The 440,314-nt window shown below is 72.2% G+C and carries 437 protein-coding genes, 3 tRNA genes and 3 pseudogenes (2 of these 443 cut by a window edge); 202 read left to right on the forward strand and 241 right to left on the reverse strand.

Annotated features, from left to right (window positions below):
• Positions 1-834, reverse strand: partial view of an alpha/beta fold hydrolase gene (locus ABIB37_RS03590; protein WP_354256798.1) — the 5' portion only. It extends 48 nt beyond the left edge of the window; only the first 834 of its 882 coding nucleotides appear in the window; its start codon is at positions 832-834; its stop codon lies off the left edge, out of view.
• 62 nt (positions 835-896) lie between these two features.
• Complete coding sequence (locus tag ABIB37_RS03595; protein ID WP_354256801.1) at positions 897-1,439, reverse strand: TetR/AcrR family transcriptional regulator; 543 nt, start codon at positions 1,437-1,439, stop codon at positions 897-899.
• Between the two features lie 76 nt (positions 1,440-1,515).
• Between ABIB37_RS03595 and ABIB37_RS03600 the strand changes: the two genes are divergently transcribed.
• Positions 1,516-2,385 (forward strand): alpha/beta fold hydrolase, encoded by an 870-nt coding sequence (locus ABIB37_RS03600; protein WP_354256803.1) that lies wholly within the window; start codon positions 1,516-1,518, stop codon positions 2,383-2,385.
• A 5-nt stretch (positions 2,386-2,390) separates the two neighbouring features.
• Here ABIB37_RS03600 and ABIB37_RS03605 read toward each other — a convergent pair whose 3' ends face one another.
• On the reverse strand, positions 2,391-4,691 hold the full coding sequence (locus tag ABIB37_RS03605) for an ATP-binding cassette domain-containing protein (protein ID WP_502914026.1): 2,301 nt from the start codon (positions 4,689-4,691) through the stop codon (positions 2,391-2,393).
• 9 nt (positions 4,692-4,700) lie between these two features.
• Here ABIB37_RS03605 and ABIB37_RS03610 point away from each other — a divergent pair, with 9 nt between their 5' ends.
• Positions 4,701-5,192 (forward strand): SRPBCC family protein, encoded by a 492-nt coding sequence (locus tag ABIB37_RS03610; RefSeq protein ID WP_354256809.1) that lies wholly within the window; start codon positions 4,701-4,703, stop codon positions 5,190-5,192.
• A 12-nt stretch (positions 5,193-5,204) separates the two neighbouring features.
• Here ABIB37_RS03610 and ABIB37_RS03615 read toward each other — a convergent pair whose 3' ends face one another.
• Positions 5,205-5,705 carry a VanZ family protein gene (locus ABIB37_RS03615; protein ID WP_354256812.1) on the reverse strand — a complete coding sequence of 167 codons (501 nt, stop codon included), beginning with the start codon at positions 5,703-5,705 and terminating at the stop codon, positions 5,205-5,207.
• Positions 5,706-5,903: 198 nt separating this feature from the next.
• On the opposite strand from ABIB37_RS03615, the gene ABIB37_RS03620 reads away from it, so the two are divergent.
• The gene (locus ABIB37_RS03620) at positions 5,904-7,220 is read left to right on the forward strand and encodes a uracil-xanthine permease family protein (protein ID WP_354256814.1); all 1,317 of its coding nucleotides are present in this window, start codon (positions 5,904-5,906) and stop codon (positions 7,218-7,220) included.
• Between the two features lie 79 nt (positions 7,221-7,299).
• Positions 7,300-8,628: an MFS transporter gene (locus ABIB37_RS03625; RefSeq protein WP_354256817.1), complete on the forward strand. Its 1,329-nt coding sequence runs from the start codon at positions 7,300-7,302 to the stop codon at positions 8,626-8,628.
• On the opposite strand, the gene solA is transcribed toward ABIB37_RS03625, so the two are convergent.
• Positions 8,625-9,887, reverse strand: coding sequence for an N-methyl-L-tryptophan oxidase (gene solA, locus ABIB37_RS03630; RefSeq protein ID WP_354256820.1), 1,263 nt, complete (start codon positions 9,885-9,887; stop codon positions 8,625-8,627). The two genes, ABIB37_RS03625 and solA, sit on opposite strands and share 4 nt — an antisense overlap.
• A gap of 181 nt (positions 9,888-10,068) precedes the next feature.
• On the opposite strand from solA, the gene ABIB37_RS03635 reads away from it, so the two are divergent.
• The 5 genes from ABIB37_RS03635 (at position 10,069) to ABIB37_RS03655 (ending at position 14,308) form a co-directional block, all read left to right on the forward strand.
• The gene (locus ABIB37_RS03635) at positions 10,069-11,250 is read left to right on the forward strand and encodes an LLM class flavin-dependent oxidoreductase (RefSeq protein ID WP_354261518.1); all 1,182 of its coding nucleotides are present in this window, start codon (positions 10,069-10,071) and stop codon (positions 11,248-11,250) included.
• Complete coding sequence (locus ABIB37_RS03640) at positions 11,247-11,864, forward strand: CE1759 family FMN reductase (RefSeq protein WP_123696922.1); 618 nt, start codon at positions 11,247-11,249, stop codon at positions 11,862-11,864. The genes ABIB37_RS03635 and ABIB37_RS03640 overlap by 4 nt, the downstream gene beginning before the upstream one ends.
• A complete protein-coding gene (locus tag ABIB37_RS03645; protein ID WP_354256823.1) occupies positions 11,861-12,319 on the forward strand; it encodes a MarR family winged helix-turn-helix transcriptional regulator in 459 nt (152 codons plus the stop codon). Before ABIB37_RS03640 ends, ABIB37_RS03645 begins: the two co-directional genes overlap by 4 nt.
• 51 nt (positions 12,320-12,370) lie before the next feature.
• Positions 12,371-13,489, forward strand: coding sequence for a phosphotransferase family protein (locus ABIB37_RS03650; RefSeq protein WP_354256825.1), 1,119 nt, complete (start codon positions 12,371-12,373; stop codon positions 13,487-13,489).
• A 198-nt stretch (positions 13,490-13,687) separates the two neighbouring features.
• Positions 13,688-14,308: a hypothetical protein gene (locus ABIB37_RS03655; RefSeq protein ID WP_354256828.1), complete on the forward strand. Its 621-nt coding sequence runs from the start codon at positions 13,688-13,690 to the stop codon at positions 14,306-14,308.
• A 72-nt stretch (positions 14,309-14,380) separates the two neighbouring features.
• Here the strand turns inward: ABIB37_RS03655 and ABIB37_RS03660 are convergent, their stop codons facing one another.
• Together ABIB37_RS03660 and ABIB37_RS03665 are read right to left on the reverse strand one after the other, a co-directional pair.
• Positions 14,381-15,043, reverse strand: coding sequence for a response regulator transcription factor (locus tag ABIB37_RS03660; RefSeq protein WP_354256830.1), 663 nt, complete (start codon positions 15,041-15,043; stop codon positions 14,381-14,383).
• On the reverse strand, positions 15,028-16,605 hold the full coding sequence (locus ABIB37_RS03665) for a sensor histidine kinase (RefSeq protein ID WP_354256831.1): 1,578 nt from the start codon (positions 16,603-16,605) through the stop codon (positions 15,028-15,030). Before ABIB37_RS03665 ends, ABIB37_RS03660 begins: the two co-directional genes overlap by 16 nt.
• Positions 16,606-16,700: 95 nt before the next feature.
• On the opposite strand from ABIB37_RS03665, the gene ABIB37_RS03670 reads away from it, so the two are divergent.
• The 5 genes from ABIB37_RS03670 (at position 16,701) to ABIB37_RS03690 (ending at position 20,694) form a co-directional block, all read left to right on the forward strand.
• Positions 16,701-17,942 (forward strand): phosphotransferase family protein, encoded by a 1,242-nt coding sequence (locus ABIB37_RS03670; RefSeq protein WP_354256833.1) that lies wholly within the window; start codon positions 16,701-16,703, stop codon positions 17,940-17,942.
• A 56-nt stretch (positions 17,943-17,998) separates the two neighbouring features.
• Positions 17,999-18,397, forward strand: a complete 399-nt coding sequence (locus ABIB37_RS03675) for a hypothetical protein (protein WP_354256835.1) — start codon at positions 17,999-18,001, stop codon at positions 18,395-18,397.
• A gap of 49 nt (positions 18,398-18,446) precedes the next feature.
• Positions 18,447-18,866, forward strand: a complete 420-nt coding sequence (locus ABIB37_RS03680; RefSeq protein ID WP_123696912.1) for a MarR family winged helix-turn-helix transcriptional regulator — start codon at positions 18,447-18,449, stop codon at positions 18,864-18,866.
• Positions 18,867-18,877: 11 nt separating this feature from the next.
• The gene (locus ABIB37_RS03685; RefSeq protein ID WP_354256837.1) at positions 18,878-20,128 is read left to right on the forward strand and encodes an MFS transporter; all 1,251 of its coding nucleotides are present in this window, start codon (positions 18,878-18,880) and stop codon (positions 20,126-20,128) included.
• An 89-nt stretch (positions 20,129-20,217) separates the two neighbouring features.
• Positions 20,218-20,694, forward strand: a complete 477-nt coding sequence (locus tag ABIB37_RS03690) for a DUF427 domain-containing protein (RefSeq protein WP_354256839.1) — start codon at positions 20,218-20,220, stop codon at positions 20,692-20,694.
• 20 nt (positions 20,695-20,714) lie between these two features.
• Here the strand turns inward: ABIB37_RS03690 and ABIB37_RS03695 are convergent, their stop codons facing one another.
• The 11 genes from ABIB37_RS03695 to ABIB37_RS03745 form a co-directional block, all read right to left on the reverse strand.
• Complete coding sequence (locus ABIB37_RS03695) at positions 20,715-21,509, reverse strand: sulfite exporter TauE/SafE family protein (RefSeq protein ID WP_354256842.1); 795 nt, start codon at positions 21,507-21,509, stop codon at positions 20,715-20,717.
• Positions 21,506-22,741, reverse strand: a complete 1,236-nt coding sequence (locus tag ABIB37_RS03700; RefSeq protein WP_502914027.1) for a low temperature requirement protein A — start codon at positions 22,739-22,741, stop codon at positions 21,506-21,508. Before ABIB37_RS03700 ends, ABIB37_RS03695 begins: the two co-directional genes overlap by 4 nt.
• Before the next feature lie 45 nt (positions 22,742-22,786).
• The gene (locus ABIB37_RS03705) at positions 22,787-23,521 is read right to left on the reverse strand and encodes a hypothetical protein (RefSeq protein ID WP_354256844.1); all 735 of its coding nucleotides are present in this window, start codon (positions 23,519-23,521) and stop codon (positions 22,787-22,789) included.
• Between the two features lie 64 nt (positions 23,522-23,585).
• Positions 23,586-24,065 (reverse strand): glutathione peroxidase, encoded by a 480-nt coding sequence (locus tag ABIB37_RS03710; RefSeq protein WP_354256847.1) that lies wholly within the window; start codon positions 24,063-24,065, stop codon positions 23,586-23,588.
• 45 nt (positions 24,066-24,110) lie between these two features.
• Positions 24,111-24,893: a hypothetical protein gene (locus tag ABIB37_RS03715; protein ID WP_354256850.1), complete on the reverse strand. Its 783-nt coding sequence runs from the start codon at positions 24,891-24,893 to the stop codon at positions 24,111-24,113.
• A gap of 96 nt (positions 24,894-24,989) precedes the next feature.
• Positions 24,990-25,262 carry a hypothetical protein gene (locus tag ABIB37_RS03720; RefSeq protein ID WP_354256852.1) on the reverse strand — a complete coding sequence of 91 codons (273 nt, stop codon included), beginning with the start codon at positions 25,260-25,262 and terminating at the stop codon, positions 24,990-24,992.
• 11 nt (positions 25,263-25,273) lie between these two features.
• Positions 25,274-26,545: an MFS transporter gene (locus tag ABIB37_RS03725; protein ID WP_354256855.1), complete on the reverse strand. Its 1,272-nt coding sequence runs from the start codon at positions 26,543-26,545 to the stop codon at positions 25,274-25,276.
• A 112-nt stretch (positions 26,546-26,657) separates the two neighbouring features.
• A complete protein-coding gene (locus ABIB37_RS03730; RefSeq protein WP_354256857.1) occupies positions 26,658-27,308 on the reverse strand; it encodes an ArsR/SmtB family transcription factor in 651 nt (216 codons plus the stop codon).
• 2 nt (positions 27,309-27,310) lie between these two features.
• A complete protein-coding gene (locus ABIB37_RS03735; protein WP_354256859.1) occupies positions 27,311-27,445 on the reverse strand; it encodes a hypothetical protein in 135 nt (44 codons plus the stop codon).
• A gap of 196 nt (positions 27,446-27,641) precedes the next feature.
• Positions 27,642-28,865 (reverse strand): amidohydrolase, encoded by a 1,224-nt coding sequence (locus tag ABIB37_RS03740; RefSeq protein WP_354256862.1) that lies wholly within the window; start codon positions 28,863-28,865, stop codon positions 27,642-27,644.
• Positions 28,866-28,911: 46 nt separating this feature from the next.
• Entirely contained in the window at positions 28,912-30,474 is a 1,563-nt protein-coding gene (locus tag ABIB37_RS03745) for an AbgT family transporter (RefSeq protein WP_354256865.1), read from the reverse strand.
• Positions 30,475-30,603: 129 nt separating this feature from the next.
• Here ABIB37_RS03745 and ABIB37_RS03750 point away from each other — a divergent pair, with 129 nt between their 5' ends.
• The 3 genes from ABIB37_RS03750 to ABIB37_RS03760 are packed head-to-tail and all read left to right on the forward strand — an operon-like array spanning position 30,604 to position 32,824.
• The gene (locus ABIB37_RS03750) at positions 30,604-31,629 is read left to right on the forward strand and encodes an Lrp/AsnC family transcriptional regulator (protein WP_354256868.1); all 1,026 of its coding nucleotides are present in this window, start codon (positions 30,604-30,606) and stop codon (positions 31,627-31,629) included.
• A gap of 60 nt (positions 31,630-31,689) precedes the next feature.
• Positions 31,690-32,163 carry an ArsR/SmtB family transcription factor gene (locus tag ABIB37_RS03755; protein ID WP_354256870.1) on the forward strand — a complete coding sequence of 158 codons (474 nt, stop codon included), beginning with the start codon at positions 31,690-31,692 and terminating at the stop codon, positions 32,161-32,163.
• Position 32,164: 1 nt separating this feature from the next.
• On the forward strand, positions 32,165-32,824 hold the full coding sequence (locus ABIB37_RS03760; RefSeq protein ID WP_354256873.1) for an SRPBCC domain-containing protein: 660 nt from the start codon (positions 32,165-32,167) through the stop codon (positions 32,822-32,824).
• A gap of 78 nt (positions 32,825-32,902) precedes the next feature.
• On the opposite strand, the gene ABIB37_RS03765 is transcribed toward ABIB37_RS03760, so the two are convergent.
• The 4 genes from ABIB37_RS03765 to ABIB37_RS03780 form a co-directional block, all read right to left on the reverse strand.
• A complete protein-coding gene (locus ABIB37_RS03765) occupies positions 32,903-34,432 on the reverse strand; it encodes an SPFH domain-containing protein (RefSeq protein WP_354256876.1) in 1,530 nt (509 codons plus the stop codon).
• 94 nt (positions 34,433-34,526) lie between these two features.
• Positions 34,527-34,682, reverse strand: a complete 156-nt coding sequence (locus ABIB37_RS03770; protein ID WP_354256878.1) for a hypothetical protein — start codon at positions 34,680-34,682, stop codon at positions 34,527-34,529.
• A 137-nt stretch (positions 34,683-34,819) separates the two neighbouring features.
• A complete protein-coding gene (locus ABIB37_RS03775) occupies positions 34,820-35,791 on the reverse strand; it encodes a zinc-binding dehydrogenase (RefSeq protein WP_354261522.1) in 972 nt (323 codons plus the stop codon).
• A gap of 87 nt (positions 35,792-35,878) precedes the next feature.
• Positions 35,879-36,427: an isochorismatase family protein gene (locus ABIB37_RS03780; RefSeq protein WP_354256881.1), complete on the reverse strand. Its 549-nt coding sequence runs from the start codon at positions 36,425-36,427 to the stop codon at positions 35,879-35,881.
• A 132-nt stretch (positions 36,428-36,559) separates the two neighbouring features.
• On the opposite strand from ABIB37_RS03780, the gene ABIB37_RS03785 reads away from it, so the two are divergent.
• Together ABIB37_RS03785 and ABIB37_RS03790 are read left to right on the forward strand one after the other, a co-directional pair.
• The gene (locus tag ABIB37_RS03785; RefSeq protein ID WP_354256884.1) at positions 36,560-36,916 is read left to right on the forward strand and encodes a cytoplasmic protein; all 357 of its coding nucleotides are present in this window, start codon (positions 36,560-36,562) and stop codon (positions 36,914-36,916) included.
• Positions 36,913-37,287, forward strand: a complete 375-nt coding sequence (locus tag ABIB37_RS03790; protein WP_354256886.1) for a cupin domain-containing protein — start codon at positions 36,913-36,915, stop codon at positions 37,285-37,287. Before ABIB37_RS03785 ends, ABIB37_RS03790 begins: the two co-directional genes overlap by 4 nt.
• Here the strand turns inward: ABIB37_RS03790 and ABIB37_RS03795 are convergent.
• Complete coding sequence (locus tag ABIB37_RS03795) at positions 37,205-37,621, reverse strand: VanZ family protein (RefSeq protein WP_354256888.1); 417 nt, start codon at positions 37,619-37,621, stop codon at positions 37,205-37,207. The genes ABIB37_RS03790 and ABIB37_RS03795 overlap by 83 nt on opposite strands.
• Positions 37,622-37,801: 180 nt before the next feature.
• Here ABIB37_RS03795 and ABIB37_RS03800 point away from each other — a divergent pair, with 180 nt between their 5' ends.
• Positions 37,802-38,503, forward strand: coding sequence for a FadR/GntR family transcriptional regulator (locus tag ABIB37_RS03800; protein WP_354256891.1), 702 nt, complete (start codon positions 37,802-37,804; stop codon positions 38,501-38,503).
• A gap of 80 nt (positions 38,504-38,583) precedes the next feature.
• A complete protein-coding gene (locus tag ABIB37_RS03805) occupies positions 38,584-39,846 on the forward strand; it encodes an alpha-hydroxy acid oxidase (protein ID WP_354256893.1) in 1,263 nt (420 codons plus the stop codon).
• A gap of 74 nt (positions 39,847-39,920) precedes the next feature.
• Here ABIB37_RS03805 and ABIB37_RS03810 read toward each other — a convergent pair whose 3' ends face one another.
• The gene (locus tag ABIB37_RS03810) at positions 39,921-41,084 is read right to left on the reverse strand and encodes an FAD-dependent oxidoreductase (protein WP_354256896.1); all 1,164 of its coding nucleotides are present in this window, start codon (positions 41,082-41,084) and stop codon (positions 39,921-39,923) included.
• 106 nt (positions 41,085-41,190) lie between these two features.
• On the opposite strand from ABIB37_RS03810, the gene ABIB37_RS03815 reads away from it, so the two are divergent.
• From ABIB37_RS03815 to ABIB37_RS03830, 4 genes are all read left to right on the forward strand, one after another.
• Positions 41,191-41,403, forward strand: a complete 213-nt coding sequence (locus ABIB37_RS03815; protein ID WP_123696890.1) for a heavy-metal-associated domain-containing protein — start codon at positions 41,191-41,193, stop codon at positions 41,401-41,403.
• A 95-nt stretch (positions 41,404-41,498) separates the two neighbouring features.
• Positions 41,499-42,491, forward strand: coding sequence for a DUF8832 domain-containing protein (locus ABIB37_RS03820; RefSeq protein WP_354256899.1), 993 nt, complete (start codon positions 41,499-41,501; stop codon positions 42,489-42,491).
• A 41-nt stretch (positions 42,492-42,532) separates the two neighbouring features.
• Positions 42,533-44,833 (forward strand): heavy metal translocating P-type ATPase, encoded by a 2,301-nt coding sequence (locus tag ABIB37_RS03825; protein ID WP_354256902.1) that lies wholly within the window; start codon positions 42,533-42,535, stop codon positions 44,831-44,833.
• A gap of 47 nt (positions 44,834-44,880) precedes the next feature.
• The gene (locus tag ABIB37_RS03830; RefSeq protein ID WP_354256904.1) at positions 44,881-45,228 is read left to right on the forward strand and encodes a hypothetical protein; all 348 of its coding nucleotides are present in this window, start codon (positions 44,881-44,883) and stop codon (positions 45,226-45,228) included.
• 68 nt (positions 45,229-45,296) lie between these two features.
• Here the strand turns inward: ABIB37_RS03830 and ABIB37_RS03835 are convergent, their stop codons facing one another.
• Entirely contained in the window at positions 45,297-45,680 is a 384-nt protein-coding gene (locus tag ABIB37_RS03835) for a cupin domain-containing protein (RefSeq protein ID WP_354256906.1), read from the reverse strand.
• On the opposite strand from ABIB37_RS03835, the gene ABIB37_RS03840 reads away from it, so the two are divergent.
• Together ABIB37_RS03840 and ABIB37_RS03845 are read left to right on the forward strand one after the other, a co-directional pair.
• On the forward strand, positions 45,667-46,593 hold the full coding sequence (locus tag ABIB37_RS03840; RefSeq protein ID WP_354256909.1) for a GntR family transcriptional regulator: 927 nt from the start codon (positions 45,667-45,669) through the stop codon (positions 46,591-46,593). The two genes, ABIB37_RS03835 and ABIB37_RS03840, sit on opposite strands and share 14 nt — an antisense overlap.
• A 20-nt stretch (positions 46,594-46,613) precedes the next feature.
• Positions 46,614-47,882 (forward strand): hypothetical protein, encoded by a 1,269-nt coding sequence (locus ABIB37_RS03845; RefSeq protein ID WP_354256911.1) that lies wholly within the window; start codon positions 46,614-46,616, stop codon positions 47,880-47,882.
• Between the two features lie 6 nt (positions 47,883-47,888).
• On the opposite strand, the gene ABIB37_RS03850 is transcribed toward ABIB37_RS03845, so the two are convergent.
• Entirely contained in the window at positions 47,889-49,232 is a 1,344-nt protein-coding gene (locus ABIB37_RS03850; RefSeq protein ID WP_354256913.1) for an aspartate aminotransferase family protein, read from the reverse strand.
• Positions 49,233-49,245: 13 nt separating this feature from the next.
• The gene (locus ABIB37_RS03855) at positions 49,246-50,349 is read right to left on the reverse strand and encodes a phosphotransferase (protein ID WP_354256916.1); all 1,104 of its coding nucleotides are present in this window, start codon (positions 50,347-50,349) and stop codon (positions 49,246-49,248) included.
• A 107-nt stretch (positions 50,350-50,456) separates the two neighbouring features.
• Here ABIB37_RS03855 and ABIB37_RS03860 point away from each other — a divergent pair, with 107 nt between their 5' ends.
• The 4 genes from ABIB37_RS03860 (at position 50,457) to ABIB37_RS03875 (ending at position 54,857) form a co-directional block, all read left to right on the forward strand.
• Complete coding sequence (locus ABIB37_RS03860; RefSeq protein WP_354256919.1) at positions 50,457-51,131, forward strand: haloacid dehalogenase type II; 675 nt, start codon at positions 50,457-50,459, stop codon at positions 51,129-51,131.
• A gap of 64 nt (positions 51,132-51,195) precedes the next feature.
• On the forward strand, positions 51,196-52,719 hold the full coding sequence (locus ABIB37_RS03865) for an ABC transporter substrate-binding protein (protein WP_354256922.1): 1,524 nt from the start codon (positions 51,196-51,198) through the stop codon (positions 52,717-52,719).
• Positions 52,720-52,795: 76 nt separating this feature from the next.
• The gene (locus ABIB37_RS03870) at positions 52,796-54,079 is read left to right on the forward strand and encodes an NAD(P)/FAD-dependent oxidoreductase (protein WP_354256925.1); all 1,284 of its coding nucleotides are present in this window, start codon (positions 52,796-52,798) and stop codon (positions 54,077-54,079) included.
• Positions 54,080-54,170: 91 nt separating this feature from the next.
• Positions 54,171-54,857 (forward strand): haloacid dehalogenase type II, encoded by a 687-nt coding sequence (locus ABIB37_RS03875; protein WP_354256928.1) that lies wholly within the window; start codon positions 54,171-54,173, stop codon positions 54,855-54,857.
• 73 nt (positions 54,858-54,930) lie between these two features.
• Here the strand turns inward: ABIB37_RS03875 and ABIB37_RS03880 are convergent, their stop codons facing one another.
• From ABIB37_RS03880 to ABIB37_RS03930, 11 genes are all read right to left on the reverse strand, one after another.
• Complete coding sequence (locus tag ABIB37_RS03880) at positions 54,931-55,677, reverse strand: SDR family NAD(P)-dependent oxidoreductase (protein WP_354256931.1); 747 nt, start codon at positions 55,675-55,677, stop codon at positions 54,931-54,933.
• Entirely contained in the window at positions 55,674-56,174 is a 501-nt protein-coding gene (locus tag ABIB37_RS03885; RefSeq protein ID WP_354256933.1) for a RidA family protein, read from the reverse strand. Before ABIB37_RS03885 ends, ABIB37_RS03880 begins: the two co-directional genes overlap by 4 nt.
• A gap of 17 nt (positions 56,175-56,191) precedes the next feature.
• Positions 56,192-57,313, reverse strand: coding sequence for an alanine racemase (locus tag ABIB37_RS03890; RefSeq protein WP_354256936.1), 1,122 nt, complete (start codon positions 57,311-57,313; stop codon positions 56,192-56,194).
• A complete protein-coding gene (locus ABIB37_RS03895; RefSeq protein ID WP_354256938.1) occupies positions 57,313-58,800 on the reverse strand; it encodes an aldehyde dehydrogenase family protein in 1,488 nt (495 codons plus the stop codon). Before ABIB37_RS03895 ends, ABIB37_RS03890 begins: the two co-directional genes overlap by 1 nt.
• A 32-nt stretch (positions 58,801-58,832) precedes the next feature.
• Complete coding sequence (locus tag ABIB37_RS03900) at positions 58,833-60,110, reverse strand: NAD(P)/FAD-dependent oxidoreductase (RefSeq protein WP_354261524.1); 1,278 nt, start codon at positions 60,108-60,110, stop codon at positions 58,833-58,835.
• A 103-nt stretch (positions 60,111-60,213) separates the two neighbouring features.
• Entirely contained in the window at positions 60,214-61,743 is a 1,530-nt protein-coding gene (locus ABIB37_RS03905) for an ABC transporter substrate-binding protein (RefSeq protein ID WP_354256941.1), read from the reverse strand.
• 41 nt (positions 61,744-61,784) lie between these two features.
• The gene (locus ABIB37_RS03910; protein ID WP_354256944.1) at positions 61,785-62,459 is read right to left on the reverse strand and encodes an HAD-IA family hydrolase; all 675 of its coding nucleotides are present in this window, start codon (positions 62,457-62,459) and stop codon (positions 61,785-61,787) included.
• Between the two features lie 26 nt (positions 62,460-62,485).
• A complete protein-coding gene (locus tag ABIB37_RS03915; RefSeq protein WP_354256947.1) occupies positions 62,486-64,402 on the reverse strand; it encodes an ABC transporter permease subunit in 1,917 nt (638 codons plus the stop codon).
• Positions 64,403-64,415: 13 nt separating this feature from the next.
• Positions 64,416-66,050 carry an ATP-binding cassette domain-containing protein gene (locus ABIB37_RS03920; RefSeq protein ID WP_354256950.1) on the reverse strand — a complete coding sequence of 545 codons (1,635 nt, stop codon included), beginning with the start codon at positions 66,048-66,050 and terminating at the stop codon, positions 64,416-64,418.
• Between the two features lie 134 nt (positions 66,051-66,184).
• Positions 66,185-67,246: an isocitrate/isopropylmalate dehydrogenase family protein gene (locus tag ABIB37_RS03925; protein ID WP_354256952.1), complete on the reverse strand. Its 1,062-nt coding sequence runs from the start codon at positions 67,244-67,246 to the stop codon at positions 66,185-66,187.
• 64 nt (positions 67,247-67,310) lie between these two features.
• A complete protein-coding gene (locus ABIB37_RS03930; protein ID WP_354256954.1) occupies positions 67,311-68,558 on the reverse strand; it encodes an MFS transporter in 1,248 nt (415 codons plus the stop codon).
• A 121-nt stretch (positions 68,559-68,679) separates the two neighbouring features.
• On the opposite strand from ABIB37_RS03930, the gene ABIB37_RS03935 reads away from it, so the two are divergent.
• Positions 68,680-69,432 carry a GntR family transcriptional regulator gene (locus ABIB37_RS03935; RefSeq protein WP_354256957.1) on the forward strand — a complete coding sequence of 251 codons (753 nt, stop codon included), beginning with the start codon at positions 68,680-68,682 and terminating at the stop codon, positions 69,430-69,432.
• Between the two features lie 37 nt (positions 69,433-69,469).
• Here the strand turns inward: ABIB37_RS03935 and ABIB37_RS03940 are convergent, their stop codons facing one another.
• The 3 genes from ABIB37_RS03940 to ald all read right to left on the reverse strand — a co-directional run bounded on the left by ABIB37_RS03940 (position 69,470) and on the right by ald (position 73,498).
• Positions 69,470-70,990, reverse strand: a complete 1,521-nt coding sequence (locus ABIB37_RS03940) for an NAD-dependent succinate-semialdehyde dehydrogenase (protein ID WP_354256959.1) — start codon at positions 70,988-70,990, stop codon at positions 69,470-69,472.
• Entirely contained in the window at positions 70,987-72,276 is a 1,290-nt protein-coding gene (locus ABIB37_RS03945; protein WP_354256962.1) for an aminotransferase family protein, read from the reverse strand. Before ABIB37_RS03945 ends, ABIB37_RS03940 begins: the two co-directional genes overlap by 4 nt.
• A gap of 124 nt (positions 72,277-72,400) precedes the next feature.
• A complete protein-coding gene (gene ald, locus ABIB37_RS03950; RefSeq protein ID WP_354256964.1) occupies positions 72,401-73,498 on the reverse strand; it encodes an alanine dehydrogenase in 1,098 nt (365 codons plus the stop codon).
• Positions 73,499-73,653: 155 nt separating this feature from the next.
• On the opposite strand from ald, the gene ABIB37_RS03955 reads away from it, so the two are divergent.
• The gene (locus ABIB37_RS03955) at positions 73,654-74,136 is read left to right on the forward strand and encodes an Lrp/AsnC family transcriptional regulator (protein WP_123696868.1); all 483 of its coding nucleotides are present in this window, start codon (positions 73,654-73,656) and stop codon (positions 74,134-74,136) included.
• Positions 74,137-74,580: 444 nt separating this feature from the next.
• On the opposite strand, the gene ABIB37_RS03960 is transcribed toward ABIB37_RS03955, so the two are convergent.
• Positions 74,581-75,282 (reverse strand): GntR family transcriptional regulator, encoded by a 702-nt coding sequence (locus ABIB37_RS03960; protein ID WP_148058704.1) that lies wholly within the window; start codon positions 75,280-75,282, stop codon positions 74,581-74,583.
• Between the two features lie 78 nt (positions 75,283-75,360).
• Entirely contained in the window at positions 75,361-76,389 is a 1,029-nt protein-coding gene (locus ABIB37_RS03965) for a cation diffusion facilitator family transporter (RefSeq protein ID WP_354256967.1), read from the reverse strand.
• Between the two features lie 116 nt (positions 76,390-76,505).
• Here ABIB37_RS03965 and ABIB37_RS03970 point away from each other — a divergent pair, with 116 nt between their 5' ends.
• The 4 genes from ABIB37_RS03970 (at position 76,506) to rox (ending at position 80,418) form a co-directional block, all read left to right on the forward strand.
• Positions 76,506-76,868 (forward strand): ArsR/SmtB family transcription factor, encoded by a 363-nt coding sequence (locus ABIB37_RS03970; protein WP_354256970.1) that lies wholly within the window; start codon positions 76,506-76,508, stop codon positions 76,866-76,868.
• Entirely contained in the window at positions 76,861-78,075 is a 1,215-nt protein-coding gene (locus tag ABIB37_RS03975; protein WP_354256973.1) for an MFS transporter, read from the forward strand. Before ABIB37_RS03970 ends, ABIB37_RS03975 begins: the two co-directional genes overlap by 8 nt.
• 91 nt (positions 78,076-78,166) lie before the next feature.
• Complete coding sequence (locus tag ABIB37_RS03980; RefSeq protein WP_354256975.1) at positions 78,167-78,820, forward strand: hypothetical protein; 654 nt, start codon at positions 78,167-78,169, stop codon at positions 78,818-78,820.
• A 143-nt stretch (positions 78,821-78,963) separates the two neighbouring features.
• Entirely contained in the window at positions 78,964-80,418 is a 1,455-nt protein-coding gene (gene rox, locus ABIB37_RS03985; protein WP_354256977.1) for a rifampin monooxygenase, read from the forward strand.
• Between the two features lie 115 nt (positions 80,419-80,533).
• Here rox and ABIB37_RS03990 read toward each other — a convergent pair whose 3' ends face one another.
• From ABIB37_RS03990 to ABIB37_RS04015, 6 genes are all read right to left on the reverse strand, one after another.
• The gene (locus tag ABIB37_RS03990) at positions 80,534-81,106 is read right to left on the reverse strand and encodes a hypothetical protein (RefSeq protein ID WP_354256979.1); all 573 of its coding nucleotides are present in this window, start codon (positions 81,104-81,106) and stop codon (positions 80,534-80,536) included.
• 148 nt (positions 81,107-81,254) lie between these two features.
• Positions 81,255-82,235 carry an NAD-dependent epimerase/dehydratase family protein gene (locus ABIB37_RS03995; protein WP_354256981.1) on the reverse strand — a complete coding sequence of 327 codons (981 nt, stop codon included), beginning with the start codon at positions 82,233-82,235 and terminating at the stop codon, positions 81,255-81,257.
• A 10-nt stretch (positions 82,236-82,245) separates the two neighbouring features.
• Positions 82,246-84,945, reverse strand: coding sequence for an alpha/beta fold hydrolase (locus ABIB37_RS04000; RefSeq protein ID WP_354256983.1), 2,700 nt, complete (start codon positions 84,943-84,945; stop codon positions 82,246-82,248).
• Positions 84,942-86,003, reverse strand: a complete 1,062-nt coding sequence (locus ABIB37_RS04005; protein ID WP_354256985.1) for a 3-oxoacyl-ACP synthase III — start codon at positions 86,001-86,003, stop codon at positions 84,942-84,944. The genes ABIB37_RS04000 and ABIB37_RS04005 overlap by 4 nt, the downstream gene beginning before the upstream one ends.
• 175 nt (positions 86,004-86,178) lie before the next feature.
• Positions 86,179-86,508 (reverse strand): cupin domain-containing protein, encoded by a 330-nt coding sequence (locus tag ABIB37_RS04010; protein ID WP_354256988.1) that lies wholly within the window; start codon positions 86,506-86,508, stop codon positions 86,179-86,181.
• A gap of 111 nt (positions 86,509-86,619) precedes the next feature.
• Positions 86,620-87,345: a hypothetical protein gene (locus tag ABIB37_RS04015; RefSeq protein WP_354256991.1), complete on the reverse strand. Its 726-nt coding sequence runs from the start codon at positions 87,343-87,345 to the stop codon at positions 86,620-86,622.
• A 119-nt stretch (positions 87,346-87,464) separates the two neighbouring features.
• On the opposite strand from ABIB37_RS04015, the gene ABIB37_RS04020 reads away from it, so the two are divergent.
• The gene (locus tag ABIB37_RS04020) at positions 87,465-88,121 is read left to right on the forward strand and encodes a DUF998 domain-containing protein (protein ID WP_354256994.1); all 657 of its coding nucleotides are present in this window, start codon (positions 87,465-87,467) and stop codon (positions 88,119-88,121) included.
• A 71-nt stretch (positions 88,122-88,192) separates the two neighbouring features.
• Here the strand turns inward: ABIB37_RS04020 and ABIB37_RS04025 are convergent, their stop codons facing one another.
• Positions 88,193-88,711 carry a hypothetical protein gene (locus ABIB37_RS04025; protein WP_354256997.1) on the reverse strand — a complete coding sequence of 173 codons (519 nt, stop codon included), beginning with the start codon at positions 88,709-88,711 and terminating at the stop codon, positions 88,193-88,195.
• Between the two features lie 106 nt (positions 88,712-88,817).
• Here ABIB37_RS04025 and ABIB37_RS04030 point away from each other — a divergent pair, with 106 nt between their 5' ends.
• Positions 88,818-89,363, forward strand: a complete 546-nt coding sequence (locus tag ABIB37_RS04030; RefSeq protein WP_354257000.1) for an NYN domain-containing protein — start codon at positions 88,818-88,820, stop codon at positions 89,361-89,363.
• A gap of 42 nt (positions 89,364-89,405) precedes the next feature.
• Here ABIB37_RS04030 and ABIB37_RS04035 read toward each other — a convergent pair whose 3' ends face one another.
• Both ABIB37_RS04035 and ABIB37_RS04040 read right to left on the reverse strand, forming a co-directional pair.
• Positions 89,406-90,461, reverse strand: coding sequence for a hypothetical protein (locus ABIB37_RS04035; protein ID WP_354257003.1), 1,056 nt, complete (start codon positions 90,459-90,461; stop codon positions 89,406-89,408).
• Between the two features lie 21 nt (positions 90,462-90,482).
• Complete coding sequence (locus ABIB37_RS04040) at positions 90,483-90,830, reverse strand: hypothetical protein (RefSeq protein ID WP_354257006.1); 348 nt, start codon at positions 90,828-90,830, stop codon at positions 90,483-90,485.
• 85 nt (positions 90,831-90,915) lie between these two features.
• Between ABIB37_RS04040 and ABIB37_RS04045 the strand changes: the two genes are divergently transcribed.
• Positions 90,916-91,257 carry a hypothetical protein gene (locus ABIB37_RS04045; protein ID WP_354257009.1) on the forward strand — a complete coding sequence of 114 codons (342 nt, stop codon included), beginning with the start codon at positions 90,916-90,918 and terminating at the stop codon, positions 91,255-91,257.
• Positions 91,258-91,376: 119 nt separating this feature from the next.
• Here ABIB37_RS04045 and ABIB37_RS04050 read toward each other — a convergent pair whose 3' ends face one another.
• Positions 91,377-91,547 carry a hypothetical protein gene (locus tag ABIB37_RS04050; RefSeq protein WP_354257012.1) on the reverse strand — a complete coding sequence of 57 codons (171 nt, stop codon included), beginning with the start codon at positions 91,545-91,547 and terminating at the stop codon, positions 91,377-91,379.
• 85 nt (positions 91,548-91,632) lie between these two features.
• Here ABIB37_RS04050 and ABIB37_RS04055 point away from each other — a divergent pair, with 85 nt between their 5' ends.
• On the forward strand, positions 91,633-92,052 hold the full coding sequence (locus ABIB37_RS04055; protein ID WP_354257014.1) for a hypothetical protein: 420 nt from the start codon (positions 91,633-91,635) through the stop codon (positions 92,050-92,052).
• Positions 92,053-92,118: 66 nt separating this feature from the next.
• Here the strand turns inward: ABIB37_RS04055 and ABIB37_RS04060 are convergent, their stop codons facing one another.
• From ABIB37_RS04060 to ABIB37_RS04100, 9 genes are all read right to left on the reverse strand, one after another.
• On the reverse strand, positions 92,119-92,730 hold the full coding sequence (locus ABIB37_RS04060) for a cyclase family protein (protein ID WP_502914028.1): 612 nt from the start codon (positions 92,728-92,730) through the stop codon (positions 92,119-92,121).
• A 666-nt stretch (positions 92,731-93,396) separates the two neighbouring features.
• On the reverse strand, positions 93,397-93,909 hold the full coding sequence (locus ABIB37_RS04065) for a hypothetical protein (protein WP_354257020.1): 513 nt from the start codon (positions 93,907-93,909) through the stop codon (positions 93,397-93,399).
• A gap of 341 nt (positions 93,910-94,250) precedes the next feature.
• On the reverse strand, positions 94,251-96,446 hold the full coding sequence (brxL, locus tag ABIB37_RS04070) for a BREX system Lon protease-like protein BrxL (protein ID WP_354257023.1): 2,196 nt from the start codon (positions 96,444-96,446) through the stop codon (positions 94,251-94,253).
• 7 nt (positions 96,447-96,453) lie between these two features.
• Positions 96,454-98,946, reverse strand: coding sequence for a BREX-1 system phosphatase PglZ type A (gene pglZ, locus ABIB37_RS04075; protein ID WP_354257026.1), 2,493 nt, complete (start codon positions 98,944-98,946; stop codon positions 96,454-96,456).
• A complete protein-coding gene (gene pglX, locus ABIB37_RS04080) occupies positions 98,939-102,322 on the reverse strand; it encodes a BREX-1 system adenine-specific DNA-methyltransferase PglX (protein WP_354257029.1) in 3,384 nt (1,127 codons plus the stop codon). The genes pglZ and pglX overlap by 8 nt, the downstream gene beginning before the upstream one ends.
• Positions 102,322-105,825, reverse strand: coding sequence for a BREX system P-loop protein BrxC (gene brxC / locus ABIB37_RS04085; protein ID WP_354257032.1), 3,504 nt, complete (start codon positions 105,823-105,825; stop codon positions 102,322-102,324). The genes pglX and brxC overlap by 1 nt, the downstream gene beginning before the upstream one ends.
• 4 nt (positions 105,826-105,829) lie before the next feature.
• Positions 105,830-106,390 (reverse strand): DUF1788 domain-containing protein, encoded by a 561-nt coding sequence (locus tag ABIB37_RS04090; RefSeq protein ID WP_354257035.1) that lies wholly within the window; start codon positions 106,388-106,390, stop codon positions 105,830-105,832.
• A gap of 50 nt (positions 106,391-106,440) precedes the next feature.
• Positions 106,441-107,049 (reverse strand): DUF1819 family protein, encoded by a 609-nt coding sequence (locus ABIB37_RS04095; RefSeq protein WP_354257038.1) that lies wholly within the window; start codon positions 107,047-107,049, stop codon positions 106,441-106,443.
• A 494-nt stretch (positions 107,050-107,543) separates the two neighbouring features.
• Entirely contained in the window at positions 107,544-107,891 is a 348-nt protein-coding gene (locus ABIB37_RS04100; RefSeq protein WP_354257041.1) for a hypothetical protein, read from the reverse strand.
• Between the two features lie 119 nt (positions 107,892-108,010).
• Between ABIB37_RS04100 and ABIB37_RS04105 the strand changes: the two genes are divergently transcribed.
• On the forward strand, positions 108,011-108,352 hold the full coding sequence (locus tag ABIB37_RS04105) for an Lrp/AsnC ligand binding domain-containing protein (RefSeq protein WP_354261526.1): 342 nt from the start codon (positions 108,011-108,013) through the stop codon (positions 108,350-108,352).
• A gap of 3 nt (positions 108,353-108,355) precedes the next feature.
• Here the strand turns inward: ABIB37_RS04105 and ABIB37_RS04110 are convergent, their stop codons facing one another.
• The gene (locus ABIB37_RS04110; protein WP_354257044.1) at positions 108,356-109,162 is read right to left on the reverse strand and encodes a nitrilase-related carbon-nitrogen hydrolase; all 807 of its coding nucleotides are present in this window, start codon (positions 109,160-109,162) and stop codon (positions 108,356-108,358) included.
• A gap of 145 nt (positions 109,163-109,307) precedes the next feature.
• On the opposite strand from ABIB37_RS04110, the gene ABIB37_RS04115 reads away from it, so the two are divergent.
• Genes ABIB37_RS04115 through ABIB37_RS04130 form a run of 4 tightly spaced genes read left to right on the forward strand, consistent with a single transcriptional unit; the run spans position 109,308 to position 112,717 of the window.
• Positions 109,308-109,547 carry a hypothetical protein gene (locus ABIB37_RS04115; protein WP_354257047.1) on the forward strand — a complete coding sequence of 80 codons (240 nt, stop codon included), beginning with the start codon at positions 109,308-109,310 and terminating at the stop codon, positions 109,545-109,547.
• Positions 109,544-110,974, forward strand: a complete 1,431-nt coding sequence (locus ABIB37_RS04120; protein ID WP_354257049.1) for a purine-cytosine permease family protein — start codon at positions 109,544-109,546, stop codon at positions 110,972-110,974. Before ABIB37_RS04115 ends, ABIB37_RS04120 begins: the two co-directional genes overlap by 4 nt.
• Positions 110,974-112,065, forward strand: coding sequence for an alcohol dehydrogenase catalytic domain-containing protein (locus ABIB37_RS04125; RefSeq protein WP_354257052.1), 1,092 nt, complete (start codon positions 110,974-110,976; stop codon positions 112,063-112,065). Before ABIB37_RS04120 ends, ABIB37_RS04125 begins: the two co-directional genes overlap by 1 nt.
• A gap of 25 nt (positions 112,066-112,090) precedes the next feature.
• Entirely contained in the window at positions 112,091-112,717 is a 627-nt protein-coding gene (locus ABIB37_RS04130; RefSeq protein ID WP_354257055.1) for a TetR/AcrR family transcriptional regulator, read from the forward strand.
• A 29-nt stretch (positions 112,718-112,746) separates the two neighbouring features.
• Here the strand turns inward: ABIB37_RS04130 and ABIB37_RS04135 are convergent, their stop codons facing one another.
• Positions 112,747-113,190, reverse strand: coding sequence for a MarR family winged helix-turn-helix transcriptional regulator (locus ABIB37_RS04135; RefSeq protein WP_354257058.1), 444 nt, complete (start codon positions 113,188-113,190; stop codon positions 112,747-112,749).
• Positions 113,191-113,272: 82 nt separating this feature from the next.
• On the opposite strand from ABIB37_RS04135, the gene ABIB37_RS04140 reads away from it, so the two are divergent.
• Positions 113,273-113,740 carry a DUF6069 family protein gene (locus tag ABIB37_RS04140; RefSeq protein WP_354257061.1) on the forward strand — a complete coding sequence of 156 codons (468 nt, stop codon included), beginning with the start codon at positions 113,273-113,275 and terminating at the stop codon, positions 113,738-113,740.
• Positions 113,741-113,755: 15 nt separating this feature from the next.
• Here the strand turns inward: ABIB37_RS04140 and ABIB37_RS04145 are convergent, their stop codons facing one another.
• A complete protein-coding gene (locus tag ABIB37_RS04145) occupies positions 113,756-114,352 on the reverse strand; it encodes a hypothetical protein (RefSeq protein ID WP_354257064.1) in 597 nt (198 codons plus the stop codon).
• Between the two features lie 194 nt (positions 114,353-114,546).
• On the opposite strand from ABIB37_RS04145, the gene ABIB37_RS04150 reads away from it, so the two are divergent.
• Positions 114,547-115,017: a GIY-YIG nuclease family protein gene (locus tag ABIB37_RS04150; RefSeq protein ID WP_354257067.1), complete on the forward strand. Its 471-nt coding sequence runs from the start codon at positions 114,547-114,549 to the stop codon at positions 115,015-115,017.
• Positions 115,018-115,024: 7 nt separating this feature from the next.
• On the opposite strand, the gene ABIB37_RS04155 is transcribed toward ABIB37_RS04150, so the two are convergent.
• A complete protein-coding gene (locus tag ABIB37_RS04155; RefSeq protein WP_354257070.1) occupies positions 115,025-115,330 on the reverse strand; it encodes a putative quinol monooxygenase in 306 nt (101 codons plus the stop codon).
• Positions 115,331-115,400: 70 nt separating this feature from the next.
• Positions 115,401-116,330, reverse strand: coding sequence for a DUF429 domain-containing protein (locus ABIB37_RS04160; protein ID WP_354257073.1), 930 nt, complete (start codon positions 116,328-116,330; stop codon positions 115,401-115,403).
• Positions 116,331-116,410: 80 nt separating this feature from the next.
• Here ABIB37_RS04160 and ABIB37_RS04165 point away from each other — a divergent pair, with 80 nt between their 5' ends.
• Together ABIB37_RS04165 and ABIB37_RS04170 are read left to right on the forward strand one after the other, a co-directional pair.
• Entirely contained in the window at positions 116,411-119,812 is a 3,402-nt protein-coding gene (locus ABIB37_RS04165; RefSeq protein ID WP_354257076.1) for a TM0106 family RecB-like putative nuclease, read from the forward strand.
• Positions 119,813-119,965: 153 nt separating this feature from the next.
• Entirely contained in the window at positions 119,966-120,364 is a 399-nt protein-coding gene (locus tag ABIB37_RS04170; RefSeq protein ID WP_354257079.1) for a GlcG/HbpS family heme-binding protein, read from the forward strand.
• A 142-nt stretch (positions 120,365-120,506) separates the two neighbouring features.
• Here the strand turns inward: ABIB37_RS04170 and ABIB37_RS04175 are convergent, their stop codons facing one another.
• Positions 120,507-121,031 carry a hypothetical protein gene (locus tag ABIB37_RS04175; RefSeq protein WP_354257082.1) on the reverse strand — a complete coding sequence of 175 codons (525 nt, stop codon included), beginning with the start codon at positions 121,029-121,031 and terminating at the stop codon, positions 120,507-120,509.
• 159 nt (positions 121,032-121,190) lie between these two features.
• On the opposite strand from ABIB37_RS04175, the gene ABIB37_RS04180 reads away from it, so the two are divergent.
• Complete coding sequence (locus ABIB37_RS04180) at positions 121,191-121,700, forward strand: hypothetical protein (RefSeq protein ID WP_123696820.1); 510 nt, start codon at positions 121,191-121,193, stop codon at positions 121,698-121,700.
• Between the two features lie 15 nt (positions 121,701-121,715).
• Here the strand turns inward: ABIB37_RS04180 and ABIB37_RS04185 are convergent, their stop codons facing one another.
• Positions 121,716-122,267, reverse strand: a complete 552-nt coding sequence (locus ABIB37_RS04185) for a hypothetical protein (RefSeq protein ID WP_354257085.1) — start codon at positions 122,265-122,267, stop codon at positions 121,716-121,718.
• Between the two features lie 120 nt (positions 122,268-122,387).
• On the opposite strand from ABIB37_RS04185, the gene ABIB37_RS04190 reads away from it, so the two are divergent.
• Together ABIB37_RS04190 and ABIB37_RS04195 are read left to right on the forward strand one after the other, a co-directional pair.
• Positions 122,388-123,815, forward strand: coding sequence for a phytoene desaturase family protein (locus ABIB37_RS04190; protein WP_354257088.1), 1,428 nt, complete (start codon positions 122,388-122,390; stop codon positions 123,813-123,815).
• A gap of 161 nt (positions 123,816-123,976) precedes the next feature.
• Positions 123,977-125,476 carry a lipase maturation factor family protein gene (locus tag ABIB37_RS04195; RefSeq protein ID WP_354257091.1) on the forward strand — a complete coding sequence of 500 codons (1,500 nt, stop codon included), beginning with the start codon at positions 123,977-123,979 and terminating at the stop codon, positions 125,474-125,476.
• A 105-nt stretch (positions 125,477-125,581) separates the two neighbouring features.
• On the opposite strand, the gene ABIB37_RS04200 is transcribed toward ABIB37_RS04195, so the two are convergent.
• Positions 125,582-126,820, reverse strand: coding sequence for an FUSC family protein (locus tag ABIB37_RS04200; protein ID WP_354257094.1), 1,239 nt, complete (start codon positions 126,818-126,820; stop codon positions 125,582-125,584).
• Positions 126,821-126,958: 138 nt separating this feature from the next.
• On the opposite strand from ABIB37_RS04200, the gene ABIB37_RS04205 reads away from it, so the two are divergent.
• On the forward strand, positions 126,959-128,107 hold the full coding sequence (locus tag ABIB37_RS04205; protein WP_354257096.1) for a YncE family protein: 1,149 nt from the start codon (positions 126,959-126,961) through the stop codon (positions 128,105-128,107).
• A 55-nt stretch (positions 128,108-128,162) separates the two neighbouring features.
• On the opposite strand, the gene ABIB37_RS04210 is transcribed toward ABIB37_RS04205, so the two are convergent.
• Positions 128,163-128,354, reverse strand: coding sequence for a hypothetical protein (locus ABIB37_RS04210; RefSeq protein WP_354257099.1), 192 nt, complete (start codon positions 128,352-128,354; stop codon positions 128,163-128,165).
• Positions 128,355-129,008: 654 nt separating this feature from the next.
• Here ABIB37_RS04210 and ABIB37_RS04215 point away from each other — a divergent pair.
• The 5 genes from ABIB37_RS04215 (at position 129,009) to ABIB37_RS04235 (ending at position 133,937) form a co-directional block, all read left to right on the forward strand.
• On the forward strand, positions 129,009-129,722 hold the full coding sequence (locus ABIB37_RS04215; RefSeq protein WP_354257102.1) for a FadR/GntR family transcriptional regulator: 714 nt from the start codon (positions 129,009-129,011) through the stop codon (positions 129,720-129,722).
• Positions 129,719-130,585, forward strand: coding sequence for an NAD(P)-dependent oxidoreductase (locus ABIB37_RS04220; protein ID WP_354257105.1), 867 nt, complete (start codon positions 129,719-129,721; stop codon positions 130,583-130,585). Before ABIB37_RS04215 ends, ABIB37_RS04220 begins: the two co-directional genes overlap by 4 nt.
• A gap of 117 nt (positions 130,586-130,702) precedes the next feature.
• The gene (locus tag ABIB37_RS04225) at positions 130,703-132,043 is read left to right on the forward strand and encodes an MFS transporter (RefSeq protein ID WP_123696803.1); all 1,341 of its coding nucleotides are present in this window, start codon (positions 130,703-130,705) and stop codon (positions 132,041-132,043) included.
• Positions 132,040-132,945, forward strand: coding sequence for a transketolase (locus tag ABIB37_RS04230; protein WP_354257108.1), 906 nt, complete (start codon positions 132,040-132,042; stop codon positions 132,943-132,945). The genes ABIB37_RS04225 and ABIB37_RS04230 overlap by 4 nt, the downstream gene beginning before the upstream one ends.
• A complete protein-coding gene (locus ABIB37_RS04235) occupies positions 132,942-133,937 on the forward strand; it encodes a transketolase family protein (protein WP_354257111.1) in 996 nt (331 codons plus the stop codon). The genes ABIB37_RS04230 and ABIB37_RS04235 overlap by 4 nt, the downstream gene beginning before the upstream one ends.
• A gap of 279 nt (positions 133,938-134,216) precedes the next feature.
• Here the strand turns inward: ABIB37_RS04235 and ABIB37_RS04240 are convergent, their stop codons facing one another.
• The 10 genes from ABIB37_RS04240 to ABIB37_RS04285 all read right to left on the reverse strand — a co-directional run bounded on the left by ABIB37_RS04240 (position 134,217) and on the right by ABIB37_RS04285 (position 143,902).
• The gene (locus ABIB37_RS04240) at positions 134,217-134,906 is read right to left on the reverse strand and encodes a GntR family transcriptional regulator (protein WP_354257114.1); all 690 of its coding nucleotides are present in this window, start codon (positions 134,904-134,906) and stop codon (positions 134,217-134,219) included.
• Between the two features lie 70 nt (positions 134,907-134,976).
• Positions 134,977-135,756 (reverse strand): SDR family NAD(P)-dependent oxidoreductase, encoded by a 780-nt coding sequence (locus ABIB37_RS04245; RefSeq protein ID WP_354257117.1) that lies wholly within the window; start codon positions 135,754-135,756, stop codon positions 134,977-134,979.
• A complete protein-coding gene (locus ABIB37_RS04250) occupies positions 135,753-136,697 on the reverse strand; it encodes a sugar phosphate isomerase/epimerase family protein (protein WP_354257120.1) in 945 nt (314 codons plus the stop codon). Before ABIB37_RS04250 ends, ABIB37_RS04245 begins: the two co-directional genes overlap by 4 nt.
• Positions 136,694-137,110 carry a putative quinol monooxygenase gene (locus ABIB37_RS04255; RefSeq protein ID WP_354257123.1) on the reverse strand — a complete coding sequence of 139 codons (417 nt, stop codon included), beginning with the start codon at positions 137,108-137,110 and terminating at the stop codon, positions 136,694-136,696. The genes ABIB37_RS04250 and ABIB37_RS04255 overlap by 4 nt, the downstream gene beginning before the upstream one ends.
• Before the next feature lie 21 nt (positions 137,111-137,131).
• Entirely contained in the window at positions 137,132-138,046 is a 915-nt protein-coding gene (locus ABIB37_RS04260; RefSeq protein WP_354257126.1) for an NAD(P)-dependent oxidoreductase, read from the reverse strand.
• A gap of 10 nt (positions 138,047-138,056) precedes the next feature.
• Positions 138,057-139,400: an NAD(P)H-dependent oxidoreductase gene (locus tag ABIB37_RS04265; protein ID WP_354257129.1), complete on the reverse strand. Its 1,344-nt coding sequence runs from the start codon at positions 139,398-139,400 to the stop codon at positions 138,057-138,059.
• Positions 139,401-139,523: 123 nt separating this feature from the next.
• On the reverse strand, positions 139,524-140,537 hold the full coding sequence (locus ABIB37_RS04270) for a TRAP transporter substrate-binding protein (RefSeq protein WP_354257132.1): 1,014 nt from the start codon (positions 140,535-140,537) through the stop codon (positions 139,524-139,526).
• A gap of 32 nt (positions 140,538-140,569) precedes the next feature.
• Positions 140,570-141,892: a TRAP transporter large permease gene (locus ABIB37_RS04275; RefSeq protein ID WP_354257135.1), complete on the reverse strand. Its 1,323-nt coding sequence runs from the start codon at positions 141,890-141,892 to the stop codon at positions 140,570-140,572.
• Positions 141,893-141,895: 3 nt separating this feature from the next.
• Positions 141,896-142,450 (reverse strand): TRAP transporter small permease, encoded by a 555-nt coding sequence (locus ABIB37_RS04280; RefSeq protein ID WP_354257138.1) that lies wholly within the window; start codon positions 142,448-142,450, stop codon positions 141,896-141,898.
• A gap of 90 nt (positions 142,451-142,540) precedes the next feature.
• Positions 142,541-143,902: an NAD(P)H-dependent oxidoreductase gene (locus tag ABIB37_RS04285; RefSeq protein ID WP_354257141.1), complete on the reverse strand. Its 1,362-nt coding sequence runs from the start codon at positions 143,900-143,902 to the stop codon at positions 142,541-142,543.
• Positions 143,903-144,031: 129 nt separating this feature from the next.
• Between ABIB37_RS04285 and ABIB37_RS04290 the strand changes: the two genes are divergently transcribed.
• The 3 genes from ABIB37_RS04290 to ABIB37_RS04300 all read left to right on the forward strand — a co-directional run bounded on the left by ABIB37_RS04290 (position 144,032) and on the right by ABIB37_RS04300 (position 146,341).
• On the forward strand, positions 144,032-144,547 hold the full coding sequence (locus ABIB37_RS04290; RefSeq protein ID WP_354257144.1) for a hypothetical protein: 516 nt from the start codon (positions 144,032-144,034) through the stop codon (positions 144,545-144,547).
• A 233-nt stretch (positions 144,548-144,780) separates the two neighbouring features.
• Positions 144,781-145,347: a hypothetical protein gene (locus ABIB37_RS04295; RefSeq protein WP_354257147.1), complete on the forward strand. Its 567-nt coding sequence runs from the start codon at positions 144,781-144,783 to the stop codon at positions 145,345-145,347.
• A gap of 19 nt (positions 145,348-145,366) precedes the next feature.
• Positions 145,367-146,341: a Gfo/Idh/MocA family protein gene (locus ABIB37_RS04300; protein ID WP_354257150.1), complete on the forward strand. Its 975-nt coding sequence runs from the start codon at positions 145,367-145,369 to the stop codon at positions 146,339-146,341.
• 74 nt (positions 146,342-146,415) lie between these two features.
• Here ABIB37_RS04300 and ABIB37_RS04305 read toward each other — a convergent pair whose 3' ends face one another.
• Entirely contained in the window at positions 146,416-146,706 is a 291-nt protein-coding gene (locus ABIB37_RS04305; RefSeq protein ID WP_354257153.1) for a DUF2277 domain-containing protein, read from the reverse strand.
• Positions 146,707-146,862: 156 nt separating this feature from the next.
• Here ABIB37_RS04305 and nhaA point away from each other — a divergent pair, with 156 nt between their 5' ends.
• Positions 146,863-148,125 carry a Na+/H+ antiporter NhaA gene (gene nhaA / locus ABIB37_RS04310; protein WP_354257156.1) on the forward strand — a complete coding sequence of 421 codons (1,263 nt, stop codon included), beginning with the start codon at positions 146,863-146,865 and terminating at the stop codon, positions 148,123-148,125.
• Between the two features lie 122 nt (positions 148,126-148,247).
• Here nhaA and ABIB37_RS04315 read toward each other — a convergent pair whose 3' ends face one another.
• The 7 genes from ABIB37_RS04315 to ABIB37_RS04345 form a co-directional block, all read right to left on the reverse strand.
• Positions 148,248-149,093, reverse strand: coding sequence for a transglutaminase family protein (locus tag ABIB37_RS04315; protein ID WP_354257159.1), 846 nt, complete (start codon positions 149,091-149,093; stop codon positions 148,248-148,250).
• Positions 149,090-150,019 carry an alpha-E domain-containing protein gene (locus ABIB37_RS04320; RefSeq protein WP_123698465.1) on the reverse strand — a complete coding sequence of 310 codons (930 nt, stop codon included), beginning with the start codon at positions 150,017-150,019 and terminating at the stop codon, positions 149,090-149,092. The genes ABIB37_RS04315 and ABIB37_RS04320 overlap by 4 nt, the downstream gene beginning before the upstream one ends.
• Complete coding sequence (locus ABIB37_RS04325) at positions 150,019-151,773, reverse strand: circularly permuted type 2 ATP-grasp protein (RefSeq protein WP_354257162.1); 1,755 nt, start codon at positions 151,771-151,773, stop codon at positions 150,019-150,021. The genes ABIB37_RS04320 and ABIB37_RS04325 overlap by 1 nt, the downstream gene beginning before the upstream one ends.
• Before the next feature lie 87 nt (positions 151,774-151,860).
• On the reverse strand, positions 151,861-152,622 hold the full coding sequence (locus ABIB37_RS04330; protein ID WP_354257165.1) for an ABC transporter permease: 762 nt from the start codon (positions 152,620-152,622) through the stop codon (positions 151,861-151,863).
• Positions 152,619-153,428: an ABC transporter ATP-binding protein gene (locus ABIB37_RS04335; protein ID WP_354257167.1), complete on the reverse strand. Its 810-nt coding sequence runs from the start codon at positions 153,426-153,428 to the stop codon at positions 152,619-152,621. The genes ABIB37_RS04330 and ABIB37_RS04335 overlap by 4 nt, the downstream gene beginning before the upstream one ends.
• On the reverse strand, positions 153,425-153,787 hold the full coding sequence (locus ABIB37_RS04340) for a DUF1048 domain-containing protein (RefSeq protein ID WP_354257170.1): 363 nt from the start codon (positions 153,785-153,787) through the stop codon (positions 153,425-153,427). Before ABIB37_RS04340 ends, ABIB37_RS04335 begins: the two co-directional genes overlap by 4 nt.
• A 2-nt stretch (positions 153,788-153,789) precedes the next feature.
• Entirely contained in the window at positions 153,790-154,146 is a 357-nt protein-coding gene (locus tag ABIB37_RS04345) for a PadR family transcriptional regulator (RefSeq protein ID WP_354257173.1), read from the reverse strand.
• Between the two features lie 170 nt (positions 154,147-154,316).
• Here ABIB37_RS04345 and ABIB37_RS04350 point away from each other — a divergent pair, with 170 nt between their 5' ends.
• Positions 154,317-154,721: a RidA family protein gene (locus tag ABIB37_RS04350; RefSeq protein ID WP_354257176.1), complete on the forward strand. Its 405-nt coding sequence runs from the start codon at positions 154,317-154,319 to the stop codon at positions 154,719-154,721.
• 78 nt (positions 154,722-154,799) lie between these two features.
• Here the strand turns inward: ABIB37_RS04350 and ABIB37_RS04355 are convergent, their stop codons facing one another.
• Together ABIB37_RS04355 and ABIB37_RS04360 are read right to left on the reverse strand one after the other, a co-directional pair.
• A complete protein-coding gene (locus ABIB37_RS04355) occupies positions 154,800-155,510 on the reverse strand; it encodes a DUF2652 domain-containing protein (protein WP_354257179.1) in 711 nt (236 codons plus the stop codon).
• Between the two features lie 81 nt (positions 155,511-155,591).
• On the reverse strand, positions 155,592-157,280 hold the full coding sequence (locus ABIB37_RS04360; RefSeq protein ID WP_354257182.1) for an MFS transporter: 1,689 nt from the start codon (positions 157,278-157,280) through the stop codon (positions 155,592-155,594).
• Between the two features lie 61 nt (positions 157,281-157,341).
• Here ABIB37_RS04360 and ABIB37_RS04365 point away from each other — a divergent pair, with 61 nt between their 5' ends.
• Entirely contained in the window at positions 157,342-157,866 is a 525-nt protein-coding gene (locus ABIB37_RS04365; protein ID WP_354257185.1) for an adenine phosphoribosyltransferase, read from the forward strand.
• Positions 157,867-157,932: 66 nt separating this feature from the next.
• On the opposite strand, the gene ABIB37_RS04370 is transcribed toward ABIB37_RS04365, so the two are convergent.
• From ABIB37_RS04370 to ABIB37_RS04400, 7 genes are all read right to left on the reverse strand, one after another.
• Entirely contained in the window at positions 157,933-158,802 is an 870-nt protein-coding gene (locus tag ABIB37_RS04370) for a sugar phosphate isomerase/epimerase family protein (protein ID WP_123696778.1), read from the reverse strand.
• A 21-nt stretch (positions 158,803-158,823) separates the two neighbouring features.
• Positions 158,824-159,594, reverse strand: coding sequence for a class II aldolase/adducin family protein (locus ABIB37_RS04375; RefSeq protein ID WP_354257188.1), 771 nt, complete (start codon positions 159,592-159,594; stop codon positions 158,824-158,826).
• A gap of 7 nt (positions 159,595-159,601) precedes the next feature.
• A complete protein-coding gene (locus tag ABIB37_RS04380) occupies positions 159,602-160,729 on the reverse strand; it encodes an ABC transporter permease (protein WP_354257191.1) in 1,128 nt (375 codons plus the stop codon).
• Complete coding sequence (locus ABIB37_RS04385) at positions 160,726-161,739, reverse strand: ABC transporter permease (RefSeq protein WP_354257194.1); 1,014 nt, start codon at positions 161,737-161,739, stop codon at positions 160,726-160,728. Before ABIB37_RS04385 ends, ABIB37_RS04380 begins: the two co-directional genes overlap by 4 nt.
• Complete coding sequence (locus tag ABIB37_RS04390; protein ID WP_354257197.1) at positions 161,736-163,346, reverse strand: sugar ABC transporter ATP-binding protein; 1,611 nt, start codon at positions 163,344-163,346, stop codon at positions 161,736-161,738. The genes ABIB37_RS04385 and ABIB37_RS04390 overlap by 4 nt, the downstream gene beginning before the upstream one ends.
• 145 nt (positions 163,347-163,491) lie before the next feature.
• The gene (locus tag ABIB37_RS04395) at positions 163,492-164,547 is read right to left on the reverse strand and encodes an autoinducer 2 ABC transporter substrate-binding protein (RefSeq protein ID WP_354257200.1); all 1,056 of its coding nucleotides are present in this window, start codon (positions 164,545-164,547) and stop codon (positions 163,492-163,494) included.
• Positions 164,544-165,422: a DeoR/GlpR family DNA-binding transcription regulator gene (locus tag ABIB37_RS04400; RefSeq protein WP_354257203.1), complete on the reverse strand. Its 879-nt coding sequence runs from the start codon at positions 165,420-165,422 to the stop codon at positions 164,544-164,546. The genes ABIB37_RS04395 and ABIB37_RS04400 overlap by 4 nt, the downstream gene beginning before the upstream one ends.
• A 147-nt stretch (positions 165,423-165,569) precedes the next feature.
• On the opposite strand from ABIB37_RS04400, the gene ABIB37_RS04405 reads away from it, so the two are divergent.
• The 5 genes from ABIB37_RS04405 to ABIB37_RS04425 all read left to right on the forward strand — a co-directional run bounded on the left by ABIB37_RS04405 (position 165,570) and on the right by ABIB37_RS04425 (position 171,492).
• A complete protein-coding gene (locus ABIB37_RS04405) occupies positions 165,570-165,959 on the forward strand; it encodes an L-rhamnose mutarotase (protein ID WP_354257206.1) in 390 nt (129 codons plus the stop codon).
• A gap of 1 nt (position 165,960) precedes the next feature.
• Positions 165,961-167,121, forward strand: coding sequence for an L-rhamnose isomerase (rhaI, locus tag ABIB37_RS04410; protein ID WP_354257209.1), 1,161 nt, complete (start codon positions 165,961-165,963; stop codon positions 167,119-167,121).
• A 44-nt stretch (positions 167,122-167,165) separates the two neighbouring features.
• Positions 167,166-169,199: a bifunctional aldolase/short-chain dehydrogenase gene (locus tag ABIB37_RS04415; RefSeq protein WP_354257211.1), complete on the forward strand. Its 2,034-nt coding sequence runs from the start codon at positions 167,166-167,168 to the stop codon at positions 169,197-169,199.
• A complete protein-coding gene (locus tag ABIB37_RS04420; protein ID WP_354257214.1) occupies positions 169,196-170,611 on the forward strand; it encodes a rhamnulokinase in 1,416 nt (471 codons plus the stop codon). The genes ABIB37_RS04415 and ABIB37_RS04420 overlap by 4 nt, the downstream gene beginning before the upstream one ends.
• Positions 170,612-170,736: 125 nt before the next feature.
• A complete protein-coding gene (locus ABIB37_RS04425; protein ID WP_354257217.1) occupies positions 170,737-171,492 on the forward strand; it encodes an SDR family NAD(P)-dependent oxidoreductase in 756 nt (251 codons plus the stop codon).
• Between the two features lie 60 nt (positions 171,493-171,552).
• On the opposite strand, the gene ABIB37_RS04430 is transcribed toward ABIB37_RS04425, so the two are convergent.
• The 6 genes from ABIB37_RS04430 to ABIB37_RS04455 form a co-directional block, all read right to left on the reverse strand.
• Positions 171,553-173,187, reverse strand: a complete 1,635-nt coding sequence (locus ABIB37_RS04430) for a fucose isomerase (RefSeq protein WP_354257220.1) — start codon at positions 173,185-173,187, stop codon at positions 171,553-171,555.
• Positions 173,188-173,225: 38 nt separating this feature from the next.
• Positions 173,226-174,092: a dihydrodipicolinate synthase family protein gene (locus tag ABIB37_RS04435; protein ID WP_354257223.1), complete on the reverse strand. Its 867-nt coding sequence runs from the start codon at positions 174,090-174,092 to the stop codon at positions 173,226-173,228.
• A gap of 1 nt (position 174,093) precedes the next feature.
• Positions 174,094-175,713: a tripartite tricarboxylate transporter permease gene (locus ABIB37_RS04440; protein ID WP_354257226.1), complete on the reverse strand. Its 1,620-nt coding sequence runs from the start codon at positions 175,711-175,713 to the stop codon at positions 174,094-174,096.
• Complete coding sequence (locus tag ABIB37_RS04445; RefSeq protein WP_354257229.1) at positions 175,710-176,234, reverse strand: tripartite tricarboxylate transporter TctB family protein; 525 nt, start codon at positions 176,232-176,234, stop codon at positions 175,710-175,712. Before ABIB37_RS04445 ends, ABIB37_RS04440 begins: the two co-directional genes overlap by 4 nt.
• A 117-nt stretch (positions 176,235-176,351) precedes the next feature.
• Positions 176,352-177,344 (reverse strand): tripartite tricarboxylate transporter substrate binding protein, encoded by a 993-nt coding sequence (locus ABIB37_RS04450; RefSeq protein ID WP_354257232.1) that lies wholly within the window; start codon positions 177,342-177,344, stop codon positions 176,352-176,354.
• Positions 177,345-177,554: 210 nt separating this feature from the next.
• Positions 177,555-178,217: a GntR family transcriptional regulator gene (locus ABIB37_RS04455; protein WP_354257234.1), complete on the reverse strand. Its 663-nt coding sequence runs from the start codon at positions 178,215-178,217 to the stop codon at positions 177,555-177,557.
• A 100-nt stretch (positions 178,218-178,317) separates the two neighbouring features.
• Between ABIB37_RS04455 and ABIB37_RS04460 the strand changes: the two genes are divergently transcribed.
• Entirely contained in the window at positions 178,318-179,238 is a 921-nt protein-coding gene (locus tag ABIB37_RS04460) for a ribokinase (protein ID WP_354257237.1), read from the forward strand.
• Here ABIB37_RS04460 and ABIB37_RS04465 read toward each other — a convergent pair.
• Positions 179,235-180,839: a stealth family protein gene (locus tag ABIB37_RS04465; protein WP_354261528.1), complete on the reverse strand. Its 1,605-nt coding sequence runs from the start codon at positions 180,837-180,839 to the stop codon at positions 179,235-179,237. The genes ABIB37_RS04460 and ABIB37_RS04465 overlap by 4 nt on opposite strands.
• Before the next feature lie 265 nt (positions 180,840-181,104).
• Here ABIB37_RS04465 and ABIB37_RS04470 point away from each other — a divergent pair, with 265 nt between their 5' ends.
• The gene (locus ABIB37_RS04470; RefSeq protein WP_354257240.1) at positions 181,105-182,007 is read left to right on the forward strand and encodes a phosphodiesterase; all 903 of its coding nucleotides are present in this window, start codon (positions 181,105-181,107) and stop codon (positions 182,005-182,007) included.
• 21 nt (positions 182,008-182,028) lie between these two features.
• Here the strand turns inward: ABIB37_RS04470 and ABIB37_RS04475 are convergent, their stop codons facing one another.
• Positions 182,029-182,868, reverse strand: coding sequence for a hypothetical protein (locus ABIB37_RS04475; RefSeq protein ID WP_354257243.1), 840 nt, complete (start codon positions 182,866-182,868; stop codon positions 182,029-182,031).
• 37 nt (positions 182,869-182,905) lie between these two features.
• Positions 182,906-183,367 carry an SRPBCC family protein gene (locus ABIB37_RS04480; RefSeq protein ID WP_354257246.1) on the reverse strand — a complete coding sequence of 154 codons (462 nt, stop codon included), beginning with the start codon at positions 183,365-183,367 and terminating at the stop codon, positions 182,906-182,908.
• A 51-nt stretch (positions 183,368-183,418) separates the two neighbouring features.
• On the opposite strand from ABIB37_RS04480, the gene ABIB37_RS04485 reads away from it, so the two are divergent.
• The gene (locus tag ABIB37_RS04485; protein ID WP_354257248.1) at positions 183,419-183,880 is read left to right on the forward strand and encodes a VOC family protein; all 462 of its coding nucleotides are present in this window, start codon (positions 183,419-183,421) and stop codon (positions 183,878-183,880) included.
• An 85-nt stretch (positions 183,881-183,965) separates the two neighbouring features.
• On the opposite strand, the gene rocD is transcribed toward ABIB37_RS04485, so the two are convergent.
• Both rocD and ddaH read right to left on the reverse strand, forming a co-directional pair.
• Positions 183,966-185,201, reverse strand: a complete 1,236-nt coding sequence (rocD, locus tag ABIB37_RS04490) for an ornithine--oxo-acid transaminase (protein ID WP_354257251.1) — start codon at positions 185,199-185,201, stop codon at positions 183,966-183,968.
• Positions 185,198-186,052 carry a dimethylargininase gene (ddaH, locus tag ABIB37_RS04495; protein ID WP_354257254.1) on the reverse strand — a complete coding sequence of 285 codons (855 nt, stop codon included), beginning with the start codon at positions 186,050-186,052 and terminating at the stop codon, positions 185,198-185,200. Before ddaH ends, rocD begins: the two co-directional genes overlap by 4 nt.
• A gap of 91 nt (positions 186,053-186,143) precedes the next feature.
• On the opposite strand from ddaH, the gene ABIB37_RS04500 reads away from it, so the two are divergent.
• A complete protein-coding gene (locus ABIB37_RS04500; RefSeq protein ID WP_123696755.1) occupies positions 186,144-186,581 on the forward strand; it encodes an Lrp/AsnC family transcriptional regulator in 438 nt (145 codons plus the stop codon).
• A gap of 27 nt (positions 186,582-186,608) precedes the next feature.
• A complete protein-coding gene (locus ABIB37_RS04505) occupies positions 186,609-187,022 on the forward strand; it encodes an NUDIX hydrolase (protein WP_354257257.1) in 414 nt (137 codons plus the stop codon).
• Between the two features lie 214 nt (positions 187,023-187,236).
• On the opposite strand, the gene ABIB37_RS04510 is transcribed toward ABIB37_RS04505, so the two are convergent.
• The 3 genes from ABIB37_RS04510 to ABIB37_RS04520 all read right to left on the reverse strand — a co-directional run bounded on the left by ABIB37_RS04510 (position 187,237) and on the right by ABIB37_RS04520 (position 189,856).
• The gene (locus ABIB37_RS04510) at positions 187,237-188,013 is read right to left on the reverse strand and encodes a hypothetical protein (RefSeq protein ID WP_354257260.1); all 777 of its coding nucleotides are present in this window, start codon (positions 188,011-188,013) and stop codon (positions 187,237-187,239) included.
• Between the two features lie 78 nt (positions 188,014-188,091).
• Positions 188,092-189,408, reverse strand: coding sequence for an FAD-dependent monooxygenase (locus ABIB37_RS04515; RefSeq protein ID WP_354257263.1), 1,317 nt, complete (start codon positions 189,406-189,408; stop codon positions 188,092-188,094).
• A 58-nt stretch (positions 189,409-189,466) separates the two neighbouring features.
• Positions 189,467-189,856, reverse strand: coding sequence for a nucleoside triphosphate pyrophosphohydrolase family protein (locus ABIB37_RS04520; RefSeq protein WP_354257265.1), 390 nt, complete (start codon positions 189,854-189,856; stop codon positions 189,467-189,469).
• Between ABIB37_RS04520 and ABIB37_RS04525 the strand changes: the two genes are divergently transcribed.
• Positions 189,855-190,352, forward strand: a complete 498-nt coding sequence (locus ABIB37_RS04525) for a beta-class carbonic anhydrase (RefSeq protein WP_354257268.1) — start codon at positions 189,855-189,857, stop codon at positions 190,350-190,352. The genes ABIB37_RS04520 and ABIB37_RS04525 overlap by 2 nt on opposite strands.
• A 104-nt stretch (positions 190,353-190,456) precedes the next feature.
• Positions 190,457-191,623 carry a MalY/PatB family protein gene (locus ABIB37_RS04530; RefSeq protein WP_354257271.1) on the forward strand — a complete coding sequence of 389 codons (1,167 nt, stop codon included), beginning with the start codon at positions 190,457-190,459 and terminating at the stop codon, positions 191,621-191,623.
• Between the two features lie 115 nt (positions 191,624-191,738).
• Here the strand turns inward: ABIB37_RS04530 and ABIB37_RS04535 are convergent, their stop codons facing one another.
• Positions 191,739-192,512 carry a leucine-rich repeat domain-containing protein gene (locus ABIB37_RS04535; RefSeq protein ID WP_354257274.1) on the reverse strand — a complete coding sequence of 258 codons (774 nt, stop codon included), beginning with the start codon at positions 192,510-192,512 and terminating at the stop codon, positions 191,739-191,741.
• Positions 192,513-192,621: 109 nt separating this feature from the next.
• On the opposite strand from ABIB37_RS04535, the gene ABIB37_RS04540 reads away from it, so the two are divergent.
• Positions 192,622-193,092 carry a GNAT family N-acetyltransferase gene (locus ABIB37_RS04540; RefSeq protein ID WP_354257277.1) on the forward strand — a complete coding sequence of 157 codons (471 nt, stop codon included), beginning with the start codon at positions 192,622-192,624 and terminating at the stop codon, positions 193,090-193,092.
• A gap of 7 nt (positions 193,093-193,099) precedes the next feature.
• On the opposite strand, the gene ABIB37_RS04545 is transcribed toward ABIB37_RS04540, so the two are convergent.
• Entirely contained in the window at positions 193,100-194,044 is a 945-nt protein-coding gene (locus ABIB37_RS04545) for a nucleoside hydrolase (RefSeq protein ID WP_354257280.1), read from the reverse strand.
• A gap of 62 nt (positions 194,045-194,106) precedes the next feature.
• Between ABIB37_RS04545 and ABIB37_RS04550 the strand changes: the two genes are divergently transcribed.
• Positions 194,107-194,802 carry a GNAT family N-acetyltransferase gene (locus ABIB37_RS04550; RefSeq protein WP_354261530.1) on the forward strand — a complete coding sequence of 232 codons (696 nt, stop codon included), beginning with the start codon at positions 194,107-194,109 and terminating at the stop codon, positions 194,800-194,802.
• A gap of 18 nt (positions 194,803-194,820) precedes the next feature.
• On the opposite strand, the gene ABIB37_RS04555 is transcribed toward ABIB37_RS04550, so the two are convergent.
• Both ABIB37_RS04555 and ABIB37_RS04560 read right to left on the reverse strand, forming a co-directional pair.
• Positions 194,821-195,180 (reverse strand): VOC family protein, encoded by a 360-nt coding sequence (locus ABIB37_RS04555; protein ID WP_354257283.1) that lies wholly within the window; start codon positions 195,178-195,180, stop codon positions 194,821-194,823.
• Positions 195,181-195,290: 110 nt separating this feature from the next.
• Positions 195,291-196,118: a CPBP family glutamic-type intramembrane protease gene (locus tag ABIB37_RS04560; protein ID WP_502914061.1), complete on the reverse strand. Its 828-nt coding sequence runs from the start codon at positions 196,116-196,118 to the stop codon at positions 195,291-195,293.
• A gap of 239 nt (positions 196,119-196,357) precedes the next feature.
• Here ABIB37_RS04560 and ABIB37_RS04565 point away from each other — a divergent pair, with 239 nt between their 5' ends.
• Positions 196,358-197,242, forward strand: a complete 885-nt coding sequence (locus ABIB37_RS04565) for an ABC transporter ATP-binding protein (protein WP_354257286.1) — start codon at positions 196,358-196,360, stop codon at positions 197,240-197,242.
• Positions 197,239-198,546 carry an FtsX-like permease family protein gene (locus ABIB37_RS04570; protein WP_354257289.1) on the forward strand — a complete coding sequence of 436 codons (1,308 nt, stop codon included), beginning with the start codon at positions 197,239-197,241 and terminating at the stop codon, positions 198,544-198,546. The genes ABIB37_RS04565 and ABIB37_RS04570 overlap by 4 nt, the downstream gene beginning before the upstream one ends.
• 117 nt (positions 198,547-198,663) lie before the next feature.
• On the opposite strand, the gene fgd is transcribed toward ABIB37_RS04570, so the two are convergent.
• Both fgd and ABIB37_RS04580 read right to left on the reverse strand, forming a co-directional pair.
• Positions 198,664-199,653: a glucose-6-phosphate dehydrogenase (coenzyme-F420) gene (gene fgd / locus ABIB37_RS04575; RefSeq protein WP_354257292.1), complete on the reverse strand. Its 990-nt coding sequence runs from the start codon at positions 199,651-199,653 to the stop codon at positions 198,664-198,666.
• 59 nt (positions 199,654-199,712) lie between these two features.
• The gene (locus tag ABIB37_RS04580) at positions 199,713-203,321 is read right to left on the reverse strand and encodes a proline dehydrogenase family protein (protein WP_502914062.1); all 3,609 of its coding nucleotides are present in this window, start codon (positions 203,319-203,321) and stop codon (positions 199,713-199,715) included.
• Positions 203,322-204,384: 1,063 nt separating this feature from the next.
• Between ABIB37_RS04580 and ABIB37_RS04585 the strand changes: the two are divergent.
• Positions 204,385-205,980, forward strand: a pseudogene (locus tag ABIB37_RS04585) (phytoene desaturase family protein); the annotation flags it as partial.
• A gap of 51 nt (positions 205,981-206,031) precedes the next feature.
• On the opposite strand, the gene ABIB37_RS04590 reads toward ABIB37_RS04585, so the two are convergent.
• Positions 206,032-206,601: an acyl-CoA thioesterase gene (locus tag ABIB37_RS04590; protein ID WP_354261534.1), complete on the reverse strand. Its 570-nt coding sequence runs from the start codon at positions 206,599-206,601 to the stop codon at positions 206,032-206,034.
• 195 nt (positions 206,602-206,796) lie between these two features.
• On the opposite strand from ABIB37_RS04590, the gene trhO reads away from it, so the two are divergent.
• Together trhO and ABIB37_RS04600 are read left to right on the forward strand one after the other, a co-directional pair.
• A complete protein-coding gene (trhO, locus tag ABIB37_RS04595; protein ID WP_354257301.1) occupies positions 206,797-207,663 on the forward strand; it encodes an oxygen-dependent tRNA uridine(34) hydroxylase TrhO in 867 nt (288 codons plus the stop codon).
• Between the two features lie 35 nt (positions 207,664-207,698).
• A complete protein-coding gene (locus tag ABIB37_RS04600; RefSeq protein WP_354257304.1) occupies positions 207,699-208,214 on the forward strand; it encodes a GNAT family N-acetyltransferase in 516 nt (171 codons plus the stop codon).
• 27 nt (positions 208,215-208,241) lie between these two features.
• On the opposite strand, the gene ABIB37_RS04605 is transcribed toward ABIB37_RS04600, so the two are convergent.
• From ABIB37_RS04605 to yczE, 5 genes are all read right to left on the reverse strand, one after another.
• A complete protein-coding gene (locus ABIB37_RS04605) occupies positions 208,242-208,631 on the reverse strand; it encodes a PPOX class F420-dependent oxidoreductase (protein ID WP_354257307.1) in 390 nt (129 codons plus the stop codon).
• Positions 208,632-208,656: 25 nt separating this feature from the next.
• Positions 208,657-209,445 (reverse strand): histidine phosphatase family protein, encoded by a 789-nt coding sequence (locus ABIB37_RS04610; protein ID WP_354257310.1) that lies wholly within the window; start codon positions 209,443-209,445, stop codon positions 208,657-208,659.
• On the reverse strand, positions 209,442-211,421 hold the full coding sequence (locus ABIB37_RS04615; protein WP_354257312.1) for a bifunctional copper resistance protein CopD/cytochrome c oxidase assembly protein: 1,980 nt from the start codon (positions 211,419-211,421) through the stop codon (positions 209,442-209,444). Before ABIB37_RS04615 ends, ABIB37_RS04610 begins: the two co-directional genes overlap by 4 nt.
• A 104-nt stretch (positions 211,422-211,525) precedes the next feature.
• A complete protein-coding gene (locus tag ABIB37_RS04620; protein ID WP_123696735.1) occupies positions 211,526-211,810 on the reverse strand; it encodes an HU family DNA-binding protein in 285 nt (94 codons plus the stop codon).
• A gap of 166 nt (positions 211,811-211,976) precedes the next feature.
• Entirely contained in the window at positions 211,977-212,711 is a 735-nt protein-coding gene (yczE, locus tag ABIB37_RS04625) for a membrane protein YczE (protein ID WP_354257315.1), read from the reverse strand.
• 97 nt (positions 212,712-212,808) lie between these two features.
• Here yczE and yczR point away from each other — a divergent pair, with 97 nt between their 5' ends.
• The 3 genes from yczR to ABIB37_RS04640 are packed head-to-tail and all read left to right on the forward strand — an operon-like array spanning position 212,809 to position 216,940.
• Entirely contained in the window at positions 212,809-214,233 is a 1,425-nt protein-coding gene (gene yczR, locus ABIB37_RS04630) for a MocR-like transcription factor YczR (protein WP_354257318.1), read from the forward strand.
• Positions 214,234-214,292: 59 nt separating this feature from the next.
• Positions 214,293-215,258 carry a TIGR03885 family FMN-dependent LLM class oxidoreductase gene (locus ABIB37_RS04635; protein ID WP_354257321.1) on the forward strand — a complete coding sequence of 322 codons (966 nt, stop codon included), beginning with the start codon at positions 214,293-214,295 and terminating at the stop codon, positions 215,256-215,258.
• On the forward strand, positions 215,255-216,940 hold the full coding sequence (locus ABIB37_RS04640; protein WP_354257324.1) for an alpha-amylase family protein: 1,686 nt from the start codon (positions 215,255-215,257) through the stop codon (positions 216,938-216,940). The genes ABIB37_RS04635 and ABIB37_RS04640 overlap by 4 nt, the downstream gene beginning before the upstream one ends.
• Positions 216,941-216,943: 3 nt before the next feature.
• Here the strand turns inward: ABIB37_RS04640 and ABIB37_RS04645 are convergent, their stop codons facing one another.
• The 10 genes from ABIB37_RS04645 to ABIB37_RS04690 form a co-directional block, all read right to left on the reverse strand.
• Positions 216,944-217,153, reverse strand: a complete 210-nt coding sequence (locus ABIB37_RS04645) for a hypothetical protein (protein WP_354257327.1) — start codon at positions 217,151-217,153, stop codon at positions 216,944-216,946.
• Positions 217,154-217,270: 117 nt separating this feature from the next.
• On the reverse strand, positions 217,271-217,576 hold the full coding sequence (gene rpsN, locus ABIB37_RS04650) for a 30S ribosomal protein S14 (protein WP_123696730.1): 306 nt from the start codon (positions 217,574-217,576) through the stop codon (positions 217,271-217,273).
• A complete protein-coding gene (gene rpmG, locus ABIB37_RS04655; RefSeq protein WP_123696729.1) occupies positions 217,577-217,747 on the reverse strand; it encodes a 50S ribosomal protein L33 in 171 nt (56 codons plus the stop codon).
• Positions 217,747-217,983 carry a 50S ribosomal protein L28 gene (gene rpmB, locus ABIB37_RS04660; protein ID WP_123696728.1) on the reverse strand — a complete coding sequence of 79 codons (237 nt, stop codon included), beginning with the start codon at positions 217,981-217,983 and terminating at the stop codon, positions 217,747-217,749. Before rpmB ends, rpmG begins: the two co-directional genes overlap by 1 nt.
• A 189-nt stretch (positions 217,984-218,172) precedes the next feature.
• Entirely contained in the window at positions 218,173-219,144 is a 972-nt protein-coding gene (locus ABIB37_RS04665; RefSeq protein WP_354257331.1) for a hypothetical protein, read from the reverse strand.
• 98 nt (positions 219,145-219,242) lie between these two features.
• A complete protein-coding gene (locus tag ABIB37_RS04670; RefSeq protein WP_354257334.1) occupies positions 219,243-219,671 on the reverse strand; it encodes a Fur family transcriptional regulator in 429 nt (142 codons plus the stop codon).
• Positions 219,668-220,507: a metal ABC transporter permease gene (locus tag ABIB37_RS04675; RefSeq protein WP_354257337.1), complete on the reverse strand. Its 840-nt coding sequence runs from the start codon at positions 220,505-220,507 to the stop codon at positions 219,668-219,670. The genes ABIB37_RS04670 and ABIB37_RS04675 overlap by 4 nt, the downstream gene beginning before the upstream one ends.
• Positions 220,507-221,403, reverse strand: a complete 897-nt coding sequence (locus ABIB37_RS04680; RefSeq protein ID WP_354257340.1) for a metal ABC transporter permease — start codon at positions 221,401-221,403, stop codon at positions 220,507-220,509. Before ABIB37_RS04680 ends, ABIB37_RS04675 begins: the two co-directional genes overlap by 1 nt.
• The gene (locus tag ABIB37_RS04685) at positions 221,400-222,221 is read right to left on the reverse strand and encodes a metal ABC transporter ATP-binding protein (RefSeq protein ID WP_354257343.1); all 822 of its coding nucleotides are present in this window, start codon (positions 222,219-222,221) and stop codon (positions 221,400-221,402) included. Before ABIB37_RS04685 ends, ABIB37_RS04680 begins: the two co-directional genes overlap by 4 nt.
• Positions 222,218-223,312, reverse strand: a complete 1,095-nt coding sequence (locus ABIB37_RS04690; RefSeq protein ID WP_354257345.1) for a metal ABC transporter substrate-binding protein — start codon at positions 223,310-223,312, stop codon at positions 222,218-222,220. The genes ABIB37_RS04685 and ABIB37_RS04690 overlap by 4 nt, the downstream gene beginning before the upstream one ends.
• A 120-nt stretch (positions 223,313-223,432) precedes the next feature.
• On the opposite strand from ABIB37_RS04690, the gene nadE reads away from it, so the two are divergent.
• Positions 223,433-224,278, forward strand: a complete 846-nt coding sequence (nadE, locus tag ABIB37_RS04695; protein WP_354257348.1) for an NAD(+) synthase — start codon at positions 223,433-223,435, stop codon at positions 224,276-224,278.
• 309 nt (positions 224,279-224,587) lie between these two features.
• Here the strand turns inward: nadE and ABIB37_RS04700 are convergent, their stop codons facing one another.
• From ABIB37_RS04700 to ABIB37_RS04715, 4 genes are read right to left on the reverse strand one after another with little or no spacing between them, the layout of a single operon-like run.
• Positions 224,588-225,883: a dihydrolipoamide acetyltransferase family protein gene (locus ABIB37_RS04700; RefSeq protein WP_354257351.1), complete on the reverse strand. Its 1,296-nt coding sequence runs from the start codon at positions 225,881-225,883 to the stop codon at positions 224,588-224,590.
• Between the two features lie 20 nt (positions 225,884-225,903).
• Positions 225,904-226,923: an alpha-ketoacid dehydrogenase subunit beta gene (locus ABIB37_RS04705; RefSeq protein WP_354257354.1), complete on the reverse strand. Its 1,020-nt coding sequence runs from the start codon at positions 226,921-226,923 to the stop codon at positions 225,904-225,906.
• On the reverse strand, positions 226,920-228,053 hold the full coding sequence (locus tag ABIB37_RS04710) for a thiamine pyrophosphate-dependent enzyme (protein WP_354257357.1): 1,134 nt from the start codon (positions 228,051-228,053) through the stop codon (positions 226,920-226,922). Before ABIB37_RS04710 ends, ABIB37_RS04705 begins: the two co-directional genes overlap by 4 nt.
• The gene (locus ABIB37_RS04715; protein WP_354257360.1) at positions 228,050-229,108 is read right to left on the reverse strand and encodes a histidinol-phosphate transaminase; all 1,059 of its coding nucleotides are present in this window, start codon (positions 229,106-229,108) and stop codon (positions 228,050-228,052) included. The genes ABIB37_RS04710 and ABIB37_RS04715 overlap by 4 nt, the downstream gene beginning before the upstream one ends.
• A gap of 58 nt (positions 229,109-229,166) precedes the next feature.
• Between ABIB37_RS04715 and ABIB37_RS04720 the strand changes: the two genes are divergently transcribed.
• Complete coding sequence (locus ABIB37_RS04720) at positions 229,167-229,571, forward strand: phage holin family protein (protein WP_354257363.1); 405 nt, start codon at positions 229,167-229,169, stop codon at positions 229,569-229,571.
• A gap of 152 nt (positions 229,572-229,723) precedes the next feature.
• Here ABIB37_RS04720 and ABIB37_RS04725 read toward each other — a convergent pair whose 3' ends face one another.
• Both ABIB37_RS04725 and ABIB37_RS04730 read right to left on the reverse strand, forming a co-directional pair.
• Complete coding sequence (locus ABIB37_RS04725) at positions 229,724-231,232, reverse strand: hypothetical protein (protein ID WP_354257366.1); 1,509 nt, start codon at positions 231,230-231,232, stop codon at positions 229,724-229,726.
• Positions 231,229-231,486, reverse strand: a complete 258-nt coding sequence (locus tag ABIB37_RS04730; RefSeq protein ID WP_354257369.1) for a hypothetical protein — start codon at positions 231,484-231,486, stop codon at positions 231,229-231,231. Before ABIB37_RS04730 ends, ABIB37_RS04725 begins: the two co-directional genes overlap by 4 nt.
• 123 nt (positions 231,487-231,609) lie before the next feature.
• Between ABIB37_RS04730 and ABIB37_RS04735 the strand changes: the two genes are divergently transcribed.
• From ABIB37_RS04735 to ABIB37_RS04765, 7 genes are all read left to right on the forward strand, one after another.
• Complete coding sequence (locus tag ABIB37_RS04735) at positions 231,610-232,122, forward strand: low molecular weight protein-tyrosine-phosphatase (RefSeq protein WP_354257372.1); 513 nt, start codon at positions 231,610-231,612, stop codon at positions 232,120-232,122.
• Between the two features lie 9 nt (positions 232,123-232,131).
• A complete protein-coding gene (gene purB, locus ABIB37_RS04740; RefSeq protein ID WP_354257375.1) occupies positions 232,132-233,511 on the forward strand; it encodes an adenylosuccinate lyase in 1,380 nt (459 codons plus the stop codon).
• 33 nt (positions 233,512-233,544) lie between these two features.
• The gene (locus ABIB37_RS04745; RefSeq protein WP_354257378.1) at positions 233,545-234,561 is read left to right on the forward strand and encodes a zinc-binding dehydrogenase; all 1,017 of its coding nucleotides are present in this window, start codon (positions 233,545-233,547) and stop codon (positions 234,559-234,561) included.
• A gap of 102 nt (positions 234,562-234,663) precedes the next feature.
• Positions 234,664-235,377 (forward strand): WXG100-like domain-containing protein, encoded by a 714-nt coding sequence (locus tag ABIB37_RS04750; protein WP_502914063.1) that lies wholly within the window; start codon positions 234,664-234,666, stop codon positions 235,375-235,377.
• Between the two features lie 6 nt (positions 235,378-235,383).
• A complete protein-coding gene (locus ABIB37_RS04755; RefSeq protein ID WP_354257384.1) occupies positions 235,384-236,061 on the forward strand; it encodes a polymorphic toxin type 15 domain-containing protein in 678 nt (225 codons plus the stop codon).
• A 20-nt stretch (positions 236,062-236,081) separates the two neighbouring features.
• Positions 236,082-236,642, forward strand: a complete 561-nt coding sequence (locus ABIB37_RS04760; protein ID WP_354257387.1) for a GAD-like domain-containing protein — start codon at positions 236,082-236,084, stop codon at positions 236,640-236,642.
• Positions 236,643-236,646: 4 nt separating this feature from the next.
• Positions 236,647-237,312, forward strand: a complete 666-nt coding sequence (locus ABIB37_RS04765; protein ID WP_354257390.1) for an immunity protein Imm33 domain-containing protein — start codon at positions 236,647-236,649, stop codon at positions 237,310-237,312.
• Positions 237,313-237,391: 79 nt separating this feature from the next.
• On the opposite strand, the gene ABIB37_RS04770 is transcribed toward ABIB37_RS04765, so the two are convergent.
• From ABIB37_RS04770 to ABIB37_RS04800, 7 genes are all read right to left on the reverse strand, one after another.
• Positions 237,392-238,897 (reverse strand): catalase, encoded by a 1,506-nt coding sequence (locus ABIB37_RS04770; protein ID WP_354257392.1) that lies wholly within the window; start codon positions 238,895-238,897, stop codon positions 237,392-237,394.
• Between the two features lie 106 nt (positions 238,898-239,003).
• Positions 239,004-239,423, reverse strand: coding sequence for a Fur family transcriptional regulator (locus ABIB37_RS04775; protein ID WP_354257395.1), 420 nt, complete (start codon positions 239,421-239,423; stop codon positions 239,004-239,006).
• Between the two features lie 89 nt (positions 239,424-239,512).
• Positions 239,513-240,352 (reverse strand): sulfurtransferase, encoded by an 840-nt coding sequence (locus ABIB37_RS04780; RefSeq protein ID WP_354257398.1) that lies wholly within the window; start codon positions 240,350-240,352, stop codon positions 239,513-239,515.
• Positions 240,353-240,388: 36 nt separating this feature from the next.
• Positions 240,389-240,916, reverse strand: coding sequence for a hypothetical protein (locus ABIB37_RS04785; protein ID WP_354257400.1), 528 nt, complete (start codon positions 240,914-240,916; stop codon positions 240,389-240,391).
• 133 nt (positions 240,917-241,049) lie between these two features.
• On the reverse strand, positions 241,050-241,634 hold the full coding sequence (locus tag ABIB37_RS04790) for a hypothetical protein (protein ID WP_354257403.1): 585 nt from the start codon (positions 241,632-241,634) through the stop codon (positions 241,050-241,052).
• Positions 241,631-241,924: an ABC transporter ATP-binding protein gene (locus tag ABIB37_RS04795; RefSeq protein WP_354257406.1), complete on the reverse strand. Its 294-nt coding sequence runs from the start codon at positions 241,922-241,924 to the stop codon at positions 241,631-241,633. Before ABIB37_RS04795 ends, ABIB37_RS04790 begins: the two co-directional genes overlap by 4 nt.
• Positions 241,921-242,502 carry a hypothetical protein gene (locus tag ABIB37_RS04800; RefSeq protein ID WP_354257409.1) on the reverse strand — a complete coding sequence of 194 codons (582 nt, stop codon included), beginning with the start codon at positions 242,500-242,502 and terminating at the stop codon, positions 241,921-241,923. The genes ABIB37_RS04795 and ABIB37_RS04800 overlap by 4 nt, the downstream gene beginning before the upstream one ends.
• A 70-nt stretch (positions 242,503-242,572) precedes the next feature.
• Here ABIB37_RS04800 and ABIB37_RS04805 point away from each other — a divergent pair, with 70 nt between their 5' ends.
• The 3 genes from ABIB37_RS04805 to ABIB37_RS04815 all read left to right on the forward strand — a co-directional run bounded on the left by ABIB37_RS04805 (position 242,573) and on the right by ABIB37_RS04815 (position 244,888).
• Entirely contained in the window at positions 242,573-243,793 is a 1,221-nt protein-coding gene (locus ABIB37_RS04805; RefSeq protein WP_354257411.1) for an amidohydrolase, read from the forward strand.
• Between the two features lie 140 nt (positions 243,794-243,933).
• Positions 243,934-244,512, forward strand: coding sequence for an NADPH-dependent FMN reductase (locus ABIB37_RS04810; protein WP_354257414.1), 579 nt, complete (start codon positions 243,934-243,936; stop codon positions 244,510-244,512).
• 109 nt (positions 244,513-244,621) lie between these two features.
• Positions 244,622-244,888 carry a YciI family protein gene (locus ABIB37_RS04815; protein ID WP_123696697.1) on the forward strand — a complete coding sequence of 89 codons (267 nt, stop codon included), beginning with the start codon at positions 244,622-244,624 and terminating at the stop codon, positions 244,886-244,888.
• A gap of 34 nt (positions 244,889-244,922) precedes the next feature.
• On the opposite strand, the gene ABIB37_RS04820 is transcribed toward ABIB37_RS04815, so the two are convergent.
• Positions 244,923-245,831: an Fpg/Nei family DNA glycosylase gene (locus ABIB37_RS04820; RefSeq protein ID WP_354257417.1), complete on the reverse strand. Its 909-nt coding sequence runs from the start codon at positions 245,829-245,831 to the stop codon at positions 244,923-244,925.
• A 57-nt stretch (positions 245,832-245,888) separates the two neighbouring features.
• The gene (locus tag ABIB37_RS04825; protein WP_354257420.1) at positions 245,889-246,884 is read right to left on the reverse strand and encodes an NYN domain-containing protein; all 996 of its coding nucleotides are present in this window, start codon (positions 246,882-246,884) and stop codon (positions 245,889-245,891) included.
• A 125-nt stretch (positions 246,885-247,009) separates the two neighbouring features.
• Here ABIB37_RS04825 and ABIB37_RS04830 point away from each other — a divergent pair, with 125 nt between their 5' ends.
• Complete coding sequence (locus tag ABIB37_RS04830) at positions 247,010-247,291, forward strand: Fe-S cluster assembly protein HesB (RefSeq protein ID WP_123696694.1); 282 nt, start codon at positions 247,010-247,012, stop codon at positions 247,289-247,291.
• 142 nt (positions 247,292-247,433) lie between these two features.
• On the opposite strand, the pseudogene dnaB reads toward ABIB37_RS04830, so the two are convergent.
• From dnaB to ABIB37_RS04860, 6 genes and pseudogenes are all read right to left on the reverse strand, one after another.
• A pseudogene (gene dnaB / locus ABIB37_RS04835) lies at positions 247,434-248,786 on the reverse strand (replicative DNA helicase); the annotation flags it as partial.
• Between the two features lie 397 nt (positions 248,787-249,183).
• Complete coding sequence (rplI, locus tag ABIB37_RS04840) at positions 249,184-249,636, reverse strand: 50S ribosomal protein L9 (protein WP_354257423.1); 453 nt, start codon at positions 249,634-249,636, stop codon at positions 249,184-249,186.
• A 14-nt stretch (positions 249,637-249,650) separates the two neighbouring features.
• Positions 249,651-249,908, reverse strand: a complete 258-nt coding sequence (rpsR, locus tag ABIB37_RS04845; RefSeq protein WP_354257426.1) for a 30S ribosomal protein S18 — start codon at positions 249,906-249,908, stop codon at positions 249,651-249,653.
• Positions 249,909-249,965: 57 nt separating this feature from the next.
• The gene (locus ABIB37_RS04850; protein WP_123696690.1) at positions 249,966-250,505 is read right to left on the reverse strand and encodes a single-stranded DNA-binding protein; all 540 of its coding nucleotides are present in this window, start codon (positions 250,503-250,505) and stop codon (positions 249,966-249,968) included.
• An 86-nt stretch (positions 250,506-250,591) separates the two neighbouring features.
• Positions 250,592-250,954: pseudogene (gene rpsF, locus ABIB37_RS04855) on the reverse strand (30S ribosomal protein S6); the annotation flags it as partial.
• Positions 250,955-251,157: 203 nt separating this feature from the next.
• Positions 251,158-252,606, reverse strand: a complete 1,449-nt coding sequence (locus ABIB37_RS04860) for a CCA tRNA nucleotidyltransferase (RefSeq protein ID WP_502914029.1) — start codon at positions 252,604-252,606, stop codon at positions 251,158-251,160.
• A gap of 91 nt (positions 252,607-252,697) precedes the next feature.
• Between ABIB37_RS04860 and ABIB37_RS04865 the strand changes: the two genes are divergently transcribed.
• The 5 genes from ABIB37_RS04865 to trxA all read left to right on the forward strand — a co-directional run bounded on the left by ABIB37_RS04865 (position 252,698) and on the right by trxA (position 258,169).
• Entirely contained in the window at positions 252,698-254,716 is a 2,019-nt protein-coding gene (locus tag ABIB37_RS04865; RefSeq protein ID WP_354257432.1) for a DUF6049 family protein, read from the forward strand.
• A complete protein-coding gene (gene murJ, locus ABIB37_RS04870) occupies positions 254,713-256,371 on the forward strand; it encodes a murein biosynthesis integral membrane protein MurJ (RefSeq protein WP_354257435.1) in 1,659 nt (552 codons plus the stop codon). The genes ABIB37_RS04865 and murJ overlap by 4 nt, the downstream gene beginning before the upstream one ends.
• Before the next feature lie 96 nt (positions 256,372-256,467).
• Positions 256,468-256,857 carry a hypothetical protein gene (locus tag ABIB37_RS04875; RefSeq protein ID WP_354257438.1) on the forward strand — a complete coding sequence of 130 codons (390 nt, stop codon included), beginning with the start codon at positions 256,468-256,470 and terminating at the stop codon, positions 256,855-256,857.
• Positions 256,858-256,901: 44 nt separating this feature from the next.
• Positions 256,902-257,861, forward strand: a complete 960-nt coding sequence (gene trxB / locus ABIB37_RS04880) for a thioredoxin-disulfide reductase (RefSeq protein ID WP_354257440.1) — start codon at positions 256,902-256,904, stop codon at positions 257,859-257,861.
• Entirely contained in the window at positions 257,858-258,169 is a 312-nt protein-coding gene (gene trxA, locus ABIB37_RS04885) for a thioredoxin (RefSeq protein WP_123696684.1), read from the forward strand. Before trxB ends, trxA begins: the two co-directional genes overlap by 4 nt.
• A 72-nt stretch (positions 258,170-258,241) precedes the next feature.
• On the opposite strand, the gene ABIB37_RS04890 is transcribed toward trxA, so the two are convergent.
• Complete coding sequence (locus ABIB37_RS04890) at positions 258,242-259,294, reverse strand: ParB/RepB/Spo0J family partition protein (protein WP_354257443.1); 1,053 nt, start codon at positions 259,292-259,294, stop codon at positions 258,242-258,244.
• Positions 259,291-260,124 carry a ParA family protein gene (locus ABIB37_RS04895; protein ID WP_354261536.1) on the reverse strand — a complete coding sequence of 278 codons (834 nt, stop codon included), beginning with the start codon at positions 260,122-260,124 and terminating at the stop codon, positions 259,291-259,293. The genes ABIB37_RS04890 and ABIB37_RS04895 overlap by 4 nt, the downstream gene beginning before the upstream one ends.
• Positions 260,125-260,470: 346 nt before the next feature.
• Between ABIB37_RS04895 and ABIB37_RS04900 the strand changes: the two genes are divergently transcribed.
• A complete protein-coding gene (locus tag ABIB37_RS04900; protein WP_354257446.1) occupies positions 260,471-260,827 on the forward strand; it encodes a hypothetical protein in 357 nt (118 codons plus the stop codon).
• Positions 260,828-261,482: 655 nt separating this feature from the next.
• Here ABIB37_RS04900 and rsmG read toward each other — a convergent pair.
• The 6 genes from rsmG to rpmH are packed head-to-tail and all read right to left on the reverse strand — an operon-like array spanning position 261,483 to position 264,367.
• A complete protein-coding gene (gene rsmG / locus ABIB37_RS04905) occupies positions 261,483-262,133 on the reverse strand; it encodes a 16S rRNA (guanine(527)-N(7))-methyltransferase RsmG (protein ID WP_354257449.1) in 651 nt (216 codons plus the stop codon).
• Between the two features lie 4 nt (positions 262,134-262,137).
• Positions 262,138-262,626 carry a Jag family protein gene (locus tag ABIB37_RS04910; RefSeq protein ID WP_354257452.1) on the reverse strand — a complete coding sequence of 163 codons (489 nt, stop codon included), beginning with the start codon at positions 262,624-262,626 and terminating at the stop codon, positions 262,138-262,140.
• 2 nt (positions 262,627-262,628) lie between these two features.
• Positions 262,629-263,591 (reverse strand): membrane protein insertase YidC, encoded by a 963-nt coding sequence (yidC, locus tag ABIB37_RS04915; protein ID WP_354257455.1) that lies wholly within the window; start codon positions 263,589-263,591, stop codon positions 262,629-262,631.
• A gap of 4 nt (positions 263,592-263,595) precedes the next feature.
• Positions 263,596-263,898 (reverse strand): membrane protein insertion efficiency factor YidD, encoded by a 303-nt coding sequence (gene yidD / locus ABIB37_RS04920; RefSeq protein WP_354257458.1) that lies wholly within the window; start codon positions 263,896-263,898, stop codon positions 263,596-263,598.
• Positions 263,895-264,221, reverse strand: a complete 327-nt coding sequence (gene rnpA, locus ABIB37_RS04925; protein WP_354257461.1) for a ribonuclease P protein component — start codon at positions 264,219-264,221, stop codon at positions 263,895-263,897. The genes yidD and rnpA overlap by 4 nt, the downstream gene beginning before the upstream one ends.
• An 8-nt stretch (positions 264,222-264,229) precedes the next feature.
• Positions 264,230-264,367 (reverse strand): 50S ribosomal protein L34, encoded by a 138-nt coding sequence (gene rpmH / locus ABIB37_RS04930; protein WP_071299798.1) that lies wholly within the window; start codon positions 264,365-264,367, stop codon positions 264,230-264,232.
• Positions 264,368-264,697: 330 nt separating this feature from the next.
• Here rpmH and dnaA point away from each other — a divergent pair, with 330 nt between their 5' ends.
• The 17 genes from dnaA to ABIB37_RS05015 all read left to right on the forward strand — a co-directional run bounded on the left by dnaA (position 264,698) and on the right by ABIB37_RS05015 (position 283,547).
• Positions 264,698-266,104: a chromosomal replication initiator protein DnaA gene (gene dnaA / locus ABIB37_RS04935; RefSeq protein ID WP_123696677.1), complete on the forward strand. Its 1,407-nt coding sequence runs from the start codon at positions 264,698-264,700 to the stop codon at positions 266,102-266,104.
• Between the two features lie 780 nt (positions 266,105-266,884).
• Complete coding sequence (gene dnaN, locus ABIB37_RS04940; RefSeq protein WP_354257464.1) at positions 266,885-268,027, forward strand: DNA polymerase III subunit beta; 1,143 nt, start codon at positions 266,885-266,887, stop codon at positions 268,025-268,027.
• A gap of 20 nt (positions 268,028-268,047) precedes the next feature.
• Positions 268,048-268,932: a phosphogluconate dehydrogenase (NAD(+)-dependent, decarboxylating) gene (gene gnd, locus ABIB37_RS04945; RefSeq protein WP_354257467.1), complete on the forward strand. Its 885-nt coding sequence runs from the start codon at positions 268,048-268,050 to the stop codon at positions 268,930-268,932.
• Positions 268,933-270,027 (forward strand): DNA replication/repair protein RecF, encoded by a 1,095-nt coding sequence (recF, locus tag ABIB37_RS04950; RefSeq protein ID WP_354257470.1) that lies wholly within the window; start codon positions 268,933-268,935, stop codon positions 270,025-270,027. It begins immediately after the preceding gene.
• Positions 270,020-270,514, forward strand: a complete 495-nt coding sequence (locus ABIB37_RS04955) for a DciA family protein (protein ID WP_170165534.1) — start codon at positions 270,020-270,022, stop codon at positions 270,512-270,514. Before recF ends, ABIB37_RS04955 begins: the two co-directional genes overlap by 8 nt.
• A 39-nt stretch (positions 270,515-270,553) precedes the next feature.
• Positions 270,554-271,252 (forward strand): FadR/GntR family transcriptional regulator, encoded by a 699-nt coding sequence (locus ABIB37_RS04960; protein WP_354257473.1) that lies wholly within the window; start codon positions 270,554-270,556, stop codon positions 271,250-271,252.
• A 95-nt stretch (positions 271,253-271,347) separates the two neighbouring features.
• Positions 271,348-272,751: a four-carbon acid sugar kinase family protein gene (locus ABIB37_RS04965; protein WP_354257475.1), complete on the forward strand. Its 1,404-nt coding sequence runs from the start codon at positions 271,348-271,350 to the stop codon at positions 272,749-272,751.
• A gap of 36 nt (positions 272,752-272,787) precedes the next feature.
• Positions 272,788-273,690, forward strand: a complete 903-nt coding sequence (locus tag ABIB37_RS04970; RefSeq protein WP_354257477.1) for an NAD(P)-dependent oxidoreductase — start codon at positions 272,788-272,790, stop codon at positions 273,688-273,690.
• 255 nt (positions 273,691-273,945) lie between these two features.
• Positions 273,946-275,973 carry a DNA topoisomerase (ATP-hydrolyzing) subunit B gene (gyrB, locus tag ABIB37_RS04975; protein WP_354257479.1) on the forward strand — a complete coding sequence of 676 codons (2,028 nt, stop codon included), beginning with the start codon at positions 273,946-273,948 and terminating at the stop codon, positions 275,971-275,973.
• A gap of 144 nt (positions 275,974-276,117) precedes the next feature.
• Positions 276,118-278,781 (forward strand): DNA gyrase subunit A, encoded by a 2,664-nt coding sequence (gyrA, locus tag ABIB37_RS04980; RefSeq protein WP_354257481.1) that lies wholly within the window; start codon positions 276,118-276,120, stop codon positions 278,779-278,781.
• On the forward strand, positions 278,778-279,185 hold the full coding sequence (locus ABIB37_RS04985; protein ID WP_354257483.1) for a DUF3566 domain-containing protein: 408 nt from the start codon (positions 278,778-278,780) through the stop codon (positions 279,183-279,185). Before gyrA ends, ABIB37_RS04985 begins: the two co-directional genes overlap by 4 nt.
• Positions 279,186-279,246: 61 nt before the next feature.
• Positions 279,247-279,323: transfer RNA gene (locus tag ABIB37_RS04990), tRNA-Ile, on the forward strand.
• A 30-nt stretch (positions 279,324-279,353) separates the two neighbouring features.
• Positions 279,354-279,426: transfer RNA gene (locus ABIB37_RS04995), tRNA-Ala, on the forward strand.
• 91 nt (positions 279,427-279,517) lie between these two features.
• Positions 279,518-280,921 (forward strand): threonine/serine exporter family protein, encoded by a 1,404-nt coding sequence (locus ABIB37_RS05000; RefSeq protein ID WP_354257486.1) that lies wholly within the window; start codon positions 279,518-279,520, stop codon positions 280,919-280,921.
• A gap of 151 nt (positions 280,922-281,072) precedes the next feature.
• Positions 281,073-282,914, forward strand: a complete 1,842-nt coding sequence (locus tag ABIB37_RS05005; protein WP_354257489.1) for a BCCT family transporter — start codon at positions 281,073-281,075, stop codon at positions 282,912-282,914.
• Positions 282,915-282,923: 9 nt separating this feature from the next.
• The gene (locus tag ABIB37_RS05010; RefSeq protein ID WP_354257491.1) at positions 282,924-283,358 is read left to right on the forward strand and encodes an NUDIX hydrolase; all 435 of its coding nucleotides are present in this window, start codon (positions 282,924-282,926) and stop codon (positions 283,356-283,358) included.
• 3 nt (positions 283,359-283,361) lie between these two features.
• A complete protein-coding gene (locus ABIB37_RS05015) occupies positions 283,362-283,547 on the forward strand; it encodes a hypothetical protein (RefSeq protein ID WP_354257494.1) in 186 nt (61 codons plus the stop codon).
• Positions 283,548-283,615: 68 nt separating this feature from the next.
• Here ABIB37_RS05015 and ABIB37_RS05020 read toward each other — a convergent pair whose 3' ends face one another.
• The gene (locus ABIB37_RS05020; protein ID WP_354257496.1) at positions 283,616-284,215 is read right to left on the reverse strand and encodes a hypothetical protein; all 600 of its coding nucleotides are present in this window, start codon (positions 284,213-284,215) and stop codon (positions 283,616-283,618) included.
• Between the two features lie 141 nt (positions 284,216-284,356).
• On the opposite strand from ABIB37_RS05020, the gene ABIB37_RS05025 reads away from it, so the two are divergent.
• Positions 284,357-284,896, forward strand: a complete 540-nt coding sequence (locus tag ABIB37_RS05025; protein ID WP_123696661.1) for a peptidylprolyl isomerase — start codon at positions 284,357-284,359, stop codon at positions 284,894-284,896.
• Positions 284,897-284,903: 7 nt separating this feature from the next.
• Positions 284,904-285,767, forward strand: a complete 864-nt coding sequence (locus ABIB37_RS05030) for a rhomboid family intramembrane serine protease (RefSeq protein ID WP_354257499.1) — start codon at positions 284,904-284,906, stop codon at positions 285,765-285,767.
• Positions 285,768-285,866: 99 nt separating this feature from the next.
• Here the strand turns inward: ABIB37_RS05030 and ABIB37_RS05035 are convergent, their stop codons facing one another.
• Positions 285,867-286,124: a cell division protein CrgA gene (locus ABIB37_RS05035; RefSeq protein ID WP_123696659.1), complete on the reverse strand. Its 258-nt coding sequence runs from the start codon at positions 286,122-286,124 to the stop codon at positions 285,867-285,869.
• 40 nt (positions 286,125-286,164) lie between these two features.
• On the opposite strand from ABIB37_RS05035, the gene ABIB37_RS05040 reads away from it, so the two are divergent.
• From ABIB37_RS05040 to ABIB37_RS05050, 3 genes are read left to right on the forward strand one after another with little or no spacing between them, the layout of a single operon-like run.
• Positions 286,165-286,911, forward strand: coding sequence for a class E sortase (locus ABIB37_RS05040; protein ID WP_354257502.1), 747 nt, complete (start codon positions 286,165-286,167; stop codon positions 286,909-286,911).
• The gene (locus ABIB37_RS05045) at positions 286,911-287,084 is read left to right on the forward strand and encodes a hypothetical protein (RefSeq protein WP_354257504.1); all 174 of its coding nucleotides are present in this window, start codon (positions 286,911-286,913) and stop codon (positions 287,082-287,084) included. Before ABIB37_RS05040 ends, ABIB37_RS05045 begins: the two co-directional genes overlap by 1 nt.
• 14 nt (positions 287,085-287,098) lie before the next feature.
• On the forward strand, positions 287,099-287,752 hold the full coding sequence (locus ABIB37_RS05050) for an anthranilate synthase component II (protein ID WP_354257507.1): 654 nt from the start codon (positions 287,099-287,101) through the stop codon (positions 287,750-287,752).
• A gap of 17 nt (positions 287,753-287,769) precedes the next feature.
• Here the strand turns inward: ABIB37_RS05050 and pknB are convergent, their stop codons facing one another.
• The 7 genes from pknB to ABIB37_RS05085 form a co-directional block, all read right to left on the reverse strand.
• Positions 287,770-289,599, reverse strand: coding sequence for a Stk1 family PASTA domain-containing Ser/Thr kinase (gene pknB / locus ABIB37_RS05055; RefSeq protein ID WP_354257510.1), 1,830 nt, complete (start codon positions 289,597-289,599; stop codon positions 287,770-287,772).
• Positions 289,600-289,674: 75 nt separating this feature from the next.
• Entirely contained in the window at positions 289,675-291,426 is a 1,752-nt protein-coding gene (locus ABIB37_RS05060; protein ID WP_354257512.1) for a protein kinase domain-containing protein, read from the reverse strand.
• The gene (locus ABIB37_RS05065; protein ID WP_354257515.1) at positions 291,423-292,907 is read right to left on the reverse strand and encodes a peptidoglycan D,D-transpeptidase FtsI family protein; all 1,485 of its coding nucleotides are present in this window, start codon (positions 292,905-292,907) and stop codon (positions 291,423-291,425) included. Before ABIB37_RS05065 ends, ABIB37_RS05060 begins: the two co-directional genes overlap by 4 nt.
• On the reverse strand, positions 292,904-294,328 hold the full coding sequence (locus ABIB37_RS05070) for an FtsW/RodA/SpoVE family cell cycle protein (RefSeq protein WP_354257517.1): 1,425 nt from the start codon (positions 294,326-294,328) through the stop codon (positions 292,904-292,906). Before ABIB37_RS05070 ends, ABIB37_RS05065 begins: the two co-directional genes overlap by 4 nt.
• A complete protein-coding gene (locus tag ABIB37_RS05075) occupies positions 294,325-295,566 on the reverse strand; it encodes a PP2C family protein-serine/threonine phosphatase (RefSeq protein ID WP_123696653.1) in 1,242 nt (413 codons plus the stop codon). The genes ABIB37_RS05070 and ABIB37_RS05075 overlap by 4 nt, the downstream gene beginning before the upstream one ends.
• Positions 295,567-295,568: 2 nt before the next feature.
• Positions 295,569-296,102: an FHA domain-containing protein FhaB/FipA gene (locus ABIB37_RS05080; protein WP_354257520.1), complete on the reverse strand. Its 534-nt coding sequence runs from the start codon at positions 296,100-296,102 to the stop codon at positions 295,569-295,571.
• Entirely contained in the window at positions 296,099-296,776 is a 678-nt protein-coding gene (locus tag ABIB37_RS05085) for an FHA domain-containing protein (protein ID WP_354257523.1), read from the reverse strand. Before ABIB37_RS05085 ends, ABIB37_RS05080 begins: the two co-directional genes overlap by 4 nt.
• 92 nt (positions 296,777-296,868) lie before the next feature.
• Here ABIB37_RS05085 and ABIB37_RS05090 point away from each other — a divergent pair.
• Positions 296,869-296,952, forward strand: a tRNA-Leu gene (locus ABIB37_RS05090).
• 110 nt (positions 296,953-297,062) lie between these two features.
• On the opposite strand, the gene ABIB37_RS05095 is transcribed toward ABIB37_RS05090, so the two are convergent.
• The 8 genes from ABIB37_RS05095 to ABIB37_RS05130 form a co-directional block, all read right to left on the reverse strand.
• The gene (locus ABIB37_RS05095; protein WP_354257526.1) at positions 297,063-298,244 is read right to left on the reverse strand and encodes a zinc-dependent alcohol dehydrogenase; all 1,182 of its coding nucleotides are present in this window, start codon (positions 298,242-298,244) and stop codon (positions 297,063-297,065) included.
• Between the two features lie 73 nt (positions 298,245-298,317).
• A complete protein-coding gene (locus tag ABIB37_RS05100; RefSeq protein ID WP_354257529.1) occupies positions 298,318-299,742 on the reverse strand; it encodes an MFS transporter in 1,425 nt (474 codons plus the stop codon).
• Between the two features lie 61 nt (positions 299,743-299,803).
• Complete coding sequence (locus ABIB37_RS05105; protein WP_354257532.1) at positions 299,804-301,006, reverse strand: M20 family metallopeptidase; 1,203 nt, start codon at positions 301,004-301,006, stop codon at positions 299,804-299,806.
• The gene (locus tag ABIB37_RS05110) at positions 301,003-302,178 is read right to left on the reverse strand and encodes a M24 family metallopeptidase (RefSeq protein WP_354257535.1); all 1,176 of its coding nucleotides are present in this window, start codon (positions 302,176-302,178) and stop codon (positions 301,003-301,005) included. The genes ABIB37_RS05105 and ABIB37_RS05110 overlap by 4 nt, the downstream gene beginning before the upstream one ends.
• Before the next feature lie 106 nt (positions 302,179-302,284).
• A complete protein-coding gene (locus tag ABIB37_RS05115) occupies positions 302,285-302,866 on the reverse strand; it encodes a protein-L-isoaspartate O-methyltransferase family protein (RefSeq protein WP_354257538.1) in 582 nt (193 codons plus the stop codon).
• Between the two features lie 292 nt (positions 302,867-303,158).
• Entirely contained in the window at positions 303,159-303,857 is a 699-nt protein-coding gene (locus ABIB37_RS05120; protein ID WP_354257541.1) for a DUF3159 domain-containing protein, read from the reverse strand.
• A 70-nt stretch (positions 303,858-303,927) separates the two neighbouring features.
• Positions 303,928-305,301 carry a glucose-6-phosphate dehydrogenase gene (locus ABIB37_RS05125; protein WP_354257544.1) on the reverse strand — a complete coding sequence of 458 codons (1,374 nt, stop codon included), beginning with the start codon at positions 305,299-305,301 and terminating at the stop codon, positions 303,928-303,930.
• A 47-nt stretch (positions 305,302-305,348) separates the two neighbouring features.
• Complete coding sequence (locus ABIB37_RS05130; protein ID WP_354257547.1) at positions 305,349-305,609, reverse strand: hypothetical protein; 261 nt, start codon at positions 305,607-305,609, stop codon at positions 305,349-305,351.
• Positions 305,610-305,822: 213 nt separating this feature from the next.
• Here ABIB37_RS05130 and ABIB37_RS05135 point away from each other — a divergent pair, with 213 nt between their 5' ends.
• Together ABIB37_RS05135 and ABIB37_RS05140 are read left to right on the forward strand one after the other, a co-directional pair.
• Positions 305,823-307,937 (forward strand): hypothetical protein, encoded by a 2,115-nt coding sequence (locus tag ABIB37_RS05135; protein WP_354257550.1) that lies wholly within the window; start codon positions 305,823-305,825, stop codon positions 307,935-307,937.
• Between the two features lie 86 nt (positions 307,938-308,023).
• Positions 308,024-308,605 (forward strand): HhH-GPD-type base excision DNA repair protein, encoded by a 582-nt coding sequence (locus ABIB37_RS05140; protein ID WP_354257552.1) that lies wholly within the window; start codon positions 308,024-308,026, stop codon positions 308,603-308,605.
• A gap of 25 nt (positions 308,606-308,630) precedes the next feature.
• Here the strand turns inward: ABIB37_RS05140 and ABIB37_RS05145 are convergent, their stop codons facing one another.
• Positions 308,631-309,635, reverse strand: a complete 1,005-nt coding sequence (locus ABIB37_RS05145) for a pirin family protein (RefSeq protein ID WP_354257555.1) — start codon at positions 309,633-309,635, stop codon at positions 308,631-308,633.
• An 80-nt stretch (positions 309,636-309,715) separates the two neighbouring features.
• On the opposite strand from ABIB37_RS05145, the gene ABIB37_RS05150 reads away from it, so the two are divergent.
• Together ABIB37_RS05150 and ABIB37_RS05155 are read left to right on the forward strand one after the other, a co-directional pair.
• Positions 309,716-310,414, forward strand: a complete 699-nt coding sequence (locus tag ABIB37_RS05150) for a GOLPH3/VPS74 family protein (protein WP_354257558.1) — start codon at positions 309,716-309,718, stop codon at positions 310,412-310,414.
• Between the two features lie 84 nt (positions 310,415-310,498).
• The gene (locus tag ABIB37_RS05155) at positions 310,499-311,194 is read left to right on the forward strand and encodes a hypothetical protein (RefSeq protein ID WP_354257561.1); all 696 of its coding nucleotides are present in this window, start codon (positions 310,499-310,501) and stop codon (positions 311,192-311,194) included.
• Between the two features lie 4 nt (positions 311,195-311,198).
• Here the strand turns inward: ABIB37_RS05155 and ABIB37_RS05160 are convergent, their stop codons facing one another.
• Together ABIB37_RS05160 and ABIB37_RS05165 are read right to left on the reverse strand one after the other, a co-directional pair.
• Positions 311,199-311,426, reverse strand: a complete 228-nt coding sequence (locus tag ABIB37_RS05160; RefSeq protein WP_354257564.1) for a hypothetical protein — start codon at positions 311,424-311,426, stop codon at positions 311,199-311,201.
• A complete protein-coding gene (locus ABIB37_RS05165; protein WP_354257567.1) occupies positions 311,426-312,670 on the reverse strand; it encodes an inorganic phosphate transporter in 1,245 nt (414 codons plus the stop codon). Before ABIB37_RS05165 ends, ABIB37_RS05160 begins: the two co-directional genes overlap by 1 nt.
• An 83-nt stretch (positions 312,671-312,753) precedes the next feature.
• Here ABIB37_RS05165 and ABIB37_RS05170 point away from each other — a divergent pair, with 83 nt between their 5' ends.
• From ABIB37_RS05170 to ABIB37_RS05180, 3 genes are read left to right on the forward strand one after another with little or no spacing between them, the layout of a single operon-like run.
• Entirely contained in the window at positions 312,754-313,203 is a 450-nt protein-coding gene (locus ABIB37_RS05170; RefSeq protein ID WP_354257570.1) for a MarR family winged helix-turn-helix transcriptional regulator, read from the forward strand.
• Positions 313,204-313,227: 24 nt separating this feature from the next.
• On the forward strand, positions 313,228-314,535 hold the full coding sequence (locus ABIB37_RS05175; RefSeq protein WP_354257573.1) for an MFS transporter: 1,308 nt from the start codon (positions 313,228-313,230) through the stop codon (positions 314,533-314,535).
• 9 nt (positions 314,536-314,544) lie between these two features.
• Positions 314,545-315,243 (forward strand): RDD family protein, encoded by a 699-nt coding sequence (locus ABIB37_RS05180; RefSeq protein ID WP_354257576.1) that lies wholly within the window; start codon positions 314,545-314,547, stop codon positions 315,241-315,243.
• Here ABIB37_RS05180 and treS read toward each other — a convergent pair.
• Both treS and ABIB37_RS05190 read right to left on the reverse strand, forming a co-directional pair.
• Entirely contained in the window at positions 315,236-316,960 is a 1,725-nt protein-coding gene (treS, locus tag ABIB37_RS05185; RefSeq protein ID WP_354257579.1) for a maltose alpha-D-glucosyltransferase, read from the reverse strand. The two genes, ABIB37_RS05180 and treS, sit on opposite strands and share 8 nt — an antisense overlap.
• Before the next feature lie 91 nt (positions 316,961-317,051).
• On the reverse strand, positions 317,052-318,077 hold the full coding sequence (locus ABIB37_RS05190) for a LacI family DNA-binding transcriptional regulator (protein WP_354257582.1): 1,026 nt from the start codon (positions 318,075-318,077) through the stop codon (positions 317,052-317,054).
• Between the two features lie 254 nt (positions 318,078-318,331).
• Here ABIB37_RS05190 and ABIB37_RS05195 point away from each other — a divergent pair, with 254 nt between their 5' ends.
• The 3 genes from ABIB37_RS05195 to ABIB37_RS05205 all read left to right on the forward strand — a co-directional run bounded on the left by ABIB37_RS05195 (position 318,332) and on the right by ABIB37_RS05205 (position 322,290).
• Positions 318,332-319,693 carry an ABC transporter substrate-binding protein gene (locus ABIB37_RS05195; RefSeq protein WP_354257585.1) on the forward strand — a complete coding sequence of 454 codons (1,362 nt, stop codon included), beginning with the start codon at positions 318,332-318,334 and terminating at the stop codon, positions 319,691-319,693.
• A gap of 492 nt (positions 319,694-320,185) precedes the next feature.
• Entirely contained in the window at positions 320,186-321,319 is a 1,134-nt protein-coding gene (locus tag ABIB37_RS05200; RefSeq protein WP_502914064.1) for a carbohydrate ABC transporter permease, read from the forward strand.
• On the forward strand, positions 321,316-322,290 hold the full coding sequence (locus ABIB37_RS05205) for a carbohydrate ABC transporter permease (protein WP_123696629.1): 975 nt from the start codon (positions 321,316-321,318) through the stop codon (positions 322,288-322,290). The genes ABIB37_RS05200 and ABIB37_RS05205 overlap by 4 nt, the downstream gene beginning before the upstream one ends.
• Before the next feature lie 97 nt (positions 322,291-322,387).
• On the opposite strand, the gene ABIB37_RS05210 is transcribed toward ABIB37_RS05205, so the two are convergent.
• Positions 322,388-324,220 (reverse strand): glycogen debranching N-terminal domain-containing protein, encoded by a 1,833-nt coding sequence (locus ABIB37_RS05210; protein ID WP_354257588.1) that lies wholly within the window; start codon positions 324,218-324,220, stop codon positions 322,388-322,390.
• Positions 324,221-324,407: 187 nt separating this feature from the next.
• Between ABIB37_RS05210 and ABIB37_RS05215 the strand changes: the two genes are divergently transcribed.
• Genes ABIB37_RS05215 through ABIB37_RS05230 form a run of 4 tightly spaced genes read left to right on the forward strand, consistent with a single transcriptional unit; the run spans position 324,408 to position 328,664 of the window.
• On the forward strand, positions 324,408-325,430 hold the full coding sequence (locus ABIB37_RS05215; protein WP_354257591.1) for a LacI family DNA-binding transcriptional regulator: 1,023 nt from the start codon (positions 324,408-324,410) through the stop codon (positions 325,428-325,430).
• A gap of 11 nt (positions 325,431-325,441) precedes the next feature.
• Entirely contained in the window at positions 325,442-326,680 is a 1,239-nt protein-coding gene (locus tag ABIB37_RS05220; RefSeq protein ID WP_354257594.1) for a sugar ABC transporter substrate-binding protein, read from the forward strand.
• Positions 326,680-327,837: a carbohydrate ABC transporter permease gene (locus tag ABIB37_RS05225; protein ID WP_354257596.1), complete on the forward strand. Its 1,158-nt coding sequence runs from the start codon at positions 326,680-326,682 to the stop codon at positions 327,835-327,837. Before ABIB37_RS05220 ends, ABIB37_RS05225 begins: the two co-directional genes overlap by 1 nt.
• Complete coding sequence (locus tag ABIB37_RS05230) at positions 327,834-328,664, forward strand: carbohydrate ABC transporter permease (RefSeq protein ID WP_354257599.1); 831 nt, start codon at positions 327,834-327,836, stop codon at positions 328,662-328,664. Before ABIB37_RS05225 ends, ABIB37_RS05230 begins: the two co-directional genes overlap by 4 nt.
• Positions 328,665-328,742: 78 nt before the next feature.
• Here the strand turns inward: ABIB37_RS05230 and ABIB37_RS05235 are convergent, their stop codons facing one another.
• The 9 genes from ABIB37_RS05235 to ABIB37_RS05275 form a co-directional block, all read right to left on the reverse strand.
• Positions 328,743-330,671, reverse strand: coding sequence for a glycogen debranching N-terminal domain-containing protein (locus ABIB37_RS05235; RefSeq protein ID WP_354257602.1), 1,929 nt, complete (start codon positions 330,669-330,671; stop codon positions 328,743-328,745).
• A gap of 149 nt (positions 330,672-330,820) precedes the next feature.
• Entirely contained in the window at positions 330,821-332,245 is a 1,425-nt protein-coding gene (locus ABIB37_RS05240; protein WP_354257605.1) for an MFS transporter, read from the reverse strand.
• Positions 332,242-333,600: a glutamyl-tRNA reductase gene (locus ABIB37_RS05245; protein WP_354257608.1), complete on the reverse strand. Its 1,359-nt coding sequence runs from the start codon at positions 333,598-333,600 to the stop codon at positions 332,242-332,244. The genes ABIB37_RS05240 and ABIB37_RS05245 overlap by 4 nt, the downstream gene beginning before the upstream one ends.
• A 103-nt stretch (positions 333,601-333,703) precedes the next feature.
• Positions 333,704-333,889, reverse strand: coding sequence for a CsbD family protein (locus tag ABIB37_RS05250; RefSeq protein WP_354257611.1), 186 nt, complete (start codon positions 333,887-333,889; stop codon positions 333,704-333,706).
• Positions 333,890-333,957: 68 nt separating this feature from the next.
• Entirely contained in the window at positions 333,958-334,476 is a 519-nt protein-coding gene (locus tag ABIB37_RS05255; RefSeq protein ID WP_354257614.1) for a hypothetical protein, read from the reverse strand.
• A gap of 26 nt (positions 334,477-334,502) precedes the next feature.
• Positions 334,503-335,102, reverse strand: coding sequence for a hypothetical protein (locus tag ABIB37_RS05260; RefSeq protein WP_354257617.1), 600 nt, complete (start codon positions 335,100-335,102; stop codon positions 334,503-334,505).
• Positions 335,103-335,130: 28 nt separating this feature from the next.
• On the reverse strand, positions 335,131-335,439 hold the full coding sequence (locus ABIB37_RS05265) for a hypothetical protein (RefSeq protein ID WP_354257620.1): 309 nt from the start codon (positions 335,437-335,439) through the stop codon (positions 335,131-335,133).
• The gene (locus ABIB37_RS05270; protein WP_354257623.1) at positions 335,436-335,624 is read right to left on the reverse strand and encodes a hypothetical protein; all 189 of its coding nucleotides are present in this window, start codon (positions 335,622-335,624) and stop codon (positions 335,436-335,438) included. Before ABIB37_RS05270 ends, ABIB37_RS05265 begins: the two co-directional genes overlap by 4 nt.
• The gene (locus ABIB37_RS05275; protein WP_354257626.1) at positions 335,621-336,037 is read right to left on the reverse strand and encodes an Asp23/Gls24 family envelope stress response protein; all 417 of its coding nucleotides are present in this window, start codon (positions 336,035-336,037) and stop codon (positions 335,621-335,623) included. Before ABIB37_RS05275 ends, ABIB37_RS05270 begins: the two co-directional genes overlap by 4 nt.
• 139 nt (positions 336,038-336,176) lie before the next feature.
• Here ABIB37_RS05275 and ABIB37_RS05280 point away from each other — a divergent pair, with 139 nt between their 5' ends.
• The 10 genes from ABIB37_RS05280 to ABIB37_RS05325 all read left to right on the forward strand — a co-directional run bounded on the left by ABIB37_RS05280 (position 336,177) and on the right by ABIB37_RS05325 (position 344,942).
• Positions 336,177-336,731, forward strand: a complete 555-nt coding sequence (locus ABIB37_RS05280; protein ID WP_354257629.1) for an RNA polymerase sigma factor — start codon at positions 336,177-336,179, stop codon at positions 336,729-336,731.
• A 2-nt stretch (positions 336,732-336,733) separates the two neighbouring features.
• Positions 336,734-337,291 carry a hypothetical protein gene (locus ABIB37_RS05285; protein WP_354257632.1) on the forward strand — a complete coding sequence of 186 codons (558 nt, stop codon included), beginning with the start codon at positions 336,734-336,736 and terminating at the stop codon, positions 337,289-337,291.
• Positions 337,284-337,598: a hypothetical protein gene (locus tag ABIB37_RS05290; protein ID WP_354257635.1), complete on the forward strand. Its 315-nt coding sequence runs from the start codon at positions 337,284-337,286 to the stop codon at positions 337,596-337,598. Before ABIB37_RS05285 ends, ABIB37_RS05290 begins: the two co-directional genes overlap by 8 nt.
• A 45-nt stretch (positions 337,599-337,643) precedes the next feature.
• Positions 337,644-338,756, forward strand: a complete 1,113-nt coding sequence (gene hemE / locus ABIB37_RS05295; protein WP_354257638.1) for a uroporphyrinogen decarboxylase — start codon at positions 337,644-337,646, stop codon at positions 338,754-338,756.
• Complete coding sequence (gene hemG, locus ABIB37_RS05300; protein WP_354257640.1) at positions 338,753-340,399, forward strand: protoporphyrinogen oxidase; 1,647 nt, start codon at positions 338,753-338,755, stop codon at positions 340,397-340,399. Before hemE ends, hemG begins: the two co-directional genes overlap by 4 nt.
• On the forward strand, positions 340,396-341,103 hold the full coding sequence (gene hemQ, locus ABIB37_RS05305) for a hydrogen peroxide-dependent heme synthase (protein ID WP_354257643.1): 708 nt from the start codon (positions 340,396-340,398) through the stop codon (positions 341,101-341,103). Before hemG ends, hemQ begins: the two co-directional genes overlap by 4 nt.
• The gene (locus tag ABIB37_RS05310) at positions 341,100-342,428 is read left to right on the forward strand and encodes a ferrochelatase (RefSeq protein WP_354257645.1); all 1,329 of its coding nucleotides are present in this window, start codon (positions 341,100-341,102) and stop codon (positions 342,426-342,428) included. Before hemQ ends, ABIB37_RS05310 begins: the two co-directional genes overlap by 4 nt.
• Positions 342,425-343,369: a hydroxymethylbilane synthase gene (gene hemC / locus ABIB37_RS05315; RefSeq protein WP_354257647.1), complete on the forward strand. Its 945-nt coding sequence runs from the start codon at positions 342,425-342,427 to the stop codon at positions 343,367-343,369. Before ABIB37_RS05310 ends, hemC begins: the two co-directional genes overlap by 4 nt.
• A gap of 116 nt (positions 343,370-343,485) precedes the next feature.
• Positions 343,486-344,385, forward strand: a complete 900-nt coding sequence (locus tag ABIB37_RS05320) for a uroporphyrinogen-III synthase (RefSeq protein WP_354257649.1) — start codon at positions 343,486-343,488, stop codon at positions 344,383-344,385.
• A gap of 86 nt (positions 344,386-344,471) precedes the next feature.
• Complete coding sequence (locus tag ABIB37_RS05325; RefSeq protein ID WP_354257652.1) at positions 344,472-344,942, forward strand: aminoacyl-tRNA deacylase; 471 nt, start codon at positions 344,472-344,474, stop codon at positions 344,940-344,942.
• Between the two features lie 11 nt (positions 344,943-344,953).
• Here ABIB37_RS05325 and ABIB37_RS05330 read toward each other — a convergent pair whose 3' ends face one another.
• Positions 344,954-345,241, reverse strand: coding sequence for a peptide methionine sulfoxide reductase (locus ABIB37_RS05330; protein ID WP_354257655.1), 288 nt, complete (start codon positions 345,239-345,241; stop codon positions 344,954-344,956).
• A gap of 214 nt (positions 345,242-345,455) precedes the next feature.
• Between ABIB37_RS05330 and ABIB37_RS05335 the strand changes: the two genes are divergently transcribed.
• Genes ABIB37_RS05335 through ABIB37_RS05345 form a run of 3 tightly spaced genes read left to right on the forward strand, consistent with a single transcriptional unit; the run spans position 345,456 to position 348,567 of the window.
• Complete coding sequence (locus ABIB37_RS05335) at positions 345,456-347,066, forward strand: ABC-F family ATP-binding cassette domain-containing protein (protein WP_354257657.1); 1,611 nt, start codon at positions 345,456-345,458, stop codon at positions 347,064-347,066.
• A 35-nt stretch (positions 347,067-347,101) separates the two neighbouring features.
• Complete coding sequence (locus ABIB37_RS05340; RefSeq protein ID WP_354257660.1) at positions 347,102-348,118, forward strand: serine hydrolase domain-containing protein; 1,017 nt, start codon at positions 347,102-347,104, stop codon at positions 348,116-348,118.
• A complete protein-coding gene (locus ABIB37_RS05345; RefSeq protein WP_354257663.1) occupies positions 348,115-348,567 on the forward strand; it encodes a hypothetical protein in 453 nt (150 codons plus the stop codon). Before ABIB37_RS05340 ends, ABIB37_RS05345 begins: the two co-directional genes overlap by 4 nt.
• A gap of 12 nt (positions 348,568-348,579) precedes the next feature.
• Here the strand turns inward: ABIB37_RS05345 and ABIB37_RS05350 are convergent, their stop codons facing one another.
• Complete coding sequence (locus tag ABIB37_RS05350; protein ID WP_354257665.1) at positions 348,580-349,569, reverse strand: aldo/keto reductase; 990 nt, start codon at positions 349,567-349,569, stop codon at positions 348,580-348,582.
• A gap of 72 nt (positions 349,570-349,641) precedes the next feature.
• Entirely contained in the window at positions 349,642-350,484 is an 843-nt protein-coding gene (locus ABIB37_RS05355) for an SDR family oxidoreductase (RefSeq protein ID WP_354257668.1), read from the reverse strand.
• Between the two features lie 156 nt (positions 350,485-350,640).
• On the opposite strand from ABIB37_RS05355, the gene ABIB37_RS05360 reads away from it, so the two are divergent.
• The 5 genes from ABIB37_RS05360 (at position 350,641) to ABIB37_RS05380 (ending at position 356,162) form a co-directional block, all read left to right on the forward strand.
• Complete coding sequence (locus ABIB37_RS05360) at positions 350,641-351,540, forward strand: helix-turn-helix domain-containing protein (RefSeq protein ID WP_354257671.1); 900 nt, start codon at positions 350,641-350,643, stop codon at positions 351,538-351,540.
• 61 nt (positions 351,541-351,601) lie between these two features.
• Positions 351,602-352,903, forward strand: coding sequence for a low temperature requirement protein A (locus ABIB37_RS05365; protein WP_354257674.1), 1,302 nt, complete (start codon positions 351,602-351,604; stop codon positions 352,901-352,903).
• Positions 352,904-352,951: 48 nt separating this feature from the next.
• Entirely contained in the window at positions 352,952-353,962 is a 1,011-nt protein-coding gene (gene hemB / locus ABIB37_RS05370) for a porphobilinogen synthase (RefSeq protein WP_354257677.1), read from the forward strand.
• On the forward strand, positions 353,959-355,263 hold the full coding sequence (hemL, locus tag ABIB37_RS05375) for a glutamate-1-semialdehyde 2,1-aminomutase (RefSeq protein ID WP_354257679.1): 1,305 nt from the start codon (positions 353,959-353,961) through the stop codon (positions 355,261-355,263). The genes hemB and hemL overlap by 4 nt, the downstream gene beginning before the upstream one ends.
• A gap of 83 nt (positions 355,264-355,346) precedes the next feature.
• Positions 355,347-356,162, forward strand: coding sequence for a hypothetical protein (locus ABIB37_RS05380; protein ID WP_354257682.1), 816 nt, complete (start codon positions 355,347-355,349; stop codon positions 356,160-356,162).
• A 19-nt stretch (positions 356,163-356,181) separates the two neighbouring features.
• Here the strand turns inward: ABIB37_RS05380 and nucS are convergent, their stop codons facing one another.
• Positions 356,182-356,877: an endonuclease NucS gene (gene nucS, locus ABIB37_RS05385; protein WP_354257685.1), complete on the reverse strand. Its 696-nt coding sequence runs from the start codon at positions 356,875-356,877 to the stop codon at positions 356,182-356,184.
• Positions 356,874-358,052, reverse strand: a complete 1,179-nt coding sequence (locus ABIB37_RS05390) for an MFS transporter (RefSeq protein WP_354257688.1) — start codon at positions 358,050-358,052, stop codon at positions 356,874-356,876. Before ABIB37_RS05390 ends, nucS begins: the two co-directional genes overlap by 4 nt.
• 88 nt (positions 358,053-358,140) lie before the next feature.
• Between ABIB37_RS05390 and ABIB37_RS05395 the strand changes: the two genes are divergently transcribed.
• Both ABIB37_RS05395 and ABIB37_RS05400 read left to right on the forward strand, forming a co-directional pair.
• Positions 358,141-359,214, forward strand: a complete 1,074-nt coding sequence (locus ABIB37_RS05395; RefSeq protein WP_354257690.1) for an ABC transporter ATP-binding protein — start codon at positions 358,141-358,143, stop codon at positions 359,212-359,214.
• Positions 359,215-359,216: 2 nt separating this feature from the next.
• Positions 359,217-360,854, forward strand: coding sequence for an ABC transporter permease (locus ABIB37_RS05400; protein ID WP_354257693.1), 1,638 nt, complete (start codon positions 359,217-359,219; stop codon positions 360,852-360,854).
• On the opposite strand, the gene ABIB37_RS05405 is transcribed toward ABIB37_RS05400, so the two are convergent.
• Positions 360,855-362,087, reverse strand: a complete 1,233-nt coding sequence (locus ABIB37_RS05405) for a serine hydrolase domain-containing protein (RefSeq protein ID WP_354257696.1) — start codon at positions 362,085-362,087, stop codon at positions 360,855-360,857. It lies immediately after the preceding gene.
• 139 nt (positions 362,088-362,226) lie between these two features.
• Positions 362,227-363,546, reverse strand: a complete 1,320-nt coding sequence (locus ABIB37_RS05410) for an MATE family efflux transporter (protein ID WP_354257699.1) — start codon at positions 363,544-363,546, stop codon at positions 362,227-362,229.
• 41 nt (positions 363,547-363,587) lie between these two features.
• Between ABIB37_RS05410 and ABIB37_RS05415 the strand changes: the two genes are divergently transcribed.
• Positions 363,588-365,528, forward strand: coding sequence for a M13 family metallopeptidase (locus ABIB37_RS05415; protein ID WP_354257702.1), 1,941 nt, complete (start codon positions 363,588-363,590; stop codon positions 365,526-365,528).
• A gap of 4 nt (positions 365,529-365,532) precedes the next feature.
• Here ABIB37_RS05415 and ABIB37_RS05420 read toward each other — a convergent pair whose 3' ends face one another.
• A complete protein-coding gene (locus ABIB37_RS05420; protein ID WP_354257704.1) occupies positions 365,533-365,856 on the reverse strand; it encodes an ArsR/SmtB family transcription factor in 324 nt (107 codons plus the stop codon).
• Positions 365,857-366,126: 270 nt separating this feature from the next.
• Between ABIB37_RS05420 and ABIB37_RS05425 the strand changes: the two genes are divergently transcribed.
• Genes ABIB37_RS05425 through ABIB37_RS05435 form a run of 3 tightly spaced genes read left to right on the forward strand, consistent with a single transcriptional unit; the run spans position 366,127 to position 367,108 of the window.
• On the forward strand, positions 366,127-366,414 hold the full coding sequence (locus ABIB37_RS05425) for a hypothetical protein (protein WP_354257707.1): 288 nt from the start codon (positions 366,127-366,129) through the stop codon (positions 366,412-366,414).
• Complete coding sequence (locus ABIB37_RS05430; RefSeq protein WP_354257709.1) at positions 366,414-366,893, forward strand: phage holin family protein; 480 nt, start codon at positions 366,414-366,416, stop codon at positions 366,891-366,893. The genes ABIB37_RS05425 and ABIB37_RS05430 overlap by 1 nt, the downstream gene beginning before the upstream one ends.
• The gene (locus ABIB37_RS05435) at positions 366,890-367,108 is read left to right on the forward strand and encodes a DUF3618 domain-containing protein (RefSeq protein WP_354257711.1); all 219 of its coding nucleotides are present in this window, start codon (positions 366,890-366,892) and stop codon (positions 367,106-367,108) included. Before ABIB37_RS05430 ends, ABIB37_RS05435 begins: the two co-directional genes overlap by 4 nt.
• A 12-nt stretch (positions 367,109-367,120) precedes the next feature.
• On the opposite strand, the gene ABIB37_RS05440 is transcribed toward ABIB37_RS05435, so the two are convergent.
• Positions 367,121-368,338, reverse strand: coding sequence for an aminoglycoside phosphotransferase family protein (locus tag ABIB37_RS05440; RefSeq protein WP_354257713.1), 1,218 nt, complete (start codon positions 368,336-368,338; stop codon positions 367,121-367,123).
• 51 nt (positions 368,339-368,389) lie between these two features.
• Complete coding sequence (locus ABIB37_RS05445) at positions 368,390-369,196, reverse strand: class II glutamine amidotransferase (RefSeq protein WP_354257715.1); 807 nt, start codon at positions 369,194-369,196, stop codon at positions 368,390-368,392.
• A gap of 157 nt (positions 369,197-369,353) precedes the next feature.
• On the opposite strand from ABIB37_RS05445, the gene ABIB37_RS05450 reads away from it, so the two are divergent.
• Complete coding sequence (locus ABIB37_RS05450; protein WP_354257718.1) at positions 369,354-370,757, forward strand: ATP-dependent DNA helicase; 1,404 nt, start codon at positions 369,354-369,356, stop codon at positions 370,755-370,757.
• A gap of 4 nt (positions 370,758-370,761) precedes the next feature.
• On the opposite strand, the gene ABIB37_RS05455 is transcribed toward ABIB37_RS05450, so the two are convergent.
• Positions 370,762-371,331 carry a MarR family winged helix-turn-helix transcriptional regulator gene (locus ABIB37_RS05455; RefSeq protein WP_354257721.1) on the reverse strand — a complete coding sequence of 190 codons (570 nt, stop codon included), beginning with the start codon at positions 371,329-371,331 and terminating at the stop codon, positions 370,762-370,764.
• A gap of 62 nt (positions 371,332-371,393) precedes the next feature.
• Between ABIB37_RS05455 and idi the strand changes: the two genes are divergently transcribed.
• Genes idi through ABIB37_RS05500 form a run of 9 tightly spaced genes read left to right on the forward strand, consistent with a single transcriptional unit; the run spans position 371,394 to position 378,952 of the window.
• On the forward strand, positions 371,394-371,942 hold the full coding sequence (gene idi, locus ABIB37_RS05460; RefSeq protein WP_354257724.1) for an isopentenyl-diphosphate Delta-isomerase: 549 nt from the start codon (positions 371,394-371,396) through the stop codon (positions 371,940-371,942).
• Positions 371,939-372,958, forward strand: coding sequence for a polyprenyl synthetase family protein (locus ABIB37_RS05465; RefSeq protein ID WP_354257727.1), 1,020 nt, complete (start codon positions 371,939-371,941; stop codon positions 372,956-372,958). Before idi ends, ABIB37_RS05465 begins: the two co-directional genes overlap by 4 nt.
• On the forward strand, positions 372,955-373,869 hold the full coding sequence (locus tag ABIB37_RS05470; protein ID WP_354257729.1) for a phytoene/squalene synthase family protein: 915 nt from the start codon (positions 372,955-372,957) through the stop codon (positions 373,867-373,869). The genes ABIB37_RS05465 and ABIB37_RS05470 overlap by 4 nt, the downstream gene beginning before the upstream one ends.
• Positions 373,866-375,443, forward strand: coding sequence for a phytoene desaturase family protein (gene crtI / locus ABIB37_RS05475; protein ID WP_354257732.1), 1,578 nt, complete (start codon positions 373,866-373,868; stop codon positions 375,441-375,443). The genes ABIB37_RS05470 and crtI overlap by 4 nt, the downstream gene beginning before the upstream one ends.
• Entirely contained in the window at positions 375,440-375,772 is a 333-nt protein-coding gene (locus tag ABIB37_RS05480; protein ID WP_354257735.1) for a lycopene cyclase domain-containing protein, read from the forward strand. Before crtI ends, ABIB37_RS05480 begins: the two co-directional genes overlap by 4 nt.
• Positions 375,769-376,140 carry a lycopene cyclase domain-containing protein gene (locus ABIB37_RS05485; protein ID WP_354257738.1) on the forward strand — a complete coding sequence of 124 codons (372 nt, stop codon included), beginning with the start codon at positions 375,769-375,771 and terminating at the stop codon, positions 376,138-376,140. Before ABIB37_RS05480 ends, ABIB37_RS05485 begins: the two co-directional genes overlap by 4 nt.
• Complete coding sequence (locus ABIB37_RS05490; protein ID WP_354257741.1) at positions 376,133-377,020, forward strand: prenyltransferase; 888 nt, start codon at positions 376,133-376,135, stop codon at positions 377,018-377,020. The genes ABIB37_RS05485 and ABIB37_RS05490 overlap by 8 nt, the downstream gene beginning before the upstream one ends.
• Positions 377,017-378,498 carry an SDR family oxidoreductase gene (locus ABIB37_RS05495; protein ID WP_354257744.1) on the forward strand — a complete coding sequence of 494 codons (1,482 nt, stop codon included), beginning with the start codon at positions 377,017-377,019 and terminating at the stop codon, positions 378,496-378,498. Before ABIB37_RS05490 ends, ABIB37_RS05495 begins: the two co-directional genes overlap by 4 nt.
• Positions 378,499-378,508: 10 nt before the next feature.
• A complete protein-coding gene (locus ABIB37_RS05500; protein ID WP_354257747.1) occupies positions 378,509-378,952 on the forward strand; it encodes a pyrimidine dimer DNA glycosylase/endonuclease V in 444 nt (147 codons plus the stop codon).
• Positions 378,953-378,992: 40 nt separating this feature from the next.
• On the opposite strand, the gene ABIB37_RS05505 is transcribed toward ABIB37_RS05500, so the two are convergent.
• Genes ABIB37_RS05505 through ABIB37_RS05515 form a run of 3 tightly spaced genes read right to left on the reverse strand, consistent with a single transcriptional unit; the run spans position 378,993 to position 381,873 of the window.
• A complete protein-coding gene (locus ABIB37_RS05505) occupies positions 378,993-379,730 on the reverse strand; it encodes a DUF6624 domain-containing protein (protein ID WP_354257750.1) in 738 nt (245 codons plus the stop codon).
• A 45-nt stretch (positions 379,731-379,775) separates the two neighbouring features.
• Positions 379,776-380,420, reverse strand: coding sequence for an NUDIX hydrolase (locus tag ABIB37_RS05510; RefSeq protein ID WP_354257753.1), 645 nt, complete (start codon positions 380,418-380,420; stop codon positions 379,776-379,778).
• A gap of 4 nt (positions 380,421-380,424) precedes the next feature.
• The gene (locus tag ABIB37_RS05515) at positions 380,425-381,873 is read right to left on the reverse strand and encodes a DNA recombination protein RmuC (RefSeq protein WP_354257756.1); all 1,449 of its coding nucleotides are present in this window, start codon (positions 381,871-381,873) and stop codon (positions 380,425-380,427) included.
• Positions 381,874-381,954: 81 nt separating this feature from the next.
• Here ABIB37_RS05515 and ABIB37_RS05520 point away from each other — a divergent pair, with 81 nt between their 5' ends.
• Positions 381,955-382,686, forward strand: a complete 732-nt coding sequence (locus tag ABIB37_RS05520) for an MBL fold metallo-hydrolase (protein ID WP_354257759.1) — start codon at positions 381,955-381,957, stop codon at positions 382,684-382,686.
• 44 nt (positions 382,687-382,730) lie between these two features.
• Here ABIB37_RS05520 and ABIB37_RS05525 read toward each other — a convergent pair whose 3' ends face one another.
• Both ABIB37_RS05525 and ABIB37_RS05530 read right to left on the reverse strand, forming a co-directional pair.
• Positions 382,731-382,946, reverse strand: coding sequence for a DUF5302 domain-containing protein (locus ABIB37_RS05525; protein ID WP_354257762.1), 216 nt, complete (start codon positions 382,944-382,946; stop codon positions 382,731-382,733).
• Positions 382,947-382,998: 52 nt separating this feature from the next.
• A complete protein-coding gene (locus tag ABIB37_RS05530; protein WP_354257764.1) occupies positions 382,999-384,063 on the reverse strand; it encodes a DUF998 domain-containing protein in 1,065 nt (354 codons plus the stop codon).
• Positions 384,064-384,193: 130 nt separating this feature from the next.
• Between ABIB37_RS05530 and ABIB37_RS05535 the strand changes: the two genes are divergently transcribed.
• Positions 384,194-385,225 (forward strand): acyltransferase family protein, encoded by a 1,032-nt coding sequence (locus tag ABIB37_RS05535; RefSeq protein ID WP_354257767.1) that lies wholly within the window; start codon positions 384,194-384,196, stop codon positions 385,223-385,225.
• 62 nt (positions 385,226-385,287) lie between these two features.
• On the opposite strand, the gene ABIB37_RS05540 is transcribed toward ABIB37_RS05535, so the two are convergent.
• Positions 385,288-386,136, reverse strand: a complete 849-nt coding sequence (locus ABIB37_RS05540; RefSeq protein WP_354257769.1) for a DUF2382 domain-containing protein — start codon at positions 386,134-386,136, stop codon at positions 385,288-385,290.
• A gap of 145 nt (positions 386,137-386,281) precedes the next feature.
• Between ABIB37_RS05540 and ABIB37_RS05545 the strand changes: the two genes are divergently transcribed.
• Together ABIB37_RS05545 and ABIB37_RS05550 are read left to right on the forward strand one after the other, a co-directional pair.
• Positions 386,282-386,767 (forward strand): DUF2975 domain-containing protein, encoded by a 486-nt coding sequence (locus ABIB37_RS05545; RefSeq protein WP_354257772.1) that lies wholly within the window; start codon positions 386,282-386,284, stop codon positions 386,765-386,767.
• Complete coding sequence (locus ABIB37_RS05550) at positions 386,767-386,985, forward strand: helix-turn-helix domain-containing protein (protein ID WP_354257775.1); 219 nt, start codon at positions 386,767-386,769, stop codon at positions 386,983-386,985. Before ABIB37_RS05545 ends, ABIB37_RS05550 begins: the two co-directional genes overlap by 1 nt.
• Positions 386,986-386,988: 3 nt before the next feature.
• On the opposite strand, the gene ABIB37_RS05555 is transcribed toward ABIB37_RS05550, so the two are convergent.
• Positions 386,989-387,921, reverse strand: a complete 933-nt coding sequence (locus ABIB37_RS05555; protein WP_354257777.1) for a hypothetical protein — start codon at positions 387,919-387,921, stop codon at positions 386,989-386,991.
• 159 nt (positions 387,922-388,080) lie between these two features.
• Here ABIB37_RS05555 and ABIB37_RS05560 point away from each other — a divergent pair, with 159 nt between their 5' ends.
• Entirely contained in the window at positions 388,081-389,295 is a 1,215-nt protein-coding gene (locus ABIB37_RS05560) for a glutaminase (RefSeq protein WP_354257779.1), read from the forward strand.
• A gap of 125 nt (positions 389,296-389,420) precedes the next feature.
• Entirely contained in the window at positions 389,421-390,287 is an 867-nt protein-coding gene (locus ABIB37_RS05565) for an alpha/beta fold hydrolase (RefSeq protein WP_354257782.1), read from the forward strand.
• 99 nt (positions 390,288-390,386) lie between these two features.
• On the opposite strand, the gene nrdF is transcribed toward ABIB37_RS05565, so the two are convergent.
• The 4 genes from nrdF to nrdH are packed head-to-tail and all read right to left on the reverse strand — an operon-like array spanning position 390,387 to position 394,337.
• Positions 390,387-391,505, reverse strand: a complete 1,119-nt coding sequence (gene nrdF / locus ABIB37_RS05570) for a class 1b ribonucleoside-diphosphate reductase subunit beta (RefSeq protein ID WP_354257784.1) — start codon at positions 391,503-391,505, stop codon at positions 390,387-390,389.
• A gap of 41 nt (positions 391,506-391,546) precedes the next feature.
• Positions 391,547-393,697 carry a class 1b ribonucleoside-diphosphate reductase subunit alpha gene (gene nrdE / locus ABIB37_RS05575; protein WP_354257786.1) on the reverse strand — a complete coding sequence of 717 codons (2,151 nt, stop codon included), beginning with the start codon at positions 393,695-393,697 and terminating at the stop codon, positions 391,547-391,549.
• Entirely contained in the window at positions 393,685-394,083 is a 399-nt protein-coding gene (nrdI, locus tag ABIB37_RS05580) for a class Ib ribonucleoside-diphosphate reductase assembly flavoprotein NrdI (RefSeq protein ID WP_123696557.1), read from the reverse strand. The genes nrdE and nrdI overlap by 13 nt, the downstream gene beginning before the upstream one ends.
• Before the next feature lie 26 nt (positions 394,084-394,109).
• A complete protein-coding gene (gene nrdH / locus ABIB37_RS05585) occupies positions 394,110-394,337 on the reverse strand; it encodes a glutaredoxin-like protein NrdH (RefSeq protein WP_123696556.1) in 228 nt (75 codons plus the stop codon).
• Positions 394,338-394,799: 462 nt separating this feature from the next.
• On the opposite strand from nrdH, the gene ABIB37_RS05590 reads away from it, so the two are divergent.
• From ABIB37_RS05590 to ABIB37_RS05600, 3 genes are all read left to right on the forward strand, one after another.
• Positions 394,800-395,339 carry a type 1 glutamine amidotransferase domain-containing protein gene (locus tag ABIB37_RS05590; RefSeq protein ID WP_354257788.1) on the forward strand — a complete coding sequence of 180 codons (540 nt, stop codon included), beginning with the start codon at positions 394,800-394,802 and terminating at the stop codon, positions 395,337-395,339.
• 108 nt (positions 395,340-395,447) lie between these two features.
• Positions 395,448-396,254, forward strand: a complete 807-nt coding sequence (gene nagB, locus ABIB37_RS05595; RefSeq protein ID WP_354257790.1) for a glucosamine-6-phosphate deaminase — start codon at positions 395,448-395,450, stop codon at positions 396,252-396,254.
• Entirely contained in the window at positions 396,251-396,868 is a 618-nt protein-coding gene (locus tag ABIB37_RS05600) for a cation efflux transmembrane domain-containing protein (protein ID WP_354257792.1), read from the forward strand. Before nagB ends, ABIB37_RS05600 begins: the two co-directional genes overlap by 4 nt.
• An 8-nt stretch (positions 396,869-396,876) precedes the next feature.
• On the opposite strand, the gene ABIB37_RS05605 is transcribed toward ABIB37_RS05600, so the two are convergent.
• Complete coding sequence (locus ABIB37_RS05605; protein WP_354257795.1) at positions 396,877-397,899, reverse strand: LLM class flavin-dependent oxidoreductase; 1,023 nt, start codon at positions 397,897-397,899, stop codon at positions 396,877-396,879.
• Positions 397,900-397,992: 93 nt separating this feature from the next.
• Entirely contained in the window at positions 397,993-398,463 is a 471-nt protein-coding gene (locus ABIB37_RS05610) for a VOC family protein (RefSeq protein WP_354257798.1), read from the reverse strand.
• Between the two features lie 98 nt (positions 398,464-398,561).
• On the opposite strand from ABIB37_RS05610, the gene ABIB37_RS05615 reads away from it, so the two are divergent.
• From ABIB37_RS05615 to ABIB37_RS05645, 7 genes are all read left to right on the forward strand, one after another.
• Positions 398,562-399,620: a helix-turn-helix transcriptional regulator gene (locus ABIB37_RS05615; protein WP_354257800.1), complete on the forward strand. Its 1,059-nt coding sequence runs from the start codon at positions 398,562-398,564 to the stop codon at positions 399,618-399,620.
• A gap of 76 nt (positions 399,621-399,696) precedes the next feature.
• Positions 399,697-400,128: an iron chaperone gene (locus ABIB37_RS05620; protein WP_354257803.1), complete on the forward strand. Its 432-nt coding sequence runs from the start codon at positions 399,697-399,699 to the stop codon at positions 400,126-400,128.
• 126 nt (positions 400,129-400,254) lie between these two features.
• On the forward strand, positions 400,255-402,783 hold the full coding sequence (locus ABIB37_RS05625; RefSeq protein ID WP_354257805.1) for an ATP-dependent Clp protease ATP-binding subunit: 2,529 nt from the start codon (positions 400,255-400,257) through the stop codon (positions 402,781-402,783).
• A gap of 119 nt (positions 402,784-402,902) precedes the next feature.
• Positions 402,903-403,322 (forward strand): methyltransferase domain-containing protein, encoded by a 420-nt coding sequence (locus ABIB37_RS05630; RefSeq protein ID WP_354257807.1) that lies wholly within the window; start codon positions 402,903-402,905, stop codon positions 403,320-403,322.
• A gap of 72 nt (positions 403,323-403,394) precedes the next feature.
• Positions 403,395-404,360 carry an FAD-dependent oxidoreductase gene (locus ABIB37_RS05635; RefSeq protein ID WP_354257810.1) on the forward strand — a complete coding sequence of 322 codons (966 nt, stop codon included), beginning with the start codon at positions 403,395-403,397 and terminating at the stop codon, positions 404,358-404,360.
• A gap of 114 nt (positions 404,361-404,474) precedes the next feature.
• Entirely contained in the window at positions 404,475-406,100 is a 1,626-nt protein-coding gene (locus ABIB37_RS05640) for a DHA2 family efflux MFS transporter permease subunit (RefSeq protein WP_354257813.1), read from the forward strand.
• Entirely contained in the window at positions 406,090-406,686 is a 597-nt protein-coding gene (locus ABIB37_RS05645) for a uridine kinase family protein (protein WP_354257816.1), read from the forward strand. Before ABIB37_RS05640 ends, ABIB37_RS05645 begins: the two co-directional genes overlap by 11 nt.
• Before the next feature lie 69 nt (positions 406,687-406,755).
• Here ABIB37_RS05645 and ABIB37_RS05650 read toward each other — a convergent pair whose 3' ends face one another.
• The 10 genes from ABIB37_RS05650 to paaA all read right to left on the reverse strand — a co-directional run bounded on the left by ABIB37_RS05650 (position 406,756) and on the right by paaA (position 415,872).
• A complete protein-coding gene (locus ABIB37_RS05650) occupies positions 406,756-408,903 on the reverse strand; it encodes a RecQ family ATP-dependent DNA helicase (protein WP_354257819.1) in 2,148 nt (715 codons plus the stop codon).
• 13 nt (positions 408,904-408,916) lie between these two features.
• Positions 408,917-409,543: a DUF805 domain-containing protein gene (locus ABIB37_RS05655; RefSeq protein WP_354257822.1), complete on the reverse strand. Its 627-nt coding sequence runs from the start codon at positions 409,541-409,543 to the stop codon at positions 408,917-408,919.
• Between the two features lie 58 nt (positions 409,544-409,601).
• The gene (locus tag ABIB37_RS05660; protein ID WP_354257825.1) at positions 409,602-410,327 is read right to left on the reverse strand and encodes a maleylpyruvate isomerase family mycothiol-dependent enzyme; all 726 of its coding nucleotides are present in this window, start codon (positions 410,325-410,327) and stop codon (positions 409,602-409,604) included.
• 10 nt (positions 410,328-410,337) lie between these two features.
• Positions 410,338-411,129 carry an enoyl-CoA hydratase/isomerase family protein gene (locus ABIB37_RS05665; protein ID WP_354257828.1) on the reverse strand — a complete coding sequence of 264 codons (792 nt, stop codon included), beginning with the start codon at positions 411,127-411,129 and terminating at the stop codon, positions 410,338-410,340.
• A 55-nt stretch (positions 411,130-411,184) separates the two neighbouring features.
• Positions 411,185-411,916 carry an NUDIX domain-containing protein gene (locus tag ABIB37_RS05670; RefSeq protein WP_354257830.1) on the reverse strand — a complete coding sequence of 244 codons (732 nt, stop codon included), beginning with the start codon at positions 411,914-411,916 and terminating at the stop codon, positions 411,185-411,187.
• 4 nt (positions 411,917-411,920) lie between these two features.
• Positions 411,921-413,048, reverse strand: coding sequence for a 1,2-phenylacetyl-CoA epoxidase subunit PaaE (paaE, locus tag ABIB37_RS05675; RefSeq protein ID WP_354257833.1), 1,128 nt, complete (start codon positions 413,046-413,048; stop codon positions 411,921-411,923).
• Between the two features lie 2 nt (positions 413,049-413,050).
• Entirely contained in the window at positions 413,051-413,575 is a 525-nt protein-coding gene (paaD, locus tag ABIB37_RS05680) for a 1,2-phenylacetyl-CoA epoxidase subunit PaaD (protein ID WP_502914065.1), read from the reverse strand.
• A gap of 14 nt (positions 413,576-413,589) precedes the next feature.
• Positions 413,590-414,486, reverse strand: coding sequence for a 1,2-phenylacetyl-CoA epoxidase subunit PaaC (gene paaC, locus ABIB37_RS05685; protein ID WP_502914030.1), 897 nt, complete (start codon positions 414,484-414,486; stop codon positions 413,590-413,592).
• Positions 414,483-414,788: a 1,2-phenylacetyl-CoA epoxidase subunit PaaB gene (paaB, locus tag ABIB37_RS05690; protein WP_123696538.1), complete on the reverse strand. Its 306-nt coding sequence runs from the start codon at positions 414,786-414,788 to the stop codon at positions 414,483-414,485. The genes paaC and paaB overlap by 4 nt, the downstream gene beginning before the upstream one ends.
• A gap of 100 nt (positions 414,789-414,888) precedes the next feature.
• On the reverse strand, positions 414,889-415,872 hold the full coding sequence (paaA, locus tag ABIB37_RS05695; protein WP_123696537.1) for a 1,2-phenylacetyl-CoA epoxidase subunit PaaA: 984 nt from the start codon (positions 415,870-415,872) through the stop codon (positions 414,889-414,891).
• 122 nt (positions 415,873-415,994) lie between these two features.
• Between paaA and paaI the strand changes: the two genes are divergently transcribed.
• From paaI to ABIB37_RS05720, 5 genes are all read left to right on the forward strand, one after another.
• Positions 415,995-416,435 carry a hydroxyphenylacetyl-CoA thioesterase PaaI gene (gene paaI / locus ABIB37_RS05700; RefSeq protein ID WP_354257835.1) on the forward strand — a complete coding sequence of 147 codons (441 nt, stop codon included), beginning with the start codon at positions 415,995-415,997 and terminating at the stop codon, positions 416,433-416,435.
• Positions 416,436-416,539: 104 nt separating this feature from the next.
• Positions 416,540-417,880 (forward strand): phenylacetate--CoA ligase PaaK, encoded by a 1,341-nt coding sequence (paaK, locus tag ABIB37_RS05705; RefSeq protein WP_354257838.1) that lies wholly within the window; start codon positions 416,540-416,542, stop codon positions 417,878-417,880.
• A gap of 58 nt (positions 417,881-417,938) precedes the next feature.
• On the forward strand, positions 417,939-418,550 hold the full coding sequence (locus tag ABIB37_RS05710; protein ID WP_354257841.1) for a TetR/AcrR family transcriptional regulator: 612 nt from the start codon (positions 417,939-417,941) through the stop codon (positions 418,548-418,550).
• A gap of 4 nt (positions 418,551-418,554) precedes the next feature.
• Positions 418,555-419,082, forward strand: coding sequence for a nucleotidyltransferase domain-containing protein (locus ABIB37_RS05715; RefSeq protein ID WP_354257844.1), 528 nt, complete (start codon positions 418,555-418,557; stop codon positions 419,080-419,082).
• A 116-nt stretch (positions 419,083-419,198) separates the two neighbouring features.
• Positions 419,199-419,909, forward strand: a complete 711-nt coding sequence (locus ABIB37_RS05720) for a transglycosylase family protein (RefSeq protein ID WP_354257847.1) — start codon at positions 419,199-419,201, stop codon at positions 419,907-419,909.
• Between the two features lie 78 nt (positions 419,910-419,987).
• Here ABIB37_RS05720 and ABIB37_RS05725 read toward each other — a convergent pair whose 3' ends face one another.
• The 6 genes from ABIB37_RS05725 to ABIB37_RS05750 form a co-directional block, all read right to left on the reverse strand.
• The gene (locus ABIB37_RS05725; RefSeq protein WP_354257850.1) at positions 419,988-420,392 is read right to left on the reverse strand and encodes a nuclear transport factor 2 family protein; all 405 of its coding nucleotides are present in this window, start codon (positions 420,390-420,392) and stop codon (positions 419,988-419,990) included.
• Positions 420,393-420,513: 121 nt separating this feature from the next.
• Positions 420,514-422,622, reverse strand: a complete 2,109-nt coding sequence (gene paaZ / locus ABIB37_RS05730; RefSeq protein ID WP_354257853.1) for a phenylacetic acid degradation bifunctional protein PaaZ — start codon at positions 422,620-422,622, stop codon at positions 420,514-420,516.
• A 58-nt stretch (positions 422,623-422,680) separates the two neighbouring features.
• Positions 422,681-423,556, reverse strand: coding sequence for a 3-hydroxyacyl-CoA dehydrogenase family protein (locus ABIB37_RS05735; RefSeq protein WP_354257856.1), 876 nt, complete (start codon positions 423,554-423,556; stop codon positions 422,681-422,683).
• On the reverse strand, positions 423,553-424,293 hold the full coding sequence (locus ABIB37_RS05740; RefSeq protein ID WP_354257858.1) for an enoyl-CoA hydratase/isomerase family protein: 741 nt from the start codon (positions 424,291-424,293) through the stop codon (positions 423,553-423,555). The genes ABIB37_RS05735 and ABIB37_RS05740 overlap by 4 nt, the downstream gene beginning before the upstream one ends.
• A gap of 127 nt (positions 424,294-424,420) precedes the next feature.
• Complete coding sequence (locus ABIB37_RS05745; protein ID WP_354257861.1) at positions 424,421-425,605, reverse strand: thiolase family protein; 1,185 nt, start codon at positions 425,603-425,605, stop codon at positions 424,421-424,423.
• Between the two features lie 102 nt (positions 425,606-425,707).
• Positions 425,708-425,860, reverse strand: coding sequence for a hypothetical protein (locus ABIB37_RS05750; protein WP_354257864.1), 153 nt, complete (start codon positions 425,858-425,860; stop codon positions 425,708-425,710).
• Positions 425,861-425,989: 129 nt separating this feature from the next.
• On the opposite strand from ABIB37_RS05750, the gene ABIB37_RS05755 reads away from it, so the two are divergent.
• Positions 425,990-426,517, forward strand: coding sequence for a DinB family protein (locus ABIB37_RS05755; protein WP_354257867.1), 528 nt, complete (start codon positions 425,990-425,992; stop codon positions 426,515-426,517).
• 38 nt (positions 426,518-426,555) lie between these two features.
• Here ABIB37_RS05755 and ABIB37_RS05760 read toward each other — a convergent pair whose 3' ends face one another.
• The 3 genes from ABIB37_RS05760 to ku all read right to left on the reverse strand — a co-directional run bounded on the left by ABIB37_RS05760 (position 426,556) and on the right by ku (position 431,366).
• Complete coding sequence (locus ABIB37_RS05760; protein ID WP_354257870.1) at positions 426,556-427,713, reverse strand: acyl-CoA dehydrogenase family protein; 1,158 nt, start codon at positions 427,711-427,713, stop codon at positions 426,556-426,558.
• A 112-nt stretch (positions 427,714-427,825) separates the two neighbouring features.
• The gene (locus ABIB37_RS05765; RefSeq protein WP_354257873.1) at positions 427,826-430,309 is read right to left on the reverse strand and encodes an ATP-dependent DNA ligase; all 2,484 of its coding nucleotides are present in this window, start codon (positions 430,307-430,309) and stop codon (positions 427,826-427,828) included.
• Between the two features lies 1 nt (position 430,310).
• The gene (gene ku, locus ABIB37_RS05770; protein ID WP_354257876.1) at positions 430,311-431,366 is read right to left on the reverse strand and encodes a non-homologous end joining protein Ku; all 1,056 of its coding nucleotides are present in this window, start codon (positions 431,364-431,366) and stop codon (positions 430,311-430,313) included.
• 108 nt (positions 431,367-431,474) lie between these two features.
• On the opposite strand from ku, the gene ABIB37_RS05775 reads away from it, so the two are divergent.
• The gene (locus tag ABIB37_RS05775; protein ID WP_354257879.1) at positions 431,475-432,596 is read left to right on the forward strand and encodes a carboxylate-amine ligase; all 1,122 of its coding nucleotides are present in this window, start codon (positions 431,475-431,477) and stop codon (positions 432,594-432,596) included.
• Between the two features lie 47 nt (positions 432,597-432,643).
• Here the strand turns inward: ABIB37_RS05775 and ABIB37_RS05780 are convergent, their stop codons facing one another.
• Genes ABIB37_RS05780 through ABIB37_RS05790 form a run of 3 tightly spaced genes read right to left on the reverse strand, consistent with a single transcriptional unit; the run spans position 432,644 to position 438,635 of the window.
• Positions 432,644-433,330: a dienelactone hydrolase family protein gene (locus tag ABIB37_RS05780; RefSeq protein ID WP_354257881.1), complete on the reverse strand. Its 687-nt coding sequence runs from the start codon at positions 433,328-433,330 to the stop codon at positions 432,644-432,646.
• 53 nt (positions 433,331-433,383) lie between these two features.
• Complete coding sequence (locus ABIB37_RS05785; RefSeq protein WP_354257884.1) at positions 433,384-436,014, reverse strand: ATP-binding protein; 2,631 nt, start codon at positions 436,012-436,014, stop codon at positions 433,384-433,386.
• Positions 436,011-438,635 (reverse strand): DUF4062 domain-containing protein, encoded by a 2,625-nt coding sequence (locus tag ABIB37_RS05790; RefSeq protein WP_354257887.1) that lies wholly within the window; start codon positions 438,633-438,635, stop codon positions 436,011-436,013. The genes ABIB37_RS05785 and ABIB37_RS05790 overlap by 4 nt, the downstream gene beginning before the upstream one ends.
• 83 nt (positions 438,636-438,718) lie before the next feature.
• On the opposite strand from ABIB37_RS05790, the gene ABIB37_RS05795 reads away from it, so the two are divergent.
• Complete coding sequence (locus ABIB37_RS05795; RefSeq protein WP_354257890.1) at positions 438,719-439,561, forward strand: DUF1206 domain-containing protein; 843 nt, start codon at positions 438,719-438,721, stop codon at positions 439,559-439,561.
• 11 nt (positions 439,562-439,572) lie between these two features.
• Positions 439,573-440,314: the 5' portion of a DUF1206 domain-containing protein gene (locus tag ABIB37_RS05800; RefSeq protein ID WP_354257892.1), read on the forward strand. It continues 110 nt past the right edge of the window; only the first 742 of its 852 coding nucleotides appear in the window; its start codon is at positions 439,573-439,575; its stop codon lies off the right edge, out of view.

Genomic DNA, 440,314 nt, shown 5'->3' on the forward strand with positions numbered 1-440,314 from the left:
GAGGTCGTCGAGCACCTTCGCCTTGTTGATCTCGTTGAAGATCTCGTGCCGCGCGCCGGGGTAGATCTTGACCGTGACGTCGGTCACCCCGCGCCGGGCGTAGGCCTCGCCCAGTCGTCGCAGCGACTTCGGGCCGGCCATCGAGTCGTCGGAGCCGCCGGCGATGAGCAGCGGCAGCTCGGGCGGGATGCGCTTGCTCGGCACCTGGTAGAGGCGCAGGCCCTCGATGATGCCGAACGACTTGGCCGGCGTCGCGGCGAAGGTCAGCGGGTCGGCGACGAAGGCGTCGATCACCGCCTGGTCGCGCGAGAGCCACTCGAAGCCGCTGTCGCCCAGGTGCACGTGGCGGGCGTTGAGGTCGCCCGCCTTCACCCAGCCGGGCATCGAGTACGCGGTGCCGCTGAGCACGGCCGCGTCGACGAGCTCCGCGCGGGTGCTCAGCAGCATCTGCGTCACGAGCGAGCCCCACGAGTGCCCGATGATCCCCACGGGCAGTCCCGGGTGCTCCGCACGGATGCGCTTCAGCACGTTCACGAGGTCGCCGACCACCGCCCGCATGCCGCCCGGGCCGAGCCGCCCGAGCTGGGTGGTGTCGCCGCCGTGCTGCTCGATGCCGGTCGCGCCGTGGCCGCGCTGGTCGAGCGCCCAGACCGCGTAGCCGGCCTGCACGAGCCGCTGCGCAACGTGCTCGTAGCGGAGCGCGTGCTCGCCGAGCCCGTGCACGATGAGCACGACGCCGACGGGCTTGCCCGGCTTCCAGCGGTAGGTGTGGATCGTCACGCCCTGGAGGTCGACGAACGTCGACTCCTCACGCAGCGCGGTGAACTGGGGCACGTCGGGAGTCTACGTCGAGGCGTGCGGACGCCAGCCGAGACCCCCGTCAGCATCCGCTCAGGTCAGCCGAGCGCGCCCCGGACCGCGACCGCGATCGCCGGCCGCGGGTCGGATGCGTCGTGGCGCGCGATGCGGTGCAGGATCAGCCCCTCGCAGAGCGCCATGAGCGCTTCGGCGGCCACCGCCGGCTCGGTCGCGCCGAGTGCGCCGAGCGCCTCGCGCGTGACGGCGACGTAGCCCTCGCGCGCGGCCGCGAGCCGCGCCCGCAGCTGGTCGTCGTGCGCCGCCTCGAGGAAGAGCACGTGGCGCGCGGTCGTCGCCACCCGGTCCGGACCGGTGACGAGCTCGACGAGGCCGGCGAGCGCCTCGACCAGCTCGGCCGGGCCCTGTGGGCGCATCGCATCCCGCACCTCCGGCATCTCCGCCGCGGTGATGCCGTCGACCGCGCCCTCCAGCAGCGCCGCGCGGGTGCGGAAGTGGTTCGACGTCGAGCCCTCGGAGAGGCCCGCGGCCTGGTCGACCCGCCGATGCGTGAGCGCGCGGGCGCCCTCGGTGCCGAGCAGCGCGATCGCCGCCTGCACGATGCGCTCGCGAGTGCTGCTCACGCGCGCCACCCTACGGCCGGAGCCGCCCCCGAACTCGCCACTCGCCACATCACTACGATCGTAGTACATTGCCGCTATGCAGGCACCCATGCCGGAGGTGGCAGGCGTCACCCATCGCCAGGCCAGGGCCGGCGACCTCGACGTGCACGTCGCGGAGGCGGGCGAGGGGCCGCCCGTCGTGCTGCTGCACGGCTCCCCGCAGCACTGGTTCGAGTGGCGCCGGGTGCTGCCGCTGCTCGCCGCCGACCACCGGGTGATCGCGCCGGACCTGCGCGGATGCGGGTGGACCTCTGCACCCGCCTCCGGCTACGACCTCGACACCCAGACCCGCGACGTGCTCGCGATCCTCGACGCGCTCGGTCTCGAGCGCGCGACGCTCGTGACCCACGACTACAGCGCCTTCATGGGGTGGCGGATCGCGTTCGACCACCCCGAGCGCCTTGACGCCCTCGTCGCGCTCGGCGCGCCGCATCCGTGGTTCCGCCCGACCGCCGCGATGGCCGCGCAGCTCTGGCGCGTGTGGTTCCAGCCGGTGCTCGCGATGCCGGGCCTCGGCGAGCGCGTCGCGCGCGGCGGGCGGCAGCGCGTCGTGCGGTCGATGCTCGACGGGTCCCGGCCCACCTTCGACGAGGCGGAGCGGCAGTCGTTCCTCGCAGCCTGGCGACCGCCGGAGCGCGCGCGGGCGCTGTCGTCGATCTATCGGCGGCTGGTCCTCCCGGGCATGGCTGCGCTCGCGCGCGGGCCTTACAACGGTCGGCACCTGGCCGTGGCGACGAGGATCGTGCTCGCGGGCGACGACCCCGTCATCCGCGAGGCGGGCATGGGTCCCTGGCGCGGCACGGCCGACGACCTGCGGACGTCGACCGCGGAGGGCGCCGGCCACTACATCGCGAACGACCGCCCCGATGCCGTCGCGGCCGCGGTCCGCGAGCTCACCGGCCGCTGAGCCGCTCAGGCCTTGGCGAGGCGCTTCGCGAGGTGGTGGCCGGTCAGCGAGTCGCCGGGCGTCGCCGCGAGCGCCGCTGGCGTGCCCTCGTAGACGATCGAGCCGCCCTGCGCGCCGGCACCCGGCCCGAGGTCGATCAGCCAGTCGGCGCGCGAGACGACGTCGAGGTTGTGCTCGATGACGATCACCGTGCGGCCGGCGTCGACGATGCGGTCGAGCAGGCCGATCAGGTTGTCGACGTCGGCCATGTGCAGGCCGGTCGTGGGCTCGTCGAGCACGATCACCTCGGCGTTCGTGCCCATCTCGATCGCGAGCTTCAGCCGCTGCCGCTCGCCGCCAGACAGCGTCGTGAGCGTCTGGCCGAGCCGGATGTAGCCGAGCCCGACGTCGACGAGCCGGCCGAGCATCGGCTGCACCTGCTTCTCGGTGAAGAACTGCTGCGCCTCCTCGACCGACATGTCGAGCACGTCGCCGATCGACCTGCCGCGCAGGTGGTACTCGAGCACCTCCGCGGTGAACCGGCGGCCGCCGCACAGCTCGCACGGCGTCGTGACACCTGCCATGAACGCGAGGTCGGAGTAGATGACGCCGAGGCCCTTGCACTCCGGGCACGCGCCCTCGGAGTTGGCGCTGAAGAGCGCCGGCTTCACGCCGTTCGCGGCGGCGAACGCCTTGCGGATGGGCTCGAGGATGCCCGTGTAGGTAGCCGGGTTGGATCGCCGCGAGCCCTTGATCATCGTCTGGTCGACGAAGGTCGCGCCGTCGCGCGGCAGCGAGCCGTGGATGAGCGACGACTTGCCGGAGCCCGCGACGCCGGTGATCGCGACGAGCACGCCGGTCGGCACATCCACGTCGACGCCCTGCAGGTTGTGCTCGCGGGCGTCGCGGATCTCGATGCGCCCGGCGGGCGTGCGCACCGTCTCCTTGAGCTGCTGCCGGTGCTCGAGGTGCTGCCCGGTGCGGGTGCCGGAGGCGCGCAGCTCGTCGAAGGTGCCCTCGAAGACGACGGTGCCGCCGTGCACGCCGGCGCCCGGCCCCATGTCGACGACGCGGTCGGCGATCGCCATCACCTCGGGCTTGTGCTCGACGACGAGCACCGTGTTGCCCTTGTCGCGCAGGCGGCTGAGCAGCCCGTTCATGCGCTCGACGTCGTGCGGGTGGAGCCCCGCGGTGGGCTCGTCGAAGACGTACGTGACGTCGGTGAGCGCGGAGCCCATGTGGCGCACCATCTTCGTGCGCTGCGCCTCGCCGCCCGAGAGCGAGCCCGCCGGCCGGTCGAGCGAGAGGTAGCCGAGGCCGATCGCTGCGAAGGTCTCGAGCAGGTCGACGAGCTTGGCGCGCAGCGGCGCGGTCGCCGCACCGCCCGCGGTGGGCGGGATCGCGGCGATGAACGGCGCGAGGTCGGTGAGCTGCATCGAGGTCGCCTCGGCGATCGTGATGCCCTGCACGCGCACCTCGCGCGCGGCGGCGTTGAGGCGGGAGCCGCCGCACTCGGGGCAGTCCTCGAAGGTCGCGGCGCGCTCGACGACCGCACGGAGCGTCGGCTTCATCGAGTCGACGTCCTTCACGAACACCGACTTGCGCAGCTTCGGGATGAGGCCCTCATACGTCATGTTGAAGCCGGCGAAGTTGACCTTCTGCTCCTCGCCGTGCAGGAAGAGGTGCAGCTCGTCGGCGGTGTAGTCGGCGACGCGCTTGGCGGGGTCGAGCAGGCCCGACTCGGCGTAGATCTTCCAGTACCAGGTGCCCACGGTGTAGTTCGGGAAGTCGATCGCGCCGTCGTTGAGGCTCTTCGAGCGGTCGACGATCACGTCGACGTCGATCGTCGAGACCCGGCCGAGTCCCTCGCACGCCATGCACATGCCGCGCGGGTCGTTGAACGAGAACATCACCGACGACTCGAGCCTCGGCTCGCCCACTCGCGACCAGAGGATGCGGAGCATCGTGTACGCATCCGTCGCCGTGCCGACCGTCGAGCGCGAGTTCGCGCCCATCTGGTCCTGCCCGACGAGGATCGCGGCGGTGAGCCCCTCGAGGCTGTCGACCTCGGGCTGCGGCGCGGGCGGCATGAACCCCTGCACGAACGCGTCGTAGGTCTCGTCGATGAGGCGCCGCGACTCCGCGGCGATGGTGCCGAACACGAGGCTCGACTTGCCGGAGCCGGAGACGCCCGTGAAGACGCTCAGCTGCCGCTTCGGGATGTCGACGTCGACGCCCCGGAGGTTGTTCTCGCGCGCGCCCCGCACGCTGATGTGCTCTGCCACGGGATGACGGTAGCGCGAGGCGCCCACAGCCGCGCCTGCCATCCTGGCTCCGTGCCGCAGGTCGTCGTCCGCTCATGGGTCCCCGTCGAACCGGAGCTCGCGTTCGCCGTGTCGCAGACGCAGGGCGAGGTGCGGCTGCGCTGGGACCCGTTCATCCGCCACCAGCAGCTCGTCGATGCCGATCGCCCGGCGAAGGGCGTGCGCACGGTGACGCGCACGCGGCTCGGGCTCGGGATGGTGAGCGAGTACGCGTCGTACCGCCCGCCGACCTCGGTGGGTATGACGATGCTGCAGGGGCCGTGGTTCTTCGAGCGGTTCGGTGCCGGATGGCGCTTCGCGCCGGAGGACCGCGACGGCGTCCCGGGCACCGCGGCGAGCTGGAAGTACACCTACACGGTGCGGCCGGCGTGGCTGCGGCCGGTCGCCGAGCCCATCGGCCAGTGGCTGCTCGGTCGCGAGATCCGTGCACGCATCGCGGCGTTCTCGGCGGCGTGCGACGACGACGTCGTGCTCGCCTCGGCCAGGGCGGACCTCGGCGCCTAGCCGGATCCGCGACTAGCGCAGCGCTGCCGCGTCCTCCTTCGGAGAGCGCCGGCGCGCGACGAGCAGCACCACGGCGGCGAGCACGGCGCCGAGCGCCGCCCCGACGGCGTTCGCGATCGCGTCGTCCACGGCGCACGAGCGTCCGAGCGCGGGTACGAGTGCTTGCACGAGCTCGATCGCCACGGTGAGCACCGCCCCGGCGAGCGCGCCGAGCGCCGGCCTGCGGCTCGCGATGCCGACGAGCAGTCCGATCGGCACGAAGAGCGCCACGTTCGCGAGCGGCTCAGGGCCTGCGAGCGTGCCGTCGCGGCCGAGCACGCAGACGAGCTCGACCTCCCTGCCCGTCGGGTACAGCGTCGTGACGAGCACCGCCACCGCGGCGAGCGCGGCGAGCGCCCACGCCGCGCGCGGCCGCGTCGCGAGCCACCAGCCGAGCGGCGGGCCGACGACGACCGCGGCGGCGAGCAGCGCGAACGCCAGCCACGGATATGCCGCGAGCAGGGTGGAGAGCACATCGAGACGCTACGCCCGGGCGACCGCACCGCGCGTCCGCCGAGCGGATGACCCGGCTGTCCGTCGCACGGCGGGGTCGAGGCCGGGCGCGGGCGTGGCCGGGCGCGGTCGTGGCCGGGCGCGGCTCGCGGCCGGGCGGCGAGTACGATCCCGGAGGCGGCCGGCCGCCATCCCCAGCTGGAACGACCGAGGAGCCGCATGTTCACCTGGAGCCGCCGCGACGACACGCGACTGCACGCATCCGAGCTCGTGCTCCCGGAGGAGCGCCTCAGCTGGGCCCGCACGATCGGCCTCGGCATGCAGCACGTCGTCGCGATGTTCGGCGCCACCTTCCTCGTGCCGATCATCACCGGCTTCCCGCCGTCGACGACGCTGCTCTTCTCCGGCATCGGCACGATCCTCTTCCTGCTCGTGACGGGCAACCGGCTGCCGAGCTACCTCGGCTCGTCGTTCGCGTTCCTCGCGCCCATCGGTGCGGCGACGACGATCGGCGGCCAGGGCTTCGCACTCGCCGGCATCGTGCTGGTCGGCGCGCTGCTCGCGATCGTCGGCCTCATCGTGCACCTCGCCGGCACCCGCTGGATCGCCGCCCTCATGCCGCCCGTCGTCTCGGGCACGATCGTCGCCCTCATCGGCTTCAACCTCGCGCCGGCAGCCAGGGACAACTTCCTGAAGGACCCGCTGCTGTCGGTCATCACGCTCGGCGCGATCATCCTCACCGCCGTGCTGTTCCGCGGGCTCGTGGGGCGCCTCGCGATCCTGGTCGGCGTCGTCGTCGGCTACGCCGTCGCGGGCGTGACGAACAACGTCGACTGGACGGGCGTCGAGGAGGCGGCCTGGATCGGGCTGCCGCAGTTCCAGACGCCCACGCTCGACCCCGCACTCATCCCCTCGCTGCTGCTCTTCGTGCCCGTCGTGCTGCCGCTCATCGCCGAGAACCTCGGGCACGTCAAGGGCGTCGGCCAGCTCATCGACCGCGACCTCGACCCGCTCGCCGGCCGCGCGCTCATGGCCGACGGCGGCGCGACGGTGCTCGCGGGACTCTTCGGCGGCTCGGCCACCACCACCTACGGCGAGAACATCGGCGTGATGAGCGCCACGCGCGTGTTCTCGACCGCCGCCTACTGGGTCGCCGCGATCACCGCGATCGTGCTCGGCCTCTCCCCCAAGGTCGGCGCGATCATCTTCGCCGTGCCCGCCGGCGTGCTCGGCGGCGTCACGACCGCGCTGTACGGCCTCATCGGCATCATCGGCGTACGCATCTGGATCGAGAACCGCGTCGACTTCTCGATCCCCCGCAACCAGTTCGCCGCCGGCGTCGGCCTCATCGTCGCGATCGCGAACTACACGCTCACCGCGGTGCAGCTCGTCTTCGAGGGCATCGTGCTCGGCACCGTCGCGACGCTCGTGATCTACCACCTCATGGATGCGCTCGAGCGGCTCCGCGGACCCCGCGCGGACGCCCGAGACGATCACGCGCCGCCCGCCACCGCGCCCGCGGGCGAGTCGCGCTGACGCGGGTCGCCGGGAGAGGGGTCGAAGCCCGGCGACCGACGTGCCACGATGGCGCCATGGACGCTCCTGGCGATCGCTGATGCCCGCTCTCCCCTCACCGCGCCGCGTCCAGGGCACCTACTACGTCCTCACGCTCGGCAACACGCTTGCGGCATCGTTCATCTGGGGCATCAACACCCTCTTCCTGCTCGACGCGGGGCTCACGAACCTCGAGGCGTTCGCCGCCAACGCGTTCTACACGGTGGGCGTGCTGCTGTTCGAGATCCCCACCGGCGTCGTCGCCGACACCCTTGGCCGGCGGGCGTCGTACCTGCTCGGCACGCTCACGCTCGCGGTCACGACGGTGCTCTACTGGCTGCTCTGGGTGTGGGAGTCGCCGTTCTGGGCCTGGGCGCTCGTCTCGGTGCTGCTCGGCCTCGGCTTCACCTTCTTCACCGGCGCCGTCGACGCCTGGCTCGTCGACGCCCTGCAGGCGGCCGGCTACGAGGGCAGCCTCGAGACCGTCTTCGGCCGCTCGCTCATCGTGAGCGGCGCGGCGATGCTGTCAGGGTCGGTGCTCGGCGGCTTCATCGCGCAGGTGACCGACCTCGGGGTGCCGTTCCTCATCCGCGCGGGCGTGCTGCTGGCGATGATCGTCGTCGCGGGGCTGCTCATGCGCAACCTCGGCTTCCAGCCCGACCGCAGCGAGGGCCCGATCCGGGCGACGCGCACGGTGCTGCGCGCGTCCTGGCGCCACGGGCTCGGCAACGCGCCGGTGCGCTGGCTGCTGCTCGCGAGCCCGTTCACGGCGGGCGTCGGCTTCTACGTCTTCTACGCCCTGCAGCCGCACCTGCTGCAGCTGTGGGGCGACCCGAACGCCTACACGGTCGCCGGCCTCGCCGCCGCCCTGCTCTCGGGCGCCTCGATGGTGGGCGGGGCGATCGCGCCGCTCGTGCGGCGGCTGTTCCGCCACCGCACCTCGACGATCCTGCTCGCGACGGTGACGAGCGTGGCCGTGCTGGTGGCGCTCGGCCTCGTGCAGGACTTCTGGATCGCCATCGGGCTCGTCGCCCTGTGGGGCGTCATGTCGGCCATCGACGACCCGGTGCACCGCGCCTACCTGAACGACCTCATCCCCTCGAAGCAGCGGGCGACCGTGCTCTCGTTCGACTCGCTGCTCGGGTCGGCGGGCAGCACGGCGTTCCAGCCGGCGCTCGGGCGCAGCGCCGACATCGGGGGCTACGGCTTCTCGCTGCTGCTGAGCGGTGCCATCTCGGCGATCGCGGTGCCGTTCGTGCTGCTGAGCCGCGCGCAGCACGACCCCGCCGACACCCAGCGCGAGGCCGACGCCGAGGCGCCGGTCGCCACCGATCGGCCGCCGACGACCGGCACGGCCGTCCCGACCGAGCGGCCGGGCTCGAGCGACTAGGGCGAGCCCGTCTCGACGGAGCCGCCGGTCGCGCGAGGGGCATCTGCCCTCGCACCGCCGACCGCTCCGTTCGGATCGAAGCGTCGGGGGTCGAGGAAGCCGATGTCGGTGAAGGGCTGCTCGTCGACGGCGAGCTGCGCGGCGAGCTCGCCGAGCGCGGCCGCGTGCTTGAACGAGTGCCCCGAGCAGCCGCCGGCGACGATGACGCGGCCCGAGGCATCCGTCGGCCCGACGACGAACTGGCCGTCGGGCGTGTGCGCCATGATGCAGGTCGTGAGATCGGCCGGCTCGGGGTCGAGGTCGGGGAACGCGGCATCGACGAGCTCGCGGATGCGGGCGGTGTCGGCGGCGTGGACCTCGCGGTCGATCGCGTCGGGGTCGTCCTCGTCGAAGGGGCCGTCGAACTCGGGGCCGACCTTCGCGAGGTCGCCGGGCAGGGCGCCGTGGCCCCAGATCCACTCCGCCGTGCCGGGCACGCTGCGGATGAACACCGGGATGCGGTCGATGGACGCGTCGTGCCCGTCGCGCGCGCCGAACCAGCTCATGACGACGCGGTGCGGCCGCACCGGCAGGCCGGTGAGCTGCGCGAGCCACGGCCCCGCGGCGATCACCGCGCGCCGGGCGCGCACGTCGCCGCGCTCGAGCCGCACCGTGACGGCGGCGTGCCCGATGTCGCCGACGTCGTCGACCTCGATGCCGAGCACCCGCTCGCCGGTGCGGATGCTGGCGCCTGCGGCACGCGCGGCGTCGACGGCCGCGACGATCGCCGCCTCGGGCCGCAGCACGCCCGCCTCCGGATCCCAGATGCCCACGTCGCCCGGGTGGAGGTGCGCGAGCGCGGGCAGCCGCTCCGCGATCGCCGCGGCGTCGAGCTGCTCGACGGGCAGGTCGTGCTCGCGCGCGGCGGCGAGCGTGCCCTCGATGATGCGCGTGCCGGGCTGCCCGATCATGATGCCGCCGGTCTCGACGAGCAGCTCCTCGCCGCTGTGCGCCTCGAGCTCGCGCCAGAGCTCGCGCGAGCGGCGCGCGATGGGTGTGAGCCCCGGGTGCTCGAGGCACGCGACGCGGAAGAGCCGCGACCGGCCGTGCGATCCGCCCCACGGGTGGCCCGGCTCGTGCTGATCGATGCCGACCACGTCGAGGCCGCGCGCGGCGAGCCGCCATGCGGCGCTCGACCCCACGGCGCCGAGCCCGACCACCACGACGTCCGCGATCCGCTCACCCTGCTGATCCACCGCATCCGCCCGTGCATCGCTCATCCCTCGAATCTACGACGCCGCGCGATCCTCGACCGGGCCAGTGGTCACCCGGCGCAACAGTCGCGTCCGCCGACCACTGACCCGGTTGAGGATCCGGGAATACAGTGTCGGCACCCGCGGTTGCAGATGTCGTTCAACTTTGAAATACTTGCCAGCGACGGAAGGAAACGCCATGAGCAGCATGCAGTTCGGCATCTTCTCGGTGAGCGACCTCACCCAGGACCCCACGACGGGCCGCACGCCCACCGAGCACGAGCGCATCAAGGGCTGGATCGCCATGGCCGAGAAGGCCGAGGAGGTCGGCCTCGACGTCTTCGCCGCCGGCGAGCACCACAACCCGCCGTTCTTCTCCTCCTCGCCCACGACGATCCTCGGTCACATCGCAGCGCGCACCGAGCGGCTCATCCTCTCGACCGCGACGACGCTCATCACCACGAACGACCCGGTGAAGATCGCCGAGGACTTCGCGATGCTGCAGCACCTGAGCGACGGCCGCGTCGACCTCACGCTCGGCCGCGGCAACACCGGCCCCGTCTACCCGTGGTTCGGCAAGGACATCCGCGACGGCATCGAGCTCGCGATCGAGCACTACGCCCTGCTCCGGAAGCTCTGGACCCAGCCGGTCGTGAACTGGACGGGCAAGCACCGCACGCCGCTCACCGGCTACACCTCGACCCCCGCGCCGCTCGACGGCGTCGCGCCCTTCGTGTGGCACGGCTCCATCCGCTCGCCGCAGATCGCCGAGCAGGCCGCGTACTACGGCGACGGCTTCTTCCACAACAACATCTTCTGGAACAAGGAGCACACCGAGCGGATGGTGCGCCTGTACCGCTCGCGCTTCGCGCACTACGGCCACGGCGAGCCCGAGCAGGCGTTCGTCGGCCTCGGCGGCCAGATCTTCATGAAGCCGACCGAGCGCGAGGCGAAGGAGCGGTTCCGCCCGTTCTTCGACGTCGCCCCGGTCTACGGCCACGGCCCGTCGCTCGAGGAGTTCACCGAGGCGACCCCGCTCACGGTCGGCACGCCCGAGCAGGTCATCGAGAAGACCCTCAGGTTCCGCGACTACGTGGGCGACTACCAGCGCCAGCTGTTCCTCGTCGACCACGCGGGCCTGCCGCTCGAGGAGGTGCTCGAGCAGATCGAGGTGCTCGGCACCGAGGTCGTGCCGGTGCTGCGCCGCGAGTTCGACTCGGTGCGCCAGGCGGGCGTGCCGGATGCGCCCACCCACGCCGCGCGCGTCGCCGCCGCGAAGGAGGCCGGCACGCAGCTCGGCGAGCAGGGCAGCACCTGGCGCGCGCAGGGCGAGCGCTCCGACCTCGACACCGGTGCGGCGATCGCCCGGCAGGGAGGCGAGGCAGCGTGACCTCCCCCCGCATCGCGGTCGTCTCGGCGGGCCTCGGCGAGCCGTCGAGCACGAAGCTGCTGGCCGACCGGCTGCGCGACGCCACCCTGCGCGCGCTCGCCGGCCACGGCCAGCACACCGAAGCCGTCGACGTCGTGCTGCGGCCGCTCGCGCAGGACATCGCGTCGCACATGCTCACGCACAACCCCTCGGAGGCGCTCGCCGCGGCGATCCGCGAGGTGGTGGACGCCGAGGCGATCATCGCCGTCACGCCGACGTTCAACATGTCGTACTCGGGGCTCTTCAAGTCGTTCTTCGACGTCATCGAGGAGGGCCAGCTCGCCTCGATCCCCACCGCGCTCGGGGCGACCGGCGGCTCCGCCCGGCACTCGATGGTCATGGACACGGCGATGCGCCCGATGTTCTCGTACCTCAAGGCGCAGGTCGTGCCGACGGGCGTCTTCGCCGCGAGCGAGGACTGGGGCACCGACTCCGGGCTCGAGAGGCGCATCGAGCGCGAGGGCAAGGAGCTCGCCGACCTCATGGTGGCGCTGCCGCGGCGCCGAGAGGCCGACCCGTTCGACGAGTCGGGCGAGGCGTTCCTGTCGTTCGAGCAGATGCTGGGGCACGCGTGACGAGCGACCGCGTCGCTCCGCGCGCCTGGCGCGCGTACTTCGAGGGCTCGCGGCTGCTCGAGAACGAGCTCGAGCGCCGCATGAAGGCGACGAGCGGGATCGACCTCGGCGACTTCAACGTGCTGCTCGTGCTGTCGGAGGCCGAGGGCGGGCGGATGCGCATGGGCGACCTCGCCCGTGCGATCGCCTTCGCGCCCGGCCGGCTGACGTACCGCATCGCCGCGCTCGAGCGCGAGGAGCTCGTGGTGCGCCAGCCGAGCATCGACGACCGCCGCGGCACCGACGCGGTGCTGACGGATGCCGGACGACGTCGCCTGCGCAAGGCACGCCCGCAGCACGCCCGGCACGTCGAGGAGCTGTTCCTCGGCTGCCTCGACGCCGACGCGGTCGAGGTGCTCGACCGCGTCTTCGGCCCGCTGCGCTCGCGCCTGCTCGCCCGCGACCACGAGGACTGACCTCCGTCGCGTCTTGGGCGAGCCTTCAGCGGTTCCTGAGACGATGACGAGGTGCTGGAGCAGCGACTGCTGGAGAAGGCGATCGGCGATGCCGGTCGCCTGATCGCTGTCGAGCCCTTCGGCGAGGGCAGCATCGCCCGCTTCACGATCGACGCCGGCGAGCACGCGGGCGACTGGTTCGTCGACAGCTCGCGCCAGCCCGTCGCACGCGAGACCGGCTTCGTCATCCGCTCGCGCGAGGGCGTCGCGGTCGCGCGCATCTGGCGGCATCCGTTCGACCCCCGACTGCCGGCGCTGCGCACCGCGCTCGACCCGGTGCGGCTCGGCCGCATCGCGAACGCCGCGGGCAGCGGCGGCCCGATCGAGGCCCGGGTGCTCGCCTACCGGCCGGGCCGGAGGGCGGTCGTGCGGCTGACGCAGCACGGCGTGCACCTGTTCGTGAAGGTCGTCCGGCCGGGAGAGGCCGAGGACCTCGCCGAGATCCACCGCGCGTGCCGCGCAGCGGGAGTCCCGGCGCCGGAGGTCGTGCACTGGACGCCCGCGGGGGTCGTCGTCGTGCGCGACGCCGAGGGCACGCCCGGACCCGTCGCCGCGAGCCGCATGCCCGCCCGCGTGCTGCTCGACGCGGTCGACGAGCTGCGCGGGCACCTGCTCTCGGTGCGCACGCGGCGCATCGCTCGCGCCTCCGCCGGGTCGCGGATCGACTGGCACCTCGACCGGCTCGCCGCCGACCTGCCCGAGCGCGCCGCCGACGCCAGAGCGCTGCTCCCGGCGCTCGTGCCGCACCTGCGCCGGGTCGGCCAGGCGCGCGTCGTGCACGGCGACCTCCACATCGGCCAGCTCTTCCTCACCGGCGGGCGCGTGTCGAGCGTCATCGACGTCGACACGGCCGGGCTCGGCGACCCCGCGGACGACACCGCCGCATTCATCGGCCACGCCATCGCGAGCGCCGTGACGAACGAGGTCGCGGGGCGCACGACGGATGCCGCGCTGCTGCAGGCGATCGCCGACGAGGCGGCCGACCGCTGGCTGCGCGACGCGCATGCCGCGGCGCTCACGGCGCTGCACCTCGTGGGCCACGGCATCCGGGCCGCCGACCGCTCCCCCGAGGCGGCCGGCCTGCTGCTCGATCGCGCCCAGCGCATCGCGCCGGCTCGCGCGAGGCGCTGAGCCGCCGCTCGCGCTGCGCTCGCGACACGCCCGGGCAGCGGCCAACTGGGCAACCGTCGACTCGCCAGTGCTGGCGCGGAGGATTGCGGTGCGGCCGCCCGTGCGCCCAATCCAGCCGGCGCGGTGATCCCGAAGCACCACTGCACACGCTGAAGCTGTCGTGGCCTCCGGGTCGCGACATCAACCGAAAGGGAAGCCATGCAGAAGCGCACCACCTTCAAGATCGCCACCGCCGGAGTCGTGGGCCTCGGCCTCGCTGTCACCGGTGGCTTCGCGGCGAACGCCGCGGACCACGACGACGAGAGCCTCGACCTGGGCCTCGGGCTCGGCTACGCCGAGGAGGACTCGAGCGGCAACGCGGAGGTCGGCCTGGGCCTCGGCGAGGACGGCCTCGACATCAAGTCGATCGTCATGCTGCAGGGCGACGACACCGCGATCGGCACTGGGCTCGACGTCTCGGCCGACGAGGAGTCGGAGTCGATCGACGTCGCCACGGGCACCGCGGTCGAGACCGAGGACGTCGCGGTCGGCGCCGGCGCGGGCGTTGCCGCCGATGAGGACGGCGCGGCCGTCGCGACCGGCGCGGGCGCCGCGACGGAGGATGTCGCCGTCGCCACGGGCGCCGAGGCCAGCGCGACCGAGGACGGCGCCAGCACGAGCACGGGCACCTCGGCACAGACCGAGGACGAGAGCCTCGAGGTCGGCACGGAGGCCGGCGCCTCCGACGACACCGACGCGCTCGACCTGGGCGTCGTCGTGGTCGGCGAGGGCGAGGACGGCGAGGTCGGCGTCGAGCTCGGCGGCCTGCTGGGCGACTGACCCACGCACCATCGCGAGGCGCCGCTCCCTCCGGGGGCGGCGCTTCGTCGCGTCCGGCGGCACGCGACGCGGTCAGACCAGGCGGTAGCCCATGCCCCGCACGGTCTCGATCCGGTCGGCGCCCAGCTTGTTGCGCAGGTAGCGGATGTAGACGTCGACGACGTTCGAGCCGGGGTCGAAGTCGTAGCCCCAGACGCGGCTGAGCAGCTGCTCGCGCGACAGCACCTGGCCGGCGTGCCGCACGAGCTCCTCGGCGAGCGCGAACTCGCGGCCCGAGAGGTCGACCTCGCGGCCGTCCATCCTCGCGCGGCGGGTGCGGATGTCGAGCTCGAGGCCCTGGTGCCGGAGCTCCGAGGGCACCTGCGCGCCGGAGGCGGCCGACGCCATCCGCAGCCGGACCCGTGCGAGCAGCTCGTCGAAGCGGAACGGCTTCGCCATGTAGTCGTCGGCGCCGCCCTCGAGCCCCGCGACGGTGTCGCTCCCGCCGCCGCGCGCGGTGAGGATGATCACCGGCATCGACGATCCCGAGCCGCGCAACTGCGCGAGCACCTCGAAGCCGTCCATGCCGGGCAGGCCGATGTCGAGCACGAGCAGGTCGAACCCATCGGTGAGCGCGAGGTCGAGCGCCTCGGGCCCGGTCGCGGCGACGCGGGTGCTGTAGCCGGCCGCGGCCAGCCCCTTCTCGACGAACGCGGCGATGCGCGCCTCGTCCTCGGCGATCAGGATCGATGCCACTGCTGCTCCTGGTGGTCGGCGGACGTGCGGTCGGCGGTCGTGCGGTCGTGGACGGCGCCGTCGTGGATGGCACGGTCGCGGATGGCGTGGTCGTCCTGCGTCGACGGGGTCGCCACCGACGCGCTCGCGGGCGGCGTGCTCGCGGGCGGCACGATCGCGCCGGGCAGCGTGAGGAGGAACTCGGAGCCGGCGCCGGCATCCGCCACCCACGCCCTGCCCCCGTGCCGCTCGGCGATGAGCGCGACGATCGACAGCCCCAGGCCCGAGCCGCCGTCTCCGCGCCCCTCGGCGGCGCCGCGGCGGAAGCGCTCGAAGATCACCTGCTTGAGCTCGTCGGGCACGCCGGGGCCGCGGTCGCGCACGAAGAGCTCGAGGTCGCTGCCGCGCACACGGGAGCCGATCGCGAACGGCCCTCGCGCGTGCCGCACCGCGTTCGCGGCCAGCTGCAGCATGGCCTGCGTGATGCGGTCCGGGTCGAGCCGGGCGACGACCGGCGTGGCCTCGACGTTCGGGTCGAGGTCGGCGCCGTCGATGGCGAGCGCCTTCACCGCGATCTGCTCGACGAGCGCCGCGACGTCGGTGTCCCGCAGCTCGAACGCCGCCGGGTCGCGCAGGCGTGCGGCGGCGCGCAGGTCGTCGACGAGCCGCGCCATCCGATCGAGCTCGTCGATCGCGAGCTCCCGTGTCTCGACGACGTCGGCCGGGCTCTCCGGATCCACGAGCTCGAGGTGGCCGCGCACGATCGTGATGGGCGTCTTCAGCTCGTGCCCGACGTCCTGCAGCAGCTGCCGCTGGTCGTCGAGCGAGCTGCCGAGCCGGTCGAGCATGCCGTTGACCGTCGCGGCGAGCTGCGAGACATCGTCCTTGCCCGTCACCGGGATGCGCTCCGACAGGTCTGCCCCCGAGGCGCGCTCCGCGACCTCGCGCATGTGGCGGATGGGGCGCAGCAGCCGCCCGGAGACGAGCAGCCCGATGCCGAACGTGACCGCGGTGGCGAGGAGCGCGGTGAGGGCGAAGACCCGGGCGGCGCCGTCGAGCTCGGCGAGCTCCGCCTCGACGTCGTAGCCGGTGACGAAGACGGCACGCGGCGGGCCGCTCGCGACCTCGCCCACCGTGACAGGCGCGGCCAGGTAGCGGATCGACCGCGTCCCCTCGACGTAGGTGCCGAGCACCGTGCGGCCGTCCGCCGTCTCGGCGATGATCCGCTCGACGAAGCCGGGCAGCTGCTCGAGCGGCACGTCGGGCGCGATGCCGGGCTGCCAGGCCGCCTCGCCGTCGACGATGCCGAGGGTGCCGGTGTTGTCGTCCGGGGCGAGCCGCTGCACGATCGTCGAGACGGCCTCGTCGGTCGACGACCAGTCGTCCCCCTCGACGATGAACCGCACGGAGTCGAGCGCCGCGTCGAGGTTGGCGTCGATCTGCTCGAGCACCCGCACGCGATCGACCGCGTAGGCGACGCTGCCCGCCGCGATCGCCGTGATGAGCGAGAGCAGCGTCAAGAGCCCGACGATCCGCGAGCGCACCGTCCAGGTGCGCAGGCGAGGGCGTGGCGCATCGGGCATCTGACCATGCAACCACCCGCGGGTGCGCCATGTGCCGAAGGTGAGAGAAGCCTCACGCTCGCCCACCGGCGCCGCGCGTCTGCTGGGATCGAGGCATGCAGCAGCAGCGGGAGCACGAGCACGCGACGGCGGAGCCGGTCGATCCCGGCAGGAGCGCCGAGGAGCAGCTGCTGCGCGATGCGCTCGGCGACGAGCTGCGGGGCGAGCTGCGCATGCTGAGCCACGAGCCGTATGGCGAGGGGGCGCTCACCGGCTTCGAGGAGGCCGGCACCGCCCGCGCCTGGTACGTCGACACCTCGGGCAAGCGCGTCGACAGCGAGACCGGGCTGGTGCTCGGGGACCCGCAGCAGCCCCAGGCGCGCATCTGGCTGCACCCCGCCGACCCGCGGCTGCCGGCGCTCTCCCCCGCCTCGTTCCCCGACGCCGCCGCGACGCTCATGGCCCGCATGGGCGTCGCGATCGACCGGCGCCCCGAGCTGCTCGTCTACCGACCGGGCAAGCGCGCCATGTTCCGGATGCGCGCCGGCGCCCGCGAGACCTACCTGAAGATCGTGCGCCCGTCGTCGTCGGCCGCCATCGTGCACCTGCAGGAGTCGCTCCGCGCGGGCGGCGTACCGGTGCCCACCATCACCGGCTGGTCGGAGCTCGGCATCGTGCTCACCGAGGCCGCGGCGGGCGTGCCGCTGACCGCGCGGCTCGACGAGCTCGACCCCGAGCTGCTGCTCGACTCGATCGACGCGCTGCGCGAGCGGATGGCGGCGGTCGACACCGGTCGCGACGCACGCGCCTCGCTCGCCTCGCGCACCCCCTGGTACGTCTCGCGGCTGCGCGCGGCGCTCGACCGCCACGCCCGGCGCGGGGCCCGGCTCGGGGTGCTCCTCGCGAGCGTCGAGCGCTCGCTCGACGCATTGGACGCCGCCGCACCCGACGACGCCGACCGCCGCACCGTGCACGGCGACCTCCACGTCGGGCAGCTGTTCATCGACGCGGACGGGTCGAGCCGCATCGCCGGCGTCATCGACATCGACACGGCCGGCCTCGGGGATCCGGCCGACGACGAGGCAGCGTTGATGGGGCACCTCGTCGCATCGATCGCGCTCTCCCGTGCCGACCCGGCGAGGGCGGCGGGCTTCCGGCGGCTCCTCGACGCGTCGGCGGCGCGCTGGCTCGCGCCCGGGCGACCGGGACGCGCGCGCGTCGCGCACCGCACGGCGGTGCATGTCCTCGCCCACGCGCTCACCCCGACGGAGCGCGGCGACCTCGAGACGGCCGAGGCCGAGCTCGCGCTCGGCCTCGAGATCCTCGGTCACGCCGGGCGCGCGCGGGGCGGCAGATGAGAGAGCTCTCATCCGACCCTCCTGCGCCGCTCACGCGGCGACGTGATCGTGGAGGCATGCAGCGCAACCAGTGGATCCTCGTCGGCACGGCCGGCGTGCTCAGCGTCGGCGCCCTCGCGATCGGCGCCGTCGGCGTCGCCAACGCGATGAGCGTGCAGGATGCGGCGGGCCGCCCGGTCGCGGGGGTCGAGATCCGCGGCGACGCGCTCGACGGATCGGCCGGCGCCATCCCGTCGAAGGCCGGCGGCGACGTGATCCTCGCCCCGTCCCCGACCGCGACGCCCTCGGCGAGCGGCGCGGCGAGCGCAGCGGCGCCCGCACCTGCGCCGGCGCCCGCTCCGGCCCCCGCACCCGCGCCCGCGCCCGCGCAGCAGGCACCCGCTCCGGCGCCGGCGCCGGCGCCCGTGGCCCCGGCCGCCTCGGTCTCGGCCGCCTCCGCCGCGTCGAACGGCTGAGCCGCGCGCAGACCTCCCGGATCGCAGGGTCGTGAGGTAGACTAATGAAATGCCTGCCATCGCCCTCGCCGATTCCCTGCGCGTGGCGCTCGTGCGCATGGGGCGCCGCATGCGCCGCGAGCGGGCGGACGAGAACCTGTCGCTCCACCACCTCTCCGCGCTCGGCGCGATGCAGGCGCTCGAGGAGCCCACGCTCGCGAGGATCGCCGCCGCCGAGTGCGTGAAGCCGCCGAGCATGGTGAAGACGCTGCAGCACCTCGAGTCGCTCGGCTACGTCGAGCGCAGCGACCACCCGAGCGACGGCCGCATGGTGATCTTCCGCATCAGCGCCAAGGGCGAGCAGATGATCGGCGAGACCCGCGAGCGCCGCAACCGCGCGCTCGCCTCCGCGATCGAGCAGCTGAGCGCCGAGGACCGCGCCGCGCTCGAGCGTGCTGTGCCGATCATCGAGCGGCTGGCCGAGCAATGATGTTCCGGAGCTTGCGGCTCTTCAACTACCGCACCTGGTTCACCGGCGCGCTGATCTCGAACGTCGGCGCGTGGATGCAGTCGACGGCGCTGTCGTGGACGGTGCTGACCGTCCTGACCGAGAACGACGCGACCGCCGTCGGCATCAACATGGCGCTGCAGTTCGGCCCGCAGCTGCTGCTGGTGCCCGTCTCGGGGCTCATCGCCGACAAGTACGACCGCCGCAAGGTGCTGCTCGTCACGCAATCCGCGATGGGCGTGCTCGCGCTCATCCTCGGCGTGGTCGTGACCACCGGCCTCGTCGAGCTCTGGCACGTGCAGCTGTTCGCGCTCGCGTTCGGCATCGTCCAGGCGTTCGACATGCCGGCGCGCCAGGCGTTCGTCTCCGAGCTCGTGGGGCAGGGCGACATCGCCAACGCGGTCGCGCTCAACTCCGCCTCGTTCCACGGCGCGCGCCTCATCGGCCCGGCGGTCGCGGGCGTGCTCATCGCGCTCGTCGCGCCGGGCCCGGTCTTCCTCATCAACGCGGTGACGTTCATCGCGATGATCGTCGCGCTGCTGCGGATCCGCAGGAGCGAGCTGCAGCCGAGCCCGCGCGGCGCCAAGGGCTTCGGCGACATCGTTGAGGGCTTCCGCTACGTGCGGAAGCGCGGCGATCTGCTCATCGTCTTCGTGATGGCGTTCATCCTCGGCACGTTCGGGCTCAACTTCCCGATCTACATCTCGACGATGACGAGCGTCGAGTACCGCGCGGACGCGAGCACGTTCGGCATCCTCTCGAGCGCGATGGCGATCGGCTCCGTGACGGGCGCCCTGCTCGCCGCGCGCTCCGAGCGGCCGCGCTGGACCTACATCATCGGCGGCATCGGCTCGTTCGTGCTCGCCTGCGTCTTCGCCGCGCTCGCGCCGAGCATCTGGGTGTTCGGCATCGCGCTCGCGGTCGCCGGCTTCACGGCGCAGCTCTTCATGACGAACGCGAACTCGATGGTGCAGCTCACGAGCGCTCCGGAGGTGCGCGGGCGCGTGATGGCGCTCTACGGCGCGGTCTTCATGGGCGGCACCCCGATCGGCGCCCCGATCGTGGGCTGGGTCGCCGACCTGTTCGGCCCTCGCTCCGGCATCCTGGTCGCCGCCGCGACGTGCCTCATCGCCTTCGTGGCCGGCGCGATCTGGTGGGCCCGCGCGCGCCGCGGCGACCGGATGACCCGCACCGGCACGCTGACGCTGCCGCCGGCGACGGAGTCGGTCGACGTCGTGAAGTGACCGGTCGCGGGCGGCTCGAGGCGCTCGCGGCTCGAGCGTCGCCAGCCGGCTCCTGCGGGGTTGATAGGCGCGGTGCATAGCGTGGGCGCATGACCACGCGACCGACCGAGAACGTCTGGGACTACCCGCGCCCGCCCCGCATCGAGCCGAGCGACGAGCTCGTGCGCGTGGTGCTCGGCGGCGAGGTGATCGCCGAGACGCGCGCGTCGCTGCGCGTGCTCGAGACGAGCCATCCGCCCACCTACTACCTGCCGCGCGCCGCCTTCCGCGAGGGAGCGCTCGCGAGCGCACCGGGTGCGAGCGTCTGCGAGTGGAAGGGCCGCGCGAGCTACCTCACGGTCGCCGGCGGCGATCGCGCCGAGTCCGCTGCCGCGTGGTGGTACCCGACCCCGCAGCCGGGCTTCGAGCCGCTCGCCGACCACATCGCGATCTACCCGGGCCGCATGGACCGCGTGGAGGTCGACGGCGAGGCGGTCGAGCCGCAGGCCGGCGGCTTCTACGGCGGCTGGATCACGTCGCGCGTGACCGGACCGTTCAAGGGCGCGCCGGGCACGCGGGGCTGGTAGCCGAGGCGGTCAGCGCCCGCTCACTCCTCGTGGCCCATCTTCACGGCCTCCACCACGAGCCGCACGATGAGCACGACGAGGAAGACGGCGAAGAGGATCGACGCGGTGCGCGCGTCGAGCGCGATCGCGGCGGCCGCGCCGAGGGCGGTCGTCACGCACGCCGACAGGCCGACGACGAGGGCTGACAGCAGGTCGACGTTGCGCTTGCGCAGGTTGCCGATCGTGCCCGAGATCGCGGTCGGGATCATCATCGCGAGCGACGTGCCCTTCGCGACCAGGTCGCTCTGCCCGAACAGCAGGATGAGCATCGGCACGATGATGATGCCGCCGCCGACGCCGAGGATGCCCGAGAGGACGCCGGTGATGAAGCCCAGCACGACGAGCGCGGCGATCGACCACGGATCGAGCGCCGTCTCGGCCTCGCGCGAGGGCACCACGAAGAACAGGCTCACCGCGACCGCGGCGAGGAACACGATGAACGCCCAGCGGATCGCGAGCACGGGCAGCTTGTGCAGCAGGTGCGCGCCGACCTGCGCGCCGATGACCGAGCCGATGACGAGGATGAGCGCGACGAGCCAGTCGACGTGACCCGCGGCGGCGTAGCTGCCGACGCCCACGAGCGCCGACGGCACGATCGCGGCGAGCGACGTCCCCGCCGCGCGACGGCGGCCGAAGCGCGCGAGCAGCACGAGGAGCGGCACGATGACGATCCCGCCGCCGATGCCGAACATCCCCGACAGGAAGCCGGCGAACAGCCCGATGCCGACGAGGGCGAGGATCGGGCGGCGCTGGTCGGTCTCTTCGCTCTCGGTCACCCCTCCATCCTGCCGTGCTCGTGGGCCTCCTCCGGCGCGCGCAGCACGAGCACGACGACGACCAGCGACAGGATGATCGCCGACACAGCGACGGGGAACGGCAGCACCGGGTCGAGCAGCACGAGCAGCGCAGCGGTCGGCACGACCGTGTTCACGAGGCGGTCGCGCTGGTGCCGCAGCGCGATCCACCAGATGCCCATGACGAACACCGCGATCGGCACGGTGACGGTGAAGGACGCGAGGAGCGGATCGAGCGACGACGTCTCCGTGAGCACGTCGATCTCCACCTCGATGCCGGCAGAGAGGGCACCGGCGGCGGCGAAGACGAAGTAGTGCGCGTAGCCGTGCCGCAGCGAGCTCGCGTAGTCGGTGATGAGCCGGTGGTGGGGCGACCAGAAGTAGATCCACCAGAGCGCGCAGGTCACCACGAGCGCGAGCGTCGCGATCCAGAGCAGCGGGCCCAGCTCGTCGACCTCCTCGAGCGCGACGATGACCGCGTTGGCCGAGGCGAGCAGGCTCTCGCCGAGCAGGATGAGCGTGAAGAGACCGAAGCGCTCGGTCAGGTGGTGCGGGTGCCAGGGCGTCTCGCCCTGCCGCTCGGCGACGAGCGGCACCGCGAGCTCGGCGACCATCAGCAGGACGATCGCGACGTACGACACCGGAGCGGGCAGCAGCAGCGACAGCAGCCACAGCCCCTGCAGCACCGAGATGCCGATCGCGTAGAGCTGGGTCGCCCGACGGCTGTCGCCGGCGCCGCGCGACGCGCGCAGCCACTGCGCCACCATCGCGACCCGCATCACGACGTAGCTGAAGATCAGCAGCGAGAAGTCGCGCTCCTCGAACGCCGGCTTGATGCCGGCGGCCAGCACGAGCACGCCGGCCATCTGCACGAACGTCAGCAGCCGGTACAGCCAGTCGTCGGTGCCGAACGAGGTGGCGAACCACGTGAAGTTCATCCACGCCCACCAGATGCCGAAGAAGATCACGGCGTAGACGAGCAGCCCCTCCGCGATGTGGCCCTCGCTCAGCGCGTGGTGCAGGTTGACGGCCGCGATGCTCACCGCGACGACGAACACGAGGTCGAAGAAGAGCTCGAGCGGCGTCGCGGCCCTGCCGGGCTCCTCCGGATCGCGCGGACGCATCCGCATGAGCCGGAATCGACCGGCCTCGGCTGCCGGGACGACCTCGGGCTCGCCGCTGTCGCGCGAACCGGCGTGGTGGGACATGCTCATGGCGCTGAGCCTACGGTCGCCGACGCGCGCCGCGCGCCGAGGGCGTCAGGGCTCGGTCGGCGGCCGAGCCGGTGACGGGGCCGCCGGTCGCATGGCATGGGCCATCCACCACCAGGCGAAGACGCTCAGGACGATCGGCACGATGATCGAGGCGAGGCTGCCGATCGCGACGAACGGCCAGGCGATCGCGACGAGCCGGTCGGCATCGGCCCACTCGGCCAGCGCGTCCGGATCGATGCCCGACGACGATCCGCCGAGCCCACCGGAGCCGATGCCCGGGACGCCGCCGACGAACGGGGCGCCGGCGGACGAGCCGAGCCCGCTGACGATGCTCGCGGCCACGAGGGCGATGCCGAACGCGGCCCACGTCACGCCGACCGGATGCGCGAGCCCGGGGTGGCGCAGCATGCGCGCGCTGAGCCACAGCCCGAGGAGCGCCATGCCGAGGCCCAACGGGACGCCGATCGCGAGTGCGATCGCGGTCGGCGTCCCGAGCCAGGGCAGCACCGCGCGGGCGATGCCGGCGCCCGGTTCCGGGGCACCCTCCATCCACGCGACGGCGCCGAGCAGCAGCGCGGGGATCGCGAGCCCGAGCAGCAGCATTGCGGCGCATGCCTGCGCGACGGCGAGCCCGAGCCAGGCGAGCCCGCCGCCGACGCCGCCCGCGAGGCGGGCCCGGTGCGCCGCGGCGCGCGGCAGCAGCGGCCGCGGAGCCGGCAGCGGCGCGGCCCCGATCGGCCGGCCGGACCCCGCGAGGGCGCCCGGTTCCGACAGCGTCATGGCGTCAGGCTAGGACCGCGTCCCCCGGCGTGCCAGGGGCGTCATCGTGTCGCGCTCGCGGCGGTCAGGCGGCGAGCGCCTGCTCGACGTCGCCGCGCAGCTGCTCCGGCGTCGTGGTGGGCGCGAAGCGCTCGAGCACCGTGCCGTCGCGGCCGATGAGGAACTTCGTGAAGTTCCACTTGATCGCGCCGCCGAGCAGCCCCTTCTTCTCCTCCTTGAGCCACTGGAAGACGGGGTGCGTGTCGCTGCCGTTGACCGCGACCTTCGCGAACATCGGGAAGCTGACGCCATAGTTGCGCTCGCACGCATCGGCGATCGCCTCGGCCTCGTCGAGCTCCTGGTTGAAGCTGTCCGAGGGGAAGCCGAGCACGACGAGCCCCTCCGGCGCGAGGTCGCGGTAGAGCTGCTCGAGGCCCTCGAACTGGGGCGTGAGGCCGCACTGGCTCGCCGTGTTCACCACGAGCACGACCTTGCCCTCGTAGTCGGCGAGGTCGACCTCGCCGCCGGTGAGTGCCTCTGCCTGGAAGTCGCTGAGCGTCGTCATGCGCTCATCCTCCCGGGTCTTGCTATGCGCGCGCCGAGCCGCGCGTCAGTCCGAGGTCGTGGGCTCAGGGCGCTCGAGCCCCGCGAACGGCGCGGTGCCGTCCCGGTAGGCCTGCTCGTCCGCCGCCTGGATGACGGTCGCGCCCGCCATGAGCGACACCTGGGACTGCACGGCGGCGTCCGTCTCCGGCGGCGCCCCCACCCCTCGATCGAGGTCCACGAGCATCACCGAGACCCAGGCGCTGCCGTTCGACGCCATGCCGAGCCACTGCCACATCTGCGCCGGGTCGAGCGACCCGTGCACCTCGACGACCTCGGCATCGTGCTCGGCCGGCGTCTGGTGCGCGTACGGCGCGCGATCGAAGTCCCAGACGATCGGGTCGAAGCCGTGCTCGGCGAGCTCCGCGTCGAGCGCGGCGCTCAGCGCCGGCCAGTCGTCGGGCACCGTCACGGTCGACCGGTCGCTCGAGTTGTAGAGGTGGTGCAGCGTCTCGCCGCCATAGCCGTTGCCGGTGTTCGCGAACATGCCGCCCGCCGCGCCCTCCGCCCAGGAGCCGCCCCTCGCGTGCTCGTCGACGACGCGCTGCAGATCGGTGAGGAGCGCGTCGCCGACCGACTCGATCTCCTCCGCCCGCGGCGCCGCGAGCACCTCGGCGGGCTCGACCCACGCCTCCCCGGGGAAGTCGGCCCACGAGAGCGTGACCTCCTGCCCGGATGCGTCCGTCACCGTCGCCCTGGGCGCCGGCGGCTGCAGCAGCATGCAGCCCGTCACCACGGCACCGACGAGGCACAGCGCGGCGGCCGGCCAGGTCCAGTGGATGCGTCGCATGGCAGGAGCCTGGCAGGCGGCGGCGCCCGGAGGGGCCGCCCGGGCGCGCAATCATCCCTCCGATGGACGGCGGCACGTCGAACTCGGCGCCGTGCGTCAGCGCTCGACGCGCTCCCCGCCGATCTGCCAGCTCGTCGTCGCGATCAACCGATCGATGAGCGCGTGCATGCTCCGACGGAGCGCATCGGGGTCGCCGACCTCGCGATGCTCGAGCAGCTGGTGGCCGATGACGACGAGGTCGCACGCCACCGGCGTGGGAGCGTCCAGCGAGGGAGCATCGGTGCGCGCGATCCTGACGCGGCGGCGAGTGCGGAGCACCTGCAGCTCGCCGCCGTCGGCCTCGGCCAGCCGCGCGAGCTCGCCGAACACCGCGTCGGTGCTCAGACGTCCGGGTCGGCGGCCGCGTGGTCGAGGCGGCGGCCGAGCGCGACGGCGAGCGCCGCGCCGAGCACGCCGACCGCGGTCGCCGCGATGAGCCAGCGGTAGTCGATCGCCCCGAGGAGCGCGCTGCCGAGCGCGAGCATGAGCATCTGCGGCACGTTGATCGACACGTTGAGCGCCGCCGAGGTGCGGCCCTGCAGCCGGGGCGCCGCGAGCCGCATCCGCAGCGTCACGACGCCGACGATCACCCACGGGACGCCGAACCCGACGAGCGCCTGCAGCGCGCCGACGCCCACCCAGCGCATCCACGCCTCCGGCAGCGGCCACTGCACGACGAGGAACGCGACCACGGTGCCGAGCCCGACGAGCGCGAGCCCCCACGCGACGAGGCGGCGCTCGCCGATCCGGCGCAGCATCCAGGCGGAGCACAGGCCGCCCGCGAGGGCGCCGACGCCCTGGATCGCCTGCGCGGGCCCGAGCGCTGCGGGACCCTCCTGCAGGCCGTGCTCGACGAGCGGGAAGATCGTCGCGTTGAGCAGCCCGGTCAGGCCGAAGCCGATCGCGGTGGCGATGGTGAGCAGCCGCAGCAGCGGGTCGGCGAGCAGCGCGCGGAAGCCCGCCGAGAGCTCGTGCCAGTACGTCTCGCCGGCCAGGCGCGGCTCGGGCGGCGACTCCTGGATGCGCACGGTCGTGAGCACGATCGCCATGGTGAGGAAGCCGCCCGCCGCGAGCGCGATGACCGCCCACGCCCCGGCGGCGACGTACAGGGCCGCGCCGAGCGCCGGGCTGATGATGCGCATCCCGTTGTCGATCGACGTGAAGATGCCGTTCGCGCCGGCGAGCTCCTCGTCCGGCAGCAGGTCGCGCAGCAGGCCCGATTGCGCCGCGGCGGTGAGGTAGGCGGCGAGGCCGTAGCCGAAGGTGGCGGCGTAGATGAGCCAGACGTGCTCAGCCCCCTGCACGAGCAGCAGCGTGAGCACGACGGCCGCCGTGCCGAGGTTGGTGCCGATGAGCAGCGGGCGGCGGTGCACGCGGTCGGCGAGCTGGCCGGCGAAGGGCGCGAGCAGCGCGGGCAGGCCGATGAAGAGGAAGACGAGCGCGCCCGCGGCGTCGGAGCCGGTGAGCTCCCGCACCCAGATCGCGAGCACGAGGTAGAGCGCGCTGTCGCCGAGGTTGGTGGCGACCCAGCCGACCATGAGGCGGCGGTAGGCGGGGCGGCGCATGGGCGACGCGGGCTTGGCGGCGGTCGCCGTGGATGCGGTGGTGGTCATGAGCGGTCCTCGGGTGGGGCAGGCGCTGCGCGGGCGCGGCGGATCGTGACCGCGGGCGCGCGGCCGGGGCGTCGAGGCGGGGCTCACGGCCTCCTCGACGAGCGGACGGGCGTCAGTCCGCGGCGGGCTCCGCGCCGGTCAGCGGCGCGTCCAGATCGGGGTTGAGGGTGGCGAAGAAGTGCGACTTGTGGCTGCCGACCGGGCGCAGCGACGCGTCGTCGTGGCGGCCGCGGAAGCGGTCGACGAGGTGGGCGATCTCCTCCGCGACCTCGGCGAGCTCGTCGGGCGTCGCCCAGAAGGTGGAGATGTTGACGGTGACGCCGTTCACCCACTCCGGCAGCTTGCCGTTGCCGTGCGCGGTGAGGAACTTGATCATCCGGTCGGCCTCGTGCTGCACGTAGAGGGCGCCGATCGTGCTCGACGACCGCACCGAGTCGATGTCGTCGGGGTCGGGGCGCAGATCGCGGCTCCGGTGCGCCGACCGCCACGGCTTCGACGTGCCCTTGGCCTCGGCGCGCACGATGAAGCCGGCCTTCTCGAGCGTGCGCAGGTGGAAGGAGCAGTTCGACGGGCTCTCGCCGACGCGCTCCGCGATCTGCGTCGCGGTCGCCTCCTCGAGCTCGTCGATGACGGCGAGGATCTCGACCCGCAGGGGGTGGGCGAGCGCGCGCAGCACCGCGGGATCGCTGCTCCGGAGCGCGGGGGCCTCATCGCCCGCCTCGCTCTGCGGTGCCCGATCGGACGGGTCGCGCGCCTCGGTCATGCTCAGATCAAACCACGCTGGATGCGCAGCTCCGCGCGCTCGCGGTCGTAGTAGCGCGCACGCTCCTCGCGCTCGACGCGGGCGCGGTTGCGCTCCTCGCTGGCGATGCGGTGCGGGATGCGGCTCGTGCGTCCCATGGTGTGCCTCCTCGGTGTCCGGCGGTGCAGGTGCCCCGCCGATATCCGAAACACTACCTTCGAAGCATTTGCTTCGCAAGGAATCTTTCGAACGATTTGCTTCGGCGTGTCGCATGCGCCCTTGGCCAGCCCAGGAGCCTCGGATGGCCCGCTCCGATCCGGAGCGGGCCATGCGTGGGCGCAGATCCGCGCGGGGTCAGGCGGCGAACGTCGCCTTCGCCTCGGCGACCACGGCGGGGTCGCGGAACGCGGCGAGCGCCGTCGCCGCGAGCAGCGCCGCGCCGTCCTCGATCACCGGGGCCGCCGCCGTGCCGCCCGCGGCCTCGGCGAACTCGCGGGTGTGCGGCGAGCAGTCGGGGACGAGCGTGAGCATCGGGTGGATCGAGGGCACGACGTGGCTCACGTTGCCCATGTCGGTCGACCCTCCCATCTGCGGCGCGACCGCCGGGGTGCGGCCGAGCGTGACGAGCGCCTGCTCGGCGAGGCCCGCGAGCGTCGGGTTGGGTCGCAGCGAGTAGTACGGCGGCGTCCGCTCCTCGATCAGCACCTCGCAGCCGGTCGCGATCGCCGCGCCCTGGAAGCACGCCTGCACGCGCGGCACGATGCTCTCGAGCAGCGCGTCGCGGTCCTCGGCGCGCACGAACGCCCGGATCGCCGTGTGCTCGGGGATGATGTTCGGCGCCTGGCCGCCGTCGGTCACGATCGCGTGGATGCGCGCGTCGTCGGGCAGCTGCTGGCGCAGCAGGCCGATCGCGGTGAGCGCGAGCGTCGCCGCGTCGAGGGCGTTGATGCCGCGCTCGGGGTGCGCCGCCGCGTGGCTCGCGCGGCCGGTGAACTCGACGTCGAGCGCGACGCGCGACAGCGAGCTCGATGCGGCGACGTCCTCCCCCGCCGGATGGATCATCATCGCCAGGTCGATGCCGTCGAGCACGCCGTGCTCGATCATCGGCACCTTGCCCGCCGCGCCCTCCTCACCGGGGCTGCCGACCACGACGAGGTGCGCGGGCGCGCCGCCGTCCGCGGCGAGCGCGTCCCTGACCGCGAGCGCCGCGCCGAGCCCTGCCGCGGCGATGATGTTGTGGCCGCACGCGTGGCCGATGCCCTCGAGCGCGTCGTACTCGAGGAAGACGGCGACGGTCGTCGTGCCGTCGACGGCATCCGCCGTGGACCAGCGGCCGACGAACGCGGTCTCGAGCCCCGCGAACCCGCGCTGGACGGCGAAGCCGGCGGTCTCGAGCTCCGCGGTGAGGCGCGCTGCCGCGTGCACCTCGGTGAAGCGGATCTCGGGGTTGGCGTGCAGGTCGGCGGCGACGTCGACGAGCGTCGACAGGTGGGCGGCGAGCGCGCCGCGCGCCTCCTCGATCAGCGCGGGCACGTCGACCTCGCGGTGGGCGGTGAGCTCGGGGGCGATGGTGGTCATCGGGTTCCTTCCTGGGGCAGGACGACGGTGGATGGGTGGGGCCGGGTCACAGCGTCAGGCCGTGACCGGGGCCGAAGGGCAGCCCGGCGAGGCCCCACAGCGCGAACTGCAGGAGCCAGACGGTGAGGATGACGATCGTGAAGGGCAGCACGAGGCTGAAGAGCGTGCCGATGCCACCCTTGGGCGCCCAGCGCTGCATGAGGCCGAGGATGACCGGCAGCATCGGGTTCATCGGCACGAGCGGGTTCGTCGCCGAGTCGGTGATGCGGAAGGCCGTCTGCACGGCGGCCGGGTCGATGCCGTTGAGCATGAACATCGGCACGAAGATCGGCGCGAGCAGCGTCCAGAGCGCCGAGCCGCTCGCGAGCAGCAGGGCGGGGAGGATGACGAAGAGGCTGAAGAGCATGAGGCCGCCGATGCCGTCCAGGCCGGCCGCGCCGAGCGCATCCGCACCGCTCGTGGCCACGAGCAGCCCCAGCTTCGACCAGCCGAACCAGGCGATCGCCTGCGCCGCCGTGAAGATGACGACGATGAAGGGCACGAGCTCCTTGACGGCGGCGACCATCATCTCGGGCACCTGCCCCCAGCGGGTGAGCGTGCCGGCGACGAGGCCGTAGGTGATGCCGACGGTGAGGAACATGAGCAGCAGGAAGATCGGCAGGCCATCCATGAACGGCGAGCGCAGCAGCTGACCGCCCTCGCCCTGCAGGGGCGAGCCCGGCAGCAGCGCGGCCGTCGCGACGAGCGCGGCGAAGACGACGAGCGCGATGCCGGCCGCGATGAGGCCGCGGCGCTCGGCGCGCTCGAGCGGCTTCGTGTCGGCGGCCTCGGCCTCGCCGTTCCAGGCGCCCAGGCGCGGCTCGAGGAAGCGCTGGCACGTGACCGTGATGGCGATCGCGAGGATCACGGTCGACGCCGACATGAAGAACCAGTTGGCGAGCGGCGTGACCTGCGCCTCGGGGTCGACGATCTGCGCGGCGGACGTGGTGATGCCGCTCAGCAGCACGTCGGTGCCGGCGATGATGAAGTTCGCGCTGAAGCCGGCGACCACCGCGGCGTACGAGGTGATGAAGCCGGCGAGCGGGTGGCGCCCGGCGGCGAGGAACGCGGCGGCGGCGAGCGGCGGGATGATGACCATCGCCGAGTCGGAGGCGAGGTTGCCCATGAGGCTCACGACCACGACGACGATCGTGACGAGCGACTTGGGGGCGGCGAGCACCGCGCCGCGCATGAACGACGACAGCAGGCCGAGGCGCTCGGCGACGCCGATGCCGAGCATCACCGTGATGATGAGGCCGAACGGCGGGAAGGCGACGAAGTTGTCGATCGCGCTCGTGAGCGCGTACACGAGGCCCTCGGGCGACAGGATGCTCTGCACCGGCAGCCGCTCGCCGGTCGCGGGGTCGAGGGTGGATGCGCCGAGCCCTGACGCGATCGCGGAGGCGAGCGCGACGATGCCGGCGAGGATGAGGAACAGGTAGAACGGGTGCGGCAGCCTGTTGCCGACGCGCTCGATGCCCCGCAGCACGCGGCCGCTGGCACCCGGCGCGTCGGCGAGGGCGAGCTCGGATCGCTCGGTCTCGGGACGGTCGTCCTTCGTGGTGGTCATGGTGGGCCCTCTCGGCAGGCGCTCGGGCTCTGCGGCCGGAGCGAACGTTGCGGACCAGGATGCGATCCCGGTGTTGCAGGCATGTGACATCTGCGCTCCTCGCCCCGGATTGCCGTCAGGATGTTCGATATGGACCTCGCCGCCGCCGAACCCGAGGACGTGCTGTCGCATTCGGACCTCGCCCTGATCGAGGCGCTGCAGCGCGATCCGCGCGCGCCGTGGGCGCAGGTCGCGCACGCGCTCGGCGTCAGCGCGCCGACCGCGCGGCGCCGCTGGGAGCGGCTGAGCGCCGAGGGTGCGGCGTGGATCACGACGTATCCGGGCATGGGCGCCGGGCTCGTCGCGGGACTCGTGGAGGTGCGGTGCCGGCCAGGCACCTCCGACGACGTCGCCGCGGAGCTCGTGCGGCATCCGCGCATCGTCACGGTCTCGGCGCAGACCGGCGACCGCGACCTCGGGCTCATCATCTTCGCCGAGGACCTCACCGAGCTGCGGCGCATCGTGCAGCGCGACCTCGGCTCGCACGCCGACGTGCTGCACGTGCGCTCGTCGATCATGACTCGGGTGTTCCGCGAGGGGTCGCACTGGCGCGCGGGCGTGCTGGGCGGCACGTCGCGGGAGGCGTCTGCCGGGCCGACGGCGACCGTCGCACGGCAGCTCGGCGCACCGACGACGCGGGCCGTGCTCGGCACGCTGGAGCGCGACGGGCGCGCACCGACGGCCCGGATCGCCGAGGCGCTCGGCACCGGCGAGGCGCACGCCCGGCGGAGCGTCCACCGGCTGCTCGAGAGCCGGCGCATCGTGCAGCGCGTCGACGTGACGCTCGACCAGCCCCACTGGCCGCACTCGCTCGCGCTCTGGATGGTCGTGCCGGCCGGGCAGCTCGACGAGGCGGCGCGGCGGATCGGCGAGCTGCCGACGATCCGGCTGTGCGCGGCGCTCGCGGGCGGCGCGAGCAACCTCTACGTGATCGCGTGGCTGCGAAGCCTCGAGCAGGCCGCCGAGATCGAGGCGCAGATCACGCGCGGCCTGCCGGCGCGCGTGCTCGACCGCAGCCTGCTGCTGCACTACTACAAGCGGCTCGGCCACCTCTTCGACGACCAGCGGCGGCGCGTGGGCCAGGTGCCGTGGGTGATCGACGCCCTGGAGGACTGAGCCTCCGGGCCCCGATATTTCGGTGTTGACGTATATAAGGCGCTGTGCAAGCATCGTGCTGTGCACGCGCTCGATGTCCTCGGTGATCCGGTGCGGCGACGCATCCTCGAGCTGCTCGCCGACGGCGAGCAGAGCGCCGGTGCGATCGCGGCCACGATCGGCGACGAGTTCGGCATCAGCCAGCCGGCGGTGAGCCAGCACCTGCGGGTGCTGCGCGAGCAGGGCTTCGCGGTCGTGCGGCCCGAGGGGCAGCGCCGCCTCTACGCCGTCGACCCGAGCGGTCCGCGCGAGGCCAGCGAGTGGCTGTCCGCGTTCGACCGCTTCTGGATGCCCAGGCTCGCCGCGCTCGACACCGAGCTCGCGCGCGGACGGCGACGGCGGCGGCTGGACGCCGAGGCGGCGGAGCATGAGCCACCGCAGGACGCCGAGCCCGAGCACGAGCCCGACCCCGAGCACGACCCCGAGCATGACCCCGAGCATGACCCCGACGGCGGCGACCGCTCCGTCGATCCCCATCCCACGAAGGAGACCTGACATGGTCGATGTGCTGGCCCAGCTGGGCGCCGTGACGCGCGAGGTGCGCGTCGATGAGATCGACGGCGCCGAGTCGCGCGTGCAGTCGCTCTCGCAGACCTACCGCTCCCCCATCGACGACGTCTGGGATGCGGTGACCGATCCCGAGCGGATCGCCCGCTGGTTCATGCCGGTGTCGGGGGACCTGCGGCTCGGCGGCCGCTACCAGCTCGAGGGCAACGCGGGCGGTGAGGTGCTCGAGTGCGAGCCGCCCGAGGGCGATGCTGCGCGCTACCGCGTGACGTGGGAGTTCGGCGGTGGCGTGACCTGGCTCACGGTGCGCCTCGTGGCCGAGGGCGACAGCACCCGGTTCGAGCTCGAGCACGTCGCTCGCGCGGCGGACGTGCCGAGCGAGATGTGGGAGACGTTCGGGCCGGGCGCGACCGGCGTCGGCTGGGACGGCGGGCTGCTGGGGCTCGCGCTGCACCTCGGGGCGACGGACGGGTCGCTCTCGCCGGCCGAGGCCGAGGCGTGGGCGGGCACCGACGAGGGCCGCAGCTTCTACCGCGGCGCGGCCGATGGGTGGGCTGCTGCGTCGGTCGCCGACGGCGCCGACGCGGAGGCGGCGGCCCGGCAGGCCGACGCGACCTACGGCTTCTACACGGGCGCGCCGGCGGCCTAGGGCTCCGCGCACGCCCGCACCTGCCGGTCGAGCCGGTCCGCGCGCCCCACCCGCCGTGCGGCTCGACCAGCAGGCTGGCTACTCCGACGCCGGCGCGTCCACGAGCACCGGGCCGGCCTGGCCCTGCTTCGCCATCGCGCTGCCCGCGGCGTTCCCCTGCGCGGTCGCGTTCACGATCGCCTGCAGGTCGATGCCCGTCGCGTCCTTCATCATCTGCGTCATCGTCGCCATGTTGCCGACCATGTCGCTCGTGAGCTTGCCGGTGCCGTCCGCCGAGACGACGGTGATCTGGCTCGAGGCGTAGGCCTTGCCGAACGCCTCCGCCACGGCGGGCATCACCTTGAGCAGCTCCTGCGCGAGCACGACCTGCGCGTTCTCGGTGAGCGCCTTCGCACGGGCCTCGATCGCCTCGCCCTCGGCGATGCCGCGGGCGCCGATCGCCTCGGCCTCCGCTCGACCGCGCGCGGCGGTCGCGACCGCCTCGGCCTCGCCCTCGACCTTCGCGGCCTCGGCGGCGGCGATGCGCGCCGTGCGCTGCGCGTTGCCTCGCGACTCGGTGACCGCGGCCTCGGCGACGCCCTCGGCCTTCGCCGCCTCGGCGCGCGCCTCGCGCGACGCTCGCTCGGCGTTCGCCTCGACCTGCCGCGCCTTCGCGTTCGCCTCGGCGGTGACCTGGATGCGGTACGACTCGGCGTCGGCGACCTTGCGCACGTCGGCGTTCAGCTGCTGCTCGCGCAGCTCGGCCTGCCGCTGCGCCGTGATCTCCTCCTGCGCGACGATCGCCTGGCGCTGCACCGCGTCCTCGAGCGGCTTCGCGGCGGCCGCCTGCGCGACGGCCTTGTCGGTCTCGGCGCGCACCGCCGCCTCCTGCAGCTGCAGCACGCGGTTCGCCTCGAGGATCTGCTTCTTCGCCTCGATCGACGCCTGCTCGGCGGCCTTCTGCGCCTCGGTGTTGGCGATGGCGGCGGCGCGCTGCACGGCGGCGGACTCGGGCACGCCGAGGTTCGAGATGTAGTTCTGGTTGTCGTTGATCTCCTGGATCTGGAGCGTGTCGACGACGAGGCCCTGCTTGGTGAGGGCGTCCTCCGCGGCCTGCAGCACCGCATCCGCCAGCGCCTTGCGGTCGTGGATGATGTCGAGCACCGTCAGCTGGCCGATGATGCCGCGGAGCGAGCCCGAGAGCACCTCCTGCGTCGACGACTCGATCTCCTCCTGCTGCGAGAGGAAGCGCTGCGCCGCGTTGCGGATCATCTCCTCGGTGCCGCCGACCTTGATCACCGCGACCGCCTGGGCGTGGATGGTGATGCCGTTCTTCGTCTGCGCGGTGGTGTTGAAGAGGAGGCGGCGCGAGCGCAGCGACAGCTTGAACGACTTCTGCACGAACGGCATGACGAAGACGCCGCCGCCGGTGACGACCTTCTGCCCCGAGAGGTCGGTGAAGGAGTGGCCGGAGGCGTCGACCGTGGTCTTGCCCTTGCGGCCCGTGACGATGATCGCCTCGTCGGGTTCGGCGATGCGGTAGCGGCGCACGGCGCCGGTGATGAGCACGACGGCCACGAGGGCCGCGAGCAGGATGAGGATGAAGATCGGGTTGAGCAGATCGGGCACGAGCGCCTCCTGAGGTGCGGGGGTGTCTCCCGCAGGCTACGGTGCCGAGGCGGCAAGTTGCACGAATCTTCAGCAAATCGCCGCGGGCGTGCGCTCAGATGATCCAGGTCTGGGACGCGACGTCGGTGAAGAGGTCGGCATGCCGATGCAGGAGGCGCTCGCGCTCCTGCTGCTCGAGGCTCAGCGTGTGCCGCTCCTGCCAGGTCGTCCGGTCGTCTCCGTGGCGCGTGCCGCGTTGCTGACGTCCCATGATCGCTCCGATGCTCGTCGTCGAACGGTTCGAGACCATCCGATCACCGACCACTGACACGCGAGTGCCCCCGGAGTGTCGGGTTCGCGCGCGAGTGTCGGGGCACTCGCGCAGCGACCCGACCCTCTGCCCGAGGGTCAGCGGACGAGCAGGATCTTGCCGCCGGGCGCCTCGGCGCCGCCCATGAGGGCGTGCGCCTCGTTCGCGTGCGTCAGCCGCAGCTTCGCGCCGATGACCGGGGCGATCTCACCCGCCTCGAGCAGCGGCCACAGCTCGCGGCGCACCTCGTCGATGACGTCGGCCTTGCCGCCGCGCCCGTTGTGCGGCCGCGCCCGCAGCGTCATGGCGCGCAGCGTGACGCGCCGCTGCATGAGGGCGCGCAGGTCGATCTCCGCCTTCGTGCCGCCCTGCGCGGCGATGACGGTGAGCGTGCCGTCGAGCGCGAGCGCCGCGACGTTGCGCGCGAGGTAGTCGCCGCCCACGACGTCGAGGATCAGCTCGGCGCCGTGCCCGTCGGTCGCGGCATGGACGACCGCCTCGAAGTCCTCCGAGCGGTAGTCGATCGCGATCTCCGCGCCCAGGCTGTGGACGAGCTCGTGGTGACGCTCGCTCGCGGTCGTCGCGACCCGGTAGCCGCGCGCCGTGAGCACCTGGATCGCCATCGAGCCGACGCCGCCGCTGCCGCCGTGCACGAGCGCGAGCCCGTCCAGCGCGGGGGCGGGCGCATCCCGGATCGCGGTCCAGACCGTGCAGACGGCCTCGGGCAGCGCCGCCGCGTCCTCGAGCGAGACCCCGGTCGGCACCGGGAGCAGCTGGGTGGCGGGCACCGCGACCCGCTCGGCGTACCCGCCGCCCGCGAGCAGCGCGCACACCTCGTCGCCGACCGCCCAGCCCTCGACGCCGTCGCCGACGTGGACGATCGTGCCCGAGCACTCGAGCCCGATGACGTCCGACTCCCCGAGCGGCGGCGGGTAGTGGCCGGCCGCCTGCATGAGGTCGGCGCGGTTGACGGCCGTCGCGACGACCTCGACGACCACCTCGCCGTGCCCCGCGACCGGGTCGGGCGCATCCGTCCACTCGAGCGGGGCGCCCGGCCCCTGCTGCTGCATCGCCTTCACGTCTCGCTCCCGTCCTCGTGGCCCAACCCTAGGAGCCGGGCCTGTGCGGCAGGTGGCGGCGGTGCGGCGAGGGCGCGCTCAGCTCGCGAGCACCGCCTCGATCGTGGTGATCGTGGCGAACCGGCCCGACAGCGCGGCCGCCGTGCGCGCGATGACGTCGGCGGCGGGCAGCGTGCCGGAGCCGTCGTGGAGGGCGAGCGGATGCGTCGCGGTGGCGTCGAGCACGACCTCGACGTCGTAGCCGAGGTCGCTGCCGACGCGCGCGGTCGTCTCGACGCACTGCTCGGTGCGGATGCCCGCGAGCCGCAGCCTGCGGACGCCCGCCTGCACGAGCCGACGCTCGAGATCGGTGGTCGTGAACGCGTTGTGGCTCGACTTCACGACGACCGGCTCGTCGGGCAGCGGCTCGAGGCCCTCCTGCAGGCGCACGAGTCCGCTCGTCGGGTCGAACGCGCCTCCCGAGCCTGGCTCGGCGTGCAGCACCCAGATCACGGCGTCGCCGGCACCGCGCGCGTGCTCGACGAGGCGAGCGGCATCGGCGGCGATGCCGGGGTTCGAGATGTCGGCCCACGACGGCTGGTCGCGGAAGGAGTCCTGCACGTCGATGACGAGGAGCGCGGTGGTCACCGACCCAGTCTGCGTGCTCGTCGGCCGCGGCGCCCAGCCCCGAACCGGCCAACCACACGCAAGATCGCGCCAGGCGGACGGAGCCGCGAGCGACCCGTCGCGGCCGGCGATGGCGAGGAGTACGGTCTGCCCATGGACGCGGATCCGGTCGCCTCGAACCCCCACCTCTACGCCGTGCTCTTCGAGAACGAGCGCGTCCGCGTGCTGGAGTACCGCGACGAGCCGGGCGAGCGGAGCACCCCGCATCGGCACCCCGACAGCGTGATGGTGACGCTCAGCGCCTTCGACCGGCGGCTCGCCTCGGGCGACCGGCAGATCGACCTCACGCTGCCGTCGGGCGCCGCCCGCTGGCTCGCAGCCCAGACGCACACGGGCGAGAACATCGGCACGACGCCGACGCACGCGATCTTCGTCGAGCTCAAGGAGCCGCAGCCTGCCGATGCGGCCGCGCCTACGCCTGCCGGCCCTGCCCCGCTGGGACCGGTGTGACCGACGCGGCACGCCCGCGCATCCTCGCCGACACGGTCGTGCTCGCCGCCGCTGCCACCGACCCGGTCGAACGCGGGGCGGTCTGGCGGTTGGGGGAGCCCGAGCGGCACCTCGACGCGAACGTCATCGCGCTGCCACCGGGCGAGCGCATCGACGAGCACGTCGGGCCCGAGGAGGACGTGCTGCTGCACGTGCTCGCCGGGTCCGGGACGCTCCGCTCGGGCACGGAGGTGCTCGCCCTCGCGGTCGGCGGGATCGTCTGGCTGCCGCGGCGCTCGCGCCGCGAGATCACAGCGAGCGCGGAGGGCCTCCGCTACCTCTCGGTGCACCGCCGGAAGCCGGGCCTGCGGATCGGCGGTCGCGGGCTCTGAGCAGCACGGCAGAGCCCACCGCGAGGCCGATGGCCACGCCGACGATGTCGGCGACCGCATCCCAGGGATCGCCCGAGCGCTCGGCGAGCACGAGGTGCTGCACGACCTCGGACACAACCGCATGGATGACGAGCAGCGGCGCGAGTACGACGGGCCGGATGCCCGCGAGCAGGCCGAGCAGCGCCGGCGCGAGGAACATCGCGGCATGCGCGACCTTGTCGAGGCCGGGGATGCCACCGCCGGACGGCGCACGCGGGGCGTAGAGCCCGACGAGCTGCACGACGAGCGCGAGCGCGAAGAGCACGAGCCAGCCGCGGCGACCGATCCATCCCATGCGTCGATCGTCGCACCTCGTTGCTCGTTCCCCGTCGCCGGGAGCACGACGCAAGCCCCCGCCCCCGCTTGCGGCACCCCTGGGCCGTCCGCGCGCCGTCGGCCGATCGATCAGCCGGCCGGGCTTGCGTTATGCCCGGGGCTGGCACGGCACGCGTCACGCGCTGGGATACTCGTCGCGATGAAGGCGCACGAGACGGTGATGAGCTGGGTGACGGCCGAGCTGCAGAGCGGCCGGCTGTCGATCGGCGACCACCTGCCCGGCGAGCGCGCGCTCGCCGAGACGCTGCACGTCTCGCGCGGCTCGCTCCGGGAGGCGCTGCGCGTGCTCGAGGCGCTCGGCACGATCCGCACGTCGACCGGCTCAGGGCCGAGGTCGGGCACGATCATCACCGCCGCGCCCGAGCAGGCGCTCGCGCTCGCGCTCGAGATGCAGCTCGCGACCCGGCACGTCGAGCACGCGCACATGTACGAGGTGCGGCTGCTGCTCGAGACGTGGGCGGCCGAGCACGCGCACGCGAGCGGCGACCAGGGCGCCGCCGCGGAGCTGCTCGAGCGCATGGATGAGCCCGACCTGCCCGTCGAGGAGTTCCTGCAGCTCGACGCGGCCTTCCACGTAGAGCTGTCGCGCGCGGCCGGCAACCCGCTCATCAGCACCCTCATGGATGCGCTGCGCACGTCGATCGCCGATCACACGCTCGCGCGCGCCCGGTCGCTCCCCGACTGGACGGCGACCGCCGCGCGCCTGCGCTCCGAGCACCACGGCATCCTCGAGCGCGTGCGCGCTGGCGACCGGGACGGCGCCGCCCGGCTGCTCCGCGACCACATCGAGGGCTACTACCGCGAGACCGCCGACGTCGAGGCCGGCGAGCCGCTGCCCTGACCGCGCTCCGGTCCCTTGACCGGGTCGACCATCGGCGGCTATCGTTCGTGTGGTCCGACCACATCGACGAGGATCGAGCCATGAAGCGTCAGCTGCCCAAGATCAGTGAGCTCACCGAGCTCATGCAGTTCAAGAAGCCCGAGCTCGACGGACGCAAGCGCCGGCTCGACGCGGCGCTCACGATCGGCGACCTGCGCGCGATCGCGAAGCGGCGCACGCCCGCTGCCGCGTTCGACTACACCGACGGCGCCGCCGACGGCGAGCTCTCGCTGCATCGCGCGCGGCAGGCGTTCGAGGACGTCGAGCTGCACCCCGACATCCTGCGCCCGGCCGCGCACGTCGACACCTCGACGACCGTGCTGGGCGGACCGAGCGCGCTGCCGTTCGGCATCGCGCCCACCGGGTTCACGCGCCTCATGCAGACCGAGGGCGAGACGGCCGGCGCGGGCGCGGCGGGGGCTGCGGGCATCCCGTTCACGCTCTCGACGCTCGGCACGACGACGATCGAGGACGTCAAGGCGGCCAACCCGGCCGGCCGCAACTGGTTCCAGCTCTACGTCATGCGCCAGCGCGAGCTCTCCTACGGTCTCGTCGAGCGCGCGGCAGCGGCCGGCTACGACACCCTCATGTTCACGGTGGACACGCCCATCGCCGGCGCGCGCCTGCGCGACAAGCGCAACGGCTTCTCTATCCCGCCGCAGCTGTCGGTGAAGACGATCGCCAACGCCATCCCCCGGCCGTGGTGGTGGTTCGACTTCCTCACCACGCCGAAGCTCGAGTTCGCGTCGTTCTCGACGACCGGCGGCACCGTCGGCGAGCTGCTGAACGCCGCGATGGACCCGACCATCTCGTACGACGACCTCGACGTCATCCGCGGCATGTGGCCGGGCAAGCTCGTCGTGAAGGGCGTGCAGAACGTGGCGGACGCCGTGCGGCTCATCGACGGCGGCGTCGACGGCATCGTGCTGTCGAACCACGGCGGCCGCCAGCTCGACCGCGCGCCCGTGCCGTTCCACCTGCTGCCGCAGGTCGTGCGCGAGGTGGGCAAGGACGCGACCGTCATGGTCGACACCGGCATCATGCACGGCTCCGACATCGTGGCCTCGATCGCGCTCGGCGCGGACTTCACGCTCATCGGCCGCGCCTACCTCTACGGGCTGATGGCCGGCGGCCGCCAGGGCGTCGACCGCACGATCGCGATCCTGCGGGGCGAGATCGAGCGCACGATGACGCTGCTCGGCGTCTCGTCGCTCGAGGAGCTCGAGCCGCGGCACGTGACGCAGCTCACGCGCCTCACGCCGCTCGGCGGCGCGCCGGCCGCCGCGGAGCGCACCGCCCGCTGACCGCCCGCGCCCGTTGAGGGTTTGCGTCCCAGCCTTGCGGGCAACTCGGACGCAAAGGCTCGACAGGCGGTGGGTCAGAGGCGGGCGGCCGCCTGCATGAGGTGCGGGCCGGCGTTCCAGCCGGCGACGCCGGTCAGTCGGCCGGATGCGTCGGCGAAGTCGGTGAGGAGGCCCCCGCTCGCGAGCTCGTCGCTCGTCTCGCGGGCATCGACGCCGCGCACGCCGCGAGCGCCGATCACCGCGCCGTAGGCCATGAGCGAGAAGCCGGTCGTCGGCGCCCACGCGCCAGGGTCGTCGCCGAGCCCGAGGTCGTGCAGCAGGACGCGCGCGGCGTGTGCGCCCTGCGCGGTCGCGGCATCCCAGTGGTCGACGCGCACACGGCCCTGCGGCAGCTCCGGCGCCGCCACGCTGCCCGCCGCGTAGACGCCGGGCGTGGCCCGCACGCGGAAGCGGTCGTCGACCGGGATCGCGCCGTCGAAGCCTGCCCACGCGGCGTCGGGCTGCGAGCCCACGGCGACCACCAGGGCATCCCCGGAGATCTCGCTGCCGTCGTCGAGCTGCACGACCACGGCGTCGTCGCGCCCCGGGATGCCCGCAGCGCGGATCGCGACGACCCGCACGCCGAGCCGCGCGTCGACGCGCTCCGCGTGCAGGGCCGCGAGCCGCGCCGAGATGTCAGCGCCGACCGCCTCGCGCAGCGGCAGCCGCGAGCGCCCGATGAGCGTGACCCGGGCGCCCGCACCGACGTAGTGGCTCGCGACCTCCGCACCGATGAACCCGGCGCCGAGCACCACGATGCTCGCCCCCGCGAGGTCGGCCACCGCGCTCCGCAGCCGCTCGGCATCCGCAGCGCTGTGCAGCGCGTGCTGGCGCACCGCCCCGTCGATCGCGATGGCGTCGTCGAGCCGGCGCGGCACGCTCCCGGACGCGAGCACGAGCGCGTCCGCCTGCAGCTCGGCTCCGTCGTCGAGCACGACCGCGCGCGTCGACGCGTCGATCCCCACGGCGCGCGCATCGACGACCTCGACGTCCGCGACCGGTGGCAGCGCGATCTGCGCGCCGGTCAGGAGGCCCGGCAGCACGCCGGTGTCGACGAGCGTGCGGTTGATCGCCGGTCCGCCCTCGCCGTTGACGAGTCGGATGCGGCCGGTGAACCCCTCGCTCCGCAGCGTGCGGGCGCAGCTGTGCCCCGCCGCCCCCGCGCCGACGATCACCACCTCGTGCTCGATCGAATCCATCCGCCCCACCCTCTCGTCGAACCTTGCATGCATACCCCCCTGGGGTATATCGTTCACGGTATCAGCACCGAGCAGCAGCGCTCGGGCCCAAAGCTCGGAGGACGACATGGCAACCACCCAGTACCAGGTGACCGGGATGACCTGCGGACACTGCGAGATGTCGATCCGCGAGGAGGTCGGCCAGATCGAGGGCGTCTCCGACATCCAGGTCAGCTCGACCGACGGCCACCTCGCCGTCACCACCGCGGGCGCGCCCGTCGACGACGCCGCGGTCTTCGCCGCCGTCGAAGAGGCCGGCTACGAGGCCCGCGTCGCCTGACGCCCCCGCGGCCGCCCGGCCGCCCGCGGCATCCGCCATCCCCAGCTCCACTCGCGCATCCCGATCGACCCGCGCATCCCGATGAAGAGGAACCGATGAACACGCCAGCCCGCCTCAGCCTCTACGGCCTCGGCCTCGTCGCCGCGTTCGGCACGGCATTCCTCGTCTCCGGCGCGGTCGTGCCCGACGCCGTCGTGGCCGACCGCATCGCGGCGACCGAGGACGGGCACGGCGGCGGCCACGAGGGGGCTGCGGCCGCCGCTCCCGAGGCGGCCGGCGCGGCACTCCCCGGCCTGTCGCTCGAGGCGGACGGCTACAGCCTCAGCCCGGTCGCGGCGCCCGCCGCGGTCGGCGAGGAGGGCGAGCTCGCCTTCACGGTGCTCGACCCGAACGGCGACCCGCTGCGCGAGTACACCGAGGAGCACGAGAAGGACCTGCACCTCATCGTCGTGCGGTCGGACGGCAGCGAGTTCCGCCACGTCCACCCTGAGATCGACGACGCGGGCGAGTGGACGATCCCGTGGAGCTGGGACGAGGCGGGCACCTACCGCGTCTTCACCGACTTCACGCCGGGCACCGCCGACGCCGGCGTCACCCTGACCCGCACGATCAGCGTCGAGGGCGACTTCGCGCCGGTCGCGGTCGAGGACGAGGTGCGCGAAGCCACGGCCGGCGAGTTCGACGTGACGCTCTCGGGCGATCTCGCCGCGGGCGGCAGCTCGACCCTCAGCCTCGAGGTGAGCCGCGACGGCGAGCCCGTCACGACGATGGAGCCCTACCTCGGCGCCTTCGGCCACCTGGTGGCGCTCCGCGACGGCGACCTCGCCTACCTGCACGTGCACCCGGAGGGCGCCGAGCCCGAGCCCGGCCAGGTCTCCGGGCCCACCGTCGAGTTCGCCACCGAGGCGCCGACGGCCGGACGCTACCTGCTCTACTTCGACTTCCAGGTCGACGGCGAGGTCCACTCGGCCTCGTTCGTGCTCAGCACCTCGGGCGAAGCCACGGCCGCGACCGAGGCGCCGGCCGAGACCGACGCCCCCGCCGAGAGCCCCGCACCCGCTGACGACGGCCACGACGACAGCCACTGAGCTGTCCGGGCCCCACGCACTCCACCAGAAGGATCAGCACCATGACGACATCCGAGGTCACGACCGAGCGGCCGGCGAGCACCTACGAGCTCGAGATCGGCGGCATGACGTGCTCGTCGTGCGCCATGCGCATCGAGAAGAAGCTCAACAAGCTCGACGGCGTCGCAGCCTCGGTGAACTACGCCACCGAGAAGGCGAAGGTCACGGCGCCCGAGGACTTCGACCCGGCCCTGCTCATCGCCGAGGTCGAGAAGACCGGCTACACCGCAGTGCTGCCGAAGCCGAAGGTCACGACGCCCGAGGAGGGCAACGACGCGGAGCCGGTCGACCACGAGCTCGTCTCGCTGCGCCACCGCCTCATCGGATCGATCGTGCTCTCGGTGCCCGTCATCCTCATGGCGATGATCCCCGTGCTGCAGTTCACCTACTGGCAGTGGGCGTCGCTCGCGCTCGCGGCCCCGGTGATCATCTGGGCGGCCTGGCCGTTCCACCGCGCGGCGTGGATGAACCTCCGCCACGGCGCGGCGACGATGGACACGCTCGTCTCGGTCGGCACGGGCGCGGCCTTCATCTGGTCGCTCTTCGCCCTCTTCTTCGGCACCGCCGGCGAGCCCGGCATGACCCACGCGTTCGAGCTGTCGATCGCCCCGAGCGACGGCGCCGCGAACATCTACCTCGAGGTCGCCGCGGGCGTGACGATGTTCATCCTCGCCGGCCGCTACTTCGAGAAGCGCTCGAAGCGCCAGGCGGGCGCCGCGCTGCGCGCCCTGCTCGAGCTGGGCGCGAAGGACGTCGCGGTCGTCCGCGGCGGCGCCGAGGTGCGCATCTCGATCGACGATCTCACCGTCGGCGACGAGTTCGTCGTCCGCCCGGGCGAGAAGATCGCGACCGACGGCGTGATCGTCAGCGGTCACAGCGCGATCGACGCCTCGATGCTCACCGGCGAGTCGGTGCCGGTCGAGGCTGGCCCCGGCGATGCCGTCACCGGCGCGACCGTGAACGCGAGCGGCAGGATCGTCGTCCGGGCCACCCGAGTCGGCTCCGACACCCAGCTGGCGCAGATGGCCAGGCTCGTCGAGGACGCGCAGTCCGGCAAGGCCGAGGTGCAGCGCCTCGCCGACCGCGTCTCCGGCATCTTCGTGCCGATCGCCATCGCGATCGCCGTCGTCGCCCTCGGCGCGTGGCTCGGCGCGGGCTTCCCCGCCGCGAGCGCCTTCACCGCCGCCGTCGCCGTCCTCATCATCGCCTGCCCGTGCGCGCTCGGCCTCGCCACCCCGACGGCGCTGCTGGTCGGCACCGGTCGCGGTGCGCAGCTCGGCATCCTCATCAAGGGACCGGAGGTGCTGGAGTCGACGCGCAAGGTCAACACGATCGTGCTCGACAAGACCGGCACCGTCACCAGTGGTCGCATGACCCTCGTCGACGTGGCCACCGTGCCCGGCACCGACCGCCGCGAGCTGCTCCGCCTGGCCGGCGCGATCGAGGACGCCTCCGAGCACCCGATCGCCCAGGCGATCGCGAAGGGCGCCTCGGAGGAGCTCGAGATCGACCTGCCAGAGGTCGAGGGCTTCCGCAACGTCGAGGGCAAGGGTGTCAGCGGTGTCGTCGACGGGCGCGCGCTCGTCGTCGGCCGGCAGTCGCTGCTCGACGACTGGTCGATCGCCGCGGACGGCGAGCTGCAGAGCCGCAAGGAGGCAGCGGAGCAGGACGGCAAGACCGCGGTGCTCGTGGCCTGGGACGGCGAGATCCGCGGACTGCTCGTGGTCGCCGACACCGTCAAGCCGACGAGCGCCGAGGCCATCCGGCAGTTCCGCGAGATCGGCCTCACGCCGATCCTCCTCACCGGCGACAACGAGACCGTGGCCAAGCGCATCGCCGCCGAGGTCGGCATCGACCAGGTGATCGCCGAGGTGCTGCCCAGCGACAAGGCCGACGTGGTCTCGCGGCTGCAGGCCGAGGGCAAGGTCGTCGCGATGGTCGGCGACGGCGTCAACGACGCCGCGGCGCTCGCGCAGGCCGACCTGGGGCTCGCCATGGGCACCGGTACCGACGCGGCGATCGAGGCCTCCGACATCACCCTGGTGCGCGGCGACCTGCGGAGCGCGGCCGACTCCATCCGGCTCGCGCGGCGCACGCTCGGCACCATCAAGGGCAACCTGTTCTGGGCCTTCGCCTACAACGTGCTGGCCATCCCGCTCGCTGCCTTCGGGCTGCTCAACCCCATGCTCGCCGGCGCGGCGATGGCGTTCTCGAGCGTCTTCGTCGTCGGCAACAGCCTCCGCCTGCGCTCCTTCAAGAGTCGCGCGGTGGATACCCCGTCGCCCGCTGCTGTCACTGCGTAGTGCCCGGCGCCGACGTCCGTCCTCCCCAACCCGAAAGGAACACAGCCATGTGCGAAGCCCACAACCACGCAGCGACCGACGAGGCCGCTGGGACGACCGCTGAGACGACCGCCGACACGAGCGAGACCGCCGCGCACGACCACGGCAGCCACGACCACGGCGCGCACGACCACGGTGCGCACGACCACGGGACCGGTCACCACCACGACGTCGCCGTCGTGGACTCCGAGACCGCCGAGTGCCTCGTGATGCGCGGCAACTACGTCAACAAGGCCGACGCCGAGGCCGCCGGCCTCGTGCGCGAGCACGAGGGCCAGAAGTACTACCTCTGCTGCGCCGCGTGCGGCCCGCTCTTCGACGCAGCGCCCGAGAAGTACGCGGCGGCAGCCGCCTAGGCAGCCGCAACGCCAGAAGAGGCGCCGCCCGTTCGGGCGGCGCCTCTTCTGCGTCGATCGGCGTGCGCTCAGGCCTCGCTGCGCACCGGGTCCGCGAGCGCGGCGAAGGGGATGACGACCCACGCCTTGCGGAGGGTCTCGTGCACGACCCAGCGGCCCTTCCAGCCCTCGGGCGTGACGAAGAGCGAGCCGGCCTGGACCTCGAAGCTCGAGCCGTCCTCCTCGAAGATCGTCGCGCGACCCGAGACGATCTGGCACATCTCGTGGTACTCCGGGCGGGTGCTGCTGAACGCACCGGGGGTGACCTCCCAGACACCGGAGCGGATGCCCTCAGCCGATTCCCACACGGTGCGGGACGACTCGGTCTGGCCGGCCTCCTCCGCGGTCGCCTTGTCATGGTGCTCGCCGGCGTCGGTCGTGACGACATCGGTGATGTGGATGGACTTCGGCATCGCTGCACGCTCCTCGTTGCGCCGGTGCGCGCCCTCCTGTGGGGCTGCGCAATCCCAGTATCGAATGCGTCGTTTCGATTGTCAACAATCGACAACCCCCTACCGGTGGCCGGCAATCGTGCGTACGCTGACATTGTCTACAATCCGTCGGGCGGCGGACCATCCGCATCCGCGCCCGCACTCGGGAGCTCGCGTGAACGGCGTCCAGACCCTCTCGGTCATCAACAGCAGACCCACCGCTGTGGTGATCGCCGACCAGCTCCGCGAGGGCATCATCGACGGCGCCTTCGCGCCCGGCGATCACATCAACGAGGCGCAGGTCGCGAGCCAGCTGCACGTGTCGCGCGGGCCGGTGCGCGAGGCGCTGCACCGCCTCGTGCAGGAGGGGCTGCTGCTGTCGCGGCCGAATCGCGGTGTCTTCGTGCAGGAGCTCACGGTGCGTGTCGTGGAAGAGATCTATGAGTCGCGCGAGGTCATCGAGTGCGCTGCCGCCGAGAGCATCGTCAAGCTGAGCCGCGAGCAGCGGGAGGCCACCGCCGTGCGGCTGGACGCTATCGTCGACCGCATGCAGGTCGCGCTGGAGTCCGACGACTGGACCGGGCTCGGCCGCATCGACCTCGAGTTCCACACCACGCTCGTCGGCGACGCGGGGAACAGCCGTCTCGTGCGCGCGTACGCGACCCTGGCGACCGAGGCCCTCATCAGTCTCACCCACTTCCCCGGCGCCTACCCGAAGCCAGACCGCGTGCTGCCGGGACATCGCGAGATCATCGAGCAGCTCCGCGCTGGTGACATGGAGGCGCTCCACCGGACGCTGCATCGCCACCTGTCGCTCAGCGGCTCCGGCGACGTCGCGGACCACGGCGTCCGCGCGCGGGCGACCGCGGTCGACGAGCCGGGCGGTGACGACTGAGCGCGGCCGATGAGGCGCCGGTGCAGTCGCTGCGCGCGCCGGCGAACGCCGCGAGCGTGCTCCGGGCGGCCCTCGCCCGTGGCACCGCCACCCGCGCCGATCTCATCGAGGACACCGGCCTGAGCAAGGCGACCGTCGCGCGCATGGTCGACGAGCTCCACCGCAACGGACTGCTCGTCCACGCGGCGCCGCCCGCCCCGGCGCTCGCCGCCCAGCGCGACCCGGCGCGCACCCGCGGACGCAAGCCGACCTCGCTCACCGTGCCCGCGTCCGTCGGGCAGGTGGTCGGCGTCAGCCTCGGCCTCCAGCGCACGGGCGTGCTCGCGCTCGACCTCGCCGGCCGGGAACGCTCCTGGGAGTCCGCCGCGACCCCGCGCTGGAGCACCCTCGACGACGCTGTCGCCTGGGTGGCCGAGCGCATCGTCGCCGCCGGCGCGCGGACGGATGCTCCGCTGCTGCGCGTCGCGATCGCCCTGCCTGCCCGGGTGGCCGACGGCACCGAGGTGCCGAACCCTCCGCCGCCGCTCGACGTGCTCGCCGGCGCGGCCTTCGCGCAGCAGCTGGCCGCGGCCCTCGACGCGCCGGTCGCGCTCGACAGCGACGCCAACATGGCCCTCGTCGGCCTCGTGGCCGATGGCGCGGTCGCCGACGCCGCGAATCCCACGCTGCTGAGCATGAGCACGGTGCTGACCGTCGCGGTGCGACGGAGTGACGGCACGGCCGCGCCGGGCCGCACGAGCTCGTTCGGCAGCTTCTCGCTGCTGCCCTTCCAGTCCGACGGGATCGACACCTCGCTCGGGGCGATGCTGAGCACGCAGGGTCTGCTCCGCTACTGCGCCGAGCGTGGCGTCGCGCTCACCGACGTCTCCGAGCTGTGGGGGGGCGACGCGTGGGATGCTCCGTCGAGCGGCGAGCAGCAGCACGCGCGGCGCGTCGCGGTCGTGCGCCGGAGCACCGACGCCGCTCCCGACAGCGCGGCACCGCACGAGCACGGCACCATCCGCGCCGCCTTCGCAGATGCCCTCACCGCCGCGCTGCGCGTGGTGGCCGTGATGGTGGATCCGCCGCTCGTCGTGCTCACCGGCCGGCTCTCGCCCCTGGCCGAGCTCGTGCTGCCCGCCGTGGCACGTCGGCTCGCCGCCGAGCTCGACGAGCCGCCGGAGCTGGTCGTCGCGAGTGCCGCCTCTCGCTGGCACGCGACCGCGATGGGCGCGGCGCACGTCGCCCTGCGGCACGAGCAGCGAGCGCTCTGCGAGCGGCTCGAGCGCGGGTCGGCGCAGGGCGACTGACCGCGATCAGCGCAAGTGCAGCGCGGCCACCTCGCCGAGGCCCTCGAGGAAGCGCTCCACGTCCGCCTCGTCGAACGCGAGCGGCGGCCGGATCTTCAGCACGTTCGCGTCACGCCCCGCGGCGCTGATGAGGATCCTCCTCTCGCGCATGCCGTCGATCACCCGCGTCGCCCGGGCGCGGTCCGGCGCCCGCGTCTCGAGGTCGGCCACGATCTCGACGCCCACGAGCAGCCCGGCACCGCGCACGTCGGCGATGTGCGGCGAGCCCTCGAGCAACCGGGCGATGCCATCGCGCAGCAGCGCGCCGACGCGCTCGGCGCGCTCCGGCACCCCCTCGCGCTCGAAGACGTCGAGCACCGCGGCGCCTGCCGCGATCGGCACCGACGAGCCGCCGAACGTGTTGAAGTACCGGACGGTCTCGCCGAAGTCACGCGCGACCTCGGGGCGGAACACCACCGCCGAGAGCGGGATGCCGTTGCCCATGGGCTTGCCCATCGTCACGATGTCGGGCACGACGCCCTGGCTCGCGAAGCCCCACATGCAGGTGCCGAGGCGGCCGAATCCCGCCTGCACCTCGTCGGCGATGAAGACGCCGCCTGCGTCCTGCACCGCGTCGACCATGGGCTGCAGGTAGTCGCCGGCTTCGGGCAGCACGCCGTCGCTCATGAACGAGAGGTCGAGCACGAGCGCGGCCATGCCGAAGCCGTGGCGCTCGAGGTCGCGGATCGCCCGCTGGGTCTCGGCGAGCATGTGCTCGGCGAGGGTGAGCCCCTCGGGCACGAGCCGCGGGTCGGGCGCGTCGATCTCGCGCACGTTGGGCCCGAGCGGCGATCCCGCACCGAGCGACGGAGAGATGCTCGCGACCTCGCGCGTGATGCCGTGGTAGGCCCAGCGGGTGACGATCATCCCCTCGTGGCCGGTGTGGTGCCGGGCGACGCGCAGCGCGAGGTCGTTGGCCTCCGAGCCGGAGCACGCGAAGGTCACGCGCCGCAGCTCCTCGGGGAAGAGGGCGACCAGCCGCTCGGCGTAGTCGACGAGCCCCGCCTGCGCATAGCGGGTGTTCGTGTTCAGGGTGGCCAGCTGCCGACTCACCGCCTCGACGACGTGCGGGTGGCAGTGCCCCACGACCGGCACGTTGTTGTAGGCGTCGAGGTAGTCCCGCCCCTCGGCATCGAAGAGGTGGGCGCCGCTGCCGCGGACGAACGCGACCGGGTCGTTGTAGACGAGCAGGTAGCCCGGGCCGAGCACATCGAGGCGGCGCTCGATGTTGTCGCGGATCACCGGATCCACCTCCTCGAGGCGCGCGGGATCGAAGCGGCTCGGGTACAGCGATGCGCCGAGAGAGACCATGGCTCGTGCTCCTTCAGTGAGGCGTCGGTGTCGTGTGCGGGGACAGGTGCAGCAGGTGGTCGCCAGCGTCGTCGAAGCCGAAGTGGACGGCGTTCGCGACGCGGCGCCAGTCGTCCCTCGCGTGATGCAGGACGTACGCCGCGCGCTCCGGATCGTGGGCCACCCGGCGGTTCGCCACGAGCGCCCGCAGCGTCACCCGCGCGACGCTCGCGATGACGACGAGCCGCACCTCCTCCTCGGTCAGCGGGAGCACCGCACGGTAGCCGTCGAGCAGCGCACGAGCCTGCGTCCACGGATGCTGGGGCGATGGGAGGAGGTGGTTGCCCAGCAGCACGGCCGGGTCGAAGATCACCGGCGTCCGCATGGTGTCGCCGAAGTCGAGCACGCCCGTGATGTAGGCGTCGGACGCAGGGTCCACGACGGCGTTGTACGGGCTGAAGTCACCATGGATGACCTGCGTGCGCGCGTCTGCGAGCGCCGGCGCCACCTGCTCCCGGTACCGGTCGAACACGGCGAGCGCGAGCGCGCGACGGCGCTCGTCCGGCTCGAGGTCGACGAGCGGTTCGAGCGCGGAGAACCGCGCGAGATCCCAGACGAACGCGCGCGTCTCGCCGGGGTGCGAGAAGCCGCGCATGGCGACGTCGACACGACCGAGCATCGCGCCCGTGGCGCGCAGCTGCGCCGGCGTCGGCACGGCGTCCGCGAGCAGCGTCCCCGGGATGAACTCGTGCACCCGCAGCACGCCGGATGCGCGGCCCCGATGGTCGATGAACGGACGCCAGCGCAGCCCATCGCGTGCCTGGAGCACCGTCTGGACCGGGATGCCCGGGTCCTGCTGCTCGATCCACGCGATCGCATCGACCTGGCAGCGCACGACGTCGATCGGCTCGTCGGGCTGCGACACCTTCACGAGCAGCTCGCGCTCGCCCTGCAGGCGGAAGGTGGCGTCCTTCTCGGTGTCGAGCCGCGTCAGCACGCCGTCGACGCCGTACTCCTCCCGGAGCACGGATCGCAGCCGGTCCTCGTCCACGCGGTGCGGCTCGCCGAGCAGACCGCTCTCGCGGAAGAGCTCCTCGACGGCATGCTGGCGAGCCTGAGCGCTCGGGTCCGCATCCACGTCGACTCCTCCAATGGCCGTTCAGAATGTCTACAAACTGACACTAGCGTTTCGTCTCAGCGTGAGTCAATATGGGGCCACGCAACAGTCGCCCCGAAAGGCCAGGCATGACCCTCGAACTCCCCCGTCCGAAGTTCATCTCCTTCGATGTCTACGGCACGCTCATCCACTTCCAGATGCGCGAGGCCGTGACGCCGCTGCTGGCAGATCGCATCACCGGCGATGACCTCGAGGTGTTCCTCCGGAGGTTCCGCACCTACCGCTACGACGAGATCCTCGAGTACCGCCCCTACGACGTGGTGCTCGATCGCGCCTTCCGCCGGGCCTGCGAGGAGTCGGGCATCGAGGCCCGAGACACCGACGTCGGGACCATCCTCGACGCCGTGCTCACCTGGGGCCCGCACGCCGACGTGCCCGCGGCGCTCCGCACCATGGCCGACCACTTCCCGCTCGTCGCCCTGTCGAACGCGGACAAGCGGCACCTCGACGCCAGCATCCCGAAGCTCGGAGCACCATTCCGCCGGGTCATCTCCGCCGAGGAGGCGGGCGCCTACAAGCCGCGCGTCCGCGCGTTCCACTACATGCTCGAAACGCTCGACGCGGAGCCGGCGGACTTCCTCCACATCGCCGCCCACCAGATCTACGACCACATCCCCATGCACGACCTCGGCTTCACCAACAAGGTCTACCTCGATCGCGGCTACGAGCCGGACCTCCCCCAGTACGGCGCTGTCCGCGTCACCTCGCTCGACGAGGTCAATCGGGCGCTCGGCATCGCCTAACCGCCCTGGGCGCACCGGCTCCGATGCGACCCCACCCCTGCAGCACCCACGAGAGGCAATCACCATGATCAGGAAGCAGAGCCGCCGCGTCACGGCTGCCCTCGCACTGTCCGTCGGCAGCGCACTGCTGCTGAGCGCCTGCGCCTCCGGCGACGCGCCCGGCGCCAGCGGCGACGGCAGCAGCGGCGGCGACGAGCGCATCCAGCTCGCCATGATGATCCCACCGACGGCGGGCTTCAGCCCGTACGGCGACGACGGCGCGAAGCTGCTGCGCTTCAGTGCGGTCGAGACGCTCGTCCGTCTCAACGAGGAGCTCGGCATCGATCCTCTGCTCGCGATCGAGTGGGAGCGCGTCGATGACCTGACCTGGACATTCCAGCTGCGCGACGGCGTCACCTTCCATGACGGGAGCGAGCTGACACCCGAAGCGGTGCAGAACAGCATCGAGCACGCGATCGGCGCGACGCCCACCCCGCGCGCGTTGAACGGAATCGCGCTGAGCGTCGAGGTGACAGGTGAGGACGAGATCACGCTGACCACGGACGTCCCCGATCCGCTCCTGACGAACCGCCTCACGAGCCCGCAGCTCGCCATCCTCGCTGAATCGGCGTACGCGGAAGACGGCACCGTCGACGCTGTCGGCACCGGCACCGGGCCCTTCGAGCTCACCGATGTCAACGGCACCGCGACCGCCACACTGGATCGCTACGACGAGTACTGGGGTGACGTCGCGCTCGCGGCGGGCATCGACGCCTCCTTCGTGCCGGACGGCGCCGCCCGCGCCGGCGCGCTGCGCGCCGGCACCGCAGACCTCGCCGAGACGGTGCCGGTCTCGCAGGTCGGCCTGCTGGACCCATCGATGGTCAACGAGATCGCCCAGCCTCGAACGACGTTCATGACCTTGAACTCGGAGTCCGGCCCGTTCGCGGACCCCGCCGTACGCGCCGCGGCGCGCGCAGCGATCGACCCCCAGGTGCTCGTCGACTCGGTCTACGAGGGTCGCGCTGACGTCGCGACCGGCCTGCTCGGGCCCGCCATCTCGTGGGCAGCCGAGATGCGCGGCGACGTCGAGTCCGCGACGGAGCCAGCGGAGATCGACGGTGTCGAGATCCTCATCGCGACGACGACGGATCGCGCCGAGAACCCCGAGATCGCGGTGCAGCTGGAAGCGCAGCTCGAGGAAGCAGGGTTCGTGGTGACGCAGGACGTCCGAGAGTACGCGTCCATGGAGACGGAGATGCTCGACGGCGCCTTCGACGCCGTCATTTACTCGCGCGGCACCCTGCTCGACACGGGTGACCCGCTCTTCTTCATGCTGCAGGACTTCACCTGCGACGGCGGGTACAACATCGCCCAGATGTGCGACCCCGGCGTGGACCGAGTCGTCGGCGACGGCATGCAGCTCGACGTGGGCGAGGAGCGCCGTCAGGCGACGATGGACGCGGAGGCCGCGATCCTGCAGGCGAACGGCGCGGTCCCGCTCGTGCACCCGCTCGTGGTGCAGGGCGAGAGCGGCCGGATGGTCGACTTCGCGCGCGACCCTCTCGAGCGACGACTCGTCACCGAGTACACCCGCCCGGCCGAGTAGCACCCGGCGGGTGGGGCGCCGCTCTCGTCGCCCCACCCGCTCCTCCCGACCACCGCCTCTGAGAGGGACCCACCCGATGAAGATGCACTCCTACTGGCTCGATACCGCGACACCCAGCGGCGACTACACCGCCGCTCCGCTGCCGAAGCGGGTCGACCTGCTGGTCGTCGGCGCCGGCTTCACCGGGCTCTCGACCGCGCTGCATGCAGCACGGTCGGGCATGTCCGTCGCGGTCGTGGAAGCGCGCACCGTGCTGTGGGGGGCATCCGGTCGCAACGGCGGCATGGCCACCAACGGCCTCGGCACGGGCTTCCGGACGGCGATCGCCCGCTACGGGGAGCAGCGCGCGAAGCAGTACATCGACGCCTACGGCGATGCGGTCGACCTCGTGGAGCAGCTCGTGCGCGAGCACGACCTCGACGTCGACTTCGAGCGCAAGGGCAAGATCATCCTCGCCGCCAAGGAGTCGCACGTGCCTGGCCTGCGGCTCACGCACGACGCGCTGCGGCGCATCGCGGGTCACCGAGCGACCTTCCTCGAGCGCGATCGGCTCCGGGAGGAGATCGGCAGCGACGCGTTCCACGCGGCAGTCGTGGAGGAGGATTCGGCGGCGCTGCACGTGGGCAAGTTCGGCCACGCGCTCGCGCGACTCGCCGTCGAGGCCGGCGCGACCATCCACGAGCATGCTGAGGTCACCGGATTGAACCGCATCGGGCGCGGGACCGTCCACGACGTCGTCACCGCTCGCGGCACCGTGCGCGCGCAGCGCGTCGTCGTCGGCACGAGCGGCTACACGGGAAAGCCCTTCGGGTGGCTCCAGCGTCGCGTCGTGCCGGTCGGCAGCTTCGTCACGGTGACCGAGCCCCTGCCCGCCGACGTGGCGCACGAGCTGCTGCCGAAGGGCCGCACGGCGTCGAACACCATGAACCTGCTCCACTACTTCCGACTGACGCCCGACGACCGCCTGCTGTTCGGCGGTCGGGCTCGCTTCGCGCTCTCCGATCCCGCGTCCGACCGGAAGAGCGGCGACATCCTGGTGGCGGCGCGCAACGAGGTGTTCCCGCAGCTGCGGGACGTGCGCACCGACTACATGTGGGGCGGGCTCGTGGACATCTCGATGGACCGGATGGTGCACGCCGGCGAGCGCCGCGGCCTCTTCTACTCGATGGCGTACTCGGGGCACGGCGTGCAGATGGCGACCTACATGGGCCGCGTCATGGCCGAGGTCGTCGCCGGCAAGGGCGACGCCAACCCCTGGCGGCACCTGAAGAACCCTGCGGTGCCCGGCCTGCTCGGTGACCCACGGCTGCACCTCTGGGCGGGCGGCACCTGGTACGGGCTGCAGGACCGGAAGGGATGATGCGTCGCATGGATCCTCGCCGAACCGCTCCGGGCGCGGTACCGCTCGACCTCAGCTCTACGACCCCCGCCCTCGATGAAGGAGAGACACCATGACGTTCGACGTCAAGCCGAAGTTCGTGACGTTCGACATGAACGGCACCTTGATCCGGTTCCAGATCAACGACGCCATCCGCCAGGTCCTCGGGGAGCGCCTGCCGGCCGAGCTCGCGGACGACTACCTGCGAGCCGCCAAGGCGTACAGGATCGACGAGTGCACGGGCGCGTACCAGCCCTTCCATCGCGTGGTCGCGCGCTCGATGGAGCGCGCGGCGCGCCGCATGGGCCTCGCGCACGACGACGCGGACGCGCGCGCCGTCTACGACCTCATCCCGACGTGGCAGCCCTACCCGGGCGTGACGGCCGCGCTCAATCGCCTCGCCGAGGCTGTGCCGCTCGTCATCATCACCAACAGCGATGATGCGTACGCCGGGCGACTGATGGACAACCTGCGGGCACCGTTCGAGGTGCTCATCACGGCGGAGGAGATGGGCATCTACAAGCCGCGGCTGGGCGCCTTCGAGTACATGCTCGACAGGCTCGACGTCGGGCGCGACGAGATCGTCCACGTCTCCGCGAGCCCCATGTACGACCTGCGGTCCGCGGCGATGATGGGCATCGAGCACAAGGTGTACGTCGACCGGGGATTCGAGGAGGACGAGCACTGGCTCGGCTACGAGCGCATCACCGACATCGCCGACCTGCCCGTGCTCTTCGGGCTTCCGCGACCGACCGCGTGAACGGCCGCCGTCCACGGGCGCGGCTGCGCCTGTGGACGGCGGATCGCCGCGCGGCTGCTCGTCGCGGTGCGGCCTACGCGGCGGTGTAGCCGCCGTCGATCGGCAGGACGGCGCCGGTGATGTACGAGGATGCGGGCGAGCCGAGGAAATAGATGGCGTCGGCGACCTCCTCCGGCCGCGCGAGCCGGCGCATGGGGATGGTGGCGGCGCGCTGCGCGCGGTACGCCTCCGGGTCGTCCCTGCGCTGGAACGAGGCCTCGATGGCCGGCGTCTCCGTCAGCCCAGGAGCGGCGACGTTGACGCGGATGTTCCGCGCCGCGAGCTCGATCGCCGCGCCCTTGCCAAGCATGATGAGCCCGCCCTTCGCCGCGGTGTAGAGGACCTGACCGGGGATGCCGACGATGCCGAGCCGGGAGCTCACGAGCACGATCTGTCCGCCGCCATCGCGCATCGCGGGCACCGCGTGCTTGAGCACCGCGAACACGCTCAGCACGTTCGCGTCGAGCAGTTGGGACGCGCGGTCGAGCGTCATCTCGGTGAGCGCGCCGTCGCCCTGCATGCCGTGGCACGCGACCACCGTGTCGAGCGGACCGAGCTCAGCGACAGCTTCGGCGACGAGCCGCTCGACGAAGGCCTCGTCACCCAGGTCGCCGGAGAGGTACCGCTCGCCGTCGCGCATCGTCGCAGGTGCCTGCGACCGCCGGCCCGTGAGGTACACGCGGGAACCGCCGGCGCGGAACCGCTCCGCCACCGCCTCACCGATGCCGCTCGAGGCGCCGGTGATGAGCACGTTCGCGGGCGTCGCGTCGGCCGCGCTCACCCGCGCGCCTCGCAGACCATCTGCACCTCGACGGCGCTGTTGCGGGGCAGCGCCGCGACACCGATCGCGGTGCGCGCGTGCCGGCCGTGCTCGCCGAGCACCTGCACGAGCAGCTCGCTGCCTGCATCCGCGACGCGTGACTGCTCGGCGAAGCCGGGTGCGCTCGACACGAAGACGAGCATCTGCACGATGCGGACGCGCTCGACCCCTCCGAGCGCATCCGCGGCGACCGCCAGCGCGTTGAGCGTCGCCTGCGCCATGAGCGCTCGGGCATCCTCGACCGCGACCGTGTCGCCGACGACGCCCGCGAGCGGCAGCACGCCGTCGCGGTACGGCAGCTGCCCCGAGACGTAGACGCTGCCGTCTCGCGAGCTTCGCCAGTTGATGTACTTGGGGTCGTCCTTCACGACGGGGAGTACGAGGCCGAGCGCCTCGAGAGCCGCGGCGGGGTTGGTGTCGGTGTCCTCGAGCGTGTGGACGCCCGTCTGGTCGTTCATCGTTCGTGCCTCCATGATCAGTTCAGCTGTCCTTGCGCGTCGACCGCCCAGCGGCCGAGCAGCTCGCCCAAGCGGTTCGAGATGATCAGCTCCTCGAAGCTGTTCACGACCGGGCACACGTGATGCGGCACGACGGCGATCCGATCTCCCACCGCGGGGCGGGCGCCGCGCTCGGGGAGCTGCACGAAGCCGTGATACTCGTTGAGCTTCGACAGGTAGCCGTCATAGTCGGGCACCTGGCCGTAGCCTCGATCGGGGTTGCCCTCGCGAGCGAGCGCCTTCGTGCCGGCATCGATGACGACGTGGGGATGTCCCTGGTCGCTCACCACCGTGGTGGCGACGAAGAGCCCGATCTGGTCGGGCGAGCAGTCGCCCAGCCGAGCGTTGTCGTAGTCGTTGAACACGTACTCCCCGGGACGCAGCTCGGTGATGACCGGATCGGTGCTGAACTCGACGGTGGGCGTCGATCCCGCGCTCACCACGCGCGCCTCGATCCCGTGCTCCGCGAGCGATCCGACCGCCCGCCGAAGAGCCCCCGCCTGGTCCTCCGCAGCCGCCGCTCTCGCCCCGATCGTGCCGCCGTGGCCGGGGTAGGTGAAGACGCCGAGCGGTCGGAGTCCGCGGTCGCGCGCGTGCGCCGCCAGCGCACCGGCGCGCTCGGGCAGCACGCCGGACCGCGTCGCGCCGCAGTCGATCTCGACGACGACGCCGAGGAGGCCGGCGAGATTCCCCATGGCGTCTGCCAACCGGTCGATCGCCGCGATGCTCTCGACGCCGACGCTGAGCGACGTCTCCTGCGCGAGGCGCAGGAGACGATCCGCCTTGGCACCGGTGGCCCAGAGCGGGTAGGCGATGAAGATGTCGTCGCAACCGGCGTCGGCGAAGACCTCCGCCTCGCTGAGATTGCCTGCGGTGAGCCCGATGGCACCCGCCGCGAGCTGCAGCCTGCCGATCTCGACACTCTTGTGCGTCTTGACATGCGGCCGCAGGACCTTGCCGTGCGCGACGGCGAAGGCCTGCATCCGGTGGATGTTCTCCTCGACGACGTCGATGAGCACGACCGGCGCCGGTGTGCTCACCTGGTCGCCGAGCGCCGTCACGAGGTGCTGGAAGCTCGGCATGTCCTCGACCTCTCCCATCAGCCCAGCAGGCTCACGATGACGTTCTTCGGCTCGCTCATCTCGAGCACGGCGCTCGCGACGCCCTCGCGGCCGACGCCCGAGCGCTTCGAGCCGCCGAAGGGCATCGAGTCGATGCGGAAGTCGCTCGTCTCGTTCACGAGCACGCTGCCGACATGCAGCCGCTCCGCGGCGTGCATCGCGGTCGCCATCGACGCGGTGAAGATGCCGGCCTGCAGCCCGAAGTCGGTGTCGTCGACGCGGGCGAGCGCGTCGTCGAGGTCGCGGTATGCGACGATCGAGACGACCGGGCCGAACACCTCGTCGCGCAGCACCTTCGCGTCATCGGCGACGTCGAGCAGCACCGTCGGGTCGTAGAAGGCGCCGCGGCGCCCGCCGCCGATCGCGAGCGTCGCCCCCTCGGCGACCGCCTCGTCGACCCAGCCCTCGATGCGACGTGCCTCGCGCTCCGAGATGAGCGGGCCGACGTCGGTCGCGCTGTCGCGCTTCGACCCGACGACGAGCTTCGAGGTGCCGTCGACCACGAGGTCGACGAGCTCGCGGTAGCGGCTCTCGTGCACGTACACGCGCTGCACCGAGAGGCAGTTCTGGCCGGCGACGCCGAAGGCGCCGTCGACGATGCCCGCCGCGGCGGCGGCGACGTCGCCGTCCTCGCACACCACGACCGCGTTGTTGCCGCCGAGCTCCATGAGGATCTTGCGCGCGCCGGCCGCCCGCACGAGCGCGTCGCCCGTGACCGGCCCGCCGGTGAACGAGACGGCGGCCACGCGCGGGTCGCTGACGAGCGCGGTGCCCGCGTCGCGCTCCGAGACGAGCACGGCCATCCGGCCCTTCGGCACGCCCGCGCGCAGCAGGATGTCGAGCAGCGCGAGCGCCGACAGCGGCGTCGTCTTCGCCGGCTTCAGCACCACGGCGTTGCCGGCGATGAGCGCCGGCCCCACCTTGTGCGCGACGAGGTTCATCGGGTCGTTGAAGGGCGTGATGGCCGCGATCACGCCGAGCGGCGCCCTGCGGTTCCACCCGAAGCGCCCGGCGCCGCGCGGGGTGTCGGCGAGCGCGAGCGTCTCGCCCTCGAGCAGGTGGCCGGAGGCCGCCGAGAGGCGGATGGTCTCCGCCGTGCGCGCCGCCTCTCGCGTCGCCTCGGTGATGGTCTTGCTGCTCTCGGCCGAGATGATGCGCGCGAGCCGCGTCGACTCCTGCCGGATGAGGGCCGCGGCGCGCTCGAGCGCCTCGCGCCGCTCCCACAGCTCCCAGGCATCGTCGCGGAGGCTGCGCTGCACGCCGGCGATCGCGCGCTCCATCGTCGCGGTGTCGCCGACGTGCACGCGAGCGATGAGCGCGTCGTCCTCGGGATCGGTGACGGCCAGCGATAGGTCGTCCGTGATCCACTCGCCGTCGACATACCCCCCGCCCGGGATCGCCAGCGCATCGAGCCCCGCACCCCTGTCCATCACGCTGATCGCCTCATCGACGTTGCCTGCACCCATCGTTCGCATCCTCCTCGACGCTTCCTCTCAGCTCAGCTGAACTTGTCCTGCAGGCCGTAGTAGGCGCCTCCTGCGCGGAGGTGCAGCCACGGCTCTCCGAAGTACCCGGGGATCCAGGGGTTCTTGAGGTCGCGCCAGATGTTGGCCTCGGGATTGCCCGAGATGACGTCGACCATGACCTTGCCCATGTAGTTCGCCATCTGCACGCCGTGGCCCGAGTAGTTCAGGGAGTAGTGGATGCCCTTGTGCTCGCCCGCGTGCACCATCTGGTCCATCGAGATGTCGACGAGGCCGCCCCACATGTAGTCGATCCGCGCGTCGCGCGTCTGCGGGAAGATGTGGTGCATCGCCTTCTGCAGGATCTCGCCGCTCTTGCGGTCCTGCGACGGGTCGGAGAGCGCGAAGCGCGCGCGGCCGCCGAAGAGCAGACGGTTGTCGGGCGTGATCCGGAAGTAGTAGATGAAGTTCTTGCTGTCGGACGCCATGCGGCGGTTGGGCAGCAGCTCGTCGACGACCGCCTGGGGCAGCGGCTCGGTGACCACGATGAAGCTGCCGACGGGGATAACGCGGCGCTGCTGCCAGCCGAAGGGCTTGCCCGTGTAGCCGCTCGTGCCGAGCACGACGTTGCCGGCGCGCACGGTGCCGCGCGAGGTCTTGAGGTCGTGGATGGTCGTGTCGCCGATCCGCTCGACGTCGACGACCTCCGCCCGCTCGTGGATCGTGGCGCCGGCGTCGACGGCCAGGCCGGCGAGCGCGTGGCCGAACTTGCCCACGTGCATGCCCGCGCCGAGCGGGTCGACGAGCGCGCCGTGGTAGACGTCGGAGCCGATCTCGCTGCGGATGTTGGCGCGGTCGACGAGCTCGACGGGCTGACCGACGAGCCGCTCGAGGTCCGCGGCGGTGTGCCGCATGCCCTCGAAGTGCGAGGCCTTCCAGGCCAGCGTCATCTTGCCCGAGCGCTCGTAGTCGACGTCGAGGTCGTGGTCCTTCACGAGGTTCTCGATCAGGTCGATCGCCTTGTTGTACTCCTGGAAGTACCCGACGGCGCGCCGCTCGCCGTAGCGCTTGAACGCGCTGCGGAAGCCGATGGCGAGGCCGGTGGTGGCCATGCCGCCGTTGCGGCCCGACGCGCCCCAGTTGACGGTGTTCGCCTCGAGCAGCGCGACGGACTTGCCCGCCTTCGCCGCGTGGTATGCCGTCGAGAGCCCTGTGAAGCCGCCGCCGACGACCGCGACGTCCACCTCCTTGGGGATCGGGGTGCTGCTGTAGTCAGCGCTCGGCGTCGAGGTGTCGAGCCAGTAGGAGTGCATCTTCACGGGGGTCTCCGTCGTTTCTCTTGGTGCGTGGGTGCGGCGCTCGAGTGCGGCGCTGGGGACCGGGCGGGGCGCGGTGCGCCCCGCCCGGTCATGCTGGCTACTCGGCGGGTCGCGTGAACTCGGTGATGAGGCGACGCTCGAGCGGGTCGCGCGCGATGTCGACCCACGTGCCGGCCTCGCCCTGGACGACGCGGTCGTGCGCGATCGGCACTGCGGCCCCGAGCTGCATGATCGCGGCCTCGATGTCCATCGTCGCCTGCTGGCGGTCGTCACCGACCGGCAGCGGCTGGCCGTCCGCGACCAGCTGGTCGACGGTGGGGTCGCAGAGCCGGGTGATGTTGAAGCCGCCCTCGCAGGTGAAGTCCGCGGCCTCGAACGAGAGCGGGTCTCCCGTGTCGAGCAGCACGTTGCGGGAGATGATCGCGGAGTCGAAGCCACCGGAGAGCAGCTCCTCCTCCATGTTGATGTACTCGCGCACGTCCTGCGTCACCACGAAGCCGGCAGCCTCGAGCTGCTCCTCGAGCCGCACCGCGATCTCGGGCAGCTCGGCCCGGTCGGTGTAGGCGGCGAGGACGATCTCCACGCCCTCGACGTCGGCGGGCTCGGCGGTCGGCTCGACGTCGCCGCGGAGGTCCGCTGCCCAGGGGATCGCCGGGCCGATGAGACCCTCGGCGACGTCGGCGCGACCCTCGTAGACGGTGTCGACGATGACCTGCGGGTCGATCGCGGCGTAAGCCGCAGCCCGGAGGGCGGGGTCGGTGAACGGTCCGCTCTCGGTGTTGAGCGCGAGATAGGTGGTGCGCGACTGCTGCACCTCGAACGCCGTCGTCTCGTCGAGCAGGCTGGCCTGCGAGACGGGGATCGTCTCGGCGACGTCGGCCTCGCCGGAGCGGAGCGCTGCCGCGCGGGCTGCACCGTCGGGCACGAAGGACACGTCGATGCCGGCGGCCTGCGCCGTCTCGCCCCAGTAGTCCTCGTAGCGGTCGAGCGTCGCGGTGGTCGTCCCGCTGAGTTCGGTGAGCTCGAACGGCCCGGTTCCGGTGCCGACCGGAGTGACGCTGCCGTCGTCGCCGTACGCCGCGTCGGAGAGGATCGAGAGCTGCGCGCTCGCGAGCCGGTTGACGAGCAGCGGGTCGGGGACGTCGGTCGTGATGGTCACCTCGAAGTCGCCCGTCGCGGCAGCGTCGATCACGACGCCCCGGAGCACGCGGGGCAGCGGGTCGGCTGCGGCAGCCTGATCGAGGCTGTTCTCGACCGCGGCCGCGTCGAGCGCGGCGCCGTCGTGGAAGGTGACGCCCTCCCGGATCGTGAACACCCACGTCAGGTCATCGGTCTGCTCCCACTCGGTGGCGAGCAGCGGCTCGATCTCGAGCTCCTCGTTGAGCCGCACGAGCGACTCCGCGGTGCTCCAGCGGCTGAGCTTCGTGGCGTCGTCGCTGAACGGGCTGAGCGCGGTCTGGGGCGGCTGCAGCATCGCCAGCCGGATGCGCTGGTCGCTGCCCTCCCCGCCGGTGCCGCCGCTGCTGGCCGGGTCCGCACCGCCGCCGGCGCAGCCGGCCAGGAGGAGTCCCGCCGACGCCGTGAGGGCGGCGGCAGTCGCGACCCTGCGCCTCAGTGTCTTGCTCATGTTGGTGGTCCTTTTCATTGCCATGCGGAGGTCGTGCCGGGTTACGCGATGCCGAGGGCGCGGTTGACCTCGTCGAGCGAGGTCATGCGCACCGCGCCGTAGGCGGGGAGGTCGGGGTCGTAGCCACGGTCGAGGAACACCTTGTTGGTGAAGCCGAGCTTGGCCATGGGGATGTGGTCGTAGAGCTGGTGCGACGAGATGTGCAGGAACTCGTCGGGCGTCGCGTCGAGCTGCTTGAGCATGTGGTCGAAGGCCTGCACGCGCGGCTTGTAGGCGCCGGTCTGCTCCGCGGTGATGACCGCGTGGAACGGGGCGCCGAGGCGGGGGATGAAGGTGTTGAGGTGCCGGTCGTCGGCGTTCGACAGCGCGACGAGCGGGAAGTGCTCTGCCATCTTCGCGAGCGGCTCCGGCACGTCGGGGTGGGCGCCCCACGCGAGCACGTCGCGCTGGATCGCGGCGACATCCTCATCGCGCGCCTCGATGCCGTAGCGCTCGCAGATGCGGCGGAAGGAGCGCTCGAGCACCTCGTCGTAGGGGCGGTACTCGAGGATCTCGTCGTAGCGGATGAAGCTGAAGTCGGCGAAGAAGGGCTCGAGCTGGTCTGCCGCCAGGCGGTCCTTCACGATCGGCTCGACGGTCTTGCGCATCTCGAAGTAGATGAGCGTGCCGATGACGTCGAACGAGATGTACTTCGGACGAGGGAGTTCGATGGACATGTGCGCCTTTCGGTGGTGGTGCGGGACTATCGCGTGACCGACGTGACGTCGGTGGTGGGTGGGGTGCTGTGCGTCGGCAGGGCCGTCGGGATGAGGCCCGTGCGCTGGTCGGTGATGTTGCGCAGCGGCTTCCTGCGGCGGCTCACCTTCGCCTTGCCACCGCGGAGATCGATGCTGAGGCTCGAGAGCGAGACGGCGAAGATCGAGAGCAGCATCAGCGCGCCGGCGGGCACGAGCACGACGAGCGGTGCGCGCTCAACGTAGGGCAGGCCCTCCGCGAGCACGAGGCCCCAGTCGGACGCCGGCGGCTGCGGACCGAGGCCGAGGAAGCCGAGGGCGGCGAGCGCGAGCGCGATGCCGGGCAGGCGCAGGCACGCGTGGCGGAAGACGGGGCCGACCACGCTCGGCAGCACGTAGCGCAGCAGCATCCGCACCGGGCCGACGCCGAGCACCGGCGCGATCTTCACGTGCGGCTGCGCCTTCACCTCGGCGACGAGCGCCGCCGTGTGCGCTGCGAGCGGCGCCCAGCTCACGAGCGTGACGGCGATGGCGGCACCGAACGACGACGGCCCCAGGACGGCGGCGACGATGAGGCCGGCGAGGATCGGCGGCGCTGCGTTGGTGACCTCGATCGGCCCGGCACCGAGGTTGGGGAAGAGGCCGATGAGCAGGCCGAGCACGAGGCAGACCGCCGCCACCACCGCGCCGACGCCGATGGTCGAGAGCGCGCCGTGGGAGATGCGGGCGAGCACGTCGCGGCCGCTGGCGTCCGCACCGAGCGGGAGCTCCCAGCTCGGCGGCTGCAGCCGCGTGAAGTCCAGCGCGAACGGGTCCCGCGGGAGCCCGGCGAGGATGACGACGAGCAGGAGCGCGAGCATGGCTGCCGGCAGCAGGAGGGCCCACTTCGAGCTGGGTGTCTTGGGCACGGCGGCCGGCAGGGAGTTGGAGCGGAGCGCTGGGCCCAGCAGCAGCCGACGCACGAGCGTGGCACCGATGCCGAGCGCGACGGCGAGGAGCATGAGCAGGATGACGCCGCCCTGCAGCATCGGCAGGTCCTGCGACTGCGCTGCGGCGAGCGTCGCCCGGCCGATGCCGGGGATCGCGTACACCTGCTCGATGACGACCGCGCCGGCGGTGATGCCGACGAGGATGAGCGACATCGGGGCGGTGACGCCGGGGAGCGTGCGACGGATCACAGCCAGGATGATGCGCGCCTTCGAGAACCCGGCGACCTGCCAGGTCGCGACCCAGCGCTCGCTGAAGGTGCTCGCGAGCGCGTCGGAGAGCAGGCGCCCGAGGAAGCCGCCAGCCGGCAGGCCCATCGACAGCGCGGGGAGCACGATGTAGTTGATGCCGCGCCATCCGAAGGGCGGGAACCACCCGAGCCAGACGGCGAAGACGACGAGCAGCACCGAGGCGAGCAGGAACTCCGGCAGCGCGGTGAAGGCTGCCGCGAGACCGCCGCCCGTGCGGTCGGAGCGGCCGGCCAGGCCGCGTCGGAAGGTCCGGATGGTGAGCAGCGCAGCGAGGACGACGCCGACGACCAGCGCCGCGAGCATCAGGGTGAGCGAGTTGCCGAGCGCTTCGAGCATCACCGGCATGACCGGCTCCTTGGACGTCCAGGAGACGCCGAAGTCGCCCTGCACCGCGTTGCCGACCCACGCGAAGAAGGCGCCGAGGGGGCCCGCCTCGAGTCCGAGCTCGCTTCGGATGGACTCCAGGGCCTCCGGCGTCATCTCGCCCTCGGCGTAGCGGGTGCGGAAGACCGATGCGGCGATGTCGCGGCCGGAGAGCAGCGGGAGGATGCCGAGCAGGAAGATGACGGCGATGATCGTGCCGATGCGGGACAGCGTCGAGATCAGCGCGGCCTTCGAGCCGCTCGAGAGCACGGTCCGGCGCTGCGCGCCCCGCAGGGCGGGCACGGCCTGGGTCGAGAGTGCCATTCGCGTGCCTTCCTTAGGCGATCTGCAGGTCAGCGGGCATGACGTGGAGCGTGGGGATGGCGTCGAGCAGCTCCTTGGTGCGCTCGTGCCTCGGATCCGTGAGCACCTGGCGCGTCGAGCGGTCCTCGACGATCTCGCCGCCGTGCATCACCACGGTCCGCTCGCAGAGGCTCGCCACCATCGAGAGGTCGTGCGAGACGACGACGATGCCGGTGCCCCGCTCCTCGGAGACCTTGCGCAGCAGCGCGACGATCGCCTCGCGCATCGGCAGGTCGAGGCCGCTGACGGGCTCGTCGGCGAGCAGGAAGTCGGGGCGCGTCGCGATCGCCCGGGCGATGGCGAGGCGCTGCGCCTGCCCGCCCGAGAGCTCGTTCGCGCGGCGGTGCATGAACGTCTCGTCGAGGCCGACGGAGTCGAGCGCCTCGCGCACCATCTCGTCGTGGTCGCCGTCGACGCCGAGGCGCACGAGCGGCTCGCGCACGAGCTTGGCGACGGTCATGAGCGGGTCGAGGGTGCTCGCAGGGTCCTGGGGCACGTACTGCACCTTGCGGCGGTACCACTTGAGCTTGCGCACCTCGGCCGGGAAGACCTCCTTGCCCTCGCACGTGACCGCACCGGTGTCGGTGGTGTCGAGCGCGAGCATGAGACGGAGGAGCGTCGTCTTGCCGGAGCCGGAGACGCCGACGATGCCGACGCGCTCGCCCGCCGCGATGGTGAGGGTGGTCGGGTGCAGCGCCGTCTTCATCTCGCGCTTGCCGAACAGGCCCTTGCGGGGCATGGCGTAGGCCCGACTGACCTCGCCGATGTCATAGAACATCGCGCGGGTCGGCGCCGGCGCGGCGTCCTCGGCGCGGAGGTCTGCGAGCTCTTGGCGGAACCGCTCGACGTACGGGTCGACGGTCGCGGCGCGGGCGGCGCGGATGAGCTCGCGCGTGTAGGGGTTCTTGGGGGCGGCGAAGATCGAGTGCACCTGGCCCGCCTCGACGACATCGCCGTCCTTCATGACGACGGAGTCGCTGCACAGCTCGGAGGCGACCGCGAAGTCGTGCGTGATGAAGAGGAGCGCCGGCGTGTGCTGCCCGGCGGTGTACTTCTTCAGCACGTCGAGCACGCGCTTCTGCGTCACGACGTCGAGGGCGGTGGTCGGCTCGTCCGCCACCATGAGCCGCGTGTTGCACGCGAGGGCGAGGGCGATGCAGATGCGCTGGCGCTGCCCGCCCGAGAGCTCTGCCGAGAAGCGGTCGATGATCGTCTCGGGGTCGGGCAGGCCGACCGACTCTGCGAGCTCGACGGCCGCCTGCAGCGCGTCCTCGCGGGAGAGCCCGCGGTGGCGGCGGAGCGGCTCGATGATCTGCTCGCGGATGCGCACGAGCGGGTTGAGCGCGACCGCGGAGTCCTGGAAGACCATCGCGACGCGCGCCTCCTCGGGGCGCTTCGAGGCCGGCACGCCGAGCACCTCGACGCCGTTGACCTTGATGCTGCCCGAGGTCACCGCGTTGGAGGGGAGGCGGCCGAGCACGGCGCTCGCCGTGAGCGACTTGCCGGAGCCCGACTCGCCCAGCAGGCAGACGCGCTGGCCGACGCGCACCGAGAACGAGGTCCCGTTCACGATCGTGCGGCCGCCGATCGAGATCCGCAGATCTGTCACTTCGAGACTGTGCATGCTCACCCCGTCCAGAGAATCGGTGCCTGCTCCGTTGCTGGCCTACGGGTGACGCTAGACCTCCTAGCGGCAGATTGTCAACAATCCAATCATCTCGTTACCGGTCCGAAACATGGCCGTCACGCGCGGCGCCGGCGCAGCTCTGCGATGACGGCGGCGCCCACCTCGACGGTGGAGAGCGAGCCGCCCAGGTCAGGCGTGACCTCGCCGCGCTCGAGCACGGCGCTGAAGGCCTCCTCGAGACCGGTGGCGATCGCGTCGTGCCCGAGGTGGCGCAGCATCATCGCGCCGGCCCAGATCTGCCCGATCGGGTTCGCAATGCCGCGTCCCGCGATGTCGGGCGCCGAGCCGTGCACCGGCTCGAACATCGAGGGGTGCTCGCGCTCGGGGTTGAGGTTGGCGCTCGGCGCGATGCCGATCGAGCCGACCGCGCCCGCGACGAGGTCGGACAGGATGTCGCCGAACAGGTTCGAGGCGACGATCACGTCGATGCTCTGCGGCGACCGCACGGCGCGCGCGGCGAGCGCGTCGATGAGCACCGACTCGAGCTGGATGCCGTCGGCCTGCGCGACGACCTCGGCCACGACCTCGTCCCAGAAGGGCATGGTGTGGATGATGCCGTTCGACTTCGTGGCCGAGACAAGTCGCCCGGAGCGCGCCTGCGCGACCTCGACGGCGAACCGCGTGATGCGCTCGATGCCGTGCCGCGTGAAGATCGACTGCTGGTGCGCGGCCTCGAACGGCGTGCCCTGGTAGCTGCGGCCGCCGACGGCGGAGTACTCCCCCTCGACGTTCTCGCGCACGATCACGACGTCGATCTCGGGGTCGCCGGCGAGCGAGGAGCGCACGCCGGAGAACGAGCGCACCGGGCGCAGGTTGACGTACTGGTCGAACTCGCGGCGGATCGGGATGAGCATCCCCCAGAGCGTCTCGACGTCGGACACGTCAGGATGGCCGACCGCGCCGAGGAAGATCGCGTCGGTCGCGGCCATCGTGGCGATCGCATCCGTCGGCATCATGCGGCCGTGCTCGCGGTAGTAGTCGCTCCCCCACGGCTGCTCACGCCATTCGAGGCGCACGTCGTGCCCCTCGACCGCGGCCTCGAGCACCTCCATCGCGACAGGCATGACCTCCAGGCCGATCCCGTCCCCAGCCAGCACCGTGATCACGTGGGCGTTCATGTCGTCCTCCTCGTCGAGCTGCTGATGCAGACTGTCAACAATCTACACAACCGCTCGCTCGCAGTCACTGGTGCGAGGCGGAGAGCTCCGGGTGCATCTCGCCCAGCGACGGCGTGCGCCACGCGTGCGCGGCGACGCCGAGCGCGAGCGCGGCGAACGCCGCGAGGAGCAGCGAGGTCGGACCGAAGCCGATGAGCGTCGCCCCCCAACCGGCGGCCGGGTAGCTGATGAGCCACCAGCCGTGCGAGAGCGAGAACTGCGCGGCGAAGACGTCGGGCAGGTCGTCGTCCGGGACGGCGTCGCGCAGCACCCGCCCCATCGGGGCGAGCACGGCGGAGAAGCCGACGCCCGCGAGGAACCAGATCGCCCAGAGCCACGGCAGCGCGTCCTGCCCCGAGGCGAGCGCGAGCACGGGCCACACGAAGGCCATCGACACGACCATGAGCGCCAGGCCCGCCATCATGTACGGACGCACGCCGAGGCGGGCGATCATGGTTGGCATCAGGACGGCGGAGGTGATGGAGCCGACGCCGTACACGGCGAGCAGCGCGGCCGCCTGGACCTCGTCGCCATCGAGCTCGCCGAGCACCAGCGGCAGCGTGAGCACCATCGCGATCGCGCCGACCGAGGCGAGCGCGAGGTGCAGCGTCAGCACGGCGCGCAACCTCGGGACGCGCAGCATGAGCCGGGTGCCGTGCGCGATCTCGCGTCGCACGCTGCGCACGCCGCGCACGGGCGCCGACGCCTTCGGCAACGCCGCCGAGAGGATGAGCAGGGCCGACGCCAGGAACCCAACGCCGGTGCCGAAGAAGAGCGCCGACGACGACGCCACCACCACCACGACGCTCGCGATCGACGGAGAGACGAGCGCTTCGATGTCGTAGGCCAGCCTGCTGAGGGCGAGCGCGCCGGTGTACTGGCGCTCGTCGCTCACGACGGCGGGGATCGTGGCCTGGAACGTGGGGGTGAACAGCGCCGACGCCGACTGCAGCACGAAGATCAGCAGGTAGGCGGTGACCACGTCGCCCACGAACGGCAGCGCGAGCGCCACGCCGACGCGGGCGAGGTCGGTGAGCACGAGCAGCCGCTTCGTGCCGACGCGTCGCGCGACGAGGGGCGCGAGGGGTCCGAGCAGCAGGAACGTGAGCATCTTGATCCCGAGCAGCGTGCCGAGGACGCCGGCCGCGCCACCGCCGGTCGTGTCGAAGACCAGGAAGCCGATCGCGATCGTCGAGAGGCCGGTGCCGAGGAGCGCGACGACGTGCGCTGCGAAGAGGCGGCGGAACACGCGGTGGCGGAGAGCGAGGAACATGGCTTCATTCTTTGCGTAGATGCGCAATAACGCAAGGGCGGATGCAGAAGTGCCGTGCAGGCAGTGCACGCGGACGTGTTCGTGATCGCCGCGAGCGCGGCCGGCTGGCAGACTGCAGCGGATGGACGGTGCACGGACGACGAGCGGCGCAGCCCCCGAGCGGCAGAGCGCCGCGGCGCCCGAGCGAGCGCTCGTGCCGCTCGCGCTGCAGCGCACGAGCGCCGCCGAGCAGGCCGCCGACCACCTCACTGCGCTCATCCTCGACGGCACACTGGGGCCGGGTGAGCGCCTCCGCGAGAGCGCGCTCGCCGAGAGCCTCGGCATCTCGCGCAACTCGGTGCGCGAGGGCATCCGGCTCCTCGAGCAGGGCCGGCTCGTGCGCTACGAGATGCATCGCGGTGCCGTGGTCGTGACGCCCTCGATCGACGAGCTCGACGACCTGTTCCGCACCCGGCTGCACCTCGAGACGCTCGCCGTGGGCGCCGAGCGCACGCCCGAGCGCGTCAAGGCCCTCGAGGGCGCGTTCGAGGCGCTCGTGGCGGCCGCCGGCACGAGCCAGGCGCGCGAGATCGTCGTCGCCGACATGGCCTTCCACGCCGCGATCGTCGACGGCCTCGGCAGCGCGCGGCTCAGCGCGTTCTTCGCGTCGCTCACGACCGAGCTCGGCTACTACCTGCTGATCCTGTCGCACACCGACGACGAGCCGGGGCACGTCGACGAGGCGGTGCTCGCGCACCACCGGCGCCTGCTCGACACCGCGCTGTCGGGCGACGTCGAGGGCGCACGGGCCGCGCTCGCCGAGCACCTGCACGAGAACCACCAGCGCATCCGCCAGATCCTGGCAGCGGGCGGCGCCGGCGGCGCCGGCCGCTGACCCCGGGGTCACCCTCGGGGTCAGCGCGCGAGCCGCGCTAGGCGCCGCGACGGCCAAGGTTGTAGAACCGGATCTCCTGGTACTCCTCGAGGCCCTCACCGCTGCCCTCTCGGCCGAGGCCCGACGCCTTCACGCCGCCGAAGGGCGCGGCGACGTTCGAGACGATGCCCTGGTTGATGCCCACCATGCCCGCGTCGAGCTGGTCGGCGATGTTCAGGGCGCGGTCGATGTCCTGCGAGAAGACGTAGCTCGCGAGGCCGAACGGCGTGCTGTTGGCGCGCTCGATGGCCTCGTGCTCGCTCTCGAAGCGCGCCATCGCGGCCACCGGTCCGAAGATCTCGGTGTTCGCGATCTCGGCGTCGTCCGACACGCGGTCGAGCACGGTGGCCTCGAAGAAGTGGCCGTCGCCCTCCGGTGCTGCGCCACCGGTGCGCAGGTCGGCACCCTTCGCGACGGCGTCGTCGACGAGCCGCGAGAAGCTCGACACCGCACGATCGTCGATCACGGGACCGAGCGTGACGCCCTCCGCGAGGCCGTTGCCGAGCACCGCCTGGCGCATCCGCTCGGTGAAGCCCTCGACGAACGCGTCGGCGATGCCGCTCTGCACGAGGATGCGGTTGGCGGCGACGCACGACTGCCCGCCGTTGCGGAGCTTGGCCACGACCGCGCCCTCCACGGCTCGCTCGAGGTCGGCGTCGTCGAAGACGAGCAGCGGGGCGTTGCCGCCGAGCTCCATCGAGCTCTTGATGACGTGCTTCGCCGCCTGCCCGAGCAGCACGCTGCCGACGCCGGTCGAACCGGTGAACGACACCTTGCGCACGCGCGCGTCGGCCATGAGCGCCTTGCTGAAGCCCGACGCATCCGTCGTCGTGACGACCTGCACGAGCTCTGCCGGCACGCCCGCCTCGACGAAGATCTCGGCGACCACCAGCGTGGTGAGCGGCGTGAGCGCGGCCGGCTTCACGACGGCGCCGCAGCCGACGGCGATCGCCGGGGCGATCTTGCGCGTCGCCATCGCCATGGGGAAGTTCCACGGCGTGATGAGCAGCGTCGTGCCGATCGGCGCGCGAGTGGTGAGGATCGTCGAGCCGCCGGCGGGGTTCTCGCGGTAGTTGCCCGCGGGCCGGAGCGCCTCCTCGGCGTACCAGCGCACGTAGTCCGCGGCGTACTGCACCTCGCCGTAGGCCTCCGCGAGCGGCTTGCCCATCTCGCGCGTGATGACGCGGGCGAGGCGATCCTTCTGCTCGATGATGAGGCCGTAGGCGCGGTGGAGCACGTCAGAGCGCTGGCGGGCGGTCGTGCGCGCCCACGCCTTGCCGGCCGCATCCGCGCGGGCGAGCGCGACGAGCGCGTCGTCGATCGAGTGGTCCGCGGGCGTCGCGATCACCCGGCCCGTGGCGGGGTCGTGCACCTCGAACGTTTCGGTGGTGCCGAGCTCGAGGCGGTCGAGCACCACGCTCGCGATCGCGGCGTCGGAGCGCTCGCGCTCCTGCTGCGCGACGTCGCGCGCGACGGCTGCGGAGCGCTCGATGAGCTGCTGGTCGTCGCGGGCGCTCATCGGGCCACCGCCAGGCTGTCGGCCTTCGCCTCGGCGGCGACGACGTCGAGCGCCGAGACCGTCGCGGCGACGATGCCGCGCAGCTCGTCGTCGGTCGTCGTGAACGGCGGGCTGATCTGCACGACGTTGCCGCGCAGCGGCCGCGCGATCCAGCCCTCGTCGACCATCGCATCCGTCACGCGCTCCGCCGAGAGCTCCGGGCGCAGCTGGATGCCGCCGAGGAGGCCCGCGACGCGCGTCTCCTCGATGCGGTCGTCGCCCGCGAGCGCGTCGAGCTCGGCGTGCAGCACGCCCTCGAGGTGCAGCACGCGGTCGAGCAGGCCCTCCCGCTCGATGATCTCGATGTTCTTGAGCGCGAGCGCCGCCGACGTCGCGTGCCCGGAGTAGGTCGTGCCGTGCCGGTAGATCGGCGCGCCCGTGCGGTAGAAGGGCGACCACACCTCGGGCGCGACGATGATGCCGCCGACTGCGGAGTAGCCGGACGAGATGCCCTTGGCCATCGCGATGATGTGCGGGCGGATGCCGTAGCGCTGGGCTGCGAACCAGTGGCCCGTGCGGCCGAAGCCGGTGATGACCTCGTCGAGGATGAGCAGGATGTCGTGCTCGTCGGCGATCTGCTGCAGGCCCTCGAGGTAGCCCGGCGCCGGCGGGATGACGCCGCCCGTGCCCTGGACCGGCTCGGCGATGATCGCGGCGATGCGGTGCGGGCCGATCTCGGCGACCGTCCTGCGCACCTGCTCGATGTCGTGGGTGTCGAAGCGCGCCGTGTCGGGCACGAGCGAGTCGGTGCCGTAACCCTCGCGGTTGAAGTCGAGGCCGGCGACGCTCGTGCCGTAGGCGTGCAGCCCGTGGTACGCGAGGTCGCGGCTCAGGATCATCGTCTTCTCGGGGCGACCCTGCAGCTGCCAGTAGCGGCGCGCGAGCTTGAGCGCGACGTCGATCGAGTCGGAGCCGCCGCTGTTGAGGATGATCTTCGCGTCGGCGATCGGCGAGAGGGACGCGACCTTCTCGGCGAGCTCGACCGCGCGGTCGTTGAGGTAGCGGCCGAAGACGTGGTACGTCTCGAGCGTGCGCATCTGCTGCGCCGCGGCCTCCGCCATCTCCTCCCGGCCGTGGCCGATGTTGGCGTGCCAGAGGCCCGCGGTGCCGTCGAAGAGGCGCTGGCCGTCGGTGGTGAAGACGTAGTTGCCCGCGCCGCGCGCGATGACGAGCTGGCGCCCGAGCACGGACGGCATGTGCGCCTGCGCGCTCCAGAGGGCGGACCCCGTGTTGGCTGGTGTGGTCACGGCAGAGCTCCTTCGACGATGGCCAGCACCCTGCGGTGCGCGGATCCTCTGATTGTAGGGCAATACTACGATGCGCGGAAGGGCAGGCGTGGAGCCTGCCCTCCCGCGCGTGCGAAGGCGCGGATCAGGCCGCGAGGTCGAGGCCGAACGCGCGCGCGACACCGGCGTGCGTGACCGAGCCGGAGCGCGTGTTGAGCCCGAGTCGCAGCGCGGGGTCGGCCTCCGTCGCCGCCTCCCAGCCGCGGTCGGCGACCTCGACCACGTAGGGCAGCGTCGCATTCGTGAGCGCGCGCGTCGACGTCTCGGGCACCGCGCCGGGCATGTTCGCGACGCAGTAGAAGACGGCGTCGTGCACGGCGAAGGTCGGCGCGTCGTGCGTCGTCGGGCGCGAGCCCTCGAAGCAGCCGCCCTGGTCGATGGCGATGTCGACGAGCACGGCACCGGGGCGCATGGTCGAGACCATCTCGTCGGTCACGAGCTTCGGCGCCGCGGCGCCCGGGATGAGCACCGAGCCGATCACGAGGTCGGCGTTTGCGACAGCCTCCGCGATCGCGAGCCGCGTCGAGGCGAGCGTGCGGATCGAGGTGCCGTAGCGCATCTGCAGCTCCTTGAGGCGGGGCAGCGAGCGGTCGATGACGGTGACGGATGCGCCGAGGCCGATGGCGTTCGCAGCCGCGTGCTCGCCCGCGACACCGCCGCCGATGACGACGACCTCCGCGGGCGGGGCGCCGGCGACGCCGCCCATGAGCGTCCCGCGGCCGCCGCTGGCGCGCAGCAGCGAGTGAGCGCCGACCGCGATCGACAGGCGACCGGCGACCTCGCTCATCGGCGAGAGCAGCGGCAGCGAGCGGTCGGCCAGCTGGACCGTCTCGTAGGCGATCGCCGGCGTGCCTGCCGCGACGAGCGCATCCGTCAGCGGTCGGTCGGCCGCGAGGTGCAGGTAGGTCATGAGCGTCTGGTCGGCGCGCAGGTACCCGTACTCCGAGGCGATCGGCTCCTTGACCTTGACGAGCAGGTCGGTGTCGCCCCACACGGTCGCCGCGTCGTCGACGACGGTCGCACCTGCGGCCCGGTAGGCGTCGTCGGTGATGCGCGAGCCCTCGCCGGCGCCGGCCTGCACGAGCACGGTGTGGCCGCGGTCGGTCAGGGCGTCGACGCCCGCGGGAGTGATGCCGACGCGGTGCTCGTTGTTCTTGATCTCGGTGGGGATGCCGATGCGCATGGGAGCTCCTCTGCTGCGGTGGTGCGATCGTTCTGGGAAGTGCCATCATCTTGGGGGCCTGTTCGGGCGAGTCGGCTCTTCTTCGCAGATCCTTCGGCAGATCCCGCCTATGCTGGCGTCGGTCGCACATCGCGCCGGAAGCAGGAGGCACGCGGATGCAGGATCTTCGGGAGCGCATGCTCGACCCGATCGACAGCACGCTCATCGGCGAGCTCGCGCGGGATGCGCGCGCGACGAACGCGCAGCTCGCGGCGCGAGCGGGCGTGGCGCCGTCGACCGCCCACGCGCGGCTGCGCGCGCTCGAGGGCCGCGGCATCGTGCGCGGCTACCACGCGAGCATCGACCAGGCGGCGCTCGGGCGCGGCCTGCAGGCGATGATCGGCGTCACGCTCCGGCCCGGCTCCCGGCAGGAGAGCATCGAGCGGTTCGCGGCCGAGGTGGGCGCGCTGCCGCAGGTGATCCAGCTCTTCTTCGTCGGCGGCGTCGACGACTACCTCGTGCACGTCGCGGTCGAGGACTCGTCGGAGCTGCGCGCCGTCGTGGTGCAGCACCTCTCGGCGCAGCACAGCGTCGCCTCGACGCGCACGAGCGTCATCTTCGCCTACCAGCGCAACGCGCTCGCGGCCCCCTTCGACTGACGGGCCCTCCGCTCGTCGAGTAGCAGCCGGCGAAGCCCGCCGCGTATCGAGACGACCCGCCCCTCGCCCACGCTCGTCGAGTAGCAGCCGGCGAAGCCGGCCGCGTATCGAGACGACCCGGCGACCGCCCCACATTGGTCTCGATACGGGCCGGCTCCGCCGTCCTACTCGACCAGCAAGAAAGCTGCTCGTCGAGTAGCAGCCGAAGGCCGCGTATCGAGACGAACCGAGCTGGCGTGACCCCGTGGTCTCGATACGGGCCGGCTCCGCCGTCCTACTCGACCAGCCCTCCCGCTCGTCGAGTAGCAGCCGGCGAAGTCGGCCGCGTATCGAGACGAACCGAGCCGGCGCGACCCCGTGGTCTCGACACGGGCCGGCTTCGCCGTCCTACTCGACCAGCAAGTGGGGCGGCTCCGCCGTCCTACTCGATCAGCGCGGAGAGGGTCAGCCCTCCACGCGACCGTGCCGCAGCGTCTCCTCGTCGTGCGAGTGCAGGTCGAGCTCGTCGATCGACAGGTGCTCGTGCAGCGCGAGGTGCACCGCCTCCATGTCGCCGGAGCGCATGAGCTCGGCGATGTGGACGTGGCTCGCGATGAGGTCGTCATCGGGCTCGCTGTCGCCGAAGTGCAGCATGCAGATGAGCGCCTCGGTCGCGAGGGTCGTGTAGGCCCGGAGCAGCCGCGTGTTCTCGCCGCTGCGCACGAGCTGCGTGTGGAAGGCGAGGTCCGCCCGCCGCAGGCGGTCCCGATCGCCGGATGCCACCGCGGCCGCCATCGGCTCGGTGGCCGCCACCAACGCCTCGGCGATGCGATCGCGCTGCTCGGCCTCCATGCTCGTGATCACCTCGGCCGCCGCGCACTCGATCACCTCGCGCGCCTCCGCCACTTCGGCGATGTCGCGTCGCGTGACCTCCTTGACGAACACGCCGCGGTTCGGGCGGCCCTCGAGCAGCCCTTCCTGGACGAGCCGGTGGAGCGCCTCGCGCACGGGGCCGCGTGAGACCTGCAGCCGTTCGGCGAGCTGCGCCTCGTTGATCTGGTCGCCGGAGACGAACGTGCCCGCGACGATCCCCTCCCGCAGCTGGTCCGCGATGATGACCGCTGTCGAGCGATTCTCGATCGCCGAGAGCGTCTGGACTCCGTTCACACTGCCTCCTGCCGACACGCTGGTGTCATGCCACTGTAGACATTCGGACGATGATATTGCTGTTCGGCGCGGTGCGCGTCACGCATGCAGCGCGTGCTCGTGATGCACGTGCTTCGCCGGCTCGAGCTGCAGCGTGGAGTGGTCGGAGTCGAAGTGCTCCCCGAGGCACGCGTGGAGCTCGTCGAGGATCTCGTGGTAGTCGCGCTGCTCCGCGGTCTCGTCGATGACGACGTGGGCCGAGAGGGCATTGACGCCCGACGTGATCGTCCACGCGTGCAGGTCGTGCACGTCCGTCACGCCCGGCACCGAGAGCAGGTGCTCGCGCGTCTGGTCGAGGTCGACGTCCTTGGGCGTCGCCTCGAGCAGCACGCGCACCACGTCCTTGAGCAGGCTGTAGGCGCGCGGCGCGATGAGCAGCGCGATCGCGAACGAGGCGAGCTGGTCGACGATGTACCAACCCGTGAACAAGATGATGATCGCCGCGATGATCACGGCGACCGAGCCGAGCAGGTCGCCGAGCACCTCGAGGTAGGCGCCGCGGACGTTGAGGCTCTCCTTCTGGCCCGACTGCAGGATGAGCAGCGAGACGAGGTTCGCGACCGCGCCGATGATGGCGGCGATGAGCATCGGACCGGCGGCCACCTCGACCTCGGTGCCGAAGCGCCGGATGCCCTCGACGACGATCACGACGCAGATGACGCCGAGGATGATGCCGTTCGCGAGCGCCGCGAGCACTTCGACGCGCATGAGGCCGAAGGTGCGCTTCGACGTCGCCGGCAGCGCCGCCAGGAGGCTCGCGATGAGCGCGATCGTCACGCCGAGCGCATCCGTGAGCATGTGGCCCGCGTCGGCGAGCAGGGCGAGCGAGTTGGCGATGAACGCGCCGATCACCTGCACGAAGAAGATGGCGAAGGTGATGCAGAGCACGATGACGAGCTTCTTGCGGTGCTTGCCGGTGCCGGTCGAGTGCCCTTCGAGGCCGTGGCTGTGCCCGTGCCCGTGGTCGCCGCCCTCTGCAGCGGGACGCGGCGGGTGCGCCTCGCCGAAGGCATGACCGCGCTCATGGTCGTGATCGTGGCCGTGGTGGTCGTGGGTCTCGCCGCTCATGGAAGCAATGTAGCGCGATTGCAGATTGTTGACAATACGATCATGCAAAGATCTTCGTGCGGCTGCAGGTTGCTGACCGGGTCGCCGTGTGTCACTGTTTGCGTATGAACGCAGATATGCAGTCAGCGGATGAGCAGGTCGAGCTGGCGGTCGAGGTCTTCTCGATGCTTGCCGACGTCACGCGCGTGAAGATCCTGCTGGCGCTGCGCGACGGCGAGCAGTCGGTGGGCGACCTCGCTGCGGCGGTGCGGAAGCCCACTCCCGGCGTCTCGCAGCACCTCGCGAAGCTGCGGCTCGCGCGGATGGTCGTCGCCCGGCACGCCGGCACGCGCGTCTTCTACCGGCTCGCCGACGACCACGCGAGCGAGCTCGTCTCCGTCGCCATGCACCAGGCCGAGCACATGCTGGGCACCGCGCCCGAGCACATCCTCGTCGGCGACGCCACGGGGCGCGATCGCTCGGAGTCCGACCGTGCGTGACGTGCTGCGCAACCCCGCCTACGCGAAGCTCTTCAGCGCGCAGATCGTCGCGCTGCTCGGCACCGGCCTGCTGACCGTCGCGCTCGGGCTGCTCGCGTTCGACCTCGCGGGCGGCGACGCGGGCGTCGTGCTCGGCGTCGCCCTCACGATCAAGATGCTCGCGTACGTCGGTGCGGGCCCGCTGCTCATCGCGGCGACGAGCCGCGTGCCGCGCAAGACGCTGCTCATCGGCGCCGACGTCATCCGGGCCGCGATCGCGCTCATGCTCCCGCTCGTGGGCGAGGTGTGGCAGATCTACGTGCTCATCTTCGTGCTGCAGTGCGCCTCCGCCACGTTCACGCCCGCGTTCCAGGCGGTCATCCCCGAGATCCTGCCCGACGAGCGGCAGTACACGCGCGCCCTGTCGCTCTCGCGGCTCGCCTACGACCTCGAGTCGCTGCTGAGCCCGGCGCTCGCCGCAGCCCTGCTGCTCGTGATGTCGTACTCGAACCTGTTCCTCGGCACGGTCGCTGGCTTCGTGCTCTCGGCGGCGCTCGTGCTCGCGACGCGCTTCCCGGCGATCGAGCTCGAGCGCGGGTCGTCGTTCGCGGAGCGGCTGACGCGCGGCGTGCGGGTGTTCGGGCGGCACGCGGAGCTGCGCGCGCTGCTCGCGCTCAACCTCGCGGTGGCCGCACCGACGGCGATGGTCATCGTGAACACGGTCGTGCTCGTGCAGGAGCGGCTCGGGCGGCCGCAGGCCGATGTCGCGATCCTGCTCGCGGCGTACGGCGCCGGATCGATGCTCGTCGCCCTCTCGCTCCCCCGGATCCTCGACCGCATCGCCGAGCGCACCGTCATGCTGACGGGCGCGGCGGTGGTGGCGATCGGCCTCGGCGGCGTCGCGGCCGGCCTGGCGGGCGAGCCGCCATGGGCGCTGCTGCTGCCGCTCTGGGCGGTGCTCGGCGCTGGCAACGCGGCGATCCTCACCGCGTCGTCGCGGCTCGTGCGCCGCAACGCGTCGACCGAGGAGCGCCCTGCGGCCTTCGCCGCGCAGTTCGCGCTCTCGCACGCGTGCTTCATCATCACCTACCCGCTCGCCGGCATCGTCGGCGCGGCGCTCGGCCTCTCGTGGACCGCGCTGCTGCTCGCGGCGATCGCGGCCATCGCGACGGTCGCGGCCGCGGCGCTCTGGCGCACGCGCTCCCTCGTCCCCTCGCTGGTCGAGTAGCCGACGGAGGAGGCGCATCGAGATCACCTCCTCTCCACAGCCGTCTGCCGCCGCCACTCGCGCCATCGCCGCCTCGCGGCATCCTCCCTGCATGCGCGCGGATGCCACCCACCGGTTCGAGTTCGAGGTCGACGGCGGGCGGCGCCCGTCGTTCGTCTGCCTTGCGCGCACCCGCTCCGAGGCCGAGCACGTCGCACGACACGCGGGCGCGCCGGTGCGCCTGCGCAGCCAGCGACGGGTCGAGCTCGCCGACGGCGATGCCGCCGCCCGCAGCACCGTGCTGCAGCAGGGACTGCTGCGCCACCCGTGGCGCGACGACATGCTGCAGATCGTCGCGGTGCTCGACCACGTCCGGCACAGCTCCGACGCGATGTCGGTCGTGCCGGTCGCATTCCTGCCGCTCGCCGCGATGGCGGCGCGCGGTCTGCGGCCATGCGCGACGCACGAGCTCGTCCTTCCCGGTCGGCTGCACCCGGTCCAGCCGCCGGCGGGAGTGCTCGTCCAGATGATCGAGGACGGCGGCTGGGACCTGCATCTGTGGCAGGAGCGCGAGCGCCCCCGAGAGGGCGACATGCTCGATTGGGAGCGATGCGACTGCGGCGCGCTCGGTCTCGCGTTCCGGGCCGCGACCCCGGTATGGGTGGTGGCGCACAGGGTGCTGTGCACGCTCATGCTCGTGGCCGACCTGCGACCGGGCGAGCTCTCGGCGGCGCCGACCCCGCTCGAGGAGCTGCGCCACGGGTGAGCTTCCACTGGCTCGCGCTGCCCCGCGCTCCCCGGGGCTCCAGGATATCGGCGGGCATGGGCCTTGCCACAAGGCCCTAGGCCACCGCCAGAATGACCCAGCGATCCGGGCCGTCGGCCCGAACGCGCGGCTCGGAGGGCTCGATGCACGACGTCATCATCAGCGGCGGTGGGCCGGCAGGCATGATGCTCGCGAGCGAGCTGCGCCTGCACGGCGTCGACGTGCTCGTGCTCGAGCGCGATGCCGAGCCGAACCCGGCAGTTCGCTCGCTCGGGCTGCACGCGCGCAGCATCGAGATCGTGGACCAGCGCGGGCTGCTCGCGCGCTTCCTCGAGCACGGGCAGCGGTACCCGGGCGTCGGTCGCTTCGCCGGCATCGACACGCCGCCGCCCGCCGACCTCGACACCGAGCACGGATACATCCTCGGCATCCCGCAGCCGGTCACGGATCGGCTGCTCGCCGAGCGCGCCGCCGAGCTGGGCGCGCAGATCCGACGGGGCTCCGAGCTCCGCGCGTTCGAGCAGGATGACGACGGCGTGAGCGTCGAGCTGACCGACGGCGTGTGGCTCCGTGGCCGCTGGCTCGTGGGCTGCGACGGTGGGCGCAGCCTCGTGCGCCGGCTCGCCGGCATCGACTTCCCGGGCGAACCGGCGTCGACCGAGTGGATCCTGGGCGAGGTCGAGGCGACCACGCCGGCCGAGGAGGTCGCGAGGGTCTCGGAGGCGGTGCGGAAGACGCAGCTCGGCTTCGGCATCGGGCCGACCGGCGACGGCATCTTCCGCGTCGTCGTGCCCGCGGCCGCCGTCGCGGAGGACCGGTCCGTGCCGCCGACGCTCGACGAGCTCCGCACGCAGCTGCGCGCATTCGCCGGCACGGACTTCGGCGTGCACTCGCCTCGATCGCTGACGCGCTTCGGCGACGCGACCAGGCTCGCCGACCGCTACCGGGCCGGGCGGGTGCTGCTCGCCGGCGATGCGGCGCACGTGCACCCGCCGCTCGGCGGGCAGGGGCTGAACCTCGGCATCCAGGACGCCTTCAACCTCGGCTGGAAGCTCGCCGCGGAGGTTGCCGGCTGGGCGCCGCACGGGCTGGTCGACACCTACGCCGCCGAGCGGCGCCCCGTCGCCGAGGACGTGCTGACGATCACGCGGGCGCAGAGCGTGCTGCTGTCGACCGAGCCGGGGCCGCAGGCGGTCCGCCGCCTCCTCACCGAGCTGATGGACCTCGACGACGTGCGGCGCCTGCTCGCCGAGCGGATCGCGTCGATCGGCATCCGCTACGACGTCGGCGAGGGCCCCGAGCTGCTCGGCCGTCGCCTGCGCGACATCCGCCTCTCGAGCGGCAGGCTCTTCCAGCTGCAGCGCGATGGGCGCGGGCTGCTGCTCGATCAGACCGGCGCGCTCTCGGTCACAGGATGGTCGGACCGCGTCCATCACGCCGTCGACCGGAGCGACGAGCTCGAGGCGCCCGCGGTGCTGCTGCGGCCAGACGGGCACGTCGCGTGGATCGGCGACAATCAGGAAGACCTGCGGCACCACCTGCTGCGATGGTTCGGCACCGCGTCCGAAGCGGTGATCGACCCGCCTGCGACTCGCTGAGGCTGCTCATCGCGCCGATCGGTGCAGCGTGCTGCTCGAGGACGCCGGGCCCGTGACGAAGAGGACGCGAACGTCAGCTGCGGCGCGCTGCAGGTGGCTGCTCGCGAGGTCGCGGTCAGCGGCGCGGCCGCAGCGCCCCGCCCATCCACCGCCAGGCGCCCGCGCCGGATGCCGCACCGACGCCGACCCCGACGACGGCCGCCACGAGCGCGACGACCGCGATCCCGGTCGCCTCGTCGAGCTCGCGCTGCAGCACGAACGACAGCAGGACGACCACGAGGTTCGTCACGTGGACCGGCACCGCGGCGATCGCGGCGGCCGCGGCCGTGACCCCGAGCGCTCGCCCACCGCCCCACCGGCGCAGCAGCGACCAGCTGAGCGCGATCGCGAGCACGCACAGCACGGCGCCGACCGCCAGGACCGCCACGGTGAGCGGCGTGATGACGGCGGCGATCCCCTCCTGCAGCGGGTCGCCCTGGTCGTATGCGATGACGAGCGGCGCGAAGACCGCGGACATGCCGAGGATGAGCAGCCAGAAGAGCAGCATGACGCCGCCGAGCCCCGTGCCGGCGCCGAGCAGCGCGCCGCTCGCAGCGCCCACGCGGAGGAGGCGACGGCGCTCGACGTCGGGCAGCGGCGGACGCGCAGCAGCGGCGACCGGTTGGCCCTGCGGCGGCGGGAAGCTCATGCGCTGACGGTAGGTCTCGCGGCCTGCGAATCGCCTGCACCGCTGCACACGGGCGCGCCACGAGCGCACGATCTGCGGCGAGCCGAGGACGCGTCGTCCTCGACGTGTGCCCTCCGCCGGGTCTCCTCGTCTGGTGACGAGCAGGGGCTCAGGCGTAGTGCGCGGCCAAGCGGCGGAGGCCCTCGTCGAGCGAGACGGTCGGCGCCCAGTCGAGGTCCCGGCGGGTGTCGCGCTGGTCGAACCAGTGCGCGGTCGAGAGCTGCTCGGCGAGGAAGCGCGTCATCGGCGGCTCGTCGGCGCCGGCTCGCGTTCCCACACCGGGCAACGCCCAGATGCGCTCGACGAGGGAGCCCGCGGCGCGGCCGAGCGACGCCGGCACGCTGACGCGCGGCGGGCGCACCCCGGCGGCGAGGCAGATGCCGGCCAGCAGGTCGGCGACGGGGCGGGGCTCGCCGTTCGTGATGACGTAGGCGTTGCCGTGCGCCGCATCCGCCCGGTGCAGCGCGGCGACGATGCCGGTCGCCGCGTTGTCGACGTAGGTCGTGTCGATGAGCGCCGTACCGCCGTTCAGCAGCGGCAAGCGGCCGCGGCGCGCGCGGTCGACGATGCGCTCGATGAGCTGCGTGTCGCCGGGGCCCCAGACGATGTGTGGCCGAACGGCGACGACGTGCATCGCCACACCGTCGCGCGCGAGGGCGAGCAGCTCGGCCTCTGCCTTCGTGCGGGCGTAGTCGCCACGCGCGTGCTCCGGCGAGGCCGGCTCCGCGCCCACGCCGGTGAGCGACGCGCCAGCGTGCGCCACCGACGGCGACGACACCTGCACGAAGCGCGTCGCGCCTGCACGCTCGGCCGCGTCGAGCAGCGTGCGCGTGCCCTCGACGTTGACCGTCCGGAACTCGCTCGGATCGCCCGCGAGCGACACCTTCGCCGCGAGGTGGACGACGCCCTCGACGCCCTCCATGGCGCGCGCGACGTGGGCCGGGTCGGTGATCGAGCCGAGCGCATCCGTCGCACCGGGAACCGCGGACGGCCGGCGCTGCAGCGTGCGGACCTCGTGGCCGGCTGCGACGAGCTCTGCGGCGACCGCGCGGCCGAGGAAGCCGGAGGCGCCGGTCGCGAGCACGATCACGGCTGGTTCCTCACGGCGCGCTGACCATCTCGCCGGCGAGCGTGCGCTCGGCCCACGCGGAGAGCCGCGAGCGGTCGATCTTGGAGTTGTGGCGCACGTCGGTCGGCAGCTGGGGCACGACGAGCACGGCGGCGAGCGACTGCTCGGTGCTCGCGCGCACGGCGGCGGTGAGCTCGGGGTCGGCGAGCGCGGACCGCCGGCTGGCGGGCACGGTCTCGACGACCGCGACCGCCTGGCGCAGCCGGTGTGGGCCGATGCCGACGACGGCGGCGCGGCGCACCGCATCCACCGCCTCGATCGCCTGCTCCGCCTCGACCGGCGCGATCGGGCCGTCGGCGGTGACGATCACGTGCTGGATGCGGCCCTCGACCCAGACGCGACCGTCGGCGTCGAGGTGGCCGACGTCGCCGGTGCGGTGCCAGCGGCTGCCGTCGGCGGCGAGCGCCTCGGTCTCACGGGTGGCGGCCTGGTCGGTGAGGTGCAGACGGTCGTAGTGGCTCTTGAGGTGCGGCGCCGAGATGACGATCTCGCCCAGCACGCCCGGCTGGGCGCTGGGCGCGCCGGTGGCTCGGCCGTCGGCGTCGAGCGCGCTGACGAGCACGCGGTTGCTGCCGATCGGCGCGCCGACGCAGACGCCTGCGTCGGCCGCATCGGCCGCGACGAGCAGCTCGTCGAGCGTCACGTCGGTGACGAGCAGACACTCGGTCATGCCGTAGGGCGTGTGCGGGGTCGCGTTCGGCATGAGCTTCGCGACCGCCTGCAGCAGTGAGGCGCCGATCGGGGCGCCCGCGGACAGGAACGCCCGCACGCGCATGAGGGCCGCCTGGTCGGCCGCCGTGAGCGCATCCGCCGTCGCGACGACGTTGAGGATCGCTGCGGGCGAGAGGAAGACGATGCCGGCGTCGGAGGCTCGCACCGCGGCCGCGACCGCGCTGGCGGTCAGGGTGCGGGGCGACGAGACGTCCATGTCGGGCGTCGCCGAGCGCGTGCCGAGCGCCGGGCCGAGCAGCGCGAACGGCGCGAACCCGGTGACGAGTCCGCTGTCGGGCGTGATCTGGAGGTGCGCGGCGAGCACGTCGCGTAGCGCGCTCAGCTGCCCGTGCGTGTAGACGACGCCCTTCGCTGGCCCGGTGGAGCCGGAGGTGAAGAGGATCGCGGCGTCGTCGGCGGGGCCGGGCTCGGGCGGGAGGGGCGACTCCTTGCCGAGGGCGACGACATCGCGCAGGCTGCAGGCGACGCCGAGCGCGGTCGCCGCGATGCGCGGGAGGCGCTCGGCGGAGATGCGCAGGCCCGGCCAGCCGAGCGCGCGCGCGGCGGTGAGGCCGAGGCGCTCGCCGATGATGACGTCGGGCCACGAGCCGCGGACGGCACGGGTGAGCCCCTTGACGCCCAGGCCGGCGTCGGCGACGACGACGACCGCGCCTATGCGGAGGCACGCGTAGAGCACGGCGGTGAGCGTCGGGCCGGGCTGGAGGAGCAGCGAGACGCGATCGCCCTGCTGCACGCCCATCGCGTGCAGGCCGGCGGCGATGCGGCTCGTCTGGGTCTCGAGCTGGCGCCAGCTGACGCGGCGCGGCTCGCCACTGCCGGCCATGTCGATGATGGCGACGTCGTCGTCGTCCGCGCGCTCGTCGAGCCCGCGCCAGAGCGGCACGTGGTCCTGCGTGTTGGTCGAGCCGGACGGCGCGCTCAGCGCGCCGCCCGAGCCGAGACCTCGAGACGCGGCCTCCGGCTGCTCCTCGACCAGCGGGCGGAGCCACTCCAGCACCGTCGCCGCATACGGCCGCTCCTCCGCGACGAGGTGGCTCGCGCCCTCGAAGCGGTGCACGTCGGCGTGCGGCAGCCGGTCGACGAGGTCATCGAGGTAGCGGTCGGTGAAGACCGGGTCCTTCGGCCCCCACAGCAGCAGCGCCGGCACCTCGAGCCTCGCGACCCCCGTGCTGATGCGCTCGAGCTCGGCGAAGCTCTCGTGCTGCGCGTCGACGGGGATGTCGGCCACGAAGCCGCCGATGCCGCCGCGGCGGTCGGCCGATCCGTAGGGCGCGCGGTACGCAGCCTTCACGTCAGCGGGCAGCGGCGGCGACGCGAGCGTGAGCGTCGTGTCGAGGAAGCCCGTCGTGGCGACGGTCGCCGCCGAGAGCAGGCCGCGAGCGCGCGCGAGCCGCAGCGGCGCCGGGATCGGCACGCCCTCCGGGTGGTGCACGGCGGTGTTGAGCAGCGCGACGGCGGCGAGCTGCTCGGGGTGGTCGACGGCCCAGCCGAGCGAGACGACGCCGCCCCAGTCATGGCCGAGGGTGACGACGGGGCCGTCGAGGCCGAGCGCATCCGTGAAGGCGGCGAGGTCGACGACGCGCTGCGCCAGCGGCCGGTACAGCCCGGGCCCGCTGGACAGCACCGTGCGCTCCGAGAAGCCCATCTCGAGCTGGTCGACGGCGACCACGCGCCAGGCGGGCTGTCCGCCGACGGCCGCCTGCACCGACTCCGCCGCGATCGACCGCCACAGGTACGACCAGGTGGGGTTGCCGTGCACGGCGAGGATCGTGCCGGCGACGTGCGCGCCGGTCTCGGCCAGGGCATCCGCGGTGTCGAGGCAGTGCCACTCGCGGGTGACGCCCTCGTCGAGGCCGCGGCCGCGCACGCCGACGATGCGGCTGAAGCGCGGGTCGAGGCCGGGCAGGTCGTGCGGGGGCAGCGAGGCCGCCTGGGTCACCAGGCCAGCTCCAGCATGGCCGTGTTGAGGCCCGAGCCGACGCCCATGAGCAGCACGCGATCGCCCTGGCGGAGCGTCGCCTGCTCCTCGGCGAGGGTGATCGGGATGGATGCCGGCCCGACGTTGCCGTACTTCGGGAAGGTCGTGGGCACGCGCTCGGGGTCGAGCTTGGCCGCCTTGACGATCGCGTTCGTGTGCACCGAGGAGACCTGGTGGGTGATGTAGCGGTCCATCTCGGACCACTTCCACTCCGGTGCCGCCTCCTTCCAGGCGGAGACGACGAGGTCGAGGCCGCCCTTCAGCAGCGCCTTCGCGTTCGTGTACATGCCCTCGGCGCTGCCGACGCAGAGGTCGTGCCACTGGGTCGCGGCGCGGGTCACGCCGCCGAGGATGCGGTGGCCCTCCGGGTGCTCGTCGGCGCGGCCGAGCACGGCGGCGGCCGAGCCGGAGCCGAGCGTGAGGGTGGCGAACTCGCTGAGGAAGTCGTCGCGGTCGATGTCGGCGCCGAGCAGGCGGTCGATCGTGTTGACCTGGATGTCGTCGGCGTCCTCGCCGTTGACGACGATCGCGTAGCGGATCTGGCCCGACTCGATCATGCCGGCGGCGAGGCTCATGCCGTTGACGAAGCCGAGGCAGGCATTGGCGACGTCGAAGTTGACGGCCGAGGTCGGGAGGCCGAGCTCGTGGTGCAGGCGGACGGCGACCGACGGCTCGAGGTGCTTGCGCGTGACGCTCGTGTTGATGAGGAGGCCCACATCGGACGCCCGGACGCCCGCCTCGGCGAGTGCGCGCTCCCCCGCCTGGACGGTCGCCGCGTCGGCCGACTCGCCCTCGCCCCAGTTGCGGCGCTCGAGCACGCCGGCGACGCGCTCGAGCAGTCCGCCGCGCAGCTTGAGGCGCGAGAGGGCAGCCGCCAGGCGGTCCTCGATGTCTGCGGATGTCGTGACTCGGCTCGGCAGCGCGCTCGCGACGGAGAGGAGGGCCACGTTGCTGAAGCGCGTGGTGGCGTTGCCCGGGGCGGGGGCTTCGTCGAGAGCCGAGGCGAGCGATTGACGCATTGCTGAATCGTAGCGAGCGCACCTATGTCGAAACTGGTCGTCGGGGTACGCCTTCCTGCCGGTTCCCCTGGCGGCGCAGACCGGCTGATCTCCCCCGCTGGTCGAGCAGCAGCCGGCCCCTTCCTGCTGGTCGAGTAGCAGCCGGCGAAGCCGGCCGCGTATCGAGACCACCCCGCTACCGCACCGCCACCGTCAGCAGCACCGCGGCATCCGTCAGCGCATCCACCGCGTGCCGCGCGTCCGGCACGTCGACGACCTCGCCGACCCCGAGCTCGACCGCCTCGCTCCCCGACCGCAGCCGCACGCGCCCCACGAGCACCTGCAGCGTCTCCTCGCCGTTGGTCTCGTGCTCCTCGATGCCGTGCCCCTCGGTGAGCGCGAGCACGGTCTGCCGCAGCGACAGCGCTCGGCCGGAGCGGGTCGAGCGCGCGGCGCGACCGCTCGTCGCCTTCCGGGCGATGCCGAGCAGCTCGTCGGCGAGGTCAGGCAGGTAGGAGCTCTCCATGCCCTCAGCATGCTCGCCAACCACCCGCTGGTCGAGAGGCAGCCGGCCCACACGCCCCACACGCTGGTCGAGGAGCAGCCGGCGAAGCCGGCCGCCTATCAAGACCACCCCTCACTCCACGCTGACCAGCACCATCCCGCCCTCATCGCGGTCGTACGCCGCCGCGACCATCACGATGTCCCCGTCGACCGTGCCGTTGAGCGTGATGAGCGGGTTCGAATCCCCGCCGGAGTCGTCGTCCATCAGGCTCGACGCATCCGGGCTCGAACGCCCCCAGAGCACCGAATCGAAGTCCGCCTCCGCGCGGATCGACTCCTGACCCGTCGTCACGCGCGCGATGAACACAGCCGGTGCACCCGGCGCGATCTCCAGCGAGGCGCTCTCCCCGACGCCCACCACCGTCGAGCCCGTCAGCACCTGCAGCTGGAAGCCGGTGCGGTCGCCGCTGTACTCGCCGAGCTCGATCGTGTACGAGCCGGGCTCCAACACCGCACCGATGAGCGGATCGCGCGAGCGCATCTCGAACGCGAATCCGTCGAGCTCGCTGGCGCCGTCGTCGTTCTCGAAGTCGGCGTTGCCGCCGCTCAGCCGCATCGTCAGGTCCTCGTCGTCTGTCGACACCGCCCCGAGCACGACCGCGGAGCGATCCGCGACCTCGAGCTCGATCTCCGTCGTGCCGCCCGCGGCGATGAAGCCCTCGCGCACGTCAGCGGAGCCGCTCGTGCCGGGCACGACCGGGTCGGTGTTCGGCGCCTGCGGCACGGGCGGTGGCGATGGGATGAAGCACGCGGTGAGCCCGACGAGCGTGACGGCCGCGACGGTCGTGGCTCCGAGCATTCGCCTGGTGTGTGCTGCGCGCATGCTGCGGCTCCCTCTCGACGTGACCGGCCAGTCGAGTCGATCGTAGGCGGGGCCGCTGGCGGAGACTCGCGGCCGCGAGCCGGGATGATGGCAGCGTGACCATCCGACGCCGCTCCTCGATCGCTGCCGGGGTGCTCTGGATGCTCAGCGCCCTCGTGCACCTCACCACGGAGGCCGTGACCGCCGCTGCCTTCACCGGCTACTCCTACGCGACCAACTACATCAGCGACCTCGGCATCCCCGAGGTCGGTGAGTACCAGGGCCGAGCCATCGACTCCCCGCTGCACCCGGTGATGAACGTCGGATTCGTCGTGCAGGGCGCGCTCTTCCTCGCGGCGGCGTGCTTCGCGCTCCGCGCGTGGGCGACCGGGCTCGGCCGGCTGCTCGTCGCGCTCGCCATCGTCTACGCGATCGGCATCTCGCTCGTCGGCATCGTGCACGGCAGCCAGGCGAGCGACAACGACGGCACCGCGATCTTCCACGTGCTCGGCGCAGGGATGGCGATCATCAGCGGCAACGTCGTCGCGATCGCGGTCGGCATCGGCGTCGTCCGCGAACGTCCAAGGTCGCCGTATGCGCTCGCCAGCATCGCGCTCGGCGCGATCGGGCTCTTCGGACTCGCCATGCTGCAGTTCGACGCCGGGACGACGACCGTCGACCTCCTGCCGGACGGCGTCTGGGAGCGGATCGCCGTCTACGCGGTGACCGCGTGGCAGCTCATGACGGGCACCGTGCTGCTCGAGGAAGTCTGACGGAAACGACTTGGTCGAGGTTGAGCCGCGCGTCTCCATCGGACGAGCGTGCGACACCGGCGTCCGAAACTTCAGATGGACCATGGCTGGCGGCGCGACCACCGTGCAGGATCGTATAGGCCCGCGGCATCGTGAGCATCACGCAGGCGGCGCAGTGGCTCGCGCACGTCGCCCTCTCGACGAGCTCTCGCTCGAACCGCGTCGAGCACTTCTCTGTATGGCTGCGCCGTCGTGGCGGCAACGATCGCGGGGCTCCAGAGTCGCCAAGTCTTGCGGGTGAAAACGCCGTCCGCTCGCAAGTCGGCTTGGTCTTCACAGAGCTCGAGGTACCGCCACATTAGTTGACGATCTCTAGAAGACCGTCGGGTTGCTGGCAGGCGACGCTGAAGAAGGATGGCCGTTCGCGCTTCGGGCGACAGCTCGTCGGTGATCGCCCAGTAGCGCTGGACGTATATGTCTTCCAGCTCTCGCATCCGGATTTGACGAGACAGCCTCAGTTGAACCAACGCTGCCGCCGCTGCGACGAGGGCCAGCGCCGTCACGACAATCTCGCTTATGGCTCTCCAGGTCGCGAGCGCATCTTCAACCATGTCGAGAGTCTGACTGCTATCAGCATGGTTGTCATCCGCGGGCGCGCGTGGGTCTTGATGCTTCGAAGCCGCAGAGCGCGCTTTGCAGCGGCGATAGGGTCGCCCCATGACCGAGCGCACCACCTATCTCCTCGTCGACGGCGAGAACATCGATGCGACGCTCGGGATCTCGGTACTCAACCGCCGTCCGGAGCCGCAGGAGCGGCCGCGCTGGAACAAGGTGCTGTCGTTCGCCGAGCAGGCGTGGCAGCAGCCGGTGAGGGGCCTGTTCTTCCTCGCCGTGCCGGGCGAGCTGCCGACGCCGTTCGTGCAGGCGCTCATCGCGATGGGCTACACGCCCGTGCCGCTGCGGGGCGAGGGCAAGGTCGTCGACATCGCCATTCAGCGCACGGCGGATGCGCTGGTCGAGCGCGAGGCTGACGTGATGCTCGTCAGCCACGACCGCGACTTCGCGCCGCACATGGCGCGACTGGCCGATCGGGACGCCCGCGTCGGCATCCTCGGCTTCGGCGAGTTCATGGCCGGAGGGTTGCGCGATGTCGACGGCGTCGAGTTCTTCGACCTCGAGTACGACGTCGCAGCGTTCAACAGCCGACTGCCGCGCGTGCGCGTCATCCCGATCGACGAGTTCGACCCGCTGCAGTTCATCTAGGAGCTCGGGCAACACGACTGAAGCGGGAAGGGTGTCAAGCCCTTACTCGTCTTGCTCAACTGGGGGTTCACTGAGGCACGCTAGCGCGATCTCCGCCAGCGTCCGCCCGCTGCATGACCACGCGTCCGCCGCGGAGAACGCATGCTGTTCGGCACCAGCCAGCCTGAAGATTTCGTTGCGCAGCGACGACGGAGTCCAACGCTTGTCGGACTCGAGGGCTGCCCCCCAGCGAAGCGGGTTGACTGGGTCGTCGACCCAGGTGACGTCGCGTCGAGCGGCATCGGCATCCAGCCATGCCTCGATCCGTTGCACGACTCCACCGCGCGCTTGACCCTGCAACTTGAGGTCGATACGCGCGCCTCCATGGATCGCCTTGTGTTCGTGGATGATCGCAACGGACCGAGCTCGGCGCTGGTTTGAGGCTCGGATCGCTACCTGCTGGCTTGCGGCGCGGCGTCCCGGCTTCAAGATCTGGTCGTCAATACCGACCACCGGATAGATCCGATCGAACGCTACGGTCACCGCGCCGCCCTCATCGAACACTGAGTACTCATGGCACTCGATCTGGAGACCGTCCGCGATACCGCGCAGCCACTCGACGGTCGTCAAGACTTGTGCTGTGAAACGCTCGGCCACCAGCACGATTCGGGGCAACCTGAGCAGTTCCTCCGACCACTCGTCCACGTGTGCCTGCAGAACGCCGAGGGCGGTGTCCTCCGAGACCACCTGCCCGGTTGCGTTGGACAACCACTCCGCGTGTGCGCGCGCGAGCGATTCCTCGGTGAAGCCTGACGCGAGTGCCGCGTAGGTGATGGCCTGGAGGTGCACATTCCGATCCGACCCGAGCTTCAACTCGATGACGACGAGTTCACCACTGCTGGCGAGAGCGAGAATGTCAAGACGCTCCGCAGCCGTGCCCGACCCGGAGAGCCACTTGTCGAACTGGGTCGTCACGACCATGAGTGTCGGGTCGATCAGGGCCGGATGCTCAACGATCCAGCGCTCGAGATCTCTCGTCTCGGAGAGTCTTTTCTCCCGCATCCGTGCCAATTCCAGCATTCTGAAGGAACCGTTCTCAACGCGAAGAAGCCTGCTCACCTCAGCATCGTCGCACAGGGCTCACGGCAGGCAGAGTCGGCTATAGACGGGTGCCACTGCTGGGCGAGCGAGGTTGTCGACATCGGATGCGCTCGCCGCTACGTCGGCATCCTCGTCTTCGGCGAGATCATGGCCGGCGGCCTGCGCGACGTCGACGGTGTCAGGTTCTTCGACCTCAAGTAGGACGCCGCGGCCTTTAACAGCCGACTGCCGCGTATGCGCGTCATCCCGATCGACGAATTCGACCCGCTGCAGTTCATCTAGGCCGCCGCAGTACGGGGCAACCGGCGCGACGCCCGTGTCCCACGCGGTCGGGGGGGGGTGGGATACTGGAGCGTTGGCGCTCGCGCGATCCACGAGCCGCCGCATCACCTCACATCCATGCCGCTGTGCGATGCGCGTGCGGTGCACCGCGCCCGCATCCGCGCCGCGCCCGCACCCCAGGGAGCACCCCATGAGCACCACTCATGCCACCGAAGCCGTCACTCCGACCGAGGAGCCGACGTCGACGTCGAGCACCGCGAGGCCGGCCCGCACTGGCCGTCGCTGGCCTTGGATCGTCGCGCTCGTCGTCGTCGCTCTGCTGGGCGCGCTCGGCACCGGCATCGCCTCGTCCTCCGCCGCGAACGCGCAGTCGGAGCTGACCTCGGTCCGGGCCGAGCTCGCCGCCGTCCAGGCCGACTACGCCGATCTCGAGACGCGCGCGGGCATCGCCCAGAGCAGCCTCGACCTCATCCGCGAGCACCGCGACCGCCTCGAGCTGCAGCTCGAGGAGCTGCAGGCGTCGCAGGGTTGAAAGCCCGACCCTTTGCATGACCAGGCGCGGTCCCAGCCTCTCGGCTCGGGGCCGCGTCCTTTCTATGACTGTCCGAGGAAGGTCACGGGCGTGAGGACGAGCCCTTGCAACCCGCGCAGCTACTCCGTTTCCTCCGCGCTGGCTTGCCCGGCGCAGGAGGGAACAGCGGCGCGACCGGCCAGGTACCAATCGACGCAGCCCTTGAGCCTGGCCATGAGTGCATGGCAAATGCCATAGGCGGCGAGCAGCGTGACGCCCGTGGCGCGGACAGAGGCGGGCACGAAGGTCAAGCAGGAAGCATGGAGGCCACGAAACCCCTGTTGGCAACATTGATCACACAGTTGTAACATCAACTGTACAGGCCAGGAGGTATCAATGTTCGAGAAAGAAATCCGTTCGGCCATCGCCAGCATCCGCGCGCAACTGGAGGTCATCGAGATGCAGCTCGGCCACGAGGACCTCGCCGCGCTCGAGGTGTTCGACCCGACGGAAGACGAGCCGCCGGTGCCACTCAACCTCGAGGGCACCCGGCATCAGCGAGATTGGTGTGCACTGCTCCTCTGGGCGAGGCTGAAGGCGTTGAACGTCCGCGAGGGCCGCGGGGCGACGAAGGCGGAGAGTACAGAAATCGCTCAACTGGCTGGCTACACCGATGCGCGGGGATGGAACCGGTGGTCGGGTTGGGTGAAGGACGATGAGAACGGCCGATGGGTGACCTCGGACGGCGAGAAGCATCTTCGGCACTACTACTCCGCCGTGGGTCGTCGGCTGCCGGACGACTTCCTCTCGACGTGAGGGTCGCCAGGGGCAGAGCGCAAGAAGCGGTGTCCGCGGCTTGCTTCCTACGCTTTGCTCGCCTATCTAGCAGGTCGGTGACTTCGCGGGCGGGTCGACCGTCCTCATGAGCGAACCGTCGACTTGCGCTCGCGCAGACGAGCGACTGCCCGAACCAGCGACGCGTCGAGCCCATCGAGCCGCAGCGGCAGCGCCGTGAACTCGCACGTCTCCCCCGGCACGTCGTCCGAGACCGCGCAGGTTCACGATGATGAGCCCGCCGACGCCCAGCGAGCGCTCGTGCACGGTAGCGTCGGCGGCTACCATAGCCTTACCCGCGGCCCTGTCCGAGGGGTCGGGGCTGCGGGTATCCACGCCCAGAACACCGACACCGAGGGCGAGCAGCGCATCCGCAAGCTCAACCGACCTGGCCGGGTGCGGCAGCATCAGCGGTGTGCCCCAGTGCACATCCCAGCCGGTGCGCACGAGGGCGATGCGCTCGCCGGCCCAGGCCCGCAGCTGGTCCTCGAGCGCGGCGACACCGATCATCTCGCCATCGCCCGCTGAGACCCGCAAGATCCGCGCCGGCCCCATGAGCCGAGGGGGGTCGATCTCGTTGATCGCCGCGCCGCCCTCGATCGAGTGCGACGGCCCATGCGCGTGCGTGCCCGGATGCGTGCCGAGCTCCAGCGGGGTCACGGCGAAGCCGTCGACGGCGATGCTCCTCGCGGGCGCCGCCGCGGAGTGGGGTCGGTCGGGTAGATCGGCCCGGTGGCGATCGGATACTACAGGTATGCGCGTCGATCGCTGCGGCGAGCGACCGGAGTTCGTCGTCGACGATGCCCGTGAGGAGCGCCGTTTTGCCCTCCTCACCGCGCCTCAGGCGGGGGATGCGTTGAGTCGCCGAAAAGCTGTCGGTCGCGCTGGTCCTCGCGATTGCCGGCATGGAGGCGACCTGCAATCTCCCGGGCCCCGTAGACGGTGTTGAAGGCGGAGCCACCCTAGCTCGGACCGCGCGCGCTCGGGGAGGTCATGCGGGACAACGCGCCGTCACCGGGGCGACGCGCGAGGCGATCGATGAAGTCGCCCTGAACGGCCTGCTGGTCCCCCCAAGGGCGGCGCCGCGCACCACTGCCTCGGCTCCGCCGTCGCGCGCACTGACATCAGCGTCGGACTCCCCTCATTGACCCAGGCATGCCGGATGTCGCTGCCGACGGCCCAGGCGAGTTCCGCTTCCGGGCAGCCTCGGCAGGGTTGCCGACTCAAGCAGCGTTGCGGTCCAGCGCCTCGGAGCGGTGCCCGGCAAGCACGACCGCACCCGTTGGCCGTCTCGCCAAGGCGCGGCGCCGACGGATCGGGTCGAGCTCAGTTGAAGCGGATGCCGCCACGGCTAATAAGAAGCCTCGCGCCCGTGGCCACGACCATTCCGACGACCGGCAGACTGGCCTGGATAACCTGCGCCCATCGCGTAGAGTTCGCCTGTTCGGCGATGAACTCCTTGTTCTCACTGTCCTTCGCATCTTCAATCCGCGTCGTGTCGATGATCGCGTCGATGAGGTGGCGCTCATTCGCCTCACTTATCGCTCCTTTGTCGAGCCTCCCAGCTAAGATGCGGCGGACGTCGGCTAGCGCTTCGTGGAGGCCCTGCTGGCTGCTGCTATTCGACTCCATGGTTCGGTCGAATACGGTCTCGGTCGCGTCGACGGATCGGATGGCCACGTCCTTCAAGCCGGGGATCTGCTCCAGCAAACGCAACTGAACCGCCTCAGGGATCGAAGGAAAGTTAGCGAGGAGCTCGAGCTTCTGTTCGCCCGAGAGGCCGTCAAGCGACGAGAGACCTAGGTGCTTCTTGATTGCATCCTCGTTGTCAAGTTGCATCCTGTTGCTCCGTTCGATGTGCGAGTTAGCGTGGTTGAGCTCAATCTACTTCCTCCGGCGGGGTCGATAGGCGCAGCCAGGACATGCCGCCATCGCGCACTCAGCGAGAACCCCAGGGTCGAGCGACCTCGCGCGTGCGTCCATATGCAACGCGGAGCCATGAGCACGAGCGCGTCAATTGATCTGGCGCACCTGTGACGCCATCCAGGCAACCGCGAAGACGCCGGCCAGCAACGCTAGGTGCGCCGACTAGACAATCTTTCGAGGCCGCTCAGGCGCTAGGCGGTCAGGCTGAGCGTCGGACGCACGCTGCTGCGCTACACCGTCGATACCCGCTAGTGTCACTGCGCTACCTCCGTGTCGGGCACGATTGGGACCTTCACGTAGTGGACGGTGAACGCCGATCCGATGAGGCGGAACTCCTGGCGGTTGCGGCCGAAGTCGAAAGGGTTATCGCTCGGCTTCTGCCAGATGTCGAGTCCCTTGCCGAGGTCGATGCGCCAGCCGTGGTTGGTCTCGATGCGGCGGTCGTGGATCGTGTCGTCAAGCCGCACGGCAAGCCGTACGCCGACTGCGTCGGACGCGTCCTTGATCGACTTCAGCATCAGAAGCTGCCCGTGCTTGAACTCGGTCTTTGACTCCTCGGTGGTGACAAGCACGACATCGATCTCGTCTGCGTCGTCCTTGGCCGCGGCGAGGAGGCTGAGCAGGTCCGCGAAGTTGCGTCCTTGGTGTGGCATGCGGATGTAAGGGTCCGTGACAGTGATCTTGGACGCGCCGCGCAGGTAAGGCATGAGGAGGGTCTCGTAGGAGACTCCCCTCTGGCCGGCGACGAAGTCCCGATGCCCCTCGGCCAGCGACGCCGGTGCGGGCTCCGCAGGCACGTCCGGAGCAGCCGCCAAGGACGCGGTTGATGACTCGGGGGCGGGCGCTGAAGCGATGACCGTAGGCACGCCGTCACCTGGCTCGCCGTCTGGCACCGCGTCCCAGTTCCGCCGGTACAACTGCGGGTACTGGCTCTCTTCGCGAGTCGCGACGTCCTGCCAGACGCCCGTCTTGTCGGCGTACCGGAAATGAACGGCGGTGTCGCGCATCGTGGCGTCGATTCGCAGGATCGAGTCCTTGACTCGCTTCCGCCCCTCGATTGCGAACTCCAGCAGCGTACGCACCTCATCTGCAGTGGCCTCGCCTGTCGGGTGAACGAGTTTCATGAGGCCGGAGAATGTCTTGCGGATGCCGTCCTGGTCGCGCGTCGAGATCGAGTTGTCGAGTGTGAAGTAGTCCTTGTACTTGTCCGAGAAGTCTTCAGAGCGCTTCGCGCGCAGCACCTCGGCGAGATAATCGACGACGAAGCCATACCCCGCTGAGAACATCTCCGAGCGGATCGGCGCAACCTCCCAGCCGGGGAGGTAGTGGTGGATGCGGTCGAGCCAGGCGGGGTCGCGGTAGGCGTCGGGCAGCTCGTCGAACAGGTCGGAGTTCTTGAGCATGTAGGGCACGGTGTGCGTCGTGTTGCCGATGAACGCCATCGAGGCCTCGGCCCCGTAGATGCTCGTGCCGCGCGAGAACGACTTGTTCGCGAGGTAGTTCTTCATGACGTTGACAAGGTTCTGGTCGGTGCGCCGGTTGGCGGCGAACTCGTCGAATGCGACGCAGTCCCAGTAGCCGACCAGGCCGATGCGCCCGCTCGCGTTGTTGACGAACAGCTTGGCGACCGTCACCTCTCCGCCGGAGATGAGGATGCCGTTCGGGGAGAACTCGCTGAACGTGTGCGATTTTCCGGTGCCCTTAGGGCCGAGCTCGACAATGTTGTAGTTGCGCTCGACAAACGGGATGAGCCGAGTCAGGGCGATGAGCTTGCCCCGCTGTTCGAACTGCTCAGGGTTGAGGCCGATCGACTGCATGAGCAGGTCGATCCACTCGTCGGTCGTGAATGCCTTGCGTGCCTCGTAGTAGTGGTCGATGTCGACGCCGGCGACCTGGATTGGCTTGAGGCTGCCCAGGATCCAGGGCACGACGCGCTGGTCGTCGGAGTGGAAGTACTCGATGTCGCAGATGCACCAGACACCGCCGACGAGGAGCTTGGGGTTCTGCTTGACCGTGACGTCGTCGATGATGACGCCCTTGACCTGGAGGTTCTCGAACTCTGCCTCGTGGACGTCGTTCTTCTCGTTGAGGGTGACGGTGACCTTGTCGATCACGCGGTGGCGGCCCTTGCGGCGGATCTCCGACTTCACGAGCATGTGCTCATTGCGGTTGACGTAGTGGGTTGCGAGAATCTGCCGCACGCTGTCGATCCCAGCCTGGATCGTCGCCTCGTCGTCGGATGCGGCGTACTGGCCCAGCAGATACTCAAGGACGTAAGACGGCACGACGGCGTTGCCGCGGACCGCCTTGACGAGGTCCTTGCGGACGACGGCGCCGGCGAAGTGCTCGTTGATTTTGTCGTCGAGCGCAGACTTCGTCGTCGCGGCGTCGGTCGTCTCCGCGGCGGCGAGGACGTCGATCTCGCCGAGGGCGTCTTCGAGGTTGGTCATGGCTGTCCTAAAAGTCGAAGTCCGTCGTGAACGACCGCTTGATGGTGTAGTTCCCCTTCGAGAACGACTTCCACTGCGTCGTGTTCGGGATCGGCTCTTCGAGCCGCAGCTCGACGGGCCGGTTGTTGTACTGGTCAGCATCCTGGGTCAGGTACAGCACGGCCTTCTGATAGCGGTCGCGCTGGTCATCGGATGCGCTGACGAAGGTAAGGACGGGCTGGTCGGAGATCACTTTGTCGCCGACGTAGAGCCCGAGCCGCACCTGGCGCGGCTGGATCTTGTCGGTGACGGCCTCGCGCTGAAGCAGCTTGACGGCGAGCTGCCCGGTGGTGATCTTGTCGGTCTCGGGCATGAGGTCGACATTGACCGGTCGGATGTCGCTCTTGCGCTTCTTGTTGACCGCGATCACCGGCACGACGATCTCCTGGAGGGAAGCGCCACCGTGCACGTAGCGGGTGCCAGCGCCGGGTAGCGGGATGCGGTGGATCGACTTGGGGATCTGGATGTCGACGTTTCCCGCGAGGCCTGCCTGGGCCGAGGTGAAGGTCATGAAGGAGGGCGACGGCTTCAGCGACCGGCCGAGCACGTAGCGGCGGTTGGTCTTGGTGACCGCGTCACCTTGCGGGCTCTCCGAGAGGTAGTAGGCCTGCTCCAGCGGGGTGTCTTGGTATTGGAACCCGTGGTCGGCGGTGATAAGGATGTTCGTCGCGTTGGCGTTGGTCCACTTCTTCACCAGGAGCAGCAGCTCGCGAAGGGTCTCCTCGGCAGCCTCGAAGACGGTCCGCTCGGTCGGGGCCTTGTCGCCCGCGGCGTCGATGCGGTCGTGGTAGACGTAGAAGACCTGGTGCTTCGTGTACAGCTCGCGAAGCTCGCTCCCTGGCATGGCCAGCACCTTGGCCGCGGTGATGGCATGTCCCTTGACCGCTTGCAGGATCTTGTCGCGGTTCGCGGTACCGTTCGTCGGCTTCCCGTCCGCGAGCACCGGCAGGCCGACGGGGTCGAGTTCCAGGCTGGAGTGCGGCAGCAGAGAGGCCATGCCGAGTTGGGTGTAGCTCGGCAGCGAGCCGAGCACGGCGGAGAGCGAGGCATCGAAGCGGTCCTCGCCGCGGACCATCGACGCGAGTTGCTCGGCGATCTCGTACCGCATGCCGTCGGAGATAATTACGACCACCTTGGTGCGCCCGTCCCTGACGACGGGGGCGACGTGACGGTCGAAGAACTTCGCCTGCGGCGCAAGCGTCGCAGACTTCCACTCGCTCATGGGCTCAAGGGCCTGCTGCCAGAGCCCGCCGAAGTCGTAGAGGTACTTGTTGGCGTACTGCTTGTCGACCTCGGCCTTGAGCGCTTCGAGCGGCTTGTGGAAGTCGGCGGTCTGGTGGGCGTACGTGAACCAGCGGTAGTGCTGGTCGATGCGGAACCAGTCGGACTGATACTTCTCCAACCCAGCGGCGGTCGAGGCAATGGCATGCGGCAGCACGGCGATCGCGGCGAGCAACTCAGCGGCGCTCTGGATGGCGTCGTAGAGCTTCGCGTACTTGACGCTCCACAAGCTGTGCTGACGCTGCCGGACGATGTCCGAGACCTCGCGCGGCGTCACCGACTGGGTCGCGACGGCGGCGGCGAGTTCGACGATGACCTTGCGGTCGATCTCCTCGAAGATCGTGATCTTGGCCAGTTCGCGGTAGTCGCGCTGGTCGATCTTCGACTTCACGTCGAGCGCGTCAGCCGCGCGGGACGCGAGGGTCGTCATCACGTCCTGCGTGCGCACGTCGTAGCGCAGGGCGTTGAAGTCGCTGCGGATGTTGCGGAACTCGTCGGGGGTGTCTGAGGCGAAGTCCTCGATGGCGCGACCGAACATCCACAGCACGAAGTCGTCCATGGTCGGGGTCGCGCTCGGGTACTTGAAGATGCCGGCGAGCCCATCCCAGAAGAACCGGTCGAGGCCGAAGGCAACGAGGTCGTCGAACTTGGTGCTCTTCCCCGCGGCGTTCTCGACGAGGAGTTCGCGGACAATGTCGGACAGTTTGTTGCCCGATGCCTTGACGAGCACTTGGCACATCTTGGCGCGCAGGCGTGCGGCGTCGTCTCCGTCGGAGAGGAGCTTCTCCAGAGACTGCCTGCGGCTGGTCGCGGCGAAGAACCTCAGGTGCTGTTCGATCACTGGCTGCAAGGCCGGGTCGTTCAGGCCAAGCTCCTGCTGGAGCATCGAGATCTTGTCGGCCGTGAAAACGCCATACGCAAGTTCGAGATCGAGCAGCCAGTTACCAGTACCGCGCGGGACGTCGCCGGAGCGATAGATGAGATGCTTGCTGACGCGGTCGGCAAGGATCGTGTTCTTCGCGCCGAACTCGTTGCCCTCAACACGGATGACGTTGACCGCGCCGAGGTCCAGCGCATCGAGGTCGGCGGCGTACTCACCAGCGGGGTCATGCCAAAACACGACCCGCTGTGAGACAAGCCGGCTTAGGAGGGCATTCTGGACGGAGATCACATCAGTCACTCGCCGCCTCCAGCCCGGGAATCTTCTTGAGCGCGGCGCCGAACTTCGGGTAGTTCGCCTTGACGCCGTCATCGAGGTCGATCGTGACCTGCTGGGTGGCAAGCGGGTAGAGCGTGTCGTGCTCGTACTCGTTCAACTCAACGAGAATCTTGCGGAGCCGGTCAGCTTCCTTCGCGTTCCCGACGCGCTCGGCCTGCTGGAGCGTCGATTCCAGCTTGGTCACGTACTCCCGCAGGTAGGTCAGGACTGTCGAGACCGTCGACTGTGTGTAGCGGTGCATGTAAATCAACGCGTTGAACGAGCCCCTCGGGCTGGAGAAGAGCCAGTAGATCGGGCGCTTCTTGTACCGCTGGACGTGGTCCTTGTGGAAGGACTTCACGAAGTAGTCGCGCAGCTTCTTCACCCCGAGTGATTCGGTGACGAACCGGAGGTTTTCCTCGAAGTGCTGCTCGCCGAACGCGACACGGAGAAACTGGCGGAACCGCCCGACGATGTCGTCCTCGAACCAGTCGCCATCAACGATGGGTATGACGTTGTCGGCGTCCGGCATAAACGTCGGCGTCGGCACCTTGGCGAGGTAGTCCTGCAACGTCGCACCCTGGTCGGCCAAGATCAGCCCCGGCTCATCAAGACTGTAACGACCAAAGAAGCAGCCAACGGAGTGAGAAACAAGCGCCTGTACTTGCTCACGAGCAGTAAGTCGATTCCCCACCTTTGGCAGGCGGATCAGCGGCTCATCCAGGTCGAATGCCTTGCTCACCTCAGCTTCAAGACGCGCCTCAACTTCGATCAGTCTCTGCTCGCGCTCGACCTTCATCGCAGCGTAGGCGTCCAGGGCATCGCTGAGCGAAGCTCCCCTTCTGAGAAGAGGTGATAGTTGAAAGCCCATCGAACCCTCATCTTCATCCCAGTCATCTCGTGCCAAGCTGATCGCCGTCTCTACAAGAGACTCCAACGCAACCGAATCAGTTCCCAAGGTAGGCAGCCGACCGATGCTCCCGACCTCGAAATTCATGGTTGGGCTAAGGGCACTGAGCAGCTCAGCTGCCATCTTCGAGTTCAGGACCGCGAGGGCCCTCAACAACTCCCTCCGCTCACCCATAATCGCCTTGCTACCGCTGCCGAACGTATGGCCAGCCTCGATTATCCTGAAGCTCGGCCGAGAGCTTGTAAGCGCCGACCACCCGATGTGTGGCTGGAAATAGCTTGCATTTCCGTCGTGCCTGAACCCTGGAAGCTTCTCCATCTCGGCAACCGCAACCGCGTTGTATCGGAGCACATGCGACACGTTTCCATACCAACGCCGTTCGGGCCCACCCTTGTGGTGCGGAGCCCATGGGCGAGCCACCGAGCCACCACCAATCCGCCCCACCGAGACCTCGTGCCAAAGACGAAAGAACCTGTCATTGCTCCCCGTAGAGATGCCAGCGACGGCAGGGAGCCGCTCGGACATCGGAATCGGTCCGGACAATAAACCGACGAGCTCGTCGGCGAGTCGGAACGCGATCGGGTAGCCCGGAATCTCAAGGAACTTCGAAGTGCTACCTGCGAACCAATTCTCATCAAGTGCCGCACCCGCGAGGGCCGCCTCGACTTGTCGCCGCTTTGCCTCAACTCCGGGAAGCGACGTCATAATGAACGAAACGTGGGCGTTTGGGTCGCCGCCGACGGTCAGCACGAAGGCCGAGTTGGCGCCAAACTTCGAAGGCAGGTTGCCAGAATCGTGCACGTGGATGAAGCTTGAGAATGCTGCTCGCTCGAGGATCTCTTTGCGGAATTCCTCGAAAGACTTGATGAACATCCACGTATCACCAGTGACGGCAGCGACCGCGCCGCCGGGCACGACCCAGTCAAGCCCACGCTTCACGAAGCACGCATAAAGGTCCTGCTTGCACCGAGGGTACTTCTCCTTAAGAAACTCACTCAGCGCCGGTCCTATGTTCCCACTGCCCATATAGGGCGGATTCGCGATCACCACCGCATAGCGATCAACGAGGTAGCGAGCTTGGGCGATGACCGTCTGCGCCTGATCCAGTGTGCTTGCAGTCAGGAGGTCCCCGTCGTCGTCGAGCGCGATGAGGTGACGCGCAAGTCTCGCGGTCAGGTCCGGATCGGGCTCGATGAGCGAGCCGAAGGAATCTGCCTCAGCAAACTGGTTCCAGAATGTTTCCTCTGCGTAACGATCTCCGTCCATGGTGACGAGGAAGTCCAGTTCGTCCGGGCCGAACGAGATCGGGTTGATAATGCAGATGTTGGCCTCGACCGGTTTGTTGAAGAATGTCCGCTGCTTGGCCCGTGCCTTCATCGTGAGGGCGAATGCAGCCAAGGCGCCGGCACGGGGGTCGATCTCGGTGCCGTAGAGGTTGTTCGCGAGAATCAGGCTCGGGATTTGAGACGGCGTGTATCCCTCTTCTTCGTAGATCGCGTAGAGAAGATCGAAGGCGTAGGTGAGCATGTGGCCGGAGCCACATGCAGGGTCAATTACCGTGAGTTCTTCGGGCCGGGTGATCTTGAGTAAGTCTGTCTCTTCATCGACTGGGGCGATGTAGTAGTCCATCTGGTCGACAAGGCGCGACTCGGGATGGTTGAGCATCCACAGGCGGCCCACGGAATTCTCAACGAGGTACCGGACGATCCAGTGTGGGGTGAAGAGCTGGGTGGCGGCAGGGATCTCGTCGGCGCCGGCCTTCTTGTTCTTCTTGAACCCGGCGAAGACTTCGTCCTTCCGCTCGGAGATGTAGAACTGGTAGAGCCAGCCGATGACCTCGACGTCCTGGCAGACGTCCTCGGTGAGCAACTTGACCGAGCGGGTGAGGACCGAATCCTCAGCGAGCAGGTTCGCGGGGATAAGCAGCTCGGTGTAGTCGCCTTCGCGCTCGAACATGAACGGCATCGCCCGGTTCCAGTAACGGCAGCAGTCCGCGAGGAGGAGCGCGTATGCCTCGGCCTGGGCATCGACCCCGGGGCGCGGCTGGCGGGTGCCATTGAGTAGCCCGGGAACGATCGTCGCGTTCGCGCCCTTGACCACGTCACCGTCGACCTGGCCGCGCTTGGCGGCGGCAAGAATTTCGGGCTGCCCGACCTGATCGGCGGCGGGCGAGACAACGCCGATGCCGGTGTAACCGTTCGCGTCCATGAAGCGCAGCGCGATGATGCGGTTGAACCATGTGTAAGCAACCTTGTCAGCAACATGCGCCCTGCCCTCGTCGCCGCCGCCCCCGCCGGCGATCGCCCGCTCCAACGCGGTCACGGCACGGGGCTGTTCAACCCGCTCTGGTGAACCCTGCGCGAGCACGGCCGTGATGCGCGCGCCGACCTCGCGGATGAGTTCCGTGCGCGCCGAGGTGGCGAAGGACTTCAGCGATGCAGTGTCCATCAGAGCGTGATTCGCTTTCCGTCATTGAGGGTCGCGACAAGCGCGGCACGGTACTTGGCGAGGTAGTCGTCGAGGTCGCCTTCAGACTCGAGCACCTTGCCGGAGACGCCCGGGACGCTGATCGTCTTGACCGAGACAGTCTGCTTCGGCTTGGACTTCGGCACGTCGTCGCCGCCAGCCTCGTCGCCAGCTTGCTGAGCAGCCGCGAGCGCATCGAGGAGTTCCGGGTAGCCAGACTGCTCGAAGTTCGATTCGAGTTGGAGGATCAAAGCGATCTGGTCCTCGCCAGCAAGTCGTGTGAGGACCTGGTCGATGCGCCGGGTCACGCTTGCTTGCCCCTCGGGGATCGCGTTGGCGTAGTAGGTGCTGGCGAGGATCTCGGCCTTGCGTCCCTCAATGGCGGTTGCCACGGCAACGCGCTGCTGGGTGACGGCATCGTCTAGTTCACCTCGGAGGGTGTCGGCGGCAACCTTGAGCGCGTTCATCTTGTTGCCGCGGAACGCGTTGGGATCCGACAGGAGTGCCTTGACAGGGTCGGCGGCCCCCGGCGCGAGGTAGCCGAGATTGCCCGTGTTCGTACTGAGGAGAGCCTGGGCCTCGTCGAAGATCGTCGCCTGCTGGCCGTTGATGAACGACTTGATCGGGTCGATCGTCTCTTCCTTGGCCTCAAGGAGTTCGTCGGCCTTGTCGAAGTTGGTGAGGTACCAGTCGGTGGACTTGCCGACGACCGCATCCAGCAGGGCGACGACATTCGAAAGCTGACTCACGAAGGGGTACTTGCTAGCTGTCACGAGGGCGTTGAGCTCTTCGCCCTTGGCTTCGAGCCTGTCCTTGCCGTAGCGGGCGAGCTCTGCGGGGTCACTGGGCACTGCGCCCTCATCGAAGAAGTCCGTGCAGAACTTCTTGAATGCACTGACCTTCCCCTGGTCGTACGCCTTCTGGGGTGCGACGACGACGTACTGGTGCTTTCCGGTGTTGCGGATTAGCGCTGCCGCCTCTGTCCGGACGACAGGGTTGGAGTCGACGGTGAGCGCAACCTTGCCGTTACCTACGAGCCAACCGATCACGACCTCGATGGAGCCGAGGTCCCAGCCGTAGGGCTTGGCCTCAAAGCGGTCGACGACCTTCTTCATCGTGACCTGCTCACCGAGTCCCGTCTGGGCGATGACCCACGACTCCATCTCGGCGCCGGGCGAGTTGAGCGTGCTGAGGTTCCCTGCGCTGAACATCGCTTGGTCGTTCTGGACGACGCCGGCCACCGCCTGCTCCGGGTAGATCTTGCCGCCGAGAAGGCCGAGGCTCGTGTAGGTGCGGCTGACGAGCTCCTGGAACCCGTCGGTGACGCGCGTGACTGCGTCCTGCGAGCTGGACGTGATCTCGGCGGCGTTAATGATCAGCTGCGCCTTGCCGACGGCCTGGCGCAGGCGCACGATGAGTTCCTTCTCACGGTCGGCGTTGAGCACCTGCTTCGACTGAAGAATCGCCTGCATCGACGGCGTTGCACCCGAGCTCGTGCGCTGCTTGTTGTACTTCTCCGTCTTGAGCAGCAGGCGCACGTCGGCGAGCAGCCGCTTGTCGCGGCCCAGGAAGACCCGCAGCTCGTTCTTGCCCATGCTCTGCGACAGGATCTCGGTGTCGGTGTAGCTCGTCTCGGGCGTGATGAAGTGGATGCTCAGTTCGCGCTGGTTGCCTTGCACGATGTCGTCGAGCTTGTAGCCGAACGCGAAGTCCTGGCCGTTCTTGGCGTACTTGAGCTTGTTGGTCTTGAGGATTTCGGACGACAGGTACCGGAAGAGCTTGCTGGAGACCTCGGAGGAGTCAATGTCGACCGCCTTGATCTCCTTCTCGATCTCCTGCTCCTCGTTGGTGAGGTACTCGTAGACGTTGCCGTTGCGCTGGACGTACGACTGCGTCTCCAGCAGGTTGAGCGCCTCCTGCACCTGCTTGCCCAGCCCCGTGAGGTCGAGCCCGAAGCGGTCGTAGACGAGCACGGTGAGGTTGCGTGGCGTGGCCTTGAAGGTGTCGACGTACTTGACCAGGAAGAGCGCCTTCAGGAGGCGATTGGCGAGGACCGTGACCTCGGAGCCGGGGTCGGGAAGGTGCTTCTCGGCCTGGAGGATCGCGCTCTGCGCCGTCGACTTCAGGGCAGCGCTGATGCCCGCGAACATCTGGTCGAAGGTGGCGAGGTAGCCCACCTGCTCGGCGCCGATGCGCTTGGCGACCTCCTGAACCACGCCCAGCATGGAGCGCTCGCCGACCGAGCTGTTCTTGCCCTCGAACATGTTGTGGTCGGACAGGCCCTCGATCGCGGACTGGAACATCGGGATCTGGTAAGTGACGAAGGGGTAGGTGTTGATGAAGCGGCCTTCGTCCACGTAGTTGCGGTAAGTCTTCGCGCCGTCGACGAAGTTGAAGATCGTCGGGAAGTTCGCCGCCTGCGTGGAGTGGATCGTCTTTAGCGCGCCGGCGCCCGCATCGTTCTTCTCCAGCAGACGCTTGCTGATGACCTCCTCGACGTCCTGGCTGGTCAGCTTCACCTTGGCGCTGAAGCGAGCCTGGATCTTGGAGAAGTCATTGCCCTGCTGCCGCGTGCGGTCGCCGATAACCTTGTCCATGTCCTCCTGCGAGGTGACGAACACCCACGAGCGCCCCTTGCACTTGGTGTTGAGAGACTCGGCGATCGTCTGGAGGTTGAGCATGAGCCTGACGTCGTCGGCGATGAACTGGCCGACCTCGTCGACGAAGAAGTTGAGTCGGAAGCCGGGCTCCTGCTTGTCGATCCAGGCCTTGACTGACGTGGCGAAGTCTTCGATCGAGACTGCGTAGGACTTCTGGTACTGGGCGATGATGCCGAGGTTCGCCTCGCCGTTGACCTCGGCGAACGCCCGGTCGATGTTGTGGCCCTCCAGCGCGGTCTGCTCGCGACCCTGGGACCAGTCGATGCCGGCGTGCCTGGCGAATGCCTCCTTGAACGCCTCGTACTGGCCGCGCTTGTCGAGGTCCTCCTCGAAGCGGGCGACCGCGCCGTCGTTGCCGAAGTAGCCGCGGCTCTCGTCGAAGACCTTGACGAATACCTTGAGCAAGGCGTCGGTCTGGTCCTTCGCAATTAGGGTCGCCTTCTGATCGATGTTGAACAGCAGGCTCTTGGCCGGGATCCCGGCGGCCTTCTTCAGCGACGCGACCAGGAACGCATCGTTGGTCTTGGCGAGGAAGCTCTCGCTCACCTTCTCTCGCCGGAACGCCTGGCCCTCGACGTCGCCGAGGAGGTGGGCGAGCATCTTGAGCAGGTGGGACTTACCGGAGCCGAAGAAGCCCGAGATCCACACGCCGTTGGCGTTGGTGTAGTTCGTGTACTCCTCCAGCAGCGGCGCGACACCCTTCGCGGCGTCGTTAGTGAAGACGTACTCCTCGACCTCGATGCCCAGGTGGTCGACGTCGTCGGCCTTGACGACGCCCTCGATCGAGCGGGTGACGTCCTTGAGGAAGATCTCGTTGAGTTTCATCGGGTCATGCTTCCTGGTCGAGGATGCGCTTGGCGCGGTAGAAGGAGTCGTCCTTGAGCTGGCCGAAGAGCACGAGTGCTGAACCTTGCGTGGCCGACACCTCGTACCGGCCTGGGAAGAACATCAGCATCGGCTTGTCCGAGACGACCGTTTGCAGGTTGCTCAGCACCGTGTGCGAGCGCACGAACGGGAACACCTCGCCAATTCCGGTGAGGAAGAGGATGTCGAACGACTCGCCTGCCATTCGCTCCTTGACCGCCGGAGCGAGGTGCAGCTGCGGATCGAGCATGTTCTGGAGGAGATGGAGAAAGTCGGGCTTGTCCATCGTCGTCTCGGCGGCGAGGACACGCTCCCACACATTGCGCGTCTTGAGCAGTTCGACCGAGAGGTCATAGAGATTGATCTCGAAGACCTTGATGCCCCGCTCGGTCTCGAGCTTTGTCTTGATGCGCTTCTTGGCCTGGGCGACGTCGAGAGCCCAGGCGGGCTCGTAGTCGTAGATGAAGTGAGCGACCTCGTTGCCGAGGCCCTCCATCTTCAGGAAGCGCTCGCTGCTGAGCACCATGAATAGGTGTTCCTCCTGCTGAGCCAACGTCGACTTGGAGTGCAGGGACATTAGACACCTCTCGTCGGGAAGAAGCGCAGGTCGTCCCTGCCAGGCGCTGTCAGCAGGTCAGCCAACCGCCCGGACAGCAGGGCCGGCACGATCTCATCATTTGGCGTCACCAAGTCGGCCTCCCGCATCATGCGGAAGACGGTCTGGCGGATGCCGGCCTTCATCGCGTCCGAGAGGCCCTCAAGTTCTGGGTGCCATAGGGCCTGCCTCAACACAAATCTTTCGAGATGCTCCGGCGAGATCGTCGACGCAAGGATGAGGTAGCGCTCGCGGACAACCTGCTCTGCGAAATCGCCGATAAATGGGTAGGCGCGGCAGGCCGCTGCCCACAGGAGGTATCCGCGCTCCCTAGGAGCCGCGTCGAGCAAGAACTCCACCTCATCATCGGACAGCACGGCCAACCGTCGAACGGCTTCACGGGTCAGGCGAACGCCCGACCGGTGAGTGCGGGCCTGCACGGAATTCTCGCTGACCGCGCGATCACGAACCGATTCCCACGACTCTCCAGGCCTGCGCATCTCGGCGAGGAGGGTGGTCTCACGCATGAGCAGCGCTCGGCTGACAAAGTTCAGCGCGTAGGGCGGCTCGACAGCGGAACTGTTGCTCATGGACACCTCCTCTAGGAAACCGGCAAGTCATTCAGGAAACCTTGACCCACTGACACCGATACACAGCGGTCACGCTCCGCGGCTCGGGCGCTGCCGCGCCATTGCGGGTCCGGCCCTGAACCGCCGGTCGAAGCGATGCGCTGTCGTCTGCGCGTCCGTGATCCACTCGCGGGTGGTGGGTGATGCGCACGTGACGGGAGTTTCTGTCGCAGACAGCCACGACTGAGCCACGTCGATGACCTCCGGGTTCCATGCGCAAACACCGCAACCTTATCGACGACGGGCGGTGCGGATACCAGCGGCACGCCATTGAAGGCTGCGTGGGCCCCTCGACATCGACGGTCCAGCTGGGCGGTCGCTGCCCGAGAGAACTCGCTCCGTTCAGGCGTCTCGCGCCGATGTCGCCCCCATACAGCATTCGGTACCAGTTGTCAGCGCCGGACGTCTTCGGCAGGATCGCTTCATGCGAGCGGTGCGAGTCGAGCCCATGCCCACTACAGTCGACCCGTTTCGAGAACAGCCGTGTTTCTCCCGACCGACACCGCGCTCGTGACGAGCGGGTCCTCGGGCTGCACGCGCGCGCGCACCTGTCGTTCCGGGTCGCGGGGTCGACGGCGCCGCTGCTCGAGCGGATGGCGCAGCTCGACAGCCCGGTGTTCATCTCCGAGACGGTCGGGCCGTTCGAGGTGGCCGCCGAGGTCCACACCCGGGACCGGCGCGAGCTGCAGGCCGCGATGCGCACCCTGCGCGGCGCCGACGGCGTGGTCGACATGCAGCTGACCGTCTATGAGCACGTGCTGAACAGCTTCTTCCTGGCCGCGGAGCCGGACAGCGAACAGCACCTCGACGACGCCGACCTCGCGCTCATCTCGCAGCTGCAGCGCGACGGGGGATCGGGTACGCCGAGCTCGCGGACGCCAGCGGCCTGTCGATCAACGGTGCTCGTGGCCGCGTGCAGCGGATGCTCGACCTCGGCATCATGCGGATCGGGGCGGTGCGGCAGCGGTCGGACTCCACCCGCAACTTCCCGTTCGGCCCGGGGATCACCCTCCACGACGCCGGCGACCGGGTGATCGAGCTCATCGCGAACCGGCCGGGCCTCGAGTTCTTCGCGCGCACCTACGGCCGGTTCGACCTGGTCGCGACCGTGCCCTTCTCCTCCTTCGAGGACTTCCACGAGCTGCTCGACACGCTGCGCTCGCTCGAGGGCGTGCGCTCGGTCGACACCTGGCTGCACGCGCGGATCAAGCAGGAGCGCTACCAGTTCGCGCATCAGCTGCCGCTCGCGGCGGCGCGCCGGTAGCCGTCAGCCGCGCGGCAGGTCGGCGACGTAGGTGTTGATCGAGCGCGCGCGCTCGATGGCCGCGACCGGCACCCTCAGCACGACCACGCCGGGTTCGTCGCTCAGGAGCACCGCGTTGTGCCCGAAGGGGGTCGCGATGCAGCTGCGGCCGGTGAAGCCCGGGCCGCACTGGTTTGCGTACGCGATCACGACGCCGTTCTCCAGCGCCCGGGCCGGCAGCTGCAGCGTCGAGATCTGCGTAGCCGAGTAGTGCCACGCGTCGCCGAGGCCCTCGACGCCCTCCTCCACCGTCGGCACTGCCGTCGGCACGAGCAGGACGTCGGCGCCCGCGACAGAGAGCGAGCGCGCGAACTCGGGGAACTCGACGTCGTAGCAGATGCCCACGCCCCAGCTCGTGCCGTTCCAGGCGACCGGCTCTCCGTATGCGGCCGCCGGCGTCATCCACTCCTGCTCCACGCCGCCGAACAGGTGGCGCTTGTGCACGCGCGACAGCTCCTCCCCTTCGGGCGAGAAGAACGAGGCGGAGATGTGGTGCGCCGGCCCGACCGTGTCGACCGAGGATGCGACCAGCGCGATCCCTTGTGAGCGGGCGATGGCCGCGAGCGCCGTCCGGATCGCCGCGCCGTCGTGCTTCCACGCGCGGTCGGGCGCGTAGCCGGTGGCGAAGAGCTCGGGCGTCACGACGACGTCGGCGCCCTGCTCGGCGGCGGAGGCGACCAGCCCGTCGAGCGTCGCGAGGTTCTGGTCGACGTCGTCGATCACGGCGACCCCCTGGGCGACGGCGATCGCGTGGCTCTTCGGCGCATCCATCCGAACATCCTCCCCTGCGCTCGGCGTCGCTGCCATCCGGAGTTGACGACAGCGTCATCGTGCCTCAGTATGACGCTAAACCAAATCGGATTTGGTTTACGGCCGCGAGCGCGGCCCGTCCCCTGCCATGGCGAAGGAGCCGGCGATGACGTCACCCCAGCAGAGCGCGACCGCAGCGTCGCACCCGACCGCGTTCGAGCGCACGCTCGTCGCCGGCGGCACCGATCCGGCGGTCGCCGCCGAGCTCGAGCGCCGCATCCAGATCGTCGAGCACGACGAGCGCGACGAGCCGTCGCGACTGCCGATGACCGGCCGCGAGATCGCGGTGTACGTCGGCGTCTCGGTCGTCGCCGTCGTCATCGGCCTCCTGGTGGTGGTCCTGTGAGCGCGCGCGGCGAGGCCGTCGTCGACCCGAAGCTCGCCAACGAGCACGTCTTCGGCACCTTCCCGCTGCTGAAGAAGGAGCGCTTCTGGAGCGCCCTCGACTTCACGTGGGTCAACACCGCCCTCGCGATCGCGACCTGGGCGTTCCTCGTCGGCGGCTCGACCGCGCTGCTCGTGGGCTTCGAGGCGGGCATCGCCGCGATGCTGATCGGCAACGCGATCGGCCTCTGCTTCATGGTGCTCGCCTCCGTCGTCGCCTCGCAGCGCTGGGGCTCGGAGCAGTACACGCTGCTGCGCGGCGCCTTCGGGGTCGTCGGCGTCGGCATCATCGTCTTCACCGTCATCCTCGTCACCGAGATGGGCTGGTCGTCGCTGCTCGCCGTCATGGCCGGTCGCGCGACCAGCCAGGTCGCCGCGACCTTCGCCGGCACCGACCTCGGCCAGTACGGCCCGGTCGTCACGATCGGCGGCCTCGTCGCCATCCTCATCGCCTGGTGGGTGCTCTCGCGCGGACCGGTCACGATCGGCCGCTTCAACGCGATCATCGCGCCGGGACTGGCCGTCGTGACCGTGATCATGATGGTGTTCCTCGTCGTCAACACGTCATGGGACGCCCTCTTCACCGCCTCGCCGATCGCGCCGTTCGACGACCCGACGCTCAACTTCATGGTGGCGGTCGAGTTCAACGTCGGCGTCGGCGTCTCCTGGTACCCCGTGATGGGCTCGCTCGCCCGCATGACCCGCAGCCGGAAGGCCGCCGTCTGGCCCGCATACGGCGGACTGCTCATCGCGACGCTCATCGCGCAGGTCGTCGGCATGGCCGCCGCGCTCACGCTCGGCGACTCCGACCCGACCGTCTGGATGGTGCCGTTCGGCGGCGCGATCCTCGGCGCCGCGGTGCTCATCTTCATCGCGTTCGCCAACATCACGTCGATGTCGTCGATCGTCTACTCGACGATCCTCGCCATCCGGCAGTCGTCCGGCGGGCTGCTGGCGAAGGTGCCGTGGAAGGTGCTGACCGCATCGTTCTTCATCGTGCCCGCGATCATGACCTTCTTCCCGCAGTTCATGTACGAGCAGTTCATGATCTTCGTCTCGGTCTCGGGCGCGTTCCTCACCGCCATCTGCGGCGTCGCCGTCGCCGACTACTTCGTGCTGCGCAAGCAGCGCGTCGAACTCCGCGAGCTGCACCTCGGGCAGCGCGGCACGCTCTACGCCTTCGCCGGCGGCATCAACTGGGCGGGCCTCATCGCGCTCGTCGCGGGCGCCGCGTTCTACCTGTGGCTCTACAACCCGATCACGCTCGAGACGCAGGCCGTCTTCTCGGTGATCACCGCATCCCTGCCCGCGGCCATCGTCGCCGCGGTCGTCTACCTCGCGCTCTCCGCCGTGCTCTACCGCGGCCGCGCCACGGAGGTGGTGCGCTGATGGCGACCACGCGCGCAGCCGTCTACAGCGGCAAGCCCGAGCTCGACATCCGCGAGGTCACGCTCCGCGACCCCGGCCCCGGCGAGGTGCTCATACGCATCGGCGCCTCGGGCGTCTGCGGCTCCGACCGGCACGTGCTCGACGGTGACTGGGACATGCCGCAGCCGACGATCATGGGCCACGAGGGCGCGGGCGTCGTCGAGGCGGTCGGCGACGGCGTGCGCAGCCTCGAGCCCGGCGACCACGTGATCATGACCTGGTTCTACCCCTGCGGCGTCTGCACCAGTTGCCGCGAGGGCCGCACCTGGGTGTGCACCGGCTCCGGCTCGGAGGCATGCGTGCTGCCGGACGGGTCGACCCCGATGACCCTCGACGGCGACACCGCCTACCCCTACCTCGCCGTCGGCTCGATGAGCGAGCGCGTCGTGGTGGCCGAGCAGGCCGCGATCAAGGTGCCGAAGGAGCTGCCGTTCGACGTGGCGGCGCTCATCGGCTGCTCGATCGCCACCGGCGTCGGCGCGGTCGTCAACGATGCCGAGCTGAAGGCGGGCCGCTCCGCGCTCGTCATCGGCGCGGGCGGCGTGGGCATCAGCATCATCATGGGCCTCGCCCTCGCCGGTGCGAGCCCGATCATCGTCGCCGACGTGACGGACGCGTCACTCGAGCTCGCGCGCGAGTTCGGCGCGACCCACACCGTCAAGTCGGACGCGTCGCTCCCCGACCGCATCCGCGAGCTCGTGCCCGGGGGCGTCGACGTCGCCTTCGAGGCGATCGGGCGCCCCGACACGATCGCGATCATGCCCGCGACGCTCAAGCGCGGCGGCACGGCGGTCATCGTCGGCCTGCCGCCGCAGGACCGGCCGGTGCCGATCGACGCGCTCGCGCTCGCCGAGGAGGGCAAGTCGCTGCTCGGCTCGAACTACGGCTCGACCGTGCCCGCGCGCGACTTCCCGATGCTCGCGCAGCTCTACCTCGACGGCCGCCTGCCGATCGACCGGCTCATCACGAACCGCATCCCGCTCGACGAGGTGAACGACGCCTTCGACCTCATGCGGTCGGGCGCCCGCGGGCGAAGCGTCATCATGTTCTGAGCCCCTCGCAACCGAACGGAGCCTCGTGGCCAGGCCGAAGCACCGCATCCTCTCCCCGCAGCTGATCGCGGGAGCGGCGCTTCGGCTGGTCGCGAAGCACGGCGACTTCACCATCCCGGGGGTCGCCGCGGCGCTCGGCGTGCACCCCTCGTCGCTGTACCACCACCTGCCGGGCGGGCGCGCGGCGATCGTGCATCGCATGCGCGAGGAGCTCTACGGCTCCATCGACCTGGGACCGGCGCTCGACACCTCGGAGGCGCCGCTCGAGCGGCTGCGCCTGTGGATGCGGGCGTACCGCGCCGCCACCGCCCGCGTCCCTGCCGTCGTGCCGGTGCTCGTGGGGGCGCCAGTCGAGGACTTCCGGACGCTCGAGATCTACGAGGCGCTGTTCGTCATCCTGCGGGATGCGGGGGTGCCGGTCGAGCAGCGGGTCGCCTGCTCGGCGATGGTCGACGCCCTCGTGCTGGGTTCGGCCGTCGACGCCGGGTCGCCGGCGCCCCTGTGGCGCAGCGAGGGGCACGACCTGCCAGAGCTGCGAGGGGTCGTCGCCGCGCGCGATGACGCGGACCGCGCACTCGCCGGCTTCGAGCTCGGCGTCGAGGCGGTCGTCGCGGCGGTGGCGAGCCTGGCGGCGCCGCCGCGCGTTGCCTGAGGCGCCCGCCGACTGAAGCGCGGAGCGCGCTACGCACCGTCGACGAGCTTGGTGAGCAACGACCGCAGCTGCGCTCGCTCCGCGGCGTCGAGGGCGCGCATCGCGGTCGACTCGGAGGTCACGGCTCCCACGAGGCGTGCACGGATCTCCACGCCGGCCGGGGTCGGCGCCAGCAGCTTCACGCGACGATCCGGCCCAGCGGTCCGCTCCGCCACGCCGCGGGCTTCGAGCTCATCGGCGACGCCGGTGACGTACGAGGCGTCGACGAGCAGCCGCTCGGCGATGCGTCGCATCGGCATCGGCTCGTCGAGCAGCAGCAGCACGCGCGCCATCGACGGTGTGATGCCCATGGGCTGCGCGGCTTTCGTGAGGTCGGCCCCCGCGAGCGCGGCCGCGCGGTGGGTGAGCATCGCCAGTTCGCGTGTCTCCTGCAGGGCATCCGGCTCCGTCACCCCGCCAGAGTACTTGGCCAAGTCAATGCTTGACCTAATCAAGCATTGAGCGCATCATGGCGTCACGAGGACCCCGCATCGGGGTCGTGGCGGAGGAGGAATCATGACGAACGCATCCCAGCCCGGCGCGGGCGCAGCGCAGGTCGAGCTACCCGCCGCTCCAGTGGAAGCCCCGGACCGACGGGGAGGCCGCAGTCTGCTCGCGCGCGGGCTGCTCAGCGCAGGCATCGCCACGGCCGTGAACCTGGCTATCCTCGCGGCCGCCACTGCTGCCGGCGCGTCCATGGTGGTGGCGCAGGGCGGATCGGAGATCGCGGTGGGATTCGTCCCGGTGCTGGTGGCAACGTTCGTGCCACTGGCGCTTGCGACGGTCGTCGCGTGGCTGCTCGCGAAGCGGTGGCCACGCGCGATCCCGGTGCTCGCGTGGACGGGACTCGTGGTCGCAGCGGCGTCGGCGATCGCGCCGCTCACCGGGGCCCTCGACGCGGGCACCGGCATCGCGCTGGCGCTCATGCACCTCGTCGCGGGCGTGAGCTGGTTCACGGCGCTCCGCTCGCAGCGCCGCCGCTGACTCCCGGGAGCCGGCTCAGGCCGCGAGGGGCTCCCCGCAGTCCCGGCACGTGGCGGCGACGGGCACGACCATGAAGCAGTTCGGGCATGTGGTCTCGCGCATCACCGCGGGCGGCGGGGTCGGCGCGGCGGCGGTCGCGCGACTACGCGAAGGCTGAGCGCTGCGCGAGGGCCGCGCGGGCCGAGACAGCACCGGCGCGAGCACGGTGGGCGTGCCGCCGTCGGCCGGCAGCGCTGCACCGAAGGCGCGGTAGCACTCGAGGCGGTCCTCGGCGGCGCGCTGCTCCCGCCCGCGCGCGTCGAGGAGGCCCGACGCCCCGGGGTGGCTGTCTCCGACGCGGAGCTCAGCCGTGACACACAATGACGCAAGGCGAGGCTCGCCGCGCTGCTCCGCATCCGCCGCCACCGAGCCGAGGACGCGGCCGATCCACTCGGGCGCGGGCTGGTTCGTCGAGACGCCGGTGCGATGCTGCACCTGCGCGCCGAGGTCGTCCTCGGTGATCCAGGATCCGTACTCGTGAGCGGTCTCGATGAGCACCTCTCGGGCAGCCGGCCACCACTGGCGGATGGCGTCGGCCTGCGAGACGTACTTGCCGTTCGCGAGATGGGGCATGGAACCTCCTCGGGGTTGCAGGTTCAACCGTACGCGGGTCGCCCGTTCCCCTCAGACCGACCGCCTCGCCGAGACCGATGGCAACTCGGACGAAGCCGGCGACCCGGTCGGCGATCGACGGACGATGCGTCACGAGCTCGCCGACCGTTGGCGAGCGCTCGCGGAGCGGCGCGACCCTGGGCTACGTTGCCGCCATGGCGTGGACACGCGAGCAGCTTCGGCACGACGGATTCGGCGGCTTCGTCAGCTGGGCCGCCATGGAGCGCTCGCACATCCCCGCCGAAGCTGGCGTCTACGTCGTGTTGCGCGACCCGGGGACGACTGCCGACTTCCTCGAGGCCTCCGCGGGTGGATGGTTCAAGGGCAGGAACCCCAGCGCCCGCCCCGACGTGCTGGCGGCCGCGTGGGTCGAGGCAGCCGACATCCTCTACATCGGCAAGGCAACCTCGCTGCGCAACAGACTGTGGGCATACCGGCAGTTCGGAGACGGTCGACCCGTCGGCCATTGGGGCGGCCGGTACATCTGGCAGCTCACCGATAGCCAAGCGCTCGTGGTTGCGTGGCGGCCGACACCGGACGAGTCGCCCCGGGACGTCGAGCGCCGGATGATCGCGGACTTCGTGCAGTCCTATGGCCGCAGGCCATTCGCCAACCTCCGGGGATGACGCCGAATCAGTCGATGACGCCGTCGCCCGAGTAGCCCACGACGACGCGGCTCTCGAGCATCGGGATGATCTGCATCTTGCCGATCGATGCGAAGTGGGCGCTCTCGCGGTGCGCGGTGAACGCCTCCTCGTCTTCGTAGACCTCGACGATGGTGAAGACGTTCGGCCGCTCGAGGTCGCGGGCGATCGAGTAGGAGATGTTGCCCTCCTCCTGCCGACTCGCCTCGGCGAGCAGCGGCAGCCGCTGTGCGACGCGGTCGGCGGTGTCGGGCTTGGCGGTGTAGGTCGCGATGGCGACGTAGTGCTGGCTCATGGCAGGCCCCCTTCGATCCGTTCAGCGTAGGCGCGCGAGCCTCACGGTCAGCCGCGCGTCTGCCGACGGCCTACTCCGCAGCGGCGCGGATCTCCTGCAGGGCCGCTTCCAGCAACCGGGCTTCGTCGGGTGCGAGTGCCCACGTCCCGGTCGGGCCGTCGAGCGCGAAGTCCGGGGTGAAGCTGATCGAGGCGCCGTCCGCTGCACCTGCTTCCTCGAAGCGGACCTGCCGCCTCGGGGCAACCCGATCGGCGCGAGCCCTCGGCTGATGACCGGGCTTCTCAGGCGCGACGATGTAGCCGTCGGCGAGGTCGCCGTAGACCTCGAGCCGAGGATCCTGCACCGACCAGAGCCACGCGAGCCAACCGCAGAAGATGCCGTCGACCTCGTCCTCGATCCGATTGAGGTCGCCGTGCTTGGTGGACGACGCGGCGATCGCCCGCAGCTCGCCCCAGCGTGGCACCTCCGCCAGCCGCAGCGAGTCGACACCTTCGAGCAGCTCGAGCAGTCGCAGGAACTCGGCCTTCCGGTACTCGAACGGGTACTTCGCCTTGTGCTTGTACTTGAGGATGAGGTCGAGGTCCCAGAGCCCGACCATGGCGGGGTGCGGGTAGACCTCGATGGCGACGCCCTCGCGAGTGCCGTTCGGGTCCATCGGCAGTCCGAGCCAGGTCGCGAGCGCTGCGCCACGCGGGGGATTGAACTCCGGCTTGCCGAGGTTCGTCGAGTGCGGGCTAGCGTCGAAGCGACCGAACGCTGCGTGGATGAGCGACTCGCACCTGCGACGGCCGGTCGCGTTCGTGACGACGAGCGGCGCATCGATGGCCACGACGCCCAGTCGCTTGGCATGGGAAGCGATCCACGCGACGATCTCGGCGTCCCCATGCGCGCTTCCCGATGCGAGCAAGCGCCCATCGGCGGCGACTGCAGCCAGGCCGGTGCGGTTCTTCGACCCCCATGCGAGGTCGATGCCGATGTGGACGGTCGGGTGCGCGCTCATTCGGCCAACGTATCCGCGTCCGCTCGGTCTGCATCGTCGTGTCACCCGCGCTCCGTAGGCTCGCTGCCAAGGAGGCGACGATGATCCTCGAAGCCGGCGACGTGCTGCTCACCGCGAGCGACCTGACGCGCGCGAGCACGTGCGAGTGGCAGGTGCTGACCTCGCTCGACGCGAAGCTCGGCCGACGCGAGCCCGTGCCGGCCGAGGCCGACGCGATGCTGGACCGCACCGCCGAGCTCGGCGACCGGCACGAGGAGGCGCTGCTCGAAGTTCTCCGCACCCGCACCGACGTCGTCGAGATCCCCAAGGGGCTCGATGCGGAGGGACGCTCGCTCGCCGTCGCGATGACTCGCAAGGCCGTGGACGACCTCGCCGGCGCGATCTTCCAGGCCGCGTTCGAGGGTGAGCGGTTTTTCGGCTACGCCGACTTCGTCGAGCTCGACGACGAGGGCAGCTACGTCGTCTCCGACGCGAAGCTCGCCCGCCGCGCGAAGGTGACCGCGCTGCTGCAGCTCGCCGCCTACGCCCGCGCGCTGCGCTCGATGGGCGTGCCGGTCTCCGACGAGGTGCGGCTGCTGCTCGGTGACGGTCGCGTCAGCGTGCACGAGCTTCGCGACATCGAACCGGTGCTGCTCGAGCGGCGAGCGCGGCTCGAGCAGATCGTCGACGAGCGGCTCGCGGCCGACGCCGCGCTCCCTTGGGGCCTTGACGGCATCCTCGCCTGCGGCCAGTGCGCGGCGTGCGCCGAGCAGATCGAGCTGCACGACGACGTCTTCCAGGTCGCCGGCATCCGCAAGCAGCAGCGCGACCGGCTGCGCGCCGCCGGCATCGTCACGATGCCGCAGCTCGCGGATGCCGCGGCCGGTCCACCGGGGATGGCCGCGGCGACGTTCGCCGCGCTGCAGCGGCAGGCGAGGTCGCAGCTGCGCTCGCGCGACGCATCCGCCGTGACCTTCGACGTCGTCGATGAGGCAGCCATCCGCGAGCTGCCGCCGCCGTCGTCCGGCGACCTGTTCTTCGACTTCGAGGGTGACCCGCTCTGGCAGCAGGGCGACATCTGGGGGCTCGACTACCTCTTCGGCGTGCGCGACGCCGACGGCGTGTTCACCGGCTTCTGGGCGCACTCGCTCGCCGAGGAGCGGCAGGCGCTCATCGACTTCCTCGCGTACGTCGACGAGCGGCGGCAGCGGCATCCCGACCTGCACATCTACCACTACGCCTCCTACGAGCGCACGCACCTGCTGAGCATCGCCGCCCGCCACGGTGTCGGCGAGGAGCAGATCGACGACCTCCTGCGCGGCTCGGTGCTGGTCGACCTCTACCCGGTCGTGAAGCGGTCGCTCGTGATCGGCAGCCCGAGCTACTCGCTCAAGAAGCTCGAGCCGCTGTACATGCCGGGCTCGCGGATGGGCGAGGTGACGAACGCCGGCGACTCGATCGTGTGGTTCCAGCAGGCGACCGAGCTGCGGGAGGCAGGCGAGGCGGCGAAGGCAGACGCGCTCTTCGCGCAGATCGAGGAGTACAACGCCTACGACGTCGAGTCGACGCAGCGGCTGCGCGACTGGCTGCTGGAGCTCGTGGCCGAGCCCTCGGAGGGGGCGCCGGTCCGAGACGCCGCACCGCCGAAGGAGCTCTCGCCGGAGCGCGCCGAGGTCATCGCAGCGCGCGAGGCGCTCGTCGAGCGGCTGCTCGCGGGCGCGGGTGACGACCCTGCTGATCGCACACCCGACCAGATGGCGCTCGCGCTCGCTGCCGCCGCGGTCGGATACCACGCGCGCGAGCGCAAGACGTTCTGGTGGGAGCACTTCAAGCGGCTCGCGGACCCGCTCGACGACTGGCGCGACCAGCGCGACGTCATCACGGTCGACGAGGTGCTCGAGGTCGGGCCGTGGGAGCAGGCGAAGCAGAGCCTCGTGCGCCGCGTCCGCTTCCGCGGCACGGTCGGGCCGGGCACGCGGCTCTCGGACGAGACGACGCAGCAGTTCGCCGTCTACGAGCCGCCGCACCTGGCCGGCGACGACCAGAATGCGTGGCGCTCGACGCACGCGAAGACGACGCTGATGCTCGACGAGGACGTGTTCGAGCTCGTCGAGAGCGCGGGCCGCCACACCACGGCGATCCCGTGGGAGGCGACGCCGATCGCGCTCACGCCGGCGCAGCCGCCCAACAGCGCGCCGCTCGAGCAGTCGATCGAGCGCTGGGCCGATGCCCTCGCCGACGCGCTCGAGGACGGCGGCGAGCTCGCGGCGGCGCTGCCGGACGACGCCTCCCTCGACGTGCTGCGGCGCCGGGCGCCTGCTCGTCTCGCCGCGGTGGAGGGTGACGGCACCACCGACGCGATCGTCCGCTCGCTCGCCGAGCTCGACGCATCCTTCGTCGCCGTGCAGGGTCCGCCTGGCACCGGCAAGACCTACACGGGCGCGCGCGTGATCGCCGCGCTCGTGCGGCGCGGCTGGCGGATCGGCGTGGTCGCGCAGTCGCACGCGACCGTCGAGCACATGCTCGAGGGCGTCGTCGAGGCGGGAGTGCCGGCCGATCGGGTGCTGAAGAAGCCGCGCGAGGGCGACGTCGACGCCCACGCGTGGACAGCGGTGAAGGATGCGTCCGAGGCGCTGGGCGGTGAGCCGGGCGTGATCGGTGGCACGGCATGGGCGTTCGCGGGGCACGCGAACAAGGGGTTCGCGCCGCTCGACCTGCTCGTCATCGACGAGGCCGGGCAGTTCTCGCTCGCGAACACGGCCGCCGCGGGACGCGCTGCGCGGAGGCTGCTGCTCATCGGCGACCCGCAGCAGCTGCCGCAGGTGAGCCAGGGCACGCACCCGGCGCCGGTCGACGGCTCGGCGCTCGGCTGGCTGTGCGCTGGCGAGGCGGTCATCCCCGAGCGCTTCGGCTACTTCCTCGGCACGTCGTGGCGGATGCATCCGCAGCTCTGCGCGGCCGTCTCCGACCTCGCCTACGACGGGCGGCTCGGCGCGCACGACTCCGCGCGCCGCCTGACCGGCGTCGAGCCGGGGCTCGAGCCCGTCGCGGTGCGGCACGCGGGCAGCACGACTTCATCGAGCGAGGAGGCGGACGCAGTCGTCTTGATCGTGCGCGACCTGGTGGGCCGCGAGTGGCACGACGAGACCGGGACCCGGCCGCTGAAGGCGAGCGACGTGATCGTCGTCGCGCCCTACAACGCCCAGGTAGGGCTGCTGCACGACCGGCTCGCCGCCGCGGGCTTCGGTGACGCCTCGGTCGGCACGGTCGATCGCTTCCAGGGGCGGGAGGCGGCGGTCGTGATCGTCTCGATGGCGGCGTCGAGCGCGGTCGACGTGCCGCGCGGCATCGAGTTCCTGCTGTCGGTGAACCGGCTCAACGTCGCGATCTCGCGGGGGCAGTGGCGGGCGTACCTCGTGCATTCCCCCGGGCTCCGCGCGCACCTGCCGCCGACGCCGGAGGGCGTGGCGCAGCTGAGCGCGTTCCTGCGGCTGCTCGCCTGAGCCGCGGGCGCGCGGCGGTCGCGAGCAGCGGCGGTCGTCACCGTCCCGGCCGCCCCTGGCCCCGCCTCCGCCGCTCTGTGAGACTCGGGGAGCGCGCCGGTGCGTCACCGCTCCGGCCGCGGCGCACTCGCGCCACCGACGAGAGGATGCAGCATGACCGTGAAGCTCGAGGACGCCCGCCGCGTGATCGCCGCCGCTGAGGCGAAGGCCGACGAGATCGGCCAGCCCATGAACATCGCCGTCGTGGACGCCGGCGGGAACCTGGTCGCGCACGTGCGGCAGGACGGCGCGTGGATCGGCAGCGTCGACATCTCGATCAGCAAGGCCTGGACGTCGCGTGCCTTCGACATCTCGACGAAGGACCTCGGGGACAACTCCCAGTCGACCCAGCAGTTCTTCGGCATCAACACGACGAACGGCGGCAAGGTCGCGATCTTCGCCGGCGGCATCCCGCTGACGCGCGACGGTGCGGTCGTCGGCGCCGTCGGCGTCAGCGGCGGATCGGGCGCCCAGGACCACTCGGTCGCGGAGGCGGGCGCCGCAGCCTTCTGATCGCTCCTGTCCTACTGCGGACCACGGCGCCCGAACGTTGTGCACCTGAGCCGACCCTCGACTGGATAGTGCTGTCGAGCGGCCTCCCGTGCGCACTTCTTCCGGATGGACGGAGCCCCCGCGAGCGTCGGTGCGCGCGTCGCTACTGCCCGACGACCGGCGGCGCGACGCGCGGCGCCTCGGCGCGGCGGCGCGCGAGTGACACCATCCACTCGACGAGCAGCGCGAGCAGCCCGCCGAGCCATGGGATCGCCGCGACCATGGCGATCACAGCTGACACGTCGTTGACCGGCGAGTCAGTGCCCGTGCTGCCGAGCATGAGGCCGAGCGTCGAGGCGACCGACTCGCTCGTGTCGCCGCCGTCGACCACCGTGAGGCCGACGATGAGCACCCCGATCGAGGTGAGCCACGACCAGATGACGGCGCGCGTGCGATGACCTGGTCTGCGGAGCGATCCGCGCCGGCGCAGCATGCCGACGGCCGCCGGCACGACGACAGCCGCGTACCCGGTGAGCCAGATCGGGAACGAGAAGACCATGCCGACGAGCAGCCAGCCGCCAGTGGGCAGCTTGAGCGCGATGGCCACGAGCGGCGCGAGGATGGCGACCCACGCGGCGGTGAGGAGCGCCGCGTCGTCATGGCCGCGCTCGGGCGGGTTCGGATGCATGCGGCTAGCGTGCCGCATCGACCTGCGGAGTGCGGCACGCGCGCCGAGTCGCGGTGGTGCAACGGGGCGCCGGTCTCGGAGCAGCGCGCAGCACGCCCGCACCCATCTCCCAGGACGAGGCGGGACAGTTGGGGGACACACTCTCGATCGGAGGCCACGATGACCGACCGTCGCAGCGATGCCGACGACAACCTCGCGACCTACCTCAACGAGCACCTGCTCGCCTCAGAGGGCGGCGTGCAGGCGTTCAAGGCGGCGGCGCGCACCTTCGAGGGCACCGCCCACGAGCAGGCGCTGCTCGCGCTCTCCGGCGAGATCGAGCGCGACCGGCGCGACCTCGCGCGCATCATCCAGCAGCTCGGGTTCCGACCGAAGGGCTGGAAGCGCCTGCTCACGGGACTCCTGCGCATCGGCGGCGGCGTGAACCCCGTCAACCTGCTGCGCCTGCGCCGCAGCTCGCTCGCGCAGATGGAGCTCGACTTCCTCACCGGGGCCGTGCGGGCGAAGCGGTCGATGTGGGATTCGCTGCTGGAGCTCGCGGAGAGCGACCCAAGGCAGGATCGCGCGCTCCTCCTCTCGCTGCAGCTGCGCGCCGACCAGCAGATCGAGGAGATCCAGCGCATCAACCGCGAGACGGTGCGGGAGCGCTTCCATCGCAGCGCCGACTGAGCGCGTTCTAGCGGCTCATCCGAGTCGCGGCGGCAGGACCGGCGCCGCGACCAGCGCGGACGCGCGCCGCGCCCTGACAGCGGCGACGATCCACTCGACGACGAGCGCCGCCCAGCCCACGATCCACGCCACCGCCGCGATCCAGGAGACGGCCTCGGTCAGGCTGTGCGCCGGCGACGGGCTGACGGGCGCGCCCAGCATGAGCGTGAGCGTCGACTGGACGGACTCCGTCGTATCGCCGCCGTCGATCACGGTGAAGCCGAGCACGACGATACCCACGGACGTCAGCAGCGCCCAGATGATGGCGCGGACGCGGCGAGCGCCGAACCGCAGCTGCCCGCGGCGCCGGAGCATGCCGAGCGACACCGCGACGATGAGCAGCCCGTAGCCGGCGAGCCAGAGCAGCCCTGAGATGAAGAAGAAGACCATGAGCCAGCCGCTCGACGGCAGCTTTACGAGCACGGCCACGATCGGCGCGGCGATCGCGATGATCCCGGCGACGACGGTGCCAGGGCCGGGCGTGGGCGGTGGCGCATACCTCGGTGCCGGCTGCGGAGCGTACGTCATGAGGAGAGCATGGCCCGAGACGGCGAGAAGCGCATCGGGCATCCCGCGGCGGCTTGCACCCGCCCTCCGTCCGCGTCAGGCTGAGGATGTACCCCGAGAGCACCGACGAGAGGAGGCCGCATGACCACCGCCGTCATCGTCGGCGCCGGACCCAACGGCCTCACCGCCGCCGCCGTGCTCGCTCGCGCCGGCCTCGACGTCACCGTGCTCGAGCGTCTCGACTACGTCGGCGGTGCGAGCGCATCCGTACCCGCCTTCGGCGACCAGGCGATCATCGACCTCGGCGCCGCCGGGCACCCGTTCGGCGCGACGAGCCCCGCCTTCCGGGCGCTCGGGCTCGAGCAGCACGGGCTGGAGTGGGTGCACGCCGACTTCCCGATGGCGCACCCGCTACCCGGCGGCCGCGCGGCGGTGCTGCACCGCGACGCCGAGCAGACCGCGCGCGAGCTGGGCATCGACGCCCGCGCCTGGCTGCGGCTGCACAAGCCGGCGACGGACGACCCCAACGGCACGGCCGAAAGCATCCTCGGGCCGCTCGTGCGCATCCCGAGCGACCCGCTGCTGCTCGCCCGCATCGGCGTGCGCGGTGCCTGGCCCGCGACGATGCTCGCGCACACGATCTTCCGCTCCGGTGCCGCGCAGGCGCTCTTCGCCGGCAGCGTCACGCACGCCACGCTGCCGCTCGGCTACCCGCTGACGAGCGCGTTCGGCGTCGCCTTCGGCGGCGTCGGCCACACCGCCGGCTGGCCGTTCGCGAAGGGCGGGTCGCAGTCGATCGTGGATGCGCTGGCCCGCGTCGCCGAGCTCGCCGGCGCCCGCATCCAGACGGGTATCGACGTGACCGACCTGGGCGACCTGCCCGATGCCGACCTGATCCTGCTCGACGTCACGCCGCACCAGCTCGCGCGCATCGCCGGCGACCGCATCGAGGGGCCGTACGCGAAGCGCCTGCGGACCTGGAAGTACGGGCCGGCCGTCTCGAAGCTCGACTTGCTGCTCGACGGCCCGGTGCCGTGGGAGGACGAGCGGGTCGCTCGCGCGGGCACCGTGCACCTCGGCGGCACGATGGCCGAGATCGCGGCCGCCGAGCACGCGGTCGCGGTGGGACGGATGCCGGACGAGCCGTTCGTGCTCGTCACGCAGCCGACCGCTGCAGACCCGGATCGTGCGCCCGCGGGGCGGCACATCCTGTGGGCGTACGCACACGTGCCGCACGCGTGGCCGGGCGATGCATCCGCGGCCATCGAGCGGCAGATCGAGAGGTTCGCGCCGGGCTTCCGCGACCGCATCCTGGAGCGGCGGCCCATGACGCCGGCCGCGATGGAGCTGTGGAACCCGAACCTCGTCGGCGGCTCGATCGGCGGCGGCACGCTCGCGGGCACGCAGCAGCTGCTCCGACCGGTGCTCGCGCACCCGTACCGCGTGCCGATGCCGGGCCGCGTCTTCCTGTGCTCGTCGTCGACGCCGCCGGGCGGCGGCGTCCACGGCATGAGCGGCTGGCACGCGGCGCACGCGGCGCTGCGCGAGATCGGTGTGCACGAGGGCTGAGCGATGGGTGAGCGCGTGGGTCTGGCGGTGCTCGAGCGTCTCTCGCCTGGGCTTGGGGCGGCGCGGCGCCTTGGTCTCGATACGCGCGGCTCCGCCGTGCTACTCGACCAGCGTGTGGGGACCGGTCTCCTCGACCAGCGTGAGGGGACGGAGGGCTAGCGATGGACTGGGCAGCGATCGTCGGCTGGCTCGACGCCCCGCACGCGGAGCTCGCCCGCCAGGTGCTGCAGCGCGGGACGGCCGCCATCTTCGCCGTCGCGTTCCTCTCGACGCTGCTGCAGTTCCCGGCGTTGCTGGGCGAGCGCGGTCTCTCCCCCGCCCCGCGTTACATCGCCGCCGGCGCGCTCGAGGGCCAGCCGAGCATCTTCCGGTGGCACTACTCCGATCGCTTCCTGCGCATCCTCTGCGTCGTCTGCATCGCGATCGCGCTCGCGCTCGTCGCTGGCCTGCCGCAGCTCGGCCCGCCGTGGCTGCCGATGCTCGCGTTCCTCGTGCTCTGGATCGTCTACCTCTCGATCCTGCCGATCGGCCAGGTGTTCTACGGCTTCGGCTGGGAGCTGCTGCTGTGCGAAGCAGGGTTCCTGGTCGCCTTCCTCGGCTCGGATGCGGTGGCGCCGCCGACGCTCGCGCTGCTGCTCATCGTCTGGCTGGTGTTCCGGCTCGAGTTCGGCGCCGGCATGATCAAGCTGCGCGGCGGCCTCGAGTGGCGCGACCTGACGGCGCTCATGTACCACCACGAGACGCAGCCGATGCCGAATCCGCTCAGCCGCTGGGCGCACCTCGCGCCGGCGTGGTGGCACAAGGTCGAGGTGCTCGGCAATCACTTCGCGCAGCTCGTCGCGCCGTGGGTGCTGCTCGTCTGCGCGCTCGGCGCGATCGGCGGGGTTCGCGGCGACGCGGCCGGCGTCACCGCGGTGCTCGGCGCCATCATGACGGCTGCCGCAGCGATCATGATCCTCACGCAGGGCTGGCTCGTGCTGACCGGCAACTTCGCCTGGCTCAACTGGATCACGATCGTGCTCGCGTTCGCGGCCGTCGACGATCGCGTGATCGCGTGGCTGCTGCCCGCCTGGCCCGCGACGCGCGCGTACGAGCCGACGCCGGTGTGGTTCGGCATCCTCATCGCCCTCGTCTTCATCGCCTACGCCTGGCTCTCGATCCCGTCGGCGCGCAACCTCGCGGCGGAGCGCCAGCTCATGAACGCCTCGTTCAACCGGCTGCGGCTCGCCAACGCCTATGGCGCGTTCGGCACCGTGACGAAGCGGCGCGACGAGATCATCATCGAGGGCACGATGGCGGATGCGCCGGAGGACGACGACTGGGTCGAGTACGGCTTCAAGGGCAAGCCCGGCGACGTACGGCGGGTGCCGGCCTGGTTCGCGCCGTACCACCTGCGCCTCGACTGGCTCATGTGGTTCCTGGCGCTGGGACAGCGGGGCACGTGGTTCCGGGTGCTGCTCGAGCGGCTGCTCGAGGCTGACCGGCCGACCCTGCGGCTGCTCGGTCACGACCCGTTCGACGGCGAGCCACCGCGCTGGGTGCGGGCGCGCGTCTATCGCTACCGCTTCGCCACCCGCGCCGAGCGGCGCGCGACCGGCCAGGTGTGGATGCGCGAGGACCGCGGGCTGCTCGTCGCGCCGATGGGGCTCGCCCGCCGCTGACCGCACTGGGCGGGTTTCCGGTACCGATGTGTCGGTGCGAGGCACCCGGGACCGACACATCGGTACCGGAACCGGAGCAGGTCCGCGTCGTTGCCAGGCGCCCGGTCAGCTCGAGGGCTGCGGCGGCTGGGCGGAGGCCGCCCAGTCCACCCGCTCGCGCATCGCCCGCAGCGCGAAGACGACCGTCGCGACGCCCGACTGCGGCTCCTCGTGCGCGATCGAGCTGCGGTAGAGCGCGTCGATGGCCTCCTGCGAGGTCGCCGACGCGGCGTCGACGTCGCCGCGGTCGTGCCACGCGCGCAGCTGCACGGCGAGCGCCGCGACGGCATCGGCGGCGAGCCTCCGCTCGTCGCGCTCGAGCGTGATCTCGATCGGCCGGTCCCACGCTGCGGCCGCGAGCGCCTCGAGCACGTCGTCCATCCGGAAGACGACCGAGCGCAGCGCCGACACCGCCTGCTCGTCGGCGTCGAGGTCGTGCCGGTGCCACAGCATCCGCACGTTGAAGCGTCGCGCCTCACGCGCCTCGTCGACCTGCGCGTCGAGCGCGACGACCCGGTCGCGGAGCTCCGGGCCCCACCCCGCCCAGTCCTCGCGCTCGGGTGGCCACTCGCCCCTGAGCGTGTCGGCGAGCACCTCCGTGCGCTCGGCGAGGTCGTCGACGGTGTCGTGGATCTGCTGCCGCGTCTCGCGGTCGTAGAGCGGCGGCATCGCCACGGCGTTCACGAGCACGCCGATCGCCATGCCGAGCGTGAACTGCCCGACGTAGCCGATCGCGTAGCCGTCGGCATCGACGCCGCCGAAGATGATGACGAGCAGCGCGACGACCGGCACGACCGTCGCGGCCTGGCCGAAGCGAGGGATGCCCTGCATGAGCACGGCGACCCCCGCGATGAGGCCGATCTTGGCGATGCCGGGCCACTCGACGGCGAGCAGGCCGATACCGATGATCGCGCCCACCAGCATGCCGATCGCCTGCCGCAGCGCGGTGCGAGCGACGGTGAAGATCGTGGTGCCGGTCGCGACGAACGCCCCGAGTGGCGCGGCGTAGGCGTAGTCGGCCAGATCGCCGCCCATCCGGTTGGCGAGCAGCCAGGCGGCCATCGCGGCGAGCGCCGCCCGCACGGCGATCGCGACGCGGAACATCGGCAGGGCGCGGGCGACCGAGCGCTTCGCCACGCGCGCGGCGGCCTTCGCGTCGGGCGCGGCCGCGGTCATGGGCGCGAGCGCGCCCTCACCGGTCACCTCGGGATCGGCGACGGATGCGGGCCCGGTGCCGGTCGTCGACGCCTCGTCGCGCCCACCCCCGTCGAGCGGGCCACCACGCGGCTCATCAGGTCGAGTCACGGAGCCACCGTAGTCCCCCATCGGGGGACGAAGCAGCCACCGACGCGGATGGCCAACGCTCGCTGCTGAGCGCCCGGACGCTGCAGTCCCCGATGCTGAGAGCATGGGGGCGTGCGGAGCGCGGTGAGGATCGCGGCGATGGTCATCGCGGCCACGCTGCTCGCCGGCTGCGTGCCCGGGGCGCTCGTCCCGACGCCGAGTCCCGCCGCATCCGCGACGCGCTCAACCGCGCCGGAGCCGTCGACGGCGCCGACACCGACGCCGTCCCCGCAGGCGACCCCCGTGCTGCTGGCGACCCTCGCCGCATCCGACGGGCTGGCGATCGTCGACCCGGATGCCCGGGCGCCGGTGCTCGACGTCGTCACGGTGGGGCGGGCGCCGTGGGGCGTCGCCGCCACGGCCGACACCGCGTTCGTCGCGACAGCGGAGGGGCTCGCGGTGGTCGACCTCGCGAGCCGGGAGCGCACAGCGCTCGTGCCCTACCTGCACGACGCGCAGCTGCATCCGCCAGGGTCCGACGCGTTCGGGGAGTACCGCGACGGCGGGCTCGGCATCGCCGTCTCGCCCGACGGCGCCCGCGTGTACGTCGCCGTGCACCGCTGGCCCGACCCGGCCTGGCTCGAGGTCTTCGACGTCGAGCTGGGCGCCTTCGCCGGGAGTGCCGACGTGGGCGTGCGTCCGTTCGACGTGCTCGCCGACCCCGAGGGCGCGTGGGTAGCGACCGTCGACCACGACAGCTGCACCGTGTCGCTCGTCGACACCGCGACGCTCGCGGTCGAGCAGGTCGAGATCGCGCCGTTCGGCAACTTCGGCTTCGCGGGGTGGGAGAAGCCGCACTACGCCGCGCTGACCGACGACGACCGGATCGCGCTGCCGTACCAGGGGCTCGTGACGGTGCTCCTCGACCCGGGGACCGGCGAGACCGAGCGGGTCGAGGCGTCGGCGAACTCGCACCAGCACGGCGTCGCGACCGCGCCCGACGGGCGACTCGTCTCCGCCGGCACCGGGCCGTTCGGCACGGCGACCGGGGGCACGAACGTCTCCTTCCTCGACCCCTCGGACGGCGACGAGGTCGTCGTGCCGCTCGCGCACCCGCACGAGACCGTCGCGATCTGGCAGCCGGAGGGCGACGGCGGCTGGGAGGCGGTGCTCGCCGGCGGCTTCACGCGCGACGGCTGGTGGGACGGCCTGACCCTCGTCGATCCCTCGGGCTCCATCCGGGAGGTGCCGCTCGAAGGGCGGCCGCAGCACGTCATCTCGGCGACCTTGCCAGCCGTCGCGCCCTGACCGAGCACAGCGAAGCGGGGCCGTCCCGGTGGGAACGGCCCCGCTGATGCTGCGGTCACGACAGCAGCGTGCGTGCGAGTGCGTCCATCGAGGCGCGGTCGCGGGCTGCGACAGCGCGCTCGAAGGCGGCGGCCTCGCGGCGAGCCTGCTCGGTGACGACGGGCTCCAGGGCCCAGCGCTCGAGCAGTCGCGAAGCACTCAGTGCGAGCCGGCGGGGAGCCGGCAGCGAGAGGGTCAGGGTTGACATGGTGATGCTGCTTTCTGGCATGGCGATATCGCCCTGCGAATGGGCGTGCGATATCGCTGGAGGAATTGCGTGTGAATTGCGCGATGAACTGCACCATTGGGTGCGGATGCGCGGAATGCGACGAGCGCCGGTCGGACCGCGATGGACGCGGCCGTGCAGCTGTCGCTGATCAGCGAGGGGTGAAGGGAGGCGCAGGGCTCAGATGCCTGCTGTGGCCTGGCGATCGCGATGCCGGTGATGGCATCGCGGGCCGGTGGCCCGTGCGCTCCGCGCTAGCGGATCCCGCCGGGGAGGAGGGCTCCAGTGGTCTGGATCTTGACGGTCATGAACACGAGCTCCTCCTTTCTCGACGTGCGGGAGTTCGCAAGAGCGAAGGTATACCGAGGTCGCGGCGGAATGCAAGCGGGATCGCGGAATTGGATGGATGAATTCTGGAATGGGGGACAGAGCGGGGTGGAATGGTCGCGGCTCGACCAGCAGAGGCGGGGCGCGCCGTCCGGCTCGACCAGCAGAGGCGGAGCGCGCCGCCCGGCTCGACCCAGCAAGCGGCCAGGATTGGTCAGACCAATCTTGACAAGCAGCGCCCGTGTGCGGTAGCGTCCTGCACATTGGTCAGACCAATCGGTCGGGCCGCTCGATGGCGAGGGAGGCGACATGGACGAGACGCGCGAGGCGTTCGCGATCCAGCTGATCGGCCTCTCGACGCCCGAGCCCGACGGCTCCCGTCGTCTCTTCCCCGAGCGCGAGCTCTGCACTCGCCTCGACGTGAGCCGCGGCTCGCTCCGCGAGCGCCTCTCCGAGCTCGAGTCGATCGGCATCCTCTCTCGCCGCCAAGGCCACGGCACCTACCTGCAGGCGCCCGGCCCCGACGTCATCCGCACGTACTTCACCACCATGCGCGCCCTCGGATTCCTCGACTCGAGCGAGATCGCCGAGGCTCGCGAGATGCTCGAGACCGTCGTCGCTGTGCAGGCCGCACGCCGCGCCGGCGACGCCGACGCCGAGCGCCTCCGCGACCTCGTCGACGAGATGGTCGCGTGCACCGCGGCCGGCGACCACGACCGCGCGACCGAGGCCGACCTCGCGTTCCACGCCGAGCTCTTCGCCATCGTCGCCAACCCGGTGTTCACCATGGTCCACAACGGGCTCGCCCACGCGCTCGCGCAGGCGATGCACGAGCGCCGGGCCGCCGCCATCGCCGCCGAGGGCGTGACCGCCGACGGGCGGGCCGAGACGGACACCATCCACTATCCGATCGTCGAGGCGATCGCCGCGAACGACCCCGATGCCGCCCGCAGCGCGATCCGCCGGCACTTCGAGATCCACTCGCTCATCACGCTGGACACCGCCAAGGAGGGCACCCCGTGACCACTTCATCCCCCGTCGTCTTCGTCGGACTCGGTGCCATCGGCACCCCGATGTCGCAGCGCATCGCGGCGGCCGGCTTCGCCGTCACCGGCGTCGACCCGTTCGAGGCGGCGCGCGAGCGCTCGGCAGCGGCCGGCATCCCCGCCGTCGCGAGCATCGCGGAGGCGCCGGCCGACGGCGACGTCGTCGTCATGGTCGCCACGCCCGACCAGCTCGACGAGCTCGTGGCACAGGCGACATCCGCGGGCGTCGCCGCGGGACGCACGTGGGTCGTCATGTCGACCGTCGGCCCGGATGCCGTCCGTCGCGCCGGCGAGCAGCTCACGGCAGCGGGCGCCCGCGTCGTCGACGCGCCGGTCACCGGCGGCGTCGCCCGCGCCACGACCGGCGAGCTCATCATCTTCGCGTCCGGCGCGGAGCAGGACCTCGCCGCGACCGCCGACCTGCTCCGGCCGCTCGGCACCGCCCGCATCGTCGGCACCGACCTCGGGCAGGGCCAGGCGATCAAGGTCGTCAACCAGCACCTCTGCTCGGTGCACATCGTCGCGGCGGCCGAGGCGCTCGCGCTCGGCGAGGCGCTCGGGCTCGACAAGGCCGATGTGCTCGACCTCGTCGGCGGAGGCGCGGCCGGCAGCTGGATGCTCAGCGACCGCGGCCCCCGCATGCTGCAGGGCGCTGACGCCGAGGTCACCAGCACGATCGGCATCTTCGTCAAGGACTCCGGCCTGGTCGCGGATGCGGCCGCCGGCGTCGGCGCGGAGGTGCCGGTGCTCGCCGCCGCCCGCGAGCGATACCTGCTCGCCGCATCCGCGGGGCTCGAGCGCCGCGACGACAGCAGCGTCATCGAGACCTACCAGCACTAGACCCAGCGGCTCGAGCCCCTGGGTCCGAGCGCAGCTCCCGCCACGGCCGATCCCGGCACGGGCTCACCACGCACGCACCCAGCACGAACGCCCGCGAGGCATGTTCGAGGAGGAACCATGTCCACCAGCAGCACCACCGACGCGCAGCCGCCCGTCGCGAAGAAGGACAACGCCGTCAAGGTGTCGCTCGCGTCGATGATCGGCACGGTCGTCGAGTCCTACGACTTCTTCATCTACGCGACCGCATCCGCCACCTACTTCGGCGCCGTGTTCTTCGCGACCGACGACCCGCTGGTCGGCGCGCTCGCCTCGTTCGCGACCCTCGCGATCGGCTTCCTCTTCCGTCCGCTCGGCGGCTACCTCGCCGGCCACTTCGGCGACCGCATCGGCCGCAAGCGCGTGCTCATCTGGTCGCTCGTGGTGATGGGCGTGGTGACGACGCTCATCGGCGTGCTGCCGACCTTCGCGACCATCGGCATCGCCGCGCCGATCATGCTCATCCTGCTGCGCGTCATCCAGGGCGTGGCCTACGGCGCCGAGTGGGGCGGCGCGGTGCTCATGGCCGTCGAGCACGCGCCCACGCACCGCCGCGGCTTCTTCGGCGCGCTGCCGCAGATCGGCATCCCCGGCGGCCTGCTCGTCGCCAACGGCACGATCCTCGCGACGAGCGGCCTGCCCGGCGACTGGGCCTGGCGCGTGCCGTTCCTGCTCGCGAGCGTCATGGTGATCATCGGCCTCTTCATCCGCCTCAAGGTGGCCGAGAGCCCCGCGTTCGAACAGGCGAAGGAGCAGGGCGAGCTGCTCAAGCAGCCCGCGCTCGAGACCCTCAAGCAGGACTGGCGCGTGATCGTCCGCATCATCGGCCTGCGCCTCGCCGAGACCGGCGGCTACTACGTGACCACCGCGTTCACCGTCACCTACGTCGGCCTCGCCTCCATCACGGCCGGCTCGAACGTGCTGATCGGCACGCTCGTCGGATCGGCGCTCGGGCTCGGCAGCCACCTGCTCTTCGGCGCGCTCAGCGACCGGATCGGCCGCAAGAAGGTCTTCCTCATCGGCTCGGTCTTCACGATCCTGTTCGGCATCCCGATGTTCCTGCTCATCAACACCGGTTCGCTCGTCATGATCGTCATCGCGATCGCGCTCTCGCTGCTGCTGAGCCACGACCCGATCTTCGCGGTCGAGTCGAGCTGGTTCTCCGAGCTCTTCCCCGCCAACCGCCGCACCTCGGGCATCTCGCTCGGCTACAACGGCGCCGCCATCATCGCCGGCTTCCTGCCCTTCATCGCCACCGCCGCCTACGGGTGGATGGGCTGGATGGGCCCGGCGCTGCTGCTCACCCTGCTCGGCGTCATCTCGACGCTGACCGCGATCACGGCTCGCGAGACCGCGCCCGCCGTGGTCGGCGCATCCGCCGCCGCATCCGACACCCGCATCGCAGAGAGGGTCTCCGCATGACCATCGCCGACACCGCCGCCCGCGTCGCGGGCAAGGACGGCCGCAGCCGCGACGAGCGCATCACCGCCGTCGCCGACAGCGCCTACCGGGCTCGCCACCACGCCCTCGACATGGGCGAGGTGCAGGGACAGGGCTACGTCGGGCAGGCGCTCGGCGCCGCCGACATGATGGCCGCCGTCTACGCCGACCAGCTGCGCTACGACCCGGCCGACCCGCACTGGGAGGGACGTGACCGCTTCCTCCTCTCCACCGGGCACTACGCGATCGGCTTCTACGCCGCGATCGCCGACGCGGGCATCGTGCCCGTCGAGGAGCTGCTCACCTACGCGACCGACGACTCCCGCCTGCCGATGTCGGGCATGGCGTCGTACACGCCGGGCATGGAGATCTCGGGCGGCTCGCTCGGCCACGGCCTGACGGTCGCGGTGGGCATGGCGCTCGCGCTGCGGCTGCAGGGCCGCTCGGACCAGCGCGTCCTCAACTTCCTCTCCGACGGCGAGCTCGACGAGGGCTCGACGTGGGAGGCCGCGATGGGCGCCGCCCACCACCGCCTCGGCAACCTCACGGCGATGGTCGACATGAACGCGCTGCAGGCCGACGGCCCGACCGCGTCGGTGCTGCGCATCGAGCCGGTCGAGGAGAAGTGGCGCGCGTTCGGCTGGCACGCCATCCGCATCGACGGCAACGACCCGGCGGCGCTGATCGACGCGCTCGACGAGTGCGCGGCGATCGCCACGGCAGACGGCCAGCCGCAGGTCATCATCTGCGACACGAAGGTCGGGCGCGGCGTGCCGCTGCTCGAGGAGCGCGAGAAGGCGCACTTCATGCGCATCGAGGAGCACGAGTGGCAGATCTGCCGCGAGCAGCTCACCGCAGGACGCGAGCAGGAGGCAGCACGATGACCACGGCCACGAAGCCCAAGGGGCTCAGCACGAGCGCGATGATCGCGTCGTTCGCAGACCCCGGCCAGCGCACCGAGTCGGCCCCGTTCGGCCACGCCCTCGCGGCGCTCGCTGAGCAGGACGAGCGGATCGTCGGCCTCACCGCCGACCTCGGCAAGTACACCGACATGCACATCTTCGCCGAGGCGCACCCCGAGCGCTTCTTCCAGATGGGCATGAGCGAGCAGCTGCTCTTCGGCGCCGCCGCAGGCATGGCCGAGCTAGGCCTCGTGCCGTTCGCGTCGACCTACTCGGTCTTCGCCGCGCGCCGGGCGTACGACTTCATCGCCCTCGACATCGCCGAGCCGAACCTCAACGTCAACGTGGTGGGTGGCCTCCCGGGCCTCACGACCGGCTACGGCCCGAGCCACCAGGCCACCGAGGACATGGCGATCTTCCGCGGCCTGCCGAACCTCACGATCGTCGACCCGTGCGACGCGCTCGACATCGCGCAGTCGGTGCCGCAGCTCGCCGCGCACGACGGCCCCACCTACCTGCGCCTGCTGCGCGGCAAGGTGCCGGCGGTGCTCGACGAGTACGACTACACGTTCGAGCTCGGCAAGGCCAAGGTGCTGCGGGGCGGTGCCGACGTCGTGCTCGTCTCGTCGGGGCTCATGACCATGCGTGCGCTGCAGGCGGCGGATGCGCTGGCGGCCCACAAGGTCGACGTGGCGGTCGTGCACTCCCCCACGATCAAGCCGTTCGACGCCGAGACCGTGGTCGCAGAGCTCGACACCCCGCGGCTCGCGTTCACGCTCGAGAACCACACGGTGGTCGGCGGGCTCTTCTCGGCGACGGCCGACGCCGCCGCGCAGCGGGGCCTCGGCAAGCGGATCGTGCCGATCGCGCTGCCGGACGAGTTCCTCGACGCCGGCGCCCTGCCGACGCTGCACGAGCGCTACGGCCTGTCGAAGGATCGCATCGTCGCGAAGGTGCTCGCCGAGCTGGGCTGAGGTGGGCACGAGGAGGGGCGGGGCGTCGGGCCCCGCCCCTCCGTCGTCGCTTGCGGTACCGATGTGCGGGTGCGGCCCGCGCGCATCCGCAGATCTGTACCGCAAACCGCGGGTCGCGCCGCGTTGCGGTACCGATGTGTCGCTCGAAGTCGCAGGGAGGCGACAACTCCTTACCGCAACCCGCTGGCCGGAGCACGTTCAAGGCACCGATGCGCCCGCCCTCAGCAGGAGCTGGCGGCACCTCGGTGCCACAACCGACTCCGGGTCGGAGGCGAGCGCTCAGCGGCTGAGTGACGCCTCCATGCGGGCCGCGATCACGTCGCGCGCCGAGGTGTTGTGCGCGCGCAGCACGCCGCGCGCGAGGTCGGCGTCGCCGCTCGCGATGGCCTCGACGATGGGCGCGTGCCGAGCGGCCGACATGTTGGCGATCGCGGTCTCCTGACCGGCCGCGGTGATGACCGCGCGCGCGAGCCCGCTCACCCGCCGCCACGACTCGACGAGCGTGCGGTTGCCGCTCGCGATGCAGATGGCTTCGTGGAACGCCAGGTCGGCCGCGACCTGATCGGCGATCGACGCCTGTTCGCTCTCCTCCATGCGCGCGAGCGCCTCGCGCAGCTGCGGCACGACCTCGTCGAGGTCGTCGCGCTGGCACACGACCTCGGCCGCCGCCGACTCGAGCGCGAACCGCACGTCGAAGATCTCGCGCACCTCCTCGGGCGTGACGACGCGCACCGAGAGGCGGCCGCGCGCATCCTTCGACAGCAGGCCCTCCTCCTCGAGGTGCCGCAGCGCCTCGCGCAGCGTGCCGCGGGAGACCCCGAGCGACGCGCTCAGCTCGGTCTCGGCGAGGTGCGTGCCCGGTGCGAGCTCTCCGGTGCTCACGGCCGACCGCAGCCGGTCGAGGATCAGCTCACGCCGCGTGACGCGCTCGATCGATCCCAGGGATCGGAACTGCGCATCGACTGTCATGTTGCCCACGGTACCGAGCATTCCTTCCTTGTGCCCCGCGAACCGGGGGACAGATCAGCGCGTGCCGCGCTCAGTGCAGGTGGCTGGCGCCGTTGATGTCGATGTTCGTGCCCTGGAGGTAGGCGGCGTCGTCGCTCGAGAGGAACGCGAAGACGGCGGCGATCTCCTCGGTCGACGCGACGCGGCCGATGGGGATGTCGGCGGCGAGCTTCGCCTCCGATTCGGGCGTGGAGCCGACGCGGATGTTCGTGTCGACCGCCCCGGGCGTGACGGAGTTGACGGTGACGCCCGAGTCGGCGATCTCGCGGGCGAGCGCCTTCGTGAAGCCGAGGATCGCGGCCTTCGCGGCCGAGTAGGGCACCTTGCCGAAGACGCCGCCGCCGCGCTGGGCGGAGACCGACGACATGTTCACGATGCGGCCCCAGCCGGCGTCGAGCATCGCGGGCAGGAACGCCTTCGTGACGAGGTAGGTGCCGGTGGCGTTGACCGCCATGACCTTGTTCCAGAGCGCGAGGTCGGTCTCGAGGAACGGGACGGGCGAGGTGATGCCGGCGATGTTCGCGAGCGCACCGACGGCGGGCAGCCGGCCGGCGTCGACCTCGGCCTGCACGGCGGCGTGGGCGGCGGTGACGGATGCCTCGTCGGCGACGTTCGCGGTGGTGCCGAAGGCGGGCACGCCGTGCCGCTCGCCGATCTCGGCGGCGACCTGCGCCGCGCGGTCGCCGTCGAGGTCGAGGATCGCGATCCCCCAGCCGTCGCGGGCGTAGCGGTCGGCGACGGTCATGCCGATGCCGCGCTCGGACGCGGCGCCGGTGATCACGGCGGTGCGCGCGGTCGTGGTGCTGGTCATGATGCTCCTTGGATGTTCAGGGACGGATCGGAGAGGTCTGGATCGGCGTCGAGGGCGGCGACGAGCGGCGCCATGCGGGCCGCGGCGTCGCGGATCGCGTCGACGCGGGCGGTGCGCGCCTCATCGCTCAGCGCACCCGTCGCGTCGTCCGCGTAGGCGCGCGAGGGCAGCTCGAGCGCGAACCCGCCGGTGTAGCCGATGCCGGCGAGCGCCTCGAGCGCGGCGGAGAAGTCGACCTCGCCGTCGCCGATGGCTCGGCTGAACTCGCCGGCGACGGCGTCGCGCAGGTGCACGTGGGCGATGCCGTCGCCCCACGCTCGGATGGTGTCGACGAGGTCGTCGCCCGCGGCGACGACGTGCGCGACGTCGAGGATCGGCCGAACGCCGCTGCCGGCGAGGCGCGCGTGCAGCGCGTCGGCGCGCTCGCGGTCGAAGCAGAGCCGCAGGAAGTGCAGCGACTCGACCCAGAGCTCGACGCCGTGGTCGGTCGCGAGCCGCCCGGCGCGCACGAGGGCGGCGGCGACCCGGTCGAGGTCGGCGTCGAGGTCGACGATGGGCTCGTGGTCGAGGGCGCCGCAGGGCAGCACGAGCGCGTCGGCGCCGATCGCGGCGGTGAGGCGCACGAGGCGCTCGACGTGCGCCGCCTGCGCGTCGGTGTCGGCATCCGGGTCGTTGAACGCCCCGACGTCGCCGTTGACGCTGCGCACCCGCAGGTCGTGGGCCGCGATGGTCGCGGCGACCTGCTCGATCGCGGCGTCGTCGAGCTCATAGGGCACGTGGTCGCAGACGCCGGGCAGCGCGCCGAGGTCGGTCTCGGCGAAGCCGAGCCGCTCGATCTCGACCAGCGCCTGCTCGAGCGTCAGGTGCTGGAACGAGATGGTCGAGCACCCGAGGCGGCTGGGGAGCGCCGACCCGGGGAGCCCGGCGACGACGTCGGTCATGGCAGCACGACGCCCTTGCGCGCGTCGCCCATCGGGATGGGCGTGTAGCGGGTCACCTCGACCGGGCTCGCGAGCAGGCCCTCGAGCTCGACGTTGAAGTCAGCGACCGGCGCGGCGGCGCCGTGCGCGTCGAGGGTCGCTGCGGAGTCCCAGTGCTCGATCATCGCGATCGTGCCGTCCTCGGCCTCCTGGATCGCGTAGAGGTTGCAGCCCTCCTCCTCGTGCACCCGCGGGATGACGCGCTGCATCGCGGCGAGCACCTGCTCGCGCTTGCCCTCGGCGGGGCGGAAGATGGCGGTGACCACCAGCGGTGCGTCGGTGCCGGATGCGGGGGTGCCGGTCGCGGCGGTGCTGGTCGAATCGGCGCCGGTCGCGTCGGCGTTGGATCCGATGGGTGCGGTCGAGTCGGTCATGGCTGTTCCCTCGTGTCGTCGTCAGCGCTGCGGCCGACGGATGGTCTGGTAGATGCCGGAGTGGTCGAGGCCGCCGTCGCCGGCGGCGGATGCGGCCTCGAAGAGCGCGAGCGCGGTGCGGGCGGCGTCGAGCCGCAGCCCCGCGTCGTCGGCCGCTTCGCGCGCGAAGCGGAGGTCCTTCACCTGGTAGTCGATCGTGCCGCCGGGCTCGAACGACTCGGTGATCCAGTGGTGCCGCTTCTGCCGCAGCACCTCGCTCGAGGCGAGCCCCGAGCCGAGCGCGTCGGCGAGGGTCTCGGCGTCGATGCCGCTCGCGCGGGCGAGGGCGAACGCCTCCGAGAGGGCGGTGACCGTCTCGGCGACGATGAGCTGGTTGCACAGCTTCGCCATCGCGCCGGTGCCGGTGCCGCCCATCCGCGTGACGCGTGAGGCGCACGGCTCGAGCAGCTGGGCGAGCTCGGCGACCTGGGCCTCGCTGCCGCCGACGAAGAAGCTGATGCGGCCCTCGGCGGCACCGAGCACGCCGCCCGACATCGGGGCGTCGACCACATCGATGCCCTGGGCCGCGAGCTCGTCGGCCAGCTCGCGCAGCGCGACGGGCGACACCGTGCCGTGCACGACGAGCATCGGATGCTCGACGCCCGCCGCCCGCCAGCCGGCGAGCAGCCCGTCGTCGCCCTCGAGCACCTCCCGCACCTGCGGCAGGTCGGGCAGCGCGGTGAGGACCACCTCGGTCGCCGCGGCGGCGGGCGTCGTGGCGACCACGACGTCCGCCGCCCCGTCACGCAGGGCCTCATCACGCCGTGCCTCCTCGCGCAAGGCCTCGGCGCGCGACGCGCTGCGGTTCCAGACCGTCAGCGCACCGCGCGCCGCGAGCCTGCGCGCCATCGGCAGGCCCATGGCACCCAGCCCGAGGAGGCTCAGCGAACGGCTCATGAGGATCGGATCACGCCGCGGCTGCAGCGGCGAGCGCCTCGGTCTCGCGGCGCAGCTCGATCGCCTGCGCGAGCGAGTCGTCGACCTCGACATCGTCCCAGCGCACGCTCTCGCCCTGCTTGATGTCGTTCTTGAGCGGCACGTGGTGCGCGAGCGCGACCGGCAGGTAGCCCTCGGCGACCGACGTGCGAGCCGACACGAGCTTGCCGTAGACCGCGAAGCCGCCCTCGCCGTCGAGCGTGTCGCCCGCGGCCAGGTCCTTCTTGGCGGTCGCCACGACATCCGCCGTGAAGCCGATGGCCGTGCCCGTCGCGACGCCGCGCAGCACCGCGTTCGCGATCGAGACGTTGAGCTCGAGCCCGACGTAGTGGTACGGCCGGTAGAGCGCCGCGTACTGCCCGGTGGGGTCCGGGTGCCACGGGTACTCCTGGAAGCACTCGGAGACGTAGTCGTTGGTCGCCTTCACGACGACGAACACGCCCTCCTGGGTGTTGTGGGGGATCCAGTCGCCCTCGCGGGTGTAGCTCGACATCACGTCGACGGTGCCCTCGTGCGAGAGCACGCCGCCGACCGACTCCGGGCGGCAGACCGTGGCGATCTCCTCGAGGTTGCCGGGCGTGAAGCTGAGGCCGGCGTCGCCGGGCACGAGGCCCGCAGCGTTGGCGACGGCTGCCATCTCGATGGCGGCCTTCGTGCCGTCGCGGAACGACGTGTGCATGTAGGGATTGAGCTGGCCGGACTGCTTGAGCTCGTCCGAGAACTCCCAGTGGTCCCACACGTTGTCGGGGTTCATCTGGTTGTAGCCGGGCAGGTACTTCGCGCCCTTGCCGGCGCAGACGACGTCGAAGCCGCTCGTGCGCGCCCAGTCGACGAGCTCCCAGATGAGCGCGGGCTGGTCGCCGAACGCCATCGAGTAGACCACGCCCGCATCCTTCGCGCGCTTGGCGAGCGCCGGGCCGGCGAGGGCGTCGGCCTCGACCGTCACCATCATCACGTGCTTGCCGGAGTCGATCGCGGCGAGCGCATGCTTGATGCCGACGATCGGGTTGCCCGTCGCCTCGACGATCACGTCGATGTCGGTGCGGAAGAGGTCCATCGCGTTCGCGATGACGGCCGTCTTGCCCTCGGACAGGTCGTCGACCGAGTCGACGATGGCGTCCTCCGGCCAGCCGACGCGAGCGAGGGACTCGCGGGCGCGCGCCGTATTGATGTCGGCGATCGCGAGCACGCGCACGCCGGGGATGTTGCGGGCCTGCGAGAGGTACATCGTCCCGAACCGGCCGGAGCCGATCAGGCCGACGCGGATCGGCTGGCCCTGTGCTTCGCGCTCCTTGAGCAGCTCGTGCAGGTTCATGGTCTCTCTCCTGAGATGTCGGATGCGTGGGGCTCGACGGGTGGTGCCGCACCGCCTGGGTGCCGATGCGGCGGGATGGTGGGGTGGGGTGGCGGGGCCCCGCGGACGGGGCCCCGCCGTGGATCACATGCCGCGGATCTGCTCGACCCAGGTCTGCACCTGGTCGGGGAGGCCCTCGACGACGGGCTGCGTCGCCTCGACCCATGCGTCGCGGTCGGTGATCTCGTGGAACTCCGCACCGGCCTCCTCGAGCTGCGAGCGGTAGTCGGCCATGTTGGTGACGGTGTTGTCGGTGTACTCCTGGCCGACCTCATCCGTGACGTCGAGGATCGCCTGGCGGATGTCCTCCGGGTAGCCCTGCAGCGCCTCGTCCCACATGATGAAGTGGTAGTTGGCGTACATGTGGTCGGTCTCGGCGATGTGCGGCGCGACCTCGTGGATCGAGTTGAAGAGGATCGCGTCGAGCGGGTTCTCCTGGCCGTCGAGCACGCCCGACTCGAGTGCCGAGTAGACCTCGTTGAAGGGCAGCGCCTCGGCGCGAGCGCCGAGCGCGTTCCACGTGTCGAGCATCGTCTGCGCGCTCGGCGTGCGGATCGTGAGGCCCTCGACGTCGCTCAGCTGCGTCACGGGCTCCTTGGTGGTGAGCTCGCGCGGGCCGCGGTACATGTTGCCGAGCAGCGAGTAGCCGGATGCCTCGGTGACCGAGGCCTGGATCTCGTCGCCGAGCTCGCCGCCCCAGACCTCGAAGAACTGCTCCTCGCTGTCGTAGAGGAACGGAGCCGTCTCGACCGACGCGAGGTCGGTGTAGGCCTCGACGGAGAGCATCGACTCGATGACGATGTCGACGCTGTCGATCTGCAGGCCGTCGATCATCTCCTCCCAGGTGCCGAGGGTGGAGTCGGAGTGGATCTCGACGGTGACGCGACCGTCGGTCGCCTCCTCGATCCGCTCGGCGAACTGCTCGGCAGCCCACTGGCGCGGGTCGGTGGTGGAGCCGGCGTGGCCGAGCACGAGGGTCATCGTCTCGCCCTCGGCGCCGGTGCCGCCCGAGCTGCTGGGAGCCGAGCCGCCGGTCGAGCAGCCTGCGAGGGCGAGGGCGACGATGCCCGCGCCGGCGAGGAGCTTGGTGGTGCGCATGGTGATTCCTTCCTTGGTGGTTTGGATCGCGGTCACTCGCCGAGCAGCACGGATGGCAGCCAGAGCGAGATCTGCGGGACGTAGGTGATGAGGAGCATGAAGATGAGGCCGGTGAGCAGGAATGGCCACGAGGCTCGGATCGCCGAGATGAACTTGACCTTCGAGATCTCGGCGGAGAGCATCAGCGCGATGCCGACCGGCGGCGTGATGAGGCCGATGCCGAGGTTGACGACGATGATGATGCCGAGGTGCACAGGGTCGACCCCGAGCGACGTCATCACCGGCAGCAGGATCGGCGTGATGATGATCAGCGCAGCGTTCGCCTCGATGAACATGCCCGCGATGAGCAGCATGATGTTGACGAGGATGAGGAGCACCACGAGGTTGTCGGTGAAGCCGAAGATCGCCTCCGCCGCCGCCTGCGGCACACCGCCGGACGTGAGCGCCCACGAGTAGAGCTGCGCCGCGGCGAGCACGAGCATGATGAGGCCGACCATGAGGCCCGACTCGGCGAGCGCCGTGACGAGCTTCTTCCAGGTGAGCTCCCGGTAGATGAACAGGCCGACGAGCAGTGCGTAGACCACCGCGACCGCGGCCGCCTCCGTGGCGGTGAACCAGCCGAAGCGGATGCCGGCGAGGATGATGAGCGGCAGCAGCAGCGCCGGCAGCGACCCGACGAGCGACGGCAGAAACTTCGGGCGCTCCTCCTTGGGCGTCTTGCCGATGAGCTCGATGTTCGTCGTGTTGGCGACCAGCTCGTCGGTGAAGCCCTGCTTGCGCACGGTCAGGTGCACGGCGACCATCAGCATCGCGATGTAGAGCAGCGCGGGGATGATGCCGGCGAAGAACAGCGCGCCGATGGACGTTCCGGAGACCACGCCGTAGACGATCATTGTGATCGACGGCGGCATGATCGGCGCGACGATCGGCGCGGCGGCCGTGACGGCGGCCGTGTATGCGGCCTTGTAGTTGCGCGCCTTCATCGCGGGGATGAGGATGCGGCCGAGGCTCGAGATGTCGGCGACCGCCGAGCCCGAGATGCCGCCGAAGAACAGTGCGGAGAGCACGTTCGTCTGCGCGAGACCGCCGCGCATCCCACCGACGATCGAGTCGGCAAGGTTGAGCAGTCGCTTCGTGATGCCGCCGGCGTTCATGATGCCGCCCGCGAGGATGAAGAGCGGGATGGCGAGCAGCGCGAACGGCGTGATGCCCGCGACGATGCGCTGGGCGCCGATGGTCAGCGGCGTGTCGGTGACGAGCCAGATGGTGATGATCGACGCGAGCGCGAGCGCGAAGCCGATGGGGACGCGCAGGAGCATCGCTCCCACGAAGTTGCCGAGCAGCAGAGGACCCATGGGTTACACCTCACCCTTCACAAGCGTGTCCTCTTCGGACTGGAACAGGACGCTCGACGGGAGCGGGTCGACCTCGGGGTCGGTGTTGCGGACGAGCTTCCACCACGCCTCGATGGCGAACAGAGCGGAGAACGAGCAGCCCACGGGCACGGCGAGCGAGATGATGCCGAAGGGCAGATCGATGCCCGGCATGTTGCGGCGCATCGCGCTCGGCAGCGCATCGATGCCGTACCAGACGAGCACGGCGAGGGTGAAGAGCACGAGCGCGCTCGCCACCGTCGTCACGGTGACGCGGAGCCAGCGGTGAGCCGGCGCGTACTCCCAGATGTCCAGCACCATGTGGCGTCCCTGACGGACACCGAGCGCGATGGCGAACATCGAGAGCCAGACGAACGCGAGCGACGAGACCTCGACGGTCCAGGATGCGGAGTCACGCGTGACGTAGCGCGAGATCACCTGCCAGGTCACCGCGACGGTGATCACGACCAGGCAGAGCACGCAGAACCATTGGACGATCTTGTCGAGCGTCGACATGATCTGATCGATCAGTCGTGGCATGGGTTTCGCTCCTTTGCGAGTGGTGAGGCGACGGTGCCTGAGACGAGTGAACCGTGGTCGCGTTCTACTGTCAACAGTAGAACGCGTGCGTTATGAAACCGTGACGCTCTGTTCGGCGCGGAACTCCGCCTCGAGCTCTCGGCGGAACCGGACGGCCGCGAGCGACCCGTCCGCATCCACGTCGTTCCACGTGACCGAGCGGTCCTTCGGCACGTCGCGGATGAGCTTCGCGCCGTGCGCGAGGCCGAGCGGAAGCGCCTCCTGCTCGAGCGAGAAGCTCGCGGGGCGGAGCTTGCCGAAGACGGTGAAGCCGCCCTCGCCGTCGAGCGTCTCGCCGGCCTTGAGGTCGCGCTTCGCGGTCGTCACGACGTCGCCGCGGAAGCCCGTGGGGGCGCCGGTGGGCTCACCGCGCAGCACGGCGCTCGCGATCGAGACCCCGAGCTCGAGCCCGATCATGTGGTACGGCCGGTAGAGCGAGCCGTAGCGGCCCGTCTCGTCGGTCTTGACGCCGTACTCGGCGAAGCACTGCACGGCGTAGTCGGTCTTCGCCTCGAAGGTGACGTAGACGCCCCAGCGGATGTCGCGCTCGACCTCGGAGCCGTCGCGGTGGAGGCTCGACGCGATCTCGACGGTGCCGCGGCGGTCGAGCTCGCCGCCGACCGAGCGCTCGCGGAAGATGCGCGGGAGGTCGTCGACCCCGGCAGGCGGGAAGTGGAGGCCCTCGAGCTGCGGCTCGAGGCCGGTGCCGTTCGCCACGGCGGCCATCTCGATCGCCGACTTCGTGCCGTCGAGGAACGAGTTGAACATCTTCGGGTTGAAGTCGCCGGAGGCGAGCTGCTCGGGGGTGAAGCCGTAGTAGTCCCAGACGGTGTCGGGCGTCGAGTAGTGGTACTCGGGCAGGTACTTCGTGCCCTTGCCGGCGCCGACGACATCGAAGCCGACCGTGCGGCACCAGTCGACGAGCTCGGAGATGAGCGCGGGCTGGTCGCCGTAGGCCATCGAGTAGACGACGCCGGCCGCGGCAGCGCGGCGCTGCAGCAGCGGGCCGACCATGCAGTCGGCCTCGACGTTGACCATGATCACGTGCTTGCCGTTGTCGATGGCCGCGACCGCGTGGTCGGTGCCGACGATCGGGTTGCCGGTGATCTCGAGGATGACCTCGACCGAGGGGTGCTTGATCAGCGCCATCGAGTCGTCGATCACGGCGGTCAGGCCGGTGCGCGCGGCCTCGTCGAGCGAGGTGGCGGCGTAGCGGTCGGCCGACCAGCCGGTGCGCGAGAGCGCGTCCTTCGCCTTCGGCACGTTGATGTCGGCGACGCCGACGACGTGGAACTCGGGAGTGACGGATGCCTGCGTGAGGAACATCGACGCGAACTTGCCGGCACCGATGACGCCGACTCGGATGGGGCCGGACTCGGCCGCTCGACGACGCAGTAGCGCGTGGAGGTTCATGACTGCTCCTTTGCAGTGGGCATCTCGTGCTGTTCTACTGTTGACAGTAAAACACCGTTGGCGATCTCGTCAAGTGCGAGCTGTGGAGAGACCTGACCGCGCGGTTGCGGCGCGGCGTACTCTGCCCCCATGCTCCGGAGGCTCGCAGCAGGCGTCGCGCTCGTCGCGGCGCTCGCCCTCGCGGGTTGCACGCCGCCGGAGCCGACTGAGTCGACGACGCCGGTTGCGACGCCGACCAGCGAGGCCGCACTGGTCATGGAGGCGACCCGAGCATTTGCTGACTTCTACACCGATGTCGATGAGCAATTCGCGCAGGGCTCTGCCTCGGGACCCGGCCTCGAAGAGCATGCAACTCCGGCGCTCGCCGCAGAGTTTGCCGAGCAGATTCAAGCAACGCTCGACCGAGGCGAAGTCAGCCGCGGAGTACTAGAGGTCACCGCCCTTGAGATCACTGAGCAAAGCCAGGGCGGCCTGACTGCGCACATGTGCACCAGCGCAGAGAACGTTCGGACGACACAGGCGAATGGGGATGTCCGTCAGGGGGAAGGTCTCGACGCCTGGACAGTCGCGTTCGAGCGCCGCACGGACGGCCGGCTACTCGTGGCGGTCCTCAACTTGAGTGAGGACGAGACCATATGCGCATAGTGCAATTGAGCATCTGGCTTCTGGTGTTTGCGTTCGCGTCGCTGGCCCAAGCAACTACTGGTCCTGCTACCTGCACCGAACTAGATGTGATCACCGATCGTTGCGAACTTGACCCGGCATCGGGGGCCTTGGTGATCGTCGGTTCCAGCAGCGGCGCTGGCACTGGTGATTCGAGCGCAGAGGCAGACGCCGCCCCCGCGGCGAAGCCACGTCCGACGCCCTATCAAGAGTGCATGGACGCGGGCACCGACCCGGTGACCTGCGAGCGGATGAACTTCGCAGTGATCGACAATCGCCCTGGCGTCGCGGAGGTGGGGCAGCCCATCACCATCAACGACCTCGCGCAGTTCCGCCCGGTCGTCGGCGAGCTCGTCGTCGAGCCGGACGGGTGGGGCGTCGTCGGCACACCGACGAACTTCTACGCCACCGCGGAGACGCACACGATGGACGGCGAGCTGTTCGATGCTCCGATCGAGGTGCGCTGGACGCCCACCTCCTACGTCTTCGACTACGGCGACGGCACGACGGAGACGAGCGACGCATCCGGCACGGCCTGGAGCGGCACCGACGAGTCGTGGACCGAGACCGCGACGAGTCACGCCTACGCCGCGCGCGACGACGTCACCGCATCCCTCACCGTCGTCTTCACCGCCGAGGTCGACGCGGGCGGCGGCTGGTTCTCGGTGCCCGGCACCCTGCCGGTCGACGCGCCGGCCGTGAGCGTGAAGGTCTTCGAGGTCGAGACCGTGCTCACGAACGGCGACTGCATGGCGAACCCCTCGGCCCCGGGATGCGGGTGACGCGGGCTAGAGTCGCCGCATGACGACCTCCTCGCCCGGCTGGGGCATCCTCGCGCCCGGCGGCATCGCTGGAGCCTTCGCCCGCGACCTCGCCGTCGGCGGCCACCGTCTCGTCGCGGTCGGCAGCCGCGATCAGGGTCGCGCCCAGGCGTTCGCGACGACGCACGGCGCCGCGACCGCGCACGGCAGCTACGAGGCGCTCGTCGCCGATCCCGACGTCGACATCGTCTACGTCGCGTCGCCGCACGGGCTGCACCGCGAGCACGCGCTGCTCGCGATCGAGGCGGGCAAGCACGTGCTGGTCGAGAAGGCGTTCACCACGACGGGCGACGAAGCGCAGGAGGTCGTCGACGCGGCCCGCGCGAAGGGGGTCTTCGTGATGGAGGCGATGTGGACGCGCTTCCTGCCGACGATGGAAGTCGTGCGCGAGCGCATCGCGGCGGGCAACCTCGGCGAGCTCGTGAGCGTCACCGCCGACCACTCGCAGATGCTCGACCTCTCCCCCGGCGGCCGCATGATCGAGCGTGCGCTCGGCGGCGGCGCGCTCCTCGACCTCGGGGTCTACTGCGTCTCGCTCGCGCACGCGTTCCTCGGTCCGGTGACGCGCGTCCGCGCTGCGGGTGCCGTCGACGCCGCGGGCGTCGACCACCGCGGCTCGGCGATCCTCACGCACGAGGGCGGTCGCATGTCGACCGTGACGTTCTCGATGGAGACGCTCGGTTCCAACCGCGCCTCGATCGCCGGCACCGAGGGCGTGATCGAGCTCGACCCCGCGTTCTACGTGTGGACCGGGTTCACTCGCCGCCACGCATCCGGCGACAAGGAGACGTTCGTGCCCGAGACGGACGGACGCGGGATGCAGTTCCAGGCCGCAGAGGTCGAGCGCTGCGTCGCGGCGGGGCAGCTCGAGAGCCCGCTCATGCCGCTCGACGAGACGGTCGCCATCATGCGCGTGATGGACGAGATCACCGCGCAGATGCGCGCCTCCGCCTGAACTCTCAACGTCGCGGGTGGTTGCTCGGCCGCCATAGCGGATCGAGCGACCACTGGCGACGTTGAGGATCCGGGTCAGCTCGCGGCTGCTGCGGCCGCCTCGCGCTCGGCGATGCGTGCCCGCACCTCCGGGCGGCGGAGCGGCGGCACCGTCTGCGGCGGCTGGCGCCGGTCCGGCAGGTCGGCGAGCAGGTGCTCGGTGATGTGCGCGACCTCGGCGACCGCGCGCTCGAACGCGTCGCGCGTGCGATCGGTCGGATGCGTGATGCCAGAGACCTTCCGCACGTACTGCCGCGCGGCGGCCTCGATCTCCTCGTCGTTGGCGGCAGGCTGCAGCCCCCGCAGCTCGGTGATGTTCCTGCACATGGCGACCACGGTAGACCGCTGGGCACGAGCCGGCCAGACCACGACCGAAGAGCGGGGCTGCCGCCGGGGCCGGTAGCCTGGTGGCTGGTGTGCCGGGAAGCCTGGTCGGCGTGCCGCTCGGCGATCCGGCTGCGCGGTGCCGAGAGGAGACCCTCTATGGAAGCCCCCCGCACCCCGATCGGCTCGCGCCGAGCACGCCTCGCCCAGCTGCTGCGGCTCGAGACGACGAGCGGCGTGCTGCTGCTCGTCGCGGCAGCTGCAGCCCTCGTCTGGGCGAACTCGCCCTGGCGCGAGACCTACGCCGACCTCATGGCCACGCGCATCGGACCGGAGGCGATCCACCTCGACCTCTCCGTCGGCGCATGGGCCGCGGACGGACTCCTCGCCGTCTTCTTCTACGTCGTCGGCGTAGAGCTCAAGCACGAGATCGTGGCCGGGAGCCTCCGCGACCCCAGGCGGGCGGCGGTGCCGGTGCTCGCCGCCATCGGAGGGATGGCCCTGCCCGCGCTCTTCTTCGCAGCCATCGTGGTGATCGCCGGCGACAGCTCCGCGCTCACCGGCTGGGCCATCCCCGCCGCGACCGACATCGCGTTCGCGCTCGCCGTCCTCGCGATCTTCGGCCGCGGGCTGCCCGTCGGCCTGCGGACCTTCCTCCTGACGCTGGCGGTCGTCGACGACCTGCTGGCGATCGTCGTCATCGCCGTCTTCTACACCGCGGGCGTGCAGGCGTTCGCGCTGCTCGGTTCAATCCTCGCCATCACCGCGTTCGGCCTGCTCGTGCGGTCTCGCTGCTCGTCGTGGTGGCTGCTCATCCCGATCGCGCTCGTCGCCTGGTGGCTCATGCACGAGTCGGGCGTGCACGCGACGATCGCCGGTGTGCTGCTCGGCGCCACGGTGCCGGCGCGCGCCGTCTTCGGCGAGCGGGAGCCTCGCACGCATCGCCACGAAGCCGCGGTGCGGCCCTGGGCGACCGCCATCGCCCTGCCCGTCTTCGCGTTCTGCGCGGCGGGCGTGTCCGTGGTCGACAGCGGCGGCTTCGGCGACCTGCTGGCAGACCAGCCCGTCCTGCTCGCGGTCGCCGCCGGCCTCGTCGTGGGGAAGCTGCTGGGTGTGCTGGGCGTCTCGACGCTGGTGGTCCGCTGCACGCCCCTGCGGCTTCCCGACGGCATCGGCATCCGCGACCTCCTGCCCGTCGCGCTGCTCACCGGGATCGGCTTCACGGTGTCGCTCCTCATCGGCGAGCTGTCCTTCGACGACGGCGGTCGCACGGACGCCGCGAAGCTCGGCGTCCTGCTGGGCTCGGGGCTCGCGGCCCTGCTCGCCGCTCCGCTGCTGCGGTGGGATGCTCGCCGCGCGCGGAGCGCCGACGAGAACGAGGACGGCGTGCCCGACACGCGTCAGGCCCGCATCGGCGGTTGACGAACGCTCGTCGGGACGCCGGTGGTCTCGATACGCGGTCGGCTGCGCCGACTGCTACTCGACCAGCGGGTGGTCAGGAGTACGCGGTCGGCTGCGCCGACTGCTCCGCGACCAGCGGGCGGTCAGGACTCCTTCGTGATCTCCACGCTGACGAAGAGCTGGCTCTTGCCGGCACCGGCGTAGACGCCGCGCAGCGGTGGCACGTCGTTGTAGTCGCGGCCGAGGCCGACCTTGACGTGGCGCTCGCCGATGTCGATGAGGTTCGTCGGGTCCCACGCGTTCCACTCGCCGGTGAACCACTCCACCCACGCGTGCGATTCGCCGCGGATCGTCTCGCCGATCTGCGCGTTCGGCCGCGGGTGCAGGTAGCCCGAGACGTAGCGCGCCGGGATGCCGACGTGCCGCAGCGCGCCGATCGTGATGTGCGCGATGTCCTGGCAGACGCCCTTGCGGTTGGTCCACGCCTCGGCGGCGAGCGTGTGCACGTGCGTCACGCCCGACATGTACTCCATCTCCTCGCCGACCATGCGCGCGATCGCCGCGGCGGCGGCGCCCGGCGTCTCGGACGCATCGCGGATCTCCTGCGCCGCCGCGATGAGGTCGTCGGTCGGGCGCGTGCGGATCGTCTGGCCGAGCTGCTCGACGTACTGCGTGGCCCGCAGCGCGACCTTCTCGAGCTGCTCCCACGACAGGTCGTGCCCGCCGGTGAGGCGCGGGCGCACCTCGACGAGGCTCGTCGCGGTCAGCTGCAGCTCGGTGTGCGGCGCGAGCACGTCGAACGAGACGACCTTCGTGCCCCAGTAGTCCTCATACGTGTTGATCGAGGTGTTGGGGCGGATGTCGAGGTTCGAGTAGATGACGAACTGGCCGTCGGAGGTCGACGGCAGCATGCGCGACTCGTTGTACGACGCGACGGCGGGCTGCTCGTAGCGGTAGCCGGTGGTGTGACGGATGCGGATGCGGCTCACGATGCCTCCCTGGTCCAGGCGGGCATGTTGTGGGTCGGGAAGTAGCGCTCGCGCACGGCGTGCGACACGTTCGTCGTGGTCGTCTGGACCTTGTCCATCACGACCGGCAGGTCCTCGATGATGTCCTGGATCGGGCGGAACTCGAGCTCCGCGCGGATCTGTCCGAGCATCCGCTGGGCGATGTCGACGTAGCCGACCCGCTCCTGCCGCGGCTCGATGTCCTGCAGGCATGCCTCGGCGCTGCGCACCGAGAACAGGATCGAGCGCGGGAAGAGCCGGTCGAGCAGCAGGAACTCAGCCGCGTTCGTGCTCGAGGGCACGCCGCGGTAGGTGCGCAGGTAGGCCTCGTAGGCGCCGACCGAGCGCAGGATGGTCGTCCACGAGGGGCCGGACGCCTCGGTGAGCGCGCGGGTCGCGAGCAGCCGCGCGACCATGTCGGCGCGCTCGATCGAGCGCCCGAGCGTGAAGAAGCTCCACGCGTCGTCGTGGCTCACCGTCGAGTCGGCCATGCCGCTCGCGAGCGCCGAGCGCTCGCGCACCCAGCCGAACATCTGGTGCACCTGGTCGGGGCTCACGCGCCGCGGCATGTTCGCGTACGTGGCGTTGAGCACCTCCCACAGCTCGGTCGAGATGATCTCGCGCGCGCGGCGGGCGTTCTCGCGCGCGGCGTTCACGGAGTAGGCGATCGACGCCGGCTGCGTGCGGTCGGTCGCGAGCGAGTTCACGACGTCGACGCGCGTGAGCTTGCGCTCCGGCGGGGCGTCGTGGCCCATCACGCCGAGCAGCGCGCGGCAGGCGGTGTCCTCGTCGACCGCGACATCCTCGAGCAGCAGCTGGAGGTAGACGTCGAGGATGCGCGCGGTGCCGTCGGCCCGCTCGATGTAGCGGCCGATCCAGAACAGGCTCTCGGCGATGCGGCTGAGCATCATGGCTGCGTGCCTTCCGTGTCGGGCCGGTGCTGTCTCAGTCCGCGATCGGCTCCACCGACCGCTTCCCGACGCGAGGAAGCGGACTGCGACTGGCGCTGCGACTGCCGCTGCCCGCCGCGCGACTGCGACTGCGACTGGCTCTGCTGCTGCTGCTCGCCCTGGCCGCGCGGGGCGTCCTGCGGCGACTGGTCCTGCGGGTGCTCGTGGCCGGCGATGATCGAGATCGGCCGGGTCATCGGCTCACCGGACGCGCCGAACTCGGCGTCGTGGTCGATGAGCGGCAGCTGCTCGCGAGCGCCGGCGATCACCCAGGTGTCCTTCGAGCCGCCGCCCTGCGACGAGTTCACGACCAGCTGGCCCTCGGGCAGCGCGACGCGCGTGAGGCCGCCGGGCAGCACCCAGACATCCTTGCCGTCGTTGACGGCGAACGGGCGGAGGTCGACGTGGCGGGGGCGCATGCCGTCCTCGACGAGCGTCGGGATGGTCGACAGCTGCACGACGGGCTGCGCGATCCAGCCGCGCGGGTCGTCGAGCAGCCGCTGCTTGAGCGCCTCGAGCTCCTCGGGCGTCGCGTCGGGGCCGACGACGAGGCCCTTGCCGCCCGAGCCGTCGACGGGCTTCACGACGAGCTCGTGCAGGCGGTCGATGACCTCCTCGAGCGCGCCCGGATCCTCCAGCCGCCACGTGTCGACGTTCTTGAGGATCGGCTCCTCCGACAGGTAGTAGCGGATGAGCTCCGGCACGTAGGTGTAGACGAGCTTGTCGTCGGCGATGCCGTTGCCGACCGCGTTCGCGATCGTGACGTTCCCGAGCCGCGCGGCCAGCATGAGGCCCGGGCTGCCGAGCATCGAGTCGGCGCGGAACTGCAGCGGGTCGAGGTAGTCGTCGTCGACGCGGCGGTAGATGACGTCGACGCGCGCCGGCCCCTCCGTCGTGCGCATGTAGACGCGGCCGCCGGAGGTGAACAGGTCGCGGCCCTCGACGAGCTCGACGCCCATGAGCCGCGCGAGCAGCGTGTGCTCGAAGTAGGCGGAGTTGTAGACGCCGGGCGTGAGCACCACGACGCGCGGGTCGTCGACGCCGGCGGGCGCGGCGGCACGGAGGGCGTGGAGCAGCTTGTCGCAGTAGTCGCCGACCGGGCGCACGCGCATGGTCGAGAACATCTCGGGCAGCGTCTGCGCGATCACGCGGCGGTTCGAGATGACGTACGAGACGCCGGAGGGCACGCGCACGTTGTCCTCGAGCACGCGCCACTCGCCGTCCTGGTCGCGGATGAGGTCGATCCCCGAGACGTGGATGCGCACGCCGTTCGCGCCGACGACGCCGGCGGCCTGGCGGTGGAAGTGCGTGGACGTGGAGATGAGCTTCGCGGGGACGATGCCGTCCTCGACCGCGCGCTGCGGGCCGTACATGTCGGCGAGGAACGCCTCGAGCGCTCGCACGCGCTGCTGCACGCCCGACTCGACGTGGCGCCAGTCCTCGGCGGTGATGATGCGCGGGATGGCGTCGAGCGGGAACGGCCGCTCCTCGCCCGCGAAGTCGAAGGTCACGCCCTGCGCGAGGTAGGAGGTGGCGAGCGCGTCGGCGCGCGTGCGGAGGTCGTCCTTCGTCAGCTCGGAGAGGGCGTCGTACAGCGGCTTGTACGGGCCGCGCGCTGCGCCCTTGCTCTCGAACATCTCATCCCACGCCGTGCCCTCGCGCTTCCGGGGGTTCGCGAAGGGCTTGTCGTAGTCGTCGAACAGATCGCCCATGTCCGCGAGCCTAGCCGGATCGCTGTTTCCGGCTCGTGTCGGCGGCCCCGGTGGATCCGCGGATCCCCGGGGCCGTCGACCGCCCCGTCAGCCGAGCTTGCGGCGATACAGGGCGGTGGCGAGCACCGCCGCGACGGCGAGGATGCCGACGCACCAGCCGAGCGCGATCCACAGCTCGGCGCCCACGGGCTGCTGCGCGAGCAGCGCCCGGATCGCGTCGACGATCGACGTGACCGGCTGGTGCTCGGCGAACCAGCGCACCGGGCCGGGCATCGACTCGGTGGGCACGAATGCCGACGAGACGAACGGCAGCAGGATGAGCGGGTAGGAGAAGGCGCTCGCACCGTCGACGGTCTTGGCGGAAAGGCCGGCGATCACGGCGATCCAGGTGAGGGCGAGCGTGAAGAGCGTGAGGATGCCGGCGACGCCGAGCCACGCGAGGACGCCGGCGCCCGAGCGGAAGCCCATGAGCAGCGCGGCGCCGATCACGATCGCGACCGAGACGAGGTTCGCCACGAGCGAGGTGAGCACGTGCGCCCACAGCACCGAGGAGCGCGCGATCGGCATCGACTGGAAGCGCTCGACGATGCCGGCCTGGAGGTCGAGGAACAGCCGGTAGGCGGTGTACGCGATGCCCGAGGCGACGGTGATGAGCAGGATGCCCGGGAGCAGGTAGTCGACGTACGAGGCGCCGCCCACGTCGATCGCGCCGCCGAAGACGAAGACGAACAGCACGAGGAACGCGATCGGCATCACCGCGGTGGTGATGATCGTGTCGGGGCTGCGGAGGATGTGGCGCAGCGAGCGCCCGGTGAGCACGGCGGTGTCGCCGACGGCGTGCGTGGTCATGCTGACTCCTCGGAGGCGGGCGCCGCGGTCGGCGCATCGGTGCCGGCGCGGCCGACGATGGCGAGGAAGACCTCCTCGAGGGTGGGCTGCACCTCGACGACCTCGACGGTCGCCTTGGGCAGCAGGGCGCGGAGCTCGGCGAGCGTGCCGTCGACCGCGATGCGGCCCTCGTGCAGGATCGCGATGCGGTCGGCGAGCTGCTCGGCCTCCTCCAGGTACTGCGTCGTGAGCAGCACCGTCGTGCCAGAGCGCGCGAGCTCGCGCACCGCATCCCACACCTCGTTGCGGGCCTGCGGGTCGAGGCCGGTCGTCGGCTCGTCGAGCACGATGACCGGCGGCGAGCCGATGAGGCTCATCGCGATGTCGAGCCGGCGGCGCATGCCGCCCGAGTAGGTGCCGACCCGGCGACCACCGGCCTCGACGAGCGAGAAGCGCGCGAGGAGGGCGTCGGCGATGGTGCCTGGTTCCGGCAGGTGCCGGAGGCGCGCGACGAGCGCGAGGTTCTCGCGGCCGGTGAGGATCTCGTCGACGGCGGCGAACTGCCCGGTGAGGCTGATCGCCTCGCGGACGGCGGCCGCGTCGGTGCGCACGTCGTGGCCCTCGACGGTCGCCGTGCCCGCATCCTGCCGGAGCAGCGTCGCGAGGATGCGCACGAGGGTGGTCTTGCCGGCGCCGTTCGAGCCGAGCAGGGCGACGATCGTGCCCCGCTCGACGTCGAGGTCGACGCCGCGCAGCACCGAGAGCGCCTTGTACGACTTCTCGACGCCGCGGACGCGGATGACGGGCTCCGCGATCGCGGTGCTCATCGCTCCCCCTCGGCGACGGCCTTGGCGATCGAGGCGTTGAGGCGGGCGCGCTCCTTCGAGATCCAGCTGCCCTGCGGGTAGTTGGCGAGGAAGGTCTCGGCGAAGTCGACCGCGTCGTCGCCGAGCAGCTCGTGCATGGGCGTCCGTGCCTCGGCGCCCTGCTCGAGCAGCGTCACGAGGTCGTCGAGCATGGTGAGCAGCATCGCGGTGTCGTTGCCCGCGCCCAGGTTCATCACGTACCGCTCGAGCGCTGCACCGCTCGCTCGGTAGGGCTCCGGCAGCGCCTTCACGCGCGCCTTGTACTCGCGGTACTGACGCTTGCCCTCGAAGTCGCCGATGATCTTCTCGAAGATCGACATGGTCACATCCCTCCTGCCGTGGTGGGGCCGCTCCGGCCCTCTGCGCGCAGGGACTCGAGGCGCTCCGAGAGGAACCCCCAGTTCGCCCAGAACTCCTCCAGGTACTCGCCGCCCTGCGCGTTCAGCGAGTAGACCTTGCGCGGAGGGCCCTTCTCCGAGGGCACCTTCTCGACGTCGACGAGGCCGCGCTGCTCCACCCGCACCAGGAGGGCGTAGATCGTGCCCTCCGCGATGTCGCTGAAGCCCTCGTCCCGGAGCCGAGCGGTGATCTCGTACCCGTAGGCGGGGCCGCCGCCGAGGATCGCGAGCACCAGGCCCTCGAGGATGCCCTTGAGCATCTCCGTCACCTGTCTGGGCATCTCGTCCTCCGTCCCGATGAGCACCGGTCGCATGCGCCTGACCGACTACTCAGTGTCACTGACTACTGGTACATAGTATCGCTGAGTACCGGTTGCGCAACCCCTTCGTGCGACGGATCTGCCGACGGTCGCGGGGTGACACCGTCGGCGGCCCGGTGCACGCTGTCGGCATGGATGCGATCACCCGACTCCGACCGGACGGCCTCGTCCGCTCCCCCGCCTTCAGCCACGTCGCGATCGTCCCGCCGGGCGCGACCACGATCTACGTCGGCGGCCAGAACGGCGTCGACGAGACCGGCGCGCTCGTCTCGGACGACGCTGCCGCGCAGTCGGCGCGCGCCGTCGACAACGCCGCCCTGGCGCTCGCCGCGGCCGGCGCGACGCTCGCCGACGTGGTGCAGTGGACAGTGCTGCTCGCCGAGGGCGCCGACATCGCCAGCGCCTACGGCGCGGTGGCGCAGAAGCTCGCGAGCGACGGCGAGCCGGCGCTCGTGACCGCGGCGATCGTCTCGGCGCTCGGCGTACCCGGCGCGCTCGTGGAGGTGAGCGCGGTCGCCGCCCTCATGCCCGCCTGAATCTCAACGTCGCGGGTGGTCGCGCGAGCGGCATATCGCCTCGTGCGACCACCCGCGACGTCGAGAACCGGGCTCGGGTCAGGTCGAGGGCGCGCGACCGCGGGACTGCTTGAGGCCGAGCATGTACGGGAGGCCCTGGCCGACGGCGCGGAAGGTGCTCCCGAGCCGCGCCGACCACGACGCCCGAGGCACCGGCGGCGGGTCGTCGAGGTCGGCGACGTCGACGAAGAACGCGCGGATCTCGCCGATGCCCTCGAGGTCGGGGGTGATCTCGCGCACGTCGCCCGGCACCGATGCCTCGCCGGTGCGGTACAGGTCCTCCGAGAGCAGCACGTACTCGGGGATCGGCACGGCGTTCTTCAGCAGCCGGTGCGCGAGGATCACGTCGATCCCGACGAGCTTCCTGCGGCCGCGGATGGCCTGGCTCGCGACGTCGCCGACGTGCGCGACGAACTTGAGCTTGAGGTCGCGCGCCTGCCGGCATCCGCCGCACGGGCAGAGGTTCGCGACGACGTACTCGCGCTCGTGGTGGAACGCGCGGTGCATCGCGACGGCGGCGCCCAGGATCTCGCCGACCGCGCCGTCGTCGCTGCTGCCCACGCGACGAGAGAGGAACGCGGCGTCGCCCTCGATCTCGACGAGCTCGAAGCCCGGCGCCGCGTCGACCATGCGGTCGAGCATCCGCGCGGTGTTCACCTCGGCGTGCGCCAGGGTCATGCGGTGCGACCCCATGTAGTCGGTGTAGCCGCCGATGTCGGCGATGAGGAGGGTCGCCCGCTCGGTGGTCACGGCGCTCACGATCCCACCGATGCCCCTGCGCCACAACGGCGGATGTCATCGCGACGATGGCGGACGCCACCGCGCGTCCGGTCAGGGCGCCGGCGGCTCCTCGAGCGGCTCCCGCGGGCCGTAGCGGTCGAGCTCGTCGCCGACGTGCGCGAGCGCGGCCTCGGTGCTCGGGGCGTAGCCGAGCACGGCGAGCAGGAACCGCTCGGCGTCGATCGCCCGCAGGCGGAGCGCGGTGCTCGCCCGCACGGTCGCGGTGCGGCGGGTGCGGCGCAGCAGCGCGATCTCGCCGAACCCGTCGCCCTCGGCCAGCGTCGCGACGACGCGACCGTCACCGACGACATCCGCATGCCCGGACTCGACGACGTAGAAGCGGTCACCGATCTCGCCCTCGGTGATCACCGCCTGCCCGGCCGGCACCGCGATCGCCTCGAGCCCGCGGGCGAGCTGCTCGATGGCCGGCAGCGGCAGCGGCGCGAGCATCGGCACCCGCTGCAGCAGGTGGATGGCGCCGTCGAGGTCGCCGACTGCCCGGTCGAGCCGGCGGAGGCGGCGCCAGGCGACGAGCGCGAGCACCGGGCACAGCAGGCCGATCGCGATGAGCGCCGCCTCGACCCCGAACCACTGCACGAGCGCCGACGCGAGGAGGGCGCCGACCCCGATCGAGACGGCGACCAGGCTCTCGAGGATGCCGAAGACGCGCGCGAGCACCTCGTCCGGAGCCAGTCGGCCGATCAGGGTGAAGCCGGCGACGTCGATGAGGGCGTTGCCGACGCCGATGAAGGCCAGCAGCACGAGCGCGGCGGCCTGCTCGGGGAAGACGCCCACGAGGGCGAGCGGCAGTCCCCACAGCGCGACCCCGAGGGCGAACCAGCCACCCAGCCGCCCGGAGCCGACGAGGAACGACGCGGCGAGGGAGCCGGCGACCGCGCCGACGCCGACGGCGGCCATGAGGGCGCCGACGCCGGGCTCCCCCGTGCGGAGCAGCTCGATCGCCACGACCACCGAGAACACCGTGAGCGCGCCGCGCGTCAGCGACTGCGCGGCGGCGAGCACGAGGATGAGCTGCAGGTCCGGACGCCCGGCGACCGCGCGGATGCCGTCCGCCGCCTCGCGCAGCAGCCCGGGACCGCGGGGCGCCGCCGCCCGAGGAGCGCCGTCGTAGCGGACGCGGAGCAGCAGCAGCGCCGCCCAGATCGACGCGCCGGCGGCGACCGCGAACACGACCGACACGTCGGCGACGGCGAGCAGCACCGTGGCGAGCAGCGGCCCGACGAGCGTGGCCACCGAGTCGAGCATCCCGCGCACGACGTTGGCGCTCGTCAGCTCGTGCCCCGTGCGGCACAGCGTGGGCAGGAGCGCGGAGTGGGCGGGGCGGAAGAGGGTGGCGGCGATGGTCGAGAGCACCGCGAGGGCGTAGACGACGAGCGTCGGTCCAGCGAGCGCCACCGTGATGGCGGCGGCACCGGTCGCGACGCCGCGCGCGGCGGAGACGACGACGAGCACCCGCTCGCGACGCCCCCGATCGGCGAATGGCGACAGCAGCGGGGCGAGGATCGCCGACGGGACCATGCGGAGGAGGCCCACCAGGCCGACCGCGAGCGCACCGCCGTCGGCGTAGGCGACGATGCCGAGCGCGACGGTGAACGCCCACTCCGCCGTCCACGCGCCGAGGAAGCTCAGTTGCGCACGACGGAGGTTGGGGTTGCGCCAGTTGCTCGTGAAGGCGGCCGCGGCCAGCGCGAGCCGGCCGCTGCCCCGCGCCTCCGCCATGCGGGCACTCTACGGCCGCACCGGGGACCTCGCTACGGCCCGGCGCCGATAGCGTGGAGGGATGCCCGACCCCAGCCCCGCAGCGCTCGAGCGCGCCGAGTCGCGCATCGCGATCACTCCCGACTTCCCGTCGCCGGGCGTGCTCTTCCGCGACATCGGGCCGCTGCTGACCGACGCGGATGCGCTCGCGACCGTCACGCACGCGCTGGCCGCGCCGTTCGAGGGCGGCTTCGACCTCGTGGCGGGCGTCGAGGCGCGCGGCTTCCTGCTCGCCGGCGCGGTCGCGGCGACCGCGGGAACCGGCCTGCTGCCCATCCGAAAGGCCGGCAAGACGCCGCGGCCGACCGCATCCGTCGACTACGCGCTCGAGTACGGGGTCGCGACGATCGAGGCGGCCGGCGACCTCACGGGCCGGCGGGTGCTGCTCGTCGACGACGTGCTCGCGACCGGCGGCACGCTCGTGGCGGCGATCAGCCTCGTCGAGCAGCTCGGCGGCACCGTCGCGGGCGTCGCCGTCGTGCTCGAGCTCTCGGACCTCGGCGGCCGGCACCGCCTGCCCCAGGCGCACGCGGTCTTCACCGCCTGATCCTCAACGGAGCGGCTGGTCGCGCGAGGGCACTATCCCCTCCTGCTACCAACCGCTCCGTTGAGATCAGTGGAGGGCGATCGTCTCGACGGAGCGCAGCTGGTCGCGGATGAAGCGGTTCGCGTGCGCGGCGAGGTCGGCGGAGTCGTCCCACAGGTTGCGCCAGATGCCGAGCGTGTTCGAGAGCGACTCGGAGACCACCGCGCTCGAGAACGACTCGAAGACGATCGGGCCGTCGTAGCCGAGACGGCCGAGGCCGCGGAAGAACGAGCCGAAGTCGACCGATCCGGTGCCGAGGTAGCCGCGGTGGCTCTCGCCGATGTGCACGTACTTCAGGCGGTCGCCCGCGTCGAGGACAGGCTCGAGCATCCCCGACTCCTCGATGTTCATGTGGTACGTGTCGAGGTGCAGGTGCACGTTGTCGTGGCCGACCTCCTCGAGGAAGCGCAGGCCGCCGCGGGCGGTGTTCGCGATGTTCGTCTCGTAGCGATTGACGATCTCGAGCGAGAGCGTGACGCCCGCCGCGGCCGCCCGGTCGCCGAGCCGGCCGAGCGCGGCCGCCGAGCTCGCGCGGCCCGCCGCGGTCGCCGGTGCCATGTACTTCTGCATCGCCGAGTAGATGACGCCGCAGAGGTGCTGCCCGCCGGCCTCCGCCACGACGTCGATCGCGCGCTCGAGCAGCGTCTCGCCCTGGCGGCTGACCGCGGGGTCCTCGCTCGAGAGGTCGTGCGCGGCGTCGAGCCCGAGGCTCGAGGTCATGGCGACGCCGTGGTCGTCGAGCATGCGCCGCACGAGCGCGCCGTCGATCGCGAACGGGTCCATGAGCGGCAGCTCGAGCAGGTCGAAGCCCGCCGCCTGGGTGCCGGCGATGGCCGTCTGGAGGCCCGCCTCGTCGAATGTGCCGGTGAAGACGAGGCCGTGGACGCCGATCTGCATGGTGAGCTCCTTCGCTGGTGGTCAGTGGGCCGCGTCGAGGATGGCGCGGCGGACGTGCTCGTCGTCCCGGCCGTCGATGCGGTCGAGGACGTCGTCGGGCAGGAAGCGCGGCTCGCCCGCGGCGAGCGCGCCGAGCAGGATGCGCGCGAACTTGTCGGCCATCTCGGTGATGCGGAGGCACTCGGCCGGGCTCGCGCCGATGGCGAAGATGCCGTGGTTCTGCAGCCAGGCCACCTTGGGCAGCGCGCCGTGCCGGTCGGCGAAGCCGCGCAGCTCGTGCCGCATGAGCCGGCCGAGGCCGAGGCCGGGGTCGACGTAGGGCACGAGGAGGCTGCGGGTGCCGAGCACGACGACCTGGTCGGGGAAGAGCGCGCCGGCGACGAGCAGCTCCGCCCGGTCCGAGCACAGCAGCGCGTTGGCGGCGACCGGATGCGTGTGGCACGCGGCCTCGGCGCCGGACGTCAGCACGACGGCGTGCAGCAGCGCCTCGACGCTCGGGCGCTTCGCCGCCGGGTCGACGCGCGCATCCATGAGCGCCTGGGCGACCCGCGCGTCACCGGCGCCGCCCTCGAACGCCGTCGGGTCGTCGAGCAGCTCGAGGATGGGCTCGAACCGGCACTCGACGAGGTCGTCGGGACCGGAGGCCGCGAGCGACGACCCGGTGGCCTTGACGAGCATCCGCTCGTCGTCGAGCCGCGCGGAGACGTTGCCCTCGGCGAGGATCGTCAGCTCGCGCTGCGGCTCCCCCACGGCGTGGGCGAGCCGCAGGAGCGACGCCTCGAGCGCGCTCATCGCGCGGTCACTTGGCGCCCGGGGCGGTCCCGGGCACCGAGAGCGGCTTCGCGAGCCCGCCCTGCCGTCGCCGGATCGTCGCGTTCGAGAGCAGCGAGGCACCGAGCAGCACGACGCCGAGCGCGAGCAGCTGCGCCTGGGCGCCCTCGTTGCCGGGCACGACGAGCAGGATCGACGCGTTGAGCCACACGATCAGCAGCGCGGCGAGCAGGATGCCGCTCAGCCGCCCGATGCCGCCGGTGATGGCGACGCCGCCGAGCACCGCGATCGTGATCGCGGGCAGCGCCATGCCGCTGCCGCTCGTGCCCGCGTCGGGGCGGGCGGAGGCGAACTGCGCGACGGTGTAGACGCCGACGAGCCCGGCGATGGCGCCGGCGGTGACGTAGGCCATCATGCGCGTGCGGCGCGTGTCGATGCCCGCCCACTGCGCGGCCGTGTCGTTCGTGCCGATCGCGTAGAGCTTGCGGCCATAGGTCGTGCGGTTGAGCACGAACCACGCGACGATCGCGACGGGCAGCAGGAAGGTGAAGACGCCGAGCGGCACGAGCGGCAGCCCGCCGCCGATGACGGGCAGCTCGATCGCCTTCGCCGCGCTGTAGAACTCCGAGATCTCGGGGCCGGAGATCGGGCGCTGCTCGCTCACGACGAGCGCGATCGAGCGGTAGGCGTAGAAGGTCGCGAGCGTCGTGATGAGCGCCGGGTAGCCGAGGTAGGCCGTCAGGAAGCCGTTGACCGCGCCGAGCAGCGCGCCGAACGCGACCGCGAGCAGGACGGCGACCGCGAGCGGCAGCCCCACCTGCTGGTAGAGCATCGCGAAGACGATGCCCGTGAGGGAGACCATCGAGCCGACCGAGAGGTCGATGCCGCCGCGACCGGACGTGATGACGAAGAGCTCGGCGAGCGCGAGCAGCGCGAGCGGCACGTAGGCGATGAGCGTCGAGGCGAGGTAGTCGCTGTTGAAGCGGCCGCTCGTGAGGCCGACGCCGTCGAGGATCGCCATCGCGACGAGCAGCACGACGATGAGCGCGAGCAGCAGCACGGCGCGGTCCTTGAGGGCGCCGCCGGTGATCCAGTCGCGGAAGCGCGAGGGCTCGCGGCGCTGGTCGGCCGTGGTGGGGGTGGTGACGGCGGTCATGCGCGCCTCCTCGTTCGCTCGCGGATCAGGTCGGTGCCGACGGCCACCAGGATGAAGATGCCGACGAAGAGGAAGCCGAGCTGGGTGGGCCAGCCGAGCTGGGTGACGCCCGAGACGACGGTCTGCACGAGGATCGCGCCGAGCAGCGTGCCGACGACGCTGCCGCGGCCGCCGAGGATCGAGGTGCCGCCGATCACGACGGCGGCGATGACCTGCAGCTCCTTGCCCGAGCCGACCGACTGGTCGAGCGTCGCGGTGCCGGTCGCGATGACCATGCACGCGGCGAGGCCGGCGAGGGCGCCGGTGACGACGTAGACCCACACGAGCCGCGGCTGCACCTTGATGCCCGCGAGCCGAGCGGCGTTCTGGTTGCCGCCGATCGCGTACAGGTTGCGGCCCGCCTTCGCGTAGCGCAGGAACCACCACGCGGCGGCGACCGCGATCACGGCGATCGCGAACGAGTGCGGCACGCCGAGGGTGGATCCGGCGCCGCCCCGACCGAAGAACTCGAGCGTCGAGGGGATGCCGTTCACGGTCGACGAGTCGAAGACCCGCAGCCCGAGCCACTGGAAGAGGTTCGCGGTGCCGAACGTGATGATGATCGGGTGCACGCGGCCGTAGGCGATGAGGAAGCCGTTGATCGCGCCGAGCGCCGCGCCGATGACGATCGCGACGAGGACGGCGGCGATCGCCGGGATGTCGAACGCGACGAGCATCCGCGCGGTCGTGACCGCGGAGACCATGATCATCGCGGCGACCGAGACGTCGATGCCCGCGGTGATGATGACGAAGGTCATGCCGACGCCGATGAGCGCGATCGGCGCGACCTGCACGAGCAGCGGGCCGATCGATGCGGGCGTGAGGAACGCGGGCGTGAAGATGCCGAGCAGCACCCACAGGATGACGAGCACGCCGAGCAGCACGATCTCCTGCCCGGTGACGATGGGCGGCAGGATGCGCCGCAGGCTCAGCGGCTTCGCGCCGGCCGGCGCGACGGTGTCGGTGCTCATCGGGGCTCCTCCCCAGGGATGGGTCGACCGGGCAGGTCGGCGACGGGCTGGCCGGTCGCGGTCTGCGCTGCGGCGGGGTCGTCGACCGCGCCGGCGGCTGCCGCGAGCAGCGAGGCCTGGCTCGCGCTCGGCGGGAACTCGTGCGCGACGCGGCCCGACCGGAACACGAGGATGCGGTCGGCGATGCGCTGCACCTCGGCGAGGTCGGTCGTGATGACGAGCACGGCGGTGCCGCGCTCGGCGAGGTCGGCGATGATGCGGTGGATCTCCTCCTTGGCACCGACGTCGACGCCCTGCGTGGGCTCGGCGAGCACGAGCAGCCTGGGCTGCTCGACGATCTGGCGCGCGAGGACGACCTTCTGGGCGTTGCCGCCCGACATGGCGCCGATGGGCTGGCGGCCCGACGGCGTCTTCACGGCGAGGCGCCGGATGAGGTCGTCGGAGATGCGGCGCTCGGCCTTCGGCGAGACCCAGCCGAGCCTGCCGAGCAGGCCGAGCGAGCCGATCGTGATGTTGAAGGCGATGGGCTGGAACGAGAACGAGCCCTGCGACGAGCGGTTGGCGGGCACCATGCGGATGCCGCGGCGCTTCGCCTCGGAGGGCGTCGCGGGGTGCCGGTCGTCTCCCGCGGCGCGCATGCGGCCCGAGCTCGCAGCGCGCATGCCGTAGACGACCTCGCCCACCTCGGCCGCGCCGGAGCCGACGAGCCCATAGAGGCCGACGACCTCGCCGGCGCGCACCGACAGCGACACGTCCGAGAAGGCGCCGTCGAGCGTGAGGTGCTCGAGCTCGAGCACGAGATCGCCGTGCTCGCCCTCCTTGTGCACGCCCTCGGCGATCTCGCCGCCGACCATGCGCTCGGCGATCTCGCGGACGGTCAGCTCGCCGATCGGCTGCGACGAGACGGTCTCGCCGTCGCGCATGATGGTGACCTCGTCGGCGATGCGGAAGAGCTCGTCGAGTCGGTGGCTGATGTAGATGATCGAGACGCCGTCCGCGGCGAGCCGCCGCACGACGCCGAAGAGCACCTCGATCTCGGCGTCGGTGAGGATCGCGCTCGGCTCGTCGAGGATCAGCACGCTCGCCTGCTCCAGCAGCGCCTTCGCGATCGACACCTGCTGCTGCTTCGCGATCGAGAGCGCACCGAGCGGCTGGGAGGCGAGCGAGCGGTCGAGCCCGACGGTGTCGAGCAGCTCGAGCATGCGCGGCGCCTGCGCGCGCCAGTCGATGGTGGGGCCGCGGGTGATCTCGCGGCCCACGAAGAAGTTCTCGGCCACCGTGAGCTCGGGGAAGAGCTGCGGCTCCTGGTAGACCGTCTGCACGCCGAGCGCGATCGCGTCGGTCGTCGAGCCGATCGACACGTCCTGTCCGTCGATCGCGATCGTGCCCGTGTCGGGGCGCTCGGCGCCCGCGAGGATCTTGATGAGCGTCGACTTGCCGGCGCCGTTCTCGCCCACGAGCGCGTGGACGGTGCCGGGCCGCACGGTGATGTCGGCGTGGCGGATGGCGCGGACGCCGCCGTAGCGCTTGGAGATGTCGCGCATCTCGAGCCTCGGCGTCGGGCCCTGACCCGGTGCCGGGTCGGTGCGCTGGGCGGTGTCGGTCATGGTGCTCCTGGTCGGCGTCGTCGCCGGGTCGGTCACGGTGGTGCGAGCGGGAAACGCGTGAGGGGGTGCCGGGGCGCGGCGCGAGCCGCGCCCCGGCTGTCGAGCGCCACGATGGCCGTGGCACCCGGGTCATCCGAGCCGGTGACTAGTAGTCGTAGTCCCCGGCGTTCTCGGCGGTGAAGACCGTCGGCGGGCCGAGCAGCAGGACGCCCGACGCCTCGTCGTACTCCGCGTCGGCGAGCGCCTCGTTGTCGACGCCGCTCAGGTCACCGAGGTCGCCGTCGTTCGCGAGCTGCACGCCGGCCCAGCCGGTGAGGTAGCCCAGCGCCTCGACGTCCCAGAGGATCGAGCCGCTCGACGCGCCCGACTCGAGGTAGGGCAGCATCGACTGCGGCGTGCCGAGGCCCACCGTGAAGACCTCGCCCGTGCGGCCGGCATCCTGCACGGCCTGCGCGACGCCCGGTGCGCTCGAGGTGCACTCGCCGACGAGGCCGGTGAGGTCGGGGTTGCTGTTCATGAGGTCGGTGGCCATCTGCGTCGCCATGGCCTGGTCCTCGCCGGCGTACACGACGTCGACGATCTCGGCGTCGGGGTACTCCGAGGCGGTGTACTCCTCCTGCACGTCGATCCACGCGTTGAGGTTCGCCGCGGTCTCGCCGCACGACACGATCGCGTACTTGCCCGAGCCGCCCATGGCCTCGAGCAGCGTGTCGGTCAGCGCCTGGCCGATGCCCTCGACCGATGCCTGGTTGACGAAGACCTCGCGCACCGAGTCGGGTGCGTCGGTGTCGGTCGTGGCGACGTGGATGCCGGCGGCCTGGGCCTCCTCGAGCAGCGGCGCCATCGAGTTGGGGTCGTTCGGCGCCACGAAGAGCACGTCGACGCCCTGCTGGATGAACGAGCGCACGATGTCGGCCTGCGCGGCCGCGTCGGCGGTGGTCGGGCCCTGGTAGAGCCACTCGAAGCCGAGCTCCTCCGCGGCCTGCTGGCCACCGGTGTTCATGGCCTCGAAGTAGGGGATGCCCTGCAGCTTGGGGACGAACGCGATGGTCAGGCCCTCGGCGCTCGCACCGTCGGTCCCGCCGGAGGCGCCGGGTGCGGCGGACTCGCCGGGCTCGTTGCGCGACGTGCAGCCGGCGAGGACGACGGCAGCCGCCGCCGAGAGCGCCAGTGCTCCCGCGATCTTGCGTGAGATCTTCATCGATGCTCCTTCTGGGTGGGGCGACGGGTGCTTCCCGTCCGCGCCTGGACCGGCGCCGTGCCGGTCGTCTGGCCGCCGGGGACGGGAACGCGCGTGACGGGCACGCCGACCGCTCTCCAGTCCTCGACGAAGTCGTCGGATGCGCCCGCATCCGTGATGAGGCTCGTCACCTCGTCGGCGCGAGCGAACGAGTGCAGCGCGAAGCCGCGCGTCTTGCTCGAGTCGAACAGGCCGTGCACCGCGTCGCTCGCCGCGACGAGCGCCTGCTTCGAGACGGCCTCGTCGGTCGCGAGCTCGAGCAGCCCGCGCTCCGGGGAGAGGCCGACGACGCCGACGAAGGCCTTGTCGATGCGGCCGCGGCCGACGAGCGCGTCGGTGATGGGGCCGACGAGGCCGGAGCTCTCGCGGCGCAGCGTGCCGCCGGGCATGATGACGCGGGCGTCGGAGCGCTCGAGCAGCACCATCGCGGTGGGCAGCGACTGGGTGATGACGACGAGGCCCTGGCGCTGCACGAGCTCGAGGGCGAGGTGGTGCGCGGTGCTCGAGGTGTCGAGCGCGATGACGTCGCCGTCGTCGACGAGCGCCGCCGCCTCGGCCGCGATCGCGAGCTTCGCGGCGGACTCTCGGTGCAGGCGGTCGCGGAAGGCGCCCTCGTCGCCGCGCTCTGGCAGCACGGCTCCACCGCGGGTGCGACGCAGCAGCTGCCGGCGCTCGAGCGCGTCGAGGTCCTTGCGGATCGTCACCTCGGAGACCCCGAGGTCGCGAGCGAGCTCGGCGACGGCCACGGAGCCCACGGCTCCGAGCGCATCGAGGATGCTCGCCTCACGACTGACCACAACGTCTCCCTTGTCGGTGATGTTGGCGACAGTACGCATCCGAAACCGCTTTCGCAAGCGAGCGATACCAAATCGCAACATTTGGGCTTGCGTTCGAAACTGCTACCGGGCATGCTGGCTCGCAACGAGCACCCCATTCGCGCAGCCGCCCCGGCCGCCGCGACGTCGACGAGGACAGGAGCGACCATGGCGATCACGCCCGCCGCGACCTCCGCCGACCGCATGCGTCCCGTCTGCTTCCGCCTCCGCGTGCGACCGGAACTCGTCCCCGCCTACCGCGAGCGCCACGCCGCCGTCTGGCCCGAGATGCTGCAGGCGCTCGCCGAGACCGGCTGGCACGACTACCGGATCTTCGTCGCCGACGACGGCACGTGCATCGGCACCTTCACGACGCGCGACCTGGACGCGTCGCTCGCCGGCATGGCCGACCGCGACGTGAACGCGCGCTGGCAGGCCGAGATGCAGCCCTTCTTCGAGGGCCTCGACGCGCCCGCCGACCGATCCTTCGAGCTCATCCCGCTCGCCTTCGACCTCGACGCGCAGCTCGCCGCGCTCGACCCATCCCCTAGGAGCTGACATGGCCGTCACCCCCACACCTGCGCAGCTCGACCGGCTGCAGATCGAGGTCCCCAGCTGGGCCTATGGCAACTCGGGCACGCGCTTCCGCGTGTTCACGACGCCCGGCACCCCGCGCGACCCCTTCGAGAAGCTCGCCGACGCGGCGGAGGTGCACCGCCACACCGGCCTCGCCCCGACCGTCGCGCTGCACTACCCGTGGGACAAGGTCGACGACTGGGACGCGCTGCGCCGGCACGCCGAGGACCTCGGCGTGGCGCTCGGCACGGTGAACTCGAACACCTTCCAGGACGACGACTTCAAGTTCGGCTCGCTCGCCCACCCCGACGCGCGCATCCGCCGCAAGGCCGTCGACCACCATCTCGAGTGCATCGAGGTCATGCACGCCACCGGCTCGCGCGACCTGAAGGTGTGGCTCGCCGACGGCACGAACTACCCCGGCCAGGACTCGATCCGCGAGCGCCAGGACCGGCTCGCCGAGTCGCTCGCGCAGATCTACGCCGAGATCGACGAGGAGCACCGCATGGTGCTCGAGTACAAGTTCTTCGAGCCGGCGTTCTACCACACCGACATCCCCGACTGGGGGACGAGCTACGTGCACTGCCTCGCGCTCGGCGACCGCGCGAAGGTCGTGCTCGACACCGGCCATCACGCGCCCGGCACGAACATCGAGTTCATCGTCGCCCAGCTGCTGCGCCTCGGGAAGCTCGGCGCCTTCGACTTCAACTCGCGCTTCTACGCCGACGACGACCTCATCGTCGGCGCGGCCGACCCGTTCCAGCTCTTCCGCATCGTGGTCGAGCTCATCGCCGGCGGCGGCTACGGCGACCCGGACGTGCAGCTCGTGCTCGACCAGTGCCACAACATCGAGGCGAAGGTGCCCGGCCAGATCCGCAGCGTGCTCAACGTGCAGGAGGCGATCGCGAAGGCGCTCTCGCTCGACACCGACGCGCTCGCCCTCGCCCGCCGCGACTGCGACGTGCTGCTCGCGAACGAGATCATGATGGACGCCTACGCGACCGACGTGCGGCCGCTGCTCGCCGAGCACCGCGCCGCGAAGGGGCTGCCCGAGAACCCGATGCGCGCGTTCCTCGACTCCGGCTACCTCGAGCGCATCGCCGCCGAGCGGGTCGGCGGCACGCAGGCCGGCTGGGGCGCATGAGCGCCGCCATCGCAGGCACTGACGGCATCGACGACGGAGACGACATGGACCAGGCAATCGACGACCTCATCGCGCGCAGCAACCGGCTCGGCGCCGACCCGCGCAACACCAACTACGCGGGCGGCAACACCTCCGCGAAGGGCGTCGCCACCGATCCCGCGAGCGGCCGGGACGTCGAGCTCGTCTGGGTGAAGGGCTCCGGCGGCGACCTCGGCACGCTCACGCCCGCCGGCCTCGCCGCGCTGCGGCTCGACCGCGTGCGCGGGCTCGAGGCCGTCTACCCCGGCGTCGAGCGCGAGGACGAGATGGTCGCCGCGTTCGACTACTGCCTGCATGGCAAGGGGGGCGCGGCGCCCTCGATCGACACCGCGATGCACGCGCTCGTCGAGCAGCCGCACGTCGACCACCTGCACCCGGACGCCGGCATCGCGATCGCGACCGCCGCCGACGGCGAGGCGCTCACGCGGCAGATCTTCGGCGACGAGGTCGTGTGGGTGCCGTGGCGCCGCCCCGGCTTCCAGCTCGGCCTCGACATCCGCGAGATCCAGCGCGCGCACCCCGAGGCGATCGGCTGCATCCTGGGGGGCCACGGCATCACGGCGTGGGGCGCCACGAGCGACGAGTGCGAGGAGCGCTCGCTCCGGATCATCCGCACCGCCGAGGCGTACATCGCGGAGCACGGCAGGCCCGAGCCGCTCGGTGCGCCGCTCGAGGGCTTCGGCCCGCTCGCGCCGGAGGCCCGGCGCGCTCGCGCGGCCGAGATCGCCGCGCAGCTGCGCGGGCTCGCGTCGACCGACCGCCCGATGGTCGGCCGCTTCACCGACGACGAGGTCGTGCTCGACTTCCTCTCGCGCAGCGAGCACCCGCGGCTCGCCGCGCTCGGCTCGTCGTGCCCCGATCACTTCCTGCGCACGAAGGTCAAGCCGATGGTGCTCGACCTGCCCGGCGATGCACCCATCGACGAGGTGCGCGCCCGGCTCGTCGCGCTGCACGAGGCCTACCGCGCCGACTACACCGCCTACTACGAGCGCCACGCGACCGCCGACTCCCCCGCGATCCGCGGTGCCGATCCGGCGATCGTGCTCGTGCCCGGCGTCGGCATGTTCTCGTTCGGCAAGGACGCGCAGACCGCCCGCGTCGCCGGCGAGTTCGCCATCAACGCGATCAACGCGATGCGCGGCGCCGAGGCGCTCTCGCGCTACCAGCCCATCTCCGACGAGGAGAAGTTCCGCATCGAGTACTGGGCGCTCGAGGAGGCGAAGCTGCAGCGGATGCCGAAGCCGCGCTCGCACGCCGGCCGCGTCGCGCTCGTCACGGGTGCCGCATCCGGCATCGGCAAGGCCATCGCCACCCGGCTCGCGGCCGACGGCGCGTGCGTCGTGATCGCCGACCTCGACCTCGAGAAGGCGCAGGCCGCCGCGGCCGAGCTCGGCTCGACCGACGTCGCGATCGGCGTGCGGTGCGACGTGACGAAGGCCGAGGAGGTGCAGGCGGCGGTCGACGCGACGGTGCTCGCGTTCGGCGGCGTCGACCTCGTCGTGAACAACGCCGGCCTCTCGCTCTCGCGATCGCTGCTCGAGACCACCGAGGCCGACTGGGACCTGCAGCACGACGTGATGTCGAAGGGCTCGTTCCTCGTCTCGCGCGCCGCGGCGCGGGCGCTCATCGACCAGGGCATGGGCGGCGACATCGTCTACATCTCGTCGAAGAACGCCGTCTTCGCCGGCCCGAACAACATCGCCTACTCCGCGACGAAGGCCGACCAAGCGCACCAGGTGCGACTGCTCGCGGCGGAGCTCGGCCAGCACGGCGTGCGCGTGAACGGCATCAACCCGGACGGCGTCGTGCGCGGCTCCGGCATCTTCGCCGGCGGCTGGGGCGCGTCGCGCGCGGAGGTCTACGGGGTCAAGGAGGAGGAGCTCGGCAAGTACTACGCCGGCCGCACCCTGCTCGGCCTCGAGGTGCTCCCCGAGCACGTGGCCAACGCGGTCGCCGTGCTGACCGGCCCCGACCTCAGCCACACGACCGGCCTGCACGTGCCGGTCGACTCGGGCGTCGCGGCCGCGTTCCTGCGATGACGGCGACGGTCGCCGCGATCGACCTGGGCGCGACGAGCGGCCGGGTCGTGCGCGCAGAGGTCGGGCCGAGCACGCTCCGGCTCGACGAGGTCGCGCGCTTCGAGAACCGGCCGGTGAAGATCGGCGACGGCCTGCACTGGAGCGTGCTGGCGCTCTACGACGCGGCGCTGCAGGGCGTCGCGACCGCGTCGCGGGATGCGTCGCTCGCCTCGGTCGCGGTCGACTCGTGGGCGGTCGACTACGGGCTGCTGCGGCGCGGCAGCCTGCTCGGCATCCCCTTCTCGTACCGCGACGACCGCACGGCGCACGGGCTCGAGCTCGTCGACGCGGTCATCGCGCAGCCCGAGCTCTACGCTCGTTGCGGGCTGCAGCGGATGCCGTTCACCACGATCAACCAGCTCATGGTCGACCGCGAGCGCGGCCTCCTCGAGGCGGCGGACCGGCTGCTCATGCTGCCCGACCTCTTCGGCTACTGGATGACCGGGCGGATGGTCACCGAGCGCACGAACGCGTCGACGACGGGGCTCATGCGCCTCGACGGCACGTGGGACACCGAGCTCATGGGCATGCTGGGCATCGACCCGACGCTGCTCTCGGAGGTCGTCGAGCCCGGCACGCGGCTCGCGCCCATCGACGCGGTCACGCGCGCGCACTTCGGCATCGAGGGCGCGCCCGACGTGCTCGCGATCGGGTCGCACGACACCGCGTCCGCGGTCGTCGCGGTGCCGATGGAGCCGGGCGGCGCCTACATCTCGAGCGGCACCTGGTCGCTCGTCGGCATCGAGACGCCGGCGCCCATCGCGACCGCGGAGGCGCTCGACGCCTCGTTCACGAACGAGGGCGGCGTCGACGGCCGCACGCGGTTCCTCAAGAACGTCATGGGGCTGTGGATCCTCAGCGAGGCCGTGCGCACGTGGCAGGCGGCGGGCGAGCGGCTCGGGCTGCCCGAGCTGCTCGAGGCCGCCGCGGCGGTCGATTGGGCCGTGCCGGTCTTCGACCCGACCGACGCGGTCTTCTACCCGCCCGGCGACATGCCGGAGCGCATCCGCGCATGGTTCGAGGAGCGCGGGCAGCGCCCGCCGCGCGGCCGCGCGGAGGTCGTGCGCTGCATCCTGGAGTCGCTCGCGGAGGGCTACGCCGTCACGCTGCGGGATGCAGCGCGCATCAGCGGGCAGGCGATCGAGCGCGTGCACGTGGTCGGCGGCGGCGCGCGCAACGCGCTGCTGTGCCAGCTCACGGCCGACCGCACCGGCCTCCCCGTCGTCGCCGGCCCGGTTGAGGCCACCGCGATCGGCAACGTGCTCGTGCAGGCGCGCGCGCTCGGCGCGGCACCGGAGTCGCTCGAGGAGCTGCGCGCGCTCGTCCGCGCGACGCACGAGCTGCGGGAGTACCGCCCCCGGCACCGGGCCTGAGGCGGCCGCGCCTCGGTGACGCGCCCGGGTTCGGCCCTCGGCGAGCATCCGGAAGCCTTCGCGCGCCCGCGCGTTGCACCTCATGGTGCGCCCACGCGGGGCGCTCGAGACGAAGGAGCAGGACGATGGCACGGTTCGACGGCAAGGTGGCACTCGTGACGGGCGGCGGCTCGGGCATCGGCGAGGCGGTGAGCAAGCGGCTCGCGAGCGAGGGCGCGCAGGTCGTGGTGACCGACATCGCCATCGACGCGGCGCAGCGGGTCGTCGACGAGATCGTCGCCGCAGGCGGCACCGCGACCGCCGTGCAGCAGGACGTGGCCTCCGCGGAGGACGCCGAGCGCGTCGTCCGCACCGCGGTCGAGACCTACGGCGGCCTGCACCTCGCGGTCAACAACGCCGGCATCGGCGGTGCCCCGGCCCGCACGGCCGACATCGCGCCGGAGGCGTGGCAGAAGGTCGTCGACGTCAACCTCACCGGCGTGCTCCACGGCATGCGCGCGCAGATCCCGGCGATGCTCGAACACCCGCAGCAGTCGGCGATCGTCAACATGGCGTCGATCCACGGCTCGGTCGCGGCGCCCATGAGCAGCGCCTACACGGCCACGAAGCACGCGGTCGTCGGGCTGACGAAGAACGCGGCCGTCGAGTACGGCCCCGAGGGCCTGCGCATCAACGCCGTCGGCCCTGGCTACATCCTCACGCCGCTGCTCGAGCAGAACCTCGACCAGGCGGCGCGCGACGGGATGGCCGCGAAGCACGCGCTCGGCCGGCTCGGCACGCCCGAGGAGGTCGCCGCGCTCACCGCGTTCCTGCTCTCCGAGGACGCCAGCTTCATCACCGGCAGCTACCACCTCGTCGACGGCGGCTACACGGCCGTCTGACGCCGCCCGCCACGAAGGGCCCGCCGCAGCAGCGCTGCGCCGGGCCCTTCGCCGTGCGGGTCAGATGGCGACGTCGCCGCAGAGGTGCACGCGGATGCCCATGCCGGCGAACATCGCCGCCTTCGCGGTGAGCGCCCGGTCGGCAGCCTCCGCGTCGGGCGCGTAGGCGACCTGGATGTGGTTCGACTTGTGGCGCGCCATCAGCTGGTCGCGGCTCACGCCGTGCAGCACCGCGTGCATGATCGGCCACTGGCGGTCGGTCGACTCGAGGCGGCGCTGCGTCTCCTCCTCGGGCAGCGCCACGACGTGCGCCCTGCCGATGTCGACGTGCAGCGCGCCGTCCATGACGAACACGCGCGACCAGACGATCTCGCCCGGCTTCGAGACGCCCGAGAGCGTGCCGCCGCCCTTCGGGAAGAACATCGGCACCTGGCGCATCGAGTACGAGCGGTCGTAGCCGCCGTTGTGGCTCGCGGGCACCGAGCCCGAGATCTCGAACACCCACACGAACTCGCCGTCGTAGTCCTCGCCCCAGCGGATGTCGTGCAGCGTGGTGGCGGGGTCGAAGCCCATCGCGGTCCACACCCGGTTCGTCACGAGCGCGTCGACCGCGACGCCCTCGTCGACCTCGTTGAAGTGCGGCAGCGGCGCGCCGGCCCACAGCTCCCGCTCGCCGTCGCGCGAGCGCACCGGTGGGCGCTCGACGTTGTTGAGCAGCCCCTCCGCGAGGTCGGACGCGGCGCACTGGTCCTTGAGGCCCTGCTGGTACTGGATGCCGATCGCGTCGACGCCGTAGTCGTCGCCGATGCGGAGCGCCGCGATGTACATCCGCATCTGGCTCAGCACCTGCGCGCGCGTCAGCTCGGTCGCGTCGTCCTCGCCCCAGTGGAACGTCAGCCCGGCGTCCTCGAGCCACCGCAGCGCGCCCTCCGCCTCGGCGTCCGGCACGCGGTCCATCTCGGCCAGCAGCGCGCTCTGCGAGAGGCGCTCCTTGTAGATGCCGGTCGGGTTGAGCATCTCGTCGTCGATGATCGCGTTGTACATGCCCATGCAGCCCTCGTCGAAGACGCCGATCACCGCGTGGTCGTCCCGCAGCTGCGCCGCGAGCTCGGTGCCCAGGCGGGCCTCCTCGCTCTCGGGCAGCGCCGGGAGGTCGCGCACGTGCTCGGTCGCGTGCGCGATCGTGCCGGTCTCGAGCCACTCCGCGAGCCTCGTGCGCGCCCACGCGTCGGTGAAGTCCTCGCTCCAGAGGATCGAGTGCGGGATGTCGGCCTTCGTGAGGCTCGCGGTGAGGTTGAGCAGCCCGACGAGGCCCGGGAACTGCCCGGACCAGTTGGCGACGATGAGGATCGGTCCGCGGTGCGCGCGCAGGCCCGCGAGCACGTGGTGGCTGTACTGCCAGACGGCGTCGACGACGACGACCGGCGCATCCTTCGGCACGTCGCGGAAGACGCGGATGCCCTTCGCCTGCGAGTCGATGAAGCCGTGCCCGGTCTCGGGGTCGACCTCGTGGGCGCGCTGCATCGCCCACCCGTGCGACTCGAGCGCGGCGCCGACCTGCGCCTCGAACGCCTGCTGGGCGGGCCAGCAGGTGGTGTTCGCGGCGAGCCGCAGATCGCCGGAGGCGACCGCGTAGACGGTGCGGGGCGCGGCCTCGGCGGCGACGCGCCGCTCGGGGAACGTGTAGGTGGTCACGGGTGTCCTTCCTCGCGGCGCGCTCGCGCCGCCTGGTGTCAGCGGTACGCGGCGACGACGCGGTGGATCTCGGCGATGGCGGCCTCGTCCGGCGCGTCGAGCATCATGCGGCAGGTGCCGTCGGCGACGCCGAGGATGCGCAGCGCCTCCTTCATGCGCGCCATGTCGCCGCCGATGATGGCGACGACGTCGTCGACGTCGTGCTGCGCGCGGTCGATCTCGGCCGCGTCACCGCTCGCGGCGGCGCCGGCGAGCGCGCGGAACGGCCGCGGCAGCACCGAGCTCACGCCCGAGACCACGCCCTGCGCGCCGGACCCGGCGGCGGCGACGAGGTCGCGGTCCGCGCCGGTGTAGAGCACGAAGGACTCCGGCACCGCATCGCGGTAGGCCTGGATCTCGTCGAGCGAGAGCTCGCTCACCTTCGCGCCCACCACGTTCGGCAGCGTCGCGAGCCGCGCGAGCAGCGCGGGCGAGACGTGGTTGCCGCTGCGCGCGGGGTAGACGTAGACCCACAGCGCGATGCCGTCGGACGCGGCGGACAGCTGCGCGAAGTAGTCGAGGATCGCCTCGTCGCTCACCGGCAGGTAGTAGGGCGTGATCGCGGCGACCTCGGTGGCGCCGGCGGCGCGGGCGATCGCGAGGCGGCGCAGGGCGCCGTACGCGCTCGGGTGGCCGATGTGCACGACGACGCGCATGGTGCCGCCGAGCGTGTCGATGGCGAGGCGCGTGAGCGTCGTGAACTCCTCCTCCTCGATGACGGGGAACTCGCCGGTCGTGCCGAGCACGAAGGCGCCCTCGTTGCCGGAGCGGCCGACGTGCTCGAGGATCGCACGGCTGCCCTCGGCGTCGAGCTCGCCGCCGGGCAGGAACGAGGTGGGGACTGCGGTCAGGATGTCGTGGGGCACGTCAGCTCCGTCGGGTGTCGGCGCCGGGCGCGCTGGCGGCGCCGGCAGGGTCGGTCTGGTCGGTGTCGGGTCCGGTGGTGCCGGGCTCGGCGGCCTCCGCCGCCGCCTCCTCGCGGAGGCGCTCGGCGAGCGAGGTCCGATCGCGTCGCGATCGCATGCTCGAGCGGACGGCCGGCACGACGACGGAGAGCACCGCGAGCGCGAGCAGGGCGAGCGCGATGGGGCTCACGACCTCGAGGAAGGGGCGCGTCGGCAGGATCGCGAGCGTGCGGGCGAGGTTCTCCTCCGCGAGCGGCCCGAGCAGGAGGCCGAGCACGACGGGACCGGCGGGCATCTCGATCCGCTTGAAGATCAGCCCGACCACGCCGAACACGAGCATCGTGAGCACCGTCGAGAGGCTGTTCGTCGTCGCGTAGGTGCCGACGATGCAGAAGATGAGGATGCCGCTCCACAGGTACGGCTGCGGCACGTCGAGCAGGCGCACCATGCCCTTCATGCGCACGAGGCTCAGGCCGAGCGACAGCAGGGTCGCGAGCAGCATGATGCCGGCGATCGACACGACGAGGTCCGGGTGGTTGGTGAAGAGGCTCGGGCCCGGGGCGATGCCCCAGATGATCATCGAGCCGATCATCACCGCCATCACCGAGTCGCCCGGGACGCCGAGCGCCATGGTGGTCGTGAGCGAGCCGCCGAGCGTCGCGCTCGAGGCCGTGTCGGCCGCGGCGAGGCCCTCGAGCGAGCCCTTGCCGAAGCGCTCGGGCGTCTTCGAGACGCGGCGGGCGCGCTCCCAGCCGATGAGGCCGGCGATGTCGCCGCCCGCGGCGGGGATGAGGCCGACGCCGAGCCCGACGCCGCCGCCGACGGCGACCGCGCGACCGGTCTGGCGCAGCTCCGAGCGGTTCGGCCACCACCGGCCGAGGCTCGAGATGGGCCGCACCGACGACTTCGTGTGGGTGAGCAGCTGGTCGAAGAGCTCGGCGATGCCGAAGAGGCCGATGATGACGGCGATGAAGTTGAGGCCCTCCTGCAGCTCGAGCACGCCGAACGTGAAGCGCTGGTCGGCCGTGGCCGAGTAGGCGCCGACGGTGCCGAGCATGAGGCCGATGAGGCCGCCCAGGATGCCCTTGAGCATCGACTTCGACGAGATGCCGATCATCACGGCGATGCCGAAGACGACGAGCGCGAAGAGCTCGGGGCTCTTGAACGACGACCGCGCGAAGGAGGCGATCGGCACGGCGGCGGCGCAGAACAGGATGATCGACGCGAGGATGCCGACGGCCGAGACGAGCGCGGAGACAGTGAGCGCGAGACCCGCCTTGCCCTGCTTCGCCATCGGGTAGCCGTCGAGCGTCGTCGCGATCGAGGCGGGCGTGCCCGGCGTGTTCACGAGGATGGACGGCACGCGGTCGCCGAAGTTGGCGGCGACGTAGATGGACAGCAGCACCGCGAGGCCCTGCACGGGCTCCATCGTCATGGTGAAGCCGGCGGCGAGCGCGACGACCATGGTCGCGGTGAGGCCGGGGAAGGCTCCGACGAGCATGCCGAGGACCATGCCCACGACGAGGGCGATGATGACGTTGATCTCGAGCAGGGCCGAGATGCCGTCGACGAATGCGTTCACAGGGGGATCCTCAGCAGCATCGCGAACAGCACCCAGTTGAGGGCTGCGAGCGCGATCGGGTAGATGACGAGGCCCTTCCAGCCGCGGTGGCCGTAGAGCAGCAGCAGGGCCACGACCGCGAGGGCGGTCGCGATCGGGAACACGGGGATCCTGATGCCGGGCAGCACGAGGTCGTTCACGGCCCAGAGCGCCAGGTAGGCGAGCGCGATCGCCATGGTGCCGCCGACGCGGAGGAGGCCGCCCGGCTGGGCCGTCTCGATCTCGTCGCGCGGATCGGCACCGCGCAGCATCGTGCGCAGCACGAGCAGGCCGGCGGTCACGACGGCCGCGACGCCGAGGAACATGGGCCACGCCCGGGCGTCCATCTGGCCGGGCGCCGCCTCGCGGCGCAGCTCGATCTGCGACGAGAGCACGAGGTAGGCGATCGCGAGCGCGAGGAGCGCGAGCGACACCACCAGGTCCATCGCGGTGTCGCGCGTCCAGCGACGCGCGGGTGCGGGTGCGGGTGCGGTGTCCGTCATCGTCGACTCCTCAGCAGTCGCGCGGAAGGGGCTGCCCGGTCGGCAGCGCGGGCCGGCGGGCTGGAGCCCGCGCGACGGGGATGGGGCGGCCGGGCTCGGCCCGGCCGCCCCGAGGCGTCAGCCCAGGAGGTCCTGGAAGATGCCGAACTGGTCCTCGACGAAGGTCGTGAACTCCTCGGAGTCCCGGTAGACGACGAGGTTGCCCGAGTTGTCCTGGAACTGCTGGTAGCTCTCGCTCTCGACGGCCTGCGCGATCGCGTCCTCGAGGGTGGCGTGCACGTCCTCCGGCAGACCGGCCGGCGCGTAGATGCCGCCCCAGCCGCCGAACGCGACCTCCTCGCCGAGCGCCTCCTCGACGGTCTCGACGTCGGGCGCCTTCGGGTGGCGCTCGCCGTGCATGACGGCGAGCACGCGGACGGCGCCCTCCTGGGCGAGCGCCTCGCCGAGGCCGGAGACGGCCGCGTCGGCCTCGCCGGATGCCGCGGCCGAGACCGCGGTCGCGCCGCCGTCGTAGGGCACGGGGGTGAGCTGCGCGCCGGTGACGTCGCCGAGGCCGAGCGTGGCGGCCTCCCAGATCGAGCCTGCGCCGGAGTTGGCGACCGTGAGGGGCGCCTCCTCCGAGCGTGCGACGAGGTCCTCGAGCGTCTGGATGTCGCTGTCGGCGGCGACCGAGATGACGCCGGGGGCGAGCATGATCTGCCCCAGGAAGTCGTAGTTCTCGGGCAGCACGTCGGCGCCCTGCGTCGTGTTGAGCATCGCGATCTCGACCGGTCCGAAGCCGATGACGGTGCCGTCGGCGGGCTGCGAAGCGACGTACTCCATCGCGAGCGCGCCGGAGGCGCCGGGCATGTTCTCGGCGATCACCGAGACGCCGAGGATCTGCTCGAGCTCCGCGGCGAGCGCGCGGGACGAGAGGTCGGAGCCGCCACCGGGGTTGGCCTGGATGATCAGGCGGATGTCGCCCTCGGGGAACGTCGAGGCCGCGGACTCCTCGGGAGCCGCGCTCCCGTCGGTGCTCGGGGTGCTCGCGGAGCAGCCGACCAGTGCGGCGGCGCCGATGCCGATCGCGGCGAGTGCGGCGATCGGGCGGGGGGCGTGGGGACGGGGCATCGTTGCTCCTCCTCGTCATCGAGTGGGTCGGCGGGTGCCGATGGCATGACACTAGCCCCGTTCACTGTTTACAGTCAACTGTTTCTCTCGAACTACCCGTCGGGGTGGTGCGGGGCGTTCGGGAGACGGCGGCACGCGCGCCGGACGCCGCTGCGGCCGGGCGCGGACGACAAGCGGCCCCGACGCAGGAAGGGTGACCTGCCGGCGTCGTCAGCGAGCCTCGATGGCAGCGCGCATGCGCGCGTGCGACCCCTCGAGGTGCCGCGCAAGCGCAGCCGAGGCGGCCTCCTCGTCGCCCGACCGCATCGTCTGCAGCAGTCGCGCGTGGTCCTCCGCCGCATCCGTGAGGTCGCGGTCCTGGTGGATGGTGACGTCGAGGAGCGCCTCGAAGGTCGGCTTGTACTGCTCCCACGCGCCGAGCAGCCTGGGGTGCTCGGCGAGGTCGTAGATCTGCGAGTGGAAGACGAGGTCGGCCGCGAGGAACGCCTCGGCGTCCTGCCGGCGCGCGCTCTCGAGCATCGCCTCGACCGAGCCCTCAGACTCGCGCCAGCGCTCCTCGTCCTCGACCCGCATGGCGCGACGCAGTGCGAGCGCCTCGAGCGCACCGCGCAGGCTGTAGAGCTGCTCGACGTCGTCGAGCGTGAGGCCGATCACGAAGACGCCCGCGGGCTTGCGCACCTCGACGAGCCGCTCGAAGCTCAGCTGCGTGAAGGCGTCGCGCACCGGGCCGCGGCTGACGGCGAACTCCTCGGCGACGGCCTCCTCCACGAGGCGCGAGCCCGGCAGGATCTCGCCTCGGACGATCCGCTGCCGCAGCACGTCCGCGACCTGGCGCCCGAGGCTCCTCGACCGCTGCACCTGCACTCCGGACATCGCGCCCTCCTTCTGTCAACCGTAGACATTGTGCGCTGTGCGAGCCGTCCCGCGCGACTCTCGCGCCGGTCGGGGCGGCCGCTGCCGCTAGCCTCGAGCCATGCCTGAGACCAGCGGCGTCCTCATCGTCGGCTCGATCAACGTCGACCTCACGACCTTCTCGGCCCGCGTGCCCGAGCGCGGCGAGACCATCACCGGCGACGCCTTCGAGCTGCAGCTCGGCGGCAAGGGCGCCAACCAGGCGGTCGCCGTGGCGCGGGCCGGCGCGACGGCGCACATGGTCGGATGCGTCGGCGACGACGTGTTCGGCCGGCTCGTCACCGAGAGCCTCGGCACCGCCGGCGTCGACCTCCAGCACGTGCGCACCGTGCCGGGGCAGACCGGCATCGCGCACATCCGCGTCGCCGACGACGGCGACAACGACATCGTCGTGGTGCCGCAGGCCAACGCATCCCTCGACGCGGCGCAGCTCGAGCGCGCGTTCTCGGCCCTCGCGGGCAGCGCCCGCGTGCTGCTCACCCAGCTCGAGACGCCCTTCGCCATCACGCTCGCGGCAGCGCGGCTCGCGCGCGAGGCGGGGATGACCGTGATCCTCGACCCCGCGCCCGCAGCGCCGCTCGACCCGGCCATCTGGCCGCTCGTCGACATCGTGAAGCCGAACGAGTCGGAGGCGAGCCTCCTCACCGGCATCCGGGTCGACTCGCGCGAGGGCGCGATCGCGGCCGGCAACTGGTTCCTGGAGCGGGGCGCCGGTGCGGCGCTCATCACGATGGGCGGTGCGGGCAGCGTGCTCATCACGGCCGAGGGCACGACCGACCACCCGTCCATCCCGGTCGAGGTGGTCGACACGACCGCCGCGGGCGACGCCTACGCGGGTGCGCTCGCCGCAGCCATCGCCGGCGGCCTGCCGCTCGAGCAGGCGATCCGTCGCGCGGCCGCAGCCGGCGCGATCGCGGTCACGCGCCGCGGCTCCTCCTCGAGCGTGCCGACGGCCGCCGAGGTCGACGCGCTGCTCGGCTAGGCAGAGCCGAGCACGCCGAAGCCGCGCGTGGCATCGGCGGTGCCGCGCGCATCGCGCTCCCACGGGGCGGCGATCGGGAAGTACGCCTCGAGGAACGAGCGCACCGCGGCGGTGCGCTCCTCGACGGAGATCTCGGGGAACGAGCCGTCGTTGAGGCAGAACATGTCCTGGTCGCGCTTGCGCAGCAGCCGCTGCATCGCCGGCAGCGCCTTGCGCAGGGTGGTCTCGATGTACTGCACCTTCGCGCCCGTCTGCTGGACCGCTCGCCCGGTCATGAGCGCGTAGTAGTGGTAGAGCGAGTTCGTCACCGAGATGTCGGTCGCCGAGCGGAAGCGCGCGGCGGCGGTGCGGCGGAACTCCTCCGGGAACTCCCGCTCCATCTCGGCCATCACGCCGCGTGTGAGCGGCGCGGCGCAGTGCTCGAGGTGGCGGGTGGTGATCGCGCCGAAGCGGCGGCGCAGCACCTGCCGGTTCGTGCGCGCGGCGTTGTCGTGGCCGGAGCGGTCGGGCGTCGTGTCGCCGAGCCCGATGCGCGTGGTCGCCTCGACGAACTTCGTCACGCCGCCAGGCGAGAAGAAGATGTCGGGCTTGAGCGCGCGGCCGAAGAACATGTCGTCGTTCGAGTAGAGGAAGTGCTCGCTGAGCCCCTCGATGCGGTGCAGCTGCGCCTCGACCGCGTGCGAGTTGTGCGTGGGCAGCACCGAGGGGTCGGCGAACATCGCCTCCGCGGGCACGATCGTCACCCTCGGGTGGTCGGCGAGCCAGGCCGGCGCGGGCGAGTCGGTGGCGATGAAGATGCGCCGCACCCAGGGCGCGTGCATGTGCACCGACCGCAGCGCGTACTTGAGCTCGTCGATCTGGCGGTAGCGCGCCTCCGAGTCGTCGCCCTCACCGACGACGTACGCCTGCATCCGCTTGGCGCGCTCGCGCTGGAAGTCGTCGCTCGAGCCGTCGACCCACGAGAAGACCATGTCGATGTCGAACGACACGTCGCTCGCGAGCGGCTCCCACATGTCCTGGATCGTCTGCCACTCGCGGCCGTAGCGCTGCACCGTGTCGACGACCGCCTCGTGGCGCGGCATCGTCGCGCGCATGAGGGCGTTGGGCAGCGGCGCGGTGAGCGACTCCTCGCCGAAGCGCCAGAGCTCGAGCTGCACCGCGGTCTCGCGACCGTAGCGCAGCCGTCCGGCAGGCTCGACCCGCGGCCGGTAGACGCGCATCACGGATGCCTTGGGGTGGCCGGCGAGGCGGCCGTCGGCGAGCAGCACCGGCCCGCGCGCCGCCTTCTTGGGCGCGATCCCCTCGGCGTAGAACGGCTCGCCCGCGAACGCCTCCGCGAGCGCCGCAGCGAGCGCCTTGCGGCGGGCGCGGTCGACCGCGATGATCGGCCGACCGTCGTCGTCGCGCACGAGCAGGCACGGGATGCCCGCCTCGTCGAGCGCCGCGCCGATCGCGAGCAGGTCCTCGACCATCGACTCGTGCGGCGTCATGTGGCCGTCCGCGAGCGCGTACAGCCCCTTGCGCACCACGACGTCGTCCCGGTCGAACCGCGCGAGCCGCCCGTCGACGTGCACGAGCACGAGCTCGGGCGCGGTCGACACCTGCGGCTCGACGTCGTCCGTCGGACGCACGAACGCGGCAGCGTCAGCGGGATGCGGATCGGGGATGCGGTGCTTCACGTGCTGGGCGGCTCCTGCCTTCTGGGGTGCGCCCGGCCTGTCGGGGCGCTTCCCATGGTACGACCGCCTCTCATCGGCCGTTCACCTGGCGTACACGCCGTGTGCAGACCCGGTTTCCGTGGGTGGACTGGACTAGGTTTCGACCAGCGCTCGATGCAGAGCGCACCCGACGACAGCGGAGGGCACCGTGCAGATCCGATCGGCCGAGCACCCGAGGCCGAACCACTTCCTGCTCCACATCTCTGACACCCACCTCCTCGCCGGCGGCGGCAGCCTCTACGACCGCGTCCCGAGCGAGGTGCACCTGCGCCGCCTCTTCGCCGAGTTCGAGGCGTCCGGTGCCCGGCCCGACGCGATCGTCTTCACCGGTGACCTCGCCGACCGCGGCGAGCCCGACGCCTACCGGCGGTTGCGCGCCATCGTCGAGCCGGTCGCCGACGACCTCGGCGCGCGCGTCGTGTGGGTGATGGGCAACCATGACGAGCGCGGGGCGTTCCGGCGCGAGCTGCTCGACGAGCCCGCCTCCGACGCCCCCGTCGACGCGGTGGTCGACCTCGACGGGCTGCGCATCGTGACGCTCGACTCGACCGTGCCCGGCCGCCACCACGGCGAGGTGAGCCCCGAGCAGCTCGAGTGGCTGCGGGGCGTGCTCGCGACGCCGGCGCCGCACGGCACGATCCTCGCGATGCACCACCCGCCGATGCCGAGCGTGCTCGACCTCGCCGTGAGCGTCGAGCTGCGCGACCAGTCGGCGCTCGCCGCGTCGCTCGTCGGCACCGACGTGCGCGCGATCCTCGCCGGGCACCTGCACTACTCGTCCACGGCGTCGGTGGCCGGCATCCCGGTGTCGGTCGCGTCGGCCACCTGCTACACGCAGGACCTCAACGTGCCCGTCGGCGGCACGCGCGGCCGCGACGGCGCGCGCGCGTTCAACCTCGTGCACGTCTACCCGAGCACGGTCGTGCACTCGGTCGTGCCGCTCGGCGAGTTCGCGGCGCTCGACTGGATCGACGCCGACGAGTCGTCCCGGCGGCTCGCGGCGGCCGGGGTCCGGCTCGCGGAGCGGCAGGCGGCGCTCGTCTCGGCCTGACGCGGGCCGAGCCCGACTCGCTCAGACCAGCCGCGCCTCCAGGATCACGTCGTCGGTGACGCGCACCTGCACGTCGGCGAGGCGGATGCCCTCCGGCAGCTCGGCTGCGAGGTCGATGCGGCGGCCCTCGTAGCCCTGGACCTTGCCGCGCGTCGCAGCGAGCAGTGCAGCGACGAGGGGGTTGCCGCTCTCGAGCCGGATGTCGCTGAGCGTGACGCCCATGCGGTCGTCGATGCTCGCGCTCGCCGAGCCGTGCACCGACGCGCCCAGCAGCCCCTTGCGCACCTTGCCGTCGACGATGAGCCGCAGGCTGTGCGGGCCGGTCGACTCCACGTCGACGTCGAGCCGCGAGACGGTGACGCCCATGTCGAGCAGCGCCGACTCGGCGAGGCCGAGCACGGCGGCGCCGAGCTGGTGCTTGGGCACCGAGACGATCGCGTGCCCGTGCAGCGGCTGCTCGTCGCTGGGCCTGGCCAGCTCGACCGCGAGCTCGCGGTTGTCGGTCTCGATCCACCGGAACGGCAGGTCGCGCAGCTGCGCGTCGAGCGTCACCTCGGCGCCGGAGACGCGCATCGGCGCAGCCCGGACGGTGAGGTTGCGGAGCACGGCCGACTCGCTCGAGACCGGTGCGCCCTGCGGCTCGAGCCGCGCGCGGTCGCGATCGACCTCGCCGGCGAGGGTGAAGTCGGTGAGGTCGAGGTGCAGCCGCGCGATGTCGGCGCCGTCGAGCTCCGCGTCGATGACGGAGGTGCAGGCGATGCCCGCGGGCTCCGCCGCGATCACGAGGGTGCGGATGCGCTTCGCCAGCTGCGCGCCGTCGGTCGGCCTGGGGGCGTGCCCGAGGAGGATGCTCTCTGCCACGCCCGCGAGCGTACGCCAGTCTCGCCCGGAAGCGAACTCAGGCTCCCAGCGCTCGCCGCATCCCGGCCTCCGCCGAGCGCATGACGGCGCCGTGCTGCCGCGCGAGGGCGCCGTGCAGCAGCGGGCTCAGCGCGCGCAGGACGCGCTGACGCACCTGCACCTCCTGCGCGAACCGGACGCGGGTGCCCACGCCCTCGGGCTCGACGCTCCACGCGCACCAGCCCTGCAGGTCGCCGCTGATGGAGGCGCGCAGCTCGTGCGGGAGCGGCTCGCTTCCCGCCGGGTGCGCGTCCTCGGTCAGCGTGATCCGCAGGCGGTAGCCGAGCGGAGCGCGCACCTCCAGGTCGGCGGTGCGCGCCCCCGTCCCCGACGAGCCACCGGTCACCCGCACCGCGGGCCACCACGCGCCGTAGCCGGACAGGTCCTCGAGGAGCGCCAGCACGGCCTCCGGGGCCGCGTCGAGCTGCCACGCGTGGTCGAAGCGGTAGTGCGTGCGCATCCGTCCATCATGCCCCTGGCCACCGTGGGACCCGGGGCGTAGCGTCGCGCCATGAGCCTCGTCGTCCACTTCGAGATCCACGCGAGCGAGCCGCAGCGGCTCATCGACTTCTACGCGCAGCTGCTGGGGTGGCGGTTCGAACGGTTCGGGCAGTGGCAGTACTGGTCGATCGCGACCGGCGAGGGCTCGATCGGCGCGGGCTCGCCCGGCATGGGGATCGACGGCGGGCTCACGCAGCGCGAGGGTCCGGCACCCGAGGCGGGCGCGCCGGTCAACGGCAGCACGATCGTCGTGGGCGTGGACGACGTCGACGCCTCGTTCGCGCGGGGCATCGACCTCGGCGGCGCTGCGGCCGTGCACCCTGCGGACCTGCAGGGCGTCGGCCGGGTCGGCTACCTGCGCGATCCGGACGGCAACGTCTTCGGCATGATCTCCGCGGTGCTCGGCGACGGCACGGACGGGCGGCAGCAGGCGGATGCGGTCGACCCGATGCAGGCGACGCCCGAGCCGTAGCGCCGAGCAGCTCCGGGACCCCTCCCACCAGCAGGGACCCGGTGCACCGGGTCCTGTCCGGTCGAAGGGGTCCCGGGCGCCTGGGCTACGTCCCGACGGCCGCCCGGAACTCCCGGACGAGCATGTCGAGGTCGCCCTCCTCGATGACGATGGGCGGCGCGAGGCGCACGGTCTGGCCGTGCGTGTCCTTCGCGAGGATGCCGCGCTCGAGCAGCCGCATGCAGACGTCGCGCGCCGTGCCGACGGCCGGGTCGATGTCGATGCCCGCCCACAGCCCCGCGCCGCGCACGGCGGTGACGCCATGGCCGACCAGCTCGCCGAGCCCTGCCTGCAGCCTCGCCCCCAGCGCGCGGGCGCGTGCCTGCATGTCTCCCTCGGCGAGCATCCGCACGACCTCGAGGCCGACCGCGGCCGCGAGCGGGTTGCCGCCGAAGGTCGAGCCGTGCGAGCCGGGCGTGAGGACGCCGAGCACGTCGGCGTCCGCGACCACGGCCGAGACCGGCACGACGCCGCCGCCGAGCGCCTTGCCCAGCAGGTAGACGTCGGGCACGACGCCCTCGTTGTCGCACTGGAAGGTCGCACCGGTGCGCCCGAGGCCCGACTGGATCTCGTCGGCGATGAACAGCACGCGCTCGCGCTCGGTGATCTCGCGCACGCGCTGCAGGTAGCCGGCCGGGGGCACGATGATGCCGGCCTCGCCCTGGATGGGCTCGAGCAGCACGGCGGCCGTGTTGGGCGTGATCGCGGCCTCGAGCGCCTCGGCGTCGCCGAACGGCACCCGCACGAAGCCGGGCGTGAACGGCCCGTAGCCGGTGGTGGCATCCGGGTCGTCGGAGAACGAGACGATGGTGGTCGTGCGGCCGTGGAAGTTGCCCTCCATGACGATGATCTCGGCCTGCCCTGCCGGCACGCCCTTGACCTCGTAGGCCCAGCGGCGAGCCACCTTGATGCCCGACTCGACGGCCTCGGCGCCGGTGTTCATCGGCAGCACCATGTCCTTGCCGGCGAGCTGCGCGAGCGCCTCGACGAACGGTCCGAGCGCGGCGGCGTGGAACGCCCGGCTCGTGAGCGTGACGCGGTCGAGCTGCGCGTGCGCCGCCGCCAGCAGGCGCGGGTTGCCGTGGCCGAAGTTCACCGCCGAGTAGGCGGCGAGGCAGTCGAGGTAGCGGCGGCCGTCGACGTCGGTCACCCACGCGCCGGACGCCTCCACGACCACGACGGGCAGCGGGTGGTAGTTGTGCGCGGCGCTCGCCTCGACCTGCGCGATGGCGGCCTGCGTCGCCGTGCTCAGCGCGTCGGCGTGGGTCGTCGTGCCGGTCATCGCCGCAGCTCCAGCGTGCAGCACTTGATGCCGCCGCCGCCGAGCAGCAGCTCGGAGAGGTCGAGGCCGATCGTCTCGTAGCCGCGCTCGGTGAGCTGGCGCTCGAAGTCGGTCGCCCTCCCCGCGATGAGCATCGTGCGGCCGTCGCCGAACGAGTTGAGGCCCAGCACGGCGGCGTCCTCCTCGTTCACGTGCACGGCGTCGGGGTAGCGGCGCTCGAGCTCCGCGCGGCTGGCGTCGTCGAACGCCTTGGGCAGGTAGGCGATGTTCTCGTCGTCGAGGATCGCGATCGCGGTGTCGAGGTGGTAGAACGCCGGGTCGACGAGGCGCAGGCTCACGACCTCGCGGCCGAAGATGCCGCGCAGCTCGTCGTGCGACTCGAGCGAGGTGCGGAAGCCGTGGCCCGCGAGGATCGCGCCGTTCGAGAGCAGGAAGTCGCCCTCCCCCTCGTTGATCTGCTGGGGCTCGTGCACCTCGAAGCCGTGGTCGGCGAACCACGCCATGTAGGCGGGGCCCTCCGGCACGCGCTGCTCGTAGGTGAACTTCGCGCCGTAGGCCTTGCCGTCGAGCGTGAAGCCGCCGTTCGCGGCGTAGACCATGTCGTTGAGGCCCTCGATGGGATCGATCAGCTCGACGTCGTAGCCGAGGCCGCGGTAGGCGTCGTAGAGCGTCTCCCACTGGCGCACGGCGGTCGAGGTGCTCGTGGGGATCTCGGGGTGCATCCAGGGGTTGATGCGGTAGCTCACGGTGAAGTGCTCAGGGCGGCACATCAGCACCGTCTTGTGCACGGCGGCGCGGGTGGTCGGGGCTGCGGTCTCGGGGCGCGCGATGATGGTCGTCTCAGGCTGCATGCCTCCATGCTCGCAAGGAATCGACGCACGGGCACCGGTTTCGACGCCGGTTCTTTGCGAGCCGACCCCCCTGGGTCGTAGATTCGTGCGCATGGATCGCATCGACCACGGCATCATCGACCAGCTGCGGCTGAACGCCCGGGCGGGCTACGCCGACATCGGCGGCGAGGTCGGGCTCTCGGCCTCGGCCGTGAAGCGACGCATCGACCGGCTGGTGGCCGACGGCGTCATCCGCGGGTTCACCGTGCAGGTCGACCCGGCGGTCGAGGGGCTCGCGACCGAGGCCTACGTCGAGCTGTTCTGCCGCGGGACGGTCTCGCCGAAGGACCTCAAGCGCATCCTCTCCGGCGTCCCCGAGATCGTCGAGGCGGGGACGGTGACGGGCGAGGCGGACGCGTTCGTGATCATGCGGGCGCGCGATGTGATCGCGCTCGAGGACGCGCTCGAGAAGGTGCGCGCGGCGTCGAGCGTCGACCACACGAGGTCGGCGATCGTGCTGTCGAAGCTCATCACCCGCAACGCCGGGTAGCCGCCGGCGCTCGCTACCGTTGCAGTCATGCGCGTCATCACCGTCTCGGCGATCTGCTTCGAGCGCGAGGACGGCGCGGTGCTGACGGTGCGCAAGCGCGGCACGAGCGCGTGGATGCTGCCCGGCGGCAAGCCCGAGGCGGGCGAGGGCGCCGCGGCGTGCGCGGTGCGCGAGGTGCTCGAGGAGCTGGGCGTCGTGATCGCGCTCGACCGGATCGAGCCGATGGGCGACTTCGAGACGCGTGCTGCCAACGAGGCGGGCTTCGCGCTGCGCGCGAGCGTCTTCCGCACCCGCGACGCCATCGCACCGGAGCCGCTCGCCGAGATCGAGGCGGTGCGCTGGATCGACCCGGCGGTCGGGATCGACGACGAGGCCGAGGCGCCGCTCAACCGCGAGCTCGTGTTCCCGCTGCTGCTCGCGGAGCGCGCTCGGCAGCGCTGAGACGAGAAGGGGGCCCGACCATCGCGGTCGGGCCCCTCTTGCATCAGCGGGCGGCAGCGTCACGGCTGCCGCGCAGAACCTCGCTCCATGGTCGAGGGTCCCGCTCGTATTCCCTTGTCTGGCCCGATTTCCCCTTCGCCTCTCGGCGTCAGGGCCCCAGCCGGGCCGTTCGACCACGGTACCCACGCCACCTGAGAGTCCGCCATGGGGAGAACTACCCATCGCCAGAGGCGGATGGCCGGCGCCCGTCCGCGTCCTGCAGGAAGCTCGGCGGCCCCTGCGTGGGACGCCGGGGCCGATAGCGGCGCCACGCGTCGCGGAAGCCCAGGTAGCCCCGGCGCATGGACACCGCGCACCAGGCGAGGCCGGCGGCGACGCCGACCGCGACCGCCCACGGGACGGAGCCGGTCGCCGTGACGACGAGCGCCGCGGCGAGCAGCCCGTCGACGCACGCGTTCACCACCACGATGAGCACCATCGAGCTGCCGAAGAGGTGACTGGATGCGCTGCGGCGAGCGATGAACGAGTAGGTCTGATCCATGCCCGCCTGGTCATCGGTGACGGCGGCGAGGAAGTAGGTCGCCGCGCGGGGGTCGAGGTCGACGTAGCCCCCGCGCAAGCGGTTCATCGCGACGACGTACATCATGTCCTCCTGGGCGACGTTGATCACCCGCAGCTGCGTCATGAAGCCGATCAGCGCGAGGAACGCCAGGATCGCCAGCATGGCCGGCGAGAACCAGTCGGCGTAGCCCGACGCCTGGCCGAGCAGCCCCAGCGTGACGAGCCCCGCCGACACGAGCGTCAGGAAGATCGTGATGCGCGTGAGCACCTCGCTCTGCGCGGTGCCGCGAGCGGCGAGGAGCCCCCAGTGCTCGGTCGCCAGGATCTGGGCGCGCCTCGCGAGCGCGGCGTCGCTCTCCGCGCCCACCGCGGTCGGGGCGTCAGCGCCCGACGCGTCCGGCGCCGGAGGCGCGGCCAGGTCGTCGGCCATGGCTCATTGTGCGGCCGGGCGCACGTCGCGCGCCAGGGGCATCCTGCGGCGCTCCGATGCGGCTGCGCCGCAGCCGCATCAGTCGACGTGCCGCGGCGAGCGCCAGCCCAGCATCCAGTCGCCGGCGAGCTCGGCCAGCATCGTCGGCATGAGGTTGAACGCGCCGTTGCGGGCGGCGACCAGCACCGGGTTGCGCGCCTGCACCGTGGTGCGCGCGAGGCGGTGCGAGAGCTGCTGGAACCGCTGCGTGCGGCCGACCCGCTCGCGGTCGTACTGCCGCAGCGCCTCGTCGCGGGAGTGGTCCTCGAGCAGGATGCCGAGGGTCGCGGCGTCCTCGAACGTCAGGTTGCCGCCCTGCCCGAGCGTCGGCAGCATCGCGTGCGCCGCGTCGCCGAGCAGCACCACGCCGGGGCGGTGGAAGCTGCGCAGCTGGGTCGCGAGCGACCACAGGTCGCGGCGCACGATCCCGGCCTGCGGCGTCGCGGCGATGTGATCGCGCACCTCCGGCGCCCAGGTGTCGAAGCGGGCGCGGGCGGCCTCGAGCTCGTCGCGCGAGGAGCGGCCCATGCGCGCGTGCGCCATGCCCCACCAGTAGACGCGACCGCCGTCAATCGGCTCCATGCCGAACTCGGCGCCGCGCCCCAGGTACTGCCGCACGCCCGACGGCGAGTCGGCCTCCGCCTGCACGACGCCGTACCAGCAGGTCGCGCCGGCGTAGTCGGTGCGCGCCTTCGGCCAGAGCGCCTTCCGCACCGCGGAGTCGATGCCGTCGGCGCCGACGACGAGGTCGGCCTCGATCGACTCGAAGCGGGCGGCCTCGACCGCGCGCACCTGCGCGCGGCTCGCGCGGCCCTCCGCCCGGCGGTCGATGGGGTCGTCGCCGGGCTCGAGCGCCCGGTGGAGGCGGCGGCCGAGCTTCGTGCCGCGCGCCCGGTCGCGGCGCCGCTGGCGCTCGTCGCGGGCGTCGGCGGAGTCCGGGTCGGCGGCGCCGTGCTCGATCGTGACGCTCGGGCGGCCGCTCGCGCCGTCGGTCACGCCGACCACGCGCATGCCGGTCTCGATCTCGCGGCCGTCGCGGAGCGCATCCAGCAGGGTCGAGCGGTGGATCGCGTGGATCGCGCTCGAGTCCAGCTGGAAGCCGCGGTGCAGCGGTGAGCCCTGATCGGTGAAGATGCCCTCCGGCAGCGCCCGGACGGCGCGCTCGCGCACGGCGTCGCCCACGCCGAGGGCGTCGAGCGCCGCGAGGCCGTTCTCGGTGATGCTGATGCCGGCGCCGACGCTGCGCACGGCGGGCGCCGCCTCGAGCACCCGCACCTGCCAGCCGGCGGCCTCGAGGCCGCGGGCGGCGGCGAGGCCGCCGAGTCCTGCACCGACGATGATGGCGGTCTGCGTCATGCCCTGAGGCTAACGGGGCACGCTGGACGGCGGCACGACGAGATGCGCGGGCTGTGGCTCAGTCCTGCTCGGGGGCGTCCGCCTCGCCGGCCCGCTGCGACACCCGGCGGTCCCAGACCAGCCACTTCTCGTCGATCGCCTGCTCGATGTCGACGCCCGTCGCCTCCGCGAGCGCGAGCAGCATGCCCACCGCATCCGCGAGCTCGAGCGCGAAGCGGCGGTCGATCTCCTCCGGGCTGTGCCCCTTGTCGCGCTGCCGACCCGTCTTCGCGAGCCACGCCTGCACGACCTCGCCGACCTCCTCCTGCAGCTTGAGCACGAGCCAGTCGGCGTCGCGCTCGAAGCCGTAGACGTCGGCGTACCGGCGCGAGATCGCGTCGATCTGGCGGGCGAGCGCTCGGAGCTCCATGCGGCCCATGCTCGCACGCGCGGTAGATTCGATGATCATGGAACACGCCTTCGACGACCTGCTCGCGAGCAACCGCGACTTCGCCGCCTCCTTCGACCTGCAGGGCTTCGACGGTGTCGCGAAGTCCGGCGTCGCGATGGTGACCTGCATGGACTCGCGCATCGACCCGCTCGGCATGATCGGGCTCGTGCCCGGCGACGCGAAGATCCTGCGCAACCCCGGCGGCCGCGCCACCGAGCGCACGCTCGTCGCGCTCGTGCTGGGCGTCAACCTGCTGGGGGTCGACCGCGTGCTGCTCGTGCAGCACACGCGCTGCGCGATGGCCTCGAAGTCGGAGCGCGAGCTGCTCGTCGACATCTCGCAGGCCGCCGGCACCGACGCCTCGTGGCTCGACCTCGGCGCGATCGAGCACCAGCGGCTCTCGATCATCGAGGACGTGCACCGCGTGCGCTCGCACCCGCTCATCGGCGACCGGGCCCGCGTCGGCGGCTTCCTCTACGACGTCGACTCGGGCCTGCTCGAGCAGGTCGCCTGACCTCTCGACGGAGCAGTCGGCGCGGCGAGGGGATAGTGCCCTCGCACGACCGATCGCTCCGTCGGGATCTCGCCGGGCGGGATCCGCGGCGGCAGGATGGGGGCATGGATCCCTTCCTGCAGGTGCCCCTCGCCGACCTCCGCGATCGCACGAGCATCAAGTGGCGGTTCTTCGAGCCCGACGTCCTGCCGCTGTGGGTCGCCGAGATGGACGTGCTGCCCGCCGAGCCGATCACCGAGGCCGTGCACGCGGCGATGCTTCGCGGCGACACCGGCTACCCGCACGGCACCGGCTACGCGGAGGCGTTCGGCCGGTTCGCCGCTGACCGCTGGGGCGCCGCCGTCGCCGTCGACCGCACCGCGCTCGTCAGCGACGTGATGATGGGCGCGTTCGAGCTCATCCGGATGCTCACCCCGCCCGGCGGCGCCGTGATCGTCACGAGCCCGGTGTACCCGCCGTTCCACGCCTACTCGGCGCACGCCGAGCGGCAGGTGGTCGAGGCGCCGCTCGGGCCCGACCTGCGGCTCGACCTCGCGGCGATCGAGGAGGCGTGCGCGCGAGTCGGCGGGACCGGTGCGGTCGTGCTGCTGTGCAACCCGCACAACCCCACCGGCACCGTGCACACGCGCGCCGAGCTCGAGTCGCTCGCCGAGATCACCGCCCGTCACGGCGTGCGGGTGATCGCCGACGAGGTGCACGCGCCGCTGCTCTTCGACGCGACGTTCACGCCCTACTGGACCGTCGACCCGCGCGGCTTCTCGCTCTCGAGCGCGTCGAAGGCGTGGAACCTCGCGGGGCTCCGCACCGCGCTCATCGTCGGCGGCGCCGAGACGGCCGACGACCTCGCCGGCATCGCCGAGGTCGTGAGCCACGGCCCCTCGCACATCGCCTCGATCGCCCACGTCGCGGCCTTCGACGACGGCCGCGCGTGGCTCGACGACGTGCTCCTCGCGCTCCGCGAGCACCGGGCGCTGCTCGCGCGGCTGCTCGCCGAGCACGCGCCCGCCATCCGCTGGCGACCCGGCGAGGCGACGTTCCTCGCATGGCTCGACTGCAGCGGCACGCGCGTCGCCGACCCCGGCGCGCGCGCCGACGCCGGCTACATCGGGCTGTCCACGGGCCCCGCGAAGGCGTTCCTCGAGCAGGCGCGCGTCGGCCTCAGCGCGGGCGAGGCGTTCGGCACCGGCGGCGAGAACCACGTGCGCCTCAACCTCGGCACGCGACCCGAGGTGATCGAGGAGGCGGTCCGGCGGATGGGCGAGGTCGCCTGATCCGCGCGGCGCCGCGGCTGGGCCGGGCCGGGCCGTCGCGCTGATGGGTGACGGTCATGGCATGCGTCGTGCTCCTCGTTGCTCGATGCGACGAGACACGAGGTGGATCAGCACTCTACGAGGGCGGCATCGCCACCGACCATCCGTGAGCGTCCTCCTCGGCATAGCGCTGCGCGAGATCAGCGAAGGCCACGCTCGAGGCGGCGAATTCCTCCACCTGCGCGCGATAGCGGCGGCGCAGCGGGATGGTCAGGTGACGCAGCTTCGGTAGCTCCGCCAAAGGCGTCAGGTCGGCCGAGATGACTGCGCCCGCCAGGTGAAGGCTCTGCAGATTCCGCAGTCGCGACATCCACGAGAACGACGTTGGGCGGACCTGCAGCGTGCTGCTCGGTGTCGCTGAGAAGGCGAGGTCGCGCAACGTGTCCAGCTCGCCCAGGCGCTCGAGATCCTCGACCTTGGCAGCACCGTAGAGCTCGATCGAGTGCAGGTCTTGCAGCGCCAGCAAAGGCGCGACGGACCGGACCCTCCGGCAGTCGAGGATGACCGCCCGCAGTCGCTGCAGCCCTGCTAGCGGGACGAGGTCGCCATACGTGCCGGTCTCGACGTCGAGCCGCCGCAATCCCCGCAACGACCCGATCACATCCAGGAAGTCCTGATCGACGCCGGCTTCGACGGACAGCGATGTCAGCAGACCCGCCGCGGCGTCGCTCGCGAGCCAATCGATCCACGAGCGTGCCCACTGAGCCCGCTCACTGCGCGAGAGGGACCAATCCGGCAATACGACTCGCACGACGCGGCTGACGTTGCTGGGATCCGGCAGGGCCAGCTCCGGTACCCGAGCAGTCCTCTCGTCCCATCGACTATCGCCGAGCCAGTCGCTCAATGTCACACCGCGACCTTAAGCGCTCGGCCGAACGCATCGCTCGCCCGAGCCGACGGCCTTCTGCTGGGGCTGCAACGCCGTCGCGCTCGTGGGCGCCGCCCTCTAGCGTCGGGGCATGACGATCCGACTGCGGCCGCTGCGCGACGACGACCTCGACGAGCTCTTCCGCTGGGAGCGCGACCCCGATGCCGTCGTGATGGCCGCGTTCACGCGCGAAGATCCCACCGATCGGGCGGCCTTCGACGCCCACTACCGGCGCGTGCGCGCCGATCCCGCGAACCACCTGCTCGTGATCGAGCAGGACAGGCGGCTCGTCGGCGCCATCTCGACCTTCACGATCGAGCAGGAGCGCGAGGTCAGCTACTGGATCCACCCCGACCGCTGGGGCCGCGGCATCGCTTCCGCGGCGCTGGCGCTCCTGCTCGAGCAGGAGCCGGAGCGGCCGCTCTTCGCCCGTGCCGCCGCGCACAACCCCGCCTCCGCCGCCGTGCTGCTGCGCAGCGGGTTCGCGCTCGTCGGCTCGGAGACGTCGTGGGCCGCCGGCGTCGGCACGGAGGTCGTCGAGCACGTGTACCGGCTCGACTGAGCCCGCCTCAGGCGCCCGCGAGCAGGTCGACCATGCGGTCCTCGAAGCCCGGCTCGACCTCCATGACCACGCGATGGCGAGCGCCCTCGCGGTCGGGCCACGTGCCCCACTCCCCCTCGAGCCTCGCGACGGTGCGCCCGCGCGTGGAGCCGTCGCTGCAGTCGACCTCCACGTCGACGATCGGCGACAGCGTCGTGCGCACGAGACCCGTCGCCACCGCGAGCGCGAGCGCGTCGTGGTTGCCGGACGCGCGCTCCCCCGTGTAGCCCTCGTAGTAGCCGAGGTAGAAGTCGAGGATGTCCGACGAGAAGCGCCCGACCGTGCCGCCGGCGGCGAGCCGCGCGCGATGCTCGTCGGTGATGAGCGACGTCATCGTCACGTCGAGGCCCACCATCGTCAGCTCCCACGGCGCGTCGAAGACCGCCTGCGCTGCCTCGGGATCGTGCCAGATGTTCGCCTCCGCGGTGTCGCTCACGTTGCCGGCCGCGAGCGCCGCACCGCCCATGATCGTCAGCTGCCGGATGCGCTCGGGCAGGGTCGGATCGGCGTCGAGCGCGGCCGCGAGGTTCGTGAGCGGTCCGACCGCCACGATCTCGAGGGCGCCGGCGTGCTCGTGGCTCAGCCGCAGCATGAGCTCGACCGCGCCCTCGGCCGCGAGCCGCGGCTCGTGGGCCGTGTCGGCGCAGCCGCCCAGCCCGTCGTCGCCGTGCACCTGGGGCGAGAAGACCGCGACCCGGCCGTTGCGGGGACCGGCGGCGCCGACCGCGATCGGCACATCCCCGTGCCCGGCGAGGCGCAGCACCTCCGAGGTGTTGCGCGCGCCCTGGTCGACGTCGACGTTGCCCCACACGACGGTGCAGCCGACGAGCTCGATCTCGTTCGAGAGCGCGGCGGTGAAGAGGGCGAGGGCGTCGTCGATCCCGGTGTCGACGTCGAGCAGCACGGTGGTCACCCGTCGAGCCTAGGCGGGCGCCCCTGGCGGCGGTGCTCCGGCAGGACGACACTGGGGTCGTGATGCGCCTGCCGGATCTGCCGCAGCGCGACCGCATGCAGCTGCGCGCCGCGTGGGCGGACGCGGTGGGCGTGCCCGTCACCGCCTTCGACGGCGAGGGCGTCACGTGGGTGGAGCGCGACGACCTCGACTCTGTCGTCGTCATCGAGCTCGGCGCCGCGATGGTCGTCGCGGCGCCCAGGCGCGCGCTCATCGCGCTCGAGACGCACCACCGGGTGACGCTGCGGGATGCCGCCGCGGTCGCGGCGCTGCTGCCGGGCTCGCGGGCGCTCGGCTCCGCGCACCTGCTCTTCACCGGCACCCGGCCCGCGGCGCCCTCGCACGGCGTCGTGCCAGGCGAGGATCGCGACCTCGCGCTCGTCCGCGAGGCGGTCGACGGCGACGAGTGGGCCGAGGCGGGCGTCGAGCCGATGGAGCAGCACTGGGCGGTGCGCGAGGGCCGGGAGCCGGTCGCGGTCGCCGGCTTCCAGCGCTGGCACACCACCATCGCGCACCTCGGCGTCGCGACGGCGGCACGGCGGCGTGGCCGCGGCTACGCGTCGGCCGCGGCGACCGGCGCGGTGTGCGCCGCGATCGACGCTGGGCTGGTGGCGCAGTGGCGCTGCCGCACCGGCAACGCCGCGTCGCTGCGGGTCGCCGACCGGCTCGGGTTCACCCGCGTCGGCGCGCAGGCGGCCGTCGCGCTCGCGGCGCGCTAGCGACCGACGCGCGGCGCGTCAGCTGGTGCAGAGGCAGAACGGGTGCCCGGCAGGGTCGAGGAAGACGCGGAACGTCTCGCCCGGCTGGTGCTCGTGCTTCGTCGCCCCGAGCTCGAGCACCGCCGCCTCGCCCTCGTCGAGGTCGTCGACGACCACGTCGAGGTGCATCTGCTGCGGGTGCTCCTGGCCGGGCCATTCGGGCGCCGCGTACTGCTCGACCTGCTGGAAGCAGAGCATCTGGCCGTAGTCGGCCTTGATCTCGACCCAGTCGTCGTCGGAGCTCGACACCGGCCAATCGAGCAGCGCGCTGTAGAACCGCGCGAGCGCGGCGGCGTCGGGGCAGTCGATGACGAGCGTGGGGAAGCGTGCGATGGCCATGGCGGCGAGGCTACGGGAGGCCGCCGACATCCGGAACACCGGATCCTCGACGTCGCCGGCGGCGACGCATCCGCGATACGGCACGAGCCGCCACCCGCGACGTCGAGCGATCAGAAGCCGTGGACCAGCGGGAAGATGGGCAGCGCCTCCTGGTGGTGCGCATGCACGATCACGAGGAACACCACCGCGTCGAACAGCAGGTGCACCGTCACGACGTAGAAGAGGTTCTTCGTCCACGAGAAGATCGCGCCCTGCACGAGCGCGAACGGGATCGTCAGCAGCGGCCCCCACGACTGGTAGCCGAGCTCCCACAGGAACGAGACGAAGATCGCCGCCTGCAGCAGGTTCGCGAGCCACGGCCGGAAGTGGCGCAGCAGCAGCGTGTAGACGGTGCAGATGAAGAAGAGCTCGTCCCACAGCCCGACCGCGTTCACGCCCATGAACAGCCGCCCGATCATGTCCCACTCCGCGACCGGCGGCCAGTTGCGGTAGACGCCGGAGGTGAGGAAGTAGAACGGCAGGATCAGGTAGGCGGCGAAGACGACCACGACGAGGTACGTCCACATCCGCCGCGACCAGCGCCCGCCCTTCCAGGGGAAGCGCACCGCGTGGTCGCGGTAGACCCAGCGCGAGATCGCGTAGGGGATGAGCACGGCGCCGCCGAGCGCGATCGTGAACCGCAGGATGCCGGCGTTCGAGATGTCGGCGTGCAGCGAGATCATGCTGATCCAGGCGAGCGCGATCGCGATGATCGCGAGGTCCTGCCCGAGCTTCGACGAGCGGCCGGCGCGGTCGGTGAGCACGCCGCCGACGACGCCCAGGATGAGCGGCAGGTAGCCCCAGTCGGTCATCACCCAGAACTGCAGCACGGCGCCGAGCGAGACGAGCGCGGCGGGGATGATGGCGACGGGGTGCGTGGCGGTGCCCTCTGCCGCGATCCGCGAGGAGCCGCCCGGGGTGCGCCCGCCACCGGTGCGGCCATCACGGGTGCGCCCGGCATCGGCGCGGCTCCCCGGCGCGAGGCGGCCGGATGCCGGCGTGTTCGGGGCGGCGGTCGTCACGCACCCAGCCTACGGACGAGCGCCTGTCAGCCGAGCGGATGATCCTGCATCCACCGCTCGATGCAAAGGCGTCCGGATCGCTCGTATCCGCAACCGACCGATGCTCGGATGGAGCCATGCAGACCAACAGACTCGATGCCCAGCGGCTCACCCACACCTACGGCGAGGGCAACAGCGCAGCGCCGGCGCTCGCCGACGTCTCGCTCACGATCGGCGCGGACGGCCCGGAGGCCGTCGCCATCATGGGCCCGAGCGGCTCGGGCAAGTCGACCCTCCTCCACGTGCTCGCCGGCATCGTCGCGCCCGCCGACGGCCGCATCGTCTGGCGCGGACGCGACCTCGCGACGATGCGCGACAGCGAGCGCACGCGGCTGCGCCGCAGCGACTTCGGCTTCGTCTTCCAGTCGGGCCAGCTGCTGCCGGAGCTGCCGGCCATCGAGAACGTCGCGCTGCCGCTCATGCTCGGCGGCGGCTCGCGGTCGGCCGCGGAGGCGCAGGCGGGCACGCTGCTGCACCGGCTCGGCCTCGGCGGCATGCTCGCGCGCCGACCCGGCGAGCTCTCGGGCGGCCAGGCGCAGCGCGTCGCGATCGCGCGGGCGCTCGTCGGGCAGCCCGGCATCGTCTTCGCCGACGAGCCGACCGGCGCGCTCGACCGGTCGACGGGCGATGCGGTGATGAGCCTGCTCATCGGCGCGACCCTCGGCCATGGCGCCTCGCTCGTCGTCGTCACCCACGACCCGGAGGTCGCGGCGATGTGCTCGCGCGTCGTCCGCCTGCAGGACGGCCGCATCGTCAGCGACGAGCGCGGCGCCGGCGACGGATGGCAGCAGGCGACCCCCGGTGGTGCGGAGCGGCCGGCCGCGACCACGCCGCTCGGCATGGGAGTCCCTGCCGCGCAGGCGGCGCTGCCGCAGCACCCCTCCTACGGCGCAGCGCGCGCCGAGCAGCGCGTCGAGAACCCGATGACCGCCCAGCAGGGCTGGATCGAGGCGTCGCGATGACCGCCCTCCGACTGTGGGCGCGCCTCGCCCGCGCGACCGGCCCGCGCGCGACCGACGTGCTGAGCGCGATCGCCTTCGCGTTCGCGACCGCGGCGCTGCTCGCCGTGCTCGGCGGCGTCAACGCCTTCCGGATGCGGCTCGAGAGCGGCGCCGTCGACCGCTTCGACGGCGAGTTCGTGCTGACCCTCGCCTTCGTGGCCGCTGCGCTGCTGCTGCCCGCGGTGTGGACGCTCGCGCAGGCCGCCGTGCGGCTCGCCATCGCACGACGCGACGACCGGCTCGCGGCGCTGCGGCTCGCCGGCGCGACGCGCGGCCAGGTGAGCGCGATGGCCGTGCTCGACGCGCTCGCGCAGGCTGTCGTCGGCGTCGCGATCGGCGCGGTGCTCGCGCTCGCCGTCACGCCGCTCATCGCCCGGATCGAGTTCCAGGGCATGCCGTTCACGATCGCCGAGCTGCTGCCGCCCGCCTGGGTGTGGCTCGCGGCCGCCGGCGCCGTGCTCGCGGTCGCCCTGGGCGCGGCGCTCGCGTCCCTGCGACGCGTCCACGTCACCCCGCTCGGCGTCGCGCAGCGCGTGCGCGGCAAGCGACTCTCGCTCTGGCGCATCCTCGTCTTCGTCGCCGCGGCGGCCGCCTACGTCGCCATCGTCGTCTACGACGTCGTCGACCTCGGCATCGCGTTCTCGATCGCGCTCATCGCCGTCTTCGTGCTCGCGTACACGGTCCTCGGCCCGCTCATCATCCAGGGCGTGGCCTGGCTCGTGGCGAAGGGCGCGCGCCGTCCGGCGACGCTGCTCGCCGCGCGCCGCGTGCTCGACGACCCGCGCGGCGCCTTCAACATCGTCGGCGCGATGGCGATCGCGGTGCTGGCCGGCGGCTTCGCCTCGCTCGCGCCCGCGACCGCCGGCGGGGCGGACCAGATGAGCACCGACATGGCGACGGGCGCGGCCCTCACCATCGCGATCGCCGGCGTGCTCGGCGCGGTCCTGGCCGGCATCGCCCAGTCGGCGAAGGTGCTGGACCAGCGCCGTGAGCACCGGGCGATGCACCGCATGGGCGTCGAGCTGCCGGTGATGCGCGCGGCGATCGTGCGCCAGGTGGCGCTGCCGCTGCTCGTGGCGGTCGGCGGCGCTGCCGCGGCGGCCCTGCTGCTGATCCTGCCCACCTTCCTGTGGTGGATCCAGACCCCCGGCTCCATCATCATGTGGGCGCTCATGGCCGTTGGCGCCGTCGGCCTGACGCTCGCGGCGACCGCGTGCGCGCTGCCGCTCGTGCGCCGCGTCGCGACCGAGCTCGCGGCGGCGTAGCCGCGCGGCGCATCCGTCGCCTCCGGCTGCGCTCCGCCGCCACGACTCGACCCGTCCCCGCCGACCCGACCTGCCGCAGCTGGTCCGGCCGGCGCGGGCGGGTCGAGTGGCGGAGGGTCAGCGCGGGAGCAGCGGCAGCACGTCCTCGGAGAAGTGCTCCAGGAAGCGGCGCTGGTCGTCGCCGGGGCCGTGGAACACGAGGTGAGTGAAGCCGAGCTCGGCGTAGTGGGCGATCTCGGCCGCCACGGCCGATGCATCCGAGCCGACGATCCAGCGCTTCGCCACCTGCTCGATCGGCAGCTCGTCGGCGAGCCGCTGCATCTCGAGCGGGTCGTGCACGCTGTGCTTCTGCTCCTGCGTGAGCGAGAGCGCCGCCCAGAAGCGGGTGCTGTGCAGCGCCGCGTCGGGGTCGCGGTCGTACGAGACCTTGATCTCGATCATCCGGTCGACGTCGGCGGAGTCGCGGCCCTCCTTCTCGAGCCCCTCCTCGAGGTTCGCGACGATCGTGTCGCGGTAGTACTCGTCGCCCTTGCCCGAGGTGCAGATGTGGCCGTCGGCGAAGCGCGCCGCGTAGCGGGTGGTGGCGGGTCCGCCGCCCGCCACGTAGATGGGGATGGGGGCGTCGGGCCGGTCGTAGATCGTCGCACCGCTCGTCGCGTAGTAGTCGCCCTCGAAGTCGACGCGCTCCTCGGTCCAGAGCCGGCGCATGAGCCGCACCGACTCCCGCAGCCGCGCGAACCGCTCCTTGAGCTCGGGGAACTCGACGCCGATCGCCTGCTCGTTGAGCGACTCTCCCGTGCCGACGCCGAGGATGAGGCGGCCGGGGTGCACCTGGCCGAGGGTCGCGAACTGCTGCGCGACGACCGCCGGGTGGTAGCGGAGGGTCGGCGTCAGCACCGAGGTGCCGAGCACGATGCGCTCGGTGCGCTCGAGCGCCATGCCGAGCCAGGCGACCGCGTTCGGGGCGTGCCCACCGTCGTGCCGCCACGGCTGGAGGTGGTCCGAGATGAACGCGCTCTCGAGCCCGACCTGCTCGGCGAGCTGCACGAGCTCGAGCAGCTCCGCCGGGGAGAACTGCTCGGCGCTGGCCTTGTATCCGTACCGCATGGAGCCAGTCAAGCACTCGCGGCCGGACGAACGGCCACCACTGGTGAGGAGCGGAGGGACTAGACCGCGAGCGCCAGCATCTGCTCGTCCGGGTTGCCGAAGCGGTGCGCCGTGATCGACACCGCCTGCTCCCGCAGGAACGGCAGCAGCTCGATGCGGCCCTCGGTCGTCACCGGCCCGTCGTAGACCGCGACGCGCACGTTGCCCGCGAGCACCTCGCGCAGCTGCGGGTCGGTCCCCACGACGCGGATGCGCCGCACCGGCTCCGACACGCGCGTCAGCCCGAGCGCGTCCTCGGTGTGCACCGGCTCGAGCGCCTCGCCCGAGCGGATGCGCTCGTGGAAGGCCGCGTCGGACTCCTCGACGATCTCCTCGATCCGTACGTGCGGGATCGGCAGGCGCGACAGCTTCACGACGCCGCTCGGCACCTCGAGCGCCGACGAGATGCGCACGACCGCACGGGTGCGCGCGGCGGCTGCCAGCAGCCGCACGAGATCGACCATCGCGCCGTCCTCCGCCACGCGGATGAGCAGCTCGGCCGGCCGGTAGCGGAGCACGTTGCGCTCGACGCCGAGCGCCGAGATGTCCTTCGACACCCCGAACTCCTCCTCCCACCAGCGCTCGTCGCTGTTCGCGCCGGCGCGCACGCGGTCGAACTCGATGAAGTCGAGCTGCGGGGTCGCGGCCTCGATGACCGCCGCCACGCGCTTGTGCAAGCCGTGCAGGCGCACCGACTTCCTCGGCTCGGCGTGCACCGGCTCCCAGTCGACGAGCGTCGCGAGGTAGTTCGGTCCGCCGGCCTTCGCGCCGGGGCCGACCTGCGAGAGCTTCCAGCCCCCGAACGGCTGCCGGCGCACGATCGCGCCCGTGATGCCGCGGTTGACGTACAGGTTGCCCGCCTGCACCTCGTCGAGCCAGTGCGCCACCTCGTCGGGGTCGAGCGAGTGGATGCCGGCCGTGAGGCCGAACTCGGTGGCGTTCTGCGCCTCGATCGCCTCGTCGAGGGTCTCGACCTCGATGAGCGACAGGTGCGGTCCGAAGAACTCGGTCACGTGCGACATCGTGCCCGGGAGCACGGCGTCGCGGATGCCGGGCGACCAGAGCCTGCCCGACGCATCCAGCTGCCGCGGCTCGAGCAGCCACTCCTCGCCGTCCTCGAGCGTCGTCAGCGCGCGCAGCAGGTCGCCCTGCGCGGGCTCGATGAGCGGACCGACGTGGGTGCGCGCGTCGAGCGGCGAGCCGACGCGCAGCGAGCGCGCGGCATCGATGAGATGCCTGCGGAAGCGCTCGCTGTCGCCCGCCGTGCCGACGAGGATCGCGACGGATGCTGCGGAGCACTTCTGGCCGGCGTGCAGGAAGGCGCTACGGACGATGTCGGCTGCCGCGAGCTCGAGGTCGGCCGAGGGCGTCACGACGATGGCGTTCTTGCCACTCGTCTCGGCGAGCAGCGGCAGGTCGCTGCGCCACGAGGTGAAGCGCGCCGCCGTGTCGGACGAGCCGGTGAGGATGAGCCTGCCGACGGCCGGGTGGGCGACCAGCCGCTGCGACAGCTCGCCCTCCTCCATGTCGCACAGCACGAGCACGTCGCGGGGCACGCCCGCCTCCCACAGCGCCTCGGCCAGCACGGCCGCCGAGCGGCGGGCCTGCGGCGCGGGCTTCAGGACCACGGCGGACCCGGTCGCGAGCGCCGCGGTCACGCCGCCGCAGGCGATGGCGACCGGGAAGTTCCACGGCGGGGTGACGACGGTGAGCGCCACGGGCCGAGGCGTCGCGTCCTCCACCTGCTCGAGCAGGATCGCCTGCTCGGCGTAGTAGCGCGCGAAGTCGATCGCCTCCGACACCTCGGGGTCGCCCTCGCCGATCGTCTTGCCCGTCTCGGCGATCATCACCTCGACGAGCCGCCCGCGGTAGACGCCGAGCGCCTCGGCCGCGTCCCGCAGCACCGCGGCCCGGCGCTCGGCGCCGAGCGCCGCCCAGCCCGCCGCCGACTGCGCTGCCCGGTCGATGCGGCGCTCGAGCGTCGGCCAGTCCTCGATGCGGTTCATGCCGAGGGTGCGGATGCCGAGCTGCGACTCTGCGGCCCGTGCGACCACCTGCCGCCCCCACGCCCGGTTCGACGCGAGCGACGGGTCGGTGTCGGGCTCGTTCTCGAACCCGAGGGGATGCGTCACCGAGACCGCGAGGTCGCCCAGCCGGTCCTGCGTGCGGTTCGGGCGCGGCTCCCCCGCGGCGTCCTCGCGCTCGAGCAGCGCGATCGAGGCGAGGAAGCGGTCGCGCTCGCGCTGCAGCACGGCGGGGTCGGCGAGGTCGAACATGCTCGACATGAAGTTCTCGCCCGAGGCGTTCTCCTCCAGCCGCCGGATCAGGTAGGCGACGGCCGCGTCGAACTGGTCGGGTCGCACGACGGGCGTGTAGAGGACGATGCCCGGGAAGACCTCGCGCACGGCCTCGCGGTGCTCGGCGGCCATGCCCAGCAGCATCTCGGCGTCGACGCGCTGGTGCGTGCCGTGGTGGCGGGCGAGCTCAGCGGCGTACGCGAGGTCGAACAGGTTGTGGCTCGCGACGCCGAGCCGCACCGCGAAGGCGTTCTCGGGCAGCAGCGCCTCGCGCAGCACGCGCTTGTAGTTCGCGTCCGTCGACGCCTTCGACGGCGCCACCGCGAGCGGCCAGCCGTGCAGCGCGGCGTCGACGCGCTCCATCGCGAGGTTCGCGCCCTTGACGAGCCGCACCTTGATGCCGGCGCCCCCGTCGGCGCGGCGCTGCTTCGCGAAGGCGGCGAGGCGGCGGTAGGCCGCGAGGGCATCCGGCAGGTACGCCTGCAGCACGATGCCGGCGTCCAGCCTCGCGAGCTCGGGCCGGGTGAGGAGGCGCTCGAAGACCGCGATCGTCAGGTCGAGGTCGCGGTACTCCTCCATGTCGAGGTTGATGAACTTCTGCGGGCTCGCCTCGGCGGCCACGCGGTAGAGCGGCAGCAGCCGCTCGACGACCTCGTCGACCGTCTCGTCGAACGCCCACGCCTGCAGCTGCGGCGCCATCGCCGACACCTTCACCGAGACGTAGTCGACGTCGTCGCGCTGCAGCAGCGCCATGGTGCCCTCGAGTCGGCTCGCCGCCTCCTCCTCGCCGAGCACGGCCTCACCGAGCAGGTTGATGTTGAGTCGCGTGCCGTCCTCGCGCAGCTTGGCGAGCGGCCGGGCGAGCCGGTTCGGCGAGGCGTCGATCACGAGGTGGGAGACCATGTCGCGCATCGCGCGCTTCACGATCGGGATGATCAGGCGCGGCGTGACGACGCCGAACCCGCCGCCGACGGTGACGCCGAGCTTGAGGTACCAGTCGAGGAAGCCGGGGATGTCTCGGCTGAGCGCCTCGAAGTTGCGGGCGCTGACCCTCGGATCCTCGGGCCGCACGACCTTGTCGACGAAGCCGATGGCGAAGTCGAGGCCTGCCGGGTCCTTGAGCAGTCCGGCGAGCCGCTCCGCCGCCTTGTCGGGCTTCGCGGTGCTGGGCCGCGCGGCCCAGCCGCGCACGCGCTCGACCGCGGCGAGCGCGAAGGGGTCCGCAGACTCCGGCTCGGTCAGCGCGACGGGCTCCGGCGTCGAGGCGGGCGCCGCGGCGAGGGGATTCGGGATGGCCGGAGGCGCGACGGGTGCCGCCTGCGGCGAGGGCATGGGGATCGCGCGCGCGGGTTCGGGTTCGGGCTCCGACTCCGGTTCGGGGTCGGGCTCCGGTTCGGGCTCCGGTTCGGGCTCCGGCTCCGGCTCCGGTTCGGGCTCCGGCTCCGGTTCGGGCTCCGGCTCGGGCTCCGGCTCCGGTTCGGGCTCCGGCTCGGGCCCCGGCTCGGGCTCCGGCTCGGGCTGCGGCTCGGGCTCGGGCTGCGGCTCGGGCTCCGGCTCCGGCTCCGGCTCCGGCTCCGGCTCGGGCTCGGGCTGCGGCTCCGGCTCGGGCTGCGGCTGCGGCTCCGGCTCGGGCTGCGGCTCCGGCTCGGGCTGCGGCTCCGGCCGCGGCTCCCCCGGCTCCGGCCACGCTTCGGGCGGCGACGCCGGCGGCGCGGCGGCCTCGGCCTGCACCTCGGGCTCCGGCTCGAGGTCGCGCTCTGCTCGCTCCGCGGCGGCGCGCGCAGCGACCCTGGCGGCGAGCCCGCCGATGCGCGGCTGATCCGAGGGCGGCAGCACCGGGAGCACGGGCGAGACGGCGTGCCGGGCGCGAGCGGCGGCATCCCTGGCATCCGACGTCGGCGCGTCGGTCGGCCGCGCGTCGGTCGGCCGCGCGTCGCTCGGCGCGGCGACGGCACGCAGCTCCGCCTCCAGCTCGGCGGCGTCCATCTGCTGGGTCGGCACGTCGGCGCTCTCGCGGGACAGCGACCACCCGCCGGCCGGCAGCGCCTCGCCGACGTGGGCGGTCGGGGACAGCTCCACCTGGGCGAGGGGATTCGCCGCGGCCGCAAAGGTCACGTCGTCGACCTCGAAGGCCGGCAGCGAGTCGCCCGGCCGCAGCGCCACGAACGGATCATCCGCGCGCTGCTCGTCGACGACCTCGACGTGCTCCTCCGGCACGAGCGCCGGTCCGTCGGTGCGGTGCTCGGCGTCGGCATGGGCGATCGCCTCGGCGATCAGCGCGTCGAAGTCGTCCCTGCGCTGCTCACTCATGCCGCATATCGTATGCGTGCGGACTCTCGAGGCCGACGGACGCCGCACGTGCGCGCGCTCGCGGCGCGATGCATCCGCCGACCTACGAGGAGGCACCATGCCGCGCGTCGCCATCATCGGTGGAGGCCACAACGGGCTCACCGCAGCCGCCTACCTCGCCCGCGCGGGGGTCGAGGTGACCGTGCTCGAGCGGCTGCCGCACGTCGGCGGCGCGGCCGTCTCGGCGCAGGCGTTCGACGGGCTCGACGCGCGGCTGTCGCGCTACTCCTACCTCGTGAGCCTGCTGCCCGAGCGGATCATCCGCGACCTGGGGCTCGACGTGCGGCTCGCGCGGCGCCGCTACTCCTCCTACACGCCCGAGCCCGGCACCGATCGCGGGCTGCTCATCGACGCCGGCGACGCAGCCGCGACCCGTGCCTCGTTCGCGGCGATCGGCGCTGCCGACGACGCCGACCGCTTCGCGGCGTTCTACGACCGCACGACCCGCCTCGCGAGCGCGCTCTTCCCGACGCTGACCGACCCGCTCCCCACCCGGGCGGCGGCGCGCGAGGCGGCGGGCGCCGCATCCGCGTGGTCGGAGGTGGTCGACGCACCGATCGCCGATGCCATCGAGCGCGCCGTCGGCCACGACCTCGTGCGCGGCGTGATCGCGACGGATGCGCTCATCGGCACCTTCGCCGCGCTCGACGACCCCGGGCTCGAGCAGAACCGCTGCCTGCTGTACCACGTGATCGGCGGCGGCACCGGCGACTGGGACGTGCCCATCGGCGGCATGGGGCAGGTCTCCGGCGAGCTCGAGATCGCCGCGCGGCAGGCGGGCGCGACCGTGCTCACGGGCGTCACGGTGACCCGCGTGACGCCGGACGGCGAGGTCACGTGGAGCGAGCACATCGGTGGCCTCGCGAACGACTCCGAGGGGCTGCCGACCGGCACCGAGCTCACCGCGCAGTTCGACCTCGTGCTCTCGGCCGTCGCGCCGCACGTGCTCGGGCAGCTGCTCGGGGACGAGGCCGACGCCGCGCCGCGCCCCGAGGGCGCGCAGGTCAAGGTCAACATGCTGCTGTCGCGGCTCCCGCGACTGCGCGACGGCGTCGCGCCCGAGGCGGCGTTCGGCGGCACCTTCCACATCAACGAGGGCTACGCGCAGATCGGCCGGGCCTACGCCGAGGCGGCCGCCGGCCGCATCCCCGATCCGCTTCCGTGCGAGATCTACTGCCACTCGCTCACCGACCCGTCGATCCTCGGGGAGGACCTCCGCGCATCCGGGGCGCAGACCCTCACCGTCTTCGGCCTGCACGTGCCCGATCGCCTGCTGACGCGGGAGACGAACGACCGGATGCGCGACGAGCTCGAGCGCGCCGTCGTCGCGTCGCTCGACTCGGTGCTCGCCGAGCCGATCCGGCCGCTGCTGCTCGAGGGCGCCGGTGGACCGGCGATCGAGACGAGGACGACGCTCGACATCGAGGACGCGCTCGCGATGCCCGGCGGCAACATCTTCCACGGGCCCCTCTCGTGGCCGTGGCTCGAGCAGGAGGCGACGTCGATCGCGGAGGCGTGGGGCGTCGAGACGCGGCATCCCCGGATCCTCATGGCCGGCTCGGGCGCTCGTCGCGGCGGCGCGGTGTCGGGCATCGGCGGGCACAACGCGGCGCACGCGGCGCTGGAGCTGCTCCGCCCGTAGCCGCCGGCTCGCCGCTGATGGTGCGTCAGCCGGGCATCGAGGGGCTCCGGCTCAGCGCGGCGTGCGCCCCGCCCAGTCGGAGCGATGGGTCGCGCGGCTCGGCGGCAGCGCGTTGAGCCGCGCCCACTCCGCGACGCGCTCGTCGAGCTCTGGCAGCTGCACGTCGATGCCCGCCGCCTCGAGCACCTCGACGACGCGGGCGATCTTCGCCGTGCCGACGCCCTTCTCGATGAAGCGGCCCTGCACGACGCCGCGCGCGTGCAGCTCGCCGTCGACGACGAAGCGCTGCTGCAGGTAGATGGCGCGCTCGTCGCCGCCCAGCACCGCGGTCTCGATGTCGAACCGCTGCCACAGGTCGAGGCTGCGGCGGTAGACCATCGACGACTGGCCGACCACGGCGTAGATGCCCGCCTTCGCGAGCGCCTCCGACATGCCGGTGCGGTTCGACATGTCGACGCGCGCGAGGTCCATGTACGACGGGTAGCGGCCGTTGTTCATGTGCCCGAGCAGGTCGATGTCGGTCGGCAGCACCCGGAACGAGGTCCTCGCGACGTCGTCGATGCCGAGCCCCGGCTTGCCCTTGCTCTTCACCGTCATGGCCATGAGCCACTGCAACCACATGTTCACGAGGAGCCATCCTGCCGGAGCCGCGCCCCGCATCCGCACGCCTTGGTCCTCTCGCACAACGCACGCCCGACCGCCGATCCGCCCGGCTGGCGGAGTCCGCGCACCTCGGCGGGCGCGCGGCCGCCGCGCGGGGCGTGCGTCGTGCGGCCGGTGTCGGCGAACGGGGTGCCGGACTGGGAGGATCGTCCGATGCACAAGGTGCTGCTCTACTACCGCTTCACGCCGATCGCCGACCCCGAGGCGGTGCGGCTGTGGCAGCACGCGCTCGCGACGTCGCTGGGCCTCACCGGCCGCATCCTCATCTCGCCGCACGGCATCAACGGCACCGTCGGCGGCGATATGGCGGCGTGCAAGCGCTACGCGCGCGCCACTCGCGAGTACTCCGGATTCCGAGGCATGGACATCAAGTGGTCGACCGGCACCGGCGACGACTTCCCGCGGCTCACCGTGAAGGTGCGCGACGAGATCGTGACGTTCGGGGCGCCCGACGAGCTCGAGGTCGACGCGGGCGGCGTGGTCGGCGGCGGCACCCACCTGCAGCCCGCGGACTTGCACCGGCTCGTCGAGGAGCGCGACGACGTGGTCCTCTTCGACGGGCGCAACCGCTTCGAGGCCGACATCGGCCGCTTCCGGGGCGCGATCGTGCCCGACGTCGAGACGACCCGCGACTTCGTCGAGCTGCTCGACTCCGGCGCCTACGACCACCTCAAGGACAAGCCCGTCGTGACCTACTGCACCGGCGGCGTGCGCTGCGAGGTGCTGTCGTCGCTCATGACGAAGCGCGGCTTCAGCGAGGTGTACCAGCTCGACGGCGGCATCGTGCGCTACGGCGAGACGTTCGGCAACGCCGGCCTGTGGGAGGGCTCGCTCTACGTCTTCGACCAGCGGCAGACGATGGACTTCGGCTCCGGTGCCGCCGTCCTCGGCACCTGCGTGCGCTGCGGCGCCGCCACGAGCGGCATGGGCAACTGCGCCGTGTGGTCGTGCCGCAAGCAGGTGACGACGTGCGAGGCGTGCCAGCCCGCGTGCGCCGCGCACGTCGCTGCCGCCGCCTGAGGCGGCGCGCAGACCCCCGCCGCTACGCTGACCGCATGGGCGACGGCGACACGGGTGACGGCGGCAAGGGCGATGGCGGCCTCCGCATCCGGCAGGCGACGACGGCGGACGCCGACGTGCTGCTCCCGCTCTTCGCCGCCCATCGCGCGGCTGACGAGCCCGACGAGAAGGTCGACCGCTACCGCGAGCGCCTCGGATCGCTCGTCGAGAACCGCGCCCATCACATCGTCGCCGCCGAGCTCGACGGCCGGGTGATCGGCTACGCCGCGGCCCAGGACTACGGGCCGGCGCCGCACCGCGACTGGTCGATCGCCCGGATGCACGACCTGTGGGTGTCGCCGGACGCGCGCGGGCACGGTGCGGGCACGGCCCTCTTCGAGGCGGTCCGGTCGTGGGCGGAGCTCCACACGCGCGTGCGCGTGCTCGAGTGGCAGTCGCTCGACGTCGCGGCCGCGTTCTACCGCAGGCTCGGGCTCGCGGGCGAGCACGTCGACGAGGCCGACCCGCGCGAGCGCTACGAGCTCGAAGTGCACCTGCCCTCGCGGCGCTGACCGAGCCGCCGAGCGACGTCGGCAGCGTCAGACCCGGCCGGTGACCTTGTCGATCGCCATCCGCAGGATGATGCGGTCGGGCGAGTCCGGCGGCGCCTGCGTCGACGGGTTGCCGTAGCGGTTCTGCAGCGTCACGTAGAAGGATCCCGTCGGGTCGTCGATCACGCCCGCGAGGTGACCGCGGATCTCGACGTACAGCAGCGGGTCCTGCGGGTCGACGATCGACAGGCTCATCGTCGGGTTCGCCTGCAGGTTCTTGAGCTTCTGGCGCTTGCTCGTGTGCGTGAAGCGCACCTCGTCGCCGACGACCTGGAACCACATGGGGTTCGACTGCACCGAGCCGTCGGGCCGCACGGTCGCGAGGTGCGCGAACAGGGGCTGGTCGGTCAGGTAGCGGTACCGCTCCGGGATCGTCATGGCGTCAGCCTCGCACGTCGGCGCGCTACCGCGCGATCTCCGCGTCGGCCGTCTCGCCGAGCCCGTCGAGGTGCCAGACGAGCGTGCCCGCCGGCAGCGAGACGGTCGTGACGGAGCAGTTCGGCAGGATCATGTCGGGCGTCAGCTCGGGCACGAGTTGGCGCAGCATCGACGTGATGAAGCCGCCGTGCGACACGACGAGCACCTGCACCTCGTGGTCGCCCGGCACGGCGGATGCCGCGCGCACGATGCGCTCGAGCGCCACGTCGGCGCGCACCACGGTCTCGGCGGCCTGCTCGGCCTGCCCGCTCGCGTCGAGCTGCGCGATCGTGTCGAACAGCCCGCGCCAGCCGACCTGCTCGCCGATCGAGCGGAGCGCGCTCAGCTCGCGGTCGACCTCGAACCCGTGCTCGACGATGACCTCGCGCCACACGTCCGCTGCGGGGCGCTCCTCGTGGCTGCCGAAGTGCCACTCGCGCAGCACCTCGTCGTAGGCGATCGGCGGCTGCGGGTCGAGCCTGGAGAGGATGCCCTCGGCGGTCGTGCGCGTGCGCTGCAGGTCGGAGGAGAAGGCGAGGTCGAAGCGCTCGCTCGAGAGCCGGTCTGCGACGGCGGCGATCTGGTCGCGGCCGCGCTCGGTGATCGGGGAGTCGGACCAGCCCTGCATGAGGTGGTTGATGTTGTGCTCGGTCTCGGCATGCCGCACGATGCGCAGCCGCAGCGCGCGGCCCTGGGCGTAGGCCGCGAGCTCCTCCGGCAGGTGCTGCTCGGCGCGGTCGCCCGACCCGCCCGCCTCGTGACGTCCGTCGGTCATCGCTTCCCCATCCGCTCGAGCATGTCGTTGTAGGCGTTGAGATCCGCGTCGCCGTCGCGCGACGCGGCGCGGTCCGTGCGCACCTGCTCGCGCCGGTCGCTGCGCGCCCAGAGCACGACGGTCGTGATCGCGAGGATCACCGTCGGGATCTCGCCGATCGACCACGCGATGCCGCCGCCGACCCGCTGGTCCGCGAGCGCGTCGACGCCGTTGCCCATCGCGCCGAACCAGTCGGCGAGCAGCAGCGCCTCACCGGTCATGAGCGTGAGGCCGAAGAACGCGTGGAACACCATCGCGCCCAGCAGCAGCACGAGGCGCAGCGCGTAGGGCGGCCTGGCAGGACCGGGGTCGATGCCGATGATGGCCTGCACGAACAGGTAGCCCGAGCCGACGAAGTGCACGACCATCCAGACGTGCCCGAGGTGCTCGTGCATCGACCACGCGAAGAGCGGCGTGTAGTAGAAGAGCCACAGGCTCGCGACGAAGAGCCCGGCCGCGACGAGCGGCGAGCTGAGCACCTCCATGTACTTCGAGTGCACGATCGCCATGAGCCACTCGCGACCGCCGCGCGAGCCGTCGCGGCGCTTCTGGATCGCCCGCATCGCGAGCGTGATCGGCGCGCCCGGCACGAGGAGCACCGGCACGGCCATGCCCAGCAGCATGTGCACGAGCATGTGGAGCGAGAACTGGAACTCCTGGTAGAGGTTCAGCGGGCCGTTCGTGCACCACCACAGCAGCGCGACGCCGGCGACCCACGCGACCGTGCGCTGGAGCGGCCAGCGGTCGCCGCGGCGCGCGAGACGGACTACGCCCGCGAGGTAGAAGAACGCGAGCATCGCGCAGATGACCGACCACAGCGGGTCGATCGACCACTGGTCGGCGAGCCGCGCAGGCTCGAAGGTCGGCGGCAGCGGACGCCCGGTGAGGATCTCGGCCGGCGTCGCCTCGGCACCGGGCGGCACCTCTGCGACCGGCGTCGGCGTGCGCGCGAGGCCGGCGGCGACGCCGGCGGTGACGCCCATCACCGTGAGCTCGAGTGCGAGCAGGAGCGCGACCGCGCGGCCCGGCACCCGGTCGGGCACGGTCGCCGCGGGCCGCAGCACGCGCATCCGCTGCCACGCGCCGAAGCCGCCGAGCACGAGCAGCAGCGCCGCCTTCGTGAGCGACAGGAGGCCGTAGGGGCTGAACCAGTCGCCCTCCATGCGCACCCAGGCCGAGACGATGCCCGAGAAGGCGACGACGAGGAAGCTCACGAGCGCGAGCGAGGAGTAGCGCAGCAGCACATCCCCGTACGCGGCGTCGGCCACGACGTCGGACGCGCCGGGCCGCGGGTCGCGGCGGGCGAGCAGGCCGACGTGCAGCAGGCCGCCCAGCCAGATCGAGACGAAGATGAGGTGCAGCAGCAGCGACGACACGGCGATCGTGTGGTTCGCGGTGCCGCCCGCGTGCCCGCCGGAGGCGATGAGCCAGAACGGCACCGCCCAGAGCACGACGGTGAACGCGACCGCGACCGGTCCCCGCGCGACGAGCAGCAGCACGGTCAGCAGCGCGAGCGCGAGCAGCGTGCCGAGCAGCAGCCGGCCGGTCTCGACCTCGACGAAGAAGAACTGCAGCAGCTGGCCGAAGTCGTTCGTCGCGGTGACCGGGTTCGTGACGACCTGCCGGAACGACCCGAAGCCGACGAAGCCCTGCGCGACCGTCGCGATGCCGGCGGCAGCGCCCGCGAGGTCGAGCGTGCGGTGCCAGTCGCGGCTGCGCGGCGGGAGCGCGAAGCACGCGAGCACCGCGCCGCCGAAGGCTGCCGCGATCGCGACGTTCCGCAGCATCGTGGCCATCGGCACGCCGTAGCGCACGGCGGGGCCGGGGTCCTGCAGGCTCGGGGCCGCAGCGCCGCCGCCGAGCTCGAGCGCCGCCCACGCCGCGGCCAGGCCCGCGAGGATCGCGAGCGCCGGCGCGAGGAGACGGATGCGCTGCACCCACCCAGGGTAGTCGTCGCCCCTATGCGCGCCGTCTGGCCCCGGGACGACAGGAGGGGCCCCGCCTCACGGCGGAGCCCCTCCTGCTGCTGTGGTGGTGCGAGCTACTTGACGGCAGCCTTGAGCTTGGAGCCGGCGGTCAGCTTGACGCGGTGGCCCGCGGCGATCTTGATCTCGGCGCCCGTCTGCGGGTTGCGGCCCGTGCGGGCAGCGGTCTCGGTGCGCTCGGCGCTGAAGAAGCCCGGGATCGAGACCTTGTCGCCGGCGGCGACGGCCGTCGAGACCTCGTCGAACAGGGCGTCCAGCACTGCGGTGACCTTCGCCTGCGAGAGGTCGGTCGTCGCTGCGATCTTCGAAGCGAGGGTGGTCTTGTTGATGGTCTCAGCCATGGTGTCCTCCTGATGGTGGCATGTCCGTCCCGCCTGGGGGCGGGCATCCGTCGGCGCCCGAGGGGGCTCCGACCAACCCCGAACGTAGCCCTGAACCCCTGGCGGGTACCGGAGAACCCGGGCGACACGCCGCAGTTTCCGCGGTTTTCCGCGGATCGCGAACGGATCAGCGGCGCTGATCGGCTCCTCGGCGACTCGTGAGCCGCGCGACCGTCGCCTCGCGACGACGTGCGAAGAGCGGCAGGAAGATGCCGATGAGCGGGCCGATCCCGAAGGCGAAGATCACGGTGCCGACCCCCACCGGACCGCCGAGCAGCCAGCCGAGCAGCAGCACCGTGCCCTCGATGAGGGTGCGGACGATCCAGACGCGCCAGCCCGTGATGCGCACGATGCCGGTCATGAGGCCGTCGCGCGGCCCGGGGCCCAGCTGCGGCGCGATGTAGAGGCCGGTCGCGAAGGCGAGCAGCACCATGCCGCCCACGAGCAGCGGCACCTGGGCCCACAGCCCCTGCACCTCGGGGATCAGCAGCAGCCCGACGTCGGCCGAGGGACCCACGAGCACCGCGTTGAGCAGCGTGCCGATCCCCGGCCGCTGGCGCAGCGGGATCCACACGAGCAGCACGAGCGCCGACACGGCGATCGTGGCCATGCCGTAGCTCATGGGCAGGTGCACGGCGAGGCCGAGCGAGAAGACGTCCCACGGACCGACGCCGAGGTCGGCGCGGATCAGCATCGCGAGGGCGATGCCGTAGAGGAAGAGGCCGACGAGCAGCTGCACGACCCTGGCGGTCGTGTCGCGGGGGCCCAGCGCATCGATGGGCAGGAGCAGCCGTCGGATCGGGTGCCCGGCGGGTCGCTCGTGCGCTCGTGGGTGCTGCTGCTGGTGGGGACCGGTCGTCACAGCGTCCATTCCACTCCATCGGGCATGCCACCGTCGCGGGCCACTCCCCCGCAAGTGGCTCGTGCTCTCCAGTCCACTGAGGCGGCAGGATGGGCGCATGGCATCCAGGCTCGGCACCCAGCTCGGCGAATGGCGCGCGACGACCGCGGTCGCGCGGTCGCTCGCCGACCGCATCCGCATGCTGCTGCTCGACGGCCGCATGACGGTCGGCGAGCGGCTGCCCAGCGAGCGGGCGCTCGCCGCCGAGCTCGGCCGGTCCCGCGCCACGATCGCGCGGGCCTACGAGCTGCTCGAGTCGGGCGGCTACGTCGTGCGCACGCACGGCTCGGGCACCCGGGCGTCGCTGCCGGCGCAGCGCCTGCAGCGCCCGGCCGCCGCGGACCACGACGTCATCGACCTCACGATCGCGTCGATCGGCTCCGCGCCGGGGCTGCACGCGGCGACGGTGCGGGCGCTCGACCGGCTCGCGGGGCTGCTCGGCACACCCGGGTACTCGATCGACGGCCTGCCGGAGCTGCGGGCTCGCATCGCGGATCGCTACACCGCCCGCGGGTTGCCGACCGACCCCGACCAGATCGTCGTCACGAGCGGCGCGATGCACGCGCTCTCGATCGTGCTGGCGGCGTTCGGCGAGCGCGGTCGCAGCGCGGTGGTGGAGCAGCCGAGCTTCCCGCACGCGATCGACGCGCTCCGGCGCACGGGCCACCGGCTGCTGCCGACGCCCGTGACGCCCGATGCGGGTCCGCACGGCAGTGGCGGATGGGACGCGAACCACCTCGTCGAGACGCTGCGGTCGCAGCGGCCGGCGCTCGCCTACCTGGTCGCCGACTTCCACAACCCGACAGGGGCGACGATGCCCGAGCTCGAGCGGGCGAGGCTCGCCGCGGTCGCGCGCGCGACCGGCACGCTGCTCATCGTCGACGAGACGTGCGCCGAGCTCGACATCGACCGCGGCTGGACCCCGCGTCCCTTCGCGGCGCACGGGCCGGCGATCCTGCTCGGCTCGATGTCGAAGATCGCGTGGGGCGGGCTGCGCATCGGCTGGATCCGCGCGGGCCGCGAGCAGGTCGCCGCGCTGCTCGGCGCGCGGCCGTCGATCGACCTCGGCACCCCGCTGCTGGAGCAGTGCATCGCGATGGAGCTCTTGGACGAGATGGATGCGCTGCTCACGAGCACGCGCGACCGGCTGCGGGCGGGCCGTGCCGCGGTCGCGGCGGGCCTCGCCGAGCACCTCCCGGGCGTGGCGATGCCGCCGATGCCGGGCGGCCTCGCGGCCTGGGTCGACCTGGGCGGACCGTGGTCGACCGCCCTCTCGCTCGCCGCGCGGGATCGAGGACTGCTCCTGCCGCCCGGGCCGCGGTTCTCGGCCTCCGGCGTGCTCGACCGCTTCGCCCGCATCCCGATCACGTGGGAGCCGGCGCTCACCGCCGAGGCCATGGCTCGCCTCGGCAGCGCCTGGCGGGCGCTGCACGCGGGCGAGCGCTCCAGCGCCGAGCACCTCGACCGCTCGGCGGTCGTCTAGCAGTCGACGCTGGACGCGAGGGCATTGACCAGCCGTCGCCCACCCGGTTCGCTGGAGCGATGACCGTCCTCGGATTCCACGCGTCCCACGAGCAGCTGCCGCCCAGCAGGCTCCTCGCCGCGGTCCAGCACGCCGAGGCGGCGGGCTTCGACGCCGCCATGTGCTCCGACCACCTGGCCCCCTGGAGCGTGCGCCAGGCGCACAGCGGCTTCGCCTTGTCCTGGCTCGCGGCGGCGCTCGCCACCACCTCGCTGCGCTTCGGCGTCGTGACGGCGCCGGGGCAGCGCTACCACCCGGTGGTGCACGCGCAGGCGCTCGCGACCCTCGCCGAGATGTTCCCGGGGCGCTTCTGGGCCGCGCTGGGCTCCGGCGAGGCGATGAACGAGCACGTGACGGGCGACCCCTGGCCCGAGAAGGCGGTGCGGGAGCGACGGCTCGTCGAGTGCGTCGACGTCATCCGCCGCCTGCACGCCGGCGAGGAGGTGACGCACGAGGGCGAGGTCACCGTGCACCGCGCCCGCGTCTGGTCGCTGCCGGAGGAGCCGCCGCCGCTGCTCGCCGCCGCCACCACGCCGGAGTCGGCCGCCGCCCACGCCGCGTGGGCCGACGGCCTCATCACCGTGGCCGGCGAGGCCGAGTCGCTCCGGCGGATCGTCGAGGCCTATCGCGACGCCGGTGGACGCGGCCCAGTGGCCGGCCAGCTGCACCTCTCCTGGGCGAGCGATGAGCAGGAGGCGCTGCGGATCGCGCGCGAGGAGTGGTCCAACGGGGTCATCCGCCCCCCGGAGGCCTGGGACATCGCCTTCCCGGAGGAGTTCGACCGGCGCAGCGCCGGCGCGAGCGAGGAGGACATCCGGGCGGCCGTGCACGTCTCGAGCGACCTCTCGCGGCACACGACCCACATCGCGGGGCTGCTCGCCACGGGCATCGATGCGCTGTACCTGCATCACGTCGGCGAGGAGCAGGCACCGTGGATCGACGCGTTCGGCGAGCGGGTCCTGCCCGCGCTGCGGGTCGGCGCGTGAGCCCGCGCCCGATCGAGGCCGCCGACAGCTGGTGGCGGAACGCCGTCTTCTACTGCCTCGACGTCGAGGTGTTCCAGGACTCCGACGGCGACGGGATCGGCGACCTCCAGGGACTCGTCTCCCGCATCCACACGCTCGCCGACCTCGGCGTCACGTGCCTGTGGCTCATGCCGTTCTTCCCCACCGCCGACCGGGACGACGGCTACGACATCACCGACTTCTTCGCGGTCGATCCGAGGCTCGGCACCCTCGGCGACCTCGTCGAGGTGATCCGCGTCGCCCGCGCGCAGGGGATGCGCGTGATCATCGACTTCGTCATGAACCACACCTCGGACCAGCACCCGTGGTTCCGCTCGTCGCGCTCCTCGCGCGACTCGCCCCACCGGGACTGGTACGTGTGGCGGGACGCGCCGCCGGCGAAGCAGGACGCGCCCGTCTTCCCCGGCGAGGAGGACTCCACCTGGACGGAGGACGAGCGGACGGGCCAGTGGTACCTGCACCACTTCCGCGCGCACCAGCCCGACCTCAACATCGCGCATCCGCCCGTGCAGGTGCAGATCGAGCGCAACCTCGGCCTCTGGCTCGAGCTGGGCGTCTCGGGCTTCCGGGTCGACGCGGTGCCGTTCCTGTTCAGCAGCGCCCCCGCGCACGGCACCGAGACGACCGGCGCCGCGCCCGACTACCAGGGCGCCGACCACCTGCGCGCGATCCAGCGCTTCGTCTCCCGCCGCAACGGCGAGGCGATGCTGCTCGGCGAGGTCAACCTCCCCCACGAGCAGCAGCTGCAGTGGTTCGAGGCCGAGGGCGAGGCCTCGGGTCTCCACCTGCAGTTCGACTTCGTGTCGATGCAGCAGCTCTTCCTCTCGCTCGCGCGGAAGGACGCGCGGCCGCTCGCGAAGGCCCTGCGCGACCGGCCGGAGCTGCCGCCGGCGAGCCAGTGGGCGAACTTCGTGCGCAACCACGACGAGCTCACGCTCGACAAGCTCGCGCCCGACGAGCTCGAGGAGGTGTTCGCCGCCTTCGCGCCGGACGAGGGGATGCGGCTGTACGGCCGCGGCATCCGGCGCCGGCTGCCCACGATGCTCGGCGACGACCGAGCGGTGCGGCTCGTCTACACGCTGATGTTCTCGCTGCCGGGATGCCCGGTGCTGTTCTACGGCGAGGAGATCGGCATGGGCGAGGCGCTCGAGGTGCCCGGCCGCTACGCGGTGCGCACGCCGATGCAGTGGGAGCCGGATGCCAGCGGCGGCTTCTCGACGGCGCCCCAGCGGCGCTGGACCCGGCCGATGCCCGGTGGCGAGCTCGGCCCGCAGCAGGTGAACGTCGCTGACCAGCAGCGCGATCCGACGTCGCTGTGGCGGCACATCCAGCAGCTGACCGACCTGTACCGCGACACCCCCGAGCTCGCGTGGGCCGACCTCGAGGTCATCGGCGTGCGGCAGCGATCGGTGCTGGCGCACGTGTGCCGCGGCGACGACTGGACGATGCTCGCGCTGCACAACCTCGGCGACGAGCGCTCGGCCGTCACGCTCGAGCTGTCGGCCGACGGGCCAGTGACGCTCGTCGATCGCTTCGACCACACGACCATCACGGTCGAGGGGACGCTCGAGCTCGAGCTCGACCCGTACGGCTGGCGCTGGCTGCTCGTGACGCCGGCGGACGCGCCGATCCGGCGCGTGTAGCGGCTACGCCGCGGGCGGAGCCGGTGCGGCGGACGGAGCAGGCTCGGCATCGCGACCCCGTGCTACGAGCTCCTGCAGGGAGCGGTCGATGCGCAGCAGCGCCCGCAGCGCGATGACCACGACCACGATCACGGCGATGAAGGCCAGCAGATTCGGGATGGCCATGATGAGCGCGCGAGGGTTGCCGGTCATGATGTACATGAGGAAGTCCATGCCGCCGACTCTCGCACGCGATCGCCCTGGCGGCGATCACGATCCGAGCACGATGCGGGCATCGGACGACGAAGGGCCCTGACCGCGAGGTCAGGGCCCTTCGTGCGAAGCGGGTGCTTACCAGCTCGACTTGGTCACGCCGGGCAGCTCGCCACGGTGCGCCATGTCGCGGAAGCGCACGCGCGAGATGCCGAACGCGCCGACGTGGCCGCGGGGGCGGCCGTCGATCGCGTCGCGCTTGCGCACGCGGACCGGCGAGGCGTTGCGGGGCAGCTTCTGCAGCCCGAGGCGAGCGGCCTCGCGCTCCTCATCGGTGCTCTTGGGGTCGACGAGCGCCTTCTTGAGGGCAGCGCGCTTGTCGGCGTAGCGGGCGACGATGATCTTCCGCTGCTCGTTCTTGGCGATCATGCTCTTCTTGGCCATTTATCGCTCCTCTCGGAACTCGACGTGCTGACGCACGATGGGGTCGTACTTCTTCAGCACAAGTCGGTCGGGGTTGTTGCGACGGTTCTTCTTCGTCACGTAGGTGTAGCCGGTGCCGGCCGTCGAGCGGAGCTTGATGATCGGACGGACGTCCTGGGACTTCTTCGCCATCAGAGCTTCACCCCCCGAGCCTGCATGTCACGGACGACGGCCTCGATGCCACGAGCATCGATGACCTTCATGCCCTTGGCCGAGACGTTGAGCGTCACGTTGCGCTTGAGCGACGGGACGAAGTACGTCTTGCGCTGCACGTTCGGGTCGAAGCGTCGCTTCGTGCGCCGGTGCGAGTGCGAGATGTTGTGTCCGAAGCCGGGAACGGCTCCGGTCACCTGGCATACGGCTGCCATTGGTGCCTCCATGTGGTTACCGTGGGCCGGAGCCCACCCAAGATCACTTGCCTGCGCACGCTGAACCCTGGTCCTTGCGGGGTGGGAGGCACGTGCGCTGCGCGGCCGAAGCCGCACCAACGACCTATCGTACGGCATGCGGCTGCTGCGCGGCAATCCCGATCTGCGGCGGTCGCCGCGGCGCCGCGATCAGCGCGACGGCGGGAAGGCCGGCTGCCCGTCGGGTCCCATCGGCAGCGGGGTGCCGTCGGCGTAGGTCGGCCACGGGAGCAGCCCGGTCGGCGGCTGCTGGGGTGGCATCGGCTGCTGCTGCGGCATCGGCCGCTGCTGGATCGGCTGCTGCCCCGGCCACGCCGTCTGCTGCGGCCACGGCTGCTGCCCGGGTGCGGCGACGGCCGCGGGTCGCACGTGCTCGCCGCGGGCCTCCGCCTCCTGCCAGTCGATGTTGCGGCGGTTCCAGTAGAGGAGCACGGTGATCGATGCCGCGAGCGCGGTCACGACGATCGCGGCGACCGTGGCGCGCCAGTACCACTCACCCACGTCGAGGCCGAGGGCGTCGAGCGCGAAGTGCAGCGTGAGCAGCACCCCGACGAGACCGAGCAGCGCGGCCGCGATGAGGCCGATGACGCGCGCCATCGCGGCGCGGCTGCGGTTGCCGAGCGAGATGAGCCCCCACGCGCCGGCCGCGGCCGCGCGCACGACAAGGATCGTCAGCAGCACGATGCCAAGCAGCTCGGCGAAGAGGAAGTCGTCCTCCCACGGCTCGCGCTCGGCCTCGCGGGGGCCGTCCATCCAGATGGCGATCATCAGCACGGCGAGCAGGTAGACGTTGGCGGCGACGCCGATCACGAGCGGGGTCGCGGAGCGGCGTGCGAGCACGAGGTCGAGCGCCAGCAGACCGGTGAAGGCGAGGAATACGACGACCGTCCAGACGACCCGCGACGCCTGGCTCTCGAAGTCGCCGACGAAGATCAGCACCACCGTGATGATCGTGACCACGGCCAGCAGGCAGATGCCCACGAAGAGCACCGGCTGGATGCCCAGGATGCGGCGCTGGCGGGATGCCGGTGCCGGAGCCTGCTGCGCTGGCTGCCGCCGCTGCGTGACGTCGTCGACGCTGTTCGGGTGCTGGGCGCCGTAGGCGCTGGGCGGGTTCGTCACGACGACCTCCTGGGGCTGCTGCCGTCATGATCACAGCCATGCCTGGGCGCTCGCCGCATGTCTCTCGGCCCCTGTGGACGCGCGAGCCGCGGCTACCGCTAGCGCGCCGCCGCGCAGACGGCGCACAGGCCGAAGATGTCGACGACGTGCTCGGGCTCGACGAAGCCGTGCGCGGCGGCGACCTGTCCGGCCCAGCGCTCGACGGCGGCCGCCTCGAGCTCGACCGTGCGGCCGCAGCTGCGGCAGATGAGGTGGTGGTGGTGCGTGCGGGTGCAGGCCCGGTAGAGGGCCTCGCCGCCCGACTGCAGCGCATCCGCCTCGCCGTCCTCGGCGAGCGCCGCGAGCGCGCGGTAGACGGTCGCGAGGCCGACCGTGGAGCCGGACTGCCGCATCGACTGGTGGAGCGCCTGCGCCGAGACGAACTCGTCGCTCGCGCCGAGCGCCTCGCGCACGGCTGCGCGCTGCTTCGTCGTGCGCCGGGGGGCCTCGCCGCTCTGGGCTGCCGTCGTGCTGTCTGCGCTGCTCATGGTGTCCTCGCCTCGATGGTCGCACGGACCTCGGCGGGGCGCGCCCGGTCGCGTGCGCTGCCCACGAGCCACGCGGCGCCGTAGAGCAGTGCCGCGACCAGCGCGATCGCGCCGCCGGCGGCGAGATCGAGCCAGCGCGACGCCAGCAGGCCGACCACGCCCGCGGTGATGCCGATCGCGGGCGCGAGCACGAGCATCCACCGCCAGTCGCGCACGACGAGGCGTGCCGCGGCGGCGGGTGCGACGATGAGCGCGACGCCGAGGATGGCGCCGACGACCGGCATGATCGCCACGACCGTGCCGGCGATGAGCGCGAGCGAGACCGTCTCGGGGATCCACGGGCGCATGCCCGCCCGCCGGTAGCCCGCCTCGTCGGCGCTCGAGAAGACGAGGTGCCGCCCTGCGAGCGCCCACACGGCCGCCGCGGCGACGAGCAGCACGGCCGTCAGGCCGACATCGGCGCCGGTCACCGCCAGCACCTGGCCGACCAGGAACGACTCGACGTCGATCGCGAGCGGCGCGAGCGACTGCAGCAGCGCGCCGAGCGCGAAGCCGGCGGTGAGCATGACGCCGGAGGCGACGGCAGGGCCCTGCGACCGGATGCGCCCGATGCCGACGGCGACGGCGATGAGCGCGACCGCGGCGACCGCGGCGCCGATCGGCACCGAGCCGCCGAGCATCGCCGCGGCGACCGCCCCGGGGAAGGTCGCGTGAGTGAGCGACATCGTGAAGAACGCGCGCTCTCGCAGCACGACGAGCACGCCGACGATCCCGGCGAGTGCTCCGGCGAGCACCACCTCGAGCATCGCGAGGGCGAAGAAGTCGAGCTGCGGCATCATCGCACCCCTGCGACGGCGCGCGGGGCCGGACGACGAGCGCGCCCGCGGACGGCGCCCGCGGCGAGCGCGAGCAGGTAGCCGACGATCATCGTCAGCGCGACCGTCGCGCCGGGGGCGGCGTCGAGGCCGAGCTCGGCGAGCTGCACCACGAGCCACAGCCCCAGCCAGCCGGTGACCGCGCCGAACAGGATGGCCACGACGATCGCGGCTCGCAGCGAGCCGGTGACCGCTCGCGCCGCAGCGGCGGGCACGATCACGACGGCGAGCGCGAGCAGGGTGCCGACCGACGCGGATGCGGCGACCACGACGAGCGCGACCGCGACGGTGCCGGCCATCTCGAGCCCGAGCACGGGCAGCCCCGCTCGGCGGGCGCCGGCCGCGTCGAACGCGGCGAAGAGCTGCGCTCGAGCGGTCGCCGCGACGAGCGCGACACCGGCCGCGATGAGCGCGAGCCCGATCCAGAGGTCTCCCCATGTGATCGTGAGCAGGCGGCCGAAGAAGAAGTCGGAGAGGCTGCCGGCGATGCCCTCGGTCGCCGAGACGAGCACGACGCCGAGCGAGAAGAAGCTCGTCAGCACGATGGCCACCGCCGTGTCGCGGGGCTGCCCGCGGCGCGCGATGAGCGCGAGCACGACGGCGGCGACGAGCGCGGCACCGATCGCCCCCGGCAGCAGGCCGGCGGCGCCGCCGAGCACGGCGCCGATCGCGAGGCCGGGGAAGACGGCGTGCGTGAGCCCGTCGGCCGAGAACTCGAGCCGCCGCAGGTGCACGAGCACGCCGACGGTGCCGGCCGCGACCGCGAGCGCGAGCAGGAGCAGCAGCGGCCGCGCCATGAACGGCACGGCGAACGGCGTGAACGGGTCGAGCAGCGCCGCGATCGCGGGCGCCCTCATCGGGCGTCGCGGCGGTCGAGCCCGTCCTCGGCCTGCAGCAGGTGCTGGTGGCGCTGGGCGTGCTCCGCCTCGTGGTGCTCGGTGGTGGCGAGCGTGTGCCCGTCGATCTCCATGACGTGCGACGCGAACGCGGCCTCGACGCGCTCGAGCGTCAGGACGCATCCGGTCTCGTCGAACGCGATCTGCCGCTGGTTGACGAGCAGCGTGCGGTCGCACACGGCGCGCGCGAGCTCGAGGTCGTGCGTGGTGATGACGAGCGCGACGCCGCGCGCCTTGAGCGCGCGGACGGTGTCGAGCAGCGCCTCGCGCGAGCCCTGGTCGAGCCCGTTGAACGGCTCGTCGAGCAGCAGCAGGCGCGGCTCGCTCGCGAGCGCACGGGCGAGGAGGCCGCGCTGGCGCTGCCCGCCGCTGAGGTCGCCGAAGCGGGTGCGGCGCTGGGCGCTCAGCCCGACGGCCTCGAGCGCGTCGGCGACGATGCGCCGGTCGGCGCCGCCCGGCCACCGCAGCCCGAGGCGCGGCGTGCGGCCCATCGAGACGACCTGCTCGAGCGTCACCGGGAAGGCAGGATCGATCTCGCTCGACTGCGGCAGCGAGCCGATCTCGCCACGGCCCGTGGGCACGCGGAAGACCCGCGCGTCGTGCTCGGCGAGGCCGAGGAGCCCGGCGAGCAGCGTCGACTTGCCGGCGCCGTTCGGGCCGATGAGGGCGACCGCCTCGCCGGGCAGCACCTCGAAGCTGACGTCGGTGAGCACCGGTGCGGCGCCGTAGCCGAAGGCGGCGTCCGCGATCTCGACGACCGCGCCGGTGCTCGTGCTCATGACAGCGATCCTGGCACCGGCAGCGGCTCGGCGCCCCATCCGGTGACGAGCGCCGTCGTGTTGTGGATCTGCGAACCGATGTAGGTGCCGGTCGGCGACCCCTCGGCGCCCAGCGCGTCGGCGGCGAGCGCGTCCTCGCCCTGGCGCAGCTCGACGCCCGCCTCCCGCGCGATCGTCGCGGCGAGCTGCGGGTCGATCGCGTTCTCGCTGAACACCACGGGCGCCCCGCTCGCGCGGATCTCGGCGACGAGCTCGTCGATGTGCGCCGCGCTCGCGTCGGCGCTGTCGTCGAGGCTCGGCAGCACCGTGCCGACCACCTGCACGTCGAACGCGCGCTCGAGGTAGCCGAAGGTGTCGTGCGTCGTGACGACGAGGCGATCCTCGACCGGCACCTGCTCGATCGACGCGTGCATCCAGGTCTCGAGCTCCGCGAGCTCTGCGAGGTAGGCATCCGCGGACGCGGTGATGTCGGCCTCCGGGTCGGCCGCGATCACGGCGTCGCGCACGGCCTCGGCCTGCACGATCGCGTTCGCCGGGTCGGTCCAGACGTGCGGGTCGAAGGCGCCGTGGTCGTGGCCCTCCTGGCCCTCCTCCTCGGCGTGCTCGGCATGCTCCTCCGCCGTCTCCCCCTCGTGGCCCTCCTCCTCGTGGGCCGCGTGCTCCTCCGCCGTCTCGCCCTCGTGCGACTCCTCGGCGTGGTCGTGGCCCTCGTGCGGGTCGTCCTCGGCGGCGAGCAGCTCGATCCCCTCGGAGGTGTCGACCATCGTGCCGGCGAAGCCCGACGCCTCGACGGTGCTGTCGAGCCAGGTCTCGAGGCCCGCGCCGCTGATGACGAGCAGGTCGGCGCTCGCGAGCGCCGACAGCGCGGCGGGGCCGGGGTCGAACGCATGGGCCGAGCTGCCGGGCTCGAGCAGGCTCGTCACCGTCGCGGCGTCGCCGACGACCTCGCGGGTGATGTCGGCGAGCTGCGTCGTCGTGGCGACGATCTCGAGGCCGTCGTCGGTCGCGCCCTGGCCGGCCGCGCTGCCCGCGCATCCGGTCAGTGCCAGGGCCATCGCGCCGATCGCGCCGACCGCAGGGAGGTTCCGCATGGTGTCCTTGTCCAGCACGGCGCCCTGCCGTGCCCGTCCACGCTACGTGCACTTGAGAACGATTGTCAATCGCGCGGTCTCGCAACACGCTCGAAACCAGCCGGGTCTAGGCTTCCCGCCATGGAGCGCACCACCGGCACATCGCAGTCCGCCATCATCGCTGCCCTCGAGGCGAAGCCCTCGATCGATCCGGCGCCCGAGCTCGAGCGGCGTATCGGCTTCCTCTTCGACTACCTCGCCGCCACCGGCGCGAAGGGGTTCGTGCTCGGCATCTCCGGCGGCCAGGACTCGACGCTCGCGGGGCGCATCGCGCAGCTCGCGGTCGAGCGACGGCGCGCGGCGGGCGAGGACGCCTCGTTCGTGGCGGTGCGGCTCCCCTACGGCGTGCAGCACGACGAGGAGGACGCGCAGCTCGCGCTCGACTTCATCAAGGCCGACCGCGAGGTCGTCGTCGACGTGAAGCCCGGTGTCGACGAGCTCGAGCGCGAGGTCGAGGCGGCGATCGGCGAGGTCGTCGACTACCACAAGGGCAACGTCAAGGCGCGGGCGCGGATGGTCGTGCAGTACGCGATCGCGGGACAGCTCGGCATGCTCGTGCTCGGCACGGACCACGCCGCGGAGGCGGTGACGGGCTTCTTCACGAAGTACGGCGACGGCGGTGCCGACGTGCTGCCGCTCTCGGGGCTGACGAAGAGCCAGGGCAAGGAGCTGCTGCGCGAGCTCGAGGCGCCGGACCGGCTGTGGCAGAAGGAGCCGACCGCCGACCTGCTCGACGGCAAGCCCGGGCAGGCCGACGAGCACGAGCTCGGGGTCACCTACGAGCAGATCGACGCGTTCCTGCGCGGCGAGGACGTGGCCGACGACGTCGCCGCCGAGATCGTCACGAAGTACGACCGCACCGAGCACAAGCGGCGGATGCCGGTGGCGCCGAGCGACGACTGGTGGCGCGCGCGGGTGGCCGAGTAGCGCGCCGGCCTCGCCCCGCTCGTCCACACGCTCGTCGAGTAGCACGCCGGAGGCGCGCGTATCGAGACGAATCGCCTCGCTGAGCGGCGTGATCTCGATACGCGGCCGGCTCCGCCGGCTGCTACTCGATCAGCGGGAGACGCTCGTCGAGTAGCACGCCGGAGGCGCGCGTATCGAGACGAACCTCCAGCGCGAGCAGCGTGATCTCGATACGCGGCCGGCTCCGCCGGCTGCTACTCGATCAGCAAGTGGGGGCAGCCGTGTCCGCCGGCTGCTACTCGATCAGCGGAGGAGGCAGGCGAGCGGAGCTCAGTCGAGCAGCAGCGCCGGCTCCTCCAGGATCGACGCGACGTCGGCCACGAAGCGGCTGATCACGTCGCCGTCGATCGCGCGGTGGTCGAACGACCCGCCCACGGTCGTCACCCAGCGAGGCCGCACCTCGCCGTCGACGACCCACGGCTTCTGCCGGATCGTGCCGAGCGCGATGATCCCCGTCTCGCCCGGGTTGAGGATCGGCGTGCCCGTGTCCATCCCGAAGACGCCGATGTTCGTGATCGTGAACGTGCCGTGCTGCATGTCACCGGGCTGCGTCCTGCCCTCGCGCGCGGTCGCGGTGAGCTGCTGCAGCGCCTTCGCGAGCTCGAGCAGCGACATCTGCTGCGCGTCCTTCACGTTCGGCACGAGCAGGCCGCGCGGCGTGGCCGCGGCGATGCCGAGGTTGACGTAGTGATGCACGACGAGCTCGTCGCCGGTGAACGTCGAGTTCACCTGCGGCGACCGGCGGATGGCCCACAGGATCGCCTTCGCCATGATGAGCAGCGGCGAGACCTTCACGTCGGCGAAGTCGGCCGACGCCTTGAGCCGCTGGACGAACTCCATGGTCCTCGTCGCGTCGACGTCGGTGAAGACCGACACGTGCGGCGCCGTGAACGCGGAGTCGACCATGCCCTGCGCGATCACCTTGCGCACGCCCTTGACCGGGATGCGCTCCTCGCGGCCGCCCGACCACTGGGGCGTCTCGAGGTTGCGGAACACGCTCGCCTGCTTGGCCGACTGCACGACGTCGTCGCGCGTGACCTCGCCGGCGAGGCCGGTGCCGGCCACGAGCGAGAGGTCGACGCCGAGGTCCTTCGCGAGCTTGCGGATCGGCGGCTTCGCGATCACCGGCGACGCGGATGCCGCGGGCACGGAGGCAGGCGGGGCCGGTCGCGCCGAGGCGACGGCGGGCGGCACGTCGCGCACCGTGTGGGGCTTGCGGCGGCGGGTCTCCGCTCCGCCGCGCACGCCGTAGCCGACGAGCACGGCGCCGCCGTCCTCGTCGCGGTCGACGGTCTGCTGCGTGTCGAGGGTCGTCTCGACCGCGTCCGCGTCGCCACCGGAGACGCGGATGATCGGCGTGCCGACCTCGACCGTCTGGCCCTCCCCGACGAGCAGCGCCTCGACGGTGCCGTCGAACGGGCTCGGCAGCTCGACGAGCGACTTCGCGGTCTCGACCTCGAGCAGCACGTCGTTGACGTGCACGGTGTCGCCGGGGTGCACGCGCCACGTGACGATCTCGGCCTCGGTGAGGCCCTCGCCCGGATCGGGCAGCCTGAACTCCTGCATCGGTCGTCCTTCGGTCGTCGTCAGTAGGCCAGCGAGCGGTCGACCGCGTCGAGCACGCGGTCGGCGTCCGGCAGGTAGATGTCTTCGAGCTGCGCCGGCGGGAAGGGGGTGTCGAAGCCCGACACCCGCAGCACCGGCGCCTCGAGCGAGTAGAAGGCGCGCTCGGCGATGGTCGCGGCGATCTCGGAGCCGACCGACACGTGGCCGGGCGCCTCCTGCGCGACGATGACGCGGCCGGTGCGCTGCGCCGACTCGACGAGCGGCGCCCAGTCGATCGGCGACAGCGAGCGCAGGTCGACGACCTCGCACGACGTGCCCTCGCCCTCCGCGATGAGCGCCGCCTGCAGCAGCACGTGCACCATCGCGCCGTGGCCGATGAGCGTCACGTCGCTGCCAGGCTTCGCCACGACCGCCTGGTGCAGGTGGGCGGCGGGCGCGGGCAGCACCTCGCCCTTCGACCAGTACTTCGACTTCGGCTCGAGGAAGATCACCGGGTCGTCGCTCTCGATGGCCTGCCGCAGCATCCAGTGCGCGTCGTTCGCGGTCGACGGGCTCACGACGCGGAGGCCGGCGGTGTGCGCGAAGTACGCCTCCGGGCTCTCCTGGTGGTGCTCGACGGCGCCGATGTGGCCGCCGTAGGGGATGCGGATGACGATCGGCATCGACACGCGGCCGCGGTGGCGGGCCGTCATCTTCGCCAGCTGCGAGACGATCTGGTCGAACCCGGGGTAGACGAAGCCGTCGAACTGGATCTCGATGACCGGCCGGTAGCCGCGCATCGCGAGCCCGATCGCGGTGCCGATGATGCCGGACTCGGCGAGCGGGGTGTCGAGCACCCGGTGCTCGCCGAACTCGGCGTGCAGCCCGTCGGTGATGCGGAAGACGCCGCCGAGCGGGCCGATGTCCTCGCCCATCAGCAGCACCTTGTCGTCGGCGCGCATCGCCTCGCGGAGCGCCGCGTTGAGCGCCTTCGCGATGGGCATCGTGACGGATGCCGCGGGCGCCGCCTGCGCCTGCTCGGTCTGGGTGTCGCTCGTCATGCCTCGCCTCCGAAGCCGGCCTCGAACTCGGCGAGCGCCCGCTTCTGCTCGAGCACCAGCGGGTGCGGCTCGCTGTACACGTGGTCGAAGATGTCGTCGCTCGCGGCGGTGCCCGCGGCGAGCGTGCGGCGCCGCATGTCGGCGGCGAGCTCGGTCGCCTCCGCATCCTGCGCGGCGAGCGCAGCGTCGTCGACGCCGAGCTCGCGCAGGTGCGCGGCGAGCCTGGCGATCGGGTCGCGCCGGCGCCACGCCTCCTCCTCCTCGGAAGGGCGGTACCGCGTGGGGTCGTCGCTCGTGGTGTGCGCGCCCATCCGGTAGGTGTCGGCCTCGACGTAGCCGGGCCGTCCCTGCCTGGCCGCGTCGAGCATCTGCCGCGTGACGGCGAACGAGGCGAGCGGGTCGTTGCCGTCGACCCACGCGGCGTCGAGGCCGAAGCCGCGCGCGCGCTCGTGCAGCGGGGTGCGGCTCTGGCGCGTGGACGGCACCGAGATGGCCCACTTGTTGTTCTGCACGAAGAAGACGATGGGCGCGTCGTAGCTCGCGGCGAAGACGAGGCCCTCGCTCGCATCGCCCTGGCTGGCCGCGCCGTCGCCGTAGAACGCCATCACGGCCTCGTCGCGGGACGCGTCGCCGGTGCCGCACGCGCCGTCGAGGCGGATGCCCATGGCGTAGCCGGTCGAGTGCAGCGCGTGGGTGGCGATCACGAGCGAGTAGATGCGCATGCCGCGCGTCTCGAGCGGGTCCCAGCCGCCGTGCACCGCGCCGCGGAAGATGTCGATGATCTGCAGCATGTCGACACCGCGGTGCAGCGCGATGAGGTGCTCGCGGTAGGAGGGGAAGATCGTGTCCTGCTCGCGCGACGCCCAGGCCGCGCCGACCTGCGCGCCCTCCTGGCCGATCGACGGCACCCAGAGGCCGAGCTTCCCCTGCCGCTGCAGGTGCCCCGCCTCGATGTCGAACCGCCGGGTGCGCAGCATCTCGCCGTGCATCGCGAGGCGGTCGTCGGTCGAGAGCTGCGCCGCGAGCTCGCGCCACTCGGCGTTCGCGTCGGACTCGACGAGCGAGCCGTCGGCGTCGAGCAGTCGGATGGGCTCCGTCGCGGCGTCGGCCGGGGTATCGGCCCGTGTCACTGCAGCGCCTGGATCTCGACGGCGGCCGCGACGATGTGGTCATCGGCCTCGGGCTCCCCCACCGAGATGCGCACGCCGTCGGCGAAGACCTTCGCGACGATGCGGTTGGCGGCGAGGATGTCGTGGATCGCCTCCTCCTGCCCAGGCTGCGACGGCACCCAGACGAAGTTGCCGAACGGCCGCGGCACCGGCACGCCGGCGTCGACGATCCGCTGCCAGAGGGCGTCGCGCTGCGCGGCGAGCACCTCGATGCGGGCGTACGTCTCATCGCGGTGCGCGAGCGCGGCGATCGCGGCGGCGGACGCGAGCGAGGTCTGCGACAGCGGCACGCCGCACAGGTCGGCCCCCCGCAGCACCGCCGGGTCGCCGACCGCGTAGCCGACGCGCAGGCCGGCGAGGCCGTGCGCCTTCGAGAAGGTGCGCAGCACGACGAGGTTCGCGTGCTCGCGCTGGAGCGCGATGCCGTCGATCGCGGAGTCCTGCACGAACTCGATGTAGGCCTCGTCGAGCATGACGAGCACGTCGGAGGGGACGCGCGCGAGGAAGGCGTCGAGCGCATCCGCGTCGACGATCGTGCCGGTGGGGTTGTTGGGGCTGCAGACGATCACGGCGCGGGTGCGCTCGGTGATGGCGTCGGCCATCGCGTCGAGGTCGTGCGCGTGGTCGGCGTCGACCGGCACCTCGATCGGCGTCGCGCCGCCGGTGCGGACGAACAGCGGGTAGGCGTCGAACGAGCGCCAGGCGTAGACCACCTCGTCGCCGGGGCCGGCGACGGCGTGGATGAGCTGCTGCAGCAGGGTCGCGGAGCCATCGCCGATGAGGATGCGGCCCTCGTCGACGCCCAGCTCGGTCGCGAGCGCCGCCCTGAGCTCCGGCGCGCCGGGCCGCGGATAGCGGTTCACGCGGAGCGCCTCGCGCTGCACCGCCTCCACCACCGCGGGCAGCGGCGGGAAGGGGTTCTCGTTGCTCGAGAGCTTGTAGCCACCCTCGGGCGCCGGCCGTCCCTGCTGGTAGGGAGGCACCGCCGCGATCTCGGGTCGAAGTCGCACAGTCACCGGTTCAGGCTATTGCGCCTGCTGGCTCCGTCGGGGATATGGATGCCACAATCGGCCCATGCGCTTCCTGCTCCGCGTCGCCTTCACCGCGGTCGCCATCTGGCTCGTCACGCTCTTCGTGCCGGGCATCAGCATCGACTCGTTCGGCAGCGCCTGGTGGGAGGTCGCGCTCACGACGCTCGGCGTCGCGCTGGTCTTCGCAATCGTCAACGCGACGATCGGCAACCTCATCCGGATCGTGGCGTTCCCGCTCTACATCCTCACGATCGGCATCGTCGCGCTGTTCGTGAACGCCTTCCTGCTGATGATCGTGCACTGGCTCTCGCAGCTCGTCGGCTACGGCATCGAGGTCGAGAGCTTCTGGTGGGGGATGCTCGCGGCGGTGTGCATCGCGTTCCTCACGTGGCTCATCACGATCGTGACGCGGCCGATCTTCGGCAAGGAGCGCCCGCGGGAGCGGTGAGCCGGCCGCTCGGCGTGTGATCTCGATACGCGCGGCCTCCGGCCGTGCTACTCGATCAGCAGGTGTTGGCCATCCTCCTCGATCGGCAGGTGTCCCACACGCTCGTCGAGTAGCACGGCGACGGAGTCGCCGCGCGTATCGAGACGACACCGCTAGCGGCGGACCGCGACGCTCCACCCCGCGACCCCCTCGCCACCCTCCGTCGCCGCGCCGAGCCGCGCCGCGAAGCTCCCCACGACGAACTCGTCGGCGGGCGCCCGCGCGAGCGACTCGACGTACTCCTGCCCGTCGTGCCGAGCCGCGACCCCCGTGCCGTGGCCGCCCACGCTCTCGAGCGCGACCGTGGTGATCCCCTGCCCGTCGCCGATGCCGCCCAGCGCCGCGACCGGGTCGCCCGCGTGCGCGACCGAGAGCACCGCGACGCCCGGTGGCAGCGCGATGCCGGCGACCGGACCGCCGACGAGCATCGCCGTCTCGACGCTGAACCGCTCGGTCGCGGCGACGTTCGCGACGGCCGCGGCGCCCTGCGAGTAGCCGAAGAGGTCGACCGGATCGTCCGGGCCGATGCCTGCGGCCTCCATCGCCTGCGCGAGCGCCGCATCCGAGCCGCGCAGCACGTCGGGCGTCGACCCCGCGTTCTCGAGGTTGGCCGGCCCATCGAGCCCGGTCGCGGCATCCGGCAGCCACGCCTCCGTGCCGCGCACGAACACCTGGAACCGCCGCCCGCCGCCCGGCATGCGGTGCTCGTGGATGGTGATCTGCTCGTCCTGCGCGAGGATCACGCGCATCGCCTGCGCCGGTGAGGCGACCGGGCGCGCGGGCGGCGGGACCGGGCGCACCTCGGCGGCGCGCACCCGCTGCAGGCCGCCGCCCACGCGCACCCCGAGCCCCGCGCCCGCCGCGAGCGCCGTGAACAGCTGGTCCTGACCGATCGCCGCCTCCAACCCGGCGGCGACCGGTGCGGGGACGCGCAGCAGCCCGGCGAGCGCCTCGTCCGTCGACTCCATGGCGATCGCGAGCGCCGGCACGAAGCCGGGCGTCGCGACGAGCCGCTCACCCGTGCGATCCCAGAAGCCCGCCGCGTGCGCCATGAGCTGCTCGAGCGGCACGCCCGCCGCTCGGGCATGCGCGACGAGGGCGGCGACATGCTGCGGATGCGTGACCGCGAGCCGTGCGGCGAGCGGCACCACCACGAGCCCCGCTGCCAGCACGGCGCCGGCGCCGAGCACCAGCAGCGGCGACGAGGCCGCGACCGCGCCGATCGCGAGCGCCGGCCCTGCAGCGCCGAGGGCGTGCGCCGCCCCGCCCGCGAGCTCCTCGACGAGGCGGAGCACCGCGTCGGACGCCAGCTCGTAGGCGCGGCCGGCGAGCATGGTGTCGTCGTGCAGCCGCTCGAGCTCGACGGCGAGCGCGGCGACGGCGACGATCCGCGCGTCGAGCTCGGCGATGCACGCGCGCATGCCCGCGACGTCGACGCCGGGCGCGGCGTCGAGCCGCAGCCCTGGGGCGCCGCGGAGCGCCAGCACAGCCCGCCGGACGAGCCAGCCCGCGTCGCGCAGCCGGCCGCACGCGATGCCGGTGACGCTGGGGTCCCACGCGGTCGCCGCGCCCTTCGTCGGCGCACCGAACGATCCGCCGCCGCCGTGCACCGCGTCGGTCACGTCGACCCCTCGATCGCGAGCGCGAGCACGCGGAGCTCGCGCTCCTCCTCGGCCAGCCGGTCGTGGAGCGCGAGGCATCGCGCGTCGAACGCCGCACGTGCCGGGCCGAGCCACGCGTCCTGCCCCCGCAGCAGCACGAGCCCCGCCGCCTCGTCGAGCAGCAGCGCCGCCCGGCTGACGGCCGCCTCCACCGCCCGCGCCTGCGCGACCGCCTTCGCGTGCGCGGCGGCCGCCACCGCATCCGTCACCGTCATCGCACTCCCCCGGTGCACCGTGGCACCCGGCGACGCTCGACCATGCGGCTCCCGTGCTCCCCTGTGGAGAGATCGGCCGGCAACCAGGGCTCGGCGGCGGCGCGCGTTTGCCACAATGGGGCCGTGACCATCGACCGGGAGTTCGCCGACGCCACGCGCTTCCGCGTCTGCTTCGTCTGCACGGGCAACATCTGCCGCTCCCCGATGGCCGCCGCGGCGTTCGAGCGGCTCGCGCAGCGGCACGGCGTCGCCGAGCGACTGCTGGTCGCGAGCGCCGGCATCAGCGAGTACCACGTGGGCGAGACCGCCGACCCCCGCACGCTCGCCGTGCTCTCGGAGGCCGGCTACGAGGCCGGCGCGCACCGCGCGAAGCAGTTCAAGCCGCGCTGGCTCGACGACTTCGACCTCATCATCGCCTTCGACCGCGGGCAGGAGCGCGCGCTCCGCTCGCTCGCGCGCGGCGACGAGCAGCTCTCGAAGATCCGCCTGCTGCTCTCGTTCGACCCCGACGCCACCGGCCAGGACGTGCCGGACCCCTACTACTCGGAGGACGCCTTCTTCGGCACCGTCCTCCGCCAGATCGAGACCGCCGTCGGCAGGCTGTTCCGCCAGATCCAGCCCGCCATGCGCCCCTGAAGGAGCCCCATGCCCCTGCCCATCCAGCCCCTCTCCCCCCTCGACGGCCGCTACCAGCGCCAGACGTCGGCCCTCGCGGAGCACCTGTCGGAGGCCGGCCTCAACCGCGCGCGCGTGCACGTCGAGGTCGAGTGGCTGCTGTGGGTCGCCGAGCACCGTCTCTTCGGCGCGACGCCCGTCGAGCCCGGTGACGCGGAGGCACTGCGCGCCTGGGCGGCCGGCTTCGGGCAGGCCGAGATCGACTGGCTCGCCGAGAAGGAGGCGGTCACCCGCCACGACGTGAAGGCGGTCGAGTACCTCGTGCGCGACCGGCTCGCCCAGCAGGGCCTCGAGCGCCTGTCCGAGGCGGTGCACATCGCCTGCACGAGCGAGGACATCAACAACCTCTCCTACGCGCTCACCATCCGCGCCGCGGTGCAGGAGGTCTGGATGCCGGCGTTCCGCGCCGTCGTCGACCGGCTGCGCGAGCTCGCGCTCGAGCAGCGCGACCGCCCGATGCTCTCGCTCACGCACGGCCAGCCGGCGACGCCGACCACCCTCGGCAAGGAGCTCGCGGTCGTCGCCTGGCGCCTCGAGCGGCAGGCGGCGCGCATCGAGGGCGTCGAGGTGCTCGGCAAGTTCGCCGGCGCGACCGGCACCTTCTCGGCCCACGTGGTCGCCGAGCCCGGCGCCGACTGGCCGGCCACCGCGTCCGCCTTCGTCGAGCACCTCGGACTGACCTGGAACCCGCTCACCACCCAGATCGAGTCGCACGACTGGCAGGCGGAGCTGTTCGGCGCGATCTCGCACGCCGGCCGCATCCTGCACAACCTCGCGACCGACGTGTGGACCTACATCATGCTCGGCACGTTCACGCAGATCCCGGTCGCGGGCGCGACCGGCTCGTCGACGATGCCGCACAAGATCAACCCCATCCGCTTCGAGAACGCCGAGGCGAACCTCGAGCTCGCGTCGGCGCTGCTCGACTCGCTCTCCGCCACCCTCGTGACGAGCCGCCTCCAGCGCGACCTGACCGACTCGTCGACGCAGCGCAACATCGGCGTCGCGCTCGGGCACTCGCTGCTCGCGCTCGACAACCTGAAGCGCGGCCTGAGCGAGATCGCGGTGTCCGATGCATCGCTCGACGCCGCGCTCGACGGCAACTGGGAGGTGCTCGCCGAGGCCATCCAGACGGTCATCCGCGCCGAGGTGCTCGCGGGCAGCTCGTCGATCGACGACCCCTACGCCCAGCTCAAGGAGCTGACGCGGGGGCAGCGCGTCGGGCAGGCCGAGCTGATCGCGTTCGTCGACGGCCTCGACATCTCGGATGCGGCCAAGGAGCGCCTGCGCCGCCTGACGCCCGGCACCTACACGGGCGTCGCCGGCGAGCTGGTCGACCGCCTGCCGTAGGAGCCGCCAAGGCGCGCGTGCCAGGCTGGTCGCATGCGAGCGACGATCCTGCACGCCCCCGGCGACATCCGTGTCGAGGAGTGGGCCGACCCGACCATCGAGCAGCCGACCGACGCGATCGTGCGGGTCGTGGCCGGGTGCGTGTGCGGCTCCGACCTCTGGTCGTACCGCGGCGTCAACGAGGTGCTCGAGCCGCGCACGGTCGGCCACGAGGCGATCGGCGTCGTCGAGGCGGTCGGCGCAGGCGTCGGACGGGTGCGGGTCGGCGACTTCGTCATCGTGCCGTTCGACCACTGCTGCGGTCGCTGCGTGCACTGCCTCGCCGGGCAGACCCAGGGCTGCGTCGAGCTCGCGATGACGGCGAGCGGCCAGGCGGAGCTGGCGCGCGTCACGAACGCCGACGCGACCTGCTTCGTGCTCGACGACGCCCCGTCCGCCGACCGCCACGCGGCCGTGCTCGCCCTCAGCGACGTGCTGCCCACCGGCTACCACGCCGCCGTCTCGGCCGGCGTCGGGCCTGGGATGACCGCGGTCGTCGTCGGCGACGGCGCCGTCGGGCTCTGCGGCGTGCTCTCGGCCCGCCGCCTGGGCGCCGAGCGCATCATCGCGCTCTCGCGCAACCCAGAGCGGCAGCGCATCGCCACGGTGTTCGGGGCGACCGACCTCGTGCCGGAGCGGGGCGACGACGCCGTCGAGGTGGTGCGCGAGCTCACCGGCGGCGTCGGCGCGGATGCCGTGCTCGAGTGCGTCGGCACCGAGGAGTCGATGGCGACGGCGTTCGAGGTGGCCCGGCCCGGCGCGACCGTCGGGTACGTCGGGGTCCCGCACGGCGCAGCGGTGCCGTGGCGGTCCGCGTTCCGCGGCAACATCGGCCTGCGCGGCGGCATGGCGCCGGTGGTGCGCTACCTGCCGGAGCTCGTCCCGGCGGTGCTCGCGGGCGACCTCGACGCATCCGCGGTCTTCGACCTCGAGCTGCCGCTCGACCAGGCCGCCGAGGCATACCGGGCGATGGACGAGCGCCGCTCGGTGAAGGCCCTGCTGCGACCCTGACGCCGGTGGCGATGGGCGGCTGGGGAGTTCTCCCCATCGCCCTCCCCAGCCGCGGAGCCCTACCGTTGGCACATCGGTAGACGGAGGTGATGTGTCGTGGCGATGAACCTGCCCGGGGAGCTCGTCTGGGTGCTCGACATGCTCGGCTACGACTGGCCGCCGCTCGACGAGGACGAGATGCGGCGAGCCGCCAACATCATCCGCGTGTTCGGCGAGGACGTGCAGGGCACGGTCGAGGTCGCCGACTCGCGGATCAAGGACGACGTCGGCTCCGCCATGAAGGCGCAGGCCGCGCAGTCGTTCGCCGCCGCGTGGGACACCAACCGCCAGCAGAACATCCAGAAGCTCGTCGACGTGCTCGACCCCGCCGCCTCCGGCATCGACCTCGCGGCCGACGCCGTGCTGGCGCTGAAGATCAAGGTGATCGCCGAGCTCGTCATCACCGCCGCGCAGATCGCCGCAGCGGCCGCGAGCGCGGTCTTCACCCTGGGCGCGAGCCTCGCGGCCAACGCCGCGATCATCGCGCTGCGCAAGAAGCTGCTCGACGTCGCGACGAACATCGCGATCGACCAGCTCGCGGCGCAGCTGCTCCCGATGATCATCGAGCCGCTCTTCAACCAGGCGGTGCCCGCCGTGATGGCGATGCTCGACTCGCCCATCGTCGAGGGCCAGGTCGGCGACGTCAGCAAGTTCGGCGCCGACCTCGATGCGCTCGACGCAGCCGCCGCAGACCTCGACCGCAACGCGAGCGACCAGGAGAGCCTCGCCGACGACTTCCTCGCGCAGCTCTCCTCCTGCCAGATCTTCACGGGGTGACGACCGATGTCGCAAGCACTCAAGACCCTCACGCGTGAGGCCATCGATGCGCTGCAGGACGTGCTGCCGCGCATCGCCCGCGGCGTCGCCGGCCAGTCGAAGCGCTCGAAGGACAAGATCCGCGAGATGGCCGAGGCCATCCGGGCGAAGGACCTCGAGCTCGCGCGCGGCGTGCGCCGGAGCGACGTCGACAACCCGACCACGATGGACGTCGACATCCGGTCGTTCAACAACCGGCGCTACGACCAGACCGAGTTCAACCGCCAGGTGAACGAGCAGGTCGACGCGCTCCAGGACCTGTCGGTCGCGGACTGGATCCGCAATCGCGGCGACTACCTCGACGGTGGACGCACGAGCGCGTCGCGGCGCGCGCAGCAGGAGGCTCGGGAGCGCGCGTTCGACGACCAGGTCGAGACGCTCATGGATGCCGGCGTCGAGTACGAGGACGCCGTGCAGCAGGCGAACGACTGGCTCTCGACCCAGGCTGCGACGCACCGGCTCGACGGCATCGCCGGCGGCGACCTCACCGACATCCCCGGGGTGGGCGACGCGGGCGTCAACTCGTCGCTCGGCTCGCAGTGGCGGCACCGCGTGAGCGCGCTCGACACGGCGGTCGCCGACTTCGTCGCGAACAACCCCGGTGTCGACCTCTCCGAGGTCTTCATGAACATCCGCTTCCGCTAGCTCGTCGATAGGGTCGCTGCATGATCGAGATCCCGGACTTCGTCCCGCACGCCCCCGTGCCCGCCGACCTGATCGACGCGTACCGCGACCGCGTCCCGGAGGACCTGGTCGAGATCTGGGAGCAGTACGGGTTCGGCACGTTCGGCGAGGGATTCGTGCGGGTAATCGACCCGCGCGCGTACGAGGCGGGCATCGGCGACGTCCTCGGCAAGGTCACGGGGCAGCGCATCGCCATCCCGATCATGGTGACCGGGTTCGCCGATGTCATCACCTGGGATCCGGGCGACGGCGTGACGGGCATCAAGTACCGCGTGGAGGACACCACCGGCCTCGGCTCGAAGGTGTCGACGTTCGTGAAGCTCACGGTCGGCGGCGGCGCGAAGCATCTGGAGCGGAAGTTCGACTGGGGGCTCTTCCCGCAGGCCGTGGCGAAGCACGGCGCCCTCGCCTTCGACGAGTCGTTCGTGTTCGTGCCGCTGCTGTCGCTCGGCGGGCCCAAGGACGTCGAGCACCTCCAGCCCCGCAAGACCATCGAAGCGATCCGCACGATGGTGGAGTTCCAGGGCGTCGTCGAGCACTGACGGCATGGGCGAGCGCAGGTTCCTGACCGTCACGCTGCAGCGCGGCCCGGCGCTCGTGACGGTGCGCCGCGAGGTCGACGGCGCGCGCATCGAGGCTCGAGGGATCGCGGGCGTGCGGACGCGGCTCGAGGCGACGATCGACGCGTTCGCGGCCCAGCGCGGCTCGTGGGCGGACGGCTTCGCGGTCGATGGACCCTGGTGCGCGCTGACCCTGCGATCCACCGACGACGGCTTCGTGGTGCAGAGCCCCCGGTTCGTCGACGATCCGCACGAGCACCGCACCGATGACCTGTCGATCGCCCTCACGATCGCCGAAGGGTGGGAGCGGGTGCGTCGGAGGGCGGACGTCGAGCCGCGCCCGGTGCGCTTCGACGACACGATGCTCGCGGTCACGGGCTGGGAGCAGCACTCGATGCTCACGATGACGAGGGTCGAGACAGCCGACCCGGGTGACTCGGGCTGGCTGATCGAGCCGCACGAGTCGGAGGCGGGCACGTGGGACGCCGCTCATCGGGAGCGGCTGCAGGCATGGATGGTCCAGTCGCTGCGCCCCGCCGTCATCCGCGCCGCCGTGCTGCCGCCGGGGCTGGCCGCGGTGGTCCAGGACGATGACATCCGCGTGATCGTGCGCGAGGCCGATCGCGCGGTGCACGCCCACGGCCTGCTCTGACGGCGCCGGGCCCGCCCGGCACGCCCAAGACGCGACGCGGCCCGCCCCGGTGGAGACCGGAGCGGGCCGCGTGCAGGGCCTAGAAGACGGCGGGGGTGCGCACCGGCTCGGACGCGAGCGACGTGCGCGCCTCCGAGATCGGCGTGAGGCCCGCCTCGACGCGCGCGCCGAGCCCGGCGTCGACGCTCTTCCAGTACTGGATCGCGCGCTCGCGGATCTCCGGCACGCGCGTCTTGCCGACGTGGCCGACGATGTTGGCCACCAGGCGCTCGCGCTCCGGGTCGCTCAGCACCTCGCGGACGAGCGTGCCGGCCTGGCCGAAGTCGTCGTCCTCCGGGTGCAGCGTCACCGCCGAGCGCACGAGCTCGCCGTCGCTCTGCCAGCCGCGGTCGTCGCCGGCCGCAGCGGCATCCGCCGCCGGTCCGCCGAACGAGTTGGGCGCGTAGACCGGCCGGCTCGGCGAGCGGAAGGTGTGGCGCAGCTGGCCGTCCTTGTCGTACGAGTCCACCTCGGTCGCGCGGGCGCGGTTGACGGGCAGCTCGGCGTGGTTGGCGCCGACGCGGTACCGCTGCGCGTCGGCGTAGCTGAAGATGCGCGCCTGCAGCATCTTGTCGGGGCTCGCCGCGATGCCGGGCACGAAGTGCGCGGGGCTGAAGGCCGCCTGCTCGATCTCGGCGAAGTAGTTCTCGGGGTTGCGGTCGAGCGTCATCTGACCGACCTCGATGAGCGGGTAGTCGCCGTGCGGCCACACCTTCGTGAGGTCGAACGGGTTGAAGCGGTACGACACCGCGTCCTCGTACGGCATGACCTGCACCGAGAGCGTCCACGACGGGAACTCGCCGTCCTCGATCGCGCCGTAGAGGTCGCGGATGTGGTGGTCCGCGTCGCTGCCCGCGAGCTGGTCGGCCTCCGCCTGCGTCAGGAAGTCGTTGCCCTGGTTCGTCTTGAAGTGGTACTTCACCCAGAAGCGCTCGCCCGCCGCGTTGATCCACTGGTAGGTGTGCGAGCCGAAGCCGTCCATGTGCCGCCACGTCTTCGGCAGGCCGCGGTCGCCCATGAGCCACGTCACCTGGTGGGCCGACTCGGGCGAGAGGGTCCAGAAGTCCCACTGCATGTCGTTGTCGCGCAGGTTCGAGCCCGGCAGGCGCTTCTGCGAGTGGATGAAGTCGGGGAACTTGATGCCGTCGCGGATGAAGAAGACGGGGGTGTTGTTGCCGACGAGGTCGTAGTTGCCCTCCGTCGTGTAGAACTTCAGCGAGAAGCCGCGCGGGTCGCGCCACGTGTCGGGGCTGCCCTGCTCGCCGGCGACGGTGGAGAAGCGTGCGAGCATCTCGGTCTCGACGCCCGGCTGGAAGAGCGCGGCGCGCGTGTACTGCGACACGTCGTGCGTCGTGACGAAGCGGCCGTAGGCGCCGCCGCCCTTGGCGTGCACCACCCGCTCCGGCACGCGCTCGCGGTTGAAGTGCGCGAGCTTCTCGACCAGGTAGTGGTCGGTCAGCGCGATCGCGCCGTCGGCGCCGACGCTCTGCGAGTGCGCGTCGCTCGCGATCGGCGTGCCGACGCTGTTCGTGGTGGGAGTCGTCATGCTTCCTCTTCCTGTCATCCTCGGTGTGTCCGCTGGGGGTCTGTGGGCACGGCGCGGCTGCGCCGTGCTCGGCGTTGGGCGGGCGACGCTGCCCTGGTGGTGTCGGTCAGGCGGGGTTCGCGCAGTCGGCGCAGAGCCCCACGAAGGTGACCTCGGCCGCCTGCACCGTGAAGCCGGCCGGCGCATCCGCGTGCATGCACGGCGCCTCGCCCACCACGCAGTCGACGTCGTCGACCCGACCGCAGCTCGCGCAGACCGCGTGGTGGTGGTTGTCGCCGACGCGCCGCTCGTAGCGCGCGGACGACCGCGCGGGCTCGAAGCGGCGCACGAGGCCGGCGGCCGTGAGATCGCCGAGCACGTTGTGCACCGACTGCACCGACGTGTCGGCGCCAGCGTCGGCGAGCGCGCGGTGCACGTCGTCGGCATCGGCATGCGGAAGCCGGTCCAGCACCTCGAGCACCGCGAGGCGGCCCTGCGTCACGCGCAGGCCGCGTGCTCGCAGCAGCGCTGCATCCGGCTCCGTCATGCCCTCACGGTAGCGGTTATCGTGAACGATTCAAAAGAATCCTCGACGCTGGCGTGTCGACCGGCCGTGAGGCGGAAGCCCCGGCGGGATCAGTCGTCGGCGGTGACCGAGCGGCCGGAGTCGTCGCGGCCCCACTCCGACCAGGAGCCGTCGTAGACGGTCACCTCCCGGCCGGTGATCGTCGCCGCGAGCGCGAGGACCGCCGCCGTCACGCCGGAGCCGCAGCTCGCGATGATCGGTCGCTCCGCCGCCGCCGATCGGAGGCGCTCCGCCAGCGCCTCGACGGGGAGCATGCGGCCGTCGGGCGCGATCGAGGCGTAGTGCAGCGAGTCCGCGCCCGGCATGTGCCCGGCGCGCACGCCCTCGCGCGGGTCGGGCTCGGCGCCGCTGAACCGGCTCGGCGAGCGGGCGTCGAGCACGGCCGCGTCGCCGCTCGCGAGCGCTGCTGCGGTGACGTCGGCGTCGACGAAGGCGCTCGCGTCCCACGCGACCGTCAGGTCGCTCGGGCGGCCGAGGCTCGCGAGGATCGGGGCGGTCGGGTGCCCGGCCTCCGTCCAGGCCGGCAGCCCGCCGTCGAGCACGGCGGCGTCGACCCCCGCGGCGCGCAGCATCCACCACGCGCGGGCACTCGAGAAGAGGCCGGCCGCGTCGTAGGCGACGACCCGGTCGCCAGCGCGGATGCCGAGCCCGCGCAGCGCGCGCTCGAAGTCGGAGGGCGCCAGCATGTCGTGCACGCCGACCGGTCCGAGCCCGTCCGCCTCGTCGTGCCGCGACATCGCACCGTCGATGTCGAAGCGCACGGCACCGGGGATGCCGTCGTCGGGCAGCGGGTCGCCGGAGCCGGGCGGCGCCATGCTGGCGTCCACGACGACGAGGTCGTCGTCGTGGAGGTGGTCGGCCAGCCAGTCGACGGTGACGAGATCGCGCATGCCACCATCGTGCCAGCGGGCCCGCGCCGCGCAGCGCTACGGCTTCTTCTTGTCCTTCTTCTCGTCGACGATGCCGCCCAGCAGCCCGCCGATCGCGCCGCCCAGCGCCCCGCCCGCCGGTCCCCCGATGATGGCGCCGATTCCCGCGCCGATGCCCGCCAGGCTCGAGCCGTAGCTCACCCTCGCGATCGTCACCGTCGTCGAGCCGTCGTCGCCAGGAGCGACCTCGAACGAGCCGACGCCGGCCGACGCGACGATCAGCGCGACGGGGCTCGCGGTGCCGCTCGCCGCCATCCGGTCGTATATGCCGCGCGACTCGAAGAACGCGCGCTGCGCATCGCCCTTGCCCTCGCCCGCCTCATAGCCGATCCGGTACAGCTCGAGCAGCGTCCTGGCCTCCTCGCCGGTGATGAGCTCGGCGACCTGCAGCCGATCGAGGATCGCCTCGTGGTCGCTCACCACGTCGCCCTTCGAGGCCTCCATGACCCGCCGCGCCTCCGCTCGGGTGGCATGCATGAGCCCGGCGATGTCGAGACCCACGGTGGCCGGTTGCTCCATCTTCATGATGCGCCTCCTGGTCGAGCCGCTCGTGATGGAGGACCCAGGACGAAGGGCTCAGTCGTTGGATGCGCTCAGTGAAGCACCGGGCATGCGGCCCCACCAGGGGCGAGTCGCGGCGGCGACCCGGCGCCTCTCGTCACTGCTCGTCGGGGAAGGCCGTGATGACCTGTCCGGAGCCGATGCCGACGCCCACCGTCACCATCCACGACCGCTCCACCGAGCCGCCGTCGACGTACTCGACCAGCACGTCGTAGTTCGCGATGTCGTCGCGGTAGGGCTCGACGCGCGTCGGCTGCTCGAGCGCGAGATCGATCGCGAACCACGCGACGTCCTCCCATCCGGCGCCGACGAGCCCGCCGAGCTCGCCGAAGTCGCCGGTGTGGCCGTCGGCGATGTGCCGCCAGCCCGCGCCGTCGGCGTTCCCGCACGTGAGCGTGGCGTCGCCCGCGGCCACGCCGAGCTCGGGTGCCGCCGCGCGGTCGAAGGTCGCGAGCGCCTCACGCCCCGATCGGCCGTCGCAGGCCTCGGTGCCGCCGACGTCGTCCGCGATGGGGTCGAGCCACCGGCCTGCGGCCGTGAGGTGCGGGCCCGTCGGGGCGGATGCCTCGCTCGGCCGGGATGGGGTCGGCGCGGGCTCCGCCGACCGGTCGGGCAGCAGCTGAGGCGAGCATCCGGCGAGCGCGGCCACGACGAGCACGCCGAGCAGCGCCCGACGGCTCACGGCTCGAAGCCCTCGCGCTTGTCCAGGTCGGCCGCGGACCGGCCCTTGGGCTTGATCGCGAGCATGAGCGTCGCGGTGAGCAGCAGCGTGAAGATGAACGCGATGCCGAACGCGACGAGCGCGAGCACGACGTCGCGCACCGACAGGAGCACGACGAGGCCCACGAAGACGCCGGCCACGGCCGCGAAGGCGAGGTACTCGAACGGCTTGAGCTGCTGACGCCGGGTGGGCTGGACGGGACCGTCGGTGCGGCGGTGATCCTGGCCGTCGGGTCGGTGGTGGTCGGTCATGCCTGGCTCCGCTCGCTCGCTGTGGTGCGCGCCGGGCGTGCGGAGGCCGCCGCGAGCGCGTGGTAGACCCCGACGATGACGGCGTAGGCGCCGAGCAGGCCGGTGAGGGTGACGGCGTCGCGCACGAACAGGAAGACGACGCCGAGCAGGAGGGTGAGGACCGCGACCGCGCGCCAGTCGCGCACGAGCCGTACGGTGCGCGGCTCGCGCTCGGCGCGCATCCGCCACCAGCCGAGCAGCTCGATCGCGCCGGCGCCGATGCCCCAGGCCGCGACCGTCAGGGCCAGCGTCAGCTCGCTCGCGGCCAGCAGCGCCAGCAGCGCGACGACGGCGAGCAGGGCGCTCCAGATCGCGGCGTGCGCGGGCCAGCGCCCGGCCTCGGCAGGCACGAGGCCGCGGCCGAGCCAGAGGGCCGCCGCGGTGCCCGCGAGCAGCACGACGAGCGCGATGAGCCCGACGAGCGGCGAGTGCAGCTGGATGAACGGCAGCGGCAGGCCCACGGCGAGTGCGGGGACGGCGCGCATCGCAGGGAGGTGCCAGGGGTGCCATCCCTGCGAGGGGCTCGGCGTGGCGGTCACGGCTCTCCTCACAGTTCCCCTCCATGCTACCGCTCGGCCCTCGGCGCCCGCCCCGGCGTAGCCTGACCGCATGACGCTCGAGAGCCACCGCCCCTTCATCGAAGACCTCTACCGCGAGCTCCACGCGAGTCCCGAGCTCTCGAACCGCGAGCACCGCACCGCGGCGCGCATGGCGGAGCTGCTCCGGGAGGCGGGCCTCGAGGTGTACGAGCAGGTGGGCGATTCCACCGGCGTCGTCGGCGTGCTGCGCCGGGGCGACGGCCCGACGGTGCTGCTGCGCGCCGACATGGACGGCCTGCCCGTCACCGAGGTGGAGCAGGTGCCGTACCGCTCGAGCGCGACCGACGAGTTCGAGGGCCAGCGCACGGGCGTCATGCACGCGTGCGGGCACGACACCCACATGGCGGCGCTCCAGGGCGCGCTGCGGATCCTGGCGGAGCAGGACGACTGGTCGGGCACGATCCTCGCGGTCTTCCAGCCCGCCGAGGAGATGATGGTGGGTGCGCTCGGCATGCAGGAGGCGCTGCGCGAGCGCTTCCCGGACGGCATCGACGTGGCGCTCGGGCAGCACGTCATGCCGGCCGCCGCCGACGAGGTGCGCAGCGCCGCGGGGCCGGTGATGGCCGCGAGCGACCACCTCATCGTCACGGTGCACGGCCGCGGCGGCCACGGCTCGCAGCCCGAGAAAACGATCGACCCGATCGTGCTCGCGGCGAGCATGGTGGTGCGGCTGCAGACGATCGTCTCGCGCGAGGTCGCGCCCTCCGATCGCGCCGTCGTCTCGATCGGCACGTTCCACGCCGGCACGAAGCAGAACATCATCCCGGAGTCCGCGCGCTTCGAGGTGAACGTCCGGTCGTTCGAGGAGCCGGTGCGGCGGCGCGTGCTCGCCGCGATCGAGCGGATCGTGCAGGGCGAGTGCCAGGTCGCGGGGGCACCGCCGGCCACGATCGTGCCCGGCGACATCGCGCCGCTGACCGTGAACGACGACGATGCGGCCGCCACGGTGGGCGCGGCGTTCGATGCCGTCTTCGGCGACCGGCACGCCGTGCAGCAGCCGCTACTCGGCTCCGAGGACTTCAGCTACCTGCCGGAGACGTGGGGCGCGCCCTACGTCTACTGGATGTACGGCGGCTTCGACCCCGAGCTCGTCCGGGTGGCGCGCGAGCGCGGCACCTTCGACATCGACGTGCCCTCGAACCACTCCCCCGACTTCATCCCCGTGCTGCAGCCCACGCTCGACACCGCGACGACGGCGATGGTGACGGCCGCGCGCGCGTTCCTCGCCTGACCCGCGGGCGCGGGGCGGGCGCTCGCGTGACAGGCGCTGCTGTCGCTGCCGCCGACGGGAATATCTGACATCAGACGAGACGTTGGACCCGACGGCGCCGCAGGTGTGCGCCACGACTCTCTACGTCCTCGAGGAGCATCATGTCTGCACGTCCCCAGATCGGCATCATCGTCGGCAGCACACGTCCCGTCCGCGTCGGCCGCCCGGTCGCCGACGAGATCGCGACGCTGATCGAGGCCGCCGGCGGTGACGTGGTCATGCTCGACCTCGCGGAGATCCGCCTGCCGCTGCTCGATGAGGCGCTGCCGCCCGCCTCCGGCGTGCGCACCCAGCCGCACTCGGTGGCGTGGGCCGAGCAGATCGCCGCCCTCGACGGCGTCGTCTTCGTCACCCCCGACTACAACAGCGGCTACCCGGCAGCGCTCAAGAACGCGATCGACTACCTGAAGGCGGAGTGGAGCGCGCTCCCCGCCGTCGTCGTCTCCTACGGCTGGTCGGGCGGCGCCTCGGCGGCTGCGCAGCTCAGCGCCGTGCTGCGCTACATCGGTCTCGACCTGCAGGGCGAGGGCGTGCAGATGGCGTTCCAGCCGACCGATTTCGACGCGGCGATGCGCATGACGGATGCCGCCGCGTTCGTCGGCCGCTCGGCCGAGCAGCTCCGCACCGCCGTCGAGCAGCTCGTCGAGGTCTCGGCCCAGGCGGAGCGCGCCGCGGCCTGATCCGATGCACGGGCGGATGCGCGGCCGGCCGGCCGTCGCATTCGCCCGTCGCCGCGCCCAGCGGCACTGCGCCGCCCGTCGCGGCCGCGAGGGTGCCTAGGCTGGGGGCATGATCGCCGTCATCCTCTCGTTCTCCGACGACCCCGCCCGCCTCGAGCTGCGCCCGCGCCACCGCGAGCTGCTCGGCGAGATGCACGAGCAGGGGCTGCTGGTCGCCGCCGGCCCCTTCGCCGACCAGTCGGGAGCGCTGCTGCTGTTCGCGACGGACGACGTCGCCGAGGTGAAGACGGCGCTCGCCCGCGACCCGTACTACGGCGCGCCGGGCGTGCAGATCGTCACGATCCAGCCCTGGAGCGTGGTGACCGGCTCGGTCTGACCGCTCCTGCGGGCGCCAGCGACACGCTGCGCGCTCAGCGCCGCACGCCCAGCCGCGAAAGCACCCGGTCGGCGAGCGGCTTCCCGCCCGTCTGGCAGGTCGCGCAGTACTCGAAGGTGCTGTCGGCGTAGATCACCTGCCGCACGGTGTCGCCGCACACCGGGCACGCCTCGCCCTTCCGGCCGTGCACGCGCATGCCCTGCCGCTTCTCGCTCTTGAGCGAGGACGCCGTGACGCCGTGCGCGCGCTCGACCGCGTCGCCCAGCACCTGCTGCAGCGCGGCGTACAGCCGGTGCACGTCGTCGGGCGGCATCGACGCCGGATGGAAGGGCGACATCCGCGCCGCGTGCAGGATCTCGTCGGAGTAGGCGTTGCCGATGCCGGCGATGCGCTGCTGATCGCGCAGCACGCCTTTGATCTGCGCGCGGCCCGCGTGCGCGAGGATCTGGGCGAACCGCTCCTCGGTGAACGACGCGTCGAGCGGCTCGGGGCCGAGCGTCGCGATGCTGAGCACCTGGTCGGGATGCGCCACGACGTGGATCGCGAGCCGCTTCTGCGTGGCCTGCTCGGTGACGTCGAAGCCGTCGCCGCCGACCCGTTCGTCGCCCTCCGGTCGCTCGAGCACGACGCGCGCGGCGAGCGGTCCCCGACCGCGCCCGGTCGTCGGCTTCGGCGCCTCCGCGCGCCACCGGATCCACCCCGATCGGGCGAGGTGCAGCACGAGGTGCAGGCGCCGCGGCTCCTCGTCGCGCTCGACGTCGATCACGAGGTGCTTGCCGCGCCTCCCGGTGCCGGTGATCACCGCGTGCTCGAGCGCGTCGACCGGCGGGTCGAACGTCTTGAGCGCGGCGACCTCGGCGATCTGGACGCGCCGGATCGTGCGGCCGATCAGGCGCTCGCCGAGATCGGCCGCCAGCGCTTCCACCTCTGGCAGCTCCGGCATGCCGTCATCCTGCCGGATGGCGCCGACATCCGCACGCGGCGGGCGACGAGTGGCGCGTCAGTCGCCCTTGAGGCGCAGCAGGCGAGCCTGGCCCTCTTCGCGCATGTCGACGATCTCGCCGCGCGCGGTGACGAAGTCGGTGAACGATCGGTGGCCGAGCGACTTCTCGTTGAACACCGGGTCCATCCGCTTCATCTGCTCCTTGACGACGTTCGCGTGCAGCCACTCGTCGTCGTTCTTCTGGTGCAGGATGCGCATCGCCCGCTCGAGCAGGCCGGTCGCGGCGTCGCCGCGCTGCGCGGTGGTCATGGCGACCTCGTCGGTCTCGGCCGCGACCGAGGCGCTCGACGCGCGCCGGCTGCGGCGACCCCGCGTGGGCTGCTGCTGGGCGGCCACCTCCTCGGCCTCCGCGACGATCGCCTCGGCCTCGGCGGGGGTCGGCTCGGGGGCGTCGGGCTCGGGCTCGGGCTCGTCGATCTGCACGGGCTCGATGCCGGGCAGCGCGTCGTAGTCGGCGAACTCGTCGCACGCGGCCGCGAGCGACTTGGAGGTGCTGCCGGCCACGCCGATGCCCACCATGAAGCGACCGAGGCGCTTCGTGCGCTGCGCGAGGGCGATGTAGTCGCTGTCACCGGCGACCACGACGACGTGCGTGATGTTGTCGAGCCGGAACAGGTCCTCGACCACGTCGATCGAGAGGCGGATGTCGGCGCCGTTCTTGAGCGAGCGCGTGGTCGGGAACATCTGCACGAGGTCGACGGCGCGCGCGAGCAGCTGGTCGCGGTACGCGGCGTGGGCAGGCACCGACCAGTCGGCGTACGCACGGCTCAGCACGATCGAGCCGTAGCTCGAGGCGTAGTCGATGATGGCGCCGAGGTCGACGGTCGCCTGCGAGAAGCGGGTGCGTGCCTTCGACTCGCGGCCGTCGGTCGTGAGCGTGCGGACCTTGTCCGCGTGGAAGGCGCCCCGACCGTGGATCTGGTCGTAGCGAGAGATGAGGATGTTGTCGAAGTCGATGTAGACGGCGACACGCGCCTCGGAGTCGGTGGGCATGCAGCCAGTCTGGCAGGGTCCTGCGCGGACGCCTCCCCCGCACCGACACGCCCGGCGTCGACCGCCGCTTGCATCGGCGGCCGATCCTCGGCATCGTGGCCGGCTCGCCAACGGAAGGAGCAGCCATGCTCACCCTGACCGAGAACGCCCAGACCATCATCACCGGCATCGTCGACGGCGCGCAGGCGCCCCAGACGGGCGGCCTGAGGATCGCGCAGGACGCCGAGGGCGCCGGGCTCAACGTCACCGTCGCCGAGCTGCCGGAGGCAGACGACCAGGTCGTCGAGTCCGCCGGCGCGAAGGTCTTCCTCGACCCGTCGGCCGTCGTCGCGCTCGACGACAAGGTGCTGGACGCATCCGCGACCCCCGACGGTCGCGTCGACTTCGCGATCGGCCAGCAGGGCTGACGCAGCGCACGAGGAAGGGCCCCGGTCGCATCGACCGGGGCCCTTCGTCGTGTCAGCCCTCGACGGGCGGCGGCGCGCCGTAGGGCGTGCCGCCGAACGGCGTGCCGCCGGGCGGCATGCCAGGTCCGCCGTCGCCACCCATGCCGGGCGCGATGTCGACGAAGCGCGCGAGGTGGCCGTGGAACGCGACCGGGATCGTCTTCGTGGGGCCGCCTCGGTGCTTGGCGACGATGATGTCGGCCTCGCCCGGGCGGATGTCGCGGTCGTACGCGTCCTCGCGGTGCAGCAGCATCACGATGTCGGCGTCCTGCTCGATCGAGCCCGACTCGCGGAGGTCGCTGATCGCCGGCTTCTTGTCGCCGCGCTGCTCCGGGCCTCGGTTGAGCTGCGAGAGCGCGATGACCGGCACCTGCAGCTCCTTCGCGAGCAGCTTGAGCGAGCGGGAGAACTCCGAGACCTCCTGCTGGCGCGACTCGACCTTCTTGCCGCTCGTCATGAGCTGCAGGTAGTCAACGACGACCATCTTGAGGCCGGCCTGCTGCTTGAGCCGCCGGCACTTCGCGCGGATCTCGACGAGCGTGAGGTTGGGGCTGTCGTCGATGTAGAGCGGCGCGTCGTTGATGCGCCCGCGCACCTGCGCGAGCGTCGTCCAGTCGCGGCCCTCGATCGCGCCCTTGCGCAGCTTCTGCAGCAGGATGCTCGACTCGGCCGAGAGCAGCTTCATGGCGATCTCGGTGCGCCCCATCTCGAGCGAGAAGAAGACCGACGGCATGTCGTTCTTGATCGAGCACGACCGCACGAGGTCCATCGCGAGCGTCGACTTGCCGAGGCCCGGTCGGGCGGCCACGACGATCAGCTGGCCCGGGTGCAGGCCGTTCGTGAGCTCGTCGAGCTCGCGGAAGCCGGTCGGCACGCCCGTCATCACGCCATCGAGGCCCTTGGCGGCCTCGATCTCCTCGATCGCCGACTCGACGGCGAGGCTGAGCGGCACGTAGTCCTCGGACTGGTCCTCGCCCATCACGGAGTAGATCTCGGCCTGCGCGTGGTTGACGAGGTCGGTGACCTCGCCCTCCGAGGCGTAGCCCATCTGCACGATGCGGGTGCCCGCCTCGACGAGCCGCCGCAGCACCGCCTTCTCGGCGACGATCTCGGCGTAGTAGCCGGCGTTCGCCGCAGTCGGCACCATCGACGTCAGCGAGTGCAGGTACTGCACGCCGCCGGCACGCGAGAGCATCGCGGTCTTCGTGAGCTCGTCTGCCACCGTGATGACGTCGGTCGGCTCGCCGCGCGAGTAGAGGGACAGGATCGCCTCGTAGACGATCTCGTGCTTCGGCTGGTAGAAGTCGTTGCCGCGGACCGTCTCGAGGCAGTCGGCGACCGCATCCTTCGACAGCAGCATGCCGCCGATCGCGGACTGCTCGGCGAGCATGTCGTGCGGCGGGGTGCGCTCGCTGTAGCGGCTCTCGTCGAGGCCGATCTCTGCAAGGTCCGTCATGCCCATCCCCCCTGTGCGCCAGATGATGGCGCAGGCCGCCCACACCGATCGATCGAGGGAGCCTCGCACAGGCTAGGAGCGCTGAGCCGCCCCGTCGAATCGGGCTTGTGGAGAGCGCTGTGGAGAGCTGTGGACAGCTCCGCGAAACGCCGAGCGCTCAGCCCCGCTGCATCCCCAGGCCTGTGCACAGATCTGTGGATTCGAACTGCGGATAAGCGAGGAAACGCGCTCTGACCGGGCATTTCCCTTTCCACATCCGGTGTGTGGAATGTGGTGTCAAGTGCACGTTGAAGGTTGTGCGAGCGGGCCATCGAAGGTCCGCCCAGGCGCGCGCGAGGGCAAGCGGAAGGGCCCGCATCCACAGGGGATGCGGGCCCGACAGCGGTGACGGGGAACGTCACTTCGCGGCGACCACCTTGAGGGTGATCGTGGCGACGATGTCGTCGCGGAGGCGAGCCGTCGCCTGGTGGTCGCCCACCGAGCGGATCGGCGTCGGGATCTCGATGACGCGCTTGTCGACGGAGCCGTGGCCGGCCGCCTGGACGGCGTCGGCGATGTCCTTCGTCTGGATGGAGCCGAAGAGACGGCCCTCTGCGCCGGCCTTCGCGGTCAGCGTGACGGGGTTCGCCTCGAGCCGGGCGCGCAGGTCCTGCGCCTCCTCGATCGTGGCGTGCTCGCGTGCGACGCGGGCTGCCTTGATCTGCTCGACCTGCTTCTCGCCACCGCGCGTCCACATGACCGCGAGGCCCTGCGGGACGAGGTAGTTGCGAGCGAAGCCGGTCTTGACGTCGACGACGTCACCAGCGGAGCCGAGGCCGGAGACCTCGTTCGTGAGGATGAGCTTTGCCATGTTCCTCAGCCCCCTCAGCGTCCGGCGCCGGAGTAGGGCAGGAGCGCCATCTCGCGCGCGTTCTTGATCGCCTTGGCGATCAGGCGCTGCTCCTGCACCGACACGCCGGTGATGCGACGGGCACGGATCTTGCCGCGCTCGGAGATGAACTTCTTCAGCGTCGCGACGTCCTTCCAGTCGACGACGCCGACCTTGATCGCCTTCGCCGGAGCGAGCGGCTTTCCGCCCTTCGGGCCCCGCGGCTTGCGGTTGTTCTGCGGCTTGCCAGCCATGTGTCCTTCTTTCGTGCTCGGGACTGCCGTCCCGTGAGTGCTTGGTGCCGAGAAGCCTTAGAAGGGCGTCTCGTCGTTGTACGAGGTGCCGGGCGCGCCCCAGACGTCGCCGCCCGATGCGGGCTGCGCCTGCTGCTGGGCGGGCTGACCCCACGGCTCGTCCGCGACCTGCTGCGGCTGACCGAAGTTGCCGCCGCCGCCCTGGCCGCCGGAGCTGCGGCCTGCGCCGCCGCCCTGCGCGCGGGTGACCTGCGCGGTCGCGTAGCGGAGCGAGGGGCCGATCTCGTCGACCTCGAGCTCGATGACCGTGCGCTTCTCGCCCTGCTGCGTCTCGAACGAGCGCTGCTTCAGGCGACCCTGCGCGATGACGCGCGAGCCCTTCGTCAGGCTCTGCGACACGTGCTCGGCGAACTCGCGCCAGACCGACGCGCGGAGGAACAGCGCTTCGCCGTCCTTCCACTCGTTCGCCTGGCGGTCGAAGGTGCGGGGGGTCGACGCGATCGTGAAGTTCGCGACCGCGAGCCCGTTCTGCGTGTAGCGCAGCTCCGGGTCAGCCGTCAGGTTGCCGACCACCGTGATGATCGTCTCGCCCGCCATGGCTACTTGGCCTCGACCTCTGCGGGAGCCTCGGTGGCTGCCGGGGCTGCGGGGGCTGCGGGGGTCGCGTCGACGGGGGCCGCGGGGGCCTTGTCGGCCTTGGCTGCGGCCTTGGCTGCCTTCGCGTCGTAGTGGCGCTTCGAGTCACCGGTCTGCGAGACGGCGGTCTCGGCACGCAGCACCTTGGTGCGCATGACGGCCTCCGACAGGCCGAGCTGGCGGTCGAGCTCGTCGGTCGTGGCGGACTCGGCCGAGAAGTTGACGACGGCGTAGATGCCCTCGGTCTTCTTGTCGATCTCGTATGCCAGGCGACGACGGCCCCAGATGTCGATCTTCTCGATGGTGCCGCCATCGTTGCGGATGACGTTGAGGAACTTGTCGAGCGACGGAGCGACGGTGCGCTCGTCCACCTCCGGGTCGAGAATCACCATGAGTTCGTACTGCTGCATGCTTCACCCACCTCCTTCGGACTAGAACGGCTGCAGACGATCTGCAGCAGGAGGGTATGCATGTGCGGGATCAGAGTCCGCGCAACCTGTCGATCCTACCGCACGCGCCACTCCGCCGCCACGAGATTCTCAACGGAGCGTGTGGCAGCTCGGGGTGATACTGCCCTCGCGTGACCAGCTGGTCCGTTGAGAACGAGGTCAGATCAGCGGGACGCCCACCAGTCGCGGAGGACCTGCTCCGCGCGCTCGGCGCCCAGCGGGCCGTGCTCGAGGCGCTGCTCGAGCAGCATCCGGTACGCCTCCCCGACCTCGCGGCCGGGCCGGATGCCGAGGATCGCCATGATCTGCTCGCCGTCGAGGTCGGGACGCACCGCGTCCATCTCCTCCTGCTCGCGCAGCTCGGCGATCCGGTGCTCGAGGTCGTCGTACGCGAAGTCGAGCCGCTCCGCCTTCCGGCGGTTGCGGGTGGTGACGTCGGAGCGCGTGAGGATGTGCAGCCGCTCGAGCAGCGGTCCGGCGTCGCGCACGTAGCGGCGCACCGCGGAGTCGGTCCACGCCTGCTCGCCGTAGCCGTAGAAGCGCAGGTGCAGCTCGACGAGCCGCGCGACCGCCTTCACGGTGTCGTTGTCGAAGCGCAGCGCCTTCAGCCGCTGCTTCGCCATCCGCGCGCCGACGAGGTCGTGCTGGTGGAACGTGACGACCCGCCCCTCGATGCGTCGGGTGGCGGGCTTGCCGATGTCGTGCAGCAGGCCGGCGAGCCGCGACACGAGGTCGGGCGCCGCATCCGGGTTGCGCGATGCCTCGAGGTCGATGCCCTGCTGCAGCACGGTGAGCGAGTGCTCGAAGACGTCCTTGTGGTGCGCGTGCTCGTCGGCCTCGAGCCGCAGCGCCGGCACCTCCGGCAGCACGATGTCGAGGATGCCCGCGTCGGTCAGCAGCCGCAGCCCCGGCACCGGGGTGCTCGTCAGCAGCAGCTTCGAGAGCTCGTCGCGCACCCGCTCCGCCGAGATGTCGCGGATCCGCTCGGCGAGCACGGCCATCGCCTCGAGCGCCCGCGGCGCGACCTCGAAGCCGAGCTGCGCGGCGAAGCGCGCGGCGCGCATCATGCGCAGCGGGTCGTCGTCGAAGGAGCGCTCGGGCGCCATCGGGGTGTCGAGCACGCCCTGCAGCAGGTGCTCGAGCCCGCCGCCGACGTCGATGAGCTGCGGCACCGTCGTCTCGCTGCCGTCGCGCCGTGGCGTGAGCATGAGCGCCATCGCGTTCACCGTGAAGTCGCGACGCTCGAGGTCGTCCTCGAGCGAGTCGCCGAAGGCGACGGATGGTTTGCGGGAGACGCCGTCGTACGTGTCGGCCCGGTAGGTCGTGATCTCGACGTCGGCACCGCCGATCCGCGCGGCGATCGTGCCGAACTCGCGCCCCACGTCCCAGGTCGCGTCGGCCAGCGGGGCGACGAGCGCGTGGATCTCGTCGGGCGTCGCGCTCGAGGCGAAGTCGAGGTCGGTGACCGGCCGGTCGAGGAAGGCGTCGCGCACCGGGCCGCCGACGAGCGCGAGCTCGTGCCCGGCGCCGGCGAAGGCCTCTGCCAGCTGCGCGGTCGGCGCGGATGCGACGAGTGCGTGCAGTCGCGCGGTCGCCTCAGCCATGTCGGTCACGAGACACCATTCTGGCAGGGCCGCTCGCCGTCGCCCGCGCGGATGCGCGGCACCACGGCCGCGCCGATGCTTCGGCGGTACCCTGTCAGCCATGCTGTCGGCAGGTCGCCTCGCGCGTCGGCGCGCGACCGCGTGCGCCGCCGCGGCTGTCGCGACGGCACTCCTCGCCGGCCCGCTGCTCGCTCCGAGCGCGGCGAGCGCGACGACGGCGACCGACGAGGCGCCGACCCTCATGCTCGCGCCCGTCGACCCGCTGCTGAGCGAGGGCGAGGCGCTCGAGGTCGAGGTGCTGCTGCGCAACCCCACCCGCGAGAGCCTGCCTCCGACGCGCATCGAGGTGCTGCGCACGAGCGCGCCGATCGGCACCCGCTACGGGCTCAGCCGCTGGTTCGAGGGCGACGGGATCCTCGCGAGCTCGTTGGTCGCCACCCTGGACCTGCCCGCGGTCGCGGCGCTCGGCCGCACCTCGACGACCATCACGGTCGATGCGGGTGCGCTCGGGCTCGACGGCGCGAGCTGGGGCGCCTACGGCCTCGCCGCATCCGCGCCCGACATGGAGGGCGCCACGAGCGTCGTGGTCCGCGACGAGCCGGGCGAGGCGAGCCCGACGCGCCTGGCGCTCGCCGCGCCGATCGACGCCGGCGTCGACGCCACCGGCCTGCTCACCGCGGAGGAGCTGGAATCGCTCACGGAGCCCGGCGGCGACACCGACGAAGCGCTCGACGCGGCGATCGACGCCGGTGCGACGATCGGCGTCGACCCGGCGATCGGCGCGAGCGCCGAGGCGCTCGGCACGGACGCGCCGGAGTCGGCCGGCGACTGGCTCGAGCTCGCGGAGACCCGCGACACCTATCCCCTGCTGTACGCCAACGCCGACCCGATCGCGCAGGCCCGCGCCGGCGCCTTCCCGGTCGAGCCGCTCGGCATCCCGGTCGAGGACGACGAGCCGCTCCCCGGCACGGCCGGCGAGGTCGGCTCACGCATGCCGGTGATCGACGCGACCGGCGCGATCGTGCAGGATGCGGAGCTCGGGACGCTCGCCGGGATGGGCACCGTCGTGCTCTCGACCGACAACCTCGCCGAGACGCTCGAGGGCAGGACGCCGAGCGCGCACGCGAGCGTCGGCGGCGTCGACGTGCTCGCCGCGGATGCCGAGGTGCAGCAGCGGCTGCAGGACGCGACCGACCCGAACGCCGACACCGCGGCGCAAGGGCGCGCCGAGCTCGTCGCGCTGCTCGCCACGATCACCCGCGAGCGACCGAGCGACCCGCGCACGCTCGCCGCGGTGCTGCCCGCCACCACCCAGGGATCGCCGGTCGCGGTGCTCGAGACGCTCGCGGACGCCGGCTTCGTCGAGACGGTGAGCATCGACGACGCGCTCGAGACGCCCACCCGTGAGGCGGTGCTCGCCACGATCGACGACCCCGAGCGCGACGCCGGCGCCGAGCTGGTGAGCGCCGCGCTCGCGCAGGAGGCCGAGGCGTCGCGCGTCGCCACGATCGTCGACGAGCCCGCGTCGCTGCTGTCGGGGCTCCGGCTCACGCTGCTGGCGGCGCTGCCGGATGCCGGCCGGGCCGTGACCGATGCCGACCGCACGGCCATCGATGGGCTGGGCGGCGAGCTGAGCCAGGTGCGCGAGGCGGTGCAGATCGTCGGCGGCAGCGACATCCGGGCCGTGGGCGAGAGCGTGCCGCTGCCGATCACGATCGCGAACAGACTCAGCGTGCCCGTGCAGGTCGTGCTGTCGCTGCGACCGCTCAACGCGCTCGTCTCCGTGCCGCAGCCGAGCACGAACATCAGCCTCGCCGCGAGCACGCAGCAGCGCGTGCAGGTGCCGATCGACGTCGTGGGCACCGGTACGGTGCTCATGGTCGCGCAGCTGCACACGCCCGACGGCGTGCCGCTCGGACAGCCCCAGATCATGCGCGTGACCGCGCAGCCCACCATCGAGACCGCCGTCGCCGTCGCGCTGGGCATCGCCATCGTGCTGCTCATCGCCTTCGGCATCTGGCGGTCGGTGCGCAAGCGCCGCCGGGGCGAGGCCCACGGCGACGCCGATGACATCAGCGATCGCGAAGCCCGCGATCAGCCCGTGAAGGAGTCCCTGTGAGCACAGGCAAGGCAAGCGCCATCATCGCGGCGGGCACCATGGTGTCGCGGGTGCTGGGGTTCATCAAGATGGCGATGCTCGTCATCGCGATCGGCCAGTCCAGCTCCGCGGCGGGCGCGGCGTTCGGCCTCGCCAACCAGCTGCCCAACAACGTCTACGCGCTCGTCGCCGGCGGTGTCATGAGCGCGGTGCTCGTGCCGCAGATCGTCAAGGCGTCGAAGGCGGCTGACGGCGGCGAGGCGTACGTCTCGAAGATCCTGACCCTCGGCGGCTCGGTGTTCATCGGCCTCGCCGTGATCGCCACGGTCGCGGCGCCGGTGCTCGTCGACCTCTACGCGATCGCCGGCGACGGCTTCAGCGCCGAGCAGATGACCGTCGCGATCGGCCTCGCCTACTGGTGCATGCCGCAGATCCTCTTCTACGCGATCTACACGCTGCTCGGCGAGATCTACAACGCCCGCAGCCAGTTCGGGCCGTACACCTGGGCGCCGGTCGCGAACAACGTCATCTCGATCGCCGGGCTGGGCTTCTTCATCTGGCTGTTCGGCGGCGAGGCCGTGAACCGCAGCATCGACGTCTGGGACTGGGACCGCGTGATGGTCCTCGGCCTCGTCACCACGGCCGGCGTGGCCGTGCAGGCGCTCGTGCTCGTGCTCTTCTTCCGCCGCACCGGGATGCGGTTCCGGCTCGACTTCGGCTGGCGCGGCGTGGGCCTGCGCGCGACCGGCAAGGCCTCGCTGTGGCTGTTCGGCATCGTCATCATCGGGCAGGTCAAGGGACTCGTGCAGTCGCGCGTCGCGACGCTCGGCGACGGCGCCAACATCCTGACGATGCAGAACGCCTGGTACCTGTTCTCGCTGCCGCACTCGATCATCGCCGTCTCGATCGCCATCGCCTACTTCACCCGCATGTCGCACCACGCGGCCTCGCACGACATGAGCGGCATCCGCGCCGACCTCTCGAGCGCGCTGCGAGCCGTCGGCATGCTCACCACCATCTCGGCGCTCGTGCTGGCCGTCGTAGCCGTGCCGTTCGCGCGCATCCTCGAGCCGCGGTTCGAGCTCATGATGGCGATGGCCTGGGTGATCTGGGCGTTCCTCGTGTGCCTCGTGGCGTTCAGCGCCGAGTACGTGGTGCAGCGCGTCTTCTTCGCGCTCGGCGACACCCGCACCGCGTTCGTCTACTCGTGCTTCGGCATGTTCGTCACGTTCGCGGGCCTGTGGTGGGCGTCGACGCTGCCGCCGGAGTGGATCATCGCCGGCACGGCCCTCGCTGTCTCGGTCGCGAACCTCATCTCCTTCGCCGTCTGGCTCGTGCTCGTGCGCGTGAAGATCGGCCCGTTCGGCTTCAAGCTCATCGCCATCCGGCACATCCAGTACCTCGCGTACGGCCTGCTCGCCGCGGCCGCGGGCTTCGGCGTCGTGCTGGCGCTCGGCGGCTACCGGCCAGGCGGCTTCGGCACCATCAACGTGCTCGGCGCCGTCACCACCTGCGTCGCCGCCGGGCTCGTGATGGGGCTCATCTACTTCGGGCTGCTCTTCATCACGCGCAACCCCGACTTCCGCGCGACGGTCGACGTGGTGCTCGACCGGTTCCGCCGCGGACGCTCGAGCGCCGAGCCAGTCGAGCGCGTGGAGCCCGCCGAGCCGGTCTGAGCGCCGCATCCCACTGGGCAAGCCCACAAGCTCGGCGTCTAGGCTGGCGACCCGGCACCGTCGCAGGCAGCCGGGGATCAACGCCAGGGGGATCGCATGGCCAGCTCGCTCATCCGCGTCGCCGGACCGCTGCTCGTCGGCGTCGCCGCAGGCATCGGGGCCATCGTGGGCGCGTCGCTCACCCGTGAGCGCAAGCAGCAGCTCGAGCTGGAGTCCGCACCTCGTCCGCTCGCGGTCGAGGGCTGGTGGTCGTCGGATGCGTCGTCGTCGCTCGCGCACGCCCACCCCGCCGTGCTCATCGTCGACGCCGACACCGCGCGACTCGTCGACTCGTGGGATCGCCGCTCGCGCGCCCGCGTGCACCACCCCGTCGTGCGCCGCACCCCCGAGTGGCCCACGGCCGGCCTGATCGTCGTCGACGCCGCCACCGGCGACCTGCTCGCGGTCGTCAGCGAGCCCGGCCACGCGGGAATGCCCGCCACCTAGAATCTGTTGACCCCAAGGATCCCGCCTCGACTCAGGAGACAAGAGTGCACGACCTCATCATCATCGGCTCCGGCCCCGCCGGCTTCACCGCCGCCATCTACGCGGCACGCGCCAACCTGAAGCCGATCGTGCTGGCCTCGAGCGTCGAGATGGGCGGCGACCTCATGACCACGACGGATGTCGAGAACTTCCCCGGCTTCCCCGAGGGCATCCAGGGTCCCGACCTCATGTTCGCCATGCAGCAGCAGGCCGAGCGCTTCGGCGCCGATGTGCGGATGCAGGACGTCACCGACCTCGAGCTCGACGGCGAGGTGAAGCGCGTGCACGTCGGCGACGAGGTGCTCGAGGCCCGCGCCGTGATCTTCGCGACCGGCTCGGCCTACCGCAAGCTCGGCATCGACGGCGAGGAGCGCCTCTCCGGCCACGGCGTCTCGTGGTGCGCCACGTGCGACGGCTTCTTCTTCAAGCAGAAGCAGCTCATCGTGGTCGGCGGCGGCGACTCGGCGATGGAGGAGGCCAACTTCCTCACGAAGTTCGCCGACAAGGTCACGATCGTGCACCGCTCCGAGACGTTCCGCGCGAGCGAGGTCATGCTCGACCGCTCGCGCGCCAACGAGAAGATCGACTTCATCACGAACGCGTTCGTCGAGTCGATCGAGGGCGAGGCCCAGGTCTCGGCCGTCACGCTGCGCGACCGCATCACCGGTGAGACCCGCCGGCTGCCCATCGACGGCGTGTTCGTCGCGATCGGCTCCGACCCTCGCACGCACCTCGTGCACGGCAAGCTCGAGCTCACCGCCGAGGGCACGATCGCTGTCGGTGGCCGCAGCTCGCGCACGTCGGTCGAGGGCGTCTTCGCCGCGGGCGACGTCATCGACCCGACCTACCGCCAGGCCGTCACGGCCGCCGCGTCCGGCACCGTCGCCGCGCTCGACGCGGAGCACTACTTGGCCGCGCACGCCGTGCCGGTCCTCGTCACGAGCCCTGAGGAGGCAGCACTGTGAAGGAAGTCACCACCGCGTCGTTCGAGCAGGACGTGCTCAACGCCGACAAGCCCGTCCTCGTCGACTTCTGGGCCGCCTGGTGCGGCCCGTGCCGCGCGGTCAGCCCCATCCTGGAGCAGATCGACGGCGAGACCGAGAAGCTCGACGTCGTCAAGGTGAACGTCGACCAGGAGCCCGACCTGGCCATGCGCTACAACATCACGTCGATCCCCGCCATGAAGCTCTTCCAGGGCGGCGCGGTCGTGAAGGAGCTCATCGGCGCTCGTCCGAAGCCCGCGATCGAGCAGGAGCTCGCAGCGTTCCTGTGATCCACGCATGACGAAGGCCCCGAGGATGCGTCCTCGGGGCCTTCGTCATGTGCGCTGCGGTACGGCGGACGCTCAGTCGCCGGTGGGCTCCAGGCCGGCACCCACGCCCTGCTCCCCCAGCTCGGAGAGGATGCGGTTGAGGTCGCCCACGGTCGCGAAGTCGATCGTGAGCTGGCCCTTCGAGCGCCCCAGGGCGATGCGCACGCGCGTGTCGAGGCGGTCCTCGAGCCGCGTGGCGATCTCGTCGAGGCCGTGCTGCACGGCGCCCTTCGTCGGCGTCCGGCGCGGGCTCCGGGCCTGGAACAGGCCTGCGGCTGCCTCGGCCGCACGAACTGAGAGATCTTCATTGATGATCTTCGCGGCGAGCTGCTCCATCGCCTCGACGGTCGGCAGCGAGAGGATCGCCCGAGCGTGCCCCGCCGACAGCACGCCGCCGGCGACCTTCGCCTGGATCGACTCGGGCAGCTTCAGCAGGCGGATCGTGTTCGAGATCTGCGGCCGGCTGCGGCCGATCCGCTTCGACAGCTCGTCCTGCGTGATCGAGAAGTCGTCCATCAGCTGCTGGTAGGCCGACGCCTCCTCGAGCGGGTTGAGCGACGCGCGATGCAGGTTCTCGAGCAGCGCGTCGCGCAGCATGGCGTCATCAGGCGTGTCCTTGATGACGGCGGGGATGGTCTCGAGGCCGGCTCGCTGACTCGCGCGCCATCGCCGCTCCCCCATGATGAGCTCGTAGTGCGTGCCGTCGTCGCCGACCGACACTGGGCGCACGACGATGGGCTGGAGCACGCCGAACTCGCGGATGGAGTGCTCGAGCTCGGCGAGGTCGTCCTCGTCGAAGACGGTGCGCGGCTGGTTCGCGTTCGGGCGGATGTCGCCGGGCGCGACAGCACCGAAGGTCGCCCCGGGGATGGCGAGCAGCCCCTGCGCCTCGTCCTCCTCGCCGGAGAAGAACACGTCGACCGGCCGCCCGCCGGGCTTCGGCGCCCGTCGTGCGCGTCGGTGCGGCGGGGTCGCCTCCGCCGTCGTCGGCGCAGACTCGTCGCGCTCGTCGATCTCGGCTGCCGGTGCCGGCCCCGTCGGGATGAGGGCGCCGATGCCGCGTCCCAGTCCTGCCCTCTTGCTCATGCCGTTCCTCTGCGTGCGATCTCTGCGGCTGCCTCACGGTATGAGAGCGCGCCCGGGGAGTTGGGGTCGTAGGCGATCACCGTCTGGCCGTAGCCGGGGGCCTCGGAGACCCGGACCGATCGCGGAATGATCGCGTCGAGCGTCTGCTCCGGGAAGTGCTTGCGCACCTCGTCGACGACCTGCCGTGACAGCAGCGTGCGACCGTCGAACATGGTGAGGAGCACGGTCGAGAGGTCGAGGGTGGGATTCAGGTGCGCCTTGATGCGCTCGATCGTGTCCATGAGCTGCGACACCCCCTCCAGCGCGTAGTACTCGCACTGGATCGGCAGGAGCACCTCGGTGGCGGCGGTGAACGCGTTGATCGTCAGTAGCCCGAGAGACGGCGGGCAGTCGATGAAGATGTAGTGCGGCGGCTCCGATGCCTCGCTGAGGTAGGCGTCGAGCGCCTTCCGGAGACGGTGCTCGCGCTGCTCCATCGCGGCGAGCTCGAGATCGGCGCCGGCGAGGTGGATGGTGGACGGCACGACCTGCAGCCGGTCGCTCTGCGGACTCACGGCGATCGCGGACTGCAGCGGCTCTCCCTCGATCAGCACGTCGTAGGTGCTGACGACGTCGGCGTGGTGATCGATGCCGAGTGCGGTGGACGCATTGCCCTGCGGATCGAGGTCGAGCACGAGCACCCTCGCGCCACCCTGTGCGAGCGCCGCCGCGAGGTTCACGGCGGTCGTGGTCTTGCCCACGCCGCCCTTCTGGTTGACGACGGTGAAGATGCGCGTGCGCTTCGGCAGCGGGAGTTCGACGGACGAGAGCGCCTGTCGGCGGCGCGCCATCGCGGCCAGCTCACGTGCGATGGGGGTGGTGTCGAACTTGCCCGTGGTCACGCATGCCCTCCTGATCGATGTTTCACGTGGAACATCGAGCGCGGGCAGCGAGGTTCCGGGACGTGGTCCAAGGGGTCCAGTCTGGCCCCTCCAGCGTCGATCGCAAAGTCGAGGGGCAACGTTCGCGCGGCACTTGTTGTACACAGGCCTGTGGAGAACGCTGTTTTCAATCTCTCGGCCTTCTCTCGAGCATGAAGGTTGACCCTGTACCCCGAAAACCCGCGTCTTTCCGCGGATTATGGCCGCCTGGGGATGCGCGCGCCACGGGCCGGGCCGTGGCTCGCGGAGCCTACTTATGCACATCTTTCCACAGGCATGCGAGGCCGCTGAGCACCGCGAAGCGCGCGCAGATCGCGATCCCGCTCGCGCGACGACGAAGGAACTGACCAATCATCATCCTGAAGTGCGGCCCGTCATCGGCCGCATTGATGCCAGTTCGGCGGATCGCAGGAGCACATCCCCAGAGAGCTCGCAATGCTCCGCGATGTTCCACGTGAAACATCTGAACCGCTACCGCGGCGTACTGACCTCGCGTGCCGAGCGGCGACCGGCGACCTCTCTTCTGAGGGCCCGGTGCGCAAGTTACCGCTGCGATCGCATCTGCTCGCTGTTCTATTGGGGCTGGCACGCGATCGATCGCCGGCGCGGTTGACGCGCGCAGCGTCTGGCAGCGGGACGTTTCACGTGAAACACGTGACGCTGCCGAATGTGTGCTGCGGCGGCGCGACGCACGTCTGCGCCAGTCGCCGCTGATGGCCCGGTGTGGCGCGGCGTCGAAGATGCGCGCGCGGCGCATCGCGCGACCGATGTTTCACGTGGAACACGTGTTGAGTCGCGCCATGCTGACGCGCAGGGGCGCTCGCGACCGCCGTACGTCGATGGCACGCGGGTGTGTCCCAACCCACCGGAATGCGCAAGGCACGGCTGGGCTTGCTGGATGCAAGCGCTCGCGATACCGGTGCGCGATGTTTCACGTGGATCACGTGGTCTGACATAGCCCACGGCTCCATGACCTGGATCCGCGTGCAACGGGTGATCGCTACCGGCCCCCGCGGGAATCCAGTGCCGTCGAGCGTCTCATGAGGTTTCACCCGCTCCTCGCAGCGGGCACTGCCGGCGCTCTGCGCGACGCCGCGAAGGCGCACGGCAGGCGTCATGTTCCACGTGAAACATCGCGGTGCCAGCTCCGTGACCGATCCGCTCTTCAAAGTCGGGCAACAGCAGTCCGAGAGCGTCACCGAGAGGGCCGCGACTAAAGGAACACCCCCGCCGGCGTTCGGCGGGGGTGGGGCGATGCGAGACGTCGATCAGGGATCGACGAGGGCCCGGACCACACGTGTCGGCTCCAGCCCGGCGTCGGCGCCCAGCTCGAGCACCTCAACGTCCTGCAGGCGATGCTTGCGAATCATCTTCTGCGCTGCGTCGATCTCCTCCGCAGCGCGGCCGCCCTTCATGAGCAGCAGGGCGCCACCGCTGCGCACGAGCGGCGCCGTCAGCGGGATGAGCGTGCGCAGGGCCGAGACGGCTCGCGCAGTGACCTGATCGAGGGGGAGGAGCGCTCCGGATGCCGGCACGTCCTCTGCTCGCGCGCGCAGCACCGCCACGTTGTCGAGCCCCATGCGGTCGACCTCCGACTGCAACCAGTCCGTGCGGCGCTCCATGGGCTCGATGAGCGTCATGTGCACGTCCGGTCGGGCGATCGCCAGCACGAGGCCAGGCAGACCCGCCCCGGAACCCACGTCGCCCACCCGTCCCTGCAGCAGCGGTGCAAGCAGCGCAGAATTGAGGATATGTCGACTCCACAGCTGCGGGAGCTCGCGCGGCCCGATGAGACCGAGGAGCTCACCCTTCTGCGCGAGCGACGCGGTGAAGGATCGGGCCAGCTCGATCCGGTCGCCGAACAGCTGCGCAGCGGCGGCGGGCTCGTCCTCGAGCACCGGGGGAGCGGTGTCCGCCACGGGCTCAGGCGGGCAGGACGACGATGTGGCGCGCGGCGCCCTCACCCTCGGAGTCGCTCGTCAGCCCGAGCTCCCGCACGAGGTCGTGCACCAGCTTGCGCTCGTAGGAGGACATCGGCTCGAGGGCCACTCGCGCCTGCCCTGCCTCGAGGCTCGCGGCCGCCGCGTCGACCATCGCCTGCAGCTCCTCGGCGCGGGCGTCGCGGGATCCCGCGACGTCGAGCACGAGCCGCGAGAACTCGCCGGTCTGCTGCTGCACCGCGAGGCGGGTGAGCTCCTGCAGCGCGGCCACGACGTCGGGCTTCGCGAGCCCGCCGAGGTCGTCGCCGGCCTCGCCCACGACGATCGTCGTGCGCATCTCGGTCTGCTCGATCTCGATGTCGCCGTCGAGGTCCGCGATGTCGAGCAGACCCTCCACGTAGTCCGCGGCGATCTCGCCCTCGTCCAGCTGGTCCTGCGCCTCGACCTCGACGGTCGACTCCTGCTCCGTCATGCTCAGCCCTCTCGCTGCGACTTCGGCTTCTTGCCGCGCGGCTGTGCGCGCTGCGTCCTGAGGTCGATCTGCGCCTGCGTCTCGGTCGGCTCGGCATCGTCGACGGCGGGCAGACCCATCCGCTGCCGCTTGCGCGCCATGCGCGCCTCGCGCGCGAGCGCGGCCTCGGAGCCGGGCGTGGGCAGCTTGTTGATGATGATGAGCTGCTGCACGAGCGTGTAGATGTTCGAGACGAGCCAGTAGAACATCGTGCCGAGCGGGAAGAGCCAGGCAGAGATCAGCAGGAAGACCGGGATGATGTACAGCAGGATCCGCTGCTGCCGGTACATCGGCGATTCCTTCATCGCCGGCGTCTGGTTCTTCGTCATGATCTGCAGCTGCGTGTAGAACTGCGTCGCGCACATGATGAGGGTGAGGACGACCGCGGTGATGATCACCGGGACGTTGCCCTCGGTGAAGCCCGCCTGCATGGTCTTGTGCAGCGGCACGATGCCGAAGAGCGTCGACTGGCTGAAGAGCGTGGCGAGATCCTGGGTCAGGAGGCCGACGCCCGGACGCTGGTTGTTCGCGTCGGTCAGCACCTGCACCAGGCCGAGGAAGATCGGCATCTGGATCAGCAGCGGGAGGCACGAGGCGAAGGGGTTCGTGCCAGCCTTGCGGTAGGCCTCCATGGTCTCGCGCTGCATCGCCTCGCGCGAGAACTGGTCCTTCTTGCCCTTGTACTTCTTCTGGATGCGCTGGATCTCCGGCTGGATCTCGAGCGACTTGCGCGACGAGACGATCTGGCGCACCGTCAGCGGGATCATCGCGCTGCGGATGACGAGCACGAGGCCGACGATCGAGAGCACCCACGTCAGTCCCGAGCCCGGGTCGCCGCCGAGGGTGGTGACGATCCAGTGGAATCCGACCAGGATGGCCTCGATGACCCACTTGATGGGCCACATCAGCAGGGCGAAGATGTCCAAGCTGTCACTGCTCCTTGCGAGCGAGGACGAACCCCGCTCGAGTCGTTGCGAGCCGCGCGTGCGGCTCTGGGATGTCGTCCACTCCGCCGGCCGCCCAGGGATGGCAGCGGATGATGCGCCGAGCGCCCAACCAGATGCCGCGCACCACCCCGTGCTGCTGGATGGCCTGGAGGGTGTAGCTCGAGCAGCTGGGGTAATAGCGGCACACGTCGCCGTAGAGCGGTGAGATCACCGCGCGGTAGGCGACGAGGATCGCGACGCAGACGTTGCGAGGGATCAGCCACAGCCTCAGCAGGCTCCGACTCATGACCGACGCACCAGCAGCGGCGCGATGCCGGCCCTCAGTGTATCGAAGTCAGCCTCGCCCGCCGGGGGGAGTGCACGGATCACGATGTCGGCGGTCTCGATCCCGTCGAGCTCTGCTCGGACGATCTCGCTGAGCCGCCGCTTCACGCGGTTGCGGACCACGGCGTTGCCGACCTGCTTGGACACGATGAACCCGAAGCGGCTGACTGCCGCTTCGGGCTTCGCGCGGTGCACCACCGCGAGGGGGCCGCCCGCGCGGCGACCGGTGCGCACGATGCGACGGAAGTCGTCGCCGCGCATGATCCGGTTCGCCTTCGCGAGCACCTCGTGGGCTACGCGGAGAGCTCGGTGCGGCCCTTGGCGCGGCGCGCAGCGAGGATGGCGCGGCCGGCACGCGTGCGCATGCGGAGGCGGAAGCCGTGCTTCTTGGCGCGGCGGCGGTTGTTCGGCTGGAACGTACGCTTGCTCATGGTGGATCTCCCGTGGTCCGGCGCGATCGCCGGAAGTCGTCTGGTCGAGCCGCCAAGCTCGACGATGCGCCGCACGACGGGCGCGGCAACCTGACAACCATACGCGAGTCCTGGCCCTCGGTCAACGGCGCCCACCCCGGCTGCACGCCACGCCGAGGTCATGACGCGAGGACTTGCACCCTGTGCGCTATGCGTGCAGACTCTGGGGATCCGCGCCGCGGCAGGTGCCCGGGGAGCAGTGCACGGCGTGGAGAGCACACCCCATCACCTGTGGATAATGGTGTGGAAAGCACCGACCCTCCACAGCACCAGAAGAGGAACCGCATCCTGATGGCCCCGGACACCCGAACCGGACAGCTCTGGTCCTCCGTGCTGACGACCCTCGAAGGCGATGCCCGGATTCCCCCGTCGTTGCGCGGATTCCTGGACCTCGTGGAGCCGCAGGGCGTCATGGGTTCGGTGCTGTACCTCGAGGTGCCGAACGACCTCACGCGCGACATGCTCGAGCAGCGGCTGCGCGTGCCGATCACCGATTCGCTTGTGGACAACGCTGTGGACATCGCGTCGTTCAAGATCGTCGTCAACCTCGAGCTCGAGCGCGAGGAGCCGCTGCCGGACGTCATCGACGACCCCACCGCCGAGCCCGTCGTCTCGCCCATCCCCTCGTTCGAGCGCGAGCCGTCCGAGCAGTCGTCCCGGCGCGTCGACTCCCGCCTCAACCCGAAGTACGTCTTCGACAACTTCGTGATCGGCGGCTCGAACCGGTTCGCGCACGCCGCAGCGCTCGCGGTGGCCGAGACGCCGGCCAAGGCGTACAACCCGCTCTTCATCTACGGCGACTCGGGCCTCGGCAAGACGCACCTCCTCCACGCCATCGGCCACTACGCCGAGGGCATGTACCCGGGCATCCGTGTGCGGTACGTGTCGAGCGAGGAGTTCACGAACGACTTCATCAACTCGATCGCCAACAACCTGAACCAGTCGTTCCAGCAGCGCTACCGCGAGGTCGACGTGCTGCTCATCGACGACATCCAGTTCCTGCGCGGCAAGGAGTCGACGCAGGAGGCGTTCTTCCACACCTTCAACACGCTGCACGACCACAACAAGCAGGTGGTCATCACCTCCGACGTGGCGCCGAAGCTGCTCCAGGGCTTCGAGGCCCGCATGGTGAGCCGCTTCGAGTGGGGACTCATCACCGACGTCACCGCTCCCGACCTCGAGACCCGCATCGCGATCCTCCGCAAGAAGGCCGAGGCGGAGCGCATCCAGATCCCGCCGGAGGTGCTGTCGGTCATCGCCGACAAGGTGCAGTCGAACATCCGCGAGCTCGAGGGCACACTCATCCGCGTCACCGCGTTCGCGAGCCTCAACCGCCTCCCGGTCACCATGGACCTCGCGCAGACGGTGCTCAAGGACCTCTTCTCCTTCGATGAGGAGGCCGTGGTGTCGCCGAGCGACATCATCAGCCACACGGCGGCCTACTTCCGGCTCACCGTCGAGGACCTGCACGGCTCGTCCCGGTCGCAGACGATCGCGCTCGCGCGGCAGATCGCCATGTACCTGTGCCGCGAGATGACGAGCATGTCTCTGCCGAAGATCGGGCAGCTCTTCGGCAACCGCGATCACACCACCGTCATGTACGCGAACAAGAAGATCGAGAAGCTCATCCAGGAGCGCCGGTCGGTGTACACGCAGGTGACGGAGCTGACGTCGAGGATCCGGCAGCAGCAGCGTTGATGCCGGAGCGCTCAATGCGACGAAGGAGCGTCGAGCGCGGAGGCATCGAGGTCGAGTAGCAGCCGGCTTGCCGGCCGCGTATCGAGACCAACCGGGCACGCCTCCACGCGCTGATCCAGGAGCACCACCGGAGGCCGCGCGCATCGAGACCGGTCGGGCTCGGCCCCACACGCTGATCGAGTAGCAGCCGGCTTGCCGGCCGCGTATCGAGATCTCTTCCCGTCGACCGCGGATAACGCTGGCCGCTGTGGCTGCTCGCGGGCGGTTCAGCGCCGAGGTCTCGGTACGCGGCCGTGAGATCTCGGTACGCGGCCTGCTCCGCAGGCTGCTACTCGATCTTGCTGCCTCCGCGCGCAACGCTCCTTCGTCGCATTGCGCGCTCCGGCATCAAACCTTCAACGTGGACTTCATGTGGTTCGGGTGTGGACGGCCACGGCGAGCCTGTGGAGAACGAGGCCTCGAGCTGTGGACGGCGGCCCGGGGCGCCGCCTCCGAGTCCACCGATCTGTGGATGTCCGTCAACAGCGGCTCAACATCTTCCAACGTTGTAGTTCCCAATCGAGGACCGGCGAGGAGGTGAGCGATCCACAGAACCCACAGGGGTTATGAATGACAGAGTTCTTGAGATGAGATCCGGCGAGTCACCAACCATGAGCGTCGGACCGGGGCGGGACGGCGGTCTGCGGATGACGAGCCTGTGCCAGAATCGACACCGCCGTGCACGCCCTGCCGTGCGGCCTCTGCCCAGCAGGGCCACGAGCAACCGAAGGAGGATGCCGAGTGAAGTTCGTCATCAATCGTGATGTCTTCAGCGACGCCGTGTCGTTCGCCGTGAAGCTGCTGCCGCAGCGGCCCACGATGCCGATCCTCAGCGGTGTCCGCATCGAGGCCACGCCCGACGGCGTCGTCTTCTCGTCCTTCGACTTCGAGTCGTCGGCCCGCACCTCCGTGCAGGCCGATGTCGACACCGAGGGCGTCGTGCTCGTCTCCGGCAAGATGATGAGCGACATCGCGGCGAAGCTGCCGCAGCGCGAGGTCCGCGTCGAGGACGACGGCCAGAAGGTCTCGATCCGCTGCGGCAACGCCAACTTCTCGCTCGCGAAGATGCCGCTCGAGGAGTACCCGACCGTGCCGACCGTCGAGGGACGCACCGGCGTCGTCGAGGGCAAGGCCTTCGCCGAGGCCATCGCGCAGGTCGCGATCTCGGCATCACGCGAGGACGTCACGCCGGTCATCACGGGCGTCCAGCTCGAGGCCGCCGACAACGTGCTCACGCTCATCGCCACCGACCGCTACCGCGTCTCGGTGCGCAGCATCCCGTGGGACGCCGGCGACCAGACCGATGCGCTCACCTCGCTCGTGCCGGCTCGCACCCTCACCGAGGTCGGCCGCACGTTCGGCGGCGCCGACCGCATCGAGATCACGATGAGCGAGGCAGGCGAGCGCCAGCAGATCGCGTTCTCGACCGCCGACCGCACCGTGACGAGCCTGCTCATCAAGGGCAACTACCCGCCGGTGCGCCGCCTGTTCCCGGAGCAGGTCGAGCACCACGCCGTGGTGAACACGGCGGAGCTCGTCGACGCCACTCGGCGCGTGCAGCTCGTGCTCGACGCCGAGGCTGCCATCCGCTACACCTTCAGCGACGGCCAGGCCCAGCTCGAGGCGATCGGCTCGGAGCAGGCGCAGGCGTCCGAGATCATCGATGCCGTGCTCGAGGGCGGCGAGATCGTGCTGTCGATCAAGCCGCAGCTGCTCATCGACGGCATCCAGGCGACCCACTCGGAGTTCGTGCGCGTCGCGTTCACGCACTCCGAGAACACGAACAAGCCGGGCCCGATGCTCATCCGCGGCCAGACCTCGCGCGACGACGCCGAGGCCACCGACTTCAAGTACCTGCTGCAGCCCAACCTGCTGCTGCGCTAGCGAACCGGCGAGGGAGCACCATGACGCACATCGGCCTGATCGGGCTCGGCAAGATGGGCGGCAACATGCGCACCCGCCTGCGCGCCGCCGGCATCGAGGTGACCGGCTTCGACCGCAACCCCGAGGTGACCGACGTCGAGAGCGTCGACGCGCTCATCGCCGCGCTGCCCACGCCGCGCGTCGTGTGGGTGATGGTGCCCGCCGGCGAGATCACGGATGCCGTCGTCACCGAGCTCGGCGAGAAGCTCGAGGCCGGCGACCTCGTGATCGACGGCGGCAACTCGCGCTTCACCGAGGACGAGCGGCACGCCGCCCAGCTCGCCGAGCGGGGCATCCGCTTCGTCGACGTCGGCGTCTCCGGCGGCGTCTGGGGCCTCGAGAACGGCTACGGCCTCATGGTCGGCGGCGAGAAGGCCGACGTCGACTCGCTGCTGCCGGTCTTCGACGCGCTGCGCCCCGAGGGTCCGCGCGAGGAGGGCTACGTGCACGCCGGCCCGACGGGCGCGGGCCACTACGTGAAGATGGTGCACAACGGCATCGAGTACGGCCTCATGCAGGCCTACGCCGAGGGCTTCGAGCTGCTCGAGCGCAAGGAGCTCGTGCACGACGTCGCCGGCAGCTTCAAGGCTTGGCAGCGCGGCACCGTCGTGCGCTCCTGGCTGCTCGACCTCATGGTGCGCGCGCTCGACGAGGACGACGACCTGTCCGAGATCGAGGGCTACGTCGACGATTCCGGCGAGGGCCGCTGGACCGTCGAGGAGGCGATCGCCAACGCGGTGCCGATGCCCGCGATCTCGGCGTCGCTCTTCGCCCGCTTCGAGTCGCGCCAGGACGACAGCCCCGCGATGAAGGCCGTGGCCGCGCTGCGCAACCAGTTCGGCGGCCACGCGGTCAAGAAGGCCTAGGTGCGTGTCAGCCGACTCGCGCTGACCGACTTCCGCAACTATCGGGCGGCGGACGTCGTGTTCGAGTCCGGCGCGAACCTGCTGGTCGGGCGCAACGGCCAGGGCAAGACCAACATGGTCGAGTCGCTCGTGTGGATCGCGACGGGCTCGAGCCACCGGGTGCCGACCGACGTCGCGCTCATCCGCGCGGGGGAGCAGCGCGCGATCGTGCGCTGCTCGGTCACGAACGACGAGCGCGCCTTCCAGCTCGACGTCGAGCTCAACGCGCGCGGCGCGAACCGCGCGCAGGCGAACGGGCAGAACGTCCGCATCCGCGACCTGCCGCGCTACCTGCAGGTGGTGCTCTTCAGCCCCGAGGACCTGCAGCTCGTGCGCGCGGATCCCTCCGGCCGGCGGCGGTTCCTCGACGAGCTCGCCGTGATGCGCGCCCCGCGGCTCGCGGGCGTGCACAGCGACCTCGACCGCGTGCTGAAGCAGCGCAACTCGCTGCTGAAGAGCGCCCGCGCCGCGCGGCTGCGCCCCGACGACCTCACGACGCTCGAGGTGTGGGACGGCAGGCTCATCGAGCTGGGGCTTGAGGTGATGCGCACCCGCCGCGCGCTCGTCGCCGAGCTCGCGCCGCACGTCGACGCCGCGTACCGGCTGGTCGCCGGCGATGAGCACGAGGCGAGGATCGCCCTCGTCACGAACGTGCCGGACGACGCGGATGCCTTCCGCGCGCTGCTCGCCGAGCGCCGGCGCGACGAGCTCGACCGCGGCGTCAGCCTCGTCGGGCCGCACCGCGACGACCTCGAGCTGCACCTCAACGACCTGCTCGCGCGGCACTACGCGAGCCACGGGGAGTCGTGGTCGTTCGCCCTCGCCCTCAAGCTCGCCTCCGCCGAGCTGCTGCGCGACGGGTCGGGCGGCGACCCGGTGATGATCCTCGACGACGTCTTCGCCGAGCTCGACGCCGGTCGCCGGCAGCGGCTGGCCGAGGCGGCGGGAGGCTTCGAGCAGGTGCTCATCACCGCGGCCGTCGAGGACGACGTGCCGGATGCGCTGCGCGACCACCGCATCCGGATCGTCGGCGGCGAGGTGGTCGACGATGCGTGAGCTCGCGGCGACCGAGCCGGAGCGGGTCTGGCTGCGGCTCAAGGCCAAGCTCGGTGACCCCGAGATGGTCACGCGCGACGGCCGCCGGCGCTCCCGCCGCGAGCCGGGCGCGTCCGTGCCGTTCGGCAAGGGCCGCGACCCGCGCGCGCTCGGCGACGTGCTCGTCGGCTTCGCCGACGACCGGGGCTGGACCGCGACGCTCGCGCGCGCCGACGTGATCGCCCACTGGGGCGAGCTCGTGGGGGAGGAGAACGCGGATCGCACCGAGCCGGTGTCGTTCGACGAGGGCGTGCTCACCGTGCGCTGCGCCTCGACCGCCTGGACGCAGCAGATGCGGATCCTGCGCGCCGAGACGACGACCCGCATCCTCGCCCGCTTCCCGGACTGCGGCCTGCAGCGCGTCGAGTTCGTGGGACCGAGCGTGCCGAGCTTCTCGAGGGGACGCAGGTCCGTACCAGGGCGGGGGCCGCGAGACACCTGGGGCTAGCCGGATAAGGTGTCAGACATCCAAGCTCGAGGAGGAGCGATGCCCAGGCCTTCGCGCACCCATGACGCCGTCGACCAGCTGCTCGACGCCATCATCGACGGGACGCTGACCGCGGGCGAGCAGCTGCCGCCCGAGGGCCAGCTCGCCACCGAGTTCGGCGTCTCGCGCCTCACGCTGCGCGAGGCGGTGCGCCTGCTGCAGGCCCAGGGCGTCATCGTGCAGGTGCCCGGCAGCCGGCATCGCATCGCCCCGGTCTCGGAGTGGACCGGCATGGATGCGGTGGTGCGGCACGCGCGCAGCGCCGGGCAGCGCCGGCGGTCGTCGCTCGAGCTGCTCGAGGTGCGCGTGATGATCGAGACCGGCGCCGCGCAGCTCGCGGCCGAGCGCCGCACGGCCGAGCACCTCGACGCGCTCGAGTCGTCGCTGCAGCGGATGGTCGCGCACCACGAGGCGGATGAGGTCGACGCGTTCGTCGCCGCCGACCTCGAGTTCCACGAGACGATCCTGCACGCGGCCGAGAACCGGATCCTGATCGCCGCGATGCTGCCGCTCACGTCGATGCTGGCGGAGACCCGCGGCGAGACGAGCGCGGTGGGCGAGATCCGCCAGCACGCCATCGCGCAGCACGGCAAGCTGCTCGAGGCCATCCGCGCCGGCGTGCCGGTCGCGGCGAGGGACGCGATGTGGACGCACATGATGCAGACGCGCGACGATCTCATCGCCCTCGTCCTCGACTGAGGTCGCGCCTTGACATCCACCGCTGGCCGCCCGAAGATGTCTGATATCTGATCCGATCACGGCGCGCCGTGGTCCCCGCGAACAAGGGAGTTCTCGTGCAGCTGAGCGAGCTGCTGGCCACCGTGCCGGCACCGATCGAGGTCGCGGCGGCCGATGTGGCCGCCGCCCGCAGCGACGACCTCGTCTTCGTCGTCCTCGACGACGACCCGACCGGCACCCAGTCCGTCGCCGGACTCCCGGTGCTCACGCGCTGCGAGGCGGAGGACCTCGACTGGGCGCTCGCGCAGCCCGCCTCCGCCGTCTACGTGCTGACGAACACGCGCTCGCTCGGCGAGGACGACGCGGCCGCGCGCAATCGCGAGGTCGTGGCGGTCGCGGTCGCCGCCGCGGCCCGCGCCGGCAAGCGCGTGTCGTTCGTCAGCCGCAGCGACTCGACGCTCCGCGGACACTTCCCGCTCGAGACCGATGTGCTGAGCGCCGCAGCTGCCGAGCACGCGGGTGCCGCCCCGCATCTGACCATGCTCGTGCCCGCGTTCCCGGATGCGGGCCGCATCACGGTCGACGCCGTCCACTACTGGGTGGTCGACGGCGAGGCGACGCCGGTGGGGGAGACCGCCTTCGCCGCGGACGCGACGTTCGGCTACCGCTCCTCCGACCTGCGCGACTGGGTGGAGGAGAAGACCGGCGGGCGCATCCGCCGCGACGACGTCGCCGCCCTGACGCTCGGCGTGATCCGCGCGGGCACCGCCGCGGTCACCGACTTCCTGCGGGCCCTGCCGGCCGGCACGGTCGTCGCGGTCGACGCCGTCGACGAGCACGACATGCGCCAGGTCGCGCTCGCGCTCCACGCCCTCGACAAGGAGGGCGTCACGACGCTCCTCCGCATCGGGCCGCCCTACCTGCGCGCCCACATCGGCCAGGAGATCGCCGAGCCCGTCACCGCCGACCGCATCGCGATGGTGCACGAGCGCGGCGGCCTCGTGGTCGTCGGCAGCCACGTGCCGCTCACGACCGCGCAGCTCGAGGCGCTGCGTGCGGACCGCCCCGACACCGTGACGATCGAGCTCGACGTGCGCTCGCTCATCGACGAGCGCCGCGAGGCGCACCTGACCGAGCGCGCGGATGCGGTCGCCCACGCGATCGCCGCGGGCACCGTCATCGTGCACACGAGCCGCGAGCTCGTCACGGGCCGCGACGGCGCCGCGAGCCTCGACATCGCCCGACGCGTGTCGTCGGGGCTCGTCGAGCTCGTCGCCCGGGTGCTCGAGGCGGCGCCGCCGCGCTTCGTCATCGCGAAGGGCGGCATCACCTCGAGCGACGTCGCCTCGGAGGCGCTGCAGATCCGCCGCGCCGAGGTGGTCGGCCCGATGCTGCCGGGCATCGTCTCGCTGTGGCAGCCGCAGGTCGGGCCCGCCGTCGGCATCCCCTACGTCGTCTTCGCCGGCAACGTCGGCGAGCGCTCGTCGCTCGCGCTCGTCGTGCGCACCCTCGCCGGCTGAGCCGTGCCGACCGCCACCCCGCCGCAGAGGAGCAGCATGACCACCACCGTCGCAGTGATCGGGCTCGGCGCCATGGGGCTGCCCATGGCGACCCGCCTCGCCGAGCGGTTCGACGTGCGGGGCTTCGACATCGCCGAGGCCCGACTCGAGCTGGCGGCGCAGCACGGCGTCGCGCCCGCGGCGTCGGCGGCCGAGGCGGTCGAGGGCGCCGAGGCGGTCATCGTCGCGGTGCGCACCGGCGAGCAGCTCCGCGACCTGCTCTTCGGCGATGAGGGCCTCGCCGAGCACCTTGCCGAGGGATCGGTCGTGATCCTCACGAGCACGGTCGGCACCGATGGCATCGCGGAGCTCGCCGCGCGGCTCGCGTCGCTCGGCGCCGCCCTCGTCGACGCGCCGCTCTCCGGTGGACCCGTGCGGGCCGGCGAGGGAGACCTGCTCATCGTCGTCGGCGCGGCGCCCGCCGCGCTCGCGACGGCCAGGCCCGTACTCGAGCAGCTGTCGTCGACGCTCTCGGTCGTGGGCGACGAGCCGGGCGACGGCCAGGCGCTCAAGACGGTCAACCAGCTGCTGTGCGGCGTGCACATCGCCGCGGCCGCCGAGGCGCTCGCGCTCGCCGATGCCCTCGGCCTCGATCGGGAGCGCACGCTCGAGGCGCTCAGCGCCGGGGCCGCCGGCTCGTTCATGCTCGGCAACCGCGGTCCGCGCGCGCTCCAGGCGTACGACGAGGGCGGCGCCGAGGTGCTCAGCCGGCTCGACATCTTCGTCAAGGACCTCGGCATCGTCGGCGACGCCGCGCGCAGGGCCCATCTGGCCGTGCCGGTGGCCGCCGCGGCCGAGCAGCTCTTCCTCCTGGGCGAAGCGCAGGGCCTCGGCGAGCTCGACGACTCGGCGGTCATCCGGGTCGTCGCGCCGACCCGTCGGAGCCACTCCCGCGAGTGACACGGGACCGGCTCGCGATCGTGCCGCGCGGCCGACCCGGTTCCGAGCGGGGATCGTCCTCCGACGTGATCGTGCCCGAGGAGCCCGGTGGAGGCATCCAGCACCTCAGAACGCGACTTCGGCGGTGTGTTCTGGCCTCCGACTCGGAGATCGTCCCGCAGAGGCGCGTTCATCGCAGCGCCGATCGCGGTTCCGGGGTAGAATCGGAGGGTTGCGCAGCCCCCGGTGGCCGCGCGGAAGGCGGACGCAGGAACGATGGCGAACGAGCAGGACGCGCAGCCCGACGACCAGACGGCGAAGCAGCCAGAGCAGGGCGACTACGGCGCCGATCAGATCCAGATCCTCGAGGGTCTCGAGGCGGTGCGCAAGCGCCCGGGCATGTACATCGGCTCGACCGGCCCACGCGGCCTGCACCACCTCGTCTACGAGATCGTCGACAACGCCGTCGACGAGGCGCTCGCGGGGCACTGCGACAACATCGAGGTCACGATCCTGCCCGACGGCGGCGTCCGCGTCGCCGACAACGGCCGAGGCATCCCGGTCGACCCGCACTCGAGCGACCCCTCGAAGTCGACCGTCGAGGTCGTCCTCACGGTGCTCCACGCCGGCGGCAAGTTCGGCGGCGGCGGATACGCGGTCTCGGGCGGACTGCACGGCGTCGGCTCCTCGGTCGTGAACGCGCTCTCGTCGAAGCTCGAGGTCGAGATCCGCCGCCAGGGCAGCGTGCACCGCCAGGCGTTCGCCGTCGGTGTGCCCGTCGGCCCGCTCGTGACCGGCGAGGATGCCGACACCACCGGCACGACGCTGACGTTCTGGCCGAGCACCGAGATCTTCGAGACGGTCGAGTTCGACTACGAGACGCTCGCGAAGCGCTTCCAGCAGATGGCCTTCCTCAACAAGGGTCTGCGCATCGCGCTCGAGGACCTGCGACCGGAGGCGCTCATCCAGCCCGATGGCGACGACAGCGCCGCGCCGGTGCAGCGCGCCGACGAGTTCCTCTACGAGCAGGGCCTCAAGGACTACGTCGCCTACCTCAACGAGTCGAAGAAGTCCGAGCCGGTGCACCCCGAGATCATCGACTTCGAGTCGGAGGACAAGGAGCGCCGCATCTCGGTCGAGATCGCGATGCAGTGGACCGGCTCCTACCAGGAAGCCGTCTACACCTACGCGAACACGATCAACACGCACGAGGGCGGCACCCACGAGGAGGGCTTCCGCGCGGCGCTCACCACGCTCGTCAACCGCTACGCGCGGCAGACGAACCAGCTCAAGGAGAAGGACGAGAACCTCACGGGCGAGGACGTCCGCGAGGGCCTCACGGCGATCGTCTCGGTCAAGCTCGGCGAGCCGCAGTTCGAGGGGCAGACGAAGACGAAGCTCGGCAACACCGAGGCCAAGTCGTTCGTCCAGCGCGTGACCGGCGAGCAGCTCGGCCACTGGTTCGAGTCGAACCCCGCCTCGGCGAAGGAGATCGTCCGCAAGGCGATCCAGGCGGGCATGGCGCGCCTCGCCGCCCGCAAGGCCCGCGAGCAGACGCGGCGCAAGGGGCTGCTGGAGTCGAGCGGCATGCCCGGCAAGCTCAAGGACTGCCAGTCGAAGGACCCGACCATCTCGGAGATCTTCCTCGTCGAGGGCAACTCGGCAGGCGGCTCGGCGGTGCAGGGCCGCGACCCCTACCGCCAGGCGATCCTGCCGCTGCGCGGCAAGGTGCTCAACGTCGAGAAGGCGCGGCTCGACCGCGCGCTCGGCAACGCCGAGATCCAGTCGATGATCACGGCGTTCGGCGCCGGCCTCGGCGAGGACTTCGACCCCGACAAGGCCAGGTACCACAAGATCGTGCTCATGGCCGATGCCGACGTCGACGGCCAGCACATCACGACGCTGCTGCTGACGCTGCTGTTCCGCTACATGCGGCCCCTCATCGACAAGGGCTACGTCTACCTCGCCGCGCCGCCGCTGTTCAAGCTGAAGTGGACGAACGCCGAGCACGAGTACGCCTACAGCGACCGGGAGCGCGACGCGATGCTCGCGAGCGGCTCGGCCTCGGGCAAGCGCATCCCCAAGGACAACGGCGTGCAGCGCTACAAGGGCCTCGGCGAGATGAACTACTCGGAGCTGTGGGAGACGACCATGGACCCGAAGACGCGCACGCTCAAGCAGGTCACGATGGACGACGCCGCGGTGGCCGACTCGATGTTCTCGACCCTCATGGGCGAGGACGTCGACGCCCGGCGCACCTTCATCCAGAAGAACGCGAGGGACGTGAGGTTCTTGGACATCTGAAGGATGTCCGAGAACCTCACGTCCCGAGCGGGTCGAGTAGCAGCCGGCGGAGCCGGCCGCGTATCGAGACACACGTGACGTCCGCACCCAACGCCCCCACAGCATCCGCACGCACCGCACCGCAAGCCAAGAACACGAGACCCCATGACTGACACCACACCCCCCGAGCCCTTCGACCGCGACGCGCCCGATCACGGCGCGATCGAGCAGGTCGACCTCCAGCTCGAGATGCAGCGGTCGTACCTCGACTACGCGATGAGCGTCATCGTCGGGCGCGCGCTGCCCGAGGTGCGCGACGGCATGAAGCCGGTGCACCGTCGCGTGATCTACGCGATGTACGACGGCGGCTACCGCCCCGACAAGGCGTTCTCGAAGTGCTCGCGCGTGGTCGGCGACGTCATGGGCCAGTTCCACCCGCACGGCGACACGGCCATCTACGACGCGCTCGTGCGCCTCGTGCAGCCGTGGAGCCTGCGCTACCCGCTCGCGCTCGGGCAGGGCAACTTCGGCTCGGCCGGCGACGACGAGGCCGCCGCCCCCCGGTACACCGAGACGAAGATGTCGCAGCTCGCCATGGAGATGGTGCGCGACATCGACGAGGACACCGTCGACTTCCAGGACAACTACGACGGGCGCACGCAGGAGCCCGCCGTGCTGCCGGCGCGCTTCCCGAACCTGCTCGTCAACGGCTCCGTCGGCATCGCGGTCGGCATGGCGACGAACATCCCGCCGCACAACCTGCGCGAGGTCGCCGACGGCGCGATCTGGCACCTCGAGCACCCGGATGCGTCGAAGGAGGAGCTGCAGGCGGCGCTGCTGCAGCGCATCCACGGCCCCGACTTCCCGACCGGCGCGCAGATCCTCGGCACCAAGGGCATCCAGGAGGCGTACCGCACGGGCCGCGGCTCGATCACGATGCGCGGCGTCGTCACGGTCGAGGAGATCCAGGGCCGCACGGCGCTCGTGGTCACCGAGCTGCCGTACCAGGTCAACCCGGACCGCCTCGCGGTGCGCATCGCCGACCTCGTGAAGGACGGCAAGCTGCACGGCATCGCCAACCTCGAGGACCAGACCTCCGGTCGCACGGGCCAGCGCCTCGTCATCACGCTCAAGCGCGACGCGGTCGCGAAGGTCGTGCTCAACAACCTCTACAAGCACACGCAGCTGCAGGAGAACTTCGGCGCGAACATGCTCGCGATCGTCGACGGCGTGCCCCGCACGCTCTCGATCGACGGCTTCATCACGCACTGGGCCGACCACCAGGTCGAGGTCATCGTGCGGCGCACGCAGTTCCGCCTCGCCAAGGCCGAGGCGCGCATGCACATCCTCGAGGCCTACCTCAAGGCGCTCGACGCGCTCGACGAGGTGATCGCGCTCATCCGCCGCTCGCCCACGACCGAGGCGGCGCGCGACGGGCTCATGGAGCTGCTCGACATCGACACCGAGCAGGCGAGCGCGATCCTCGAGATGCAGCTGCGCCGGCTCGCGGCGCTCGAGCGGCAGAAGGTGCACGACGAGGCCGAGGAGCTCACCGTGCGCATCGCCGACTACAAGGAGATCATCGCGAGCCCGGTGCGGCAGCGTCGCATCATCGTCGAGGAGCTCACCGAGATCGTCGACAAGCACGGCGACGACCGGCGCACCGAGATCATGCACGGCTATGGCGGCGACGTCTCGATGGAGGACCTGATCCCCGAGGAGCAGGTCGTCGTGAGCCTCACGAACGGCGGCTACATCAAGCGCACCCGCATCGACCAGTACCGCGCGCAGCACCGCGGCGGCAAGGGCGTGCGCGGCGCGCAGCTGCGCAGCGACGACGTGGTCGAGCACTTCAGCGTCAATTCCACGCACGACTGGATGCTGTTCTTCACGAACCTCGGCCGCGTGTACCGCATGAAGGCCTACGAGGTCGTCGAGGCCGGTCGTGACGCGAAGGGCCAGCACGTCGCGAACCTGCTGGCGTTCCAGCCGGACGAGCAGGTGCAGACCGTGCTGACGCTGCGCGACTACGCGCAGGCCGAGTACCTCGTGCTCGCGACGCGCGACGGCCAGGTGAAGAAGACCCGCCTCGAGCTCTACGACACGAACCGCACGGGCGGCATCATCGCCGTGAACCTCGCCGAGGGCGACCGGCTCATCTCGGCGATGCTCGCGGATGCGTCCGACGAGATCCTCGTGGTGACGAAGGCGGGACGCGCGGCGCGCTTCGCCGCGACCGACGAGGCGCTGCGGCCGATGGGCCGCAACACCGGCGGCGTGCGCGGCATCCGCCTCCGGGACGGCGACCAGGCGCTCGCCGCCATGGTGATCGGCGACGAGGGCTACGTGTTCGTCGTCACCGAGCAGGGCTTCGGCAAGAAGACGCCGGTCGCGGACTACCCGTCGAAGGGCCGCGGCACGCAGGGCGTCCTCACCTTCTCGTCGGGCGACCACGACCGCGGCGCGCTCGTGGGCGCGACGATCGTCGGCGACGGCGAGGAGCTGCTGCTCATCCGCGCCTCCGGCAAGGTCATCCGCTCGCACGTCGACGAGGTGCGCGCGACCGGCCGCACGACCATGGGGGTGCAGTTCGCCGAGAAGTCGACCACCGACCTCGTGATCTCGATCGCCCGCAACATCGAGCGCGAGGTCGAGGAGGAGGCGCTCGTCGACGAGGCCGCCCACGTCGAGGATCCTGCCGAGGAGGCGCTCGCCGATGAGGCTGCCACGGCCTCGGAGACCGATGGCGCTATCGTTGACGCCACGGACGCGGTCGCGCCCGAGGCCGCAGAGGCCGACGCCGACGCCACCGAGGAGACCGACGAATGAGCATCGCCGAGAAGCTGCAGAGCAAGACGCCTCGCCGCAGCGGCTCGAGCAAGCAGGTGCGCCTGCGACTCGTGCACATCGACTTCTGGTCGGCCATGAAGGTCTCGGCGGTGCTGGGCCTCGTGCTCGGCATCGTGCAGCTCGTCGTCACGTTCGTGATGTGGACGCTGCTGCAGGTCGTCGGGCTGTTCGGCAAGATCGACGAGGTGCTGCGCGACATCCTGGCGCAGCCGGACTTCGCGATCACGTCGATCATCTCGCTGCCGCAGGTGATGATGTTCACGCTGCTCGTCGCGGTGCTGAACTTCGTCGTCATCACGGTGCTCGGCGCGGTCATCGCGGCGCTCTACAACATGTCGGTGCGCATCACCGGCGGCCTCCAGGTCGGCTTCGCCAACCAGTGAGCCGGCGCGGGACCGGGTGCAGCACAGCCCGGACTTCGTGGTAGAGTCGATGCTTGTGCTCGGGGCTATAGCTCAGGCGGTTAGAGCGCTTCGCTGATAACGAAGAGGTCCCTGGTTCGAGTCCAGGTAGCCCCACCACGCACAACTCCCACGGCACGCAGGTGCCACGGGGCCTTAGCTCAGTTGGTAGAGCGCCTGCTTTGCAAGCAGGATGTCGGGAGTTCGATTCTCCCAGGCTCCACACCCAGCCCCACCCTCCGGTGGGGCTTTCGTGTTGCCAGGGGCAGTCGGCCGACCCGGTCGCGCTCCGGGCGGATGCCAGGATGGAGTCGATGGACGGGCGGATGGACGGGCGCAGGGACTGGCGCCGACGGCTGGTGAGCGCGATCCGCACGGACCCCGCGCAGCGCCCGATGACCGAGGCGCTCCTCACGATCGACGACGTCCACGCGCGCAAGGTGATCGACCTCGCGATGCGCATCGCCGAGGCGCTCACGACGGTCGGCGCATCCGCCAACGACGTGACGCTCGCGACCACGCGCGTCGCGGCCGCGCTCGGCATCCGCCCGGTGCACGTTGACATCACCTACAACTCCATCGGCGTCTCGTACCACCGCAACCACGACGACCTGCCGATCACGCTCATCCGGGTCGTCCGCGCGCCGGTGCCCGACCACGCGAAGCTCCAGCGGCTGCAGGCGCTCGTGGCCGAGATCGAGGGCGGCATCGAGCTCGAGCAGGCCCGCGCGCGGTTCCACGAGATCCGCCGCACACCCTTCCTCTACCGGCCCACGTTCGTCGTGCTCGCGCAGGGCATGCTCGCGGTCGGCGTCTGCGTGCTCTTCGGGGCGTCGTGGGTGATCGCGGCGATCGCGTTCCTGGCGTCGTGCGCCGCGGCGATGGCGCAGCGGGGCATGGCGCGCCTGCGCGTGCCCTACTTCTTCTCGCAGATCGTCGGCGCCCTCGTCGTCACCGCTGCCGCAGCGGCCACCGGCGCGCTCTCGAGCATGGGGGTGCCGCTCCTCGACGACGTGCGGCCGTCGATCATCGTCGCCGCCGGCATCGTGCTCATGCTCGCCGGGCTCTCGGTCGTGGGCGCTGCCCAGGACGCGATCGACGGCTTCGCGCTCACGGCCGGCGGGCGCATCCTCGACCTCGTGATGCTGACGCTCGGCGTCGTGATCGGCATCATCGGCGGCCTGTCGTTCGCGAGCTCGCTCGGGGCCGGCTTCGTCGTCACGAGCGAGGCGCCGGCGCTCGGCCCGCTGCCGCTGCAGCTCGCCGGCGCCGTCATCATCGCGGTCGCCGTCGCGCTCATGAACGGCGCGGGGCTCCGCGCGACGGTCGTGAGCGCGCTGCTCGGCGGCATCGCGTGGATCGGCTACACCGCCGGGATCGCCGCACGGCTCGACGTCGCGGTGGCGAGCGGGCTGGGCGCGCTGCTCGCGAGCTTCATCGGCATCGTGGTCGCCCACCGGCTCCACGTGCCGTCGATCGCCGTCACGACGGCGGCCATCGTGCCGCTCGTGCCCGGCTACGCCGTCTTCCGCGGACTGCTCGAGCTCGTGGAGTCCGACGGCAGCCCAGGGAGCCTCGTGCTGGGCGGCGCGACCCTGGTCGGTGCGGCCGCCGTGGGCATCGCGCTCGCCTCCGGCGCGTCGCTCGGGCTGTTCCTCGGGGCACCCTTCCGCGACACCGTCGAGAGCGTCGTGCGGGGCCGCGGCCGGGCGCGTTGAGCGCGCTCGAATCGCATCCACAGCAGATTCCTACTACCGTTGATGGGTCGCGATGCGTCCATCCGGCGCATCGACGACGTGCGATGCGACTGAGGGAGATGCGATGAGCGAGACGACGAGACCGGCAGAACGACCCGAGAAGCCCCGCCGGATGCCACGCCGGCAGAAGCCCCTCCACCCCGCGCTCGACGTCCCGCCCGCCCCCGCGAAGGACGCCGCAGGGCGCCCGCTCGACCGCATCGTCTTCGCCGTCGCTGCGGCCGTCGCGCTCGGCTTCGTGCTCTGGGGCGCGGTCTCGACCGGCTCGCTCGCCGTCGCCTCCGCCGCCGGCCTCGAGTGGGTCGTGCACAACACCGGCTGGCTGTTCGCGCTCGCCGCCACGGGCTTCGTGATCTTCATCGTCTGGATCGCCGCGAGCCGCTTCGGCAGCATCCCGCTCGGCGATGACGGCGAGGACCCCGAGTTCAGCACCGTCTCGTGGATCGCGATGATGTTCTCGGCAGGCATGGGCATCGGCCTCGTCTTCTTCGGGGTGACGGAGCCGGTCAGCCACCTCGTGACGCCCCCGCCGGGCACCGGCGGCGGCGACGAGTCCGAGGCGATCCGCACGGCGATGGCGACCACGATGTTCCACTGGTCGCTGCACCCCTGGGCCATCTACGCCGTCGTCGGGCTCGCGCTCGCCTACAGCGTCTTCCGCAAGCGCCGCGCGCTCACCATCTCGGCCGCGTTCACCTCGCTGCTCGGCAAGCGCACCGTCGACGGCCCCGTCGGCCGCGCGATCGACATCTTCGCGATCTTCGCGACGCTGTTCGGCTCCGCGACCTCCCTCGGCCTCGGCGCCCTGCAGATCGGCTCGGGCCTCCAGATCGTCGCCGGCATCGGCGAGATCGGCAACGGCGTGCTGGTCGCGATCATCGCGGTGCTCACGGCAGCGTTCGTCGTGTCGGCCGTGTCCGGCATCTCGCGCGGCATCAAGTGGCTCTCGAACATCAACATGGTGCTCGCCGCGGTGCTCGCCCTCTTCGTGTTCGTCATCGGCCCGACGATCTTCATCCTCAACCTGCTGCCGACGACGATCGGCGGCTACTTCGAGCAGCTCGCCGTCATGTCGGCCCGCACGGAGGCCGCCGGCGGCGAGGCGGTCGCCGCCTGGCTGTCGGGCTGGACGATCTTCTACTGGGCGTGGTGGGTCAGCTGGACGCCGTTCGTCGGCATGTTCATCGCGCGCATCTCGCGCGGCCGCACCATCCGCCAGTTCGTCACCGGCGTGCTCGTCGCCCCGACCCTCGTCTCGCTCGTCTGGTTCGCGATCTTCGGCGGGCTCGGCATCGACCTCGAGCGGGCAGGCGTCGACCTCGGCAGCTCCGGCAGCCCGGAGGCGACGCTGTTCACGGCGCTCGCCGAGCTGCCGCTCGCGCAGATCAGCTCGATCGTCGTGATGGTGCTCGTGGCGATCTTCTTCGTCTCCGGCGCGGACGCCGCCTCCATCGTCATGGGCACGCTCTCGCATCGGGGCTCGCTGCGGCCGGCGCGCAGGACCGTCATCTTCTGGGGCGTCGCGACCGGCGCGGTCGCGGCGATCATGCTGCTCATCGGCGGCGAGGACGCGCTCAACGGCCTGCAGCAAGTGACGATCGTGGCGGCGCTGCCGTTCGTCGTCGTGATGATCGGGCTCGCGATCGCGCTCACGAAGGACCTCTCGCAGGACCCCGTCGTCGTGCGCCGCGCCTACGCGTTCGCCGCGGTCGAGCAGGCGGTGGTGGCGGGCGTCACCGAGCACGGCGACGACTTCCAGCTCACCGTCGAGCAGACGGCGCCGGGCGAGGGCGTCGGCGAGATGGTGCCGACCCAGGCGATCGAGCCGACGGCGCACCCGTCCGACCCGTCGCCGGCGCCGGATGCCCCGGGCTGGCGCGGCGCGGACCGCGACGCCGCGAGGGTCGCGGCGGAGGACGCAGACGCACCCACGGCGTCGGCCGAGCGGCCCTAGGATGGCGGGATGCGCATGCGAGTGGCCGCCTACGCCCTGATCACCAGGGGCGAGGGCGACGAGCGCGAGATCCTGCTGCCGCACTGGAACGAGGGCGGCATGAGCGGCTGGACCCTGCCGGGCGGCGGCGTCGAGCCGGGCGAGCACCCGGCCGACGGCGCCGTGCGCGAGGTCAAGGAGGAGACGGGCTACGACGTCCGGCTCACGAGCCTGCTGGGCGTCGACTCCGCCGTGGTGCCGACGAGCCTCCGGGGCGACGAGATGCAGGCGCTGCGCATCCTCTACCGCGCCGAGGTCATCGGCGGCGAGCTGACGATCGAGGTCGACGGCACGACCGACGACGTCGCGTGGCACCCGCTGTCCTCCGTGCGGCAGCTGCGCCACGTGCATGCCGTCGACTGGGCGATCCGCCACCTGCACGACGCCGGATCCCCGCTGCGCTGACCGATGCATCCCCTCGTCGTCGTCGGTCTCTGCGTCATGGTGGCCAGCTGCATCGTCAGCGGCGTCGATGCGGTGCGCACCATGCGGTCGGGTCGCGAGCCAGAGCGCCGGATGCGGGCGTTCGTGCTCGCCGGCGGGCTGCTGCTGGCCGGCGGCCTGCTCGTCGTGCTCGGCGTCAGCCTCGGCTGAGCGCTGCGCAGCCGTTCACGACGAAGGGGCCCCCGCCGGATGGCGGGGGCCCCTTCGTCATGCGGAGGTCAGGCCTGCGGAGCGCCTGCCTCGGGACCGTCGGCGAGACCGCCGGAGGGCTGGTCCGTCGGGCGCGGGGGAGCGTCGATCGCGGAGTCCTCGGCGTCCGGGATCCACAGGTCGTCGTCGGCGCGGAGCGTCTGCCACGCGGCGTAGGCGGCGCTGACGACGGCGACCGAGCCGACGCCGATGAGCAGCCACTGCCAGGCGTTCGGGCCGCTCTTCTGCGCCGGGGCCGGCACGAGGTCCGGCACCGTCGTGTAGCGGCGCACGTTCTCGATCGCGCTCTTCACGCGGTCGTCCTTCGCGACCTGGGCCACCGCTGCCAGCGAGCCGAGGCCCGAGGCGATCGCGGGCACGACGGCGGCGTTCCAGCCGCGCGTGGCGCGGGAGATGCCGTCGCGGCCGGCGTCGACGCCGCGGTGCACGTACTGCTCGGCGGTGGGGATGAGCGACTCGGTGCCGTAGGCGCGAGCCTGGGCCTTCGCCTCGCGGGCGATGCGGGCGGCGTGCTGGCTGACGACGCGCTGCTCAGCCCAGAGCTTGTCGGCCTGCTTGCGGAGCTTCTTGATCTCCTTCGCGCGCTTGCGCGTGAGTTCGAGCGACATAGATGTCCTTCCGTGGTCGAAGCCTGGGCGTCATCCTTGCAGGTTTTCCTGAGCGAGTCACCCAGTCCGGCGCGGTTTCGCTGTCGTCGAACGGGCGCACCCCGCGACCTCCGGCGAGCCCCGCTGTGGGAGGATCGAGCCATGGCTCATCACACCGCTGTCGCGACGATCCGCACCAACCTCGGCGAGATCAAGGTCAACCTCCTCGGCGACCACGCCCCCAAGACCGTGCAGAACTTCGTCGAGCTCGCCACCGGCGCGCGCGAGTGGACGCACCCCGCCACCGGCGAGAAGTCCACCGCCCCGCTCTACGACGGCGTCGTCTTCCACCGGATCATCCCCGACTTCATGATCCAGGGCGGCGACCCGCTCGGCCAGGGCGTCGGCGGTCCCGGCTACCAGTTCGACGACGAGATCCACCCGGACCTCGGCTTCAACGCCCCCTACGTGCTCGCGATGGCGAACGCCGGCAAGGTCGCGGGTCGCGGCACCAACGGCTCGCAGTTCTTCATCACGACGGTCGCGACCCCGTGGCTGCAGGGCAAGCACACGATCTTCGGCCTCGTCGAGGACGCCGAGTCGCAGCGCGTCGTCGACGCCATCCAGGCGGTCCCCACCGACGGCCGCGACCGCCCGCTCGACGACGTCGTCATCGAGACCGTCGAGATCGCGCAGGTCTGATACCCCGGTGAGCGCCGCACCGCCCGCCGATCGCTGCTACCGGCACCCGAACCGGTCCAGCTGGGTCCTGTGCCAGCGCTGCGGCCGCACCATCTGCGGCGAGTGCCAGCAGCAGGCGCCGGTGGGCGTGCGGTGCCCCGACTGCGTGCGGGAGCTGCGCGCCGAGCAGCAGACGATGCTGCGCGAGACGCGTGCCTCCAACGGGGCGCCCCGCACCGCGGTCGGCCGCCGAGCGCGCCAGTGGCTCGCGCAGCCCGCGCCGGTCACGATCGCGATCGCCGTGGTCACCGCTGTCGTCGGCGTGCTGCAGATCCTGCCCGGTGACCTCGCGGAGTCGCTGCTCTTCTACACGCCGTTCTCGCTGGCAGAGCCGTGGCGCTTCGTCACCTACGCCCTCGTCCACGCCGGCGTGCTGCACTTCGCGTTCAACATGCTCGTGCTCTGGATGGTCGGACCACCGATCGAGGAGCGCATCGGCAGGCTGCCGTTCCTCGCCGCCTACCTCGTGAGCGTCGCTGGCGCCGCCGTCGCGGTCGCGTGGTTCACGCCGGCCGCTGGCGTGGTCGGCGCATCCGGCGGCATCTACGCGCTGTTCGGCATGACGATCGGCATGCAGCGGATGGTCGGGCGGGTGAACCGGTCGCTGCTCATCATCGTCGGCATCAACCTGGTCATCACGTTCCTGTTCGCGAGCATCTCGTGGCCCGCGCACGTCGGCGGGCTGCTCATCGGGCTCGCGCTCGGCCTCGGCATCGGCTTCGCCGACAAGCGCTCGAAGGTCAGGACGTCGACGGCGTCGTGGCTCGTCATCGGGGCCACCGCGCTCGTGCTGGCCGCGCTCTTCGCGGCGCGGGTCGCGACGCTGCTCTGAGGCGCGTCACGAGCTGCGCGCGCCTGCATGCGCGGCAGCCGGCAGCGAGTTGTCCACAATTCTCTCCACAGGTGTGGAGAACTACACCGGTGTAACTCGCTACTTCCAGCGGGTGGTCATGATGAAGCCGATGAACATCACGCCGAAGCCGATCACGATGTTCCAGGAGCCGAGCGACGGCACCGGCAGGGTGGTGCCGGAGATGTAGTAGACGATGACCCACAGGAAGCCCACGAGCATGAAGCCGAACATGACGGGCTTGAACCACGCGGGGTTCCGCTGCTCGTCGTGCGGGGAACGCGCCGACTTGGCTCTCGCCGTCGACGCCTTGTCGACGGACTTCTCGCTAGGGCTCATGGCAACCCATGCTAATGCAGTCGGCGCCTAGGATTGTCCTGTGGTCGGGCAGCAGCGCACGGACCGGCGCCCCCGGCGCCGGGCCACCGTGGTGAGCGTGCTCGGCGAGCTGCTGCTGACGGCGGGCGTGCTCGCGCTCGGCTACGCCGGCTGGCAGCTCTGGCTCGCCGACGCGGTGCTCGGCAGCGAGCAGCAGCAGGCCGCCAGGTCGTTCGCCGCGCAGCTCGGGCCGCTCGAGCCGGCGGAGCCGACGACCGAGGGGCTCCGCACCGACGAGCCACCGGCCGAGGCGGCGGTCGCCGACCGCGAGTCGTTCGCCGTCATGCACATCCCTCGGCTCGGCGCCTTCCAGCGAGTGGTCGGCGAGGGCACGAGCCGCGCCGTGCTCGACTCGCTCGACCAGGGCCTGGCGCACTACAGCGGCTCCGCGCAGCCGGGCGCGCTCGGCAACTTCGCGGTCGCCGGGCATCGCAACGGCCAGGGCGGCCCGTTCACCCACCTCGACGAGATGCGGGTGGGCGACCGGATCTTCGTGCAGACCGCGAACGCCTGGTACGTCTACGAGTTCCGCAACCACGAGTACGTGCCGCCGACCGCGGTGGGCGTCGTCGCGATGGTGCCGCAGCAGCCGACCACGCCCGCGGACGGCCGCTACCTCACGCTCACGACCTGCAACCCCGAGTGGTCGGCGGCCGGCCGACTGGTGGCCTACGCCACGTTCGTCGGCTGGCAGAGCGCTGCCGACGGCATGCCGCGCGAGCTCGCCGATGCGATCGGGGCTGCCTGATGTACGCCGCGCTGTGGCGCGCGCTGCCCGGCCCGTGGCCGCTGCGGCTGCTGATCGTGCTGCTGCTGGTCGCCGCCGTCGCCGCCACGCTCATCCTCCACGGCTACCCGTGGGTGATGCAGACCTTCTTCCCCACCCCTGACCCCATGCTCGAACGAGCACCGTCCGAATGAGCAGAGCCACCTCCATGACCCGGATCCTCGTCGTCGACAACTTCGACAGCTTCGTCTACACCCTCGCCGGCTACCTCCAGGAGCTCGGTGCCGAGGTCTCGGTCGTGCGCAACGACGAGGTCGACGCCTCGACGATCGGCGACTGGGATGCCGTGCTGCTGTCACCGGGACCGGGCGCGCCCGGCGACGCGGGCGTCTCGATCCCGATGGTGCACGCCGCGATCGAGCACCGCACGCCGCTGCTGGGCGTATGCCTCGGGCACCAGGCGATCGCCGAGGCGCTCGGCGGGGTGGTGACCCACGCGCCGGAGCTCATGCACGGCAAGACGAGCCTCGTCGACCACGACGACTCCACGATCTTCCACGGCCTGCCGAGCCCGCTGACCGCGACCCGCTACCACTCGCTCGCGATCGTCGACGGCACGATGCCGGAGGCGCTGCGCGTGACCGCGCGCACCGCGGGTCCCGGGGCGGTCATCATGGCGGTCGAGCACCGCGACGCGCCCGTCTGGGGCGTGCAGTTCCACCCCGAGTCGGTGCTCACGGAGGGCGGCTACCGGATGCTGGGCAACTGGCTCGAGGCGGCCGGCCTCGCGGGCGCCGCCGAGCTCGCGGCCGGCCGAGCGCCGCTCGTCACGCTCGCGCCGCCGCCCGACCACGTGGCCTGACGGCTCGCTCGGGGGCGTCAGCCCTCGTCGCCGCCGCCCTCTTCGCCGCCGTTGTCGCCGCCGTTGTCGCCACCGCCGTTGTCGCCACCCTCCGGCTCCGTCGGCGTGGCCGGGGGCTGCGTGGGCTGGCTCGGCGGTGCCGGTGCCGGCGCGGGCCGGGACTGGCCGTTGCAGTAGAGCAGCGTGATCGTGCTGCCCTGGGGATGCGCGCCGGGCGTGAGCGACTGCTCCACCACGTCGCCGCCTCGGCAGCGGGTCGTGAAGCGGCGGTCGACGGTCAGGCCGAGGGCCGAGAGCTCCTCGGCGGCCGCGGCGATCGGCCGCTCGAGCACGTTCGGCACGTCGACGAGCCCGGACGACAGCACGAGGTTGACCGTGGCCCCGCGCGCGACATCGGTGCCGGCGCTCGGGTCGGTGCTGATGACGAGGTCCTGCGCCACGGTGGACGAGTTCTCGCGGGTGACGGAGCCCACGGTGAAGCCGCCGGCCTCGAGCGCCTGCCTGGCCTGCGCCTCGCTGAGGTTCGCGACGCTCATGAGCGGCGCGGGTGGTGGACCGTTCGAGATGACGAGGGTCACGGCGGCGCCCGGGGAGACGGTGATGCCCGCATCCGGCTCCGTCCGCAGCACCGTGCCCGCGTCCGCCTCGTCGATGACGCGCCGCACCTCCGGGGTGAGGCTCGCCTCCTCGATCGCGGCGATGGCGGCCTCCTCCTCGAGCCCGGAGACCGTGGGGACCACGGTCGAGAGCCCGGCGATCGGCAGGCTGCCGCCGAGGCTGACGGCCCAGACGACCGCGCCGACGACGAGCACCCCGATGAGCGCGACCGCGGCCCACAGCCAGACGAGGTGCGGGCGACGGGTGCGCTGCACCGGCTGCTCGACCTCGGGCTCGGCGTCGTCGGCGGCGAGCGCTGCGAACATCGTCGTCGCCGCGCCGATCTCGAGCGGCGCGGTCTGCGTGCGGACGAACGGCACGAGCACGCCGGCGAGCGCGTCGTCGAGCGCCTCCTTGAACTCGGTCGCCGTCTGGAAGCGGTCGCCGCGGCGCTTCTCGAGCGCCTTCGTGACGATCGAGTCCATCTCCGGGGTGATGCCGGGCGTGATCGACGACGCGAGCGGCGGCTCCTCGGCGACGTGCTGGTACGCGACGCCCACCGCCGTGTCGGCCTCGAAGGGCGCGCGGCCCGTGAGCAGCTCGAAGAGGATCACGCCGGTCGAGTACAGGTCGGTGCGCGCGTCGACGGTCTCGCCGCGGGCCTGCTCGGGGGAGAAGTACTGCGCCGTGCCGAGGATGAGGCCGGTCTGCGCGACGTTCGCGCTCGTCTCGCTGACGGCGCGGGCGATGCCGAAGTCCATCACCTTGATCTGCCCGCCGGGCGTGACCATGACGTTGCCGGGCTTGATGTCGCGGTGCACGATGCCCGCGCGGTGGGAGTACTCGAGGGCGGTGAGGATGCCCTTCGTGATGCGCACGGCCTCGGCCTCGGAGAGCGGGCCCTCGGCGATGATGTCCTTCACCATCCGGCCGTCGACGTACTCCATGACGATGTACGGCACCGCGGCAGGCTCGCCGTCCGGTCCGACGGCCGGCTCCTCGCCGGCGTCGAAGACCCGCACGACGGTGGGGTGCGACATGCGCGCCGCCGACTGCGCCTCCTGGCGGAAGCGCGTGCGGAACTCCGGGTCGAGCGACAGCTCGGGCTTGAGCAGCTTGACCGCGACCTGGCGGTCGAGCCGGGTGTCGCGAGCCCGGTGCACCTGCGCCATGCCGCCCTGGCCGATGAGGTCGCCGATCTCGTAGCGGTCGCCGAGGGTTCGCAGCGACGCGATGATGCTGTCGGTCATCGCTGGTCCTCTCGTCGTGCGTGGCCTTCGACCCTGCTCGCGCGGGGATCCGTCGATTCTACGGCACCCGGTGGTTCAGGGCCCGTCCGTCGGCTCGACGGGCAGCGTCTCGATCGGCTCGGTCGGCGTCGGGGTGGGCTCCGGCTCCGGTTCCGGCGTCTCCTCGGCGGTGGCCGTCATGGTGAGCGCGGGCGAGGAGCCGCTCGTGAGCGTCTCGCCGTCCGGGATCTCGCAGCGGTAGACGTAGGAGACCGAGGTCTCGCCGCTCGGCACGGTCGTGAAGTCGAGCTGCGCGGTGCCGGTCTCGAACGTCTCGGTCTGGCCGTCGGGCCACACGACCGTCGCGGTGTACCCGCCGAGCGTGTAGCCGGCGGGGCAGCTCGCGGCATCCCAGACGACCGAGACCGCGTCGCCCGCCGTCACGGCGGCCGGGTCCGATCCGTCCGAGAGCCGCGGCGCCGCGGTGGGGTCGGTGATCTCCGAGACCGGGCCGTAGATCGTGCCGGTCACGGTGGAGCCCTCGACGACCGGGCCGGTCGGGTTCACCGCGTAGACGAGCCCGATGTCGGCGGGGTCGGTCGCGGGGTTGCCCGTCTCGACGTTCGCGACGAGCCCGAGGTCCTCGATCGCGCCGCGGAACTCCGTCTCGTCCATCCCGATGAAGGTCGCCTCGTCGATGTCGACCGTCGCGGCGGTGCTGTCGGTCGGCTGCTGCGACGTCTCGGTCGCGGCGGGCGGCGTCTGGTTGCCGTTCAGCAGCATCAGGGCGATCGCGACGCCGGCCGCCACGAGCAGGACGGCGAGGATCACGACGGGCCAGATCCACGGGTTCGTGCGGCGCTTCTCGGCGTCGCGCGTCGTCGTGGTCGTGCGCGTCACCGGCAGCGCGGCCGTGGCAGGGCTCGACTGCGTCGTGATGACGCGGGTCGCGGCCTGCGTGGGCGAGTCGATCGTGGCGAACGAGTCGGTGGATGCGATGCCCGGCACGATCGCCGCGGCGCCCGCGATGTCACCGCGGCGCAGCATGGTCGCCGCGCGCGAGAGGTGCGCCGCCGACGTCGGCCGGTCGGCGGGGGTCTTCGCGATGCACGACAGCACGAGGTTGCGCACCGGCTCGGGCACGGTGCCCGGCAGGTCCGGCGGCGCGTCGTTGATGTGCGCCATGGCGATCGAGACCTGCGACTCGCCCGTGAACGGCCTGCGGCCCGCGAGGGCCTCGTAGGCGACGATGCCGAGCGAGTAGATGTCGGTCGCGGGCGCGGCCTGCTGCCCCGAGGCCTGCTCGGGGGAGAGGTACTGCACCGTGCCCATCACCTGGCCGGTGGCCGTGAGCGGCACCTGGTCGGCGATGCGGGCGATGCCGAAGTCGGTGATCTTGACCCGGCCCTCGGGGGTGATGAGCAGGTTCCCGGGCTTGATGTCGCGGTGCACGAGCCCCGCCTGGTGCGCGGCGTGCAGCGCGGCAGAGGTCTGCGCGACGATGTCGAGCACCTTGTCGGCCGAGAGCGTGCGGTCGCGGTCGAGGATCGCGCTGAGCGGCTCGCCCGGCACGAGCTCCATCACGAGGAAGGCGCTGCCCTCCTCCTCGCCGTAGTCGAAGACGTTGGCGATGCCCTCGTGGTTCACGAGCGCGGCGTGCCGGGCCTCGGCGCGGAAGCGCTCGAGGAACCCGGGATCGCCCATGTACTCGTCCTTGAGGATCTTCAGCGCGACGGTGCGGCCGATCACCTGATCGGTCGCCTGCCACACCTCGCCCATGCCGCCGATGGCGATCCGGCTCGACAGCTGGTATCGCCCACCGAAGGTGAGTCCGCTGGAAGGTCTCATGAGTTCAGCACCGCCTCGATCACTGCTCTCCCGATTGGCGCGGCGATCACGTTTGAAGTATCACCGACGATGTTCTCATCTGGCACGACCACGACGGCCACCGCCACGCTCCGATCGTCCAGCTCTCCGTAGCCCGTGAACCACAGGTTGAACGGCTCGTTGTTCTCACCGGTCTCCGCGGTGCCGGTCTTGCCGCCCACGGTCACGCCCGGTATCTGCGCGTTCGTCGCGAGCCCCTCGTTGACCGCGAGCTCCATCGCGGCGCGCATCTCGGCGGCCGTGGCCGACGACACGGGGTTGCCCATGATCGTCGGCTCCGGGTCGTCGAGCACGTCGAGGTTCGGCGCCAGCACCCGGTCGACCATGTTGGGCCGCATGAGCGTGCCGTCGTTCGCGATCGCCGCGGTCGTCATCGCGATCTGCAGCGGCGTCACGCGCACGTCGAACTGGCCGAACGAGGTGAGCTGCAGCTGCGACGGGTCCAGGTCGCTCGGGTACCTGCTGGGCTGCACCGAGACCGGGATGTCGAGGTCCTGGCCGTAGCCGAACGCGGCGGCCTGCTCGGCGATCGCGTCCTCGCCGAGCTCCTCGCCGAGCAGCGCGAACGGGATGTTGCACGACAGGCTCAGCGCGGTCTCGAGGTTCACGCGCTCGCCCGGCCCGCAGGTGGTGCGCGAGGCGTTGCGGATCTCGGTCGACGTGCCGGTGAGCGTGAGGGTCTCGGGGTTGTCGAACTCGGAGTCGAGCGTGTAGCGGCCCGACTCGAGCGCCGCGGCGAGCACGAGCACCTTGAAGACCGAGCCGGGGAAGTAGAGGTCGCCCGCGATCGCGCGGTTCTGCAGCGGCTGCTCCGGGTCGTTCAGCAGCTGGTTGTAGGTGTCGGTGACGGCCGCCGTGTCGTGCAGGGCGAACGCGTTCGGGTCGAAGGTGGGGCTCGAGTACATCGCGAGCACGTCGCCCGTCTCGGTGTCGAGCGCGACGACCGCGCCCTCGCGCGAGCCGAGCGCATCCGCCGCCGCCTGCTGGGCGGCGCTCGAGATCGTCAGCTCGACCGACGAGCCTGCCGGGTCCTGACCCGTGAGGGTCGCGACGATCTGGTCGAGGAACTGGCTGTTCGCCGTGCCCGTGAGCTCCTCGTTCATGGCGCCCTCGATGCCGGTGTTGCCCTGGCCGAGGGTGTTGTAGCCGGTGACCGGCGCGTAGAGCGCGCCCAGCGGGTACTCGCGCTGCCACTCGTACTCGTCGTCCGACGGCGTCGAGAGCGCGACCTGCACGCCGTCGACCACGATCGAGCCGCGCTCGACGGCGAACGAGTCGCGGAGCGTGCGGGTGTTGCGCGGGTCGCCGTGCAGCGCATCCGCCTGCACCGCCTGGATCATCGTCGACGAGCCGAAGAGGCCGACGAACATGATGAGCAGCAGCGTGCTGATGCGGCGGATCGGCCGGCGCATGCTCTGCTCCGGGTCCGGGTTGCTGGTCATGCGATCCCCCTTCCGCGCACCGAGTCGCTCAGCCGCAGCAGCAGCGCGACGATGAGCCAGTTGGCCAGCAGCGAGGAGCCGCCGGCGGCGAGGAACGGCGTCGTGAGGCCTGTGAGCGGGATGAGCCTCGTGACGCCGCCCACGACGATGAACACCTGCAGGCCGATCGCGAAGGCGAGGCCGATCGCGAGCAGCTTCGTGAAGTCGTCAGGACCCTGGAAGCCGACGCGCACGCCGCGCGAGACGAGCACGAGGTACAGCGCGAGGATCGCGAAGATGCCGGCGAGGCCGAGCTCCTCCCCGAGCGACGGGATGATGTAGTCGCTGTTGGCGTAGGGCGTGATGCCCGGCCGGCCGAGGCCGAGGCCGGTGCCGAGCAGGCCGCCGTGCGCCATGCCGAAGACGCCCTGCACGATCTGGAACGAGCCGCCGGTCGCGCCGTAGACGTCGGCGTCGAACGCGTGGATCCAGGCGTGGATGCGGCGCTGCACGTAGCCGAGCGTGAAGTAGGCGGCGACGCCGCCGAGCGCGACGAGGCCGACGCCGATGAGCATCCACGAGCGGCGCCCGGTCGCGACGTAGATCATCACGAGGAAGAGCCCGAAGTAGAGCAGCGAGGTGCCGAGGTCGCGCTGGAACACCAGCACGAGCATGCACATCGCCCAGACGATGAGGATGGGCCCGAGGTCGCGCAGGCGCGGGAACCGGATGCCGAGGAAGCGCTTGCCGACCACCGAGAGCGAGTCGCGCGCGGTCATGAGGTAGCCGGCGAAGAAGATCGCCAGCGCGATCTTCGCGAGCTCGCCCGGCTGCAGCGAGACGAGGTCGCCGACGCCGATCCAGACGGTCGCGCCGTTGATCGTGCGGCCGATCCCGGGCACGAGCGGCAGGATGAGCAGCAGGATCGCGACGGCCATCGCGAGGAACCGGTAGCGGGCGAGCACGCGATGGTTGCGCACCACGACGATCGCGACGATCGCGACGATGATCGCCATGCCGGTCCACGCGATCTGCCGCATCGAGGCGGCGTCCCAGCCGGTCACGCCCTCGTCGATGTCGATCCGGTAGATCATCGCGATGCCGATGCCGTTGAGCGCGGTCACCACGGGCAGGATGATCGCGTCCGCCTCCCGCGCGACGACGCGCAGCGTGATGTGCAGGGCGAGCGTGAGCACGCCGAGCCCGGCGGCGAGCTGCAGCGGGAACAGGTCGACGCGCTGCAGCGCGCCGAGCTGCACGAGCACCATGGCGCCGCCGGCGATCACCCAGGCGATCACGAGCAGGAACAGCTCCAGGTTGCGCAGCTTCGCGGGGTTGCGGATGCGCACCTTGATGGCCTCGGTCACGTCGCGCAGCTGCACGATGCCGGTCTGCAGCGCGTTCGAGGCGGTCCGGTCGGACGGTGTCGTCTGCTGCGTCATGGCGATCGCTCCAGTCGCTCGATCACGGCTTCGGCGTCGGCCAGCGAGTCGGCGGAGATCGTCTGCTCCACGCTGCGGCGGTTGAAGGGGGTGAGGTCGTCGACCGCGATGTCGGTCTCCTCGACCTGCGTCGCGAGCACGATCGGCCCGATCTGCTGCTGGATGCCCTGGTAGATCGCGACGTTCCCCGCCTCGTTGACGCCGACGAAGTAGCGGTCCTGCGTCCAGGTGTAGAAGAGCACCGAGAGGATGCCGATGCCGATCACGGCGAGGGCGGCCCCGACGCTCCAGCTGATCCGCCGGTTGCGCCGCATGCGGCGCTGCTCGGCGAGCAGCTCCTGCAGGAACTCCTCGCTCTCGGGCTCGAAGTGCTCGAACGCCGGCTGCTGGCGCGACTGGCGCGGGTGCAGCAGCAGCTGGCCGAGCGACACCGAGGTCCGCTCGGGCTCGACCGCCTCGTACGAGATGGGGGCGGCGGCGGAGCCGACCGTCGTCGGCTCGATCGACGAGCGGCGGCGCTCGTCGATGTCGCACAGCACGACCGTGACGTTGTCGGGGGCGCCCCGCGAGAGCGCCTCGTTGACGAGCCGCTGCACGGTCGACGGGGTGTCGAGGCCCTGCTCGAGGATCGCTCGCAGGCGCTCCTCGTCGACGTAGCTCGACAGGCCGTCGGAGCAGACGAGCCACCGGTCGCCCGGGAGCGCGTCGTGGACGGCGGTGTCGATCTCCGGGTCGGTCTCAACGTTGCCGAGCACGCGCATGACGACGTTGCGCCGCGGGTGGTGCTCGGCCTCCTCGCGCGTGATGCGCCCGGCGTCGACGAGACGCTGCACGAAGGTGTGGTCGGTGGAGATCTGCTCGAGCGCGCCGACCCGGTAGCGGTAGATGCGGCTGTCGCCGATGTGCGCGAGGCCGATGCGGTCGCCGACCCGGATGATGCCCGAGCCGGTCGTGCCCATGCCCGAGAGCTCCGGGTGCTCGACCATCGCCTGCTGGAGCGCGTCGTTGCCGGTGCGGAGCGCCTGGGCGAGGGCCGCGGCCGCCTCCTCGGCGGTCGCGTACTCGCGGTCGGCCTCGCGTGCCTTGCGGGTCACGATCGCGCTCGCGACGTCGCCGCCAGCGTGGCCGCCCATGCCGTCGGCGACGAAGCACAGGTAGGTCCCGGCGTAGCCGGAGTCCTGGTTCTCCGAGCGGATCCTGCCGACGTGGCTGATCGCGGCCGCGAGCGGTGTGCTCAAGCTCAGCGCCTCAGCTCGAACGTGGTGGTCCCGATCCGCACCGCGCTGCCGACGCGCACCGGGGTCGCCTCGGTGATGCGCTTGCCGTCGACGTAGGTGCCGTTCGTCGACCCCAGGTCCTGCACCATCCACTGGTCGCGCCAGCGCACGATCTTGGCGTGCGCGCTCGAGGTGTAGTCGTCCTTGATCTGCAGGCCCGACCCGCTCGAGCGGCCGATCGACAGCCCGGTCTCGGGCAGGTCGAGCTCGAGGCCGGCACGCGGACCGGAGGTGATGACGACCCGGCTCGCGCTGCCGCCGCCGCTGCTCGGCGCGACGCGCTCGGTGACGGTCGTCGGGCTGTCGGCCGGAGCGGCTGCCGGCGCGGTCGCGCCCACGCTCGCGCGGTTCTGCTGGCTCTGCACCGCGACGCGCTGCAGCGGCGTGAGGCGCGGCCCGAAGAGGTCGCTGCGCAGCGAGTAGAGCACGATGAAGATGAACAGCCACAGGAGCGCGAGGAAGCCGATCCTGATGATGATGAGGGTCAGCTCGCTCATGCTCGCCCCTTCGGCTGCGCCAGCACGCGGTACACGATGCGCGTGGCGCCGATGTCGATGATGGAGTCGGGCTCGAGCAGCGCGCTGCTGAGCGCGCGGCCGTTGAGGGTCGTGCCGTTCGTGGAGCCGAGGTCGCTCACCTGGGCACGCGTGCCGTCCCAGACGATCTCGGCGTGCTTGCGGGATGCGCCGGCGTCGTCGACCGTGATGTCGGCATCCGAGCCCCGGCCGATGATGGTGCGGCCCTTGCGCAGGGCGTGGCGCTTGCCCTTGATGTCGACGACGGCCGTCCAGACGACCTCGCCCGCCTCGGTGCCCGAGACGATCTCGAGCATGCCCGTCGTCTTGCCGTCGTCGGGCTCGAGGCCGAGGTCGATCGCGCCGGCGAACGAGTAGCCCGACTGGCGGGCGTGCGCCTGCACGGTGCCCGTCAGCTCGTCGAGGAGCGCGTCGCCGAGGCGGCGGAGGCGCTCGAAGTCGGCGGGCGCGAGCCGGACGGTCAGGCGGTTGGGCACCAGGATGCGGTCGCGCGAGACCACCGACGCGTTGGTGTCGAGCTCGCGCTTGAGCGCGCTGGCGATCTCCACCGGCTCGACGCCCGAGCGGAAGGTCTTCGCGAAGGCGCCGTTGACGGCCTTCTCGAGCCCGCGCTCGATCGAATCGAGGAATCCCATGGATGTATCACCGTCCTTTGCCGCCGTCAGCGTACCTGCCGAGCCTAGGAACCTGATATTCTCGTGTGGTTGCCCGGTTCCGACCGGGCTTCGCGCGAGTGGCGGAATTGGCAGACGCGCTGGCTTCAGGTGCCAGTGTCCGTAAGGACGTGGGGGTTCAAGTCCCCCCTCGCGCACGAACGGCCCCGGGCTCCACCCCGGGGCCTTTCGCTTGCCCTGCGCTCAACCGGTCCTGTGGTCGAGGAGCGCAGCTATCGCGCCCGCCGACCACTGGCCCGGTTCAGGATCAGTGCGCGGTCGGCTCGAGGACGACCTTGATGCACTCGTCCTCCTTCTTCTGGAAGATCTCGTACATGTCGGGCGCCTGCTCGAGCGGCACGCGGTGCGTGGTGAGGTCGGCGGTGCCGAGCGGGTCGGCCGGGTCCTCGACGATCGGCAGCAGCTCGTCGCGCCACGACTGCACGTTGCACTGGCCCATCCGCAGCGTGATCTGCTTGTCGAAGAGCGTCATCATCGGCATCGGGTCGGCAGAGCCGACGTAGACGCCGCTGAGCGACACGGTGCCGCCTCGCCGCACGGCGTCGAAGGCCGTGTGCATCGCCGAGAGCCGGTCGAGGCCCGCATGCTTCATGAGCGGCTTCGCGAGCAGGTCGGGCAGCGCGCCCACGAGCTGCTGCGCCGTCGCGGTGCCGGGCGCGCCGTGCGCCTCCATGCCGACCGCGTCGACGATGCGGTCGGGGCCGCGGCCCTCCGTGAGGTCCTTGAGGGCGTCCGTCGCGTTCTCCATGTCGAGCGTCTCGACGCCGTAGCGCTCCGCCATGGCTCGGCGCTCGGCGACCGGCTCGACGGCGATCACGCGGTGGCCGAGGTGGCGGCCGATGCGCGCGACGAACTGGCCGACGGGGCCGAGCCCCATGACGCCGAGCGTCTCGCCGGGCTGGAGGCCGGCGTAGGCGACGCCCTGCCAGGCGGTCGGCAGGATGTCGCTGAGGAAGAGGTAGCGGTCGTCGGGCAGCTCGGAGCCGACCTTGGTCGCGTTGAAGTCGGCGAGCGGCACGCGCAGCCGCTCGGCCTGCCCGCCGGGCACCGAGCCGTAGAGCGACGTGTAGCCGTAGAGGGCGGCGCCGGCCCCCTGGTCGCGGTTCTGCGTCGTCTCGCACTGCGTCGTCAGGCCGCGCGAGCACATGAAGCAGCTGCCGCACGCGATGACGAACGGGATCACGACCCGATCGCCCGGCTGCAGGCTCGTGACCGCAGAGCCCACCTCCTCGACGATGCCCATCGGCTCGTGCCCGAGGATGTCGCCCTGCTTGAGGAAGGGGCTGAACAGCTCGTAGAGGTGGAGGTCCGACCCGCAGATCGCGGTCGACGTGATGCGGATCACCGCATCCGTGGGCTCTTGGATGCGGGGGTCCGGCACCTCGTCGACCGAGACCTTGCGCTTGCCTTGCCAGGTGAGTGCTCTCATGCCTCCACGCTAGGCCGATGGGGTACAGATCGGCTGAGATTCGGAGCAGACGTGGAGGTGCGGGCACCCGCGCTCAGCGGTCCTTCGCGACCTTCCCGATGAGCGCCTCGCCGATCGCGAGGCGGTCCTGGTCGTCGTCGCCAGGCACGCGGTCGCCGCGCAGGCTCCGCCCCGCCGTCTCGTTGAACGTGAGGATCGCGAGCAGGCCGACGATGCCGGCGACGGTCATGTAGAAGCCGGGCACGAGCGTCGAGCCGGTCTGCTCGATGAGCGCCTCGTTGATGAGGCCGGCGGGCCCGCCGAGCAGCGACGTCGCGACGTTGTAGCCGAGCGCGAAGCCCGCGTAGCGCACCGTGGTCGGGAAGAGCGCCGGCAGCGATGCCGAGATGTTGCACAGCAGCATCACGAGGAAGAGGCCGAAGATCGCGAGCCCGAGCACCTGCAGCACGAGGTTCCCGGTGTTGAGCAGCATCACCGCGGGCACCGAGAACAGCGTGAACCCGATGGCGGCCGTCAGCAGCAGCGGCCGTCGCCCGATCCTGTCGGTGAGCGCCCCCATGGGGATGATCACCGCCATCATCACGAGCTGCACGCCCACGAGCATGAGCCCCGCCTGCGTGCCGTCCATGTCGAGCGAGGTCTGGAGGAACGTGGGCATGTAGGTGAGCACGAGGTAGAACGCGGTGTTGATGAGGATCGTGATGCCCATGATCTTCAGCAGCTGCTTCGGCTGCTGCGTCACGAGGTCGCGCAGGGTCTGCCAGGCGCTCGTGCGCGTGTCCTGCTCCTTGGCCTCCTCGAAGACGGCCGACTCGTGCAGGCGCGCGCGCATCGCGAGGGCGATGAGGCCGAGCGGCAGGGTCAGCAGGAACGGCAGGCGCCACCAGCCGGCCTCCATGCCGTCGCTGCCGACGATCGCCTCGAGCGCGGTGACGAGGATGGCCGCGAGCGAGAAGCCGAGCAGCGTGCCGAACTCGAGGAACGACCCCCAGAACCCGCGGCGGTCGTCGGGCGCGTGCTCCGCCATGTAGACGGCGGCGCCCGCGTACTCGCCTCCGGCCGAGAAGCCCTGCACGATGCGCAGCAGGAACAGCAGCACCGGTGCGAGCCAGCCGACCTGCTCGAAGGTGGGCAGCAGGCCGATGGCCGCGGTGGCGACCGAGATCATCATGATCGTGAAGACGAGCACCTTCTGGCGCCCGATGCGGTCGCCGAGGGGGCCGAGGATCGCGCCGCCGAGCGGGCGGACGAGGAACGAGACGGCGAAGCCGAAGAGCGTCCAGAGGATCGCGTCCTCCGAGCCGCCGAAGATCTGCGTCGAGAGGTGCACGGCGAGGTAGCCGTAGATGCCGTAGTCGAACCACTCGATCGCGTTGCCCGCCATGGCGCCCATGACCGACTTGCGGACGGTCGTGCGCTGGACGGGGGAGAGGTCGATCTCGCGCGTGATGGGCGGCGGGCCGCTCTCGGGGTGCGCGGATGCTGTCTGCTCGGTCATGGGCCGTATCCCTTCCGGATGGGGTGGATCGTGCGGGGTGTGCGGTCGTGCAGGGTGGTGGTCAGCGGTGCAGGTGGAGGGCGAGGCGCACGTAGGCGCGGGCGGCGGCGCGCAGGTCGGCGATGCGGACGCGCTCGTCCGGCTGGTGGGCCTGCCCGGTGATGTCGCCAGGGCCGAGGATGATCGTCGGGCAGCCGTGGTGCCGCGCGATGAAGCCGCCCTCGCACGCGGCCGTCCACGCCTCGACGGGCGCGGGCGCGCCCTCGGCGACGAGCGCGTCGACGGCCGCACCGACGAGCGGATGCGCCCTGTCGGTCTCGAAGCCGGGCATCTCCATGAGCAGCGAGGCGTCGGCGGTGCAGCCGTCGTCGCGGAGCGCGCGCTCGATGCCGGCGCTGAGCTGCCCGAGCGCCTCCGCGCCGGTCTCGCCCGGCATGAGCCGCCGGTCGACGAGCAGCGTGCAGCGGTCCGGCACGATCGAGGTGCCGTGCCCGCCCTCGATGCGTCCCACGTTCCACGTGGCGGAGCCCAGCAGCCCGGAGGCGCCGGCGCGCAGCCGCGCGTGGTCGTCGGCGATCCAGTCGACGATGCGCGCGGCGGTCGTGATCGCGCTGGCGCCGTCCTCCGGACGGCCGGCGTGCGCGGCGCGGCCGCTCACCTCGACCTGGAGGTTCGCGGCGCCTCGGCAGGCGATCACGACGGCGAGGTCGGTCGGCTCGGCGACGATGCAGGCGCGGTAGACCGCGGCGGCGTCGGTCGCCGCGAGGTGCGCCTCGATGCCGGTCGCGAGGTCCTCCTCGTCGACGGTCACGAGCAGCTCGAGCGGCAGCTCGGGGCGCACGGTGTGCACGGCGGCGAGCGCCTGCAGCGCCGCGGCGATGCCGCCCTTCATGTCGGCGGCGCCGCGGCCCGTGAGCCAGCCGTCCGCGACCCGCGGATTGAACGGGTCGGCCGCCCAGCCCTCGCCCGCAGGCACGACGTCGCTGTGGCCGAGCATGAGGATGCCCGGCACCGCCTCGGTCGGGTCGGGCCCGAACCGGATCGACAGGTTCGGGCGGTCCGGCGCCACCGGCTCTCGGCGGCTGCGGCCGCCCAGCCGCGACGCGATCGACTCGAGCACCCGCACGGCGACGAGCTCGGTGCCGCCGGGGTTCTCGCTCGCGGCGAGGATGAGCGACGACGCGTCGGCGACGATCGTCGCCTCGTCGACGAGCGCGAGCGCGCGCTCCAGGTCGGCGTCGGCGCCGGCGCCGGGATCCGTCACGCGTCGCCTCGCACGATGAGCTCGCGCGGCGCGCTCGTGAGCACATCGACGCCGTCGGCGGTGATGGCGATCGACTCGCTCAGCTCGCAGCCGTAGCCCGACATCCACATGCCGGCGATGATGTGCAGGCAGACGCCCGGCTCGAGCACCGTCGTGTCGTCGCCGCGCACCGAGACGGTGCGCTCGCCCCAGTCGGGCGGGTAGCCGATGCCGATCGAGTAGCCGAGCCGCGAGGGCTTCTCGACGCCGTGCTTCGCGATGTGCTGCGCCCAGATCGCGTGCACGTCGGCGACCGCCCGGCCGGGGCGCAGCGCGTCGAGCACGAGCGCGAGTCCCTCGGCGGTGATGTCGGCGAGCCGCTCGAGCCGCGCGTCGGGGCGACCGAGCGTCAGCGTGCGCGCGAGCGGCGCGTGGTAGCGGTGGTGCGCGCCCGCGAGCTCGATCGAGACGGCCTCGCCGGCTCCGAGCCGGCGCGCGCTGAAGGTCATGTGCGGGGTGTCGGCCGACTCGCCGGTCGGCAGCATCGGCACGATCGCGGGGTAGTCGCCCTCGGCGCCCTCGACCCCGGTCGCCTGCGCGAACTGGATCGCCGCGGCGACGTCGTTGAGCCGGGCACCCTCGGTGACGGCGTCGATCCCGGCCTGCATCGCGGCGGACGCGACGCGGCCGGCCTTGCGCATGAGCTCGAGCTCGTCCTGGCTCTTGACGAGCCGCACCCAGTTCACGAGCTCGTGGCTGTCGACCAGCTGCCACTCGGGCAGCCCGCGCTCGAGGGCGTGGAACGCGCGCACCGAGAAGAAGTGGGCGTCGGCCTCGAAGCCCACGCGGCCGCGCTGCGCGAAGCCGTGCTCGCGCAGCTGCTGCGCAGCCCAGTCGAAGGGATGGACGCCCCGCTGGTGCACGAGCGCCTCGGGGTAGCCCAGGATGCGCTCGGGCGGCGTCTGCGCCGTGCGGTGCGCGCCGCCGGCGTCCATCGCCCGCATGATGAGCAGCGGCTCGCCGACGAGCGGCACGAACAGCAGCTGCGGCATGTAGAACGACCACGCGTCGTAGCCGGTGAGGTAATGGAGGTTCGCCGGGTCGACGACCACGAGCCCGTCGAGCCCCGACGCCTGCATGCGTGCGCGCGTGCGGGCGAGCCGGTCGGTCAGCGCTTCGGGGCTGGGGCGCACGGATGCCTCCTCGAGTCGGTCCAGCAACCCTACGCGGGGGCCGCCGGGTCCCGTCCGAGCCGCGCGGTGCCGTCGCCGTCATGCCGTCGCCGTCAAGCCCGCGGCGTCACTCCCGCAGCGGCACGAAGGCGTACCTGCCTCGGTCCTCCCGCGCGCGCGGCTGCCCGTCGCGCACGTCGACGACGGTCATCCGGCCGGCGACGGGGGCGACCATCCGGCCGCCGTCGGCGAGCTGCGCGACGAGCGCGTCGGGCATCCGCCACAGGTCGGCGGAGACGAGGATGCGGTCGAAGGGCGCGTCGTCGGGGAGGCCCAGCACGTGCGGCGTCGCCTGCCGCACGCGCGAGCGGCTGCCGTGCGCCGCGAGGTTCGCGTTGGCGGCCTCGACGAGCTGCGGCACGAGCTCGACGCCGGTCACCGCCGCCCCGAGCGCTTCGAGGATCGCCGCGGTCCAGCCCGAGCCGGCGCCGACGTCGAGCACCCGGTGGCCCGGCCCGGCGTCGAGCAGCTCGAGCATGCGAGCGACCGTGGAGGGCTGCGAGCTCGTGGCGTCCCAGCCGATCCCGACGGGCCGGTCGACGTCGGCGAGGTGCCGCACGACGGGCGGCAGGAAGGTCGCGCGCGGCGTTGCCGCCATGGCGGCGCGCACGCGGTCGACGACCCCCGGCTCGACGTGCAGCTCGCTCACGGGTCGCACGCTACGCCGGCGCGCCGCGCAGGTCGAGTGCCGCCGCAGGTCGAGTGCCGCCGCAGGTCGAGTGCCGCCGCAGGTCGAGTGCCGCCGCAGGTCGAGTGCCGCCGCAGGTCGAGTGCCGCAGTGGCGTGATGGAGCGGTGCGGACTGGCTCATGGGCGCTTGCGCTCTCGCAAGGTCTGGTGAAGGCGCCTGGTCGGTCCGCACCGCTCGACTTGCCCGCGACTGTACGCCGACGGGCACGCCGCCGCAACGGTCCGACCGTCGTCTGTGGACGGGCGCGTCCGTCAGCCGAGCGGCACCTGCGGCGCGCGGATGCCGGGGTGGCCGCGCGGGATCGAGGCGAACAGCACCCAGCCCGAGATCGCGACGCAGGCGATGATGAGCGGGTAGGTGAGCGCGACGCGCATGATGGCGAGCCAGGTCGCCTCGTCGAGCCACCACAGCACCGAGAAGACGGCGACGCGGACGACGTACTGCGCCACCCAGACCCACGAGGCGCGGCTGTAGGCGCGCAGCAGCCCGGGGTCCCGGCGCCATCGCGTCCGGGTGCCGATGAGGCCGCCGACGATGAGGCCGAGGAACGGCCAGCGCACGGCGATCGACACGCTCCATGCGAGCGCGCTCGCCGCGTTCGACAGCAGCTGGACGAGGAAGAAGTTGCGCGCCTCACCCGTCTGCTGGGCGATCATGGCGGCGACGGCGGTCGCGAGCATGCCGATGAGCACCGCTCGCGGCGCGCGGCGCTGCACGACGGACAGCACCAGCACGACGGCGCTCGCGGCGAGCGACCAGACGACGGAGGCGGTGAGGTCGCCGTCGCTCGCGAGCCAGCCCACGAGGAACCCGACCGGGGGCACGCTGCCCTCGACGGCCGCCCTGCCGCCGCCGAGCAGCCGGGCGAGCGACTCCTCGCGCGTCGGGTCGGCGTCGGCGCGCTCGTCGGTCGGCGGGCGATCGGCGGCGTCGCCGGGGAGATCAGACATCGGGCGCGCCACGGAGCGAGGCTATCCCGGGCCGGCGTCGATCCGCCAGGCGGCCGGCGCGGGCTGCGGCTCAGTTCGTGCGCCACCCGCGCGGGCCGCGCGAGCCCGCCCGGTACTCGTGCATCGGCACCGCATCCGATCGCCAGGCGTCGAGCACCGGCTCGACGATGCGCCAGCACTCCTCGGCGGCGTCGCCGCGCACGGCGAGCCGCGGGTCGCTGTCGAGGATCGATGCGAGCACCTCGCCGTAGGGCAGCAGCGACCCGCCGCCCAGCTCGCCGCGCAGCACCGTCTGCTCGAGCGTGAAGGGATCGCCCTTGCCGTTCGTCGTCAGGTGCAGCTCGAAGCCGTCGGGCTTGAAGTCGATGACGAAGCGATCCGGGGTGTCGCGGCCCGAGAGCCCCTTCGGCACGTGCGCGGGCGCCTTCCAGTGCACGATCGCGCGCTTCCGCACGCCCGCGAGCGACTTGCCCGAGCGCAGGATGAAGGGCACGCCGGCCCAGCGCGGGTTCGCGATCTCGACCTGCACCTCTGCGAGCGTCTCGGTGCCGAGCGACGGGTCGACGCCCTCCTCGGCGACGTAGTCGGGCACGTCCCGCCCCTCGACCGCGCCCGCGGTGTAGCGCGCGCGTCGCGAGTGCCGGACGGGGTCGACGACGCTCGCCGCGCGCAGCACCTGGCTGATCGCATCGCGCAGGTCGCGCTCGCCGACGCTCGCGATCGGCTCGATCGCGATGAGCGCCATGATCTGGAGCAGGTGCGACTGGATCATGTCGCGCAGCGCGCCGTTGCGGTCGTAGTACCCGGCGCGACCCTCGAGCGTGACGGTCTCGTCGTAGAGGATCTCGACCCGCTCGATGCCGTCGCGATCCCAGGTCGGCTCGAGCAGCCGGTTCGCGAAGCGCAGGCCGAGGAGGTTCAGCACCGTGTGCAGGCCGAGGAAGTGGTCGATCCGGAAGATGCGCTCCTCGGGCACGATGCGGGTGACGAGCGCGTTGAGGCGCCGCGCCGACTCGAGGCTGTCGCCGAACGGCTTCTCGATCGCGAGGATCGTGCCGTCGGGCACGCCGATCTGCTCGAGCGTGCCGCACACGAGCTCGCTGATGTGCGGCGGCAGCGCGAAGTAGATGACGAGCCGGTCGCACGCGATGCTGTCGAGCAGCGCGCGGAGCGCGACCGGGTCGGTCGCGTCCGTCGAGACGTAGCGCGTCGACGACACCACGGCCTTCGCGGCCGCGCCCTGGGCGCCCCCGACGTTGAGTGCCGTGCGCACGCGGTCGTGCCAGTCGTCGGCCGCGAGCTCGCGCAGATCGGCCCCCACGATCTCGACGCGGCGCGACGGCTGCGATCGCAGCAGCGTGGCGATGCCCGGCAGCAGCAGGCGACTCGTGAGGTCGCCGGATGCGCCGAGGATGAGCAGGGTGGTCGAGCGGCTCGGTGCCATGGCCCGATCCTCGCATCCCCGGCTGGGGGCGCGTCAGGCGGGGCGGCTCACCACCAGATGCCGCCGCCCGCCGAGATGCCGGCGAAGGTGAGCGCGACGAGCACGAGCGCGACGACGGCGGGCGCGATGCCGCGGCCGCCCGCGTGGCGCGACTTGAAGAGCGCGATGATCGCGAGGATGCCGGCGATCGCGGCAGGGCCGCCGCCGAAGATGACGCCGATGAAGAACGGGATCGGCATGAGGACCAGGCCGACCAGGCCGATCCAGAACGCCCACCACGCCCACGGGTTGGATCGCTTCGTCTCCATGGCCCCATGGTGGCAGCAGCAGGCTCGGAGGCCGCTGGTGATCGCGGCGCCGAGCGGCTTCCTCAGCACCGCCCGACGTTGTCGTCAGGCTTTTGCGGACACTGTTGCGATTGCCGGGTGGCGGGTCTTTGCTGGTCGCAGCAGCTGCGACGAAGGCCGTGCGAGGCCTGAGCGCGCTGCCAGGCGCTCCGGCGCCGCGGCCGGGAGTGGACGATGCGGGCAGAGGGTCGGGGACGCGCGCCGGGTGCTCCCGCGCCCCGGTCGCGCACGCCTCGCCACGCGGCGCCGCGCGAGCGCCACCGCGGGCACCCGGCGCTCGCGGCCGCCGTCGCCATCACCACGAGCCTGCTCGCGCCGCTCGGCGCCGCGCCCGCGGCGGCCACCGAGCCGCCGCACGGGCCGGACGAGGTCGCGGCCACGCTCACCCTGCTCGCGGAGGTCGACGGGGGCGACGGCGGGGATGCCGCGCTCGGCGAGTGGATGCTCGAGGCCGCCGGCCCGACGCCCATCCGCGGCGCGAGCGGCGACCCCTCGGTGACGGGCACGCCCGTCGCGGCCGGCGCCTACGCGCTGCAGGTGACCGGTGGCAGGGGCGGATACAGCGCGTCCGCATGGTCCTGCACGGGCGGCGTCCTCGACGGAGCCACGCTCACGCTCGTCGCCGGTGACGACGTGGCCTGCGCCGTCGTGCTCGACGACCACCCGGTCGACCTCGCGCTCACGCTCGACGACGGCGGCGCCGCCCCGGCGAACGGCGGCGCGTTCGACCTCACGATCGGCGTGCACAACCTCGGCGCCCGCGACGTCGACCTCGACGAGCCGGTCACCGTGCTCGCGGCCGCGCCCGTCGGCGCGGTCGTGACGGCCGTGCCCGGGGGCTGCTCGGCGTCCGCCGGCATCGTCACGTGCGGCGTCGACCCGGCCGCGCTCGCGGCCGGCGCCGGTGTGGTGCTCTCGATCGCGCTCCGGTTCGATGCGGGCGCGACCGCCGGTGCGTTCGGGACGGTCGCATCCGTCTCCACCGAGGACGACCCGGCGCCCGTCCCCGCAGCGTGCGGCGCGTCGAACAACGTCGACTGCGAGCAGACCGAGCTGCGCTACCCGACGCTCACGCTCGTGCAGGTGCTCGCGACCGACGACGGCGGCGACGCCACGCTCGCCGACTTCGCGCTCAGCGCATCCGGACCCGTCGAGATCGGCGGCCCGAGCGGCGCACCGGCCGTCACCGTCGCACCGGTGCCGGCCGGGGCCTACCGGTTGAGCGCCGCCGGTCCCGCCGGCTACGCGGCAGGGGCGTGGAGCTGCACCGGCGGCTCGCTCGAGGGCGACACGCTCACGATCACCGGCGCCGTCGACGTCACCTGCACCATCGGGCGTGACGACGGGGCCGTCGACCTGCAGCTGACGGCGAGCGGCGACGAGGTCGTCGCGGTCGGGAGCGAGACCGGCCTCTCGCTGCTCGTGCGCAACCTCGGTGCCCGAGGCGTCGATGACGACGAGTCGGTCGAGGTCGTCGTGGCGCTGCCGACCGGCATGCGCTTCGTGAGCGGTGCGGGCTGCGCCGCCGACGGCGGCACCGTCGCCTGCGCGATCGAGCCCGCGGCGCTGGGATCGGGCGCCGCCGTGCGGCTCGAGCTGCGGGTCGCGATCGCGGCGGACGCGGTCGCCGGCACGCTCGAGACCGCGACGACCGTGTCGACCGAGGACGACCCCGTGCCCGCGGGCGGCTGCGAGCGGCCCTCGAACAACGCCGCGTGCCTGCGCACGCGCGTCGTCGCCGGGTCGGTGACGGCGCAGAAGTCGGTGTGGGAGCGGGTGAACGGGGCGTGGATGTCGTCCGACGGCACCGTCCGCTTCGGCGACAGCGTGCAGTTCCGCATCGTCGTGCGCGCGGTGGGCGAGGCGCCGAGCACCGGCGTCGTGCTCCTCGACCGGCTGCCCGACGGCCTGCTCGTCGACGCGGCGGCCCGCTGCTCGATGCCGTGCGCCGTCGACCTCGACGACGCGACCGGCACGCAGCGCATCACGATCGGCACGATGGAGCCCGGCGACGTCGTCACCGTGACCATCGAGGCGACGGTGCCCGGCGTCCCGTCGCAGGCGGACGGCACCACGGTGCGCGTCGCCTTCGACAGCGCGGCCTCGCTCTCGAGCGACAACGTCGAGAGCGCACCCACGAACATGGTCACGCTGCGGGCGAGCCACGCGCTGCCCGCCGCGCGCCGCAGCGGGGGCGAGATCCCGCTCGGCGGCATCGGGCTCGCGCTCGCCCTGCTCGTCGCCGGCGGCCTGCTGCTCGTCCGCTCCCGGGAGCTCATGCCCCGCTGACCCCACCGACCCCGAGCCCCCGTCTGTCGTGACCAGGCGGGGGCTCGGCCCTGTCCGGGGTGCATGCGCCGTGGCAGGCTGGGGCCATGACGCGCGAGCTCCACCTCACCGGCGACGACGCCGCCGACCGCCTGCTCTCCGACGACGACTTCGCGCTGCTGACGGGCATGCTGCTCGACCAGCAGGTGCCGATGGAGACGGCCTTCGCGGGGCCCGCGAAGCTGCGCGACCGGCTCGGCGACCTCGACGCGGCGGCCATCGCGACGATGGACCCCGACGCGTTCCAGGCCGCGTTCGCCGAGAAGCCCGCGGTGCACCGCTTCCCCGGATCCATGGCGAAGCGCGTGCAGCAGCTCGCGGCCGTGGTCGCGGACGAGTGGGGCGGCGATGCCGGCGCGATCTGGCGATCGGGCGATCCGGACGGCGCCGAGGTGCTCCGTCGCCTGCAGGCGCTCCCGGGCTTCGGTGAGCAGAAGGCGCGCATCTTCCTCGCGCTGCTCGGCAAGCGCGCCGGCTTCGACGGCGCGGGATGGCGGGAGGCGTCCGAGCCCTACGGCGAGGAGGGCTCGAAGCGCTCCGTGGCCGACATCGTCGACGCGGACTCGCTCGCCGAGGTGCGGAAGGCGAAGCAGGCGGCGAAGGCCGCCGCGAAGCAGGCCGCCGGCTGACCGAGCCGCGCCGCCCGCCCGCGGGTCAACGGCGCTTCGCGCGCCCTCGCGGCAGCAGCTCGACGGTGGGGATGCGCGGCGACGGCAGCGTCGTGCCCGAGCCGTCGTCGACGACGCCGAAGCGCGGGCGTGCGTCGGTCGGCGCCTCGCGCTCGGCCATCCACGCGTCGCGCGCGCGCTGCACCGTGGCATGGTCGCGCCCGATGAAGTTCCAGAACATCACCACCTCCTCCTCGTGCGGCACGCCGCCGAGCAGGATCGCGACGCCGTCGGCCCGCTCCGCCGACACGATCGCGGAGGCTCGCCCGGGCTCCAGCACACCGATCTCGCCGACGCCGATCGGCACGTCGTCGAGCGCGATGCCCGGCGTCAGCGCGAGCACCCCGTGCTCGAAGCGCTCCTCGAGCGCGAGCTGCGCCTCGGCGCCGCCCGGGATGCGCAGCTCGGCGCCGAGCAGCGGCGAGAACGTCGGCGCGGCGCTCGTGGCCCCGGCGTAGGAGCCCACGAAGACGCGCACGGTCGCGCCGCCCGGCAGTCGCGCGCTCGGCACGTCGTCGACGCCCGCGAACGAGGGCGGGATGTCGTGCTGGTCGAGCGGCAGCGCCGTCCACAGCTGCACGCCGTGCAGCACGGCCGTGTCGCTCGTGGAGTACTCGCTGTGCGAGATGCCGTGCCCCGCGGTCATGACGTTGACCCCGCCAGGGCGCACGGTGTGCTGCGCGCCGGTCGAGTCGGTGTGCGCGATCGCGCCCTCGACGAGCCACGAGACCGTCTGCAGACCGGTGTGCGGGTGGGGCGGCACATCCATGCCCGGACCGCCGCTGATGTCGACCGGCCCGAAGGAGTCGGCGAAGCACCACGCGCCGATCATGTGGCGGTGCTTGTTGGGCAGGCTGCGCAGCACCGGCAGCGCGCGCGGGCCGCCGAGCGGCACCTCGCGCGGCAGCAGCAGCTCGACGCCGGCCGCGCGCGCCTCGTCGATGCAGGCTCGCTCCGCCCCCTCGACCAGCAGCGCCTCGTCGTTGCTCATGCGTCCACGGTAGCCTCCGCCGCGCGGCCTCCGTCGGCCGGTGGAGGCGGCCGTCCGGGCGCCGCCCTACCGTGGCGGGCATGGACCTCACGATCCCGGAAGCCGTGCTCCTGCTCGCGATCGACGACGAGGCGGGCACGCCGCTCATCGACGACTCCTCGCTCGGCATCGCGATGGCGGCCGCGGTGACCGCGCAGCTCCTGCTCGACGGCCGGATGCGGCTCGCCGGCGCCGGGGAGCCCGGCGCGGAGGAGGGCACCCTCGTCGCCGCGGCCGGCGGCACCGACGAGAGGCTCGAGCCGCTCGTCGCCGAGATCGCCGGGCGCACGCCGAAGGCCGCGATCGAGCGGGTGGCCGGCTGGGGCGGCACGCGCACCCCGGGCGGGAGGCTGCGCGGACGCCTGATGGACGACTTCGCGACCGCCGGCGTGCTCGCGCGCGAGCAGGACCGCTTCCTCGGCATGACGTGGCGCGAGCGCTGGGAGCGCGGCGAGCGCCGCGCGGTCGAGGGTGCGCTGCAGGCGACGGCGCGCGAGGTGCTCGACGGCCGCGACGAGCCGCGCGTCGCGACGGCGCTCGCGATCCTGCACGGGGCCAAGGCACTGCCCGCCGTGTTCCCCGACCTGCCGAAGGAGGCGCTCGAGCGCCGCGGCGAGGCGCTCGCGAGCGCGAGCTGGGCGTCCGCCTCGGTGCGCGCCGCGATCGAGGCGATCGAGGCAGCGATGGTGGCGATCATGGTCGTGACGATGATCGTGCCGATGACGTCGAGCGGCTCCTAGGGCACCCGTCCGCGACCCGGCTGCGGCGCAGGAGGGCGGTGCCAGGATGGGGCGACCGCTCGATCGACCGAGGAGGCACGACGGATGCCGCACGTCTCGACCGTCATCGGCCACGCCCTGGGCGCCGGCTTCGCCGCGCTCGCGTCGGTCCGACGCCCGCACCCGATCCACCCGCACGGCGTGCAGCTGCACGGCTCCCTCCGTCGCACCGGCAGCGCGCTGCGCACCGGCGTCCCGTGGTTCGACGAGGCCGGCGCAGCGCCCGTGCGGGTGCTCGCGCGTGCCTCGCGCTCGGCGGGCCTGCCCGCGCCCCTGCCGGACGTGATCGGCCTCGCCGTGCGCGTCGACGGCGATGCCGGACCCGCGGACCTCGAGCTCGCCTCCACCGGGCGGGGCTGGCCGTCGCGCTTCTGGCTGCTGCTGCACCGCTCGCCGTCGCGCGCGCACCTCGGCTCCCTCTTCCCGTACCGGACGCCGACGGGCCCGGTGCTCGTCGCCGCGCGCACCCGCGCTCCCGCCGACCTGCCGATGGCGCCCGAGGCGCTCGGCGAGCGGCTCCAGGCGGAGCCGTGGCGCCTGACCCTGCTCGTGGCGCGCCCACGCGGGGCCTGGCATCCGTTCGCCGAGCTCGAGCTGGCCCGCGAGCCCGGCCCGCTCGATCCGCTGCTGCGGTTCGACGCCGGGCGCCACCCGCTGCCGGGCACGCAGCAGTACGACTGGGCGCGGCGAGCGCGGCAGCCCTCCTACGACCGCGTGCAGCGCGGCGCGGCGCGCGGCTGACGCGTCAGATGCCGAAGAGCTGCTTGCCGAAGACGATCACGACGATCCCGGCGACCGCGAGCAGCGCGCACAGCGCGAGCAGCACGCCGGCCACGGCTGTCGAGCCGGGCCTGCGGCTCTCGAGCGAGCGGATGGCGAGCGCGTAGACGACCGGGATGCCCGCGCCGAGCAGCAGCCCGACGGCGAGCACCGAGACGATGGCCGTGGCGAGCGCGCCGAGGTCGAAGCCCATCAGCGGTCCTCCGTCCGGGGCTTGGGTCGCTTCTTGCGCTTCCGCGGCTTCGCGAGCGGCGCGATGCCGGAGGCGACGGCGCTCAGCTCGCGGTCGATCTCGCGCTTGCGCTCGGCCTTCGGCTGGTCCCACTCCTCGGTGACGTTGTGGTGGCCGACGTGGCTCGCGCGCGAGCGCAGCCACATGACGAGGCACGCGGCGAGCAGCAGCAGGGTGACGACGATCGATCCGCCCAGGTGCCCGAAGATGCTGGCGATGCCGAAGCACAGCGCGCCGACGGCACCGGCCGCGGGCAGGGTGATGAGCCACGCGATGAGCATGCGGCGCGCGACCGACCAGCGCACCTTCGCGTCCGTGCGGGCGACCCCCGAGCCGATGACGGAGCCGGAGGCCACGTGCGTGGTCGACAGCGGCAGCCCGAGGTGGCTCGAGGTGAGGATGATCGAGGCGCTCGAGAAGTCGGCCGACATGCCCTGCCGCGGCGAGATGTCGACGATGCCCTTGCCGAGCGTGCGGATGACGCGCCAGCCGCCCATGTAGGTGCCGGCGGCGATCGCCACCGCGCAGACGATCCGCACCCACAGCGGCATGTCCGCCTCCGGGTCGAGCGTCCCGTGCGCGACGAGCGCGAGGAAGATGACGCCCATCGTCTTCTGGGCGTCGTTCGTGCCGTGCGCGAGCGACATGAGCGAGGCGGCGCCGATCTGGCCCCAGCGGAAGTCGGTGCGCTCGCGCCGCTCGCTCAGCCCGGCGGTCACGCGCTGCACGAGCCACGTGCCGCAGAAGGCGACGAGGCCGGCGATCACCGGCGCGAGCAGCGCCGGGATGAGGATCTTCTGCGCGACGCCGCCCCACAGCACGCCGGTGAGCCCGAGCGCCGCGATCGTCGCGCCGATCAGGCCGCCGAAGAGCGCGTGGCTCGACGACGACGGCAGCCCGAAGAGCCACGTCAGCACGTTCCACACGATCGCGCCGGTGAGCCCGCACAGGACGATGAGCATGAGGCTCTCGCCGTCGACGCCCGTGAGGTCGACGATCCCCGACCCCACGGTGCGCGCCACCTCGATGGAGAGGAACGCGCCGACGAGGTTGAGGGACGCCGAGAGGGCGACCGCGGGCTTCGGCTTCAGCGCGCCGGTCGCGACGGACGGAGCCATCGCGTTCGCGGTGTCGTGGAAGCCGTTCGTGAAGTCGAACGCGAGCGCGACGACCACGACGATCGCGAGGATGACGGTCTCCTGCATCGCGCCAGTCTCCACTACGGACCCGACGCGCGCCAAAAAGTGGCCGCCTGGACAGATGCATAAGTCACTTATATGATTGGACGGTGCACGAGGCGAGCGAGGAGCAGGCGGCCAGGCTGGCCACCGCGGTCGATCGCATCGTGCGCATGCACCGCCGCACCGAGCTGCCCGGCGCGCTCAGCCCCGCGCGCGCGTCGACGCTGTTCACGCTCGTCGAGCGCGGTCCGCAGCGGCTGGGCGAGCTCGCGACCGGCGAGCGGGTGAGCCAGCCCGCGATGTCGCAGATCGTGCAGGCGCTCGAGGCCGACGGCCTCGTCGAGCGGCGCCCCGATCCCGTCGACGGGCGCGCGAGCTCCATCGCGATCACCGCGGCGGGCCGCGCGCTGTCGTCCGAGCGGCGCGCGCGGCGCGCGGCGACCATCGCCGCCGTCATCACGACCCTCGACGCCGACGACGCTGCAGCGATCGCGAGGGCGCTCCCAGCGCTCGAGCGGCTCGCCGACGCCGCCGACGCCGTCCATCCGCCGCGCTGACGCGCGGCCGTTCGAGGAGCCTCCATGGCACAGCACACCGACGCGCCCGCGCGCGCCGCCGCTCACGACGCGCCAGCGATCGCGCCCACCGCGCGCAGCGGGCGGGCCCAGCCCAAGGCCGTGTGGGCGGTCGCCTTCGCCTGCGTCATCTCGTTCATGGGCATCGGGTTCGTCGACCCGATCCTCCCCGCGATCGGTGAGCAGATGCGGGCCTCGCACGCCGAGGTCGAGCTGCTGTTCACGAGCTACCTCGTCGTCACCGCGGTCGCGATGCTCATCACCGGCTGGGTCTCCAGCCGCATCGGCGGCAAGCGCACGATGCTGCTGGGGCTGGGCATCATCGTCGTGTTCGCCGCGCTCGCGGCAGCCTCGCCGACCATCGGGGCGATGGTCGGGTTCCGCGCAGGCTGGGGCCTCGGCAACGCCCTCTTCATCGCCACGAGCCTCGCCGTCATCGTCGGCAGCGCGAGTGGCGGCGTGCCGGGCGCGATCGCGATCTACGAGGCGGCCATGGGCATCGGCATCGCGGTCGGTCCGCTGCTCGGGGGCCTGCTCGGCTCGATCGGCTGGCAGTGGCCGTTCCTCGGGGTGGCCGCCCTCATGCTCGTCGGCCTCATCGGCACGCTCGTGCTCGTGCCGAGCACCCGGACGTCCACCCGGCCGATCGGCGTGCTCGAGCCGCTCCGGGCGCTGCGGCACCGCGGCCTGCTCGTGCTGAGCCTCGTGGCGCTGCTCTACAACTGGGCGTTCTTCACCGTGCTCGCCTACGCGCCCCTCGTGCTGGGGCTCGACGCGATCGCGCTCGGGGCCGTCTTCTTCGGCTGGGGACTCCTCGTCGCGATCTTCGCGGTCGCCGTCGCGCCCCGCCTCGAGCGGCGGTTCGGCCTCGTGCCCGTGCTGGTCGGCACGTTCGTCGTGATGGCGCTCGACCTGGCGGTGATGGCGGCGTGGACCGACGTGCCGGCGGTGCTCATCGCGACGGTGGTGCTCTCGGGTGCCTGCTCGGGGCTCAACAACACGCTCGTCACGCAGGCGGTCATGCAGGTCGCACCGGTGTCGCGCCCGGTGGCGAGCGCGTCCTACAGCTTCGTGCGGTTCCTGGGCGGGGGGCTCGCGCCGCTCGTCGCGGGCATCGTGGGCGCGGCGGTCAGCGTCCACCTGCCCTTCTGGCTCGGCGTCGTCGCGCTGGCGCTGGCCGTCGCGCTGCTGCTCGCCGTCGGCGGCGTCGTCACCCGAGCGGTCGAGTCCTCGCACGATCGCGTGCTGCCCGAGATCGCCGGGGACAGCCCCGCGGAGGTGCCGGTCGAGGCACGGCGCACCGCGGACGCCTAGCATCGGAGCATGACCTCGACGCCGCCGCCGTCCTCGCAGCCGCCCGGGTGGTACCCGGATCCGTACGCCGCGACGCCCGGCGTCGAGCGCTGGTGGAACGGCCTGCAGTGGCTCGCCGAGACGCGCGACCCCACCGCGCAGCCGACCTGGTCGCCCGCCCCGTGGGAGGACGTCCCCGAGCCGGAGCGGGAGACCGCCAGCTGGGGCGCTCGCCTCGGCGCCTACCTGCTCGACATGATCCCGATGGTGGTGCTCGCCATGGTCGTGCTCGGCGCCTTCGGCTGGTTCGGCCTCGTCGGCCGCGCGGCCGAGGGCGACGAGGCGGCGTTCGCCGAGCTCGAGGCGCTCAGCGCGCCCGGCAGCCCCGCATCCATCGCGAGCATCGTGATCGGCGCGATCGCCTACTTCTGCTACAACGTGGGCTTCCACATGGCGAAGGGCCAGACGCCCGGCAAGATGCTCGTCGGCATCCGCGTGCGGATGCGCGACGAGGACCGGCTGCCGGACGCGCGCGCGGCGATCGTGCGCTGGGCGGTGCAGCAGGGCGCTCCGCAGCTGCTGAGCGGCTTCGCCGGGCTCGGCTTCCTCGCCGGCGTCTTCAGCATCGTCGACCACCTGTGGCCGCTGTGGGATCCGCGCGGGCAGGCGCTGCACGACAAGGCCGCCCGCACGATCGTCGTCCGGGCGCCGCGCCGGAGCGTCAGCTGAGGCCGAGCCAGTAGAACGACTGGGTGCCGAAGGTGAGCGAGAAGCGCCCGTCCTCCGCGATCGTCGGGAACTGGCCGCCGCCGAACAGGTCGTTGAGCCGGGCGCGCGCGAACTGCGGGGCGTCGATCGTCACGTGCACCGGGTTGTGGCTGAACGAGAAGACGCAGAGCACGCGCTCGGCCCTGGGTCCCACGTAGCTGCCGTCGCCCTCGTACGAGCGCACGAACGCGAGCACCGCGTCGTTGTCGGTGTCGAGCACCGTGATGTCGCCGAGCCCGAACACGGGGTGGGCGCGGCGCACGTGCAGCACGGAGCGCATCCAGTGCAGCAGGCTCGAGGCCTGCGCCATCTGCGACTCCACGTTGACGGCGGCGTAGTGGTAGACGAGCGACTGCACGACCGGCAGGAACAGCTTGCCCGGGTCGGCGTTCGAGAAGCCGGCGTTGCGGTCGGGCGTCCACTGCATCGGCGTGCGGGATGCGTCGCGGTCGTCGAGCCAGATGTTGTCGCCCATGCCGATCTCGTCGCCGTAGTAGAGGAACGGCGAGCCCGGCAGCGAGAGGAGCAGCGCGTTGGCGAGCTCGAGCTCCGCGCGCGAGTTGTCGAGCAGCGACGAGAGCCGGCGGCGCACCCCGACGTTCGACCGCATCCGCGGGTCGTACGCGTACCAGCCGTACATCGCCTGCCGGTACTCCTCGCTCACCATCTCGAGCGTCAGCTCGTCGTGGTTGCGCAGGAACACACCCCACGCGGCGCCCGGCGGCACGTCGACCTGCTCGGCGAGGATGCGCTTGAGCTCGAGCGCGTTCTGCGCCCGCAGCGAGTAGAAGATGCGCGGCATCGTCGGGAAGTCGAAGGCCATGTGGCACTCGGGCTCCGCGGCCGTGCCGAAGTACGCGGCGGTCTCTGCGGGCCACTGGTTCGCCTCGGCGATGAGCACGCGGCCCGGGTACTCGTCGTCGACGATGCGCCGCAGCCGCTTCACGTACTCGTGCGTGGCGGGCTCGGACTCGCCGTTGCCGCCCTCCGACTCGTAGAGGTAGGGGATCGCGTCGAGCCGGATGGCGTCGACGCCGAGGTCGAGCCAGAAGCGCAGCACGTCCTCGATCGCGGCGTGCACGGCCGGGTTCTCGAAGTTGAGGTCGGGCTGGTGCGAGAAGAAGCGGTGCCAGTAGAACTGCCGGCGCACGGCGTCGAACGCCCAGTTCGACTCCTCGGTGTCGACGAAGATGATGCGCACGTTGGGGTAGCCGTCATCGGTGTCGCGCCACACGTAGAAGTCGCCGTACGGGCCCTCCGGATCCTCCCGAGAGGCGAGGAACCACGGGTGCTGATCGCTCGTGTGGTTGATCGGCATGTCGATCATCACGCGCATGTTGCGGGCATGCGCCTCGGCGACGAAGTGGCTGAAGTCGTCGATCGTGCCGTACTCGGCGAGCACGGCCTTGAAGTCCGAGACGTCGTAGCCGCCGTCGCGCAGCGGCGACTGGTAGAACGGCGGCACCCAGATGCCGTCGATTCCGAGCCACTGCAGGTAGTCGAGCTTCGAGGTGAGCCCCTGGAAGTCGCCGAAGCCGTCGCCGTTCGAGTCGACGAACGAGCGCACCATCACCTCGTAGAAGACGCTCTTGCGATGCCAGTCGCGATCGAGGGCGAGGCCGGGCACGTTGCCGCCGATGATCGGGATGGGCGAGGTGAAGCTGGAGGTGAAGCTCACGGGCGCTCCTCGAGGTGCGGTGCCTGGGAGCGCAAGCCAACCACGGAACGCGGCCTGCGCGCGATGGACGCGCACGCGGCGCAGCGCCGCCTCAGACCGGCGGCGCCCCCGTCGACGAGCGGATGACGAGCACGGGCGCGTAGCTCGTGTGGCTGCGGTCCGGCTCGGCGTCGGGCCGGCCGTGCGGATGCTCGGCGAGCGCGGTCATGATCCAGGCGACCACATCCTCGCCGTGCTGCGCGGGGTCCTGCCGGATGGTCGTGAGGCCGAACGCGGCCGCCGTCGGCACGTCGTCGACGCCGATGACGCTCAGCTGCTCCGGCACGCGGATGCCCAGCTGGTGCGCGGCGAGCAGCACCCCGAGCGCGACCTCGTCGGTGCCAGCCACGATCCCGGTGGGGCGATCGGCCCTGACGAGCAGCTCCCGGGCGGTCGCGTGCGCGCCCTCGAGCGTCGTCGGCACCGTCATGATCGGGCGCATCCGCAGCCCGTGCCTCGCCGAGACCCGCTCGAACGCGCGCCTGCGGCGGTCGGACGACGAGGCGTCGATCGGCTGCACCTCCGTCTCGCTCATCATGTGCAACAGGTCGCGGTGACCGAGGCGCACGAGGTGCTCCGCCGCCTGCTCGCCGGCCGCGTCGTCGTCGAGGCAGAACGAGCGCGAGTGCGGCGTGGGCTCGCCGACCGTGGCCACCGGGATGCCGAGCTCGTTGAGCCGCGACAGGTCGCCGCCCACGAGGCTCCAGGTGATCGTGACGAGCCCGTCGACCTCGCCGCGGTCCATGAAGCGCTCGAACTTCTCGTGCCCGCCCCGGCCGAACGCGCCGAGGTCGTAGAGCAGCACGTCGTGCTCGTGCGCGTCGGCGGCGTGCGCGATGCCGTGCAGCACCGAGCCGAAGTACCAGCGGTCGACGGAGGGGGTCAGCACCCCGATCGTGCGGGTGAGGCCTGTCGCGAGCCGCCTGGCGGCGCCCGAGGCGCGGAAGCCGAGGTCGCCCGCGGTGCGGCGGACGCGCTCCCGCGTCGCCGGAGACACCCCGTCGGCGCCCGACAGCGCGCGGGACGCGGTCGCCTTCGACACCCCGGCTGCGCGGGCGACGTCGTCGAGCCTGGGCATCGCGCCTCCTCGCGCCGTGACGGGCCTCGTCGCCCGTCCCTCGATGGAACCGGTTCCGAGTGTAGAGCGCCACCATGTCGCACGCGAGCGTCGGCCCCCAGCGATCGTGACCGAATCGAAACATTGTCATGTGGCCGGGACCCGTCCGGCGTGCGCTACCGTCACTGGCAGTGGAACCGGTTCCGGCTCCCTGCACGAGGCCGTGCTCCGTCGCGGCTCGTACCCCTTGGCACTGAGCGAACGAAGGAGTTCACGTGAAGCACGCACGCAGGATCGCGGTACCGCTCGGCATCGCCGGCGTCGCCGCGCTCGCCCTCACGGGCTGTGTCGGCGACGCACCCACCGATCCGTCGGCGGCGCCCGGCGCATCCGGTGGCACCGCGGCGGAGGGCTGCGAGGCCTACGCCGACTACGGCACGTTCGACGGCGCAGAGGTCAACGCCTACGGCACCATCCTCGACGCCGAGGCCGACCGACTCAACGAGTCGTGGGCCGAGTTCGAGGACTGCACCGGCATCGACGTCGTGTACGAGGGCTCCGCGGAGTTCGAGGCGCAGATCAACGTCCGCGTCCAGGGCGGCAACCCGCCGGACCTCGCCTTCTTCCCGCAGCCCGGCCTGCTCGCATCCGTCGTCGGCACCGGCAGCGTGCTGCCCGCGCCCGAGTCGGTGGCCGCCAACGCGACCGAGTACTGGAACGAGACGTTCCAGGGCTTCGGCACGGTCGACGGCACGCTCTACGGCGCACCGCTCATGTCGTCCGTCAAGGGCTTCGTCTGGTACTCGCCGGCGGTCTTCGAGGAGAACGGCTGGGAGATCCCGACCACGCTCGACGAGCTCGACGAGCTGACCGCGACCATCGCCGAGACCGACGTCACGCCGTGGTGCGTGGGCTTCGGCTCGGGCGAGGCGACGGGCTGGCCCGGCACCGACTGGCTCGAGGACTACGTGCTGCGCCTGCACGGCGCGGACGTCTACGAGCAGTGGGTCGCGCACGAGATCCCGTTCGACGACCCCCGCATCGTCGAGGCGCTCGACCGCGTCGGTGACCTCATCAAGAACCCCGAGTACGTGAACGGCGGCATCGGCGACGTCTCGACGATCGCGACGACCGACTTCGGCGAGGCCGGCCTGCCGGTGCTCGACGGCGAGTGCGCGATGCACCACCAGGCCTCGTTCTACGAGGGCTTCTGGAGCGACGACAACTCGGTCGAGGTGGCCGAGGACGGCCAGGTCTGGGCGTTCCTCCTGCCCGGCACCGAGGCTGACGCAGCCGCGGTCACCGGCGGCGCCGAGATCGTGGCGGCGTTCAACGACTCCGACGAGGTCGTCGCGGTGCAGACCTACCTGGCGAGCCCGGAGTGGGCGAACAGCCGCGTCTCGCTCGGCGGTGTGCTCTCGGCCAACTCGGGTCTCGACCCGGCGAACGCCTCGAGCGACCTGCTGCGCCAGGCCTACGAGATCCTGCAGGACCCGAACACCACGTTCCGGTTCGACGGGTCCGACTCGATGCCGGGCGCTGTGGGCTCGGGCACGCTGTGGACCGGCATGGTCGACTGGATCTCCGGTGCCGACACGCAGTCCGTCCTGTCCACGGTGGAGCAGAGCTGGCCTTGATCGGCCGTTGATGCCCGAAGTGGGGGCCGCGCTCGCGGCCCCCACTTCGGCATCTGGGAGGTGTCCATGACCACGTTGGATCTTTTCGGCAAGGTGCTGCAGGCGATCGTCGCGCTCGCGGCGTTCGGCGTCGTGATGGCGCTGCTGCTCGCCTTCCTCGACCGCGACGACACCGTGCAGCGGCGCGGCTTCCTCGCATCGCTCAAGGTCGGGCTGCGGCCGCGCATCATCATCGCGGCGGCCTTCGTGCTGCTCGCGGTGCTCGCGCGCGTGCTCTACGGCACCGTCTCGTGGATGACGCAGGAGCTGACGAACTCGCTCATCCTCATCGGCATCCTCGGCGTCGTCGGCGTCGTGCTGCAGCTGCTGCTCGACCGGGCGCTCGAGCCCGCGTCGCCCGCGGTCCGCAGCGCGGTCTTCCGGCTCGTGGCGGCCGCGCTCATCGCGGTCGTCATCGTCCTCGCCCCGATGGGCGAGAGCGGCGCGATCCCGATGCTCGACTGGGTGACGCCCGCGCTGTCGCTCGCGGCGACCATCGCTGGGTGGCCGCTCGTCGCGGCGCTCGTCGCGACCGCCGCCATCGCGTTCGCGCCAGCGCGCATCCGCCGCTCGCTGCGGCTGCTCGCCTGGATCGTGGCCGCGGTCGCCATCGTGGTGATCGCGCTCGTGCTCGAGGGCGGGCGGGAGGTGCCGATCGGCGTGTGGCCGTGGGCCTTCGCCGCGGCGCTCAGCATCGCCGGGCTGCTCGGCTACCTCGCTGACCACGACGAGGACTCGAAGCCGATGCTCGTGTTCCTCATGCCGGCGGCGCTGCTGCTCACGATCGGCCTCGTATACCCGGCGATCCGCACCGCGATCCTCGCGTTCACCGACGCGACGGGCACCTTCAACGGCGCCGACAACTTCGTCTGGATGTTCACCCAGCCGGAGGCGCTCATCACCCTCGGCAACACGATCGTCTGGGTGATCCTGGTGCCGCTGCTCTCGACGGCCATCGGCCTCGCGTACGCGATCTTCATCGACAAGAGCCGCGGCGAGCGGTTCTTCAAGATGCTGCTCTTCATGCCGTTCGCGCTCTCCATGGTGGGCGCGAGCATCATCTGGAAGTTCATGTACGCCTACCGCGGACCGGAGCAGGACCAGATCGGCTTCGTCAACCAGATCATCGTCTGGCTGGGCGGCGAGCCGCAGCAGATCCTGCAGAACAGCCCGTGGAACACGCTCGCGCTCATCATCGTGATGATCTGGATCCAGACCGGATTCGCGATGGTCGTGCTCTCGGCGGCCATCAAGGGCGTGCCCGTCGAGCAGATCGAGGCCGCCTCGATCGACGGGGCCAACCCGTGGCAGCGGTTCTCCAACGTGGTGCTACCGGGCATCCGCTCGTCGCTCGTCGTGGTCGTCACGACGATCTCGATCGCCACGCTCAAGGTGTTCGACATCGTCCGCACGATGACCGCGGGCAACTTCAACACCTCCGTGGTGGCGAACGAGATGTACACGCAGGCGTTCCGGTCGGGCGAGCCCGGCCGAGGCGCCGCGCTCGCGCTCATCCTGTTCGTGATGGTGCTGCCGATCGTCGTCTACAACATCCGAGTGCTCAACCAGCAGAAGGGCATCCGATGAGCCAGATCGCCGTGACCCCAGACCCCGAGATCACGCTCGCGTCGACCGACGCGGCGCTCGGCACGAAGCTCGACCGCGTGAAGCGGCGCCTCACCAGCCCGTGGGCCACGATCGCGGCGATCGTCATCGCCGTGATCTGGACGATCCCGACCTTCGGGCTGCTGCTGTCGTCGTTCCGCCCCTCCGACCAGATCTCCGGGTCCGGCTGGTGGACGTTCTTCACCGACCCGCAGCTGACGCTCGCGAACTACAGCGAGGTGCTGTTCTCGGCCTCGTCGTCGTCGCCGCAGCTGGGCGAGTACTTCGTCAACTCGCTCGCGATCGCCATCCCCGGCACGATCTTCCCGCTCGTGCTCGCGTCGCTCGCGGCGTACGCCTTCGCGTGGATCAAGTTCCGCGGCTCGTCGACGCTCTTCGTGATCGTCTTCGCCCTGCAGATCGTGCCGCTGCAGATGGCGCTCATCCCGCTGCTGCAGCTGTTCGTGACGTTCATGCAGCCGTTCCAGGATGCGCTGCACGAGACGCTGCCGTTCATCAGCGAGCGGCAGTTCCTGCCGGTGTGGATCGCGCACACGATCTTCGCGCTCCCGCTCGCCACGTTCCTGCTGCACAACTTCATCTCGGAGATCCCGGGCGAGGTCATCGAGGCGGCGCGCGTCGACGGCGCGGGGCACGGGCAGATCTTCTTCCGCATCATCCTGCCGCTCGCCACGCCGGCGATCGCGTCGTTCGCGATCTTCCAGTTCCTGTGGGTCTGGAACGACCTGCTCGTCGCCCTCGTGTTCTCCTCCGGCACACCGGATACCGCGCCGCTCATGCAGCGGCTGGCAGAGCTCGCGGGTTCGCGCGGCGAGAACTGGGAGCGACTCACGGCGGGGGCGTTCGTCTCGCTGCTCGTGCCGCTCGCGGTGTTCTTCGGCCTCCAGCGCTACTTCGTCCGAGGCCTGCTGGCGGGCTCCGCGAAGGGCTAGTCACCCGCGCTTGCGGTACCGGATCGTCCTCTCGCAGTCAGTGAGGCGACGATTCGGTACCGCATCTGTCCGTCACCGATCGGGAATCGCTCTGCGCTCAGCCGCCGGCGAGCGCCCGGTGCACCGGCACGACGGCCGCGGCGCTCCACGCCTGCGGGCGGCACGACGCCGGGTAGGCGACGGGGGAGGATGCCTCGTCGCGGCTGAAGCCGGCGAAGAGCTCCGGCAGCCGGCCGTCGAACGCGTCGGCCGCGCGCACGAGCTGCGCGGCGAGCACGCGGGCCGCATCGCCGAGGCCGGCCCGCAGCATCCCCTCGATCACCACGCCGGTGTCGTGCGGCCAGACCGACCCGCAGTGGTACGAGAGCGGCCAGTAGCCGCCCTGGTCGGTCGACATGGTGCGCAGCCCCCAGCCGGAGGCGAAGCGCTCGTCGACGAGCAGCCGCGCGACCTGCGCCTCCTCCTCGGCGGTGAGCAGCGTCGTGCCGAGCAGCTGACCCATGTTCGAGGTCTTCGCGTCGACCGGCTCGCCCTCGCCGTCGAGCGCGATCGCCGGGTAGCGCTCCCCGTCGCGCTCGACCCAGAACGCGGCGCGGAAGCGCTCGCGCATGCCCTCGGCCCACGCGCGCCACTCGTCGGCGCCCTCCGTGTCGCCGAGCGCCTCGAGCAGCGCCGCGCCGTCCTCCGCCGCCTGGCACGCCTGCGCCTGCACCTCGCAGAGCGCGATCGGCCCCTCGGCGATGCGGCCGTCGCGGAAGCGCACGGAGTCGCCCGAGTCCTTCCAGCCCTGGTTCGCGAGCCCGGTGCCGGTCTCGTCGATGTACTTCAGGAAGCCGGATCCGTCCGGGCTGCCGTGGTCGCGCAACCAGCCGAGCGCGCCCTCGAGCGCCGGGCGCAGCTCGCGCACCGTCGCGATCGGCAGGCCGGCGCGCCAGGCGTCGTGCAGCAGCACCACCCAGAGCGGCGTCGCGTCGATCGTGCCGAAGTACACGGGCGGCAGGACGATGCCCTCGCCGGGCATCGTGAAGGTCGACTGCCGCAGCTCGTGCAGGATCTTGCCCGGCTGCTCCGCGGTCGCAGGGTCGACGACGGCCCCCTGGCGTGCGGCGAGCGTGCGGAGCGTGCCCTCGGCGAGCTCGAGCGAGAGCGGCAGCAGCAGGCGCGCGGTGATGAGCGAGTCCCGCCCGAAGAGCGTCATGAACCACGGGGCGCCGGCCGCCGCGAACGGCCCCTGGCCGGCGTCGAGCAGCAGCGCCCGCAGGTCGTCCGCCGCGCAGGCGGCCCAGCGGTCGAGCGCGGCGTCGCCGCTCGGCTCGAGCTCGGCCAGCGGCCGGTCGGCGGCCGGCCCGACGACGGCGGTCGGGTCGTGGAGCCCGATCGTGAGGCCCGCATCCACCGCCGAGCCGGGCGCCACCTGCAGCCGCCAGCGCACGACGACGCGGTCGCCGTCGCGCGAGACCTCGGCGCCGGGCGCGGCGAGCGCCAGCGTGCGCGTGCCGTCGCCGGCCTCGAGGGCGTCCGGCCCCTGCTCGCGCCACGAGAGCGGCATCGGCGCCGGCAGCCCCGCCTTCACCGTCGAGAGCTCGGCGATCGAGACGTCGACGGCGAGCTCGACGTCGGCGGTGACGGCTTCGTCGAGCCCGTTGCGGATGCGCACGCGCTCCTCGAGCGCGCCGGCCGCGACGCTGCGCTCGCGCTCGACGAGCACCCGCGGGTCAGGGGTCTCGTCGTCGATCGCGCGGGCGACCCCGTGGAACACGACGCGGCCGGCGGACCGGCCGGTGCCGGTCGCCTCGACCGGTTCGCCGCCGACGCGCAGCGAGAGGCCGCGCACGTAGCGCCAGTCGCCGTGGAACACCCCGTGGATCGCCGCGCCGCCCATCTCGCCGGACGCATCCGACCACGACTGCGTCGGCGCCTCGAGCACCACGAGGGCATCGTTCAGCAGCGGCTGTCGACCGCGATCCGACGCTGGAGCTGCACTGCTCATCCTGGGCCTCCCGACCGGGGTTCACTTCGGACGATCGATACGCTACCGTCAGGATTGGAACGATCCAAGCGGGCTTTCGCCGCGCGGGTCGAAGGCATCACAAGGGTGTGAGACCGAGGAGCAGCTGATGGGGACGACCCTCGCCGACGTCGCGGCGCATGCCGGCGTCTCGGTGCAGACCGTCTCCAACGCGCTCAACAACCCCGCGCTGCTCAAGCGCTCCACGCTCGACCGCGTGCTCGCCGCCGTCGACGACCTCGACTACTCGCCCAACCTCCAGGCGAGGCGCCTGCGGCAGCAGACCGTCGCGACGATCGGCCTGCGCATCGACCCGCTCACCGAGAACGTGGCCGCGTCGCTGCTCGACCGGTTCCTGCACGAGCTCACCGCCCGCGCCGACGCGCAGGGCAGGCACGTGCTGCTCTTCACCGCTGTCGACGACGAGGAGGAGGTGCGCAAGATCCGCGAGCTCGCCGGCCAGCGGGTCGCCGACCGCTTCCTGCTCACCTCGACCCACCTCGGCGACGCGCGCGTCACCTCCCTGCTCGACGAGGGCCTCGCCTTCGCCGCGTTCGGCCGTCCCTGGGGGGCTGCGCGCGCGCACAACTGGGTGGACGTCGACGGCGCCGCGGGCACGCGCGCCGCGACGGATGCGCTGCTCGACGCCGGACACCGGCGCATCGGCTTCCTGGGCTGGCCCGCGGGCAGCGGGTCCGGCGACGACCGGCGCCGAGGCTGGGCAGAGGCGATGGCCGAGCGGCTCGGCGTCGGCGGCGACGCCCTCGACGCCCTGACCGCGCGCTGCCAGGACCGCGTCGCGGACGCGCTCGTCGCCGCCGGACCGCTGCTCGAGCGTGGGGTGACCGCGCTCGTCTGCGCCTCCGACTCGCTCGCGACCGGCGGCATCGGCGCGGCGTCGCAGCTGGGGATCCGGCTGCCGGTCATCGGCTTCGACAACACCTCGCTCGCCGCGGGGCTCGGCTTCCCGAGCGTCGACCAGAGCCTCGGCGAGGTGGCCACCGCGGCGCTCGCCGCGATCGACGCCCAGCCGGGCGCCGTCACGACCATCGTCCGGCCGCACCTCGTGCGGCGGGACGACGCACGGTGGGGGATCGCCCCCGCCGCCGACCGGGGACCCTCCCCATCCTGAAAGGAACAACCATGCGACACAGCAAGCTGGGCAGCGTCGCCCTCGCCGGCACGCTCGCCCTCGCCCTGGCCTCCTGCTCCGGGGGTGGCAGCACCGGCTCCAGTGGAGAGCCCGAAGCGCCCGCCGAGGCGCTGACGATGCTCATCGGCTCCTCCGGCGAGGCGGAGACGGCGGCCGTGCAGGCCGCGGCCGACGCCTGGAGCGCCGAGTCGGGCACGACCGTCGAGGTCATCGCGGCGTCCGACCTCAACCAGGAGCTCGCGCAGGGCTTCGCGGGCGACTCGGCACCCGACGTCTTCTACATGGGCTGGGACCAGTTCCAGACCTACGCGGGCGACGACTACCTCGAGCCCTACGCGGGCGACCTCGCGAACGCGGGCGACTTCTACCCGGCGCTCGTCGACACCTTCACCTTCGACGGCGAGTTCGTGTGCGCCCCGAAGGACTTCTCGACGCTCGGCCTCGTCATCAACACGCAGCTGTGGGAGGCGGCAGGCCTCACCGACGCCGACGTGCCGACCACATGGGAGGAGCTGCAGACCGTCGCCCAGACGCTGACGACCGGCGACACCGTCGGGCTCTCGATGGGCGCGGAGTACGCGCGCGTCGGCGTCTTCATGGAGCAGGCGGGCGGCGGGCTCATGGACGGCGACACCGTGACCGCGAGCTCGCCCGAGAACGTCGAGGCGCTCGAGTACGTGCAGGGCCTGCTCGAGGCGGGCTCGCTCAAGTGGCCGGCCGACCTCGGCGCCGGCTGGGGCGGCGAGGCGTTCGGCAACGGCGCAGCGGCGATGGTGATCGAGGGGCCGTGGATCCGCGGCGCGCTCGAGGCCGACTTCCCGGACGTGGAGTTCCTGGTGGCGGAGCTGCCGGAGGGACCGGCCGGTCCCGGCACCTTCACCTTCTCGAACTGCTGGGGCATCCCGCAGGGCCAGGAGACCGCGGCCACCGCGCAGGAGCTCGTCGCCTTCCTGACGAGCGACGAGCAGCAGCTCGAGTTCGCCGACGCGTTCGGCGTCATCCCCTCGACGCAGGCGGCAGCTGCCACCTACGCCGAGACCTACCCGGAGAACGCCGCGTTCGTCGCGGGCGCCGACTACGCGGTCAGCCCGGTGAACTTCTCGGGCGCGGCCGACGTCGTGACCGAGTTCAACAACACGATCACGACGCTGCAGGGCGCTGACCCGCAGGCCGCGCTCGACGAGCTGCAGACGCAGCTCGAGGCCGCCTACGCGTCGTCGCAGGGCTGATGAGCTCCGTCTCGACCGCTCCCGCGCCGCGCAAGCGGCGCGGGGGCGCGCGGGGCGGTGAGACGGTCGCCGGCTGGCTCTTCACGCTGCCGGCGATCCTCATCATCGGCGTCTTCCTGATCGCGCCGATCGCCCTCGCGCTGTGGGTCTCGTTCACCGACTGGAACGGCCGCAACTCGCCGCTCTTCAACGAGAGCGTCGACGTCGTCGGCCTCGAGAACTACGCCGCGATCACGACCGACGACTCGCTCACGCGCGAGCTGTTCGGCCGCACGATCCGCAACACCGCCTACTTCGTGCTCTTCGTCGTGCCGCTGCAGACGGCGCTCGCGCTCTTCCTCGCCGTGCAGGTGAACCGGCGGCTGCTGAAGGGCAAGGGCTTCTTCCGCACCGCGTTCTACTTCCCGTCGGTGACCTCGTCGATCGCGATCACGGGCGTCTTCCTCTTCCTCTTCGCGGCCACGGGCGTGGTCAACCGCGTGCTCGGGGCGCTCAGCATCGACGGCCCGAACTGGTTCGCCGACCCGCGCGGCGTGTTCCACATCCTGTTCCGCAGCGATGCTGCGCCGCCCGGCCTCGACAGCCCGGGCTTCCTGGGCGTCACCGGATGGGATTGGCTGGCCGGCCCGTCGGTCGCGATGTGCGTGATCATCACGATGAACATCTTCACCACCTCCGGCACCTTCATGCTGCTGTTCCTCGCGGGGCTGCAGAACATCGGCGCCGAGGTCGGCGAGGCGGCGGTGATGGACGGCGCGGGCCCCATCCGCACCTTCTTCTCCGTGACGCTGCCCATGCTCCGCCCGACGCTCTTCACGGTGCTGACGCTCGGGCTCATCGGCACGTGGCAGGTGTTCGACCAGATCTACCTGACGCGCGGCACCCCGGCGGCACCGACGCTCTCCAGCCCGGCGTACCTCGCCTTCAACCAGGCGTTCGAGAACAACGAGCCCGGCATCGCCGCGGCCATCGCGTTCGTGCTGTTCCTCATCATCATCGCCATGACGCTCATCCAGCGGCTGGTGCTGGGCGAGCGGGACGAGAGCGGCATGGGCAAGCGGCGCAAGGGGCGCGACCTCAAGGCGCCGCTGCTCGCAGAGGGCGCGGTGCGGCTCGAAGCCGGTCCGCAGAGCACCACGGGAGGTGGACTCACATGAAGGAGCGCGTCAGCGGCGGCCTGATCGTCGGCTACGTCATCCTCGTCATCTTGGCGCTGGTCTACATCTACCCGTTCGTGATCGCGGTGAGCGGCTCGTTCAAGACGGATGCGGAGGCCAACGGGGATCCGATGTCGCTCATCCCGCAGACGTTCACGTACGCCGCCTACGAGCGGCTGTTCACCGGCGACCTGCCCCTGTGGGCGGCGAACTCCGCGTTCATCACGATCGTGGTGACCGTCTTCCGGGTGTTCTTCGACTCGCTGGCGGGCTACGCGCTGTCGCGGCTGAAGTTCCGCGGCCGCGGCTTCGTGTTCGCGGTCTTCATCGCGGTGCTCGCCGTGCCGTCGGTGGTGCTGATGATCCCGCGCTTCCTGGTGATCAAGGAGCTCGGGCTCTACGACACCTACGGCGGCATGATCATCCCGCTGCTGGCGACCGCTGCCGGGGTCTTCATCATGAAGCAGTTCTTCGACTCGATCCCGGTCTCGATCGAGGAGGCCGCCAGGATCGACGGCGCGGGCGTGTTCCGCACCTTCTGGTCGGTGACGCTCCCGATGGCCTCGCCGGCGCTCATCACGCTGACGATCCTGTCGTTCCAGGGCTCCTGGAACGAGTTCGGGCACTTCGTCATCTCGCGGCAGAGCCCCGAGCTGCACACCCTCACGACCGGTGTCGGCTCGCTCGTGTCGGGGGCGCTGGGCTCCGGCACGCAGTTCCCGCTCAAGCTCGCGGCGGCGGTGCTGATGACGATCCCGGTGGCGATCGTGTTCTTCATCTTCCAGAAGCGCATCATGTCGACGACGGAGGGCGCCGAGAAGGGGTGACGCCGGACGCCGAGGGGCGCGGGGCGGCAGCGCCGCACCGCGCCCCTCGGCGTCAGCGGGTCGAGGCGATGGCGCGCCTCACCCCTCCGGGTCGACCAGCCGCAGGCGCGGCCGCTGGGTCGATCGATCGCCGCTGCCCGTGCCCCGCAGGAGCGGCAGCTGCACCGGCCCGGTGTCGAGCCGCTGCACGCGCTCGACCGCCGCGAGGTGCCGCTCGCCGGTGTCGATGCGCTGCTTCGGCCGGCCGGCGCGCGCCTCGAGCGCGCGCTGGACGACGACGACGGCAGCGGCGCTCGCGGCGTGCGGGCTGCCGGCCCCCGGCAGCGGCACCGGCATCGCGACGTCCTCGAGGCCGAACCCCGCGAAGGCCGCCGGCAGCCGCCCGTGGAACGCGTCGGCGGCGGCGAGGAGCTGCTCGGCGAGCGCGCGCGCCTCGTCGCGGAAGCCCGCGCGCAGCAGCCCCTCGATCGCGAGGCCGGTCTCGTGCGGATGGATCGCGCCGCCGCGCTCGAGCAGCGGCCAGTAGTCGCGGTCGTCCGCGGCGAGCGAGCGCAGCCCGAAGCCCGAGGCGATCGCGTCGTCGAGCAGCATCCGCGCGACGATCGACTCCTCGTACTCGTCGAGGATCCGGGTGCCGAGCAGCTGGCCGAGCTCCGCGCCGAGGCGGTCGTGCTGCCCGCCGTCGTGGTCGATGGCGAGCGAGGGGGTGCGCGCGGAGCCGTCGCCGCTCCAGAACGCGTCACGGAAGCGCGAGCGCAGGCGAGCCGCCCACGCGCGCCACTCGTCGCCGTCGTCGCCGAGCGCGTCGAGCAGGTCTGCGGCGCCGACCGCGGCGCGGCAGGCGATGGCCTGCACGGCCGCGCTCACCTCGTCGTCGTCGGGATCGGCGAGGAAGCCGTCGCCGGTGTGCGCGGCGAGCCAGCCGAGCGCGGCGTGCAGCGCGGTGCGCAGCTCGCGGGCGGTCTCGGTGGGCATGCCGGCGATCCACGTCTCGTGGAGGAGCACGATCCACAGCGGCGTCGCGTCCACCGATGCCCGGAAGGCGGGCGCGCTGCCGTCCTGGCGCACCTCGTGGGGGATGCGACCGGGCTCCTCGCCCGTCTCGGCGTCGTGGAGCACGCCCTGCCGGGTCGCGAGCGTGCGCAGCGTGCCCTCGGCGATCGCCGAGGCCTGCGGCAGCGCGAGGCGCGCCGCCACGAGCGCCTCGCGCGACAGCAGCGTCAGCTGCCAGGGCGCCGCGGCGGCGAGGAACGGGCCGTGGCCGACGTCGAGGGAGAGGTCGTCGAGGTCGGCCACGGCGCGCCCGGCCCAGCGATCGAGGGCTGTCACACCGGTCGCGCGCAGCGGCGGGAGGGATGCGGTCGGAGGTCCCGGCTCGGCCAGCTGCGCGTCGTCGACCGCGAGCTCGATCGACAGGGTCGCCCAGTCGCCCGGTCGCACGACCACGCTGCGCGACGCCGTGACGCGGTGCCCGTCGATCTCGATCGCGCCCTTGGTGCTCGCGCAGCGGAGCGTGCGGGTGCCGTCCGTCGCGACGGCCGCGCCGTCGTCGAGTCGGAGGTCGATCGGCACGGCCTCCGGCCTGCCGGCGTGCACGGAGGCGAGCGGGGCGAGCTCGAGGTCGAGGCGCAGCTCGAGGAGCGCCGTGACCTCGACGTCGCGGCCGTTGACGATCGTCACGCGCTCGACGAAGCCGCCCGGCTCCACGGCGCGCATCCGCTCGACGAGCACGCGCGGGGTCGACGAGTCACCGTCGAGCTGGCGAGCGACGGCGCGGAAGACGGTGCTGTCGCGGTCGTCCGCGGTCGTGAGGTGCTCGATCGGCCGGCCGTCGACGAGCAGCTCGAGGCTGCGCACCCAGCGCCAGTCACCGTGGAAGATGCCGTCCGCGGCGCCGCCCATCGTGCCGTCCCGACGCGACCACACCTGCGTCGGAGCCGAGAGCGCGACGAGCTCGTCGTGGAGGAGCGGCGGTCTGCCGGTCTTCGCATCGAGCTCGGGATGCATCGGATGTCCTATCGTCGCCGTGCTGCGGCACTCGTCACGCTAGCCGCGGCGTCGGAGGGCAGCGCCCAAGGCGCCCTCAGCCTTGGCGCACGGGAGGCTCAACCGCCCGCGCCGCCGCTCGACGGGGCCGTCGGGCGGTGCGTGGACCGCTATGGCGTCGGCGTGCGGGCGTCGTAGGCGAGGAAGGAGCGCTGCGTGCGCGTGACGATCGCGATGAGCGCGACGATGAGGAGCCCGCCGATGAGCGGCGGGCACCACAGCGCGACGAGGCTCGCGGCGGCGCCGGCGTAGAGGTCGCCGATGCGGGGCCCGCCCGCGACGACCACGGTGAAGAGGCCCTGCGTGCGCCCGCGCATCTCGTCGGGGGCGGCGGTCAGCATCATGGTCGAGCGGAAGATGGCGCTGATCTCGTCGCTCGCGCCCATGCCGGCGAGGGCGAGCGCCGCGACGGCGAGCGCCGGCCACGCGACCTGCGACCAGTCGGCGCCGACCGGGCCGCCCCATCCGAGCGACATCGCGAGCAGCACGGCACCGAAGAGGGCGACGAACGCGCCGTAGACGGTGATCGCCCGGGCGACGGCGACGCCGTGGCGGTGCACGTGGGCGACGGGGCCGGAGAAGAGGCTCGCGAGCAGCGTGCCGACCGCGGCGGCGGCGGTGAGCACGCCGACGGTGATCGGGCCGCCGCCGATCGCGATCGCGCCCACCGCCGGCAGCAGCGCGAAGGGGCGGCCGAACGACATGGCGATGATGTCGACGAGGAACGACATGCGGATGTTCGGCGCCTGGCGCAGGAACCGCCAGCCGTCGAGCAGCGATGCGAGGCCCGGCTTCGCGACCGCGCCGAGCGGCGGCAGCCGCGGCAGCCCGAGGATGCCGACGAACCCGGCGGTGAAGAGCACCGCGTCGATCGCGAACGTGATCGGCAGGCCGACGCCCGCCACGAGCACGCCCGCGAGCGCGGGACCGACGGTCAGCATGATGCCGATCGCGATGCCGTTGAGGGCGGTCGCGCGCGAGATCAGGTGCGCGGGCAGGATGCGCGGCGTGACAGCAGAGCGCGTCGCGCCCGAGACGGTCGCGGCGACGGTGTTGAGCGTCGTGAGCACGTAGAACGGCCACACCAGCGCGCGCTCGCCGTCGGCGACGAGCGCCGCGTCCCAGGTCGAGAGCGCCACGAGGCCCAGCACTGCGGCCCAGCCGACGAGGCTCGAGACGATGAGCACGGCACGGCGGTCGAAGGCGTCGGCGATCATGCCGCCCCAGAGGCCGGCGACCACCATGGGCAGCAGGGCGATGCCGCCGACGAGGGCGACGGCCATGGTGCTGCCGGTCATGTCGAAGATCTGCAGGCCGACGGCGACGACGGTCATCTGCGCGCCGATGCCGCTGATGGCGTTTCCGATCCACAGCCGGGCGAAGACGGGTGAGGCCGTCAGCGGCGCGAGGTCGACGAGCCGTCGGCGCTTCTCGGGCGCGGATGCGCCGGCCGTCTCGCGCGGATCGGTCTCGACGCCGGCGGGCGGCAGGATCGCGTGGTCGCCGGTCGCCGTGCTCTCGTCCTGGCCGGTCACGCCACGTCGTCGATGCCGTAGAGCGCGTCGATCGCCGACAGGAAGTCGTCGTGACGGCCCTCGGCGGCGAGCTCCCGCGCGCGCACGGTCGGCTTGTGCAGCAGCACGCCGGCGAAGTGGCGCAGCGCCTGCTCGGCGGCGCGCCGCTCCTCCTCGCTGCCGCGCTTCGCGACGCGGGCGAGCTCGGCCTCCATGGCCTCCTCGACGTGCTGGCGCAGCGCGGCGATGGCGGGTCCGAGGCGGCGCTCCTCGGTGCCGCGCTCGAACCGGCGCGCGGCCTTGCGCACGAGGTCGCGGGCATCGGCGGCGGCGGTCAGGTGCTCGAGCGGGGCGTGCAGGCGGATCGTCTCCAGGTCGAGCACCTCGACGCCCGCGACCGTCGCGACATCGGGGTCGACGTTGCGGGGCATGCCCATGTCCACGACGAGCTGCGCGCCGCGACCGTGCTCGACGGGGCAGCCCGCGACCGTCGCGCCGGCGGCGTGCATCGGGCATCCCGCGCTCGTGCCGCCGAGGGCGACCGGGCAGGTCGCGGCGTCGTGCGCCTGACCGGGGAAGTCGTGCGTCGCGAGCCGCGCGCGGCCGGCGTGCAGCAGGGCGGCGTCGACGACGAACCGGTCGGCGCTCGTGCAGGTGATGATGACGTCGGCGGAGGCTGCGGCGAGCGCGGCGTCGCGCGCGTCGACGTGACCGATCGCGTGGCTGCGGGCGAAGCCCTCGCCGCGGTCGGACGGGCTCCACACCTCGATGTGCTTCGCGCCGCGGCGACGCAGCTCGGCGAGCGAGACGCCGGCGAAGCGGCCCGTGCCGACGAGCAGCACCCGGGCGTCCACGAAGTCGACCCGCGCGCTCGCGAGGTCGAGCGCGAGGCGCACGATCGAGCGGCCGGCCTCGCCGATGCCCGTGCGGTTCTTGATGCCGCGCTGCGTCTCGGAGGCGCGCTGGAACAGGCGCTCGAGGTGCGGCGACGTGGTGCCGGCGACCTGCGCCGACTGCAGCGCGCGGCGCACCTGGCCGGCGATCTCGCCCTCGCCGACGACGACCGACTCGAGGCCGGCGGCGACGGCGAACAGGTGCTCCGCGGCCTCGACGTCGGCGAGCGGCTCGAGCGTCTCCGGCTGGTGGAAGCCGAGCGCGTCGGCCGCGACGGTCTGCGCGATGCCGGCAGCGTCGTCCGCCTCGGCGTCGATGTCGAGGTACACCTCGAAGCGGTTGCAGGTCGAGACGACGACCGCCCCGTCGACCGCGGGGTGCGAGGCGAAGGAGCTGGGCAGCTGTGAGGCGTCAGCCGTCGACAGTGCCTCGAGGGCAGTGAAGTCGGCGTTCTTGTGACTCGCCGTCAGGCAGATGAGCACCAGACCATCCTACTGTCCCCCAGGGGTGCCCGCGGAGCACGCGGGCCTTCGCCCACCGCGAACGGGAGCGGCCCGGGCGCTCGCCCGGACCGCTCCGCCGGCCTCACTTGCCGAACGCGTCCTTCGCGGCGTCCTTCACGTGCTCGCCCGCCTGCTTGGCGTTCGCGCTCGCCTGCTGGGCCTTGCCCTCGGCCTCGAGGCGCTCGTCGCCGGTCGCGGCGCCGAAGACCTCCTTGGCCTTGCCGCCGAGCTCCTGGGCCTTGTTGCTGATCTTGTCGTCCGTGCCCATGTCGGGCCTCCTTCATCGGGTGCGCGAGATCGCGCGATGGCTGCGGCGCGGACGCGCCGCAGAAGCGATCAGTCGGCGCGACGGGTGGTCGCGACGGCGGCGCGCAGCCCGCCGCTGACGTGGATGAGGATCGGCACCTGGGCGCCGAGCCGCTGCTGCGTACGCTCGGCGGCGGTCGCGGCGCGCTCCACGACCTCGTCGAGCCGTGCGCCGTGCCGCACGTGGAGCGCGATGCGCCACGCGGGGCGGCCGCGCCGGGCCCACCAGGGCTGCACGTCGACGTCGAGCACGTCGGGCATCGAGCCGAGCTCGAGCCGGTACAGGTCGCGGACGGCGTGCTTGTCGACGGCGATGCCGTGGTCGGCCACCGCGTCGCCGCTGCGGCCGCGGCCGCGGGTCGCGCCGTGCACCGCCGCGAGCAGCACGAGGGCTGCGCCCGCCGCGGTCGCGACGATCGTCCAGTCGACCGACGCCGCGGTCGCCGCGACGGGCGAGAGGGCGGCGTGCACGAGGTCGGGTCGCACGTGCCAGAGCACCACGACCGCGCCCAGCGCGAGCCATGCGGTGCCCAGGAGGGCGAGCAGCATCCGGTTCAGGGTCCTCGACGAGCGGCTCACGCGTCGCGCTCCTCTCGGACGACGACGCGCACCGTCGGTCGTGGGCGCAGCGCCTCGATGAGCGCGCGCGCTGCCTCGTCCGCGGCGGCGGTGTCGGTGGCGAAGCCGCTCGGCGGCCGCAGCGCGACCTCCGCCGAGGTCCTGCCGAGCGTCGTGCGGGTGCGGTCGACCGGCGCCCGTGATGCGAGCGCCGCGGCTCGCGAGATGGCGCTCGCGAGCACGGCGTCGTCGGCGACGATCGCCACGCCCTCGCGCTGCAGCGCTCGCCGGGAGCGTCGCCCGGGGGCGAGCGCGAGGATGAGCATCGCGAGCCCGACGAGCCCAGCGGCAGCGCCGATCGCGATGCCGACGGCACCGGCTCCGCCCGCGAGCGAGGCGATCTCCGCGCTCCCCGGCAGCGTCGCACCGGGCACGGTCGTGCCCGTGCGCTCGAGCAGCAGCAGCGCCGCCACGGCCGCGACGGCGAGGGCGGTGAGCCACAGCGCGATGCTCGCGGAGAGCGAGCGCGAGCGGTGGAGCTCGCACCGCTCGAGGCGCCGGAGCTCGCGCGCATCCGGGGTCGGAGCGCCGGGCTGGGGACTCGGCTGCGGGGTCATGGGGTGTCCTTCCTGGGGAGTGGAGCGCTCAGCGGACGCGCGAGCGCTCGGGCACCGAGCAACCGGTGATGCGGATCTCGCACGTGCCGAGGCTCGCGCCGGTGAGGGCGCCGGCCCGGTCGAGCAGGAGCCGCCTGGCGCGCTCGGCGGCGGCCAGCACGGTCTCGTCGCCGAGGCCGATGGGGGTGGTGATGCGGAGGTCGAGGGCCGGGCCGCGCTCGACCACGTCGGCGCGCACGTCCGCGCGCGGGGCGCCGAACGCCTCCGCCGCGGCTGCGCGCACGGTGGCGCGCAGCGCGCGGGGGGCGATCGTGATCGCGCCGGGCACGTCGGTCACCCGACGCTCCTGCCGCGGGCCGCGTCGACAGCCGCCCGCAGGTCGAGCCTCCTGGTCGCGACCGCGCCGACGAGGGCGCCGAGGGCCGCGAGCGCGAGGCCGAGGAGGAAGCCCCCGAAGCCGAACGCGAGCGCGAGCGCCGCGAGGGCGAGCCCGGTCAGGACGCCGATCGTGATGGCGTTCATGCGGCGCGCGGCTCGTCGGGCTCGTCGTCCTCGCCCGGGATGTGCACGTCGGAGACGGTCACGTTGACCTCGGCGACCTCCATCCCGATGAGCTCGACGATCGCGGTGCTGACCGCGCGGCGCACGTTCTCGGCGACGATGTGCAGCTGCTCGGGGTAGGCGACGACGATCGTGACGTCGGCGGCCACCTGGTGCTCGCCGACCTCGACGCGCACGCCCTGGCCGAGGTCGCTCTGCCCGAGCGCGTCGCGGACGGCGCCGACCACGCGCGCCGCGCCGCCGCCGAGCGCGTGCACGCCGGGCACCTCGCGCGCGGCGATGCCGGCGATCTTGGCGACGACGGGGTCGACCACGGTCGTGGTGCCCTGCAGGCCGTCGGCCTTCAGCCCATCGGTCGGTGTGGTGCTGCTCATGGTGTCCTCCGGTTCCGGGGGCGGATCCCCCTTCGTGACTGTGACGTCACGAGCGATGGATTCGTCACGGATCCGCTCTGCAGATCTCGCGTCGGGTCGCAGACGGCGCTCGCCGCGACTGCGGCTACGCTCCGAGCAGATGAGCGTGCAGCTGGAGACGGCACCCGACGCACTCCTCGCGCAGCGCGCGAAGGACGGCGACGAGCGGGCGTTCGCCGTGCTCGTGCGGCGGCACTCGCCGTTCCTCATCGCGTTCGCCACCCGCTACCTGGGCGGCTCGAGCGACGCCGACGACGTCGTGCAGGAGGCGCTCGTCACTGCCTGGCGGCAGCTCGACGAGCTGCGGGAGCCCGCGCGCGTCCGCTCGTGGCTCGCGACCTCGGTGGCGAGGCGCGCGACCGACGTGCTGCGCACGCGGGCGCGCCGCGACGTGCAGCCGCTGCCCGACGAGGAGGGCCCGGCGACCTCGCCGCAGCCGGATGCCGTCGCCGAGGGCAGGGCGGCGACGCGAGCGCTCGGCGACGTGCTGGCGGCGCTCCCCGAGGACCAGCGCGAGGTGTGGCTGCTGCGCGAGATGGCGGAGCTCTCCTACGACGAGATCGCGGCGCGGCTCGAGGTCAGCCCCGCCACCGTGCGCGGCCGGCTGGCACGCGCCCGGGGTGCGGTGCTCGCGGCGATGGCAGAGTGGAGGTGACCATGGACGACACGATCGGAGGATCCGGCCGGACGCTCGAGCAGCTGTCCGCCTACTTCGACGCGGGCAGGTCGCCGCGGGTCGCCGCCATCGAGGAGGACGCGGAGTGCCGCGCCATGCTCGCGTCGATGGAGCGCCTGTCGCGCCTCACGCGGGCGCTCGTCGTCGAGGAGTCGGGCGCGGTCGACGCCGGATGGGTCGACCGCGTGCTGGCCGTGGTGCGGGACGAGGTGCGCGCCGGCCGCGACCTGCCGCTCGAGGCCATCGACGACCGCACCGAGACGACCGTCACCGAGGGGGCGCTGCGCGAGCTCGTCCGCCGCGCGGGCGACGAGGTCGACGACGTGCTCGTCGGCAGCGTCGAGCTGCGGATCGACGATGCGCCGGCGCTGCACGTGCGGGTCACCATCGGGGTGCGGTTCGGCTCGCCCATGCGCGCCAGGGCCGACGCCGTGCGCGCGGCCATCGGCGCCGCCCTCGCCGCGCACGCGCCGGCGCCGGTGCGCGAGATCGACGTGGTGATCGACGACGTCTTCGACGCGGGGGTGCTGGATGCCTGAGAGCCCGCAGCGCGTGGCAGAGCTCGTCGACGCGGCGGTCGCCGCGCATCCGAGCGTCGCGCGGGCGTACCGCGCCGTGCCGACCGTGGCCGGCCGGGCGGCGCCGTCGAGCGTGCTCGCGCACGTCACGCTGCTGCCCCGACGCGTGGCCGTGAGCGTGGGCGTCGCAGAGGTCGACGACTCGCGCGTCGTGGCCTCCGAGGTCGCCCGCGCGGTGCGCGACGCGCTGCCGGAGGACTGGGGCGACGCCGCGGTGCGCGTGCAGGTGCGCCGCATCGAGCAGCCGGAGGTCGACGCGCACGGCTGAGCGCGCACGGCGCGGCCCCACGTACGAGGTGGGATGATGGAGGGGATGCCTGCACTCCGCGAAGACCACCCGCTCAGCACCCGCACCGGCTCGTCCGGGCTGGTGCGGGCGTACCGCGGCGACCGCCCCGCGGTGACCCCCGTCTGGTTCATGCGGCAGGCCGGTCGATCGCTGCCCGAGTACCGCGAGCTGCGCCGCCGCACCGACGGCCCGGAGCGCGACATGCTCGACACGTGCCTCGACCCCGCGCTCGCGAGCGAGATCACGCTGCAGCCGGTGCGCCGCCACGGCGTCGACGCCGCCATCTTCTTCAGCGACATCATGGTGCCCCTGCGGCTCGCGGGCGTCGACGTCAAGATCGAGCCGGGCGTCGGCCCGGTGGTGGCGCAGCCGATCCGCACGCCGGAGGACGTCGAGCGGCTCGTCTCGCTCGACCCGGCAGCGCTCGACAGCGCGCTCGAGCCGGTGCGCGAGGGCGTGCGGCAGACGGTCGCCGGCCTCGCGGCGATCGGCGACGGCTCGACCCCGCTCATCGGGTTCGCGGGCGCCCCGTTCACGCTCGCCGCCTACCTCGTCGCGGGGCGTCCCTCGAAGGACCACCTCGAGGCGCGCACGCTCATGCGCGCGTTCCCGGATGCCTGGGACCGGCTCGCTCGCTGGACCGCCGACGTCACCGGCCGCTTCCTCCGCGCGCAGGTCGAGGAGGGCGCCTCCGCGGCCCAGCTCTTCGACTCGTGGGCGGGCTCGCTGCCGCTCGAGCAGTACCGCGAGCACGTCGCGCCTGCATCGCGCATCGCGCTCGACGCCGTGCGCGACCTCGTCGACGCATCCGGACGTCGGGTGCCGCTCGTGCACTTCGGCGTCGGCGCGGGCGAGCTCTACGGCGCGATGGACCTCGACGTCGACTGCGTCGGCGTCGACTGGCGCGTGCCGCTCGACGTCGCGCTCGAGCGCATCGGCTCCGACGTGACGGTGCAGGGCAACCTCGACCCCGCCGTGCTCGGCGCCCCGTGGGAGATCGTCGAGGCGGCGATCGACCACGTGATGATGGCCGGCTCCGTCGCCCGCGCGCACGTCTTCAACCTCGGCCACGGCGTGCCGCCGTCGACCGACCCGGATGTGCTGACGCGCATCGTGCAGGCGGTGCACGCGCGGTGACCGCTGACGCTGGGCAGGCGGACGCGACCCCGCTGCCCGAGGGCTCGCTGCCGGAGACCCCGCTGCCCGAGGCGCAGCGATGGGACTCGATCGTCGTCGGCGCGGGCGCCGGTGGCCTGACCGTCGCGCACGACCTCGCCGGTCGGGGCTACCGCGTGCTCGTGCTCGAGGCCTCGGATCGCCTGGGCGGCGTGGCCACCGGCATCGAGGTCGCGGGGCTCGCGCTCGACGCCGGCGCCGAGTCGTTCGCCACCCGCGGCGGCGCCGTCGCCGAGCTCGCTGCGGAGCTGGGCCTCGCCGACGACATCGTGTCGCCGAACCCGGCGGGTGCGTGGCTGCAGCTGGGCGACCGCGCGGTGCCGCTGCCGAAGGCTAGCCTGCTCGGCATCCCCTCGTCGCCGCTCGCGCGCGACGTCATCGACGCGCTCGGCTGGGGCGGCGCCATCCGCGCCTACGCGGATCGGCTCATGCCGGTGCTGCGCATCGGCAAGGACGACGCCCTCGGCCCGCTCGTGCGGCGCCGCATGGGGCGCAAGGCGCTCGACCGGCTCGTGGCGCCGCTCGCGGGCGGCGTCTACTCCGCCGACGTCGAGCGGCTCGACGTCGCGACGGTCGCGCCGGGGCTCAACAACGCGCTCACGCAGGCGGGCTCGCTCTCGGGCGCCGTCGCCGTCGTGCTCGAGGAGCGCGCCGCCGCGGTGGCGCGGGGCGACGCCGCGCCGAGCAACGCGCAGCGGCCCGGCTCGGCGGTGCAGGGCATCCGCGGGGGTGTCCACCGGATCACGGCCGCGCTCGCGGAGCGCGCTCGCGCGCACCACGCCGACCTGCGCACCGGGGTGCGCGTGACCTCGGCGTCCCCGACGCCGACCGGCTGGGCCGTCGAGACGGACGCGGGTGCCTTCGCCGGGTCGTCGCTCGTCGTCGCGCTGCCGGAGCCCGAGGCGCTGCGCGTGCTGGGCGGGCTCGACGGCTTCGCGCCGCTCGCGACCGACGCGGCCGGCGTGGCGGTCGAGCTCGTCACGCTCGTCCTCCCGCCCGGCGCGATCTCGGGCGACCCGCGCGGCACGGGCGTGCTCGTCGCGGCCGACGCCCCCGGCATCCGGGCGAAGGCGCTCACGCACGCGAGCGCGAAGTGGCCGTGGCTGCGCGAGGCGGCCGACGGCCGCGAGGTCGTGCGGCTGTCGTACGGCTCCGGCGCCGCCGCCCCCGCGACCGAGGGCCTCGACGACGACGCGGCCGCGGCGCTCGCGCTGCGGGACGCGCGCGCGATCCTCGGCCGCGACCTCCCCGAGCCGGTCGCGAGCGCGCGCGTGCGGTGGGAGCAGGGGCAGCCCACCACCGTCGTCGGCGCGCGCGGCCGCCAGCAGGCGCTGCGCGACGCCGCCGACGCGCACGCCAACCTGTTCCTGGTCGGCGCCGCGGTCGCCGGCACCGGCCTCGCGCAGGTCGTGCCGGACGCGCGGCGGGCGGCGCTCGGCATCCGCCGCGAGCGCTTCGCGGTGCCGGGCACCCCGTGGACCGACGAGGTGGCCCCCGACGAGCTGGCCCCCGATGCGGCCGCCGCGCACGACGAGACGGACGCGGCGGCGCCCGCCGCATCCGCCACCCCAGCACGAGACGCAGACGAGCGAGGAGACGCATGAGCGAGCACACGCCGCAGCAGGACACCGAGCAGCAGGACGACGGCTACACGATCTGGAGCGTCCACCGCCGGGGCACGACCGCCGACGGCGCGTCGGCCGCGGGCACGTCGCTGGCGGACGAGATCGCCGCGCTCGAGCGCGAGGGCATCGTCGTCCGCGGCATCTACGACGTCTCGGGGCTCCGCCACGACGCCGACGTGATGGTGTGGATGCACGGGGCGCCCGGCGCCGCCGTCGAGCCGCAGGCGCTGCAGGCGGCCGTGCGCCGCGTGCGCCGCACCCGCGAGCTCGCGGGCACCACGCAGACGTGGGGCGCGATGGGCGTGCACCGCGACGCCGAGTTCAACAAGCGCCACGTGCCGGGCTACATGCGCGGCATCGAGCCGAAGCAGTGGGTGACGGTCTACCCGTTCAACCGCTCGTACGACTGGTACCTGCTGCCGGCCGAGGACCGCGGCCGCATGCTCGCCGAGCACGGCCGCGCGGGCGCCGCCTACCGCGGCGTCGTGGCGAACACCGTCTCGGCGTTCGCGCTCGGCGACTACGAGTGGATCCTGCCGCTCGAGGCGGACGAGCTGACCGAGCTCGTCGACATGATGCGCGAGCTGCGGGCCGTCGAGGCGCGCATGCACGTGCGCGACGAGATCCCATTCTTCACGGGCCGCCGGATCGCGGCCGACGAGATCGAGGAGGTGCTCGCATGAGCGACACGACGACGACCGGCGGCTGCTGCGGCGGTGGGTGCTGCGGCACGTCCGCATCGGATGCCGTGCAGCAGCAGGTAGAGCAGCAGCAGAGCGAGCAGCAGCAGGCGGAGCAGCAGGCACCGCAGCGGCGCGAGACGAAGGCGCCGGCAGCGACCTCCGTGCACCTCGAGCCGGGTGCCGCCGTGCCGAGCGCGAGCCCGGCCGCGCAGGCGGGCCCCGAGCACGTGGAGGAGCCGGTCGCCTACGACGGCATCCTGCTGTCGGGCTTCGGCGGCCCGGAGGGGCAGGACGACGTCATCCCCTTCCTCCGGAACGTCACGCGCGGCCGCGGCATCCCGGACGAGCGCCTCGAGGAGGTCGCGGGCCACTACCGCCACTTCGGCGGCGTGAGCCCCATCAACGAGCAGAACCGCGAGCTCAAGGCGGCGCTCGAGGGCGCGCTCGCGGCCGCGGGCGTCGACCTGCCCGTCTACTGGGGCAACCGCAACTGGGCGCCCTACCTCGACGAGGCGCTGCAGCAGGCCGCCGATGCGGGTGCGACGCGCCTCATCGCCATCCCCACCTCGGCCTACTCCTCCTACTCGTCGTGCCGCCAGTACCGCGAGGACTGGGCGGATGCGCTCGAGGCGACCGGCCTGCAGGCGTCGATGCAGATCGACAAGGTGCGGCAGTTCTTCAACCACCCGGGCTTCCTGGCGACCTTCGTCGACGGCGTGCGCGCATCCGTCGCCGAGGCGCGCGAGGCGGGCTTCGCCGACGCCGAGATCGAGGTGCTCTTCGCGACCCACTCGATCCCGACCGCCGACGCCGAGCGCTCCGGCGCCCCCGACCTGCACGAGTGGGGGCCGGGCGGCGGCTACGAGGGCCAGCACCTCGCCGCCGCCGAGCACGTGATGGCGGAGGCGGCGCCCGGCATCGCCTGGCAGCTCGTCTACCAGTCGCGCTCCGGCCCCGCGTCGCAGCCGTGGCTCGAGCCCGACATCAACGACGCCATCGAGGCGCTCGAGTCGCGCAAGGCGATCGTGATCGTGCCGCTCGGCTTCGTGAGCGACCACATGGAGGTCATGTGGGACCTCGACGAGGAGGCCATCGAGACGGCCACCGAGGCGGGGCTGTGGGCGCGCCGCGCGCCGACCCCCGGCATCGATCCGCAGTACGTGGGCGCGCTCGTCGACCTCGTGCAGGAGCGCCTCGAGGGCCGGCCGGAGGCCGAGCGCAAGTCGGTCACCTCGATCCACACCTGGTACGACGTCTGCCGCCCCGGGTGCTGCGAGAACCCGCGCCTCGGGTTCCGGCCGGCGATCGCGGGGCTGCAGCCGTGACCATCCGGGTGGGCACGCGCGGCTCGGCGCTCGCGCTCGCGCAGACCACGGCGCTCGCGGCCCGCTTCGCGGGTGAGGTCGAGATCGTCGAGATCACGACGCAGGGCGACACCGACCGCTCGTCGCTGTCGCAGCTCGGCGGCACGGGCGTGTTCGTCTCGACGCTGCGGGATGCGCTGCTCGACGGCCGCGTCGACGTCGCCGTGCACTCGATGAAGGACCTCCCCACCGCGCCCGCCGCCGGCATCGAGCTCGCGGCCGTCACGAAGCGCGAGGACGCCCGCGACGCGCTGTGCGCGCGCGACGGGCTCACGCTCGCCGACCTGCCGGAGGGCGCCAAGGTGGGCACCGGCTCGCCGCGCCGCATGGCGCAGCTGCGGGTCGCGCGGCCCGACCTCGAGGTCGTCGACATCCGCGGCAACGTGCCGACGCGGCTCGCCCGTGCGCAGGGCGACCCGCAGACCGGGGAGCGCGACCTCGACGCGGTCGTGCTCGCGCTCGCGGGGCTCAAGCGCCTCGGGCTCGAGGACCGGGCGACCGAGGTGCTCGACCTCATCGACTTCCCGACCGCGCCCGCGCAGGGGGCGCTCGCGGTCGAGATCCGCGACGGCGACGGCGCGGCGCGAGCGGCGGTCGCGAAGACCGACCACGCGCCGACGCGCGCGGCGGTCGACGCCGAGCGACGCGTGCTCGCGGGGCTCGAGGCGGGCTGCGCGGCGCCGCTCGCCGCGCACGCGGAGGTCGCCGACGGGATGCTCTTCCTCTCGGCGATCGCGTACGCGACCGACGGCTCGAGCCGGGTGGCCGCATCCCACGCCTACACGCTCGACTCGACCAGGGCGTCCGAGCTCGAGGAGGCCGCGCGCGACGTGGCCGACCGCGCGGTGACCGAGCTGCTGGACGGCGGCGCGGCCGACCTCGTGCAGGCCGCCAGGGCGTAGTCCCGGGCGGCGAGCGACCGCCCGCACCGACCACCCCGTCGACGACGGGCCGTGACCACGAGCCCGGCTGGGTCTGCGAGGATGCGGAGCACCCACCACCGATCCCGGAGGAACCCATGCGCGTCCTGATCCCCCGAGGCGGCACCTGGGGCGACGAGGTGGCCGAGCTCGTCACCGATGCCGGCCTCGAGCCGCTCATCCTGCCGCTCGTGCAGATCGAGCCCGCCGAGGACCAGCAGCGGCTGCAGCAGATCCTCGGGCAGCTGGCGGAGGGCCGCTTCGACTGGCTGGTCGTCACGAGCCAGTCGACCGTGCGGGTGCTGCCGCGCGTGCCGTCCTCCGTGCAGGTCGCCGCGGTCGGCTCGGTGACGGCGGCATCGCTGCGCGAGCGCGGGGTGCCCGTCGCGTTCATCCCCGCGCGGCAGTCCGCGGCCGGGCTCGTCGACGAGTGGCCGATCCGCGAGGGCCGGGTGCTCTGGCCGCACGCGCTCGACGCGCGCCCGACCATCGCGAGCGGGCTGCGCCAGCACGGCATGCAGGTGACCGAGGTGGTCGCCTACCGCACGGTGCCGGTGTTCGAGTCGGGCGAGCAGCTCGTCGAGGCGGTGACCACGCAGACCGACGCGATCCCGATCATCGGCGCGCCGGTCCACCCCGCGAGGGTGGACGCGCAGCAGCAGCAGGCCGCGCAGGGCCCCGAGGCGGCCGAGCGCGACACCGGCGAGCAGGCCGCCCGCGAGCAGCAGGACAGGGACCACGTCTCGGAGCAGGGCGCTCATGACGCGGTGCTCACCGCCGTCGAGCCCGCAGAGACGCCGATCGACGCGGTGCTCGTCACCTCCGGCTCGGTGGCGAAGCAGGTCGCGCGGCTCGGCCTCGCGGCCGAGACCCGCATCATCGCGATCGGTGAGCAGACGGCGGAGGACTGCCGCAAGCACGGCCTGCAGGTCGCGGGCATCGCGCAGCGCCCGAACGCGCAGGCGCTCGTCGCCGCCCTCGTCGCCGCCACCGCCTGAATTCTCAACGTCGCGGGTGGTCGCACACCGGCGATATCGCCTCGTACCACCACCCGCGACGTCGAGAACCGGCATAGCCTGACGGCATGGCCGACACGAACCCCGCGCTCGAGGCGCTCGCCGCATCCGGGCTCGAGCATGAGATCACCCGCCACGGTCGGGTGTCGTCGCTCGCGGAGGCAGCCGAGGCCCGAGGGGTCAGCCCCGCCGAGGTCATCAAGACGATGGTCGTGCGCCGAGGGGAGGGCGACCACCTCCTCGTGCTCGTGCCGGGCGACCGCACGATCGCCTGGCCGAAGCTGCGGCAGCTGCTCGGCGTCAGCCGCCTGTCGATGCCCGACGCCGACGCCGCCTTTGCGGTGACGGGGTTCCGGCGCGGCACGATCACGCCGTTCGGGACGACCACGCCGCTGCCGATCGTCGCCGACGAGCGCGTGCTCGGCCACCGGGTGTCGATCGGCGGCGGCGAGCACGGCGTCGCGGCGACGGTCGACGGCGACGCGCTCGTCGCGTACCTGCACGCGCAGGTCGCCGACGTGACCGAGCACGAGGTCTGACCGGAACTGGGTCAGGCGGGCGGCTCGTCGAGCGCCCGCAGCACCTCGAGCACCTGCTCGGCGGGCATCTCGCACGGCCGCAGCAGCGTGCCGGCTCGGGTGCGCCAGACGTTGGCGCTCATCCGCCGCGCACCGCCGAGCTCCTCGCCGTCGATCGTGCTCGCGCGGCCGTCCGCGCGGTCGACCCGCGTGACGCCCCAGGCGCGCCCGTCGATGTGTTGCCGGCTCCAGCCGAGCGGCACGCGCGCGACGAGCGCGTCCAGGTCACTGCCGTCGACCTGCGGGTGCTCGCCGTCCACGGGTCAACGGTAGCGCCGGCGCCCGCGGACCTTCCGCTCCGTCGCGCGCTCCGCTAGCCTCGTGGGGCGATCGTCGGCGGTGTCAGCGCCGACGCCCCACGCCAGGAAGCAGCCGAGATGACCGAGATCCGCGGAGCCGCGACAGCGCGCTGACCCGACGACCACGCATCGTCGACGCATCCGTCAGCGCTCATCCGCTCTCGGAGGATCTCTCTTGGCACACCCTGTCATCGCGCTCTCGCGCGTCACCTTCCACTGGCCTGACGGCACCGGCGTCTTCGGCGCCCCGGGCATCTCCGGCGCGCTCGGCCACGGCCGCACGGGCATCGTCGGCCGCAACGGCGCCGGCAAGTCGACGTTGCTCGGGCTCATCGAGGGCCGGCTCGAGCCGGTCTCCGGCGAGCTCGTCGTGCACGGCAGCGTCGCGACGCTGCCGCAGCAGCTGGGCCTCGGTCCCGGCACCGTCGCGGATGCGCTCGGCATCCGCCCGGTGCTCGACGCCATCGCCGCGATCGAGCGCGGCGACGTCGCCACCCGGCACTTCGACGCGGTCGGCGACCGCTGGGGCGTCGAGGCGGAGGCGCTCGGCGAGCTGTCCGCGCTCGGCCTCGCCGGCGACGAGGCGCTGCTGCGGCGCCCGATCGCCGCGCTCTCCGGCGGCGAGGCCGTGCTCGTCGGGCTCGCCGCGATCCGGCTGCAGCGCGCCGACATCGCGCTGCTCGACGAGCCCACGAACAACTTGGATGCCGCCGCGCGCCGCCGCCTGCACGACGCGGTCTCGGCGTGGCGCGGGTCGCTGCTCGTGGTGAGCCACGACATCGAGCTGCTCGAGCGGGTCGACCGCATCGCCGAGCTGCGCGGGTCGGCCCTGCGCTCCTTCGAGGGCCCCTACTCGGTCTACCGCAGCGCGATCGAGGCGGAGCAGGCGGCGGCCGCGCATGCCGTGCGCGACGCCGAGCAGCTCGTCCGGCGCGAGCGCCGCGATCGCCTCGACGCCGCGGAGCAGCGGTCGAAGGCCGAGGCGGCCGGCCGCCGCGCGGGCCAGGCGGGCGGCATCCCGAAGATCGTCGCCGGCGGACTGCAGCGCAGGGCCGAGCGCACGAGCGCCCGTTCCAAGGCGCTGCACGAGGGGCGGGAGGCGACCGCCGAGGCGGCGCTCGAGCTGGCCGAGGAGCGGCTCCGCGACGACCGGTCGATCCGCATCGACCTGCCCGGCACGCGCGTGCCGCCCGGCCGCGACGTGCTCGCCCTGCGCACGAGCGCCGGCGAGGTGCTCGTCCGGGGCGCCGAGCGCATCGCGCTCACGGGCGGGAACGGCGCGGGCAAGACGACGCTGCTCGACGCGATCGCCGGCCTGGAGCCGCCGGCAGGACGGCCGGATCCGGTCGCCGAGGTGACGCACCGCATCCGGCAGACCGCGCTGCTGCCGCAGCGCATCCGCTTCGCCGACGGCGACGCGACGCTCGTCGACGCGGTGCGCGAGACGGCGCCGACGCGGCCGCCGCAGGAGGTGCGGGCGCAGCTCGCGCGGTTCCTCTTCCGCGGTGCGCGCGCCGAGCAGCGCGTGCGCGAGCTGTCGGGCGGCGAGCGCTTCCGGCTCGCGCTCGCGCGGTTGCTGCTCGCCGACCCGCCGCCGCAGCTGCTGCTGCTCGATGAGCCGACGAACTCGCTCGACCTCGACAGCATCGACGGGCTCGTGGATGCGCTCACCGCCTTCGAGGGAGCGGTCGTGGTCGTGAGCCACGACGCCGCGTTCCTCGAGCGCCTGGGGCTCACGCGCCGGTGGACGATCCATGGCGGCCGGTTCATCGACCGGCCGGCCTGACCGGCGTACGATCCGACCAGCACGAGGGAGCAGCCATGCACGTGGATCCTGAGGCGCTCGACACCGCCGTCGCGAAGCACGCGTTCACCGGCGTCGCGGCGATCGATGTGGGCGACCTGCGCACGCTCGAGCGCTGCGAGGGCCACCTGCACCGGGCGCTGCGGGTGCCCATGATCCCGGAGGCGCGCATCGCGATCGCGAGCGGCAGCAAGGCGTTCACCGCGCTCGCCGTCATGCGCCTCGTCGAGGACGGCAGCCTGCGCCTCGACCAGCCGGTGCGCGAGCTGCTCGGCGACGACCTGCCCCGCATCGACGATGCCGTCACGATCGAGCAGCTGCTGACCCACACGTCCGGCATCGGCGACTACCTCGACGAGGAGGCCGACTGGGAGCCCGAGGACTACGTGCTCACGGTGCCGTCGCACGAGCTCACGAGCGCCGCGGCGTTCCTGCCGATGCTCGACGGCCACGACCAGAAGCGCCCGCCGGGTGAGCGGTTCTCGTACTGCAACGGTGGCTACATGGTGCTCGCCGTGCTGCTCGAGCGCGTGACGGGCGAGGGCTACCACGACGTGGTGCGCCGGCTCGTGCTGGAGCCGGCGGGCCTCGAGCGCACCGGCTTCCTGCCGCTCAACGACCTGCCGGCGGATGCGGCACCCGGCTACGTGGCAGACGCGGGCGACCTCGTGAACACGCTGCACCTGCCGGTGCTCGGCAACGGCGACGGCGGCGCGTTCACGACCGCCGCCGACCTGCACCGCTTCTGGCTCGCGCTGCTCGACGGGCGCATCGTGTCGCGGGGCAGCGTCGAGGCGATGATCCGGCCGCGCTTCGACGTGCCCGACGAGCGCAAGCGGTACGGCATGGGCTTCTGGCTGCACCCGACCCACGACGCGCTCATCCTCGAGGGCTACGACGCCGGCGCCTCCTTCCGCTCGACGCACCTCGTCGCGAGCCGGACGACCGTGAGCGTGCTCGGCAACAGCTCGGAGGGCGGCTGGCCCGTGATCTTCGCGCTCGCCGACGCCGTCGACGCGGAGCTCGGCGCGTGAGCGACCCGCACGTGCTCGGCCCCGACCTGGCGCCGACGCCGTTCACCGCCGACGAGATCCGCGCCGGCAATCCCGACGGCCGCAGGCTGCTCGTGCGCACCCGGCTCGAGGGCCGCACGACCTACCACTGCGACAGCTTCCAGGACGGCGACGCGGACGGCTGCGCGCTCTCGCAGGTCGTGACGGATGCGTCGGGGACGCCCGTCGACGACCCGCGCACCTCGCGCGTCACCTGGCGCGAGCTGCAGGCGCACGCCGCCTTCCCGGAGGCGGCGACGACCGTGACGCACGAGCGCATCCGGCTCGCGGTCGGCGAGGTCGACTGCCTGCGGTACGACGTGCAACGGGACGACGGCGCCAGCACGTTCTGGTTCGCCGTGGACCGGCCCGGCATGCCGCTCCGCTACGCCTCCCGGGGCGCGGAGGTGGAGGTCGTCGAGATCGCCTGAGCGCCCGGCGCGTCAGCGGTCGATCGAGGCCATGTTCGCGTCGTCGTGCCGCGCGCCTGCTGCGGGCTCGAGCGCCTCGAGCCGCGCGATCTGGTCAGGCGAGAGCCTGATGCCGTCGGCCGCGGTGTTCTCCTCGACGCGCGCCACGCGGCGGGTGCCGGGGATCGGCGCGATGTCGTCGCCGCGCGACAGGATCCAGGCGAGCGCGGTCTGTGCCGGCGTCGCACCGATCTCGGCGCCGATCGCGGTGACCTCGTCGACGAGCGCGAGGTTGCGTGCGAAGCTGGCGTCGGTGAACCGCGGGTTGGTCTTGCGCCAGTCATCGTCGGCGACGTCGTCGACGCTGCGGATCCTGCCCGCGAGCAGCCCGTGCCCGAGCGGCGAGTAGGGCACGAAGCCGATGCCCAGCTCGCGCAGCACCGGCAGGATCTCGGCCTCGACATCGCGCGTCCAGAGCGAGTACTCCGTCTGCAGCGCCGTCACCGGGTGCACGGCGTGCGCCCGCCGGATCGTCTCGGCCGACGCCTCCGAGAGCCCGAGGTGCAGCACCTTGCCCGCGGCGACGAGCTCCGCGACCGCGCCGATGGTGTCCTCGATGGGCACGGCGGGGTCGACGCGGTGCTGGTAGTACAGGTCGATCCTGTCGGTGCCGAGGCGACGGAGGGAGCCCTCGACCGCGGCTCGGATGCTCTCCGGCCGGCTGTCGATCCGACCGACCGCGGGTTCGGCGCCGTCGCGGTGGGAGACGAGCCCGAACTTCGTCGCGATGACGACGTCGTCGCGGCGGCCGGCGACGGCGCGTCCGACGAGCTCCTCGCTGAGGAACGGCCCGTAGACCTCTGCGGTGTCGATGTGCGTGACGCCGAGCTCGAGCGCCCGGTGGATGGTGCGGGTGGACTCGTCGTGGTCGAGCGCCCCCTCGGACGTGTAGGTGCCGGCCATGGTCATGGCGCCGAGGCCGATGCGGGAGACCTCGAGGCCTCCGAGTCGTGCGGTCTGCATGGTGGTGCTCCTCCGGTTGGGGCCTATGCGGTGGGCTTGGCCCAGCGCTCGGCCGTGGTGGTGTCAGGGGTGTCAGGCGTCGTGCGAGAGCGAGGCGGAGAGCTCGCGGTGGGCGTCGATCTGCTGCTGCACGGTCGCCTGCTTCTGCTCGATCCCGGCCATGGCGTCTGCCCCTGCGATGAAGCGGCCGGGGAGCGCGCCGCCGTCGGACAGGGTCACGAGCGCCGCGGCGAGCTTCGCCGGGTCGCCGGCCTGCGTGCCGTGCATGCCGCGCCACGCCTCGATGGTCTGCGCGGTGCCCTCGGCGTAGTCCTCGATCTCGAGCTCCGGCCAGAGGGTCGACGAGCCCTCGACGAGCAGCTCGGTGCGGAAGAAGCCGGGCTCGACGGACATGGTCTCGATGCGGAACGGCGCGACCTCCTCGGCGAGCGACTCCATCCAGCCCTCGAGGGCGTGCTTCGAGGCGGCGTAGGCCGACGTGAACCCGCCGCCGACGAAGCCCGCGGTCGACGTGACCGTGATGATCTGGCCGGAGCGCTGCGCGCGGAGGACCGGCAGGACCGCGCGCGTGACGTTGAGCGGGCCGAAGAAGTTCGTCTCCATCTGCGCGCGCACCTGCTCGGGGCTGAGGGTCTCGAAGTAGCCGGCGTAGAAGTTGCCCGCGTTGTTGACGAGCACGTCGATGCGACCGAAGCGCTCGACCGCGGCGGCGGTGGCGCGCTCGGCGGATGCGGGGTCGGTGACGTCGAGCGCGACCGCCAGCAGGCGGTCGTGCTCGCCGAGGGCGGCGGTGACGCGCTGCGCGTCGCGGCCCGTCGCGACGACGGCGTGCCCTGCCGCGAGCGCTGCGTGGGCGATGTCGATGCCCATGCCGCGGCTCGCGCCGGTGATGAGCCAGACCTTGGGTTCAGCCATGGTGGGTGCTTCCTTCTCTCGGGTGCCGGCCCAGCGGCCGGGGTCCGTTGCGGATGCCACCAGTCAACGTGCGCGCCGCGGCCCGAGGGAGACCCGGTCGATAGGGTCACTGGCCGTACCTCCCTCGGGTGCCGGGGGTGGCCTAGCGTCGTCCCCATGGACATCCGGGACGACATCCGCGAGTTCCTGACCACCCGTCGGGCGCGGCTCACCCCTGCCGACGTGGGGCTGCCGGACTTCGGCGGCCGTCGCCGCGTGGCGGGGCTCCGTCGCGAGGAGGTCGCGCTGATCGCCGGCATGAGCGTCGAGTACTACGTGCGCCTCGAGCGCGGCAACGCGACGGGCGTCTCGGAGTCGGTGCTCGAGGGCATCGCGCGCGCCCTGCGGCTCGACGACGCCGAGGTGCAGCACCTGCACGACCTCGTGCGCGCCGCGAACGACGGCGCCGCTCCCGGGCGGCGGCGGGCACGACCCCGGACGCATGCGATCCGGCCCGGCATGCAGCAGCTCCTCGACGCGATGCACGGCATCCCGGTGGTGGTGCAGAACGGACGGCTCGACGTCGTGGGCGTCAACGCCCTGGGTCGCGCGCTGTTCTCGGAGCTCTTCGACAGCCCGCGCCAGCCGGCGAACTTCGCCCGCTACCTGTTCCTCGACCCGCGCGCCCCCCGGTTCTACCGGCAGTGGGACGACGCGGCCCAGCAGATCGTCGCCCTGCTGCGCGCTGAGGCCGGGCGCGCCCCGCGCGACCGCGAGCTCAGCGACCTCGTGGGCGAGCTCGCGACCTGCAGCGACACGTTCCGCGCGCTGTGGGCGTCGCATGACGTGCGGGAGCACCGGACGGGCGTCAAGCCGGTCACGCATCCGCTCGTCGGCGAGATCGACCTCTCGTTCGAGGCGCTCGACGTCAGCACCGAGCGCGGGCTGCAGCTGATCGCGTTCACCGCCGAGCCGGGCTCCGCGTCCGACGGGGCGCTGCGCCTGCTCGCGAGCTGGGCCGCGTCCGAGCCCGCGGCAGCGTCGGTCGACAGCCGGACCGCCGGCACGGGCGGGTAGCCGCGGCGCATGCCAGCATGATGCGACCGGCGCCGGCCGCGCGCCGACGGAGGGGAGCAGCATGACCGGGAGCCAGCCGCATCCCCTCGAAGCGGGAACCGGAGGCGGAGCGGGGGCATCCGCGCACCCGCCGCTCGACCACCGGCTGCGGCGCATGGTCGGCCGCGACCCGGATGAGCCGCACCGCAGCGCGACACCGCTCGAGCTGCTCTTCGACCTGACCTTCGTGGTCGCGTTCAGCCAGGCCGGGACCCAGGCCGCGCACCTGCTCGAGATCGGGCACGTCGTCCCGGCGATCATCGGCTTCACGATCGCGGTCTTCGCGATCTGCCTCGCCTGGATCAACTACTCGTGGCTCGCCTCGGCGTTCGACAACGACGACATCTTCTTCCGCGTCGCGACCATGGTGCAGATGATCGGCGTGCTCGTGCTCGCCCTCGGGCTCCCACCCGCGTTCCACTCGATCGACGAGGGCGAGCATCTCGACAACGGCGTGCTGGTCGGCGGCTACGTGATCATGCGCGTCGCCACCGTCGCGATGTGGCTCCGGGTCGCGCGCCACGCGCCGGCGCGGCGTCGATCCGCGCTCGCCTACGCGGGTGTGATCGGGCTCATCCAGGTCGGCTGGGCGACGACGATCGTCATCAATCCCGCACTGCCCGTCATGCTGGGGATCTTCGTGGTGCTCGGCACCCTCGAGCTGCTCGGCCCGTACGTGATCGAGCGCCGCGTGGGCAGCACGCCGTGGCACGCGCACCACATCGCCGAGCGCTACGCCCTGCTCGTCATCATCACCATCGGCGAGGTCATCCTCGGCACCATCCTCGCGATCTCGGCCGTCGTGGAGGAGCAGGGGTGGAGCGTCGAGGCCGGGCTCGTCGCCTTCGGCGGCACGGCGCTCGCGTTCTGCATGTGGTGGGTCTACTTCACGATGCCGTCGGGGAAGGTGCTGCATCGGTTCCGCGAGCGCGGGTTCACCTGGGGGTACGGGCACCTGGTGATCTTCGGCTCGATCGCGGCGACCGGCGCGGGCCTGCACGTCGCGGCGTACGAGATCCAGGGCGTGGCGCACATCGACCACGTGGCGGCGATGGTCACCGTCGCCGTGCCGGTCGGCGTGTTCCTCATCGCACTGTTCACGATCTACTCGCTGCTGCTGCGCGAGCTCGACCGGTTCCACATCCTGCTCTTCGCGCTCAGCGTGGCAACGCTCGTGGCCGCGGTGCTCGCGGTCGTCGCGGGCGCGAGCATGGGCACGGGCATCGTGCTCACGGCCTGCGCGCCGCTCGTCGTGATCGTCGGCTACGAGGCGGTCGGACACCGCCACCAGGCTGCGGCGCTGCACCGCGCGCTCGACCGGTAGCCCACGCCCGACAGCGCTCGGCCGCAGCGCGAGAGTACCCTTGGGAGGATGCCTCCCACCCTCCGCCCCCGCAGGCTGCGGCAGAGCGCTCCCATGCGCCGCCTCGTGGCCGAGACCCGCATCCACCCGGCGCAGCTCGTGCTCCCGATGTTCGTCGCCGAGGGGATCGACGAGCCCCGCGCGATCCGCTCGATGCCCGGGCAGGTGCAGCACACGCTCGACTCGGCGGCGCGCGAGGTCGAGCGCGCCATCGCCGCGGGCGTCGGCGGCATCATGCTCTTCGGTGTGCCGACGGCGAAGGATGCGGTGGGCTCCGGCGCGACCGATCCCGACGGCATCCTCAACGTGGCGACGCGCTTCCTCGCCGAGCGCTTCGGCGACGCGACGGTCGTGCAGACCGACCTGTGCCTCGACGAGTTCACCGACCACGGCCACTGCGGCGTGCTCGACGAGCGCGGCGCGGTCGACAACGACGCGACGCTCGAGCGCTATGCGGCGATGGCGATCGCGCAGGCGGAGGCAGGCTCCCAGATCCTGGGCCTGAGCGGCATGATGGACGGCCAGGTCGAGCATGTGCGCGCCGCGCTCGACGCGGCCGGTCACCTCGACACGGCGATCCTCGCCTACTCGGCGAAGTACGCGACCGCGCTCTACGGTCCCTTCCGCGAGGCGGTCGACTCGAGCCTCACCGGCGACCGCAAGACCTACCAGCAGGACCCGGCGAACCGCCGCGAGGGCCTGCGCGAGGCGCTGCTCGACATCGCCGAGGGCGCCGACATCGTGATGGTGAAGCCGGCGAGCCTCTACCTCGACGTGCTCGCCGACGTGGCCGCGGCCTCCGACGTGCCGGTGTGGGCCTACCAGGTCTCCGGCGAGTACGCGATGGTCGAGGCGGCCGCCGCGAACGGCTGGATCGACCGCGACCGCATGATCGCCGAGAGCCTGACGAGCATCGTGCGCGCGGGCGCCGACGTCGTGCTCACGTACTGGGCGATCGAGCACGCGCAGCTGCTGGGCACCCACGGACTGGGCGCGCCGACGACGGGAGCAGGACGATGAGCACGAACGCCGAGCTGTTCGAGCGGGCGAAGCTCGCGATCCCGGGCGGCGTCAACAGCCCCGTGCGCGCCTTCGGCTCGGTCGGCGGCACACCCGCGTTCCTCGTGCGCGCGAAGGGCGCCCACGTGACCGACGCCGAGGGCCGCGACCTCGTCGACCTGGTCGCGAGCTGGGGGCCGGCGATCCTCGGCCACGCGCACCCGGAGGTCGTCGAGGCGGTGCAGGACGCCGCCGCGCACGGACTCTCGTTCGGCGCCTCGACGCCCGCCGAGGCGCTGCTCGCCGAGGAGGTGGAGCGGCGCGTCGGCCCGGTCGAGCGGCTGCGGCTCGTCTCCACCGGCACCGAGGCGACGATGACCGCGATCCGGCTCGCGCGCGGCGCGACCGGCCGCGACCTGCTCGTGAAGTTCGACGGGCACTACCACGGCCACTCCGACGGCCTGCTCGTCGCGGCGGGCTCCGGCCTCGCGACGCTTGCGATGCCCGGCTCGGCCGGCATCCCCGCAGCGGTCGCGGCCACGACGGTCGTGGTGCCCTACAACGACCGCGCTGCGATCGAGCAGCTGTTCGCCGAGCGCGGCAGCGAGATCGCCGCGATCATCGTCGAGGCGGCCGCCGCCAACATGGGCCTCGTCGAGCCCGACGGCGACTTCAACGCCTTCCTCGCCCGCACGGCGCACGCCCACGGCGCGCTGCTCATCAGCGACGAGGTGCTCACCGGCTTCCGCGTGCACCGCGCCGGCATGTGGGGGCTGGAGCAGTGGACGGGCGACGACGCCCCCGACCTCCTGACCTTCGGCAAGGTCATCGGCGGCGGCATGCCGCTCGCCGCGCTCGGCGGCCGCCGCGAGCTCATGGAGCTGCTCGCGCCGCTCGGCCCCGTCTACCAGGCGGGCACCCTGTCGGGGAACCCCGTCGCGGTCGCGGCCGGCCTCACGACGCTGCGCCTCGCGACCGACGACGTCTACCGCAGGCTCGACCACGCGGCCGACGTCATCACCGATGCGCTCGCGGAAGCCCTGCGGGCGGAGGGCGTCGCGCACGCGATCTCGCGCGTCGGCAGCCTGTTCTCGGTCGCGTTCCGCGACGGCGCCCCGCGCAACTTCGACGAGGTGAAGGCGCAGGACGCCTTCCGCTACCCGCCGTTCTTCCACGCGATGCTCGACGCAGGTGTGAGCCTGCCGCCGAGCGTGTTCGAGGCGTGGTTCGTGACCGCCGCGCACGACGAGGCGGCGCTCGGCCGCATCGTCGACGCGCTGCCGGGAGCGGCGCGCGCGGCAGCGGCGGCGACCGCCGTCTGACCCTGGCCCTAGGCGGACGACCGCCCGCGGACTAGCGTGGCGGCATGGCGACGTCGCCGAGGTGCCCGAGCTGCGGCACCCCCATGCGCGAGATCGTGTGGGGGTACGGCACGATCGCCGACGTCGAGGACGCGGGCGACGTGGTGATCGGCGGATGCGTCATCGACGTCGACGACGACGGCCGCGTCGCCGCGCTCCAGTGCCCGGTCTGCGGCACGCGCGCCGACGCCCAGGGCGTCGCGCTCGAGGCGCCGCAGGCGCCGGCGACCACCGAGCACCCCTTCGCCGTGAGCTTCAGCAGCCCGCCCCGGGAACGATGGGAGGTCACCATGACGGATGCGCACGAGGTGCGACCCGACACCGCATCGTCGCACGCACCGCCGGACGGCGCGGATGCGTCGCCGTTCGTCGACGAGGACTTCGGCGGCGCCGCGGCCGGCGACGGGTGGCGCGATCGCGTCGAGCCGTACTCGTCGCGCGACGACGCGCTGCCGCCGCCATCCGCGCCCACGCCCGACCACGTCGAGCCGTACGCCTCGCGGGAGGACCCGCTGCCCGCCGGCGGACCCGTGACGCCCGATCACGTCGAGCCCTACGCGTCGCGCGCGCACGACCTGCCGCCGGCATCCGCGCCCGGCCGCGACCACGTCGACCCCTACGCCTCGCGCGACGACCAGCTGCCGCAGGCGACCGGCGCGTGGCGCGAGCGGGTCGAGCCGTACACCGGCTCGGCGGCCGACGAGGCGCCCGTCGACCCGGCAGCCGCGGGCATCCCGCCGGTCGACGACGGTGCCGACGTCGTGCCGGGCGAGGCCGTCGACGCCCGCTGGAGCTTCACGAGCGACTTCACCGACGCCGAGGAGGAGGGCTGGCCGCCCGGCAGCCGCGACGACGACTGATGCCGCGGCGCGACCGCGATCAGAACAGCCGCGCGTGCCCGGAGTCGATGCCGCGCATCTCGTCGTAGTCGAGCACGACGCATCGGATGCCGCGATCCTCGGCGAGCGTGCGCGCCTGCGGCTTGATCTCCTGCGCGGCGAAGACCCCGACCACCGGCGCGATGCGCGGGTCGCGGTTGAGCAGCTCGAGGTAGCGGGTGAGCTGCTCGACGCCGTCGATCTCGCCGCGGCGCTTGATCTCGACCGCGACCGTGACGCCGGCCTCGTCCTTCGCCAGGATGTCGACGGGTCCGATCGGCGTCATGTACTCGCGCCGCCACAGCTCGAAGCCGTCGCCGAGCCGCTCGATCTGCTCGGCGAGCAGCACCTGCAGGTGCGCCTCGACGCCGTCCTTCACGAGGCCCGGGTCGACGCCCAGCTCGTGGCTCGAGTCGGAGAGCACCTCGTGCACCGAGACGATGAGCGAGTCGCCGGTCTTCTTGTGCGTCACGGTCCACACCTCGGTGATGCCCGCATCCCGCTGGGCCTCGTCGGGCTCGGATGCGTGGAAGACGGCGGGCGGGCTCATCCAGTTGAGCGGCTTGTACGAGCCGCCGTCGGAGTGCACGAGGATCGAGCCGTCTGCCTTGAGCATCAGCACGCGCGGCGCGAGCGGCAGGTGGGCGGACAGGCGGCCCGCGTAGTCGACGGAGCAGTGGGCGACGACGATCCTCACGACCGCACCTCCTGGACGCGGCCGCGCTCGCGCGCGACATGGCTGGTGAGCAGCGAGAGCAAGACGAAGGCGAGCACCGCGAGCATCGCGCTGCGCAGCCCCACGAGGTCGCCGAGCAGGCCGAGCAGCGGCGGCCCGGCGAGGAAGGCGATGTAGCCGATCGCCGAGACGGTGCCGACCCGGGCGGCGGCGAGCCGCGGCTCGTCGGCGGCGGCGCTCATGCCGACCGGGAAGCCGAGGCTCGCGCCGAGGCCCCAGAGCACGACGCCGGTGATGACGAGCGCGGGGTGGTCGGCGAAGATCACGAGCAGCAGACCGATCGCGGCGAGCGCGGCCGTGCCGCGCAGCACCGGCACGCGGCCGAAGCGCGCGAGCAGCCAGACGCCGAGCAGCCGGCCGGCCGTCATCGCGGTGAGGAAGAGCGCCAGCGTGAAGGCGCCGCCCTCGAAGCTGAAGCCGTGGCCGTCGACCATCACGAGCGCGAGCCAGTCGTTGGCGCTGCCCTCGGTGAGCGCCATGCCGAGCACGAGCAGGCCCAGCAGCAGCGTGCGCGGGTCCTTCCAGACGGCGAGGCGCTCGCGGAGCGTGACGGGCTCCTCGTGCTCCTCGACCGCGTCCTCGGGCAGGTGGCGGTAGACGACGACGCCGAGCGCGACGGTGAGCGCGGCCACGAGGGTCGCCTGCCAACCGAGCGTGACGCCCAGCAGCTCGCACAGCCCGCCGAGCCCTGCGCCGGCCACGGTGCCGATCGAGAAGAAGGCGTGGAAGATCGGCATGATCGGCTTGCCCGCCGCGCGCTCGTTCGCCGCCCCGGAGATGTTCATCGCCACGTCGGTGATGCCGGTGAGGCTGCCGCCGAGGATGAAGCCCGCCACCACGAGCCACGGCAGCGACGCCTCCGCGGCCCAGCCCGCGATGGCGAGGCCGCCGGAGACGGCGATCATCCCGAACGAGGCGACGATCCGCGTGCCGGTGGCGTGGATCACGTGGCTCGCGACGAGCAGTCCGGTGATCGAGCCGATCGAGATGCCGAGCAGCAGGAGCCCCATCTCGCCCGTCGAGACGCCGAGCACGTCGCGCACGTGGGGGACCCGAGCCATCCAGCTGGCGAAGCCGAAGCCCATGGTGAAGAAGGCGGCGAAGACGGCATTCCGCCAGGCGATCAGAGGGGGCACTCCGACATTCTGCCGTGCCCGGTGCCACGGCGCACGCGCGGCCGCAGGGCCGGTTGTGCTGGGCGCGCGCAGGAGTAGCGTCGGCATCGTGGCAGGCACGGTCATCGAGACCCCCGTCATCCGGACCTCGGGTCTCGACAAGCGGTTCGGGCGCGTGCGAGCGCTCGACGGGCTCGACCTCGTCGTCGAGCGGGGCGATGTGCACGGCTTCCTCGGGCCCAACGGCGCCGGCAAGTCGACGGCCATCCGGGTGCTGCTCGGGATGCTGCGCGCGAGCGGCGGCGAGGCGCGCGTGCTCGGCATGGACCCCTGGCACGACACCGTGGCGATCCACCGTCGGGTCGCGTACGTGCCGGGCGACGTGACCCTCTGGCCGACCCTGACGGGCGGCGAGGCGATCGACACGATCACGCGGCTGCGAGGCCACCGGGCGCCGGCCGCGGATCGGGCCCGGCTCATCAGCGCCTTCGACTTCGACCCGCGCAGGAGGGCCAAGACCTACTCGAAGGGCAACCGGCAGAAGGTCGCGCTCATCGCGGCCTTCGCGAGCGAGGCCGATCTCTACATCCTCGACGAGCCGACGAGCGGGCTCGACCCGCTCATGGAGAGCGTCTTCCAGGCGGAGGTGCGGCGGATCGCCGACCGCGGCGCGACCGTGCTGCTCTCGAGCCACATCCTGAGCGAGGTCGAGCGGCTCTGCTCCCGGGTGTCGATCATCCGCGACGGCTCGATCGTCGAGTCCGGCACGCTCGACGAGCTGCGGCACCTCCAGCACACCGTGGTGGCCTACCGGGGACCTGCGCCGGAGGGCGTGCCGATCGCCGACGTCTCGATCGACGGCGAGCGCGTGCGCGGCTCGATCGCGGGGGAGGACGTGCCCGCTGTGCTGCGCTGGCTCGGCGAGCGCCGGGCGCAGAGCGTCACGCTCACGCCGCCGAGCCTCGAGGAGCTCTTCCTCCGCCACTACGGCGACGAGCCGCGGGTCGACCGGGCACGCGCGGAGCGCGCGATCGGCGATCGGCACGCGGATGCGTCGGCGGTCGTCGAGGCGCCCGGTCCGGCCGAGGATGTGCGCGCCGTCGAGGATGCCGGTGCGGTCGACGATGCCGGCGCGGCCGCCGCGCCCGCGCATCCGACCGGGCACGGCCGCCACTCGAGGTGAGCGTGACCGGCACCGGACTGCTGCTCGCGGCGGCGCTGCGGCGCGACCGCCTCGTCGTCGTGCTCTGGGTGGTGGGCATCGCGGGCCTCTGGGCTGCGGGCGTCGGCGGCGTCGGCGCGGCGTTCGACGAGTCGGCCAGGCGGGGGCTCGTCGCGCTGCTGTCGGCGCAGCCGGCGCTGCTGCTCGCGCGCGGGGCGCCGGCCGGCACCGGCCTCGGCGCGGTCATGTTCGTGTCGACCTACTCGTACCTCGCTGTGATGGTGGCGTTCATGATGACGTTCTTCGCGGTGCGGCACTCGCGCGGCGACGAGGACGCGGGGCGCGCGGAGCTCGTCCGCGGCACCGCGGTCGGGCGCTGGGCGCCGCTCGTCGCGACGCTGCTCGCCGGCGCGATCGAGCTGGCCCTCGTGTGCGGCGTCACCCTCGCGGCATCCGTGGCGCTCGGCCTGCCGCCGCTCGGCTCGCTGCTGCTGGCGGTGGCGCTCGCGGGCGTCGGGGTGGCCGCGATGCTCGTCGGGCTGTTGGCCGGGCAGGTCTTCCCGACCTCGCGCGCCGCGAACGGCGCGGCGGCGATCGTCGTCGGCGTGTGGTTCTTCGTGCGCGGCATCGGGGACGCGCTGGGCGAGCCGAGCGCCGACCTCACGCGCGTCGAGTCCGCGTGGCTCAGCTGGGCGTCGCCGATCGGCTGGGGCGCGCTGGCGCATCCGTACGCCGACGAGCCGTGGGCGCCCGACGGCACGCCGCTGCTGCTCTTCGTCGCGGCCGCCGTCGTGCTCTGCGCGGTCGTGGTGGTGCTCGAGGCACGGCGGGAGCTGGGCCGCTCGCTGCTGCCGGAGCGGCCGGGGCGGGGCGCCGGCAGCGCCCTGCTCGGCTGGCACCCGGGCGGTGCGCCCGTCGGGCTCACCGGGCGGCTGCTGCTCGGCGCGACCGTGGGCTGGACCGTCGTCGGCCTCGTGCTCGGCGTGATGGCGGGTCGCCTCGCGCCGGTCATCGCGACCGCGCTCTACGACAACCCGGCGCTCGGCGCGATCGTGGCTCGGCTCGGCGAGGAGGGCAGCGGCGACGCGGAGGGCACGTTCATCACGGCGCTGGCCGGCATCCTGGGCGTGATCGCGTGCGCCGCCGCGATGCAGGCGGTGCTGCGGCTGCGGCACGAGGAGCAGGCGCACGGCGAGCTGCTGCTCGCGACGCCGGTGCGGCGATCCGGGTGGCTGGGCAGTCACCTGCTGCTCGGGGCGCTCGCGGCGCTCACGACGCTCGCGGGCTTCACCGTGGTGACCGGCGCGTCGCTCGCCGCGAGCGACGACGACCGCTGGCGGCAGCTCGTCGACATCGCCGTCACGCACCTGCCGCTCGTCGCGATCTACCTCGCCGTCGGCGCGGCGCTCGTCGCCTTCCTGCCGTCGACGGTCGCGTGGCTCGGCTGGGTGCTGCTCGTGGGGCTCATGCTCGTGGGGGAGTTCGCGCCGCTCTTCGGCGACGCGTGGGCGTGGATCGAGAACATCAGCCCGTTCCACTGGGTCGCGAACCCGCTCGCCGCTGATCCCGACTGGACCGGCAGCTGGTGGCTGCTGGGCGTCGCGGCGGTGCTGCTCGCCGCGTCGGTGCTGCGCTTCCGCCGCCGCGACGCCCTCGTCTGACTAGCCGCAGGTCGCGAGCAGCATCGGCACGAGCAGCGCGTTCAGGTCGTAGAGCGGCGTCGGCGACCCGGAGCTGTCGCGCCCCGTCACGCCGAACGACACCTGGCGCTCCCCGTCGGCGGAGGTGTAGGCGACGCTGACCGTGCCCATGGCGCCGCCGTCGTGGCCGTACATCCAGGCGCCCGGCTCGCACGGGTCCGGGACGCGGTAGACGCCGAGCCCGTAGGCGAGGGGTGCCTCGCTCACCGGCTCGAGCATGACGTCGAGCAGCTCGGCCGGCACCACACGGCCGGTCACGAGGGCCTCGGTGAAGGTCGCGAGGTCCTCCGTCGTGGTCACGACCGCGCCGGCGTGCGAGAAGAACGTGGGGTCGAAGTGCCGGAGGTCGTGCCAGGCGGCGCCGTCCCACAGCGCCTCCTGCAGGGCGTTGCCGCGCATCCCCGGAGCGTCGGGGTAGCTCGTGGCGCGCATGCCGAGCGGTCGCCAGATGCGGTCGCGCAGCAGGTCGCCGACCGCCTCGCCCGTGGCGGCCTCGAGCGCCACCCCGAGCGCGACGTAGCCGACGTTGGAGTAGACGAAGCCGCCCGGCTCCGTCCACGTGCCGGCGTTCGCCGCCGCGAGGTGCTCCTCGTCCGGGTAGTGCTCGCCGAGCGCGGCGATGGTCTGCTCGATCGAGGTCGGGTCCGCGACGTGCCCGAGCAGCAGCGCGTCGGTGCCGTACGGCGTGCCGGCGGTGTGGCTGAGCAGCTGCCGCAGCGTGACCTCCGGGTGGCCGGGGAAGATGCCGGGCACGACGTCGTCGATCCGGGTATCGAGGGTCCACGTGCCCGCCGCGACCTCCTGCAGCACGAGCGCGGCGATCATCATCTTCGTGTTGCTCGCGGCGCGGAACGGGCTGTGCGGCAGCGCCGGAGGGTTCCGGTCGAGCCCGCGCGTGCCCGCCGCATCTGCCCAGGCACGACGGCCGACCTCGACGCGTGCGGTCACGCCGATCGCGCCATCGGCGACGAGCGCCTCGACCGCGGCGTCGAGCTGGGCGTGGGTCTCGCCGGCGGCGGAGGGCGCCGATCGCTGTGCGGCGGCGGCTGCCGGGGCGGCGGGCGCCGACCACAGCTGCTGGTGGAGCGCCGCCTCGTCAGGCGCGGTCGGTGCGACGGGCGCGGCGCTCGCGGCCGTCAGTGCCGTCACGGCGGCGATGGCTGCGGCGGTGGTCAGGACGTGTCGGGCTCGCATGCGTGTCTCCTCCTCGATCGGGGCCGGCTCGATCGGGGTGCTGGCACCTCGCGCCGACCCGTCCACCGTTGCAGGGAGCGCGCGGTGGCGCATCCGCCGCCCGACGGACACCGCTCGGCCGCGCGACGGAGGCGCGGGTTCAGCGCACCGCGCCGAGGCGCAGCCACGCGTCGGAGCGGGCGCGGAGCCCGAGCGTGATGGCGCGCGCGCCCAGGTAGCCGAACGAGAACGCCGCCCAGATGACGGCGAGCGCATCCCAGCCCGTGACGAGCGCGAGCAGCAGCAGCGGCAGGTACGCCGCGAGGTTCACGATGCCGGTCCAGGCGAGGTAGCGGGCGTCGCCGGCGCCGATCAGCACGCCGTCGAGCACGAAGACGAAGCCCGCGATCGGCTGCGCGAGCGCGAGCAGCACGAGCGCGACCGGCAGCGCCGAGCGCACGTCGGCGTCGGTCGTGAAGACGCCGCCGAGCACCCAGGCGACCGAGAGCAGCAGCGCGCCGACGACGCATCCGAAGCCCACGCCCCAGCGCTGCAGCCGTCGTGTCACCGCGCGTGCCTGCGCGCCGTCGTGCGCGCCGAGCGCCTTGCCCACCATCGCCTGCCCGGCGATCGCGAGCGCGTCGAGGGCGAAGGCGAGCGTCGAGAAGAGGGTGAACGCGATCTGCGTCGCGGCGAGCGCCGTCGTGCCCGCCTGCGTCGCGACCGCGGTGGTGGCGAGCAAGGCCGCGCGGAGCGAGAGCGTGCGGACGAAGAGCCAGCCGCCGGTCGACGCGGTGCGCCCGAGGTCGCCCCACCGGATGCCGAGCGGCACGCGTTCCCGGATCGCGGCGCGCACCGCGGACCAGACGAAGAACGCGGCCATGCCCCACTGCGCGATCACGGTGCCGAGCGCGCTCCCCGCGACGCCGAGCCCGGCGCCGTAGATGAGGGCGACGTTGAGCGCCGCGTTCGCCGCGAAGCCGATCGCGGCGACGACGAGCGGCGTGCGGGTGTCCTGCAGCCCGCGCAGCAGACCGGTCGCGGCGAGCACGATGAGCATCGCCGGCAGGCCGAGGATCGAGATGCCGAGGTACACCGCGGCGTGCTCGGTGACGGCGGATGCGGCGCCGAAGAGCGCGACGACCGGGCCCGCGAGCGGGGCGGTCGCGAGCAGCGCGACGCCGGCGACGATCGCGAGCCAGATGCCGTCGATGCCGGCGCGGATCGCGCCCGGCCGGTCGCCCGCGCCGAGCAGCCGCGCGACCGCGGGCGTGGTGCCGTACGCGAGGAAGATCAGCAGCCCGACGACGGTCGAGAGCACCGCGACGCCGATGCCGACGCCCGCGAGCTCCTCCGCCCCCAGGTGGCCGACGAGCGCGGTGTCGACGAGCAGGAACGCGGGCTCGGCCACGAGCGCCCCGAGCGCGGGGACGGCGAGGGCGAGGATCTCCCGATCCAGCGCATCCGCCCGCCTCCGCACCCGCCAACGCTAGCGGGGCGCGCTCGCCCTAGGCTGGCGGCATGACCACCCTGCCCTCCGGCCTCCCCGTCGACGACTTCAGCGACCGCATCCGGCCGCAGGACGACCTCTTCCTCCACGTTCACGAGCGCTGGCTCGAGCGCACCGAGATCCCCGACGACAAGGCGCGCTGGGGCTCGTTCGCCGTGCTGGCGGAGGAGGCGGAGCGAGCCGTGCGCGAGATCGTGATCGAGATGCAGGAGGCCGAGCCGGGCACCGACGCGCGCAAGGTCGGCGATCTCTACGCCTCGTTCCTCGACGAGGCGGCGGCGGACGCGAAGGGCATCGATCCGATCCGGCCGCTGCTCGAGCGCGTCGAGCAGGTGACCGACGTCGATGGCCTGCTCGCCCTCATCGGCGACCTCGAGGCCATCGGCGGCCCGAGCATCGCCGGCCAGTGGGTCGACACCGACCCCGGCGACCCCGGGCGCTACATCGTGCAGATGAGCCAGGGCGGCCTCGGCATGCCCGACGAGTCGTACTACCGCGAGGAGGGCTTCGCAGAGGTGCGCGAGGCCTACCTGACCCACCTGACGACGATGTTCGGCCACCTCGGCGCGGAGCACCCGGAGGCGGAGGCCGCGACGGTGTTCGCGCTCGAGACCGAGCTCGCGACCCACCACTGGGACCGCGTCGCCTCCCGCGACGACGAGAAGACCTACAACCTGCAGCGGCCCGCGGAGGCGCACCCGCGCCTGCAGCCGTGGCTGCGGGCGATCCGCGCACCGGAAGGCGTCTTCGACGAGGTGGTCGTGCGACAGCCGAGCTACTTCGAGGGGCTCGCGACGATGCTCGTGGAGGAGCGGCTCGACGAGTGGAAGGCGTGGCTCCGGATGAGCATCATGCACGCGTTCGCCTCCTACCTGTCGACGCAGATCTCGCGCGACCAGTTCGCGTTCTACGGCACGGTGCTGACCGGCGCGAGCGTGCAGCGCGAGCGCTGGAAGCGCGGGGTCTCGCTCGTCGAGGGTCTGCTCGGCGACGCAGTCGGCAAGATCTACGTCGAGCGGCACTTCCCGCCGCACGCGAAGGCCGCGATGGACGTGCTCATCGAGCACCTCGTGGGCGCCTACCGCGAGTCGATCGCGGCGCTCGAGTGGATGAGCGAGGGCACCAGGGCGCGAGCCCTCGAGAAGCTCGAGCAGTTCACGCCGAAGATCGGCTACCCCGCCCGCTGGCGCGACTACGGTTCGCTCGAGATCGGCGACGACCTCGTCGCCAACGTGCAGGCGGCGACCCGGTTCGAGCACGACCGGGAGCTCGCGAAGATCGGCAGGCCGATCGACCGCGACGAGTGGTTCATGAACCCGCAGACGGTGAACGCCTACTACAACCCGGGCTTCAACGAGATCGTCTTCCCCGCCGCGATCCTGCAGCCGCCGTTCTTCGACGCTGGGCGCGACGCCGCGTCGAACTTCGGCGCGATCGGCGCCGTCATCGGCCACGAGATCGGCCACGGCTTCGACGACCAGGGCTCGAAGTACGACGGCGAGGGCCGGCTGTCCGACTGGTGGACCGACGACGACCGGGCCGCCTTCGAGGAGCGCACCGGATCGCTCATCGCGCAGTACGACGCGCTCGAGCCGGCCGCGGCCCCTGGCACCACGGTGAACGGCGCGCTCACGATCGGCGAGAACATCGGCGACCTGGGCGGGCTCGGCATCGCGTGGAAGGCCTACGTCGCGTCGCTCGGCGGGGAGGAGGCGCCGGTCATCGACGGCTACACCGGCGCCCAGCGCTTCTTCCTGTCGTGGGCGTACGCCTGGCAGCTGAAGATCCGCACCGAGGAGGCCATCCGGCTCGCGTCGCTCGACCCGCACTCGCCGAACGAGCACCGCACGAACCAGGTGGTGAAGAACCTCGGCGCGTTCGTCGAGGCCTTCGACGTGCGTCCGGGCGACGGCCTGTGGCTCGACCCGGCGGCGCGCGTCACGATCTGGTGACGGGTCAGGCCCCCGGCGAGCGCAGCAGCGCGCCGAGCTCGTCGAGCGCGCCCGGCACGACGCGGAAGTAGGCCCAGCGTCCGCGCTGCTCGCGCTCGACGAGCCCCGCGGCGGCGAGCACCTTGGCGTGGTGGGATGCCGTGGGCTGCGACACCTCGATGGCCTCGGCGAGGTCGCACACGCAGATCTCGCCGTCCGTGGCCGCGAGCATCGACAGCATCCGCAGTCGGGAGGGGTCGGCGACCGCCTTGAGGCGCGCGGCGAGCGCCTCGGCCTCGGCGCGCTCGAGCGCGGGTCCTCCTGGTGTGCAGCAGACGTCGGCGGGCATGTCGCACATCCTCTCATATCGATGCGCATCGATGTGGTAGACATCGATGGACATCGATGAGAGGAGGTGCGCGATGGACGAGCAGATCCTGGCTGAGGCTCGCCGCGAGTGCTGCGGCGACGGCTGCTGCTGAAGCATGCGGGGCGGGCCGCGCGCCCGCCCCGCACCGCAGCGGCGGGGGGCGAACCTGGGAGCGCGCCGCGGTCTCGCGTGGGTATCGTTGGGGCGACCAGGTCCAGCACAGCTGGCCCCCGAACGTCAGGAGCGAACATGCGCGGCAGGATCCTCTTCGTGATCGGCCTCGGCGCGGGCTACGTGCTCGGAGCGAAGGCCGGACGGCAGCGGTACGAGCAGATCGCGAGCACCGCCGACAAGGTGTGGAACTCGCCTAGCGTCAAGAAGCAGCGCCACGACGTGCAGCACTTCGTCGAGACGAAGGCGCCCAAGCTCGTCGAGACCGCGACCGACGCGGCCGGCGACGCCATCGGCAAGGTGACGAAGCGCAAGGGCCGCCGCGGCGACCACGGCTCTGAGATCGCGCGCCCCGAGGACGTCTGATGGTCCAGCGCAAGTCGCTCGGCGATCTCCTGTCCGAGACGCCGCAGCTCATCGTCGACCTCGTCAAGGCCGAGATCGCGCACCTGAAGGGCGAGCTGTCCGAGAAGGCCAAGGGCCTCGGCGTGGGCGCCGCGCTGCTCGCCGCCGCCGGCTTCTTCGCGATCTTCCTCTTCTCCTGGCTCATCTACGCCGGGTTCGAGGGCCTCAACGTCGTCTTCGCGCCCTGGCTCTCGGCGCTCATCGTCTCGGCGGTGCTGCTCGTCGTGGTCGCGATCCTGGCGCTCGCGGGCCTCGGCTCGATCAAGAAGAACAAGGACTTCGACGACCTCGAGGCCGTCGACAGCATCAAGGACGACGTGAACATGGTGCGCGGGCTCGGCCACGCGGCCGATGGCACGAACCCGCTCGACGACCTGCCCGCGCCGTCGGGGACCGGGGCGACGGTCGCGGCGCCCAGGACGAACGGAGACGTGCGATGACCGACCAGCGCGAGATCGACCGCAAGCGCGAGGAGCTGCGCCAGCACCTCAACGAGATCGAGGACCGCGTCAACCCCAAGAAGGTCGCGGACCGCGTGGTGGGCAAGGCCCAGGACTCCTACAACGAGGACCCCACGCCCTGGATCGCCGGCGCTGCCGGTGTCGCCGTGCTCGTGCTGGGCGGCATCGCCCTCGCGATCTTCGGCCGCAAGTAGCAGCCCGCGCCGTCAGCCGACCTCGGCCACCAGGCCGGGGAGGAGCCGCAGGTTGCGCGCGACCACGCCGCCGAGCTCCCAGGCCGACTGCTGCTCCGTCGCCGCGGCGATCGCCTCGAAGGTGACGGTCTGGAACACCAGGTCGGCGAGCGGGGCGAGGCGCAGCGCGCGGTCGACGTCGACGTCCGGATGCGCGGCGCGCCAGACCGCGGCGTAGACCGCCTCCGCAGCCGATGCGGATGCGTCGTCCGCGAACCGCGTGAGGTGCGTCGCGTCCAGGAACGGGTGGCTCACGCAGCCGTCGGTCCAGTCGAAGATGCGCAGCGCGCGGCCGTCCCAGGCGACGTTGCCCAGGTGCAGGTCGCCGTGCGCGAGGGTCTCGGGGACGCCGGCCTCCCAGCACGCGCGCGTCAGCGCGACCGCGCGGTCGGCCGACGCGCGGACGTCGGCCAGCTCCGCATCCGTGAGCAGCGCGAGCTCGGCGCTCGAGGCGAGGAGGCGCAGGAAGGCTGCGATCGTCTCGTCGGCGCCCCGGTGCTCGAGGCCCGCAGCCAGCAGCGCGGGCACGTGCTCGATCGCGTCGAGCTGCGCGGCCGCCCACCGCTGGGCGACCTCCACCGCGGTGCCCGCCGCCTGCGCACCCGGCTCGGTGCCGGCCATCGGCTCCATGAGCAGCCAGCCCTCGTCGCGCTCGATCGCGACGAGCCGCGGCACGAGGTCGGGCAGCAGGCGCTCGACCGCGGCGTGGATGCTCGCCTCGCGCCGGAAGTGCTCGCAGGAGGCCTTGCACCACAGCTCGCCGTCGTCGGTCGGCACGCGCACGACGGCAGAGATGCTCCACAGCCGGAACGGCTCGACCGGTCCCGTGCGTCGCCGCCCGCTCGGCGCGAGGACGGCGTCGATCCACGCCTCGACGAGGTCGAACCATCCCGGGCGGAACCAGGCGGGCCGCAGCGCCGGCGACCGCCCGGGGTCGAGCTCGGCGATCGCGTGCGCCACCACGGCGGCGTGGCCGGGGTCCGCGAGAGCGTCGGGTGCGACGAAGGCGCCGTCGGGTGCGCCGCCGCGCATGCCCACGAGGTGCACGAAGCCGCCGTCGGCGAGCCTCGCGGTCGGTGCGAGCGGGATGTCGCCGCCGACCAGGGCGAGGACGTCGGCGAGCGCATGGCCGTCGTGGTCCGCCTGCAGGTCGGGCAGCACCGGCAGCGCACCCGTCCCGTCCACGAGCACGACGCCGCGGTGGATGAGCGCGACGTGCTCGACCGCCGCGATCGGCGGCTCCTAGGCGGCGGCCTCGACCGCGCGAAGCTCGCGGCGGTCGACGGTGAGCTCGGCGAGGTCGACGCGCACCGCCGTCTCCGGCGCCATGCGGTTCCAGCCGTCGCCCGTCAGCCCGCTCGAGGTCACGGCGATCGAGCCGTCCTCCGAGCGACGCCAGGAGAGCTGGTAGTAGTGGTCGACGTGGCCGGCCGGCAGGTCGTCGCCGAGCCCCGACTCCTCGAACAGCTCGTGGGGGATCGGCGCGCCTTGGTTGGCGTGCACCGCGATGAGCTCGCGGGGCGAGAGCACCAGCAGGTTGAGCGCCGAGGTGGGGAACTCGCGCCGCAGCTCGGTCACCGTCGCGGTGACGGCGTCGAACAGCGGCTCGCCGGCGTCGTGCCGGCGCAGGATGAGCGCGAAGACCACCGCGGTGTCGGTCTCGCCGCCCACGCGGGCGAGCTCCTCGTCCGTCACCTTCGCCCGCAGCCGGGCGAAGGGCGTCACCGAGCCGTTGTGCGCGAGCACGATCTCGTCGACGCGGAACGGGTGGGTGTTCTGCACCCGGCTCGCGAAGCCCTCGGTCGCGAGGCGCAGGTGCGTGAGGCGAGCGCGCGATGGCGTGTCGCCGAGCGCGTCGGTGAGGTCGGGGTTGTCGAGGCCGCGCACGGGGTCGCGGTAGCGGCGCACGGCGTCGCCGTCGAGCCACGCGGTGCCCCAGCCGTCGGTGTGCAGTCGGCCGAGCCGCTGCCACTCCACGGCGGCGCGAGCGCCGATCACGTCCTTCGTCGTGGCAGGGGCGGGGGAGACGTGCGCCAGCAGTCTGCACATGGTCTTCCCCCTCTCCGTCCCCTCCATCCTCTCGCATCCTGCGCGCCGATGTCGGATGCGTCGTCACACTCGGTCACACAGGGCGAGCCGAGGCGCCGACCCACAGCCGCGCGGCGGCGCTCCCGGCTGTCGCGCGCCGATGCGGGAGGATGGTGGGATGACCGTCGAGCTCACCCCGGAGCAGCTGGCGATCTTCGCATCCATCGAGGACGGCGACGGCCACCTGTTCATCACCGGCCGCGCTGGCACGGGCAAGTCGACGCTGCTGCGCCACCTGACCGAGCACTCGAAGAAGCAGATCATCGTGTGCGCGCCGACCGGTGTCGCCGCGCTCAACGTGGGCGGCCAGACGATCCACTCGCTGCTGAAGCTGCCGCTCGGCGTGATCGCCGACGCGCCGCTGCGGCAGAGCGCCGAGCTCAAGCGCATGCTCGGCAAGCTCGACCTACTCGTCATCGACGAGATCTCGATGGTGAACGCCGACCTCATGGATGCGATCGACCGGTCGCTGCGCCAGGCCCGCGGGGTGCGATCCGTGCCGTTCGGCGGCGTGCAGGTCGTGATGTTCGGCGACCCCTACCAGCTCGCGCCGGTGCCGGGTGATGCCGAGGAGCGCGCCTACTTCGCCGACCACTACGAGTCGATGTGGTTCTTCGACGCGCGCGTGTGGCGCGAGGAGTGCGATCTCACCGTGGTCGAGCTCGTGCACATCCACCGCCAGACCGACCTGGAGTTCAAGCAGGCGCTCAACGCGGTGCGGCACGGCACCGTGACCGCCGACATCGCGCAGCTGCTCAACGACGCCGGCGCGCGCACGCCGCCCGGCGACGACGTGCTCACGCTCGCGACCCGCAACGACACCGTCAACCGCATCAACGCGCGCGAGCTCGCGCGCCTCCCCGGCAGGCACAAGACGGCGATGGCCGAGATCTCCGGCGACTTCGGCGGCCGGCAGTACCCGGCCGACGCCGAGCTGCAGATCAAGCTCGGCGCGCAGGTGATGTTCCTGCGCAACGACGCGGAGGGGCGCTGGGTCAACGGCTCGCTCGGCAAGGTCGTCGACATCGGCGGCACCGTCTGGGTCGAGGTCGACGGCCAGCAGCACGAGGTGGAGCCGGCGGTGTGGGAGCAGTACCGCTACTCCTACTCGCCGACCACGAAGGAGATCAAGCGCAACGTGGTGGCCGAGTTCACGCAGTTCCCGCTGCGGCTCGCGTGGGCGGTCACGATCCACAAGTCGCAGGGCAAGACCTTCGATCGGGCGGTCGTCGACCTCGGCACCCGCGCGTTCGCGCCCGGCCAGACCTACGTGGCGCTGTCGCGGCTCACGTCGCTCGAGGGCCTCTACCTCACGCGGCCGCTGCGGCCCGCCGACATCATCGTCGACCAGCGGGTGCGCCGCTTCATCCACGAGGTGCGCGAGCGCGACGCCGCGCGCGCGGCGCGCGACGACCTGCGCCGGGAGCCGGCGCGCGATGCCGCGCCCGCGGAGACGGCTGCCGAGGAGGATCGGCGCGACCGCGTCGACGCCTTCGCCTCCGACGCGCCGCCGCCCTTCTAGCGGCTCAGCGCGCCACGGGAGGGGCGCTGTGGTCCATCACCGGCAGCGCCGCGAGCTCCCGCAGGAACCGGGTCGCCGCCCGCCGCTCCTCGCTCGTCATCGCAGCGGCCACCGCGAAGCGGCGCGTGTGGTCCCTGCCGACCGACGCCGTCGCGGTCTCCCGCGTCTCGTCGGTGACGACGATCGAGAGCGCGCGGCGATCGGTCGGATGCGCCTCGCGGCGGATGTGCCCGGCGTGCTCGAGGCGGTCGAGCAGCTTCGTCACCGACGGCCCGGTGATCCCGAGGTGCTCGGCGAGCATCGTCGAGGTCACGATGCGCCCCTCGCGACGGGCGACCATGAGGAAGCGGACCGCGCGCATGTCGTTCTCGTTGAGCTTCATGAAGCGCCGGGTGGCCTCGCTGTGCGCCTCGGACGCCTGGTGCCAGCGCCGCAGCGCGTGGAAGAGGTCCATGACCTCCTCGACGTCGGCGTCGCTCATCCCGAGCTCGGTCACCAGCTCGGCCGATGCGTCGAGGCGCCGGGGGTCGAGCATCGCTCGCTGCTCGGCGGGGATGTCCTCGGGGCGCATCATGTGCCCATAGTAGGACGAAAGACTCATAGTTGCGTAGGCTCACTATTTGCTACGGTGTGGTCATGACGATCATCGAGCCGCTCGAGCAGGAGCTCGTCGTCCTCCTCGACGAGCGACGCGAGCCGATCGGCTCTGCGCCGAAGGCCACGGTGCACACGACGTCGACCGCGCTACACCTGGCGTTCTCGTGCCACGTGCTCGACAACGCCGGGCGCATGCTCGTCACGCGTCGCGCGCTCTCGAAGGTCGCGTGGCCCGGCGTGTGGACGAACTCCTGCTGCGGCCACCCCGCGCCCGGCGAGTCGATGGAGGCGGCCGTGCGCCGCCGGCTGCAGCACGAGCTCGGCGCCGAGGTGGGCGAGCTCGAGCTCGCGCTCCCGGACTTCGCCTACCGCGCGGTCGACGCGAGCGGCATCGTCGAGAACGAGGTCTGCCCCGTCTTCGTCGGCCGCGTCGTCGGCGCGCTCGACCCGGATCCGACCGAGGTGGCCGAGTGGCAGTGGGTCGAGCCCGACCAGCTGCTCGCGGGCATCCGTGCCACGCCGTGGGCGTTCAGCCCCTGGCTCGTGCTGCAGGCCGAGCAGCTGCCCGCGCTCGTGGGTGCGCCGTGACCGCCGTCGACACGCCGACGCTGCTCGCCGAGGTCGAGCAGCGGATCGCGCTGCTCGCAGCCCCGACGGGGCAGCACCCGGTGCAGGTCGCGGCCCAGCACGCCGTCACGGGCGGCAAGCTGCTGCGCCCGCGGCTCGTCGTCGCCGCCGCGGGTGAGCGCGCCGATCGCGAGGCGGTGATCGCGACCGCCGCGGTGGTCGAGCTGCTGCACGCGGCGCTGCTCGTCCACGACGACGTCATCGACGCCGACGACGAGCGCCGCGGCCAGCCGTCCCTGTCCCGCGCCGCCGCCGACACGGCGATCGCCGCCGGCATCCCCGCCGCGACCGCCGCGCGCATCGGCATGACCACGGCGATCGTCGCGGGTGATGCCCTGCTCGTGCGCGCGATCGCGGCGCTCGCGCGGCTCGACGTGCCGACGGCCGTGCGCATCCGGCTCGCCGACATCGTCGAGCGCGCGATGGTGCGGGCGGCGGAGGGCGAGCACGACGACGTCCTCTTCGCCGGCGCCGTGCCCGACGAGGCGGCGATCGGCCGCATCCTCGAGGGCAAGACGGCCGACTACTCCTTCCGCGCGCCGCTCGAGCTGGGCGCCGTGCTCGGCGGTCGCGACGAGGCCGTGATCGCCGAGCTCGGCGCGATCGGCCTGCGGATGGGCGTGCTCTACCAGCTGCGCGACGACGTGCTCGGCGTCTTCGGCGACGAGGCGGTCACGGGCAAGAGCGTGCTCAGCGACATCCGGGCCGGAGCGCCGACGCTGCTCTCGGCGCTCGCGAGCCGCGACCCGGCGTGGGCGCGCGTCGCGCACCACTACGGCGACCCGACGGCAGACGAGGGCGCCGCGGCGCGCATCCGGGCCGTCATGCGCGGCAGCGGGGCGCTCGCGGAGGTCGAGCGGCGCATCGACGCCGAGTGCGCGGCCGTGAAGGCGCTGCTCGAGGCTGCGCCGATCGAGGCGTCCCTGCGGGCCGAGCTCACCACGATCGTCGGGCGCTGCGCGGAGCGGGGACGATGACGGGCCTCGAGCTCTACACCGCGACCGCTCGGCGGGCGAGCTCCGCGGTGATCGCCGCCTACTCGACCTCGTTCGGCATGGCGAGCCGGCTGCTGCCGCCGGCGATGCGCGGCGACATCCAGACCGTCTACGCGCTCGTCCGCGTCGCCGACGAGATCGTCGACGGCCCGGGCGCGGAGTCGGGGCTCGACGTGGCCGCGTGCCGTCGCGTGCTCGACGGGCTCGAGCAGGAGGTCGAGCGCGCGATCGCGACCGGCTTCAGCGCCGACCTCGTCGTCCACGCCTTCGCCGAGACGGCCCGCAGGGTCGGCATCGACCGCGGGCAGACCGCGCCGTTCTTCGCCGCCATGCGCCGCGACCTCGACCCCGTCGCGTTCGCCGACGACCGCGAGCTGCGGCAGTACGTCTACGGCTCCGCCGAGGTGGTGGGCATCATGTGCGTGCGCTGCTTCACCGTCGGCCGCAGCCTGCCCGACGCTGAGGCTCGGCGGGTGGCGCGCGGCGCCCGGGCGCTCGGCAGCGCCTTCCAGGTCGTCAACTTCCTGCGCGACCTCGGTGCCGACGCCCAGGGGCTCGGCCGCACGTACCTGCCGGGGCTCGACCCCGCGCATCCCACCGACGAGGCCGTGGGCCGCGTGCTCGACCGGCTCGAGGGCGAGCTGCGCATCGCGCGCGGCACGATCCCGAGCCTGCCGCGCGAGGCGCGGCCCGCCGTCACGGCGGCGCACGACCTCTTCGCCTCGCTCGCGCGCCGCATCCGGGCGACCCCGGCTGCCGAGCTGCCGACGCGGCGCATCAGCGTGCCGCGCAGCGAGAAGGCGGCGATCATCGCCCGGGCGGCGCTCGGCGCCGGCCTGGCGCGCGCCTCCGCGTCGTCCGTCCGGATGCCGCGGCCGGAGCCCGTCCGATGAGCCGCATCGTCGTGATCGGCGGCGGCATCGCGGGGCTCGCGAGCGCCGGGCTGCTCGCGCGCGACGGGCACGACGTCACGCTCGTCGAGCAGTCGGACGCGCTCGGCGGCCGCGCAGGGGTGTGGCGCTCGCGGGGCTTCACGTTCGACACCGGCCCGTCGTGGATGCTCATGCGCGAGCCGTACGAGCACTCGTTCCGGATGCTCGGCTCGAGCCTCGATGCCGAGCTCGACGTCGTGCGGCTCGACCCCGCCTACCGGGTGCTCTTCGAGGGCGAGTCCGAGGCGCTCGAGATCTCGGGCGACCTCGCGACCACGATCGAGCGCGTCGAGGCGATCGAGCCGGGTGCCGGCGCGCGCCTGCGCCGCTACCTCGACTCGGCGACCGAGACCGCGGCGCTCGCGACCGGCGGCCTGCTCTCCAACCGGTTCGACTCGCCTCGCGCGTTCGCCGGGATGGGGCTCGCGCGGCGCTTCCCGACCCTCGCCCGGCTGCTCGTGGAGTCGCTCGAGTCGCGCATCGCGCGCTCGTTCCGCGATCGCCGGCTGCGGCAGGCGCTCGGCTACCCGGCCGTGTTCCTGGGCACCGAGCCGAGGTCCGCGCCTTCGATGTACCACCTGATGAGCCACTTCGACCTCGTCGAGGGCGTCTGGTACCCGCAGGGCGGCTTCACCCGGATCGTGGAGGCGCTGGCGCGGCTCGCGACCGAGGCCGGCGCGACGCTCCGCACCGGCGCGCGCGTCGAGCGCATCCTCGTCGAGGACGGCGCGGCGCGCGGCGTCGTGCTCGCCGGTGGCGAGCGCCTCGAGGCCGACCTCGTCGTGTCCGCCGCCGACGGCCACGCGACCGACACGAAGCTGCTCGCGCACGTGCCGGGCGTCGCCGAGCGCGGGCGCCGCCGCTGGGCGCGCGGCGTCGCCGGCCCGTCCGCCGTGCTCGTCATGCTCGGCGTCGAGGGGCAGCTCCCCGAGCTCGAGCACCACACGCTGCTGTTCACGCGCGACTGGGAGGAGGGCTTCCGCCGCATCTTCGGGCCGCCTGCCGCCGATCCCGCCGACGGCGTGACCGATCCCGCCTCGCTCTACGTCAGCCGCACCTCCGCGACCGACCCCTCCGTCGCACCCGCGGGCCACGAGGCGCTCTTCGTGCTCGTGCCGGTCCCCGCCGACGTGCGCCTCGGTGCCGGCGGCGTCGACGGCGCCGGCGACACGGCCGTCGAGGCCATCGCGGACCGGGCGATCGCGCAGATCGCCGAGTGGGCCGGCGTCGACGACCTCGCGGGCCGCATCGTCACGCGCCGCACGGTCGGCCCCGCCGACTTCGCCGCCGACTTCGACGCCTGGCGCGGCACCGCCCTCGGCCCCGCGCACACGCTGCGGCAGAGCGCGTTCCTGCGCGGCTCGACGAAGCACCCGCGGGTGCGCGACCTGCTGCTCGCCGGCTCGACGACCGTGCCCGGCATCGGGGTGCCGATGTGCTTGATCTCTGCAGAGCTCGTCGTGAAGCACGTGCGGGGCGATCGCTCGACGGGCCCGCTGCAGCCGCTCGCGCCCTCGACCGAAGGCGCGCGATGAGCCTCGCGTACCTCGGTGCGATCGCCGTCGCGGCGCTCGGCACCGGCGCGCTCGACGCCCGCTACCGCCTCGCCCTGTTCCGCGACGCCCCGCGCGCCCTGCTGGCGGTGGTGCTCACCGCGCTCGTGATGGTCGGCTTCGACCTCGCGGCCATCGCGACCGGCAACTTCCGGCTCGGAGCGTCGCCGTGGATGACAGGCATCGAGGTGCTGCCGCACCTGCCGATCGAGGAGCTGGCCTTCCTGCTCTTCCTCGCCTACGTCGCGCTCGTCGCCTTCACCGGCGCGGAGCGCGTGCTCGTGTCGCGCCGGACGAGGGAGGCGTCGTGACCTACGCGCTGCTGCTCGCGCCGCTGCTGGCGGCCGCGCTCGTCGCGATCGTCGTCGCGCTCCGGCGGCGTCGCCGCAGCTGGGCGTCGCTCGCCATCGCCGCCGCGATCCTGCTCGCCCTCACGATCGCCTTCGACTCGGTCATGATCGCGATCGACCTGTTCCGCTACGACGACGCCCTGCTGCTCGGTCCGCGCGTGGGCCTTGCCCCCGTCGAGGACCTCGCCTACGCGCTCATCGCCCTCTTCGTCGTGGTCGCGCTCTGGCGACTGCTGCCCACGCGCATCCGCTCGTCGCGCGCCGCGCGCGCGAGCTGGGCGGACCGCGCGCCCGGCAGCGCGGGAGCAGGGGAGCGCGCGGATGCCTGAGGTCGATCGCGCGACCGGCCTCGGCCGCCGCCTGCTGCTCGCCTCCCGGCCGGTCAGCTGGATCAACACCGCGTTCCCGTTCGCCGCCGCGATGCTGCTCACCACCGGCGAGGTCGACGCGCGGCTCGTCATCGGCACCCTCTTCTTCCTCGTGCCGTACAACCTCGCGATGTACGGCATCAACGACGTCTTCGACTACGAGTCCGACGCGAACAACCCCCGGAAGGGCGGCGTCGAGGGCGCACTGCTGCCGCCGTCGACGCACCGCGCGACGCTCGCGTGGTCGGTCGGCCTCGCGGCGCCCTTCGTGCTCGTGCTCATCGCGCTCGGCGGGCCCGCGTCGTGGGCGGTGCTCGCGGTCAGCCTCTTCGCGGTCGTCGCCTACTCCGCCAAGGGGCTGCGCTTCAAGGAGGTGCCAGTGCTCGACTCCGTCACCTCGAGCACGCACTTCGTCAGCCCCGCCGTCTACGGGCTCGTGCTCGCCGGCGCCGACTGGAGCCCGCAGCTCGTCGCGGTGCTCGCCGCCTTCTTCTGCTGGGGGATGGCGAGCCACGCCTTCGGCGCCGTGCAGGACGTCGTGCCCGACCGCGAGGCCGGGATCGGCTCGATCGCGACCGCGCTCGGCGCCCGGACGACCGTGCGGCTCGCCATCGCGCTCTGGGCGGCGGCCGGCTCGCTCATGCTGCTCACGCCGTGGCCCGCGTGGCTCGCGGCTGCCGTCGCGCTGCCCTACATCGCGCTCGCCGCGCCGTTCTGGAGCGTCACCGACGCCGACAGCGCCGCCGCCAACCGCGGCTGGCGGCGGTTCCTGTGGGTCAACTACGCCGCCGGCTTCGTGGTGACGATGGTCTGCATCCTGTGGGCGATGGGCATGCGATGAGCGGCCGTCGCGTGCTCGTCACCGGCGCCACCGGCTACGTCGGCGGTCGCCTCGCCCCGCGCCTCGTCGAGGCGGGGCACACGGTGCGCGTGCTCGCCCGCGACCCCGGGCGGCTGCGCGACGCGGCATGGGCGGGTGCGGTCGAGATCGTCCGCGGCGACCTGGAGGCGCCCGGCGACGTGCAGCGCGTCATGGCGGGCATCGACGTCGTCTACCACCTCGTCCACGCGATGGGCGCGGGCGGCGACTTCGCGAAGGCCGAGCTCGTCCAGGCCCGGCACGTCGCTGCGGCGGCGAAGGCGGCGGGCGTGCAGCGCATCGTGTACCTGTCGGGGCTGCACCCCGAGGGCGAGCACCTGTCGAAGCACCTCGCGTCGCGCGTCGCGGTCGGCGATGTGCTGCTGGCCTCCGGCGTGCCGACGATCGTGCTCGAGGCGGGCATCGTGATCGGCTCGGGCTCCGCCTCCTTCGAGATGATCCGGCACCTCACCGACGTGCTGCCCTACATGCCCGCGCCCCGCTGGGTGCGCAACTTCGTGCAGCCGATCGCGGTGCGCGATGTGCTGCACTACCTCGTCGAGGCGGCCTCGGTGCCCGGCGACGTGCACGGCACCTTCGACATCGGCGGCCCGGACGTGCTGCGCTACGGCCAGGTGATGAACGGCTACGCGGTCGAGGCCGGGCTGCCGCAGCGGCCGATCGCGCCGCTCCCGGTGCTCACCCCGTGGCTCGCCTCCCAGTGGGTCAACCTCGTGACCCCGGTGCCGCGCGCGATCGCGATCCCGCTGATCGGCTCGCTGCTGCACGACTGCGTCGTCGAGGAGCGGCGCATCGACGCCGTCATCCCGCCGCCCGAGGGCGGCCTCACCGGCTACCGCAAGGCCGTGCGCCTCGCGCTCGCGCGGGAGCGCTCCGGCGACATCGAGTCGAGCTGGCGCTCCGCGTCGGCGGCCGGCGCCCCCTCGGACCCGCTGCCGAGCGATCCGCGGTGGTCGGGCACGACGGTGTTCGAGGATGCGCGGGAGCGCACGACCTCGGCGTCGCCGGCGGCCGTCTGGGCGGTCGTCGAGTCGATCGGCGGCGCTCGCGGCTGGTACTCCGTGCCGCTGCTCTGGAGCCTTCGCGGCCTCGCGGACCGGCTCGTCGGCGGCGTCGGCCTGCGCCGCGGCCGCCGGGACCCCGACCGGCTGCGCGAGGGCGACACGGTCGACTGGTGGCGCGTCGAGCGCATCGACCGCGGCCGGCTGCTGCGGCTGCGCGCCGAGATGAAGGTGCCGGGGCGGGCCTGGATCGAGTTCGAGGTCACGCCGGAGGGCGAGGGGGCGCACTACCGCCAGCGCGCCATCTTCCTGCCGAGCGGCCTCACCGGCCGCCTCTACTGGTGGTCGCTCGTCCCCGCGCACCACGTGATCTTCGAGGCGATGGCGAGCCGGCTGGTCGGCGTCGCGGAGGCGTCCGAGCGCACCGCTCGCGGCTAGCATCGAGCAGATGAGGATCTGGTCGCTGCACCCCGCGCTGCTCGACCGCCAGGGGCTCACGGCCTGCTGGCGGGAGGGGCTGCTCGCGCAGGCGGTGCTCGCCGGGCGCACGAAGGGCTACCTGCGGCACCCGCAGCTCGAGCGCTTCCGCGCGCAGCCGGATCCGCTCGCGAGCATCGGTGCCTACCTCGCGCGCGTCGCCGACGAGGCCGATGCCCGCGGCTACTCGTACGACCGGACGCGCATCGACCGGCCGGGGCCGGCGCCGCTCATGGCGGTCACCGACGGCCAGCTCGAGCACGAGCTGCAGCACCTGCGAGCGAAGCTCGCCGCGCGCAGCCCCGACCGCCTGCCGCTCGCGGTGCGCGCGATGCCGCATCCCTGCTTCGTCGTGGAGGCGGGCGGCATCGAGGGCTGGGAGCGCGTGTCGGACGGCACGGGCGCGACCTCCTGAACCGGTCCCGCGCGGGCCGGGCGGTCGCGCCGCGCCGCCCTCACTCCGGCTGGGCGCAGATCCCGGCCATCTCGGCGAGGTAGTCGGCGTACGGCGCGAGGCCGGCCTCCTCGCGGATCCGCTCGATGCCGTCGGGGTCCGAGAGCGGCGTGGCGGGCACCGGCCCGTCGTCCGTGCAGGCGACCTGGGTGCCGTACCGCTGGGGCGCTCCCGCGGCGGCCTGGATGCGGTCGTCGAGGTACGCGAGGTTGCCGGGCGACCCCTGGCCCGCGTCGACCGCGACGCGCAGGTGCTCGAGCGCGCACCGCTGGAACCCCGGGTCGAGGTCGGCGTGCTGGGCGATCGCCCACGCGGCGTCCTCGCCGTCCTCACCCACGAGGTCGAACGTCGGCCACCCGTGCTCCGCGATGACCTCGGCCAGCCGCTCCGTGCGCGCCGCATCCCCCTCCTCGTCAGGGCCGGTGCCGAGCCGGCCAGCCTGATCGCGCTCGAGCATCGCCACGAGCTCGTCGTGCAGCGCCTGGTCGAACGCGGTGCCGGCCTCGGGTGGCGCCGTCGCGGGGCAGTCGGGGCCGGGCCCGATCGACGTGGGCCCGGCCGATGCGGATGCCGCCGAGGGTGACGTCGTCGTCGACGAGGGCGGCGACGAGGTCGACGGCGAGGCGCCGCCGATCACCGGGTCCGCCGCGCAGCCGCAGAGCACCACCACGGCGAGCAGCACCGTCGCACCGATCGAGCGCGACGCACCGATCGAGCGGGACGCACCGGGGGCGGCCATGGGCGCGATGCTAGTGGGTGCCCGCACCGCAGCGGGGCCCGCACCTCAGCGGTGCTCGAACCGCCAGGGGAGCGAACCCACGTGCAGGCGGTGGCGAGGGCCCTCCTCGGTGTCGGGCAGGCCGTCGTAGGCCTCGTCGCCCGCCCAGATCGCGAGCCCGCGCTGGGGGTCCTGCTTCGTCGCGTAGCGACGCAGCTCGTGCCGCGCGATGCCGGCGAGCGCCGCGTCGACGGTCGGGTAGGCCATGAGCGTGTCGAGCGTCACCCAGGTGGGCGGGAACAGCCGGAGCGTGCCGGCGCCGTGCTGCTTGAGCGCGTCCGCCGGCCGGATCCACCGAGCGGCGACGGCCTCGGACTGCTGCACCACGACCTCGCCCTCGGGCGCCTCGGCGACGAAGAACCAGGTGATGAACTTCGTCGCGAGCTGCTCGGGCGGCGACCAGTGCGAGAGCGGCACGAGCGCGTCGGGCGCCACGACGAGTCCCGACTCCTCGGCCGTCTCGCGCACCGCGGCGTTGCGCGCGGTGGACTCCTCGTCGTCGACGCGATCGACCGGCTCGACCTTGCCGCCGGGGAACACCCAGGCGCCCGCGAACGCGCCGCGGTCGGGCCGCTGCAGCAGCAGCACCTCGATCGCGCCCGCGCCATCGCGCATGAGCACGAGCGTGGCGGCGGTCGGGATGACGGTCACGGACTCACGCTATCGCTGAGGAGGCCTCATCCGCGTCTGCAATGCCGGGATGCTCGCGGATCTGCGTCACCGAGACGGCGTGCAGGTCGGGCTTCTGCGCCGGCACGGCGAGCACCTCGAGCGGCGGCGTGCGGTCGAGCGACGGATCGAGCCCCTGCAGGCTCGAGAAGCGCCGCGCCTGCGTGACCACGTTGCGGTCGAGCGACGCGTTGAACGCGTTGTACGCCTCGACCGTGCTGTTGAGGCGCTTGCCGAGCGTCGTGAGGTGCGAGCCCATCGTGCCGAGCCGCTTGTGCAGCTCGCGGCCCACCTCGAGCACCTGCATCGCCTCGCCGGCGAGCTGCTCCTGCCGCCAGGTGTAGCCGACCGTGCGGAGCAGCGCCACGAGCGTGGCGGGCGTGGCGAGGATGACGTTCCGCGCGAAGGCGCGCTCGAACAGGGTGGGGTCGCGCTCGAGCGCCGCGTTGAGGAACGGCTCGGCGGGCACGAACATGACGACGAACTCGGGGGTGCCGGGCACCGCCTCCCAGTAGGCCTTCGAGCCGAGCTGGTCGATGTGGTCGCGCATGTGGCGCGCGTGGGCGTCGAGCCGCTTGTCGCGGGTCGCGTCGTCGCGCGCCTCCATGGCTTCGAGGTAGCCGCTGAACGCGACCTTCGCGTCGACGATCACCTGCTTGTCGCCCGGCAGGTGCACGAGCATGTCGGGGCGCAGCGCCCCGTCGTCGGTGGCGTGGTGAGCCTGCTCGGTGAAGTCGACGTGCTCGAGCATGCCGGCCGACTCGACGACGCGGCGCAGCTGCAGCTCGCCCCAGCGCCCGCGCACCTGCGGCGCTCGGAGCGCGGTGACGAGCTGCCGCGTCTCGACCGTCAGCTGCTCGGACGATGCGCGCATTGCCCGCAGCTGCTCGGCGAGCGCGGCGTTCGCCTGGGCGCGCGCCTGCTCGGCCGCCGTCACCTCCCCGCGCACCGACTCGAGCGACTTCGACAGCGGCTCGACCAGCTGCTGCACCGCCGCCTCGCGCTTCGCGAGCTCGGCCGCGCCCTCGGTCTGCGAGCGCCGCAGCCGCTCCTCCGCCTGCTCGAGGAACACGGCGGAGTTGCGCTCGAGCGCGGCGCTGCTGAGGGCGGCGAACTCGTCGGCGCGGCGCTGCGCGTCCTGCTGCAGCTCGGCGAGCACCTCCCTGCCGCGCTCGCGCTCCTCGGCGACGCGGCGCTGCGCCTCGTCGCGGACCTCCTCGAGCTGGGCGGCGTGCCGGCGCTCCGCGATGTCGCGCTCGCGCACCCGCTCGGCCTCGAGCACCTCGAGCCGGCTCCGCGCGGCCAGCAGGTCGCCCGTGGTCGCGGCGCTGTCGGCGGTGGCGCGCGCGTGCCCGATCCGCGTGCCGAGCAGCACGCCGAGCGCACCGGCGAGCAGCACGGCGGCGAGTGCGGCGACGATGACGAGCGGCTCCATGGCTCCATGGGACCAGAGGCCGGTGACATCGCCGCCGGGGCGCGCCAGCGCGGCGGATGCCGGGCGTCGTAGGGTCGACGCATGGTCGAGATCGAGCGCATCCTGGCACCCAACCCCGGCCCCATGACGCTGGACGGCACGAACACGTACGTGCTGGGCGGGCAGGTCGTCGTCGATCCCGGCCCCGCCGATGCCGAGCACATCGAGCGGCTGGTGCGGCTGCGGCCGCGGCTCATCCTGGTGACGCACCGCCACCCCGACCACACGGAGGCCGCGGCTGAGCTCGCGCGCTCCACCGGCGCCGCGCTCCGCGGCCTCGATCCCGACGAGTGCCTGGGCGGCGAGCCGCTCGTCGACGGCGAGTGGATCCCCGTCGACGACGTCGAGCTGCAGATCATCGCGACCCCCGGCCACACGGCCGACTCGGTCTGCATCGTGGTGCCGGGCCGGGCGGTGCTCACCGGCGACACGATCCTCGGCCGGGGCACGACCGTGATCATGCACCCCGACGGCGCGGTCGGGCCGTACCTCGCGACGCTCGACCGGCTGGAGGCGCTCGGCGACCTCGAGGCGCTGCCGGGCCACGGCGATCCGCTGCCGTCCGTCGCCGCGGTGGCGCGCGAGTACCGCTCGCACCGGCTCGAGCGGCTCGACCAGGTGCGCGACGCGCTCGCGACGCTCGGCACGACGGCGTCGGACGCACCCGTCGCCGCCGTCACCGACGTCGTCTACGCCGACGTCGACCCGTCGGTGCGGCAGGCGGCCGAGGCCTCGATGGCGGCGCAGCTCGCCTACCTCGCGCAGGCAGGCTGACGCGGGCGCTCAGCGCGAGGCGCGAGCACCAGCGGGTGCCGTGCTCAGCCGCTCTTGCGGCGGTGGACGCGCTTCTGCACGGCGGGACCGGAGTGCGCACCCTGCACGCTGCCGGGGGCGCCCATGCCCTGCCCGTGGTGGCCGAGCTTCTTCTTGTCGAGCGCCTCGCGGAACTTGCGACGCTGCGCCTCCTCGGCCGTCTCGGTGCCCTCAGGGGTGTCCTGCGGCGTCTCAGGCTCGACCGGATCGTGACTCGTCATGGCTCAACCTTGCCCGCTGCGGGCACCGATGTCGAGTCGGCCGCGCCCGCGGTCAGGTCGCGGCCGCCGCGCGCAGCGGCGACGGCGACGCCGACGGGCGGCTCTCCTGCGGCACGAGCGCTGCGAGGGTGCGGACGAGCGTCGTGAGCCAGACGAAGAGGATGCCGACGGCGATCGCCTCGAGCGCCGTGGCGCTGTAGACCTCGAGGGGTCGCCACAGCAGCACCGCGACGACGAGCGCGACCCCGGCGGCGACGGTCGTGAGGAGCAGCGCGCGGGGCGGTCCGGGCATCACGATGGTCACGACCACCATCGTGACCCCGAAGAGGCCGAGCGTGCCGAACGCCGCGATGTCGTGGAGCAGCTGCCCGCGATGCACCGGGAAGATGCCGACGCCGGCGAGCGCAGCGCCCGTGAGGGCGAAGAGCGCGACCACCAGCGCGATCCGGCGGAGCGCCGGGTCGCCGAGCCGGCGGTGCAGGTCGCGACCGATGTACGCGCCGATCGTCGCGACGAGCAGCCCCGCGACGATGAGCGTGAGGTTGAACGCCCAGCCGGTGCCGAGGTCGGAGAAGTGCCGCTCCCACCAGCGCGGGTCGGCTGCCGTGATCATCGCGAACACGGTGCCGATGGTGAGGAACGCGAAGAGCAGGGTGGCCAGGTCGGTGGTGCGCAGCTCGACGCCGGCCTGGAAGGCGAGCCACCCGGCGGCCGCGCTCGCGGCACCGGTCAGCAGCGCGCCGCCCACCGCGGGCGCCTGCAGCCCCTGGAGGCCGAGCGCGAGGATCTCACCGGCCGTGAGCACCGCGAGGTACGCGACCGCGGCGAAGGCGATGGTGATCGCGATCGTCGAGATGCGCGCGATGACCGCCTGCCAGCGCGGCATCGGCGACGTCTCCCCGCGTCGGTGCATGGCCGAGCTGACGACGAACGCCGTCGCGGCGACGAGCGCGGCGATGCCGGCGGCCGGCAGGGCGACCGAGCCCTCGCCGGCGATCGGCCGCGGGGGGCCGGCGAGCGCGATGAGCCCGAGCGCGATGCCCGCGGCGAAGCACGCCCACGCCGCCGCGATCGCGCGCGACTCGCGGAGCGCATCCGCCTCGACCGGTGGCTGCATGCTGCCGATCGAACCACGCGGGGCTGACCGTCCGGAGCGCGACCCGCGCTGACCTCCTGACGGAACGCTCAGGCGGTGCTCGGATCCCGCTCGCGGAGAGCGCCCGCGGCGCCACCTAGGCTCATCCACCATGCAGCTGACCACCGATCAGCGGATGCACTGGATGGACATCCTCCGGGGCTTCGCCATGATCCTCGTGCTCGCGTGGCACGCGCCCGCCATCCCGGCGCTGCTCGGGGCGGAGCTGCCCGACTGGCTGCTCGCCGCGAACGACGCGCTGCTGCCGTACCGGATGCCGACCCTCATGTTCGTGTCCGGCCTGCTGCTGCCCGCGGCGCTGCGCAAGCCGACCGGACGGTACTACTGGGGCAAGCTCCAGCTCGTCGTCTGGCCGTACCTCGTGTGGTCGGCCCTGCACATCCTGCAGTCGGACTCCGGGGAGCCGTTCTTCCACTGGCGATCGTGGATCGCGACCGGCTACCTCTGGTTCATCTTCTTCATCGCGTGCTACTACCTGGTGGCGCCCCTGCTGGCCCGGCTGCCCCCGTGGATCGTGCCCGCTGCCGCGCTCGCCGCCGCGCTCGTGCTGCCCGACGGGCTCGCCGTGCGCATGACCTACTTCGCCTTCTTCTTCTTCGCCGGAGCGGCGGTGAGCCGCTCGCCGAGGCTCCTGGGGCTCATCGGCTCGACCTGGTGGGTCGCCCTGCCCGCCGGCGTCGTCGCCGTCGGGTTCGGCGTGGTCTCGGCCTTCGAGCGCCACCAGTTCGAGGCGTGGACGGCACCGTTCTCGCTCTGCGGGATCGTCGCCGCCATCTACTGCGCCCGGCGGATCGAGCATCGGCGCTGGACGCGCCCGCTGCGGTTCGTCGGCCGCAACTCGCTCGTCTTCTACGTCGCGCACTTCCCGATCGTCCTGGGGGCATGGCTGCTCGTGCGCGGCGCGCTCAGCGACAGCATCGCGGTCGCCTCGGTGCTGCTCTTCGTGATCGCGATCGCCGCCTGCTCAGCGCTCGCGGTCGTGCAGCGGTACCGCCCCGTCATCTGGCTGTTCCGCGCACCCGATGTGCCGGCGATGCTGCGCCGCATCCCGCCCCGCCGCACGTCGGCGGCCCCTGCGCGCCCCGCCCCGGAGCGCGTGCCGGAGGGCGACCTGCTGCCGTGACGCCGATCGACCCGCCCCGCCGAAGCGGGACGGGTCGACGATGCGGCGCGAGGCCCGGACGGTCAGCGGCGGAGGCCGCCGTCGCCGTCGATGCCGCGGTCGCGGTCGACGTCGCCCTCGCGGTCGATGTCGACCTCCTCCTTGGAGACGTCCGCGGAGACGCGCTCCTGATCGGTGACGGTGCGCTTCTCGACGCCGATGCGCTCCGCGTCGACGACCTCCTTGTCGACGACGGGACGCTCGGCGTGCGTGGTGACGGCGATCTCGTCGTCGCCGAGCGCGCCGCCGGTCGAGGTGCCGGTGATCGGCTCGCGCACGACCTCGAACTCCTCGCGCTCGACGGGCACGGTCACGGTCTGCTGCTCCGTGACGACGTGCTTGCGGATGCGCAGGCGGCCGGTCTCGACGCGCTCGGTGCCGACGTTCAGCTGCTCCTCGCGGCGCACGATCGACTCGTCGCCGAGGTCCGCCGTGCGGTCGCGGTCGCCGTCGAGGTCGAGGTCACGGTCGCGGTCGAGCGATCCGTCGCCCAGGCCGCCGAGGCCGCCGACGCCCGCGGTGGTGTCGCGGTCGTGCGTCGTGGTGTCGCGGCCGCCGCCGCTGTAGTCGTAGTAGCGGAACAGCTCGTCCTGCTCGCTCTCCTCCATGTGGCCGTCGGCGTCGATGCCGGGTGCGTCCTTCACGAAGTCCTTCGTGTACGGCACGTGGATGTCGTCGCCCTGCCGGGTCGCGCCGCGCACGGGCACGAAGCTCTCGCGGGCGCCGAACAGGCCGGTGTTGACCGTCACGAACTGCGGCTCTCCGGTGGTGTCGTCGGTGTAGACCTGCTTGACAGCACCGATCTTGTCGCCGGCGGAGTCGTAGACCGTGCCCCGGTAGAGCTCGTCGATGCTGAAGGTGTGATCCGTCATTGGTTCCCCCTCTTCTTGCGCGCACCCCTGGTTGGGGTACAGCGGGTGGGGGACAACAGTGACAGACGGCTCGAGGCACCGCATTCGGGGGACGCTCAGCATTCAACCAATTGACTTTCGATAGATATCGCGCGAGACTCGATGCATGCTGCAGTCCCGACTCGTCGTCTTCGCCCTCCGCGTCGTGCTCGTCATCGCCGCCCTCTGGCTGATCGTGCTGCTGACGTTCGCGCTGCCCGGCGAGCTGTCCGACGGCACCCCGGAGGCCGGGGTGCGCCTGCCGACGCAGCTCGTCCTCTCGCTCGTGCTGCTGAGCGTGCTCGCGGTGATCGTGTGCATCTGGCGGCTGCTGACGCTGATCGGCCGCGACCGCCTGTTCAGCGACGCCTCGCGTCGCTGGGTCGACGCGATCGTGTGGTCGCTCGCGATCGGCTGGGCGCTGCTCGCGGGCTTCGCGCTCGCGGTCACCGCGGTCATCTTCTTCACGCCCGAGATCCGCGACCCCGGCATCCCGATGCTGCTGTTCGGCGTCGTCGTGCTCTCGTCGCTGCCGCTGCTGCTCATGATCGTCATGCGCGGCCTGCTGCGCCAGGCGACCGGCTATCGCGCCGAGCTCGAAGAGGTCATCTGATGCCCATCGTGGTGCGGATCGACGTCGAGCTGGCGAAGCGCAAGCTGAGCGTCGGCGACTTCGCGGAGCGCGTGGGACTCACGCCCGCCAACGTCGCTGTCCTGAAGAACGGCCGGGCGAAGGCCGTGCGCTTCTCGACGCTCGACGCGATGTGCCGCGTGCTCGAGTGCCAGCCCGGCGACCTGCTCGAGTGGGTCGACGAAGCGGATCCCGACTGAGCCTCAGAGCAGCGTCTCCTGCGCCACGACGAAGGGCACCGAGGCGTCGAGCTCGATGCGCGCGTAGCCGAGCGGACCCGAGCCCACCCCGCCGCCGTTCGTCTCGAGCCACGCGTAGACGTAGATCGCGTAGCGGCGGCCCGGGACGGCGACGAAGTCGGTGACCAGTCCCTCGCTCGACACGGCCGTGCCGCTCGTCTCGCTGTCGAAGAGGTAGCCCTCCGCCGAGGTGCGCTGCACCACGGTGATGAAGTGGTCGCGCTCCTGCTGCGTCTGCGCATCCCCGGGTCGCCAGCTCTCCACCAGGATGCCGAGGTGGCAGACGACCGACGCGCCGATCGAGTAGTGGTTGAAGGAGGTCAGGGCCACCCACGGCACGTAGGGCCGCACCGAGACGCGCGAGGCGCCGTGCTGCGCGGTGAACAGCATCCCCGCGCCGCCGACGCTGAACGCCCACTGCCCCCAGTAGACGCCGCAGCTGCCGGCGAGCCGGCCGGAGCGCACGATCGCGGGCCCCGTGGTGCTGAAAGCGCTCGCGTAGGTGCTGTGGTCGAGCCACGCCCAGCGGTAGTAGCGCTGCTCGCCGGTGGCGTCGCGGTCGGGTCCGTAGACGTGGAGCAGGTCGCGCGGCTCCGGCTGGGCCATCGCCTCGAACCATCCGCTCATGGTGAGGTCGAGGCCGTCGGAGACCTTGTGCATGACCGCGCCGCGCAGGTCGAGGTGCGTCAGCGGCACGAGCGTCTGGCGGAAGCGGTCGAGCCGCTCGGCTACGGCATCCGGCACCGGCCGGTCGTCGAGCAGCTGCTCCTCGACCGCCGGTCCGGACGCCGCCGCGATGATCGCGCGGCGCCGGAGCGCGGTCCTGTCGAGGGAGCCGACGAGCATCTCGATCTCGTCGTCGCCGATGTGGTCCTCGCGCTCGCCGCCGTCGGCCATCGTCGCCACCCCTTCGCAGCACCGCCCCGATCCGCGCGGCGTCCGCATGATCCCGCGCGCCAGGACGATCCGAGGATGGCACCGCGCCACGGCGCGCAACAGCCCCGACCTCGTCGGCCAGCGCCGGCCCGTCCAGGGGCCGCTCGATAGCCTCGACGGATGCGCAGCCCCGTACCCGACTACCTGGACGAGGTGCGCCGGTCGTGCGCCGACGACGGCGATGAGGGCGAGGTCGCGAGCTACATCCCGGAGCTCGCGGATGCCGATCCCGAGCGCTTCGGCGTCGCGATCTGCACGATCGACGGCACGCTCTACGGCGCAGGGGACGACGAGCACCGCTTCACGATCCAGTCGATCTCGAAGCCCTTCGCCTATGCGCTCGCGCTCGCCGACCGCGGGCTCGAGATGGTGCTGGAGCACGTGGGCGTCGAGCCGTCCGGGGACGCGTTCAACGAGATCTCGCTCGAGCGCAACGGTCGCCCGCGGAACGCCATGATCAACATCGGCGCGATCACCACGCACACGCTCGTCGGCGGCGCCGACGCCAGCCCTGCCGAGCGCGTCGAGCGCATCCGGTCGGGCCTCTCCGCCTTCGCCGGCCGCGAGCTCGAAATCGACGAGCAGGTCTACGAGTCGGAGCGCTCGACCTCGAGCCGCAACATGGCGCTCGCCTACCTCGTGCACGCGCAGGGCAAGCTCGAGGGCGAGCCGCACGACGCCGTCGACGGCTACACGAAGCAGTGCTCGCTGCTCGTCGACGTGCGCGACCTCGCGGTGATGGCGATGACGCTCGCCGCCGGCGGCCGCAACCCGGTGACGCGCGAGCAGGTCGTGCCCGCCTGGGTGTGCCGGCAGGTGCTCAGCGTGATGGCGACGTGCGGCATGTACGACGCGGCCGGCGACTGGATGAGCCACGTCGGCATCCCGGCGAAGAGCGGCGTCGCGGGCGGCGTGCTCGGCGCGCTGCCAGGCCAGGTCGGCATCGGCGCCTTCTCGCCGCGGCTCGACGAGTACGGCAACAGCGTGCGGGGCGTGCGCGTGTGCGAGCGGCTCTCGCGCGACATGGGCCTGCACCTCATGCAGGCGCCCGAGGTCGCCTCGCACGTGCTCTACGGCGTGGTCGAGCCAGACGCCGATGCCGACGGCGTGCGCGAGGTGCAGCTGCAGGGCACGATGCACTTCGCCGCCGCCGAGGTGGCGCTGCGCGAGCTCGAGCGCGTGCCGCAGGACGGCGAGCCGGTCGTGGTCGACCTCTCGCGCGTCGCCTCGACGAACAAGGTCGGCCGGCGGATGCTGCGCGAGGGCATCCGGCGCCTGGAGCGCGACGGCCACGAGGTGCGCCTCGAGGACCCGGACGGCCTGCTCGAGACCTGAGCCGGTGCACTGCTCACGGGACCGGGAGCGGTCGGTGCGTGCAGCCGGCGGGTGACGGCCGACTGGCGCACCGCAGACACCGCGTCGTAGCATCCGGTCAGCTCGTTCCATCGAGGAGGTCGCTCGTGTCGCAACACACCCTCGCGCTGCCGGAGGTCGACCTCGTCTACGACGTCCACGGGCCGCTGCCGACCGCGGATGGCCGGCCGCCGCTGATGATGATCGGCCAGCCGATGGACGCGAGCGGGTTCCAGGCCCAGGTGGGCCTGTTCGGGGACCGCACGGTCGTGACCTACGACCCGCGGGGCCTGGGCCGGAGCGTGCGGAAGGACGGCGCGACGACGAACGAGCCGGAGGTCCAGGCCGAGGACGTCCACGCGATCATCGAGGCGCTCGGCGCCGGCCCGGTCGAGATGCTCGCGAGCAGCGGCGGCGCGGTGACCGCGCTCGCCCTGGTGACGGCCCACCCGGGAGACGTATCGACCCTGGTCGCGCACGAGCCGCCGATCGACTGCGTCCTGCCGGATGCGGAGGCCGTGCAGCGAGCCCGGGCGGCCTACACGCAGGTGTACCAGGAGCAGGGGTGGGGCGCCGGGATGGCTGCGTTCATCGCGATGACCTCATGGCAGGGGGAGGTCACAGATGAGCACCTCGCTCGACCGGCGCCGGACCCGGCGGCGTTCGGTCTGCCGACCGCGGACGACGGGACGCGCGACGATCCACTCCTGTCGGAGCGATCCTGGGCGGTGCCCCTCTACCGGCCAGACCTCGATGCGCTGAACGCGGCACCGACCCGGATCGTCGTCGCGGTCGGGGAGGAGTCGGTGGATGTCTACACCGGCCGGACCGCGATCGCCTTGGCGGAGCAGCTCGGCCAGCAGGCGACCGTCTTCCCGAGCCACCACGGCGGCTTCATGGGTGGCGAGTTCGGCTATGCCGGCCAGCCGGAGGCGTTCGCCGCCAAGCTCCGCGAGGTGCTGGACCCCGCGTGAGCCCCGGTCTCTCGTCGCCAGCGCACACGGCACGAGGCCCGCGACGGCAGTGATCTGCTGTCGCGGGCCTCGTGCGGGCAGTGCGAGACGGGTCGCGGCTCAGAAGTCCCAGTCGTCGTCCGAGGTCGCCTCGGCCTTGCCGATCACGTACGACGAGCCCGACCCCGAGAAGAAGTCGTGGTTCTCGTCGGCGTTCGGCGAGAGCGCCGACAGGATCGCCGGGCTGACGTCGGTCACCGTCGACGGGAACAGCGGCTCGAACCCGAGGTTCATGAGCGCCTTGTTCGCGTTGTAGTGCAGGAACTTCTTGACGTCCTCGGTGAGGCCCACGGCGTCGTAGAGGTCGGCCGTGTACTTCGACTCGTTCTCGTAGAGCTCGTACAGCAGCGAGTACGTGTAGTCCTTGATCTCCGCCTGCTCCGCGGGGCTGAGCTTCTCGTAGCCCTTCTGGAACTTGTAGCCGATGTAATAGCCGTGCACGGCCTCGTCGCGGATGATGAGGCGGATGAGGTCGGCCGTGTTCGTGAGCTTCGCGCGGCTCGACCAGTACATCGGCAGGTAGAAGCCCGAGTAGAACAGGAACGACTCGAGCAGCGTCGAGGCGACCTTGCGCTTCAGCGGGTCGTCGCCCTCGTAGTAGTCGATGATGATCTCTGCCTTGCGCTGCAGGTAGGGATTCTCGGTCGACCAGCGGAAGGCGTCGTCGATCTCGGGCGTCGACGCGAGCGTCGAGAAGATCGACGAGTACGACTTGGCGTGCACCGACTCCATGAACGCGATGTTCGTGTAGACGGCCTCCTCGTGCGGCGTGATCGCGTCGGGGATGAGCGAGACCGCGCCGACGGTGCCCTGGATCGTGTCGAGCAGCGTCAGCCCGGTGAAGACGCGCATCGTGAGCGTCTTCTCGTCGGGCGTCAGCGTGCCCCACGACTGCACGTCGTTCGACAGCGGCACCTTCTCGGGCAGCCAGAAGTTGTTGACGAGCCGGTTCCAGACCTCGAGGTCCTTGTCGTCCTCGATGCGGTTCCAGTTGATCGCCCGCACGAGCTGGTTGTGCTTGTGCGCGCGCTGCTGCGCCTCGGTCTGCGGCTTGCCGGCGCCGAGCGCCGCCTCGACCTCGTCGCGCTCGGCGGCGATCGCCTCGCGCGCCTCGGGGGCGACCGGGGCCTCGGCGATCTCGTCGAACGCCGAGCCCGTCTGCGTGTCCTGCGTGTCCATGTTCTCGTTCCTCATCGCTTCAACGTGGTGTTGAGCATTGCTCACAGCATGCAGGAGACGCAGCCATCCACCTCAGTCCCTTCCAGCGCGAGCTGGCGGAGACGGATGTAGTAGATGGTCTTGATGCCCTTGCGCCATGCGTAGATCTGCGCCTTGTTGATGTCGCGGGTCGTCGCGGTGTCCTTGAAGAACAGCGTGAGCGACAGGCCCTGGTCGACGTGCTGCGTCGCCGCGGCGTAGGTGTCGATGATCTTCTCGGCGCCGATCTCGTAGGCGTCCTGGAAGTACTCGAGGTTGTCGTTCGTCATGAACGGCGCCGGGTAGTAGACGCGCCCGAGCTTGCCCTCCTTGCGGATCTCGATCTTCGACGCGATCGGGTGGATCGACGACGTCGAGTTGTTGATGTACGAGATCGAGCCGGTCGGGGGCACCGCCTGCAGGTTCTGGTTGTAGATGCCGTGCTGCTGCACGAGCGCCTGCAGCGCGCGCCAGTCGTCCTGCGTCGGGATGTGGATGTTCGACGTGTCGAACAGCTCCTGCACCCGGGCCGTCGCAGGCTTCCACTCCTGCTGCGTGTACTTCTCGAAGAACTCGCCCGACGCGTACTTCGAGCGCTCGAAGCCCTCGAACGTCTGGCCCTTCTCCTGCGCGAGCAGGTTCGACGCCCGGAGGGCGTGGAACAGCACCGTGTAGAAGTAGATGTTCGTGAAGTCGAGCCCCTCCTCGGAGCCGTAGTGGATGCGCTCGCGGCCGAGGTAGCCGTGCAGGTTCATCTGGCCGAGGCCGATGGCATGGCTCATCGAGTTGCCGCGGGCGATCGAGGGCACCGAGCCGATGTTCGACTGGTCGGAGACCGCCGTCAGCGCGCGGATGGCCGTCTCGACCGTCTTGCCGAAGTCGGGCGAGTCCATCGACAGCGCGATGTTCATCGAGCCGAGGTTGCAGGAGATGTCCTTGCCGACGGACTCGTAGTCGAGGTCGTCGTCGTAGGTCGACGGGGTGTTGACCTGCAGGATCTCGCTGCACAGGTTCGACATGTTGATGCGGCCGTCGATCGGGTTGGCCCGGTTCACCGTGTCCTCGAACATGATGTACGGGTAGCCCGACTCGAACTGGATCTCGGCGAGCGTCTGGAAGAACTCCCGCGCGTTGATCTTCGTCTTCGTGATCCGGGCGTCGTCGACCATCTCGTGGTACTTCTCGGTCACCGAGATGTCGCTGAAGGGCACGCCGTAGACGCGCTCGACGTCGTAGGGCGAGAAGAGGTACATGTCCTCGCCCTTCTTCGCGAGGTCGAACGTGATGTCGGGCACGACGACGCCGAGCGACAGCGTCTTGATGCGGATCTTCTCGTCGGCGTTCTCACGCTTCGTGTCGAGGAACCGCATGATGTCGGGGTGGTGCGCCTGCAGGTACACCGCGCCCGCACCCTGACGGGCACCGAGCTGGTTCGCGTACGAGAAGCTGTCTTCGAACAGCTTCATCACGGGGATGACGCCGGAGGACTGGTTCTGGATCTGCTTGATCGGGGCGCCGTACTCGCGGATGTTCGTGAGGTTGAACGCCACGCCGCCGCCGCGCTTCGAGAGCTGCAGCGCCGAGTTGATCGAGCGGCCGATCGACTCCATGTTGTCCTCGATGCGGAGGAGGAAGCAGGAGACGAGCTCGCCGCGCTGCTTCTTGCCCGCGTTGAGGAAGGTCGGGGTGGCCGGCTGGAAGCGGCCGTTCACCATCTCGTCGACGTAGGCCTCGGCGAGCGGCTCGCTGCCCTCGGCGAGCGCGAGTGCGACGTTGACGACGCGGTCCTCGTAGCGCTCGAGGTAGCGCTTGCCGTCGAACGTCTTGAGCGTGTACGAGGTGTAGTACTTGAACGCCCCGAGGAACGTCGGGAAGCGGAACTTGTAGCCGTAGGCGCGCTTCATGAGCGACTTGATGAACTCGAAGGAGTACTGGTCGAGCACCTCCTGCTCGTAGTACTCGTTCTCGACCAGGTAGTCGAGCTTCTCCTTCAGCGAGTGGAAGAAGACCGTGTTCTGGTTGACGTGCTGCAGGAAGTACTGGTTCGCAGCCTCGCGGTCCTTCTCGAACTGGATCTTGCCGTCCGGTCCGTAGAGGTTGAGCATCGCGTTCAGCGAGTGGTAGTCCATCACGGACGTCTTGCCCGTCGTCATCTCTGGCGTCACCGTTGCCATAGTGCATCCAATCCATCGTTCACGACGCGCACGTCGTCGGGGGTTCCGAAGAGCTCGAAGCGGTAGAGGTGGGGCACGTGGCACTTCTTGGCGATGATGTCGCCCGCCAGTCCGTAGCCCGCACCGAAGTTCGTGTTGCCGGCACTGATCACGCCGCGCAGGTGCTGCCGGTTCTGCTCGTCGTTGAGGAACCGGATGACCTGCTTGGGCACAGCGCCCTTGCCGTCGCCGCCGCCGTACGTCGGCACGATGAGCACGTAGGGCTCACGCTGCTCGAGGGGCGGCTCGGTGGCGTAGAGGGGGATGCGCGAGGCGGGCCGTCCGAGCTTCTCGACGAACCGGGCGGTGTTGCCCGAGACGCTCGAGAAGTAGACGACCTCGCTCACGGCAGCCTCCACGACGGCGATGCGGCTCAGGCCGCGAGGATCGCCTTGATGCGGTCGGGCTGGAAGCCCGACCAGTGCTGCTCGTCGGCGATGACGACGGGCGCCTGCATGTAGCCGAGGTCCTTGACGGTCTGGAGCGCCTTGTCATCGGCGGTGACGTCGAAGATCTGGTACTCGATGCCCTGCGCGTCGAGCGCGCGGGTGGTCATCGTGCACTGGACGCAAGCCGGCTTGGAGTAGACGGTGACGGTCATGAGCGGCACTCCTCGTGTGTGTTCTCGTGTGGTGCGTGTGCTGGGAAGCAGTCCGGCCGTTGCCGGGCTCCCACTATATGTGGGGTCTGCGGTGGAGCAACGACACAAGATGGTGTGTTTCTCCACACTTGTTTTAACAACCGTCCCCAGGTTGGGATTCCCGCCGCGGAACGACGCGGAAAAGCCTGTGGAGAGCGGCGACGGCGGCCTGTGCACGACCCGGAAACTCGATCCGCGACACGCCGGGCGGGAACTACAGCGGTGTCGTTCGAGCCGCGCATCGTGCCCTCCCTGCCGTCGCTGGAGCCCTCCGACGGGTCGCCGATCGCCCCGTCATGGCCACGCTACGACCGGCCGCCCACACGATCCGGCGCGCTCGTCGCGCTCGCTGCGGACTCACACGCGGCGCGGATGCGCCGGGGGTATCGTCCCCGGCGTACCCCAACTGGAAGGAGCACAGCCATGGCTGACATCACCGGCAAGAAGGTCGCGTTCATCCTCACGGACGGCTTCGAGGACTCGGAGCTCACCAGCCCCTGGGAGGCCGTGCAGGGCGCCGGCGCCCTGCCGACCCTGATCGCGCCGAAGGACGGCCAGGTCGAGGGCAAGAACGGTCACACGCAGGCGGTCGACGCGGTCTCGGCCGATGCGAGCGCCGACGACTTCGACGCGCTCGTCCTCCCGGGCGGCGTCGTGAACGCCGACCACCTGCGCATCGACCAGCCGTCGGTGCAGCTCGTGCAGCGCTTCGTGGAGTCCGGCAAGCCGATCGGCGTGATCTGCCACGGCGCCTGGATCCTCATCGAGGCGGGCGGCGTCTCCGGCCGCACCATCACGAGCTACCCGACGCTGCGGACCGACCTGCAGAACGCGGGCGCGACGTGGGTCGACGAGGAGGTCGTGACCGATCAGGGCCTCGTGTCGAGCCGCACGCCCGACGACCTGCCCGCCTTCAACGCGAAGATCATCGAGGAGTTCGCCGAGGGCGTGCACCCGCGCTGATCCGGCGCCGAGCACCGTCCGTCGTCAGCGCTGGCGCGTCGGGGAGGCATCCCTCAGCAGGGCACGGGATGCTTCTTCGACGCGCCGCCGACGACCGCAGGGAGCCCGATGGAGATCATCGTCACCGATGCCGACGCGATCGGCGCGCTGGTCGCCGACGAGGTGCAGGCGCTGCTCGCCCGCCGGCCGGATGCGGTGCTCGGCCTCGCGACGGGATCGAGCCCGCTGCGCGTGTACGACGAGCTGGCGGCGCGCGTGCGGGATGGGCGGGTGACCTTCGCCGGCGCGCGGGGCTTCACGCTCGACGAGTACGTCGGCCTGGCGCCCGGCGACCCGAGGTCGTACCGCGCCGTCATCCACGACGAGCTCGTCTCGCGCGTCGACTTCGCACCCGGCGCCGTGCTGGGCCCGGATGGCGGCGCCAGCGACCTGGTCGCGGCCTGCGCCGACTTCGAGCGCGCGATCCAGGCCGCCGGCGGCATCGACCTGCAGCTGCTCGGCGTGGGCACGACCGGCCACATCGCGTTCAACGAGCCAGCCTCGTCGTTCGCGTCGCGGACGCGCGTCAAGACGCTCACCGCGCAGACGCGGCGCGACAACGCGCGCTTCTTCGACGGCGACGTCGACGCCGTGCCCCGCCACTGCCTGACGCAGGGACTCGGAACGATCCTGGAGTCGCGGCAGGCGATCGTGATCGCGACCGGCGCCGCGAAGGCGCCCGCGGTGCGCGAGATGGTCGAGGGCGCCGTCTCGGCGCGCTGGCCCTGCACGGCGCTGCAGCTGCACCCGAACGCGCTCGTCGTGCTCGACGAGGAGGCGGCTGCAGGGCTCGAGCTCATCGACTACTACCGCGAGGTCGCCGAGCACCGAGGGGCCGTGCGCCGGAGCGCACCGGGTGGCATGCTCGCCCCGTGACCGACCGAGACCGCGTGCGCGCGCTGCGACGCGCCTCCCTCGTGGTCGCCGCGCTCAACCTGGCGTACTGCTTCGTCGAGATGGGCGTCGCGCTCGCGATCGGCTCGGTGTCGCTGCTCGCCGACAGCGCGGACTTCCTCGAGGACACCGCGATCAACCTGCTCATCGTGATCGCGCTGGGCTGGTCGCTCGGGGCGCAGGCGATCGCCGGTCGCGTGATGGCCGGCATCATTCTCGTCCCCGCGGCGGTCGCGGCCTGGCAGGTGGTCGCGAAGGCGTCGGATCCGACGCCTCCGGATGTGCCGCTGCTCGTGATCACGGCCGGAGGCGCCGCGGTCGTCAACCTCGTGAGCGCGCTCGTGCTCGCGCGCGTGCGACGCATGAGCGGCTCGCTGTCGAAGGCCGCCTTCCTCTCCGCCCGGAACGACGTGATCGTCAACGTGCTGATCATCGCGATGGGGCTCGTCACGGCCTGGACCGCGAGCGGCTGGCCCGACATCGTCCTCGGCGCGGTCATCACCGTGCTCGCCGTGCACGCGGCATGGGAGGTGTGGGAGGCGGCGGGCGAGGAGCGGCTCGCCGCGAAGGCGCTCGCGGGCGAGGCGGTGGACTGACCCGGGCCTCAGCCCTCGAGCCAGCCGAGCTCGCGCGCGACGGCCGCGAGCGACGTGAAGAGGTGCGCGTTGTAGTCGAGGCCGAGCTGGCTCGGCAGCGCGAACAGCACGGTGTCCGCCGCCTGCACGGCCTCGTCGGCGAGCAGGCGCCGGGCGACGTGCTCGGGGTCGCCCGCGTACGTGGGTCCGCCGCGCACGGCGCCGCCCTCGATGCGCCCGGTGCCGTCGCGCTGCTCGTCGGCGAGGCCGAAGTAGCGCCGATCGTCGTCCGACACGATCGGGAAGGCGCTGCGCGTCACCGCCGTGCGCGGGCGGATGCCGTGACCCGCGCCCGCGTGCACGTCGAGGTAGGCGCGCACCTGGTCCGCCTGCTGCACGTGGAAGGGGCGCCCGTCGTCCTGCGTCAGCAGGGTCGAGGAGAGCAGGTGGTAGCCGTGCTCGGCGGCCCAGAGCCCCGACGCGTGGTTCCCGGCGCCCCACCACAGCCGGTCGGCGAGCCCGGGGGACCGCGGCTCGACCGGCAGGTCCGGCCCCTGTGCGAGCTCGACCGCCCGCTCGGATCGCGCCACCGGCTCACCGCGCAGCGCGCGGCGGAAGCGGTCGGCGCGCCCTCGCGCCTCGTCCGACCAGCTGCCGCCGGGCGCGAGGCCGAGGCCGAATCGCTCCTGGCCATCGGTGGCGCGCTCGGGTGAGCCGCGCGAGATGCCGAGCTGCAGGCGGCCGCCCGCGAGCAGGTCGGTCGCCGACGCGAGCTCGGTCATGGCCAGCGGCTGCTCGTAGCGCAGGTCGATGACGCCGGTGCCGAGCTCGAGCGTGCTCGTTCGTGCCGCCATCGCGGCGAGCAGCGGGTAGGGCGTCGCGAGCGACTGGTCGAAGTGATGCACGCGCACCCATGCGCCGTCGAAGCCGGCCTCCTCCGCCGCGACCGCGAGCTCGACGTGCATCCGAAGGCTGTCGCCGGCGGTCGGCACGCGCGAGCCGGGCACGTCGCGGTAGTGGCCGAAGGAGAGGAACCCGATCCGCTTGCGCATGTCGGAGGGAACCCGCGGGCGCGTGGCGCGATTCCCGCGGGTCCCGACGCAGACCCGCCGCTCCCTGCGCCGGCGCTCAGGAGCGCGCGACCGTCACGCGCCAGGCGCCCCGCTGCGCGCGGGCGAGACGCCGATCGTCCAGGTCACGCCGAAGCGGTCGGTCAGCATGCCGAAGCCGGGGCTCCAGGCGGATGCAGCGAGGGGCTCGATGACCGCCGCGCCGTCGGCGAGCCGCTCCCACAGTGCCGCGACCTCGTCGAGCGTCTCGCCGGAGAGCGACACGAAGAACGGCTCGCTCGTGATGGTGGTGCCGTGCTCCCGGCGGGTCTCGCCCGCCGGCGCCGCACCACCGACCGCGCCGGGGATGTCGTAGGCCATCAGCCTCGACCCGTCCGCGTCGACCTGCCCGAAGACGATGCGGTCGGCGTCCGGGAGGTCGCGCGGCATGCCGAGGTCGCCGTAGGTGGTGAGCGTGAGCTCGCCCTGGAGCACCTGCTGGTAGAACTCCAGGGCTGCGCGGGCGTCGCCGCGGCGGTTGAGGTGGATGGTGGTCGTCGTGCTCATGGCTGCTCCTTGGTCGCGCCGGAGGCTTTCTCCGACGGTGTCGACGCTCCCAGCCGTCTAGGTCAGGGTCTGTCCTCCACTGCGGCTAGGTTGAGCGCATGACTCCGCAGCGGTCGACGGTCGAGCGCGAGACGGCGACGTCCCGGCTCCTCACGCTGCTCTCCCTGCTGCAGACCGGGCGGGAGTGGCCGGGCACGAGCCTCGCCGAACGGCTCCGGGTGAGCCCGCGCACGGTGCGGCGCGACGTCGACCGGCTGCGCACCATGGGCTACGGCATCCGAGGGACGATGGGACCGGAGGGCGGCTACCGCCTCGACGCGGGGAGCGAGCTGCCGCCGCTGCTGTTCGACGACGAGCAGGTCGTCGCGCTCACCCTCGCGCTGCAGGCGGCGGCGACGACGGGCGCCGGCATCGAAGAGGCGGCGCTGCGCGCCCTGGTGACCGTGCGGCACGTGCTGCCACCGCGCCTCCGCCAGCGGCTCGCCGCCGTCGAGTTCGAGACGGTCCCGCGTGCCGGTGACGCGACGCAGACGCCCGTCGCGCCGGAGGTGCTCGTTGCGCTGTCGACCGCGGTGCGAGCCCGGGAGGTCCTCCGCTTCGACGAGGTCGGTGAGCGTCCCGGCGCCGACGGCGGCCGTCGCTCCCCGCGACGCGTCGAGCCGCACCACCTGCTGGTCTCGAGCGGCCGCTGGTACCTCCTGGCGTGGGACCTGGAGCGAGCGGACTGGCGCATCTTCCGCGCGGACCGCATCGTCCCGCGCCACCCGACGAGCCTGCGATTCGCGCCGCGGACCGTTCCCGGCGGCGACGCGAGGGCGTTCGTCGCTGCGCGCTTCCGGGGAGCGCTCGAGGGCGGCGGATGGCCGTGCGTCGGCATCGTCGTGCTGCACGCGCCCGCGAGCCGCGTGCGCCCCTTCGCGGGTGACGGCACCGTGGAGGAGCTGGACGCCGAGCGCTGCCGGTACACGGTGGGGTCGTGGTCGTGGATCGCGCTCGCGGCGTCGCTCGGACGCTTCGACGCCGCGATCGAGGTCATCGCGCCCGAGGAGCTGCGCCTCGCCTTCGCCGAGCTGGCATCACGCAACGCGGCGACGGCGGCGTCGACCGCGGTGGACGATCAGGATCGGAGAAGCGAGCGTCGTCCTGAGCGGCCATGATCGGTACCAGCGGCACCCGAGCGGACGCATCCCATCCCGCACCCGCACCAGCACCCGCACCAGCACGGAGGAACCCATGGCCGACGACACCCTCTCCGACGTCGAGCGCACGGCGGTCAAGCAGCGCGCCGCGGAGCTGAAGAAGCAGGCGAGCCGCAAGGGCGGCACGAAGAAGGAGCGCGAGCTGCAGGATGCGCTCGAGGCGATCGACGGGCTCCCGGAGCCCGACAAGTCGATCGCGCAGATGGTGCACGAGGTCGTCACCGAGGTCGCGCCGCAGCTGGATCCGAAGACTTGGTACGGCTTCCCCTCGTACGCGAAGGACGGCAAGGTCGTCGTCTTCTTCCAGCAGGCGTCGAAGTTCGACTCGCGCTACGGCACCCTCGGCTTCCAGGACATCGCAGCGCTCGACGACGGCGACATGTGGCCGACGTCGTACGCGCTCATCGCCGACACCCCCGCGGTGCGCGAGCGCGTCGCCGAGCTCGTCCGCCGGGCAGCCGGCTGACCGAACAGCGCCGCAGACCCGCCTCCGCGACACGCGCGCACGGATCGGGAATGCATCCGCTCACAGCCCGTTCTAACTTGAGTCGAGCAGACTCAAGTTCGACGAACAGACTTCGAGGGGATGCACATGGCAGCCATCTACGGACCCATCGGCGACGGATCGTTCGACGACTTCATCGCCCGGATCCTCCAGGGACAGCGCGTGCCCGCGCAGCGCGCGATCGACCTGTCCCGACTCGTCTCACGTCGCACGAGCTCGGTCATGGCGACCGCCGTCGAGTACGCGCGCGAGCACCGGCACGCGGAGGTCGACGCGCTCCACCTGCTGCGGGCGCTGCTCGAGCTGCCCGAGGTCGCCACGGCCGTGCAGGGCACCGGCGCAGACGTCGACGCGCTCCGCGGGGCGATCGAGGGCCGCATGCCGGCCGACGGCGAGCGCGAGGTCGACGGACCGCCGAGCCTCACACCGTCCGCCCAGCGGGCGCTGCGCGACGCGTACCAGATCGCCCGTGCCAACGGCTCGAGCTACATCGATCCCGAGCACCTCTTCTTCGCGTTCCTCGTCGCGGGCGACACCGCGGCGGGCGGGCTGCTGCAGGAGGCCGGCATCACGCCCGAGGCGCTGCAGCGCGCGGCCACGCAGGCGCAGCGCGAGGCGATCGAGTCGCAGCAGGGGCGCACGCCGAGCAAGGCGGTCGACCCCAGCTCGACGACGCCCACGCTCGACGAGTTCGGCATCGACCTCACCGAGCGCGCCCGCGAGGGCAAGGTCGACCCGGTCATCGGCCGCGCCGACGAGATCGAGCAGACGATCGAGATCCTCTCCCGCCGCACGAAGAACAACCCCGTGCTGATCGGCGAGGCCGGCGTCGGCAAGACCGCCATCGTCGAGGGGCTCGCCCGCGCGATCGCCGAGGGCGACGTGCCGAAGTCGCTCATGGGCAAGCGGGTCGTCGCGCTCGACCTCACCGCGATGGTCGCCGGCACCCGCTACCGCGGCGACTTCGAGGAGCGCATCACGAAGGCGATGGACGAGATCACCGCCCACCGCGACGAGCTCATCGTCTTCATCGACGAGCTGCACACGATCCTCGGCGCCGGGGGCGGCGGGGAGGGCGGCATGGACGCCGCGAACATCCTGAAGCCTCGGCTCGCGCGCGGCGACCTGCACATGATCGGCGCGACGACGCTCGCGGAGTTCCGCCGCATCGAGAAGGACGCGGCGCTCACCCGCCGCTTCCAGCCGGTGCTCGTGGCCGAGCCAAGCGTGGAAGACGCCGTGCGCATCCTCGAGGGCCTCGCGTCGGCCTACGAGGAGCACCACCGCGTCTCGTACACGCCGGAGGCGCTCCGCGCAGCGGTCGAGCTCTCGCACCGCTACATCAGCGACCGCTTCCTGCCCGACAAGGCGATCGACCTCATCGACCAGGCCGGTGCGCGGCTGCGGCTGCGGCTCGGCGCGAAGGTCGACGTGGATGCGCTGACGAAGGAGCGCGAGCACCTCGAGGACGAGAAGCGGCAGGCCGTCGAGGCCGAGGAGTTCGAGGAGGCGACCCGCCTGCGCGACCGCATCGCGTCGATCCAGTCGGCGATCGACTCCGGCTCGGGCGAGGACGGCGAGGTCGGCGAGGAGGAGATCGCCGAGGTCGTCGCCCGCGCGACGGGCATCCCGGCGGCGCGCCTCACCGAGGGCGACCGCTCGCGGCTCGCCCGCCTCGAGGAGGAGCTGCACGAGCGCGTCATCGGCCAGGAGGACGCGGTCACCGCCGTCGCGAAGGCCGTGCGGCGCTCGCGGTCCGGGCTGGGCGACTCCGGGCGGCCGATCGGCTCGTTCCTGTTCCTCGGCCCGACCGGCGTCGGCAAGACCGAGCTCGCGAAGTCGCTCGCGTCGAGCCTGTTCGGCTCGGAGGGTGCGCTCGTGCGCTTCGACATGTCGGAGTTCGGCGAGAAGCACACGGTCGCGCGCCTCATCGGCGCCCCTCCCGGCTACGTCGGCTACGACGAGGCGGGCCAGCTCACCGAGAAGGTGCGGCGCCAGCCCTACTCCGTCGTGCTGCTCGACGAGATCGAGAAGGCGCACCCGGACGTCTTCAACCTGCTGCTGCAGGTGCTCGAGGACGGCAGGCTCACCGACGGCCAGGGCCGCACGGTCGACTTCCGCAACACCGTCGTGATCATGACGTCGAACCTCGGCGGCGAGTTCCTGGCGTCGAAGTCGGGGCCGATCGGATTCCAGGCCGGCGACGGCACCGGCTCGGCCGATGAGCTGCGGGCGAAGGTCATGGGCCGGCTGCGCGAGCAGATGCGCCCGGAGCTCATCAACCGCATCGACGAGATCGTGCTGTTCCAGAAGCTCGAGCCCGAGCAGCTGCGGCAGATCGTCACGCTGCTGCTCGACCGCGTCGCCGACCGCCTCGCGGCGCAGGAGCTGCGGCTCGACGTGACGGATGCGGCGCTCACGTGGCTCGCCCAGCGCGGGTACGAGCCCGAGTTCGGTGCCCGACCGCTGCGCAGGCTCATCCAGCGCGAGGTCGAGGACAGGGTGGCCGACCTCATCGTCGGAGGGCTCGAGTCGGGCACGGTGCGCGTCGACGTCGCGGGCGACGAGCTGTCCGTGGTCGCGACGGGCGACGAGCCGGTGACCGCAGCGATGTAGTCGCGGTTGCAGCACGGCTCGACGCGGCCGCCCCGATCGGGGCGGCCGCGTCGTGCGTCTCGCCGGCATCCCTTGCGCCGCCCGCGCCGCACCGCCATGCTCGGTGCCCTGGAGGCGACATGGCTGCCGATCTCTCGCCGCGGCTCGCGGCGGTGCTGCAGGCGCTGCCGCTGCGTCCGGGCATGCGCGTGCTCGAGGTCGGATGCGGCCCGGGGGCGCTCGCCCGCGCGATCGCCGAGCGCGTGGGGCCGGAGGGCCACGTGCTGGGCATCGACCGCTCCCCGCTCGCCATCGCGGCGGCGCAGAGCGCCCCCGACCGCGGCGGCCTCGACTTCCGCGTCGGCGCCGCCGAGGAGTTCCGGCTCCGCCGCGACGAGCAGCCGTTCGACCTCGTCGTCGCGATCCGCGTCGGCGCGCTCGACGGCCGGCATCCCGAGCTCGAGCAGGCGGCGCTCGCGCACCTGGCGGCGGCGACGACGCCCGACGCATCCGTCTACATCGACCGCGGCGACCCCCTCGAGGCGGTCCCCCTCCACTGATCTCAACGTCGCCAGTGGTAGCTGAGCGCGATAATGCGCTTGAGTGACCACCGGCGACGTTGAGGAGGATCGATGGGGGAGCGGGTCGCCGTGATCGGGGCGGGCGTGATCGGGCTGTCGGTCGCGCTCGAGCTCGCCGAGCGCGGCGGCCGGGAGATCGCGGTGCTGCACGACCTGGACCCGCTCGACTCGACCTCGGCCGTCGCCGGTGCCGTCTGGTTCCCCTACGCCGCCGAGCGGTCCGCGGTCGTCGACGCGATGCTCGCCTCGACGCTCGAGCGGTTCACGGGGATCGCCGCCGAGCACCCGGAGGCGGGCATCGACCTCCGCACCGGCGTGATCGTCGAGCGGTCGCCGCAGCCGGACCGCTCCTGGACGGCGCTCGTGCCGGCGACCGAGGTCGACGCGGCGGAGCTGCCCTCCACGCTGCACGGGACGGGTGCGACCGGCATGCGCACCACCGTGCCGCTCGCGACGATGTCGCTCTACCTGCCGTGGCTGCGGCGGCGGTGCGAGGCGCTCGGCGTGCGGTTCGAGCGACGCGCCGTCGACGACGTGGATGCGCTCGCCCCCGACTTCGACGCCGTCATCGTCGCGGCCGGGGCGCGCGGGGGCACGCTGCTCGGCGACGACGCGAGCGTCGTGCCGATCCGCGGCCAGGTCGTGCGCATCGAGGACCCGGGCGTGACGGAGTTCATCGTCGACGACGAGAACCCGGCTGGGCTCGCGTACGTGCTGCCGCGGCGCGACTGCCTCGTGCTCGGCGGCACGCACGAGCCGGGCGCGACGTCGCTCGAGCCCGACCCCGCGATCGAGGCCGGCATCCTCGAGCGCTGCGCGGCCCTCGTGCCCGCCGTGGCCGGGCAGCGCATCCTGTCGCGCGCGGTCGGGCTGCGGCCCGGCCGGGAGCGCCTGCGGGTCGAGGAGGTGCCGGACAGGGCACTGCGCACGATCGCCGCCTACGGCCACGGCGGCTCCGGCATGACGCTCTCGTGGGGCACCGCCGAGCGGGTCGCGACGCTGCTCGCGCAGCGGTGACGGCCTCGGCGCCGATCCCGTCGCCGAGCACATAGGAAGCCTGGCTACCATTCTGCGATCGAGGTGCCTCCGGACTGCATGAGCGGCCCGCGCATCCGTCCTTGAGGAGCACTCGTGAGCCAGACCCCCGATCCGACCGCCCGCGCCGATCGCTTCGTCCGGTACCGCTGGTGGGGGCTGCTCGCCATCAGCCTCGGCGTGGCGCTCATCATCATGGACTCGACGATCGTCTCGGTCGCGATCCCGTCGATCGTCGACGATCTGGGCATCTCGAGCACCGAGATCCAGTGGGTGCAGGAGATCTACACGCTGCTCTTCGCGGCGCTGCTGCTCACCTGGGGCCGGCTCGCCGACCGCATCGGCCGGCGCCGGATGATGCTCATCGGCGTCGTCATCTTCATCGTCGCGAGCGTGCTGTGCGCGATCGCCGAGAGCGGGGCGCTGCTCATCGGCGGCCGTGCGCTGCAGGGCCTCGGCGGCTCGATGATCCTGCCGACCTCGCTCGCGCTGCTGAACGCCAACTTCCACGGCCGCGAGCGCGGCATCGCCTTCGCGGTCTGGGGCTCGACGATCGGCGGCATGGCGGCGATCGGACCGCTCGCGGGCGGCTGGCTGACCGAGAACGCGAGCTGGCGCTGGGCGTTCGGCATCAACGTGCCGGTGGGCCTGCTCATCATCGCGGGCCTGCTGCTGTTCGTCGCGGAGTCGTCGGAGGCGGTGACCGGTGCGGTGCAGCGGCTCGACCTCGGGGGCGCGCTGCTGTCGATCCTCGGCTTCGGCGCACTTGTCTTCGGCCTGATCGAGGGGCGGAGCTACGGCTGGTGGACCGCCTCGGAGGATGCGCCCTTCGACGTCGCGGGGCTCTCGCCCGTCCCGGTCGCGTTCCTCGTCGCCGTCGTCGCCCTCACCGCCTTCGTGCTACTCGAGCGGGCCAGGAGCGCGGCGGGCAAGGGCGTGATCCTCGACCTGTCGCTCTTCCGCATCCCGTCGTTCGCGAACGGCAACATCACCGCGCTCATCGTGAGCTTCGGCGAGTTCGGGCTGATCCTCTCGCTGCCGCTGTGGTTCCAGAACGTGCTCGGCTTCTCTGCGTTCGAGGCCGGGCTCGCGCTCGTGCCGCTCGCGGCCGGCTCCTTCCTCGCGAGCGGTGGGGTCGCGGCGCTCTCGCGCCGGTTGAGCCCGATCGCCGTCGTGCGGATCGGCATGGTGCTCGAGATCGCGGCGATCGCGGCGCTCGCCCTGCTCATCCGCCCCGACAGCACCGCGTGGCTGACCTCGCCGGTGCTCTTCGTCTACGGCATGGGCGTCGGGCTCGCGACCGCGCAGCTGACGAGCGTCGTGCTCGCGGATGTGCCGGTCGAGCGGAGCGGCCAGGGCTCAGCCACGCAGAGCACGGCGCGCCAGACGGGCTCGGCGCTCGGCATCGCGGTGCTGGGCACCGCCTTCTTCACGACCCTGCAGGTCGGCACCGAGGACCGGCTCGCGGATGCGGTCGCCGGCGACCCGACGCTGCAGGGCCTCGTCGACTCGGTGAACGCGAGCTCGGGCGGCAGCATCGCCGCGCTCGCGGCCAACCCGCAGACGGCGTTCGTGGCGGATGCGGCGCGCGCCGCGATGACGGACGGCACGTCGCTCGCGGCCTGGATCGCGGCGAGCGCTCTCGTCGTCGGGCTGCTCTCGAGCCTGCGGATCCGGCCGGAGGTCGGCGCGGTCGCCGCTGAGCGGGCCGATGCGGCCTGACCCGGCCGACGCGCGCACCGCGACCTCCGTCGACGAGGTCGCCGCACGCATCCGCGCCTTGATGGCTAGCCGCGACGTCGTGATCGTGGGTCTCGCGGGCTACGGCGGCGCCGGCAAGACGACACTCGCGCGGGCGCTCGCGGCACGACTGCCCGCTGAGCGGGTGCGTGGCGACGACTTCCTCGACCCGCGCGGCAGCCGCGACCGCAGCGACGACTGGGCCGCACTGCTGCGGGACGAGCTCGGCGCCGTGCTCGACGCGCTCCGGGCGGGCGAGCCGGCCGAGCACCGCCCCGTCGACTGGGCGACCGGCGGGCGGCAGCCCGCGCGCATCGCGCAGGCGGCACCCGTGCAGCTCGTCGACGCGGTCGGCCTGCTGCATCCGCAGCTGCTGCCCCGGTTCGACCTCACCGTCTGGGTGGATGTGCCGCTCGAACTGGCGACGGAGCGGGGGATGCGTCGCGACCGCGAGGCCGGGAACGACCACGACGCGCTCTGGCGCGACGTGTGGGCGCCGACCGAGCGCGCGTTCGACGCGCGCTTCGCCCCGCGCGACGTCGCCGACCTCCGGTACGTCGCGGACTGACCGCTACGCCTGCAGGGCGAGGCTGAAGGGCAGTACGTCGCCGACCTCCGGTACGTCGCGGACTGACCGCTACGCCTGCAGGGCGAGGCTGAAGGGCAGCACCGCGGACGCGCCGGCACCGCGGAGCAGGCGGCCCGCCACCGTGATCGTCCACCGGCTGTCGACCAGGTCGTCGACGAGCAGGATCGGCCGCCCCGCGACGCCCTCGAGCGCGGTCGCCAGCTCGGGTCCCACGCCGAACCGGTCCCAGACGCTCGCCAGGCGGTAGGCGCTGTTGCCGCCCGGCTCGCCCGAGGGGCCGCCGTCGACGAGGCTGAGCGCGCCGAGGTACGGCAGGCGACCCACCTCCGACAGCGCCCGCGCGACCGAGTCGACCAGCTGCTGGCGGCGCCGCGACGGCACGCTGACGATCGCCGCCGGGCGCTCGTCCCAGCCCCACTCGGCCAGCACGCGCACGCACGCCTGCACGAGCGCGGGGCTCGCCGGAGCGTCGGGCGTGCCGGGCGAGAAGAGGTCGCGCAGGGCGCCGCCCCAGCCGAGGTCGGTGAGCCGCGCGAGCGCTCGACCGGCCTCGAGCCGGTCCGCCGGAGGGATGTTGCCCTTGACCTGCACGCCCAGGGAGCCCGCGCCGGTCGGCCACTGCGCGCGCGGCTCGATGGCGGCGCCGACACGGCTGAGCGACTGCTGCGCCTGGCCGGACGCCTCCTCCCGCACGTCGCGCGGGTACCAGGCCGGCTGCCCCGCCGCGGCCGCGCAGTTGTCGCAGCGGCCGCAGGGCACGGCGGTGTCGTCGTCGAGCGCGCGCTGCAGGAACTCCATGAGGCAGCCGGTCGTGCGCTCGTACTCGAGCATCGACTGCTGCTCCTGCACGCGGGCGGCGGCGATGCGCGCGTAGCGCTCGGCGTCGTAGACCCACGGCTGGCCGGTGGCGACCCAACCGCCCGTGACGCGCCGCACGGCGCCGTCGACGTCGAGCACCTTGAGCAGGAGCTCGAGCGGGGTGCGCTTGAGGTTGACGCGCGCCTCGAGGGCGGGCGTCGACAGCGGCGCGCCCTCGAACGCGAGCTCGTCGATCACGGCGAGCGCCTTCCGCTCGTCGGGCATCGACGAGGTCGCGAAGTACTGCCAGATGGCCTCGTCCTCGGTGCCGGGCAGCAGCAGCACGTCGGCGCTCGCCGCCCTGCCGGCGATCATCGCGGCACGACCGGCGCGACCGACCTGCTGGTAGTAGGCGACCGGCGACGAGGGCGCCCCGAGGTGGACGACGAAGCCGAGATCGGGCTTGTCGAAGCCCATCCCCAGCGCGCTCGTCGCGACGAGCGCCTTCACGTTGTTCTGCTTGAGCGCCTGCTCGAGCCCTTCGCGCTCGCCGGCGTCCGTGCGCCCGGTGTACGCCTGCACCTCGTGGCCCGCCTCGCGCAGCAGCCGGGCGGTGTCCTCGGCCGCGGAGACCGTGAGCGCATAGATGATGCCCGAGCCCGGCAGCTCGCCGAGGTGGCTGAGGAGCCACCCGAGCCGCGCGCCGGCATCCGGCAGCCGCAGCACGCCCAGGCGGAGGGAGGCTCGCGCGAGTGGGCCGCGGATCGTCACGACCGGCTCGCCGCCGGCGTGCTCGAGCTGCTCAACGACGTCGGTGACGACGCGCGAGTTGGCGGTCGCCGTCGTGGCCAGCACCGGGACGCCGTGCGGCATCTCGGCGATGAGATCGCGGAGGCGGCGGTAGTCGGGGCGGAAGTCGTGGCCCCAGTCGGAGATGCAGTGCGCCTCGTCGACGACGAGCAGCCCCGTGCGCGGGATGAGCTTCGGCAGCTGCTCCTCGCGGAAGCGCGGGTTGTTGAGGCGCTCGGGCGAGACGAGCAGCACGTCGACCTCGTCGGCGTCGAGCCGCTGCAGCACGTCGCCCCACTCGTGCGGGTTGGCCGAGTTGATCGCGACGGCGCGCACGCCGGCGCGGGCGGCGGCCTCGACCTGGTCGCGCATGAGCGCGAGGAGCGGCGAGACGAGCAGCGTCGGGCCCGCGCCTCGCGCGCGCAGCAGCAGCGTCGCCACGAAGTACACCGCCGACTTTCCCCAGCCGGTGCGCTGCACGACGAGCGCGCGCTGCCGGCCCTCGACGAGCGTCTCGATCGCCTCGAACTGCCCCTCGTGGAAGACGGCGTCGGGCGACCCGACGAGGGTGCGCAGGATCTCGAGGGCGTCGTCGTGCGTGCTCGTCACGGGTCCGAGGGTCTCAGGTGCCGCTGACAGGGCCGTCGGTCGGCGGGCCGTACGTGGGCGGGCCGTACGCCGGCGAGCTGTATGCGGGCGGGCCGTACGCCGGCGAGCTGTATGCGGCGTGCTGCCCGTGGCCGTGGGCCGCCATCTGCGCGCGGTAGGCGGGATCGAAGCGGATGCCGGCGGGGTTCGACGGGAACACGCACATGACGAGCGGCACGATGCTCGCGCCGATCAGGGAGAGCAGCGCGAACGCGCCGTGGAAGCTCGCGTCCTGGAGGCGTCGCCACATCACCGCGTAGGTGGGGAGCGCCAGCGCGAGCGAGACGACCAGCATGATCCCGATGGTCCCGAGCATCCCACCGGACAGCGCGAACGTGAGGGGATCGATCGAGGTCCCCATCCCGCTGCCGGTGCTGGTGGCGGTCGCGATGACCTGCGTCATGAACGCCGCCCACACCGCCCAGAACGGGATCTGCGCGACGAGCGAGACGAGGAACGTGAAGAGCATCGCCCACCAGAACTCGCTGCGGCTCGCCCGCCCGGAGAAGGCGACGTAGCCGCGGAAGAAGCGGCCGATCGCCTGCCGGAACGACGCCCCGGGCAGCGGCTGGCCGACGGGGACGACGGAGGAGATGCTCACCCCTCCAGTGTGGGGTACGTCGGGCGCGGATGACGACGCTCGGACCGGCCCTTGGGGGTCAGGGCGTGAGCCCCGCGCGCACCGTCGCCTCGGCGAGCGCCCGATCGCCCTCCACCTCGACCCCGTCGGCTGCGAGGCGGTCGTCGTCGGGCACGCCGCGACCCCACACCAGCAGCGCGAGCGAGCGCGCGGACCCGCGCACGACCGCCATCGGCGCGTCGGCGGGTGCGCCGGCGAGCTCAAGCCGCGCATCCGCACCGACAGGGGCGAACACGACGCGCACGCGCGGCGGGGCGATGCGGCCGAGCCGCACCTGCCGCGGATGCATGACCGTCACCACCTCGTCGAGGCAGTCGAGCCAGACGCGGTCGTCGACGTCGAGGTCCTCGCCGACGGCCGTGCGCAGATCCCACAGGTGCACGAGCGTCTCGTGCACCTGCCGCCGGTGCCAGAACGCGACGGTGCCGGTCTGCTGCGCGCGCGGCACGCCGTCGTCGATGAGCGCCCACGCGCGGGCGGCGGGGTCGAGCTCGGCGAGCGCCTCGCGCAGCTCGCGCGCGCACGACTCGTAGAGCACGGGCAGGTCGAAGGGGCCGCGGCCGAGCGGCGACTCCTGCTGCCGCCGCGCCTGCCCTGCCGCCCAGTGGTGGATGCGCGCGAGGTGCACGACGAGCGACTGCACCGTCCAGCGCCCGAGCCACGGGATGCGCACGGCCGGGTCTGCGCGGCGTGTGGTCTCGAGGAAGCGCGCCTGCAGGTCGGCGAGCACGGCGAGGTGGTCCATGCCGCGAACGCTACTCCCGGTCGCCGACCCCGGTCCGGCCAGTGAAGGCGGGGGTGCGCTTCTGCTGGAAGGCGGCGAAGCCTTCGCGGAAATCGGGCGTCTGGGCGAGCGCCGCCTGCGCGATGTTCTCGGCGTCGACGGCCTGCCACAGGCCCATCCGCTCGTCGCGGAGGCCGCGGATGATCTCCTTCGAGGCGAGGTAGGCGAGCGTCGGTCCGGCGGCGGCGTGCGCGGCCGCGGCGCGCGTCGCCGCCAGCACATCGTCGTCGGGGAACGACTGCGAGAAGAGCCCGAGCGCGACCGCCTCGGCGCCGCTCATGAGCCGGCCGGAGTAGATGAGGTCGAGCGTGCGGTGGGCGCCGAGCCGCTCGTAGAAGAGGGCGTGGCCGCCCGAGTCGAGCGTCGCTCCGAGCGCCGCGAACGGGCTGCCGACCTTCGCGGACTCCGCGACGTAGACGACGTCGGTCGCGATGAGCAGCCCGAGCCCGATGCCGAGGCACGCGCCGTGCGCGACCGCGAACGTCGGGGCGGGGAAGGCCGCCATCCGCTGCAGCAGCGGCTGCAGGGAGCCGCGCAGGAAGCCGATCGCGTCGTCGGTGCGAGGGTCGACCTGCGAGATGTCGCGCCCCGCGCAGAACGCCCTGCCCTCGCCGCGCAGCACGAGCGCACGCACGCCGGCGCGCTCGGCGGCCGCGTAGGCATCCGACAGCTCCTGCAGCGCGGATGCGTCGAGCGCGTTGCGCCGATCGGGTGCGTCCAGCACGACCTCGGCGATGTCGTCGGTGATGGTGAGGTCGATCATCGGGACTCCTTCGTCGTCGGAAGCCTACGGTCGCGACCGGCTGCCGGGCCCGTCGTCACTCGGCCGCCTCGGCCCGCGCACCGGTGGCGAAGGGACCGCGGAGCGCGGCCCACTGCAGCAGCATGATCGTCTTGGCATCGACGATGTCGACCCCGATCCGCGCGAGCGCGTCGTCGATGTCGAGCTCGACCACCTCGGTGTCCTCGCCCTCCGCCGCGACGCCGTGCCGCGAGCCGGCGATCACGGATGTGCGGTCGTACGGCGCCGCGAAGCAGTGGAGGCGCTCGGTGACGGAGCCGGGGCTCATGTAGACGTCGAAGACGTGCTCGACGGGGCCGACGCGGTGCCCGAGCTCCTCCTCGGTCTCGCGCCGGATCGCCGCCTCGGGCTCGTCGGCGTCGAGGAGCCCCGCGGCGGCCTCGATGAGCATGCCGTCGGGGTGCTCGTTCACGTAGGCGGGGTAGCGGAACTGGCGCGTGAGCAGCACGGTCCGCGCACCCTCGTCGTAGAGCAGGATGCAGGCCCCGTCGCCGCGGTCGTAGGTCTCGCGCTCCTGCGTCGACCAGCTGCCGTCCGAGTGCTGCAGCTCGAGCGTCGTCGCCCGCGTGACGAACCAGTTCGAGGTCAGCAGGCGCACGTCCGTGACGACGACGCGGGGGTTGCGGTCGAGGTCGCGGCCGGCGCGGTCGAGGCCCGTGCGGCCGCGGCGGTCGGGGATGTCGACACCGGGCACACCGCTGGGCACACCGCTGGGCACGCCGGTGGGCGCATCGATCTCCTGCTCCATGCCGCTACACGTCGTAGTCGACGACGACCTTGGCCGTGTCGGGCTTCGGGTGCGACTGGCAGGTGAGCACGTAGCCGCGGGCGATCTCGTCGGGCTCGAGCGCGTAGTTCTCGGTCATCGTCACGCTGCCCGAGACGACCTTCGCGCGGCACGTGCCGCACACGCCGCCCGCGCACGCGAACGGCACGTCCGGGCGCACGCGCAGCGCGGCGTTGAGGATCGACTCCCGCGCCGACAGCGGCGACTCGACCTGCGTCGACTGCCCGTCGAGCGTGAAGTCGAGCGTCCAGGTGTCCTCGCCGGCATCGACCTGCACGGGGCGTCCGCGGTCGCCGCCCGCCGCATCCGGCTTGCCCGTCGTGAACAGCTCGAAGCGCACGTGCGACGGGTCGACGCCCTTCGCGGCGAGTACGTCGCGGCAGAGCTGCACGAGCTCGAACGGCCCGCAGAGGAACCACTCGTCGACGGTGTCGGGGCGGATGAGGTCGGTCAGGATGCGCTCGAGCCGCTCCTCGTCGATGCGGCCCGACATCAGCGGCGCGGCGCGCTGCTCGCGCGAGAGCACGTGGTGCAGCGCGAGCCGCGAGGGGTAGCGGTCCTTGAGGTCGGCGAGCTCCTCGATGAACATGACGTCGAGGGTCGACCGGTTCGAGAACAGCAGCGAGAACGTCGACGTCGCCGAGCGCGAGAGCACCTCGTGCGCGAGCGCCATCATCGGCGTGATGCCGCTGCCGGCCGCGATGCCGACGACGTGCGCGCCGTCGACCTCGTCGAGCGCCGAGGTGAACGTGCCCTGCGGCACCATCACGTCGATGCGCGCGCCGGGCTGCAGCTCGGCGTTCGCCCAGGTCGAGAAGCGGCCGCCGAGGTCACGCTTGATCGCGACCGAGATCGAGCCGGGGGTCGGCGGGCGGCAGATCGAGTAGGAGCGGCGCACCTCGTGGCCGTCGATCGTCGCGCGGAGCGCGAGGTGCTGGCCGGCGACGTACCCGAAGTCGTCGTGCAGCGCCTCCGGCACGGCGAACGTCACCTCGACGGCGCTCTCGGTGAGCGGTCGCACCGCGGCGACCTCGAGCTCGTGGAAGCGAGCGCGCTTGCGGGACGTGCTCGAGCCCAGGTTGATGGCGGCCACGCTCAGTGCACCTTGAAGTGGTCGAACGGCTCGAGGCACGCGAGGCACTCGAAGTGCGACTTGCAGGCGGTGGAGCCGAAGCGTGAGACCTCACGCGTGCGCAGCGATCCGCAGCGCGGGCACTTCACGCCGAGCGAGAGCGGGATCGGGCCCCGCCGCTCGCCCGCGCGGTGCGTGGGCGGCGCGATGCCGTACTGCTCGAGCTTCGCCTTGCCGGCGTCGCTCATCCAGTCGGTCGTCCAGGCGGGGGAGAGGGTGAAGTCGACGCGCACGTCGCGGAAGCCCTCGACGGTGAGCGCGAGCAGCACGTCGTCGCGCATCTGGTCGATCGCCGGGCAGCCGGAGTAGGTGGGCGTCAGGGTGACGACCGTGGTCTGCCCCTCGATGCGCACGTCGCGGAGCACACCGAGGTCCTCGATCGTGAGCACCGGCACCTCCGGGTCGGTGACGGCGGCGGCGATGCGCCACGCCTCCCGGGCACGCTGGTCGAGCCGCCCGCCGGAGGCGCGCGGGTCGAGACCATCCACGACCGGCGCGGCGCTCACCACGTCGCCCCGGGATGGCGGCGCGCGAGCACCTGCATCTCGGCAAGCAGCGGGCCGAGGTGGGTGGAGTGGTGGCCGTGGCGGCCGCCGCCGGACGACTGGCCGATCTTCGAGTTCGTGAAGTCCGCCTCGGTGATCTCCGCCTCGGCGAGCACCGCCGTCCAGATCTCATCGAACCCGGCGCGCAGGCTCGACGGCCGCGGCGCGATGTCGCCGAGCCGGTCGTGCAGCTCGTCGTCGCGGAAGAGCTCGTCGGTGTACGGCCAGGTGTCGGTGAGCGCGACGAGCAGGCGGCGGCGCGACTCCTCGGTGCCGCCCGCGAGCCGGAGCGTCCACTGCACGGCGTGGTCGCGGTGGTACGCGACCTCCTTCACCGACTTGGCCGCGATCGCGGCGAGCGACGCATCCGTCGACCGCGACAGCGCCGTGTAGAGCTCCTGCATCCAGATGGCCGCGATCAGGCCGCGCGCGATCGTGTGCGCGAAGTCGCCGTTCGGCTGCTGGAACAGCCACGCGCAGCGGAACTCGTGCTCGTCGCGCCAGTAGGCGAGGTCGTCCTCGGTCCTGCCGGATGCGGTGCCGGCGTAGTGCAGCAGCGAGCGCGCGTGCCCGAGCAGGTCGAGCGCGATGTTGCCGAGCGCCATGTCCTCCTCGAGCTCCGGCGCGCGCGAGATCCACCAGCCGAGCCGCTGGGAGAGGATGAGCGCGTCGTCGCCGAGCCGGAGCGCGTACGCCGCGACGTCGGGCGTCGCCGTCGCCGACGCATCCGCGCCGGACAGCTCGGACTGCAGCTCGAGCTCGTCGACGGAGACGTCGCCGTGCACGGCGTCGGCATCGGCCTGGTGCGCGGCGGCGACGGATGCGGCGTCGCGGGCCGGGGGCTGGGGAGTCACAGGTGGGGGACCTCCGCGCTCTTCTCGTAGTACTTGGCGTGGCGGTAGTTCTTGCCCGCGGGGCTCTCGAAGAAGGCGCCCTTCTGATCGGGGTCGCTCGTCGTGATCGCGCTCGAGCGCACGACCCACACCGAGACGCCCTCGTTGCGGCGCGTGTAGAGGTCGCGCGCGTTGCGCAGCGCCATGTCGTCGTCGGGCGCGTGGAGCGACCCGACGTGCACGTGGCTCAGGCCGCGGTTGGCGCGCACGAACACCTCGTACAGCGGCCAGCCCTCGCCGGCGACATCTCCGGGTGTCGACATCTTCGTCTCCTCGTCCTGCTCCGTCGAACTTCCCTGAAGTCCGGGATTGCTGCGTCGAATCCCGCAGTTCGGGGAGGCTCGACGGTCGTGTCGGTGTGGGTCAGGCGGCCTGGCGGGCGCGGGCGGCCTGCTTCTCGGCGTAGGCGGCGGCGGCCTCACGCACCCACGCGCCGTCCTCGTGCGCGTCGCGGCGGTGCTGGATGCGCTGGGCGTTGGCGGGCCCGCGGCCGGCGAGCACCTCGTTGAACTCGGTCCAGTCGATCTCCGACATGTCCCACTCGCCCCGCTCCTCGTTCCAGCGGAGGTTCGGGTCGGGGAGCGTGAGCCCCAGCACCTCCGCCTGCGGCACGAGCATGCTGACGAAGCGCTGGCGCAGCTCGTCGTTCGAGAAGCGCTTGATCTTCCAGGCCATGGACTGCGCCGAGTTCGGCGACTCGTCGTCGGGCGGGCCGAACATCATCAGCGACGGCCAGTACCAGCGGTCCACGGCCTCCTGCGCCATCCGGTGCTGCGCCTCGGTGCCCTGGCTCAGCTCGAGCAGGATCTCGAAGCCCTGGCGCTGGTGGAAGGACTCCTCCTTGCAGATGCGCACCATCGCGCGCCCGTAGGGGCCGTAGGAGGCTCGGCACAGCGGCACCTGGTTGCAGATCGCGGCGCCGTCGACGAGCCAGCCGATCGCGCCCATGTCGGCCCACGTCGGCGTCGGGTAGTTGAAGATCGAGGAGTAGCGGGCGCGCGACTCGATGAGCTGCTCGGTCATCTCGTCGCGGCTGATGCCGAGCGTCTGCGCGGCGGAGTAGAGGTAGAGCCCGTGGCCGGCCTCGTCCTGCACCTTGGCCATGAGGATCGCCTTGCGCTTCAGGCTCGGGGCGCGCGAGATCCAGTTGCCCTCGGGCTGCATGCCGATGATCTCGGAGTGCGCGTGCTGGGAGATCTGGCGGATGAGCGTCTTGCGGTACGCGTCGGGCATCCAGTCGCGCGGCTCGATGCGCTGGTCGGCCTCGATGAGCGCATCGAAGCGGGCCTGCAGCTCGGCCTCGTCGAGGTCGCCCGTGGCGGATGCGTCGGGTGCGGTGAGCGTCATCGTCGACTCCCCTTCCTGGGATTCGGAATTAGTTACCGAACGTTCAGTAAGTATAGACTCACCTCGAGCGGACCCGCAACGGCCGCTCGAGCACGACAGATCACACGGGCGATGGAGCACGGATGCGAGACGAGAGCTGGCTGGCCACGATCATGGCCGAGACGGACCGGGCCAAGGAGGCGTTCGGCATCGAGATCGCTGAGCTCGAGCGCGGCCGCGCGGTGCTCACGATGCCCATCACGGATGCGATGGTGAACGGCTTCGGCATCACCCACGGCGGACTCGTCTTCACGCTCGCCGACACGGCCTTCGCCTACGCGTGCAACGAGGACGCCACCGTGACGGTCGCCTCCGGCGCCGACATCACGTTCGCGAAGGCCACGCACGTCGGGCAGACGCTCACCGCGACCGCCGAGCGCCGCTGGCGCTCCGGCCGCAACGGCATCTACGACGTCTCGGTCGTCGACGAGACCGGCGACACCGTCGCGGAGTTCCGCGGCCGCTCGTTCGCCACCAACCGCCCCGCCCCCGCGGCGCCGACCGGCGCCGGCGGCCCCGCCTGACCCACCCGCGAGACGCCGAGCTTCCCTCTACCGCGGGTTTCCGCCCCGGAAACCCGCAGTAGAGGGAAGCTCGGCACCACCAAGCACGAGGAAAGAGAGCGACGATGCTCGACCAGACCACCGCATCCGATGACCTCCGCGACCCGGATCTGCGAGACGCCGGCGAGCGGCTCTCGCTCGACGAGCTGCGCGCCCTGCAGCTCGAGCGGCTCCAGCAGACGGTGCGCCACGCCTACGCGAACGTGCCGACCTACACGCGGAAGCTCGACGAGGCCGGGGTGACGCCCGACGACATCCGCTCGCTCGACGACCTGCAGCTGCTGCCCTTCACCACGAAGGAGGACCTGCGGGCGTCGTACCCGTTCGGCATGTTCGCGGTGCCGATGGCCGAGGTCGCGCGCATCCACGCGTCGTCCGGCACGACCGGCCGCCCGACCGTCGTCGGCTACACGAAGGCCGACCTCGAGGTCTGGGCCGAGGTCGTCGCGCGCTCGCTGCGCGCGGCGGGCGTGCGACCGGGCATGAAGGTGCACAACGCCTACGGCTACGGCCTCTTCACCGGCGGCCAGGGCGCGCACGCGGGCATCGAGCGGCTCGGCGCGACCGTCATCCCCGTCTCGGGCGGGCAGACGGCGCGACAGGTGCAGCTCATCCGCGACTTCGAGCCCGACGCGATCATGTGCACGCCCTCGTACCTGCTGACGATCGCGGATGCGTTCGAGGACGCGGGGCTCGACCCGCGCGAGACGTCGCTCAAGGTCGCGATCTGCGGCGCCGAGCCGTGGACGAACGAGATGCGGCACGAGCTCGAGCGCCGGATGGGCATCGACGCGGTCGACATCTACGGGCTGTCGGAGGTCATGGGCCCGGGCGTCGGCAGCGAGTTCGCGACGACGAAGGACGGGCCGACGATCTGGGAGGACCACTTCCTGCCCGAGGTGATCGACGGCGAGACCGGTCGGCAGCTGCCCGACGGCGAGATGGGCGAGCTCGTCTTCACGTCGCTCACGAAGCAGGCCTTCCCGGTGCTGCGCTACCGCACGCGCGACCTGACGCGGCTGCTGCCCGGCTCGGCGCAGTCGACCATGCGCCGCATCGAGAAGATCACCGGCCGCAACGACGACATGCTCATCATCCGCGGCGTCAACGTCTTCCCGACGCAGATCGAGGAGATCGTGCTCGAGATCGAGCACCTGACGCCGCACTTCATCCTCGAGCTCGTGAAGCGCGGGCGCATGGACGGGCTGGTCGTGAAGATCGAGTGCACGCCCGGGCTCAAGCCGGTCGTCTCCACCGCGGCCGCCGAGGTGCTCAAGCTGCGCGTGAAGGAGCGGATCGGCACGACCGTCGACGTCGAGGTCGTGCCGACCGGGTCGCTGCCGCGCTCGGAGGGCAAGTACAAGCGCGTCTACGACCTGCGCGAGTCCGCTGCGGTGGTCGAGTAGCAGCCGGGCGGAGCCCGGCCGCGTATCGAGACCACGCCCGATGCTGGAGGATGGATCGATGACCGCCACCGCCGAGCCCGCCCGCCGCGGCCGCCCGGGCTACGACCGCGACTCGATGCTCGAGGTGGTCGTCGCGGCGTTCAACGAGCGCGGCTACGACGCGACGTCGCTCGGCGTCATCGCCGAGCGGCTCGGGCTGTCGAAGTCGGCGATCTACCACCACTTCGCCTCGAAGGAGCAGATGCTCGAGGTGGCGCTCGCCCAGGCGCTCGACGCGCTCGAGGCGGTCTTCGACGCGCCGGAGGCGACGTCGGGTCCGGTGGTCGACCGCATCCGCTACGTCGTGCGCGGTGCCGTGCTCGTGCTGTGCGAGCGGAAGCCCTTCGTGACGCTGCTGCTGCGCCTGCGCGGCAACACCCCGATCGAGCTCGAGGCGATGCGCCGCCGGCGCGAGATCGACCGCAAGCTGCGGCTGCTCTTCGAGGCGTCGCGCGACGAGGGCACGCTGCGCCCCGACATGGATCCGCGCATCGCCGAGCGCCTGACGTTCGGCATGGTGAACTCGATCGCCGAGTGGTACCGGCCGGGCGGCTCCATCACGCCGGAGCAGCTCGCCGATTCGGTGCTCGAGCTCGTCCGCACCGGACTGCGCGAGCCCTCCTCGCTCTAGACGCATGGAGGGCTCCGAGGTCGCGCGCATCGCCGCGTGGCTCGCGGCGCGCGGCGTCGTCTACCAGTGCAACGGCGGCTGGGCGGTGGATGCGCTGGTCGGCCGGCAGACGCGGCCGCACCGGGATCTCGACGTGTTCCTCGACGCGGCGGCGGTCGCGGATGCCGTCGCCTGGCTCGAGCACGACGGCTACCGCGTGGCGGAGGACTGGCTGCCCGTGCGCGTCGAGCTGCGCGCGGACGGCCGGGCGGTCGACCTGCACCCGATGCGCCTCGAGCCGAACGGCGACGGCGTCCAGGCGCTGCTGGACGGCGGCTCGATCGTGCATCCCGTCGCGTCGCGCACGATCGGCCGCGTGGCGGGCTTCCCCCTGGTGGTGGCCGACGCCGCGCGGCTCATCGCGCTGCGCGAGGGCTACGAGCTGCGGGCGGTCGACCGGCATGACCTGGAAGTGCTCAGATCGCTGGAGGCCGCGCCGAACCCGACGGGATCGTTATCGAATCGTGACAATGGGGTAGCGTGGACGACCTGAACCGCGAAGGACGGCCGTCGCATCCGCCCCGAGAGTCCTTCGTGCCATCGAATCCAATCCTTCCGGTCGGGCGGTCGCGCGCTCTGCGTGCGCGAGACGGGGCCCTGGAGTTCATCGTGAGCAAGCACACTACGTCCGGCATCACCGCCGGCACCCGCGCCCGCCGATCCAAGCGCGCGATCGCGGGGCTCGTCGCCACCGGCGTCGCGACCGTCGCGGGCGCCGTGCTCGTGCCGACCGCCGCGAACGCGGCATCGGACTCGACCTGGGACGCGCTCGCGCAGTGCGAGTCGAGCGGCAACTGGTCGATCAACACCGGCAACGGCTACTACGGCGGGCTGCAGTTCTCGCTCTCGACCTGGCAGGCCTACGGCGGCAGCGGCAACCCCGCCGACGCGTCGCGCGAGGAGCAGATCCGCGTGGCCGAGAACACGCTCGCCGGGCAGGGCTGGGGCGCATGGCCCTCGTGCTCGGCGCAGATCGGCGCGAGCGGCGCCGCGGAGCCGCGCCAGGCGGCACCTGCCCCCGCGCCCGAGCAGGCGGCGCCCGCACCGGCCCAGCAGCAGGCTCCCGCCGCTGCGCCGGCCGCTGCCGCGCCCGCCGCCGCACCGGCGGCCGCCCCCGCTGCCGCCCCCGCGCAGCAGCTGCCCGACGTGCAGCCCTCCGACGTGACGTACACGGTCGTCGCGGGCGACTCGCTCTCGGCGATCGCCACCGCGCAGGGCGTCGACAGCGGCTGGCTCGGGCTCTTCGCCGTGAACCAGGCGACGGTCGCCGACCCCGACGTCATCCAGGTCGGCCAGCAGCTCGTCCTGCCGGCCGAGTAGCAGCCTGCTTCCGGTACCGGATGGTCGTCCGCGGCTGACGCGACCGACCACTCGGTACCGGAAGGCGCTCGGCGCAGGTCAGCCGGGCGGATCGGACGCCAGCTGCACCCACTGCGAGCGCCACGCGGGCGGGTCGAACGGCTCGCTCCAGTAGGCCGTCTCCCGGGCGATCCGGCCGTCGCGCAGCTCGAAGACGAAGACCGTCTTGTAGACCGGGCCGCCGTAGTCGAGCGTCGCCTCGGCGACCACGAGGTCGCCGGAGCTCAGCAGCCGCCGCGGCGTGATGGTCGGCAGCTGCGGGAACGCGCGGTAGATCGCACGGCGCGCGTCGCCGCCGATCACCCGCTCGCCCGACTGCGGCCAGTCCATGACGCTGTCCTCGGCGAACAGCTCGTCCATCACGTCGATGTCCCGGTCGTTGATGCACGCGATGAGCCGCTCGATCACGGCCTCGTTCTGCGCGTTGCGCCTCGCACCGTCCACGGTGCACCTCCTTGCGACGGAGGGCACGGCCGCGACATCCGTCGGTCGTCGTGCACCTCCGGCAAGGCGCATCGTCCTCCTTCCGGGCCCCGGGCGGCAGGCCCGACTTCGCGGGGAGGACTCAGCCCGCGGGCTGCTCCTGCTCCTTCGCGACGTAGGTCAGCAGGTCGTACTGCGCGACCGTCTCGTCGTCCTGGTTGGTGAGCACCGCATCCCACCGCACCTCGCCGTAGGGGTCGGTCTCGCGCGGCGTGATCTGCTTCGCCGTGAGCGTGACCCGCAGCGAGTCGCCCGGGGAGACGGGCGTCATGAAGCGGAGGTTGTCGAGACCGGTGTTCGCGAGCACGGGGCCCGGCGCCGGCTCGACGAAGAGCCCCGCCGCGAACGACAGCAGCAGGTAGCCGTGCGCTACGCGACCCGGGAAGAAGGGGTTCGCCTCAGCCGCCTCCTGGTCCATGTGGGCGTAGAAGAGGTCGCCGGTGAAGTCGGCGAAGTGCTCGATGTCGTCGAGCGTGATCACGCGGCGCTCCGAGACGACCTGGTCGCCGATGCGCAGCTCGGCGAGCGACTTGCGGAACGGGTGGGGCGCATCCGTCGACGCGGCGGCGCCCCGGTGCCAGACGCCGGTGAGCGCGGTGAGCATGGTCGGGCTGCCCTGGATGGCGGTGCGCTGCATGTGGTGGAGCACCGAGCGGATGCCGCCCAGCTCCTCGCCGCCGCCGGCGCGGCCGGGGCCGCCGTGCACGAGCATCGGCAGCGGCGAGCCGTGCCCGGTCGAGGCGCGCGCGTCGTCGCGGTCCAGCAGCAGGATGCGGCCGTTGTGGGGCGCGATGCGGCGCGTGAGCTCGGCGACGAACACCGGGTCGTGGGATGCGACGGATGTCACGAGCGAACCGCCGCCGCGCGCGACGATCTCGGCCGCCTGCTCCGGGCTGCCGTACTCGACGAGCGACGAGACAGGGCCGAACGCCTCGATCTCGTGCAGGGCCTCCGACTCCGGGTCGCGGAACGCGAGCAGCGTCGGGGCGACGAACGCCCCGTCTGCCGCCTCGCCGAGTGAGCCGTCGGCGAGCGTCACGTGGCCGGCGTCGCCGCCGACGACGATCTGGCCGCCGCCCTCGCGCAGCTTCATGACCTGCTTGAGCACCTCGTCGCGCTGCTCGGTCGACGCGAGCGGTCCCATCGTCACGCCCTCCGCGCGCGGGTCGCCGACGACCACCTTCGCGGCGATGCGCTCGCGGACGGCGTCGGCCACCGCATCCGTCATGCCGGTCGGCACGATCGCGCGGCGGATGGCGGTGCACTTCTGGCCCGCCTTCGCGGTCATCTCGGTGACCACGCCGCGCACGAACGCGTCGAACTCGGGGGTGCCGGGCTCGGCGTCGGGCCCGAGGACGGATGCGTTGATCGAGTCGGTCTCGACGGTGAAGCGCACGCCGTGGGTCTGCACCGCGTCGTGGAGGCGGAGGCCTGCGGCGGTCGACGCGGAGCCGGTGAAGCTCACGGTGTCGCCGAGGCGCAGGTGGTCGAGCAGGTCGCGAGCGGAGCCGGAGACGAGCTGGATCGCGCCCGCGGGCAGCAGGCCCGACTCGGCGAGGATGCGCACCATGTGCTCGGCGACGTAGCCGGTGGGCGTCGCGGGCTTGATGAGCGTCGGCATGCCGGCCAGGAACGCGGGGGCGAGCTTCTCGAGCGCACCCCAGACGGGGAAGTTGAAGGCGTTGATCTGCACCGCGACGCCGGGGAGCGTCGTGCAGATGTGGCGGGCGAGGAACGAGCCGTCCTTCGAGAGCTGCTCGACCGGGCCGTCGAGGTAGATCGTCGACTGCGGCATCTCGCGGCGGCCCTTCGACGAGTAGGTGAAGAGCACGCCGATGCCGCCGTCGATGTCGACCCACGAGTCGTTCTTCGTCGCGCCCGTGCGGCTCGAGAGCTCGTACAGCTCGCCCTTGCGCTCGGTGAGCGCGAGCGCCATCCGCTTCAGCAGGATCGCGCGCTGGTGGAAGGTGAGCGGCGCGAGGCTGTGCTGGCCGACGGTGCGGGCGTGCTCGAGCGCGGCCGCGAGGTCGAGTCCCGTCGTCGAGACGCGCACGACCTCCTCGCCCGTGGAGGCGTCGCGCACGACCGCGGCGTCGCTCGCGACGTCGCCGGTCGGCTCCCACCAGCCGTCCTGGACGTAGCTGGGCAGGATGCGGGTGCGGGTCATGAGGTCGGACATCGTCGTCTCCATCTGTCGTCGTCGGGGATGGTCTCGAGGTGCCGCGAGCGGCGGCGCCTCGACCAGCGGGTCAGGTCCAGTCGTAGAAGCCGCGGCCGCTCTTCTTGCCGAGCCGGCCCTCCGCGACCATCTGGCGCAGCAGCGCGGGCGGCTCGAAGCGCGGGCCGAGCTCGCGGTGCAGCTGCTCGGCGATGCCGAGCCGCACGTCGAGCCCGACGATGTCGGTCGTGCGGAGCGGTCCGGTCGGGTGCTTGTAGCCGAGCTCCATCGCGAGGTCGATGTCGCCGGGGCTCGCGACGCCCTCCTCGACCATCCGGATGGCCTCGAGGCCGATCGCGACGCCGAGCCGCGAGCTCGCGAAGCCCGGCGCGTCGTGGACGGTCACCGGCGCCTTGCCGATCGCCTCGACCCACGCGCGCGCGTCGTTCGCGAGGCGCGGGTCCGTGTCGTCGCCGAGCACGATCTCGACGAGCGTCGACGCCGGGACCGGGTTGAAGAAGTGCAGCCCGAGGAAGCGGGCGGGGCGCTCGAGCGCCGCGGCGAGCCTGCCGATCGAGATCGACGAGGTGTTGCTCGCGAGGGCCGCGCGGTCGTGCAGGACGGCCTCGACGCGGGCGAGCGCCTCGGCCTTGAGCGCCTCGTCCTCGGGCACCGCCTCGATGACGAGGTCGGCGTCGGCGAAGGCGCTGACGTCGGTGGCGACGCGGATGCGGCCGGTCAGGTCGTCGAGCGGCTCGGCCCAGCCGCGCTCGACGCTCTTCGCGAGGCTCGCCCGCACCCGCTCGTCGGCGGCGTGCGCCGCGTCGGCGTCGCGCTCGACCACGACGACCTGGCTGCCGGCGAGTACGAACGCGTGCGCGATGCCGGCGCCCATGCGGCCGCCGCCGAGCACGCCGACGCGCTCGGGCGCGCCCGCGCCGACCGTGGCATCCGTCGTGTCGGTCATCGCGTGGCCTTCCGCTCGAGGAACGCGGTCATGCGCCGGTGCTTCTCGGGGCTCTCGAAGAGCACCGCCTGCTCGGCGAGGTCGATCTCGGGATGCGCGCTCGCGGGGGCGAGCAGCGCGCGCTTCGTCGCCTGCGTGGCCGCGGGGTCGAGGGCGGCGATGCGGTCGGCGAGCTCGGCGGCGCGGGCGAGCGCCGCCTCCGGCTCGAGCACGTCCGAGACGAGGCCGGCGGCGAGCGCCTCGTCGGCGCCGAGCACGCGGCCGGCCAGCAGCACCTCGCTCGCGAGCGCCTCGCCGACGATCTCCTTGAGGCGCCAGGTGGCGCCCGCGGCGGCGATGATGCCGAGGCCGGTCTCCGGGTTGCCGATCTTCAGCGACGGCGTGCCGATGCGGATGTCGGCGGCATAGGCGAGCTCGGCGCCGCCGCCGAGCGCATAGCCGTCGAGCACGGCGATCACGGGCATCGGCAGCGCGCGGATGCGCTGGAAGCAGCGGGTGTTGATGCCGGCGAGGGCGTCGGTCGCGCGGCGCTCGCGGAGCTGCGCGATGTCGGCGCCGGCCGCGAAGGTGCCGCCGGAACCGGTGATGACGAGCGTGCGGCGCTCGACCTCGAGGCGGGCGCAGAGCCGGTGCAGGGCGTCGATGAGCTCCTGGTCGATCGCGTTGCGCTTCTCGGGCCGGTCGAGCGTCGCGAGCACGAAGCGCTCGCGCTCCTCGACCCGCAGCCCCCCGCTCATGCGCGCCCCGCCCATGCACCGGTCGTCGAGTAGCACCCGAAGGGCGCGTATCGAGACGAGACCCGGCTCAGGTCTCGATACGGGCGGCTCCGCCGTCCTACTCGACCAGCGAAGGGGCGAACGGGAGTCACGGGCGCTCCAGGATGATCGAGGTGCCCTGGCCGACGCCCACGCACATCGTCGCGAGGCCGCGGCGCGCGCCCTCGCGCTCCATTCGGCCGAGCAGCGTGACGACGAGGCGCGCACCCGACGAGCCGAGCGGATGCCCGAGCGCGATCGCCCCGCCGTCGGCGTTGACGATCGTGCCGTCGAGCCCGAGCCGGCGGATGACCGCGAGCGACTGGGTCGCGAAGGCCTCGTTGAGCTCGACCGCGGCGATGTCGTCGATCGTGAGTCCCGTGCGCGCGAGCAGCTTCTCGGTCGCCGGCACCGGGCCGAGGCCCATGATCTCGGGCGCGAGGCCCGCGCTCGCGCTGCCCACGATGCGGGCGCGCGGCGTCAGCCCGAAGCGACGCACGGCATCCTCGCTCGCCACCACGATCGCCGAGGCGCCGTCGTTGAGCGACGACGCGTTGCCCGCGGTGACGACCGAGCCGCCCGCGACGACGGGCCGCAGCGCTGCGAGCCGCTCGAGCGTCGTGTCGCGGCGCGGGCCCTCGTCGACCACGACGTCGCCGCGCTTGGTGGGCACCGCGACGATCTCGTCGGCGAACCGCCCGGCGTCGATGGCGGCGATCGCCCGCTCGTGCGAGCGCAGCGCGAAGGCGTCGGCCTCGGCGCGGGTGATGCCGTCGACGCGAGCGACCTCCTCGGCCGTCTCCGGCATCGCGTAGGTCGCCTTGTCGCGCGCGAGCAGCTTGGGGTTGGCGAACCGCCAGCCGATCGAGGTGTCGAACGCCTCGCCAGGCTTCGCCCACGGCTTCTCGGGCTTCGCCTGCACCCAGGGCGCCCGCGTCATCGACTCGACGCCGCCGGCGACGACGATGTCGGCGTCGCCCGAGCGGATCATCTGCGACGCCATGATGATCGCCGACATCCCGGATGCGCAGAGCCGGTTCACGGTGATGCCCGGCACGGAGTCGGGCAGGTCGGCCAGCAGCACGGCCATGCGCGCGACGTTGCGGTTGTCCTCGCCCGCCTGGTTGGCCCCGCCCAGGATGACCTCGTCGATCAGCGCGGGGTCGATGCCCGCGCGGCTGACCGCCTCGCCGAGCACGAGGGCCGCGAGGTCGTCCGGGCGCACGCTCGCGAGCGCGCCGCCGTAGCGTCCGACCGGCGTTCGAGCGCCGCCGATGAGGAAGGCCTCGGGCATGGGACTCCTGACTGCGTCGTCAACGGTCGTGAATTAGTGACCGATCGTTCAGGAATAGCGTAGGCCCCGTCGGATGCCGTCGCAACCGCGCCGGGCGCCGCGTCAGCTGCGGCGCGGCTGCCGCGTGGGTCGGGAGCCGGAGAGCCAGACGACCGCGGCGACGGCGAGGCCGAGGACGAGCATCGTGGCGGCCGCGAGCGCGAGCACCGTGAGGGCGATCTGGGCGAGCGTCCCGAGCAGGGCGAACAGCGACATGGTGGGCTCCTCTTCGTCGCCTCCGACGCTATGGATCGGTGCCGTCCCGCCGCGTCCTCCCGCGGTCGCGCGCGGGTCATCCTGCGGGATGATCGCCGTCGGTCGCGCCGCCCGTGCCATGCTCGACCCATGCCGATCGAGCCCGACACGAAGGACTGGACGTGGGTGCTCCGCGAGCGCTGCGACGAGTGCGGGTTCGACCCCGCCGCGGCGGAGCGCGACGCGCTCGGCGCGCGCGTCCGGGCGGCGGCCGCGGCGATGCACGCGCGCCTGCACGGTGCAGCGGTGACCACGCGACCCGACGACGCCACCTGGTCGCCGCTCGAGTACGGCGCGCACGTGCGCGACGTCTGCGGGGTCATGCACGGCCGGCTCGAGCAGCTGCTCGCCGAGGACGACCCCGAGTTCGCGAACTGGGACCAGGATCGCGCGGCGATCGACGGCGACTACGCGAGCCAGCAGCCCGAGCACGTGGCGGTCGAGCTCGACCTCGCCGCGGCGGCCTTCGCGAGCGCGGCGGATGCGGTGCATGCGGATGCGTGGGAGCGACCGGGCAGGCGATCGAACGGCTCCGTCTTCACGGTCGAGACGCTGCTGGTCTACGCGCTACACGATCTCGAGCACCACGTGCACGACGTGCGGCCGCTCGCCGCGTAGCCGCTCGGCCCTCCGCTCGTCGATCGGCAGTGCCGCGCTCAGCCGCGGAACGCGCTCAGCCCCGTCAGCGTCTGCCCGATCACGAGCGTGTGCACCTCGTCGGTGCCCTCGTAGGTGCGCACGCTCTCGAGGTTGGCTGCGTGCCGCATGGGGGAGAGGTCGAGCGTGATGCCGTTGCCGCCCAGCAGCGCCCGCGCCTCGCGGCAGATGTCGATCGCCGCGCGGCAGGAGGCGAGCTTGCCCATCGAGATCTCGTGCGGACGCAGGAGCCCGGCGTCCTTGCGCCGCCCGAGGTGCAGCGCGAGCAGCTGCGCCTGCTGCAGCGCGAGCACCATCTCGGCGAGCCTGGCCTGCGTCAGCTGCATGCCCGCGAGCGGGCGGCCGAAGACCTCGCGCTCGCCGACGTAGGCGAGCGTCGTCTCCAGCGCGTCACGCGCGGCGCCGAGCGCACCCCACGCGATCCCGAAGCGCGCCTCGCTCAGGCACTCGAACGGCGCCCGCAACCCGCGGGCGTCCGGCAGCCGCATCGACTCGGGCACCCGCACGCCGTCGAGCGCGATGTCGCACTGGATCGACGCCCGCATCGACAGCTTCGGCGCGATCGGCGTCGCGGTGAAGCCAGGCGAGGCCGTCTCGACGAGGAAGCCGCGCACCCCCTCGTCGGTCTGCGCCCAGACGACGGCGATGTCGGCGATCGACGCGAGGCCGATCCAGCGCTTCGTGCCGTCGAGGATCCAGTCGTCGCCGTCGCGGCGCGCGACCGTGCGCATCGCGCCGGGGTCGCTGCCGGCATCCGGCTCGGTGAGCGCGAAGCAGCCGATCGCCGAGCCGGCGGCCATGCGCGGCAGCCACGCCTCGCGCTGCGCGTCGGAGCCGTGCTTGGCGATCGCCGTCATCGCGAGCGATCCCTGCACCGAGACGAACGTGCGGATGCCGCTGTCGCCGGCCTCGAGCTCCGCCATCGCGAGGCCGTACTCGACGGCGCTGCGGCCGGCGCATCCGTGGCCGGTGAGGTGCATGCCGAGCAGCCCCTCGGCGGCGAGCGCCGGCACGAGCTCGCGCGGGAAGTGGCCGCGCTCGAACCAGTCGGCGATGTGCGGCTTGACCTCGCGGTCGACGAGCGCGCGGACGCGCGACTGCACGGCGCGCTCCTCGTCGCTGAGCAGCGAGGCGATGTCGAGGAGGTCCGTGGTCATGGGAGGGAGTCTGGCAGGCGGGGAGGGGTGGTCTCGATACGCGGCCGACTTCGTCGGCTGCTACTCGACCAGCAAGGTGGGCGGCTGGTGCTCGACCAGCGGAGGGAAGGGGCTAGACCGCGAGGTCGGCGACCGCCTTGTCGGCGCGGAGGCCGCGCCAGACCGGGTGCCGCAGGGCGCCGGACGTCGTGCGCTCGGCGTGCTCCACCTCGCCGACCGCCGCGCGCACCCAGCGCACCTTCTTCACGACGTCGGCGGGTACGCCGTCGACTGCGGGCGTCGTCCTCCGCGGCCGCAGCTGGTCGCGCAGCCGGTCGCGGTCGGCTCCCGAGAATCCCGAGCCGACGCGGCCGGCGTACTGCAGCCGTCCGCCCTCGCCCGGTCGCGCGAGCACGAGCGAGCCGACGGTGCCGGCGAGCGACCCGTTGCCCTCGAGCCAGCCGATGACGACGACCTCCTCCATCTGCTGGTGCTTGAGCTTGCGCCAGTCGTCGCTCCGCTTGCCCGGCCGGTAGCGGCTGTCGTGCCGCTTCGCCATCACGCCCTCGAGCCCGCGCTCGGCCGTCACCTCGAGGATCCGCTCGAGCGATCCGCGCAGCGGCTTCGAGATCTTCACGCGCGCGCTCTCGTGCACGAGGGCGTCGAGCCGCGACTGCCGGTCGTCGAGCCGCTCGTCGAGGAGCCGCTCGCCCTCCTCCTCGAGCAGGTCGAAGAGCATGATCGTCGCAGGCCGCGCCTTCGCGGCCCGCGCCGCCTGCCGCCCGCTGAGCCCGCCGCGGTCCTGCAGCGCCTCGAAGTCGGCCGCGCCGCGCTTCAGGATGACGATCTCGCCGTCGAGCACCGCATCCGTCCCGACCGCGGTCGGCACCGCCTCCACGAGGTCGGGGAACGCACCGGACAGGTCGCGGCCGTTGCGGCTCAGCAGCCGCACGGTCGTGCCGCTGCGCTCGACGATCACGCGCCAGCCGTCCCACTTCACCTCGAACGACCACTCCCGCTCGTCGTCGATGGCGGATGCGTCGCTGAGCGACGCGAGCATCGGCCGCAGGTCGGTCACGCGGTCGCCCTTCGAGCGCCCGGAGCCGAGCTTCTTGCCGAGCCGACGCTTGGGGGGCGCCGCGGCCGCGGCCGTGTCGGCCTCTGCATCGACGTCGGCATCCCCAGCCTCGCCCTGCGCCTCGCGCGCCGCGGCCGCCTTCGACGGCGCGTAGCCCTTCAGCCGCGCGTCGCGCTCGGCGTCCTGCTCCTTCATCCGGTGCACGAGCCACTGCCGCTTGTCGGCGTCGGTGCGGATGAGCGCGAACCGGTACGGGTCGCCGCCGAGACCGCCGTCGGGCCGGCCGTGCAGCGTCGCGATCACCTCGTCGTCGCGCCACTTCTCGAGCTCGTACGTGCCCGCATCCCAGATCTGGACCGTGCCGGCGCCGTACTCGCCCTTCGGGATCGTGCCCTCGAACGAGCCGTACTCGAGCGGGTGGTCCTCGGTCTGCACGCCCAGGCGGTTCTGCTTCGGGGTGGACGGCAGACCCTTCGGCACGGCCCACGACACGAGCACGCCGTCCTGCTCGAGCCGGAAGTCGTAGTGCAGCCTGCTCGCCCGGTGCTTCTGCACGACCCACGAGCGCCCGTCGGTCGAGGTGGGCGGCTCGGCGGGGACGGGCTCGGGCGTGCGGTGCGCCGAGCGCATGCCGCGGTACTTCGCGAGCCGGTCGGGCGGCGGGTCGAGCGAGGCGATCAGGTCGCCGTCGCGCTCGAGCCGCTCGAGCACCTCGGTGTACTCCAGCTGCTGCAGGCCGCCGGCCTCGACCTCCTCCCACGTGCGCGGGGCGGCGACGGTCGGCAGCAGCCGGCCGCGCAGCGAGTAGGGCGCGACCGTCGTCTTGGAGCCGGAGTTCTGGCTCCAGTCGAGCAGCACCTTGCCGGTGCGCAGCGACTTCTTCATGTCGCTGACGATGAGCTCGGGATGCATCGCCTCGAGCGAGCGGGCGAGCTGGTGCGCGACCTCGCTCGCCTGCTCGCTCGTCACCGTGCCGTCGAGCCGCGCGTACATGTGGATGCCCTTGGAGCCGCTCGTGAGCGGCACGGGGTGCAGGCCGATGTCCTCGAGCAGCTCGCGCACCCAGAGCGCCACCTGCGCGCAGTCGTCGAGGTCGGCGCCCTCGCCGGGGTCGAGGTCGAGCACGAGCCGGTCGGGGTTCTGCCGGTCGCCGTCGAGCATGCGCCACTGCGGCACGTGCAGCTCGAGCGCGCCCATCTGCGCCATCCACGCGAGCGCGGCCGGCTCGGAGAGCACCGGGTACTGCTTCGGCCCGGTCGAGTGCTGCAGCTCGACCGTCTGGATCCAGTCCGGCGCGCCCCGCTCGAGCGTCTTCTGGAAGAAGACCTGCCCCGGCTGCTGCTCGGTGCCGACCCCCTCGACCCAGCGCTTGCGGGTGACGGGGCGGCCGCCGGCGTGCGCGATGAGCGGCCCGGATGCGCGGAGCACGTACTCGAGCACGTCGCGCTTGGTCGTGCCGGTCGACGGATACAGCACCTTGTCGGGGTTGGAGAAGCGCAGGCTCCTCCCGCCGACGACGATGCGATCGGCCGCCGCCACCTCAGGCGGACTTCCGCTTGCTCGCGGCCGTGGACTTCGCCGCCGGCTTCTTGGCTGCGGCTGTCTTCGCCGCGGGCTTCGTTGCCGCAGTCTTCGTCGCCGTGGACTTCGCGGCGGGCTTCTTCGCGGCCGGCTTCTTGGCCGCGGCCGTCTTCGTGGCCGTGGACTTCGTTGCCGTCGACCTCGACGTGCGCTTCGCCGGCGCGTCCTTCGCGGGAGCCTCGTCCGTGCCCTCGTCTTCCGCGTCGTCCTCCGCGTCGGCCTTCGCGCTCGACCCCTTGCGCTTCTCGACGGAGCGCTGCAGCGCCTCGAGCAGGTCGATCACCTCGGCGCCCTCGTCCTCCTCGGTCTCGCCGAAGGTCGCGGCGGTGTTGAGCGCGTCGCCCTGCTCGAGCTTCGCCTCGACGAGGGTGCGCAGCTGCTCCTGGTACTCGTCGACGTACTGCTCCGGCTCGAAGTCGGCCTCGAGGTCGCGCACGATCGAGCGGGCGAGGTCCATCTCGCGCTTGCCGACCGTGACGTCGTCGTCGAGCGCCGAGAACTCGGCCGCCCGCACCTCGTCGGACCAGCGGATGGTCTGCACGAGCAGCACGTCGTCGCGCACCCGCATCGTCGCGAGCCGCGTGCGCTGCCGCAGCGAGATGCGCACGACCGCGGTGCGCTCGGTCTCCTCGAGCACGCGGCGCAGCAGCACGTAGGCCTTCGGGCTCTTGGAGTCGGGCTCGAGGTAGTAGCTGCGCTCGAACAGGATCGGGTCGATCTGCTCGTTGGGCACGAACTCGAGCACCTCGATCTCGCGGCTGCGCTCTGCCGGCAGCGCCTCGAGGTCCTCGCCGGTCAGCACGACGGTCTGCTCGCCGTCGTCGTACGCCTTGTCGATGTGCTCGTACGCGATCTTCTTGCCGCACACCTCGCACTTGCGCTCGTACCGGATCCGCCCGCCGTCGGCGTCGTGCACCTGGTGCAGCTGCAGGTCGTGCTCCTCGGTCGCCGAGTAGAGCTTCACGGGCACATTGACCAGCCCGAAGGTGATCGAGCCCTTCCAGATCGCGCGCATGTGCTCACTTTCCACGATCCACCTGGACTTCCACCAGCCCCCGAGCCTGGGAGTCGATCGCGCTCGCACGTGCGGTCGGCATCCAGGGTGCGGGGGGATGATCCGCGCATGACCCTGCAGCATCCTGCGCGGCGCGCCCCTCGCACGTTCGGCGTCGAGGAGGAGGTGATCCTGCTCGAGCCGGGCTCGCTCGCGCCGGTCGACATCGCCGACGAGGTGATCGCCGAGCTCGAGCACTCCGATGCCGACGTGCACTGGATCACCCACGAGTACCTCCGCGCGCAGGTCGAGTTCTCGTCGCCCGTGCTCGCCGACGCGGATGCGGCCGACCGGGTGGTGCGCGAGTTCCGGCGCGCGGTCGCCGGCGCGGTCGCGCGCCGCGGACTGCTGGCCGCGAGCTCCGGCACCGCGTACGGCGCCGGCCGGTCGGCCACCGGCGCGGGGGAGCGGTACGCGCGATTCGCGCAGGAGCTGGGCGCCATCCATCCCGACCACCGCATCCAGGGGCTGCACGTGCACGTCGCCGTCTCGTCGCGCGAGGAGGGGGTCGCCGTGATGCGCGCGCTGCGGCCCTGGCTCGCGCCGCTGCTCGCCCTCACCGCCAACTCCCCGTGCTTCGGCGGCGTCGACACCGGCTTCGCGAGCTGGCGCACCATCGTGGGGCGCCGCTTCACGACGGCGTCGGTGCCGCCGGCGTTCGCGGATGCGGCCGACTACGACCGGCGCGTGCGCGCCCTCGTCGGCCTCGGCGCGACGCTCGATCGGTCGTCGATCTTCTGGATGATGCGGCTGGCCGAGCGCTACCCGACGATCGAGCTGCGCGTGTTCGACGCGCAGCTGACCGCCGACGAGACGGTGGGGGCTGCCCTGCTGGCCCGCGCCCTCGTGGAGTCGGCAGCCGCCGGCGACCTGCCGCACGCGGCGGCGGCCGCCCACGCCGAGCACCTCGACGCCGCGGTGTGGCACGCCGCGCGCCACGGGCTCGACGACGTGCTCGTCGACCCGGTGACCGCGTCGATCGCGCCCGCCCGGCACGTGATCGAGCGCATGCTCGACGCGGTGCGTCCCGCGCTCGACGCATCGGGCGACCGCGATCGCGTCGAGGCGCTCATCGCGCGGCTCCGCGCCGAGGGGAACGGAGCCGCGCGGCAGCGCGCGGCGCTCGCGGAGGGCGTGCCGGCGCTCGAGCGGCTGCTGCGCACGAGCTTCGCGCCCCCTGTCGCCGCGTAGCCCGCTGCGCCGCCGCGGGCTGCGCCGTCGGGATCGGGCGCCGAGCGCTACTCGACCGGCGCGACCGGCGGCGTCGACGACGACGCGGCGGGGCGCAGGTGGGCGTCGAGGAACGCGAGCGTCGACGACCAGGCCGCAGCCGATGCGTCCGCGGAGAACCGGCGCTCGATCTGCGCGTTCTGGAAGCCGTGCACGGCGCCCTCGTAGTGGCGCACCTCGATGCCGTCGAAGCCCTCGGTCGTGAGCCGGGCCTGCAGCTCCTCGGGCGACTCCCGCCCGGTCCAGTCGTCGGTCTCGGCCAGCTGGAACAGCACCGGCACCCGCGGCGTCACGGTGCCGCGGGTCGTGCCGTAGTAGGCGACGACCGCGTCGAGCGACCCCTGCGCGGCGTAGGCGAGCGCGATCGTGGCGCCCATCGAGAAGCCGACGATCGCCGCACTCGTGCTGCCGAGCGCCCGCGCCTCGCCGATCGCCTCGCTGACGAGGTGGAGGGCTCCCGGCAGGTCGTCGAGGCGCTCCCGCAGCAGCTCGCCGGCCTCGTCGTCGTCGGTCGTGGTGCGACCGGCGAAGAGGTCCGGCACCGCCACGCGGTAGCCCTCCGTCGCCAGCCGAGCGGCGAGCTCGTCGATCCACGGCAGTCGGCCGTTCCAGTCGTGCGCGAGCACGACGAGCGGTTCGCCCTCCTCGCCGTGCCAGGTGGTCGCCGTGCCGGACTCGTCGCTGGACTCGCGCATGCTGCTCCCTCGGTCGGTGCGGCCACGCTAGCCGACGCCGCAGGGCGAGCCGATCAGGATCCCGTCGCCATGCCTCCGGTGAGCGCGTACTCGGCCGCCTCGAACGCGCCGTAGTCGCGCCCGCGCTGCTCGGCGGCGCGCAGGCGCTCGGCGTCACCCCGGCTGGCGAGCTCGTCGAGGTAGCGGGTGTGGAAGACGAAGGCGGGCGCGTCGAAGACGGCGGTGCGGGCACGGATGGCGGCGGCCGCACCGGCGAGCACGCCTGCGCGGTCGACGTCGTCGCGCGCCGCGGCGATGGCCGCGAGCCCCTCGATGCCGTAGGCGATGCCCTCTTCATGCCGGAGTCCCACGGAGGTCGCGACGGCGTCGAGGAACAGCGGCTCCGCGTCGTCGGGCGAGCCGCTCAGCAGCAGCGCCCGTCCGAGGTGATGCCTGGCGACGCTCGCCGTGAACCGGTCGCCGCTGCCGACCGCGGCCTCCACCGCTCGCCGGAAGTCGGCGGTCGCGGCCTCGAGGTCGCCGGTGAGCACCGAGATGCGCCCGAGCGCGACGAGCGCGAGCGACTCGCCCCAGCCGGCGCCGAGCTCGCGGAACCGGCGCGCGCCATCCTGCAGCCATGCCGAGGCCTGCGCGATGTCGGGGTCGGCGGTGTTGATCTCGGCGAGCCCGGCGGTCGCGACCGCCATGGTGGCGCCGAGCTCGTCGCCGCTGTCGACGAAGGCCTGCGCGGCGCCGAGCAGGGCCGTCGGGATCTCGTGGGACGGTGCGAGCCACATGTCGCGCCACGACACGTAGAAGGTGGCGATCGCGGTCGCGCGCGGTGAGACGGAGCCGGGCGGGCTCGCCACCACCTCGTCCATCCACATCGCGACCTCGATGAGGAACTCGCCCACCCACCAGTAGAGGAACAGCCGCCACGCCATGTCGGCGGCGGTCTCGACATCACCCCCGCTCGTGAGGTGCCGCACCGCCGTGCGGAGGTTGCCGCGCTCGAGGTTCAGGCGCGCGACCGCGCCGACCTGCTGGCTGAAGCCGAGCCCGCGCCCCTCGCGCCGCGCGAGCTCGAGGTAGACGGCGGCGTGCGCGTCCCGGGCGGCCTGCTCGTCGCCGGCCTCGCGCAGTCGCTCGACGCCGTGCTCCCGCACGGTGGCGAGCATCGAGAACACCGGCTCGCCGCCCATGTCCTCCTGTCGCAGCAGCGAGCTGTCGACGAGCGTCTCGAGCACGGCCATGACGTCGGCGTCCCAGCCGCGCCCCTCACCGAGCGCCTCGATCGACTCGAGCGTGAAGCCGGGCGAGAAGACCGACAGGTCACGCAGCACCCGCCGCTCCGGTTCGGTCAGCAGACCGGTCGACCACTCGATCGTGGAGCGGAGCGTGCGCTGCCGCGGCGGCAGGTCCCGCGACGCGTCGACGAGCAGCGGCAGCTGGTGGTCGAGCCGCTGCAGGATGCCGGCAGGCGTGAGCACGCGCATCCGCGCCGCCGCGAGCTCGATCGCGAGCGGGATGCCCTCGAGCACGCGGCAGATGCCCACGATCGCCTCGACGTTCGCGTCGGTGACCTCGAAGTCGGGCTTGACCGCGTGCGCCCGCTCGACGAGCAGCTCGACGGCGGGGGAGGAGCGCGCTCGCGCGATCGAGTCGGGCGACGCCGGGTCGTGCGTCGCGAGCGGCGGCACCTCGACGACGCGCTCGCCGCGCACGCGCAGCACGGCCCGGCTCGTCACCAGGAACGACGCATCCGGCGCGATCGTGAACAGCCGCACGACGATCGGCGCGGCGGCGACGAGCTGCTCGAAGTTGTCGAGCACGAACAGCATGCGGCGCCCGCGGAGCGCGATCGCGAGCCGCTCCTCGAGCGGCAGCTCGCCGGTGTCTCGCACGCCGATGGCGGCGCCGATCGCGGGCAGCAGCAGCGCGGGCTCGAGCACGTTCTCGAGCGGCACGAACGCGGCGCCGTCGGGGAACCGGTCGCGGTCCTGCGCGGCGGCCTCGGCGACGGCGATCGCGAGCCGGCTCTTGCCGATGCCGCCCGGTCCGAGGAGCGTGACGAGCCGGGTGCCGCGGTCTGCGAGCAGCGCGAGCGCATCCCGGACCTCGCGCTCCCTGCCGATGAGCCGCGTGTACGGCGAGGGGATGCGGGCCGCGAGCAGGTCGAGGGCCGCTGAGCCTGGGGCATCGGGCGCCGGCGCCGGGCGGACGGCGGCGTCGAACCGCTCGGCGAGCAGCGTGGCGAGGTCGGCCTCGACGAGCTCGGCGAGGTCGTCCGGCGACCGGTACGTCTTGTAGGAGGCCGTGTCATCCGCCTGGATGCGCTCGATGAGCTCGTCGAGCCGCGGCTCCCGCGTCGCGCCCTCGCGCAGGTAGATGAGCCGGGGCATCGACGGCCGCGCGAGCCGGTACTCGTCCTCGAGGCCCGAGACGTCCTCGCCCGGCGCGACCCACCCGTAGCGCTCGGCGTAGATGCCGACGAAGACGTCGCTCTGCTCGAGGTAGGCGCGGTAGAGGTCCCGGGGCGGGTGCGGCCTCGCGCCGAGCTCGAACATCACCGGCGCCAGTCGCAGCTGCTCGATCGCGCTGCGCACCGCTCGCCGCTCGGCCTCGAGCTCGCGGAGCGTCGACGACACGAAGACGCGCAGCCGCTGGTCGGGTGTCCGGATGCGCGCCCGGCCGCCGTCGCTCACCAGCTCGCCAGCGCGGGAGCGATCCGCTCGCGCTCCTGCTCCGGCAGCGCGAGGGCGATGGCCTCGGCGACGCTCAGGTCGCGGCCGTGCCGCTCGCCGGCGGCGACGCCCTGCGGCTCCGTCGCCCGGATGGCGTCGAGCTGCGGCATGTGCACGGTGAACGCCTCCGCGTCGAAGACGCCGATGCGCTGGCGGATGCCGTCGGCGACCGCCCACAGCGTGCCCGCGCGCTCCGCCTCGCCGCGCGCAGCCGCCACGGCGCAGAGCCCCTCGAGGGCGTACGCGACGCCCTCCTCGAAGTGCAGCCGCACCGAGACGAGCAGCGTGCGCACGCAGCCCGCCTCCGCCGCGTCGATCTCGCCGCGCACGAGCTGCAGGCGCGCCTGGTGGTTGCCCGCGACGGAGACCGTGAAGAGGTCGCCGACCGACTCGGCGACCTCGGTCGCCCGGTCGAAGCACGACTGCGCGTCGTCGGTGAGGCCGCGGAGCCAGGCGAGGCGGCCGCGGGAGACCTCCGTGATCGCCTCCGCCCAGGGGTTGCCGAGCTCCCGCAGCCGCTCCACGGCCTCCCGCAGCTCGCGCTCGGCGGTGTCGAGGTCGGGCAGCGGCAGCTGCAGGCGCGCGGTCGCCCGCGCGGCGACGGCCATCGCCGCGGCGTCGCCGTCCTCGCTCTCGGTGAACAGGCGCACGCACTCGCCGAGACCGGCGACGACCTCCTCGGTCGGGTGCTGCCACATCTCGCTCCAGAGCGAGAAGAACCACGCGACCGCCCGGGTGTGCGGCGTGATGGGGGTGTCCTTGCCGAGCAGCTCGAGCATCCAGACCCGCACCTCGCCGAAGAAGCCCGCGATCCACCAGTAGACGAGCAGCCGCCACGCGAAGTCGCCCGCGTCGTCGAGCCGGTTGATGTGCACGAGGTGGCGCACGGCCGCGCGCAGGTTCGGCAGCTCGAGGCCGAGCTGCACGACCGCGTCGCCCTGGCCCGCGCCGCGCAGGCCCGGGGCGACCGCCGCGACCAGGGCGCTGTAGTAGTCGGCGTGCGCCGCGCGCATCCGCCCCGCCTCGCCGTGCTCCTTGAGCTGCCCGAGCGCGTACTCGCGCACGACCGCGAGCAGCGAGAGCACCGAGCGGCCGCCGATCTCGGCCTGCTTCACGAGCGAGGCGTCGACGAGCGCCGCGATGCCGTCGATCGCCTGCCCCTCCCACGGGCGGCCCTCGCCGAGCGCCTCGACCGCCTCGAGCGTGAACTGGCGCGCGAAGACGCCGAGGTCCTCGAGCATCGCCCGCTGCTCGGGCGGCAGCAGGCTCACGCTCCAGTCGATCGTGGCGCGCATCGTGCGGTGCCGGCTGGGCAGGTCGCGGGCGGCAGCCGTGAGCAGCGGCAGGCTCTGCTCGAGCCGCTGCGCGATGCCCCGCGGGGTGAGCAGCCGCACCTTCGCCGCTGCGAGCTCGATCGCGAGCGGCAGGCCCTCGAGCCGCCGGCAGATGTCCGAGACGGCCGCCGCGTTCTCGTCGTTCAGCTCGAAGTCGGGCTTCACGGCCTGCGCGCGGTCGACGAACAGCGCGCCGGCGGGGGATCGCCGCACGCGCTCGGGGCCGGCTCGCGCGACGGCGTCGGGCACCGCGAGCGCCTTGACGTCGTAGACGCGCTCGCCGCGGATCCGCAGCACGGTGCGGCTCGTGACGAGCAGCGACACCGTCGGGGCCACCGCGAAGAGCCGCACGAGCAGCGGTGCCGCCTCGACGATCTGCTCGAAGTTGTCGAGCACGAGCAGCACGCGCCGGCCGGCCAGCGCACGTGCGATGCGCTCCTCGAGCGCCGCCTCGCCGGTGTCGCGGATGCCGAGCACGTAGGCGATCGTGGGCACGAGCAGCCCGGGCTCGAACACCCCCTCGAGCGGCAGGAAGTAGCGGCCGTCGGGGAACAGGTCGGCGGTGCTCTGCGCGACCTCGATCGCGAGCCGGCTCTTGCCGATGCCGCCAGGGCCGATGAGGCTCACGAGCTTCGTGCCGCGCTCGAACAGCTCCCGCACCTCCGCGATCTCGCGCTCGCGGCCGATCGTCGTCGTCGGGGGGACGGGGATGCGCGACTCGGGGGTCGGCGGGATCTCCTCCGCGCCGCCCCGCGGCTGCAGCTTCGACTCGTCGAAGCGCTCGGCGAGCAGCGTCGCGAGGTCGTTCGAGACCTTCTCCTCGAGCTCGGCGGCCGACTCGAACGGCAGGTAGGCGGCGGAGTCGTCCTCGCGGATGCGCGCGATCAGCTCCTCGAGCCGCGGCTCGCGGTGCTCGGAGGCGCGGATGTAGATGAGCTTCGGCATCTCCGGCGGCGCGAGGTTGTACTCGTCCTCGAGCCCCGAGACCTCCTCGTCGGGCGCGACCCAGCCGTAGCTGTCGGCGTAGATGCCGACGAACACGTCGCTCTGCGACAGGTAGGAGCGGTAGAGCGCGCGGGGCGGATGCGGTCGCGCTCCCAGCTCGAACATGACGGGCGCGAGCCGGATGCGCTCGATCGCCGCCCTGGCGGCACGGCGCTCCTCTGCGAGCTCACGGAGCGTCGAGCTCACGAACACCCGGAGCCGCTGGTCTGGGGTGCGGATCACGGGCCGGTGGGCGCCGGTCATGGCCACATCTTGGCCCCGACGCGACGCGGACGCCAGATCCTTGATGAGAAACCATCGACACTCTTGAGCGTTAGCGTGGGGTCATGAACCGAGATGGGCGGTCGAGCGCCGCGGCGTCGGCCAAGGACGCGGCTGGCAGGGCGACCGACAAGGCGCAGGATGCGGCAGCGGGTGCCGAGCGGCATCGCGCAGCCGACTGGGTCACGGGCGCCGGCCAGATCGCCAACGGCATCGTGCACTTCGCGATCGGCGCGATCGCGCTCGGCGTCGCGTTCGGCGGCAGCGGCTCGGCCGATCAGTCCGGCGCCATGCAGGCGATCAAGGAGTCGCCGCCCGGCGCCATCGCGCTGTGGGCGGTCGGGCTCGCGCTGATCGCGCTCGCGCTGCTCGCCTTCGTCGCGGCGGTGGCCGCATCGCGCCGCGGGTGGAAGGACGCGCTCAAGGAGGCCGGGCGCGGCGTGGCCTACGCCGTCGTGGGCGCCACCGCGCTCGTCGTCGCGACCGGCGGCACCTCGGACGGCGAGTCGCAGACCGAGTCGTTCTCGGCGCAGCTCATGTCGAACCGCTTCGGTGCGCTGCTCGTCGGGCTCATCGGCGCGGGCATCGCAGCCATCGGCGTCTACTTCGTCGTCAAGGGCGCCAAGCGCAAGTTCCGCGAGGACGTCGCGCCGCCCGCCCGCTGGCGCCGCCTCGTCGACGTGCTCGGGACCGCCGGCTACATCGCGAAGGGCGTCGCGATCGTCATCGTGGGCGCGCTCTTCGTGATCGCGGCGGTGCGGCACGACCCCGAGGAGGCCGGCGGCCTCGATGGCGCGCTCCAGTCGCTCACGACCGTGCCGGGCGGCGTGATCGCGCTGATCGCCATCGCGGTCGGGCTCATGCTCTACGGCGTCTACTGCTTCGCCCGCGGCCTCTGGTCGCGCTGAACCGGCGGACGATGGCGGGCGACGTGCGGCCGGAGGCGCGGCCGCGCGCCGACGGCGAGGACGGCGCCTCGCGCAGCCCCGCGCGCAAGGCGCAGGACGCCGCAGCGGGGGTCGAGGACCATCGCGCGACCTCCTGGGTCGAGGCGGCGGGGCAGTCCGCGAACGGCGTCGTGCACATGGTCATCGGCGGCATCGGGCTGAGCGTCGCGTTCGGGGCGGGCGGCTCGGCCGACCAGTCCGGGGCGATGCGCGCCCTGCGCGAGACACCGGTCGGCGGCCTGGCGCTGTGGGTGGTCGGCGTCGCGCTCGTCGCGCTCGCGCTGCACGCGTTCGTGATCGCCGTCGCGGACTCGCGCGGCCAGCGGCGCAACGCGATGCGCGCGGCGGGCCGCGGCATCGGCCACGCGGTCGTCGGGGGCACGGCGCTCGTCTTCGCGCTCGGCGGGTCGGTCGACGGCGAGGATGCGACGGAGTCGTTCTCGACGGGTCTGCTGCAGCATCCGGTCGGGCCGTGGCTGCTCGGCGTCGCCGGGCTGGTGATCGCCGGCGTCGGCATCGCCTTCGTCATCCGCGGCGCGCGGCGCACGTTCTTCGAGGACGTGGCCCCGCCGCGGCGGTTCCGACGCGTCGTCGAGGCGCTCGGCGCACCGGGCTTCATCGCGAAGGGCGTCGCGGTGACGATCGTCGGCGGCCTGTTCATCGTCGCGGCCGTGCGGCACGATCCGGGCGAGACCGGCGGGCTCGACGGCGCGC

This window comes from Agrococcus sp. UYP10 (assembly GCF_040547205.1).
Classification (GTDB): domain Bacteria; phylum Actinomycetota; class Actinomycetes; order Actinomycetales; family Microbacteriaceae; genus Agrococcus; species Agrococcus jenensis.

What these genes read in the sequence shown, in the direction of transcription:
- ABIB37_RS05500 (WP_354257747.1), top strand. Translation starts at nt 378,509, where the DNA reads ATGAGGATCTGGTCGCTGCACCCCGCGCTGCTCGACCGCCAGGGGCTC.
- ABIB37_RS04330 (WP_354257165.1), bottom strand. Translation starts at nt 152,622, where the DNA reads ATGACCACGCACGCCGTCGGCGACACCGCCGTGCTCACCGGGCGCTCG.
- rplI (WP_354257423.1), bottom strand. Translation starts at nt 249,636, where the DNA reads ATGGCAAAGCTCATCCTCACGAACGAGGTCTCCGGCCTCGGCTCCGCT.
- ABIB37_RS05290 (WP_354257635.1), top strand. Translation starts at nt 337,284, where the DNA reads ATGCCTGAGAGCCCGCAGCGCGTGGCAGAGCTCGTCGACGCGGCGGTC.
- ABIB37_RS04875 (WP_354257438.1), top strand. Translation starts at nt 256,468, where the DNA reads ATGGCCAGCTCGCTCATCCGCGTCGCCGGACCGCTGCTCGTCGGCGTC.
- ABIB37_RS05735 (WP_354257856.1), bottom strand. Translation starts at nt 423,556, where the DNA reads ATGACCGACACGACGGATGCCACGGTCGGCGCGGGCGCGCCCGAGCGC.
- ABIB37_RS04805 (WP_354257411.1), top strand. Translation starts at nt 242,573, where the DNA reads ATGACGCTCGAGAGCCACCGCCCCTTCATCGAAGACCTCTACCGCGAG.
- ABIB37_RS04105 (WP_354261526.1), top strand. Translation starts at nt 108,011, where the DNA reads ATGCTCGACCTCGGCATCATGCGGATCGGGGCGGTGCGGCAGCGGTCG.
- ABIB37_RS03830 (WP_354256904.1), top strand. Translation starts at nt 44,881, where the DNA reads ATGTGCGAAGCCCACAACCACGCAGCGACCGACGAGGCCGCTGGGACG.
- ABIB37_RS04165 (WP_354257076.1), top strand. Translation starts at nt 116,411, where the DNA reads ATGATCCTCGAAGCCGGCGACGTGCTGCTCACCGCGAGCGACCTGACG.
- ABIB37_RS03800 (WP_354256891.1), top strand. Translation starts at nt 37,802, where the DNA reads ATGAAGGCGCACGAGACGGTGATGAGCTGGGTGACGGCCGAGCTGCAG.
- ABIB37_RS05615 (WP_354257800.1), top strand. Translation starts at nt 398,562, where the DNA reads ATGACTCCGCAGCGGTCGACGGTCGAGCGCGAGACGGCGACGTCCCGG.
- ABIB37_RS03670 (WP_354256833.1), top strand. Translation starts at nt 16,701, where the DNA reads ATGCAGCAGCAGCGGGAGCACGAGCACGCGACGGCGGAGCCGGTCGAT.
- ABIB37_RS04530 (WP_354257271.1), top strand. Translation starts at nt 190,457, where the DNA reads ATGGATCCCTTCCTGCAGGTGCCCCTCGCCGACCTCCGCGATCGCACG.
- dnaA (WP_123696677.1), top strand. Translation starts at nt 264,698, where the DNA reads ATGGCCCCGGACACCCGAACCGGACAGCTCTGGTCCTCCGTGCTGACG.
- ABIB37_RS05740 (WP_354257858.1), bottom strand. Translation starts at nt 424,293, where the DNA reads ATGAGCGGGGGGCTGCGGGTCGAGGAGCGCGAGCGCTTCGTGCTCGCG.
- ABIB37_RS05355 (WP_354257668.1), bottom strand. Translation starts at nt 350,484, where the DNA reads ATGGCTGAACCCAAGGTCTGGCTCATCACCGGCGCGAGCCGCGGCATG.
- ABIB37_RS03625 (WP_354256817.1), top strand. Translation starts at nt 7,300, where the DNA reads ATGCCCGCTCTCCCCTCACCGCGCCGCGTCCAGGGCACCTACTACGTC.
- ABIB37_RS05070 (WP_354257517.1), bottom strand. Translation starts at nt 294,328, where the DNA reads ATGACGCAGCAGACGACACCGTCCGACCGGACCGCCTCGAACGCGCTG.
- ABIB37_RS04380 (WP_354257191.1), bottom strand. Translation starts at nt 160,729, where the DNA reads ATGACCGCCGTCACCACCCCCACCACGGCCGACCAGCGCCGCGAGCCC.
- ABIB37_RS05235 (WP_354257602.1), bottom strand. Translation starts at nt 330,671, where the DNA reads ATGCATCCCGAGCTCGATGCGAAGACCGGCAGACCGCCGCTCCTCCAC.
- ABIB37_RS05520 (WP_354257759.1), top strand. Translation starts at nt 381,955, where the DNA reads ATGGTCGAGATCGAGCGCATCCTGGCACCCAACCCCGGCCCCATGACG.
- gnd (WP_354257467.1), top strand. Translation starts at nt 268,048, where the DNA reads ATGACGCACATCGGCCTGATCGGGCTCGGCAAGATGGGCGGCAACATG.
- ABIB37_RS04175 (WP_354257082.1), bottom strand. Translation starts at nt 121,031, where the DNA reads ATGCATCCGAACCCGCCCGAGCGCGGCCATGACGACGCGGCGCTCCTC.
- ABIB37_RS04445 (WP_354257229.1), bottom strand. Translation starts at nt 176,234, where the DNA reads ATGACGGACACCGCACCCGCACCCGCACCCGCGCGTCGCTGGACGCGC.
- ABIB37_RS05610 (WP_354257798.1), bottom strand. Translation starts at nt 398,463, where the DNA reads ATGAGCACGACGACCACCATCCACCTCAACCGCCGCGGCGACGCCCGC.
- crtI (WP_354257732.1), top strand. Translation starts at nt 373,866, where the DNA reads ATGAGCCGCATCGTCGTGATCGGCGGCGGCATCGCGGGGCTCGCGAGC.
- nrdE (WP_354257786.1), bottom strand. Translation starts at nt 393,697, where the DNA reads ATGGCAACGGTGACGCCAGAGATGACGACGGGCAAGACGTCCGTGATG.
- ABIB37_RS05555 (WP_354257777.1), bottom strand. Translation starts at nt 387,921, where the DNA reads ATGGCCGACGGCGGCGAGCGCGAGGACCACATCGGCGACGACGAGATC.
- ABIB37_RS03820 (WP_354256899.1), top strand. Translation starts at nt 41,499, where the DNA reads ATGAACACGCCAGCCCGCCTCAGCCTCTACGGCCTCGGCCTCGTCGCC.
- ABIB37_RS05125 (WP_354257544.1), bottom strand. Translation starts at nt 305,301, where the DNA reads ATGGCACCGAGCCGCTCGACCACCCTGCTCATCCTCGGCGCATCCGGC.
- ABIB37_RS04235 (WP_354257111.1), top strand. Translation starts at nt 132,942, where the DNA reads ATGACCACGGCCACGAAGCCCAAGGGGCTCAGCACGAGCGCGATGATC.
- ABIB37_RS05190 (WP_354257582.1), bottom strand. Translation starts at nt 318,077, where the DNA reads ATGCCCAGGCTCGACGACGTCGCCCGCGCAGCCGGGGTGTCGAAGGCG.
- ABIB37_RS03750 (WP_354256868.1), top strand. Translation starts at nt 30,604, where the DNA reads ATGGACCTCGCCGCCGCCGAACCCGAGGACGTGCTGTCGCATTCGGAC.
- ABIB37_RS03635 (WP_354261518.1), top strand. Translation starts at nt 10,069, where the DNA reads ATGCAGTTCGGCATCTTCTCGGTGAGCGACCTCACCCAGGACCCCACG.
- yidD (WP_354257458.1), bottom strand. Translation starts at nt 263,898, where the DNA reads ATGAGTCGGAGCCTGCTGAGGCTGTGGCTGATCCCTCGCAACGTCTGC.
- ABIB37_RS05590 (WP_354257788.1), top strand. Translation starts at nt 394,800, where the DNA reads ATGGCTGACATCACCGGCAAGAAGGTCGCGTTCATCCTCACGGACGGC.
- ABIB37_RS05025 (WP_123696661.1), top strand. Translation starts at nt 284,357, where the DNA reads ATGGCTCATCACACCGCTGTCGCGACGATCCGCACCAACCTCGGCGAG.
- ABIB37_RS04520 (WP_354257265.1), bottom strand. Translation starts at nt 189,856, where the DNA reads ATGATCATCGAATCTACCGCGCGTGCGAGCATGGGCCGCATGGAGCTC.
- ABIB37_RS03600 (WP_354256803.1), top strand. Translation starts at nt 1,516, where the DNA reads ATGCAGGCACCCATGCCGGAGGTGGCAGGCGTCACCCATCGCCAGGCC.
- ABIB37_RS04295 (WP_354257147.1), top strand. Translation starts at nt 144,781, where the DNA reads ATGGACGCGGGCACCGACCCGGTGACCTGCGAGCGGATGAACTTCGCA.
- ABIB37_RS04700 (WP_354257351.1), bottom strand. Translation starts at nt 225,883, where the DNA reads ATGCAGGAGTTCAGGCTGCCCGATCCGGGCGAGGGCCTCACCGAGGCC.
- ABIB37_RS04720 (WP_354257363.1), top strand. Translation starts at nt 229,167, where the DNA reads ATGCGCTTCCTGCTCCGCGTCGCCTTCACCGCGGTCGCCATCTGGCTC.
- ABIB37_RS03730 (WP_354256857.1), bottom strand. Translation starts at nt 27,308, where the DNA reads ATGACCGAGGCGCGCGACCCGTCCGATCGGGCACCGCAGAGCGAGGCG.
- ABIB37_RS04170 (WP_354257079.1), top strand. Translation starts at nt 119,966, where the DNA reads ATGACCGTGAAGCTCGAGGACGCCCGCCGCGTGATCGCCGCCGCTGAG.
- ABIB37_RS04570 (WP_354257289.1), top strand. Translation starts at nt 197,239, where the DNA reads ATGACCGCCCTCCGACTGTGGGCGCGCCTCGCCCGCGCGACCGGCCCG.
- ABIB37_RS04450 (WP_354257232.1), bottom strand. Translation starts at nt 177,344, where the DNA reads ATGCCCCGTCCCCACGCCCCCCGCCCGATCGCCGCACTCGCCGCGATC.
- ABIB37_RS03705 (WP_354256844.1), bottom strand. Translation starts at nt 23,521, where the DNA reads ATGACGCTGTCGGAACCGGGCGCCCTCGCGGGGTCCGGCCGGCCGATC.
- ABIB37_RS04825 (WP_354257420.1), bottom strand. Translation starts at nt 246,884, where the DNA reads ATGCCCACCGACTCCGAGGCGCGTGTCGCCGTCTACATCGACTTCGAC.
- ABIB37_RS04045 (WP_354257009.1), top strand. Translation starts at nt 90,916, where the DNA reads ATGAGCACCACTCATGCCACCGAAGCCGTCACTCCGACCGAGGAGCCG.
- ABIB37_RS04865 (WP_354257432.1), top strand. Translation starts at nt 252,698, where the DNA reads ATGCTGTCGGCAGGTCGCCTCGCGCGTCGGCGCGCGACCGCGTGCGCC.
- ABIB37_RS05085 (WP_354257523.1), bottom strand. Translation starts at nt 296,776, where the DNA reads ATGGGATTCCTCGATTCGATCGAGCGCGGGCTCGAGAAGGCCGTCAAC.
- ABIB37_RS04180 (WP_123696820.1), top strand. Translation starts at nt 121,191, where the DNA reads ATGACCGACCGTCGCAGCGATGCCGACGACAACCTCGCGACCTACCTC.
- ABIB37_RS05285 (WP_354257632.1), top strand. Translation starts at nt 336,734, where the DNA reads ATGGACGACACGATCGGAGGATCCGGCCGGACGCTCGAGCAGCTGTCC.
- rhaI (WP_354257209.1), top strand. Translation starts at nt 165,961, where the DNA reads ATGGCCGTCACCCCCACACCTGCGCAGCTCGACCGGCTGCAGATCGAG.
- ABIB37_RS04185 (WP_354257085.1), bottom strand. Translation starts at nt 122,267, where the DNA reads ATGACGTACGCTCCGCAGCCGGCACCGAGGTATGCGCCACCGCCCACG.
- paaB (WP_123696538.1), bottom strand. Translation starts at nt 414,788, where the DNA reads ATGTCGACACCCGGAGATGTCGCCGGCGAGGGCTGGCCGCTGTACGAG.
- ABIB37_RS04390 (WP_354257197.1), bottom strand. Translation starts at nt 163,346, where the DNA reads ATGACCGACACCGCCCAGCGCACCGACCCGGCACCGGGTCAGGGCCCG.
- ABIB37_RS03940 (WP_354256959.1), bottom strand. Translation starts at nt 70,990, where the DNA reads ATGAGCGCCCGCGACGACCAGCAGCTCATCGAGCGCTCCGCAGCCGTC.
- ABIB37_RS04645 (WP_354257327.1), bottom strand. Translation starts at nt 217,153, where the DNA reads ATGGACTTCCTCATGTACATCATGACCGGCAACCCTCGCGCGCTCATC.
- ABIB37_RS03690 (WP_354256839.1), top strand. Translation starts at nt 20,218, where the DNA reads ATGACCACGCGACCGACCGAGAACGTCTGGGACTACCCGCGCCCGCCC.
- nagB (WP_354257790.1), top strand. Translation starts at nt 395,448, where the DNA reads ATGGAGATCATCGTCACCGATGCCGACGCGATCGGCGCGCTGGTCGCC.
- ABIB37_RS05535 (WP_354257767.1), top strand. Translation starts at nt 384,194, where the DNA reads ATGCAGCTGACCACCGATCAGCGGATGCACTGGATGGACATCCTCCGG.
- ABIB37_RS05155 (WP_354257561.1), top strand. Translation starts at nt 310,499, where the DNA reads ATGCCGCACGTCTCGACCGTCATCGGCCACGCCCTGGGCGCCGGCTTC.
- ABIB37_RS04395 (WP_354257200.1), bottom strand. Translation starts at nt 164,547, where the DNA reads ATGAAGATCTCACGCAAGATCGCGGGAGCACTGGCGCTCTCGGCGGCG.
- ABIB37_RS04765 (WP_354257390.1), top strand. Translation starts at nt 236,647, where the DNA reads ATGGGCGAGCGCAGGTTCCTGACCGTCACGCTGCAGCGCGGCCCGGCG.
- ABIB37_RS03870 (WP_354256925.1), top strand. Translation starts at nt 52,796, where the DNA reads ATGAAGATGCACTCCTACTGGCTCGATACCGCGACACCCAGCGGCGAC.
- ABIB37_RS03840 (WP_354256909.1), top strand. Translation starts at nt 45,667, where the DNA reads ATGGACTTCGGCATCGCTGCACGCTCCTCGTTGCGCCGGTGCGCGCCC.
- ABIB37_RS05420 (WP_354257704.1), bottom strand. Translation starts at nt 365,856, where the DNA reads ATGCCCGCCGACGTCTGCTGCACACCAGGAGGACCCGCGCTCGAGCGC.
- ABIB37_RS04890 (WP_354257443.1), bottom strand. Translation starts at nt 259,294, where the DNA reads ATGAGCAAGAGGGCAGGACTGGGACGCGGCATCGGCGCCCTCATCCCG.
- ABIB37_RS04305 (WP_354257153.1), bottom strand. Translation starts at nt 146,706, where the DNA reads ATGTGCAGGAACATCACCGAGCTGCGGGGGCTGCAGCCTGCCGCCAAC.
- nrdF (WP_354257784.1), bottom strand. Translation starts at nt 391,505, where the DNA reads ATGGACACGCAGGACACGCAGACGGGCTCGGCGTTCGACGAGATCGCC.
- pglX (WP_354257029.1), bottom strand. Translation starts at nt 102,322, where the DNA reads ATGGACACTGCATCGCTGAAGTCCTTCGCCACCTCGGCGCGCACGGAA.
- ABIB37_RS05100 (WP_354257529.1), bottom strand. Translation starts at nt 299,742, where the DNA reads ATGACCGAGCAGACAGCATCCGCGCACCCCGAGAGCGGCCCGCCGCCC.
- ABIB37_RS05445 (WP_354257715.1), bottom strand. Translation starts at nt 369,196, where the DNA reads ATGTGCAGACTGCTGGCGCACGTCTCCCCCGCCCCTGCCACGACGAAG.
- ABIB37_RS05790 (WP_354257887.1), bottom strand. Translation starts at nt 438,635, where the DNA reads ATGACCGGCGCCCACCGGCCCGTGATCCGCACCCCAGACCAGCGGCTC.
- ABIB37_RS04010 (WP_354256988.1), bottom strand. Translation starts at nt 86,508, where the DNA reads ATGGAGAGCTCCTACCTGCCTGACCTCGCCGACGAGCTGCTCGGCATC.
- ABIB37_RS03875 (WP_354256928.1), top strand. Translation starts at nt 54,171, where the DNA reads ATGACGTTCGACGTCAAGCCGAAGTTCGTGACGTTCGACATGAACGGC.
- ABIB37_RS05750 (WP_354257864.1), bottom strand. Translation starts at nt 425,860, where the DNA reads ATGTCGCTGTTCGCCCTGCTCGGGACGCTCGCCCAGATCGCCCTCACG.
- ABIB37_RS04230 (WP_354257108.1), top strand. Translation starts at nt 132,040, where the DNA reads ATGACCATCGCCGACACCGCCGCCCGCGTCGCGGGCAAGGACGGCCGC.
- ABIB37_RS05255 (WP_354257614.1), bottom strand. Translation starts at nt 334,476, where the DNA reads ATGCTGCTCGCCCTCCTGGGCACCGCATGGCTCGCGCTGGGCGCGGTC.
- ABIB37_RS04680 (WP_354257340.1), bottom strand. Translation starts at nt 221,403, where the DNA reads ATGAGGGCGCCCGCGATCGCGGCGCTGCTCGACCCGTTCACGCCGTTC.
- ABIB37_RS04550 (WP_354261530.1), top strand. Translation starts at nt 194,107, where the DNA reads ATGCGCCTGCCGGATCTGCCGCAGCGCGACCGCATGCAGCTGCGCGCC.
- ABIB37_RS03860 (WP_354256919.1), top strand. Translation starts at nt 50,457, where the DNA reads ATGACCCTCGAACTCCCCCGTCCGAAGTTCATCTCCTTCGATGTCTAC.
- ABIB37_RS05010 (WP_354257491.1), top strand. Translation starts at nt 282,924, where the DNA reads ATGCGCATGCGAGTGGCCGCCTACGCCCTGATCACCAGGGGCGAGGGC.
- ABIB37_RS04140 (WP_354257061.1), top strand. Translation starts at nt 113,273, where the DNA reads ATGACGAACGCATCCCAGCCCGGCGCGGGCGCAGCGCAGGTCGAGCTA.
- ABIB37_RS04820 (WP_354257417.1), bottom strand. Translation starts at nt 245,831, where the DNA reads ATGCCGGAGCTGCCAGAGGTGGAAGCGCTGGCGGCCGATCTCGGCGAG.
- paaI (WP_354257835.1), top strand. Translation starts at nt 415,995, where the DNA reads ATGCGAGACGAGAGCTGGCTGGCCACGATCATGGCCGAGACGGACCGG.
- ABIB37_RS04685 (WP_354257343.1), bottom strand. Translation starts at nt 222,221, where the DNA reads ATGAGCACGAGCACCGGCGCGGTCGTCGAGATCGCGGACGCCGCCTTC.
- ABIB37_RS04275 (WP_354257135.1), bottom strand. Translation starts at nt 141,892, where the DNA reads ATGGGTCCTCTGCTGCTCGGCAACTTCGTGGGAGCGATGCTCCTGCGC.
- ABIB37_RS04500 (WP_123696755.1), top strand. Translation starts at nt 186,144, where the DNA reads ATGGATCGCATCGACCACGGCATCATCGACCAGCTGCGGCTGAACGCC.
- ABIB37_RS05360 (WP_354257671.1), top strand. Translation starts at nt 350,641, where the DNA reads ATGGACATCCGGGACGACATCCGCGAGTTCCTGACCACCCGTCGGGCG.
- ABIB37_RS03850 (WP_354256913.1), bottom strand. Translation starts at nt 49,232, where the DNA reads ATGGTCTCTCTCGGCGCATCGCTGTACCCGAGCCGCTTCGATCCCGCG.
- ABIB37_RS05620 (WP_354257803.1), top strand. Translation starts at nt 399,697, where the DNA reads ATGGCCGACGACACCCTCTCCGACGTCGAGCGCACGGCGGTCAAGCAG.
- rocD (WP_354257251.1), bottom strand. Translation starts at nt 185,201, where the DNA reads ATGACCGGCACGACGACCCACGCCGACGCGCTGAGCACGGCGACGCAG.
- ABIB37_RS04850 (WP_123696690.1), bottom strand. Translation starts at nt 250,505, where the DNA reads ATGGCGGGCGAGACGATCATCACGGTGGTCGGCAACCTGACGGCTGAC.
- ABIB37_RS05450 (WP_354257718.1), top strand. Translation starts at nt 369,354, where the DNA reads ATGACCGTCGAGCTCACCCCGGAGCAGCTGGCGATCTTCGCATCCATC.
- ABIB37_RS05145 (WP_354257555.1), bottom strand. Translation starts at nt 309,635, where the DNA reads ATGAGCAACGACGAGGCGCTGCTGGTCGAGGGGGCGGAGCGAGCCTGC.
- ABIB37_RS04400 (WP_354257203.1), bottom strand. Translation starts at nt 165,422, where the DNA reads ATGCGTACTGTCGCCAACATCACCGACAAGGGAGACGTTGTGGTCAGT.
- ABIB37_RS03965 (WP_354256967.1), bottom strand. Translation starts at nt 76,389, where the DNA reads ATGAGCGGCGAGACCCACGACCACCACGGCCACGATCACGACCATGAG.
- ABIB37_RS04030 (WP_354257000.1), top strand. Translation starts at nt 88,818, where the DNA reads ATGACCGAGCGCACCACCTATCTCCTCGTCGACGGCGAGAACATCGAT.
- ABIB37_RS03605 (WP_502914026.1), bottom strand. Translation starts at nt 4,691, where the DNA reads ATGGCAGGCGCGGCTGTGGGCGCCTCGCGCTACCGTCATCCCGTGGCA.
- ABIB37_RS04360 (WP_354257182.1), bottom strand. Translation starts at nt 157,280, where the DNA reads ATGGCGGAGGCGCGGGGCAGCGGCCGGCTCGCGCTGGCCGCGGCCGCC.
- ABIB37_RS04285 (WP_354257141.1), bottom strand. Translation starts at nt 143,902, where the DNA reads ATGAACCTCCACGCGCTACTGCGTCGTCGAGCGGCCGAGTCCGGCCCC.
- rpmH (WP_071299798.1), bottom strand. Translation starts at nt 264,367, where the DNA reads ATGAGCAAGCGTACGTTCCAGCCGAACAACCGCCGCCGCGCCAAGAAG.
- ABIB37_RS03770 (WP_354256878.1), bottom strand. Translation starts at nt 34,682, where the DNA reads ATGGGACGTCAGCAACGCGGCACGCGCCACGGAGACGACCGGACGACC.
- ABIB37_RS05350 (WP_354257665.1), bottom strand. Translation starts at nt 349,569, where the DNA reads ATGCAGACCGCACGACTCGGAGGCCTCGAGGTCTCCCGCATCGGCCTC.
- ABIB37_RS05060 (WP_354257512.1), bottom strand. Translation starts at nt 291,426, where the DNA reads ATGAGACCTTCCAGCGGACTCACCTTCGGTGGGCGATACCAGCTGTCG.
- ABIB37_RS03865 (WP_354256922.1), top strand. Translation starts at nt 51,196, where the DNA reads ATGATCAGGAAGCAGAGCCGCCGCGTCACGGCTGCCCTCGCACTGTCC.
- ABIB37_RS04485 (WP_354257248.1), top strand. Translation starts at nt 183,419, where the DNA reads ATGAGCCTCGTCGTCCACTTCGAGATCCACGCGAGCGAGCCGCAGCGG.
- ABIB37_RS05470 (WP_354257729.1), top strand. Translation starts at nt 372,955, where the DNA reads ATGACGGGCCTCGAGCTCTACACCGCGACCGCTCGGCGGGCGAGCTCC.
- ABIB37_RS04610 (WP_354257310.1), bottom strand. Translation starts at nt 209,445, where the DNA reads ATGACCGACGGACGTCACGAGGCGGGCGGGTCGGGCGACCGCGCCGAG.
- ABIB37_RS05015 (WP_354257494.1), top strand. Translation starts at nt 283,362, where the DNA reads ATGCATCCCCTCGTCGTCGTCGGTCTCTGCGTCATGGTGGCCAGCTGC.
- ABIB37_RS04385 (WP_354257194.1), bottom strand. Translation starts at nt 161,739, where the DNA reads ATGAGCACCGACACCGTCGCGCCGGCCGGCGCGAAGCCGCTGAGCCTG.
- ABIB37_RS04525 (WP_354257268.1), top strand. Translation starts at nt 189,855, where the DNA reads ATGGAACACGCCTTCGACGACCTGCTCGCGAGCAACCGCGACTTCGCC.
- ABIB37_RS05545 (WP_354257772.1), top strand. Translation starts at nt 386,282, where the DNA reads ATGCTGCAGTCCCGACTCGTCGTCTTCGCCCTCCGCGTCGTGCTCGTC.
- ABIB37_RS03715 (WP_354256850.1), bottom strand. Translation starts at nt 24,893, where the DNA reads ATGCGACGCATCCACTGGACCTGGCCGGCCGCCGCGCTGTGCCTCGTC.
- ABIB37_RS05120 (WP_354257541.1), bottom strand. Translation starts at nt 303,857, where the DNA reads ATGTCTGATCTCCCCGGCGACGCCGCCGATCGCCCGCCGACCGACGAG.
- ABIB37_RS03810 (WP_354256896.1), bottom strand. Translation starts at nt 41,084, where the DNA reads ATGGATTCGATCGAGCACGAGGTGGTGATCGTCGGCGCGGGGGCGGCG.
- ABIB37_RS04480 (WP_354257246.1), bottom strand. Translation starts at nt 183,367, where the DNA reads ATGCGCACGCACTACCGCTTCGACCACGCGTGGCAGCTCGACGCGGCC.
- ABIB37_RS03680 (WP_123696912.1), top strand. Translation starts at nt 18,447, where the DNA reads ATGCCTGCCATCGCCCTCGCCGATTCCCTGCGCGTGGCGCTCGTGCGC.
- ABIB37_RS03655 (WP_354256828.1), top strand. Translation starts at nt 13,688, where the DNA reads ATGCAGAAGCGCACCACCTTCAAGATCGCCACCGCCGGAGTCGTGGGC.
- ABIB37_RS05215 (WP_354257591.1), top strand. Translation starts at nt 324,408, where the DNA reads ATGGGGACGACCCTCGCCGACGTCGCGGCGCATGCCGGCGTCTCGGTG.
- ABIB37_RS05380 (WP_354257682.1), top strand. Translation starts at nt 355,347, where the DNA reads ATGCGCGAGATCGTGTGGGGGTACGGCACGATCGCCGACGTCGAGGAC.
- ABIB37_RS03910 (WP_354256944.1), bottom strand. Translation starts at nt 62,459, where the DNA reads ATGTCCATCGAACTCCCTCGTCCGAAGTACATCTCGTTCGACGTCATC.
- ABIB37_RS05310 (WP_354257645.1), top strand. Translation starts at nt 341,100, where the DNA reads ATGAGCGACACGACGACGACCGGCGGCTGCTGCGGCGGTGGGTGCTGC.
- ABIB37_RS04095 (WP_354257038.1), bottom strand. Translation starts at nt 107,049, where the DNA reads ATGAGCAACAGTTCCGCTGTCGAGCCGCCCTACGCGCTGAACTTTGTC.
- ABIB37_RS03795 (WP_354256888.1), bottom strand. Translation starts at nt 37,621, where the DNA reads ATGGGATGGATCGGTCGCCGCGGCTGGCTCGTGCTCTTCGCGCTCGCG.
- idi (WP_354257724.1), top strand. Translation starts at nt 371,394, where the DNA reads ATGACGATCATCGAGCCGCTCGAGCAGGAGCTCGTCGTCCTCCTCGAC.
- ABIB37_RS05160 (WP_354257564.1), bottom strand. Translation starts at nt 311,426, where the DNA reads ATGGGCTTCGACCTCGGCGCGCTCGCCACGGCCATCGTCTCGGTGCTC.
- ABIB37_RS04290 (WP_354257144.1), top strand. Translation starts at nt 144,032, where the DNA reads ATGCTCCGGAGGCTCGCAGCAGGCGTCGCGCTCGTCGCGGCGCTCGCC.
- fgd (WP_354257292.1), bottom strand. Translation starts at nt 199,653, where the DNA reads ATGCGGTACGGATACAAGGCCAGCGCCGAGCAGTTCTCCCCGGCGGAG.
- ABIB37_RS04320 (WP_123698465.1), bottom strand. Translation starts at nt 150,019, where the DNA reads ATGCTCAGCCGCATCGCCGAGAGCCTGTTCTGGATCGGCCGCTACATC.
- hemB (WP_354257677.1), top strand. Translation starts at nt 352,952, where the DNA reads ATGCCTCCCACCCTCCGCCCCCGCAGGCTGCGGCAGAGCGCTCCCATG.
- ABIB37_RS05530 (WP_354257764.1), bottom strand. Translation starts at nt 384,063, where the DNA reads ATGCAGCCACCGGTCGAGGCGGATGCGCTCCGCGAGTCGCGCGCGATC.
- ABIB37_RS03665 (WP_354256831.1), bottom strand. Translation starts at nt 16,605, where the DNA reads ATGCCCGATGCGCCACGCCCTCGCCTGCGCACCTGGACGGTGCGCTCG.
- hemE (WP_354257638.1), top strand. Translation starts at nt 337,644, where the DNA reads ATGCCTGCACTCCGCGAAGACCACCCGCTCAGCACCCGCACCGGCTCG.
- ABIB37_RS04190 (WP_354257088.1), top strand. Translation starts at nt 122,388, where the DNA reads ATGACCACCGCCGTCATCGTCGGCGCCGGACCCAACGGCCTCACCGCC.
- ABIB37_RS04590 (WP_354261534.1), bottom strand. Translation starts at nt 206,601, where the DNA reads ATGTGGTTGCAGTGGCTCATGGCCATGACGGTGAAGAGCAAGGGCAAG.
- ABIB37_RS04365 (WP_354257185.1), top strand. Translation starts at nt 157,342, where the DNA reads ATGCCCGACCCCAGCCCCGCAGCGCTCGAGCGCGCCGAGTCGCGCATC.
- ABIB37_RS04265 (WP_354257129.1), bottom strand. Translation starts at nt 139,400, where the DNA reads ATGAACCTGCACGAGCTGCTCAAGGAGCGCGAAGCACAGGGCCAGCCG.
- trhO (WP_354257301.1), top strand. Translation starts at nt 206,797, where the DNA reads ATGCACAAGGTGCTGCTCTACTACCGCTTCACGCCGATCGCCGACCCC.
- ABIB37_RS05340 (WP_354257660.1), top strand. Translation starts at nt 347,102, where the DNA reads ATGCACGTGGATCCTGAGGCGCTCGACACCGCCGTCGCGAAGCACGCG.
- ABIB37_RS03900 (WP_354261524.1), bottom strand. Translation starts at nt 60,110, where the DNA reads ATGCACTCCTACTGGCTCGACACCTCGACGCCGAGCGCTGACTACAGC.
- ABIB37_RS05435 (WP_354257711.1), top strand. Translation starts at nt 366,890, where the DNA reads ATGACCGACCAGCGCGAGATCGACCGCAAGCGCGAGGAGCTGCGCCAG.
- ABIB37_RS04900 (WP_354257446.1), top strand. Translation starts at nt 260,471, where the DNA reads ATGCACATCTTTCCACAGGCATGCGAGGCCGCTGAGCACCGCGAAGCG.
- ABIB37_RS04125 (WP_354257052.1), top strand. Translation starts at nt 110,974, where the DNA reads ATGGCGACCACGCGCGCAGCCGTCTACAGCGGCAAGCCCGAGCTCGAC.
- ABIB37_RS03980 (WP_354256975.1), top strand. Translation starts at nt 78,167, where the DNA reads ATGCGCGCGGATGCCACCCACCGGTTCGAGTTCGAGGTCGACGGCGGG.
- nadE (WP_354257348.1), top strand. Translation starts at nt 223,433, where the DNA reads ATGGAGCGCACCACCGGCACATCGCAGTCCGCCATCATCGCTGCCCTC.
- ABIB37_RS04670 (WP_354257334.1), bottom strand. Translation starts at nt 219,671, where the DNA reads ATGAGCAGCGCAGACAGCACGACGGCAGCCCAGAGCGGCGAGGCCCCC.
- ABIB37_RS05275 (WP_354257626.1), bottom strand. Translation starts at nt 336,037, where the DNA reads ATGAGCAGCACCACACCGACCGATGGGCTGAAGGCCGACGGCCTGCAG.
- ABIB37_RS05280 (WP_354257629.1), top strand. Translation starts at nt 336,177, where the DNA reads ATGAGCGTGCAGCTGGAGACGGCACCCGACGCACTCCTCGCGCAGCGC.
- yczR (WP_354257318.1), top strand. Translation starts at nt 212,809, where the DNA reads ATGGCATCCAGGCTCGGCACCCAGCTCGGCGAATGGCGCGCGACGACC.
- ABIB37_RS05560 (WP_354257779.1), top strand. Translation starts at nt 388,081, where the DNA reads ATGCGCAGCCCCGTACCCGACTACCTGGACGAGGTGCGCCGGTCGTGC.
- ABIB37_RS03710 (WP_354256847.1), bottom strand. Translation starts at nt 24,065, where the DNA reads ATGACGACGCTCAGCGACTTCCAGGCAGAGGCACTCACCGGCGGCGAG.
- ABIB37_RS04750 (WP_502914063.1), top strand. Translation starts at nt 234,664, where the DNA reads ATGAACCTGCCCGGGGAGCTCGTCTGGGTGCTCGACATGCTCGGCTAC.
- nhaA (WP_354257156.1), top strand. Translation starts at nt 146,863, where the DNA reads ATGGAAGCCCCCCGCACCCCGATCGGCTCGCGCCGAGCACGCCTCGCC.
- ABIB37_RS04605 (WP_354257307.1), bottom strand. Translation starts at nt 208,631, where the DNA reads ATGACGATCCCGGAGCGGTACCGCTACCTGACCGACCAGCCCCTGTTC.
- ABIB37_RS05005 (WP_354257489.1), top strand. Translation starts at nt 281,073, where the DNA reads ATGCCACGCCGGCAGAAGCCCCTCCACCCCGCGCTCGACGTCCCGCCC.
- ABIB37_RS04815 (WP_123696697.1), top strand. Translation starts at nt 244,622, where the DNA reads ATGATCGCCGTCATCCTCTCGTTCTCCGACGACCCCGCCCGCCTCGAG.
- ABIB37_RS04505 (WP_354257257.1), top strand. Translation starts at nt 186,609, where the DNA reads ATGCGCGTCATCACCGTCTCGGCGATCTGCTTCGAGCGCGAGGACGGC.
- nrdH (WP_123696556.1), bottom strand. Translation starts at nt 394,337, where the DNA reads ATGACCGTCACCGTCTACTCCAAGCCGGCTTGCGTCCAGTGCACGATG.
- ABIB37_RS05000 (WP_354257486.1), top strand. Translation starts at nt 279,518, where the DNA reads ATGGACGGGCGGATGGACGGGCGCAGGGACTGGCGCCGACGGCTGGTG.
- ABIB37_RS05490 (WP_354257741.1), top strand. Translation starts at nt 376,133, where the DNA reads ATGCCTGAGGTCGATCGCGCGACCGGCCTCGGCCGCCGCCTGCTGCTC.
- ABIB37_RS04600 (WP_354257304.1), top strand. Translation starts at nt 207,699, where the DNA reads ATGGGCGACGGCGACACGGGTGACGGCGGCAAGGGCGATGGCGGCCTC.
- ABIB37_RS05430 (WP_354257709.1), top strand. Translation starts at nt 366,414, where the DNA reads ATGGTCCAGCGCAAGTCGCTCGGCGATCTCCTGTCCGAGACGCCGCAG.
- ABIB37_RS05095 (WP_354257526.1), bottom strand. Translation starts at nt 298,244, where the DNA reads ATGAGAGCACTCACCTGGCAAGGCAAGCGCAAGGTCTCGGTCGACGAG.
- ABIB37_RS05225 (WP_354257596.1), top strand. Translation starts at nt 326,680, where the DNA reads ATGAGCTCCGTCTCGACCGCTCCCGCGCCGCGCAAGCGGCGCGGGGGC.
- ABIB37_RS05415 (WP_354257702.1), top strand. Translation starts at nt 363,588, where the DNA reads ATGACCACCCTGCCCTCCGGCCTCCCCGTCGACGACTTCAGCGACCGC.
- ABIB37_RS04635 (WP_354257321.1), top strand. Translation starts at nt 214,293, where the DNA reads ATGACCGTCCTCGGATTCCACGCGTCCCACGAGCAGCTGCCGCCCAGC.
- ABIB37_RS05665 (WP_354257828.1), bottom strand. Translation starts at nt 411,129, where the DNA reads ATGATCGACCTCACCATCACCGACGACATCGCCGAGGTCGTGCTGGAC.
- ABIB37_RS05365 (WP_354257674.1), top strand. Translation starts at nt 351,602, where the DNA reads ATGACCGGGAGCCAGCCGCATCCCCTCGAAGCGGGAACCGGAGGCGGA.
- ABIB37_RS05760 (WP_354257870.1), bottom strand. Translation starts at nt 427,713, where the DNA reads ATGACCACGGACCTCCTCGACATCGCCTCGCTGCTCAGCGACGAGGAG.
- ABIB37_RS04690 (WP_354257345.1), bottom strand. Translation starts at nt 223,312, where the DNA reads ATGCGGAACCTCCCTGCGGTCGGCGCGATCGGCGCGATGGCCCTGGCA.
- ABIB37_RS04340 (WP_354257170.1), bottom strand. Translation starts at nt 153,787, where the DNA reads ATGTCGATCTTCGAGAAGATCATCGGCGACTTCGAGGGCAAGCGTCAG.
- ABIB37_RS04160 (WP_354257073.1), bottom strand. Translation starts at nt 116,330, where the DNA reads ATGAGCGCGCACCCGACCGTCCACATCGGCATCGACCTCGCATGGGGG.
- ABIB37_RS03815 (WP_123696890.1), top strand. Translation starts at nt 41,191, where the DNA reads ATGGCAACCACCCAGTACCAGGTGACCGGGATGACCTGCGGACACTGC.
- paaK (WP_354257838.1), top strand. Translation starts at nt 416,540, where the DNA reads ATGCTCGACCAGACCACCGCATCCGATGACCTCCGCGACCCGGATCTG.
- ABIB37_RS05135 (WP_354257550.1), top strand. Translation starts at nt 305,823, where the DNA reads ATGCGGGCAGAGGGTCGGGGACGCGCGCCGGGTGCTCCCGCGCCCCGG.
- ABIB37_RS05140 (WP_354257552.1), top strand. Translation starts at nt 308,024, where the DNA reads ATGACGCGCGAGCTCCACCTCACCGGCGACGACGCCGCCGACCGCCTG.
- ABIB37_RS04780 (WP_354257398.1), bottom strand. Translation starts at nt 240,352, where the DNA reads ATGCGCGATCTCGTCACCGTCGACTGGCTGGCCGACCACCTCCACGAC.
- ABIB37_RS04730 (WP_354257369.1), bottom strand. Translation starts at nt 231,486, where the DNA reads ATGACGGTGACGGATGCGGTGGCGGCCGCCGCGCACGCGAAGGCGGTC.
- ABIB37_RS04025 (WP_354256997.1), bottom strand. Translation starts at nt 88,711, where the DNA reads ATGGTTGAAGATGCGCTCGCGACCTGGAGAGCCATAAGCGAGATTGTC.
- ABIB37_RS04335 (WP_354257167.1), bottom strand. Translation starts at nt 153,428, where the DNA reads ATGAGCACCGCGATCGCGGAGCCCGTCATCCGCGTCCGCGGCGTCGAG.
- ABIB37_RS04300 (WP_354257150.1), top strand. Translation starts at nt 145,367, where the DNA reads ATGACGACCTCCTCGCCCGGCTGGGGCATCCTCGCGCCCGGCGGCATC.
- ABIB37_RS03775 (WP_354261522.1), bottom strand. Translation starts at nt 35,791, where the DNA reads ATGCAGCAGCAGGGGCCGGGCGCCCCGCTCGAGTGGACGGATGCGCCC.
- paaA (WP_123696537.1), bottom strand. Translation starts at nt 415,872, where the DNA reads ATGACGCTCACCGCACCCGACGCATCCGCCACGGGCGACCTCGACGAG.
- ABIB37_RS05775 (WP_354257879.1), top strand. Translation starts at nt 431,475, where the DNA reads ATGACCCTGCAGCATCCTGCGCGGCGCGCCCCTCGCACGTTCGGCGTC.
- hemL (WP_354257679.1), top strand. Translation starts at nt 353,959, where the DNA reads ATGAGCACGAACGCCGAGCTGTTCGAGCGGGCGAAGCTCGCGATCCCG.
- rpsR (WP_354257426.1), bottom strand. Translation starts at nt 249,908, where the DNA reads ATGGCTGGCAAGCCGCAGAACAACCGCAAGCCGCGGGGCCCGAAGGGC.
- ABIB37_RS04215 (WP_354257102.1), top strand. Translation starts at nt 129,009, where the DNA reads ATGGACGAGACGCGCGAGGCGTTCGCGATCCAGCTGATCGGCCTCTCG.
- ABIB37_RS03905 (WP_354256941.1), bottom strand. Translation starts at nt 61,743, where the DNA reads ATGAGCAAGACACTGAGGCGCAGGGTCGCGACTGCCGCCGCCCTCACG.
- ABIB37_RS05230 (WP_354257599.1), top strand. Translation starts at nt 327,834, where the DNA reads ATGAAGGAGCGCGTCAGCGGCGGCCTGATCGTCGGCTACGTCATCCTC.
- ABIB37_RS04960 (WP_354257473.1), top strand. Translation starts at nt 270,554, where the DNA reads ATGCCCAGGCCTTCGCGCACCCATGACGCCGTCGACCAGCTGCTCGAC.
- rpmG (WP_123696729.1), bottom strand. Translation starts at nt 217,747, where the DNA reads ATGGCGAAGAAGTCCCAGGACGTCCGTCCGATCATCAAGCTCCGCTCG.
- ABIB37_RS04090 (WP_354257035.1), bottom strand. Translation starts at nt 106,390, where the DNA reads ATGGTGCTCAGCAGCGAGCGCTTCCTGAAGATGGAGGGCCTCGGCAAC.
- hemQ (WP_354257643.1), top strand. Translation starts at nt 340,396, where the DNA reads ATGAGCGAGCACACGCCGCAGCAGGACACCGAGCAGCAGGACGACGGC.
- ABIB37_RS05180 (WP_354257576.1), top strand. Translation starts at nt 314,545, where the DNA reads ATGACCTCGACGCCGCCGCCGTCCTCGCAGCCGCCCGGGTGGTACCCG.
- ABIB37_RS03890 (WP_354256936.1), bottom strand. Translation starts at nt 57,313, where the DNA reads ATGGGAGAGGTCGAGGACATGCCGAGCTTCCAGCACCTCGTGACGGCG.
- ABIB37_RS03675 (WP_354256835.1), top strand. Translation starts at nt 17,999, where the DNA reads ATGCAGCGCAACCAGTGGATCCTCGTCGGCACGGCCGGCGTGCTCAGC.
- ABIB37_RS05550 (WP_354257775.1), top strand. Translation starts at nt 386,767, where the DNA reads ATGCCCATCGTGGTGCGGATCGACGTCGAGCTGGCGAAGCGCAAGCTG.
- ABIB37_RS04760 (WP_354257387.1), top strand. Translation starts at nt 236,082, where the DNA reads ATGATCGAGATCCCGGACTTCGTCCCGCACGCCCCCGTGCCCGCCGAC.
- gyrB (WP_354257479.1), top strand. Translation starts at nt 273,946, where the DNA reads ATGGCGAACGAGCAGGACGCGCAGCCCGACGACCAGACGGCGAAGCAG.
- ABIB37_RS04345 (WP_354257173.1), bottom strand. Translation starts at nt 154,146, where the DNA reads ATGCCCAGACAGGTGACGGAGATGCTCAAGGGCATCCTCGAGGGCCTG.
- ddaH (WP_354257254.1), bottom strand. Translation starts at nt 186,052, where the DNA reads ATGCAGCCTGAGACGACCATCATCGCGCGCCCCGAGACCGCAGCCCCG.
- ku (WP_354257876.1), bottom strand. Translation starts at nt 431,366, where the DNA reads ATGCGCGCGATCTGGAAGGGCTCGATCACCTTCGGGCTGGTCAATGTG.
- ABIB37_RS04040 (WP_354257006.1), bottom strand. Translation starts at nt 90,830, where the DNA reads ATGCGGCGGCTCGTGGATCGCGCGAGCGCCAACGCTCCAGTATCCCAC.
- ABIB37_RS03895 (WP_354256938.1), bottom strand. Translation starts at nt 58,800, where the DNA reads ATGGGTGCAGGCAACGTCGATGAGGCGATCAGCGTGATGGACAGGGGT.
- ABIB37_RS04145 (WP_354257064.1), bottom strand. Translation starts at nt 114,352, where the DNA reads ATGCCCCATCTCGCGAACGGCAAGTACGTCTCGCAGGCCGACGCCATC.
- ABIB37_RS05270 (WP_354257623.1), bottom strand. Translation starts at nt 335,624, where the DNA reads ATGAACGCCATCACGATCGGCGTCCTGACCGGGCTCGCCCTCGCGGCG.
- ABIB37_RS04970 (WP_354257477.1), top strand. Translation starts at nt 272,788, where the DNA reads ATGACCACCACCGTCGCAGTGATCGGGCTCGGCGCCATGGGGCTGCCC.
- purB (WP_354257375.1), top strand. Translation starts at nt 232,132, where the DNA reads ATGCCCCTGCCCATCCAGCCCCTCTCCCCCCTCGACGGCCGCTACCAG.
- ABIB37_RS05260 (WP_354257617.1), bottom strand. Translation starts at nt 335,102, where the DNA reads ATGACCCCGCAGCCGAGTCCCCAGCCCGGCGCTCCGACCCCGGATGCG.
- ABIB37_RS03915 (WP_354256947.1), bottom strand. Translation starts at nt 64,402, where the DNA reads ATGGCACTCTCGACCCAGGCCGTGCCCGCCCTGCGGGGCGCGCAGCGC.
- ABIB37_RS04830 (WP_123696694.1), top strand. Translation starts at nt 247,010, where the DNA reads ATGCTCACCCTGACCGAGAACGCCCAGACCATCATCACCGGCATCGTC.
- ABIB37_RS05780 (WP_354257881.1), bottom strand. Translation starts at nt 433,330, where the DNA reads ATGCGCGAGTCCAGCGACGAGTCCGGCACGGCGACCACCTGGCACGGC.
- ABIB37_RS03740 (WP_354256862.1), bottom strand. Translation starts at nt 28,865, where the DNA reads ATGACCACCATCGCCCCCGAGCTCACCGCCCACCGCGAGGTCGACGTG.
- ABIB37_RS05045 (WP_354257504.1), top strand. Translation starts at nt 286,911, where the DNA reads ATGTACGCCGCGCTGTGGCGCGCGCTGCCCGGCCCGTGGCCGCTGCGG.
- ABIB37_RS05325 (WP_354257652.1), top strand. Translation starts at nt 344,472, where the DNA reads ATGGCCGACACGAACCCCGCGCTCGAGGCGCTCGCCGCATCCGGGCTC.
- ABIB37_RS05660 (WP_354257825.1), bottom strand. Translation starts at nt 410,327, where the DNA reads ATGGACCACCTCGCCGTGCTCGCCGACCTGCAGGCGCGCTTCCTCGAG.
- ABIB37_RS03745 (WP_354256865.1), bottom strand. Translation starts at nt 30,474, where the DNA reads ATGACCACCACGAAGGACGACCGTCCCGAGACCGAGCGATCCGAGCTC.
- ABIB37_RS05165 (WP_354257567.1), bottom strand. Translation starts at nt 312,670, where the DNA reads ATGCAGGAGACCGTCATCCTCGCGATCGTCGTGGTCGTCGCGCTCGCG.
- ABIB37_RS05540 (WP_354257769.1), bottom strand. Translation starts at nt 386,136, where the DNA reads ATGACGGATCACACCTTCAGCATCGACGAGCTCTACCGGGGCACGGTC.
- ABIB37_RS05755 (WP_354257867.1), top strand. Translation starts at nt 425,990, where the DNA reads ATGCCGATCGAGCCCGACACGAAGGACTGGACGTGGGTGCTCCGCGAG.
- gyrA (WP_354257481.1), top strand. Translation starts at nt 276,118, where the DNA reads ATGACTGACACCACACCCCCCGAGCCCTTCGACCGCGACGCGCCCGAT.
- ABIB37_RS05200 (WP_502914064.1), top strand. Translation starts at nt 320,186, where the DNA reads ATGCTCGACTGGGTGACGCCCGCGCTGTCGCTCGCGGCGACCATCGCT.
- ABIB37_RS05205 (WP_123696629.1), top strand. Translation starts at nt 321,316, where the DNA reads ATGAGCCAGATCGCCGTGACCCCAGACCCCGAGATCACGCTCGCGTCG.
- ABIB37_RS05745 (WP_354257861.1), bottom strand. Translation starts at nt 425,605, where the DNA reads ATGCCCGAGGCCTTCCTCATCGGCGGCGCTCGAACGCCGGTCGGACGC.
- ABIB37_RS03955 (WP_123696868.1), top strand. Translation starts at nt 73,654, where the DNA reads ATGCAGGATCTTCGGGAGCGCATGCTCGACCCGATCGACAGCACGCTC.
- ABIB37_RS03885 (WP_354256933.1), bottom strand. Translation starts at nt 56,174, where the DNA reads ATGAACGACCAGACGGGCGTCCACACGCTCGAGGACACCGACACCAAC.
- ABIB37_RS05250 (WP_354257611.1), bottom strand. Translation starts at nt 333,889, where the DNA reads ATGGGCACGGACGACAAGATCAGCAACAAGGCCCAGGAGCTCGGCGGC.
- rox (WP_354256977.1), top strand. Translation starts at nt 78,964, where the DNA reads ATGCACGACGTCATCATCAGCGGCGGTGGGCCGGCAGGCATGATGCTC.
- ABIB37_RS05480 (WP_354257735.1), top strand. Translation starts at nt 375,440, where the DNA reads ATGAGCCTCGCGTACCTCGGTGCGATCGCCGTCGCGGCGCTCGGCACC.
- ABIB37_RS05175 (WP_354257573.1), top strand. Translation starts at nt 313,228, where the DNA reads ATGGCACAGCACACCGACGCGCCCGCGCGCGCCGCCGCTCACGACGCG.
- ABIB37_RS04250 (WP_354257120.1), bottom strand. Translation starts at nt 136,697, where the DNA reads ATGACCGACGTCGTCGCCGGGCTCCCCGGGTCGGCGCTCCCCAGCCGC.
- ABIB37_RS05625 (WP_354257805.1), top strand. Translation starts at nt 400,255, where the DNA reads ATGGCAGCCATCTACGGACCCATCGGCGACGGATCGTTCGACGACTTC.
- ABIB37_RS05020 (WP_354257496.1), bottom strand. Translation starts at nt 284,215, where the DNA reads ATGTCGCTCGAACTCACGCGCAAGCGCGCGAAGGAGATCAAGAAGCTC.
- ABIB37_RS03925 (WP_354256952.1), bottom strand. Translation starts at nt 67,246, where the DNA reads ATGAACGCCCACGTGATCACGGTGCTGGCTGGGGACGGGATCGGCCTG.
- ABIB37_RS03970 (WP_354256970.1), top strand. Translation starts at nt 76,506, where the DNA reads ATGCAGTCAGCGGATGAGCAGGTCGAGCTGGCGGTCGAGGTCTTCTCG.
- ABIB37_RS05425 (WP_354257707.1), top strand. Translation starts at nt 366,127, where the DNA reads ATGCGCGGCAGGATCCTCTTCGTGATCGGCCTCGGCGCGGGCTACGTG.
- ABIB37_RS03825 (WP_354256902.1), top strand. Translation starts at nt 42,533, where the DNA reads ATGACGACATCCGAGGTCACGACCGAGCGGCCGGCGAGCACCTACGAG.
- ABIB37_RS04910 (WP_354257452.1), bottom strand. Translation starts at nt 262,626, where the DNA reads ATGACGGAGCAGGAGTCGACCGTCGAGGTCGAGGCGCAGGACCAGCTG.
- ABIB37_RS04985 (WP_354257483.1), top strand. Translation starts at nt 278,778, where the DNA reads ATGAGCATCGCCGAGAAGCTGCAGAGCAAGACGCCTCGCCGCAGCGGC.
- ABIB37_RS04955 (WP_170165534.1), top strand. Translation starts at nt 270,020, where the DNA reads ATGCGTGAGCTCGCGGCGACCGAGCCGGAGCGGGTCTGGCTGCGGCTC.
- ABIB37_RS04745 (WP_354257378.1), top strand. Translation starts at nt 233,545, where the DNA reads ATGCGAGCGACGATCCTGCACGCCCCCGGCGACATCCGTGTCGAGGAG.
- ABIB37_RS05065 (WP_354257515.1), bottom strand. Translation starts at nt 292,907, where the DNA reads ATGACCAGCAACCCGGACCCGGAGCAGAGCATGCGCCGGCCGATCCGC.
- ABIB37_RS04810 (WP_354257414.1), top strand. Translation starts at nt 243,934, where the DNA reads ATGTCTGCACGTCCCCAGATCGGCATCATCGTCGGCAGCACACGTCCC.
- ABIB37_RS03990 (WP_354256979.1), bottom strand. Translation starts at nt 81,106, where the DNA reads ATGAGCTTCCCGCCGCCGCAGGGCCAACCGGTCGCCGCTGCTGCGCGT.
- ABIB37_RS05130 (WP_354257547.1), bottom strand. Translation starts at nt 305,609, where the DNA reads ATGGAGACGAAGCGATCCAACCCGTGGGCGTGGTGGGCGTTCTGGATC.
- ald (WP_354256964.1), bottom strand. Translation starts at nt 73,498, where the DNA reads ATGCGCATCGGCATCCCCACCGAGATCAAGAACAACGAGCACCGCGTC.
- ABIB37_RS04205 (WP_354257096.1), top strand. Translation starts at nt 126,959, where the DNA reads ATGGTCATCGCGGCCACGCTGCTCGCCGGCTGCGTGCCCGGGGCGCTC.
- ABIB37_RS04065 (WP_354257020.1), bottom strand. Translation starts at nt 93,909, where the DNA reads ATGCAACTTGACAACGAGGATGCAATCAAGAAGCACCTAGGTCTCTCG.
- ABIB37_RS03620 (WP_354256814.1), top strand. Translation starts at nt 5,904, where the DNA reads ATGTTCACCTGGAGCCGCCGCGACGACACGCGACTGCACGCATCCGAG.
- ABIB37_RS04675 (WP_354257337.1), bottom strand. Translation starts at nt 220,507, where the DNA reads ATGCCGCAGCTCGACTTCTTCGCCCTCGCGATGCTCGAGGTGGTGCTC.
- ABIB37_RS05455 (WP_354257721.1), bottom strand. Translation starts at nt 371,331, where the DNA reads ATGATGCGCCCCGAGGACATCCCCGCCGAGCAGCGAGCGATGCTCGAC.
- brxC (WP_354257032.1), bottom strand. Translation starts at nt 105,825, where the DNA reads ATGAAACTCAACGAGATCTTCCTCAAGGACGTCACCCGCTCGATCGAG.
- ABIB37_RS05645 (WP_354257816.1), top strand. Translation starts at nt 406,090, where the DNA reads ATGCGGCCTGACCCGGCCGACGCGCGCACCGCGACCTCCGTCGACGAG.
- ABIB37_RS04705 (WP_354257354.1), bottom strand. Translation starts at nt 226,923, where the DNA reads ATGACGAGCGACACCCAGACCGAGCAGGCGCAGGCGGCGCCCGCGGCA.
- ABIB37_RS04455 (WP_354257234.1), bottom strand. Translation starts at nt 178,217, where the DNA reads ATGTCCGGAGTGCAGGTGCAGCGGTCGAGGAGCCTCGGGCGCCAGGTC.
- ABIB37_RS04270 (WP_354257132.1), bottom strand. Translation starts at nt 140,537, where the DNA reads ATGCGCACCACCAAGCTCCTCGCCGGCGCGGGCATCGTCGCCCTCGCC.
- ABIB37_RS04555 (WP_354257283.1), bottom strand. Translation starts at nt 195,180, where the DNA reads ATGGCCATCGCACGCTTCCCCACGCTCGTCATCGACTGCCCCGACGCC.
- ABIB37_RS04240 (WP_354257114.1), bottom strand. Translation starts at nt 134,906, where the DNA reads ATGACAGTCGATGCGCAGTTCCGATCCCTGGGATCGATCGAGCGCGTC.
- ABIB37_RS03835 (WP_354256906.1), bottom strand. Translation starts at nt 45,680, where the DNA reads ATGCCGAAGTCCATCCACATCACCGATGTCGTCACGACCGACGCCGGC.
- ABIB37_RS04110 (WP_354257044.1), bottom strand. Translation starts at nt 109,162, where the DNA reads ATGGATGCGCCGAAGAGCCACGCGATCGCCGTCGCCCAGGGGGTCGCC.
- ABIB37_RS04755 (WP_354257384.1), top strand. Translation starts at nt 235,384, where the DNA reads ATGTCGCAAGCACTCAAGACCCTCACGCGTGAGGCCATCGATGCGCTG.
- paaZ (WP_354257853.1), bottom strand. Translation starts at nt 422,622, where the DNA reads ATGGAGACGACGATGTCCGACCTCATGACCCGCACCCGCATCCTGCCC.
- ABIB37_RS04565 (WP_354257286.1), top strand. Translation starts at nt 196,358, where the DNA reads ATGCAGACCAACAGACTCGATGCCCAGCGGCTCACCCACACCTACGGC.
- ABIB37_RS04460 (WP_354257237.1), top strand. Translation starts at nt 178,318, where the DNA reads ATGCCTGAGACCAGCGGCGTCCTCATCGTCGGCTCGATCAACGTCGAC.
- ABIB37_RS04005 (WP_354256985.1), bottom strand. Translation starts at nt 86,003, where the DNA reads ATGCGTCAATCGCTCGCCTCGGCTCTCGACGAAGCCCCCGCCCCGGGC.
- ABIB37_RS04260 (WP_354257126.1), bottom strand. Translation starts at nt 138,046, where the DNA reads ATGAGCCGTTCGCTGAGCCTCCTCGGGCTGGGTGCCATGGGCCTGCCG.
- ABIB37_RS04280 (WP_354257138.1), bottom strand. Translation starts at nt 142,450, where the DNA reads ATGCCACGACTGATCGATCAGATCATGTCGACGCTCGACAAGATCGTC.
- ABIB37_RS05795 (WP_354257890.1), top strand. Translation starts at nt 438,719, where the DNA reads ATGAACCGAGATGGGCGGTCGAGCGCCGCGGCGTCGGCCAAGGACGCG.
- ABIB37_RS03935 (WP_354256957.1), top strand. Translation starts at nt 68,680, where the DNA reads ATGGACGGTGCACGGACGACGAGCGGCGCAGCCCCCGAGCGGCAGAGC.
- ABIB37_RS05220 (WP_354257594.1), top strand. Translation starts at nt 325,442, where the DNA reads ATGCGACACAGCAAGCTGGGCAGCGTCGCCCTCGCCGGCACGCTCGCC.
- ABIB37_RS05080 (WP_354257520.1), bottom strand. Translation starts at nt 296,102, where the DNA reads ATGAGCGAGCTGACCCTCATCATCATCAGGATCGGCTTCCTCGCGCTC.
- ABIB37_RS04795 (WP_354257406.1), bottom strand. Translation starts at nt 241,924, where the DNA reads ATGACCGACCACCACCGACCCGACGGCCAGGATCACCGCCGCACCGAC.
- ABIB37_RS05635 (WP_354257810.1), top strand. Translation starts at nt 403,395, where the DNA reads ATGGGGGAGCGGGTCGCCGTGATCGGGGCGGGCGTGATCGGGCTGTCG.
- ABIB37_RS05630 (WP_354257807.1), top strand. Translation starts at nt 402,903, where the DNA reads ATGGCTGCCGATCTCTCGCCGCGGCTCGCGGCGGTGCTGCAGGCGCTG.
- ABIB37_RS05050 (WP_354257507.1), top strand. Translation starts at nt 287,099, where the DNA reads ATGACCCGGATCCTCGTCGTCGACAACTTCGACAGCTTCGTCTACACC.
- ABIB37_RS05505 (WP_354257750.1), bottom strand. Translation starts at nt 379,730, where the DNA reads ATGGCCGCCCCCGGTGCGTCCCGCTCGATCGGTGCGTCGCGCTCGATC.
- ABIB37_RS05150 (WP_354257558.1), top strand. Translation starts at nt 309,716, where the DNA reads ATGGACCTCACGATCCCGGAAGCCGTGCTCCTGCTCGCGATCGACGAC.
- ABIB37_RS04150 (WP_354257067.1), top strand. Translation starts at nt 114,547, where the DNA reads ATGGCGTGGACACGCGAGCAGCTTCGGCACGACGGATTCGGCGGCTTC.
- ABIB37_RS04225 (WP_123696803.1), top strand. Translation starts at nt 130,703, where the DNA reads ATGTCCACCAGCAGCACCACCGACGCGCAGCCGCCCGTCGCGAAGAAG.
- ABIB37_RS05320 (WP_354257649.1), top strand. Translation starts at nt 343,486, where the DNA reads ATGCGCGTCCTGATCCCCCGAGGCGGCACCTGGGGCGACGAGGTGGCC.
- ABIB37_RS05515 (WP_354257756.1), bottom strand. Translation starts at nt 381,873, where the DNA reads ATGGAGCCGCTCGTCATCGTCGCCGCACTCGCCGCCGTGCTGCTCGCC.
- ABIB37_RS04015 (WP_354256991.1), bottom strand. Translation starts at nt 87,345, where the DNA reads ATGCTCGGAGCCACGACCGTCGCGGCCGTCACGCTCGTCGGGCTCACC.
- ABIB37_RS04115 (WP_354257047.1), top strand. Translation starts at nt 109,308, where the DNA reads ATGACGTCACCCCAGCAGAGCGCGACCGCAGCGTCGCACCCGACCGCG.
- ABIB37_RS05035 (WP_123696659.1), bottom strand. Translation starts at nt 286,124, where the DNA reads ATGAGCCCTAGCGAGAAGTCCGTCGACAAGGCGTCGACGGCGAGAGCC.
- ABIB37_RS03930 (WP_354256954.1), bottom strand. Translation starts at nt 68,558, where the DNA reads ATGTTCCTCGCTCTCCGCCACCGCGTGTTCCGCCGCCTCTTCGCAGCG.
- ABIB37_RS05710 (WP_354257841.1), top strand. Translation starts at nt 417,939, where the DNA reads ATGACCGCCACCGCCGAGCCCGCCCGCCGCGGCCGCCCGGGCTACGAC.
- ABIB37_RS04580 (WP_502914062.1), bottom strand. Translation starts at nt 203,321, where the DNA reads ATGCCCTCGCCGCAGGCGGCACCCGTCGCGCCTCCGGCCATCCCGAAT.
- ABIB37_RS04515 (WP_354257263.1), bottom strand. Translation starts at nt 189,408, where the DNA reads ATGACGCAGACCGCCATCATCGTCGGTGCAGGACTCGGCGGCCTCGCC.
- ABIB37_RS05715 (WP_354257844.1), top strand. Translation starts at nt 418,555, where the DNA reads ATGGAGGGCTCCGAGGTCGCGCGCATCGCCGCGTGGCTCGCGGCGCGC.
- ABIB37_RS03735 (WP_354256859.1), bottom strand. Translation starts at nt 27,445, where the DNA reads ATGGGACGCACGAGCCGCATCCCGCACCGCATCGCCAGCGAGGAGCGC.
- ABIB37_RS05605 (WP_354257795.1), bottom strand. Translation starts at nt 397,899, where the DNA reads ATGCGCAAGCGGATCGGGTTCCTCTCCTTCGGCCACTACCGCGACGTG.
- ABIB37_RS05525 (WP_354257762.1), bottom strand. Translation starts at nt 382,946, where the DNA reads ATGACGAGTCACGATCCGGTCGAGCCTGAGACGCCGCAGGACACCCCT.
- ABIB37_RS05495 (WP_354257744.1), top strand. Translation starts at nt 377,017, where the DNA reads ATGAGCGGCCGTCGCGTGCTCGTCACCGGCGCCACCGGCTACGTCGGC.
- ABIB37_RS04540 (WP_354257277.1), top strand. Translation starts at nt 192,622, where the DNA reads ATGACGATCCGACTGCGGCCGCTGCGCGACGACGACCTCGACGAGCTC.
- rpmB (WP_123696728.1), bottom strand. Translation starts at nt 217,983, where the DNA reads ATGGCAGCCGTATGCCAGGTGACCGGAGCCGTTCCCGGCTTCGGACAC.
- ABIB37_RS04055 (WP_354257014.1), top strand. Translation starts at nt 91,633, where the DNA reads ATGTTCGAGAAAGAAATCCGTTCGGCCATCGCCAGCATCCGCGCGCAA.
- ABIB37_RS04405 (WP_354257206.1), top strand. Translation starts at nt 165,570, where the DNA reads ATGGCGATCACGCCCGCCGCGACCTCCGCCGACCGCATGCGTCCCGTC.
- ABIB37_RS03700 (WP_502914027.1), bottom strand. Translation starts at nt 22,741, where the DNA reads ATGAGCATGTCCCACCACGCCGGTTCGCGCGACAGCGGCGAGCCCGAG.
- ABIB37_RS04370 (WP_123696778.1), bottom strand. Translation starts at nt 158,802, where the DNA reads ATGCAGATCGGCGTCCACGGCCTCGTCTTCACCGGCACATTCGACGAG.
- solA (WP_354256820.1), bottom strand. Translation starts at nt 9,887, where the DNA reads ATGAGCGATGCACGGGCGGATGCGGTGGATCAGCAGGGTGAGCGGATC.
- ABIB37_RS04620 (WP_123696735.1), bottom strand. Translation starts at nt 211,810, where the DNA reads ATGGCTGAGACCATCAACAAGACCACCCTCGCTTCGAAGATCGCAGCG.
- ABIB37_RS04770 (WP_354257392.1), bottom strand. Translation starts at nt 238,897, where the DNA reads ATGACGACTCCCACCACGAACAGCGTCGGCACGCCGATCGCGAGCGAC.
- ABIB37_RS04510 (WP_354257260.1), bottom strand. Translation starts at nt 188,013, where the DNA reads ATGGCCGACGACCTGGCCGCGCCTCCGGCGCCGGACGCGTCGGGCGCT.
- rpsN (WP_123696730.1), bottom strand. Translation starts at nt 217,576, where the DNA reads ATGGCCAAGAAGAGCATGATCGCCAAGAACGAGCAGCGGAAGATCATC.
- ABIB37_RS04420 (WP_354257214.1), top strand. Translation starts at nt 169,196, where the DNA reads ATGACGGCGACGGTCGCCGCGATCGACCTGGGCGCGACGAGCGGCCGG.
- ABIB37_RS04155 (WP_354257070.1), bottom strand. Translation starts at nt 115,330, where the DNA reads ATGAGCCAGCACTACGTCGCCATCGCGACCTACACCGCCAAGCCCGAC.
- pknB (WP_354257510.1), bottom strand. Translation starts at nt 289,599, where the DNA reads ATGACCGACAGCATCATCGCGTCGCTGCGAACCCTCGGCGACCGCTAC.
- ABIB37_RS05670 (WP_354257830.1), bottom strand. Translation starts at nt 411,916, where the DNA reads ATGGAGCAGGAGATCGATGCGCCCACCGGCGTGCCCAGCGGTGTGCCC.
- ABIB37_RS03725 (WP_354256855.1), bottom strand. Translation starts at nt 26,545, where the DNA reads ATGACCACCACCGCATCCACGGCGACCGCCGCCAAGCCCGCGTCGCCC.
- brxL (WP_354257023.1), bottom strand. Translation starts at nt 96,446, where the DNA reads ATGACCAACCTCGAAGACGCCCTCGGCGAGATCGACGTCCTCGCCGCC.
- ABIB37_RS04895 (WP_354261536.1), bottom strand. Translation starts at nt 260,124, where the DNA reads ATGGCGCGCCGCCGACAGGCGCTCTCGTCCGTCGAACTCCCGCTGCCG.
- ABIB37_RS04425 (WP_354257217.1), top strand. Translation starts at nt 170,737, where the DNA reads ATGGCACGGTTCGACGGCAAGGTGGCACTCGTGACGGGCGGCGGCTCG.
- ABIB37_RS03785 (WP_354256884.1), top strand. Translation starts at nt 36,560, where the DNA reads ATGGACGCGGATCCGGTCGCCTCGAACCCCCACCTCTACGCCGTGCTC.
- ABIB37_RS04195 (WP_354257091.1), top strand. Translation starts at nt 123,977, where the DNA reads ATGGACTGGGCAGCGATCGTCGGCTGGCTCGACGCCCCGCACGCGGAG.
- ABIB37_RS04245 (WP_354257117.1), bottom strand. Translation starts at nt 135,756, where the DNA reads ATGACCAGCACCACGACCGCGCGCACCGCCGTGATCACCGGCGCCGCG.
- ABIB37_RS03760 (WP_354256873.1), top strand. Translation starts at nt 32,165, where the DNA reads ATGGTCGATGTGCTGGCCCAGCTGGGCGCCGTGACGCGCGAGGTGCGC.
- ABIB37_RS03805 (WP_354256893.1), top strand. Translation starts at nt 38,584, where the DNA reads ATGAAGCGTCAGCTGCCCAAGATCAGTGAGCTCACCGAGCTCATGCAG.
- ABIB37_RS04350 (WP_354257176.1), top strand. Translation starts at nt 154,317, where the DNA reads ATGGATGCGATCACCCGACTCCGACCGGACGGCCTCGTCCGCTCCCCC.
- ABIB37_RS04325 (WP_354257162.1), bottom strand. Translation starts at nt 151,773, where the DNA reads ATGGGCGATCTGTTCGACGACTACGACAAGCCCTTCGCGAACCCCCGG.
- ABIB37_RS04375 (WP_354257188.1), bottom strand. Translation starts at nt 159,594, where the DNA reads ATGAGCGCGCTCGAGGCGTCGCTCCTGCGGCTCGCCCACGCCGTGGGG.
- ABIB37_RS04785 (WP_354257400.1), bottom strand. Translation starts at nt 240,916, where the DNA reads ATGAAGATGGAGCAACCGGCCACCGTGGGTCTCGACATCGCCGGGCTC.
- ABIB37_RS04255 (WP_354257123.1), bottom strand. Translation starts at nt 137,110, where the DNA reads ATGACCGACTCGACCGCACCCATCGGATCCAACGCCGACGCGACCGGC.
- ABIB37_RS04415 (WP_354257211.1), top strand. Translation starts at nt 167,166, where the DNA reads ATGGACCAGGCAATCGACGACCTCATCGCGCGCAGCAACCGGCTCGGC.
- ABIB37_RS04210 (WP_354257099.1), bottom strand. Translation starts at nt 128,354, where the DNA reads ATGTCAACCCTGACCCTCTCGCTGCCGGCTCCCCGCCGGCTCGCACTG.
- ABIB37_RS04775 (WP_354257395.1), bottom strand. Translation starts at nt 239,423, where the DNA reads ATGACGGAGCCGGATGCAGCGCTGCTGCGAGCACGCGGCCTGCGCGTG.
- ABIB37_RS05405 (WP_354257696.1), bottom strand. Translation starts at nt 362,087, where the DNA reads ATGCGAGCCCGACACGTCCTGACCACCGCCGCAGCCATCGCCGCCGTG.